The organism is Candidatus Methanoplasma cognatum, from assembly GCA_009777615.1.
Lineage (GTDB): Archaea > Thermoplasmatota > Thermoplasmata > Methanomassiliicoccales > Methanomethylophilaceae > Methanoplasma > Methanoplasma cognatum.
This window is the reverse complement of the sequence record WRLM01000001.1, coordinates 1-461,373: the sequence shown is the minus strand read 5'-3', so window position 1 is coordinate 461,373 and position 461,373 is coordinate 1. Positions and strand designations below refer to the sequence as shown.

The window sequence follows — 461,373 nt, the reverse complement described above, 5'->3', positions numbered from 1 at the left end:
TCCCAACCGAGATAGGAGAATACGGCGGCATCCCCCATCCCGAAATATGCCAGGACATCCGAGGCCGCCTTCTTCACGGCGGATGTGGACCTCATAAGGGGGGTCTTATAATCAAGGGCCTCGCCTGTGTAAGATATGAACACCGTCGGTATGCACAGACAGTCCCCGAGTATGAAAGCGGGCGAAGACGGGTCCCAAGCGGTGTATCCTCTCGCTTCGAATGTGTTCCTCAGTCCTCCGCTGGGGAAGGATGAGGCATCCGGCTCCTGCTGGCACAGCTTGTTTCCGCTGAACTCTTCCAGTGATCTGCCCTGTATGTGCGGTTCGGCAAAGGAGTCGTGTTTTTCGGCGGTCCCTCCTGTCAGGGGCTGGAACCAGTGCGTATAGTGGGTCGCTCCCATGTCCATGGCCCAGCGCTTCATCCCGGACGCTACGTGCTCTCCGATCCACTTGTCAAGGGTCACGCCCTTTTCGATCGACTCATAAACTATCATCCTTGTCTCGGAGGAGAGGTATTTTCTCATTGCCTCCCTGTTGAATACGTTACATCCGTAGTAAGAGGACGTGTCTCTCGCCGGCGGCGCTGCCGCAATCGGTTCCCTTTCAAAAGCCTGCTCTATTGCGCTGAACCTTCCTGGCATGGGAACCGATTTCACTGATTACTAATATACTTTTCCAGACAGAAACCGCCAATATGCGATCATTTTAGGTCAAAACTCCGATACATAATGTACCTTAAACTTTCCCTCACGGCCGCTTGCGAAAACAGAACGGTTGCGGTAACAAGGTTTTTTATCCTTTTTACATATGGTCGCAAGCAATACCATGATCGCGGAACTGACGATCCCAAAAAAAGGGCGGCGGAACGCCGAAGAGGTGGCCCGATGGAGGTGACCGTTTCGCTGGCCGACTATGGCGTAGGCAATCTTCACTCGATAAATAAGGCGCTTAGGAACGCCGGAGGGGACGTCAGGGTGGTGACCGACATGAGGGATCTGATCGATTCCGAATGTATAGTATTCCCCGGCGTGGGCGCATTCGACAGAACGATGGAGAGACTCATCCCTTACAGGGACGATATCCGTGCGGTGCTAGGATCCGGAGTGCCCGTACTGGGCATCTGCATAGGAATGCACATACTCTTCGACGGAAGCGAGGAGGGCGGCACGGAAGGATTGGGCCTCATATCCGGCAGAGTAAAGCGTCTGACCGCTGGGCAGGTCCCGCACATGGGGTGGAATTCCGTAGACGCCGAAGACGAGATATTCGGAGGGGTGGACAGCAGATATTTCTATTTCGCGCACTCCTACTTCGGTAGCCCGGAGGACCGTTCCCTGGTGATCGGAACGACGGAACACGGCGGCGCGGAGATACCGGTACTGTTCAGAAAAAAGAACGTGTACGGTTGCCAATTCCATCCTGAGAAGAGCGGCCTTTCTGGAGGCCGGTTTATAAGGAATTTCATAGAATTCGCAAAGGAGCGGCAATGAATAAAACACTGAGGCAAAGCGCGGGGGACGTCATTTTAAGGGGGACCGCATAATGCTCACAAAAAGGATAATCCCATGTCTGGACGTCAGGGACGGAAAGGTTGTAAAAGGCGTCAGGTTCCAGAACCTCAGGGACGTGGGGCATCCGCCGGACCTAGCCGGGGAGTACGAGGCACAGGGCGCCGACGAAGTGGTGTTCCTAGACATATCGGCCACGCTGGAGGCAAGAGATACGATGCTGCGCATAGTTTCCGAGACGGCGGAAAGGCTGTTCGTGCCGCTGACGGTCGGCGGGGGGATAAGGACAAAGCAGGACATGAGGGCTGCGCTCAGCGCGGGTGCGGACAAGGTATCAGTCAATTCAGCCGCAGTGGCGGACCCGTCGATAATAAGAGAGTGCGCGGATGATTTCGGGAGACAGTGCGTAGTGGTGGCAATAGACGCCAGGAAGAAGGACGGCCGCTGGGAGGTACATACGCACGGAGGAACGGTACCTGCAAATATCGACGCGGTCGAGTGGGCCGGAAAGGTTGAGGACCTCGGGGCGGGGGAGATCCTCCTGACGTCCATGGACGCCGACGGCGTCGGGAAAGGTTACGACATCGCCCTTACGGCGGCGGTCGCCGACGCCGTGTCGATACCGGTGATCGCATCCGGAGGTGTCGGTTCCATGGAGCACATATATCAGGTGTTCGCACAGACAGGCGCGGCGGCCGCTCTGGCGGCCTCTATATTCCATTATAACGAGTGTAGCGTCGGTCAGGTAAAGGAATACCTCAGAGACAGAGGCGTGGCGGTAAGATGAGGTTCGGCGGAACGGGCCGCCGGGACATGTGCTCCGCATATCGCACGGGCGGGATCTCTTTGGGAATTTGTCTTTCCCGCCCCTCACCGCCTGCGGCGTTCTTTTTTGTGATCTGACCCGGGGCGTTGTAGGGAAGTCGCTACTTTTTATTATCGTTTGAAGCATCGAATACCGTAACCTTTGACCGTTCAACAAAGGAAATGTTTATACCCAAAACGAAAATGTGCTGTTCGATGAATACAGGAAAGAAAACATCCGGCAATAGAGAAAAGGTTGTTTTGGCTTATTCGGGCGGTCTCGATACGTCGGTTGCTATCAGGTGGCTGCAGGAAAAGTATGACCTGGACGTCATAGCGGTCGCGGTCAACGTGGGACAGCCTGACAGCAAGGACGACATAATCTCAAGGGCGAAGACCATCGGCGCGATAAAGGCCGAGTATGTGGACGCGAGAGAAGAGTTCGTAACGGATTACATATGGCCCTCGCTGAAAGCCAACGCCATGTACCAAGGCGTCTACCCGCTGAGCACGGCTGTCGCAAGGCCGGTCATCATCAAGAAGCTTGTGGAGATCGCAAGGGAGGAGGGTGCGAAGTACATAGCGCACGGGTGTACGGCAAAGGGCAACGACCAGGTGCGCTTCGACGTGGGGATAATGTCGCTCGGCCCGGAATTGAAAATAATAGCTCCTATGAGGGACTGGGTGATGACGCGCGAGGAGGCGGTCGAGTACGCTCGCGCCAACAACCTCCCGATAGCATTGAAGAAAAAGAGCCCGTATTCCATAGACGAGAACCTTTGGGGGAGGAGCTGCGAGTGCGGGCCCCTTGAGGACCCTTGGATGGAGCCGCCGGAGGACTCGTGCGACTGGACAACGCCTCCGGAGGACGCACCGAACGAGCCTGAGTATCTGGAGATAATGTTCGAAAAAGGCATACCGGTCGGATACAACGGAGAGAGGAAGGACGGCGTCACACTGATAACGGAGCTGAACAGGATCGCGTCAAGGCACGGCATCGGGCGCATCGACCACATCGAGGACCGCCTGATCGGAGTGAAGAGCAGGGAGACATACGAATGCCCCGCCGCGATACTGCTGATCGCGGCGCACAGAGACATGGAGTTCCTAACTGTCCAGAAGAACGTCCTCGAGTTCAAGAGAGGCGTCGAGCAGAAGTATTCCGAGCTGGTATACAACGGGCTTTGGTTCGGCGCCCTCCGCGAGTCGCTGGACAGGTTCGTGGATGATACGCAGAAGTTCGTCACCGGGACTGTGAGGATGAAGCTCTTCAAGGGGAGCGCGGCCGCCATCGGAAGAAGATCGGATTATTCGCTCTACGAAGAGGGTTTATCCACTTACTCCAAAGGAGATTGTTTCGATCACGCGTCGGCCGTCGGGTTCATCTATTGCTGGGGGCTGCCTGACAAGACGGCGGCGAAGGCCCACATGAAAAGCAAGAAGTGATAACATGGGACAAAAGGCTCTTTGGTCCGGCAGGTACGACGGCGGCATGGACGATTCGACACTCGAGTTCACATCATCGCTTGATACGGACCTTGCTCTGGGATTCTATGATATCATGGGTTCCATAGCACATGTGACGATGCTGAGGGATTGCGGCGTCCTTTCCGGCGGCGACGCAGGCGAGATGATCGAGGGGCTGAGGGCCATTCTGAAAGATGTGAAGGAGGAGAGGCTAGAGATCGACTGCGGCCTAGAGGATATACACACAAACATAGAGCATGCCCTTACTATGCTCAAAGGTCCGGTCGGGGGAAAGCTGCACACGGGCAGGAGCAGGAACGACCAAGTCGCGACGGACCTCAGGATGTATCTGCGCGATGCGGTGCTTGAGGCGGCAAAGGACATCGACATCCTTATCAAAACGCTTACGGACCTGGCAAGCAACTCGCTAACTGTGATAATGCCCGGGTTCACGCATATGCAACATGCCCAGCCAGTTACGGCGGCGCAGCACATGATGGCGCACGCATTCAGGCTCGGCAGGGATGCCGAAAGGTTTCTGGAATCATTTGAGCGTATCAACGTATGCCCGCTGGGCGCCGGCGCGCTGGCCGGCACCACATACCCCATCGACCGTAAACAGACGTCAGACCTGCTGGGATTCGGACGCCCCACGGAGAATTCGATGGACAGCGTCAGCGACAGGGACTTTGTGATAGAGACCGCATTCTGCGCATCGATGCTGGCGGTTCACCTGTCGTCAATGGCGGAAGAGCTCATATTGTGGTCGTCGCCGGAGTTTGGCTTCATAGAGATGGACGACAGATATACGACAGGGTCATCGATGATGCCCCAGAAGAAGAACCCGGATGTCGCCGAACTCATAAGAGGAAGAACGGGAGGCATAATAGGGGACCTCGTCGCCGCATTGGTGCTCATGAAAGGCCTGCCGCTGACATACAACCGCGACCTGCAGGAAGACAAGAAAATAATAATGGGGTCGGTGCACACCGCAATACAATGCACGCTGATGATGTCAAAGATCATTTCCACAATGAGATTCGATGCGGACCGCATGTCCGATCTCACAAAGAAGGGATACATCAACGCGACCGACATGGCGGACTACCTTGTGGCGAAGGGTATGCCCTTCCGCGAGGCGTACGGGGCCGTAGGCTCGGCGGTGAGATTCTGCATCCGCGAGAAAAGAGGACTGGAAGAGCTGACACTGTCTGAGATGAAAGAGTTCTCCGGCCTTATAGACGACGACGTGTTCGATGTCTTACCAATCGAAAAATGTGTGGAGAGGCGCTGTTCCCTCGGCGGGACATCCCCGCGGAGCGTCGAAGCGCAGATATCCGGAACGCTCAGTTCCCTCACGGACAGAGAGGGCCGCATAAGCCGGAAGATATCCGCGATCAATGACTGCTGGAACAAGCTTGCAGATTAACGGCGCGGAACCGATGGTCGCTAGACTGCTGTAAAATTATTCATCCGGACCCCACTATCCTCTTGAATTTATCAAACAGGAAGGAGGTGTCGTGCGGCCCGGGAGCGGCTTCCGGATGATACTGTGCGGTGAATATCGGAAGGTCCCTGTGGCGCATGCCTTCCACGGACCCGTCGTTAGCATTGAATTGGTCGGCGATCAGTCCCGTACCATCCAGACTGTCAGCGTCAACCGCGAATCCATGGTTCTGTGATGTTATGTAAATGCGCCCCTCATACTTGACAGGCTGATTGCAGCCGCGGTGCCCGAACCTCATCTTATATGTCTCGGCACCGAATGCCAGCGATACTATCTGGTTCCCGTAGCATATGCCCATCATCGGCAGCTGCGACGACAGATCGCTCACTGTCTTCACTGCGGTCCTCATCATATCTGGATGCGCCGGGTCCCCCGGGCCGTTGGACACCAGTACGCCGTTGATGCCGGTATCGATCGCCTTCTGCGCAGGCGTGTCATAAGGAAGGATGACGACATTGAACCTCTCGGAAAGCTCTCTCAGGATGCTGCTCTTCATGCCGCAGTCTATCACGCCCACCGTCAGGTCCTTTTTGTTGTCGATCCTCACAATGCTTTTACTGGAGACCTCCGAGACAAGATTGCTTTCTGACGGCGCGGGGGTCTCCTTTGCCTTCCTGACGGCATCCTCCGCACCCCCTCCGTGGACGATCACGCCCCTGAGCGTACCGGCCTGCCTGATCTTTATCACCAATTCTCTGGTATCTATTCCGGATATCCCGGGTATCCTATGCCTTTTCATGAACGTATCTATCGTTTCGCCGCCGTACATCCTGGATGGTTCCTTGCAATACTCGCGGACAACAAGTCCCCGTATATGCGCACCCTCGGATTGGTTGAGCCCGTCGCACATTCCGTAATTCCCTACCATGGGATACGTCATGATAAGTATCTGTCCTCTGAAAGAGGGGTCGGTCATACTTTCCTGATATCCGCTCATTCCGGTGGAGAAAACTACCTCTCCGAAAACATCGTCCGTATGACCGAACGATTCCCCCTCCATTACCGATCCGTCCTCCAGTGCAAGATAACTCCGCATCATCGGGATGATTTCAACCCTGATGCCCAATATAATATTTGCCGTAACGCCTGAACAGAGGTTTTGTCCTATTGTCTGACAGCGGACAAACCGGCCCTTGCTGAACGGGCCGCTGATGCGGTCACGGCCTTCGGCCGAGAGTGTCCTTTGTCGCCGACACTATTTCAGACGATGAGTATCTCCCGCCCGTTTCCTTCATCACGTGTCCGATCACCCTGTTGACGGCCTTTTCGTTCCTCTTTATCTCACCGATGATCTCGGGATGCGCATCCAGATAATCATTGATTATCTTCTCCAGATCAGCACTTTGCTCCATTGCGGACCCTGCATCTGCGCCTGTCATATAGGCCTTCAACTTGATGTCCGTCTCTATGTCCGTCATTTCGCCTCCGGAGAACCTTCTTATTATGTCCACTATCCCTTCCGGATCCTTCCCCGCCGCCTCGAAAGCCTTCCAATTGGCACTCACTGTCCCCGTGACCCACGACACCGCCGTCTGTGGGGAGCCGGTCTCTTTAGCGATCTTATCGAAAATCTCGGCCAGGCCGGCGGACATCGAGACGATCTGGTCAGCGGTCCTCATATCGATCTTATGGTCCCTGCTGAGCCTTGAGGCTATGCTGACGGTGCTCTCCTTTATCGATATCGATCTCACGAGCTCCCCTATGCGGAATATGCCCAGGTCCGGCTCGTCAATGTAGCCGTAGTCCGCCTCATATTCCTTCTTCCTGACAGACACAGTAACTCCTCTTTCCTCATCGAAGCGCCTGGTCTCCCTCTCTACCTTTCCTCCCGCCTTCAGGACCTTTGTCTGTCTTATCGCTTCGAAGGTCAGCGCCCTCTCGACATTCCTCAGACCGGTGACGTTCTTCACCTCCGCCCTTTCATCTCCGATCGATATGTTACAGTCACAACGGATGCTTCTCTCCCCGTCATTGGGGAGGTCTATTGTGTGGCGGATGTCCGCTATCAGCTGCCTGAGGAACTCCCTGGCCTCCGCCGGAGAGGAGAGATCGGGGTCGGTCACTATCTCCGCAAGCGCGATACCGCACCTGTTATAATCCACCATGGATGACTGATCGCCTACCCTCTTCGTCTTGCCTGGGTCCTCCTCAAGCTGTATCCTGGTGATCCCGATGGGTTTCTTCCCATGCATACGATAGACGCCGCCCCTCCCGACGGGGTTGTCGTACTGTGTGATCTGGACGCTCCTGCTCATGTCCGGATAGAAGTATGTCTTTCTGGAGAACCATATGGTCTCGGGGATCTCGCAGCCCAGCATCTTCGCCAGCATTATGCCGTACTCGACCGCCTTCCTGTTCATCATGGGTTTGCTGCCCGGCATACCCAGACATATGGGGCATACGTGTGTGTTGGGGACGTCCGTGATGGCGGTCGGGCAGGAACAGAACATCTTGGACGCGGTCGGAAGCTGCACATGTATCTCAAGACCTATCCTCACGGCGACACCTCCGGCCGTCTCACGCTGAATAAGGAGTCCCATTCCTCCGCGAAGGTCACAAGAGGGTCCTCCTCCCAATGGTCCGTGACAACCTGCATCCCTATGGGCATCCCGTTCCCGTCGTAACCGCACGGGACTGACATATGGGGCATGCCAGCCAGGTCCGGGGGGCATGTGAGAAAGTCCGCGCTGTATGTTTCCATAGGGGTCATTTTCGATATCTCGCCAAACTTCGGGGAGACGAACGGCATTGTGGGCGTAAGAACGGCGCCGTATTCCCTGAATACTTCCTTGTAAGATGCGATCACGTGGAGTCTGACCTTGAGCGCTTTGGCATAGTATCGGTCCCTGAACCCCTCCATCCTGATATACGTTCCCAGAAGGATCCTCCTCTTTGCCTCATCCCCGAAGTATCTCGTCCTGAACGATGTGAAATAATCATCGAACTTCAGGGAAAGATCCCCCTCCTGCTGCCCGTACCTCATCCCGACATACCTGGCAAGGTTCGTGGACGCCTCGGACGTCGCTATTATGAAATATGCCGGCGGCGCGTATCTAAGCGACGGCATGCTTATTTTCCTTATCTCGACACCGGCGGCCCTCAGTGTGTCCAGGGAGCGTTCGAAAGCGGAAAGGACATCCTTGCTTACGCCGGCCAGGGACTCCTCGGGCACCGCTGCCGACCCTATCTTTTTGCCTTTCAGCTCAAGGACGGGCTGGGCGCATGAGGTCGGGTCCCTCGGGTCCTTCCCGGAAATCACCGGAAGAAATCTGGCGATCATTCCGGGGTCCGAGGATATCAGACCCACTTTGTCCAGGGAGCTGCCGTAATCCACCAGGCCGTGCCTCGATACTCTTCCGTATGTCGGCACGATCCCGTATGTCCCGCAGAAGCTTGCGGGACAGCACACGGAGCCTCCGGTGGACGCCCCCAGCGATATATGCCCGTCGATGACCGCCGCGGCGCATGCCGAACCCCCCGACGACCCGCCGCACGACCTTTCGAGATCAAAAGGATTCTTCGGGACGCCGTATGCCGAATTCGTGCAGAATGTGCCGAACCCGAACTCGTCCATGTTGTTCTTCCCTATCAGCTTCCCTCCGGCCGCCCTCATCCTCTCGATGGGGGCGGCATCGAACATCGGACGATATCCGTCCAGTATCTTGGAGCCGCAGCGCGTCTGCATATCGGCGGACGTCAGGCTGTCCTTTGCGGAGAACAGGAATTCGTGGCTGCCTACGTCCGGGCCGTCGGCTATGCTGCTGAACATGGAATACTTCTCGTTCAGCGCATGGAGGCGGGCGAGAATATCATTCATAATAGTCTCGGCCCCCTCACGTAGCCATCGTATGTTTTCATGTCCTTAAGAAGTTCGCCGGGATCGATGAAGATACCGGGCACGTCATCCCTAAGAATGTCCGTGATCTCCACAGGGTTCACGCCGCATCCCTCTCCTTCCGGCGACCCGTCGATCAGGCTGAAATAATCAAGTATCTCGGCCAGGTCCTTGCCGTATCTTTCAAGCTCCTCATCGCTGAGCGCAAGATGCGCGGTCTTCGCGACCCTTTTGATGGTCTTCCTGTCCATTATGACCTACGGATTCTCTCTTTTGTTATAATTTTTATCCCTGACTCACAAGACTGATACTGCGGCTCAGAATTCTTCATTGCCGCGTATCAAAGCCTGCGGACGCTATGCGCGCAGAAGCGGGAGGGAATGAGTTTGCAGGCTTTCGGTTCTGCGGGGAAAGAAAACCTCGGCCTTCGGGAAAGATTAATATATTGAGTAAACACTCATTGAATTGGAAGTCATTCAATGGCGGAGAAACGGAAACTGCAAAAGGCGCAGACGAAAGAGAGGATCGCGGCGGCGGCGCTGAAGGTTTATTCGGAGAACGGCTTTTCCACCCCTACCATCGCCATCGCCAACGAAGCGCAGGTCTCGCACGGGTCGATATTCGTTCATTTCCCGACCGTCGAAGACCTGCTGATCTCCTCAGTGGAGAATTTCTCACGGGAAATAGAAAAAGAACTGAATCTGCTATCTGATTCTGTCAACAACATAACCGTGCTTTTGGAGATGCATATTGACGTGCTGAAAAAGCATGAGGATCTTTACAAAAGGCTGATCAAAGAAGCGGTCTACCTGCCGGAAGAAGCGAGGAACACTTTCATCGCCATACAGTCGACGGTGTCCATACACTTCATGCAGGCATTGGAGGAGGAGATGAGCAAAGGGGAGATCAAGAACATACCGTTCCACATGGTCTTCAACACATGGCTCGGACTGGTACACTATTATCTGCTGAACGGAGACCTGTTCGCGCCGGGCGGCTCGGTTTTGAAAGTATATAAGAATGACTTGATCGAATGTTTTTTGGAATTGATAAAGAAATGAAAATATTGGAGGTAAGAAGATGAAGAACTGTATCGCCTGCGGTATGCCCATGAAGAACGCATCCGACTTCGCAATGAACGATATGAACAAGGATTATTGCGTCCATTGCGCCCGGCCGGACGGCACAATGCAATCTTTTGATGAGAAACAGGAGAACCTGACGGACTTTATCATCAGGACACAGGGGTTGGCCCGCGAGGTCGCGGAAAGCGCTGCGCTGTCCATGATGAGGAAGCTCCCTGCTTGGGAAGACTGTTTTGATTGAAGCGGCCCCTTGAGGGAGGTCCGGAATGATCCGCTGTTTGCCTGCAGACGGTCCCCATCCTGGTCATGTGGCTCAGACTGTCGGTCCGATAACCCTATATCGGTACTGGACATTTAGGAACAAGGAGAAAGAACTCTATGTCAAAACCAATGATGAGCGGCGAGGATATCGTCAGGGACACCCAGCTGCAAGACAGCCTTTCCAGGATCAAGCATGTGGTAATCGTCATGAGCGGAAAGGGAGGGGTGGGTAAGAGCACCGTTTCCTCCAACCTCGCTCAGGCCCTTTCTATGAAGGGCTATCAGACCGGCCTCATGGACATAGACATCACCGGCCCCAATATACCAAAGATGTTCCGCATAGAAGATGAGAAACTCTACGCAAACGAAAATGACAAGCTTATCCCAATATCGGTCCCGCCCTCGCTCAGCATAATGTCAATGGCTTTCCTGCTTCCGGAGAGGGACTCGGCGGTGATGTGGAGAGGCCCGATGAAGACGAGCGCAATAAGGCAGTTCATAGAGGACGTGGAATGGGGCGAATTGGATTACCTCATAGTAGATATGCCTCCGGGGACCGGTGACGAGGCGATATCGATCGTTCAGCTGATACCTAAAGCGGACGGCGCCGTTATCGTAACAACGCCTCAGGAGGTCGCTCTGCTTGACAGCAGAAAATCCATCACTTTCGCGTCCCAGACAAAACTGCCTGTTATAGGATTGATCGAGAACATGAGCGGGTTCGTGTGTCCGCACTGCGGCGAGCTTACGGAGATATTCGGATCCGGCGGCGGAGAGAAAGCAGCGGAGAGCCTGAACATACAGTTCTTGGGGCGTATTCCTCTCGAGCCCGGCGTAGCGGCGTCGGGAGACTCCGGCATGCCTGTGGTAGTGGCCGATCCCGGATCGAGGTCCGCCGCTGCGTTCAATGAGATAACGGAAAGGATCATAAGAACGGTGGAGAGAAAATGAAGGTCGTGGTCATTGCGGAAGGGGACACGCTGGATTCATATGTCGCGGAGGATTTCGGCCATGCGCCGTTCTTCCTGGTGGTCGATTCCGACACGCTGGATTATCATGTTATCGAGAACGAATATGCGAAATTGGAGGGTGCGGGCATGAAGGTCGCCAATGCGATAGCCGGGCTGGGAGTGGATGCGGTGATCACCGGCGGCATAGGCTCCCACGGCCTCGACATACTAGGCAAGGCCGGGATACATGTGGCTTACGACGAAGAAGGGGCCGTCGAAGAGTGCGTCGCGGACCTCAAAAGAAGAACTGAGTTAAGGAAAAGAGCGGGGTCAGACTGACCTCTTTTCTCCCCATATTATCTTATGAAGCTGAGGCAGCACCCTCACATTCAGTTTTCTGTTGACAACCTCTTCGGCTATCGGTAGCAGGTCCATTCCTCCCACGGGACAGAATATTATGTTCGTGTCTACGGGGTTCTCTCTTATGAACCGGATCGCGTAGTTCAGGTCCACCGCTCCGCCTATCACAAATTTGATCTGGTCCTTCTTCCCGATGTGCTCCAGATTCGAAAGGAGATTCCTCTCTGACATCCCCGACGAGGGGCATTTGATATCAAGACTGACGATCACCCTCTCATCCTTTGGTATCCATGATATGTCCTTTGACCCGTTCGTTTCGATCACTATCTTTTTTCCCGCCTTCAGAAGTCTGTCCAACAGCTCAGGGGTGTCCTTCTGGAGCATCGGCTCCCCGCCGGTGATACACACGTTCTCGGTGTCGTCCACCATCTCCATGATCTCGTCAACGGATGCTTCCATGCCGCCTTCCAGGGCATATTTGGTATCGCACCAATCGCACCTCAGATTGCACCCCGCCGTCCTTATGAAATATGTCGGGACGCCTATCATCAGACCCTCTCCCTGGATCGATCTGAAATATTCGCATATCTTCATTTTATCCCTCGTATTCTATCTCGTCCTTATATCCGGCTTCCCTGAACCCTTTGAGCCTCAGCCGGCATGAATCGCAACGGCCGCAAGCCCTCGCGCCGCCGTTGTAGCATGACCACGTCAGATGCAGCGGAGCGTTCAGTTCCTTTCCCTTCCTCACGATGTCGGCCTTGGAAAGGTCGATGATCGGAGTCCTTATCTCGACCGCCCGGCCTTCCGTTCCAGCTTTCGTACCCTTCATGAGCATCTCCCTGAATGACTCAAAGAACTCGGGGCGGCAGTCCGGGTATCCTGAATAGTCGATCGCATTGGCCCCTATGTACGCCGCTTCGGCCCCTATGGATTCGCAAAGTCCCGCGGCTATGCTCAGGAATATTATATTCCTCGCCGGAACGTATGTAACGGGAATCTCTTTACCGAGGTCCCCTTCTCTGTCCGGAGGCACTTCCATATTGTCATCGGTCAGCGCAGACCTGAACGACGACATGTCTATATCGATGGTCCGGTGCTCTATCCCATAGTGTCCGCACACCGCATAAGCGGAATCCAGTTCCCTGGTGTGTCTCTGCCCGTATCTGAAACTTACCGCAACGGCGTCCATGCCATCGTCGATCGCGGCCGCAAGTGTTACGGTGGAATCCAATCCTCCCGATAACAGCACGACCGCCTTGGGCATCATAACACCTTCGTGTACCACGCTGTCTGTCCGCGCTCTTCGTCCAGCCCTATGGACACGCTCTTGACCGTTCCGGGGATATCGATCTCGCCGATTATCTTCTCGGCCATCATCCTGGCCATATCCTCCGCGGTGGTCGTCCGGATGTCCAGCATCAGTACGTCTTCCGCCGGAAAAACGTACCTCTTGCCGCAGGACGATACTTCGACGGATCCGTCCCTCTCCTCTATCCTGACAATGTCCGAGGCTGCCGGCAGCAGGACCTTGTGGTCCATCTCGGCCGTCATGGATCTCAGTTTCTTTTTCAGCACGACGAAATCCATCACCATGCCGTTCTCGCCCGGCTCCCCTTCGAGCCTCATCCTCACTGTGTAGCTGTGACCGTGGAGTCGGGAACATTTCTCATGCATTGGAATGAAATGGCAGGATGAGAATCCTATCCCGGTGTGGCCTCCGTCTATCTCTATTATCATCTCTTCCCCTCGGCGAGTTTCATGGCGAGTATTATCGAGTCCATGTAATCCGTCTTCACCCTGGAGGTGTCCACGAACACTTTATCTATATTCAGCACAGGGGCGCCCATGGCTATCGCATCCCCAATGAAGTGCATGGTCCTGAAGATCAGGTTCCCGGCTATCCCGTCCGGCGCGATTATCAGATCGGCTTCTTCAACGGCCGACTCGATCAGTATCTCCGCGTGGTAGGAATCGTATCCTTCCTTCTGGAGGATGGAGACCAGCTCTTCCGCGCCTTCGATGGTCCTGTCGACGTATCTGTTCCTCCCTTTGTCCCCGCTCCTGCCTCCGGACATAACGGCTATCCTGGTACCTGCTCCCAATTCCTTCATGAGCTCTATCGCCCTGACTACGATGCTGTGTTTTTCTTCTGTTGTCCACCCTTCATCGATACCGACCGGCGCCATGAAGAACGTGCGACCTCTCGGCGGCTCCATTATAACCAGCCTCTCCAGCTCTTCGACGCCGGCCCTTTCCTTAAGTATTGGCAGCAGGGCGGAGGATGGCATGTCCCCTCTGACCGCCGCGTCTATCTTTCCTGAGAAGAGATCGTCCACCAGTTCTTTCGGGTCGCCATATATCTTAACGCCTTTATTGTTCAGCGTGCGGACGCTGTTCTCCACGTGTCCGGATTCGGTGCCGCGGCCGATCCCCACGCGTACGTCGGGAAGGGTGCTGTGCAGGAGGTCTTTGACTGTGAACATCAGATGTTCATTATATCCGGCGTATTAAGGATTTGTGATTGGATAGTTTGGCCGACCTCGCGGACCGAACCGGCTTTTCCCGTCCGCCCGCCGTGCCGCGGGGAGACCGTCTCTTAAGCACACTCCAGAATGATGGCAAACATTCCTCCCATAATCGAATATAGGTATATTTCAAAACAGTTTTTCCTTCTATGATAGAATTTGAGATATCGTTAAATGAACCTGTCGGGAGCCGAGAGGGAGGAGTTGTGAAAGGGGCTGGATGCCTTTGTTCTTTCGAGAAATGATCAGAGGGGGCCGATGGAATCGAATTCGTACCCTTCCCATTCTCTGAGCCCGAGAACTATCTCCGCTTCCGTCACAGTCAGCATCGGCTTTGAGTATCTGGCGGAGTCGTCCGTCGCTATCCTCGGGCAGGCGGTGTTGATGTAGGCGTCCACTTTGTAAGGAAGCAGCGCATCCGGTCCGATCTCGCTGACCACCAGTCTGTACGCCGTTTTCCCCTGTTCCTTTATCTTGTCCATAAGCATGTCTGCGGCTGCTGACCTCTCCTGCCCCGTCTTCGTGCAGACTATCACTAAGAAACTATCGGCGGCCTTCGCCTTCTCTATCGCGGCGAACCTCTTCCTGAGCATTCTGTCCCTGGCTTCGTCCACCGACCTTATTTCTCCGGTAAGGGGATCGAGCACCACCATGGGCCTCTTCACGCCGAAGGACACCGCAAGAGGATGAAAATCGCCTTCGCCCAGGTACAGGAATGCGTCCGCGTCACCGTTGACGGAGAGGGCGGAACTGAAATTGCACCCGAGAACCTGACCGGGATGGAATATCCTGCCGTCCCCTTTCCCTATGAAGACCTCTTTTCCCATCTCTTCAAGGATCCCTTTCGCCTTAGGTATCAGCCCAACGTACTGGACGGTCGCAAGCAGTCCGACCCTTTTCGGTAGTCTCTCCGCCGCTGTCCTGACCGCATTTTCTATGTCCGGGCAGGCTCTCACTTCGACAAAAAGAATGTCCTCATCATTCTCCTGAGGATGTATGGGTGAATGCCCGAAATGCACCAGCGCATCGGCGTATCTTCTGTAATCAACGAAAAGGTCGCATGCGCCGTAGCAGGGATCGCCCAGAATGATGACCTCTGCCTCAGCGGAGCCGGATAGAACATCGGAAATACGGAGAGCGTCCGCCTTGAGACCCTCCGGCAGCTGAACGGCTACGGCGGAGTAGCCTCTCTTCCTGATCCAAGAAACTACCCTGTCCAGATCGAGGTCGAACATTTACTTCATGTATTCCTGTCCCTTCTCGATATCTACGTAGCAGGGGGACGGGAATTTCATGGACGCTTTCCAGAGCGCGGTCTTGGCGACGTTCGCTTTCTCAGGAGTTACGCTTACGGTAAGGATCGCTTGATCGCGCTCAAGCCTCGCCGCCGTTCCGACGGTCTTGCCGAATGCCGAGCGCATTCCGCTTGACACACGGTCCGCGCCCGCGCCAGTGGCGAGCTTGTTCTCTCTGAGAACGCAGTGCGGGTATGCCCTTACTTTGAGGTGGTAGTTGGCCACTCCGGCCTGGCTGGAAAGCATCTTGTTGGCCGCGATACGTCCCGCCTCCAGCGCGGTGTGCCTGATCTGCACACGGTTCTTCACTTTAAGCGTGAGAGTGATGGGGAAGTCCTCATTTCCGTTCCCCATGTCAAACTGACTCAACCTGCTTGCGGGAACTCCTCCCATGTATTCGCGGCGTGTGTACGCCTGTCCTGTGATCCTTCTGTACATCGATGCGGGCTTTCTTACCATTTGCGCCACCTGTGTGGAATGTGATAGAGCGACAATCTCGAATTTCTATTTAAAGACTGTTGCTGTTCTTCTTTTTTTATTGATTACGACGCAATAAGAATCGGTAAATAAAACTTTCCGTCGTGTGCTGAACGCTCATCTGTGAACACCGGCCATTGTTTGTTCGGCATGGTCGGAACGCCGATCAATTGCCGCTTCTTTCGGCAAAGATTATTATGAGTGCCTGCGGAATGAACAGCCAGAACCCCGAAGCAGGTTCAACAATGCAGCCTATGGCAGACATGCATATGAGATAATATCCCACAAAGCGCGGCGCGGGTCTTTGCTCTTTTTTGATATAATGATGCAGCACATGGCCCAGCATGATGACGAATATGCCCGCCATTGCGAACCACCATGACGCGAATTTACCGTCTGTATAGTCGCCGACAGCGTTCAACAACCCATCTTTGACTATCGCCCAGAGAAATTCTCCGCCCAGTGCTATGCCTACTGCAACATGGATCATTCCCGTCGCGATAAGAAGTATCCCGCTGTATCTCCAAAGTTCCATCGGTCTTTTGTATGCAATTGACATATATTTCTGATTACATTTTCATATATAGATTTGTCGTAGTCTATTTACGCCAATTGTCGTATTTTAATCCTGGCCTTCCGTTCCGCATCCCCCCTCACCGACGGTACGAAATGAGGAGATGTTCGGCTCAGCCTTATGCAGAGGTCTCGAAAAAGTGCCTGCAGATGGACAATATTTATATCACCATCTCAACTCACATCATGGAACATGTCGAGAAAGCGTATCTCCAGAAGTGCGGTCGCAGGTATCGGTGAGGAACGCATTTCGATACTGACCGAACTGTCAAAGGATGCTTTGACCGCCGGCAGGGAAGACCTCGCAATAAGATACGTCTCATTGGCAAGAAGGATCGGCGGGAAGACCAAAGTAAAGATGCCTGCGGGTTTCAGATACTGCAAGAGGTGCATGATCCCTCTTATCCCGGGAACCAACTGCACGATAAGACTGACGGGCAGGAAGATAGTGACGACATGTCAGCGATGCGGCGGGCTGAAAAGGACGCCATACTTGAAGGAGAGAGAAAAATGACGGAAAAAGAAGCAAGAAAGGAACTGATGAGGCGCGCCAACGACCTCAGCCCCACGGTTCATGTGGGAAAAGAAGGAATAGACGAAGGAGTGCTGAACGAGATCGCCGCTCAGCTTAAGAACGCCCGCTTAATAAAAGTAAAGGTCCTGAGTACGGTGGACGCCGATCCTAAATCCGTGGCCGAAGAGCTTGCCTCGTCCACAAACTCCGTCATAGTGGATGTCCGCGGAAGCGTGATCGTGCTCACAGATAAAAGGACGTGGACCTCGCTGAGTCAAAAGAAATTCTGAGGGAGCGGCATGCTTGACGTCAACGTAATAAGAACGCAGCCTGAGATGATCAGGCAGATGCTCGCCGACAGGAACAAGGATGCCGAAATACTGGACAGGTTCCTTTCGGCCGATTCGGAATGGAGGAGACTCACGGACGATAACAACCGTTTGAGGAAAGTAAGGAACGAGGTGTCCGTGCAGATCTCCAAGATGGAAAAGGGAGATGAGAAAGAGGCCAAGGTCCTTGAGATGCGCAATGTCGCGGACAAGATAAAGAACAACGACGCCAGAATGGCCGAGGTGGAGATGATCAGGGACGACTGCATACTCAACATCCCCAACATACCTCATTCTTCCGTCCCGGTAGGTAAGGACAGCACCGAGAACGTAATCCTCTATGAGCACGGAAAGAAGAGGACGTTCGACTTCGCTCCGAAGCAGCACTGGGAGATAGCCGAGGCTCTGGATATAATTGATTTCGACAGAGGCGTGAAAGTGGCCGGCAGCGGGTTCTATTGCCTTAAGGGGGACGGCGCCCGGCTTGAGCGCGCGCTGGTAAATTTTTTCCTTGACAAACACCGCGACCAGGGCTACGTCGAGGTGTTCCCTCCCATAGTGGTCAACAAGGCCGCCCTTACCGGCACAGGGCAGTATCCGAACCTGAAGGATGATATGTATTATTTGGAAAAGGACGAGATGTTCCTCAATCCCACCGCCGAAGTGCCGATAACTAACCTCTTCATGGATGAGATCTTCGAGATAGGCCAGCTGCCAATACTCTACACCGCATACCTCCCGTCGTTCAGAAGGGAAGTGGGGAAGCACGCGGACACGAGGGGGATCATAAGGGTCCACGAGTTCAACAAGGTGGAGATGGTAAGGTTCGTCCATCCTGATACGTCATATGATGTGCTTGAGGTCTTGAGGGGGGACGCGGAAGAGCTCATCACCGCGCTGGACCTCCCCTACCGCGTCCTGCTGCTCTGCACGGGAGACATGAGCTTCTCCTGCTCAAAATGTTATGACATAGAACTGCACGCTCCGGCCAACGACGCTTGGCTTGAAGCTTCCTCATGTTCTAACTTCACGGACTTCCAGGCGAGGAGAGCACGCATAAAGTTCAGGCCGGAGCCTCATCTCAAGAGCGAGTTCATACATACGCTGAACGGCTCCGGACTTGCCCTGCCCAGAACGATGGTCGCCATCCTGGAGAACTATCAGAACAAGGACGGCACTGTGACGATACCCGAGGTCCTCAGAAGTTACATGAGAGGCCAAGAGACGATAGGCTGATCACGTCAGGATGCTGTCCAGGCGTTTGAGGAGCCCTTCCGCCCCTATGCCAGAACCGGTGCTAAGGAGTCTTTTCCTCAGCTCCGCCTCGCCCTCCGCCATGGCCTTTGAGGATATGCCGTAGCATCTCGACGCCCTTGCTTCGATGTATGCCGCCATGAGGTCGCAGGACTTTATGTCCTTGCCCGTCCTTTTTCCGAATACCTCGTCATCCGCATCCGTGAATGGCTCGTACACCATGAACTCAAGCTCCTTGTGCCAGGACGCCGGGACGAGGGGCATTATCTTGGATTTGACGAGTTCCCTCTCATATGACTCGAGAAGATGCGCCAGGCCGTCCACGTTCGCTTTGATCGGGCTTATGACGTCTTTGGTCAGGACCTCCGGAAGATCGTGGAACAGCGCGGTGTAGTAGTTGTTGTAAACCTGCCTGCCGTCGGCTTCTCTGTCAAAATCGTTGAGGAATATCATGTCCGCCACCATCAGAGAATGCCCCAGAACTGAGGTCCTCGGTATCCTCGGGGTCCTTGCCCACCTCTGCTGGAACCTGAGCTGTCCTATCAGGTCTATGAAATCGAAAGTGCTCTGATCCTCCGTCTGCTTCCTGACGCCGATCAGATCCTGATGCTGCGATATCTGCTCGTCGATCTCTTTCTTTGTCCCCTCTATCCCATACATGGAACGGTTCGCGTCATAAATTGTCTTGAATTCCCAGTTCGTCGCAAGATAGTGGGCCGCTCTTATGATGTCGTCCTCCTTCGACTTCTTCTCCGACCAGAGGTAATCCTCCAATCTGGATCTGAACTCCGGATCAGAATCCGGCACGTCGGCGTCGAAGCATCTCATCACGTATTTATTGACCTCCTCGAACTTCTCGGATATCACTCTGTGAAAGACCTGGGGCTTCAGGTCCGTCATGACGCTCCTCTGTATGAAGGAGAAAAGCGAGCGCTCTATTATCCTGCCCCAGTCCGGCCTGGCGCCTCCTTCCGTCTCCTCATATTTCCCCAGTACCCAGGCGATGGCCGCCTTGTGGGCCTGCTTGTCAAGTTCCGTCAGCTCGATTGTGCGCAGGTGGTCGTTCCATCTGTGCATGTTCGCGGAGTCGAATATCAGATAAAGCATGTCCCCGTTCAAAGCCTTCTTCTCGGACATGTGGTACCTTACTCCGGATACAAGTACTGAGCCTCTTCGTCAAACCAGGCCTCGTCGATCTCTTTGAGACGGGTTTCCTTTTCGACGGTCGCCGTTTCCTGCCTAAAGAGTTCCACGAGGCGCGTTTCCTTTTCGACGACCGCCGTTTCCTGCGGAAGGTCCAGTTCGATCAGGCCGGTCTCCTTTGATTCATTGTCTCTGTAACGGATCGCATTGTCAGGCTCACCCGTGTAGTCTATAAGATAACCTTCCTCAAGATCGTCTGGTACCTGAAGGGCGCCGGTCCTTATCTCATCGAACCTCTCAAACTCCTCATACTCTTTCCTGAATCTCCGGCCGCTTATGCCGATGAACACTGATGAGACCACTATGAGGACTATCCCTGCGGCAATGAGCACCATCGATGCCGACAGATCGGGGGACGTCGTCTGCATCACAAAGATGGCTCCTGCCGCCAGAAGCACCATTCCGATGACGTCGAGGATTGCCCACAAAGGCCCGTCTACCTTGACCATGGCTGTATATAACGCAATCAGTTAATAACTATGCCCAAAAAAATCTCACTGCTGACGTACTCTGGAAAGGGATCACCGCTATTTTCGCATATACGTCAAAAAATAAATCAATATAATATGCGGACGATGACCCTTTATGAAAATATCAGAAAGGCTTGGATCCATTCCTATGTCGGGCATCAGGAAGATGTTCGACCTGGCCGGCCCCGATTCTATAAACCTCGGTCTGGGGGAACCCGACCTCGACCCTCCGAAGGAGGCTGTCGAGGGAATGAATAAAGCGGCGTCCGGAGGGCTGAACAAATACGGGCCCACCGCCGGCATAATGGAGCTGAGGAAGGGCGTCGCGGAATGGTTCTCAAGATACGGGGACCTGACGGCGGACAACGTGATGATAACTCCCAGCGGTTCGTCGGCGCTTCTCGAGGCCACGCAGGCTTTCATCGATCCGGGGGATGAGGTGCTCGTCCCGAGCCCGGGCTTCGTGATCTACTCCCCGCACACAAAACTCGCAGGCGGCAGGCCGGTAGAATACAAACTCACCGAGGGGAACTTCATTCCCGATATCGAGAACGTGAAAGAACTGATCACCGAGAAGACAAAAATGATCGTTGTGAACAGCCCCTCGAATCCGACTGGCGGGGTGCTTGACGAAGCGACGTACAAAGCGGTGCTGGACCTCGCGGAGGATCATGACCTGATCATACTCTCGGACGAGGTCTACGACGCATACATCTACGAGGGGAGGCACTATTCCTTCATGAAGCACCTTGACAGATCGATCGTGATCAACGGGTTCTCCAAGATGATGGCCGTCACCGGCTGGAGGATGGGGGTCGTCTGCTCGAACAAGGATACGATGAACGACCTCATCAAGATGCAGTACCACGTCTGCGCCAGCCCCAACATGCCCGCGCAGTACGGGATACTGAACGCACTGCCGGCGATGGAGACCTACCTGAAGAACGCTAGGAGGATATTCGAGTCCAGAAGGGACCTCATATCAAAGCGCATCAACGAGATCGACGGCATGCACATAGAGCCTCCGAAAGGATCCTTCTATGCTTTCCCTTCATATGATCTTCCTATGAGTTCGGATGATCTTGCGAACGCCCTTGCCAAGAACGGCCTGATATGCACGCCGGGATCGTCCTTCGGGAAATACGGCGAAGGGCACCTCAGATTCTCCTACGCAGCGGACGAGAAGAAGATCAATGCAGGAATGGATATACTGGCAGAAACAATGAGAAAATTAAGGAGCGGATGAAATGACAGGAAGGATGGATCAGGATGACCCGAACGCCGGCCTCTTCGGAGGGGACGATGACGATATCACCGATGAGGAGTACGTGCAAAAGCAGCTGTATGAGAAGAACCCTCTCAGGGTGGCCGCGCTGAGCGATCTTTGTTACAACGAGATGATCGAGGGAGTGGACGGCATGGACGTCCCGGAAGATGCTAAGCGGAAGATGATATTCAGCCTGGCCGCCAACAGCGTACTCGACATGATATGCGATTCGGATCAGGAAACGGGGCTGGAGGCCACTTTCTCCTTCGACGTGTTTCTGGGAGTTTCGCTTACCAACAAGAAGTTCAAGGTGGACCTGTTCAAAGAACATATGAAAGCGCTGATAGGCGTGAACCGCGATGATTTCCCGGACGATGAAGCATATGAGGGTGCGCTCGCGGAGTTCGAAGAGCGGTGGTGGGACATCCCGCAGCCGCTGCTCGGACAGCGGACGCCCAATGACGCCATAAGGGAGACGCTCTCCAAATACGGTCTGACAGAATGAACGAGATATCTGCCTCCGCGCCCGGTAAGTTTGTGATACTGGGCGAACATGCCGTTGTTTACGGAAAGCCGGCGATCGCCGTCGCCATAAACAGGAGATTCTACATAAGAGTGAGGAGGGGCGAGGAGTTCAGGATCAATAACGAGATCGCGGATCTCAGATCTAACCCCCACGTGAGGTACATCGCCGGCAGGAACGATATGATCCCGGTCTCGGTGCACATGGACAGCAAGATACCTCCCGGCTCGGGGCTGGGATCGTCAGCCGCCCTCTCGGTCGCTTTCTCGGCGGCGATGCGCGCTCTCGGCAACAGGTCCGTTAATAAGGAAGAGATAGCGAAGGAGGCCTTCGAGGCGGAGTACTTCAGCCAGGGGAGGGGAAGTCCGATGGATACTTCGGCCTCCGTCAACGGCGGGGGGATAACTTTGAACGCGCCCGGATGCGGGGACGACCTGCTCTGGAGCATAACCAAGAACGAGCATTCCTGGGACATATCCAAGATCGCCGTTCCGCCGATGACGTTCGTGATCGGCAACACAGGAATAAAGGCCGCGACGGGACCGTTGGTCGAAAAAGTAAAAAAGTACAAGGACAGCAACCGCTTCGCTTCCGACATGGTCGACGAGATAGGCCAGATAACCCTTGAAGGGATGGACGCTCTTCGGACCGGCGACATTGCCGGCCTCGGGGAGCTTATGACGAAGGATCACAAGTTACTCTCCATCCTCGGCGTGTCGTCGAACGAATTGAACAAAATGGTCAGCGCGTCCCTTCCGTACTCCTACGGCGCCAAGCTCACGGGCGCCGGCGGCGGCGGGTGCATGGTGGCGCTGACAGACCATCCGGACAAAGTTTGCAACGCCATATCTTCCCGGGGAGGTGTTCCTTTCATCGTGAAGACAGGCGTAGACGGTGTGAAGGTATCTGGAAAAAGTGAGTGAAAAAAGTAAAAGAAGCGGCTGCCGCCGCATTTTTAGATCAGTTCCTCGAAGCCTTCGACGACCTTGGGGAACCTCTCCTTGATGACCTTCAGGAGATTATAGACATTCACCTCTTTGATGTCGGAACCGGAGATGAGCTTCACGAGCTCGTCGATGGTATCATCGTCAAGTTCGGCAAGCCTCTCTTTGGCCATCCAGTTCCTGTAAAGCTTGTCCTCCATCCTGTCGCGCCACAACTTCTCATACGGCATGAGCGCCTGTTTGGAGAAATCCCCCTTTTTGGAACATTCGGTGAGGACCAATCCGGCATACATGCCTGTTCTGCAAGCATGGCATATCCCGCCGCCCGTGATAGGATCTATTATCCTCGCCGCATCGCCCACCAGGATTATGTTGTCGTCCACGGCGCAGTCGAGCCCGGGGCATGTGGATACCATCCCCGCGACGACCTCCACCGGCTGGCTGTTCTTGAATCTCGGATCTTCCGCTATGAATTTGTCCAGGAATTTCTTCGGATCCGCGTCCTTGCAGAGTTTTGCCATCACTCCGATCCCCACATTGGCGACGCCGTTGCCTTTGGGGAATATCCAGAGATATCCTCCGGGCGCTATCTTAACGCCGATGTTGAACTCGCAGTACTCAGGGTCGACGTCTGCGTTCACCATCCTGTACTGGAGACAAGAATCGATATCGTTCATCCCCAGTTTGGTGTCGATCCCGGCCCACCTTCCGACTTGGGACTCGAAGCCGTCCGCCGCGATGATCGCTTTTGCGCGGATCTCGATCTCCTCTCCCATGCTCTTGGCCTTTATGCCGACAAGCTTTCCGTTCTCTTTTATAACGTCGGTGCACGAAGTGCGCATCATTATCTTTGCGCCGGCCGCCGCCGCGTCCCTTGCCAGGGCTTTGTCGAAGAGGTGCCTCTCCAGCACATATCCCACTTCGGAACCGGCGTGACTCTCATCCAGCTTGAATTCGTATCCGCTGGGGGATCTTATTACCGCTCCGACCATGTCGGCGCATATCCATGCCGGGTCCGGCTCTATCCCCACTTCCTCAAGCCATTTCTTGGATACACCCTCGGCGCACCTGAGGGGGGCGCCGATCTCCGCTTTTTTCTCTATGAGGATAGTATCAAGCCCTCCCTTGGCGCAGAATTTGGCTGCCATGCTTCCGCCGGGGCCGCCCCCGATGATGACGATATCGCAGGAATAAGTCTTCATTCCGCTCCCTCCATCAAAAGCGCGTGGACCGGGCAGATCTTCACGCACCTTCCGCATTTTGTACACTTGCTGTTGAATTCCAGAACGAAATCGTTAAGGAATATCGCATTGGCGGGGCACGATCCGGCGCACCCTCCGCAATGCAGACACTTGTCTAAATTGACTATCATTCCATCCCTCCTTATGCCTTCTGGTCCTCGGGGACCACCATGGCCGCCTCAAGTTCTGCGGCTCCTTTCTTGTTCTTCTCCTTCCATTCAGCCAACGGTACGGAGAATTTGTCCTCGATGATCTTGCGGTACTCCGGTCCCCCGTTGTAGGCGCAGAACGGAATTACCTGACAATCCGGCGTGATGTAGTGGACGCCGCAGCGCCTTACCCTTTCCACGTCGTAGTTGTGCATGTCCTGGAAGTGCATGCCGCCGAAGAACATCACTTTCCATGAGAACGCCGCCAGCGCCGTCTTCGATCTTTTGCTCATGACGCTTACCATCATCCTCTTGAATTGGCCCTTCGATAGCCCCCCTGGGAGGTTCTCTTCGATGAGAGTCCTGTCTAAAAGCTTCAGCAGTTTCATTGCGTATATTTTTTTGAACCTGGCCTTCTCTGCTTTGAAGGATATCTCCTGAAGGCCTTTGGTGAACTCGGCCACATCGATGAATCTGGGGAAGGGGGTCACCTTACCCGTCTCGTCCATGAAGACGTATGTCGCTATGCCGCAGTGGGGGTGTGTGGTGAAAGTGACCTTGTTCTGGTTGAGTATGATCGATGCGAAATCAGATATCGGCGCCACCACCGGCACCGGATACCAATCGTCCTTGGTGGCGTATCCGGTCTGCTCTTCGAAAGCTTTCACCAGGTCCGGAAGCGTGAATCTGCCCTTGGACAGTTCCTCTTTGGTCATCCTGCCGGTGAACGCCACCGGCTGGAAGTTTATTCCGCGCACCACATCCGCGTTGTCGAAAGAGAATTTCACCATATCGCCGATCTGGTGGTCGTTCATTCCCCTTACGATGGTGGGTACGAGCACGATCGACGGGCACTTCCCCGTCTCTTCTTTCAGCTTCCTGCAGTTGGCAATGACATCGAGCTTCACTTGGAACATCTTTCTGTCCCTTGCCTGAAGATATATGTCGTCGCTCACCCCGTCGAATGATAGATAGATGGTGTTGAGTCCCGCCTCGGACGAATCTTTAAGGAGATCATATTTCCTGGCGAATTCTATTCCGTTCGTAGCGGCCTGAACCTGAGCGAAATCCCTGTCCTTCGCCGCTTTCACTATCTTAACGAAGTCCGGGTGTATCGTGGGTTCTCCGCCGGAGAACTGCACTGCTGTGCATTTTATCGGCTCTTCCGACCTTAGCGCGTCCAGCATCCTTGTCAGCGTCTCGTAGTCGGGTTCGTACACATATCCCTGCTGGTTCGCGTTCGCGAAGCATATGGGGCAGTTCATGTTGCATCTGTTCGTCAGATCGACATTCGCCAGGGCTGAGCAGGTGAGCATGTCCACCCTCTCGCCATCGATGAATACGTGGACGTTCTCCCCGTCCTTCAGGCTCTTGTCCATCGGGTTTCTGAGTCCGATGCCGTCGTGGGCAAATTCCTCAGCTTTGAGAAAGAGTTCGGTGTCTGACCAATAAATGTCACAGAACTCTCCATGTTCCGGACAGGTCTTTTCCATGAATACCTTGCCGTCCTTATCGAACAAGGAGGCGTCAAGTATCTTCCCGCATTCCGGACAGACAGACCTTGTGTCTTTCGGAAGTCCCTTCTTGACCGCATAATTCTGCATAGTGGAAGTCATTGTACCAGGCTCAAGATTTACCTAGTATTTATAATACTTTGCGCGCAAGGCGGCATTATTGATTCTTTCATCAGCGGAAAATGAAAATAGAGATTGGAAATTGTTTTAGCGGGGTTAGCTCGAGGATTATCCAATGTGCCCTCCGGTGCGTATCACGATAACGGCGATCAAGAGGGTAACAAACACTATCAGCGCTGCGGCGGCTGCGATTATCAATAGTGTATTGTCTGTCTTCCTGTCGTGGGAGAAATAAAGCTCCGCGTTCACGCTGGCGCCGTTGTTGTAGAAGGTCACTACGGATGTCTTGTAGACGTCGTTCCCTTCCCTCCATTCTTTGAACTCGTATCCTCCCTCGGCGACGGCCCTGATGATGAGGTCCGTGTTTTCGGAGAGGACCACCGTTGAGGTATACCTCGCGAAGCTCGCTCCTCCGTCCACGCTGTATTCGGCGTAGCCTTTGCCTTCTATGGTCCCGATGGTCAGGGTCATGTCCCCTCCCACCCTCGTGGTACTGCCGGTGACCTGTATGGAGTGGTTCATGTTAACGTTGTAGAAGCTGTACGACCCACGGCGGATATCCGTCTGCGAGAGGTGTACGCCGTCCACTATCACCGCGTTGATATAGAAACCGGCATTAGCAGAGAAGACGAACGTGATATCGTTCCCCCTCTGTACGGATGTCTTCCCCTGAGGAGAGATCGTGGTCATGGAATCAGAGGTTGCTGTTATGATGTAGTTCGTCGTGACGACCGGAATGAACACCTCTGCGATCAGCTGATCGCTCACAACCGATATCCGGAGGTCGTATCCGCCGACAGCGAGCGTCGGGTTCGCCGGGGTTCCGGACATAGTTCCTGCGCTTCCGTCGATCAGGATGATCTTATCGCCGGGAACGAGCCCCGCCGGCAGACCGGCGGGGTCGATGTCCGCCTTCGCGGCGCCTATATCAGCGGCGCCGTTGACCGTTGCGTAAACCATTGTGACCAGGTTGGGCGAACCTATGAAATACAGCTCAGAGTTGGCATCAGAGCCTATGGTGAAGTTTCCGTCTATCACGCTGTCGGCGGCGAACGCCGCTCTGTTCACACCGTTTGAGAGAAGGACATCTCCGGTTATGAGATCCCAGTTCTCAATCACCGCTCCGGAATTAGCGTGTATGCCATACGCGCCGCCTTTGATCTCTCCGCTGTAGTTACGGATCTCTCCCCCAGCGGCAAGGTAGATCCCATCGCCGGTGCCTGCGATATTGCCGCTGTTATCGTTATCTACGTTGCCGTAGGAGCCAAGGTGTATGCCGTTGTTATCAGAGGTTATCGTGCCGCCGTCATTGAAGATGCGAATTCCGCCGCCAAAGGCCAATATGCCGCTACCGTTGGTAGAACTGATCGAGCCTGTGTTGGCAATCAGACCGCCGTCGCCGTCATCGACGTAGATGCCGGTGCCGTTGGTGCCGGTTATCGTGCCGTTGTTGGTTATGGTGCAATGCAAAGCTGGATTTGATGAGATGATGGCAGTGGCGTCGAGCCACCCGACTACCATACCAATGTAACCTGTGATCATGCCGGCAGATCCGTTTAAGATAAAGGCTGCGTCGCAGATAATGCCGTACTCTGCGGCACCTGCTATCGTGCCGTTGTTGGATATCTCTGCATAACTGTCGGCGCGGATGCCGGTATCCGCACCCGTGATGCTTGTGCCCGCGGCGTAGTTGTTAACGACGCCTCCCCCGTTTGCGTCCTTGAACCAGACGCCGTCGCCGGTGTTACCTTTGACGGAACCGGTGTTGGAATTGTCGACCCTGGCGTACTGGCTGTACAGTTCGAAGACAATGCCGTTTACTTCGCCATAGATGACGCCATAGTTATTGATGAACGGCCTGTCTCCGGCGGTGATGTCTATCCCGTTCTGGGTGTTGCCTTTTACGGCACCGGTGTTGGTTATTTCATAGGCGCCGTAGTCAAGCCATCCCACCATTATGCCGCCCGGCCCTTCGATATCACCATCGTTGGTTATTGCGGCGGGGCCGTCAATGCGGACGCCGTATTCGCCGCCGGCAGCACAATATACGGAGCCGGAGTTATCCACTGTGCCTCCGGCAAGGTATATGCCATTCGCTGTGCCTTTGATAGTCCCGGCGCCGGAGTTGGTGACCAAGATATCGGTTCCGTCTGCGATTTGTACACCGTTTCCGGACGTGCCTTCGATAAGGCCGGAGTTGGTAAAGACATCGCCTGATGTTCCGTCGAAGCCATCAAAGTCTCCGATGTACACTCCGCCTGCGCCGGTGATGACGGCGGTGGCGGCATTGGTGACCGTGCCGCCTGTGCTGAGTTCGATGCCTTTGCTGCCTCCTCTGATCGTGCCGCCGGGGTTGTTAGTTACGTGGGCAACGCCTACGGAAAGGATGCCGGCATAATTCGTCCCTTCAATCAGGCCGGAGTTGGTGATGGTGCCGCCCATGTCAAGCCGGACACCGTGCTCGTCTCCTCTGATCGTGCCTGTGACGCCGTTGATGATGGCGGCCGTATTGGTGGGAATGACTCCGCTCCGCATAACAGAGATTATAGTGGCCGTGTTGGTGAATGTTCCTCCTGCAAAAGCTACGCCGATGTTATCGGCGACACTGAGTATACCGTAAACAGTGCCGGTCGCCGAAAAATCTGGGTCCTCTGTATAGAGACAGAAAGTACTTCCGGATCCGACGGTCACACCCTTGGCAACGCTCAGTGTGCAGCCGGCGCCGACGATGAGATATATGTCTCCAGAAATGTTCAGAGCATTGCCCGCTCCAATATCGATGTCATCGGTGATGATGAACCATCCTCCGCTCGGACCGATGTCTTCAAGCATATAACCGCCGGAAACATCCGTCCCGAAATAAGCTGCGCCAGTAAGCTCCATCACGTTGTCCCGGGTGCCCTGGGTCCCGTCCGGCAGAATATACCGCACGCCGTTGATCAGAGTATAATCCAGATTGAGCACGTTGGGACTGCCGGCCCCATCTCTGACGGTGAGGTTTCCGCTGCGTGTCTCTCCGCCGGCGGTCAGAGTTATTTTTGTTCTTTCGCCGATCCCGCTCTCAGGCAACCAGAGGTATATCTTCCCATCATCGTCTGTCACGACGTCTTGGAACCCATAAACATACGTGAGGTTGCCCGGCAGAATGGTAACCGCACACATGGTCACTGCGGTGTTCGGGGTGGGCAATATGACCGTTGTAAGATAGACCGGTTCTTTAGGCAACTGATCATTCGTTGGTATGCCTTGTATATCGGCGTTGGTGCTGCCGCCGGTGACCACAGCGTCGCCGGCTATGCCGTCGATGCCATGGACAGTGCCGCTGCCGCCGGTGCCGCCACGACCGATGGAATTGGCTTCGACGGTGCCGCCGGTGATCATGATATTGCCGCCGTTGCCCGCATCGCCGCCGTTGCCCGGAATGACGGTGGTGAGGCCGCCGTTACCTCCGGCAATGATGGATCTGGTTTTGACGACGCCGCCGGCGATAGTGACCGTGCCGCCGTTGCCCGCATCGCCGCCGTCGTAGTAGTAACCGCTGCCGCCGTTACCTCCGTCTGCAACGGAGTCGGCTTCGACGGTGCCGCCGGTGATGGTGACCGTGCCGCCGTTACCGCCGTTACCGCCGCCAATGCCGGGGCCGGTGCCGCCGCCGTTACCGCCGGTGCCGATGAAATTGGCTTCGACGGTGCCGCCGGTGATGATCACAGTGCCGCCGTTACCGCCGGTGCCGGCGTTGCGGTCGCCGCTGCTGTTGCCGCCTGTGCCAATGGTATTGGCTTCGACGGTACCGCCGTTGATGGTGATCGTGCCGCCGTTGCCGTTGATATATGAATAAGCGCTTGTGCCGCCGTCTCCAATGGAATCGGCTTCGATCGTGCCGCCGTTGATGGTTACCGTGCCGCCTTGACCGCCGGCACCATGAATGCCGCCGCCTGTGCCTAAGGAATCGACTCTTATTATACCGTCATTAACGATTATCGTGCCGCCGTAACTGCCGCCTCCGATACCTACGCCGTCATCGGAAGTGGCGATGACTGTGCCGTTGTTGATCGTGATCGTGCCGCCGGGGCCGCCTTGACCGCCGTAACCGCCGCCGCCGATGCCAACGCCGGAAGCGGAATTGGCGATGACTGTGCCGTTGTTGATTGTGACCGTGCCGCCGGCGGCGCCCGCGCCGAGACTGCCGCCGTGCCGCCCACCGCCGATGCCCGCGCTGTACGCGGATTGTGCATTTACTGTGCCGCCGTTGACTGTGAGTATGCCGCCGTTACCGCCGTTGGTGTAGTTGCCATTGCCGCCTCCGATGCCCGCGCCGTTGCCGCCTGTGGCGGTGACAATGCCGCCGTTGATGGTGACAATGCCGCCGTTGCCGGCATCGCCGCCGCTGCTGCCGCTGCTGCCGTAGCCGCCGCCGATTCCCGCGCCGTTGCCGGAAGTGGCCGTGATAATTCCGCCGTTGATGGTTACTGTGCCGCAGTCCTCGCCGACGCCTCCTGCGCTGTTGTATGCGCCGCTCCAGCCGCCGCCGATGCCCGCACCGACACCGCCGATGCCGGGTGAGGACTGGGTGGATCGGGCTGTGAGTTTGCCCATCGTAGCGTCATCCGCAGATTGGGAGTAAATCGTCAGGCTGTTCGTTCCGATGACATTGATGCCGCTGTTATCGCTGCGCGTAGTAAAGTCACTGCCGTCCTCGAGGATCAGGTGTACGTCGCCATTGATGTAAACAGTGTTTCCGCCCGTAAGGCTGATGCTGCCCCTGATAAGATACCAGCCGCTTGACAAAGTGTAACTCATACTGCTGAAATCGCTGCTTGAAGTAAGTACGGTCACATCGTGGTATTTCGTCTCCCCGTTTTCGTCTAGATAGGGAACGTCGGTCTCGGGATGTGCCGAATCCGTAGCCGGCAGGAATAGCGCCAGCACCGTTATCGCGAACAGTGCCAGCGCCAGTGCTGCCGCGGTGACGGTTCGGCCTCCTCCGGCCGCCGCTGCGGTTCTGGTTTTTATCTTTGTCTGCATGGGTGAGCCTTCTTTTTACTATGTAGCACATCTATCTATTTATTGGATTATATATTGCATCCGGGAGTCCGCGGCGGCTCTGTGTATCGCGTCTCATACCTTTTCGGACTGATCGTCACAGTCTCATGATGTCGGACGACCGAATGCTTTGAGAACCATCTCATACTGTGTTTCCCCCCCCCCCATTCCCGCGCAGCTCAGGGGTATTACCTCACTAACTGTAATTCTCCCCTTATATCAAGGCTCCCGGAAATATTCATTCAGATAACATGGATCGACACATCAAAGGGATCAAAAAGTCGAAGGACGGCAACATGCCGTTCGTCGTGATAGGAGTGGTGCTGCTGATCATCGGGTCCGCTTATGCGGTGATGGTCTCGCAGGCGAAGGACGTCGAAGAGACGGCGGAAAACATCATAACAGAGCTGGATTCTCTGGATTCGGCGATAGAAAGCACAAGGATGTCCATAGAAAGAGGGCTGGGAGAGCTGATATTCGACATCAGCACCGACCTTAACGGAGGGTCCATCGAAAAGAGAGCTGAAACGTTCAAAGAACGGTCCGATGAATGGATGAAGACCAACTACCCCAGCGCTGACAGGGGCGTGTCGGTCACCATCATAAGTTACGACTTCGTTCTGGAGGCGGAGCCGCTCAAGCTGGTCTCCTCCGACGCTTTCACGGACGGTTTCATACCCTCTTACCTCAGAGCAACGGGGCACTACACGGCAAGGTTCATCTGCGGATCCGGAACATCGGTGAAGACCACGGCGATATCGACCGACGGCACATGCGCCCTTCCCTTAGCGGCGGAGAAGGGGTCGCTTTTTGACATAATGATCTCCGGCGAAGGCTCCGCCCTCTCGCAGATGATGACCCACCAGCTGACCGCCCTCGCTCAGTACAGAGTTCTGAACGGATACGGCGCGCTCGCAGAATACGGAAGTATGGGGACCATGTCCATCTTAACTTCTGCGGACGTCGTGTCCGCTTATGAAAGTTCAATGAAGGTGCTTGAGCTTCTTGTGTTCCGCTGCCCTTCGGAGGGCATTGACGCGGACCTTGAGCGGATCGACCTCGCGGACATCTTGGTTTCAAAGGACGGGTACGTGGAGATAGACCTTTCCGCAGTATATTCTCAGGCACTCATTTCCATAGCAGACGATCTGGCGCTGCAATGGTTCGACTATCTCTACGGCAACCGCGTCATAGATCTGATGGATTGGGTCGCGGACGGCCTGAAGAACGCTTGGGATTCTCTGAAAGGGTTCTTCACCGGTAAGAATGAATTCTCGGCCGCGCCGTATATTGAGCAGGTTATGAGGGATAACGGGTTGGACGTCGATATGTACAGCCGCCTCTACACCGGAAGGACGGCGTCGATAATGACCTCAGACGCCGACGTCGTTATCGGCGGCAGAACGGTCAGGATATCTTCTTTGTCCATCACTTCCGGCTACCCCTCCGTCGACCTGATGGGGTGGGAAGGGATATCGAAATTCAAAAGCCACTACAGGGCGGAGACCAACGAGATAAGGGAATGGATGAGGAACGTCATCAATTCCGCGGCTGTCAGCATAGGGGAATCGAAAGCGCTCGGCACCATACGGATACCAGTCGATCCGGCGGACGGCGAGGCATTCATGGAGACAATAAACAAAGCGGTGGACCTTGCCCTGAACAAAGGAGATACGGAGGTGGAGAGGATAATGACCTCCGCAATAACATACCAGAGGATCTCCGATCCCTTCTACGCCGCCATCTATAAGACGATATCCGATGACCGCAGCGAGATATACGGCGTCGAGACCTTCAGAGAGAACATCAGATCCTCCGTGGTATCGGCTCTGGCCCAGTATTTCGGGGATGCGGAGATCGAATACGGCGACGGCGACATGAACACGGCCGCCGGGATCCTCATGGACTCCGCCGGGGTCAGAAAAGCGATAGCCGATTACGAGAGCGCCGTCGACGGGTGCCTGAACGGCCTGAACGCGCTGACCGACGTACCTGGCGGGAATCCCGGTCTCGTCAAAAAGATCTGCACTCTCATATTCGAGGCGGGGATCTTTTTTATGGATACTTCGACGAACGTTCCGGAGAGGATCAGAATGCTTTGCTCCGAAGCTGTGGAGAACACGAACATCAACGCATACAGCGGGCCTATCGATCTTCCCGGTACCGGCTCCTTCACCTTCACCGGAGCGGGCGGGAACACCACCGTCGAGAGATTGACCATATCTTCCTCATCGTCGCCCAGTGTGAGCGTCAAAGGGCCGAACGATAATCTCAAAGATTGCGTGCATTACGTCGGATTCAGCGAGAACAGCGGCGCATCATACTCCGCCGCATTCTCGGTAACCGTTGAGGACAGCGTAGAATACACTGTGAAAAGCTCCGGGACGGTCACGGACGCAATGGGGATCTGCGATTCCGTGTTCAAAGGCTCTTCAAAAGTAAGTATGGAACTGAAGATCATCGTAGCAAGCGGATGGGAGCTTTCGGGGGTCAAGGGCTATACGCCCAGCAACACCCTTCTGGGAGACGCCTGGAACGCCCTCATCGGGCTTCTCGCGCCGCTCCTTGAACCTCTGCGCAAGGTGATGTCAATGATCATGGACGCCATCCTGATCTTAGGCACCGGGCTGATCGAATTCGCAAAATATTATGCGGCCGTCGTGGAGAAGCTCTACAACGTGCTGATGGAGTCCCTCAGACTTCTGGCCGAATTCGTCGAGGGGCAGCTTGTCAAACTGTTCGGTAGTGTTCTGGAAGGGGTGGTGAACGCAGTCAATAACAGCCTCGGGGGGGCGAAACATTCCGTCAGCTTCTCTTACATGGGATTCACGATATCGCTGGCAACGAACCTCCCCTCATCCGGGGACGATATGAAGACCCTTCTGACCATGACCATGGGGTGCTCGCTCAACAATCTCAGTATATCTGGTTCGGTCTCAATCAAACAGAGAGGTTCAGGCGGCGGGGAGATACTGCTCACTGGCGCCGCCGAGATCAGAGGCAGCGATTGGTATGCCGCCGCCGAAATAGACCCGCTCATGAAGACGACGGACCACATGATCTCATTGAACGGGGTCGTGTCCGGAGTTAGGTTCGACATTATCCTCCCGGACCTTGTCCAGTACCACCACCTGGAGTTCTCCCTCAGCGACATACCGCCGGTAGCGGCGGTGCTTTCGAACATACCTCTCCCCGTGCCGGGCCTCAAGGGGTCGATCGACGCCGGCATAGAGCTGAAGTACAGCATCCCCTATGAAACGGGGATACTGATCAACGAGTTCGAGCTTAACCCTCCAGGGACGGACAGGGACAATGAATGGGTGGAGCTTTACAACGCGACACCGCACCGTATGGACTTGAGCGGCTACACCATCAGCGCGGGATCCAACCCCGAAACAAAGGTCCACACGATAACGGACCTCGCATTATCGCCGGGAGAAAGAGCGGTCATACTCCTTTCCGGGGCTTTCCTCAACAACGACGGCTCCGCGCTCATCTCCGAGGGCGAATGCGTGATGCTGGTATCCCCTGAGGGAAAGGAGGTCGACAGGACGCCGGTCAAGAAGGACTCCAAGAACGATGACTTCACATGGCAGAGGGTGGCGGACGGCGCGAAGGAATGGACGTTCGCCAAAGGCACCCCCGGATCGCCCAACTGTGGCGGGATATTCAGCGGGAGTACGGCGAAGGTGCACATGCTCAACATACTGTACGATTCGGCCACCAAGGTCCTGGACAGCATAGGGTCCCTAAAAAGCACGGACGACCTTTCCGATTTCTTAACGGCAGCGGTAACTGATGCCATCGAAGAGAGGATAGGGATGCTGGCCGCCTGTGTCGTCGAAGCTTCGGTGTTCGTGTCGCTGGATGTCACCGATTATACGTCCACCGTATGTACGGGGGTCCGCATCGCATTGTCCATCGATTCCGATTTCATAGAGGAGGGATTGAAGTACCTGGTCGGAGAGATAGAATCGATATTCCTCAACATCGAGAATCCGTACGGCATCGCGCCGAAAGAGGTCTTTGCAGACCACCTATATCTTGGGATGACGTTCTACGCCGGGCTGACCACGCCGTTCTATCTGAAGTTCCTGGACCCCTACCCCGAGACCAGGATCGGTATCCATGTGGATACCAACGTGGCGGGACTGTGCAGACTGGTCGGATCCGACCTGGGAACATGGAAGGTCACCGCCGGAGTGCTCATAATGGACTGCCCGAGTATGTTGCTTCCTGCGGTTCTGAACGCGGATGAATATCTAGACTCCGACCTCTGGCTGATGAAGGCGGTGTTCACATCTGCATAATGCCAAGAGGACATCCGGCGATGTCCTGTGGAAAACGCCGCATGATGCCGGACACAGCCACATCCTCCGGACTATCAGACCCTGTCATGACCAGCGATACGGAGATAATAGACTTGGCGGTCAACCGGTAGACCAACCGGAAGCAGTCAGGATACTATTTGAGGGGGGAGACCGGCATGGAGGCCAAGCAAGACAAGGATGGAAGATTCAAAGATTCCCGGCCATCGAAGATCCGTGGGGCGTTCCGCAGGAGGGGGGCCTCCCCCTATCTCAGCAGGAAAGGATTTTGGGCTTACCTGCCATCGAAGCTCAGCAGGATGTTCCGCAGGAAAGAAAACGTCGATAAACGTATAGGGGACACCAAACGGAATGTAACTCTTGATTCGAGCGTCCTAATATCCTATGTCATATCAAAACACAATGATACCACCGTCAAGAAGGTTGTCACCAAGAGTGTGACCGACGACAGACTGATGCTCACCGATGTAATATTTGACGAGTGTTTAAGATATACAGATAAACGGAAATCAAGAACTACGAAAGAGAATATGTCGATGAAACTCAGAGATGTCTCCCCGAAGATAATTGACATATCGCCAGTTCCCTCCACCGAGGAACTTATGAAAAAATACAAGGTGCGCGACCTTGATGACTTGAAGATTCTTTATTCTGTGGAGATGACCGACTCAGTTATACTCGTGACGCTTGATGACGATTTTACCGACGTAGAGGGCATAAAAGCAAAGATAATGAGGCCGGAACAATATCTTTTTGAAGAGAAGGACAAAAATAAAAGGCGGGCAGAGCGGATGCGGTAACGCAAAAAGATTTTTAACCCTCGATTCGCTTAATAAGAACTGCGTCTTTGGTCGATCACATCACGCAGGTAAGAGGGGGTGGCGTCCCTCATCAAAGATGCCCGGTGATGAAATGTCCCGCCCTAGGAGGAGACTGGCGGCCCTCCCTTCATCGGAATTGACAAAGTGCGAAATATCTTGTCCCCTCTGGCATTTTCTCCCGCAGTATTCGCAGAGTTGCATCATGTCATTGTTTTAACGGCCATTTGGTTTGCATTCATTTCTTCGAATTGACCTCTTCGAGGACCGCCTCGGTTTCAAGATATAGGTCTTTGAGATTCTGTTCCATTTCTGGAGTTGTCTCCCAAAGACCGCGGGCAATTGCTTCCAGCAGATCTTCCAGTATCCATCTCAGCGCCAATGGATTATTTTCCTCTATCCATTTACGGTTATCTTCATTGAACAGGAAATGATTTGCCAGAGACTCATACATCCAGTCTTCGACAACATCGGAAGTGGCATCCCACCCGTATGCGTGGTTGATGTTGACGGCAATAAGGTTAGCGCCGACGAATCCATGGTCTTTAAGGCCTTCCACCCACTTCGGATTGAGCAGTCTGGATCTCATCATATAGGCGATCTCCCCCTCCAGATCTCTTATTTTCAAACGGTCGGGGTCCGAGCTGTCTCCGATTATGTTCAAAGGTTTCTCTCTTCCGCTGCTGCGCACCACCGCGTTGATGCCGCCAAAGTACGCATAACCGTCATCCGTGTCAATCAGGTCGATCTCACGATCTGGTTGGTTCTTGACGGCCACATCCAACTGATTAAGACGATGCCTGAACAGTTCAGGTTTCGTCTCCCCCCTCCACTTTCTCCCATATGCGCTGCATCCGCAGGTGATGTAGATCTGTGCGAGATCGTCTATACTGTCCCATTTTCTTGATTCTATGAGGATGTTCACTCCGGCGCCATGCGTACCGGCAGGTTCTCCGAACACGCGGATCAAGGCATTGCTCTTAGCGTCTTCTGGTGTCATACCTTCTTTGATCATCCTGACAATGTCACTTTGAAGGTGTTTCTTTATGAAGTTCTTCTCTTCATCCTCGTCAAGTTCTGCCACCATCTCAACGGCTTCGTCTATAAGTTGGAACAGGTTTGGGAATGTGTCACGCATTAGGCTGCTTATTCTTACTGTAACATCAATCCTAGGGCGTTTCAGTTCTTCATGGGACATAACTTCTAACCCTACTATCTTGCCTCCGGTGGAACCCCATATGGGGCGCACACCCATCAAATAAAGGATATATGCTATGTCGTCGCCGCCCGTTTTCATTGTATCAATTGACCAGACGACGATCCCTATGTTTTCCGGGTATGTGCCTTCGTCACTTATGTAGCGTTCGATCATCTGATCGGCCATCTTGACTCCTACCTTCCAGCTGGGCTGAGTGGGAACTGTCTCTGGATCCAGTGAATAATAGTTCTTTCCTGTTGGCAGAAGGTGTGCGTTGCCTCTGGTAGGCGCACCCGAAGGCCCGGGCGGTACATATCCTCCCCCCATGCCATTGAGTCCGTTGGTTAGTTCTTCCACCATTCCCAATATGCTTGGGTGTACGGTATTGCAGATGAAATCCGTGACCCGAAGGACATTCTCGTTGTTATCGGGGCAGAAGTCTTTGACGAGATCCAGACAGTCCTTAGGTGAATAATTATGTTCCTGCATGGCAAATAGCAGTTCCTGGGTCTTTTCGTCGACCTTGTTCACGATGCCGCCGTTGACCTCACCGGTCGTGGCATTGATGGAAGAGTAATTGTCCATGAGGAAATCCAGATCGAAGCCCATACTCTCAGCAACGGATATCCGTAGGGACGGCATGCTGCCGTTCCTCAGTCTTGTGAGACAGTAGACCATCTCCTCCATGTGGCGGCCTTGCGGCACATGTCCAAGTATGTGTAAGCCGTCAGTTATCAAGCCGTCCTTAAGATCCGAGATATAGTCATATATGGTCTCTATCCGGCCCATAACATCCTCAATAGGTGCGCCTTCCTCTATCTTCAGCTCCTTCCACATACACAACTCTTTGATCAGTTCGTAAACTGTCTCAGCTATTCCAGGAAGTTTCGCATGCTGGTAAGTGCTTTTGCAGAACAGGTAATCGTGAATGTGAGCTTCCAGCTCCATGAGATTATCATAAGTTCCGGCACGCGTCATAGACGGCATCATGTGGCTTATCAGGGCGCAGTTCTTCCGTCTCTTGGCCACAATTCCCTCGGACGGATCGTCAATGACGTAGACGTAAAGATGCGGCATGTGCTGCATCATTATGTCCGGAAAACATTCCTCGGACATGCCGTTGCCCTTTCCAGGGAGCCATTCGCATGATCCGTGGGTTCCTACGTGTATGTGAAGGTCTGTTTTGAACTCCTGCGCTATCCATTTGTAATATGCAAGATACTGATGCGGCATGACGATGTGAGGGTCGTGTATTAGCTCCTCGGCCTTGTCATGCTTGCCCCTGATAGGCTCCATGCCGAGGTATATGTTCCCGTTTATTACTCCGGGGATAATGAACCTGCCTTTATGGCTCATTATATGGCCCGGCGGGTCACCCCAGTTGCGGCACATACGTTCTCTTGGGACCTTTGCCAGCGCGTTCAGCCACTCCAAATATTTTTTGTTATCAAGGAATTCTACGGCCTGCTCTTCAATATCCTCTTCGTTTTTCCATTCGAGATCATTGGTCAGGGAAGCCGTCATTTCGTCGATGATCTCTTGACCGCTTTGGGGAACCCGATCGATAGTATATCCGGCGTCGGCCATCATCTGCATCATGTTCTTGATGCTTTCAAACGAATCCAATCCGCCTGCACTCCCTAGTTCGGAACCGCTACCGTTCACGAGAATGGAGATCTTTCTGTCTTTGACCGGGACCATTCCGACTCTTGCCCATTCGACTGCCAACCCGGCAATGCGCTCTATCCTGTCTTGGCGCCAGGAGTGATAGTCCTTTCCTTCGTCATCTTTCTCGTTGAAGACGAACGGCACCGTCGTGACCATGCCGTCCAGTTCCGGCAGGGCGACGCATATGGCAAGCTCTCCGCCTTCCATGCCGATCTCGTCCTTCATCCACGTATCCTGCGGCCTGAAGATCGATATTGCCTGAAGGGATACCACGTTCAGGTCCTGATAGAAATTGAACCTCACGCTGTCCCTTGAACCGTCCGTAGGATTGGCAAGGGATAACTGTGAGAATCCGCCCGGAGTGATCAGCGACCCTATGATGCTCTTTCCATCCTTTTTAAAATATTCTTCAGCGATTTTTATTGAGCCGATAGAACCGGTTATCTCGCTGGGCGTTGGTATATGGAACACAGGTATTGTGTTCGCGCCCAGCTTTTCTATCTCCCTTATCAGCAGATCATAGGGTTCCAGGCTTCCCCTGACCCACGCACCCTGCGGCAGAAGTATGCCCACGGTCGGTTTGTTCATGTCCAAAGATGCACGATAATGTTCAAGTGCAACATCGCGCGGAAAATCTGGATGATATATGCCTTGGGCACGGTTTCTGTACGGTTCGGGGACCTCTACATCCGTTCCGCCGATGATCTTCAGAAGGTACAGTATCAGGCTTTTGTAGTTCGCCTCCCCTCCAAGTTGTATATACTTTCTCATCATCCTGAATTCATCATCGCTGCCTTTGAACAACGGGCGGTTCTCTGCCATGGACTCTTCGAATTGGCACAGCAGGAATGTGTTGATGTTCTCTTCCATGAGAACGGCTTTCAGTTCGTCGAACTTTTTGTACGTGGAAGGATCCCCGTGCATTACGATCATCAGAAGATCGGAATTCTTTACAGACCTCAACAGTTCTCTGAATTCAATGGGATCTCTGATGGTATCTTCGGAATCAAATGTAAGGAACTTTACGGGAATGACGTCGGTTTCTTTGGATATGTTGCCTAAGATCGGTGCAAGGTTGGTGCCTCCGACGGTCAGATACGCGATCTTAAGCTCTTTACCCGGTGTGATGTTATTTTCATATGTTCTCATCTGATCACCATTTTCTTTTGAATCGAATAATATTGGATTATATATCCAACTATGATTTAAAAACTATTTGATTCAGAAATTCATGCTGCGCATAGCACATGAAAAAAGGCCCTCAATACTAATAAATAGAAACAAAATGATGTATAGTTGGATTATACATCCAATTGGTGATGAAGTTGGAAAAAATAAAGATAATCGCCTTTATTGCGGTTGTTGCGGTTGTTGTCGCAGGATCGGCGATATTCGTAATAAGCAATGATAACGGCGGCAAAAACAACAAAAGCGGAACAGTGACTGTGACAGATTACTTGGGCAGAGAGGTAACTATAACATCTGCCGAAAGAATTGTTTCGGCGGGTTCGACCCCTACGGCCATTTTATGCGGGCTGGGACTTAGCTCTAACATCGTTGCGGCTTCAAGCGATATGACCGCATATAGCGTGGATTCCTTTGTATTCGGGTTGACCCAAGACGATTTCCCTAAAGTCATAACCGACGGCTTCGAAAGCGGGAAGATCAAAGCACTTGGGCCCGGATACCAAATGTCGGCAGAAACAATGGTGTCCGTAGATTGTGACCTCATCATCAGCGATAACTACGGGAAAAACCAAGACACATGGGATGCATTGAATGCATTGGGCGTAACATATATTGTTATTCCGAGCAGCAACACCGTTGTTGAAGGGATATATGATAAAATAGAAATTGTCGGCAAAGCAGTCAGCAGAGAGTCAGAGGCCGAGAGGATTATATCTCAGATGAAAAATGTCATAAATAAGATAAGCGACTGGTGTGAGTCAATAGTCGAAAACGAGCTGAGCGGACAAAAGTATAATGTGGCCCTTATGATGACCGCGACCATCGCGATCGGATGGAATTACCCTCAAGGTTCTGTATTGAACGCGCTTCACGTGAACAATGTATTTGAAAGCGTGGGAACGTATGCAACGGTCTCTAAAGAGTCTATTGCAAATGCCGATCCAGATGTCTTGATATATCAGACCTTAGGTATGGGGGACGGAGTAACGGACCCGGTAGCATATGTAAAATCATTGTATAGTGATCCTGTTATCGGAAAGACAAAAGCTGCTGAGAATGGGCTGATATTTACTACGATAGACGGGGCGAAAGCCGTTGCGGGGCAGGCAAATCAGGACTTTGTGAACGCATATGCATTGTATGCGATGTTTATTTACAAGGATTATCTGACATTCGAGATACCGGACGCTTTAGATGACGACTACGCGGCATATACACAGCAATTCTGGGAAATGGTCAGCTCATAAACTGGGGGCGACTCTTCCAGAGGGTTCCTGCAACGGCACATGAAGTAAAAAGGCATATGACCAAAAGAACAGAATAAAAAAGGCTCTGATGCAGGTAGGCAGAACTATCTGCATCGTCCAACTTTCCATTAATTTCTGATGACAAGCGCTGACCAAATACGAACTTCTGCGGATGCCAGGTTACACAACGAAACGACCATTTCTTTCTCATCTGGTGGGAAGTTAGTCGGAAGTAATATATTTATAACATAGTAGTGATATGCAGTTGGAATATACATCCAACAGGTGATTTCATTTGGAAAGGATAAAAATCATGGCGATTATTGCGGTTGTAGCGATAATCGTCGCAGGTGCGGCGATATTTATTATAGGAGCCGACAACAGCGAAAACAGCGATGGGTCGGTGACTGTGACCGATTATCTCGGCAGAGAGGTGACGATAGACTCTACTGAGAGAATAATATCTACATCTGTAGTGCCAACGGCGATACTGTGCGGATTGGGCGTAAGTTCCAACATTGTGGGGGTGTCGAGTGATGCGGGAGTTTATGCCGAGGATCCTTATGTTATAGGGCTGACCAATGACGACTTCCCCAAGGCCATAACCGATGGGATGAATAGCGGCAGGATAACTCCGCTCGGAGGGATGTACCGCATGTCCGCAGAAACTATAGCGACAGTTGAATCAGACATTGTGGTGTGTGACAGCTACGGAATAAATCAGGAAATAATGGACGCCCTGGATGTGCTTGGAATAAAATACATAGTGGCATCAAGTGCAAGCTCTTTGGAAGAAATATATGATAACATACAACTTCTAGGCAAGGCATTCGGTAAAGAACAAGCCGCTGAAAGAATGATTTCTGAGATGAAATCGGTGATAAAAAAGATATGCGATTGGTGTGAATCTATTGTCGATAATGAACTGAAAGGACAGAAGTATAACGTTGCCCTCATGATGACTGGAACTTATGCTATAGGCCCTAACTATACTGGAGGGGACACGTTGGAAGCGCTTTCAGTCTATAATGCATTTGAGAGCATAGAAAGATATGCGGCCGTTTCCAAAGAATCGATTGCAAGCGTTAACCCTGACGTTATAATCTATCAAAATCTGGAAATGGGCACCGTGACCAGTCCGGCAGATGTGGCAGTATATGTAAATTCAATATATACTGACCCTGTTCTTGGAAATATAAGCGCCGCGGAGAACGAGCGGATATTTGCTACGGCCGGAGGAGCAAAGAACTCAACATCGTATTATAGCCAGGGCATAGTACGTGCATATGCAATCTATGCGATGTTCATTTACAAAGACTTTATGACTTTTGATGTGCCAGATGTCCTTGACAGCGACAACTATGCACAGTACACACAGCAATTTTGGGAAATGATCAACTCATGAGCGAAGCAGAAGTATCTAATGAAGCCGCCGACGGAACACTGGCGACAACACCCGACGGAACTAAAAGCAAATGGCAGAAAAAACATGCCAAAGAGAAACTGGCTCTGATACTGGTGGGAGGGACCGTCGGAATAATCTTACTTTTCATATTTTCTTTAACGATGGGAATATACCCGATATCCTTCGGAGACGCAATGGGAAGTTTTTGGAACATCCTTGTTAGTTTCTTCCAATCTTTGCTTCCGGGCAATGAGTTTGTACTTGATGATATGAGCGAGAGGATAATCTACTACCTCAGGATGCCTAGGTCCATAGCGGTACTGTGCGTGGGAGCGGGGCTGGCGACCGCCGGGGCTGCCATGCAGGCACTGATCAGGAACCCTCTTGTGGATCCGTACATAACAGGCGTCTCATCGGGGGCGTCGTTCATGGTGGTCTTTGCCACCTTCGGAGGATTGGCCGGCATATTGGGAAGCATGTCCATACCGATCGCAGCGATAATCGGCGCGGTAGCGGCATTCGGCCTGACAATGACGGTGGCCGAACTCGCGGGAGGGAAAGCGATGAGCTACGTCCTTGCGGGAGTGATAATATCCACGGGGCTTTCGTCGGCGATCGCCCTTTTGATATACTTTAACGCTGAAAACTACACACACATTGTGAAATGGATGTTCGGATCCTTCGCCGACATCCCGTGGAGCAATACTCGGGTGATCGTGTTCGGCACGATCATACCCATAATAATAACACTCTTTTTCGCCAAAAAGCTGAATATAATGCTCCTGGGCGAGGAGCAGGCAAAATACCTGGGCGTGGATACTGCACTGCTGAAGAAGTTGCTTATGGTGCTCATTGCAGTATTGGCGGCATTCTGTGTAGCATACTGCGGCGTCATAGGTTTCATCGGTCTGATAATACCGCACATATGCAGGATGATAGTGGGAGGAGACCATCGTTTGCTGATACCGTCTTCGGCAATATTGGGAGCGTTCGTATTACTGATGGCAGACATATTCTGTAAGACCATCGCAGCACCGTCTGAATTACCAATCGGAGCAGTGGTGGCGGTGATCGGGGTGCCGTTCTTCTTATTCCTGATGATGAAAGAGGGGAAAAGATATGCAATGTGAAGAAACAGACTTGGAGATGCAGACGAAGGCTGCCGAGACAGAGATGCTGCTTGATGTCTGCGGGTTGGCATTCGGATACACTTCCGCGAATTTGCTGAAAGAAATAGACATAAACACCAACGGAAGCGAGTTCATTGCCCTCATGGGACCTAACGGATCGGGCAAGACCACGCTTATGCGCTGCATAAACAAGATACTGCTGATCCGCGGAGGGTCCGTCATCATTGATGGGAACGATATAAAAAAGCTTAAGAGAGATGATATGGCTCGCATCTGCACGACAGTGCCGGCAGATATTCCTGCCGATTTTTCACTCAATGTCAAAGACTTCGTGATGTTGGGCAGGTCGCCGTATGTCGCCAATTGGTGGTGGGAGTCCGATGAGGATCTTACCATTGTAGAGAAAGCGATGTGGGATTTTGGAATATTCCAATATTCAGAAAGGAAGATCCATGAGCTCAGCAGCGGGGAGCGGGCACGCGCATTGCTAGCAAAAGGCGTTGTGCAGAAACCTAAATTGATGATGGTGGATGAACCAAGCGCACACTTGGACATAAAATACAAGGTGCAGGTGATGGAGATGCTGAGAGGTCTATCCAGATCGGGCCTCGCAGTGATAATGGCATCGCATGACATCAACCTTGTAACAAGATACTGCGACAAGGTCATGCTTCTGAGCGAGGGAAAGATCATAAAGTTCGGCACCCCGAACGAAGTGGTAACGAGAGAGTCCATCAAAGAAGTGTATGGAATAGACATCAAGGTGATCCATGATGAGGGGGTTCCATATGTGATCCCCCTTGCCCCAGATAAGAACGAGAAAGAATTCAGAGTGGACCTGTGATAAGAAGTAAGCGGTTTTAACATGATACAGATAGCAATATACGGAAAAGGCGGAATAGGGAAGTCCACGGTTTCGGCGAACATTTCCTATTCTTTGGCCGATAAGGGGACGAAGGTTCTCCAGATAGGCTGCGACCCGAAGCACGACTCCACCAGGGCACTTCTTCAAGGCAGAGAGCAGGCGACTGTCCTTAACTACATACGCAGCACCCCCCCTTATGACAGGAAGCTTGAGGATATAGTCCTTGACGGCGTAAAGGGGATAAAATGCGTAGAAGCCGGAGGGCCCGAACCGGGAATAGGTTGTGCGGGAAGGGGGATACTCAGCACATTCGACACGCTGAAGAAGCTGGGATTGGACGATATGAAGTTCGATGTCAAGATCTATGATGTTCTGGGAGATGTTGTGTGCGGGGGATTCGCTGTTCCGTTGAGAAATGAGTATGCGGACGGAGTATACTTGGTGACATCCGGAGAGTTTATGTCGATTTACGCCGCGAACAACATCCTCAAAGGGATCAAGAACTTCGATAAGGGTGTTCCCAGAGTAGCGGGCATAATCCTGAACTGCCGCGGCGTAGAGAATGAGTACGAAACGGTAAAGAGATTTGCAGACGCAGTCGAACTGCCGCTCGTTGCTTGCATACCCAGAAGTAAGCTGTTCGCAGATTCGGAAGCGGCGGGGAAGACAGTTATGGAAATGTTTCCCGACTCGGATGTCGCCAAAGAGTTGGAAAAGATATCGGACAACATAATCAGCATAATGGACGGAAGATCATCACCTTTTGATTCCAACCCCCTGAACGATGCCCAAATGGAGCAGATAGCAAAAGGGGAGACAGTAAAAAAAAATGAGAAATTTGACACAGTCGGATCGGGAGCAGCATGTCGAGGGTGCATAAAAGCACCTAAAGTCAAAGTTACCACTGAAAAGAACGTGGTCGGCTCCTGTGCAACAGCAGGGGCGGTCTATGGCTGCTCCTCTGTGATCGACTCTGTTGTCATAGTACACGGCCCCCGAAGCTGCGCACACATAATGTCCTCTTCAAGGAATATATCTGAGATCAGGAAAGGAAGCGGCAAGACTGGGAAAGGTCTGCAGTCGATGAGGATCGTTTCAACCGATATGGACGATACGATATCTGTTTTCGGCGGTGCTGGCCTTTTGGAAGAGAAGATAAGAAATATGATCCTTGAAGGGCACAAGAGCATCTTTGTCGTCACATCATGCGTATCTGGGATAATAGGAGATAATGCCATTGATGTTGTGAATGCCATAAGCAACGAGAATCCGGATGTTTATTTCAGGGTGGTCGAAGCAGACGGGAACATTCTTGGAGAATGGGAAGTGGGGTTCGCCGAATCCGCGAACGCCCTTCTTGACATGGTAGATGATACGCTGGAACCAAGGGAAGATACTGTCAACATCCTTGCGGAAAGATATCTTTTCAGACAGGGTGAGGACACAGAGAACGAGGTCTATGACCTGTTCCGCCCATATGGCATAAAGATCAACTGCAGGTTCATGTACGAATCATCCATGGATTCGATACGTAATTTTCGCTTAGGTAAAACGAATTACATTATAGACAACGACAGAAGTTCAATGAAAATAGCTAAATTAGTAAGCAGTAAGCTGAACGTTCCTGTGGATACGGAGCCGCTGCCCATAGGGATAAGAGAACACGGCAGATTCTCAGAAAAGATAGGGAAAGAGCTTGGAATGCAGGAAAAAGCGACAGCGATCGCAGCAGAAGAGGAAAATAGATACAGCTTAGAAATAAGCAAAATAAGACCTAAACTAGAGGGGAAAAAAGTACTGATAGAGGACAGATTCACTCAGAACATAGATTGGCTGGTCGAACTTGTATCAGATCTGGGCATGGAGGTATTAGCGGTCGGAATAGGACCTACGCACCACTGGAAAGAGAAAAGGGCCGAGCCGAAATCTCTTCCGAAGGGAGTGCCTATAAAACATGATTATCTGCTGGAGGACCTGTTGGCTGATGTAGAAAGTTTCTCACCCGACATAGTCCTGACGGACAGCGGACTCATGGAGCTGGATGGCATACGCAGTGCAATGTACTCCCGCCCCGCGCCCGGAATAAACAGCGTACTGAGGTTTGGGCGGAAGATGGGAGATCTTGTATCCGTACCCGCAACAGAGGGATGGAGGAAGATACAGTGACAGTCAACAGGATATGCATGGACGGTTTCACCGGCGCCCTTATGGCAGTGGAAAGCTTCAGCGACGGCAGGGCGGTTCTGCACGGTCCGGGAGGATGCAGAAACTATCATACGTTTTTGACCTCGGTGTGCTACCCTCGGGCAAAGCCTGCGGACTTCAAAAAATATTCCCAGCCGTATTTCTTCGGACAGGCAAGGATGCCATGTACGTACATAGATGAGGATAACTACATTAACGGTTCCGAGGGAAAACTTGAGGAGTGCATCCCAGCCATATGCAGGATCGATGATAATTTTGATGTTTTCATAAACTCTCCGGGGGCAGCGCTCATAGGCGATAACATAACGGATGCGATAGAACGAGCAGGATTCAAGGATAAGGCCATGGCGGTCGAGGAATCATTGATATCTCAGCCGTTCTCATCCAGTTATGACCACACCATAAAATCAATATTAGAGTGGAAGTCCCCGAAGAAAAAGGAGACGATCCCAAGATCCGTGAATATTTTGGGAGTGCCTATATCCGCAATAGACTGGCAGGACGTCATCACTGAATTTGTTTCGTTGCTCAGCGACATGGGCATAACGGTTATATCCTCTCCGGGGGCCGGATGCAGTTCATCAGATCTCGAAGAGTCCACGGCCGCAGAATACAACGTATGTATAAGCTCCGAATATTGCAAAAGGACCGCCGAGCTGTATGAAAAAAAATACGGCATACCGACCATATTCTCCGAAATGGGCGCACCGGTCGGACTCGACGCTGTCGAACACTGGGCAAAGAACATCGGGAAGATCATAGGGGCCGATACTTCAAAAGTGGAGGAACGCATCCGCCAGGCGAAGGCGCGTGTGTTCAGAAGGATCAAAGGATCGATGTATTCGAGACGTGTAAAATGTTCAAGGTTCACTATAATGGCGGACAGCTCCGTTGCGTACCCTCTTACAAAATGGCTGCACGAGTACCTCTGTATGGTGCCGGCAAGCATCTCTGTTGATCCAGGGGAGGACGACAAAATGGTATCCTGCATTGTGGGGTTCCTAAGAGAGATAGGGCTCAGGGAAGCATGGAACTCAGATCCCGCTCAGAAGGTCGATTTTGTCTTCACAGACGGGCACACAGCTGAAAGTCAAGTGATGATAGGAACCTGCAGGAAAGGCATAGATATCGCAATGCCCACTCTTTACCGCGTCAACTTCATACCGCGGCCGGTGTATGGAATAAACGGCTCCATGTATATCTTGGATGAGATATTCAGCTGTCTGTAATCACTTTGTTGCAGTCAGGGATCCTCCTTCATCCAGCATAGGGAATCCTCAGCGACCCCGGCTTATGCCATATGTAACGCAGGCCGCTCTCATTAGAGCTTTCCCTTTACCAACATATAGTAGCATATTGAGAAGAACACAACGCTCCAGACGATCACTATCAGCAGGGACAGCATCGGGAACGACCAATCCAGAGCCGCTGAGCGGATGCAATCTGTGGAATACGTCAGCGGCATGGCGGCTATGATATACTGCAGCCCTGTCGGCAAAGATGATACTGAGAAAACCGTACCGCAAAGAAATGTCATTGGAACCACGAGGACAGTGGTGAACATAATTATGGTCGTCAGGCTGTTCGAAAGGAATCCCACCAATACTCCCAGAAGAGAGAAGGCCACACATGATACAGCTATGCTCAATATCAGCATAACGCTTATGTGCAGCCCGTCGGTCATTACCAGACCGATCGCGAGCAGTATGAAGCACCCTATCATCCCTCTTATGAAACCGATCAGTGCCTTTCCGAAGATCACAGCCGAAGGCGATATCGGGCAGAGGATTATCTCATCGAAAGATGTGTAATATATCCTCTGAGACAAGACCTTATTGGCTATAGAAGAGAAACAGGATGTAAGCGTCGAAAGGGCGATGACTCCGGGGATAACGAAGGCAACATAAGGAACGCCCTCCATGTTGTTCACATTAGAGCCGAGACCATAACAAAACGATACGTAGTACAGAAGGGGCGTGACCATTATTGTGATCATTATCGACAGGATATTCCGTTTGAAGTAGTACAGGTCCTGCAGAGATACCCGGAAGGTCTCATCAAAAAAAGAAAAGATCATATCCTCACGACCTTGACGAAATCGGCGGTCACTTCTCTTCCCGTCATCTCCAGGAACACATCCTCAAGAGAAGTCTTCCTTAAAAGGACAGAATCGTTATCGCCGAATTCTGCAACGAACCTCTTAGCCTCATCCCAATCTAAAAAATATTTGTACTTTCGGACACAGCCTTCACCGTCATATTCGACAGCAAAACGTCCGATGTTTTCACACAGCTCCTTTGGACTTCCTAGTGCAACCCGCTTCCCCTTATCGATTATGGCCACTCTGTCGCACAGGTTCTCTGCCTCCTCTATGTAGTGGGTGGTCAGAAATATCGTGGTCCCTGCGCTGTTCAGCTGGCGGATCATGTCCCACAGCATATGTCTGGACTGAGTGTCCAATCCGGCTGTTGGCTCATCCAGGAAAAGGATCTTCGGATCGTGCATAAGCGCACACGCGATCGCGGTCTTTCTTTTCCATCCTCCTGAAAGTTTGACCACCTCATAATCCAAAAAGGGAGTGAGGCCCAATACTGCGGATATGTTCTCCGTCCTTTTGCGTATATCTTTCTTTGGGACCTTCTGAAGATACCCGTGGCAGACTATGTTCTCTTTCACAGATATATCCTTATCAAGGCTGATCATCTGCTGGACGAACCCGATCAGCTTCCTTATCTCTTTGTTTTCCGAAGGTATCCTGAAACCGTTGATCTTTACATCGCCGGACAATGGATGGAGAAGCGTGGTGAGCACACGGATGGTCGTGGTCTTGCCTGCGCCATTCGGTCCGAGGAAACCGTATATCTCTCCTCGCTTGACATTCACGTCGACATGATCGACTGCGGTCTTATCACCGAACTTTACTACGATCCCCGCCGCATCGATAACATCTTCGCACAGGTCTTTACTGGCTGTATGGACATCATCGTTCTGGGACAACATATTGGATGTATAATCCAATATGTTAATAATGGTTTTTACATGCTGCATCAATGGGGAAATTATCTGAAATCTGCCATTGTCGGCTGTCCGCATTGTAATAAGCCGTGGCCGTTGATGATCTCATCCAGGATATACCTGCATCCATAAGTTCCGATAAGGCTCCGGTTTATGAATGAAGTCCCGTGACTAAAAGGGAACCTGGTCTCTACACAGGTTGTTATGCTGCTGCTTTTTCTGATCTGTTCCGCAGACATACCGTCTGTGAAAGCAATGTCGTAGAAGCCGGAAGGGTCTGCCTCAAGTGAATCAATGCAGTCCGTATCCCGCAGATATTTCATAAGGTTCTCTGTAGAAAGCGTTGCCGGTCCAAGGACCTTTATATATCCAGGCATGACCGACAGATGGTCAAACATCCATTTGATGATCGGAAGCACATCCGAAGATATACCGGTCACGGAGCAACTGCTGCCGCGCAGACTTCCTCCCGCTTTCTCGGAATTCATCAATATCTTGTTGACCCTGGATCTCTCTGAATCGATCTCGTTCAATAATCCCCCCGGGTCGACCCCAAACTTATCCGATACATCGTACGCGAAAGATGCCAGCGACGGATATCCGATGGGCGACCCCAACCTGGGTATCAGGTACGGGATGCCGAATTCTTTGTAGTAGTATTTTGCAGTCTCGATCGAGAATTCGGGGTGTATGAGGATGTTTAGTTCTGCGCCGCATGACCGCTCCACATCTTCTTTTTTGCAACTGCATCCGATAAAGGAGACTGTCTCCAATCCCAGCATTCTCATCATTCGTGATATCTCCTCTTTACCATATTCCCAACCCCCGTCAGAAATATTGTAGCCCAGGATGTTGACAGAATTGGGGATCGTACTCAATGTCTTCGAACAGATGTGTTCAACTATCCTTTTCATCGTATCGTCGAATCCCTCATATACTGACATATTAGAGAGATATTTGTTTGCAAGAATGACCCTGTCCTCCCCTCCAGACCTTCTGACAGCCTCTTCGTTGTCTGTCACTTGTATAGATGCGCCAAGGGTGTCTATCATAACAATGTCTGATCCTGTAACGGAAAGAAGTGAACCTATCCCGTCGACGATCTTGCCCGAAGAACCCATCACTATGTCATTGGAATTAAGATAAGTGCAAGGAAGTCTGGATTGCCTGCTGAAATATTTTGACGAGCAGCACCCCGGTTCTTCCCCCATATAATCTCGAACGAGCTCTTTCAAAAGGATCTGTGCCCTGGAACGGCAGCCTCCCGGGCCGTTGATCAGAGCCCTCATGTCGGATGTGCCTTCTGTCGCAAGGACCGCGCCGATAAAACCATCTGGCTCCGTGTTCATTGGGGATCCCTCCATCCGTCGCATGCGGGCATACGAAAAGCGTTCCGGGCCCGCTTCGCCCAGTATAGGGTTCCTCTCAACCCTGTGAAATTAGTGTTCAAACCCACCCAATTCGCACCGATCCTTCCCACACGGGGATCGCCGGAGACCAAGATGTCACAGCCCATTTTGTCCATGAGACCTTTGACCTCGCAGAGAGGGAGATCGTAGATATGCTCTATCTCTTTATGTCTGGTCTCTTTATCGTTGTCTTTCAGGAGGTTGCATTTCCAATGCGCAAAGCATTTGACGGTGATTCCCATGTCAAGCAGGGTGTCGATGTACCAGTCCATATCGCTGCCCACCCTCTCATATATCATAGCGGTTTTGCCTTCAGTATACTTCCTCATCTCATTGATGGAGTCATAGTAGTTCTTTTCGATAGTGCGGAGGTATGCATCGCCTGATCCATGCCTCCCCGTCATCTCGGACAAGGCTGAGATCCATGCCTTAACTTCATACAGGCCGTGCGGCATTCTCAGGACAATATGTTCCCTCCCTTCGGTCAGTATCTCTGTGATCTTGTCACCTAGCATGGAAACCCCGACCTGTATGTTATATTCGGCGGAGGGCATTTTCTTTATGGACTCTATCGAAACGCCCCTTGCGAAAACCGTGTTGGGCCTGAGGCCGACCGCATTTAGTATCTCACTGATCTCGTCAATGTTCTCAGGCCTCGACAGAACAGATATGGAATATGTAAGGAGGTTGACCGTATCAGGTATTACTTCCAAGTTTCGGTCCAGCATACCGCTCATGCGTCTCAGGACGCCATCTAAACATCCGAACTTGCTGCTTAAGAATAGGCTGTCCTCGGGGACCGCAATAACATTCACTCCTTCAATGGAGATCTCATCTGCTATTCCCTTCAGATCCGTACCCATTGCCGCAGGCGCACAAGTGGGTAATATGAATATATTGCCGTAACCTTTCTCCGCCACTTTTTCTACGGTCTCCTTTATCCGTTCCGTATCTCCTTTGAATGTAAGATCATCGCTCATACATGTGCTGTAAAGATTGAATAAAGACGGCTCATCGGTCAAAGACCGTGTTTTATAAGACCTTCTGAGGTTGGAGTATTCCATCAGGAAAGCACAGTTCCTTGGTCCATGCAGAACGATTCCCACGTCGGACATCTCCTGCAGCAGTTTGACCCCGCCGTGCGAAGTGCAGCAAGGCGTCACATAATTACCGAAATACTTCATACCCACCCCGTGATCGTAGAAGTCAAAATCAAAGATTATCTCTTTATCAGGAAGTTTCTCAGCTTTAACGCATTTACCTGAAATGATCCCTTCCATGGCCTCATCGGTAAGGGGGTACGGCAGGGCCAGATCTATGCTACCCTTAGCGGCTTCGATTATTATGTCGATGATATTGCGTATCTCGTATGCAGAGTCTGATTCGGAGAACGACTCCAATACTGTAGACCCTATCCTTTCCGCCTGTGCGAACGCATCACTTTTAGATACTCTGCCCAATATCGGGAGTTTTGCGGCCCTGGCGAATTCCTCCGCAAAATGTCCTTTGTCGAGTGTCTTTCTGTTGATGACAGCGCCTAATATGCACGGGCCGTTGTTCAGATTCCTTATGCCGATCAATATATTGTTCGCTGCATATATGGACATGAACTCATCAGATATTACCAGGACGATCGCATCTGCGAACTCCTTTCTCATAGGTACTGAAAATCCTCCGCATACCACATCCCCCAGCACGTCATGTATCCGTATGTCATAATCTCCGGAGGAGTTCTCCTTGAGATAGTCGAACATTCTTACTATGCCTTTGCCGGCACATCCTAATCCTGGTATTGCGCCTCCGCATTCGATGCATGACACTCCATTAGAGCCTTCCAGGATCGGATTCGCCATATCGCTGTCTGTCAGATAATCCATAAAAGTGTTCTGTTGGATACTGTTCATAAGCAATTTCGTGGAATCGTGTTTAGGATCGCATCCAACGTGAAGCACGTTAAATCCTTTCTCAGACAACCCATATGAGATGTTAGAGGAAATTGTGGATTTCCCGATACCTCCTTTGCCGTAGATAGATACTGCGTACATACGTAGAAAGAGTATGTAATATTGGATATATAATCCAACTCAAAGAGTTCCCTTTAAAGGGTCACGGTCAACCGTTAGAATGACATCAAAACCTTGGATGTTCGGCCATATGTTTTGGAAAACCAATCGTTAATAATATTAACTAATATGGATGTATCATCCAATATGTCAACGGAGTTACCCGAGAAAAAAGACAGGAAAGTTGCCCTGGTGGTTGTGGATGTGCAGAGAAAGTTCACAGGAGGAACAATATCTGAGGACAGCTGCAAAGAATGCGTTGAGACGATCAATAATGCTGCGGCGATGTTCCGTGAAAACGGCAGACCGGTAATATTCATCTATTACGACGGCCCGTGCCACTGCTCATCATACAGCAAAGACGACGGTGACGAGTATCTTCACGGAATCATATCGGATCCAAGAGATATCATTGTCCACAAAGAGCATATGAACTCATTCCAAAAGACCAAGCTTGCTGATGCCGTAAAAGAATGCGGATGCGACAGCATACTGCTTGCGGGCATGGTGACACAATACTGCGTTATGGGAACATATTATGGGGCGTTCGAGCACAGCATAAGCCCGTATATGCTGGTCGGCGGGACGATTGCCACCGCAAATAAGTACAACGAGGCTGCATACTTGATATGTAAAACTTTCACGCTCGATGATGTCAAGGAGAACCTCATTACTGCAAAAGTACCCGAATCTACCAAAATGTGCGGTTGTGAGTACCAGAGGTGTGAGGTAACAGATCGTTGAAATGAGAAAACATCAACGGGGCACATTCAAAAAATACCGTTTCTTATTTTTGATGCCCGAGTCGCATAGAATTCGGGATAGGAACAGCATAATTGATAAAAGGAATGGCGGGGGCTGTTGACAGTTACGGATGGATGCGGCTGGGGAAAAGGCGGAATTGAACAGCTTCACCCCGGTAATGCGGCACATTTAAGGCAGAAAAGCACCCACTCTGGCGCCGAAGGCACCCGAGTAAACATCAATGAATGATGTCGGCTGACGTAAAACGCTAACTGCGAACGCGGATGTCCGCGCGATCAAGGCGATGTTTAAGTGAATGCTCAGAAGAGATCCGGCCTGATTGTCAAACTCCAATTTAATATATTATGATGAACATATCAAGTTGGATTATACATCCAAGTGGTATAAATGGTAATGAACCAGAAAACAATAATAGCGGTCATGGCTGTGGTGGCTATTGTCATTGTCGCTGCGGCAGCTGTTGCGTTGACGTCAAATGATGATGACGAAGGAGGACTCAAAGACGGTCTGGGAAGGTCTATAAACGTGGAGTCCACTGACAAGATAGCGGCAACATCCTCAATTGTCACAGAGATAATTTGCGGACTGGGAGGATACTCGAAACTTGCCGGCGTAACCGTTGACAGTTCCTATGCTGTCAACGAATACGTTATGGGCATGCCGGATGACGGGTATCCGAAAATAATCAATGACGGCCTAAGCAACGGGACTTTGACTAACATGGGCGGAATGTATATGATAGCAACGGAGGCCATACTTCCCGCAAACCCAGATGTTGTTATTATGGGAGGGTACTTCAACAATGAAGATACAATAATTCAGCTTGAGAATATGGGTATTCCTGTCGTTGTCTGCAGGAACGATAACTCACTAGAGGACATTTACTTCAATATCGATCTGATAGGAAAAGTAATAGGAAAAGAGTCTGAAGCACAAACATTGATCAACCAGATGAAATCTGCAATCGGTAAGGTCATCGATTGGACCGCGTCTATTGACGCTGCTCCTCAAAGAGTAATGGTGTCTATGGGATTCGGTTATGGTAATGTATACACAAACGGCGACACATACATAATGGGTACACCTATGATAACTGCACTCGGAGGTATTAACGCATTTTCTGGAGAAATACCCGGAATGTACACTCCCATCTCAACTGAAGCGATCGTTACCGCGAACCCCGACATCATAATCGACAACGGTTCTCCAAGCAGAGCTGATCTGGATGCGATAACGACAGACACGTTATTAAAGGAGATAAATGCGGCCAAAAACAACAAGATATATGGCGCATTCGAAACATGCAATACGTCATTCGGCCTTTGCTCTCAAGGTTTCGTGAACTCATATGCATTCATGGCCATGTTCATGTATGAAGACTATCTTGACTTCAAGATCGACCATTACATGGGCAACAATTATCCGGACTATCTCAAGCTATTTTGGGAACAGATCAATTCTTAAGAAACACTGTGTCAAATGACACCATTTTTATTTTTTTTCTTATGGTCTTTAAAAGAGATTAGTACAAATATCATGAGGCACATATAGAGTTGGATTATACATCCAAGTGGTAAATATGGTAATTGGCCAGAAGACAATCATTGTGGTTGTGGCATTAGTAGCTATGATCATTGTTGCCGGTGCGGCGGTTTTTGTATTGACGTCTAGTGACAAAGAAAGCAGCGGTGCGGTGACTCTCATCGACGGGGATGACAGAACAATCACCATTACATCTTCAGACAGGATCGTCTCTTTAGATTATTCTCAAATAGAGAACATCTGTGCAATAGGGGGGTACAGCAAACTTGTGGGGGTAACTGTTAACAACAATAATTACACTTATGCTAGCCCGGATCGCATATTAGGGATGTCCGATGACGGGTTCCCTCAGTCTGTGGTCAACGGGATGAACAACGGAACGATAAAAAATCTTGGTCCGAACGGCTCTGTTACATCTGAAACCGTACTTAGTGCAAATCCAGACCTTGTGATAGCGGCCCCCCACGGAAGCAGCGCAGATACAGTGTCTCAGCTAGAGAACATGGGAATAACCGTTATTATGTGCAGGCCCAATACTTCCCTTGAGAACTTTTACTTCAACATCGAGCTGATGGGTAAAGCGATTGGGAAAGAATCAGCGGCCACAACTGTCGTCGAACAAATGAAATCTGCAATCGGGAAGATCGCAGATTGGACCAAATCGATAAATGAGGTCCCCCAAATAGGAATGTTCATCAGCTTTTCGGAAACGGGAGGCGCGTGGGCGATCGGCGATCAGTTCTATAAAGGAACAACGCTGATAGAGATGCTCGGAGGGGTGAATGCATTCAGCATTTCAGAGAACTACCTGCTGACATCGCACGAAGGGATCATTGCCGTAAATCCGAACATAATAATTTCTGGAACTGCCTACGGCCCTATTGATTATATTCACACAGACCCGATATTGAAAAGCTTGACCGCAGTACAAACAGAAAGGGTGTATTCCTTTATCGGCTTAAGCAGCTCTCCGTGGTCATCGACCTCAATAGAGTTCGTGAACGCGATCGCATTGGTGGCAATGTTCATGTATGAGGATTATCTGGACTTTGAGATCCCGCACAAAATGGGCGATGACTATATGGATTATCTTAATAAATTTTGGAATCAGATCAACGTTTGAAGAAGCATGGTGCCAGTAGGCGCCATTTTTACTTTTATTTCTATCTTTGTTTCTTTATCATACGCCGTCCTTTAAAAAAGAATAGTACAAATATTATGATAAATATATTTAGTTGGATTATACATCCAAGTGATGAAAATGGCAATAGGTAATAAAACAATAATTGCAGTCTTAGCGGTGGCGGCCGTAGTAGTTGTTGCCGCTGCGGCAGTTTACACAGCATTTCCGGATAACAAAGAAGACAACGGCCCCGTGACTCTCATCGACGGTGCCAGAAGGACCGTCACAATAACATCTTCAGACAGGGTCGCGTCTGTGAACTATTCCGCCACGGAGATGATTTGCGGCATGGGGGGATACGATAAACTCGCGGGAGTCAGCGTCGATACGGGCGGCTATAGGACCCAAGACTATATTATGGGGGTCACTGACGATGGGTTTCCTCAGTCGGTGGTAAACGGGCTGAACAACGAGACGATCACTGATCTTGGAGGAATGTACCGCATATCGGCGGAGTCCATCCTTCAATGCAGTCCGGACCTGATAATAGCGAACATATATGGCAGCAGTGAGGATACGATATCCCAGCTGGAGAATATGGGGATACCTATTGTGCTCTGCAAAGACAACTCTTCCATTGAGAACTTTTATTACAATATCGAACTGATAGGCAAAGCGATCGGAAAAGTGTCAGAAGCCAAAACTCTTCTGGATCAAATGCAATCTTCGATAAAAAAGGTTGCAGATTGGACTAAATCCTTTGACGATTCCCCCAGAGTGGGAGTGTTCATATCTTTTTCGGAAAGCGGGGCATACGCCTGCGGAGAGGAATTCTACAAAGGAACAGTGCTGATAGAGATGCTGGGCGCAGTAAATGCGTTCAACATCCCGGGGAACTACCAGCTGACCTCTCAGGAAGGCATTGTAACTGTTAACCCGGACGTAATAATATCCGGTGGCGGCGACGTAGTCTTTTTTGACTCAATAAAAACGAATCCCATATTGAAGAGTCTGTCCGCAGTGGAAGACAATAGAATGTATTGCTTTGTAGACACTTGCAGTAGCGTGTTCAGCTCGACCTCCGTGGAGTTTGTAAATGCGGTAGCGTTGATGGCGATGTTCATTTATGAGGAGCACTTAGAATTTCAGATCGATCAATACATGGGGGACGACTACGTAAGCTATCTGAAGATGTTCTGGGAGCAGATAAACTCTTAAGAAAAATGGGTGCAAAAAGCACCGCTCTTATTTTTTATTTTCAACTCTGTCATCTCGGTCATGACACTGCTTCTGAGAAAGGAATAATACAAATATGATAAACAACATATTTAGTTGGATTATATATCCAATTGGTGAAATGGCAATGAATAATAAAACAATAATTGCAGTCTTGGCGGTGGCGGCCATAGTAGTTGTTGCCGGAGCGGCAATAATCGTTACTACAGGCGACGACAATAAAAGTGGCGGCGGGCCGGTCACCGTGGTCGATACCCTCGGCAGGGAGGTGACTATTACCTCAACCGATAGGATAATATCCTCGGGCGTCGTGCCCACAGCGATACTTTGCGGGCTGGGACTGAGCTCCAACATCGTCGGAGTATCAATCGATACGGGCATATACGACGAGGATCCCTACGTCATAGGGCTGACCGACGACGACTTCCCCAAGGCCATAACCGACGGTATCAGCAGCGGCAGGATAGCTGCGCTCGGGCCCATGTACCTCATGCCGGCAGAGACTTTGGCTTCGGTACCTTCAGACCTTGTGATATGCCAATCAACGAACGAGGAGATACGTATTGCATTAGACGCGCTCGGCATAACATACATTGTAATTCAAACCCCCGGTTCCATGAAAGAGGTATATGATACCATTGAGCTTGTGGGCAAAGCGGTCGACAGGGAGCAGCCAGCCGAGAAAATGATATCCGAGATGAAATCTGCGATAAAGAAAATAACCGACTGGTGTGAATCTATAGTCACTGATGAGATGAAAGGGGAGAAATACCGTGTTGCCCTCATGATAAGTGCAACATATGCCAATGGCAGGAATTCCGCACCTGGGAACATATTGACGGATCTATGCGCCGACAACGCATTCGAGAGTGTAGATCGAACCGCCCTCGTCTCAACGGAATCGATAGCAAGCGTCAATCCCGACATAATAATCTACACAGGTCTTGAAATCTATGACCTTGTGGTCCCGGCTGAATTTATAGAATCTTTGTATGCCGACCCCATTATTGGAAATACAGGCGCAGCGAAAAACGAGCTGATATTCGCCCTGTCCGGAGGGGCGAGGAGCCCCACAGCTTTCTATGAGCAAGGCATCGTGGGAGCATATGCGATCTATGCGATGTTCATTTACAAAGACCATCTGACGTTTGATATAACGAATGTGTTCGACAGCTCCAACTACGTCGAATATTCAAAGTTGTTCTGGGAGCAGATAAACGCTTAAGAGACAAGGCGCCCAACGGCGCCGCTCTCAATTTTTAGAGAAAAAACAAAGGAGTGAACAAAATGGCAGGCGACTGGAAAGATATAGTGTCCGCAGAGAAGAAAGAGGAGCGCAGAATGATACGGGAGTTCCCCTGCGGGGTGTCAGTTCACAGACAAAACAGATCTCTGATAGTGACACCTCCGTCAAAGGACTGGAGGGCACTGTCCACAGGCAACTTCAACGGAGGGTTCATGTCCTCTCCGTCAGCGATATTCAATACCACAAGCATCGGCGGGAGTGCGGAGTACAGCAACATGGGGAAGCCGATAGAATTCCACAATATGCGCACGGAGGAATATGCAAGATTTCTCGACTTGGACCCGTCTTCTACGTTAGGCTTGGGAACCGCAGCACACATGGATAATGCGGCGATCGACTCAACGGAAGTAGGCGGGATAGAGGTATCGATGGCGATAACAGGCGGGATCCGCGGTAATGGGGGCCGTGCAGGAGACCCCGCGAGCCACGATGAGATGGAAAGAGCACTTAACAAGAGCGGCACCATCGTGATAATCCTGGCGATAGATGCCGACCTCCCTGACAGCGCATTGTTGGGGGCGATGATGACAGCCACCGAAGCTAAGAGCAGAACATTATTGAAACTGATGGGAAAGAGTCTGTATTCTAATGGGATAGCAACAGGATCGGGCACAGACCAGGTCACAGTGTTATGCAACAAAGGAAGCAGGAACAAAGTCGCAGAATATAGCAACGGTTCCAAGCTGGCAAAGGCGATAAGAGAGTGCGTCGAGAAGACCCTCGCAAAAGCATTGGACGACCAGTCGATGATGAACCCAGAAGCAGAGTGCAACCCATACCTTATGATATCTAGGCACAAGATAACTGAGATCAACTGCCATAATGAAATGAGATATCCATTCAAAATGAAGACTCTGAAGGAAGGCCGCAGGAGACTTTCAGAAGATGCTTCAGCGGCTGCGATAGTGTCCGCGGTCTTACACGTAATGGATGAAATGGAGTGGGGGTTGATACTTCCCGAGGCCGGCACCGATGCCTGCAGAGGAATACTCAAAGCAACAATGGAGGGCCCCTCAATGGAAGACCCTGTTCTCAGAAAACGTTTCGAATTGACTGAAACGCCCGCAGAGATGCTGACCCTGGCAATGGCAATGATGCTTTTTGATAAAGCTGCAGAAGTAGATGCGGAGGGATCAATTTGAGCACCAGACAGGAAGTGTGCGGCGGATTCATAGTGTGCACAGATGCATCCAGCATAGTCATAAGTCACCCTGCGGGAAGATGGTCTGTACTGTCCTCTTCAGAAGGAGGGTATTCGGAAACACCTGACCAGCTGACCTTGACGAATGAAACACCACAAATTGGCAAATTCACGATCAAAACATCCCCTGATGTAAAGACGGCCTCATTGGTCTCAAAATCCCACCGCATGACGTCGGTATCTGCGCTGGTCATAGCTGATCCTAATCCTTCTGTAAACGGAGATAAGGCCGGAGGACATAGGATATCGGTAGTGCTAATGGTAGATGCAGATCTTCCAACTGGTACGATGGCGAGGGCGGCCATAACATCCACGGAAGCAGTGACATGTGCATTCCAGCAATTAATGATCGGACGCTCTGATAGAAAAGAGATCTCCTCGGGAAGCGATTCCATTTGTATCTCTGTTCTAAGTAACATAGGGTGCGGCAGAAGGCTGTACGGTGCAGGAAAGCACTCCAAACTCGGGGAGCTGATTGGGAATACCGTGATCGAAGCCACTATATCTTCAATGGGAAAGAACGGTGTGACCCAGGATTCTCAGGCAGACGTCTTCAAACGGCTGGAGAGATTCGGAGTCACAAAAAGATCCTGCAGAGAGTATCTGACCACTGTGGGTCTGGTGCCGGGAGATGGTTTTGATGCAGCACTTGACGCAATATCAGGCGACAGGATTATGCTTTCGTATGTTTCGGCGGTCCTTCAGATAGCCGATGAGATTTCATGGAAGCTGATACCAAAAGCTGAAGGATATAAAATAGGCCGAAAAATAATATGTGCCGCAATATCAGAAGACGCATCAAAGAGCAATGATCTTGTCGCAGATATAGTGTCTGCGATTGCCATGAGGGCTTTGGGAGACATATGATCGTCTGAATCAAGGACCTCACTAAACGTTTTCAATTACTTTCTCTTCCATCCTGTATACTCTGGTATGGGCATTCCCGCAGATCTGAGGACATCAATACAACGCGGTTCTCCCTTTGCCGCACCAGAATTGAAAAGCTCAAAAGCCTCATCATCATTTCCTTCGGATCGGAGTATGTCTCCCAACACATACATGGCCTTTGAATATCCTTTATCGGCCGCAGTTCTCAGAAGTTCCGTTGCTCCCTCTTTGTCTGCGGCTGTGCCTGTTCCTTCAAGGTACATCAGCGCAAGGTTGTACATCCCGCGCGGAGAACCATTCTCTGCAGCTTTCCCATACCAGTAGAGCGCTTTAGAGACGTCTTTCTCAGTTCCCTGACCGTTCATATATAGCTGGGCGAGGTTGGCCTGCGCTCTGAAGTACCCTGCTTCGGCCGACATGATATTCCACTTCAATGCCTCCTCATAATCCTGATGAGTTCCCTTACCGCCCCTGTAAAGTATCGCCAGATTGCATTGGGCTTTGATGTTCCCTCTTTCCGCTGCCATCCTATACCATCTGACGCCTTCTTCTTTGTTCACCGGAACGCCGATACCGACCGCATTCACATAGCCCATGTTCCTCATACCTGAATCGTTTCCGTTCTCAGCGGCCGTGCGGAAAAGCAATACTGCCTCCTCATTCGGCCCTTCACGGTCGATAAGCATCACTCCAAGATTGACCATTGCCATTGTGTTGCCATGCCTGACGGATTCTCTGTAAAATTTTTCTGCTTCGGTTTCGCTCGTTGAGATCAAAGCAAGATTGAAAGGATCGGATGGCCCGATGTCTTCAATAGGGTCGTTGAACCTGTCAAGCATGTCAACACCTGTTATCGGTGACCATGGTTGCCGTTTTCTCGGTGGCATCGCGGCAGTTGCTCTCCATAACGGAAGGGTGGGGACCCATTTTAGAGAGTAGTTCTTCGATCCTCCTCCCGGTAAGGTCCACCGCCCCTTTGACAATGTTCAGGGCGGTGCTCTTCTCCCCTAATGCCCTTACGGGATATGCTATAATGCACTTCTTTGCTTTGATCGTGATATATTCGGGATCCCTCGGCCCAGCGCTGATGTCATAGTGTTTTCCGGCCATGCTGTATTCCGGGCTCTTAACGGGTTACTGTGTAATATAGATTGGCACATACATCCAACGTCAGATCGGTTCAGAGAAACAAATGGGTACTCGATTCAGCATATCAGACGGCAAACTAGAACAGTCTTGATCTTTGACGAGAAGGCCAACCGTCCACAGTACAACTAAATGGATGATCGTGGGTCTAGCTGACCCTCAGGTTTATACATAAGTTCGCGATTTATGTATGTTGGACATATATTCCAATAGGTGATTAATTGGAGGAAGTGATATCGGTTGAGGGATTGTCGAAGACATTCGGTAAGAAGGTTGCTGTAGACAATATTGACTTAAAAATAATGAAAGGAGAGGTGTTCGGTTTCCTTGGGCCCAACGGTGCCGGGAAGACCACTGCCATAAGGCTTATAACCACTCTTTTGAACAAGGACTCCGGAACGGTGATCATAAACGGATATGACATCGATAAAGAAACGATCAAAGCAAAAACGAGTATCGGGGTGATACAGCAGCACATCAGTCTCGACAACGACCTGACGGTCATCGAGAACATGATATGCCATGCCAAGTACCACAAGATCCCAAAAAAGGTCGGGATGAAGAGAATAAATGAACTGATCGAATATCTGGGGATAGGAGAGTACCGTGACTATAAAACAACAAAACTGTCAGGAGGCTGGAAGAAAAGGGTCTGCATCGCATGCGCGCTCATCCACAACCCCCCAGTATTGTTCCTGGACGAGCCGACGGTAGGACTGGACATCGCCGGAAGAAGGCTCATCTGGGACATAATAAAGAAACTGCACAGCGACGGAACCACCATTTTCCTTACTACACATTACATAGAAGAGGCGGAAGCGCTCTGCAACAGGGTCGCATTCATTAACAATGGGAAGATCATTGAGACAGATACGCCCAAGAACCTTTGCGTCAAAGTCGGATCCACGGCAGTTGAAGCCTTTGACGGGGAAAAGACAGATTATTCTTATTTCGACGACAGAGAAGAGGCCAACCAATATGCAAGCAAGCTTGGCTACGGATATACGGTTGTGATCAGGAACACAAACCTCGAGGACTGTTTCGTCAAGATAACCGGTGACTCCGTTGGTGATCAGAAATGATCGACAATGTACGAGAAATAAGCAACGTGGCATGGGCCGACATACGCTTCATGAGGCACACGTGGGTGAATGTCTTCCTTATGAGCATGATGACCCCTTTCCTTTATCTTCTGGCCTTTGGCTACGGGGTTGGAACATTCGTTAATGACATTGAGACCGACTATGGCATCATGTCATACATTACTTTCATTATACCCGGTATAATTGCTTTGACAGCGCTGTCCGCGCCGTTCTCCTCAGTATCCGGAAGGATGAATGTTCAAAGATTATACTACCGAAGCTTCGATGAGATGATGTTGTGCCCCCTCAGATTCTCTTCTATCGCCATCGGAAAGGCAATGATGGGAATAATACGCGGTCTTTTGAGCTGTTCAATTATCTTTATCCTAGGCTTCGTGTTCACGCACCTAACAGGCACTACCGGTATGCAGTTAGAGTTCAGTTTTCATTTCGTGATCGTCCTGTTGGTGTCTTGTTTCACATTCTCCATGTTGGGTGAGACCGCCGCGTTCTTGGCAAAATCGCATGCGAGTATGGCAACATTCAGTACATTGGTGATCCTCCCCATGACATTCCTGTGCGGTACGTTCTTTGTGATATCGATGATGCCCGGATGGTTCCAGGCTATTTTGTATGTGCTTCCGCTGACGTACTCAAGCACCCTTATGAGGGAATCCCTGATCCGGGTTGACGGAGTAGTGCCTTTCGATACGATGTCTTGGGTGTTCCTGATAATATTGATCGCAATGGGGTTGGCGTTGCTTCTGCTTAACATATATCTGATGAAGTCCAGGAGGATCTGAGGACATCACGGTCAAACTTTATTCAATAAACAAAAAAGGGAGGGTTCGCCCTCCCGGGCTCTTTTTTCTCAATCTTCTGTTCTCATAGCGACCCGGCCTTTTTTCCATCGCTTATTCCGGCTGGTTGCGCTGTGCAGCAATGCCGGGAACACAGAGAGGTATGCTCTCCACATTTCACTTGATCGAATTATGCGCCAGAGGTCATCCTTTAAGCGAGCCCAACTCTTCCATTTTTCCTTCCGCATCCAAATAGAGTTCCCTCAGCTTTTCTTTTACATCTTCGGGAGCATCCCAGAGATCGCGATCTATTGCCTCAAGCATGTCTTCGATCATTTCCTTCATAGCGTATGGGTTGTTCTCCTCGATCCATTGCCTGTTCTCCTTATCGAAGATGTACTTTTCGGTCACGGCCTGGAACATCCAATCTTCTATGTTATCGGACGTTGAGCTCCACCCGAGTATGTATTCAGTAAGCTTGGATACTTCCATAGCTCCCTTATACCCATGTGGCTTCAACCCTTCAAACCATTTAGGATTGAGGACACGGCTCCTCATAACATAGGCGGTCTCCTCTTCGAGAGTACGGGTTTTCAGACGATCCACATCGGAGCTGTCCCCCATTACTGAGTACGGCTTATGGCCTCCGAACGTCCTTACGGCTGCATTCATGCCTCCCAGCGAGTCATAGTCGTCGTCGATGTCCAGCATGTCGAACTCCCTGTCATTATGATTCTTCACGGTTACGTTAAGTTCTCCGATACGTTTCTTGAACGCGGCTGTGACCTTCTGTCCCTTCCATTTTCCGCCGTAAGCGTACGCGCCCCATGTGGCATACGTCTCAGCGATTTGATCTAGAGTTTCCCACTTGGAGGATGCTATCAGAACAGAGACCCCGTTGCCGTGCTGTCCGGGAGGATCGCCGAATATCCTTATTCTCGCCATGTCCGAAGCTTCTTCGTCGGACAACCCGTCGCGGATGTATTTTTTGATATCTTCGTTAAGATGCTTCTTGTAGTAGTTCTCTTCGTCGGACTCGTCCAGAGCGGCAACCATATTCGTGGCGTCCGTTATCATGTCAGACAGGTTTGGGAAAGAGTCCCTGAAAAGGCCGGATATGCGGCACAGTACGTCAATCCTCGGCCTTCCCAGCTCTTCCAGCGGTATGACCTCAAGGCCGAGGACCTTGCCTCCGACGGCACCCCACTTCGGCTTTATTCCCATTAAGTACAGAATGTATGCGACGTCATCGCCGTATGTCTTCATCGTATCGGTAGCCCACACGACTATCCCCACATTCTCCGGGTAATTGCCGTTGTCCTCCACATAACGGTTGACCATATCTTCGGCCATCTGCTTTCCAACGCGCCAGCTTGCCTCGGAAGGTATGGCATCCGGGTCGATCGAATAGAAATTGGTACCGGTCGGTAAAAGGTGGGCGTTGCCTCTCGTTGGGGCACCTGAAGGTCCCGGAGGGACATATTGTCCAGATATACCTATGACGAAGTTGTCTGTCTCGTCGGTCATCCTGTTTATGCTCGGATAGATGTGTTCGCAAACGTAAGAGATCGATTCTTTCATCTCCTTCGTAAGTATTCCGAACATTTCGGACGCAATTGAGAAACATCCTTCTATATCGAAACCAACCCCGTACATACGGTCAAGGAGCGTGTTGAAGTCTTTGTCCACATCATCGACCAAGGCCCCGTTGAGGCATCCTTTTTCCGTGTTGAAAACTGAGGGTTTATCAAGAAGCTCGTCCAAATTCAGGCCTTTTAACTCGGCCACGGAGACGCGTAACGACGGTATGTTCCCGTTCCTCAAACGGCAGAGACTGTACACCATCTCTATCATCCGCTCGCCTTCAGGAACGTCGCCTAATATGTGCAGACCGTCCTTTATCATCGCATCTTTGAGGTCTGATACGTAGTCGTAGATCAAGTCCATCTTCTCTGCCACATCCTCTCTGGAGCAGTCTCTGTCCAGGCCTAGTTCTTTGAACATGTCCATGGTGCGTACGAGTTCGAATATCTTCTCCTCAAGGGGTATGTATTTCTCGGTCTGTTCAGTGGCCTTGAAATAAAGATACTGCTGGAGGCTACCGTCCAGGTCCATCAGCTCGTCATAACTGCCTGCGCGCGTCATAGAAGGACACATATAGCTTATGAGAACGGAGTTGGTCCTCCTTTTACACTGTATCCCCTCTCCGGGGTCGTCAATGATGTAGGGGTAGACGTTAGGCATGGTGTCCAGGATCACATCTGGATAGCAGTCCCTGGAAAGACCGTTGCCTTTTCCGGGAAGCCATTCTAACGTGCCGTGCGTCCCCATATGGACAACACAGTCCGCTTTGAAGATGTCACGTATCCACCTGTAATATGCAAGGTATTGGTGGGGCATTACGACGCGCGGATCGTGATAGAGTGTCTCAGCCTGTTCGTGCTGCCCCCTGTTTGGCTGTATGCCTATGAACACGTTACCGTTCGTGACGCCGGGGATTATGAACTGACCATCGTGAACGGATATCTCTCCGGGCGGGTCTCCCCAGCTTCTGACGATACCTTCCCTTGCTTTAGAGGAGAGGGAATTGAACCATTTCATGTATCGGTCAAGTCCGAGAAGATCGGCCGCGCGCTGCTCTATCTCATCTTCGGGCACCCATTCGAGATCGCTTGTAACGCCGGCGAGTACTTCATTGACTATCTCGTTGCCGTTCTCCGGGATATGGTCTATGACGTAACCCTTCTCTTTCATAGATATCAAGCAATTCTTTATGCTCTCGAAGGTGTCAAGGCCTGCTGCTCCGCCCACACGGTCGTTGGTGGGAGGGTACATGTTCAGTAGTATGACCGTCTTCCTCTCCCGGGGAGGAGTGCGGCGAAGTTTTGCCCACGCGATCGCAAGAGTGGATATTCTCTCTATCCTGTTCGGGACCGAGACCGTTTGATAGCTGCCGTCCTCTTCTCTGATCGTGAAACTAAGAGGGACGGTTATTATCTGGCCGTCGAACTCCGGCCATATGACGTTGACCCCGATCTCCACTGAGGTCAAACCTATTATGTCCTCATCCCATTTGTCCGGGGGCCTCATCACGGTTATGCCCTGAAGGACAGGTACGTCCAGGTCTCTGAAGAAATTGTATGCTTCTATGTCGCTGCTTTGACCGCCGAAGGAGATCTGCGAGAACCCCACGCACATTATGACGGATTCCACAATAGGTTTTCCGTCCAGGAACAGATATTTCTCTATTGTCTTCCTGACCCCCAGACTTCCGGTTATCGGGCTGGAGGAGGACTCAAAAAATATGGGTATGACATTCACATCTCTCTTTTTAAGATCCAATACCAGGTCTTCGATCGCCCCGATACGTTCTTTGATAACGCCGGAATGATGGAACATGACGCCGATGGTCGGTTTTGAGGGGTCCAGGCCCCTAAGGTATTCATCAAGGTCCGGCTGCTTTGAAAGCCAGGGAAGGAACAGGCCGTCGGTGCGGTTGAAAACAGGTTCCGGAACTACGATCTCGGAGATGCCCCCTATCTCTTTACATAGCCAGAGTCCAAAAGATGTGTGGTTGTTCGCCCCACCTATTAGGAACAAAGTAACGGCTCTTTTGTATTCTTCATCAGAATGCTTAAACAAATGCCTATTCTCGATGTTCGACTCAGGAAGGCCGCCCCAATATAACAGGTCAATATCCTTTTTGTCCGTGACTTCCTTCATACGAGAATATTTTTTGAACATGGATTCGTCCCCATGCAGCCGCACAAGTACGATATCCGCTTTCCTTACCGCTGTTAAGAAATCCATGAATGCGTGTTCGTCCGCATCAAGGTCATTGGAGTCGGCGCAATACATCTCGATCTGCACGGGGATATCGTTCAGTTCAGAACATACTCTTCCCAAAAATACACTGTCTTGGTTCGCCACGCTCAGGTTGACGACATTGATCGTCTTCTTAGGATCACTGGGTTTATTTTTGAATATTGCTGGCATAAAAATCACACTTCTCTCATAACCATTCTGACAGAACTCTCAATATATTCTGCATTCAGATCTTCCAGGCACAGGTATGTGCCGTTCAGCGCTCTGCATAATTCCAAGGCAAGACCGAACCTCAGTCTGCCTACTTCCGTATCTATGACAATGAATCTTATTTTGGATTCAGAAAGCGATGCGGCGGTCATGAGCATTTCCTCCACGGCCCTCATGCCTGGAGTATACGATACGTTGCATCTGCCGTCTGACAAAATAACCATGACCGGGCTGGTGTTCTTCGCGATCCTGTCCTTCAGGATATCGTAACCTTTCAGCAGTCCGTGTATCAGGGGTGTCTTCCCCCCTGTGGGTATCTCGGCCAATATGTTGTAAGCTTTCAATGTGCTTTTTGTGAGAGGCAGCATTTCTTCCGCTTTATCTATTCTGAATACCGCCATGCCGATCTCGTCACGTTTTTGGTAAGCATCCTTCAGCATTGACAATATGGCGCCTTTCACAGCCACCATGCGCTTCTGCGCACCGATAGAACCGCTCCCGTCGACAAGGAACAGAACGCTGTTCCCCTGTTTCTTTTCTCTTATCTTCTCCCGGAGGTCATCCACTTTGAGCACGATGGCCATATCCTCGTGGTCGCGGAGTATCTGGTAAGGCGCAGCCGCCCTTATGCTGGCACATAAGGCGATGTCGTTGACCCTGCCTTTTGGTATCCTGTATCCTATACACCTTCCTGATTTGTCAGTGGATTTGGATTGACTGTGGCGGCCCGACTTCCCTGTATCTTGGATCTTATCGGCATTAGGCATAAAGTCGATGACCCTGAATGTGTCCCCTATGGAGAAGACCTCCTCTTGGAAGTCTTCATCTGACTGAGGAGGTGGCGGCGGTGGCGGCTCCTGGTCATCCTCCGGGGGATCCTCTCGCTCATCCTCTTCTTCCTGATCCTCTTCTTCCTGTTCTTCCGGCTCCGGAGGCTCGGGGGGTTCCGGCGGAGGCTGGTCTTGATCACGGTCATTCCTCCGGTGTTCCAGACATATGGCCGCAGCATCCTTCAGATCGTCGAGGTTCGTCATGTCCCGGTTGTCCAATGCCGCTATCGCGCAGGCCGCGTTCATTACGGAAATATCTCCTCTGTGCCCAGCTACGTTCAGCTCATTGCATACCTCGGATATTGCATTGCAGTATCCGGAGGGAACCCTTGTGAATCTTGCCCTGTCGTGGGCTTTATCGATGCTCGCTGAGATCTCAGCATCCATTTCGGAATAGGATTCTATGAATGCCTTTGGGTCAGCCTCATAAGCAAGTCTCCGTTTTATGATCTCTTCTCTCAGTGCTTCCTCTTCAATGTTAGAGGTGAAAACGCACACATCAAAGCGGTCCAAAAGATGTTCCGAAAGCCCGCCCTCCTCGGGGTCCATGGTAGCTACAAGCAAGAGCTCGCAGCTGTGAGTCTCGGATATGCCCTCTCTTTCAACCGTATTGTAACGGGTGCCTGCTGCATTCAATATTTGATAAAGCAGATATTCCGGTATGAGGTTGATATTCTCCACAAGCAGAATGTTGTTGTCGGAGCGGAGCAGGATGCTGTCAGACAGGACCTTCTTCCCATCTTTCATGGTCCTCTCAATGTCCATGCCGCCGAATATCTGGTCCTCAGTGGCATTAAGAGGAAGCGTTATTATGTTCCTGTCCCCGGCAATCGAGGACATGGACCTTGCCATGACAGATTTTCCGGATCCTTTTGGACCGCAGATGAGCATCGAAGTTATATCGGGGGACGTAAGGGAACACGTGATAGCCTTCTTTACATTGTCATTGCCGACTATGGCAGAGAACGGGAAATCCGGCCTTAATTTGTTCCGAACGCTGTCTGAAGCCATGAGTCCAGTTCCTCCGTGTTCAAAGTGGATTCCTGGAAAGGATTTCTCCTCATACGATGCGGCATCACAAGTTTGGATACGTGCACAACATCTGACGGTGTGACAGCGGTCCGTTTGTTCATGGCAGCATACGCAATAGCGGCTTTGATCAGGGTTAGATCGGCACGGTGACCATCGACCCCAAGATGCAGAGGTATCTTGACCGCAGCCCGGATAACATCAGCCCCGGGCTCTATTCCCATTACAAGAGAGCGGGCTTCGGTTATGATATCTCTCAGCTTCTGCTGTTCTTTGAAATAATCCTCTCTGAAGCCTTCGGGATCCTTCTCGAACTCCATGCGTCTTTGTATAATCTCCATCCTGCGGGTCTCATCATGTTCGGACCCGACATCCACCAAAAGGCCGAACCTATCCAAAAGCTGCGGCCTGAGATCTCCTTCCTCGGGGTTCATAGTCCCGACCAAAATGAATTTGGACGGGTGCGAGTATGAAATACCCTCTCTTTCGATGTAATTTACTCCCATGGCGGCCGCGTCGAGAAGCAGGTCGACGATATGGTCGTCAAGCAGATTGATTTCGTCCACATAAAGTATGTTTCCATTTGCTTTTGCAAGGACTCCGGGTTCGAACTTCTTTTTCCCCGTCTTTATTGCATGCTCTATGTCCAATGTACCCGCCACACGGTCCTCGGTCGAACTCAGCGGAAGCTCGACGACCCTCATTGGAGACATTGATCCTGTCAGATCCCCCCTTTCCTTTTTCTCCTGACAGTCGGGACATAGGCTGTTCGCGTCGTCGAAATCGCATCCGCACGCACATCCCGTAACTATATGTCTCTCCGGGAGGAGATCGGCCAAGGCCCTTACGGCTGTCGATTTCGCCGTTCCCTTTTCCCCGCGTATCAGAACGCCGCCTATCAAAGGATAGATGGTGTTCAGTATCAACGCTTCTTTCATATTTTCCTGGCCGACTATGGCTGTGAATGGGTACACTGCTCTTTTCTTCATTGGCTCACGGAGTACGCAATGCATAGTTGGCATATAAATCCAACTGTCTTCTTATTACAGTCTTTGATATCACGCGGTTCTTCTGCATTCGTTTTTGGGTGATATCCGATGATTAGTTGATGTGATCTCTATAAAGGGGCCCCATAAGTTCACGCACTGTCCGCACATGATCTGTCAGGCCCATTTTCATCACCAGAGTTACCTTTTACATATCCAATTCTTGCTCCGGATCTTGTTCAGACTTATATGATCGTTACAAAAGCTAAAAAAAGACCCTCAACAGAACGACCGAACTCTTCATCATCTCCACATCCTTGGAGAATGCCAGAGTTTTACGTTTGAACCTTGCAGAGCTCGTTCTTATGGAAATGTTCATTCTTTCTACGGTAGAGGTGTTCTTACGCTCGACGGGGGCCGTTACGAACATGCCCTTTAAAGGAGACCGTCACCATCCTATTAGGGCGGAAATGTGCCGCAGAAAAATGATTGTGTCCATGTTTAATTATAAGTGATGCATATAACCTTTACATGGCCGGAGTGAGTCTCAGAGTACCTACCGTCCTCTCCGCGGACGAGCTTATGGACAAGTCGTTCAAGAGGGCATCGAAGATCTCAAAGAAGGGGTCGGATGCGCTTGACGGCAAGAAGAAGACTGCTTTGGCAAAGGTGACCGCCTCCGGAGATATCGTCATATCAACGCTGAACGGATACATCAGCAAATTTCCCAGGATCGATAAGGAAGAGGATTTCTTTCCGGAACTGATCGACCTGGTCATCGGCATCGACAGATACAAAAAGGCGCTGGGCGCCTTGAACTGGGCCTCCAGCAGGATAGAGAAGCTCAAGAACGATTCCCTGAGAGAGATAAAGGGTACGAAGGATCCCAGGATCATAGAGGGCATCAAGAACAGCTTCTACGGGAGGATGTCGTCCCTTATAAAAAGAATAAACGATGACCTCCTCTTCCTGCAGGAATCAAAGAACAAATTCAGGAAACTTCCGGCCATCGACCCGAACGTGCCGACCATAGTGACGGCCGGTTTCCCTAACGTGGGCAAGAGCAGCCTGGTGGCAAAGCTGAGCACCGCTGCGCCCGAGATAGCTCCCTATCCTTTTACCACCAAGGGCATAGTCATAGGGCACATCAAAGATGACTGGAGGATGTTCCAGATGATCGATACCCCCGGTCTGCTCGACAGGGAGTTCGAGGACAGGAACGATATTGAGAAGCAGGCGGTCCTCGCACTAAGATACCTGACGGACATCATGGTGTTCATACTTGATCCATCTGAGGCCTGCGGCTATGACATGGAAAGGCAGACCGCCCTTCTGAATGCGGTCAGAAAGAACTTCCCCGGCGTCCCCATAATAGTGGCCGAGAGTAAAAGCGACATGCTCAACAGGCACGGGGAGAACATAGGGTTCTCTGCGGAGACCGGCGAGGGGGTGGATGCTCTTAGAGAGAAGATACTGGTCCCGATGAGGGCGCTGTTCAGAGAGAAGGCCGCCGGAGCAGAGGAGGTCTGAGAATGGCGGAGGTTGCCGCAAGCGACGAAATGAAGGAGTATTTCAAAGCTCTTTCAAAAAAGAACGACGAATGCTACAGGATAGCCGAGGCCGCGAGAAAGCGGGGTCTGGATCCGGAGACATTCGTTGAGATACCTCAGGCGGAGGACCTCGCCTCCCGCGTGGAGAAGCTTCTGAAAGATTACAACGTGGACGGGGTTGCCGACGACATACGCAGGCTTACCGAGAAACACGGGAACAGGGAGATCGTCGCGCTGATGATCGCGGGGGAGATCGCGGGCAAGCCGGCAGAGAGCCTCGAAATGGCCGTGGACCGGGCGGTGAGGGTGGGCCTCGCCGTTCTGACGGAGGGAATACTTGTGGCGCCCCTTGAGGGGATCGCGGACACCAAGATCAGGACCAATACGGACGGCTCTTCATACATCGACCTGATGTTCGCAGGACCTATCCGGGCGGCCGGCGGTACGGCGCAGGCGATGAGCGTCCTCATCGCGGATATGGTGCGCCAGGCGCTGAACATCGGGAAGTACGTCCCGACCAGGGAAGAGATAGCAAGATTCAACGAAGAGATACCTCTTTACAAACAATGCCAGCACCTTCAGTTCCTGCCGACACAGCAGGAGATCGACCTTATTGTGAGGAACTGTCCCATATGCATCGACGGAGAAGGGACGGAGACAGTAGAGATATCCGGATACAGGGATCTGCCCAGGATCGAGACGAACCGCGTAAGAGGCGGCGCCTGCCTTGTCATCGCCGAAGGGATGTGTCAAAAAGCGTCCAAGCTGAAAAAGCACGTGGACAATCTGAAGATCCAAGGCTGGGATTTTATCGGAGAGTATATCGAAGCTCATAAGACCCCGGACGAGGACAAGGGCACAAAGAAAGAGGTGCAGCCGTCAAAGACCTACCTGAAGGACCTTGTGGCCGGGAGGCCCATCTTCGGGCACCCCTGCGCGGTCGGCGGATTCAGATTAAGGTACGGAAGGGCCAGGACCACCGGCCTTGCTGCGCTGGCATTCAATCCCGCAAGCATGTATGTGATGGATGAGTTCGTGGCGCTCGGCACCCAGATCAAGATAGAAAGGCCCGGCAAGGCCTGCGTGGCCACGCCGTGCGACAAACTGGACGGGCCTTTTGTGCTGCTTAAGAACGGCGACCTTCTCCATTGCAATACGAAAGAGGAGGTCCTTGCCGTCCGCGACGAGATCGCGGAGATCGTGGACAACGGAGAGATACTTGTCCCGTACGGAGAATTCTCCGAGAACAACCATACTCTCGTTCCTTGCGGATATCCGTTGGAATGGCACCGGGAGGAGATCGTCTCCAAGGGCGCGCTCCCGGACGACTGGGAGGATCCTTCCTATGAGCGGGCAAAGGAGATGTGCGTACAGCTGGGGGTCCCCCTGCATCCGAAATACAACATGTTCTGGTATGATGTCTCCGTGGAGAAGCTTAAGGACCTCAGGACAAAGGTATTATCGGGCGGCAGATTCGACGGCGGCCTCATACTCCCCAAAGAGCCGGGGACGAAGCGGATCCTGGAGGAACTCTGCGCGACACACCGCATTTCAGGAGAGGAGGTGGTCGTGGACCGCCTTTACTCTATGCCTCTGATCGACGGGCTCGGCCTCGGAGTGAAAGACGGTAAGATCGTGTCCTTAAGAGAGTTGGAAGGCAAAGATCCTCTTTCTGCGGTAAGCGGGGCGGCGGGATTAGAGATCCGCGCGAAGGCAACGACCCGCGTCGGGACGAGGATGGCACGTCCAGAGAAAGCGAGGGAGAGGGAGATGTCGCCGAAGGTGCATTCCCTGTTCCCGGTCGGAAGGGACGGACAGTACGGCAGGGACATTGACTCTGCGATCAAAGCGTCCAGGACCAAGGCCGTCGGCCTGGGTCCGAGCGCGGGGCCGACGCTGAGCATAGAGGTGGGAAAAAGGATGTGTCCACAGTGCGGGTGTATCACGCACCGCACATGGTGCAGGAAATGCTTGGCACATACCGCCGCGTCGACCGCGAAAAGGACCTACGGCGGCGGGCAGTCGATGATGGACATCAACCTTTCCGAGGAATATCAGGATGCCCTCCGCAATCTGGGCGAGAGAGCCCCTGATGAGCTCAAATGCGTTGAGGGGCTGATATCCAGGACCAAAACTCCCGAGGTGATAGAGAAAGGGATACTCAGGTCAAAGAACGATGTGTCCGTTTTCAAAGACGGCACTATCAGGTTCGATATGACCGACATGCCCCTGACCCACTTCAGGCCGAGAGAGATAGGCATAAGCGTTGAGAAAGCGAAAGAGCTGGGATACACGCATGACTGGAACGGGGAACTGCTCACCAGTGAGGATCAGATCTGCGATCTCAAGGTCCAGGACATAATCCCGTCAAAGCTCTGCGGGGACTTTCTGGTAAAGATCGCCAAGTTCCTCGATGACGAACTGGAAAAACTGTACGGCCTTGAGAGATACTATTGCGTCAAAGACAGGGCGGGTCTCATCGGGCACCTGACGTTCGGACTGGCGCCGCACACGTCCGGCTGCATATTGTGCCGGATAATCGGATATTCCGACATAAGGGGATGCTACGGCCACCCCTTCTTCCATGCCGCAAAGAGAAGGAACTGCGACGGGGACGAGGACTGCGTAATATTGGCGCTGGACGGTCTCCTGAACTTCTCAAGGCTTTATCTTCCCGAGAGGAGAGGGGGACTCATGGATGCTCCGCTCGTTCTTACCACAAGACTTGACCCCAACGAGATAGACAAAGAGGCCCATAATATCGACTGCCTCAGACGCTACCCGCTGGAATTCTACAAAGCGGCGATGGAGATGCGCGACCCCAAGGAACTGGAGAAGATCATGGACCTGATATCGGGGCGCATCGGCACCCCCTTGCAATACGAGGGATTGGGCTTTACTCACGACACCGACGATATATCCGAAGGTCCGAAGAGCTCCTCCTACACGACCCTGGAGACCATGGCCGAGAAGATGGACGCCCAGCTGTACCTGGGAAAGAAGATACGCGCGGTGGACGAAAGGGACGTTGCGGCAAAGGTCATAGACAAGCACTTCCTGCCTGATATGGCGGGTAATCTGAGAAGCTTCAGCACGCAGACGGTGAGATGCACAAAATGCGGGGAGAAATACAGAAGAATACCTTTATCCGGCCTGTGCAAATGCACCAACTCCCTTACGCTCACCGTACACGAAGCAAGCGTGAAGAAATATCTGGAAGTGTCGAAGGAGATCAGCGTCACTTATAACCTTGACGAATACATCAAGGAAAGGATAATGATACTTGAGATGAGCATGAACTCGGTCTTCAACAACGATAAGGTAAAGAAGTGCAGGCTTTCTGATTTCTATTAAAAAGTGAAAACGGGCTTTCGCCCTTATGAAAATTCAGATCTCTCCGAGTTTGGCTAGTGCTTCTTCCGGTTGTTTGGAAAGTATCTCCAGCGCCTTGTCCAGGATCTGTTTTGCCGTCAGGGAGCCGTCGGTCTCATACCTGAAGAAGAAGTTGGTGTCATCCACATCGACAGACACCGCTCCTCTGGATACGTCCTCGCATTCCCTGCACATGCCGCAGCACAGCGCATCTTTGACCTTGAGCTTGCCGCCTTTGATCTCGAACACGCCTTTGGGACATATCTCGGCGCAGCTGAGCACGGCGGGATCTCCGGCCTTACTCTCATCGATGTTCACTATGGGGAAGTACTTGTATCCTACGCCGAAAGCGGCCTGCCATTTCGCATGTTTTTTGGCCTTACCCATCACCGCCGTGGCGTAGATGAGGACAGCCTGTCCGTCGGTGAGCTCCACGATCGGTATGAACTGGTCCTTGACCGCAAGATCGGGGTTCCCGAGGGGCATCATGTCTCCGGACAGGACCGTGCACGGCCCTATTTTGTTAAGGCTGTACATTATCGTGCAGCTGGGACATCCCTCTCCTCCGCAGACGCAGTTCTCCTGAAAGGTGAACAGCTGATGGTCCGTTGGCACGGGAACCATCCCGAGCCTGTGGGCCACGATCTCGTCGAAGAGAGGGGTCACGCTCTCATACTCCTTATCATCCACCATTATGGGTCCGAGATGGAACTCCACTTTGTCGATGGCCATTTTCGGGATCTCGGTAAGCATGGTCCTTCTGATCGCGTTCGCAATGGTGGGAGAAGAGTTTTTCAGTATGAAGCTGCCCCTCGTCGCCTCCATTTCGCGTATCTCTATTTCCATAGGAATGCCTCCTCAGACCCTGCGTCCTCTGCGACCGCCTTTCTTCTTGGTGCCATCGTGGGGGATGGGTGTGACGTCCTCGATGCGTCCTATCTTCAGACCGGCCCTTGCGAGGGCGCGGATCGCCGCCTGGGCGCCCGGCCCCGGCGATGTCGATTTGTTTCCGCCGGGTGCGCGCACCTTCACGTGTATCCCGACTATGTCCCTTTCTTTGGCGACCTCGGCGATCTTCTCAGCGGCCTTTTGTGCCGCATAGGGAGAGGATTCATCCTTCGCCTGTTTGACGACCATTCCTCCGGTGACCTTACCTATGGTCTCCGCGCCGGTTATGTCGGTAAGGGTGATCATTATGTTGTTGTAGCTTGCGTATATGTTCGCTATTCCCCATTTCGCCGCCATCAGACCTCACCGTCCTCAAGTGTTATTCCCGCTTCTGCCGCGTCTGCCTTAGCTTTTGCCGCGGCTTCCTTCTCGGCCTTCGCTTTCGCTTCGGCTTTGTACGCCTCGTTGGCCGCTGCCTGCTCCGCCGATATCCTCATCGGGTGCATATCATCCGTGAAAGGAGACACGTTGTTGTAAACGACGGATGCCTCCTCTTCCCTGATGACAATATACCCCGGAACGGTGACCCTGTGGCCGTTTACATGTATGTGGCCGTGGGTTATCATCTGTCTTGCCTGTTTTATTGTATTCGCCAGGCCTTTGTCGTATACGACGGTCTGAAGCCTTCTTGAAAGGATGTCGTTCTCCGAAAGCGTCAGCACATCGTTCAGGTCCGAGCCCGTGACCGGAAGCAGACCCATGCGCGAACACTTCTTGATAAGTGCGTCGGCCTCGACCTTGGCCTGCGCGTCGCCTCCCCTGAGGCGGGCCTGCAGTTCTCTGGACTGTTTCCTGAGGTTCCTCAGGATGGTCTGCGCCTTCCACACTTCGGTCTTGTTCTTGAGGCCGTACTCGCGTACGATCTCCACTTCTCTCTTTATCCTCTCGCCCTGCCAAGGGTGGGACGGTGTGTCATACGACCTGCGTGAGAATTTTGGATCTCCCATTCATACCACCTCAGGATGATTTCCTCTGGACGCCGAGTGTGAGCCCCTTCCTTCCGTTGGAACGGGTCCTCTGGCCCCTGACCTTGTGCTTGGTCTCGTGCCTTATTCCGCGGTAACAGCGGATCATCTTCATTCTGTTGACATCATCCTTCTGGATCATGTCCAGCTCATTGCCTATGAGATGCATGTCCGCTCCCGTCTCATAATCCATCTGCCTGTTGACTGCCCAGTGCGGTGCATACTCAACATATGATGTTACAAGCGCCTCGATCTCTTTGACCTTCTCGTCGGTGAGCGTTCCTATTTTCACTGTGGGGCTGACGTCAGCTTTCCTGACTATGATCTGTGATACTCTTTTTCCTACGCCTTTGATGCTCTGAAGCCCGATGACCGTCCTCTTATGACCGTCGATATCGCTGTTTGCGATACGGACTATGAAGTTGAAGTTCTCGTCTTCAGCTGCCGGCGCGTCCTTTTTTGGTTTCGCCATGTTGATTCCTCCGTAAATGTTCCCCGAGGGGATGTACTCAAGCGCCTTGTCCTTCCGGACGCGCTCTCAGTGTTCGTCGGTGACGGGTCCTGAGTTTACGTTACGGCTGGGATTGTATCCTCCTTATTAAAGGTTATTACAGGCAACCCTGTTTAACAAATCGATAAAAATAGTGAATACCAATGCTGGTGACCGCATGAATTCTTCCGAAAAGGTTAATTGGACATCTGCGTCAGATCAGAGGTCTGTTGACTCTGTCTCAATATAATCAGTGATCCTGTATGCTGTCCATTTCCTTCTTTTAAAGACCAGTTCGATGTCCGATATATTGAAATTGAATCCTCTCAGTTCAAGTTCTCTCATTATTTCTCTTTCTCTTCCTTCTTTTGAGAAGTTTTCTCTCTCTATCATCCTCTTGAAGGACGGGTTCGTGTAGAGATCTTGCACGATCGCCTTGTTTGTCTCCGGCGGTCCTGATCTTGCTTCTTCCCTTGACCTTTTGACGTTTTTTCTGTCTTTGTAATACTCGTGTGTCCAGAAGAGCGATAACAGCGGCATTTTCATTCCTATATATCTTCTGGAGTAATTAATTTATTTCCCGCGGTCCTTTTTCAGCTGAGGTGTCTTCCGTAGAGCTCGTCAAGTGAGATCAGACGGATCTGGCCATCGGACCTGGCCATGTCGATAAGGGAAGAAGAGAACCCGCTTTTGGAGAATATGTAATAATAGGTTCTTTTGAATCTTCCTCCCATCGCTTCCGCGTCCTCCTTAAGTCTGTCGAGGGCGCTCAGCGATGCCGGCTCATTGCGGTATTTGCAGGATCCCACTATCACTTCCCTATCATCATGCGGCAGGGCGACTAGGTCTATCTGCCGCTGTTCCTTTGTAACCGGATCCCCGCCCCACCATTGCCCTATCCGGGTAATTATAAAGGGATTACAATGGTCGTTGTACATCAGGAATTCTTTGCATATGTCCTCAAAGACAAGCCCCATGAATTCCGGAAGGCGGGGCGCCACAGCAACATCGAACGCCTCCGGCATTCTGCCTGACAGTATCGGCCCCATGTTCGGGGGGACGAACCTGTACCAAAAACGGAAGAAGTTATCTGCGACCAGATAGACCGTTTTCTTTTTGTTCTCGGATAACAGCGGTACCTCTTTTTTTATGATGCCTATCGAGATCAGATTGTCTATGTATTTAGTTACGGAGCCTGTATCCATACCCACTGCGGCAGATATTTCGGACAGTTTCGTCCTGCCTACGGCGACGGCGGTGATAATCGCATTATATATCTTAGGCTCGCGCATTTCCTGTTTCAGCAGGTTTGACGGCTCTTCGATAAGCAAAGCATCGCTGCCCATTAAAGCATCCAATATGTTCTGGCGAACTGTTTTTCCCTCAGAGAACTCCCTGAGATATGTCGGTATGCCGCCGACCGCCGCATAGACCAGCGTCAGATCTTCGGGCGTATACGAGGGGAACCATTTTGTCATATCACTATAACGGAAAGGAAGCAGTTTGATCTGTCCGGTGCGTCTTCCGTACAGCGGGCTTTTGTAACCGTGGACCTGATGTTCCATAAAGCTCATGGACGATCCGCAGAGGATCAGCATCATATCCATGTTCTGGAACTTATGGTCGATCATTTGCTGAAGCACTGACATGAGAGAACGTTCCGACTCGGCCAAATAAGGAAATTCATCAATTACGAATACTATCTTCTCTTTTTCCGCGAACTCGGCTATGTAGTCGAAAGCCTGATAAAACCTTTCAAAGGGCGGGCGGGCGGTACTGTTCGGATCCGTGCAGGCATAGATCGCCATAGATAACAGATCCAGGTTGTTCCTTGCATCGGTCTCGATGGCCGGGAAGAAGATCGTTTTCTTATCTTTACAGAATTCTCTGATCAAAGCGGTCTTCCCTACACGCCTTCTCCCGTAGATCGTCAGGAACTCGAACTTTCCGCTCGCATACCGCCGGTTCAGTATTTCCATTTCCTTCTCTCTGCCTATGAACATACTGTCTCCATTAAGTGGTTTATGATATACTGTATTACGAACCACTATTTGTATATAACTGGAATTCGGTAGCTATGTCCATATTCTGCTTTCCTTTTACCGACCGTTTGCCGTCGAACGTTTTTTCGACAGCGGCCCTGACGATCCTCTTTCACACTTTGCAGCGTTCTTCCCACAAAAATGATGAAGGTGCCGACGACCGGATTCGAACCGGTGAACTCCTACGAGAATGGATCTTGAGTCCATCGCCTTTGACCAGGCTTGGCAACATCGGCTTGTTTTACTGTGTAATGCCGAATGATAGATAAACCTTTACGGGAGGGTTATAACTTCCGTTCTTTCATTTGTGATGTAGAAGGTGTGCTCATGTTGAGAGACCATCCCTTTCTTCGCCTCTATCAGCTGAGCATAGCTGGAGAGCACCCCATGTCTTGTGAGGTCCTTCACGTACTTCTCCGCGTCTGGGAAATCGCAGCTCCTGGCACAGAAGGGGAACGTCCTGAATTCCCCCTTGATGTATTCAAAGAACTCCTGGGCTTTCGGATCCGCCAGTTTTCTTTCCCTTTGTACCCTCACTATGTTGCCCGGCGGGCCGTTCAGTACCGCTCCCTCGCCGTTGGTGGCAAACGGCTCGATCGCGATCAGCATACCCGGCGTCAGCCTGCCGGTGTCGCCGTTGTTGAAACTGGGTATCGAAAGACCAGCGTGCAGATTGTACGGTTTTATCTGATGTCCGCACAGGTTCTTGATGGGTTTGAAACCGTCCTGGTTCATGCACATCTCAACCACCCTTCCTATCTCACATATGGGCGTCCCGGCGCCGACGATCTCCGCCACGGTGTCCCTCGCGCGTTTCGACGCTTCTATCAGGCCGCGGTATCTTTTCGTGCCGACCTCCACTGTTCCGGCAGTATCCCCGACATATCCGTCCAAATGGGCGCCGCAGTCCACTTTGACCACGTCCCCGGTCTCGAACACCTTCTTGTCGTTGACGCTGGGAGTATAGTGGGCGGCGACCTCATTGATGCTTATGTTGCAGGGGAATGCTAGGCCGCACCCTTTTTTTCTGATGTAACCTTCAACCTCCTGCGCTACATCGTACAGCTTCACGCCCTCCTTTACCATGTCCATGCCTATGGACCTTGCAGCCGCGGCTGTTTCCCCCGCTTTTCTGAGCTTGGAAAGTTCTTCATCCGTCAGCATTGAAGTACGTCCTCTATGTCTTTGATCGTTATCGCGCCCTGCCTTATTATTTCCACCTCTCCGTTCATTATCCATATGATCGTGGAGGGCTTCTTCAGCTTGCTCGGCCCGGAATCCACATATATGCTTACCGACTGACCCAGGTCCCTGACGGCGGAGTCTATATCGGTGGCGTCCGGATGCGAATGCAAGTTAGCAGAGGTCGCGACTATTGGCCCGGTCCTCTTTATGATCTCCGCCGAAACGGGGTGATCGGGCATCCTTATTCCGACCTTCTTCGACATTGCCGTCACTAGGTCCGGCACGTTGGGGTTCTTTTCTATTATTATCGTGAGGGGTCCCGGAAGGAACGCTTTGACAAGCTTCTCGGCGTTGTCGTCCAGAACTGCTATTCTTTCCATCATCCTCCTGTCGCTTACGCTTACCGACAGGGCCATGTCGAACGGCCTTTTCTTTGCGAGAAAGAGATTCTTAACCGCGACCTCGTTGAATATATCTGCGCCTATCCCGTATACTGTTTCGGTGGGGTACACGATGAGATTTCCGGCGGCGACCTCTTTCGCGACCTCGTCCATCATGCTCCCGAAATTGTGATCTGACACATCCTCATGACCGCACTTCATTATTTTCAATTGAACACCCCCATCATCATAAGGCCGCTTCTTATCGCCCTGTTGCCGTCCGGCGCCGTTTCCATATGCCCGGGGTACAGCGTCCCTATGTCAATGCCGCTTAATTTCTTCAGAGAGCGTATAAGCTCCTCAGCCGAGCCTGAGGGAAAATCCGTTCTTCCCACGCCATAGCCGAACACAGTGTCCCCCGAGAACAAAGAGTGAGTGACCTCATCATACAGACATATCCCTCCGCATGTATGCCCGGGCGTGTTTATCACACGGAGCCTGTGCTCTCCCAGATCGATCATGTCTCCTTCCATGAGCTCCGTCACTTCCGCCGGCCCTATATCCCCGCCGAACAATCCCGGGAGGATGTACTCCGGATCTCCGTTTGCTATGAAGGGAGCATCACCGGCGCCCGCAAACGCCTCGGACCCGAACTCATCCAGCAGATCCGCAAGACCGCCGACATGATCAAAATGGAAGTGTGTGAGTATTATCATATCAAGCCTCCTCTCTTTCAATATGTCCTTTATCTTTGCGATGTTTCTGCGGCTTTCGATGCCCGTGCCTGCGTCGATCAATACCGTTCTGCTGCCGATTACGAGATACATGTTCGAATCTGGAGTCATGCCGGAATTGATCTGATGGACAGCCATGAAAAACGGAATTAATAAGGATATATAACATTGCGTATGGAACAGGCCGCAGGGGGACGCCCCGTTGCCGAGATGCTCCCGTTCGGCTTCATGGACCCTTTTCCATAACGGCATTCATTATGCATTGTTTAATGGATATAATTCTGGAGTTTGACACATACAGTTCTTGAGCAGACAGCGGGTGCTGTGTTCTTTCCGAAGACATGGTGGTCGCGATAGATTCCACAGGTTTCTCGCTGACCAACATATCCGGGCACATGGAGAAGCGAGTAAGGGAGTTCGGGGTCAGGCGCGAAAAGAAGGATTTCGTCAAGACGACTTTCGCAGTGGATACGGATACGAAGATGATACTGTCCTGCGATTGTACGGACAAGCACAGCCATGACATAAAGAGAATGGAATATACGGTGACCAGTCTTGTCAGGGGAGGGTTCGGCATAAGGTGTGTGGTCGCAGACAAAGGATATGATGCCGAGTATGTCCACAGGGATATCCATGAAAGGCTGGGCGCCGATGCGATGATACCGATAAGGAAGTAGGAACAGGCCAAGGTAGGAACCATCCAGAGTAAGGACGAGGGGATTCAACCGCGGAAGGATGAAGTTCTTCTTCGATCAGGATACATATAACAAAAGAGCTCTGGTAGAAACTGTTAATTCGATGGTCAAACGCAAGATGGGGGACACAGTGAACAGCCGCTGACTGTCAGAACTCAGACCGGACTCAAGGTGGTGATGATTTCCTGAAAGCCCAGATTTATCTGGAACTTCCCCTATGGCCTCTTGCATCAAGATAGAGAGATTTTATCTTTTCCTTAATTTCAGAGGAATCCCGATGTTCTTTCTGGAAGGGCTATCAAATAGAATCTATTATATACGCTCAAAAGTATTGGAATATACATCCAACAATGTAATCTAACTTTTATAAATGAGAGGATATTATGAAAAGTAAACAGATATACGCCGTAGCGGTCGTTGTCATTATTGTTGTCGCTGCGATAGGTATCTTCGTTATACTGAACAACAAAGATACGGGCTACAGATCGACAAATACAGACGGAAGACTGGCCGTTCTTGGTAATGCGAATGAGGATGATTATTTGGACGGCGAGGACGTGGCCAAACTCGAGAGCTTGATCGAGAACGGTGAATACTCACTGCTCGCAGATGCCAACAACGACGGTGTGGTCGATCAGAAGGACATCGATATGGTGAACGCCATTATCGAGCTGATAAAGTATAATGACGGGAAGTCAGACAGCCAGAAAAAATCCATGACGATAAATTACATCACCGTTGACGGCACCGTGGCTTCTGCTAAGATACCTATTTTCAAGATGATCGTTTTGAACACGCAAAGGTCCCTCAGCCTTGCGATCGCGATAGGCGCAGCGGACAGAGTTGTGGGGATCAACGACTTCATACAGCAATATTGGGACAATAATCTCTTCAAAAACTACGGAGGCCTTCCTTCGGTGGGAGACAGAAGAGAACCCAGTATTGAAGAGATCCTGAAGATAGATGCCGATACAGTTTACAGCGGTACCAAATCGACATATGGTGTGAACATAGACGGCTCGACCGTCGGCACCAAGCAAGTGGTCCGCCTGACAACATGGGAGAACGGAAGACTTGCTGAGGGGGCGCTCATGCTTGGTTTCTTCACAGGGAACAGCAAAGAAGCTCAGGAGTATGTCAAGTGGATGGACGACCTGAACAACAAGATCAACGAAAGATTGGACAAGATCTCGAACAGAAGCGCCACAAAGTTCTACATCGGGACACCGACCTACATGTATGCCCAATCGGACGGAGTGTCTACAGCACTGTCTCTTTCCGGAGCCACCAATGTCGGAAATACAATAGTAACAACACCAAGTTCAGCAGGCGGGTCTGTACCCACCTACTTGGAGAGTATTCTGGCAAGTAATCCGCAGTATATAGTCGCTGGAAGGTATATCTACACCCACCAGTCTGAGGCCGAACTTAAAGCGATATATGAAAGCACGGACTTCAGCAGTTTCGCCATTACGGACGGATATAAGAATAACGAGATTTACATGATCAACTACGATCTGCCGTTCTGTATCCATACTCTTATCGGGAGCTCGATATTCTTCCCAGGAACTTTCAGCACTGGTGAGGTGGAGGATATACTCAGGGACTACGTGAACAAGTTCTGCGAAACGAACGGATACGAGTTCCAGATGTATAACTTTGTATACTATCCGAATAAATGAAACCAGGGGCCCAGCTCCCTTCTTACAATCTATCTATCAATTCAGAAACGGGAGAGATTAATTGGATCTGCCTTGGAATAAATATCACGGTCGGGCTGATGCGAGTTCGGATGAAGAAGAAAAGCTGATGAAGGAATATGGAACCTTCATTTACAGAAAATATCTTTTCATTACCATATGCATAGTTGGGGCTGTAATTGTCGCAGGGTTCGCTACTACGATAGGGCCGTATGATATCGGCTTTTTTGAGTCGTTCCGGATAATAATCGACCACATAACCGGAAATATTCAGGACGCGAATAAAGACTACGTAATATGGAACGTGCGTCTCCCCAGGATACTTGCGGGCATCATTGCCGGTTCGGGGCTGGCTATAGCAGGAGCCACGATGCAGAGCACGATAAAGAATCCTCTTGCGGACCCCTATACGACTGGGATATCTGCGGGCGCGGCGTTCGGTGCCACCCTGTCCATTGTACTGGGGCTTTCTGTCATCGGAGGCAACTTTGCAATAGTAGTGAACGCGTTCTTTTTCTCTCTTATACCGATGGCAGTGATCTTGCTGATCTCTACTGTAAGGCGGGCATCGCCTACGACGATAATCCTTTCCGGCCTGGCGGTCATGTACCTATTCAATGCAATGACCACGGTGATGATGCTCATGGCCAATCCCAATTCGTTGGCAGAGGCCTTTACATGGCAGATTGGAACGCTGGGTCTGGCAAAATGGAACTCGATCCCGTTCATGTTCACTGTAGCCCTCATAGGGGGAATCGCGTTACAACTGCTGTCAAGCAAGATCAATGTGCTTACGTCAGGGGACGAAAGCGCCAGGTCTCTCGGGATAAATGCCGACCGATTAAGGCTGATAAGCCTGCTGATAGTATCTCTGATAGCGGCGACGATCGTCAGTTTTACAGGAATAATCGGATTTGTTGGGTTAGTATGTCCGCACATATGCAGAATGTTCGTCGGATCGGACAATAAATTCCTGCTACCGTCCTCTGCGGCGTTCGGAGCAGTGTTCCTGATCATAGCAGACCTTGTGGGGAGGACGGTCATAGCCCCTACCGTATTGCAGGTGGGAGTGATCACTGCGTTCATCGGCGGCCCCGTTCTGTTATACCTTCTCATAAGGCAAAAAAAGGAGGTCTGGTAAATGGAACTGCGTTCAGACGACATTAGTTTTGGATATAACTCTAAAGGGCCGGTGATCTTTGACATCGGCCTTACTTTCAACAAGCCCGGGCTGATATGCATCCTCGGTCCAAACGGTGTAGGCAAATCTACACTTGTCAGATGCATGAACAAACTGCTGACCCCAACAGATGGGGAGGTCTTCCTCGATGAGAGGGACATAAGCGAGTATACTCTCAAAGAACTGTCGAAGATAATGGGTTTCGTTCCTGCATCGTCATCGAATAATTTCTCGATGACGGTCATAGATACGATCCTTATGGGAAGACATCCTTTTCAAAAGATAGGTTCAGAAAAAGAAGACATGCATATTGTGTACGAGGTCATGAAACAACTGAACATAACCCAACTTGCGATGCGGAATTACAATGAGCTCAGCGCAGGCCAGCGTCAGAAGGTATCTATCGCGAGAGGATTGGCGCAGCAGCCAAGGATATTCATATTGGACGAACCGACCGCGAACCTGGACATCAGGCACCAAGTGCAAGTAATAAATCTTCTCCACGCATTAGCCCAAGAGAAAGAGATGATTGTGATAATGATCAGCCACGATCTGAACATTGCTTCAAGATATGCAGACAGAGTCATAATGATGTCTGATCCAGGCATCATATACAGCATGGGGCGGCCTGAAGATGTGATCACTGAAGATAACATAAGATGCGTTTACGGGATGAACTGCACTGTCATCAATGATAACGGGAGGCCCCATGTCATCTTAGGCGATCCTCTTTCAGATGAGGAAATAGAAACCCTCCATTTGCAGTGAAGTATGCCCATCGAGTCAGAAATAGAGATAGATACAGACAGCCTCAGAGGCAGCATAAAGGCGATCGTTAACTGACGGCCGCGCATTTCGGCATACCCTTTCACGAACACCGCATTCAGCACAGGCGCACGCATCATGGTGTTCTTAGATTAAATCTGGAGTTTGACACATACAGTTCTTGAGCAGACAGCGGGTGCTGTGTTCTTTACGAAGGCTCAGGATGTCTGGGCAAAAGAATAAGGGCGGCCTTTCGATAAGTTTTGTCGCTAAACAAAAAACAGGCCGAAAGGCCGTTTTTCACATAGGGTTCATTCCCTTAATCGAGAATATAAGAGCAAAGATACCGAAGCCGAACGACAACACCACGATGAGGATGGGCAACAAGATCCTGGTGGATTCAGTGTTCGCATCCATGGGGCTGGACGTATTCCTGGACTCCCTGAAACACGATCAGGGGGACAGCGTTTCCAAGGAGGCGGTCGCGCTGGTCGCGAACTCCATGGAGATCTGAAGAAATCAGTCAGGCGTAAGTGTCAAACTCCGGATAATTAAAAAAAATTGGGGGCGGCGCCCCCTGTTTCATCATTCGGCCATTCCTTTGGAACTGCCGCTTCCGGCATCCTCCTCTTTTGCGTAATCATATCTTAAGCTGATCAGCGCCAGCGCCGCCGTCACGAGGGTAAGTATCGCCATGACAATGGTCCACTCATCCGTCGGAACAAATGTTCCGTTGAATCCCTGGGTCAGGAAGAAGAGGGCCACCGATATCAGGGCTATAATCACGGCGCCCAGCCTGAGTCCTTTGCCAGTCCCGGTCCCTTCATAGTTCCTGTTATTCGCAACGGTAAGCGCGACAATGCCTATCGCGACTGCCAGTATCATGCATATGAGGTTGGCTATGGAAAGCCCGCCGCCGCTGTGAGTCCCGAAGAAACCCGAACCGATTCCCGACTGGTTCTCAAAGTTCGCGTTGACATACAGGTCAGACGTTCCGTCCGAGACGATCGTTATCTGCGGATCGCTTCCCGAAGCGTCCCCGCTCCAGTTAACGAACTGACTGGACTGACCCGGCACAGCCTTCAGGACATACTCCGCGCCGCTGAACAGCGGAAGAGGCGAGTCGTAGAACGCAAAATGGATCCCGCCGTCCGTGCTGTAGAGCACGTCGCCGTGGCCGTTGACGTTAACGGTAAGTAAGCCCGTAATGTCCCTCAATGTCCCGTCCGCCGAGATCTCGATACTGTGGTTGCCCCTCACATTGGCGAATGTGTAGGGCGACGTCACATTGACCTCTCTGCCGTCTATCAGCACTTTAGGATTGTTCCCTACCGAAGCATAGAAGTCGAACGTGACACTGTCTCCGGCCATTACTCTGATCATGCCCTGAGGGGATATGAAAGCATTGCTGTAAGCGGTAGCGAATATCACATACACCTCCGGCGGAGTGGACTGCCACATTGCCGTCAGCGTGGTGTCTTGGTACAGCTTATTCGTGAAGGAATATTTCGTGCTGCCGTCATACCATCCTGCAAAGAACATACCGCTGCGGGTAGGCTCCGTTGCCGGGACCGCGCCCAGCATCGTTCCCGCCGCTATGTTGGGGATCACCTGCTGCTGCGGTGTTCCGCCGTTCGCGTTGAGTGTCAGGGTTATGTACGTGATAGCAACGAAATCCGTGCTGTCGCGTATCCTGTACGTGTCGGGATTCACGGGGGACGTCGGGTTGAACATCTCCGCCCATCCGTTCGCCGTGAGTCCTGAAAGGGTCAGCGAGGACAAGAGGTATGTTCCGGTGTCAAGATATCCTGTCCATGACGAACCGTTACCGTCATCTATCCTCACTCTCTCCTGCCAGTTAGCGAACACGGCCGTCGAATCGGAGGCGCTGCTGAACAGCCCCGCCATATCCGGGCCCCATGTTGTGCCTGTGAACGGATCTATCCATCCGCTCAGTACGGAATAGTACTGCACCCAACCCAGGACTGACGGATCATATCTGTCGATGAACTTTTCTACCGTTACGTTGCCGGAAGCGGTGCTCAGTGTCAGGGAAATGACCTTGTTGTCGTAATCCGGGCTTACGGTGGGCGTCGGGCTGACCGCCGGCGGGCCGGCGTCCTCATCCCATTCCACAGTAGTGACGGGGGTCATCGAAACGCCGTCGTATATGATGACCGTTACCATCCACTTCGCGGTGTATACGGTGTTGCCGGCAGGCGTCACGGTGTCCTCTGCATTGAATAAGGCTGAACCGTCGTCCCAACCGCCGAAAGTAAGCCTGCCTTTGGCCGGCTTTTCGGGAAGGTCCACGCTCTGCCCTTCGATGACCATCATGTTAGGGATGGATGAAGGAGTGCCGCCTTTGGTATCAAAAGATAACTCAAACCCGTATCCGGCGGTCAATATTGTGTCTGTGAGTATCATGTCATTGATCCCTAACGACACATCTCCGCTCGAATAAATTCCGTCCGGCGTTCCCTGTTCGACGAACCACGAAACGAAGGTCTTTCCCGGCTGGGAAGGATCTACTGCGATGAACTCCCTGATCCTAGTGCCTGCGGGCATCTCCAGATAGTCATCCGCTGTGCCTGGTATTCCGTCCGGTCCGTCGTTCATAACTATGTTCCCGTGTAAGCTCAGCACCAGACCGTCGGCCAGGTATTGGTTCGGGTCATAGAAGCGGACCTCCACGAGCCATCCGGCGGTAAGGGTCATTGCGTGCAACACCAACTCGCTGTTGGGCTGGTCGGTCTTAAAGTCGGAATATAACTTGCCCGCTGACATGTCTATCCATCCGACGAATGTCGCGCCGGGTCTGACCGGCATAGGCGTGAATCTGTGGCCGGAGCCGGGGATGGGCATGTTGACGCGCAGCCATCTCGTATCAATGGGGGCGCTCGGATCGTATCCGGCTTCGAATTTCACCTCGACCACATGCTCGCTGTACAGTACCACATCCCCCATGATCGATGTGCTTGGTGCCGAGGGGGGATTAGAGGGCGAGCCGTAGTTGAAGCTTGTCCTGTAATACTGCTGCCCAACGTCATTATAGCCCAGCGGCACAGAGATATAAGTTCTGTGGAACCAACCTACGAACACCCAGTCTGTCCTCATAGGGTCTCCTCTGAAGGGGTCAAGGTCTTCGTTGGGATCGGATAATCTCAGCTCGTCAAGGAGGTCCGAAAGGTCCAGCCCTTCCATCATATACTTGACCGAAGAGAAGAATCCGCCGCCGATCAACGGGTCTGTGACGAACTCGACCTTAGCATACCATATGCCGTAGACCGTTTTGTTCTTGAATACCATATCAAAACGGGGGTCGAAATTCCCGATCGGGGTCGAAGGCAAGGCTCCGTCCAGATATACCGGGGCTGAGGCGGTCCATCCGCCCTCGTACCACAGGATGTTATTGGCGGTGAACCCTGTCTTGGTCAGGGTGGGGGCGGCGACGCTGCCGGTTGCTCCTACTTCGACTATGACATAGTTGCCGTCCGCATCGCTGCTTAGCGTCGCTCCTGCCGGAACCGTTGCAAGCAATCCGGTATAGTAGTATTTGACCTCAATGACCCACCTTGCGGTAAGCGTCACGCTGCCTGTTACAAGCAGTCCGGTGACAGCGTCCCCGTTCTGGTCCGCGTACATCGAGGTTCCGTTGTACCATCCTTTGAACGTTCTGTCTTTATCGGTATTGTATTGCAGCACATCGAAGGGATCTATCATTGTGTAGGGGGTGTTCTCATCAACGCCCGATATCTTAGCGGGAATTGCAGTCGTACCTGCGTCTACGTCCGCTACATCGACATTCCTGTCGAAACTCACATCCGCCAGCCATCTGATATACGCAGTATTGTTGGCCGGATTGATGCTGTCGCTCAGGTTCCATTTCACCGGAGTACCGTTGATGTAGTCAGGCGCAGAGCCGCTGTCGCCTTTGTACCATGCCGCATCCGGCATGCCCGGGCCGAGTCCGTAGCTGCCGCCGTCCGTCATGTAATACAATCCGGCCTTAGACAGGTCTACATAGCTGCTGCTTGAGTTGTCATACAGGCTGTCAATGAACCTTTGAAGCACATCGCCGAATGTATCGGACGACATATATGACACATATCCTAATGCGGGGGTGCCTCCCATCATGTTGAAAGCGAAGATGCTCCCGAAAGCTGGGATAAGCGTCACGCTGTATGTATACTCGACGCTGGAATCGAACCACGTATACGGAGTGGTGCTCGCATCGTACCAGGCGGTGGGGGAGTTCCCGCCGGAGGTTATTCCCGGCATGTCAGCCATGCTGAATGCCGTCCCCTCCAGAACATAGAACTCATCGGAGGCCGGGACCCACGGGACCGCCCCCTTCAGTATCCCTGTCTGTCCTCCGTCGTCGAAAGACACGGTCAGTCCCCATCCGGCAATCAGCTTAACATTCTTTACGACCGCTGTCGCCGATGGAGATGTTATGAACGTGGCATCTGACGCGACCGGCATTGTGCTGCCGTCGGCGGTCACGAACCAGCCTACGAATGCCATGCCGGCGCCTTTTACATCATCCTTGGTTATGTCGCCGGTCGAGCTGTTCACTGCCGGCATCTTACCATGTAACGTACTGAACAAGGCGTCGTCGAAATATGTCGGCTTGGATACGGGGACGGCGACCGTATAGGGTATTGTTGTGTCTATGACGCTTGTGCTGTCAACGCCGCCGTTGAAGTAAATTTCCACATCCGCGGAGTACAGAGCGATCAGGGATATGTTGCTTCCCACAACCGTTCCGGGTTCAAGCCTCTTAAGGGTCGGATACAGGTTCTGGTACGGTGTACCGCTGTTTCCCGATCCGTCCGCCACGATGTCGCCGAAGCCGGTGCCTGTGCTGGCCAAGACATACCATCCGTTGAAGCTTATGTCCGGTATCGCGGGCGAATAGCTTGCGCCGTAACTGAATACTCCGCTGTAGCTGCCTGAGGCGAACACACCCACATCGTGCAGATATGAGTAGACGCCGGGCGAGTTAAGGACCAGTCCGGTCCCGGTCAGTGTCGAATTGCCGTTCGTGCCGTCGTTGGTATAGAAGTCTATCGTCGCCAGCCATTTCGCCCTGATGTTCAGGGGGTTGGGGGCAGAGGGTATCTGATTATATTCCGTTGTGCCGCTGTACCATCCGCCGAATGCCAGCCCCGAGTCAATTGCATTGACGGGGACGCCCGGATAGTACGGGGTTCCGTTACCGGCCGTGTTGAGATTCGCTGTGGGGATGCCGACGAGCCAGTTGTTAAGCGAGACGCCGTAATTGTGACTGCCGTAGGCGTTATTTGTTTCGGTGAGCCTGTCGCCGACGACGAAGTTAGCGTTGGCGGTCGGCCTGCCGTCATTGAAATCGAAAACAACATTCGTGACCTTTGCGAAATATGCCACGAATTTGAATTGCGCCGAAGGTATGGTGAAGCTCCATGTGGCGGTGCCGCTCATGCTGTTGACATAGCTTCTGTCGTTCCTTGCGTCAAATACTACCTGTTCCTCCCCGATATCGATGAGTGCCCAACCTACGAAGGCATATCCCGGCTGAGGGATCGCCTGAAGGGTTATCTGGGTACCGTATGGGTAATCTCCGTAACCGCTTGCATTTGACGTGGTCGTGCCGAATCCGAAGTAGCCCATCGGCGGCGTATCCAGGACGAGATTTATCGTTCCGCCCGTACCGTCGGGGTTAGAGCCGAAACTGCCGGATGTCTGCTGGCCTCCCGTCTGTCTGACCTCCACCTCGATCCTGTATTCTTTTCCTCCGAATACCGCATAGAGGTTGAGTATGCCCTGATCTGTGACAGGGTCGCGGTAGATCCAGCTTTCCGGTATATTCTGCGGGCCGGCCACAGCGAATCCGTTGCTCGCCATGACCTTGTTGTTCGTCAGCATGGTCGCCAGAGCATGATTCGGATCGTCTGCCGTATACCATCCTTCCAAATGATATCTGACAAATGTAACATACAGCAGGGACCTCAGTTCCTGCCCTGAAAGATACATCTTTGTATCGATATAATCCCGGGCGCCTGCACTCATGTCCTCGCTGTCGATGAAGGCGTTGGTATAGTCGGGATCATCTCCGACGGGAATGCCGTTGCCGCCGATGGTGTCGGTCGGGAATGAATAGAAATTGATCAGATAATATTCGTGGATAAGCTCCCATGTCATGCCGTCTCCTGCCGCGCAGCTCTTTCCGCTGGGGGTCGTGCCGGCAAGATCAAGCATTATAGGCCCGGGACCCGGATGGGACTCCGAAGAGTATACGCCTCCTTTGGCGGACATGCGGTGATATGCGGGGTTCGCTCCGAAACTGTCTTTGAATTCTACGAACTGAAGGACCCCTAAAGAAGCGGGCGAGAAGTCGGCGAAGCTGATTATCTGCAGGTTATATGTTCCGTTCGGTTTGAGTTCGGAGATATCAACATCTCCGGTATTATCAACTATGAGCAGCCCGATGCTGTTCGATCCGCCATATGAGCATCCCGAGACGTTCCAGTTATCATATATGTTCTCTGCGCCCGTAACGGTCGCAGGGAATGCGGCGTCCGAAGATACCCTGAGAGTGGCCAGATATGTGCCGAGGAACGAACCGTTAAGACTGCCGTCCGTGATGACAGTGTCTCCCCATATGCTGAGTGTTATGTCACGCGGGACCAGCGCCGAGAATGCCTTGTTACCTATCGTGGTATCCTTCGGGAGATCTATCACCTCAAGGGATGTCCCCAGGAAAGCATTTTCTTCTATCAGCAGCGAACCCCCCGCGTCAAGGAAATCGAATGATGACAAAGAGGTACAGTATGCGAATGCGGAATGGCCCACATGATTTGCATTCCTTGCAGTTACCTGAAGGACCTCTGAATTAGAGAATGCTGACGCAGGGATATCTGTTATCCCGTTAAGGTCCACCGATATGGACGGACACCACTTGCATGCTGTGCCCAGCATTCCAGTCGCTCCGTTGGCAACCGTGAACTTATAGCCGTGATCTGACAGCAGCGGCCTTATCGCCGGCGGCAGTTTGATAAGTATTGACGGGTCGCCGGAGCCGTCCAGCTGATACAGCGCGCCCCTTTCGCCATTATTGGCGGGGTTGCTGGATATCAGTGATGCATATTTTGTGTTGGCGGGATCGACCGCGAAATACTCCAGTTCCCTTATATCGTCAAAAGCGGACAGCCCGACGCTGCTCACCATTCCGAGTTCCGCTGTCTGCAGCTGGGTGAAGGCGAACGCGTATGTGTCTATTGTATAAAGGGTACTTGACGGGAATGTCACGCCTGTTATTCCTCTTCCCATGAATGCTCCGGAGCCTATGCTTTTCACTTCGGGTATGGATATCGAATAGCTCACCGCATTTCCGGAATTATTGACGTCGGTGTATCCCTGCGGCGCCCAGTAGAATGCGCGGTAGCCTATCGTCTCGGCGCTCGCTATGTTCAGCGAATTCTCTATCTGTGCCTGAGAGAACGCATAGTCGCCTATGGATACTGCGGATGGCAGATTGACGGTGCCGAAATCTCTCGCGAGGAAGTAGAGAGAGCCGGTGTTAGCGGTTCCGAAAGCCGCTGCCCCTATGATCTCCGCTTTCGGGAGCGAAAGCGAGTTCATGTACGGAATGGAGCCCGTGTACGGCATAGTATTGATGACATTCAATATCGCAAAGGCGCCGTCCCCGATCTTTATAAGATTGTCTGCCCTCAGCTGAGTGAGGGACGTGCAGTGTACGAATGCCTGAGCTCCTACCTCCTCGACGTTTTTCAGGTCGAGGGTTGCTATCCCCGTACATTCTCTGAACGCTTTCTCTTGGATCGTTTTTACGTTTGCTCCCATTGTGAGTACAGTAATATTGACCTCTTGTTCGAAGGCGCTTGTTCCTATAACCGTTACCGGATATTGGGCCGTATTGTTATAGATAGGAGAGCCTGGATTGCTGGAGGTCGGGACAATGAAATCTGGAATGCTTACTGTATTCCCGATCCCGCTGTAGTCTGAGATCATCGCCTCCTTCGCAGTCGTATCCAGACTGTATGTGAACGTTCCGTCGACATATCCGGTCACGTCATAACTGGCGCCGGTCGACTCGTTGTCCGTTAACAAAAATGCAGATAATGTCACTACCATGAGCGACATGGCAACTATCAATGTTTTATTTCTGCTCCTAATGGTCATCCCCTCTTTTATTATCGTATGCTTTCATTCGTCTGTATTGCATATTAGCTTCATTTGACGAGCCCGAATCAAAACTCCGGGGGAGTTGCAATATTCATGCGGATCCAATCACGCCCAATGTAACGGCGGAACACATAAAATTCTCAATCACTCCAAACGGCCTCATGCTATCCCCCCCTTTTTTGCATCGACCGAACAGAATCTTATGCTGTTCAGATCTCTTATGAAGATAATGAACCCGTCTCTAAACTAACTGCAATATTGATTATAGGTCTGTGAAATAAATATTTTTCTAAGATACAACCTTTTTATATATAATGGTCGTATTTATTATATATATTCTATATTCGCCTATATTAAGTAGCCCGGATGAGAGCGGGGCCCGATTTGTTTAGATTTTCATGTGATAATTTACGAAATAGAGAAAGATCTGAGGATGAGAATTTTTCATGCGATCATTTATGAAAAAAATATCTGAGGATGAGATTTTTCATACGCAACCTGTTTAACTGCTAGACCACATCCAGCGACGTATACGGACTTTAGTGAGCCAGGACTGAACACCTCGGCGAACCTCGATGCTTACATCCGGCTTCTATCAAACTCATCATTTATGAGCGTCCAATGGTACCTCTTTTTCAAGGCGGCTTCGAGCTTAGATGCCTTCAGCTCTTATCCGCTGCCGCGTGGCTACTCAGCATGCCTTGTCAGACAACTGATAAACTAGAGGCGACGAACCCCTGTTCCTCTCGTACTAAAGGGTCCTTCTCGTCAGGTACCTACACCTCCATCAAAAAGCAACAAAACTGTCTCGCGACGTTTTAAACCCAGCTCACGATCCCTTTTAATGGGCGAACAACCCCACCCTTGGCAGCTGCTGCACCACCAGGATAGGGAGAGCCGACAGCGAAGTAGCAAGCCACGAGGTCGATATGAACTCTTGCTCGTGACAACTCAATTATCCCCAGGGTAATTTTTCTGACATCAATCACCCCCACTCAGGAGGTTGATTGGTTCGCTAGGCCATAGTTTCCTATCTCCGAACCCTATTGTCTGGTTCCGAGTCAAGCTAGCTTATACCCTTACATTCTTCGGTAGATTTCTGACCTACCTGAGCTAACCTTTGGGCGCCCTTGTTATCTTTTTGAGGGCGTGGCGCCCCACCCGAACTACCTGCCTATAGCTGTTCCTCCGAAGAGGTTAGTCGTAAAAATTAATAAGGGCGGTATTTCACCGGTGACTCGGAGAGATGCTAGCGCACCTTCCTGGGTAACGTCTCCCGCCTATGCTACACATACCAACTCTTACAACAACAACAGGTTGTAGTGAAACTCCATGGGGTCTTCGCTTTCAGATGGAGGGGTCTGGATTGTGCACCAGACTGATTGATTTCACTAGCGTCAAGGCGGGGACAGTAGAACTCTCGTTGAGCCTTCATGCAAGTCGCCAATTAAGCGACAAGGTATTACGCTACCTTAAGAGGGTCATAGTTACCCCCGCCGTTTATCGGTCCTTCGTTCCGTTGAAACAGAATTTCAGATGCCGACACTGGGCAGGCTTCGGCCTCTATACACATCCTTTCGAACTAGCAGAGACCTATGTTTTTATTAAACAGTCGGAGTTCTCTTGTCACTGCGACCAGTAGATCTCTCTACTGGCACCCCTTCTCCCGAAGTTACAGGGCTAATTTGCCGAGTTCCCTCGCCTTGATTATGCTAACACGCCTTAGGCTACTCACCTAGGGACACCTGTGTCGGTTCTTGGTACGAATAGAATAACTGTTACCACACCTTTTTCACGGAAACCGAGACTCATCATAAGCGGGATTACTCCCGCCCCATCATGCTTTCGCCTACTTCTCACCATTACGGTTCTTCATGGGCTTATACAATTAGATACACAGACAAATGTACAATGACTATCTCGATCTTACGATGTGGACAAAGGAGATTCTAGTACAGGAATATTAACCTGTTTCCCATTCGATAACTTCGATTAAGAGTTACCTTAGGATCGACTAACCCTTGGCTGACGAACATTGCCAAGGAACCCTTGCCCCTGCGGCGGCACGGATTCTCACCGTGCTTTGCTGCTACTCTCTCCAGGATCCTCGTTAGTACACGGTCCACAGGACCTCACGGCCCGGCTTCTGCCCATGCACTACGCCCCCTTACCAAATTACATTTCTGCACTCTAAAGTATCGGTGTTCGGTTTAGTCCCGTCCATTTTCTGGGCCCACAATCTCGACCGGTGAGCTGTTACGCTATCTTTAAAGGATGGCTGCTTCTAAGCCCACCTCCCGGTTGTCTTGGACTGCCGACGCCATTTCATATTACACTCGACCGAAACTTAGGGACCTTAACTTTAGTCTGGGTTGTTTCCCTTATGGCCACCAAGCTTACCCCGGGTGGCCTTGCTCCCGACTTCTACGATGAACGCAATTTCGGAGTTTGACAGGACGCCGAGGAATTTCTTCCCCTAAACGTCCAATCAGTGCTCTACCTCACATTCGACCTCCATCGAGATCTAGCTGCGACTAGTTTCAGGGGGAACCAGCTATTTCCGGCCTAGATTGGCCTTTCACCCCTATACCCAAGTCATCCAAACGATTTGCACATCAGTACTGGTTCGGACCTCCACCTCCCCTTCGAGAGGCTTCATCCTGCTCAGGCATAGATCGACCGGCTTCGGGTATCCGCACCATTGACTTCAGGCGAGCACACCTTGCCCCTCATAAAAAATTGCGGGCTTATCGGTTTCCCTTCGGCTTCCTAATTGAATAGTTAACCTCGCCAATGATCAGAACTCCCTGGATCGTTTTTCTAAACGAATAATATAACACTGGTCCACCATTAATGGTTTCTTTCCTTTGATGCTATATAAATCTTTGACCGCATGGTTTCAGGTCTTTTAACCTCCCGTTAAGGGTACTTTTCAGTTTTCGTTCACACTACTACTGCGCTATCGGACTAGAGACGTATTTAGGGTTGGAAGTGAATGTCTCCCAGATTCACGCGCGATATCCAACGCACGTTACTCAAGGACATCTAAAATTTCCATATCGACCTTCTTCTAAGGGGCTATCACCCTCTATGGCGTGACTTTCCAGTCAACTTTGAATCTTCCGACTTAGGAATAAAAGAGCCTTCAACACCACATCTCCCGTATGTTTCCATAAGGGATTCAGTTTGCCCTATACCGTGTTCGATCGCCTTTACTAACGGCATCTCGATTGATTTCTTTTCCTGCGGGTACTAAGATGCTTCAATCCCCCGCGTTCCCGATCATTACTGATCATTCCGAAGAATAGGAAGTCCCATTCGGTGATCGTCGGATCATAGGCTTCTTGCACCTACCCGACGCTTATCGCAGCTTGACACGACCTTCTTCAGCGCTCTAGCCGAACCATCCCCCATGCGGCGTAGCATCGCCGCTGGCGTATGATCTAGCACACGTCCAGGTTGCGTATGATCGGTGATCACCGGGCTTTATCCGATCTCATCCTCCATTGCGGAGCCCTTACACCTCTTCCCCGAAAGAGGACCTCTCTCCGGGTGCATGATTGTAATCGCCCAGGCGTCTAGGCCCGGCGCAGGATATTCCCGATGGAGAGGTAGTATATAATCACTACTACTGCAGCAGGAACAAGCGTCACGAACTGTTGTTCTGTGAGCGGAATATTCATGTTTTTAACACGAATCACACGATGGGTCTCATCGCGCAGACCCTTGTATTCAGGAATTGTATATAAACCTTTTCAGTATGGGCCAGCATCAGGGGATGAAGACTATGGAGATTATGCTGGGCAGCATCTTTCTGAGGTCTTTCAGGTCCGGATGGTAGAGCCTCATGTAGTCATCCCTGTATGCTCTTTTGTTCAGAAGTTTTGATACCACGGCCACTTCGGTCTTACCCTCGACCTTCCATGCTCCCCCGTCGCATGATGTATCCGTGCTTACGAAGATGGGGACCCTCAGCCTCATCTTCTCTATCTCCGTGCACTTTCCGGCAAGGAGCTCCAGATCCTTCCGGTCGAGTGAGCACTTCTGACCGTCTTTGGTCTCATAAGTGTCCTCTCCCGACTCCAGATACTCAAGGAGCGTCCTTCTTGAGACCGGGATGTGGCGGTTCATATCGCGGATGATGTTCTCTATGTCCACGTTTCGCAATCGATGCTGTCCTTATTATATTATTACATTATGATTAATAGAGAACAAGGAGGGGGCGGTGCTCTCCTCATGCGACCTTGTTCCCCTTCTCCATGGTACTCTTCATTTCTTTGCCGCCATCCGATTGCTTGCCCTTGTTCGTCTTTTCTTCGGCGCCAGGTATATCCTTTAGGGGGAAGATCCTCTTTTTTTCTTTAACGCGGGGAGGGGTGTAGTTTATCTCCACCATCTCCTTCAGATCGAAATATTTCGCCCATTCGTCGGACCCGCTCTTCACCGAATAGAAGACAAAGTACTCCTCATACTCCCACGGCATGTTGACCGCCGGATTTATCTTCGTTGGGTCCGCCCCGTCCAGACTGTACATCCACGACATTATAGCGTGAGGGACCTCGATCTCTCCGGGTTTGTCCTCTTTAACTGACGGGCTCCTCTCTATTATCACGTCAGCGTGCATCTCGCCCAGAATGACCCCGTTTTTTGAACCAAGCTGCTTTTCGGTCTCCGCATCCTCGATCACGAGAGAGTCAATCTCCCATATGTCAGCGCCTGTCTTCGATATCTCAAAGCGGATGATGTCTTCACCATTTATCGGTTTTTGAAGGGCGACCACACATCCTTTATCATCATTGAACTTGGAGCCGAAGACCACTCTCGTGACCTTGGAATCGTTCTTGACGATGTCCATGCGCAACTGCCGGTAAGTGCCCGACCCCCCTTCTCCGCTCTCTTCCGATCCTGCCTTTATCTTAACCTTTATTTTCCTGATGATCTTTTTCGGGGCGGAGCCTTTGAATTTTTTCTTTTTCAGCCCTGTGAATTGGTTCAGGTTCTCGCTGCCGATAAGGCACAGCTTAGATGCGGAGAGGCAAAGGGAGAACGCTTTGAACTCTCCCTCTTTACCGTAGGGATATTCCTTATCTTTGCCGAACTTCTTGAGGTCTGAGTCCAGACGGCCGTAGAACGTTTCTGCGTCCTTGTATCTGTCTTTAAAGAGGGCCTTTATCTTCTTATCATCGAGTTTGGAGTTCTTGGGATCGTACGTCTTTTCAAATCCTTCGTAATCTTTTGGCGAGATGGCCTTCAGAAGGTCCTTTCCGGAAGCGGGACCGGGGCTCTTGAACAGCGGCACTTCGGAGAGCCAGTTCAGATCCAGTTCCTCAGGGTACGTCGCCGCCACTTTACTGAACCAAAGAGGAATGCCGACAACTATGTCGATGCAGCTGTTCTTTATCCATCTGTCCATGCAGTCGGCGATGTGGGATTCGCTCTTTCCCTCTATGAGGCCCTGAAGGGATAACTGCCATGCGATCACCCAGTTCTTTATCACTATGTCTATGTCCTCCAGCCACTGCGAGAGTTCGCCTTTCGCCCCTGCCTCCTGAAGCGCTCTGATCGCCGGTGTTTCGCTCTTGGTGTCATACTGAACATATCCGCATACCTGTTCGCGCAGCCTTGACATCTGGTAGAGCAGCATGTATTTCTCCTGATACAAGGCCAAGCACTCTTCGGAACGCTTTTTGGCGGCGTCATCGGGAATAGGCTCGCCCTTTCTGAATCCGCCGGGCGGCGTATAGGTGCGGCTTTCGATCTTGCCAATCTTCTTTTTGATGCCTTCGGCGTCGGCGAAGCAGTAAACTAAGAAGTCCACCGGCGCTCGCAGTATGCGCTCGGACTCCGGGATTATCTTATCGGTGAGTTTGCTGTCGATGTATGATTCTATGGCAATATGGCGCTGCGCGATGTCGTTCGTGCCTGTCAGGCAGGCGGACCAGCCTCCGGCGTATTCATTTACATAAGAGTTACCGAACATGTCCGTAGCATAGTGCGTCATCGCCCCCAGCAGGAACGCATATGACTGGTCGAACTCTTTTCCCGGAGGCATAGTAAGCAGTTTCTCGTACATGTGTTCCAGCCAGATCCCTGAATCCGTTGGGTGGATGATCAGTCTGCTGAACAGCATATCGGGGAAAATATCCCACCCCGCCGCGCCCGCGCGGAAATATTCCTTGTTGTTCACAATGGCTTCCCGAACTTTCTTCGGCACTTCGAACGTACCGCCTTTGAAAGGGAATATCAGCACGGGGTTGAGATCTTCGCATTTCTTGCCGCCGCACATTTTTTTCTCATCTTCTGCGGCATCGGTCTTTTTAGCGTCTTTTTCGGGAGTGTCAGCTTCTTTAGTGTCCTTTTTGGAAGTGCTGTCGTCCTTGGTTTCTTCCTTTGGAGTGCTGTCGTCCTTGGCTTCCTTGGGGGCATCAGCTTCTTTAGTGTCCTTTTTGGAAGTGCTGTCGTCCTTGGCTTCTTCCTTTGGAGTGCTGTCCTCTGAAGTGCTGCTTTTTGAAGTGTTCTTTTCGGGAGTGCTACTTTTCAAAGTGCCCTCTTCGGAAGTACTTTTCTCGGCATTGTCTTTAGAGGTCTCTTTCTTAGTGGTGCTGTCTTCGGAAGTGCCTTTTTCCGAAGTTTCCTTTTCCTTGGTATCTTCCTTCTTGGTATCTTTTTCCGAAGTTTCCTTTTCCTTGGTATCTTCTTTCTTAGTATCTTTTTCCGAGGTGTCCTTTTTAGAGTCGTCCTTTTCTTTGTTCCCTTTGGAATCCGGCTCCTTGAGCGTTCCGATCTGATATTCGCCTTCGATGGGGGCGATCTCTAGTTTGCCCTCTTTTTCTTCTATTTCCTTTATCAGAAGGTTTGCGACATAAAGGTGGGTGAGCAGTTTCACTTCTTCACCTCATCTTTTTCTGTTTCGGACTCGGCCTTCTTCTTAGAAGTAGCTTTCTTTTCAGGCTCGGCTTCCTTTTCTGGCTCAGTCTTCTTCTCGGACTCAGCTTCCTTTTCAGGTTCTGTCTTCTTTTCTGGTTTGGTTTCCTTTTCTGGCTCAGTCTTCTTCTCGGACTCAGCTTCCTTTTCAGGTTCTGTCTTCTTTTCTGGTTTGGTTTCCTTTTCAGGCTCAGCCTTATTCTCAGACTCAGCTTCCTTTTCAGGTTCTGTCTTCTCCACAGCAAAGGCCTTCTTCTCGGTTTCAGTTTTCTTTTCCGGATCTGACTTGGGATAGAAGATATCGTAGTATATTGCATACTCTTTGTATTCCCATGGCTTAATGACGGGAGGGTCGCTCCCGGCCGGTTCTGCACCTTCCAGGCTGTACCTCCAGGACATCATCTCATGCGGTACCTCCATCTTCTCTTCCTTGAATTTCACTGCGGTCTTCTTAAAGGATAAACTGACGGCCTTCTCGTCGGGGAGGATGAAGTTCTTCTTCGACGCTATTGTCCATCCTGTGTCCGTATCGATAACTTCCAAAGATTCGATGCTCCAGTCGTCCAGGCCGAATTTGGATATCCTGAACTCTTTGATCTGGTCGTAAGGCATTGGTCTCTGCAGAACGATAACACTCTCTTCCTCTGCGGGACTCTTTTCCTGAGGGTTTGATCTGCGACGGATGAGAACCCTCAATTCGGTTTTGTCGACCGCTACTATGTCAAATTTGGCGGGGATGCATATACCGGGTTCGGGTTCCTTGATGTCATCCGATTTTACCACTATCTTCACCCTCAGCCTTCTGACGGCAGACAAAGCTTCCGGGTCTTTGACCTTGAGCTCATCCCTGTGGAGATAGTGGTACAGGTTCTTGTGGCCCATTATACCCAGCTTGGAGGCGGTAAGGCCTAGGGAGAATGCTCGGAATTCTTTTTTAGCATCCCCGTACGGATACGGATCTTTACCGAAATCCCTCATGTCATTGTCCAGTAGCTTGTAGAGGTCGGATGCCTTTTCGTATTTTTGTTTGAAGGCCGTGTTTATCTCCTTGTCTGTGTTTTTCCCCGTTTCGTATTCTTTGTATATTGAACTGTAATGTTCCGGAAACAGCCTTTCGAACGGCTCCTTCCCGCTGCCGGCATCCAACTCTTTTATCGTGGACGATTCCTGCAGTTCCCTAACAGAATGGAATATCTCTTGGATCTCCCCTTTTATTGTGGCATCAAGCTCCTGGACAGAGTCGAGCCAGTCTACCGCACCGGTGATGTTCTTCCAGTTGTCGTCGTACCATTTGCCAATGTTCTTCTTGACCGCTTCGGTGCCCTCTCCGTTCAGGGAGTCCTGCACAACGCCTTCCCACGCCGTTATCCATTCCTTTATAGCTTTGTCGATATCGTCAGCCCATCCCATGATCAGCCCGAACCTGTCTGCCGATGTATGAAGCACATTATCGATGCTCGTCTCTTTCTTTGTATCATAGCGAACGAAACCACGCACTGTGTCGCGGATCTTTGACATGTTGCGTATGAGCATATACCCAGCTCTGTATTGCGACAGATATTTCTCCGAGCGCTTTTCCCGGCCTGTGTCCGCTGTCTCTATATTGATGGATTCCGTCTTTTCGGTTTTGCTTTCCTCAGAAGGTTTCGCTGTTTTGTCATCAGCCTTTTCAGATTTGCTTTCCTCAGAAGGTTTCGCTGTTTTGTCATCAGCCTTTTCAGATTTGCTTTCCTCAGAAGGTTTCGCTGTTTTGTCATCAGCCTTTTCAGATTTGCTTTCCTCGGCGGATTTAGCTGTTTTGTCCTCGGCCTTTTCGGTTTTACTTTCCTCTGTGGACTTGGCTGTCTTGCCCACTGCCATTTCGGCCTCTTTATCCTTGGCCACACTTCCCTTGGATGTGGCTTCTTCTCCCCCTGTCACCGCTTTCTCGGTCTCATTTTCCTTCGGCTTTTCTTTCTGGGTGATCGCGGTATATTTTACCGTACTTTTCATCTTCTCCTCTATGCGATCGATGTCTGAAAAACAGGAAGTGAGGAATTCCGCCGGCACCGATATCTTCCGGTCGTCCTTCGCTACCGCGTCCGATATCTTAGTGTCTATGTACCTTTCCACTGCGATGCGCTGCTCTGCCGCCTCTCCTTTCCAACCGGGGGCATATTCGTTGACATAAGCGCTCCAGAATATCTCCGCCGCATAGTGGGCCATCGTCCCTAATATGAATGCGTACACCTGGTCGCGCATCTTCCCTGCGGCGAGCGCGAGCATCCTTCCGTACATGTACTCCAGCCATATCCCAGAGTCGGAACGGCGGATAATCGTTTTGTTGAAGACGGCATCCGGCATAGCGCCGAATCCCGCCGCACCGCCTCTGAAATACTCTTTGTTCTCCGTGATCGCCTTCATAGCTTTGGGAGGCATCTGGAAAGTGCGGCCCTTTACTGGGAACACGAGCGGTTTCGGAGCTGCCTCCGCCGCCGCTTTCTGGCTGACGGTAAGGAGCGCCTCGGCGTCTGTGTAGGGCTCTGCCAGCGGACCGTTAGTATACTTGCCGTCAATTGGAGGGATGCTCAGTTTTCCGCCTTTCGTTATCTCATCCAGTATGAGATTTGCAGCGTAAAGGTGCGTAAGCGGTCTCATTTACCCCTCCTGTTTTCAAGCACTGGCTCATTCCTCCCCGTTTCCCAGGTATTGTTTTATGTTCTTTATCTCGGCGGCGACAAGCTCCGCCCTTTTCTCGTTAAGTATATGGATTATCTTTTCGAACAGTTCCAGCGCGCCTTTCAGGTCGCCGGACCTTTCCTTCTCGATGCCGGCTTCGAGCGCTGCGATGGATATCTTCTTTTGCAGGGCGTAAGCCTCTTCTTTGCCGTCGCCGGAGGGAAAATACTCTATCGCTGTCTCGATGTGATCGACCGCCTCAGAGATATTCCCCCTTATCATCGACAGATTTGCCAAGGATACCCTCGCCATACCTACTCCCTCCTCATAGCAGAACAGCCTGGACATGTCCTCGACCGTCTTGAACGCCCTTTCGGCGTCGTCATATTCTCCCTTCAGGACAAGGTCGACAGCTGCGTTGTTCAGTGCTTTGAGTCCTTCCGCTAAAAATGTTATCTCATCCATCCCGTTCCCCCTTTATCATATACGATCCTCTTTTTTCTTGTCTTTGCTCAACCCCGACTCTTCCTTGGAGCTGTTCTTTTTGTCTTTGCTCAGGTCCATGTCGTCATCGTCATTTTCTTTGTCTTTCTTCTTGTCTTCCTTTTTGTCTTTCTTCTTGTCCTTGCTCAGATCCATGTCGTCATCATCGTCATCATCGTCTTTGTCGTCGTCATTTTCTTTGTCTTTCTTCTTGTCTTCCTTTTTGTCTTTCTTCTTGTCCTTGCTCAGACCCATGTCGTCATCATCGTCATCATCGTCTTTGTCGTCGTCTTCGTCTTTGTCTTTCTTCTTGTCTTTCTTCTTGTCCTTGCTCAGACCCATGTCGTCATCATCGTCATCATCGTCATCATCGTCTTCGTCGTCGTCATCATCTTTGTCTTTCTTCTTGTCTTTCTTCTTGTCCTTGCTCAGACCCATGTCGTCATCATCATCATCGTCTTCGTCGTCGTCATCATCTTTGTCTTTCTTCTTGTCTTTCTTCTTGTCCTTGCTCAGACCCATGTCGTCATCGTCGTCATCATCGTCTTCGTCGTCGTCTTCATCTTTGTCTTTCTTCTTGTCCTTGCTCAGATCCATGTCGTCGTCTTCATCTTCCTTGTCTTTGCTTAAGCCCGAATCTTCTTCTTCGTCTTCATCTTCCTTGTCCTTCTTTTTGTCCTTGCTTAATTCAGACCTGTCCCCCGAATCTTTTTTGTCTTCGTCCTCTTTTTCCGAGTCGTCCTTCTCCATGGTCTCGTCGTTAGGATCCTTGTCTTTGGAATCATCCATTTCATCCTTCTTGGATTTCTCCGAGTCGTCCTTCTCCATGGCCTCGTCGTTAGGATCCTTGTCTTTGGACTCGTCCATTCCGGCTTTCTTCTTCAGCTTATCAAAGAGACTCTCTTTCTTAGGCTCCTCTGAGTCGTCCTTCTCCATGGCGTCAGCGTTGGGGTCCTTGCCTTTGGACTCGTCCATTTCATCTTTCTTGGATTTCTCCGAGTCGTCCTTTTTCATGGCGTCAGCGTTGGGGTCCTTGCCTTTGGACTCGTCCATTTCATCTTTCTTGGATTTCTCCGAGTCGTCCTTTTTCATGGCGTCAGCGTTGGGGTCCTTGCCTTTGGACTCGTCCATTTCATCTTTCTTGGATTTCTCCGAGTCGTCCTTCTCCATCGTCTTGTTCATGAGGTCCTTTGCTTCGACCAGGATCTTGCTCATAATGTCGTCGACCGCACTCATTACGCGGTCCGTGCTTTCAGCGAGTTCTTTGGGGACTGCGTCTTTGATCTTCGGAAGTATCCTGTCCCTCATTCGGACGTACGCGTCCTCGAAGGTGACGTTCATCATGTTCCCTTCCGGCGTCTCTGCCACGTCGAAGATGTCGGAAAGATCGGCCTTCTTCTTTTCCTTCGGTTTTTCTTCGGAAGGTTTCACCGATGGTTTTTCCGGTTCTTTTTTTGCGTCATCGTATTTTTCTGACAATATCTCATCAAGCAGGGTCGGCCTGAACCCGGCCGTAAGAATACGGTATATGACGTACTCATCATACTCCCAGGGTTTCTTTTCCGGTATCGGTTTTTCTGTGGAGTCCTTACCATCGATGCTGTACAGCCATGACATCAGCCGGTGAGGTATTTCTATCGTCAGCGGATCTTTCGTCCCTTTGGTTATCTCCGCCACCACGGCCGCATCGATGTCCGCGCCATGGTCCGTACCGGACACGACGAGGGAACATCCCTCCAATTTTTTCGCCAGTGCTTCGCTTGCTTTTTTCTCCGCTTCGAGCTTTTCGCGGATCTGCGCCTCGATCTTCTCTTCCTCGGACAGCGTTTCGTCTTTTTTCTTCTCGGTCTTGGATGTCTGAGCAACTGATCCTAGTGCTTCGGCCTTCTTCTTTTCCTGTTCTTCAGCCTTCTTTTTTTCCTCTTCTTCTTTCTTAACCTCTTCCTCAGCCTTCTTCGCATCATATTTCCCGAGGACCTTCCCGGCCTCTTCGTCCTTTATTTCAAAGCCTGAGATCTTCCACTCGAAGGCGCTTGTGTTGAACAGCGTGAAGCGCGTGATATCCTCATAAGGTATGGGTATGGGGAGCTCGATCACCGCCTGCCCGGTCTTTGCGAAATCCCCGGACAACAATGTGGTGTACGCCGCGGTCCTGGTCTTGGTGGATATCTCAAGGCCGCACAGGGTCCTACCGTCGGGAAAAGAGTCTATGAGCTTGGCGTCCGATGTCACGGCCAGCTTCACTTTGCGGAGCACATAAGTGCATTTATCCTCGGCGAACTCCGCTCTGTTGATGTATTTGTTCAGCTCTTTGTAGCCGAACAGGCAGAATTTGGACGCGACGAGAGCGAGGGAGAACGCTTTGAATTCCTTTCCTTCTTCGCCCAGGGGATAGTCCTTCTCTTCGCCGAATCCCTTGAGGTCCGCGCTGATCCTTTCGTATATCTTGTATTCGGCGGGCTCCTCATCCTCTTCGCCTTCTTTCTTCTTGAAGGCCTCCTCGAGGTCTGACTCGATCTTGCTCTCGATCCTCCTCGGCCCGTAGACCGCCACAATCAGCTTTTTAAGGGTCTCGTCGTTAAGCCAGACGTTGTCGGCCGGTATGCATTCGGCGGCAGACTCGCCATTCAGAATATCCTGCGCCAGTTTCTCCCACGTCTTGACCCATTCTACCATCTCGGCCTGCTTTTTCGCTATGTCCTCCGGATAAGAGAGTACATTGGACGCCGCTCTGTATCCGTCGGCAACAATGACGCTCGCGCCGGAGGATTGGGCGCGCGTCTGCGCCAAAGATGCTCCGTTATAGACGGCGAGGACCTTCTCCGACCGTTTCTTATCTTTTATGTTCCTTATCTGGTCTTCGATCCCCTGGCCGTCGGCGAAGCACAATGCCACGAACTTCGACGGGACCGATATCTTCTTGTCGTCGTCTGTGAAGTATATCGATATCTTCCTCTCCACGTACTCGTCTATTAGAAGATGCTTCTTGCCTCTGTCCCCCGTGTAGGAGTCGAACCACCCCCCGGCATATTCGCTCACGTAAGCGCGGAGGAACATGTCCGCAGTAAAATTGACCATCACTCCCAGCACGAAGGCGTATGCCTCGTTCCGTTCCTCTCCTTTCGGGATGGTCTTGAGGCGCTCGAAAAGATATTCAAGCCATATGCCGGAATCCGAGGGGCGGATGACAGACATGCTGAAAGTGATGTCGGGAAGCAGCGTCCCGTATACAACGCCGCCTCTGAAGAACTCCTTTTTGTTCAGAATAAGGTTCTTTACCTCATCGGGAGGGGTATATTCGCCGCCCTTCAGGGGGAAAAAGAGCGGCGGCTCTTCTTTTTTCTGAGACTTCGGCCCGCTCTCTCTGGAAGACTTTGAGTCTTTGTCCTCGGCCTTTTCAGTCTTGCTTTCCTCAGCGGACTTAGCTGTCTTGTCCTCGGCCTTTTCGGTCTTGCTTTCCTCAGCGGACTTAGCTGTCTTGTCCTCGGCCTTTTCGGTCTTGCTTTCCTCAGCGGACTTAGCTGTCTTGTCCTCGGCCTTTTCGGTCTTGCTTTCCTCCGAGGCCTTTGATCCGCTTTCCTCCGAAGATTTTACTTTCTTGTCCTCGGTCTTTTCGGATACTCCCCCTCCGGAGGACTTCGTCTCCTCTTTCGAGGCTTTGGACTCCTCTTCCTTATCTTCCTTTGAAAGCGGCTCCCTCAGGCTGCCTGAGGAATAGCTTCCTTTCACGTCGGGTATCTTGAGCTTGCCTGTTTTCTCCAGCTCACCGATGATGATGTTGGCGAGATAGGCGTGCGTGAGCAATTTCATTATACCATCTCACACCCGCCCGAAACATGCATGCTCTCTGACCCGATGTTCACATTCGTGATCAGTAAGAAGATGATGATTGATTCTCCAGTTCCTTCTTCGCCGCTTCTTCCATGCTCTTCATTTGTACTTCGAACTTATACTGCTCCCTCTGTGCCCTGAGGTCGATGAGACGCTGTATGATCGGGTTCGGAGGCAGCGGCACCAGACGGACGCGGAGCGTGCTTGATGCTTCCTCGTTGAAGCTGTACCTGTTAGTATAGTTGGCGTTCACGGTGGTTGTCCTGACGGTCGACGAGTTGGTGCTGTTCCTGTTGTACCATGTCGCTTTCTTGTTGCTTTCGCTGGTGGATTTGGTCTCGCTCTTATAGTCGGTCGAGGCTTCGGTCTCGCGTGTCATTGAGATCGCCATTTTGACCTCTATTATCGCATCCGTGAACTGATAGAAAGCCGGCTGGAATCCCGCTCCTATCATTGAAGTCTCGATCTCGGTCTCATTGCCTGCCAGATCCAATGCCGGCAAGGACACCGGGTAATTCTTCTTGTCTCCCATCATCGACAGTATCTCGACCGACGACGAGTCTAATTCCGCTTGTGATTTAGCGATCGCTGACGCAACCTGATAAACCATCTCCCCGAAGGGTACATTCAATATCTCTTGTCCTATTCCCATTTTCATTCACCTCATTAACTCGAACTCTCTTCTGCTGCTTTCTCCGCCTCTTTGGCTATCTTATCCGTTTCGGCCTGCATCTTTATTTCGGCCTCTTTTATCTTGAGCTGGTATTCCAGCTGTATCATCTGCCCCTTTATCTCAAGCAGTTTTTGGACAAACGTGCTTGGGGGAACAGGGGTGATCCTCGTCCTGATGAGGCTCGATCCGCTGGCCTCAAAGGAGTACTTGCCCGTATACGAAGCGTTCACCGACGCGGAGAAACAACCGAATCCTCCCTTGGCGGTCGTGGATACGGACGCTTGCGTGCTGGTGGCCATCGTCATTGCCATCTTCACTTCGATGATGGTGTCCGTGAATTGGTAGAAGGTCGGCTGGAAGCCCGCCCCTATCAGCGACGTCTTGATCACGGAGTTGTCGTCTTTGGTCAGATCGGGCAGCTCGATGCTCACTTTCTTCGAGTCGCCCATCATCTTTGCTATGTCGCAGCAGACTTTGTCCATCGCCATTTGTCCTTCCGCTATCGCAGACGCCAGTTTGACCACCATCTCCGGAAAGGGCACGTTCAACAATTCTTTTCCTATATCTGTCATTTTTTATTTCTCCTTCTCTTTCTTCTTTTTTTCTCCTTTTTTTCTTTCTCTTTACTTATCTGGTGGTTGGGGTTGGTCGGGTTACGGCTGTCGCGCGGGGCACCGCCTTCACCGACAGCTTCAGCGGGGTCACTGCCTGTGCGGGTGTGTTGACGTCGGCTGGTTCGAGCGCGAGCTGCCCGTCAGCTTTAGTCACCACCACAGTCTTGAGATCCACCTCCACTTCGCTCATCATATAGCCGATGGGAGATTTGCCCGTGTCCGCCTTTGAATTGAAATTAGTGATGAACCCTCCGAGAACATCTGCGACAGAATCGCCCGTAATGGACGCTGCCGCTGCGGTGCCGTTGGGGCTGAGGCTCCTCGGCTGTGCTACTGTTTGAGCGGCGTTCTTCGACAGCGTACTTACCGCTGCTTTCAGCTCGGCATTCTCTTTTTCCAATGTGCTTACCCTTTCCTCTAGCTCGTCGAGCGTTACTGCCATATCATTTCTCTCCTTTGCCTTTGATTAGTCTCATTTATGGACTCCTGCGGCCTTCTCCGCCGCCGTTTTATCCCGGACGATCGCTGTGATCATCCTTTCGACAGTGATCAGCTCCCCTCCGGGTATTGACTGGGCGATCACCATGCCATCACCGGCTGTCCATACCTCTCCGCTCTTGTCAGTGAAAAATGCATTGACGGAGGCTTCGCCCAAAGCCGCCCTTGCGGACTCCAGATCAAGTCCGACAACATTCGGTACCTGGAGCCTTTCCGGCATAGGCACCGGGACGAATCTTACCCTCAGCGTGCTCTCCTGCACGGTGTCCGTCTTGTAAAGGCTGTTATATTTCGCATTTGACATTGCGGCCTTGATCCTGGTCCTCGGGACCCTTGTAGCTTTGCCGCTGGCGTCGAATTCGACCGTCTCCTCCGTGGACGTGCTGATCTCCATTTTTATCGTGAATTCCGCTTCAGGCATGGCGTACCAAGTGGCCGTCAGACCGTACCCTGAAAGCGTGTCGTCCTCCCAGATCTTCTTCTGTGTCTCCATCGCGCCTATGTCCAGCACCCTCTGGGCACTTGCCAGCCCTTCCCCGATGCTGGTCAGTACACTTTCAATGTCCGAGTAGAACTCTCCGATGGAATTATCCGGGGTTACCAGATTATCTGGGGTCATGTCGCTTACTTCCCTGTGCCTCCCGGCACATAGAATACAAAGAGCGCTTCAAGCTGTTCTTTGCTCAATTTGCCCTTGTTTATTTGATCGTAAATACCTTCCACCACCGCTTTGGCTTTATCCGGATCGCTTTGGCCAGCGACCTCTCTTACGTAGTCGGAGATCTCTGCTTTTATCGAATCGGCTGCGCTCACGAACTTTGCCGCCGCTGCCCCCGTCATCTGTCTGACCTTTATCAGATTCGCTTTGGACGAGTTTATCGGCGGCCACGTTTTAACCCAGCGCGTAAGCTCATCCTTGCCGGCGCTGATCAGATCCGTAAGCGGAGCCCGCAACTTCGGATCTACGTCGTCCATATTGATGGTCGACGCCGGAGGAGTGCTTGGTGTCGGTGGTGCGGGTGGGGTTGAAGGTGTGCTGGGTGCCGGCGTACTTGGTGCAGGTGACGCAGGCGGGGTTGAAGGTGTGCTGGGTGCAGGCGTACTTGGTGCAGGCGTACTTGGTGCAGGCGTACTTGGTGCAGGCGTACTTGGTGCAGGCGTACTTGGCTTTGGTGAAGCGGGCGGTACACCCGTCGTGTTCACCGTTACGACGAGTACCTTTTCGGCCAGCATCACTTCCCCTCCCGGTATGGACTGAAGCGCCACTTTGCCGCTGTCAGCAGTCCATGCCTCTCCCTTTTCGCTTATGAACATCGCGTTGACGGAGGCTCCTGCCAGAGCAGCTCTGGCGGATGCTACCGGACTTCCGACGACATTCGGTATCTTTACGACCGTGGGCATGGGGACAGGTACGAATCTTACCCTCAGCGAGCTTTCCTGTTTGCTTTCTGATTCGTATAAACTGTTGTATTTTGCATTGGAGAGTGCGGCCATCATCTTTACACCGCGCGTCTGGGCTTTCCCAGATACGGTGCCTTCGATCTTCTCTTCTTCGGACACGCCGAGTTCCATCCTCATGTTGAACTCCGCTTCGGGCATCACAAACCAGTTGGCGGAAAGCCCATAGCCTGAGAGCGTTTCATCCTCCAGGATCGCTTTCTGCATCTGTATCGCGCCTATGTCCAATTCTTTTTGGGCATTGGCCAGGCCCCGCCCGAGGCTGGTGAGTATGTCTGTTATATCTGCATAGAAGTCCCCAACGGCCGTTGAGGGAGTGTCCCATGGGCTCGCATTCCCTGAGGGAGGTTTCGGGTCATCGGGCGGTTTTAACGTTATCCCGGGGTTCGGGACCGCTGTGGCCATAGTAGCTTTTTCGGGAATGGTTGCACTTGCGCTCGCAGGGGTTGCCGAAGCGGTTGCAGCCATAGGGGTTACGGTGGCTGCATCTATTTTTTCCGTTTTTTCTGCCGTCGGTGCTGCTGCTTCTTTGGCCGGCGCAACGGTCTCAGCCGCTTTGGCTGTTGCCAAAGGTACGGTAGCTTCTTTGGCCGGCGCAACGGTCTCAGCCGCTTTGGCTGTTGCCAAAGGTACGGTAGCTTCTTTGGTAGGTGTTGTAGCGGCTTCGGCTGTTTTGGCTGCCTCCGCAGCCGTCACACGTGTGGCTGTCACCTTTTCTCTGGCCGCAGTTGCAGTTGCGGCCTTTTTAGCTTCTACCGTCGGTGCGGGTGCTGCTTCTTTGGCCGGAGTAACAGGAGTCGGTGCTGGGGTTGCCTCTTTGGCAGGTGTTGCAGCGGCTTCGACTGTTTTGGCTGCTACCGTCGGTGCGGGTGCTGCTTCTTTGGCCGGAGCAACAGGGGTTGGTGCGGGGGTTGCCTCTTTGACAGGTGTTGCAGCGGCTTCGACTGTTTTGGCCGCTACTGCCGACGCTGGGGTTGCCTCTTTGACAGGTGTTGCAGCGGCTTCGACTGTTTTGGCCGCTACTGCCGACGCTGGGGTTGCCTCTTTGACAGGTGTTGCAGGTTTTTTCGAGACGTCCTCCATGTCGAACACGAAGCGTTCCTTCAACTGATCTTGGCTCATTTTGCCTGAGCTTATCAAACTGTATATCTCTTCCACCGCTGCCGTTGCACTTTCAGCAGTGGTGTTATTGGCCAGCGCTTTCACGTTGTCGTGGACGTCGATCCCTGCCGATTTTGCGGTGTCCACAACTTTCAACGCCGCTGCCGCCACCATCTGTCTGACCTTTATCAGGTTCGCCTTGGACGAGGTTATCGGCGGCCATGTTTTCACCCAACGCGTGATTTCATCTTGGGCGAGTGTTTTCAAATCGGAAAAGTAGGCATCCAACTGCGCATTGCCTGTAGACAACTTTTTCAACCCCAATATAAGTATAAGTATTGAGTTATAAATAGAATATAGTGTCAAATTCCCTGCAGCGTTTGTACAAATAGAGAAAAACGCCTTTACTTTTGGTTTTTTGGAAAGAAAAGAGGAGGAATGTGTTCGCATGTGGATATATGGTGTGCTGTCTTCTTTTGAGCGCGAGCGCCGGCGCAAACCCCGATCTATATTCGTCAACAATAGAAGCTTGTTGTCCGAGCTTGCCGCAGCGGAAAAAAGCGCATTCTCAATCTCTTAGAAAAAACAGAGGTTTTGCCGAGGTCCGGGTCGGACGCCTGAGCGAACGGCAATACACATAGCCAGATATATAGAAATGCTATTGAGAACAGAGACTTTACCATTCGGGATGGTCCTTCTCTATATGAACTTGCGTCTGCTCAAATGGTGATGAATTCCTATATATGCGCGCTCAGCGAATGGCGCCTAAGATCCTTACCTTGCTTGCGAGTGTGCTCCCTCTAATATATTCATTAACGCTGTGGTAACTGCATGGCAAAAAAGAAGAACGGCGGGAAACCCTCCCAAAATAAGGCGGGAAAGGGCAAAGGTTCACCCGATGCATACGGTGATGATGAGGCCGCGGCGGTCAGGGATCATATCGGGAACAGGTTCGGAAAATACAGGACCGCTTTCGGCGAGACCTTCCCCAACGGCGCCCGCGTGGACATTGCGATCATCGACCCTACGCCGGAACGCAACTTCTACACTTTAATTACGATCGGGGCAGGCGCACACAGGATGGATGTTCCTCCTGAGATGGCGGATGCCGATCTCGACCGGGCGGAATTCATGATATGCCTCCCGCCCGATTGGGACGTCGACTCTGAGGAAGAGATGTGGCATTGGCCGATCCAGTGGCTGAAAATATCGGCCAGACTTTCTTTTGAACCGGAGATCTGGCTTTGGTGGGGGCAGACCATGCCCTTGTGGGGGGCCGCTCCCGACGACGTCGCTTTCAGTCACACCGTGCTCATACCTCCCGCATTGTTCGACGAAGACGCCATCTTATGCCGGCTCCCCGACGGCAAGGGGATCAACTTCCTCCAGATACTGCCGATCTATGACGATGAGATGTACTACCTGGAAGAGAACGGGTTCGAAGCCTTCCTGGAACTTTGGGAGTCCGCTGAATCCGACGAGGATCTCGGCGTGATCGATATCGGCAGAGAGAGCATCTGCGGAGGGCCCGGCTCAATAGACGATATGACGCCGTTCACGACAAGGGTCAAGATGTTCTGGGGCTGGTTCTCGGAGAACGAAGAGGCTCTCTCAAAGGTGAACGATGGCCGTTCCCTGTACGAAGCCGATGACATAACTTCTTCTCTGGCCGAGGGGGCCGGGCTGATCTCCGGGGACCTTGTCTGCGGTATCGTGGGGAAGAATGAGATGGCCTTCAAGGTCAAAGGCAACGAGTGCCTGTTCTATCTCCTTCCGTACCTGGTATCCAAAATGCCGGAAAGGTACAAAGGCAAATGGAAGGTCCACCCCTATACGCCGGGTACGGGGGGAGAACCGTACGTCCTTGAGGCGGCCGGCCGCAAGGTAAGTTCCGATGAGATCATGATCTCGCTGGAGGATGACTGCGAGGGTGAAGGTACCGCCGTATGTTTCCATGATAAGGAGTTCGCCGCGCTTGATGAGGACGTGAAATATCCGATCCTTTATTCCATTATGTGCGAAATCACAGGAGACCTGCTGCCGCACATATGCGTAACGGACATAAGATGTCCGGACGCCCCGGCGGACGATATGTTCCCCCTGACCGAACTTGAGAAAAGGTTAGAGGAGATCGCAAAGGAGAAGGGCGTGCTGGAGGAACCGTCGGAATCGTTCGTCCAGTATGAGCTCGACCCGACCGGCTTACCGGAGCTTAGGTCGGATATCTCAAAGGGCATCACCTGTTATCCGGAACTGATATATGACTACCGCAATGAGGATCATACCGCTTACTTCAACTCGGTGAAGTGCGGAGCGGTGCCTGCGTTCGTCTTCTTCATGACAAAAGAAGAGGATCGGGACATTCTGCTGGAAGAATGCGAGGCTGTAGCAAAGGCTTTGGAAGAGAACGCCCTCGGCGGAAAGGGGAGCGGGGACGAGATCGGGATCATCCTGGGATATGCCGTCGGGGATATGTGCGGCTACATAGACATGATGCTTTTCGACGAGTGGGAGTTCATAGAGGAAAGGGCAATGGACGCGCTGAAACCCTTGGGTCACGTTTTCTGCATAGGGAACTTCGAACCTGGCCGCGGAACGATCTATCTGGGCACCGGGGACGGCGCGGACCTGCGCAGTGAACTCCTCCTCCTGCAGGACTATGACGAATACGGCGTGATCATCGAAGCGATCGAAGAATCCGTACCGGCCGATGAACGGGGTCTCGAACTCACGGTCATATATGCTGCATCATTGACCAGTCTGGGCCATATAGAAGAGGCGGTCCGGCTCCTTCGGGAAACAGAGGACGAAGGAAAGGACGACATCCCCTGGAATATCACGATAGGGACCTCCCTGCTCCTCTCCGGAGCGGCTGATGAGGCGGTCGAACACTTCCAAAAATGCATAGATCTAGGTCACAACGACGAAGATATGAAAATGATGCTTGAACTGAGCCGCACGCTGAGCGAGCCTGCGGCCGGGAAGAAAGACGCGAAAAAGAAAAAATGAGGTCTGCGGGACCGCAGCGAGAAAAACAATAGATATTCGCACCCCATACCTCTCGTGTGGATCCAAGGCTCGATGAGATGATGAGGGAGCATCCCTGCTATAACAAGGAGGCTCACACAAAGTTCGCGCGGATGCATGTCCCCGTCGCGCCGAAGTGCAACATTCAATGCAATTACTGCAACAGGAAGTACGACTGCAGTAACGAGTCCAGACCGGGGGTGACCAGCGAGGTCCTTTCTCCGGAGGAGGCGGTGGGGAAGATAAGGATCGTGAAAGAGAAGATACCTTATCTGAAGGTTATAGGCATAGCCGGCCCGGGGGATCCCCTGGCGAACGAGGAGACATTCCGTACTCTGGAGCTTGTCAGAGGAGAGTTCCCCGAATTGACGTTATGCGTTTCGACGAACGGTCTGGCTCTCCCTGAGAACGCACAGCGGCTGTATGACCTGGGCGTAAGGTTCCTGACCGTCACCATGAACGCCTCCGACCCTTCGGTCGGAGAATCGGTCTACGGCAGTGTGCGTTGGAAGGGAAAAATATATACGGGGAAAGAAGGCGCGGAGATACTTCTGAAGAACCAGCTGGAAGGCGTCAGGATGTGCGTCGATCTGGGCATGATGGTGAAGATCAACATCGTCATGATACCGGGGATCAACGACGAACATATCCCGGAGCTGGTGAAGAAGGTGAAGTCCCTCGGCGTATACATCGTGAACATCCTCCCTTTGATACCGGTGGACGGTACGAAATTCAGCGGCAGGAGGGCGCCGACCCCGGAAGAGAGGAAGAAACTGATGGACCGATGCGAGCTTGACGTCAGGATGATGAGACATTGTAAACAATGCAGGGCGGACGCGGTCGGACTTCTGGGGGAAGACAGGTCACCGGAGTTCGCAAGGATGGGTTCCTGCCAGGCGGCATGCGGCCCGTCGGCGGAGAACTCGATGCCCTCCTTGATGAGGATCGAGGAGGACGGCCCGGTAAGGATGGCGGTCGCCACTTCCGACGGGGAGAACATCGACAGCGGGTTCGGGAACGCTTCGCGTTTCGATGTTTACTCCGTATCTAACGGCAAGGCGGAATTCATCAGGACGGTCGATATCGACACGTCAGGGCAGGTCTCCGGCGGCTCGCACAAAGAGCACATCGAGAACACAGCGGCCCTTCTGAACGATTGTTCGGTGATCATTGTGAAGGAGATAGGCCCTATGCCGTCCGGACTGCTGGCGGAAAGGGGCAAGACCGTGCGTATTTCCTCCGGAGAGATCGGAAAGGGAACGTTCGGAACGGATTGATGTTTTCCGCTCAAAAAATGAACGTAACGTTTTTAATCACCACCTTATTTCCTTTTTCAGAAGGCATATCATGGACGCTCAGGAACTCAGGGACGCATATGTGAATTTCTTTGTCGAAAGAGGGCACACTTACATCAGGTCAGCTTCGCTGATACCGGAGAACGATCCCACCGTGCTTTTCACAACGGCGGGCATGCATCCTCTGGTCCCGTACCTTCTGGGGGAGAAACACCCCGGAGGAAAGAGACTGGTGAACTTCCAGAAATGCATAAGGACAGGGGACATCGAGGAGGTGGGCGACGCTTCGCATCTTACGTTCTTCGAAATGCTCGGGAACTGGTCCCTGGGGGACTACTTCAAAAAAGAATCGATAGAATTCAGCTATGACCTTCTGAAGGATGTTTTGAAAATAGGAAGGGATCAGCTTGCGGTCACGGCGTTCGAAGGGGAGGAAGACATTCCCAAGGACGATGAGACCGCGGAGCAATGGAGAAGCCACGGGTTCACGGATGACCGGATATTCTTCTACGGAAGGAAGGACAACTGGTGGGGTCCCGCGGGGCAGACCGGACCCTGCGGACCGGACACGGAGATATTCTTCGACAACGGCCAAAAGAAATGCGGCCCTGACTGCGGGCCGGCGTGCAGATGCGGCAAGTACACGGAGATATGGAACAACGTCTTCATGCAGTACAATAAGGATAAGGACGGAAAGTTCACACCGCTGAAGCAGCAGAATGTGGACACCGGCATGGGGCTGGAGAGAGTGCTTTGTGTGGTGAACGGTCTGGAAACGGTGTACGACACGTCGCTGTTCACCGGAATAATAGGAAAGCTTGAGGAATTATCCGGAAAGAAGTACAAGGACGATATGCGGTCGTTCAGGATAATAGCCGACCACCTGAGGGCGTCTACGTTCCTCCTGGGGGACGGAGTGGTCCCATCGAAGATGGGACAGGGATACATCCTCAGGAGATTGATCAGAAGAGCGAGCAGATACATGTCGAACATAGGGATCGAGGGGGTGAACATGCGGAGCGTCTCCGAGGTCATCATCTCTGAATACTCGGCGGCGTATCCGGAGCTAGAGAAGAATAAGGACACTATCTGCGCTCAGATAACCGCCGAGGAGGAAAAATTCCACAAGACCCTGAGGAAGGGGCTGAGGAGGTTCGACGAGATGATCTCTGAGGGTGGGGGATCAAAAGAGCTTGAAGGCGAAGCGGTGTTCAGGCTGTACGACACGTTCGGGTTCCCAATCGAGCTTACGCAGGAGCTTGCGGCGGAGAAAGGCTACACCGTGAACGTCGATGATTTCAACAACCGTTTCAAAGAACATCAGGAAAAATCCCGCGCGGGTTCCGACCAGATATTCAAAGGCGGCTTGGCGGATGCGAGCAATCAAACCACCAGATTACACACAGCCACACATCTCCTGAACGCGGCGCTGAAGAAGTTCGTCGATCCGAACATCAAGCAGAAAGGATCGAACATCACAGCCGAGAGACTAAGGTTCGATTTCAATCTTGACAGGAAAGTTGAGCCTGACGAGCTTAAGGCTATTGAAGACTACATCAACCAGGTCATAAAAGCCGATATCCCAGTGGTATGTGAGGAGATCCCCTATGAGGAGGCCAAAGAAAGGAACGCCGAAGGCGTATTCCATGAGAAGTACGGAGAACTCGTGAAGGTATACTCAATAGGTGATGTTTCCATTGAGCTCTGCGGCGGACCCCATGTGCGCAGCACCGGGGAAATCGGCTGTTTCAAGATCACTAAGGAAGAGAGTTCTGCTGCAGGCGTGAGAAGGATTAAGGCTGTTGTTGAATAAGTGTGGCAAACACATATCAAAATAATTTGTTATCTTGCCCATATCTGCCAGAGTGAGTTTTGACGCTCGGTTATGTATCCTGCCATAAGTGACTACGTACTATAAAGAGTGGAATGGATATGATAGCTTCATTGTGAGTTTGAGAGTGTTGTATCTACAAACAGTAGAGATTCAAATGAGTTTTGACCATAACCCTGATGGTTCGTCACCCAACATCTACAAACAGTAGAGATTCAAATGAGTTTTGACCCTGGGGCAGACCTCATTACCTCATATCTACAAACAGTAGAGATTCAAATGAGTTTTGACTTTGGTCGTTGATCTGGTTGACGACAAATCTACAAACAGTAGAGATTCAAATGAGCTTTGACGGATGGTAGCACGCACAGTCGTGATTATCTACAAACAGTAGAGATTCAAATGAGTTTTGACTATGAAGCTCTGGTCGGGTCGAATGACGCATTAATCTACAAACAGTAGAGATTCAAATGAGTTTTGACTATATGGAGTGGCCGAGGCTCCTTGATCTACAAACAGTAGAGATTCAAATGAGTTTTGACGATGAAGGGACAGTGACACCACATCACAATCTACAAACAGTAGAGATTCAAATGAGTTTTGACCCTAACAGACATAGCGATCAGCCATGAAATCTACAAACAGTAGAGATTCAAATGAGTTTTGACGGACAGAGGAGTTGACGGGGAGAAAGATCTACAAACAGTAGAGATTCAAATGAGTTTTGACGATGAATGCAGCGATCAGCTTCACCCAATCTACAAACAGTAGAGATTCAAATGAGTTTTGACACTTCCAAAAAATGTACGCCGTAGCAATCTACAAACAGTAGAGATTCAAATGAGTTTTGACCAGACATAAGCGTATCATAGTCCTCCTATCTACAAACAGTAGAGATTCAAATGAGTTTTGACCATCAGGTCGCTGTCGTGGTGCCTTCATCTACAAACAGTAGAGATTCAAATGAGTTTTGACCGTGAAAGAATTGACACCTGATCATATATCTACAAACAGTAGAGATTCAAATGAGTTTTGACATAGATCCGTTGTGATCACATGATCCATCTACAAACAGTAGAGATTCAAATGAGTTTTGACTGAGGGCGCGGCTGTGGGACGGTACCATCTACAAACAGTAGAGATTCAAATGAGTTTTGACGCGAGGTCGCGGTGTGACTTCGTTCGATCTACAAACAGTAGAGATTCAAATGAGTTTTGACGATACGCTGGCTTGGGCTATCACCGGATCTACAAACAGTAGAGATTCAAATGAGTTTTGACAGGCAAAGGCTGATGGGGTTCTTTTCATCTACAAACAGTAGAGATTCAAATGAGTTTTGACGCTGCTGTCAAAATGGCGGCAACAATCATCTACAAACAGTAGAGATTCAAATGAGTTTTGACTCCCGCGCTTCTTACCTTTTCTCTTACATCTACAAACAGTAGAGATTCAAATGAGTTTTGACACGGTTTCTCCGAGGGAATAATTCAATCTACAAACAGTAGAGATTCAAATGAGTTTTGACAAAGTATATTTCGCTATGAATACGGCCATCTACAAACAGTAGAGATTCAAATGAGTTTTGACGAAAAAGGCTGTGGCAATTGCTCGAATCTACAAACAGTAGAGATTCAAATGAGTTTTGACGGCATATAATGCGGAGGGCCAGGATGTATCTACAAACAGTAGAGATTCAAATGAGTTTTGACTGTGATGGCAAAATACCCTATGAAAAATCTACAAACAGTAGAGATTCAAATGAGTTTTGACTGTCTCGCGGCAACTTGGCGACAGCTAATCTACAAACAGTAGAGATTCAAATGAGTTTTGACATACCCCTCCGCCCTCATAGTGGCCCGATCTACAAACAGTAGAGATTCAAATGAGTTTTGACGGTGCCGATATTGTGTAGATGTATCATCTACAAACAGTAGAGATTCAAATGAGTTTTGACCGCGGGATATTGATCGCGCAGTACCAATCTACAAACAGTAGAGATTCAAATGAGTTTTGACTTTCAAAACTCCAAGGGCGGAGGGAAATCTACAAACAGTAGAGATTCAAATGAGTTTTGACCCCGCCGCGATGATAGAGTTGATAATCATCTACAAACAGTAGAGATTCAAATGAGTTTTGACCCCCTGATGATCTTTTCCTGGTTCCCATCTACAAACAGTAGAGATTCAAATGAGTTTTGACATACTCTATCGCAGAGCGGAACACCAATCTACAAACAGTAGAGATTCAAATGAGTTTTGACGGTCTTTTTTCTGGGCGGTTTTTCGCAATCTACAAACAGTAGAGATTCAAATGAGTTTTGACCATTTACTAACGGCTGTATTTTCGCAATCTACAAACAGTAGAGATTCAAATGAGTTTTGACTCTTCGATTCTGCCTTCACACCCTCATCTACAAACAGTAGAGATTCAAATGAGTTTTGACGGCGGAGATGACATGCTATTGTCTTGGATCTACAAACAGTAGAGATTCAAATGAGTTTTGACGACCCTCCAAACGTTGCTGTACTGCGGATCTACAAACAGTAGAGATTCAAATGAGTTTTGACCCTGACGAGTGTCCTGAGTGTGAAGGATCTACAAACAGTAGAGATTCAAATGAGTTTTGACGACAGGTAGGAGGAGGGGGTGAAGCATCTACAAACAGTAGAGATTCAAATGAGTTTTGACCCTTGCAGGCTCGTGCACAGGCAGCGATCTACAAACAGTAGAGATTCAAATGAGTTTTGACATTGTAAGAGGGGTTTGCATTGGCTCATATCTACAAACAGTAGAGATTCAAATGAGTTTTGACGAGGGAGTAGAAGGCCGCGCCGTTGATATCTACAAACAGTAGAGATTCAAATGAGTTTTGACTTCCAATAGAGGACGTGCAGGCCATGTATCTACAAACAGTAGAGATTCAAATGAGTTTTGACACTACAGTTAGTATGTTAGGCCTTTTTATCTACAAACAGTAGAGATTCAAATGAGTTTTGACTCTGACTGGCCGCCCTGAATTTTATCCATCTACAAACAGTAGAGATTCAAATGAGTTTTGACCTTTCACGGATTGCCTATCGTGCACATCTACAAACAGTAGAGATTCAAATGAGTTTTGACTTTATGATGATGAGAGGAACGCATGACATCTACAAACAGTAGAGATTCAAATGAGTTTTGACTCTCTGCTCATACGTCCACCGCCGTGATCTACAAACAGTAGAGATTCAAATGAGTTTTGACCCATCGGCGTTTATTATGGTTGGATCATCTACAAACAGTAGAGATTCAAATGAGTTTTGACCTTAGTGAGTTATTTAGGAGATTCTATCTACAAACAGTAGAGATTCAAATGAGTTTTGACAATTCTCCATGACGAAATAGAAAGAATATCTACAAACAGTAGAGATTCAAATGAGTTTTGACCTCCACCCCGCCGCCCATCCTGCGCCGATCTACAAACAGTAGAGATTCAAATGAGTTTTGACAGAGGAGGGAAATATATAATGCCTTGGGATCTACAAACAGTAGAGATTCAAATGAGTTTTGACGCACAAAAACAGGCCGACAGCATCATATCTACAAACAGTAGAGATTCAAATGAGTTTTGACCGATCGGCGCTGCATTCACACTGATATATCTACAAACAGTAGAGATTCAAATGAGTTTTGACAGAGCAACACCGATGCGGCGGTGCAGATCTACAAACAGTAGAGATTCAAATGAGTTTTGACAGCGCCGATACCCGCAAAGAGCTCCAATCTACAAACAGTAGAGATTCAAATGAGTTTTGACCATCGTGCGGAGAGTATCAGATTGGTATCTACAAACAGTAGAGATTCAAATGAGTTTTGACAAATGGACCTGGGGAGCTCTCCATTCTCATCTACAAACAGTAGAGATTCAAATGAGTTTTGACAATGGCAGTAATGCCATCCTCAACAAATCTACAAACAGTAGAGATTCAAATGAGTTTTGACCATCAGACAGAGCTTTCAACGCTTCGCGATCTACAAACAGTAGAGATTCAAATGAGTTTTGACCCCGTTGAGTTTGTCCAGAGGAACAGATCTACAAACAGTAGAGATTCAAATGAGTTTTGACTGTGCGAAAGCCGCAGATACAGAGCTATCTACAAACAGTAGAGATTCAAATGAGTTTTGACGCTCACCGGTGACAACGGCGACATCCATCTACAAACAGTAGAGATTCAAATGAGTTTTGACAATCTTTGTTTTATCTACACAGAGTAATCTACAAACAGTAGAGATTCAAATGAGTTTTGACGGTCGCCATGCCGGCAGGAGCGATCAATCTACAAACAGTAGAGATTCAAATGAGTTTTGACTTACGCCGGCTCAAGCGGGCTTTCCACATCTACAAACAGTAGAGATTCAAATGAGTTTTGACAACCTCCAAGTTGCGGCCTGTGGGGTATCTACAAACAGTAGAGATTCAAATGAGTTTTGACTCACTAAGCTCTCTCTCTCCGATATTAATCTACAAACAGTAGAGATTCAAATGAGTTTTGACACTCATAGTGAATAATAGGGCTTATTTAGCCTATTATTTTCTATTAAACAATAACAACAACGAATAATTTAACTGTTTCGGTTACGTAAATACGCAAAAAATGATGTTCAAAAAAATTATGACAGAGGTTTGCATCAGACCATTACAATCTCAGACTCTTCATGTTTGGCATATCCAAGCCTTATGATGTCACATGTCTTTGAGAGTTTCATTATAAGTACTGAATCTGCCTCTGAGAATTCATCCATGAACCTGTTGTTTATATCTGCAATTATATTGTCAAGTATTCTCTCTGAATTATCTATCTCATAGACAGAATATTGCAGTCTGTGCCCAAACCTTTTTATGTATTTTGAGAATTTTGTGCGCAATTTGTCATCTTGGATATCATAGCTTATCAGTATCATTGGTCCTCACGTATCCTAAATACCGGAAAATCGGAAATCGACCTGTGTTTCATGATTGCCCGATAAAAGTCTCGAAAGTAGACAAATACTTCTTCTTTCGATGCCAATAAGGGTTTGGTTAGAAATTCCACATAGTCTTTGCTCTTTGATATATCCAGCAAAAATCTTCCATTAGAAACATTGAAGTCCTCAGGCTTGCACTGTCCCAGATTTACTGCCTTCCTTACTTGCCAATCTATGAGAGGGCGGAACGGTTCCACCATATCACATACCAGTGATTTCCTCATGTAGAACTCTCTGTGGTATACTCCTTTGTAAGTATCGAACCCATACAAACACAGCATTGCATCAATGAAGTTGAACAGAATAGTGTACCCTATATCCAAAGTACTGTTAATGAAATCAGGCTTTATCTTTGGTTTCCTTCCTGTCCACACATCCATATTGAAATTATTTCGGAAATAGATTCTTGAAGCGGATCCCTCAACGCCCATGATCTCTCTGAAGTCCTCATTGAGACCCCATATGGATCCCGCATAGCGTTCCAGCGAAGATATGTCTGCCCGCATCTTGTTGTCTTTCCATCTCTGCAGACTCAGCGTATCGATTTGATTGCGGATCTTGTTTTCCACAATGTGTTTTGCGATGTCTAAACTATCATAGTCGTATTGAATCTTCCTCAGGATGAAATTGCCTTCTGTCTTGTGACCAATGACATCATAAGTTCGGAGCATTGTTGTCATCAGGAAGATCGGAAAACCGAACTTCCTTGATCTCTGGATTATACCTGATGTTATTGTTACGTCCCCCACGATGAAAAGAGCAAATATCCTATAGCATGTGGATTGCAGACGCACCTCATTTCCATTCTTAACAATAAGATTATCATTACTGAAAGAGATTTTGTCCCCCTCCCTTGTGAAAACGAACACTATCTGTTTTTTCTTGAAGGCATCAACCGACATCATACTTTACTCCAGACATGAGCTCCCGCACATTGGTTCATATATACAATTAGAACATTTGCAGGGATTTGTCTGGATGTAATCACCCGGGTTGAAGGCGTGCATGTCACGAATCGTTTCCTCGAACTTGTCCACCATATCCACATCATACTCCGGGATAGATATATCATAATTCTTGTTGTCGTCCATACTATGCACTCTGATCTTATTGACCTTATATCCCATCTCTTTCAGCGCAAAATATTGGCCATATATCTGGAATACCTGCCCGTCATACAGCTGGGATATCTTTTTCTTCCTCTCGGTGAGCAATCCCTTCTTTATGTCGAACAGATCTATCTTCCCCATCAGATCATACTTTTCACAATAGACCTCAATCCCCTGCAATACATCCTTTCTTGATGTGTATCGCCCATCCTCTATTGTTTTATGCGCATGCGTTCCATTGATTTGACATGTAGACTGAGACATCATTCTGTCCGCGTCTTCCATAAGATTATGGAAATATATTGAGACGGGACAGAAAATAAAGTCATTTATGTTTGATAGCAGGATTGTGTTTTCTGTCATTGATCCCCCCTTGTCTGCATGAACTCGAACCAGTCTTTGTGTTCCAACTTCGGCATCTTGTCCGAGTTAGAATCATACGTCTTGCCAATCATGCGCATAAGTAGCTCACCTTTGAGTGCGATGTGATAAGCGCCGTTAGCATCCGCATCCACTGGAAAATCTCTGTGTTTGTAATCCGACCTGAAGAACTCTCCATTGCGGTTCTTTACTGGGGAGATTATGTAGTCTATTCTCCCATCTTTGTTTCTCATCTTTATGGTATCCATAAACGAGTGGTATACTGTGTTTATCAAATTATTATCCCCACTTTGGGTGATCTTATCGCGTATATCCGACCCATCATCATACTCGATACCCGATAGAGCTTCCTTAATCCTCTTCGTAGGGTCAGTTGTTTTGTAACATTTTTCATCTCTGACATATCTGATGCGTTCGCCATGAGTATACACTGTCCACATGTTCCTGTGATCAGTTGCTATTTTTGAGAAGTTCCGATAGTCAAATGTGAAAGCGAATATTCCTCCATCCCTGGCAGAATACACAATTGATTCGAACCGCTGTAAGAACTCTTTCTTTTTTTGAGTGCTTGTTATGCTGGATGAGTTGAACAAGTCCACAAACCCCGTTGTTGGATCAATAACCGAAGTGAACGCTGCGGGAACATAGAACAGGATTCCAGATTGCTTCCCGAGTTTACTGAAGCTTTCCAGCGGAGCGGTTAACTGATATGCATTGAGGACTCCTCCAGCGTCGCTACTGTCAGATACATCCTTGAATACAAGGTAATTCAGCTTGTTTATCAGCATTTCCTCAAACTTCTGATATATCTGCTTCTCCACTTTGAGACGTCCCTTTTTGAATCCGAAATGGAGATCTTCCAGTACAACTATGGCATTGTATTTTATTGCCATTTTAGATATTTCATGAACAGCTTTCGCGAGATATCCTTCCTTTAAATCCTTTATTTTTCCTATTGAATTCCAGCTCTGTCTCGCTACTTCCCTTTCTGTTTGTCTTTGACTCAGCTTCTCATGGTAATCGAATCCATCTATTACATTGAGACTTTTCTGATCGATGATTTTACCATTACGATCTATGATGGAATAGTATAGGAGGTTCCTTTCTCCGCGGTCTATACCTATTATGCATGCATTTTCGTCTGTGAGGAATTTTTCTATGGCCATCTTGTTTATTCTCTTCTCTCCGATAGCTTTGAAGTTCAGCGTAAGGGGAACATGGAAGTACATTTTATTTTCCAAATACCTGCGGTCTTTGACGATGCCATAATACGCTTTGAATGACCCCACTTTGTCACAATATTCTTTCTCTTCTTTGGTGAGTTCTCTGCCATGATTATAATAATCAAAGAGATTTTTGTGTATCTCATCCGGTACAGGTATCCTGCTTTCTTTCACCGTATTTTGTTCCCCCATAACGCCCGATACGTGCGTTCTGTCGATGTATGTGCGGTTAACCAATATCTCTCCCTCTCTGTGTGGGGGGTCTTTGATATCACTCTTTTTTCTATAGAAAAGTTCAGCCTCTCCGCTAAGTTTCATTACCCCCTTCTGAAGGTTTTCTTCTGAGAAAACTGCATTCCAGTATAATGTATGCATGTCCTTATTGCCTTTAGCACCCTTCGCAAAATCTTTGTTATATATCTGGAAGAGGAACATATCGCCTCCTTCCACGTATCTGTCAATCGTATCTGAGGGTATGTTCACAAAGTACATCCTGTATCCCTGCTTTTCCACCTCTTGATAGAACTCACTGATGTCGTCATATGATTCTGTAGGAGAGAATTTAAAATCGAACACTTTCCAATTCTCGTTCTTCTGTATCGATTCTTTGAAAAAATCAATCAGCTTGTGACAGAATCCTTTATCAAATTCTTTGCCCTTTTTATGCTTTCCAGCTTTGTATCCTTCCCTTATCTCTTGTGATGGGTTATAGTAGTCGATGTTCTTTTTGGCAAAGAAGACCTTCGGCAACATTCTATATGGCCCGGGGAGTAATTTGTACACCATCTTTTGATAGAATGGCCCTGCACCTGATCCTTCATCAAACTTTATTTTCCTTTTGTTCTTTGGATTCATTATGCCTAAGTAGTATTTTCCATCGCGTATGAGGATTACCGCAGTGTTTTCGTATTCTTTGTTTACGTCCCAGCCATTGGCCAGAGTCGGGTTATTGAAGTTCAGTTTTATTTTACTAGTGTCAAGATTTTTCTTTGTAAGATGATTCCTTGCTTGATTATACAATGGAGTTATTGCAGACAGTTTGTCATATATATCATTGAACTCTGCATAGAACGTCCAATCGTGTGGAGTGTTCGGATGTAGTTGAAAAGGGCTGAGCAGATGGAAAAACTCCTGTACAGAGTCTAGTAATGCTTTTATTATTTGGATTGACTCAGTATCGCCTGATATTTTCTCCACATTAATGTTCTTTTCTTTCTCTTTTTCCTTGTCAATATTCCTTCTGGCTACGCAAATCTCTGAAACATACGCCTCGAATGTCTCATTTGAACCTGCCAAAGAAATTGCCCCCAATATATCCGACAGTGTGAACTCGTCTGAGTCGAGCCATTTATCGACCTTCTTACATGTCTTCTCAAGGTTTCTGTCACCAATTGAATCTGCTTTGTAATCTCTAAGCATTTGTCCCAATTTTTCCCAGCCACCAGATTTATTCAAAGATTCATCTGCAGTCTTTGCGGGTTTAGAATCTGATTTCCCCCTGTAACCAAATATTTCCTTAGATACTTGATTCAGATATGCTTTCCTGATGTAGATTTTTGAGGTGTCATAGTTTGAAAATGATGACATAAGATTCACTGCCCTGTCAAATATGTTGCCATTTTTATCCTTTTCAACGATGTCAAAGAAGCTTCGAATCGCCGACAACAATTGGGAGTCGTCAGTGAAGGCCTCTAATCTGTAGGAGAAAGATTCTTCTTTGCTCAGTATCTGTTTGTAAAGCGGCTCCATACGAATCTTTTTCCTGCCATTCGGTTCGTTTTGATAAGCTAAATTCAAAAACTCATTCAGTCCCTTCGGCTTTTCGCCAGTACCTTGTACGATGCCGCCAATGGCCAGATTGTATCTGCTTATCCCGCTTTCCTTCCCACCCTGCATCATAACATTATTGAAATTATCAATGGAAAATATCTCATCCATCTTGATATAGCATCCTGCCTCTGCCAGCGTAGATTCCGCCTCCCGAATTTGTTCCGGATATTCTCTGCACACATACTGATATTTTTCAAAGTTGTCCAAAAGCTTTGGAAAATTCTCATTAATAATGCGGTAAGAAATCGCTGTTTCTTTGTCTTCGTCAGAATACATGTTTTTTCTGTTTTCATGGAAACTCTTGAAGTAACCTGAGAACTTGTTGAAACAATCAAATGCTTCTATTTCTTCAAGGGTGCCTTTCTCGTAGATCTGATTTTTGAGTAGTATGGAGAACAGTTTTTCGCTAAAAAGATGTTTGAACCGGTCATCTTTCTTAAACGCCGATACTATCTCTCCTCTCATACGTTTTTGTTCAGCCTCTAGGTTTTTCTTATTTATGGCCCGGGTTTCTGATGTTGTACTCATACGTTTCTGTTCTGACTCCGAATCTCTATTGTTCTTTTTCTCTTTACTTCTACGATACTCCTCCGAAAATTTTTTGAGATCGTCCCAATTCAGTTGGATGTTGGAGAGACATTCATCGATGAACTCTCTATGATAGTCATCAATTACTTCCTTAAGAATCTTATAATTATCATCTCTTTCCCTGTCCTTTTCGAGGAAATTGGAGTTGTCAAAGTGTTCCTTCGTTCTTCCCTGCGGCTTCAGCTCGAACCTGATCGTTTTCTGTATGGGGTACAGCTTGGTAAACTGCTCATAGCTATCCATGAATGTAGAAACTCTGTTTGAGTTTATATATTTTTTTATAGAGAAAAAATTTCATCATATATTTCAACATTTGTTTGTAGTAAAAGAACCTTTGTATAATTTGTATGCCATTTCCATAATATGAATTCGGGACGGAGAGAAAGAATAGTGGTCTCATGTGTGACTTTCGAGACTGTGAAGATTACGGATCCTATAAAGTTCTACGATGCCACGAAAGTCCACCTCATACATTATGTAAGAGACCCATCGAGCGATAACGGCAAGGTATACATCGACTTCTGTGAACGCGTCTGTGAGCTGATGTGTGAAAATGCGACCGCTCCAATAGAGATAATCAGACACATGGAAAATGTGAACGATTTCACAACCATGCTGAGAACGATTCTATGTATCATCGAAGAAGAAAATCGGAAGAATGAACCTTCTGATATATTCGTCAACATATCTGCCGGCACATCGGAATATGCTGCAGCGGCGGCCATCGCATCTATGATGATGCCTGGGGCGATACCTTTCTCCGTCAGCACCATTGACTATTGGGTAAAGGACATCAAAGGAACATTCTACGATGAAAATGATAAGCCAGTCGGCCTCACAGAATCTGTTCGGAATCCAAAATGCCTCCCTAAATACTCAATGCCCATCCCAGACAGGAATGTTGTTCTAGGACTCAGGATATTGAACGAAATGAATAAAAAGAAACTCTCGACAAAGGGCCCCGATGTCATAAGGGCTCTTAAAGAATCCAACCTTTGGCGCAGAGGGGAGGGAGAGATCATCTTCGACCACCACGGTAAGATCAAAACCACCAGATCAGACTCTGTGTATTACTACAGAGATTTCATTGACAAATGGGTCTCCAGCGGATGGGTATATCGAGATGAATTCAGGAAAAGATATTTCTTAACCGATGAAGGGAGGATCGTGCTGGATACATTCTATTGTGAACTGGAATGAACCAAATCGGGAATAAGAATGCTATGTGCGCAATCGTGGGCAAGAACAGAACTTATCAAATCTCTACTCCTAGTAGATCAAGCAGGAAGTCGCGCGTGTTCAAGCTTCAGACTCTTATAAACCTCTATTTTTTTATAGAGCGGTGGTGGACTGGGGGGGATTTGAACCCCCGGCTTCCTGCTTGCAAAGCAGGCGATCTGCCGAGCTGATCTACCAGCCCACACGCACTTGAATGAAGACCCATTATTAAAGGCTTATCGCACTTCGATGACATTGTTTTGATGACGTCTGTTCGAATCTGTTATATCCTCCCATTCTCATTGAATGTCGAATCAGATGAGCTTAATCACGTGTCCCGAGTGTTCAAAGAAGATATCGGATCGGGCCGATTGCTGTCCTCACTGCGGTCTCCCTTCGCGGCAGTTCCTTTCTAACCGGGGTAATCAAGGTGAAACTTTGTTGACAAGCACAGATAACGGATACGCCGAAGAAATGAGGAAACCCCTGAAAGAATTCTTCGAACGGAGAGGCCGCCTTTTGGAAACCGACGACTACATCACGTCGAAACAGAAGCGCGAGATGAAAACGGACTACGCCCGACTTTTCCTATATCTCAGCGATATACTCAACTCAAAGGGCAGGAAAGCCGTACCGGACCTGCTGAAGGATGAGAACACAGGGGGCTTCCTGAGGGCCTACGACTCCTTGGACAAAGATGTGGACGAACACAACGAGAGGTATGTGGAGAAAGAACTGCAGAACAATTCGGAATACTTTGACACGATGCTAAGCGAGCTCGATCCTGGCATCCGTCTGGATGAAGAGCAGAGGACTGCCATCGTGACCGATGACAGTTGTTGCCTGCTTGTCGCTGGCGCTGGCTCCGGCAAGACCACTACTATGGCCGCTAAGATCAAGTACCTGGTGGACAAGAAGAGCGTCGACCCACAGGACATCGTGGTCTTCTCGTTCACAAACAAAGCCACCAATGAGCTCCGTGAAAGAGTCAACAACAGGCTGGGGATACCTGCGGACATCAGCACGTTCCACTCGTTCGGGTTAGAAGTCGTAGGAATGGCCGCCGAAAGCCGACCGAACCTACTGTACAACCCTTACCAGGTCATATCCCGAATACTCGGAGAGTTGATCTACTATGACAACGAGCTCCTGAAAAAGGTGGTCCTTTTCCTGGGGTATTACTTCGACCTGCCCGACGGCGTCTTTGAGTTTGGGTCGCTGGAACAGTACCATGCCGCCCGCCGCCGGAACGACTATGAGTCGCTGAAGAGCGAGCTCGGGGAATACATATCGAACATCCAGGAAAGCCTGTCAAAGAAGAAGAAATCGCTCAACGGGGAGTTCCTGAGGTCAGCGGAGGAAGTACAGATTGCGAACTTCCTTTTCCTGAACGGCATTGACTACGAATACGAAAAGCCTTATCCTTACCCCTTGCCTGGCTCGTTCAAGAGATATACCCCTGACTTCATCATAAGACAGGGTGGGAAAGAGACATACCTGGAACATTTCGGAATCAATGAAGAAGGGCAGAACATAAGGTTCACCGAAGGCGACCTTAAGAAGTACCGGAAAAGCATCAAAGACAAAAGGACGCACCACAGGAGACACGGCACAAGGCTTATAGAGACATATTCCGCATGCGGCGGGGGCAGATCCGTGATCATTCAGCTCGAAGAACTGCTCGTGGCTAATGATTTCGTGCTGAAGCCAAAGAGCCCTGAAGAGATATATGAGAAAATCGCCAAGCTTGAAAAAGAGAAGTACATCCAAAACTTCACCGAGTTCACAGCGAAGTTCATAGAACTGTACAAGGTCTCCGGGTACGGCCCGGAACAATTCGCCGCTTTCAATGAGAAGGCCCCCAACCCCCGGATCGAGATCTTCCTGGATATAGCCGAGAAGGTCTATGGTAAATACCAGGATATCCTGTATGCAAAAAATGAAATCGACTTTGCAGACATGATCAACGGTGCGAAGAGACGCTTGGAGGATTTGAGGTCCGCTGGTATGACGCTTCCCTATAAGTACATAATAATAGATGAGTTCCAGGATATAGCAAGACAGAGGTTCGATCTTCTGAGGAGTCTCCTTAACGTCACTGATGCCAAAATCATCGCCGTTGGTGACGATTGGCAGTCCGTGTACTCGTTCGCGGGTTCTGACGTAACACTATTCACCAAGTTCGTGGAGCTGATTGGCGGGGGTACAGAGATGCAGATCACCAGGACCTACCGCAACTCGCAGGAGTTAATCGACATGGCAGGGAGGTTCGTCCAGCTCAACCCAGCTCAGATAAGGAAGCGGCTGATCTCAAACAAGTCCCTCCCAGACCCATTGCAAATCCGCATGTTCGACGACAGCTCCTGGGTGATGACACCGCTGGCGCAGGAGATTACAAAGATCATCGGAGAAATCATAGAAGAATACGGGGAGGACTCCTCCATCCTGGTACTCGGCCGTTACAACTTTGACAAATACAAGCTTACAAGGACTGGCCTTTTCAGCGATGATTCAGGGAATCTTCTCTGCAAAGAGCACCCAAGCGCCAAAGTAGAATACCTAACTGTACACCGTTCGAAAGGACTCGGTTACGACAACGTAATCATAATGAACATGTACGAAGGAAAGTACGGGTTCCCCTGCCAGGTTGAGAAAGACCCAATAATGCGGCTTGTCACGAGAGAGGACGACAGTGTGGAGTTCGCCGAGGAGAGACGGCTGATGTACGTAGCGATGACTAGGACAAAGAACAAAGTGTTCATCCTGGCTCCCGCCAACAATCCTTCCAGATTCCTCATAGAACTGGCTAAACAGCATGACCTTCCAAACGGAGACAAGCTACCCAAGGAGATGGCTTCGGGAAAGAGGAAGAAATGCCCCAGGTGCGGCTACCCTCTCAAGTACGAGGACAATAAGACGTACGGACTCGGCCTGTATATGTGCACGAACGAGCCAGAGGTATGCGGTTTCATGACGAACAGCCGAAGATATCATTTCGACCTGAAGAAGTGCCCCAGGTGCAACGATGGGTACCTTATCGTCATAACTAAGGACAACAACGCGTTTTACGGTTGCACCACGTACGGCACCGAGAAGAGCTGTACCTTCACGCTACCTATTTTAGAAGGAGGGCGGTGCGTTCTTGATGAAAGCAGAATAAAGCCTTTTTGACGCTGTTATCTTGGGCAGTTTCATTGTTTTTATGTTCGCCACGGGATATTTAAGGACTACGAATCGACCTTCCATCTTCCATTGTAGAGTGTGAATGAGTATGCATCGGTCATCTCACCTGAAACAATAGTTGAGTCATATATTCGGATTATGGTTTGTGCTTTAGGCATGATTGCTCTTCCAAATGCTATTGCAAGGGAGTTACACACTACAGGTAGCAGGTTGATCTCTTTGTCGCGCCCATATGCATTACCTATCATGTCGATGACTTCGGCGCACAATGACTCAAATTTTGAGATTTCGTTCTGATTCCCAATCCTGTCAATGCCTTTACATTCTGAAGATATCCTCCATATATCCACATTTTTTCCAAATGTGTTTTCCACTCTTTCTTTTGTCACTACATTGGTACACTCTAAAATCAATAGGACTTCGTTATCGCGATTTATTTGTTCAGGAAAGTCAACTGAAAATGAGATTGGTTCCTTTTCTTTATCATCGAGAACCCATTGGGCGTTGTGTAACCGAGTAAATATCTTTACTTCCATAAGGTCATGGAATTTACTGCCCAGATAAATCAATAAAGGCTGAGGGGCGACTGCAAACAAACAAATGGGCTCTGAATCATTATTATCAATAAGTGTCTGAACGCGATTTTTGAAATCGCGATCAATCTTTTTCAGAGACTCTTCGATGCTTTCTTCATTACCATTTTCGCACAGATTTATTATATTATGTCTTGAATACAGCTGGTTTTCGTACGCAACGCGCATTATTACACTGTCCGATAAAGTGAAGCCTCTTTCTCCAATAGGGCTTAAATATTTAATAAAACGACAATATGCTGTATCTAAAGAATCAAGCATTTTTTCAACTTTTTCTTCATGCATTCTTTTTTTCCTTTTCAACCAGTCGACACTGTACTCTTCTTCTTCTATTTTTTTATCGATCGTACTATGGCAGTTTGGACAAAGGAGCATCAGATTATCGGTTGAATTTCTCTCCTCCTCGGTTAAAAGAGGATTTGCACGTTCACCTAAATCACTAAATGCTACCATATGTGCAAACTCTCCGATTTTCTTTGTTTTTCCTGTTCGGAAATCTTTTAAAGTGTCGATATTGCAAATTGTACATCTTCCGCCAGAACATACAAAGATGTGTATTTTTACTGCGTCCGGAATAGTCTTACGTTCTTGCACCACGATTTTCACGCTTCCTTCCACTCTTTGCTCCCTTTAACGCTTCGATATCCGATTTGAATGCCCCGCACCTGTCTGAATCAGAACTTAGAACTTTCACGACTTCATTGATTCCATCTTTGCAACAATCTTTGATTTCTTTTTTGCTACCGCATGGGCAGATTCTATGTTTCTTTACATTAACGATCTTATCTTTTTTTGCTATTTTGTTTATATATAAAAGAACTTTCTTGAGATTTTGGTCATTACTTATGTTAGGAAAATATCTCCGATAGTAATCGAATATGCCCTCTTCTCCATGCGACCTCTCCCCTGTGATTGTAACTCCTGTATCTCTAAATGAAATCAAATTGATAAGATACACATCAACAACATTTTCGAAAAAAGATTCTGCGCTTCGTTCATCTCCCCATGCATCCATTATCTCAAGTTTTGTACCCATACATATGTACCCTTTGGCATACACATGACAAAACCCATCTGACATTGATTCCTCTGAAATCCAAACCCTTGGAACAGGATTCTTTTTATTATTACTAACTCTTACTTCTAGCCTGAAGTCTTCTTGATATTTTTTTTCACAATCGCGGTTGAGATGGTATGTGCCTACTATACCATACTCATCTCTTTCATATCTGTTGGTAGATATCTTTTTCGTGCTCTCGGTGATTGTCTCAAAATCCCTGAAAAGCATCTTTGCCTCATCAATGAATTCTTTTGAGTTCATTCTCACTCCAAATATGGTTTCGGGGTCTTGTCATTGACGGTAAGTGGTTTTGGAGTCGGAGATTTACCTGAATTCATCTTGTTAAAGAGTTCGTCTGCAACATCCTTTCCCATTGATTTTTCGATTTCCTTATTGATTTCTTCGGGTGTGCCGTCTAGTATATCGATAAGATCACTTCTTGCCTTTTTGACCCATCTGAAGAATTCGGTTGCCATTTGAGGATGTTCGTTCCACTTTTCTGCCAGATTCTCAAGGGGATCGGCGGGATTTTTTATACACCATTTCCCATTTTTCTTCTGAATCAATTTTTTTCCCCTGTACTCTGCTGAATCCTGATCATAGTTTTTGGAATCAAGACCCGAATAGAAGACCAAACCATCAAGTATGAAATTTAGCAAGTCATACGTGCTGTTGACAACTTTGTTGTTTTCTTCGATAATCTTTGCAACAAGCGTTGTGATCAATATCGACCTCGGCTTATTATCTTCGCCTTCTGTGCCGATAAACATCATATCTCTATGGCGCTTCAGTATCTGTATTACCATTTGCATCGGTGTTCTCGTATAAGCGTCGCTGACATCCGAATGAGATTTGAACAAATCAGGGTTTTCTTTTTGAATTCTTACTCTGTCTTTTTCGCGATATTCTTTGTATTTCGAGTTGATGCCCGTAAACCATTTTGCATATCCCCTTGGATTGCTGGACCTCCAAGAATAACTATTATTCCCCTCTTTGTTTGTTATTGCGACGGCGGTTTCACCCAATTCAAAGTGCGGCGATGGATCATTGACACAGGGTAACACATCAATGTGGAAAACTGCCCTTTCTATATTGTTGATTGGTAACTCAAAGTGCAAGGTCCAACATCTTTTTCCCTCTTTGCCAAGGTTATTTGCGTAGTTTTGATTTTTTAGATGTTTTCCTAATTTTTCTTTTATATCCTTGGCAGAAACAGCTGACTTTTTATCCGGGAATAGTGCGACCAAATCGATATCAAAATCTCCGTCTTTATCTTTGATGCATGGTTTTACCATCGTACCGATTTCATAAGACCCCTGTGCGTACACCTCTATATTATGATTTTTTAGGAAGTTAGTGAGACCACTTTTTACGCTTTCTGCTTTTTTATATATTTGTGGTTTAACATCCAATAATCTAGCCATAGTTTCGATAATCCAGTCTTTCTCAGTAAAATCTCTTGCCATAAGTATGTATATTTGTCCTTCTATATAAAATAAATAGAGGTTATATAAACCACACAGATCGCAAGTATTTCTTTTCGTTTGATAAGTTTACAAAGAAAAACGAAAGAATAGCTAGATATTTTGTTTTTAATTGTGTGCTGTATTTATTTTCTAGCGGGGGGGGGGGGCATTTGACAATGTCACGAGCTCAGATGGCCTATGTCTTTGCTTTTCTTGTACTGTTACGGCCCCCTCAAACTCAATAACCTCTTTGCATAACTACACGTCGGCATCATTCTGAATCCTTTACTCTCCGCGTATTCCGTCGCTGCAGCAACCAGGACCTCCCCTAGCCCATTCCCCCTCAGCTCGGGATAGACCACCGTGTGCTGAATATCAAAGCACCCGTCGCATACCTCATATATGATGTATCCTCCTGCCTGTCCGTCCGCCATAAGATTGAATCTGCAGCCTTTCTCATCATGCTCCACTGAACATTCCATAGTATAGAATCGCATTGAAAATATAATTCTCTCCCTGGGATGCTAAACTCCTTCTTCCCACATTGCACCCAAAATAGCTTTTATTAAGTTTGGGTTTGTATTACGCAAGAAACATGCACATTAACTGCGATAGGGCTCATTCTGCTTTTCTAAGTTTTACTTTTTGCCCTGAATATTTTTTACTGCAATCATTGCACACGTCATTCCACCTTGAAAAAAGACCTTTTTTGTATTGAAGAGTGCATTTCTTACAGGTAAACCTGCCGCAGCTGGAGCACGTATGTATTTGTTTGACTAAGGTCCTGCAATCATCGCAAAGGCACAGTCCATCTGTTCGAATATTCTTTGATAATATTATGGGAGCATCGTTCTTATTCTCTATGAACGATATTTCGGATTTCAGCCCAAAGGCTCCGAAAGCAATATGCGCTACTGAATACTTAAGAAGATATTCGAAAGACACTATCACGCTCTTTGGTTTGGGACTACATGTTTTGTTATAACAGCTACCATTGTTCCCCACATAGGATATGTCTTCTGTGAACTGCCGAATCATGATCTCTTTGACATCGGACTCAATTTGCTTTATGTTCATATCGATAGGCATTGGCCCCTCAACCTTGTCTCTGTCTGACAGTTTTTTAATGATGCGCGATATCTCCGGCATGGTTTTTAGACCATTCTGGTCCAACAAGATGTCCATTTCTTTGTCCAGTTTTTTTAACAACCTGCCATTCGTCATTTTAAAATCTTCGTGTGCTGAGACATGTAAGCGATATGCATATCTATCTTCCCTCTCATTTTTTAGCATCTCAAAATCAAGATCGACTTTTGTTTTTCCAGATTGTCGTATACCCATGTTGCTTTTAATGATGTTTTCGATGTCTATCACATCGTACGGTGCCAGAGTGCATATCGTTATGTAATCTGAGGTGGGATTTAACAGAATTCTATAGCCATGTTCGGAACCGATGGACTTCAAATCGAAGAAATCCATGGTCTCTATGTTAAGTCTGTTCTCCCGAATGTGTTTTTTCGCATCGTCGGTGAATCCGCCTGTGGCTATTATCATCCCTTTTTTTACTCCGTCTGTCATCATGGCCGAGTGTAATTTCTGAACTGCTGGCCTTCCGATGGGTTTGTGGTGATGCTTGCATTCTATATACATTACATCCGTTTGAGTAAAACGAACAATCAAGTCCTTTCCCCCGTCACCCACCAGCGGTACATGTTCTACATCGGCCCGATAGTGCTTTTGCAATAATTTTTGACAAAGCACCTCGAATGCTTCCCCATCAAAATCACACAGGTATATATCCTTGACATCGTTCATTTGGTACTCACCACACTTCATTGATAATATGCGCATTGCGAATGATGTTGTTTCTATGTGCAATCATCTATATTGAATAAAGAGAAAAGTTTATTTAAAAACTGTGGGTAAGTGGAAATGTACCTTGCTTCGGTCCTCATGTTCTTTGCGGATGTTTTCAACGGAGCTGTCATGATCGGCTTATATTGTTTCTAAAAGTCTAAAAGTTCCCTAGAACAATGTTGCCTTTCGGGAAACAGATTGTCCATTCTGGTAAAACTCCTACTTCCTGCAACAGATTTATATTTTTCACCTAACTAACCATCCTCAGCCACAACGCTGAAAGCTGTGGCCGGTGAAAGCTATGTACGGAAAAAGCATAAGAATGGAGAGGATCGTAGACAGGAAGACAGGCAACAGCGTCATCGTTCCCATGGACCATGGTGTTTCCATCGGTCCGGTGGAAGGTCTCATAGATATGAAGAAGACCGTCGATGACGTCGCGAACGGCGGTGCGACCGCGGTTCTGATGCACAAAGGTCTGATCCGTTTTAGCCACCGTACCTCTGGCAAAGACGTCGGGCTGATACTGCATCTGTCCGCTTCCACGGATATCGGAGTTACCTCCAGAGAAAAAACGCTCGTCGCCAGCGTCGCAGAAGCACTGAAGATCGGCGCCGATGCCGTCTCCGTTCACATCAACGTCGGCGCCGAAACGGAGTCCGACATGTTATACGACATGGGGATAATCGCCGAGGAATGCGCCGAGTGGGGGATGCCCCTTATCGCAATGGCGTACCCCCGTGGCCCCTCGATCAAGAACTCATACGACCCGGATGCCGTCGCGCACGCCGCGAGGGTCGCCACCGAACTCGGCGCCGATATAGTAAAATGCAGCTACACAGGGGACGTGGATTCTTTCAGAAAAGTGGTGAAGGGGGCCTTGGCGCCGGTGGTCATCGCCGGCGGGCCGAAGATGAAGTCCGACCTCGATATATTGAATATGGTGTACGATTCCCTTCAAGCCGGAGGAAAAGGAGTGTCCATAGGAAGGAACGTGTTCCAGCACAGGAACGCCGAGATGATGATGCGCGCGATATCCGGCATCGTTCTCCGCGGATCGAGCGTTGAAGACGCGTACAATCTGATAAAGGAATGACAATGCCCAAAGAAATGATAATAATGGCCGACGGCCCCGATGACAAAGGCCTCAGGAAAGAACTCGTCACGAGCGCGCTGGAGTCCGGGATCACTACCGCCATCGTCAGGCCGGAAGATGCGGACCTCGGATCCCTCGGGAATGTGAGATTGCTGTTCAACAGCGGCGGGATCATCTCCGATAATATCATGTTCATAAAGCTGAACACGCCGGAGGATCAGGACCGCGCCATGTCCCTGGGGGGGAAATGCGAAGCCGTAATCCTCGGGAATTCAGACTGGACCATCATACCGCTGGAGAACATGATAGCTAGGTTCAGAGGCACCGGCACGAAGATCTACGCCTGTGCGTCCGACCCTGAGGACGCCAGGGTCTATCTCCAAACGCTTGAGAAAGGAGTGGACGGGATCGTCATTATCGCAGAAACAGGAAATGATGTCAGAAGGTTCTCCGATTTGATATCTTCATCTAAAAAGATAGAACTCACCCCGCTGGAGGTCGTTTCTGTGAGGAACATTGAGATGGGCGACAGGGTGTGCGTCGACACGGTGAGCATGATGAACCCCGGAGAAGGCATGCTCATCGGCTCGCAGGCGTCCTGTTTATTCCTTATCCAGTCGGAGAGTGAAGAGAACGGGTACGTCGCGGCTAGGCCTTTCAGAGTTAACGCCGGTGCGGTCCACTCTTACGCCCTTGATCGTGAAGGGAAAACAAGATACCTCTCCGAATACCGTTCCGGAGATCCCATCCTTATCGTCGACTCGGAGGGGAACACAAGGATATCTTCCGTGGGAAGATGCAAGATCGAGAAAAGACCGATGGTGCTTCTCGAAGCCTCCGACGGAAAGAGCGTTTATTCCACGATCCTGCAGAATGCGGAGACCGTCAAACTCAGCGGCCCGGACGGTTCCGTATCCGTCTCAAGAATAAAGAAAGGGGACAAAGTTTTCGCCAGATTGGAATCCGGCGGAAGACACTTCGGAATGAAGATCGATGAGACCGTCAGGGAGGTATGATGAGACTCTGCGCATCCCTGAGCTCCGTCTCCGACATCGAAGGGATAAAAAAAGCAGATATGGCGGAGATAAGGCTGGATATCCTCGGCCGCGTTCCCGATATCCCCGGAAAGGACCTGATAGTTACGTTCAGGGACCTTCCCGATCTGTCCCTCCTGCCCGAAGGATTCGGAGGGATGATCGACGTAGGGGAACACGAAGTTCCCGCCGTCGATCTTGATATCATATCTTCACACCACAACTTCAATTCAACTCCGTCCGGGGAAGACATCGCGGGTCTGCTGAACAGCATGCCCGGCGACGTCTCGAAGGGCGCGTTCAGTATAAACTCCCTTTCCGACCTGAAGAGTCTGTACGACTCGTCCCGCCTGGTGAAAAAAAGGCATGTCCTGCTGGGCATGGGCGAGCTCGGCGCGGTCACCAGGATCAGAGGAGACATCCTGGGAAATGAATTCACTTTCGCGTACGTGGGCAAGCCAACTGCGCCGGGGCAGCTGAGTCTGGAGGAGATGTCATACCTTGGCGATGACCCAATGGTGGTCGGCATCCTCGGACATCCTTTGGAAAAGACCCTCTCTCCAAAGATGCACAACACGGTGATGAAAAAGATGAGGATCAGAGGTATCTATCTCAAATTCGACGTAGAGACCCTTGAACATATCAAGGATGTCATTATTGATTACAACATAAAGGGAATGAATGTCACGATCCCCCACAAATCATCGGTGCTCGGGCATCTCGACGCCGTTGACAAGAATGCCGAGACGGTCGGCGCGGTCAACACCATAGTCAACGAGAACGGGGTCCTGAAAGGATACAACACCGATATCCTGGGAATAGAGCATGCCCTGAAACTTGCGGGATTCGACCCTCGCGGCAAGAGAGCCCTTATCATGGGGTCCGGCGGCGCGGCTCGTGCCTGCGCGTTCGCTCTTACCAACAACGGATGCCGCGTCACCGTCACCGGAAGGAACGAAGTAACATCCCGTTCGCTCTGCCGGGACCTCGGCTGCGACTTCTTTCATAAGGAGAGTGTCGCCCTCATGCTTTACGATCTGATCATCAACTGCACCCCCGTGGGGATGTACGGAAATGACGAGTATCCAGTCAACATATGCCAGCTCACCCGGCACCATACTGTTTTCGACATGGTCTACGGGACCGAGACCCCTCTGATAAAGAAGGCAAAAGAGGTGGGCGGAGGGATCGTTTCCGGAGAGGATATGCTCGCAATGCAAGGCACCGCGTCGCTGGAGATGTGGACCGGGAAGAAAGACCTGTTCGAACATATGAGGGGGGCTTTGGAATGATGGGGCAGGGCACCTCGTACGGTGCGGTCTCGGTGATCAACGCGATGCCCTGCGGCATCGGCTCGACCATCGGCGTCACCCTGCGGACCCATGCGGTCTTCCACCCTGCTGGAGAGGCGAAAGATGTGCTCATATCCAACGACCCTTCCGAGAATAAAGAGATGGCGAATATCTGCGTCTCTGAGTCATATAAAAGAATGGGCATCGAAGAGCCGGATGGGTGGCTGCTTAAGATCTCGTCCGAGATCCCCATATCCCGCGGGCTTAAGAGCTCAAGCTCCGCCTGCAACGCGATCATATCGTCCGTGATGGATTCGGAGAGGTTCGATATGGACATCATTGAAAGAATAAAGCTCGGGGTCAATTGTGCCAGGAAGGCGGGCGTCACCGTCACCGGGTCCTTCGACGACGCCTGCGGATGCGGGCTCGGAGGCCTTGTGATCACCGACAACAGAGAAGACACCATACTATTCCGGGAAGACATCGGCGAATACGATGTTCTGATCCATTCCCCCAAATACAAGATCAGGAAGACGGGGCTCCCTCTGGAAAAGCTGAGGAGCATATCGTCCGAGGTCGGGGCTCTGGTGGACGTAGCAAGGACCGATCCCTTCAAAGCTATGACCGAGAACGGAAAGCTGATCGCGTCCGTTTCTGGAATAGACAACACCGTCTCCGATATCGCCATGGAGAACGGCGCCCTCGGGGCCGGGGTCTCCGGATCGGGGCCGGCCATCGCAATAGTTCTGGAGCCGGGAGATGCTGAGGATTTTATTGAAAGAACGGGGCTGGTCGGACTGATCTTCACCCGCACAAGGAGGCCGTCAATATGAAAATGTCATTCGGCGGCGGATGTCTGAAAGGTTCCGTTTCCTCTCCGCCGTCAAAGAGCCACACTCACAGAGCGATCTTCCTGGCCTCGATGGCCGGAGGAGTGAGCAGGGTCTCTAACTGTCTGATATCCGACGATATCCTGTCCACGATCGGGGCTGTGGAGTCCATGGGAGCATCCGTCAAGAGGAAAGGGAACGAACTCCTTATCTCCGGGGGGGACCTCCGTTCTCCCGGAGGGATAGTGGACGCCGGCAACTCCGGGACAACTCTCCGCATATTCTCCGGAATAGCATCCATATTCGATGAAAAAGTAACGATCACCGGCGACTCTTCATTGAGGAAAAGACCTATGGGGCCGCTGCTTGATGCGCTGAGCCGGATGGGGGTCGAATGCTCCTCCGACGACGGAAAACCTCCAGTGGAAATAAGGGGGCCTAACCGGGGCGGAAAGGTCGCCATAAACGGAGGCATAAGCTCGCAGTTCATTACCTCCCTGATGGTCACATCGCCCATGCTTGCCAATGATTCCGAGATAATCATCGAAGGAAAGATGGTGTCTAAGCCCTACCTTGACGTCACCGCCCATATCATGGGTCTGTTCGGTTCGGATGTAAGTATGGCGGGCAGCATATTCAGTATAAAGGGCGGGACCGGATACCGCCCGTACGATTATGTCGTGCCCGCCGACTTCTCATCCGCGGCCTTCCCCCTCGTCGCCGGAGCCTTGGGCGGAGAGGTGACCGTGAAAGGACTGCAGATGGACGATCCCCAAGGAGACAGAGTGATCATCGACATTTTGAAGGACGTCGGCGCGCTGGTATCCGTTAGCGGTGATTCCGTGACCGTGAAGAAGAACACCCTTCTGGCGGCGGCCATAGACATAGGGGGATGCCCCGATCTGTTTCCCATATTGGCGGTGCTCCTGAGCACCGCCGAAGGCACAAGCAGGCTCTACGGCGCGCCGCAGCTCAGGTTCAAGGAGAGCGACCGCATAAGGACAACGGTGGATATGCTGAAGGCCATAGGAGCGGATGCGTCCGAGACCGACGACGGATGCGTCATCAGAGGCAGAAGCAGATTGAGGGGCGGCGTCGTTGACAACGCCGGGGACCACCGCATCATGATGGCCGCGGCGGTAGCATCTTTATTATGTGAGGACGCCGTAATCATGGACAACGCAGAGTGCTGTTCGGTGTCGTATCCCGAATTCCCCGAACACATGATGTCTTTGGGAATGAGAGTCGAGGTGATATGATGTACAGGATGGGAGAATTGATCGTGTTCACGCTCTATGGAGAAAGCCATACTGAGTATGTGGGAGGCACTTTGGACGGCGTCCCGGAAGGCACGGAGATCAGCGTCGAACAGATCAACAGAGAGCTGGACCTGAGGAAACCTTCCGAAGGGATAGGCACCCCCCGTGCGGAACCGGATGAGGTGGATTTCCTTTCCGGGATCTGGGGAGGAAAGGCGACGGGGCAAAGGATACACTACAGGATCGCGAACACCAACACCGACACATCGAAGTACGAAATTTTCAACAGGACACCCCGCCCGGGACACGCGGATCTCCCCGCCCTTGTAAAGTCCCCGGACCACAAGATCAAAGGTGGCAACCAATTCTCCGGAAGGCTTACCGTGTCGATCGTCGTTGCCGGGAGTATCGCAAGACAGTTCCTGTCGCAGCGCGGGATCAGCGTGGCGGCGTTCACGAGATCGATAGGAAAGATAAAGGATGAGGAGGAACGGACCTTCGATGACGCCGTTCTTTCAAAACAGCGCCGGACCAAGGCGGCGACAGACGATCTGGATTCAATGATGGCCGATGCGATACTGGAAGCGTCATTTGACAAAGACAGTGTCGGAGGCACGATAGAATGCATCGCGACCGGTCTCCCCATAGGCCTCGGCGGAACGTGGTTCGAGTCCCTTGACGCGGAGATAGCAAGGGCCGTCTTCGGTATCCCCGCCTGCAAAGGCGTCGAGTTCGGAAAAGGGTTCGGGCTTGCCGGGATGAGAGGCTCGGAGAGCAACGACCCGTATTATTATGACGACGGGATAAAACTGCGCTCCAACAACATGGGAGGGGTATTGGGGGGAATGAGCGACGGCGCCCCTCTGGTATTCCGCGCGGTCTTCAAGCCGACCCCGTCCATAGGAAAAGAGCAGGATACGGTGGACCTTGAGCTAATGGAGAACGCCAAGGTCAGCGTTGAGGGGAGGCACGACCCCTGCATAGTGCCGAGGGCGGTCATCGTCGTCGAAAGCGTGACCTGCCTTGTTCTCGCGGACCAGATAATCAGAGGGGAACTATGAGCCTGGATGAGCTTAGGTCGGGAATAAAAGAAACGGACCTTGAGATACTGTGCCTCATGAAAAAAAGGCTGGACCTTGCCAAAGAGGTCGGTCTCTGCAAAATAGAGAAGGGGCTGGAGATCATCGAGCCCTCCGTTGAAGAAGCGGTCGTCGGAAGATATCGAGCTTTCGCCGAAGACAACGGAATGAACCCCGAATATGCCGAGGATATCTGCAGGATCCTTATCCGAGAGTCGGTGGAACTGCAGAGATCCCTCAAATGATCATTCCAGGTATGCGCCGTTCGCGCCGTTGGTTACCAGTTTCCTGTACCTTTTCTGAACGCCTGTCGCCGGATGCTCGACCGCTTTCACTTTGGAAAGGCGCTCTTTCATCTCTTCGTCGGATATCTTCACACTGAGCTTCCTTCCGGGGATATCTATCTCGATAACATCTCCGTCCTTCAGCGCCGATATCGGCCCCTTTTCGTAAGCTTCCGGAGAGATGTGTCCTATTGCCCCTCCTCTCGTCGCGCCCGAGAACCTTCCGTCTGTGATCAGCGCCACGGAATCTCCGAGGCCTCTGCCCATGACAAGGCTGGTGGGCGACAGCATCTCCGGCATTCCCGGAGCTCCCTTCGGACCTTCGTACCTTATGACGATCACATCTCCGGGCACTATCTTTCCGGATGTTATCGCGGCGGTCGCGTCCTGCTCGCTGTCGAACACCCTCGCCTTTCCGGTGAAGCGCATCATGTTCTCGCTCACCGCCGCCTGCTTTACGACGGATCCCTGAGGTGCAAGGTTTCCCTTCAGTATCGCTATCCCGCCCTGCGGATGGAACGGGTTGTCCAAAGGCCTCAGGACATTGTCGTCCGTGACCTTTGCCTCCTCCGCGATCTCCTTCACGCTCTTTCCGTTGACGGTGGGGGCGTCCTCGATCATTCCCTTCAATCTGTTCAGGACCCCCGGCATGCCTCCGGCGCGGTCCAGGTCCCGCATTGAGTATATCCCTGCCGGCCTGAGGCTTGTTATATGGGGTATCTCTCTGGATATCTCATCGAAAAGGTCCAGCGTGACGTTGCACCCGAAGTCCTTCGATATCGCGGGAATGTGGAGGGCGGTGTTCGTCGATCCGCCTATGGCCATATCGACGCGCACGGCGTTCCTGAATGACCTCATGGTCACTATATCTCGGGGCTTAATGTCCTTCTTCACGAGTTCGACTATCCTCTTTCCCGTTTCCTTTGCGATCTTTAATTTTTTCTTATCCACGGCCAGCGATGTCCCGCAGCCGGTCATGCTCAGTCCCAGGACCTCGGTCAGGCATGCCATCGAGTTTGCGGTGAAAAGACCGGAGCAGCTTCCCGTTCCGGGACATGCGGCGCACTCTATGGTCTTCACGAAGTTCTCATCCACGGTCCCGGCGGAATATGATCCCAGCGCCTCGAACACCGATTGGAGGTCGAGATCCCCTTCGTTGAGGTTCCCGGGCTCCATGGCGCCTCCCGTTATCATTATTGCGGGAACGTTCATTCTTCCCGCCGCCATGAGCATTCCCGGCGTCACTTTATCACAGTTCGTGACCCCGACCCATCCGTCAAAGGCATGGCCCTCGATCATGACCTCGCAGCAATCGGAGATCACCTCTCTGGATATGAGAGAGAACCTCATGCCGTTATGGCCCATGGCTATGCCGTCGCAGATCGCCGGAACGCCGAAGGTGAACGGCTTTCCTCCCGCCTCTATTATCCCTTCTCTGACCGCTTCCGCGATCTCGTTGAGGTGGAGATGTCCGGGCACGATATCGTTCCACGAATTGGCTATGCCTATGAACGGCTTCTCGAAATCCTCGTCCTTCAGGCCGTCTGCTCTCAGCAGACTTCTGGCCGGCGCGCTTCCTATCCCTTTTCTGACGACGTCGCTTCTCATACGGATCGACCTATGTTCCGGCTTAGCGGTAATGTACGTAAATAATTATCTGAATACCCTTCCGGATGTGAGCCGCCGGTCTCTTTTGCGGGCGCCCGTGAGGATCGGCCCGCGTTACCTGAACACAATGGTTCAGCGCGTCCTTTTCAGCTGTCTCTCCGCCTCGCGGTACGCTTTGACCGCCGCACCCGGGTCCTTGGTCTTCATGAACCCGTCCCTCATGCATATGCCCGCCGCATCGGATGCCAGGACCTCCTGGAAAACATCCGGAAGGATGCCTCCCGCCCCAACGACTGGGATGTCCACTTCCCCCAGCATGTATCTGAGCGTGGCAAGACCTTTCGCGTTCCTGCATGATTTGCATGAAAGATCAAAGACATCGCGGAATATCAGCAGCGAGGCGCCCAGTCTTTCTGCCTCCGCCGCCTCCTTCTCGTTCCGCACGGTGGTCAGTATCCTGCCGAATCCTTCCGGCTTAGAGGTCCTGAGGTCCCGAAGGCTGACGTATATCGTCCCGACCCCCAGTTCCTTCGCCACCTCCGCGAATTTATCCGCACAGAACTCCACGCCGTTCTTCTCGCACTCCGCTTTGCAGAACAACGCCAGTTCTTTATATTCGGGCGGGGAAAGGTCCCGTTCGGAGAGAATGATCATTTCCGGTCCGGCTTCTGCAATAAGGGCGATCTGTTCTTTGAAGGGCAGCATGGATATCTTTCTGTCGGTGGCCGCTATTATCATGCGGTATCCATCGGTAATGCCGTATTTGAATCCATTTCCGAACGATGTGTTACGCGGCAGAAAAGAGAAGTTTGAAAGAACGTTTGAAGGGATCGATAGCCGCCGGCGGGCGGTTTGTCTGTGACCTCACAATATCTTCCGTAAAATAAAAAAGCCAGCAGTTGTCAGCAGCAGGGCGCCTATCATCAACGGCAGGAAACCGCCGCCTAAGATATCGTTACCTTCATTCTCTCCCATCAGGCCTCCTTCATCCTCTTCGGCGAAGTACAGCATCACCTGCAGAGGCACGGCGATACGATAAAATAACAGCTCCGGGTCCGGGAGCGGGGTCGCTCCCACACGCCATCTCTCAAATTGGTATCCGTCGTCCGCATATGCTCTGACGGTCACGTCCGCCCGGTCCGGCAGACTGACGATCGTTGTGTACTTCGTGAACGGTCCGTAGTCCACGCTGTATTCGGCGTAACCGCTGCCTTCCACCATAGCGATGGTGAGGGTCACCTCTGACTCAGCGCCCTTCACCCAGATGGTGTGGTTCATGCCCACATTACGGAATGTATATGACCCGCGGTCTATCTCCGCCTGCGAAAGGTGCATGCCGTCGACTATTACCGCATCGATGTAGGATCCTGCGTCGGCGGAGAAGGTGAATGTTATGCTGTTCCCTTTCTGTACGGCCGCCTTCCCCTCCGGAGATATGGAGGTCAGGGGATCGGAGGTTGCGGTGATGTAGTATTCCTTGTTCACAGGCGGTAATCCGTCAGATACCTCCGGCACAGAATTGCCCGGATCTTTCGTAAGACAATATGCTGCGGACTCTCCGCTTGCGTCCCCTCTCCATTCGATGAGGGATCCGCTGCCTGTCGGCTCCGAGGCGGTCTCCTGACCCTGTGAGATGTTGTTCCCATCAGCATTACCGATACCGGCCGCCGGTTCTGCCATTTGGCTTAATGCGGGCATAAGTATGATCATCAATACGGCCGCCGCTATTGCCGTCAGTACCCGTTTCTCAGATGCTGTTTTCACCGCTGACATTTCGATCCGCCGCCTCGTCTTTGATAGGGGCCGTTACAATGCCGTGAATGGGGGAATAGGGAAGGAACGGGAATGTCCTGAAGGAGTTTTTGCTCATGCCAAAAATATTGAGCACAAGACCTCGCGTTTCGTCCCTTATTCACGACATTGAACGGTTTTGTTATCGAATTGATTTTCGACAAAGATAAATAACACATAATAATATATAAAATCTCCAGTGATACAATAGTTTGTATATAGTTACTATGTGCCTAATATATCTATAAGAGCGGTATTATGTAAAATATAGAAAAATCGTTAAAAACCGATTTTCCTCTGCGGGGAGGCGCGCCTGTCGCGCCGATGGTCCGGGATGTGTGCCTCCCTGCCTCATATTGAGGCTGGATCCGGACCTGGGGGTGTAATGAACTTCCGCTTCGGATGGCATATGAAAAGCACGCCCGATATGAACACCCGTAACGGTAAAGCGCCGCTTGTTTGATATATATAATAAAAGAAAGGTTGTTGGTAAGGTGTTTAGGTGCTGCGAAGAACGATCTCGATGTTCACGCCGTCGGGCACTTGGATCCTCATGAGCTGCCTGAGGGCGCGTTCGTCGGCATCCAGGTCGATCAGTCTCTTGTGGATGCGCATCTCCCAGCGGTCCCAGGTCTCGCTTCCTTCTCCATCAGGGCTCTTCCTGCAGGGAACCCTGAGCTTCTTCGTAGGAAGAGGGACGGGTCCGCGTATGTCCACGCCGGTCCTCTGGGATATCCCCTTGATCTGGGCGCATACGCTGTCAACCTTTGCCGGGTCAGTGCCGCTGAGTGAGATCCTTGCTCGCTGTGACATGTTTTATCCCTTAAATAAAGGACGAAGGCCTCAGTTGGCCTTCTGGACCTCGATGCACATACCGGCAGCGACGGTCTGACCCATGTCACGGATGGCGAACCTTCCGAGCGGCGGGAATTCTTTTGCAGTCTCGATTACCATCGGCTTCGTCGGCTCTACCTTGACGACGGCGATGTCGCCTGTCTTAAGGAAGGGCGGGTTCTCCGCTTTGACCTGACCGCTCTTGGGGTCAATGGTCTTCACCAGCTCAACGAACCTGCAGGCCGTCTGAGTGGTGTGGCAGTGGAACACGGGGGTGTATCCGACGGTTATGGCGGAGGGGTGGTTCAGGACGACGATCTGCGCCGTGAACTGCTTTGCGACGGTCGGGGGGTTGTCCACCGGGCCGGCTACGTCTCCTCTCCTGACATCGTTCTTAGCTACGCCGCGCACATTGAACCCGACATTGTCGCCGGGGCCTGCGGAGGGCAGCTGTTCGTGGTGCATCTCGATGGATTTGACCTCACCCGGCACATGAGAGGGCTCGAACATGATCTTCATGTTCGGCTTCAGTACGCCGGTCTCGATCCTTCCTACGGGAACGGTTCCGATACCTGTGATGGTGTAGACATCCTGGATCGGCATCCTGAGGGGCTTGTCCGTCTGCTTCTCGGGAACTTTGAGTGTATTGAGGGCCTCGATAAGGGTGGGTCCCTTGTACCACGGGGTGTTGGCCGATTTTGTCTTGACATTGTCTCCCGCCATTGCCGATACGGGGACGAAGGACACTGTGTCGGTCTTGATGCCGACCATCTGCATGAGCTTGCTCATCGCGTCGACGGCCTCTTTGTATTTTGCCTCCTCGTACTTCACCGCATCCATCTTGTTGATGGCAACGATGATCTGTCTCACGCCGAGGGTGGTCGCGAGGAAGACGTGTTCTTTGGTCTGTGCCTGAGGTCCCTCTATCGCGGAGCAGGTTATGACCGCTGCGTCCGCCTGCGAGGTTCCGGTGATCATGTTCTTAACGAAGTCGCGGTGGCCGGGGGCGTCGATGACTGTGAAATAATACTTGTCGGTGTAGAATTTCTTGTGTGCCACATCAATGGTGACTCCTCTCTCCCTCTCTTCCTTCAGGCCGTCCATGACCCATGCGAAGTAGAAGGACCCTTTTCCTTTCTCCTCCGCCTCTTTCCTATATTTCTCTACCAGGTGGGGCTCGATAGCGCCGGTTTCCAGAAGGATCCTTCCCGTGAGGGTGGACTTTCCGTGGTCGACGTGACCGATGATGACCAGGTTCATGTGCTCTTTCTCTGCCATTTTCATACCTCCTACTTTATAGGTCTGTTTTTCTGCGATAAGATGTTTATATTTAAAGTTTACAGGCTTGAGTAGTAGCGGGCGTCATATGGCTCGGGGCTCATTCCCTTGCGGGTCCTGATCTCCGTGACGACCTTCTTCTGTAACTCAGGCGGCAACTGTTTGAAACCCGCGTTCTCTGTGGACCAGAGAGCGCGGCCCTGTGTAGACCCGCGTATATCCGACGCGAATCCGAACATGTCTGCCACGGGGCATTCGGCGGATACTATGGAGTACGTCCCGTCCTGCCCCATTTCCAATATGGTTCCGCGGCGCTGGTTGATGAGGTTCACCGCCCCGCCCATATAGTCAGGCGGAACATTGATGAATACTTTCTGTACCGGTTCGAGGAGGGTCCTTCCGGCCTCGCACATCGAACCGTATATTCCGTCCCTGACCGCCGGGATGACCTGCGCCGGCCCTCTGTGGATGGTATCCTCATGGAGTTTCGCATCCATCAGTTTTACCTTCACTCCGGCGGACTTCTCGCCTGCGAGAGGGCCTCTCATCATCGCCTCTTCGAAGGCCTGCTTCACCAGCTCCATCGTCTCATGGAGATACTGGATACCTTTTGTGTTGTCCAGCAGCATGTTGCTGTTCTTGAACATCACTATGCCTTTGGCCTCTTCCTTTTCAAGGCCGAGCTCCTCAAGCTGTTTTGCCATCGCCTTCTGATCTTTTATCTTTGCGTCGGGGTCTATCTCGCCTTTATGAATGGCTTCGACGACCGCCTCCTCCAGAGGCTCCACCAGGAAGTAGAACTTGTTGTGCTTGTTCGGCGACTTGCCTTCGAAGGGGTTGGTGTTCTTTCCTTTTATGCACTCCTGATAGACCACGATGGGCGCCGAGGAAACGATCTCCACGCCCTGCTCCTTCACGATGCGGTATTCTGTTATCTCAAGGTGCAGCTCGCCCATACCTGACATGAGGTGCTCCCCTGTCTCGTTGTTGATCTCAATGTTGAGTGACGGATCTGCCTTGGCGATTGTCCTCAGAACTTCGACCAGTTTGGGGAGGTCCTTCATATTCTTTGCCTCGATCGCTTTCGTGACCACCGGCTCCGAATAGTGGGCCATTTTCTCGAACGGATCCATCTCTTTCAGCGAGGACACCGTCGAGCCTGCGATGGCGTCCTTGAGGCCTGTGACCGCCGCTATGTTGCCTGCGACCACATCGTCGATCATTATCCTGTCCGCGCCTACCATCAGCGCGACCGTCTGCACCCTCTGTGCATTTGGCATACCGGATATGTAGAGGACGTCCCCTTTCTTCACTGTGCCTGAGAACAGCCTTCCGATCGCTACCTCTCCCGCATGGGGGTCCATTATGATCTTGTTTATCATGAATGATACGTCGCCGTTGTGATCGCAGGCCAGCATCTGCTTGCCTATATCCGAGCCTAGATCTCCTTTCCAGATCGTGGGTATGCGGATCTTCTGCGCGTCCTTGGGGTTCTGTATGTGCTTGATGGCCATCTCAAGGACCACCTCATGAAGCGGTGATTTCTTGGCCAGCTCTTTCTGGCCGCCCTCTCTTGCGCAGAAGTCGAATATATCGCTGAATGATATCTTCGATCTCTGCATGAACGTTGCGGATATGGCCCAGTTGTTGTACGCTGACCCGAATGCCACCGTACCGTCCTGTATGCTCACCTGCCACTGCTTGTTGAGCGGCGCGGGGAGGGTGTCCTTTATCTTCTGGTTGAACTCAGCGACGATCTTGGAGAACTTATCTATCATCATCTCCTTCGTGACCTGCTGCTCGACTATCATCCTGTCTACCTTGTTGATGAACAGAAGCGGCCTTACCCTCTCTTTCATGGCCTGCCTTATGACAGTTTCCGTCTGAGGCATTATGCCTTCTACTGCGCAGCAGAGTATGAACACTCCGTCCAGCGCTCTCATCGCCCTTGTGACGTCCCCTCCGAAGTCAACGTGACCGGGGGTGTCGATAAGGTTTATCAGATAATCCTTGCCCTCAAAGTTGTGGACCATTGACGCGCTCGCGGCGTTGATGGTTATACCTCTGGCCGCCTCCTGCTCGTCGAAGTCGAGAACGCACTGCTTCCCCGCCAGCTCGGCGGACATCATGCCTGCCCCCGCTATGAGGTTGTCCGAGAATGTCGTCTTACCGTGATCTATGTGCGCCGCGGTACCGATGTTCCTTATGTTTGCCGGATCCACCATCAGTTCCGTCGCTCTTTTGATGTTGTCTTCTTTACGTCCCATTTCAACTCACCTAGGATCACCTGGCCGACTGCGCGACCCTCTCGATCTCTTCCTTCTTGGCGACCGCGAACGATGTCATGTCGCCCTTTGCCGCCAGCATTATCTCGTCGGCCAGACACTCGTGTATGGGCTTCTTGCTCTTGGAAGAGGCCCTGACGACGCCTGTGGAGATGTTCCTTATTGCGATGTCAAGCCTCCTCTGAGGGGAGATGTCCACCGCTTTGGGCACCGATATGCCTCCGAACTGGAGTCTGGTCACCTCTTCGCGGGGCGCCGTGTTCTCCAATCCCTCCACCAGTATCTGGAGGGGGTTCTTCTTGGTCTTTTGCGCAACTATGTCGAATGCCTGAGAGACCGTCTTGTACGCCTTCATCTTTTTCCCGGTGTACTTTTCGGTCCTCATTATGTTGTTTATCAATCTCTCTACTATGCTCAGTTTGGATTTGCCGAACCACTTGTTGGCATGCTTTCCGCCCGAGTGAGGCACGTTTGTGGGTGTTAGGTCTATGTATTTTGCCAACCCGCCGTCGTTGATGACGACCTCGGACGTGTCGTACTTTCCGAATATGAGCGCTTTCTGTGCAACGTTCTCCGACATTTGATTCACCTTACCGGTTTCTCGGTCCTTCCGCGGACCATTTCATTCAATGAGACGTTGTTCACTTTGATGACCTTGTAACGGACCCCGGGGATATCGCCGTAAGAACGGCCCATCCTTCCGCCGATGCCTTCGACAAGCACCTCGTCGTGCTCGTCGATGAAGTTGATGGCTCCGTCCCCCACTGCGAAAGCTGTGATCTGACGTCCGTTCTTTATGAGCTGGACCTTCACGCATTTGCGGATGGCGGAGTTGGGCTGCTTCGCCTCCACTCCGACCTTCTCAAGCACTATGCCGCGAGCCTGGGCCGATCCCTCCAGAGGGTCGGACTTCTCCCTAAGTTTCAATACTCTTTTCTTGTATCCACGGTCCAGCCAGCGGAACTTCTGCCTGTCCTCTCTCGTTTTTCTTGCAGTGTATAGACCTCTACCCAAACGTTTCACCTCATTATTTGAAGTATTTTTTGCGATTATTCTTATCGTATTTAAAGCTCATGCACTGAGCGGAGCTTAGTTCTGAGGTTGGCTAACTCGATTAGATATATAACACCTTTTATAGAGGGCCCTGTCCTCAACGGAGTTGGTATCAATACGGGCCGAAATATGTTAAAAGCGTCCCGCATACACATGTCGGCCCACATTCTGACACTCAGGGCCCCGTGTCTTGTATTATGACCGGGGAGGGACTATGGTGCCGTAGGGACATAAATTCTAACATCACATATTAGAATTTCGGAGACCGAAGTATTCACTAAGCATCATATATTATATTCCGGCGACACGGTAAATCAAGAGTCAAAATATATAACCGACTAAAAACATAACCATTTGAAATCAGAGTGGTTTCGAAATGAAAAAGAAAAACAATTTGGTCCCTGTACTTGCCGTTGTCTGCGCTCTTATGGCCTTATCAGTCATCGGCATCGCGGTTTAGAACGGCGACAGTGCGGATGGCGGCGTTCCCGCCACCCATACGGACGATGTGATCAGCAAAGAGCTCGATGTGCCCCAAATAACTCTGACAATATATGTGGCGAGTGGGAAAGGACATGCGGAATACAGTGTGAACGGTTCTCCCTTTTTAGAATATGCCTCTGTTGTCCAGCTCCCTGACCATGCGGATGTTTTGATAAGGGCGGTCGCGGATTACGGCTATTATTTCTATGGATGGGGGGACCCGGTAATTTATACCACAGAGATAGTAAGTTTCACCGATATCACGGCATCCCTGCATATGGAGCTATTCTTCCAGTACACCGTGTTAGATGTCACATATGCGTATGCCCAGGGCCTGTCATGGATCTGCAACGGCATCGATCTGGGTGGGGGAGCATCCCAGAAAATCGGATACGAGACTGAGATACGTGTGTCCGTAGAGGTTGTTCCCGGATACGAGGGAACGCCTTTGTTAAAAGTTAACGGCATTCCATACACAGCGGGAACAGGGTTCAGAGTTACGTCCGATGTCACATTCACGGTCACGGGGGTGAGTAAGGTCCAGGAACAGCCTGTCCTGTGCGATGTCACATATGCGAATACCCAAGGCTTGACATGGATCCGTGACGGCATCAATATGGGTCGCGGAACGTCTGAGAAGGTCGAATACGGAACCGTGATACATGTATCCGCAGACGTTGAACCCGGATACAAGGGAACGCCTTTGTTAAGAGCTAACAGCATTCCATACACGGCAGGAACAGGGTTCAGGGTTACATCGGATGTCACATTCACGGTCACGGGAGTGACAGAAATTCAAGAACGATTCAACGTCGTCCTGCACGCCGAAGACGGCGGTAAAGCAGAGGGTGCCGGAACGTATGATAAGTCCGCTCAGATAACGATACGCGCTGTTGCGGATGAGGGGTATGTCTTCGTTAAATGGTCAGACAACAACACATCTCAGGAACGTATGATCACTGTGAACTCAGATGTCGAACTGACCGCATCGTTCAAAACGGCTCTCGCCCCCGAAGGCAATGAAGATGAACCCGGCGGCGACGGCATTTCGCTGGCTGTTTACGGGGCGATCGCAGTCATGCTGCTCGGTGCGGCATGCGCGGCATTATGGTTCTTCCGCTTCAGAACGCCTTAAGAAAGCAAGAGCATGAGACCCCTGCCCCCTCCGCAGCGTGTCTGAAAGAAAAGGTCAGCACTTACCGAACACAGTGCGAACCTGACAAACCTTTATAAACAAGTCACGTTTAGCTCGAATAAGGTGAACAATATGGCGGATGACGATTACTTGGCTTTGCTGGACCGGGCGAAGCAGGTCCTTCCCGAAACGATAGAGAACCACGAGAGGTTCGAACTCCCGGAATTGGAGATATTGCAGGAAGGGAAGACCACTGTGTTCAGGAACTTTATCGACGTGACGGACAAACTCAGAAGGGACCCCCAGCATCTTTTACAGTTTCTTTTGAGAGAGCTGGGCACCCCCGGCAATGTAGAGGGAAGAAGGGCGGTGTTCAAAGCAAAGATATCTACGGCCTCCATCAACGAGAAGATACAATCGTACACAGAAACATATGTCATCTGCTCCGAGTGCGGGCTTCCCGACACGAAGGTGATCAAAGAGGACCGCACCCTGGTACTGGAATGCGAAGCATGCGGCGCGAGAAGGTCCATCAACGTCAGGAAGGCGTCGAAATCGGAGGCCCATAACATCCTCAGGGTGGGAGACACCATCGACATCCTCATCTCAGACATAGGAAAGAAGGGAGACGGCGTGGGAAAGCATCTGGATTATATCGTGGTGGTGCCGGGGACCTCGAAGGGTAACACGGTGCACGTAAAGATAACCAACATTTCCGGGAAGACCGCCTTCGGAACGATCACCTTGGAAAAATCCGGTCAGTGATCGGCTGCTGACATGAGATACTTTGTGGAATCATACGGTTGCACAATGAACTACGGGGAGGGCGGGCAGCTCTCGGAGAAGATGTCCGCCATGGGGCATACGGAAGCCCCCTCCGCCGAATCGGCAGATATAGTCATCCTCAACACCTGCACGGTGGTGGACATCACTGAAAAAAAGATGATCCGCCGCATGTCCGAGCTCAGAAAGGCCGGGAAAGAAGTTATCGTCACCGGCTGCATGGCGAAGGTCCAGGCGGACCGCGCGCTGATACGGCTGCCCGATCCGCTCATCATCCCTCCTGACCGCTATTCGGAATTCTCGTCCGAGGTCATTGGGAGATACGGCGGCGGCCCCCATGCGGAGAAAAGGAACAATTCCAACATACTCCCGATCGCCCAAGGCTGTCTGGGGAACTGCTCATACTGCATCACAAAGTTCGCAAGGGGCAGGCTGTCCAGCTATGATCCGGATGATCTTGTTTCAAGATTCGACTCTATCGTCGAAAGCGGCGTCAAAGAGATATTGATCACCGCGCAGGACACCGGATGCTACGGAAGAGACATCGGGACCGATCTTCCCTCCCTTCTCAGGAGGATGCTGAAGAACGGGAACGACTTCCGGCTGAGGATAGGGATGATGAACCCCAACAGCCTCATGCCCATAATCGGCGATCTGCTTGACGTCATGGACGACCCCAGGATCTACAGGTTCCTCCATATCCCCGTGCAGAGCGGCAGCGACACCGTCCTGAAAAGAATGAACAGGTCGTATTCCGTTGAAGGATTCCTAAACCTTGTTGAAATGGTCCGATCAAGATTTCCGGATGTCAGCATATCCACCGATCTCATTTCCGGTTTCCCGGGCGAGACCGATGAGGACCACCGTAAGAGTCTCGAACTTATTGGGATCCTTATGGCGGACACAGTGAACATAACAAGATTCTCCTCGAGGCCCGGGACCGAAGCGGCATCCATGGAACAGGTCCACGGGCGCATCTCCAAAGACAGATCGACGGAGCTGACCGAGACCAGGAACAGGGTCGAGTATGAGAACAACAGCGGGATGATCGGAGGGACGGAGGGGGTGCTTATCACCGAGATCGGCAAAGCCGGGACGATGATCGGAAGGACGGATAACTATCGCCCGGTGGTCATTACTTCGGACCTCCCTGTCGGCTCCTTCGTCAAAGTTGAGATAACCGGATGTAGTTCCGCCTACCTCGTCGGGAAAGTGCGCAACGAGTGAGGCCGGCGCACACGTTCCGCAGCAGCGAATGTGAAAAATAACATGTATGATGACGCTTATCTGGCATAAGGCACCCGAAAAGCAAAACCTTCGGGATAGAAGGATCGATTATGAGGACGTACTGTGCGTTTTTACGAGGAGTGAACGTAAACGGAAAAACGATGAAAATGGCCGAAGCCTGCGATGTGCTCAGATCGGCGGGCCTTACGGGCGTTGTTTCCGTGCTGGCGTCGGGAAATTTGATCTTTCAGTCCGATAAGCCCCATAAAGATCTGAGAGGTTTTCTGGAGCGTACATTATCGGACCGCTATGGCGATGACGTCAGATTATTTGTCAAGAGTTCGGACGAGGTGTCCGCTATGCTGGCGGCGGTCCCGTTCGAAGAGGATTCCGAGATGCACACGTATGTCTTCGTGTGTGAATCCGGATTTGAGGAAGTTTTACTCCAGGAATTCGACAGGATCACACCATCCGAGGGCGAAGCCGCAGAGATCGGAGACGGCATCTTCTATTGGCGGTGCCGTAAAGGGGCCACGCTTGATTCGGGATTTTCAAAGATCCTCGGGCGGAAGGACATGAGGGATAAATTCACCAGCCGAAACATAGATACGATAGCGAAAGTCGCAACGAAGATGAAGTTATGATCCCACTTAAACAGATGAAATTTTTCAACTTTTTGTGGTGAAACCGACTGAGTTGGCATCGGCCTCAATCATCGGCTTTTTCTCTCTATGCAACGAAGACAGGTGCGGGGAGAGGCCTTGCGCGCATTAGATGACACTTTAATATATCCGTATCAACATCGCACTATTGGATTGAAAATATTAATCCAAAGGTAAAAGGTGGCAGGAATGCGCAAAAATACTCCGGTGGTTTCATGCAGTTCCGCAAACGGCGATGCGGCGACAGAACGCATATATCGCGGCGATGCAAAAAGAGCTTCCGATGAACCGCCGCACCGTGGTGAAATTTGTGACGATTGGTCTGAGGTAGCAGACTGTGTCATTGAGCAGTATGACGAGGCACTCAGATTACTCAGCAAGTGATCTCATTCTTTCTTTGAACCACTTCACTATGTCTTGCTCTTCAATGTCCCCGCTCGCCACCCTGCGGACGAAAACGTCTATGCCCCTGCTGTTTTCCTCTATATAATATCCCTCTGCTCTGAGTATGCTCATCGCGGCCGTCCACGCAGTTCTTTTATTCCCTTCCATAAAAGGATGCTGTGTGGCAACTCTGTGAAGAAGGAACGCAGCCCTTGCTACTGGGTCAGATATGTTCCAAGACGAGGCCGCAATATGGTGCAGAGTGCCCTCGTCCCTCACATTGTCTCTGAGAGATTGTTCTTCGGCGGAACCCTTGTCGATCACCTTGCGGTGGATATCCTTGAGGACTTCGACATTGAACTGTTCCATGTGCCTCGAACAGTTCGGGGCGATTAATTCTTTTCGGAGACAGTCTGCGGCATTATTGGTGATACAAGTTCATTGAAAGTTACACTTTCCCTATGTACTTCCTTCCTTAATCGAAAGCTACAATTGTCTGCTGCCATACTCTGTGCGTTCACTACGGGGAGAAACAACAATGTCCCTTCCATAAGATGAATGTTATATAATTGAAATAATTTAGAGAGGAACGCAGTCCCGTAGTGTAGTGGTCAATCATGCAGGCCTTTGGAGCCCGCGACGGTGGTTCGAATCCGCCCGGGACTACCTGTTCCCGCTTGACGTGCAACGTTCACCTATCGTTCAGACGCCCTCATACATTTTATCCAATGTGATAAGTGCCACTTCTTCGACCTCCGCTAAGTCGGTCGATCTGTCAGTGAAGCCGGACTTTGAAAAAAGAGCATATTTGTTCCAAGTTTTGAGACGATTTATATTTGTTCCAAGTTTTGAAATAGTTTTTAAGAACAAACACCTGATAGGATTGAGCACCATAAACCTTCCTCTGCATATCCAGCAAAAGAAAAAACGGCGCGCGGGCCGCGAAAGTGATCCAGCCGGCATCGACGCAGGAACGCATAGCGTCCGTATCGTCAAAGCAACGGATTACGCCTTACTTTTCAACTGAGAAACACGGCAGGTTTGCTATAAAAATGGAAGTGCTTTGATCCGCTACAAAAATAGAAACGGAGTTGAACGCCCGCGAGATACAGCTAATAACTGCAGAAGCTGCCTCTTCATAAAAAAAGGTCATGGGGGCATACCCGCCCCGCTGACCTCCAAATCCTTATTTCTTGTTTCGGGCCTTTGCGTTATTGCTGCAGCCTGTATCTGTTGTATACGTATTCCTTTTCCTCGGGCGGCCCTTCGGTTGCCTGTTCCATCTGGAAAGTCTGCTCTTCGGCCTTCTGTTCTTTCTCCGCTTTGACCTTGAGATCCTCTTCGTACTCCGCGCCGGGGCAGTTCGACCTGAGAACACTCAGGGCATCCGGTTTATCTATTGGGGATATCGAGACCTTGCCTTCCTCGCCGTAGAAAATGCATATCCTGTCCGTAGAAAGGACGAACATGCCCTCGCTTATCAGGCCTTTGTTGGTACTGATTATCTTCTTTACCGACCCGTACGGTATGTCATACGTTTTGAGGGCTCCGCGGATCAATATCCTTTCATCGTCCAGTGTGTACACCGTCTTTGCCACGACAAGCAGGGAAACTAACACTATCAGCAGGAACACCGCCAGTATCGGGATAAGCAGTCCTCCTGTGGACCCGACCACCAGCGTCCATATCGCGAATATCGCCACTATCAATATAATCAGGATCAGATGTGCCCAGAATATCCATCCTATGTTCGGTTTGTATATCTTCTCCATAGGGTGAGATACGTGTTTCTGTAATATATCTTATTCGGACAAAACCCTGCATCACCGCAGTCAGAGCGAGGCCGCGTCCGGGTCAGAGGCCGCAGCTGCGGCAGTCCTGCCGCAGGCAGATCTCGTTGCGTATCTTCCATTTAAGAGCCCAATATTTTATCTGCTTGACCGCTTCCACCAGCTCTTCCCCCGCCTCGGTCAGCCTGTACTCGCTTTTTATCGGGAACGCCGAAGCATCGACCCTCTTGGAGACGAGCCCCTCCGCCTCAAGATCCTTCAGCCGCTCCGATAATACTTTGGGGGTGATGTCCTTCATGGATTCGCGTATCGCCGAGAACCTTTTCCATTCCTGCTCCCCTTTGCGCAGTTCAAGAAGTATCAGAATGGTCCATCTCTTGGCCAGATAATCCATCGTTTTGTACAGTGTGCAGTCATGGTTCATGATATACTTTTAGAAACTCTCCGCTATTTATAATTTAGTATCATATTCATACTTAGTATCAAAAGTAAATAATGGTGATACAATGAATTGCAGACAATGTGAAGAAACAATAAAGGCCGCCGGGTGCACCAAAAAGGGCGTCTGCGGCAAGACCCCGGAGACCGCGGATCTGCAGGACCTCCTGATCTATTCGCTGGAAGGTCTCGCGATCGCGGCGAAGAAGGCGAAAGACGACGGAAAGAAAGTGGACAAGCAGATAGAGCACATCACGGTCTCATTGTTCTCGACGCTTACGAACGTTAACTTTGACAGCGGATACTTCGTAAAGATGATCGACCGTTCCAAAGAGCTCATCGACGATACAAGAGGATGGATCAAGAAGACAAAGTACGGCGCGGACTGCGCCGACTACGACTATTCGGAAAAGGCGCTCAAGGCGAAGACCGTCGGCATCGATCAGCTTTCGCCGAACGAGGACCTCCGCTCTCTGAAAGAACTGCTGCTCTACGGACTGAAGGGGCTGGGCGCTTATTACTATCACGCCAGGGTCCTGGGGTACAAGGATGCGGAAGTAGAGGACTTCATGATCAAAGGCCTCATCTCTCTGTCCGAGGATCTGTCTTCGGAAGAGCTGCTGCCGATCGTTCTGGAATGCGGAGCCGCCGGAGTGAAGTGCATGGCGCTTCTGGATAAGGCGAATACCGAGACCTACGGCGTTCCGGAGATAACGGAAGTGAGCCTCAGGGTCCGGAACAATCCGGGGATACTCATCACCGGCCATGACCTGAAGGACCTGGAGGAACTGCTCGAGCAGACAAAGGGCAGCGGCGTGGACGTGTACACCCACGGAGAGATGCTTCCCGCGAACGCATATCCGCGGTTCAAGAAGTACGACAATCTGGTCGGGAATTACGGCAACGCATGGCACATGCAGAAAGAAGAGTTCGATTCCTTCAACGGACCGATACTCGTCACCACGAACTGCCTGGTTCCTCCCCCTGGATCATATTCAAAGAGGCTGTTCACGACCGGACCCGCCGGCTTCGGCGGCATAACGCATATCCCTCAGAAGAACGGCCGCAAGGATTTCTCCGAGATAATAAAGCTGGCGAAGACCTGTTCGCCGCCTAAGTCCATAGATGACATCAGCATCCCGATAGGATTCGCGCACGGTACCGTCCTCAGCCTGGCCGATAAAGTGCTCGGCGCCATATCTTCCGGGGCGGTGAAGAGGCTTGTGGTGATGGCCGGATGCGACGGAAGGAGACCGGAAAGGAAGTATTACGCCGAGTTCTCGGAGGCGCTTCCGAAGGACACGATAATCTTAACTGCGGGATGCGCCAAATACAGGTACAACAAACTCGGATTGGGGGACATCGGCGGCATACCCAGGGTGCTGGACGCCGGCCAGTGCAACGACTGCTACTCCCTGGTGGTGGTCGCGCTCAAGCTCGCCGAGGCCACCGGCCTGTCGGTGAATGATCTTCCGCTGTCGTTCAACATCTCCTGGTATGAGCAGAAGGCCTGCCTGGTGCTTCTGTCGCTGCTGCATCTTGGCGTGAAGGACATCATGATCGGTCCGACCCTTCCGGAATTCGTCTCGCCCAACATACTGAACGTGCTCGTCGGGACCTTCGGTCTTAAGGGCAACTCCGCCGTGGCGGAGGATATGAGGATCCTGAAGATCGAGTGACCGGCATAAAATGAAACAACTCCTCCGGAGGTGTGCCGCGCCTTTCGGCGCCGCACCTCCGGAGAAAAAATGGCTGGTCGGGCGATCCTCATTTGCCCTGATCGGCCTTTATCTTCTCTTTTACGCTTGCCTTCGGGTGGATCTCCAGACCGCCGCTGTATTCGACCCTTTCCACAGTGCAGCCCGCCCCGATCGTAACGTTATCGCCTATTACGACCTTTATCTTGGACCGCTCTATGTCGATATCGTCGCCCTCTATCAGTTCCGCACGGAAGTACCTCGTGCTTTTGCCGTGGTAAATGCGGATCCTGCCTCCCACTACCTCTTTGACCTTTGACGAACCGTGGAACTTCATGTCCAGCGTTCCGACGTTGAACGTTCCGTTCACTGTCAGGGCGCCGTTCAGTCTTGCGTTCTCCGCCGTCAGTCCTCCTGCTACCGTCAGGCAGCCGTCCAGGTCCAGGTCCTCCGTGTCCATATCGCCTGATACTTTGCAGACACCGTCTATCTCCGCCCTCCCGCTGATGCGCACATTGCCTTTGAAACGGCATGTTCCGTTCAATTCCATCGTATCGCATACGAGATCGCCTTCGACCGACGATATGCCGTCCATTCTCACTTCTCCGAAGGTCCCTCCGGACACCTTGCTCTTTCCGTTTATGATCAAATCATTCATGATCTTCCGCTCCTTTCTTCAACAATATCTGTGCTTTGAATGCCGCGACCATCTGCGGCATGCTGACCTCGAAAATAAGTTTGGACGATGTGTCCATATACGCTTTTGAAACGTCTGGCAGTATTGCGCAGAAGGCGACCCCCTGTTTCCTATAGAGCCTGACCGTGCTCTGCCGCAAAGCTTCCCTGTCATCGACGGCCGCCATGTTATGCATCATGGTCTTGGCATCTTCCATGGAGAGGTCTCCATCCTCAATCGGTCCGTCGAGAGAAAATACAATCAGCGCTCCGTCGAAGTCCATCGTCCCGGGAAAGAACTGTTCCGCCGCAACCGCCGCGGCCTCCGATATCAGACCTCTCCGCTTCATCTCATCCATAGTGATGTTGATCTCCGCGGGGACCCCTGACAGGATCTTCGCCAGGTCGTCGAGGGACGTCTCTTCCTTGCTGTTCAGTATGCTGTCTACCCTTTCCAGGATCAGGTCCCGCGGGAAGAACGTCTCCTGCCCCGTGAAAGTGGATCTTCTGATGAACCACTCGTCAGGTATCAGACGCTTCCGTTTCCAGCGGTAAAGCGTACCGTATGATATCCCCTTGAGCTCCAGCAGCTCTTTTTTGGATATGAGGTTCTCATCCATGTGTTTATCTCCGCTTTGTAATGTAACACTGTTACACTAACTGTATGATTAGTGTACGTATATATAAATATTTCTGAAAATAACGTAACAGTGTTTTATTTACCCCCATAATGCTCTACATTCAACGGCCTCTGGGCACTGAATTCCCGTAAAGGATGCGGGAACGTGCGGCGTGATCCGCCGACAGAAAAATAGATATACTATGCTACGTGTTAGCACGTAGCACGGTGATACCGATGTTTGGAAAGAACATACGTTTGGAAAGGATAATTGACAGAGAGTCGGGGAACGCGGTCATAGTGCCGATGGATCACGGGATATCCATAGGTCCTATCAGCGGCATAATAGATATGAAGACCACGGTGAACGCCGTGAGCACAGGCGGCGCAACCGCCGTCCTTATGCAGAAGGGCCTCATACCATACGGGCACAGGACCGCCGGGAACGATGTGGGGCTCATACTCCACCTTTCCGCGTCCACGATCATGGGTTCCACGTCCGACTTCAAAGTGCTGGTGTCAAACGTGGAAGAAGCTCTGAAGCTCGGGGCGGACGCAGTGTCCATGCATGTGAACCTCGGCGCGGACAGCGAGCCTCAGATGCTGTCCGACCTAGGTAAGGTGTCGAAGGACTGCGCCGAATGGGGAATGCCGCTTCTGGTGATGGCATACGCACGCGGGCCTTCCATCAAAGATCCGTTCGATTCGGAGAAGGTAGCCCACTGCGCAAGGGTGGCCACGGAATTGGGCGCGGATCTGATAAAGGTCAACTACACAGGGGACGTTGACTCATTCAGGGACGTTACAAAAGGCGCGCTGGCCCCAGTGCTCATCGCAGGCGGCCCGAAGATGAGTTCGGACATGGACATACTGAACATGGTGCACGATTCCATGGAGGCGGGAGGAAGAGGAGTTTCCATAGGAAGGAACATATTCCAGCACAAAAACCCCCGCGGAATGACCGAAGCGATATCCGGGATCGTCCTGAAAGGGATGAGCGTGGAAGAAGCGTCAAAGCTCCTTAAGTGATGCTCATGAAAGAGATATGGATGAGGGCGGATGCGCCTGACGATGCTAACGAAAGAAAGAGGATGCTGATATCCGGATTAGAGAGCGGGATAGGTACGTTCATAGTACGTCCGGGCGACGAGAGCTTCTCATCGCTGGGGAAGGTCAGACTCATATTCAGCAAAGACGGCATACTGTCCGGCGATATCCAGGGAAGGATGGTCGGCATAGCATCCCCGGAAGATCAGGCGGACGCCATGGACCTCTGCGGCAGGGAAGATGTGCTTGTGGTCTCGACGGGCGACTGGTCGGTCATCCCCTTCGAGAACCTCATCGCCGCATCGTCCGGAAGGACGAAGATAATGGCCTGCGTCTCATCCTCCGAGGATGCGGAACTGTGCCGGAACATCCTTGAGAAAGGCACCGACGGCGTTGTCGTGGATACGGACGACACGGATGCAATGAAGAACATATTGAAGGAAGTGAGTACCGCATCGGACCTGGGGCTAACCGCTATTGAAGTTATGAGCGTGAAGAACATACTGACGGGGGACCGCGTCTGCATCGATACCTGCTCAAAGATGGTCCCCGGAGAAGGAATGCTTATCGGGTCGCAGTCCTCATGCTTATTCCTGGTCCAATCGGAGAGCGAAGAGAACGGATACGTGGCGGCGCGCCCGTTCAGGGTGAACGCTGGCGCCGTGCACGCTTATATCATGGTGCCGGACGGCAAGACGAGGTACCTCTCGGAACTGCGCGCGGGAGACGATGTTCTCATAGTCGGCAGGGACGGGAACACAAAAGCGGCATCGATAGGACGCTGCAAGGAGGAGGTCAGGCCTATGCTTATCATAACGGCATCGCACGACGGCAAAGAGTACACCACGATACTTCAGAACGCCGAGACCGTTAGGCTGGTTACGCGTGGAGGTTCCACGGCTGTCAGCGAAATAAAGAAAGGGGATGAAGTACTTGCCTACCTAACAAACGGCGGAAGGCACTTCGGAATGGCAGTCGATGAAAAAATAAAGGAAATCTGAACATGCCCATCATCAACGAAGCGCCGGAAGAGGGGGGGTACCGGATGAAAGACATAGAGTCCATGAAGGAAGAGATCGAGGTGATAGACTCCATGATCGTCAAGCTGATGATCCAGCGCAGCGACATCGCCAAAAGGATCGGCGTTATGAAAAACGAGCTCGGAATCCCGCTCAGGGATGAGGATGCAGAGAAGAAAGAGATCGAGAGGTGCCGCACGATGTCCAAGAACTCATCGCTGCCGCAAGGCGCCTCCGAATCCATCTGCAACGTGCTGACGGCCAGCTCCGCTGAGCTCCAGTCCACTGCGATAATAAAATGGTGCCAGAAGAGAGTGACCATCATCGGCGGCAACGGGCAGATGGGGCGATGGATGAGAAGATACTTCAGGAGACGGGGGGCGGTTGTGAACATCGTCGACGTCTCCGAGGGCAGTATGGAGGATGCGGCGGATTCGGATGTCGTCGTCATATCGGTCCCGATATCATCCGTAGAGTCTGTCCTGAAAGCGGCGGATGCCATTTGTAAAAAGGATGCTCTGATCTTCGATATAGCGTCCGTAAAATCCTCATTCACTGATGATCTCAGGAAGATGGCCGAGCACAGGAAGGTCTGCTCGGTCCATCCGATGTTCGGCCCCTCCGCCGCATCGATGTTCGATCGGAGCGTGGTCATCTGCGACTGCGGATGCAGTAACGCCGCGGATGAGGCAGCGGAACTCTTTAACGACGAGGGATCCAACATAATAGTCACAACTGTCGAGAGGCACGATGAACTTATGGCTTACGTATTGGCGCTCGCGCATGCGTCCAATGTTGTGTTCTTCACCACACTCAGAGAGAGCGGCATACCCTTCAACGAATTGAAGGGCGTAGCCTCGACCACATTCAAAAGATGTTTGGACGCTTGCGTTCCTTTGTCAAAAGAGAACGCTTCCCTCTATCACGAGATACAGAACCTGAACGGTAATGCGGAGAGCATGTGGAACATCTACGAAGGGGCTGTGAGGGAAGTGAGAGAGGCTTCGCTCTCGGAAAATCCTGAAAAATTCATCAAGCTAATGAAAAAAGGAAAAGAATATTTGAGCAAAAGCCGCGTGTGAACGCTCGAGAATATAGCCGGCCGCATATCTGCAAGAGTTATGACAGCGGTACGCCCCTCATTCTATCATATGGCATCCGGTCCTCTGCCGCCTGAAAAGCCGGCGCTTCGCATGGCCCTGCCCACCTGAGAAATATGAAAAAAATCGGATGGACGTTCGATGCTACGTTTAGTGCATGGTAAGCTGCCTTCGGAATTGCGGGAAAATCACTCTTAACTGATTTTCCTTGCAATATTTTACGCTTATTTTTGTTTGAGGGTGGGGCTGAGCCCCACCCTGCGTAGGAGGTGATCCATCTGCAGGTTCCCCTACAGATACCTTGTTACGACTTAACCTTCCTTGCTAAATCTCAGTTCGACAACCCTAATTAGAGGCAGCCTCACTGAAACCCAACTCGGATGGTTTGACGGGCGGTGTGTGCAAGGAGCAGGGGCATATTCACCGCGAGTTGTTGATTCGCGATTACTACGGAATCCAGCTTCATGAGGGTGAGTTACAACCCTCAATCCGAACTACGGACGGGTTTCGAGATTGCCTTCACCTTTCGGTGTCGGGGCCCATTGTCCCGCCCTTTGTAGCGCGCGTGTAGCCCAGGAGATTCGGGGCATACTGACCTACCGTTGACCTCTCCTTCCTCTGACTTAGCGCCAGCGGTCCCAATAGTGTGCCTCCACCCCGGAGGATGAAGTAGCAACTATTGGTGAGGGTCTCGTTCGTTATCTCACTTAAGAGAACGCCTTACGGTACGAACTGACGACGGCCATGCACCACCTCTCTGAAAATCTAGCAAAGTCATTAGCCTGGCTTTCATGTAACAGTCTCCCCTGGTGAGTTTTCCGGTGTTGAATCCAATTAAACCGCACGCTCCTCCCGTTGCGGTGCTCCCCCGCCAATTCCTTTAAGTTTCATCCTTGCGGACGTACTCCCCAAGTAGCAGACTTAACAACTTCTCTCCGGCACTGAATACCCCCAAAGGATCTCCAACACCAAGTCTGCAGCGTTTACACCCTGGACTACCGGGGTATCTAATCCCGTTTGCGCCCCAGGGCTTCGTCCCTCACCGTCGGATCCGTTCTAGCTAGACGCCTTCGCCACCGGTGGTCCTTCTAGGATTACAGGATTTTACCCCTACCCCAGAAGTACCTCTAGCCTCTCCCGGTCCCAAGTTTAACAGTCTCCTCGGAATTCGGAAAGTTAAGCTTCCCGATTTACCCAAGGATTTATTAAACCGGCTACGAACGTTTTAGACTCAATAATATCGACCACCACTTGGGCTGCAGGTATTACCGCGGCGGCTGGCACCCGTCTTACCCAGCCCTTATTCCTCTAGTTATCTACGCTAAAGAAAAGCTAACACTAATGTGCTAGCACTAGGAATTCCCTCATCGGGGTTGCCCCCATTGTGAAGTTTTCGCGACTGCTGCGCCCCGTAGGGCCTGGATTCGTGTCTCAGAATCCAACTCTGGGCTCCCTCTCTCAAGGCCCATACCCGTCGTAGGCTAGTAGGTACGTTACACCCACTACTACCTGATAGGCCGCAGACCGATCCTTAGGCGCCGGAACTTTGGGCCATGGGTCATTCCAGATCCCATGACCTATGGGGTATTATTCTCAATTTCCCGAGATTATCCCCCACCTAAGGGCACGTTGTCCACGTGTTACTGAGCAGTCCGCCGAGTCCATGACGACTCTCGACTCGCATGTCTTAATCGAATTCCTATAGCGGTGGCCGCCGGCAGGATCAACCGGAGTCAAATCCTTGTGACATTATCACGTCTCTGGATGGATGAAAGAAACTGGCAGTTTACCATGTTTCACCGCTGCTCCGTCGGACGGCTCACTCAATCGAATGTCCGTCTAACGGAACATTCGTAGCATCGAACGTCAGAATTCAAGAGTTCACGCCTTGCGGCGGAGATCTTGATTCTCCATCATTGCAAGCCCATTTCGGGCCGCGTACTCCCCGTACTTCGGGGGAATATTTAAGCTTTTTTACCTAGGAAGTCGGCCTTCCCAGACAACGGGATGCAGTGTCAAAAACCACCCGGGGACCGGGCGCAATGGTTGATTCCCGCAGAATCCTCTCATACATGACTGGTATATAAACATTGCTTAAGGGCTCCTGCCAGGTGCCGGGTGCCGGGCACCGGCGCCGCTTATAGGAAAGCTTAATACAGATACTTGTCTTCGGTGGCAGTGGGTGGAGGTGGCCCAGCCTGGTAAGGCGATAGACTGCTAATCTATTGTTCGTAAGGACTCGGGGGTTCGAATCCCCCCCTCCACGCCTCTTCAACCAAGCCAGCAGATAATTTTTCAGAGATCGTAGTTGTCATAGAGAGCCGCCCAAACCGTAAAAACCTGACCTTTAAAGGGAGTATTATTCTAAAAAATTAGGTTCGTGACTATTAGAACATTATATAAACAATTACTAAATTATAATAAAAAAGTTTTTCTTGACATTTCAAAACAGAATGCCTATCCGTTGTCCGTAGGGGCCGGCATCCTGATCCCCCTTCTCGCCTTCCTTTATATCGCTACAACGCGTTCTCTATCCTATGACCAGAGGGACCATCGGCATCATCGGCTGTCCTATCCTCGAGGACGAGATAACATATGCCCTGCTCAATGAGAAAGAGGAGAAGAACGTGTTCATTGTCGATACGCTGCCGGCGCGCACCCTGAAGAAGAAACTGGAGCGGAAAGGCATCCCTTTCTCCGTCATTGACGAGTGGGACTTCAACAACGGCTACGACGGGATCGACCGCGACAACGGCTTCAATATAGTCATATTCATGAATAAGCTCGGTCTCCACGCGGAGCCGAAGGTCCTCCGCCAGACCATAGAGGACCAACTGAGATTTTATCAGAACCGTTTCGACGCGATCGCCCTATATTACGGGATGTGCGGCAACGGAGGCTGGGATGTTTCCAAATGGGCCTCCGAGACCCTCAGCGTCCCTGTCTTCGTCTTCCGCGACGAGAAGGAGGATGTCTGCGACGACTGCATCGGCGTCGCCGTCGGGGGGCATTCCAGATACTGCGATCTCGTCAGAAAACATACGGGAATGCTGTTCGTCACCCCTGCGATAGCCGAGAACTGGAGCGAATTCTCCGGCGAGCTGGACATCACAAAGGGTTTTGAGATCATGGACATCCACGACCTCAAGGGCGTCTTCGAATTCTACGGTTACAAAAATGCTGTGAAGATCGACACCGGCATAGGAATCCAGGGCGAGGAACTTGACAGAGGGTGCAAGCGCCTCTCGGAGACAACGGGACTCGAGTTCATAACGGTCGCGCCTGGGACCGTACGCATATATCCGACCGAGAGGATCTACAGAGACGCGAAGAATGCTCTGGGATAAGGGCCTGTTTTCATAAGGGGCATGCTTATCTGCCGGTGAAGAAATAACAACGCCGAGGCGTCCCATGAGCTTGAACGGCTATATCGCGAGACAGTTCAGCAACCCGACCGGTTTCGGCGGCAGAGCGGTCAGCTTTATCATGAACCGTCAGAACCGTCCCATGTATGAGGAGACCATCCGTATGCTGTCTCCGTCCGATTCCGACCGTATTTTAGACATGGGATGCGGGAACGGTTATATGCTTAACGTGCTGGCAAGGCGGTATGAGTGCGCGTCCGCCGGCATCGATATCTCCGCAAGCGCGATACGCGCGGCTTCCCGGCGCAACCGCAGATTCATGAAAGACGGAAAAATGTCGCTTTCCTGTCAGAACATGAACTCCGTGTCTTTTGCGGACGGTTCGTTCAGCAAAGCGTATACCGTCAACACTGTGTATTTTTGGGAAGACCTCGAAAATACAATGGTTGAGATCGGACGCATACTGGAGCCAAAGGGGATCTTTGTAAATACTCTCTATTCAAACGAGGCATTAGCGCGTTTTTCTCACACACAGTTCGGATACAGAAAATATACAAAGGAACAATTGACCGATGCGGGCGTGAACGCGGGATTTGAGGTGGATGCGGTGCCCTTCCTTAACGGAGATGCGTATTGTTTCGTCTATAAGAAAACAGACTGACGGAAATTTGAAAGAGGATATCTGCGGCATCACGGCCCTGTCAATGAAACATTAATGTATCCTTTATAACATTAGAATAGTGATGAAATTCCTTGTCATTTCTGACATACACGGCAACACGGCCGTAACAGACTGGGTCAACGCCGCGGCCGAAGAGGAGGACGTCGACTGCGTACTGGCGCTGGGCGATATAACCGACTTCGGCCCGAATGAGGTAGCCGAGAGGATCCTCGGCCCTATCGGAAGGGACGTCTATGCGATACCCGGTAACTGCGATCCCCTCGATCTTCCGGAGACCGTATCAAATTTTGCGACGGACATGCACGGAAAGACCGCCAGGCTCAACGGGTTCCATCTTGCGGGGTTGGGGGGGTCTAACCCCACGATCTTCAACACGCCCTTTGAACTGGGAGAGGAGGTCATCTACAACATGCTCAGGCCCATATCCGAAGAGGGAATGATCCTGATGGTCCATGCCCCGCCTTTCGGTATCAACGATATGATCCCTTCGGGGCTGAACGTCGGCAGCACCTCCGTCCTGAAAATAGTGAAGGAGTTCAGGCCCATCCTTGTTCTGAGCGGCCACATCCATGAGGATTTCGGCATCAAATACGCGGAGGGAACGACGTTCGTGAACCCGGGGCCGGCGAAGGACGGCATGTACGCTCTGATAGAGATGGACGAAGGTGCGGTCACGGCGAGACTGTTCAGAGTGTCGCCCTGAGATCGAGTGTTTGCGCCCGGCGATCAGCCGCATACGGGGATTTGTCCCAGCATCGCCGCTCCCTGTATGAACGGCATTTTAATAAATACTCAGATTGTAATCCGTTATGCGGCATCGAAGCCCGCATCCGCTGCAAAAGTGGCAAAGATAAGCATATCACGCCATAGTAGAGGCAGGTAAAGGCGGGGCAATCCGGAAACACATGAATAGGAAAACAAAGGAGACCATGCTGAGGGCAGAGGAGATGACCGGAAACCAAGTTCAAAATTGCACCTATCATAAAAAGGATGGGATAAATCAGGAAAAAGAATACTGAGGAATGATTATGACAGAGAAAACAGAAAAAAAGAGTATAGGTTCATCATTGGTGGGCGGGATAGTAATGACCATCCTGCTGGTCGTGATAGTGCCGATAGTAGTAAGCTGGCTCATACAGCCGATCGTGGAAGATTTCATTGGCGATACGTCACTCATGGGGCTGACGTCCGGGGCAATAGGCGCTATCGTGATGTTCGTCATACTGATATTGTTCATGCTGCTCCTTGGCGGCGGCGCGATCTTAAGGAAATACGGCATCATCGGAGTGGCCGGACTGATCCTTGCTTACGTCCTGCTCGGCTACTTTGTAGACGAGTCCTTCTATCTGGGATGGATAATACCGGTGATAATAGTCGCCATACTCGGCGCGTTCTCATACTTGAAGGATAAAAAGAAAGGAAAGTGAACACAAACTCCTTGAAACTTCTTACTTTTATTTCTATCAGACGTCCCATATGACCTTCATCGTTTTCAGTATGGTGTAAACTATCGCGAATATGATGAACATGAAGCACAGGGACACCGGCAGGATGTTGGGGTCGCTCTCGTACCCTATCGTGAACGATCTTATGTAGCCGTACGCCCCGAGAAAGAACGCGACCAGCGAAATTGCCAGCGTCATCGCTATGTCGGCCTTCACGCCGAATGTGTTGATATATTCCCTGACCTCTTCATCATCCGCTCTCAGGCCGGAAACGTACTCTTCGAGTTTCTCTCTGGTCATGTTCCCCGCATCTATGTCCTGTCCGATCCTCTTGATGGAGTCCGGAATAGCCCTTTTCTTAAAGTGAGGGTGCAGGACGAGAATGATGAGATACACCCCGATTATCGCAAAGACAAGCGGTATCAGAAGAGCGAACATGCCGTCCATGGCTCCGGTAAGGTCGCCGCCCGCATCGAAGAGTTTCCGAAGGTTCATATCGAATATGAACGCAAGGACCGCCGCAAAGGCTAAAGATACCCCCATGTACAAGGCGCGGTCCACAGAGTTCATCAGCTTGCCGACCTTTCTCTTTCTCTTTCTGATCACCTTAAAAAGTCGATCTGTCCTCTCGTCGCTCTTTCCGGACATGAGGTCCCTCATCAGATGCGCACTTAAAAGAAGTTGGCTTATAGCACCGTTCTCCAATATAATGATTAAACATTCTTCGTCTTTGATTCCCTCGGTCCCATCATCACTGTTCACGGAGTCCCTTGATTTTGACAAAGTCAGGATAACTGAAAAAAAGGTTTATATACGGAACCGTAATTGGCAAGCCGATAACAATGGCTCTTTGGCAGGGAAAATCAAAGAAGAAGCCCTCGGGCGGAAGGCTCGTCCTCAGCAGGGGTAAAAGGAAATTCGAGATCAGCAGGGAGAAGCAGTTCACGAAGGTGGGCAAACAATCCCTTAAGCATTACCGCAGGCGCGGAGCGAGGATCAAGACATGCATGCTCCTTGCGGAATACGCCAATGTCGTAGACAAGAAGACCAACACGATCCAGAAAGCGAAGATCATCAGCGTTGCGGTCAACCCTGCAGACCCCAACTACGTTCAGCGTAACATCGTTAACAAAGGCGCCAGGATCAAGACCGAGATGGGGGACGCGATCGTCACTTCGAGACCGGGGCAGGACGGCGCCGTCAACGCGGTCCTCATAGAGAGCTGATGCGTTCGCCGCATCTTTTCTCCAGCAACCTCTTTAACCCATTTCTCCATTAATCCCGTGATAACATGGCATATGACAAGGATACCGCCATCACGATATGGCCCGAATATTTCGACGTCAGCAGGACCAGAGCGATGGGCAGAAGACTCCCGAAGAACCTCTGCGTGAAAGACCCCAGCATAGATATAATAGCGAAAGGCGCGCTGATATTGGATCTTGAATACGAAATATACGAGAACATGGCATATCCTTCTAACTGGGCCGCCAAACGCGGCTGCGTAAAGGTCGAAAGAGGCAAGATCCCTAAGACCAAGCTCTTGCCGAAGATCGCAGAGATCCTGATCAAAAACCAGAAGAAATGATCACTTCCCTTGATTCTTCGGTCATAGACGCCAATTCCGAGGCCATGGGGATCGGCGTGCCCGTCCTGATGACGAACGCCGGCAAGGCGGTCGCCTCCGTGCTGTCGGAAAGGTTCCCGGGAAAAAGGATAGCTTTCGTGTGCGGCGGCGGCAACAACGGAGGCGACGGGATAGCGGCCGCCAAGGTGATGGGTCCTGAAGATGTTTCTGTCTATCTTCTCAGACCAAGGGGGACGATACGATCCGACTTTATCAAAGGGATGCTCTCAGAACTGATGTGCCAGATAAAGGATTTTTCCAAGTTCGATGAGAAGGGATGTGACGTTATCATCGACTGTGCGCTGGGCACGGGGATGTCCGGAGAGGTCAGGTCTCCTTATGACGTATTTATTAAAACTGCTAACGCTTTCAAGGGAAACGTGGTGTCTGTGGATGTGCCTTCCGGCCTGGGGACCTCTTTGCCCCTGAGGCCTGACATGACAATAACATTCCATGACGTCAAAGAGGGGATGAACCCTGAGAACTCGGGAGAGATCATCGTGAAGGACATCGGTATTCCGAAAGAAGCGTACGACAACGTAGGTCCGGGCGACATGCTTAGGTACCCCATACCTAAGGACGACAGCCATAAGGGCTCCAACGGGAGACTGCTGATAATAGGCGGCGGACCGTATTACGGCGCACCAGCCATGTCCGCGCTCGCCGCCATGAGGGTCGGAACGGACATCGTCAGGCTGGCTGTCCCAAAGAATTGTTCATCCGTCATCGCTTCATTCTCCCCGGTGCTTATGATCTCGGAGCTTTCGGGCGACTCGCTGAGAAGGGAACATCTTGAACATCTTTTGGATCTGTCTCTAAAGCATGAAGCCGTGCTTATCGGACCCGGTCTGGGCGTTTCGGGCGATACGGCCGACGCCGTGAGAGAATTCGTCAGAAAATGCGGTGTTCCCGCTGTCATAGATGCGGACGGACTTACCGCGCTCGGAAAGGATTTTGTGTCTAACGGGAGGACCATCCTTACCCCCCACATCAGGGAATTCGAGAAACTCGGCGGGGATCCGCACAAAGCGGACGATTCCATCGGGATGCTGGCAGAGAAGATGGACTCCGTCATTCTGCTCAAGGGGAAGACGGACCTGATCTCTGACGGAGAAAGGATCAGGCGCAACATCACGGGCAGCCCCGGCATGACCGGCGCGGGCACCGGAGATGTCTTGGCCGGCATCGTCGCAGGACTTCTGTCAAAAGGCATGACATGCTTCGACGCCGCGGCGCTGGGCGCCTTCATTTCAGGGAGAGCGGGGGAGCATGCGTTCGAGGAAAGGTCTTACGGGATGACCGCAACGGATGTCATAGAAACGATACCGAAAGTGCTCAAAGAATACCTGAGGTGACGATATGGACCTCCAGCCCGTCCACGGCATACCCGCTCTCAGAGCGGACGAGTACCTTGTGATAGGGGACCTCCACATAGGGATTGAATCACATTTGAGATCGAAGGGTTTCCATCTTACGTCGCGCACGGATGACATGTTCGATTCCATCATCAAAGCCGCCGACGATTCCGCCGGCAGGCTGATGGTCCTCGGAGACGTAAAGGACTCGGTACCCGGGTCCACAAAACAAGAGTACCGGGAGATACCTGTGTTCTTCGAAAGGCTGCTTGAACGCTTTGATTCCGTTGAAGTTGTGAGAGGCAACCATGACACGAACATAGAGGAGTTCCTTCCCGGCCATGTCAGGATCCGGCCGGCATCCGGCGTGAAGATCGAAGACACTGGGTTTGTGCACGGGCATACGTGGCCCTCTGAAGAGGTGATGACGTCTGAGACGCTGGTGATGGCCCACGATCATCCTGCGGTGATGTTCAGGGACGGCGTCGGGAAACAGACGAACGAGCCGTGCTGGGTCAGGGGGAGGTTCAGAGACGCCCCTTCGGAAAGGTACGGGTCGCTTCCCAAGAACTTCATCATCGTGCCCGCATTCAACAGGATGCTGGGGGGATCCCCCGTGAACATAAGAGGAGAGCCGCTCCTCGGCCCGATAATGGGTGGAGATCTCCTCGATCTGGAGAATGCCACGGTGCATCTCCTCGATGGGCTGGACCTCGGGAGGCTTTCCGGTCTCATGGTGGCAGGAAGCGAACGCCGGGGATGGGGCCGGAGGATAAGAGTAAAAACGCCTGAATATGACTAAATTCGGAACTTCCGAATTTAATCGGCGGCCACCGTAAAATTACAGCTTTGACACCATCCTTATCGCCAGGCATTGCAAAAGATTCGAAGTCAAGCTGATGACATATACAAAGTCCTATCAAAAACCATAAAAATTATTGTAAAAAATACTAAATGCCATACATCCAGTATCAAATGCATACGGCAGACATAAACGAACTAAGTGCGGAAGATATGCGCAAACGATATCGTCCGAGACGGCTTCGGCATTGAGGCACGGAGAAGTACAGATCGATCAATAAAACACTCAGCGGGATGAAATTTAAAAAATTGAATAAAGAGGGGTCTCCCCCTCATGTTTGTTTTTAAAGGTTCTTTGTCACGGTATCGTACACAGAGCCGTCGGCGTTCCTGATGACCGCCTTGATGGGCATCTGGCCCGGAAGGCTGTGGGTCGCGCAGGAGTTGCACGGATCATATACCCTGAACGCCATCTCGATCATGTTCAGCAGACCTGGGGAGATCATGTGGTCCTTGATCAGCGCTTTAGCGATCTTCACGGTGTCGATGTTCATGGGGCCGTTGTTGTTGGTCGTTCCGACAACAAGGTTGCATGCTGTGACTATGCCGTTCTCATCGCTGTGGTACTCGTGGGTGAGCGTTCCTCTCGGCGCCTCCACACATCCCACTCCGCGTCCTCCGGGGACGATGTCCTTCTGCTTTATGTTCGGGTCGGTGATGTCCGGGTCGTACGCATTCTGGTGGACCTTCTCGGCAGCGTAGATCATCTCGATGATCCTTGCCCAGTGGGTCGCCAGGTTGAAGTGTACCGGTCCCTCCACGCCGAGGCTCTTGAATATCGCCCTGAACTCCTCGAACGCGGCCTGCGCCTTCGGGGTGGAGATGCTGTCGGAGACATTCAGCCTTCCGAGGGGGGTTGCGCGGTACATTCCGCTTCCCACTCCGTCCACCAGTCCCTTGTATCCGGGATTCCTGAGGTACGGGAACTTCTCGTATGACCAGGGTTCCACCGCCTCTCCGATATGGTCGAGGTAGTCGTACGGGTCGTACTTGTCCGTCTCTTTACCGTTCGGGTCGACGACCCTCACCTGTCCGTCATGGAATTCGAGCTGGTTCTTGGAGTTGACCAGTCCCATGCTGTATAACTCGCTGTAATACAGGTCCGGGTTCTTGATTATGTCCAGGTAATCCTTGTTCTCAAGAACTACGCTCTTGAACACTCCCAGCGACGTTTCCGCGAACGCTACGAGGTTGTCGGCGTATCCCTGGATCTCCTTGGCCTCCTCTTTGCTTATGGCCTTGCTCACTCCGCCCGGAACACCCATCACGGGGTGAGTGGGCTTTCCTCCGATTATACCTTGGATCTTCTGCGCCTCGGCGCGGGCTTTCAGCACGGCCGATCCCAATTCCAGTCCGACGCGCGCCACTACGCCCAGAACGTTCCTCTCGGCGGCCGGCGCTGCCGGTCCGCAGACGAAGTCCGGACCAGCCAGAGCATAGAAGTGCGCTATATGGCTGTGCACAAAGTGCGCATGGTAGAACAGATCCCTTATGCGGAATGCCGACTCCGTAGGTTTCGTGTTGTAGCAGCCGTCTATCGCTTTCGTTGAGGCCAGGTGGTGTGCTCCCGGGCAGACGCCGCAGAGCCTTGCCGTTATCTGATTGAGCTCCACTACCTTCCTTCCGACGCAGAACCTTTCGAATCCTCTGACCTCCGGGACCTGCCAGTATGCGTTGCTCACGTTACCGGAATCGTCCAGGAAGATCTCTATCTTTCCGTGACCCTCGAGACGTGTTATGGGGTCAATGGTCACCCTGTTGGATGTGGCCTTCTTTTTATCGTCCCAAATTACGGGGCCTGTCATTTTACTTACCTCCTTTTTCTACGACGGACCTCTTTATCAGAGATTTGCCCATTGTGAATGCATAGAAGTATCCCAGCGGGTCCTTTACCGTCGACATGATGTCTATGATCTTATCCTCGCCCATCGTCGCGTCGTCATCCAGTACGGGGAACAGCGACGCTATCGCGGTGAGGGCGCTTGCGCCCTGTTCCTGGACCGCTACGGTTGGTCCGTAGCATCCGCGGCAGGGCTGCCCGACCCTTGTGCACTTTGCGTTGCACCCTCCGACCGTGGCCGGTCCGAGGCAGAGTATGCCCTGGTCCATCAGACACAGCTCGGGGTCGACGTCTATCTCGTGCGGCTCCACTATCTTCGTTATCCTTCTGGATTCCTTGCGCCTCGGGCACTGTTCGCAGAGCGTCTTAGTGACAACTCCGATGTTGGTTCCCTTGGGCGGAAGAGCTACGCCTTTGTACGCGAAGTCCGCGACCGCTTTAAGCATGTAAGAAATGGATTCCTGCAGCGGGGGGCATCCTGGAACGTAGTAATCAACGTCGATGACCTGGTCAAGCGTTTTGACCGTGTCGTACAGGACCGGAAGCGTCAGAACGCCCTCCGGGGCGCTGTATTCTACCTGGGGGAGCACCGGCTCGCCCTTGTGATAGTCGGCCTGGAAGTTCGCCGTGGTGGGCACCTTGTTGTACGCGTACTCGATGATCTCATCTTTCCCGCCCGGAACGAGGTTCGCAAGCGCAGGGGATCCTCCGAAGCATGCGCACGCTCCGTACGATACCACCAGAAGCGACTTCTTCCTCAGCAGTTTTACCATGTGTTCGTTCTCGGTGTTCCTGACGGCGCCGGATATTATGGATACGGTTATCGAGCCGTCCTCCATCTCGGCGATGTCATGTTCCTTTCCGTCAGCCGCAATCGGCCACATGACGACGTTCGCTATGTCGCCGACGGTGAGTATCCTCTCGTTTATGTCAAGGATGGAGACGTCGCAGCCTCCGCAGGCGGCCGCCCAGTATATCGCCAGGTTGAGCTTGCCGTTGGGGGGTGCTCCGGGGAGGAGATCTCCTAGGTCCGCCGGCTTGAGCTGCGCCGCTTCTATCGACTCAGGGGTCTTCTGGTAGCACACCGCTCCCTGCGCAGGGGGCTTGCTCTCTTTCTTGGCCGGCTTCGCCGCGCTCTGTTTTGGCGCCGCCGCCTTGTCCTTTTTCTTGAATCTGTCAAAGAATGACATCTTATTCCTCCTTCAATGGGGTGGGTCCGAGTTCCTTGATCGTGCCGACGAAATCCGTCAGGGTCTTTTGGAACTTCTCTCCCTCGGAAGCTGAGACCCATTCGAGCTTCAGTCTCCTCGGGTCGAACCCGTACTGTTCAAGCACCATTCTTATCAGTGCTATTCTTCTTCTTGCTCTGTAGTTGCCGCCTATGTAGTGGCAGTCCGCCGGGTGGCAGCCCAGTATTATGACCCCGTCCGCCCCTTTCGCGAGGGACCTTAATATAAATTCCGGATCTACCCTTGCCGAGCACATCGTCCTTATTATACGGAAGTTGGGGGGCATCTGCAGTCTTGCCACGCCTGCTCCGTCCGCTCCGGCATAGGAGCACCAGTTGCAGCAGAATGCTACGATCTTTGGTTCAAAGTCTGACATTTCTTCACACTCCCGCCTTGTCGAACAACGCGTCTATCTCTGCGATTATCTGCTTGTTCCTGAATCCTCTCTGCTCCATGGCCGCCGCCGGGCAGGACGCCACGCATGAGCCGCATCCTTTGCAGAGGCCGGGGTTCACGTTGCTTCTGAGCGATCCGTCGTCCCCGCATACGATGGTTATTGCGTTATAGTCGCAGCAGCCCACGCACACGCCGCATCCGTCGCACAGGTCCGAGTTGGACACGGCGACTATGCCTTCAGAGATCAGTTTGTCCTTGGATATGGTGGTGAGCATCCTCGCCGCCGCGCCCGAGCCCTGGGCGATGCACTCGTCCATGAACTTCGGCCAGTGTGCGGAACCGGCGACATACACTCCTTCGGTGGCGAAGTCCACCGGCCTGAGTTTCTGGTGCGCCTCGAAGAAGAACCCGTCCTTGCTGATCGGGATCTTCACCATCTTTGCGAGCTCTTCCTTCTCTTCGCGGAGGGGCGCCAATCCGGCTGCGAGAACCAGCGTGTCCACCGGTATCTCCACATCCCTTCCGAGTATCGAGTCGTGGGCTTTCACCGTCTTTCCGTCAAAGTCCGGCAGCGCGTCGTCGGCGCAGTACCTCAGGAACTTGACGCCGAGACTGGACGCCTTGTTGTAGAGCTCCTCGCGGAACCCGTATGTTCTGATATCTTTGTGAATTATCGCGACATTCGCCGTGGGGTCCTTCATCTTTATCTGGATGGCGTTGCGCAGGGCTCCGGCGCAGCACACACGTGAACAATATTTCACGGCGCTGTTCCTTGATCCCACACACTGCACGAAGGCTACGTCCTTTCCGCTGAACTTGTCGCTCGCCAGAGCGTTCTCGACCTCCAGGGTCGTCATGACCTTCTTGTCCGAGCCGTATTTGTACTCTGTAGGTTTGTACTGAGCGGCTCCTGTCGCGAACAGCACCGCGCCGACGGGTATCTCCTTACCTCCGTTCAGGATGACTTTGAAGTTACCTACGAAGCCGGGGATGTCGACGACTGTCGCTCCTTTGTACACAGTGATCTTCTTGTTGCTCTCGATCTTCCCTACCAGCTCTTTTATGAATGCGGCAACGTCCTTGCCGTCCTCTTTGTGGCGGAAGTTGAGCGCGAACCCTCCGAGCTCTTTCTCCTTTTCGATAAGGTGCACGGGTATTCCCTGTGCGGCTATGTCGAGGGCCGCCGTCATTCCGGTTATGCCGCCGCCGATGACCGCCGCCGACCTGGTGACCTCTATCTCGGAACCGACCAGCGGCTCTAGGAGCGCGACCTTAGCGATCGCCATTCTTAAAAGGTCCTTCGATTTCACGGTGGCGGCCTCCGCCGCGTGCATGTGGATCCACGAGCACTGGTCGCGGATGTTCGCCATGTTGAACAGGTATTTGTTCAGTCCGCCGTCCCTGCAAGCCTCTCTGAAGAGCGGTTCGTGAGTTCTGGGGGTGCATGATGCGACCACAACCCTGTTGAGGTCCATCTCTTTGATGGCGGTGGATATCTCTTCCAGGCAGTCCTGGGCGCAGGCGTACTGCGACTGCTTCGAGAGAACCACGTTGGGAAGCGTCTTTGCATATTCCGCTACTGCCGGGACGTCTACCACGGATCCTATGTTAATGCCGCAGTGGCATACCCATACTCCGATGCGGGGCTCTTTGCCTTCGACATCCTTCTCGGCGGGATACTCTTTCGGTGCGCGGGGTATGAACTTGTCGTCCACTATGTAAGCGCCGGCCTTTGCCGCCGATCCGCTCGCCTCGGCCACCGAGGTGGGGATGTCCTTGGGTGCGGCGAACGCGCCCGTCACGAACACTCCCTCTCTCGTGGTCTCGAGGGGGTTGAACACCGATGTTTTGCAGAAGCCGTACTCGTTGAGATCTATACCGAGGATCTTTGCGAGGTCGACCGCGCCGTCCGGCGGGTTGAGTCCGATGGAAAGCACGACCATGTCATACTCTTCCGACGCGCCGTCGCCTTTGGGGTCAGTGTAGCTGACCGTGAGCTTCTTTGTCTCCGGGTCCTCGTCAACATTCGAAACGCGGGCGGATCTGTGCATCCCTATCCCGTACTCCTTCTGAGCCCTCTCGATATATGCCTCGAACTCCTTGCCGTAGGACCTTATGTCCATGAAGAATATGTCCTCTTGGACGTCGAGGTGCTCTTTTGTGATTATGGCCTCCTTTGTGGCGTACATGCAGCACACCGACGAACAGTACTTCTTCCAGCCGGACTTCTCAGACCTTGAACCGCAGCACTGTATGAATGCGATCTTCTTGGGCTCCTCGCCAGACGACGGGACCGTTATGTGTCCCCTTGCCGGGCCGGACGCGCACATTATCCTCTCAAACTCAAGGGCGGTGACCACGTTCTTGAACCTGCCGTAGCCATATTCCGTCGCGAGAGCGGCGTCCCATACCTTCAGTCCGGGCGCGGCTATGATGGAGCCGACCTCGATCTGGAGCTCTTCGTCCTTGTCCTCGTAGTTTATCGCTTTCTTTTGACATGTTTTTGCGCACACGCCGCACTTGCCGTTCTGTATCATCCTGCAGTTGGCCGCGTCTATGATGGCGACCCTCGGCACCGCCTGCGCATGGGGTATGTATATGGCCCTTCTGGTGGTCAGACCGTACTCGAACTCGTCGGGTATCCCTTTGGACGGACATTTTCCGAGACAGTCGCCGCATGCGGTACAAGACGAAGGATCGACATATCTCGCCTTCTTCTTGAGAGTGACCTTGAAATCCCCTGCTTTGCCGTCCACTTTCATCACTTCGTGGAATGTCAGGGTGGTTATGTTCGGGTGTCCGATACAGTCCGCCATTTTTGGCGAGAGGATACATGCCGAACAGTCGTTCGTCGGGAACGTCTTGTCAAGACGGGACATCGTACCGCCTATCGTGGGGAGTTTTTCCACAAGATAAACGTGTATGTCCCTGTCCGCAAGATCCAACGACGCCTGTATACCAGCGATGCCTCCGCCGATAACTAATGCTGATTTTGTCAAATCCTTGCCTCCGTTATGCCAATTGGTAATTGGAACAGGTTGGTGTATAATCTTTTGTCTTAAAGCACTTACTACGTAATATTTTAAATACTGTAAATCGTTTTTTGATGACGTTTCTTTTCTCTATCAAAAATTCTTAATACAATTTTGAGATTAGCTTTTTTTTAGAATACCCAGATATGATTTTGACTTAAGTAAATTGATATTTCATTAAACGGTAATTCTACCTTATAAATAGTAGTAGTTATGCATAAGAAAAATAAATTCGTATGTAGAAACAAAAACCATCCCGTGCTTACACCAAGAAGTATTAAAAAGAGAAATTTTATTAACCCTATCATGGACTTCGGAGACACCGCTTTTCGTCTGGGTATAATTATCGTGTTGGTTGTAGTAATAGCCATGGTCGTTCTTCTCCAAGGCTACATGGGGGCAAAATACAACCTCCAGGATAAGATAACGGGGAAATCGAGAAAGAAATCTACAATTTTTTTGGATGAAACGGAAAGCGATAAAAAATGCGAGATCTGCTACGGAAAGATCGACGAGGACCCGATCGCCAAATGCTCCTGCGGCAGGGTCTTCCACGACGCGTGCGCAAGACCGACGGGTTCCTGCCCTTACTGCGGTGCCTCCTACGAGAAGATGGAGGTTCGGGAGCCGGAAAGGTTCAGATGCCCCCGCTGCGGAAAGTTCCTGAAGGGCAACATCTGCTCATGCGGTGCGGTGATACCGAGGAAGGACGAAACCTTCGTGTGCAGATGCGGCAATACGGTGGATGTGAACAAACCTGTCTGTAAAAAATGCGGTGCCGTTTACGAAATGGCGTTCATGCCTGTCCTTAGAGAAAAAGAGGACGAAGAGTGACACAGGGAGTTCCTGATGGTCGTTAAAAGCAAAAGCGGAAGAAAGAGATACGTGGCATTCAGCGTATCGGAGGATATGACGAAGGACACCATGATCAGAGGATTAAGATCCATCAGCCAGACCGATCCGCCTTATGTCATACAATGCGTCTCTGGAAAAGCTGTACTCAGGTGCTCTCCGGAAAAAAAGGAAGAAACGGTCCGAATGATGTCGCGGATCGACCCCTCGTCATCCTCCCTTCTGACGTCCGGGACCCTCCGCGGGATCAGACGCAGATATCCCGAACTGAAGACCGCAAAAAAGCGTTAATCCTTAACGCGCGTTCATAAAGCAATAAATAGTGGGGTGCGATAGAGGTTTGAAGAAAGGAGAAATTGATAAATGCAACCAGGACAAATGGCGTATGACAGGGGGATCACGGTATTCTCCCCTGACGGAAGATTGTTCCAGGTGGAGTATGCCCGCGAGGCGGTAAAGAAAGGCACGACCACGATCGGACTGAAATTCAAAAATGGGATCATACTCATGGTGGACAAGAGGCTGTCCAGCAGGCTCGTGGAACCGGATTCGATAGAAAAGATCTATGACATTGACGATTACATCGGGTGCGCCACATCCGGTCTCGTGGCCGATGCCAGGGTCCTCATCGACGAGGCCAGGAGGAACGCGCAGAGGCACAAGGTCACCTATGGAGAGAACATTGCGGTGGAACTCCTTGTCAAGAACGTCTGCGACTACAAACAGAACTACACCCAATACGGCGGAGGCCGCCCCTTCGGAGTGGCCCTGCTGGTGGCCGGCGTCGACGACCTCGGCATACACCTGTTCGAGACCGACCCTTCGGGAGCCCTTGTCGCATACAAGGCGACCAGCATCGGTTCCGGAAGGCCGGTGGTTATGGACCTCTTCGAGAAGGAGTTCGAGGACGGAATGACATTCGAAGCCGCCGCCAAGCTCGGGCTGAAGGCCCTCGGCGCGGCGATCGAGGACACTCTTTCAGCCGGATCCGTTGAGATCGGGGTGGTGGAGAGAGGAAAGAAATTCAGGAGACTTGCCGAATCAGAGATCGTAAAACTGATCGGCAAGGGCTGAGCGGCGGTCCCATGGTCAATCTGGACGACGCCATAATCGCAAGACTGGAAAGTCACGGGGAGACCTTTGAGATACTTTTAGACCCGGCTGTGATGACCTTCATCAAACAGGGGAAGAAGGTCGATCTCGTCGACTACCTGGCAGTAGAGGACGTTTTCAAGAACTCCGGGAAGGGTACCAGGCCCGCCGAGGGAAAGGTCAAAGAGGTATTCGGCACCGACGACATATCGGAGATAGCAAAGAAGATCGTCGAGAAGGGCGAGGTCCAGATGACCGCAGAACAGCGGAAGGAGATGCTGGAGGCGAAAAGGAACCAAGTGATCAGCTACATCGCCGCCAACGCCATAAACCCTCAGACCAAACTTCCGCACCCGTACGTAAGGATAGAGCTTGCCTTGGAAGAGGCGAAGTTCCACGTTGACCCGTTCAGGCCTTTGGATAAAGAGATAGACGAAGCGATGAAACTCCTCCGCCCGCTCCTCCCGATACGTTTCGAGAAGAGTAAGATCGCCATCAAACTGAAAGGCGACGATTACGGAAGATGTTTCGACGATATGGTACATTACGGGATCATCGAGAGAGAGGAATGGACGGCCGACGGCTCGTGGATAGGGCTTATGGAGCTGCCCGCCGGCATGGTGCCGGAACTGACGGAGAAACTAAAGCACAAGACAAAGGGATCTGCGTCGATAAAACTTATTTAACATTCAAGAGAAGTGATAAAATGGAAAGAAGAAACGCCAGACCCGCACGGGAGATTGTGGTTCCGGGAGACCTGCTGGACGACAGCGGGATGGATGCCGGAAGCAATGCCTATATGCGTGACGGCAAAGTATACGCCGGAGTCTTAGGCGTTAAAAATGTGTATCATGACACCGTCGGCGTCATCCCTCTAGGGGGGCGCTACATGCCCAGCACTGGGGAGACGGTCATAGGTGTTATCGAGGACATAGGTCCTTCGAACTGGCTTGTGGATATAAACGCCCCCTACCCGGCGCCGCTTCACGTGAACGAGGTCCCGTGGAAAGTGGAGTTCGGGGACACGTCGAAGTACCTCAACGTGGGGAACGTCGTTCTGCTGAAAATTCTGATGGTGGACGAGAGCAGGAAGATACAGGTCACCATGAAGGATTCCGGGCTCAGGAGGATCGAGGGAGGTCAGCTCATAGAGATGCCCCATTCGAAGGTCTCCAGGGTCATCGGGAAGAGCGGTTCCATGATACAGATGCTGAAGAACCTCACCGACTGCCGCATATTCGTGGGGCAGAACGGGAGGATCTGGATAGACGGCGATGAGAATACAGAGATTGCGGTGGAGGCCATAAGGATGATAGAAAGAGAGGCCCAGAGCAGCAACCTCACGGAAAGGGTGGAGAAATTTATTAAAAGCAAACTCCCGAAGGAAGATGACGGGGAGGAATATTGATGAGCGGACAAACCGATATGGTATTAGTTGATAAAAAAGGCATGAGGATCGACGGAAGGAAAGCCGACGAACACAGGCCCGTACATATTGAAGCGGGGGTGCTCAGCAACGCTGACGGCTCCGCATACTTGGAGATTGGAAAGAACAAAGTGCTGGCCGCGGTGTATGGGCCGAGGGAGTGCCACCCCAGGCACCTTCAGGACCCTACAAAAGCGATAATCCAGTGCAAATACAACATGCAGGCGTTCTCGGTCAGCGACAGGAAGAGACCCGGCCCGGACAGGAGATCGATAGAGATCTCGAAGATAATCGCCGAGGCTTTGGAGAAAGTGGTCCTCACCGAACTCTACCCCCGCGCATCCATAGACGTTTACATCGAGATACTGCAGGCAAATGCGGGGACGAGATGCGCCGGTCTTACGGCCGCCTCCGTAGCGCTCGCCGACGCCGGCATACCTATGCGCGACATAGTTCCGGCGGTCGCCGCCGGTAAGGCCGACGGGCATGTCCTTCTCGACCTTAACAAAGAAGAGGACAACTTCGGGGAGGCCGATGTTCCGATGGCTATCGTTCCGTCGACGGACGAGATAGTCCTCCTTCAGATGGACGGGAACATGACCCGGAAGGAGTTCGATAAAGCCTTGGACCTGGCTTTCGGCGCTTGCCACGAGATATACGAAATACAGAAGGCCGCTCTGAAAAAGCGCTACGCCCTGTCAAAGGAGGATGAGGAAGATGAGTGAGCACGTTATCTCCGAGATAAAGAAGAACCACATAACGAACCTCCTGAAAGAGGGCAGGAGAGAGGACGGCAGAGGCGTTGACGATATAAGAGAAATAATCACGGACGTCGGCTGCATAGAAAGCGCGGACGGCTCCGCCAGGGTCAAACTGGGAAAGACCGAGGTCATCGCGGGAGTGAAGATCATACCCGGGACCCCGTTCCCCGACACTCCCGACAGCGGGGTCCTGACGATGGGCGCCGAGCTAATCCCCATGGCGCACCCCTCCTTCGAGTCCGGTCCGCCCGGCGAGGACGCGATCGAACTGGCGAGGGTGGTGGACCGCGGCATCCGCGAGTCCAAGATGATAGACGTCAAGCAGCTGTGCATGGTCCCCGGAGAGGAAGTATGGATGTGCTTCGTCGACATATATGCGCTGGACTACGACGGCAACCTCTTCGACGCTTCCAATATCGCGGCGGTGCTCGCCCTGAAATCGGCGGTCATTCCGGGGGAGCAGTACGGGAAAGGAGAGAACAAACCTCTGCCGGTCACCTGCACCCCCATATCGGTCACGTCGGTCAAAATAGGAAATGATTTAATACTTGACCCAAATTTCGACGAAGAGATGATCTCGTCCGCCCGCCTGACCGTCACAACCGACGACAAGGGGAACTTCAGGGCCATGCAGAAAGGAGGAAGGGGTTCGATCACACGCGACGAACTCAACCTGTGTCTGGACCGGGCCGTGGAGAAGGGCAAGGCCATCAGAAAGATCATCGGGTGATACAATGGCAAAAAGAACAAGAAAAGCGGGTACGGCCGGAAGGTTCGGCGCCAGATACGGCGTGGTCGTCCGCAACAGGGTCAAGAACATCGAGGCCCACCAGAAAGCAAAGCACGAGTGCCCCGTCTGCCACCACATGTCCGTGAAAAGAGTGAGCTCCGGGATCTGGGAATGCAGACACTGCGACACGAAATTCGCGGCGGAGGCATACAGCCCCAAAACGAAAAAAGACCTGTCTCAGGTACCGGAATGATATAAATGTACAGATGCGCTAAGTGCAACGAACCCATCAGGAACGTGAACGCCCTTGGGCTCCAGTGCGAGAAATGCGGATCGAAGATCTTCTTCAAGGAAAGACCGAACGTGAAGAAGGTCCTGAAGTCCGACTGATATGTTCGCCGCTGAGATCAGGATAATATCGGACGACGCGCCGGACATCATATCCGCGCTGGGCCCGGAAGCGGGGAGGGAACTCCCCCGCACCAGGTCCTGCGTGCGGTGCGAGGAGGGCGCGGGCGTGGTCGAGATAACCGCCGCCGACGCTTCGGCGATGAGGGCGGCGCTGAACGCATACCTGGAATGCATAAAGATAACCGAAGACATAGGCAGAATAACAAGGTGAACAGATGAACAATATCAGCCCGCAGTTACAGAACCAGATAGTCCAGTTCCAGCAGACGCAGCAGCAGCTGCAGACGGTATCCGCCCAGAAACTGCAGATGGAGGCTCAGCGCAAGGAGATGATGAGGACGTCGGAGGAGCTCTCTAAGGCCACTGGCGACGTCTACAAGAGCTCCGGCTCGCTCCTGATCAAAGTGGACGACAAAGAAAGGATCAAAGCCGACATCGAAGAATCGATCGAGACCCTTGACATAAGGATCAAAGGCCTCGAGCGCCAGGAAAAGACGCTCCGCGAGAGATACGAGTCCCTCCAGGAAACGATCAACAAGGCTATAGGACAAGAGTAAAACTTTTCCAAACCCATTCCCAAACCATCCTTGATGTAAAGTTTTATTAACATATAGTAAAGTATACTTTACATGAAAAAGCAACTCCTCTTAATCTACTCCTGGGCCGCCGCAGTAGAGATGGCCGCCCTCATGTTCTTCTTTCTTTTTGCGATGCCGTTGATAACCGTATTGTTCATGGGGGCCATCACTGCCGTGGCGGCTGCCTTCGGGTTAGCGTTAGGTTATCACATAAGACATAAGGGGGGATACCCTGTAAAGGAGGACGAGATGTCCCGCGACATTCAATACAAATCCGCCTATTATGCATTCGCGGTCACTTTGCCTCAGATTATCGCCGCATGGTTCCTGATCGAGATCGTCGAAAGAGACACGGATATAGACGTGGCGGGGTTTGCGAAAATGCTGATGCAACTGGTCACCGCATTATTGCTGATGACATACTCTATATCCTTCCTAATCCTTAACAGGAGAATGCAGAAAGATGGATAACAGCATCAGGGTCATGCGGGCAATGATGAACATCACCCAAGAAGAATTGGCGGAGGCTCTTGACGTGTCCCGGCAGACGGTGATCGCCATAGAGAACGGAAAGTACGACCCTTCTCTGAAACTTGCCTTTAAAATATCAAACTTTTTCGGAAAGAGCATAGAGGAGATATTCAGCGAAAAGGAGGAATAAAGTTGGAATCACTTATCGTAAAGGACGTGAAAAAAGCATACGGGGAGTTCGAGGCGGTAAAAGGCGTCAGTTTCTCAGTGGAAGAAGGAGAGGTATTCGGCCTGATCGGCCCGAACGGTTCCGGCAAGACCACGACCCTCCGCATGATATCCACGCTTCTCAGACTGACATCGGGGAGCATCAAAGTGTGCGGCCATGATGTTACGGAAAGGCCGGACGACGTCAGGGAGGTCATAAGCTACCTTCCTGAGGACGCAGGAGCGTACAAAACGCTCACCGGGAGGGCATACCTAAGATTCATGGCCGGTTTCTTCGCCGACGGCGAAGATTTCGAGAGAATGGTCGATGAAGGGATAAAGCTCGCCGACCTCGGAGACAGGATAGATTCAAAGGTAGATACCTACAGCAAAGGCATGGCGAGAAGGCTCCTGATAGCGAGAGCGGTCATGCCCTCCCCCAAGATAGCGATAATGGACGAGGTCACGTCCGGCCTTGACGTCATCAACGCATTTGAGATAAGGGAGATCATCAGGGGCATCGCTAAGAAAGGGGTGACGGTTCTGCTCTCATCGCACAATATGTTCGAAGTGGACATGCTCTGCGACCGGATCGCAATGATCAACGAAGGAAATCTCGTTCTGACAGGGACCCCGGCGGAGCTTAAGGAAAAGTATAACGCCGCCAACCTGGAAGAAGTGTTCGTTAAGGCGGTGAAAGGATGAATCACCTCTTGAATCTCACGAAGAAAGAGCTCAAGGAGCTTCTGACGCCGGGGGCAATAGTGTCCGTTCTGGTAATGGTTTTCATATTCATGGGGGTCGGAACGATGATCAGCAGCGAAACAGAAAGCTTATCCACCCCGTCTAAGATCGGCATCATAAATGATGATGAGGGGGGATACTGGTCTGAGTTCGCCATCGATTCTATGCCTGACTTCTACATATATCAGTATGAAACCACCCATGAAGAAGCATTGGAATACATCATCATGCTTGACAGCCCATACGGGGACTTCGAGCAGATAAATAAAGAGATGGCTGAAAAAGGGTTGGTCACCGTCTTCATGATCCCAAGTGATTTCACTGAAAAGATAAACAGCAAAGAGCGGACAAAGATCGACCAGTACTATGTTTTCAGGAACGAAGGGGTCTTCGGGACCACATCTTCCCTTGTGTCGTCAATGCTGATCCCTTGGATATCCAGCAGCATCTCGTATGAGCTGGTCTCGGATATTACGGATCCGAGTACGCCTGCGGAATTCCTTCTTAGCCCCGTCCTTGCAAGCTCACCGCAGACATACATCAACGGACAGATCCACGAAGGCGTGACTCCCACAGATATCGCCACAACGATCATGAGCCAGACCATGATGGTGCCGATAGTGATCATGATGATCATCATGGTCATAGGAGGCATGGTCATATCTTCGATGGGAAGCGAAAAGGAGAACAAGACGCTTGAGACGCTCCTTACGATGCCCATGAAGCGTACCACCATCGTAAGTGGCAAACTGCTTGCCGCGGCGATTGTAGGGCTCGTTTACGGCATGGCCTACATGGTGGGAATGTCATTCTATGTCGGAGGGGTCACAAGTCCCATGGGAGGGGTGAACCTTCAGGATTACGGCCTCAGCCTTGGGATAACAGAGTGGGCGATAATGGCGGTCATGATATTCCTGGCCATATTCTGTGCCCTAGGCATCTGTATGATCCTTGGCGCTTTCACAAAGAACTACAAGGCATCGCAGACGATGATCCTGCCGATCATGGTCCTTGCCATGATACCTATGTTCGTCACTATGTTCACCACCTGGGGGAGCCTGCCTACTGTAGTGCAGGGGATCATATTCGCGATACCGTTCTCACATCCGATGATGGCAATGAACAATCTCATGTTCGGAGACATGACCATAATCCTGGCCGGCCTGATATATCTGCTTGCGTTCACTTTGGTAGTGGTATTCATCACAGTCAAGTTGTACAAGTCAGACATCCTGCTGACAGGTCTGGGTGCGACAAAGGCCGCAAAGATGACAAAGAAGTTCGTGTATAAAGGTAGAAAATGATCAAAGAAACAGCGGAGCTGCTGAAAGCAGAGAACAAAGTGATCCTTGTCCACGGGAATGCGGACATGGATGCGATCGGATCGGCCTTCGCGCTCTCCGTCTGTTTCCCTAGAGGAGACATATTCGCCCCCGAAGGCGTAGACAGAGTGGCCGGCCTGGTTTCCGAGAAGCTGGGGATCAGGGTCCTCGACGAATGCGACATCGGCGCGTACGATCTGGTGGTCGTCGTGGACACCTCCTCCCCCGAACAGCTCGGATCTGCGGCCCTGTCGATACCCGAAGGCAGTGTGGTGATCGACCATCATATGCCCACCGGCAAATGGGAAGGGATGCACTTCCTCTGCGACAGCACAAGGGTGTCTTGCTGCGAGATCATCAAGGATATCATCGATTCCACCGGGTCCGAGGTCCCCAGTGAAGCGGCCAAGGCCCTGCTGGGAGGGATGCTGACGGACAGCGGCCACTTCCAATATGCCAACCCCGGAATGATGAGATCCTTTGCGGATCTGCTCCAAAGCAGCGGCACGCACATGGACGAGGTGTTCAACCTCACCAGAGCGCAGATGACAATGTCCGAAAGGATAGCCGTCATGAAAGCTATCGGAAGAGTAAAGTTCGATGTCATCGGAGATATGATCGTTTCGGTCTCGTACGGAGGGAGCTTTGAAGCCTCGTCCTGCAGAGCGCTCATGATGGCTGGCGCGGACGTTGTCTTCGTCGGGTCTCAGAGGGATGAGGAGTTCAGAATAAGCGCCAGAGCGACCCAGGATATCGTCAGAAAGGGGATCCATCTGGGCAACATCATCAACGGGATAGGCGGGGAGACGCAGACCGACGGAGGAGGCCACGGAGGCGCCGCCGGAATATCCGGAACAGGGGATGTGGAGGCCATGCTCCACATATGCATGCAGAGGACCATGGACGAGTTCAGAACGATCAAAAGGGCTCAGCAGAGCGAGATCATCTGAGCTTTTCCATCCCGCCGAATATCTGCCTCATAGCGGAATAGTTATCCGGGTGCTTCCCGAAGTATTCCCTGACAGGACCCAGCACCTTTATTAGAGATTCAGCGGCGCCGTTCTTAAGATCGAGGGGGAAGAGGGAGCCCGAGTAATATAATCCGGCCATTTCCTCATATGAGGAGAAGGATACGTCGCCGCCGAACTTTTCCGGCCTCGATATGTCCATCCTTCCGAGGCGGGGGAAGATGACGTACTTGCAAAGCATCATGACAGGGTTCTCGCCTTCCTTCTCTTTCTCAGGGGGGCAGAACGCCTTTTTCATTTTGCTCCTTATCGCTTCATCCTCATCGTGGATGTTTATGCTGCTGCCGGGATCGCTCTTGGACATCTTGAAAGCGGCCGGATCCATCCTGTCCCCGCCTTTCAGCCCGGGAAGGAGCGGAGTGTGAAGTGCGACTGGCTTCTTCCACCCGAGCTTCTCCGCCGCATCCCTGGCAAGCATGTGTGCTCTTCTCTGATCTATTCCCGCATAGGCAAGATCTATGTCCATGCAGAAAATATCGGTCGCCTGCAGAATCGGATAGATGAGCTTAGAGAAATCCACCTCGGCCTCGTCCTCGGATCTGCCCATGATGGTCATCGCCCTCTTCACTCTGGACAGGGTTGTCGCTTTTGCGACCTTTATCACCTTTTCCCAGTATGCTATGTCGCTGAGTATCTCGCTCGCGTAGACGAATCTTACTCCGTTGTCGGGCACTCCGAGTGCCTTGAAGCAATCCTCCATGTATCTGGCACATGTCCTTATGTTATCGAGGTCGCCTCCCAGTTTGTCGTTGATGTAAGCGTGCCAGTCCGCCCAGAAAACTATGACGTCGAACCCCGCTTCCGCAAGGTCCTTGATCTTGGACGTGACCAAAGCCCATCCCAGATGGACAAGGCCGGAAGGCTCGAACCCGATATATGCTCTTGGCATCTCTTTCTTTGAGAGGAGCTCCTTCAGCTCCTCCTCTGTAACGATCTCCTCAGCATTCCTGGTTACCATAGCCAATCTCTGTCCGACGTCCATTCGAATCGAGCCTTTATCATCGGGGTTTTATAAAAAGGTCACTCGGTGGTAGAATTAAAAACCGACACCGCATTTCGCCCATATGCATGAGAGACTGAGGGCCAGCGTGATGCGCAGTCAGGTTATCGACATGAACGGATATCCGTACATGGTCCACCCTGTCACAGACGGCGTGCCTCTGATGGACCCTGCCGTGCTTGACGAGATCATCGAGTGGATGGTCTCTGCCTGCGGCTTCGATTGCGACCGCATCGCCGCGCCTGAATCTATGGGGATACCTCTCGCCGTCCCCTTGTCCCTCAGACTGAGGATACCCTACACAGTGATCAGAAAACGATCGTACGGCATCGAAGGGGAGATCAAAGTCCCATACAAGACCGGATATTCTGACCGGGAAATGTACATCAACGGTCTCAGGAAAGGCGACAGGGTCATTATCGTTGACGATATACTCAGCACCGGCGGAACGTTATCGGCGGTCGTCGGCGCTCTGAGGGAGAACGGGATATCGGTTATCGATATACTGGTGGTATTCAACAAAAGTTCCGAAATAGAAGAGCTAGGCGAACGTTTAGGCGTGGATATCAAAAGAATGCTGGACATCACGGTGGAGGACGGAGCCGTCAGGATACGGGACCGTTAGTATAACTGTAATTCGGGGTTTTAAGTCTGAGGGGGCCGGTCCTTCGTTCGTGGGTCCGGAACTGATATTATTAGTAATGGGGGCATGCCTTGCCGGCGCCGCGATAGGGACATTCACCGGATTGGTCCCGGGGATACATGTCAATACTCTGGCCTCAATAATGCTTGTGTCCTATCCGGCGATCAGCTCATTCATATCGTCTTTTGCGGACCCTTCGTATGTCCCGATCATCGTATCATCCTGCATAATGTCCGCCTCGGTGGTGCATTCGTTCGTCGATTATGTTCCGGCGGTCTTCATCGGCGCGCCGGATCCAGACGAGGTGCTTACGACCTTGCCCGGACACAGGCTGCTGATGCAGGGGCACGGTATGCGCGCGGTCCGCGCCGCAGCCATAGGAAGCGCCGTCGGCGCAGCGGCTGCAGTACTGCTTGCCATCCCCGTCCAATACCTTATGCTGCACGGACTGGCGGGATGGCTCGACGTATTTACTGTGTCTTTCCTCCTCTTTACGCTTTCGGCTATGATCCTGAAGGAACGCAGCATCACGAACAAGATCTGGGCGGCTGTGCTCGTGGCTGTCTCCGGAATGCTGGGGCTGATCTGTATGGACCTGCCGATACCTTCAACGGGAATCGCGGGAGAAGGGACGCTTCTGTTCCCGCTGCTCACCGGGCTGTTCGGAATGCCTGTGCTGCTGAGCTCGTTCAAAAATGCCTCCGTCCCGAAACAGCATGACGACGGCGTCCAGCCGGTGGACCACGTGCCGGGGATCAAAGGGGTGCTCATGGGCTCCATCGCGGGTTGGTATCCCGGCATCACCGCGACCGCCGGCGCGTCGCTCTCTTCCGTATTTCTGCCGGAGGATGAACCGGAGAGGTTCATCTCTGTCGTCGCGTCCATAGGCACGGTGACGTCGATCTTCTCCCTTGTCACGTTATCGGTATCGGGAAGCGGAAGGTCGGGGACCGTGCTTGTGATCAGAGAGATGATCGGGGACAGCGTATCGGGATTCTGTTCACCGGAGTTCCTCCTGCTGCTGCTCAGTACGGCGGCCGCATCGTTCCTTGGCTATCATATCACAACAAAAGCGGGAAAGGTCATGAGCGGCATGGCCAACAGGATCGATACCTTGGCCCTTAACAAAGCCGTCGTCGGCTTCATCGTTCTGCTTGTGCTGCTGCTCACGGGGCCGTTCGGCCTGCTGATACTGATCATATCACTACTTGTCGGGATGATCCCTCTGGATATGGATGTGGGCAGGATCCCTTTGACGGGATGCCTTATGCTCCCTGTCGTCATACACAATCTTTTCGGACAGCTGTTTTGAGCGCAATCATGCCGACAACAGTGGTTTATACCTGTACCAGCTCTCATGAGCATGCCTGATGCCGTCTAGAGAAGGAGGGGCACCGCATTGATGCTTGCGGTGATCGCTTTCGTTTCGTTGATGGACGGTTTGGATGCCAGCATCGTGAATGTCGCCTTGCCGGCGATGGCTGCGGACTTCGGTACGGACACCGGGACCATTGCCTGGGTGGCCGTGATATACTTCGTCATGCTGGCCGGACTCCTGATCGCATTTGCGAGGGTCGCAAAGAACGGTCTGATCAAAAGGGTTCTTCTGGCGGGCCTTATCCTGTTCACGGCAAGCTCACTGTTCTGCGGCGTGTCGAACAGTTTCGAAATGCTGATGATCTTCAGAGCGGCGCAGGGGATCGGCGCGGCGATGATGGGTGCCGCGGTGCCGATGGCATGCGTGAAGTACCTCCCCGCGTCGAATCTCGGACTGGGAATGGGCATTATCACTCTAGGGGCCTCGATAGGTTTCGCCCTGGGGCCGGCGGTGGGCGGAATGATAACCGGTCTGATCTCCTGGCACTGGATATTCCTGATAAATGTGCCGCTTGGGCTGATCATCGTACCGCTTCTTCTGACCGCCGTCCCGGCGGACGAGGGGCATGGCGGCAGGAGCCTCGACGTCACCGGCGCCGCCCTGCTCTTTTCTGCGATAATATGCGGCGTAGCGGCGGTCGAGCGCGCCCCTTACTCCGAAAGCGCCACCTTGGTCGCTTTGGCCGCCGCCGGATGCACGGTGTCCCTCGCGGCCTTCATTATAGTCGAGCTCAGGAAGGAGGACCCGCTGCTGAACCTTCGCATATTCAAACATTGGAAGTTCGATTCCGTGCTTGTGGCATACATGCAGTCCAACCTCGTTTACATGGGCCTGCTGTACCTGCTGCCGTTCTACATGAGCGTTTGCATGGGCTTCTCTTTCTCCACGATCGGCCTCTATATCCTCATCTCTCCTCTGCTGACACTGCTTCTGTGCATTCCGATAGCAAGGTGGTCTGACCGTACGGAGCGGAGGGCATTTGCTGTCGCGTCGTGCTTTGCCATGATGGTCGGATGCCTGATCATGGTGTTTTTCGCCGCCGGATCCATGGTCCTGCCTCTGGCGGCGACCCTCTTCTGCATGGGGCTCATGTGGGCGCTGGGCGGCGGGCCGATGGCGAGCCGCATCATCGAGAATGTGAAGAACGAGAGCCGGGAGATGGGCTCTTCGATCATGACGGAATTCATTTATCTCGGCGGCACCCTCGGAACCGCGCTCTTCGCCATGCTTTTCACCGTCGGGTCCGGGTCCGGGAACGTTAGTTTCTCGGACCTTTCGCCGGATGTCTTCCTTGACGGTTTCGTGTTCGCGGCGATAGCCGGCGCAGTGCTGGCCGCGATCACGGTGATCCTTTCATTGGCCGTCAAAGAACCCAGAAGGTCCTGAATCGGCAATTTCAGCTCTCTTTCCTTGACACGGCCCTCGCCATGAACTTCGAGTTGTTTACGACGAACCTCTCGTGTCTTCCTGATCCCACTTCTCCCGCCGAATCCCAGACCTTGACGTCGAAGACCATCCTCGATCTGTCCGTCTCGACAAGCTCCACTCTGCAGAATATCTCCGAGCCCGCGATCGACGGTGCGGAGTGTTTGATGTCCAAGTAGGTCCCCACCGTACTCTCTCCCTCCTTAAGCGAGGGCATGAGGCACTCTGACGCCGTCCTTTCGATCAGGAGGATCATTGCTGGCGTTGCGAATACGGAGAGCGTCCCGCTCCCCATGTTCAAGGCCGTGTTCTCTTCCGTGACCTTCATCATTCCCTCTCTGACCATTCCTTCGGAAACCATGCCGCTCCATCCCCTCGGAGGTATTAATCACTTGGGAGTTTCCATACCGAGGTATATTATTAATGGAGATTGATTCGGGCTTCATGGGGCTAGAAAACGATCTCTATTCCGAGCTTGTGGAACTCAGAGATCATATCAGAGAGGACCGTACGCACTCCACCGGGAGGGCGCCGACCGTATGCACCGACGAAGCACTCAGAGAGATGGCACAAAGGGTGCCTACGAAAGCGGATGATTTTGCGGCTATCCCGGGCGTCGGCCAGAGATTCGTCGAATTGTACGGCGATGAGTTCCTTTCGGTGACCAAGAAATATGCTGTGACCGCCGCGAGAGGGTCCAATATGGACAGGGATGTCGCCCAGACATTGCGCGAGCTGCAGAAGAAGCTTGTCAACATCAGCAGGAACAACCGTCTCCTCTATATGGGGAAGATCTACAGGAAGACCGCCTTCGACCTTACGACAGTGCGCGATCTGGATCTGATGGGGCTGTTGTTCGGAAGGAAAAAATCCCTGAAGCTGTGCGACTCGACAAAAAGCGCCGAGGATCTGCGTATCTTCAAGAGCCTCAACGAACTGATAAGAGAGGTCAGCAGGGATATGAGGGACAAAGGTCTCTACGACCTGTACATAGGATATCCATTCGTCGAAGGGAGACTTCCCGGAGAGGATTTCGACATCCGCGCCCCGCTCGCTCTGTTCCCCGTCATACTGGATAAGGACTCAAAGAGCGTCTCTGTAAGGCTTGACGACTCAAGAGATGTCATCTATAACAATTCCCTTCTGCTGGCGTTCATAAAATTCAGCGGAAAGAACCGTCCTCTCCCCAACAACGTGGTGGAGGACTACAGCGGCGAGACCTTCATCAGCAACCTTATCGCATTCTACGAAGAACAGGGATTCCCCATCAAGATATCATACGGGCAGCCCGCTCCTTTCGTCGATTACAGGGTGGGAGAATTCCCCAAATACATGCCCGGCGAACTGCACATGGTGCACAATGTGATCATGGGAAAGTTCCCGTCATATTCAAGCTATATCCAGAGGGACTTCGACGAACTCCTGGCCGGCAGGGAGATCAACGCCGTGCTGTCGGACCTGATCAAGGATCTGAACAAAGGCGACTTCTATTCAGACATGCCGAGTCCCCTTTCGCTTCCCGCGCTGAGGGAGAAGGGGCTTGAGGCCTCCGAGAAGGACATAACGTACATCAACACGCTGAACAGCGCCCAGGAGAACGTCATCACCGCCGTGAACAAAGAAGATGAGCTGGTCGTACACGGTCCCCCCGGGACCGGCAAATCCCAGGTCATAACGGGCCTGATAACATCGGCGGTGAATAACGGGAAGACCGTTCTCATGGTGTCCGAGAAGAAAACGGCGCTGGACGTCGTCTACTCCAGACTCGGGACCTTATCCAAATACTGCCTCATGATCGACGACGTCGGTAACAAGGAGGCTTTCTATCAGCAGCTGGCGAACATGCTGGAGACCGTGCCGCCCAGGACCGGCTCCGACCTCGCGGCGCTTTCCGACAGCATAGATCGGGATGTGGGAGTGCTTTCGGCCATAGCGGATACGATGTACAGCCCCGGAAGCTTCGGCATAGAGCCGTATAAACTCTATTCGATGGAAAGGTGGCTCGACCTCGAAGACAAGATCGATTATGAGAAATACAAGATGATCAAAGCGGCGGTGTCCGTGAAACTGCTGGACATAAAATACAATGACATTAAGGAATTGAACAGGAAGTTCGGCGACACCGTTCTGATGACGAATTTCGACGAGTACTGCAAATGCGTCGACAAGACCCCGTGGTTCACTCAGATGAAGCCGGACCTTTCTGAGTACAACATAGGGGAGATGAAAGCCGACCTGATGGACATCGAGCGCCAGATGGTGGAATGGAGAAGCAAAGGGTTCATGTCGAGAATGTTCTCCAAAGGCAAGGTGAACAGGGAAGCGACCGCCATGCTCGGCAAATACTTCAACTCGTACAACGAGAGGACGGTCCAGACAGTGCTCGACGATCCGACCGGGATAATAAACGCACTGAACGATTATGATCTGTACTCCTCCCGCGCTACGGTCTACGACAGACTGAACGAGCGCGAGCGCATCTACGGAAGGGACATAATAACTCTCTCAAAAGAATCGGGCTGGTCGTTCGCCGAAAGCAACAGCATGATCCTCAAATACATACTGAATTACCACCTGCAGAAATTCGACGCCGACCACAAGGCCCTCCTTCAGGATATACAGGATTTCGACAGCATAGTGGCGGACATGGACCGCAAGATCGGCGAGAAGAAGAAACTCACAAAGGACCGCGTTGAGGAGATAGTGCAGGAACACCTCCGCTTCATCACGGAATCCAAACGCCGCGGGGACATAGTCAGGATAATAGAGAACAAACGCAAGTGGAGCCTGAACAAGTTCATCAGCCGCTACAGCTACGAGCTTTTCAAAGGGGTGAAGATATGGTTGCTTACTCCAGAGGTGGTGTCGGACATAATGCCTCTCGAAATGGGGCTGTTCGACCTTGTGATATTCGATGAGGCATCTCAGATGTACGTGGAGAAGGGGATACCCTCGATCTACCGCGCAAAGAAGGTTGTGATCGCCGGAGACCACAAGCAGCTCCGCCCCTCCAACCTCGGCGCCGGGCGCATTGAATACGGCAGCGACGAGGATTACGAAGGAGAAGAGGATGAGGTCTCGGCCGTCCTTGAGGAAGAGAGCCTTCTGGACCTCGCAAGGACCCGCTACGACAACATCCTGCTGAATTTCCATTACCGCTCGAAATATGAGGAGCTGATCGCTTTCTCCAACTACGCATTCTACGGCGGCAAGCTCTACGTCTCGCCCAACTCGGTCCAGCCGGAAAAGCCCCCGATAGAGGTCCACAAGGTCAGCGGAGAGTGGGCAAAGAAAGCCAACGTCAAAGAGGCCAGAGTGATAGTGGAACTCCTCAAGGAATTCTTCAAAACAAGGAAAGAGAACGAGAGCATCGGGATAATATCATTCAACGTTTCACAGAGGGACCTGATCAACGACCTTATCGATGACGAGTCCGCAAGGGACCCGGAGTTCGGGAAGGCCGTGAACCAGGAGATGATAAGGTTCGACAACGGAGAGGACGTGGGTCTTTTCGTGAAGAACATCGAGAGCGTCCAAGGGGACGAACGCGATGTCATCATCTTCTCGATCGGATACGCAAAGGACAAGGACGGCAAGCTCATGCAGAGGTTCGGATGGCTCAACAACAAAGGAGGAGAGAACCGTCTGAACGTGGCCATCAGCCGTGCGAAGAAGAAGATCCACATCGTCTCGTCCTTCGATCCCGAGGAACTGCAGGTAGAGACCGCGAAGAACGACGGCCCCCGGATACTGAAGAAATATCTGCAGTACGCGGAGGCGGTTAGCAACGGCCAGAAAGAGCTGGCCGCAAGCATTCTGGAATCCTTCGGCGACAACAGGTGGAGGTCCGCGCCGCCGGTACCCGGAGAATCGCCGATCACCGAGAAGGTCTACAACGCGCTTGTCAGGAAAGGGTACAGCGTGGAGAAGGACGTCGGCATCGGAGGGTACCAGATCGATCTTGCGATCAAACAGGACAACAAGTACATCCTCGGCATAGAGTGCGACAGCCACATCTACGAGATGTCCGACTCTACGAGAGAAAGGGACTACCACCGGCAAAAGTATCTTGAATCAAGAGGCTGGCACATCCACAGGATATGGACCCCCGGAATGTGGAAGGACCCTCAGAAGGAGATCAACAACATAGTCAAGGCGATCGAACGCACATCCAAGTGATCATCTTCCGGACAGCTCGGCCTTCTTTACGGTGAGGGTCCCGCTGCCCCTCTTCCACTCCTTCTCATACTCTATGATGGTGAGAGTTTTACTGTGCATAGGGGAGTCCAGCGTCATCGACTCATATTCTCCGCCTTCGCCGGTCACGCTTATGCCGTATCTGTCCCTGAGGAGTCTGAGATCCTCCGCAGCATCCCTGTCGAGTTCCCTGCCCAGCCAGCTTTCGTCAAGACCTTCCGCATAACATCCCACTATGACCGCCCTGATCCCCGCTCCCAGGATCTCGTTGAGGATCATGTCCTGATCCTTCCTCCAAAGAGGGGATATGACCTTTAACCCGAGGTCCCCGCAGACCCTGTTCATCCTGTCCCATTGATAATCGGACCAGACCGCCCCTGTTACGACCCCTTCGATGTCAAGACCGGAAAGTGCTTCCCGGAGACCGAGCATGTCCGCTTCCTCGGAACCGGATGTCTCCGCCGTTACAAGCTCTATTCCGAGGGATTCGGCCATGAGCGGCACCGTGTCTATGTTAGGAACATGGAATATCCACGACCCTCCGGCTTTCGGCACTATGGTCACGAGATACGGAACCTCATGTCCCATCTGCTGTGCCAGATATAGTGCGAAAGTAGAATCCTTTCCTCCTGAGTACAGAGCGGCGAGGCGCATGCTGACAGCAACGAACACCAGGATAATCTAACTTTGCATTGCTCTGCGCCGTCAGATAAGCGGGATCCCGAACAGCTGCGGTACGGGGAAAGATGATAAACAATCACGTTATTGTCGAAATCGCTGATCTGATGACCATGACGCCAAGCGAACCCAACTTAAAGAAGATCGTCGCGGAGAAAGCTGTAGACGATCATGTCAGGGACGGGATGACCGTCGGACTCGGGACGGGAAGCACATCCGAATATGCCGTTAAGAGGGTCGGAGAACTGGTCCGAGACGGATTCAGGCTGAAGTGCGTCGCAACGTCCCTGCGCACTGCGGATCTGGCACAGAGCCTCGGAATAGAATTGTATGATATCGACGAAGTGCCTCACATCGACGTGACCATTGACGGGGCGGATGAAGTGGACCCGGGCAAACAGCTGATCAAAGGCCTCGGCGGCGCTCTCTTGAGAGAGAAGATAGTCGCCGCCGCCAGCATGACGGAGGTGATAATCGTCGACAGGTCGAAGATAGTGGACAAACTGGGCGTGAGGACGCCTCTGCCGGTCGAGGTCATTCCTTACGGCCACAGGAAGACCGCTTACGCTCTTGAGAAACAGGGGTGCAAAGCGACACTGAGGATGTCCGGGAGTGAGCCTTTCATAACAGACGCCGGCAATTACATCTATGACTGCAAGTTCGAATCTATCGAAAGCCCCTTCTTTCTCGAATCCAGGATAAACGTCATACCGGGCGCGGTGGAGAACGGACTGTTCCTCAACACCGCCGATGTTGTCCTTGTGTCAAATCCCGACGGTACAGTGACGAGAATGGATTGAATCCCCGTTTCTTTATTATAAAGAAAGAGTGAGGTTTTAATATAACCTCGATAATAGCACGTTCCGATTCATTTCAGGTGATAAACATGAAAATGCCCAGAACCATCAAAACATACTGCCCGTTCTGCAAGACCCATAGGGTCCACGACGTAGAAAGGGTCAAGAAAAAGAAAGCCAGCGAGCTCAAATGGGGTCAGAGGAGATTCAGAGAGGCCACCTCCGGTTACGGAGGATACCCCAGGCCGAAGCCGAAGGACAGGGAGAAGCCCACCAAGAGGGTGAACATCAGATTCAGATGCGAGACCTGCAAAAAAGCGCACCTGACCTCCTGCATAAGAGCGAAGAAGTTCGAGCTTACGGAGTGATCACATGACCGGCGATTTCATAAAAGTAAAATGCCCCGACTGCGAGAATGAGCAGATCGTATTCAGAAAAGCGGCCACCAAAGTAAACTGCAACGTGTGCGGATCCACCCTTATCGTGCCCAAAGGCGGCATCGGAGACATCAAGGGCGAGATCATCGAGGTAGTAGGCTGATGTCAAGGGCCAAAGGCTTTCCCGAGCACGGAGAACTCGTCGTCTGCACAGTGACCAACGTGAAGAATTTCGGTGCCTTCGTCACTTTGGACGAGTATGAAGGAAAGGAAGGGTTCGTACACGTCAGGGATGTAGCCACAGGCTGGGTAAAGTACATCAGGGATTTCATCAGGGAAGGACAGAAGATAGTCTGCAAGGTTCTGGGCGTAGACTCTTCAAAAGGCCACATAGACCTTTCCCTCAAGTCCGTGAACGATCATCAGAAAAGAGAAAAGATACAGCAATGGAAGAACGAGAACAAGGCCGAGAAGCTTGTGGAGATCATCGCGGAGCGCATGTCCGTTTCGATCGATGATGCATACGACCTGTTCGCCAAAGACCTCCTCGAAGTCTACGAGACACTTTACGGGGCCTTTGAATCCGCGGTCGCTTATCCCGACGAGTTCACCGAAGAGTTCTTCGGAGAATGGACAGGGACGTTCATTGAGGTCGCTAAAGAGAACGTGACACCGCCGTTCGTTGAGATAGACAGCATCTTGGAGATGACCTCTTCGGCGCCCAACGGCATCGAACTTATCAAAAAGGCCCTTGCCGCCGGACTTAAAGCGGCCGACGGCGAGAGTGCCGTGATCACTTCCATTGGTTCGCCAAGGTACAGGGTCACCGTGACCGCCAGCGAATACAAGGATGCGGAAGACATCATGAAGAAAGTGACCGCCAAGGCCATGAGCGAATTCACCGCTGCGGGCGGCGCAGTCACCCTTAAACGCGAGAGCAAGTGAGATGAGCTCATCCCTCAGAAAATGCGCCTCGTGCGGAAAATACTCATTGGAAAGCGAATGCCCGTCCTGCGGGTCCCCCGCAGGTAACCCGGCGCCGGCAAAGTTCTCGCCCGACGACCGCTACGGAGATTACAGAAGAAAGGCAATAATCGAGGAGTACGGAGAGAATGGAAAACATCGTCGTCTATAAGAGCAGGCCTTCTCTGAAAGGCCCTCTTTTCATTGAGTGCCTGCCGGGAATAGGGAACGTAGGCAAAACGGCCGGGGATTTCATAGCGGATTCCCTTAATGCGGAGATGTTCGCCACAATATATTCCAAACATTTCCCTCCCCAGGTGCTTCTGGATGACGAGAACATTATCGAGATGGCGAACAACCAGCTTTGGTTCGCGAAGGACGTCAACTCCAGGGACATAGTATTCCTGAGGGGGGACTTCCAGGGCTCGACCCAAGAGGGGCAGTTCGAACTCTGCGTATCGATACTGAACATACTCATGGAGTACGGGGTGTCTGAGATAATCACCCTCGGGGGATACGGCACCGGCCTCATGGTCGAGTCCCCCCGCGTGTTCGGCGCGGTGACAGACTTGAAGATAAAGAAGGAATTCGGGGGCTACGGAGTGGAGTTCCCTTCCGGCGACCCGAATGCCGGGATAATAGGCGCCAGCGGAGTATTCGTCGGGCTCGGTAAGGTGCATGATATCCCGTCGATATGTCTGATGGGTGAAACGTCCGGGTACTTCGTCGACCACAAGAGCGCGATGGCGATGGTCAATGTGCTGATGAAGAAACTGGGAGTGGAGCTGGATCTCAAAGAGCTCCAGGACAAATCCGAGCAGATCGACGAACTTACCGCCAAGGTGAAAGAGATCGAAGGCCGCGACAACGTGGACTTGGGATACATCGGATGATTTTCCCAAGTGGTTACATTTAAATAGACTATCCTTTATCCTGTTTTACCCCGCCTAGCTCAGCCTGGCCAGAGCGGCTGACTGTAGAGTGTTCTCGGAAGAATCCGATACAGCCGCTGAAATCAGCAGGTCCCCGGTTCAAATCTGGGGGTGGGGACCATTCACATCCAGCTTGGATATTCTGAAGAAACCATCATAACAAGTTACTGCATCATTCAGGTCCGTCTTCTTCTGATGACAGCACGTGTCCGCATTGAGGACAATATTTTGCCAGCGGAGATCTCGTATTCGCATTGCATTCGGGGCAGGGATACTCGACCTCTATCTCTCCCATTAGGTGCATTTGTTTGTTTTCCGTTATTAGGGTCAGGAACGTGCGCGCTTCCCCGGCCGAGTAGTCAGCTTCCTTTGCTCTTCTCCCGTAGTACATGTTCGAGACACCTATTATTGCCAGGAAGGCTACTGTGAAAATAACGATCACCATCAGGATCAGGTAATCAAAAAATCCTATTTCTAAAACGACTCTGCCGTCTGATGAGGTGTATGGTGAGCTGAACCTCAATAAAAAGAAGAACAGTGTGAGAAAAAGAAAGAGCACCCCAAAAACCAGCCCCAGGGCGCCGCTTTTGTACGTATCCCTTTCTTTCACGTATACGCCTCTCGATATGATCGTTTCTTTGCTCGTCATCCTTTGCATTTCCTCTGACCTCGCCTATATAGAACAACACGTGCACAAAATACTATCGAACGGTCCTGGATTCTTTTTTACTATTTTCATTGACGATGTTCGCTTCTTTTATCGTAAGTTCTTTTGATTAAGTGTCGCAAGTGAGGATTAATTAATCCCATGTGCGATGACATCTTATGGAGAAGCCGGATGTTTGGGATGTGCTTCGATCGGGTAAAGCTGTGGGAAGAGGCTCTCCCTGTCATGATGATTACGACAGGGCGTTGACGGAATGCATAGAAAAAAGGCTCAGGTACAACACATTATCATTCACTGCAGAGGAAAGAAGGGCCGCGCTCTCCGACCTGCTTGGCTACCCTGTCGACGAGCACACGAAGGTTGTCCCTCCCTTCCACTGCGATCAGGGATTTAATATCAAACTCGGAAAGAACGTGCTGATCAACTACGATTGCATATTCCTCGATACGGGGGAGATCTCCATCGGAGATAACGTTCTCATCGGCCCCGGATCAAAACTCGTCACGGCTAAACATTCCCTTGAAGCTGAAAAAAGAAGGGACTGGGCTGTAAGCTGTTCCCCGATAAGGATAGAAGAAGATGTTTGGATGGGTGCGGGGGTCGTCGTGCTTCCCGGGGTGACGGTCGGGGCCCGCTCCGTCATAGGAGCGGGCTCCGTCGTCACGAAGGATGTTCCGCCTGATGTCATCGCAGCAGGTAATCCTGCCAGGATCGTCAGGTCCCTTTGATCAGAACTCCCTTCTTATGAATGCGATCCATGCCAATACTGTAGAAGCGACACTCCATCCTACCACAGACAAAATCACTTTGGTCATATCCGGCGCTGGTATCAGAAGTTCCTCTATTTGTTCGAGAGTAAATCCCGCCATCTCCCCGATATGAGCCATTGAATCATTTAAGGCGGCAAGACTTCCTGGTACGCCTGTGTATATTGCCGTCGCCGCTTGATCGATAAAGAACCATGGCATAGTTCCTGTCGTCATAGACACCACATCGGGTAAGAACCACACCATGAATATTAGTAAAAAGAATGTCAGAATCGCAGAAGTGCTTCCCTTTTTCATGATCGAACTTATGAACATCGCGATGCCGGACATTGCCACGACTAAAAGGGAGGCTATTCCCAGCGATACAAAGAGTTCGCTTGGTACAGACCCCGTACCAATCAGTGACAATGCCACAAGTCCTGCATAAAACAGCACTATCATCACTACCTCCAATGCGATGCATCCCAACATCTTCCCTAAGAAAATAGATGTCTTCTTTATCGGCCTAGTGAACAGTATCAATGCTGTCCTCTCTTCAAACTCCGATACAGTCACGACTGATGCGAAGAGGGTTGCCGACAGTATTATCAGGAAACTAACAAGGAACAAATGAATCATTATTGCTGCCCCGGGTTCCCCTCCGAGGCCTCCCCCATTAAAATGTTGAAGGAGAGTTATCACTGCGAATACAAAAATTATGAGCGCGACATATATCGCAAACCTTTTTCCCCGAACGAATTTACGTATCTCGTTCTTGGCCACCACGTAGGATTGTCTGAAATCATCCAACTCAATATACATCATCTCGACTCCTTTATCAGCTTGAGATAAGTGGTCTCAAGTGTATCCTCTTCGTTCACTCCATATGCGCCGATGTTCAATGCGCCGAGATCGTTGAAAAACCTCACACGGACGTTATTATCGCCCTTTATAATCACATCGATATCGTTGCCGTACCTTTCGGCCGAGACAACGTTGTTCAGCTGTCCGATCTTAGATATCATGTTCTCATTGGGTATGCTCTCGACCTTTACGATCATCCTCTTGGTGTCGTCATCCTTCCCGATTATACTTATGTCGTCGTGAACGATCATCTTTCCGTGGTTGATTAGAGCAACCCTGTCGCAAAGATCGCTTACTTCACGGAGTATGTGGGAACTCATGATAACGGTAAGATCCTTCGACTCGTTCCTGAGATTCTTCAGGATCTCTCTCATCTCGGCCTGGCCTCTGGGATCAAGCCCGGAGTTAGGCTCATCCAATATAATGACGCTCGGGTCGTTAATGAGCGCCTGGCCGAGTGCTATCCTCTGCCTCATCCCTTTGGAAAACGTCCCTATCCTTTTGTCTTCCCATTCCGTCATCTTCACCTTTTCCAGGATCCTGTCGGTCTCGCTCTTTATAGACTCGGCTTTCATCCCAATTATCTGCCCCACATACCTAAAGGTCTCCCTTGGCGTGAGGTAAGGATAGAACTCCGGGGTTTCGACCACTGTCCCAACACCTGTCAGCGCTACCTTCGGGTCCTTGGTCACATCGACACCGTTGATGTACGCTTCCCCTGATGTAGCGTTTATCAGATGCGTCAATATCTTCAGTGTTGTACTTTTCCCGGCGCCGTTGGGTCCCAGGAAACCGGTGAAGCTGTTCCTTTTCACGGAAAGATTGAGGTTGTCCACTGCAACAAAGTCCCCATATTCTTTCCGTAGCCCCACTATCTCGATAGGGTTATCAGATGACATACTTCCTCTCATCCAAAGTTTATATATAAATCTGTCGATAGTTGACAAGTCAACCTAAATCGTTCCCTTTATTCATCTTCCTCTTCGTGCCGCGCCTTATGGTCATAGCCATTTGGCGGGACTGCACCCTGATCACGGCGGGAGTATAATCCAGAAAATTATAGAATGAAGTTAAGCCGGTGAGCGCCCTTCTGGGGAAATCTTTCTCAGACCCTCTCACTGCATTCTCTCTTTTCAGAACGCTGTTCAGGAAGCTTTCCGTGTCATCCGCTTTTGAGATCGTCACCACCGACCCCAGGTCCTCCGCGATGTGCCCGTCGCTTCCGCCCGTTATTCCAAGACCGTATCTTTTGAAAGACCTTATCGCCTCTACATTGTCTTGTCGGGTCATCCCTCCACATATCACCTCATAGGCGTCCAGCCTTCTCACCACATCGTCAGAGATGTACCCTTTCCTATTGCAGATCTCCACTCCTTTGTTGGAACCGAGGTACCCCATGGGGTGCGCTCCGGATGTCACGCAGTTCCATCCCTCCAGAAGATCGAGGAGTTTTTCCGTGGTGCAGTCCTTGAGAGCGAGCCATGGGCACGACTGTAGCCTCGGCCGGATGTTCTCTTGCCAGAAATCTCTGAGTTCTTTCATCTCATAGAAGTACGTGAGTATGTGCGGACCGTCCGATGTGCTCACTTCCATCCCCGGAATGATGAACACATCTTCTTTCTCAATATCTACGGCTTCAAGCGAGCTTATCAGGTTGTGATCGGTGACCGCCATACCCACGTTCCTCGACCGTGCTATCTTCAGCAACCGGCTGATGCTGCTGTACGAGTCCGAGCAGTCGGTATGGATGTGCATATCCGCGCAAAGGAACCCTGAGTCCGCGATGAGCTCCCAGTCTGGGTTCTCGAATTTTATCCTAGGTTTGTCAAAGGAGGTGTTCATCTCTGACATAATGAACGCCACACATCCTCCGACGCAGATAGTATTTCCTTCTCATCGATGGTGGTTATCCTGCCGTCGTCCAGAACTATGTCCCCCTGGCACATCACTGTCTTCACGTTAGACGAGGATGCGGAATAAATGATGTTAGATATCATGTTCTCCGGAAGCAGGGGCCTGATGTTCGGGGACCCGCCGTTCAAGATAACAATATCCGCATATTTTCCTTCCTCGACGGAACCCAGAGAATCCTGCATGCCTATCGCCTTCGCCGCATTCACTGTTGCGAAGTCCAGGAGCTCCTGCGCGGACGCGACGGTGGGGTCCCACCTGCTGGACTTCTGAAGCAGCCCCAATGTTTTCATTTCAGCCATCATATCGAGACTGTTGTTAGTGGTGCTGCCGTCCGTTCCGACGGTGACGTTCACACCGTATCTCTGGAATTCGGGTATCGGAGCTACGCCTCCGGTAGCCAGTTTCATGTTGGATACCGGGCAGGATGAGATCGAGGCTCCCGCATCGGCCATTATCTTTACCTCGTTCATTGTAAGCCATGCGGAATGCGCCGCGATCGTGTTCCCTCCGAGAACGCCGATATCGTTCAGCCACTCTGCCGGCCTTTTTCCGGTCTTCTTCCTGTGTTCGTTGACCTCTCCTCTGGTCTCCGAAAGATGTAAGGTCAGCGGGATGTTCTTCTCGTCAGAGAACTCCTTCGCTTTTCTGCATGTTTCTTCGCCGCAGACATATACTCCCTGCAGCCCTGCGCCGGGTATTATTTTTCTTTTTTTCTTGAAATTGTCGTAGAATCTTTTGCAGTTCTGCATGGGATTCCCTTTCTGGGTCGTCAGTTCCTCGTCGAGGACGCACCAGCACAGCACCCCTCTTATGCCCGCTTCCGCCACCGCTTTTGCGATGACGTCCTCCGAATAATACAGGTCAACGAAAGTGGTAGTGCCGCTGCGGATCATCTCGGCGCATCCGATCTTCGTGCCGACGTCTATGTCCCTGTCGGTCCTCTCGGAATCTATCCTGAACACCCTCTCTAAAAATTTCGGGAAAGGGATATCGTCTACGGCGCCCTTCATCACGGCCATTGCAACATGTGTATGGGTGTTGATCAGCCCCGGCATGACGATGTCACCGGAGGCGTCGATCTCCTTGTCCGCCGATCCCTTATACTCTTTTCCAACGGATACTATCCTTTCCCCGTCAACGACCACGTCGCCTCGGATGATCCTTCTCTGCTGGTCCTGCGTAACGATCCATGCATCTCTTACGGCGGTGATCATGCCTCAGGATTTTCATTTGATGTAATAACCGTTTCGCAGGCCATGCTCCAAAAAAGTTCCCTGCGGAACCCCTTACAATAAAAGAATAAAATACGGAGGCGCCGATGATTACACGCATGTTCGAAACCGAGAAGACCAAGGAACTGGCGCAGAGTGGGGATCCTGAAGCGCAATACGCACTCGGCCGGATGTACGGTGACGAAACGCCTCCGGATCATGAGGAAGCGGCGAAATGGTATCGGCTTTCCGCAGAACAGGGGCATCCCGGGGGACAGAACAGTCTTGGTTTTTTATACGGAACCGGAAACGGAGTGTCTCTTGATCATAAAGAGGCCGTGAGGTGGTATCGGCTTTCCGCGGAACAGGGTCATCCCGGCGGGCAGAGCAATCTGGGTTTGGCCTACAGTAAAGGAGAGGGCGTGCCTCAGGATCTTGAGGAAGCTGCTAAGTGGTATCGGCTTTCTGCAGAACAGGGTCATCCGGGGGGACAATACAATCTCGGCACGATGTATCACAGGGGGAAGGGCGTGCCTCAGGATCTTGAGGAGGCTGCAAAATGGTATCGGCTTTCCGCAGAACAGGGGCACTCATGGGGACAGAATAACCTCGGTACAATGTGCCAGACCGGAAAAGGTGTGCCTCAGAATCTTGAGGAGGCTGCAAAATGGTATCGGCTTTCCGCGGAACAGGGTAACGCGGAGGCGCAAAGCAACTTAGGCTGGATGTACGAGAACGGGGCCGGCGTGCCTATGGGTAAGGAGGAGGCTGCGAAGTGGTACAGACTTTCCGCGGAACAGGGGAATGCGCGTGCCCAGCACAGCATAGGCCTGTTGTACTGGAGAGGAGAAGGCGTGCCTCAGGACCACGAGGAGACGGCAAAATGGTACAGACTTTCCGCCGAACAAGGGAACGAAGAGGCGCAATACGGTCTGGGCTGGCTGTATGAGAGCGGGGACGGCATGCCTATGGACTATGAAGAAGCGGCGAGATGGTACAGACTTTCCGCTGAGCAGGGGAACTCCTGGGCGCAGAACAACCTTGGCTGGCTGTATGAGAATGAGAAGGGCGTGCCTATGGATCTTGAGGAGGCCGCGGAGCGGTACATACTTGCCGCTGAAAAAGGGAATCCGTGGGCGCAGTACAACATCGGCCGCATGTACAGCAGCGGGAAAGGTGTGCCTCAGGACCATGAGGAGGCGGCGAGATGGTACCTGCTTTCCGCCGAACAAGGGATAGCGGCGGCACAGAACAACCTGGGTGTGATGTACGAGGACGGAGAAGGCGTGCCTATGGATCCTGAGGAGGCTATGAGACTGTACGCGCTTGCCGCGGAACAGGGGCATGAGATGGCATTATACAACCTGAACAGGATGCGGCAAAGACAGGAGCATCAGTGATCCGGTGCGGGGAGCGGCAAAGTCTCGAAAAAAAGGATATATCGATACCGCTATGGGGCGGTATGGTGTTCCGGATGACATTCCTCGGGACGGGCGGCGGAAGGCATACCGCCATGTATCAGACCCGCAGCACCGGAGGGATACTTATTGAGCACGGGGACGGAAAACACCTTCACATAGATCCGGGACCTGGCGCCCTGACCCAGATGAAAAGGATACATTATGACCTCACGAGAACGGATTCTCTTATCGTATCGCATGCGCATCCCGACCATTATTCGGATGCCGAGTCGGTGATAGAGGGGATGACCTTCGGCGGGTGGAAGAGGAGAGGGCATCTGTACGGCAGCCCTACCGTCATCCGGGGGGAGGGTCTGCTTGGTCCGTGCATCTCGAGGTATCATCTCGGGACGGTCAAAGGTGTGACAGTGACAGAACCGGGCGCGGTCCTTGACATAAACGGCCTGAGGACCGAGGTCTGCAGAACAGACCACAGCGACCCTACGAATGTGGGTTTCAGGTTCGACAGCGGCAGCGGGATCGTCTCCTATGTCAGCGACACGAGCTATTCAGAGGAGATAGCTGAACAGCACAAAGGGAGCAGGGTACTCATCCTTCCGGTCACGACGCCGGACGACCTGCGGATCTCTTACCATTTATGCACCGATGACGCGGCCTCTTTCATCGACGTCGTAAAGCCGGAGCTTGCCATCTTCATACACCTCGGCATTGTCATGATCAAAAGGGGCCCCGATAAACAGGCGCTCAAGACCGAGGAACGAACCGGAGTAAAGACGATAGCGGCGAGAGACCTTGATGTTCTGGACATCGGAGAGGCGCTTTCTTTTTCGACGCCCGAAATATATGATGACGAGTGGATCCCCGATACCTCCCCGTGACCGCCGCAGAAAGGCGGGCTCGGCCATATCAGAGTTCGGAGCGGATGGTTCCGGTGACCCATCCGTAGGTCTCTTCCGTCATCAGCCCGGCCGCGCGCTCCTCCCCCACCATAAGAAGAAGCTGCCTGGAGCGCCCGTTGTATTTTTGATAATTCGCTTCCGCCTCTTCTTTCGGTCTGTCCGCCGACCATCTCATGCCGTTGTGCCGCATGTCGGCGAATTTGACCTCTGCGGCGATGTCGCTTGAAGCGACCCTTTTGAGATAATCGCCTATATCCTCTCCTTTGCGCTTGGAGACACAGTCCACCGCCGTTACTATTTCCTCGCTGAAACCCGCCGCACGGAGGTCGCCGAGGGTGACGTGGGTATCCTCGACCACATCGTGCAGCAGAGCGGCGATCTTTCCACCTGCTGTTCTGCAGTATCCCGATACGGCGACAGGGTGCAGGATGTAGTCATTACCGGACTTGTCCTTTTGTCCCTCATGTGCCTCTGTTGCTATCCGCAGAGCTTTTTCATATTCTTGCTGAAAGGATTGATCGCAGGTCATGTTCGAACGTCTGCTGTTATGATTCCTTCCTAATAAATAATTCGCCGGCCTCGTGTCAGCTTTGCCGCCGGTCAAGCGCGGTCAGGTCTTCCCTTTCGTACTTGTGACTGCCCTGCAGCCCCTTTTTGTATTTCCAACATCTTATGGCTTCGTCAAGGCTCTTCCCGTCGTTATCGGCAAAGAAATCTCTTATGTATGTGTTGTACTCGAACTGCCTGCCGATCTCGGTCTTGCCTTTCTTCTTTTCTTCCATTACGGAATGGTACGCTATGACAGCGTCCCCGTAGCTTTTTCCGGCGTTGGATCTCAGCCATTTTTGGAAAGCAACGTTGAAAGTGAACCTCTTGCCTATCCTCTGTTCGAAGAAAGCGCGGTGCCTCTCGGAATAAGAGGGGACGCTTTCGATAAGGGTATCCTCAGTGATCTCCCGTTTACCAGAAGGCGGTTTCGCTTTTGCCTCCGGCGCAAGCTCCTTGCCAGTATCGAGATAATATGATATCCGCTTCGTCAGGTCTTCCTTTCCGCCGGAGACCCGCAGGCCCTCCTGTCTGCAGAACCGCACCAGCTCTTCTTTCAGATAGTAATAACTTCGGAATGTCCCGCTGTCCAGGTTCTTATTAAGATCTGGTCTTTCCGTCACCGGCTCTTCCTCTCATACAAAACATGGAACATCTGCTTAAATGATTTTCCGGCGGCAAAGGCCGTATGCAGGCATTTCGACAATTGAGTATCCTCATCGAACTGACCAGCATCGAAAAGTAATTAATCGGAAAGCAGAGTTTGCATACTATGGCAACCTATCCGGCTTATCCCTTCATGGAATCGAAGGAATGCAGAAATTGTATGCTGACAAAAAAAGCGTGCATAGGCATAAACGCAGATTACGTTTTCTGTGCAAATTGCAATGTGCCTCTTTTATTCCCTGATGACGCGCGTGCCCTGCTGATGACTGTGGTGAAAAGGTCAGAGAATCGCAAAGGGGGCATTCGGACATAAGCTGACGGCCGATCAGTCAAAGGGAGGACGGGCGATGAACCATTCGATACTAGGTCTCACGGCGCAGATATCGGACAATGCTTAAATCCTCAACGCCTATCTTTGGCAATGAGCCTTGAGTCTGAGGTATTGGAAAAGATAAAACCGACCGCCGAAGAGGTCGAATTTATAGACAATGCCGCAAAAGGCCTGAAGAAGAGAGTGGAGGATTATGTCAGGGACCACGACATAGATGTCGAGGTCCGGCTCGTCGGGTCATATGCGAAGGGCACTTACCTGTCGGATCCTGACATCGACCTTTTCCTTCTTTTCCCGGAGACCGTTTCCTCTAAAGAGCTGGAAAGAGTAGGGCTGTCCGTCGGAGAGGCCATAATAAGAGGAGTGAAGATGTACTCCGAGCATCCTTACACCCGCGGCATATACGACGGTGTGGACGTCGATCTTGTGCCCAGCTATTCCATCAAGACCGCCGATAAACTAAGGTCTGCTGTTGACCGGACCCCTTTCCACACGCACTACATCCTTGAGAATCTCAAAGAAGAGCAGAAGGACGAAGTAAGGTTGCTCAAGAAGTTCATGAAAGGCATAGGAGTATACGGCGCTGAGCCCGTGACGAGAGGATTCTCGGGATACCTGTGCGAGCTGCTTGTCCTGCATTACGGAAGCTTCCTCAAGGTGCTGGAAGGGGCGAGCGAATGGAAGGAGGGGACCTGCATATCCGTGGACAAAAAAGGTCCGCCGATAATAGGCCCTCTTGTTGTCTATGATCCGGTGGACCAGAAGAGGAACGTCGCGTCCGCGGTGCACATTGAGACCATGGCCCTTTTCATCGTGGCGTCGAAGGCATACCTTTCATCGCCTTCGGAAAAGTTCTTCTTTCCCAATGACAGGCAGCCGTGCTCGAGAGAGGAGTTGCAGAGGATAGCGGACAGGAACGGCTCGAGGATAATAACGGTGGTTTTCGACAGGCCGGATGTGGTCATGGACAACCTTTACTCTCAGCTGTGGAAGACCCGCTATGCCCTTACCAGAAAACTCAACGATTTTGACTACAATGTTCTGAAGGCGGCGCAGGAGATGTATGAAAAGAGTCTGGAGATCGTCTTCGAGCTTGAGCGCGATGTCCTATCCAAAACGTATAAGCACACTGGACCGCCAGTCTGGGTGAAGGCGGCGGATTCGTTCCTTTCAAAATGGAAGAACAACGTCTACGGCCCGCCTTTCATAGAGGACGGGTGCTGGACGGTGATAGCGGAGAGGATGTACTTCACAGCGAAGGAGATGCTTGCGGACGAGGCAGCCGTATCAGGTATAGGAAGGGAGCTCGACCCGCGGAACATGAAGATAAGGGATCATGAATCGTCCCTTAACGAGACCGATCCTCTGCTTCTCACCGAATTGATGGATCCGAAGAACAGCTGGGAGATATGAACCCTCAGACGAAGGGCGAGTTGATCAGGACCATGCATATGCCCAGCCCGAGCATCAGGAATATAAGATAATTCATCAGCATGGTCTTCATCTCAAGAAGGTCCGCACGGAATCCCATGATCACGAGCAGTTTCTTCATCACCAGAACGACCAGGAACGACAAGGCGGTCGCGAACATCCAGCCGTTATCCATTCTGCACAGCAAAGCGCCTATCACGCCGACCAATAGCGCGAGGCCCGTTATGATGAACAGTACCTTAGTGCCGTAGATGTCCTTGAGGATGAACTCGCGCTCATCGAACTCCGCAGGAGTGAACTGATACTCCTCTTCTTCTTCCTCGATGATGCGCCTTCTCTTCTTTGCCATGTCCACATGGATTCCTATCAGCAATATAAACATTTATCCGCTAAAAGGGGGGCCCTCATTCTTTTACACATTAACTCCCGTTATATATCGGAGAAACGGTTGGAAAAGAGATCCCGAGACCATATGCTAAATGTGTCATTCCTGCGGAGAGAATGCGTTACCTGTGCGGACCCCGCGCCGATAAAAACCGTTCTGATGTGTGAAAATGTCCTGCAGGCTCATTCGGGGGTTATTCATGCAAATTAGTGCAAATTCAGGAGGTGCGGAAATCTCACTTTCGGCCGATTCGGACACCCCCTGATTTGCCTTATATATTGAAAGCAACTTGATGATTATGGTGAGAACCAATGGCAGCAAAGACCCTAGAAGACATACCAGGAGTAGGACCAGCCATAGCAGAGAAACTCCGTGAAGGTGGGTATAATGAATTAATGACCATTGCCGTCGCTTCACCGAAAGATCTTGCAGAGACCTGCGAGATCGGTGAGAAGAAAGCATTGGACATCATCGAAGGCGCGAAGCTCTGCGCCGATATCGGCGGATTTGAGACAGGAGACAGCATCCTGGAACGCCGCAAGTCGGTGGCGAAGCTTACGACCGGATCAAAAGCATTCGATGAACTTATGAACGGAGGATTGGAGAGCCAATCCATTGTAGAATTTTTCGGCGAATTCGGAAGCTGCAAGACACAGGTCTGCTTCCAGCTCGCCGTCAACGCCACGCTTCCCGAGGAAAGGGGAGGGCTGGACTCCGATGTCATCATCATCGACACGGAGAACACGTTCAGACCGGAGCGTATAATCCAGATGTCGAACTATCTCGGCGTGGATCCTGAGGACGTCCTGAGAAGGATACATGTCGCGAGAGCGTTCAACTCCCAGCACCAGATCCTCCTCGTCGATAAAGCGCTTGAACTGGCGCAGCAGAAGAAGGTCAGGCTGATGGTCGTCGATTCCCTGACGTCACACTTCAGGGCAGAGTATCTCGGTAGAGGCGCGCTGGCAGAAAGGCAGCAGATCCTCAACCGTCACATGCACGATCTTCTGAACTTCGCAACGCTGAACAACGCAGTAATAGCCGTAACGAATCAGGTGGCGGCTAAACCGGATGCGTTCTTCGGCGATCCTACGAGGCCGATCGGCGGACATATCGTAGGACACACGGCTACCTTCCGCATTTATCTGAGAAAAGGAAAGGCCGGGAAGAGGATCGCCAGACTCATCGACTCTCCGAACCTTCCGGAAGGAGAGGCTGTGTTCACGGTGACCGAAGATGGTATTAAGGACTGAAACCTAAAGGGGCCCGTGGACCCCGTTTTCTTTTTTGAATTGTCCGGCGAATCCAAGGACATGCCGGCGGCCGAGGCGAAAAGATGCATTGAGGCCGAATGTCCATACCACAGCATCGTCGGAGAAGGCCCGGGATACCTTACGGCCTCTTTCCCCGAAGAATGTCTCGGCGGGATCGCCGACCGCATCGCCCTTACCCATTCTATCGGAAGATATCTCGGATCGTACGACCCTTGGGACGTCAGCGGACTTTCCGGCGCGGATCTGCCGCAGGGCACGTTTGCGATCAGGGCCAAAAGATTTGAGGGTATGATGAAAGATACGGACTCCCAGAAATTGATAAAAGAGGCCGGGAATGTGCTTTCCGGGAACAACGATGTGGACCTCCGCGATCCCGATATAATTGTTAAGATGCAACTTTGCGACAAAGTACACCTTTACATTGAAGAGAGGGCGATCGACAGGAATATCATGGAGAAAAGAAAGGTCGGCGAACGTCCCTTCTTTTCCCCCATATCCCTTCACCCCAGATATGCCAGAGCTCTCATCAACCTGACCGGCGCGAAAAAAGGGGACACCGTGCTTGATCCGTTCTGCGGCACGGGAGGGATCATGATCGAGGCCGCCGATATGGGAATGAAAGCTGTCGCGTCAGACTTCGATGAGGACATGGTCTTGGGCTGCATGGAGAATATGGGGTTTTACGGTCTCAGGCTATACGACCATGAGGTGATCGACGTTAAAGATATCCCGGAAAGATTTTCTGAGATAGATAAAGTGGTCACCGACCCTCCTTACGGAAGGTCCACGAAGACCGGCGGAGAGGACGTTTTGCGCATACATGAGGTCGCAATGCGATCTATCCCGAAGGTCCTGACCCGGGAAGGCAGGGCGGGGATCATCCTCCCTTACGAAACCGGTTCCTCGGAAATGGAACTGGACCGTTCCTTCAGGCAGCACGTCCACGGATCGCTTTCCCGCTACTATCACATCTTTAAAATGTTCAATCATTAACTATTTCAATTCTTACCATATCCCAGCAGCGTGAACAGATTCCTCCGCCTATTCCGGTTCGGAAACGGCATCATGGGCATCCTCGGGGTCATCGTCAGCGCTTTCATCGCCGTCGGATTCGATATCGGAGACCATATTCAGAATCTGATCATCTCCTGTGCGGTGATCCTTGCCTTCATGGCAGGCGGGAACTCCCTGAACGATTATATCGATAGGGAAATTGACAAGACCGCCCACCCTGACAGGCCTCTTCCGAAGGGAGAGATCAAGCCCCGCACCGCACTGATCATCGGGATATCCGGGCTTGCGGCCGCATCCCTGCTGTCGATAGCGATGATGTCTGTCATGGTCACGGTCATAGTCGCCGTTGCCGCCGCGTTGATGGTGTCCTATGAGCTGTTCCTTAAACAAAGGGGGTTCGTCGGAAATATCACGATCGCCGTTCTGACCGGGATGATCTTCCTCTTCGGCGGTGCGGCTGTGAACAACATTGAAGGCAACATCATCATTGCGGCGATGGCTGCGCTGGTCAGCGTCGGCAGGGAGATCGCAAAAGATATACAGGACATGGAATCGGACGAAGGCAGGAGCACGCTGCCGATGATGATCGGCGTACGTAATGCGTCGGCCGTTGCCGCCGTGTTCTTCGTATCCGGCGTCATCCTGAGCATATGGCCCTTGGTCGATCAGACCTTCGGGCCGCTTTACTGCATAGTATTCGCGGCGGATGCAATCTTTATTTATAGTGCATTCATTATTTTCCGCAAGGCGGATGTTTCGCAGAAGATGGCGAAGATAGCAATGTTCATCGCATTGATCGCATTCGTGTTGGGTGTCGTCTTATGGGCATAAAGGAATATCTTATCGACAGAATGAAACAAGGGACCATTCACATGGCGCTCTTGGATCCGGACAAACAGGACAGCCGAGAGGCTGGCGTCATAGCGAAGAAGATGAAGGACGCCGGAACGGACGCGATAATGATCGGCGGCTCCACCGGCGTTACCTCCGAGAATCTAAGCGAAACGGCGAGGTCCATCAAAGAAGCATCCGGTCTCCCGACGATACATTTCCCAGGAAGCCCGACCGCCCTTTCCAAAGACGTCGATTCGATACTCTTCATGAGCATGGTCAACAGCACCGACCCCTTCTGGATAATGAACGCCCAGGCCGGCGCTTCCAGGTACATCAAGAAACTTGGGATAGAGACCATTTCCTTAGGATACATCATCGTGGAACCCGGAATGAAAGTGGGGGAAGTAGGAAAAGCGGACGTGATAAAGCATGACGATATCGACCGCGCCGTGGGATATGCGCTGGCATGCGAGATGTTCGGAATGGACCTCGTTTATCTTGAGGCTGGAAGCGGCGCCGATCGGCCGGTGCCTCCGGCAATGATATCCGCAGTCAAAAAAGCGGTATCGATACCGCTCATCGTGGGGGGCGGGATCAGGACCCCGGAGGCCGCAGAGGCGGCCAGGGTGGCTGGCGCAGACGCCGTCGTTACGGGAACATTCGTAGAGAGATGCTCCGACGGCACGATGCTGAGATCTGTCGTCGAAGCGTCGAAAGGAAGGTGAAGTGATGTCGGAACCCCCCGCATACCGTGTCCCCGTGTCTCCCAAGGCCCCGATGTGGATCACGCCGGAGGAGAGGTCCGCCAATATCACCAAGGAACTCAAGATAGCGGCCAGAAGGTTCCTCTGCCCCAACTGCGGCAAAGAGTTCAGCCTTTTTCAGTCCAGGGCCATAGCCTGCAAGTACTGTTCCAAAGCGAATCAGAATTGCCCGAACGTACGCTGTCCCCATTGTGACTCAGAATTCCCGATACAGGGGTTCATAGTCCCGGACAAAGAGGACAGGGTCCACATGAACAAGTATGCCGACACTGTATTCAACAATTTTGACGATACGTATAACAGAAGATGATTCAAAGTTCCAGGACCTTCATTCCTGATGCTCCCTTTTTCCTCACGGCGCCTTCCCCGATCAGTTCGACCAGCACGACCTCCAGCACAAGCCACGCTATCACGCCGGTTCTGAGACAGCCTGTTACCGCTTTACCCTCCCTTCCCGCGGACCCGTGCATGTGGATCATGGGGTCCCCGTTCTCATCCGGGAAGATCGTACCCGACGCCGTCAGCTCGTGAGGTGCGTCCAATGTTATTATGATGGGGACTATTCCGTTATCATAAGGCATCTCGGGGCCAACGGTCATGCGCGAACCCTCCCCTATGCCTCCGACGGCGGTCACCAGAGCGTTCTTTATCCCGTTCTCGCGGGAGAACCTCTCCAAAACTTCGTGAAGGACCTCCCCCGTCTCCAATCTGAGAACGAAGACCCTGCCCTTTTCCATCTCGAGGGATCTCATGATGGGTCAACGATATTTGCTGTATTTATCCATTAGTCTGCCGATCTTATCGAACTCTTCCTTGGTAAGATCCCCGGACTCCAGAAATGTCTTCGCGAACTCCTTGGCGTCCTTGGTGGATACTCTCGACGCCTTCGCTATTATTGTGGCAAGAAAAGATGACGCTTTGGCCGGGTCCATGGCGGACGCGGATAGAACCTCGTTCATGTCATATTTGAAGGGCGCCAGTTTTTGAGTGTTCAGCATGGATTGTCTTTTGCTCCCTATCTTTGGTTTAGGCTTAGGTCTTCTGCTTCCGGGTTTATCCGCGGGCGCCTTACCTTGTACGGGGGCTTTCTTTGCTGCTCCTTCTTTTACATCTGCCAATGCGATTACTCCGAAACACCTGACCTCCTTATGTTATTTAATAGTCTCTGGTGGAATCCCGCATATCCAACGGTGCCGGCCGGCATCTGGCTGACCAGAGTAATAATAAATACGGGCCCGCTCATAGAGAAATGATGCCCGAAGGAACGGAACCTCCTGCGGAAGGGGGAGATTCGGTAGGAAGATACGTCAGCAGGTTGCTTTACGCAAGCTATGCGGCAATGATGATCTTTTCCGTGATGGTCCTGGTTGGAGGAATATTCCTCGGGAATTTCCTGGGAGTGTTCATTGCCGTACCGGTTATCATCATACTTGCGGACGCTCTGTTCACAGACAGGACGACGGTGCATATCCCGCCTTTCGTGATATTCCTGATCGTGGGGCTGATGATCCTTATCGTTCTCGGAAGGTCCTTCGGCAGCGGGACCCCGCTGGGGATCGTCATGGACTGTCTTTTCGGAGCTGTGATGGGGCTAGGCGGATTGGCGGTGACGTATTCCTTCATGGGCATTGCGCCTGATGCAGCGGGAGGGAGGGCGGCGAGAGTGGTCTTTGTTTCCATATCTGTCGCGCTTTCGATGTTCACCCTGATGCTGATGCTGCAGTATTACCTCGGCTTAGCTCTTGACGTGCCGGCCAAGACCATGGATGAAACGATGGAGCAGCTTCTTCTGGTGATACTCGGCGCCTTATCGGTCGTTCTGATATTCTATTCCGGAAGACGTTCGCTCGTAGTGAAGAAAGCTGTTAGGAGGTACCTTGAGAACAACGCCGCGACGCTGGGAATAGAAGAATATGAGACGATGGAGATAGAGAAGGCCATCAAAAGCGGCGAAGGCGAGAAGGTGGAGTATAAATCCACATTGAGAACGAACCTCGCCACGGGAGAGAAGGACGCCAGGATGGAAAAGGCCGTCATGAAAACGCTGGTGGCATTCCTTAACAGCAGAGGCGGGACCCTTCTCATCGGGATCGCGGACGACGGAACGGTTGCCGGAATAGACGAATCCAGCTTCGACAGCAGAGATAAGCTGAACCTTCACCTTACGAACTTGATCGCAAGCCAGATCGGGAATGAGTTCCTTCCGTACATCTCATTCCGATTGTCGGATTATGAGGGAAAGGGAGTGATGAGGATCGTCTGCAGAAAGAGCGACAGCCCCGTTTTCCTGAAAGAGGGGAAACAGGAAGCGTTCTTCGTAAGATCGGGACCTTCAAGTGTCGAACTTAACGGGATGGACACTCTGAACTACGTTGACAACCGTTTCAAAAGAAGAAAGAGGAAGTTGTTTGAGGAGTGAGATCACTCCTTCTTTTCCGCCTTTATCTGGTCGCTCAGTTTTTTAGAGGTCCTGGCTATCCATATCGTCATTATCACTGCCATTACCGTGACCAGAATGGCATATATGAATAAGGCCCAGAGTCCGCTGTTCTCACCAAAGACCTGCTTTACCGCCTCTTTGATGGCTTCGTTCCATGCCAGCGCCGCCACGAGGCCGAATGCGGCCGTTATAAGGGCTGAGAAGGTCGTAACAAACTGGAGTTTTGTCTCTGTATCCATATTTTTTCCTCCTTACTAGAGAATGTACCTATATGCATTACAAAATACTTAACTAATGACCCCCTGCAAGGCCGCAACTTAATGTATGCCTGGTCTCAGAATTACTCAGAGCAACGAAATGGAGAATTCCATTCTGTACGTGATAAATATACGTAGAGCAATAAGCTTCTATGTCGGGTGAGGATACATACAAACCAAAGATAAGCGTATTCTATTATGCTATTGCATCGGCGGGAGTCGTGGCCTTGATTCTTTCGGCAGTATGCCTGATGTTCTTTTACGAATATATGCTGAGTCAAGATTATTTCGGCATGCTTCTGTTTTGCTCGGTCTTACTCTCTACTTTGACCATATTCATTATCTGCGTACGTTCCAGGGTCAGATTCACATTCAAAGAGAACGGCCTTTTGATCAACGGCATTCTCAGAAAATACGAGATAGGGTATTCATCGATCACGCATGTGACGGAGGATGACAGCTTTGCCGCGTTCTACTATCCGGGGACCTTCGGCCCGGCGACCGCCCTTTCGCTGGACCAGATATTGATCGGGTACGGCGCGACCAAGAAGATTTACATCGCCCCTGAGAAAAAACAGGAGTTCCTGTCGAAGCTGGAGAAAAAACTTCCGAACCCATCGGTGCTCGTGAGGGCACAGAGCAAGGGGCGGTGAGGAAAACATGGACTGACGGGAGATCGGTCCGGTGCCGCGGACCACGTCCCGGTTTGATCTGGATATATCCTTCTGTCCTTTTAGGAATGAAATAACGAACTTGCACCAAACATCATTTTCTGTCTCGTCCGCCATATAATGAAATATATGTGAAGAGTTAGACCAAATCGGGCGGTCCGGCTGCCCGCTGTGATGAGGGGCGCGCTAATATGGATGAAAAATACACCTGCTACTGCGGCCTTTACTGCGAAAACTGCGCAGTGAAGACGAAGATCGATCCGACTGCAAAGAACCTATACGAAGAAATGAAATCTGCCGGATTCGAAGAGGTCATACATTTTATCCCCGGCGGAGACGGCTTCTGGCCGTTCCTGAAAAATATGGCGGAGAACGGTACATGCACCTCATGTCGCGAAGGGGGCGGGCATCCGGGGTGCGGCATAAGAACATGCGCAAAGAACAGAGGGGTTGAAATGTGCGCGTTGTGCGAAAGCTATCCCTGCGGACGTTTTGACAAATTCCTCCTTGCGTATCCTCTGCTGAAACAAGACAACGCGCTGCTCCGCGAAAAGGGGATGGAAGCCTGGTCGCAGATTCAGGACGAACGCCGCGCAAGAGGATTCGTGCATCAGAATAATAAAGAATGATCTGCCTACAATATGGGTCAGTTATGAAAAAAGCGGGAATAGTGGGCGGGATCGGGCCGGCTTCAACACTGGATTACTACAGAGGCGTCATCGAAGGGTACAGAGCAAGAACGGGCGGCAGTTATCCTGAGGTCGTCATCAACAGTGTCAGCATGAGCGAGATGATGTCGTTCGTTCAGAACAAAGACTGGGATTCACTTGTCAAAATGCTTGCGGACGCAGTGAACGATCTTGCAAATGCCGGTGCGGACATCGCGGCCATCGCCTCCAATACTCCGCATATAGTGTTCGAAAGAGTCCGAAAACTATCCCCTGTGCCGTTGATAAGCATAGTTGAGGAAACATGCAAGTACGCACAGAGAAAGGGGTGTAAAAGGATCCTCATAACCGGCACACGTTTCACTATGGGCAGCGGCCTTTATTCCGAAGCATTGGGAAAGTACGGAATAGAGGCGGTCGTTCCGTCCGAGGAAGAACAAGCGGATATCCACGGGTTCATATTCCCGAACCTTGAGAACGGCATCGTCGTGCCGGAAGACAGACAAAGAATGCTCGAGATCGTGAACCGGCTGATAACAGAACATGAAGCTGATGCAGTGGCCCTCGCCTGCACGGAACTGCCGCTGATGATCAAAGAAGAGGATCTGGGTGTTTTGATCCTTGACACAGCGCAGATACACATAGCATCGATAGTCAATTCCATATGATGACACAGCCGCAACAGTATGGTTTGTAAAACATGCATAATCCAAAGATCTAAGGTGTAAACGATCGATCGACTAAATACGGTATTCCATAAAAGATGGACTGTGTCCGTTCTCAGTTGTCTGTTTCCCTCCTGAGCTTTTTCTCGCGCAACAGCATTTCTCTTTCCGCAGAGAGCTCGCGGGCGAGTTCTTCTTCCGTCGGCAGATGCAGCTTGTATTTCGATGTGAATATCTGCTTATTCCCTCCCTCCGGGAGTGTGTACCTCACGATGCTTTCGCTCTTATCCGCACAGAGGATCATCCCTATGGGTTCGTTGTCGCCCTCCTCCATCATCTCTCTGGTGTAATAGTTCACATACATCTGCATCTGGCCCATATCCTGATGAGTCAGGTCACCCGTTTTGAGGTCTATCAGGACAAAGCATTTCAGACGGTAGTTGTAAAAGACCAGGTCAATGTAGAAGTGGCGTCCGTCGAAGCTTATCCTTTTCTGGCGGGCCTCGAAAGCGAAGCCTCTGCCCAGTTCAAGAAGGAATTTCTGGATGTGCGATAAAAGAGCGCTTTCCAGATCGCTCTCGAAGAATTCCTTATCGTGTCCGAGGCCTAGGAATTCAAGGACATAAGGATCTTTAATGACATCCGCAGGGGTCAGCCCCTGTTTTTGGTCAGTATCTCCTCCGCTATGGCCTGTCTGCTCTCCGCCCGAGTGGCCAGGAAACGCTCGTAGAAGAGCGTGTTGATCTGCCGTTCGAGCTGGCGTGTACTCCAACCGCTCCTGACGCTTTCGCCGATATAGAACTCTCTGGCTTTAGGGTCTTCTACCCTCATTATTAGACGGTAATGAGACCAACTCAATTCGTGGCACACTGTGCCATCATTTGGGATCATCAAATAGAGTTGACGCATTCGTCTAAGGTTGGTCATATCAAATCCCCTTCTGAATTCGGCAGTGAGCTGTCTCGACAATCCTTCAATCAACCGGTTACCGTATGCCGCTCGGTCTGCGCCGCCCTGTTTCTCTACGATGAGCCGCCCAATGTTCCAATATGCCTCGACCATAGCGTTGTTGACGGCAGCATATGCTTTGTTCCTCGCTATGTTCAGAACTTCTCGGACATCATTGAACAACTCTTTTTCAATGCCCTGCTTATCATTCACCATTGCGGGCGGACCGAGTTCGGAAGGTTCCGATTCCTTCTTTACGGCAGTTTTGTCTGACGGTCTGTTCGGTCTCTTTTCGGCATGTCTGTCGGTGTCTGCTGTTCCGGCCTTCTGTGTATCTTTTGTCATGGTTTGCCAACCAAGGCAGACCTTTTTTGAACCGACACAGTACAGTTAGTATTACTCAAACATTCAGCCTGAACTTGACGTTTAATAGCTGAGAATTTGAGGTAGTGGTCATTTGACAGTTGTGCCTCGATACCGCTTGCGCATAACTCGATACTTTTATGATTGACATCTCACCTTGATTATGCCACGACTTCCAAAAAAATAGAGTTATGATTATCATTCAAAAAATGGTTAGATATCCGCCGGTTGAACCGGCAGGATGATATTTTGAAAAGTAAAAAATACCCTTATTTTCTTTCATGCATATGTCTATGAATGATATTGATGTCTTCATAAGCTATAAACACGAAACTTCCAAACCTGTCGCGGATGCTGTCTGCCATGCGCTTGAGGATAAAAGGATAAGATGTTGGTATGCGCCTAGAGACGCGGGAACCGGCCCATATGCCCGCGCCATTACCAATGCGATCAACAGCTGCAAGGTGTTTGTTGTTATTTTGAACACAGAAGCATCAGATTCGCACCATGTTTTGAACGAGGTTGAAAAAGCTTACAAAAGAGTTGATAACGGGCTTGTGATAATTCCGTTCAAAGTGGACTCCCCGAAAGTATCCGATGAAATGGAGTATTACATCAACAGGATGAACTGGATAGACGCCATGACATCCGATCTCGAGAGATTTATCGGCGAGCTGGTAACAAAGGTAGAGAACATTGTTGGACCAACCTCACAAAAGGCCAAAGCTTCATCTGAGCGAAGAAAGAACGATTTCCTCGGAGATACACCGTCTATAGAGAAGGAATTATCGCGCAGTATGGCCCAAGCGAGATTTGTGAACTTTTATCTGGATAGAATCTATGAAAATATAACAAAGGATCTTAAATCATTTAATGTGCTGGATGTCGGATCCGGCGGAGGACATCAGATTTCCACTTCGGTCGTAATTAGGCCCGAGTTGAACAAAGTAATCGGCATGGATATCAACGAAGAAGCCATAAAACTTTCAAACGAAAAATACGGGTCCGACAAAATCAAATTTTATTGCTCCGATTGCGAATCGCGCGAATTTGAAGATAAACTGTTAGAAGTAATGAAGGAAAATGACATCTGTTCCTTTGATATTATAAACATTTCATTTTTGTTACTCTTCCTTAAGGATCCATCCAAAGTCATCATGGTCCTGAAAAGAGTATTATCAGAAAACGGATGTCTGATCATCGCCGACATCGATGATGGTTTTTTAATCGCATATCCGGACAACAACTTGATCTTTGAAGAGGCATTCGATATCCTGTCGAAATACAACACAAGCGGATACAGGAAAAGCGGAAGAGAGATATATTACACGCTAAAAGGAGCGGACATCAATGACATTTCCTTAAAACATACGGGGCTGAGTACGATCGGCGTCCCGATCGAAGTGAAAAAAGATCTTTTCCAAACGTACTTTGGTCTGATCCCAATTGTTTTAGAAGAAGCACTGTCTATTGATGATAATAATCCATATGCAATAACCGATACCGAGTGGTATTGTAAAAACAAGAAAAATATTGAGGATGAATTTTACGGCAAAGAGTTCATGATGATTGCAGGGATTATTGTGTATGTCGCAAAATGATTGTGTTCTTCTATGAGATGAAACTGATTGGTCCCGACCTCAACATTCCGCCGATGAAGTATGTGGCTAAGGCAGTAATAATAAATATTTTATGGAGAAATGAAAATACTGGAGAGATGACAATATCCGATGTGAAGCAGAAAAAATGTCGCTCTCCTTTTGGACCTGATGAGGTTCTTTCCGAAAATCTCAGAAAAAAGTTGGGAGCATCTGCTGAGAATTTTGGTTCTGACCAGTCATCACTCGGATGGTTCATGAAAAACGGGCCTCTTTTTGAAAAAACCGGTAGTTGCTGGGAAGCTGCATTAGCTTTAGACTTTTTCATATGGTGCTATAAACAGAACTGCGAAAAGGGTGAGAAATGTAAAAGTGAAGTAGAAAAATTCTGCCTGGATAATTTAAACTGGCTACTTGACAAAATAAAATACAACCCATTTATGGAGAATGACTTTGCGATATGGGACACATCTATTGTGATATCATCGATGGTGAGAGTAATTGACAGCTTTGAGTGGGACAAAATAGAAAAGACAATTGAAAAAGAAAAGGCCGAGGTAATGACGAGGCTGGAAGCTAGTATCAAATGGCTGAAAGATAAAGGAGAGGAAATATCCTCCTCAGGAGCAGAACTTTCACAAATCTCCATATCAGACGTTTCACAGATAGCTATAACGTTCATATGTCTGATGGAATCTAAGAAATTAAAAGATAACCAGACTGTAAAGACACTCGGAGGGTGCTTAGACGACTTGATAGAGCACCTGCTAATAAGCGTCGACGTAGAAAAATCGAACAAAGGATATTATTGGTCTGACTACAACAGCACCGCAGATGCATTGGAGGCACTGGCATCATACAATGAATATTCAAGCAACGTCCTTAATGTAAATGGCAATAACGAAAAAACCTATGAAATTGGAAAATACATAAAATCGGCATGCGAATATCTGGAAGCCAGTGAAGACTGTACAGGCAATTGGGGAGGATCCTATGACACATTGCGATGTTTATACTCCTATCTTCTTGCGGATTCATGTTTAAGAAAATCGAAAAAATGTAAAACTGCCGTTAAGGCTGATGTTGGAGTCGTTTTCAGGGTCCTTAGGTGGATTAACGATGAAAAACGCGCATTTGATGATGGGAGCTATTTACACACAACATTTCTGACGACATTCTATGTCAATGCAGTTACAAAATCCATAGAATGGCTGGAAGATGAAGCATTAAAACTCGAAAGGTATACTTCATATGACCTTTATGACTATGTACTAAGGCTTGATCGAAAAGATGAAGAAAGGAGAAAAATACACAGACTTGAGCTTGAGCTTGACCGCGCCAAGTACAAAAACCAGTTCCTACGACACTTTACGATATTGGTAATCCTTTCTGCAGCAGCGGCGATTGTGCTTATTAGTTATTTCTGGTTGGATGATGTCTTAGGTTCAGCAGCGAGTTCTGCATCGATCATCGTGTCCATTGTCTTAATCGTAATTGGTATTGTCCAAATCTTACCCAATGTCAAACGATTCGGAAATAGACGAAATTGAAGTGACAAAATCCAACATAGAATAGTATTTATGTTGTTTTAGTAGTCCGTCAATTGGGCAGACACTTGAAGGGTAATCTCAAATTAAGAAAAATTGAGTCAGGAGATGATTTGGACCAAATAGTCAATCTCATTTATGATACAGACAAGTACCTATACCCCGATTTATTCGGAGATGGTGATTCGTCTCGTTTTGTATTGAAGACCCTCCTTAACAAAGAGGGGTCACGGTTTTACCATGATCATTACCATGTCGCAACGATGGAGAGGAACGGAAAGGAAGAGATTGTAGGATTGGCCGCGCTACAGAGGAAAGAAGAAAATGATGATCATAAGATAATAGCCGATACCTTCAAAAAAAATGGGCTGAAAGTTCCGGATCAGTATGAAAATGTGATAAGTTATTTCAAAAAACAATCCGCTTCTACAGAATATGCCCTTTGTAATGTTACTGTCGATGAAAATTACCGAGGGCAGGGAATAGGAGCGTCCATTGTGGAAAAGATTATAGAAATATCGAAAAAAACCGGAGAGCCACGCATAGAATTGGTCGTATTGAAAGAAAATATCGCAGCGATTAAATTATATGAAAAGTTCGGTTTCAAGCAGATTGGCGCCGAGCAAAAAGACTACCGGGGCAACTTGGAACTAAAAATGCGTCTCGAGTTCGAATGAGGTCCAGTATCCTCAGAATCCAAAACATATGATGTGATCGAAACCAGAACATTATATAAAGAAACAAGAACCTTCGGCAAAGGAGTTCATGAAAAAATCGAATGTTTTTGTAATCCATCCGTTCAAAGAACAAAAAGACATCATCGAGTGTACTAACCTTGTATATAAAAACTTCAAACATTTCAAATTCTTTATTCTTAAGAACGACGTGGATGATTGGGAGGGTATCGCAGAAAAGGAAATAATGAACTCAGAGCTGGTCCTGGCTTTCCTCACTTCCGCAGATAATTACACAGATAATATGAGAATTGAGAAAAAAATAGCCGAAGAAAACAAAAAACAGATAATAGAGATACAAAAAGGTGATCGTGAGAAATGTCCTGAGAAAATAAAAGATGCCCTTGAACCCTGGACAGAAGAGAATTTGAAAATAGAAATACTATCCGAAGGCGATAAAGAACTTTTAGAGAGACAGTACAGAACTCTGATAGATTCCTCAGAGTCCCTTATTACAAGAAGGCAGACAACAGGAGACAGATATGCAACAATATGTTGTGCCATACTTACAATAATCGGCACAATCATCGTATTGAGTGATCTCGACTCCGGATTTACACCTTTAGTAGCAACTATTCTTTCCGGTACCGGGATCTTCATTTCATGGTCTTGGTTCAGGTTCATCAAGTCTTTAGGGAAGATAAACCGCAGCAAATACAGGATCATCCAGATCATGGAGAAGGAACTACCGGCGAAGATGTTTTACGCAGAGTGGAAGGACATGACCAATCCGATTGGGGGAGGATATAAATCTTATTCTGAAGCGGAAAAAAATACGCCAATCATCATGATGATACTGTTCATCGGAGTATTCGGTTTATGCTTGCTCATGCTCTATAACAATTGGGACAGTATCGTCAACTTCTTTGGCTGAACTCACTTATGCTGCACCTAAGAGAAGGACGAGAAAGAGAATGCTTGTCTTTACTCTATGTGCCGTGAAGTGAGGATTCTGGTTAGACCTGGCATTCATAAGATTAGTGTTTAATACAGTCAAACTAAGATTATAATAGTATCTTATCCATATTCTATATTGGCCGATACCAGATGCAACCTCGAAAAAAGTTTCCAACCCAGTTTAATTTGGAAGATGCGTCAGAGATTATAGAAAAAGTATGCGGCAAAGAAGATGTGCCAAAAGAATGGATTATGGATGATGAACAGGAAATCGAAAACTTTGTTTTCAAATTTACGAAAAAAGTTGGCCATAACGAAGACCACCTTAAATATCTAAAGAAATTTCTCGATAATGATAAAAACACCCTGGATTCAAGATTCTTTGCACTGAGGGTTCTGTGCACTTATCAAAGATGGATGTCACAGCACAATAAAGAAAAAGAATACATCGAAAAATATAGAGAATTGTTCAGATCAGTCAAGTCATTTAACATGATCGAGGCCGCTTTTTTAGCAAATAAAGGAATAACAAATATCAATGAAGTAAAAAAATGCCTCGAACTTTTATCCGAGTTAGAACCCACATTCAATAAGAAACAATGTATCCTCAATGTGCTGGCTACAACGAAAGAATACTTTGAAAAAGACTATGAGGAAATATGCGAATCGAAGAAGGAACAAATTGATGAGGCGATCGCCTATAAGAATCATTATTATGCAATGCACCTAACGGGAATAAAAGACGGCGGAAGGAACTCAAAACTTGAATCAATAATTGCCAAATTATTTGCCCAAGAGGGTAAGTTCAGTGAGGCAAGAGAATGTGTGATCAGTGCCATAGCCTCTGAAGATCCAGATAGGTTCAACTATTGGCCAAGAATAACGGAGTACATAGCAATCAAGGGATACATCGATGTACTGGAGCTAAAAAAGGAACTATTTGAAAAACATGCTAAAATGGACAAACAACAAGCTGAAATTGAAAAGGTAGTCGCCAATATACCTGAAATTAAAGATGCAGTCAATAGAAGCGAAGAGAATTCAAAAAGATATATGCAAATCCTCGTGATATTCGCTACATTACTGCCATTCATAACAATATCTCTTCAATCGACCTTCAACTCAGACTTCCCGAAGGCGGCTGGGTTGCTCCTAATAACGGGGGGCATTTTGATACTGGTGCTTATGGTTCTTATCACCATTGTTCTTAGAATTTTTGAAAAGGATCGCAAAATGGATCTCATAAGTATTAGTTATGCAGTCTTTTGTATTGCTACTTGCATAGTTTTAGTATGGGCAGGCATAGCCTTATATGAACACCTATCCGTATGAACAATATACAGGAAGAAATTATTCAATTTCCTACATTATTTATTGATGATTTTGTTTCTCTGCAGGCTGGAGAAGAGTATATTTTCAATAAGGTTTTCATAATCAATATTAACAGATTTTGCGGACTGTGCCATTGAAGATTGTTTTCCAAGATTACAACAGATATTGAACTCACTGAAATATGCTATGCCCGATTTCTCATCAATGATGTAGTCGAAACGCACATAATCTATCGGGCCCAGCGCATCCATCATTTTTTCTGTCTGCTTTCGGACCAATTTTTGAATTTCTTCGTCTCTGCATACCTCTCTTTTCAGTCCGCCGTCTATCATCCTTTTTTGATTAAATGTTATTACGTTACCTTTAAGGTTAGATGTTTCCTCCACACAAGGTAAGGTAAGCGGATCCCCAAAATTATGGATAATTGGCGATGCATATTGTTTACCAAATATTTGTTTTTCCAATATAGCATCATATCCCATTTCGTTCAGATATTGAATTCTCTTACTTGCATTGCTCCAATCATCTGAAATCGACTCCTCATTGATATGTAGCGATGTCGCTTCAAATCTTGGCTTGACAAAATATGGACCTTCGAAATCCGGAGGTGATAATTTTGCACCAACATCATACCTCTTCCATTGAATTGTGGGGACATTTGCAAATCCGGCAATTATTTTTGCAAGGTGCTTGTCCTCTCCGACTGCCCTTATGTTGGGCGGTGCCCCCAAATAAGGTATCTGATGGTATTCCGCCAAAGACGAAACAAAGATCTCTGAATTTTTGAATGGCATTCTGTTATACAGCGAAAATATGTAATCCACATCATTTCTGAGATTTGGGGAAAGAAGACAACTGAGATCATCGGAAGAAATCATTTCCGGGAAGTGCTTCTTCAGAACGTCATGAACATCCCTGTGATAGTTCGCATACAAAACCTCTTTTTCGTTGATTCCTCCGTCTGCTTGATTAAACCCCGGCGCATAACGGGCCAAATAGAGCGGGCGTATTCCATTGATGTTGGTCATTGTATATTCACATTATTAGCACATAGCTTTATATTTTTACGCTTGTTGGCTCTTGTGAAACCATCCTTAAAGTGAATGCTTCAGATCTATGAGCTTTCTGATGTTGTGGGCTATACATTTGAACAGCACCTACCTGTGTCTCGCCGCTTTTGTCCTTCCATATACGACATCCCCCGCCTTGCGTTTGACCATCGAATCCGTGGCCTCCACCTGGGATCTTGAATTGTATACGGCCCGGTCGAAGCCTCTGGCCTTCACCCTGCCGTTCGATGAGGGCTCCGCCATGTTCCTGAGGGGGATCATCGCATCCGTCCCCAGCCTGTCCGTTATCTCCCTGTGGACGTACTCTGCATCGTATCCTTTGTCCGCGACCAAATACCTTATCGAGAACCCGCCCTCCGCCAGATCGTCGGCCAGGAACGTGAACCTCTTCACATCGGCATGGTTCGAATCCACGCAGTCGCAGGCCAGTATGACCTTTGAGGACGTATCCACGGCAACGGATGCTTTCGCAAAACCTCTGACGGCCACGTTCACGTATGCTGTCTCCCCTCCCGTCTCTCTCAGCCTCTTCACGAAGTGCCTGGACGCGCAGGAACATGTGAACCCCGTCGAGTCCACGGCAGCGGTCATTCCGTCGCCGCAGACCATCAGCGCAGTATATCTCAGGACCTTGTCCAGGATACCTGTCCCGAACCTTTTCGAGAACTTCACCAGCGTGGAATGGTCTGGAACACGGTCCTTCCGCCAGAACCTCAAAGAGGACAACATAGAACACAGCTCCATGTAGGAAACGTCCAGATACTGTTTCAGTATCAGCAGCGATACCTTCATATGATCGTCATACAGCCTGTTGCTGCGTTCCGAGGAATACCTCGGAACACCTAGTCCCTCCAGCACCATAGACGTGACCTTAATAACATAAGCCAGCCTATCGCGTTCAGAGGTTGACCTCCTCCTGCGCACACCAATCCCATCCTAGGCCGGCCATTCTTTCTAAGGGAGCAGCCGGCCGTGGGAGTGAATTGCACTGCGGGAGGTTAATCCTTCCTTATGGTTTCACCAGAGCAGGAAATATACTCGGATCAGGAATTATGCAACAGAGTATTTCATAGCAGAAGCTGTTTATCTATCATTCAGATCGCCGAGTGCTCCAATTGCCCCTTATGCTTTCCTCCAAGTAGTATTCGCTGGCTCGTAATTTTTCGACTCGCATGAGCAACCGATAATGTGTCCATGACAATTCGCCACGCAGTGCGTGGCTTTTTTGGAAAGTTAGATAGAACTGCCGGGTGTCTTTCAAACACGTAGGGGTAAATCCCTTTCCGTATTCGGAGGTCAGCATTTCGGAGAGTTTTTTGATGAGTCCTTCTCCATATGCGGCGCGGTCGGCGCCGCCCTGTTTCTCTACGATGAGCCGCCCTATGTTCCAATAGCCTCGACCATAGCGTTGTTGACGGCAGCATATGCCTTGTTCTTAGCTACGTTCAGAACTTCTCGGATGTCCTTGAACAACTCTTTTTCAACGACCTGCATATCATTAACCGTTGCGGGCGAACTGAGTTCAGAGGTTCCGACTCCTTCTTTACGGCAGCTTTGTCTGACGGTCTGTTCGATCTCTTTTCGGCATGTCTGCCGGTGTTTGTTGTTCTGGCCTTCTGTGTGTCTTTTGTCATGGTTTGCCGACCGCTGCAGGCCTTTTTTGAACCGGCACAATACAGTAGCATTACTCGATATCCCTCACATGTTCATTCTCTGCCCGCTTTATTTGCCTTATAAGAGTGATATATCAGCGGATGCAATGAGGGGATTGTTCAAGCATAAGTTTCAAACTTCGGCATTAATGTAATTTTAAAAGTACATTTTATAATATCCACACCATATTTGATGTGTTTTTGAACCGACCAAGACGTTCAACCTCCGGCTTCACATGATGGAATCCCATTTTTACTAAAATTATATGTATCTGCTTCATAGAGTAATCTATGCCATATTTCTGCTCAATGAGTGACCTCACGTTTTTTGTTTCCATGGGTTTTTTAATCAAAATTTTTTTGATTTGTTCACTTTGCTCATCAGTCATCTTTGACGGCCTTCCTGGAATTTTTTGAGGGCGCAATGTGTCCGGACCACCTTCATTCCATCGTTTCAGGATATTGTATCCCGTGGATCTTGATACCCCTATTGATCTTGCCGCTTCCTCTACGGTCTGTCCGGAATATAACAAACAAATGAAAAAAAGCCTCATGTGAAATTGACTTCCATGCTCTGTTTCAGATATCATTTCGGTCAATTCTTTTTTTGATAAATATAGTACTATTTTCACAATTGCCCGCGTACATTGAAGTCTTAGAAATCTAAGTCTTTTGGTAATTCTCTACATATCTTGTTGAATGATTATTATATATTGTAGGGGCAGAAAAACACTCCCACTATCGAAAGAGGAAAAATGAAAAGATCTATACTTGATGCAGGCAGAATTAAAGACATTAGGGTGCTGTTTCTTGCAAAATTTGCAGACTACAAAGGCGATGAAAAAAAAGCAACAAAAAAAGAAGATGTCATAGTCATAAGGTACAATGGAGAAATAGCAAAAATCCTTTCAGAATTATTTCCTAATCTATGCTGCTCATCTGATCTTTCAATACTATTGGATGAAGATCTTAAGAGTAAATATGATTACGTTTTTTCTTTGTACAACCGTATGCCATTCAGAAACTCTGAAATATTTGTATCATCACTTCTTGAGTATTATGAGATGCCCTATCTTGGAGGAAAACCGAACGTGCGTGCGGTAGCGGAAGATAAAGCGTATGCAAAAGTTCTAGCACACCACCTCAGTATACCAACTCCAAAATGGCGCATTTATGATAAACTGTCTATCAATTTTTCTATGCCGGATTTCAATGGACCATACTTTGTTAAACCGAGGTATGGGGCAGCATCAGAGCACATCACAACCTCGTCATTATGTAGAGATTGGCCTGAAGCGGTAGAACATATTTACGGACTAATTGAGAAAGGAGTCGATGTAATCGTAGAAGAGGCAGTATTCGGTACATTATATTCTCAGGCAATGTTGTGGAATTATGGTACACCGATTCTCTTACAGGCGGTCCGGATAGAGTCATCCAATGAAGCAGGCATCATTACATATAGACAAAAGAAAGAGGTTGAAGGCGGGATCAGGAGAGAGATTGCTGATGCGCCCATGTCAGATCTACTTTCAAAATACACAAAGAAAATATTTGGATTCATCGACCCGACTGATTACATAAGAGTTGACTACATGGTAAAAAGTGATGGGCAACCATTTTTTCTTGAATTTAACGTGTGCTGCAACTTGGGGAGTCATGCAAGTATTGCTCTATCTGCAGCTCATGTGGGAATATCCCATGAAAATCTTGTAAAGAATATTGTTTATTCAAGCCTTTCAAGAAATAATCTCATCAATCGTTTTTTGTGAAATAAGGCGCAATGGGTCGACGTAATAGTAGAAAAGGCCTCCGGGTATGAAAAAATCTTTCCAGTCAGTTTTACACTTTTTGGTTTTGTTTTTAATAAATGAGTAATATATCGCATTATTTGCTTTGACCATTTCCAAATCGGTTCTGTTCCCATAGTACTCGGATTCATTGACGTATTTAATTAATTCGTCTCTGTTCATGTTATAGTAGGCTGCTAATGCACATGCGGGATAGTACTGTTGCTTAACAATACTGCCTAATTTCTCAACTTTTTCTTCAATCCCTTTCAAACAAGCAGACGCCTCAGGATAATTTTTTTCCGATATGTAATAATATGCCAGATTGATTGTAATGAAGCATTCTTGCACTGGTGTTTTTTCAAGTTTTCGAGCTCTTTTGTATAACTCCATGAATTCACGTCTGCGTTCAGGATCTTCATCATATAGAAGGGAAATTCCAATATTATTAAGGATAATACAAAGATCTCTTTCTTTTTCTCCGCCATCGGTTTGGGTAAGGCCAGCTAAAGCATTATTTAAACTTTCACTTATTCCGGGTTTTTTCAGCCGCGTCAACACATAACCCAGATTGCTTTCAGTAGAAAAAAATCCAAAATCATCCTTATTTTCGAATAATCTTTTTGCTTTTTCATAACATGGAATGCGTTTTTCTAACTCCCCCATCGTTGATGCAAAGTTCCTGTAAACATATCCTAGATTTTCTTCAACAGGTGAAGAGGCCATATGGCTTTCAAAAAATGGTTTCGCCTCTTCATATCTCCCCAGGTGAATATATGATGCGATTATGTAGCTTGCCAAGATATTTTTCATGGCAGAGTCTTTTTCAAAAGCATAAGCCATATTCAATTCCACTAAACCGGTGTGAAACTTATACGTGCGGTTTAGCAACACCGCACGAAGTCTCCTGTATTCTGAATTATTTTTATGTAATTCTTTTTCTTCAATTTTTTTCAGTGCCTTTTCGTAATCATATCGACGACAAAATGACAATATTTTCAATTCTGCATCTAATTTGTCGTCCTCATTAGTTATTATCAGTTCACACTCTTCTCCTTCTATATCCGCACCAGACCTCAATTTGCATTTTAATACAGATCGAGCACATTCTTTTTCATCTACATCTGAAAAAATAATCAGATCTTTGCTGACTTTATCTTCTGTTAAAATTTTATAGAGTATTTGTGCCGTACGAATATCTTTATTTTTATTGGGGCCTCTGTACTTATCGAGAAAATGTTTGATGGTCTCGCCATCCCATTCAACATTATCTACAGAGTATATTTGTGAGGTTTCTTCTGAAGATAAATAGCCATTACTGTAGTTAATATCAAACAAGATATTTTGTTTTTGGCTTTCGATTGCATTGTTGATTTTTTCTTTCTTTTTATAGAATATCTCGGGTCTGAAAATATTTTCCATAATCTTTCTGAGATCAATTATGTTAATTTTACCACATGATGAAACAATATTGTGGATACATTTTCCATATTCATCTGGCTTTGGAAATCCTCCTCGGACCTCCCAATATTTTTGCATAACTTCCTGCACATTCCTTCTCCCCTCCAAAGCTTTAATCTCCTTCTCGCTTATCCTTAGATTTTTGGGAGTGTCAGAATTAAAAAGTTTTTCAATAAGACTCATGGGGAGGTTGGAGAAAATCATGGGAGAAGCTGAATCATAACTCTCAATCTCTCTCTCATTTACTATTACTTTAAAAATGAGAACAAGTTGTACGCATTCAGAACGTATTAAATATTCCAGCAGATACCTATCTTTTTTATTCAAATTATCCGCTGTGTCGATGATCACCACAGGATAGCGTACGCCGACCAGCGTTTCATGCATTCCTTCGAAATATCTTTTGAAAGATTCGTTAATATCTTTGGCCCGTTTTCCCAAATTTTTTGGCAGTGCTTCGAAATCTCGGATCTCCTCACACGCTGCATGTAACCTCTGATAGTCGCCGCCCATATGTTTATGTGCTTCTATATCTAATAGAAAATTTTTCTCATAGGAGTGCAGTTCTTTTATTGGTTTTTTTCCAATGTCGGAGAAAATTGCATCAATAAGAAGACTGTGTAAATTTTCCATGTTCCAGTCTGGTCTATAGATCACCATTGTTCCTTTGCGTTTGTCTTTGAAGTTTCTTGCGAAAGACGATACGCCTCTCCCGGTTCCGGCATCAACGACTACCATCATATTTTCTTTCAGTTTATCGATGAGTATGTTGTATTCAACACGATCACAGAATGATGGCGGTTTATCGGACATATCTATGCGTGACCCGTAAATATATATCAGGATATTAATATTCACCCAATAACTGTGTAGCGACACTGTAGCATGGTGAAGCGCCACCAAAGAGTAATGCGGGTTATTCTGTTAGTGGACGAGCAATACGAGCACGTTTATTCCATTGGGCAAATAATGATGGGTGGATGATCTATGATAAAAAAAGATGAGTGCATAAGAGCTCTCAATGATATGATTGCTTCAGCGGCAGTAGTAGGAGATACAGATGAAAGCAAGAGCTTTCAAGAGAGTTCTGCCATTTTTATAAAAAAAACTTTGAACAATTATGAGAAAGCACGTTCCTTAGTAGACGATATCAACCAACATATTAGCAGGCCTTTTAACAAAGATTATTTCATTAAAAAAATCACAGAAATAAGAAACATGGTTGCATCCCTAGATTCATGGAATGATGATTCTAATATCTTGACAGAAGAAATGGAAAAATACATTGTAGAGCAACTCGTAGTTGAAGAAATAATAGGCGATATTAAAGAATTAGGCGATGGGAAATCGGGAGCAGTCATACACTTAATTAAAGTTATATGCAAAGATTACGCAAAATCAGGACATTACATCGTAAAAAGTTTTGATACAGAAAAAGTTACCGGGACTGCAGCAAACGAGGTGCGAACCTCTCAAAGCATTTATGAAAACTCCCCGGACGATTTTAGAGATAATCACTTAGTAAGACCTCAGCATTCCGACACCATAAATGATGAACACATTATGAAAAAAGTAATGATTTTTGATTATGCAACAGATGATTTGCTTGGAAGTACGGCTCTTTGCAAATTAAAAAATACTGCGAATCATTCAAAGTACATAGAAGCGATATCTTACGATCTCTTGAAAAAATGGAATGCTGTGCCGACACAATCAAGAGAACAGAACGATTTTTTCACTTCTCTTTTAATAAATCGTTTAGGGCCAGATGAAAGGTTTGAAGAGGGCGCTAAAAAAGTACTTGATTATCCCGACCGTCCATGGGTCTCAACCCGTAACGGTACTTATCCTAACCCCTTCTATTACATAAAAAGCACAAGTGATTTTGATTGGTTTAATTCTAAAGGTATGTACAAAGGGAGAATACACGGTGATTTCCATGGAGATAACATCATATGTATTGATACCGATAAAGAAATGGATATGAAATATAGAATAATAGATTACTCTCACTTCAAAAACGATGGTTATTTGCTATATGACCATGCATATCTCGAGATAGACAGATATCTGCACATATATGGCAAAATAAAGGGCTGGGAAAAATGGGAAAATGACATGAAGAAACTGGTTGAAACATCATTCCAAAACAAATGTGAAGAAAGTATCACACTAATTGCACTTGCCATGAGGAATTCAATCTGTAATGGAATAAAAAAGTGGGCAACGGAAAAACATCTAGAAAAACAAGTAAGTAATATCGAAATGCAACTTGCTTTAGCCAGAGTCGCCGCGGGAATAAAGTTCTTCTGTCATGCTAATAAAAAAGAGGACGAATACGATGAAGAAAAAAAGAAAGACGATGAAGAAAAAAAGAAAAACCTATTTCTTTATGTCGCAATCTGTTTAAATCGAGTATTTAAATTAAGTCACTACTCCGGACATGAAAATAATATTGGAGTAGCTACTATCAAGACAGACTAATTATATTGTGGGTAGCCTTCAATACTCTTATCTGCCCAGGGACGATGCGCCCCTGTCATTCGGTATAGTCGGATAAAGAGGCCCCTCTCAACTATGCAGAGACTTTGGGGAAAGCTGAGGATGTTGTGTTAAATCTCCTCGCTTTCGGCGGCCGCCCTAATAATTTGTAACTTTTTCTTCATTTCATCGCGTATGGGTGCATACTTTTCCGCAAACATTCTTTCCAGCATTGCCTCAGCCTCATCCCATCGCCACGCGCCGGTCAAAACATTAGCCCAATATAGGCCACTTTTTTCATTATTGTTTGCATTAGTTAAACTCTCTAGTAAAAATTGCTTTATTTCGCTCTGGCAGTCAAGATAAAGCAATCTATGAGCATTTTCATTGCAGATAGGCAATACGTCAAACAGACGAACCAACTTCCACGTTTTCCTTTTTTCATAACTGAGGCTCATCAACCGTTTTGAAAACCCATTTGGAATCCAATCAGAAGAAGTATTAACACCTGGCCGTAAAATCCAATACAAACAAGATGCGGAACTAATTGACTCTCCTCCATTACTAGGCTCCATAACTATCTCAACAAGAAAATTTAAAACATTTTCTAAGAAGCCATCCTCTCTCGAAGAGGTATATAGGGGCGGCGCCATCCAAAGTAAATTATCGAGCACATCCAATGCATATTTTCGACTCTCGTACTCGTTACTTCCCGATATAACCATATGGACACATTTATCAATCGGATCATCTTCATTTTTTTGAAGATCGAAGGCGGAAAGGAGTGGGGCCCCTCTTTCATTATTTCTTAAGAACATTCGGAACTTTTCTCCTTGATTGGATTCTAACACATCGATGAAGAGCGGAATTTGACTGCTCCGAATAGAATCACGCAATACTTCCACAAAAATTTGATTTCTTGTTTCTTCAGTCAGCGGTGCCTCGTCGTGTACAATTTTCATAAGCAAGTTCCTCAACGTGGGAATTGTGTCGTCCGAATCTTCTTTTCTTTTATCAACACGTTTGATCTGACTTATGATCGACTCAACCATATGGGTGACATCTTTCCGGGTCCCCTGTGCGGCAACTAGAAGGATTATTTCTTCCTTGCTTTCATCAACATAGAACTTCTTTAACACATCCAGATAATTTTTTTCCTTGTCTGCATCCCTATAGTAACCTTTCACAACCGCAAATGCCGCCATATATTCTTGAAAAGTTAAATGCTGGAACTCATATTCTTCCTCCAGTCCACTGCCTGTTTGCCGATAACCACGTTTTGACAATAAACTACTGCGTAACTCAACACGATCGAGGAATTCCGCCGGAGATTCAATATCTGAGGAGAGCAGGTCTTTTCGTACCTTTTTTAATAGTGACACGAGCTTTCGCTTTCCGATAGTCTGAATCCCCTCTCGCATCATCTCAAATGCAACATATGATAACTGGCACATAGCTTTTTCAAAATCAATCGGTTCATGCGCCTCCTGGTTCCATGTCTCTAGGAGCACTTTGATAGAGTCCTCATACAGTGTAGCACGCTTTGTATGTAACTTCCCAACGCGGCGTTTTACTAATAAAAGAGTCATGAGCAAAAGAGGAGTTCTTGCCAAAAAACGAATCTTTTCATTGTCCAATATCATATCTGCGAGCACTTTTGCATCTTGTATGCTTTTTTCGGCTTGGTCACCGTATATTACTTTATGCCACCTGTAACAGAGTAGCCGTATGTCTTCATCATCAAGGTGGGAAATCTCTGCCAGTGGGAATTCACCAAGCTTTCCACCACTTATGTGTTCAAATCCCCTGATGCGACTAGTAATGATGATGTTCGCTTCGGGGTGAAAATCTAAAAATTGAATGATTCCTTCAGCAAAACTTTTGCGTAGATCCTTACGGGTAATTTCATCTAACCCATCAATCAATATAAGCACTTCTCCCTTCTCAATACGGGTAAACACCTCTTCTTTGAATGCAGTGGCAATATCTTGATCATTTGAATGAAATCCGAACCCAGATGGGATGGTTTCTATGATTGTAGCCAGTTTCTCTTTTGCTTTTTCCTTTAGATCACGGCACCGAATCCATATTGGAAACAGCTCACGTTCCGGTAAAAAATCATCGATTTCTGAATCCACCCGGCGTTCAGGAAATGCATACGCTGTGGCCAGGCGTTTCAATAGCGTTGTCTTGCCTCCGCCGGGGCCAGATAGAATTACTCGGCGGAACCCCGACTGTTTGGGGGGGATAATTAAATTTTTTTCGCGCAGTTGGTCCCTGAGCACCTTTATTTGTGACAAAAGAGACTCTATAGCTTCTTGGAAGTCGGTCTCTTCTTGCGAAAGGTGTTGGTTTCTATTGGAGTCTGGGACTAAAATATCTCTTTTCAGGAATTCCAGAGATTTTTTGATTATAGAGAGATCTTCATCTTGATACTGATTCCACTCTCCTTTTTCAATTTGAGCAAGTTGTTCAGCAATAAGTTCGAATGGAACAATTCCTCTAAAGTCCGATCGTGTTATTGGTTTGAATTCACCTCCGTCAGAAGATGATGGAATTAAGTGAGATGCTTTCTCCAATTTAGTCGGTATAAATAATTTTTCTAGTGTAAGGTTTTTGCTCCCTATCTTATCATCCTCAGGCATTCCATCAAGCTTGATTTCCCCGCATTGATGTTGTATGTATTTTTTGTACATTCCTATTGACTTTTCCTGTAAATCTGGCGTAATAGCATTCTTTGGAGGGTTCTGTGGAGGGTTCTGGTCGAAGTAATTACGGCCATGTTTGAGGCCATCTTGTTTAGAGGAAAAGCCTTGATGAGGGAGCCATTCTCCATAACGGGCGGACCATATCCAAGCCTGGACGTGCCCTTCTTTTTTTTCTGTGTCTAGCTCGCCAGAAAATATGACCATCTCTGCTTCTTGACCTGTTGGTAGCTTATCCATGCCAGTTCCGCACACGTACTCATGCAGCCGAATTTTCTCGCGCATTTCGGCGATAATTCGATGATTTGCCATATGCTCATGGCCACAAAGATATAGAAGTGCACCGCTTTCCTTTAATTTAATTTCAAGTTGTTCTTTCTCTCTACTCTGCAAGCTCTCAAAGCCGTGGTGAGCCAGAACAATTCCTGGCTTGGTCGCATCAATGTCATTAAGCGCTTCCTGCACCATGTTCATATCAACAATTAAGTTGCCACCATCACCACCACCCGGACAGGCAAATGCCGTGTTAAGACAGATTATGTTAAAGTTATTTTCATCGACAAAATAATGGTATGGTGATGGTTCGCGTTCGCAGATGGCTTTGTAGACTTCGTAGAACTTGTGCTGTGATTTCTCGAGAGTATTTTTTCGGTCGTCACTTACAGCTCGGGTCTCTGCATATTCTTTTTGAACCAAAGGGGCAATATCTTTTCGACAATATTCTTGCGTAACATCATGATTGCCCATTACGATGTGGACGTTATTGGGAGATATGTTTAGCTCATTAATCAACTCATTGATGCTGTCGGCTATTTCGCCTGGAAACTCATTTCCGCAGTTTTTTGCATAGCGGAGATCCCCTGTGATGAAAATATACTCGGGTGGATTTTTAACTTTCAATATTTCTGGAAGTGACTTAATCATGTTGGTTCGCATCTCTATTGTAACGTAGCTTTCATAACCATAATGTAAATCTGAAATGTGCAACCACCGAACCATGCTCATTCTATATTCACCTATATAGTGCGATAACAAGATAATTTGTATATAATGGTTAATCTCCTCTTTATGCACAGATTTCCGCTATATTCGACAACAGATTACTCATGCTCTTGAACCCATACGGTTGCTGGCATAATGTAATGGTGCGAGGGAGGGGATTCGAACCCCTGAACCCCTGCGGGACAGAATTTCTTCCCTTTGGAGTCTTAAGTCCTGCGCCTTTGGCCAGCTCGGCTACCCTCGCCTGACACTCTGAAAGCGGGCCGATGTTAAAAACTTTCATACTCGATCTTGTCCTCTCGGCGTACACGCAGGCGGGTGTATGAAGCGTCTGCAGTAATTGCATGTTCAAATTACGATTAACGAATCATGATTTGGCGCTTAGGCTGGTGCGCTCGAAATTGTTAATACCTCCGACCTTCATAACGATGACATGCCTCATAAGATCCCCGACGAAGATGCCGTATCCTCCGCCATCAGAACTGTCATGACCAGAAATCCTCACATCGATACCCAGAAGGAATTCTTAAGACTTGTAAGGAAAGAACTGTCCAAGGCGGATGAGGAATACAGAGTAAGCGGGGAGAGGATAAGGAGGATCGGTGTTGAAAAGGGGCTCGTGAAGATCTCTATCGAATACCGGGAATCTGACCTCGAAGACCTTCCTCACATCTGTCCGGTGTGCAGGAACGCAATGTCCCCGGTGATGAACAGATCCCTCGAAGGTGAATACGTCGAAATAAAGAGAAAATGCACCCTCTGCCCATACACTGTGGGAAAGAACGTGCTCGTGCCGGGAAGGTATTCCTTCTCCCGTTCCAAGGACAGCGGGATTTCCCCGCAGGATATCTCTGTCCGAAAATTAAGGAAGGCCGGCGCGAAGATAAGAGAATCCATCGATCTGATCGCCGAAGCCGTCGATGGAACGGAGTTCGAAGAAAAGGGAACAGAACTCTCGTCCCGTCTCAGGGAGATGATCGACTCCGCAGACATAGGGATAAAGAGCATATCTTCCGATATCAAACAAAGTGGCACATTTCCAGCCGCCCGAAAGAATGATCCTTGACTGGCAGCGGCCTTCGACCAAGAGGGCCCGGGAAGGTTCATGATGTCAAATCTTTGAACTCATAAAATAAAAATGCATAAGATGAGAATGATTTATATATGATTATACTTATGCGCATTTATGTTGTCTAAAGGAGAGTTGCGTGCGCTTTCGGAGATCGGTAACGGGGCCGTTGATGTTCCTACCCTTTCGAGGGTTTTGGATCTCAGCTTGTCTCAGACATATAAGGTCGTGGGAACCCTTTTTGAAAAAGAGATCGCCTTTCTTGAACAAGGCACCCTTTTCATAGAAAGAAAGACGCACGTCGCGATCCTCATCGATATACTCAACGACTCCCCTGACTCGTACATAGCTCTTTCAGACAGCGGGATGGAGATAATCAGAACGCTCATCGAACCGCGCACGGTTTCGGAAATATCCATCATGACCGGACTGCACCAGACCACCATAACAAGGAAGATCGGCCTGATGAGAAGAATGGGAATGGTAAGGAAAGAGGGTTCGACATACTCAGTGAACGAAGAACTGTGGCCCAAGATCATGGAATTCGCACGTTCATATGGCGCATATGCAAGACTCACCGATCCAAGAATGCCGCTCGGATCCGAAGTATATCATTCGTCGGGCGGTCTCTTGGTGTTCTCAAACGACAGAGTGCTGAACAACACAAGGACTGCGTTCTCGAAGTATGGGGATTTCGGGATGAACATCCATCCGGGAACAAACTATTACTGCAGTTCTGACACTGAGCCGGATATAAGAAATGTCTTTCTCCATTCCCTATATGTGGTTGAGAAGGACAAAAACTGGAGGAGTAAGATGCTTGCTTTGATATTCTATGTTATGCACAAACATGAATTGAAAGATGTTCCGCACCCCATCGTAGACGATATGCGGACGGTTCTGAGCGGCGGGGGCGTTGAGGGATGGGCTCCGCTTGAGGAGATGAACGAACGCGCAAAGATGTACGGAGCGGACCTGTATGATAACTGAGTTCGAACAGATAAGCTCGCTGTTCAACGAGATATCATCATTCATCAAAGAGGATGTGGACGTTTACCTCATAGGCGGCGGGGCTTTGATGTATCACAAAAGCAAGAACCTCACAAAAGATATCGATCTCGTCGTGAACTCGGAAAAGGAATTCGATTCTCTTCTGCGGTCATTGGAGAATGCGGGATTCACGTCGATGCTGCCGGACCACAACACCTATTCAAGATTGGCGATATCCCAGATATTCATAAGAGGCGAATTCAGGATAGATCTTTTCTGCAGAACAGTATGCGGCGGATTCTCACTTTCCGGAGGCATGATGGAAAGGGCGAGCATGGCGGGACGGTTCGGAACGATCATACTGCGCGTGTGTTCGCCTGAGGACATACTTCTGTTCAAATGCATGACCGAAAGAATTGGGGATATAGAGGACTGTGTGCGCATAAACTATGAGCATTTGGTAAATTGGGATATCGTACTGAAGGAGGCTCAGGAACAATCAAAGACCGGGCAGGGCGTATGGATAACATGGATCACCGTCAGACTCGAAGAACTTGAAGGCAAGGGGATACTAGTACCCATTTTGAAGGAGATGTGCAACCTCTCCGATGAGTATATTGAAAAATGGGAGCAGGACCTGCGGTCAAGGAACCCTGAGAAGTTCTGATCCCGGCTTGTTCTTCGTTCCAGTATCCTCGGACGCGACAATGTCCCGTTCTGTTCGGCAAGGCTCCCTAACCGAAAGGATATATGAGCAAAGCCGATTACCAAACAGGATTAAAATGAAGAACTGGGAGTTCGCCAAGATAGAGGACAACAAGATCCACATGGACAAGTGGCTCACCGACATAATGGGGCTCGTAGAAGGAGGTTACATCTACAGCTCGCTTTTCAAACATCCCGAGAAGGGACCGAAGAGATACGAACTGATATTGTCGATGTACCCTCAGGAGAACTTCCGCGCCCTTACCCGTATCGACGTTTACATGGAGGACATACCGGGATCGACGGTCCAGTCCGCAAAATTCCTTGCCGAACAGGGCATCAACATCCTGAATTCCGTATCTCTTAACGGAATATCGGAAACGACGATAATTTGGAACATCATGTGCGAACTGAATTTCGCCGGCGAGGGGGACATCATCAAAGAAAGATTTGCGAAGCTCAAAGCTGAGAACGACCCCTCCGTTTCTCTGATAAAATACATAAGCATAAAACCTGCGAACATCGGCCGCATGTTCAGAAAGGAATCCGAGGGCCAGGTAAAAGAAGAGGTGCGCCACGGCTCGCCGACGACCTTCCACTCCGGAACCTTCGACCTCAACATCGAATACGGGGATATTTTGAACGATGTCGAAGGAACTGAAGTAATGATCATTGTGGATCCCTCGTCCTGGTTGGTATCGGTGGTGTTCTTCAAACAGGATACCAGGCTCATAAAGGTCAACATCGACATCCCGGACTGCCCCGGCAGCATCAACATCGCGCTTGAACCCCTTGCCAGGGAAAAGATAAACATCATCTCCATCTTCTCAAAAGTGGTGATATCATACCAGATGATGTCGCTGGAGGTGGTGGCCGACATGAAGAACAGCGGCCTTACCATCGCCGAGCTCAGAAAGATGCTTGACGCCTATCTTTCAAAGCAGAACGGCATCTTCGAGGTCATAGACATATCCGGTTTAGGATGATGACATGAGGATCGCGGGGTTCGTGAAGACCACCCTCCAGGATTGGGAGGGGAAGAACGCCTGCATGATATTGTTAGGGGGATGCAACTTCAGATGCCCCTTCTGCAACAGACCGGACCTCCTAGACGGAACCGGCGATATGGACCTGTCCCTGATTCTCGGATACATAAAGGATAACAAGGACTTTTTGGAGGCAGTCGTGATCTCCGGCGGGGAGCCTACTATGCACAATGACCTGTACAAACTTATCGGCGATCTTAGGAAGCTTAAGATCAAGATAAAACTGGATACGAACGGATATTATCCGGACATATTGGACGACCTTGTCGGAGCGAAGCTTGTGGACAAGGTCTGCATACACATAATGGCCCCTCTCGATCCGTCGTCATACTCCAAGGCTGCGGGGACGGACGTCGATATAGAGCGGATAAAAAGAAGCCTCAGGATAATTCACGAATCGGAGATGCCGTATGAGATACGGACGGTCGCGGTCCCGGGCATCGTAACCCACGGATCGTTCGGAAAGATGCTCGCGGACCTTGACGGTTCGAAAAGCATGATCATACAGCAGTTCGATCCGAGGGTCACCCTCGACCCGAAAATGAACGTCACGCCATATCCCAAGCCCGCGCTGGTGAAGATGGCCGAGACGGCCAAAGGACATATCGAAAAAGTAAGGATCAGGGGCGTCTGATCACTTGAGGAACTCTTCCGCCCTGGCGTACGCCGCCGGGCGGAGCGAGGTGCTGCTCTCGTTCACGAACTTGAATTTGACGTCGGCCTCAGAAAGGAACCTGTCTACCGCCCTCTGATCTTTTGACATGATGCCGGCGGAAAGCCCGCATTCCGTTTCTTCGAGCTCCTCTATTGCCGAGTCCATATCCTGTACTATCTTTATGCTGAGTATCGGCAGCCCGGAGTCCATGTACATCAGCTCGTTGTCGTCGCCGAGTCCGCTGATGACGGCGGGAGTAAAATACGAGCCGTTGCGGGTGAACTCGTCCTCGACCTTCCTGGCCCCGTACAATATGTTGCCTCTGACCTTATCTGTCTTATTCACGAACTCCTTTCCGGCGGCTTCGGATATCATCGGCCCTGCGAAGGTGTCCGCATCCGCCGGGTCCCCTGTCTTCAGTTCTTTTACTTTTTCCAGAAGCGCGTTGATCAGTCTGTTGCTGTCCTCAGAGGTCACGATCAGTTTTGACGAGGAGAAGAGTCTCTGGCCGCTGTATCTGAACGCCGACGAAAGTATGTCTTTCGCCGCCGTGTTTATATCGCCTGGCCTGTGAACGATTATGGGATTCATCCCTTTGAGCTCATTCAGGACCTTCAGTTCATCGTCTATCTGAAGGAACATCATATCCTCCAGATAGTCGGCGGATCCGGATATCAGTATGCCTTCCAGTCTGAGGTCGTTGGCCAGCTGCTCGTATGTCCTGTTCTTCTTGTCGACGATAAGATTCATCACGCCCGGCGGGAGGCCGGCGTTCTCCATCATTTCATAAGCCATATAAACGGGAACGGGGCAGTATCTCGAAGGCATGACCACTACCGTATTGCCGGCGATCATCGCCGCGACCGCATGGCCGACGGGGGACGCCAGCGGCGAGTTGTACGACGTTATTATACCCCAGACTCCGGTCTTTCCTTTCTTGATGCTCTTTGCCGTGGCACACTCTGATATGATCTCTATGAGCCTGTCAACCTCCGCGACCGATTCCTGCCTTGTCATACCTGAACTCAGAAGGACGATCGCGGCCAGCCTGTATCTTTGTGTCCTGATGGTCTCCAGCAGGCTATCAAAATAACCTATCCTATCCTGCGCCGGCATGCTGGCCCATGAGGAGTGGGCCTTCACCGCCGCATCTACGGCAAGGTCGGTTATCCCGTCCTCCGGCTCCTGGAACGCCCCGAAGCTGATACTGCTGTCGATAGGGCTTTTTACAATGAACTCCGCGCCGGACGCTACTTTCATGCCCCCTATGTATGAAGGATAGTCCCTCTTTTTTATTTGGAGGGCCGCTTGGAAAGCGGTCTCGAACTTCTCATCGTCGTACGGGGGATGATCTGAATTCGCCATATCCACCAAAACCATGCATAGCTATGTTAACCTTACGCAACGCCCTGCCTTCGGCGGGATCCGATCCCGCGATCAGAGGTTCATAATTCGTCTTTTGACCGTATCGAACTCTTCCTGCGATATGATGCCGTCATCCAGCAGTTCCTTGTACTGCCTGATCTCCTCGGCGGGAGACAGTTTTTTCTCGGTGGCCTCGCCCGGATGCACGAAGTTGGACGATACCCTGACATCCTCTTTACGGACCCTGCCGCTGATGACGTCCTTTATCTGAGTGGGGGTGAGGAACTGATGGTTCGGTATCGAATTCAATTTCTTGTTGCAGGTGAGACATACCTCTCCGTATAGGAGTTTGACCCCGTACGCTCCCAGCATGCCGCCCATGGCCTTACCGCAACCTAGACATGTTTTTCCCATTGTAACAATACATATTCATTTCTCATATTTTATGCTGATTCTGCTAAGCCTGCGATAATGAGTATTCTATATAGGTAATTAGCCGGCCGCTGCGGGAAATTCGGCAGGGGATGCACTCTCAATCGTTAAATACCCCAATTATAATAGGTCGGGACACGGGCCTGTGGTCTAGGGGTTATGACGTCGCCTTCACACGGCGAAGGTCGCCGGTTCAAATCCGGCCGGGCCCACCATATATAGATCAACATCGCTAGAGCCCTTTATTCGACTGAAGGGCGCAGTAAGGCCGCATGACTTGATTTCCAGTAACAACCGCGCCCTTGGTTATATGTCTCTCTGCGGGAATTATCTCCCTATTGATGGGGCCGGTGATAGAATGGGTTTCAGATGGTTTTTCAGCAGGAGTCCAAGTCCCTTCGCCGAGGGACAAAAATGGACGCTTCACCAATGATAGGTCAAAGGTAAAAGACGCGGGCCAGTCTGATCGGGGGGCCCTTATGACACGTCGAAAAAATGATGTGCGGGGGCCGCTTTTCTCATCTGGCCGCAATTGTTTCCGGCCATTTTTTTAAAATGTTTCTCGAACCGTAAGAACGGAGGAAGAAGAATGGTTATTCTTACGGTTCGGAGTGATATGCCTTGGTTGGAAGTATCATCCAACAATATAGCTTACATTATATATAAACAATTGTGCCGAAGGTCCATATGAGTAAAACTGGTGGGCCCGGCCGGATTTGAACCGGCGACCTCCGCCTTGTAAGGGCGACGTCATAACCCCTAGACCACGAGCCCGGTGCGCCACCATCACTGAAGAATTATTAAAAACTGTCCATTTGATTTGTTAATTTGATGCGTGAATCTGCTGACGGCCTGCAAACTTTTTGATCTCTGTGAAGCGGGCTGGAACTGAGACAGAGCGGCGGCACGAAGACGTCTTCTTTCCGCCGGTCCAAAAAAGTGAGGGCATATTATCGAACTCAGCCAATAAGGAAAAAGATATAACTGTCCCGTGAATATGTGCGGTCAAGCGATTGTAGTCTAGTGGTTAGGACTGAAGCTTCCCAAGCTTCTAGCCCGGGTTCGAATCCCGGCAATCGCACCTTCCGTCATGCTCCGCGCCGCATATACACCAATGAACGCGCCGTTTTCGAAGAGTTTATGAAAAGAATAGGATAAATCCCTCATCTTATCGGGGTTTGCAGCGCATTCTCTATTATAGGTTTTATATCATTCCTTGCATTCCTGCCAGTGATACCATGCTTGAGATAGACAGTTCCAGAGGAGAGGGTGGCGGACAGATGGTCCGGACTTCCGTAGCGCTGTCAGCGATCACAGGCACACCTACCAGGTTGACAAGGATAAGGGAGAACCGGCCCACCAACGGCCTTTCGAAACAGCACACCACCGCCATAAACGCTGTGGCCATGATGACCGGTTCGAAGGTCGAGGGGAACACCATCGGTTCAAGCGAGCTCACGTTCTATCCGGGCAACGAGGAGCACTCCTTCCTGAAGATGGATATCGGATCGGCGGGCAGCATAAGCCTGGTGCTTCAGGCCGTCCTACTGGCGGCGAGGAAGAACAAAGAAAAGCTGACCATCGACATAAACGGCGGGACGAATGTCATGTGGGCCCCCCCTTTGGACTCATATGAGCTTGTCCTTTTCCCGCTCATGAGAAGAATGGGTATCAACGCCCATCTGAACATAATCGAAAGAGGATTCTATCCCATCGGCGGGGGGCATGTGACGGTCACAATGGACCCTATCGGAAAGATAACGCCTATCGAGCTCAATGACCTGGGCAGACTGAAGTACATAAAGGTCAGATGTTTCACCCAGCACCTTTCTGAAAAGATTAACAGAGAGATGGTGAACGCCTGCGTAAGGACCCTGGGGGAAGAACACGACGTGGAGACGGAGGTCCAGAACTGCACCGGAACCTCAAGGGGGGCCGGGCTTGTCCTCGTCGCAAACTATGAGAACGGCAGACTTTCGAGTAATGTCCTCACGTCGAGAGGGCATCCGGCGGAGCGGTCCGGGATAGATGCGGCCAAAGACCTCCTCCAGGAAATGGAGAACAGTTCCACGATAGACGTACACACTGCGGACCAGCTCCTGCCCTACATGGCCATGGCGGAGGGCAAGAGCAGCTTCGTGGTCTCCAGAATAAGCAAACACCTTCTGAGCCAGATGGATACTTTGGAATCCTTCCTCAACGTCCGGTTCGGTGTGGAAAGGAAAAGCGACGGATACCATTTCTCCGTATCGTCGGAGGGATATCCGTGAGACCTTTCATTCACGTCAACTGCGCCATGTCCGCCGACGGGAAGATCGCCGGCATAGAGAGGAAACAGGTCAGGATATCCTCGGATGAGGACATGAACCGAGTTAAAGGGCTGAGAAAAAAATACGACGCTATCCTGGTCGGCGTCGGTACCGTTCTTGCCGACAATCCCCACCTCACCGTGAAAGGATCGGATTATGACACCAACCCCATACGTATCGTGATAGATCCCCACGGAAGGACGCCCGACGACGCGCTGGTGCTGGACGAGCGGGCGCCGACCGTCATCATAACATCCTCGGACTGCGAAAAAGAATGGGATTGCGAAGAAACGATACGTTATGACGGCGAGATCTGCCTTTCAAAGGTACTGGAAGAACTTGCCGAGGACATAGGGATCGAGAGCATCCTTGTAGAGGGGGGCGGGGAGACGATCGCCTCCTTTTTCAGAGAAGGACTGGTGGATAGGTACACAGTGTTCGTCGGGGGGCTGATCATCGGCGGAAGGGACGCCCCGACGCCGGCCGGCGGGAACGGCTGGGTCCTAGAAGGCGGCGTAAGGCTTGTGCTCAAGGACAGCATGGTGATGGGTAACGGAGTGGTCCTTACCTTCGAACCTGAAAGGAAATGACCTCACGCCAACGCCTTTATAATCCTAACCGAATGACAGAATAAGGAGAATCGGTTTTGAAAGTAAGAACGGAGAGCGGGATCAGGGATCTCAGAGCAGTATGGTTCGAAAGCGGAAGCGTAAAGATGATCGACCAGCGGGAACTTCCGCATAAGGTGGAGATAGTCTCTTTTAACGATCACAGAGAAGTCGCGGAGGCCATAAGGAACATGACCACGCGCGGCGCTCCCTCCATAGGGGCCGCCGCCGCTTACGGAATGTGTCTGGCATCCCTTTCCGGGATAGATCCGGACCAGGCGTCAAAAGATCTCAAGGCTGCAAGGCCCACCGCAAACGACCTCTTCTTTGCGGTGGACCATATGTACGGTCTTCTCAAGGGCGGTTCGGATCCGATCGAAGCCGCCGACGATTATGCGGATATGATAGTCAATAAATGTACAAAGATCGGAGAGCACGGTTCGCAGCTCATCAGAAACGGAATGAAGGTCATGACCCACTGTAACGCCGGAGCCCTCGCTACTGTCGATGTCGGCACGGCGCTGGCTCCGATAAGAAGAGCGTGGGCAGACGGCAAAAGGTTCTTTGTATTTGCCTCAGAAACAAGGCCCAGGCTTCAAGGCATGCAGCTTACCGCCTGGGAACTGAATCAGGAGGGGATCAACCACGCCGTGATCCCCGACGGCGCATCCGCCTACTATATGGAAAAAGGCGTGGACATGATAATAACGGGTGCGGACCGCATCACTGCCAACGGCGACTTCGCCAACAAGATAGGGACCTTCGACAAAGCGATCGCCGCTAAGCATTTCGGCATACCTTTCTACGTCGCCGCGCCCGTCTCCACCTTCGATTTCAAAATGAAGGAAGGAAAGGAAATAGAGATAGAGCAGAGGTCCGAGAAAGAGGTCACGGAGGTCTGCGGGATGAGGATAGCTCCCGAAGGGTCTCCTGCCCTTAACCCCGCATTCGACGTGACTCCGGCGGAACTCGTCACCGGCTTCATAACGGAAAGGGGGATACTAAAACCGAAAGATATCAGAAAGGTGATGGACAATGAATGAACAGTTCGCGCGCAACAAGCTGACGGAGGTCTGCAAGCTTCTTTACGACCGGAACCTCACCGTATCGGCGGGAGGCAACATGAGTCTGCGCCTCAACGATAAAGAATTCATCATAACTCCGAGCGGCAGGAACAAAGGCCTGCTCAGGCCCGAGGACATGGTGCTGATGGACGTGAGGGGAAGAGTGCTCTCCGACGGAAAACCGTCCATGGAAAAGAGGTTCCACATCGCACTTTTCAAAGCTGACCCGGATACGGCGGCGGTGATACACTGCCACCCCCTGTACTGCACCGCGCTCGCGGTCAGAGGAGAAAAGATAAGAAGCTCACTTACACCAGAAGGCGTCATCCTGCTTGGCGACGTCCCCATGATCGGCTACTTTACGCCGGGATCAAAGAAACTGGTTGACGCAGTTGCCGAGCACTCGTCATGCAAGGCGATGCTGATGGAAAGACACGGGGCGATAACCCAGGGAAGGACCCTGGAGGAAGCGTTCAACAGGATGGAAGAACTGGAGTTCCAGGCAAGGCTGCAGATACTGGCGGGGAACACGGATGAACTCCCTCCTTCCGAGATAAAGAGACTCTTGAAGATGTGATCGCATGGCAGTACTTGTGACAAAATGGTTCGGAACATTTCTCATAGATGAGAAGAGCGGGAGGATCATTGACAAAAAACTCATGCCGGGTGATCCGGACCTTATCGCGGAGAAGCTCGCATATATGCAGAGAGGCTCCATCCTCGACGAAGAAAGGGAACTTGCCGGGAAGATGCCAAAGGTATTCGTCTCCGACTCCAGGCAGTCGGAGCTTGGAAAGCCTATGTTCTATGACTCCTCGTTCCTTGATCCAATGTCGTTCGGATTCACCGAAGATATCATGCACCGTGCCATGCTGGGTCTCGGAAAGCTGAGAACATCCGAACCCGTTCCGCGGGACAGGAACCTTGTGCATGCGATAAGGGGGCTGGATGATCTCATAGAAAGCTCCAACCTTTTGAACGAAAGGCTTCACGAATGGTACGGGATGCATTTCCCGGAGCTGTCGGACATCGCTAAGGACGATCGTTATGCTTCGCTGATCGGCGAACACGGCGGCCGGGAAAGGATAATCGAAGAACTCGGCCTCGGCATCAGCTCAATAGGGGCCGACCTCGACGACGGCGACCTGAAGGAGATAATGGGCCTCGCCGATGCCCTGATGCGGCTGTACGAGGAGAGGAAAAGAATGGAGGATTATATCGCCGAGATAGCTTCGGAGGCCGCGCCGAACATGTGCGCCCTGGTGGACGCCCCGCTTTCGGCCAGACTCATATCCTTGGCCGGAGGTCTGGGGAGGCTGTCCTCACTGCCTTCTTCCACGATACAGTTGCTGGGCGCCGAGAAGGCCATGTTCAGGCACCTCAGGTCCGGTAAACGGCCTCCGAAGCACGGAGTGATATATCAGCATCCCGATGTGCACCGGTCGCCGTACTGGCAGAGGGGTAAGATAGCCAGAGCCCTTGCCGGGAAGGTGCTGATCGCCGCGAAGATCGACGCTAACAAGGGAGAGTTCAGAGGGGACGCGCTCAAAGAGGGATTCGAATTGCGCCTCAAGGACATCAGAGAACGCTACCCCGAAGCGCCGAAAAGACCGCAGAGCCAGAGTGCGCCGCGGAAAAAACGCGGCAACAAACCCAGACGTTGAGCTGTCCACAAAATATATTAAATACGGCAGGGATAGGGCTCTAATAAAATATTGCCATTATCCGATTTGTTACAGTCCGTCCTATGTTTCGAAGGGTCGGACTGCCTGCCGGCGGCATGAGGAGGGTCAAAAATGTGGGAAATGAAAGAGATCAGAGAGTTGAAGGTCGGAAGGTATGTCAACATTGACGAGTCCCCCTGCAAGATCATATCGATAAGCACGTCAAAACCAGGAAAGCACGGATCCGCAAAAGCGAACATCGAGGCAGCGGACATTTTCACGGGCGCCAAGAAATCCATCAACGCGCCGGTGAGCACAAAAGTACAGGTCCCCCAGATAGACAGAAGGAAAGGACAGGTGCTGTCCATACAGGGCAACGAAGTTCAGATAATGGACCTTGAGACGTTCGAGAACTTCTCCATGGCCATCAATGAGGATCACGAAGGCACCATTGAGGCGGGCGGAGAGGTCATGTACATCGTTGCTATGGGAAGGAACAAACTCCTGTAAGGTGACGCTCGTGCCTTATGGGATATCCTACGCGGGCGCGGAATCGGAATACGACTCCGCCGATGTCTTCATTTTGGGTATCCCTTATGACCGGACCTCAAGTTTCAGACCGGGCGCCAGGGAGGCGCCCTTCCACATAAGAAGATCCTCGTATAATTTCGAGGAGATACATTTCGAGCACGGCCTCGGCCTTCCCCCCCTCAACATATTCGATCAGGGCAACTGCGAAGATCCTTTTCTTCCAGAGGATATGATCGATGAAGTGAAATTCTTCATGGCGCCTGCCATCAACGACGGGAAGTTCACCATTGCGATGGGGGGAGAGCACTCGGTGAACATTCCCATCATGCAGTGCTTCAAGAAAAAAGACGTTGCCCTGATAACAATAGATGCCCATCTTGACTCCCGGGACGAATATCTTGGGACGAGGTACAGCCACGCCTGCGTCACGAGACGCGCCGCGGAGCACCTGGGCATCGATAACGTATTCTCGCTGGGAGTGAGGTCGATCTCCAGGGAAGAGCTGGAAAGGGACGACGTCATCCCTCATGTAACATCCTTTGAGATCAAAGAGAGCGGAATCGAAAAAGCGGTGAGAAAAGCGCTGGACAGCGTAAGGAGCGAACGCGTGTACCTTTCTCTGGACATTGACGGCATCGATCCCGCTTTCGCGCCCGGAACAGGCACTCCGGAGCCCTTCGGTCTTGATCCCATGGATGTGAAGAAGGCAATAAACATCATCGGGGACAGACTGGTAGGTTTTGATGTGACGGAAGTGTGCCCCCCGGCCGATCCGAGCGGCATAACCTCAATACTGGCGGCAAGGCTCATCAAAGAGGTCCTTGCCGTTCACTCAAAAAGTCTTAATTGAAACCCTGGCTCAGATACTCTCTGACCACGCCTTCGTACTTTTCTGCCATCGTTCTTGCGATCTCTTCGTCTTTTGACTCGGAAAGGATCTTGAACGCAGGTTCTTTCCCAGACGGTCTGGCGAGGACCCATCCGTCATCGAACATCACCTTTATGCCGTCGGTGTTGTCCATCCTCTCTCCGGCGCTTTCTTCCGCAATCCGCTCAAGGACATACTTTTTCATTTCGTCGGGGCAGTCGACCTTCCTCTTAACTTTGTAATAAACGGGGAGCTTGGATATCTGGCTCTTGAGCGGCCCTTCCCTTGCGATGCATTCCAGCATCTTTGCGATGGCCATGCAGCCATCCCTGCAGTATTGGTGCTCCGGGAAGATCAGCCCTCCGTCCTCCTCTCCGCCGAACACCGCTCCCGTTTCGATCATCCTTCCGGCGACGGCAGCGGATCCCACCGCTGTGTACTCGATCGACCCGCCAGATCCTTTTACGATATCTTCGACGAGCGATGATGAGCTTACCGGCGTAACGACCGTTCCTTTATCTTTTAAGAGGGCGTGTCTTGACATAAGTGCCAGGCTCTTATCCCCGCTTATGTATCTTCCTTCGCTGGTCGCGAATACGCACCTGCCGGCATCTCCGTCGTGAGCTATCCCTATGTTGGACCTCGTGGCTCTTGTCAGCGAAAGGAGGTCCTTAAGATTCTCTTCGGTCGGTTCGCTCGGATGTCCCGGGGACTCTCCCTGCGGATTGCAGTTGATGGTCACCGTTCTGACATTCAGCTTTTTGAGAAGGAGCGGGGACGTCTCATAAGAGGCGCCGTTCGCACAGTCGAGACAAACTTTCAGTCCCGCCTTCCTTATCATTTCCGCGTCCACCTTAGAGATCACCGCGTTAACATATTCTTCTCCCGCGCTGCTTATTCTATGCATATCCCCGATCGAATTCCAGGGCGCGCATGGTATGTCCTCAGAAAACCGGGCTTCAATCATTTCTTCCTCTTTCCGGCTTGCTTCCGTGCCGTCGGATGAGATGCACCTGATCCCGTTGAACTGCGGGGGGCTGTAGGAGGCGGTGATCATCACTCCGCCGTTCACACTGTCATGAGTTTTGACATAATATTGCAGGGCCGGAGTGGGCAGCACACCCAGGTCCAGGACATCGGCCCCTGCGGCCATTATCCCCGACGATACCGCCATCTTCATCATGTCGGCGGAGATCCTCGTATCCGTGGCAACGGCCACGACGCCTCCCATAACTGCGCCTATGGCCTTTCCCATCCGGAGCGCCAGGTCTGAGGTCATGTCTTCGTTTATGACCCCTCTCACTCCGCCTGTGCCGAAAAGCCTCCCCGACACTCACATCCTCCTTGCGACCAGCAGTATCGAGAGCGTGTCTGCACAATTCTTGCATGTGTCCGCGGCCATCTCCAGTGTGAAAATGAGCTCCCTTACCAGCATTACCGCCCGCGGGTCCATTGGAGAAAGATGGACCTGCTTTATGCAGGAGAAGTACAGTCCGTCGACTATCTTCTCCTGATCATATACCGCCTCTATGTTCCTGACCGTCTCCGTGGATGCGTTGTCCATGTTCTCGACGATCTTCACCAGATGCTTTACGGCCGGTATGAGTTCCTCGGACATCTTCCCGATCTCCAGCCATATATACTCTGGTACAAGGGCATTCGTCTCTTTCAGAAGCTGTATGTGGATCGCACCCTCTTTGCACCAGTTTGCGATCTGGTCCATTTTTCTTATGAAGTGGATCAGATCCTCTCTTTCCTGAACGCTCAGTTCCCCTCCAGAGACGTCGGCGCAGAGTTTATCCTCTATCTTGTCGGCCTCTCTTTCCAGTATCATCAGTCTCTCGATACACTTCATCGCGTTGACCTGGTCGCCCTTTCCCATTGCTGTCAGCGCCAGATTCAGCTCGGTGACCGCGTCCTGGACCACCAGGCCGTGGCTCCTCGAACCCATTCTGACGACTTCTTCCTTCCTCTTGGAAAACCATCCAAGCATTCCCTTCTTATCATTCAAGCTTGATCGCCTCCTCTAATCCTTCTTCCGGTCTTGCGAACACCTTCGTCGCCTTTTTGTTGAACACAAGGTACAGTTTATCGCCTATCGCGGGCACCTCGTCGTTCGATGAAACATTATAGTCTATGTAATCGCTTGTTTCGGCAAGCGTCCTTATTCTCCAATACGTCCCCATGAACACCACTCCGATCACCTTTGCCTTGAGACCGTCGGTCGCCGTATAAACGCTCTCCGGACGGACAGATATGACCACCGGATCTCCCGTATAGAAATCCGATCTGGCCGCTCTTACCGTCTGGCCTCCTCTGAGCCTTACGGCCGTTTTCCCGGTCCTGGTCTTGCCCGATACGGCGCACTCCAGGAGGTTCGTCTCGCCTATGAAATATGCGGCGAACAGCGATCTTGGATTCCTGTACAGATCCAGCGGAGTACCGACCTCCTGGATCCCTCCGGCCCTCATCAGTATTATCCTGTCGGACACAGACATAGCCTCTTCCTGATCGTGTGTCACATGCAGAACGGTTATCCCGAGCTTTTTCACAAGCCTTCTTATCTCATATCTCAGTTCGACGCGGACGCGGGCATCCAGTGCGGAAAGGGGTTCGTCCAGCATGAGCATCTTCGACCCAGACGCCAGCGCCCTTGCGAGCGCGGCCTTCTGCTGCTCTCCGCCCGAGAGCTCGGAGGGGAACATCTTCGCCCTGTCGAACATCTTGACAAGTTCCAGGTTATCCTTTGAGATACGATCGACCTCTTCCTGGGACATGTCCTTGACCCTCGGGCTGTACCCCACATTGTCTTTGATGTTCATGTTGGGGAACAGCGCTATGTTCTGGAACACATATCCCGTGTCCCTGTCTTCAATGGGAACATCGGTTACGTCTTCCCCGTCGACGAAGACCCTCCCCTCGGTAGGCTTCCATATCCCAGATATTACCTTTATCAGCGTTGTCTTGCCGCATCCCGACGGTCCGAGCAAGGTGAGGTATTCGCCTTTGTCTATAGATAGGCTGACGTTCCTGATGGCATAGAAATCCCCGAATTTCATTGATACGTTCTCGAGTTTTATCTTCATCAGTCCAACCTCAGCTCTTCTTCTATTCCTTCCGGAGGTATCTCGAAAACGCTGGCCTTCTCCGGCTGCCAATAGACCATCACTTCATCTCCCGCCTTATAATCGTCGTATTTTCTGTTGGGAAGCTTGGAGGACACCAGCCCGACTCCTTTGGCGTCCACCTCTATGGTGATCGTCGCCCCCTCGTACAGTATCCTTTCGACCTTTCCTGCAAAGAATCCCTGCGGCGTCTCCGGCTCCGGCTTCTCCTCCGTCGGTTTCGGGATCGGCGGGATCCTTGTGCTCCCTATTTTGATCGCCACCGCTACGTCCCCGCCTATGGGGATGTCGGTCCTGCGCGCTTTTATGACGACGCCGTTCTCCAGCTCCACCTCAGATGTCGTCTCGCTGACGGAACGGACCTTTCCCAAGAATATGTTTGACCTTCCTACGAAATTCGCCACGAATGGTGTCTTCGGGTCCTGAAAGACCTCCATCGGCGTACCTACTTGGATTATCTTTCCTTTCCTGATCACCGCTATGCGGTCAGCCATCTCAAGGGCTTCATCCTGATCGTGGGTGACGTGTATGGCAGTGAGCCCCATCTCTTTCACGAGGGACCTCAGCTCCTGCCTGAGCTCAAGTCTGAGTCTGGCGTCCAGCGCCCTTAGGGGCTCGTCGAGAAGCAGTATGTCTGAATTGGACGCAAGCGCTCTCGCAAGGGCAGTCCTCTGCTGCTGGCCTCCGCTGAGCTCGTGCGGATAAGAATCTACCTTATTCTCCATGTGCACCATTTTTATCATGCTTCTGACCAGTTGTTTGGCATCCTCCTCCTCCCACTCTTTGATCTCGGGTGAGAACATCACGTTTCCGTAGACGGTCTTCGGCGGGAACAGGGAATATACCTGTGACAGCATCGCCGCCTTCCTCTCGGTGACCGGCATATTCGTCACATCCGCTCCGCCGAAAAGGATCCTTCCGCCATCCGGCTTAGTTAGGCCGCATATCATTCTGAGGCATGTCGTTTTCCCGGACCCGGTTGGCCCCAGTATGCAAAGGTATTCTCCGTTGTTCACCTTTAGCGACAGTCCGTCGGCGGCCGGAACTCCGCCATAGTCCTTGGACAACCCGTCCAGAACGATCTCAGGCATGGTGACCACCTCTGTTGACCGCCATCCTTATGATGAACATGAACACGAAACATATAGCTATGAGGATTATCGAACAGAATGCCGCTTCGGAATAATTCTGCACATTGATCAGATCCATGATGTAGACCGGCACCGTCTTCACAGAGTTGCTTATGGCGATTGTCGCTCCCGTCTCCCCCAGACTTCTGGTGAACGCAAGCACCGCGCCCGCTATTATCGATGACTTTATGATAGGCACCAATACTTTGGAGAACGCCTGGAACGGCTTTGCCCCAAGCGTCATAGCCACCTCCTCGTACGAAGCGTCCACCTCTTCGACGGCGCCGGTGATGTTCCTCACCACAAGGGGGAAAGTGAACGCTATGTGCCCCATTATCACCATCAGCAGACCCAGCGAACCGCCCGAATAAATGCTGCCCCAGAACAGTGCCAGCGAGAAGCCGAGCGCTGTCGTGGGGATTATGAGGGGCACGTTTACCAGGCTGTCCAGGATCTTGCCGAACTTAGTATTCCTTTTCCTTGCGATGTACAGCGCGACGGGGATTCCGAACACGATATCGAAAATCACGGCGACCCCGGCGATGAAGAACGATATCCCGATCGAGTACAGTAGCATGCCGTAGTCGATGTCGGCCATAGGCTGCGTCATATAAGTGAATATGTAGAAAGTGGGAAGAAGAACGATCACCGCAAGGAAGGCGATAGAGAATGCATCTTTGAGCTTCGGCACCGTCCCTCTGCTTATCATCCTCCCGAAGTCGGGCCACACTCTTTTTATCGGTATCTTGAACCTCATGATCAATACTTTGACGACCACCAGCAGAAGAAGCGCCAGTATTATCATCAGAACGCTGATCAGTATCATCGGGCCCATTGCGGCGTCAGTGCCGAAATCCGCTTTCATGAATGCTATGAAGGTCGGTCCTGTGAAGAACGAGTCGCCGACGCCCATCATCTTCAGGGCGATGTACGTTCCTCCCGTTTCAGAAAGCGACCTGGCAAAACAAAGGATCGTGCCCGTCACCAGTCCGGCGCGGAAAAGGGGGAGGGTTATCGTCCTCACGGCGGTGAACCTTGACGCCGAGAGGGTCATTGCGGCCGTTTCGTAATTGGGCTCTATCTGCTCCAGGATGGCGGACAGAGACCTTACCATGTAAGGATATGTGAATATTATATGTAGAAGGATCAGCATGATGTACGGGGACATCACGAGCCCCAGCCCGGGTATGCTTATTCCATTGGGGGCCCCCCAGAACATCACCACGGATATGCCGAGGACCGCCGTGGGGAATGCCAGAGGCATATCCATAAGCGTGTCGAGGTATTTCTTCCCCTTGAACTGTTTCCTCACAAAGATCCAGGCCATGGGTATGCCCACGATGATATCGATCACCGTCACGATCCCGGCTATGCTGAATGAGTTCCACAGAGCGCCTTTTATCGTGGAGATCATCGACGGGTCGTCGAACACATCGCTGACCGTCCCCCATTCGGTGAACATCCTGAATACGACGTAGATGGACGGGATTATTATAATTATAAGAAAAACTAAACAGACAAAGGAGAACCACGCTTTCCTCGACCTTTCGTTATTGGAGATGTCGTTTATCCATTTGAAAAGGGACATGTGGGAAGCACCTTCTTTGATGTGTTATCATCAAAACACGATATCAAAGGATAGATATGCTCACAACGTTGTTCCCGCGGAGCACGACCGTGCCCAAACGCCTCTGTTCCTCACCGGCGACATTGTTCTCTACGGTCTCGTCCAGTACCATGTTCATGTACTCGTCGAAACCGGTGAATTTGCCTTCCAATACCCTCCCGTCCTTGAGAAGGAGTGAGACGCGTTTGTCCAACGATTTTTCCAACAGCGTTTGCGGCATTACCATATTATCGGGCTGACCATAAGGTGTTTGATTAAAAGCTTTTTCCTATTGGAGAAGGGGCGCCGTTGATCCTGCGGTTTGACTTAGCCCTGTGCGGCCGCCATCATTAAAAAATTGGCGCTTGTGCCCTTGCTGTGCCGGGATATCACTGATCGGGGCCGATGTTCTTGGCCTGAGACTCTATCCACTTTTTTATGTCGGAGACCCTTGTGCTCCCTATTCCGAAATACTCGGAGAATTTCTTCGTCGTGGTCAGTTCCAGCGTCTGCCCTGTCCTTTTCCCCGATACGAAATCCATCTCTATCAGCGCGCGGACGTCGTCGTATGTCCTGACGCCGCGCGTTTTGAACAGTTCCGACTGCAGGACAGGCTGATTATAGGCGATGGTGCTGAGGGTGCGCATCATCCCTCCGGTCATCTCTGCCTTTGCGAACTGTCCGGTGAAATCGGCGTACTCTGTTCTGAGCATCATCTTGTATTCGTTTCCGATCTTGGCGATCATTATCGCCGAGTTCCGATCATCATACTCTTTCCTGAGGTCCTTCAAAGCGTACCTTATCTTTTCCTCCGGGAGTCCGGTCTTCTCGGCTATGCCGGAAACGCTGATCTTTTCGGCGCTGGAGAAGAGTGCCGCCTCGACCGCGCCCTTCTCATCCACCTCAGTTCACCGCCTCTGCTTCTTCCTGGTCCTCTTTGCTTTCCAGCGTCGTCGGTATCCCCGGCACTTTCATCTCTATGGTGATCACGCCTCTCGGCAGCGATGCCTGGGATATCTCCAGTCTTCCGTCCCTTACGAGGTGAAGGACCGCGATGAATATCCTCAGATTCGCCATTATGTCCCTTGTGTAAAGCTCGTCGATCTGCATCGGACCGGCGCCGAGCCTGACTATCCTTTCCCAGACGAACTCCACATCCTGCTTATCGTCCTCATCATGGGCCTTGTTGTCGAATTTCTTCGGTATCCTGTCCTCAAGTCCTATCCTGACCCTTTCCCTCTCGAGGTAGATGTCCATCTCCTCTCTCGCTTCCTCGAACGCGTCAAGCAGTTCATACATCGTCACCGGGCGGACCGGATCCCTGCTGTATGCGTGCCTGAACGAAACTTCTGGCACTATGAGCGACTCGTCCTCGTCCTCAAAGGAGAAATCGAAGAATTCCTCTTCAAAGGGCTCGTCCGATTTGGAACAGGTCGCCTCCGACTGCAGTCTCAGGATCCTCCATGCCATCAGCATGAGCTTTCCAGCCACGATCATATCGAATCTGTTCTCGTTCACCTTTTTCGAATATAATTTGACGAATTCTCTGAGATCTATCTCCCAGGGGTCTATCCCGTTCTCCAGGACCAGGCTGAAAGCCGCCCTTATCGACTCGTCGACAGGGTCGTTCAGTCTCTCTCCGGAGCCGGCCTTCCCGAGTATGTCCATATACCCGTTTATCCTGACATACGCATCGCTGTCCTCCGCCAGGGCCTTATGGAACAACAAGTGCTGTTCCATATCTTCTTTCTTCATTGTTTCATCCATTTGCATCCCATCCATCTTTTTTAAGTTTCCGTTTCCTGTTTTCTAAGAATTTCTTCTTCGTATCTTGATACCTCTGCGAGGTCCGGCTGCATTATGACCTTGCTTATGCCGGACGGCGGCCTAGTCACCCCGATCAGGTGATCGGCCGTTGCCAGTGTCACTTTCCTTAAGGACACCTGTATGAACTGAGCCCTGCCCGAGCTCTCTTTGATCCTCTTCGCCACCATCTCCGCGTTCACCGAATCCAGGAACATGTCCACTTCGTCCAGCACGTAGAACGGCGACGGCTGATATTCTTGGATCGCGAAGATGAACGCCAGCGCCGTCAGGGACTTCTCTCCTCCGGAGAGCGCTTCCAGTCTCAGCAGCTTGCCGTTCTTGGGCTTTGCGTTTATCGTCAGCCCTCCCAGGAAGGGGTCGTCCTCGTTCTCAAGGCCCATGAACGCTTCCCCTCCGCCGGAGAGTTGCTCGTATATCTGCTTGAAGTTCTTGTTCACCGCGTCATAGGACTGCATGAACAGCCCCTTCTTCTGCGAGTTCAGGGAATCGGTTAGATCGCTGAGCTCCTTTATCTGATTCTTGAGTTTTCCGATGTCGGCCATCAGGCCGTCGTACCTGGTCTTGCGTTCTTCGTAATCTTCGATCGCGCGGAGGTTCACGTTGCCTATCCTGGAAAGGATACCTTCGCAAGACCTTATGGTGCGTTTTATCTCCTCTTCCGAAGGAATGGGGAGTTCCACCTGTATCCTTATCTCCGCCATCTCCGCCTTTATCTGGGCCAGGTTCTCTTTGGCGATGTTGACCTGAGCTTCGTTGGACAGTTTCATCCCGTCCTTGACCTCTATCTTATCCTGAACGGAGTCCTTTTCGCTGTTCAGTTTGAATCCTTTTTCCACCAGGGCGTCCTTCTCGTCCCTCAGCCCTTCTATGCCCTTTTCCATCTCGCTCTCGATCCTTCTGAGGGCATCAAGCTCGATGGTTATCCTCTCTATCTCTTTCTCGTGGGCGGTTATTTGTTCTCTGCTTTCCCCGATCTTCTTTTCAGCGGACCTCATCTGCTTTTCAAGGGATTCGCGCTGCTTGTTGAGACCCGATATCTCCGTCTCAAGAGAATTCTTCTGCGAGCGCAGGTCCGATACCTCGTTCGAAAGCCCGTATACGCTGTCCCTTACTCTCTGTATCCTTTCCTGCATCTCCGCCGGAGCGATCGCCGTGATCCTTTCTCTGACGGCTGTCCTTTCATCCCTCAGCGCGGCCAGGGAGGCGGATATCTTGTCCAGATTCAATTTAAGATCTGATTGCTGCTTCTCCGCAGCGCCGCACTCGTTCTTCTTTGCCGTAAGCTCATCCGCAAGCTGCTGCCTGGACCTCTTCAGCTCGGATATCTTCGCCGTGAGCTGTCCGATCTGTGCCTGGGCGCCCATGCCTGCGCTGGACAGTTTCCTCATCTCGTCGTCCATAGCGCGGATGCTGTCCCGCAGTTCTTTCAGTTTGGATCTGAGGTGGTCCATCGAATCGTTGGCCGCCCTCAGTTTTGAACTTACTTCGTCGAGCTTAGATTCCGACGCCGCGCCGAATTTCAGCACGCTCTGCGGGCTCAGAGTTCCGCCTGTCATCGCGCCCGATGCTTCAAGGAGCTCCCCGCTCTTGGTAACCAGCCTGACGCCTCCCATGAGCGTTCTCGCTTCCGCTATCGTATTGACCACCATGGTATCCTGGAACACATACCAGAACACGTCCGTGTATTTCTGATCGAAATCAATGAGGTCAGTGGCGTATCCTTCCGTCTGCTTGACGGTCATTATCGCCTTAGCCCTGGGCTTGCCGCTCATCATCTTGTTCAACGGCAGGAACGTCACCCTGCCCAGCTTCTCCTTTTTGAGATATGATATGCAGTCTGATGCCACCTGGTCGTCGCTGACGACGATGGCCCTCATCTTCCCTCCGGCGGCCACCGACAGGGCCGTCTCGTAACCCGGCTGGACAGTGGCAAGCTCCTGGACAGTTCCGTGGATTCCGGTCGCCATGCCTTTATTCCTGAGCTCGATTATCGCATCGGTCGCTTCGTCCCCTTTGTTGATCCTGTTGGAGACCTTCTTTTCGGCCATGAGCTCGCTGTACTGGGAATCCAATCTTCTGATCGCCTCCTTGAGCTCCGACTCCTGCTTTTCCAGCTCGGCCTCTCTCCTCTTGGCTTCGATTATCTTTTTAGATATCTCATCGGTCCCGCCCATCGGACCGGCTTCCTGCTTCACCTCTTTCAGGTTCCACTCCGCATCTTTGATATCGAAATCGGCGGATTGGAGCCTTTCGTCAAGCGCGGCCTTGGATCTTTTGAGCTCTTCCGCTATTGCCAAAGCTTTGGCTGCGGCAATCCCCGCTTCGTGTTCCGCCTCTTCGTTTGAATCGATGAGAGCCTCCAGTTCATTGAGCCTGTTCTGGAGTTTTGTATGCTCCCCTCCGTGTTTGGACATCTCCTCGCTGATCTTTGCGTCTTCCGTCTTTGCGGCGGCCAGTTCCTTTTCGCGGCCTTCGAGCTGTTCGGCGACGGCTGAAAGCGATGCCGACAGACCCTTGTGCTCGTCCAGGATCTCTCCCAGGGATCTTTCGAGCCCTTCTTTGACCGACTCCTGATCTTCAATGTCCTCTTCGGCGCGCTCGGCGCGGTCCTTCTCCATTGCCATGTCGATCTTGGCCTTCTCTATCTTGCCCTTGATCTCTTTGTACTCCGGCCCGACACGGTCCTCTATCTCTTTCTCTTTCGCTTTGACGGCTATCTCGTTCTCTGCGTATTCCCTCTTCAGCGATTCCTTCTTCTCGTTCAATTTCTGGATCTCGTTAATGATCGAGGCTATCTGCTCGGCCAGTCCTTCCAGCTTTGCCTCCTCTATCTGCATCTGCCTGTGGACGGATTGCGCTTTTGCCATCTCTAAAAGGCCCTGGGTCTGGATGTACTTCTTCGCATCTTCCTTGTCCTTCTCCAGTTTCTCGATCTGCTTCTCCAGTTCTTCGACGACGATCTTGATCCTTTCCATGTTGAGTTCTGCTTCCTGACGCTCCCCTCTCGCTTTCTCTATGTCTGCGTCGTAGCTTGCTATCCCGGATATCGCGTCCAGGACCCTCCTTCTCTCCATGTTGCCCATCTGCACGATCCTTGTGACGTCTCCCTGCTGCACCATGTTGTAGCCGTCGGCGCTTATCCTCGCCTTGGTGAGGAGACCGTCGAACTCAGTCAGCGACGATTTTCTGTCGTTGATGTAAAAGTACGAAACGTAATCCTTCCCGTCGTCCGTTATCTTGACGTGCCTGGTGAGACGGACGACGTCGTCGTCCCAAGGCATCATTCTGTCCGAGTTGTCGAATACTAGGGAAACTTTCATGAATCCCGCCTTGCCCTTCGACTTCCCGCCGTCGAATATCAGGTCGGTGAGTTTTCCGGCCCTTATGGCCTTGGAGCTCTTAGGTCCGAGCACAAAAAGGATCGCATCCGTGATGTTCGATTTCCCGGAGCCATTCGGTCCCGTGACTGCCATGTAGCCTTCCATCAGAGGTATCATAAGTTTCCCTCCGAATGATTTGAAGTTCTCTAGTTCTACTTGCTTCAAGTACACGTCATTGACCCCTTTTCAAAGGGCAAACGCAAGCTTTACACTCCGAATGCATCCCATTGTTCGCGCACGAACGAAATATAATAACGCAAGCGCGATATTTAAATACAACCCAGGAAAAGCCCGCTGATGTCCTCCTGGACTCATGGTTTGAGGTGCGCGGCTTGTTTTATTTCATTCTGAACTTTCTTTGGCAGCGAGTCAAAAAGGATCGCATAAGACTTGTCGATCATGTCCCGAAGGACATCCTCTGGCACAGAGCCGTCGAGGTAGAGGGAGTTCCAATGGTCTTTGTTCATATAGTATCCTGCCGTGATGTCCTCATATTGTCCGCGAAGAAGAAGTCCTTCCGCGGGCACCAGTTTCAACGTTATTATCGGTCTGCCCGTGCCGTCGTTGCCCTGCATTGCGAACATTTTACCGCCGACTGTGTACCTTATCGCTCCCCATTCCTCTTTGAGCTCCTTTGCCGCGCCTTTTTTCGACACGCAGTACTCTTCTAACCACGGATAGCCCATGAACCTGTCCCCCGTCATCGCTTGGCTTTGCCGCGCTCCGCCTCGCACTCCAACACGAACTCGATGGGCATCATCGATTTTTCGGAGACCTCTTGCGGGGTCATGCCGGACGCGAGCAACCTCTTGACCACTTCATCCATCGGCTCCGATACTTCGACCACATGGCCGTCGGGGTCGAGGAAACGGACGGTACGCTGCCCCCATGGCGCCTCGGTGAGCGGCTGGAACCCTCTGACCTCGGTGTTCTTTTGCAACCCCGCGACGAAGTCGTCGAATCTGCTCTCCTCGAAATAAAGTTCGAAACAGCGTGCGGTGTTTTTATCCGGAACGAGGCTGTCTTTTGTCTGCTCTTTCCACGTGTCCCGTGCCATCATAGCGAAACCGCCCATGACGACATATGCGCCCAGATCCAGCGATATTGTCTCGCTTAGGACGTCTTTGTAAAAATTCTTGCTCTTCTCTATGTCTGCGACGATGATCATTGGGCTGTGAAACTTCATAATGGACTCACTTGCTGAGCCAGGGCGAGAATCGTATATATATCTAATCTCGCGCCAGTTTCCCCTCCCTCACTCCGTATTGCTTATCCTCCGCAGGAGTTCCGGCATGTCGGCCACCGACCCTATGACATGCGTTGGCTTTGTTTCCATATCCTCGAGGTCGGACGCCTTGGCCTCGCCGGTGAGCACCAGAACGGAGGCGATACCGGCATTGGATGCCATCTTCATGTCCGTATACAACCGGTCGCCTATCATCATTGTATTGTTCTTCTCGACTCCCATCTCGCCTGCGGCCATCTCCAGCATCAGCCCGCTCGGCTTGCCGATGATCACTGGGGTTGTTCCTGTGAGGTAAGAGAGCATACGGATGAACTGCCCTATATCCACGTCATACGAATCCTCCGTCGGGCACAGGTCGTCCGGGTGGGTGGCTATCAGTTCGGCGCCGTTCATTATGTGGTGATATGCCTTGTTGATCTTGTCAAAGGTGATGGTCCTGTCGAAAGTCAGAAGGACTATGTCCGGGTCTTCATCATCGCTTGCGATCCCGAGATCCTCTATCTCTTTGGCCACATCCGGGGCCGCAATAACGAACGCCCTCTTTCCGGCCCTCCTTTCCCTGATGAATCTGGCCGTGGCTATGGTCGAAGTGAGGATGCGCTCTTTGCCGATGCCGAATCCCATCGACCTCAGCTTATCGAAATAGTATTCCCTCGTATGCGAAGAATTGTTGGTCAGAAAGACGAACGGTATCTTCTCTTCGGTGAGGAATTCTGTGAACTCTTTTGCTCCGGGTATGACGTCTCCGCCTTTGTAGATGGTACCGTCCATGTCTATCATCAGCCCGGAAGGTCTCAACTCATCCCTCCAGGTACTCTTCCCTCAGGATCCTCATTGTTGTCCTGAGCGCGTCTCTGGACTCTCTGCTGTATATGCAGGCCGCAGGATGATATGTCGGTATGAACAGAACATCTTTCCCCATGATCTTTATCGACATCTTCGTGTTCGCTATGGCGGACATCTTTCCTTCATAGCCTAAAAGGTCGCGGCACGCCGATTTCCCCAGACCGATGATGACCTTCCTCCCCGATAATTCGTGATCCAGGAACGGGCGGCATGCCTCCATCTCCTCTTTCGTCGGGTCCCTGTTGTCAGGAGGGCGGCACTTGACCGTGTTGGTGATCATCACTTTCGATCGGTCCACTCCTTCCTCTTCCATTATCGCGTCCAGAAGCTTTCCCGACCTCCCCACGAATGGTCTCCCGAGAATGTCCTCCCTCTCCCCGGGGGCCTCGCCTACGAACACCACGGGAGAATTCAGATCTCCGCTCGGGAGGACGATCTTCGTGCGGAGCTCGCAAAGCCCGCACAATCTGCAGTCAGGGTCTGGTCTCATTTCCTTCCCTTCACGATTTCTGAACCCTTTACAAGGGATATTAGCGAAACCCCTATCTTTTCCAGGCTCTCTTTCCCGCCGCCTTCTCTGTCCACCACGGTCAGTACGTCGCTGACGGCCGCACCGCTCTCCCTCAGGAGAGATATGGCCTTGATGCTGGAACCTGCGGTGGTTATCACATCCTCCACCACGAGCACCCTGTCCCCCGGCTCAATATCCCCTTCTATCAGCTCCTTTGTGCCGTGGTCCTTCTGCTCCTTCCTGACCATGACATACGGGATGCCGGTCGCCATTGAGAGTGCGGCCGCCAGCGGTATGGATCCGAGGACCACCCCGGCTATTCTGTCAGGACGCAGGTTCTCGGTCTGCAACTTCTCAGCCATGAGCTGGGATATCAGATAGAGCACTTTCGGGTTAGTGCTCGCTTTCTTTATGTTAATGTAGTAATCGCTCTTCGCTCCGGACGCCAGCGTGAACTCCCCGTACTGAAGCGCCCCGCATTCCTCAAGTGCTCTTGAAATCTCGCTCATCTTATCACCAGGGTTCCTTCTTGAAACCGAGTTTATATCCTATTATATTAACGCCTCTGTGTATGACGAACATAAGTGCCAGTATGAATATCAACGCCGCTATGTGCCAACCTTCGATGAACATCGAGTACACCCAACCGGGGAAGAACACGGCCGTTACCAGAAAGGCTCCGAACACGAAATCATACTGATCCAGCACGGGCGCTTTCTGGCCTCTTTCCATTCCGAGCCTTCTTTTTATGAACGCCCCCATAAGATCCCCCAGTATGGCTCCGAATGAAAGACAGAACAATATCCCGACGTTGCCCCAGAATGACCCGAAACCCCAGTAGTTCTCCGAATCCCACAGGGACGCGGCGGCGATCATTATAAGTCCGATGAGGACGCCTGCGAAGCCTCCTCCGAACAGGCCCCTCCAGGTCTTTCCGTCTCCGAGTATCCTCTTCCCTCTCCACATCCTTCCGAAGTCGATCTTCGCGCCGCCGCCCACGGCAGCGGCCGCTGAATTGGGGAGCATTGCGGGTATGAACAGCCACAGGCCGTTGAGCATTATCAGAATAACTTCGGCGATATCCATCGGTCTCTCGGACGCTGATTGCGGATTGACCGTATAAGCTTTCGGAGAACCTTTTACAAAAAAACCCCTGTGCCATCCATAGATCGGTGCGTCTGCGGCTTCGATGAAACAATTAGGCTGACTGTATTCAGCAAAGATATATACCCCCATACCAATCGGAAAGGCAAGAATAACATGCCGATCGAATCTTTCTACGAAATGCTGGTCATAGATACTCCTGAAAAGGCGCGAAAGTTAGTGGAAGCTTTCGAAGCCGCGGAACAGAGAGGACCCTATGTACCCAAACACGATGTGATGAAAGAACTCGAAGAGGACGAAAGGATCATGAAAGAGATCTTAGAGAAACGCAGATCAGAGAAGAACAAGGAGAGTTCCCAGTGAGTCGTTTCTTCAACAGACTTCGCACTCTGATCTCAGAGATGAGTGAAAGCGAACTCCGCTCCCTTTTATCTTCATTCAGGTGCTCGGCTGAACCGGCCGCCGAGAACTTCCTGAACAGGATTGCGGTCATGCATGAGAAAAATGGTATTTCCAGAACATATCTGTTTCTGGAAGAAACCGACCCCGGCGTAGACATTATCAAAGGGTTCTTCACACTGGCGGTCAAATGCCTTGCGGTTGATGAACATCACAGCATCCCGGAAGACGTACTCATGCAGATGAACATCGACCGCGGGGTTGCGCAGGCGTATCTCTTAGGGCAGTTGGCAAAAGCGGACGGCACGGAGAAAGGATTCGGGAGAGAGATGATTGAACGCGCCTTTGACATATTCTCCAAAGGAAATGAGATGTTCGGGTGCAAGGTGATACGCTTAGACTGCAAAGACAGATTAAAAGAATATTATGAGTCCTGCGGATTTACCTTGACGGGAAAAAACCACAACGGGACCCTGAATCAAATGGTAGCCATTATTTGATCCCTCTGACCACGGAGCACGGCATTTTTGATGTCTGAGATGTGTATTTTTGAATCCCTTTCAGGAAAATAAATAACTCCTTTAGCGTATGCTTAGGTATGCTAATCTTGGACAGTTCGGCGCTTTTTTCGATGGAAGGGTTGCCCGATGAGGAGTTCCTATGTCCTCCCGGCGTCGTCGACGAGCTTGCTAAGCATGACGACAGGAGGATAGATCTTTGGGGGGACCTCCTCAGGATCTCCGACTGCACAAAGGAATCTGTCGAAAAGGTGACCGAAATCGCCAGAAAAAGCGGCGACCTCGGGAGGCTGTCGCCCGTTGACATCACTGTGCTGGCTCTTGCGCTTGACACCGGAGGGGCCATACTTACAGACGACTATTCCATCCAGAACGTGTCCCGCATCATGGGGATCCCTTTCAGGCCGGTCGGGATGGCCGCGATAAAGAAAGTGGAAAAATGGAACTACCGGTGCATAGGGTGCGGAAAGTGGTTCAAAGAAAAGATCGACGAGTGCCCGATCTGCGGCTCCGGGATGAAAGCGCACAGAAAACGATGATCATGGGAATATGCGCTTGCACCTGATGAGGTTGCCCATGCGCCTTGTGCCGAGGATGCTCATGCATATCTCTGTCCTCCTGTCGGATCCGAAGGCCAATACGTCCGCGAGTCTTTTGTTGCTCGTGGCGATCCTGAGAGGCTTGCGGAATATCCTCATGCATTCATTCTGATAATCCGTCAGACTGCGGTCGTTGATGATATTATCTCCGGCGACCTCGCCGCAGACCTTTCCCGCGATTAGGGCAAGCGGCAACCCCCCGCCGTTGACGGGTATCACCTGGCCGGCGGCGTCTCCGACGATCATGCCGTTGCCGGACACCAGCCCGGGCAGCATTCCCCTGCTCGGGACGTATTTGCCTTCGAGCCTTGTTATGACATTGAAGTCATGCTTCTCCCTGAACTTCTCGAAATGTTCGCTTACCGTTCCGGGCGCAAATTTAGGGGATAGTCCCACACCGACATTCGCCTGACCTTTCTTAGGGATTATCCAGCCGTATGCTCCCGGCGCGATCCCGCCGAAGAACATCTGAACATACGGTTCAAAATCGCCTTTCGCCTGGGCGGTGACCGCCGGGTACGGGTCGCTGTTCTTCGGAAGGCCGAAGGCCTTAGCGACCTTTGAACCAGGGCCGTCCGCACCGATGATCACGTCATATTCTATTTCGCCTGAGGACGTCAGCGCCTTTCCTCCCTGTGTCTTCTTGAAAAGACAGCCGGTGATCAGTTCCGCACCTTCCTTCTCCGCCTCGGACACGAGGTGTTTGTCAAAAGCGTCCCTGTCCGTTGTGTACCCGCTGAAATCCAGAAGCCTTTCCTTCCCTTTTGGATCTATGAGCTTTATCCCTTCGATCTCCCTTGATCTAAGATTCTTCGGCATATCGAACAGAGAGGCTATGTCCCCCGCATTCGGGAACATTTTGATTATCTCCTCATTAGAGGGCATCATCTCGCCGCACCTTACCGGAACGCCGACCTCCGGCCTCCTTTCAATCATGATCACCCTCGCCCCTTTTGCGGCGGCATATTTTGCCGCCGTCGCTCCTGCGGGTCCGGACCCTACGACCAGAATATCCGTTCTCATCCGGCGATCACCTGTTGCGGTCCACGATAAAATTTGAAAGACCGATCAGGGATCTTTTGTACGGGGAGTCGTCAATACCGTCGAGGAAAGGTATCGAGGCCTTTGCGATGCTTTTCGCTTTTTCAAAGCATCTCGGTACGGCGTCGGTCTTCTTTATCAGCGCTATCGCCTCGGACACTTCCGACCACTCCAGCTCCCTTTTACTGAACAGCTCCTTTACCGCGCCGCCGTGGACTGGGTCCTGCATTGCATATATCGTAGGAAGCGTCGGCTTCCCTTCCATTATGTCGCTGCCGATCCTTTTCCCCGTCTTTCCTTCGTCGCCGGTCACATCCAGAATGTCGTCCACGATCTGGAATGCCATGCCTGTACGGAAGGCGAACTCTCCTGTGTTGTAGATCGTTTCGCCGTCAACCCCTGCCAGGAACGCGCCTATCTTCGCGCCGCACTCTATCAGCTTTGCGGTCTTCCCTTCGATTATTTTCATGTATTCTTCTTCTGTCGCCCCGACGCTGTGCTCGAGATCCTTCTGTTCAAATTCGCCGGCACCCATCGCGGCGGATGCTTCGACTATGTAGTCCACAACCTCCGGGGACGCCGTGCCGATGAGCCTATATCCGGTGGCGAACATGAAATCGCCCGCAATGATAGATTTTCCAACAGAATACTTCTTGTATGCGGCCTGAGCCCCTCTTCTGAGGTCGCCGCGGTCGTTGATGTCATCATGGATGAGTGTGGCGTTGTGGATTATCTCGATGGCGGTCGCGACGTCTATCGCTTTTCTGATCTCCTTTCCGCCGCATGCGCGGTGCGAGAGCAGACACATGGACGGCCTTATCCTCTTACCGTTCGAACCTAGGACATATCTGCATATCTCGGTGAGTTCCTGGTTTTTGGACCTTACGGTATCCATCATAAGTCTCTCTACTTTTTCCAGATCCTCAGAGATAGAAGAATGCCAGAGCTCATCCATTGGTTCGGGGATGTTAAGTATCTACTTAACTGTTTTCTACCTGGTTCTTCCGCCGTCGGCGGGCGAGACGCACATGATCCTATCCGCCGGTCATGTATTCTGGCGAGCGGGAATTCCGGATTGCGCTTATTCGAATGTTTCTCTTCCGGATGCAAAAATTGACTCGGCATTTCACTGCCCGATTAATAAGAGAGTTTGGTTACACCGTGTGGAACGCGCGCCGCGTGTTACCTGCCATAAAGGAAAAATAAAGGGATTGGGAAAGGGTTTTAACTTAGCAGTGCCGACGCCGCCTCTGCGCAGAAGTCCATGATAAGCTGAGGATATACACCAAGTATGAGGACAAATGCCAGACAGAACGCGATTGCCGCCGTGAACGTCTTCGGTATCTTGATCCTCTCGGTCGTTTCCCCTATGTCGATGAACATGGTCCTCACTACCCTCGTGTAATAGTACAGAGAGATCGCGGAGTTCAGTATCGCGATGAACGCGAGCCATATCCATTGGGTCATCACACCGTTATCATATATGGCTGACGAGAACAGGAATAACTTTCCTGTGAATCCCGCCGTAAAGGGTATGCCAGCCAGAGCGAAGAGGAACAGCATCATTGCAGCAGCAATGAAAGGTGCCCTCTTGGACAAACCGCGGTAGTCTGAGATCTTCTCTCCTATTCCAACTGTTATCAGCGCGCCCACCACCAAGAACGCTCCGCCTTTCATGAACACATGTGCGAACATGTAGAACAGACCGGAGGACAGTGCGTAATCGGTCGCGACCGCCATCACTATGAGGATGTAACCTGCTTGAGCTATGCTAGAGTATGCGAGCATCCTCTTGATATTATTCTGAGCTATCGCTACGACGTTTCCGACCGTCATCGTGATCGCCGCGATTATCGCGAACATGTACTGAACTTCTATCATGTCGAAGTTCACCGCGTTTGCGATGACGAATATCACCAGGAAGATCTTGAACAGCGCCACGAAACCGACTTTCTTCGATCCGGTCCCGAGGAACATCGACACCGGCGTCGCCGCTCCCTCGTACACATCCGGCGCCCACATATGGAAGGGGACCGCCGCGATCTTGAATCCGAAGCCCGCGACCATCGTTATCACAGCAATGCCGAACGCCCAGCTTAATTCTCCTTGCGCAACAAGCTCAAGTGCGATCTCCGATATGTTGGTGGTCCCGGCAATGCCGTAGAGCATTGACAGACCATATAGTGTCAGGGCTGTCGACATCCCGCCGATGATGACGTATTTGACGGCCGCTTCTGCCGCTCTCGGGTCGCTCCTCTTCATTGCCACCAGTACGTAAGAGGCAATACTTGCCAGCTCGACCCCGATGAAGATCGTTATCAGATCATTCGCGGTGGCGACGAACATCATCCCGACCACCGCCGCAAGCAGCAGCGAGTTGAATGCGCCATAGTGCATCCTGGTCGTCTCACTGCTCGATACGGTGACCAAAGCGGTGAGGAACGCCACTACCTGGAACAGCAGTATCATCACGCCGGCGAACGTGTCGTAAGTGAATAGCGTATAGAGTGTCGGGTCTGCGATGGAATCGGGATATAGTCCTTCATATCCACCGGCCATCATCAGTAGGTTGAAGAATGCCGATATCAGGATCACTGCTATGGTGACTATCGTCACAACATCCTTTCTCTTCGTGCCGAAGAACACCGCCGGCATTATCAGCGCGCCTATCATCAGGATGATCATGGGCGCCAGTGGGGCGAAATCCCCGAATATTGTTGTTACTATGGTACTGTCTATCACTCAGACCACCTCCAGCCAGGGGATAGTGGGCAAATAGCCTTTGATGAAACCAAGGGCGAGGTCCGGCCACAGGCCGAACAGCGCTATGAGCGCACATGTGGCGCCGAGCGCTATCACTTCCGGCCTGTTCAGATCATGTATGTGTGAGAGGTCGATCTTGGTGGTAAGCCTTCCGAACATGCTTCTCTGTATCGCCCACAAATAGTAGCCGGCGGTCAGCAGCAGCGTGATCAAACAGAATGCGACCAGCCACAGCATGTCCGGGTGTGCGTAGTTATAGAAGGAGAATATTATCCCGAACTCCGCCACGAACCCGACAAGGCCCGGAAGGCCCAGAGATGCCAAGAAACCGAACATCATGAACCCTGCCAACAGCGGCAGCTTTCCGGCGATGCCGCCGAGCAGAGGTATCTCTCTTGTCCCTATACTGTGGCCAGCGGCTCCGCAGACCATGAACAGCACTGCCGAGATCAGACCATGCGCGAACATCTGGAAGACTGCGAACTGTACCCCTATGTCGGAAAGACACGCGATGGCGATCATGACCATACCCATATGACTGATCGACGAGAATGCGACCATTTTTTTGAGATCCTTCTGAGCAATGCAGGCATATGCGCCATATATCATCGCAAGGATACCAATGAATACCATCATCGGCTGCCAGGAAACCGCGCCATCTGGAAGCACCTCCAGACAGATCCGGATTATACCATAGGAACCCATCTTAAGCATGACTCCTGCCAAGAGCACCGACCCTGCGGTCGGCGCCTCGGTGTGCGCGTCGGGCAGCCACGTGTGGAAGGGCACGATCGGCATTTTCACGGCGAACCCGAAGAACAGCAAACCGAAGACCAGAGTTTGGAAGATGGGGCTGATGGTCCCGGCGATTATTCCATTGGCTATTCCATCCTTCACCGCAGCGAATGAGAAGTCCGCCAAGCCGCTACTGCCGGCCGCTCCGAACACGAGGGCAAAGATACCGATCAGCATGACCAGGCTTGCCACGTGTGTGTAGATGAAGAACTTGATAGCGGCGTAGTGCCTTCTCGGGCCTCCGAACCACGATATCATGAAATACATCGGGACCAGGGTCACTTCCCACATTATGAAGAAGAGGAAGTAATCTCCGGCCATGTACACACCCATCAGCCCCACTTCCATTGCCAAGAGTAAGGCAAAGAAGTAGTGGGGCCGGTCATTCTCACGGGCGGAGAACACCGTCGACAGGAATACCAGCACTCCGGTAAGGAACACCATCAGTATACTCAGGCCGTCAACCGTAAGGATGTATGACATCCTGACGCCATTCGTCTCTATCCAAGCGTAGTTTTCAAGGTACACGGACGGATTAGGAGTGAACAGTAGCACTATGGAAAGTACCATGGTGATACCTGAGAACGCTCCCGCCACGTATTTCGCATATTTCTGCCTCTCTCCGCCCATTGCGAGGGTCGCCACCGCCCCGATGAGCGGCAAGACCAACAATAGGGTCAGAAGGTATGGCACTTCGAACGGAAGATCATAGAACATTTACGCACCTCCTACGAAGTAGAGCAATGCAAGTATCGCCGCAAGCACAACAATGCCTATCGCTATGACCGCAGTGTAATCGCGAACGTTCCCAGTCTGCATCTTGCTGATGGACTCTCCGCCTCCTACGACCGCCGCCGACAATGCGTTGACGGTCCCGTCGACCACTTGAGTATCCACGAACTCCACTCCCTTTGCGATGCCGTTGCCCATCTTCCATCCTATCTGGTCATAAAGCTGCGGGAACCACCATCTCTTGGTGAGGGCTTTGTAGAGCCAGGAGTTTCCATCCTTGTTGAACTTGCCGGGGCTGACGGACATCTTGCTGTACATCAGGTGCGCAACGGCTATCGCTATCAGCACCAAGGCTATCGTGATGTAGGTGTATACGCTCAGGAATATATCCTCAAGCCATTCCACCATCCCATGCCCGTGTCCATACCCTACCTTGAACTTTAGGTAGGTGAAAGGGTCACTTGCATCGAGACCGTATGTAATAGTAGTGTAGTCACCAAAGCCTAACAGCAGCACCACGCCTAGCGCGGCGGCGAAGGGCGCCAGTATCATCAAGGGGATCGTCATGCTCTTCGGGGACTCCCCGTGGCAGTGTTCCGTTCCGTGACCCGGCCTTCCCTTGAAGGTCATGTACCACATGCGGAACATGTAGAATGCTGTCATGAACGCTGTCACCACCGCAAGTACCCACATGATCGTGAACAGGTACCCCTCCGTGCCGTAATCTCCGGCGTGCATAATGGTTTCCAGCACCACCTCTTTCGACCAGAACCCGCTGAAGAGCGGGAATCCCGCGATCGACAGAGAGCCTATAAGCATTGTGACGGAGGTTATCTTCATCTTACTATGGAGTCCTCCCATCTCCCTCATGTCCTCTGTTCCAGTGGAGTGGATCACCGATCCCGACCCCAGGAAGAGTAGCGCTTTGAAGAACGCATGATTAACCATGTGCAGGCATCCTGCTGTGTAACCTACCGCTCCGGCCGCTATCAGGTGGTGGTCGCCGGACTCTATTCCCAGCGCCATCAGGTATCCGCCGGCTCCCAGCGCCACGAACATGTATCCAAGTTGCGATAGCGTGGAATAAGCCAGTACTTTCTTTATATTCATATTATTAAGCGCCATGGTAGCGGCGAAGAACGCCGTTATACCTCCGATGACCCCGACGAACAACATCACTTCCGGGTTCTGCGTGAACAGCGGGAAGCATCTTGCTACGAGGTACACCCCTGCCTTGACCATCGTCGCCGCATGTATCAATGCGGAAACGGTCGTGGGGCCGGCCATCGCATCCGGAAGCCAATCCAGAAGCGGGAACTGCGCGCTCTTTCCTATCACTCCTCCGAATATCAGGAGGCTTGCGAGCATGATCATATTTGAGTCCACGCCCGCCATAACGGCGGCGTCGAACACCACAGTGTAGTCAAGACTTTGGAATTCGAACAGCAGGACGAACAACCCTCCCAGAAGACATATGTCTCCCAGCCTGGTGACGAGGAACGCTTTCTTCGCCGCAGATGCGGCGTTGTCCGAAGCGTCGTCGCCATTGGGGTGGTTGAAGCTCCAGTATCCTATCAGGAGATACGAGCAGAGGCCCATTATCTCCCAGAACACGAACATCATGAGGAAGTTGCTTGAGATCGCGAGTCCAAGCATTCCGACAAGGAAGAGAGACACTTCTGCATAATACCTTCTCTTCTTCACGCCTTCATCGTGCATGTATCCTATCGAATAGACAAATATCAGCGTCGAAATGAAGGACGCGAATATCATCATAAGACATGAGAGGCTGTCGATGTAGTATCCTATATTGATTGTGTGAGTGCCTACTGAGAACCATTCGATATGCTCCGTCACATAGCCCAGTTCCGCGTATGCGGAGGACGTGAAGAACTCGTAAGATACGAGAACGGAAAGGACGCAAGCGAACAGCGCGCCGGCTATGACGACCGGGCCTCCTCCCTCGGGCATCTTCTTTCCGAAGAACCCTACGATCACGAAACAGAGCATTGGGACCAGCGGGACCAGCCAAGTATATTCTATGAACATCTTACCACCTCATGGATGTGAGGCTGTCGGCCTCGGTCGTGTTCTTCATCTTATATGCATTGAGCAGTATCGCGATACCTACCGCAACCTCTGCCGCTGCCACAGATATGGACATTATAACGAACACCTGTCCCAACACGTCCGTTGAGAACGCTGCGAACACAATGAAATTGATATTAGCCGCATTGAGCATCAGCTCTATGCACATCAGAACAACGATGGTGTTGTTCTTTGCTATCACGCCGTACGCTCCTATAGCGAAGAGTATGGCCGCGAATATTAGGTAGACCTCAATCGGTATCATCGCTTTCCACCTCCTCTCTGGCTACGCATACGCCGCCTATCATGGCACCGAACATAAGCAGTGCCAGAATGAGCATCAGCGGACCGTATTTCTCAAACAGTGCGAAGTTGAGCGAATTGGGGTCCATGACCATGACATAAATCGGATTCCCGTTTTCATCCACCATGTCGTTCCCGTGTTCATCCTTCATGACTTCGAGTATGTCGTTCCCGTGTTCATCCTGCGTAACTTTGGGTACGTCCGTGCCGACGAAGTCGATGCTTTGAGGGGACTCGTTATCGACGTAGTCATTCCAATCCGTTGCAACCACTGACAGCGCGAGCACTGCCAGCAGCATTCCCGCCGCGAAAACGCCTATCACGACCTTCTTATTCATCCCCATCACCTCCCGGACGCATTATGTATCTTCTTGTCAGCATGATGCTGAACGCGAACAGTATGGTTATTGCGCCCACGTACACCAGCATCTGTATGACGCCGATGAACTCTGCCTCCAGGAAGAAGAATGTGACCGCCACGCACACGAACACGAGGGCGAGGTAGAATGCGCTGTGCACCACCTCTTTCGCGGTCACCACGTACAACGCGGCGGCTATGGCTATCGCGGCCAGTACGACGAAGGCCACAAGGTCCGAGTTCGCCCAGAGGTATCCCATCAGATCGCTAAATCCGTTCCAAATATCATTAAGGATCTCCATTATACCCATTATAGCACCTCGTTAATGTGAAGGGCGTCCTTGGGACAGTCCTCCACGCAATTCTCACAGCAAATACAGGTGTCATTATTGAACTCAGGGTACAGTATCGGCCTGCCTTTTTCGTTCACTCCGTGCTCCACCATCTTAACGGCGTTCACTGGACACACCTTCTCGCATCTCTTGCAGCTTATGCATTTGGCCGCGTCCAGGACCGGCCTGTCGATCATGAACGGTGACACCCTTCTCTCGGGGTTCCCGTTCTCTATATCTGACATCAATGTCTGTTCGAGATGGATCTCCATCTTCTCGGTTATTCCGTCGTAAGCAAGCCTCTTCGGACCGTATATCAGGTCCTCTCTTGTATATTCGGCGAGCTCGAACTCGGGGGTGACGGTCATGGCGTCCACCGGGCAGTATTCCGCACAGTATCCGCACATCGCGCATCTTCCTATGTTGATCTGCGGCCTCTTGACCTTCTGTCCCGCGCTGTCGTCTGTTTCGACGAGTTTGATACAGGATGTCGGACACATCTTTACGCACATGCCGCATGCGACGCACTTGTCAAACCTTAGTCCGGGGCGTCCGCGGTAGTTCTCCGGCATCCACATCTTTTCGTAAGGATACAGGATAGTGACCGGCCTGTGAGCGATCGTCTTGAAGAAGATCTTAAGGGCCTTTGACACCGGCTTCATGACCCACAGGGTCTTTGCCGGGCTCCTCGGGTATTTGTCCATGTATTCTTTGACCATCAGAACACACCTCCCAGTTTAAGCAGAAGTACGACCGCAAGGTTCGCTACCGACAGCGGCATGAACACTTTCCAACCTATGTTGACGATCTGATCCGTCCTCACACGCGCGAGCGCTCCTCTCAGTATTATCATTATGAAGAATACCATCCAGACCTTGGCCAGGAACACTATCTCCGGGGCCCATCCGTTTATGTCCATCGGCGCGAAGGGTATCAGCCATCCGCCCAGGTACATTATGACCACCATGGCGCATGAGACGTATCCTCTGAAGTAGTCCGCCAGCATGATCAGGCCCCATTTCATACCCGCATACTCTGTCTGCCATCCTTCGACAAGTTCCGCCTCCGCTTCCGCTATATCGAACGGCACGCGTTCCGCCTCGGCGGTCGCGCAGAATATGAAAGTGATGAAACCGATTATCTGGGGAATGAAGAACCAGACCGTATCGAACTGCGCGTTGACAATGTCGCCGATGTTGAAGCTTCCCGCCAGCAGGCAGGTGGATGCTATCATTATCAGCATCGGCACTTCATAGGAGATCATCAGCTCGGCGGCTCTCATCCCTCCTATCAGCGAATATTTATTGTTCTGCGCCCACCCCGACACCAGTATGAAGAACGGCGCCAGGGCGAACAGAGCCATGATTATCAGCAGGCCTGTTCCGTAATCGACGACGTACCACCTCGGGGAGAGGGGGATCATACACGCGATCAGCGCAGATGTGCCGATAATGAGGGCCGCCGTCCATAAGTATGTCTTCTTGTCGACGTTCCTTGAGATCGTGTTCTCTTTCATGAACGTCTTGAATCCGTCGGCCAGACACTGCATGAATCCTTTCAGTCCGATCATGGTGCCTCTTCTGTCCATGACCCTTCCGAGGACCTTACGCTCCATCCATAAAGACAGCAACGTAACGACGAAAGCGATCAGGAATATCAGAACCATGAATACGACAATGGCGAATATGTTGGAGACCTCGTCCGATACCAGCCAAGTCGATAACCCGTTGCCGGGGAAAATGAGATTGACGAGCCACGCGATGAGGCCTCCCAGGATCTCCCATATTTTGTATGAGAGGTCGAACGGAAGATTGTACGACCCGTAGGGATAGAATGGATTATCCATCACATCCTTGAACTGTATCCAATCCAAAATGCTGCTGTACGCCATTTTATCACCTGTCGGTCTCTCCCAGACACATGTCTATCATCGCCATAACGACCGGGACGTCAGCCACTCTGCATCCTTGGACCAGCGGTTTGGACGCCGACACGTTCACAAAGATCGGACTGCGTACCTTTAGCCTGTACGGTTTTTCGGATCCGTCGGATATCAGCTGCATCATCGACTCGCCGCGGGGGTCCTCCATTCTCATGAACGACCTTCCTGCGGGTACTTTTGAGGGTACTTTGAGCCTGTACGGCGCGTTTCGGCCGATGGCTTTGATCTTCTGCAGAGCCTGTTTGATTATCTTGCAGGATTGGAATAACTCCTCGATCCTGACCCTGTATCTGGCATATGAGTCCCCGTCCTTTATCACGGGCACCTCGAAGTCCATTTTGTCATAGTTATCATAGGGATCGTCGCGGCGTACGTCGAAGTCCACGCCGGTGCCTCTCATCGCCGGCCCGGTTATTCCCAGGTTGGCGCATTCCTCTCTCGTGAGGACGCCGGTGCCTCTCATCCTTGAAACGAATACCGACGAGTCGTCCACCATCGCTATTATGTCCCATATCGCTTTCTCGAAGCGCTCAACGCATCTTGTGGCGAACATTGCGAACTCGTCGTCGATGTCGTTCCTTACTCCGCCGATGCGGGGGAAGTTGGTAGTCATCCTTGCGCCGCACATTCTTACGTTAAGGTCCATGAAGAACTCCCTCTCCCTCATCGCCCACAGGAACACTGTGAGGTTGCCGAGGTCGGTGCCCACCGCCGCGAGCCACATCAGGTGGGACTGGATGCGGCAGATCTCGTCCGCCAGTATCCTTATATATTTTGCTTTTTCAGGTATGTCGATGCCCAATGCCTTCTCTACTGTCATGCAGTACAGGTGGGTGTATGTCATGGATGCGGCATAGCAGAGACGGTCCGCCATCGGTATGATCTTCGGATACGTCCTGTTCTCGCATTCTTTCTCCCAGCCTCTGTGCAGGTAGCCGATTATAGGTTCGGCATCGTTCACTATCTCTCCGTCCAGCTGGACCTTGAGCGTCCAAAGCCCGTGGGAGAATGGGTGCTGCGGGCCCATTATGACCCACATCTTATCCGTATGGATGGGGGAGGTCTCGGCTTTGATGTCTATTGTGTCTTTGGCCATCATTCCTGCCCCCTTAGCTTATATGATTTCCTGAACGGATAGAACTCATAGGTGTCCGGCGTGAGCAGCCTCTGGAGTTTCGGGTGTCCGTCGAAGATGATCCCGAATAACTCATAGGTTTCTCTCTCGTGCCAGTTCCCTCCGACCCATATTCCCGCCACCGACCTTATGTGAAGGTCATCCGCCGGGAGTTCGGCCGTCAGCACTATGATTACCCCGTTGAAATAGTTGGACAGATGGTAGATCACCTCCATGTGATCCACCATATCGTTGCCCATTATCGAAGTCACGTGCTCAAATGTCAGATTCTTTTGGATGTATGCGCATATCTCGTGGATCGAATCTCTGTCCGCTTTTGCATACACCCTCCTTTCCTCGGTGCCGGTGATCTCCACCTTTCCGGGGAATTCGCTCCGGAGGAGATCGGATATCTCCTGAACGGTCGGCGCTTTATACACTTCGTCGGCCATCTTCAGTCCTCCAGGAATACTCCTCTTCTGAAGTAGTCGTCTATCTTCTTCTGGAGGAGCATGAAACCGTCTATCATCGCATCCGGCCTTGCCGGACACCCCGGTATGTAGATGTCCACCGGGACTATCTGGTCCAGACCCTGGACCGTGTTGTATGAATCATACCAGGGCCCGCCGGATATGGCGCACTCTCCCATTGCCACCACCCACTTGGGGTTGGGTATCTGCTCATACAGACGCCTCAGGTCGGGACGTATCTTCTTGGATATCCATCCGTTGACCAGGAGCACGTCGGTCTGTCTGGGAGAGGACCTGTATATCATGCCGTAACGCTCTGCGTCGAAACGCGGCGCGGATGCGGCGGCCATCTCCAGGGCGCAGCAGGCCAGGCCCCAGTGCAGAGGGTGCATGGAATTTCTCATCGCCCAGGCCCATATGGGTCCGGTGAGCTTGTCTACGGTCTTCTTCGTACCTGAGCTGAGGAGATCGTTGATCATGGCGGACGACCATGTCATGAACTCATCTTTGCTCATAGCGACAGCATGGGGGTAGAGACTCATATCCATACTGTTGCCTCCTTTTTAAGTGCATAGGCGACTCCCAAGATCATTATACCCAGAAGCAGGATCATCCATACGGTGGCCATGGTCGAAAGACCGGAATAGGCGACGGCCCACACCATGAGGAATGTGGCTATCAGATCAAACACCACGAAAATAAGCGCAAAGGCGTAGTACTGGAATTTGAACTGGACATGAGCATCCCCGATTGGTTCAGAACCGCACTCGTACGTATTCTCCATCCACAGAGTGGGCTTCTTAGGTCTTATGAACTTAGAAGTCAGCCACGCCAAAGGTGCAAAGGCAAAAGCCATGATGCCGACGGCGACCAGTGGTATGTAGGACACAACTAGTGACATTGAAGGTCGCCATGCTCTCTTTGATATATAACTTTTGCAGGCGCGCGGTTTATTGTCCTATATAAAAGCCTATTCGATAATTTATTAGCGGTAGAGAAGATATGCCAAACCGATAACATGCCGATAAAGATAGGTTTCATTGGGGCCGGAAGAATGGCAGAGGCAATGATGAGGGGACTCATCGCAGAGGACGTTTACTCCGAGGACGAGATCGCCGCGTGCGATCCCATCCCTGAGATCAGAGAAAGAGTGGCGGAGAATCTGGGCATCGCCGTGTACGAGACCGCCTCCGAGGTGGCGGGACTGACCAATGTGCTGGTCATAGCGGTGAAACCCGCGCACGTATCCGGGCTTTTCCAGAAGGAGGGCCTCAGCCTCGGGTCCAAATATCTTATCATAAGCATCGCCGCCGGTATCGGGATCGGTACCTTAGAATCATATGTGCCAGATGCAAGAGTTGTGCGCGTTATGCCTAACCACTGCTGCATGGTCTTGGACAGTGCGTCGGGTTATTCCAGGGGAAGCAAGACCACCGACGACGACATGGATCTAGTAGAAGAGATATTATCGTCGATGGGGTTGGCCTTTGAGGTAAAAGAGAAGGACCTGGACGCCGTGACCGGCGTCTCCGGAAGCTCCCCTGCTTTCTTTTACATGTTCGCGGAAGCGGTAGCGGAAGCGGGAAAGAAGAACGGTCTCTCTGGCGAAATTGCATTGGAGCTTGCGGCCCAGTCGATGATCGGCGCCGGGAGGATGATGCTTGAGTCCGGGATGACCCCAAAAGAGCTTGTCGAAAGCGTCTGCTCCCCCGGAGGCACGACCATCGAGGGGGTCAAAGTGCTGGAGGAAAGGGGCCTCAAAGCGATCACCGAAGAAGCTGTCGAGGCCGCGATCAAGAAATCGAGGCAGCTGGGCGGCTGATCTCCCTACTTTATTTAATTAATTATCTAAAAGAGGAACGTATAAGCCCGGACATCATCCGGGGGGCGTTCCTCCATATTGCTCCCGACCTCCAGTCGAGACTGTTCTTGTCGCAGATCGTGGAGTGCATCAGGTCCACGCTCTCTTTTTTTATCTCCAGAAGCCTGCTCTCCCTTTCTTCTTCATTTGGGATCGTCATTATATCATCCACTCTGTGCATCAGCGAGCGGGCGGTCTCCGTCCTTTCCTTCCTCTGCCTGAAGACCTCCGCGGATATCCTTGAGCTTTCGTACTCCATAGTCGCCAGCTCAATGGCGGCGTCATAGGATGTCTCCGCTATCGTGTCCCTGTCCATCCACTCCGTCTCATAGGATAGGACGCGCTTCCACGAAGGATTCTCCAGAAGTCTCTTGTGCTCTTCCAGGGTCCTTGCGAAGAACTTGTACCCCCATTTCTCGGGATCTTCGAACGCTCTGCTGCCTGGATCGACGAATGGCGCGAAAGGCGCATTGAAAATGAACAGTCCGTCCTCCCTGCCGACCAGCCCCCACAGCCTCTTTGACGCTCTGGCGCTGTCCATCGCGGACTCCCTTGTCTGGAACGGGAGGCCGGTCATGTAGAACAGATCGAATCTGCTGCATCCGTTCTCGAACGCAGTCACCACGGACCTCTCTATCGATTCGTTGGAGTACCTTCTCCCGGTCGCATATCTGACCTTCTCGTCATGGGAATCGGGGGAGAACTCTATGCTCCAGCCTCCGTCGAAGGCCTTATCCAGTTTTGAGAAGTAATCGCCGCCCGCTCCGCTGAAGAGTTCGACCACGACGTGATTCTTGATCTTCCTTTCTTTGACCGCCTTCAGGAACCTTTCGGCGTAATCGACGCTGTGCTGCCTTAGGTCACCGACAATGAAGATGGTCGTGCCGAGGTAGCTTTGGATCATATCCAGATCCTCCGCGAGCTTTTCCGGGCTTCTGTATGCTGGCGCCTTCCTGCATACGACCTTCCCGTTCGCATAATTCGATCCGCCGCATTCAGCACAGTTCATGGAGCATCCTCTTACCGAGAAGGCTGACGTCAGGGGCAGCTTGTCCCATCCGTACCAAGGAAGCGCGCCTTTGACATCCATGTGTCTGAGGACATTCTTTATCATCACCCCGTAATCAAAATTTATCTCGTCCAAACTTTCCGGGGAATGGGTGATGCCGTTGTTATGCACCTTCCCACCGTCGTCCTTCCAGACCAGGTTCGGGACCTCCGAAAGGTCCCTCCCTTCCTGAAGGGCGGACATCATCTTAACGGTAGGTTCCTCGGTCGTATCCCCTCTCATCACGAGGTCCGCCTCCGGCCTGCGGATCAGTTCCTCCCAGAAGTACGATGCGGCGAACCCTCCGAACTCCACTTTTGAATCCGGATGATGCTTTTTCACCAGCGCCGCTATCTCCGTCGCCCCGTGAACATGCGGAAGCCAATGGAGATCTATGGCGAAGACGTCCGCTTTCAGGGACCTGATCTTCTTTTCTACGTCGAACTTTTCATCCTGCAGCATCTGCACCGCAAGATTGACTATCCTCGTCCTGAACCCGGCCGCTTCCAGGTGGGCGGAGATGGTCATGAAGCCTATCGGATACATCTCAAAGACGGGGGATGAGGGGACGACATCGCTTACCGGCCCGTAGAAGATGGATTTCTTTCTGAAGTCGTACACACTGGGGGCGTGCAGGAAGACTATGTCCAAACGCGCCATTTCATTCACCGTAGCGTCTTATGCGCTGCTGGTACGACCTTATCGCTCTGAGAAAATCTATGTACCTGAAACCCGGCCAGTATACGTCCGCGAAGTACAGCTCCGAATATGCCAGCTGCCAAAGGAGGAAGTTCGACATCCTGATCTCCCCCGACGTCCTCAGAATGAGGTCCGGATCGGGCATGTCGGATGTGTAAAGGTGGCTGGAAAAGGTCTCTTCCGATATGTCGTCCACATCGAGTTCTTTGTTCGCAACCATTACCGCGATGTCTTTGACCGCCGCGATGATCTCCTGTCTGCTCCCGTATGCCATCGCGACGTTGAAACTGAAGTCCGAATACGCAGATGTTCTTTCGTCCGCATACCTTATTGCTTCCTTAACGCTGTCCGGAAGGTTCGAATGGTCTCCGAACACCCTTATTCTGACCCTGTTCTCGTGGATCCTCCTATCGTCGGCCATTCTGTACAGGGAGGCTTCCGACAGTTCCATGATGAAATCAACCTCATCCCTATCCCTTTTGAAATTCTCTGTGGAGAACGCGTATACCGTTATGTATGGTATCTTCAGCTCCAGGCACCACCACAGCATCTCCTCTATCTTCTCCTCGCCTTTGCGGTGGCCTTCTTTGCTGTCATTCTCCAGATACTCCGCCGCATATCTCCTGTTGCCGTCCATGATAATGGCTATGTGCCTCGGGATCGGCCCGTCGAGCACCTCTTTTGTCAGTTCCCTCTCATACCTCGAATATGCCGTCTTCGAAAGTATCCGGGGAAATGTCATGACATCACCGGAAATCCTCAGGTATCCCAGCAGCCATGCCGCCCATGTCGAAACAGCCTATGGCCGCGACTGCGCCGATCGCGCCTCTTGTGCCTGATATGCTTATGATCTGCACCCCGTTCTCTTCCGCGGCTTTGAAAGCGTCCTCTTCGGTAAGGATCTCTGTCTTTGCCCTCATGCCGTATCCCTCCAGCGCGGAAGGGATGCTGAGGCCTTTGAAGACGGTCATTGCAGAGCCGTCCGAGAACGATTCTTTCTTGATGAAATCCCTGCAGTGCTCTATCAGCGCGGGTATCTCCTCTTCTTTCACCGCGAAAGATACCGCGGTCGAACAGCAGTTCGTGGTCTTATTGGGGACCTTCGGATTCAGCTGTATTATCTTATGATCGATGAAACTGCCGATCGGACAGCTGTTACCCAGCTTAAGCGCCGCGACCCACGAGGCGCCTCTCTCTTTCGTATCGGTGTCGTCCACTCCGATGATGACCCTGACCGTCTTAGGCGTGATTATGTCAACGTGCGCGACGTGGGCCCCGCCTATTTTGAAATCGTCAGGATATTCCGTCTGGATCACATCGGGGCACTGTGCCAGACACGCGCCTATCCCGACCGTTGCTCCGGCGATGCCGTACCAAGTGGTCCTGACCTTGTCCCCTTCGACCTTGAGGGCCGCCAAACCCTGGCCTCCGACGTACTCCGACACCGGACCGAATTTGAGCTCTTTCTCCCCTATAACGGCATCCATTATCAGTGTCTGGCCTTCCATCCTTATATTTTCAATGACGCCTCCGGCCCTTCTGCGGTTCACGACGTCCCATTCTCCGGGGCCCTTCGCCGAACATTTTTCGACTATCTGCGCTATCCCTCTTTCTTCATCGACCATCGTGAGGAACCCTTTACAGAACAGCTGACCGTACTTCTGCCTGACCTCATCCGGCCTTAGGATCTGTACCATTCTCATTCCTCACTGTCGGCGTCGTCGTCTTCCCAGTCATCCGACTCGGCAACGTCCAGGAACTCCGGCGGGACCTGATCGCAGAGATATACCGTCTTTGCGGCCTTACCTATCTCTATGCCCGCGTCTATGCATCCCACGGTATCGATCGCAAGTATCACCGGGTCCGGCACTCTGACGGATCCGGCCTTCACCGCGTCGGAATACGAGCGCGAGAGATGCACCATCGCCCTGTCTGACGGGAACAACCCGTCCTCGAGGAGTATCCCGCATTCTTCTTCCGTCGTCGGATAGAAAAGTACCTCCGGGATATCATCGACCGGAAGCCTGAGGCTCAGTTCTATCGTGTGGCCGTATGTCGCCCTCACGTCGGCACCGGATATCTGGTATCTTCCTTTGGGATCTGTCTCCACCATCGCTTCTATGTGGTGCGTTCTCAGCCACCTCATCTTCGGGTTGTTCGCTTTCATCACGGCAACTACATCCCTCATATCGACGAACCCCTGTTCGTCCATTTCCAGCTCGAACTTCCCATGCCTGAGTATGCCGGCCATCGTCCTGCCGAGCTTTTCCACTTCGAAATCACTCATCAGGAATTTCCCTTCCTCTCCGCATATGGGGCAATATTCATCACGGAAATAGCCGTGATCCTCGCATTCCCTCATCATTTGATCACCTTGAAGCACTGACTCTCTCTGCGGCCGCGACCGTGTTTGCCATGAGCATGCAGATCGTCATCGGGCCGACCCCTCCTGGCACCGGGGATATCGCGGATGCTTTGTCCTTAACATTCTCGAAGTCTACGTCCCCAACCAGCTTGGACCCTTTCGCCGAAGCGGGGTCGTCCACTCTGTTCGTGCCGACGTCTATCACGACCGCTCCTTCCTTAACCATGTCAGCCGTCACGAAATTCGGCTTGCCCATCGCAACTATCAGAATATCGGCCTGCCTTGTTATCGAGGGGAGATCCTTTGTCCTTGAATGCACGACCGTGACCGTCGAATCCGCTCCGTCGCCTTTCTGCATCATCATCGCTGCCATGGGTTTGCCGACGATATTGCTCCTGCCCACCACCACTATGTGTTTCCCTTTGGTCTCCACGCCTGATCTGACAAGCATCTGCTGAACTCCAGCCGGCGTGGCGGGAAGGAAATCAGGCTCTCCTATGAGCATCTTCCCTACGTTCACCGGGTGGAAGCAGTCCACGTCCTTCTTGGGGTCGATCGCATTGATCACCGTCTTCTCATCGATATGGGGCGGCAGCGGCAGCTGTACCAGGAATCCGTGGATGTTCTTGTCATTGTTCAGTTCGCCTATCTTTTTCAGAAGGTCTTCCTGCGGGGTGTTCTCTGGCAGCGTCACCGTCACCGAATGCATGCCGAGCTCTTCGCATTTCTTGCCTTTCATCCTGACATAGACCTCGGACGCGGGATCATCGCCGACGAGCACGACCGCCAAACCGGGCGTGGTGCCTTTTGATTTTAGAGAGTTTATCTTCTCCCTAAGTTCTGCATATATGCCTTCGGAAATGGTCTTTCCCAATATCAGTTCAGACAGAATCTCACCATGCCTTGAAAGCTACTCCATGTATTAATTATTAGCGAGCTTGGCTTTGAGGGCGGTTATCTTTTTTGAGGCAGGTCCGCATGGGATCAGAGGGTCCTGCGATATCCACGCTGTCGCCGACTTATCCTTCCATCGTCTTCCTGACATCCGTCAGCGTCATCGGCCTGATGCCAAGATCCTCTATCCCTTCCAGCACCTTCCTCACGTTGCCGATGTTCTGTTCGATCTCTTTGACCGACATGATCCCCCTTTCTCTGGATTCGACGATGTGCCAGGTATGCGTCGCAAGAACAAAGGCGCCCTCTTCCATTGATGACGCCATCCTTATGTAATCCTCCGGCGCTCTTTTGGATTCGTGCATCGGCCAGAGGTAGGCGGATATCTTCTTCCCGGCGGCGTCCCTGCCTTCCGGGACGGGCATCTCCCATACGCCGCAGTCCATCTTTTCCGGCATGAGCGAAGGAGACATCGGCCTGTAGAGGGACGAATCTATGCCTATCCCGAACTCCGGGAGCATGCCTATTGTTTCCCTGTCTGCCCCCATATACGGCGCCCTGAAACAGCTTGGTTCTCTGCCGACCGCGTCCTTCACGGCCTCGGATGCCTCTTTCAGGATCGCTCTTTTTTCATCCGTTCCTTCTATCGAAGCAAGATCCTCATGCTCCACCCCATGTATGCCCACCTCGTGTCCCGAGAGAAGGCCGGCGTCCACCCTCCTCAGGGTGGCTGCCTCGGCGAAAAACGTCGCCTTTATTGCGATCTCGTCGAAAAGGTCCGCCAGCAGAGACAGCCCCTTATCGGATGAGGAGAACCTCGGCCCGGCGCCGATGCCCCGATCGATAGAACCGGCCGCTCTGCTGCCAGGTATCCTGATGTTGACATCCCTGTCCAGGTCGACCGTCACGCACAGCGCACGCATCTTACCTGGTCCTGGGGGCCGCTATCCTTTTCAGGAGCATTCCTTCAATATCGTAGGGTTTGTACTTTGCGGCGAGCTCCTTTGCCCTTTCTACCTTGGCCCTGTTGTCGCCGTATATCTCGAACAGGACCTCGCCTTTTTCGACCCTCTGCCCCTTCTTCTTGTACAGCAGTATCCCCGCGCCTTTGTCGGAGGGGGCGCCGGAGGCCTTTGCTATAGACACCAGGTCTTTGTTGGATATTGTGTGCACGTATCCTGATTTAAGGGATACCACCTCCGCCACGAATTCTCCGGGAACGATGTCATCCGACCTGATGTCGTAGTTCCCTTTCTGTGCAGCGACTATCTCCCTGAACTTCTTCATCGCGGCTCCGCAGTCCAGGATCTCCCTTGCTTTCTCCCCTCCGTTGGCGATGCCTCCCATCTCCAGTATCATACCGGCGATATCGCATGCTTTCTCAATGACGCTGGCTGGGTGCTTGCATCCCTCAAGTATGCGGATGCATTCCCTCGCCTCGAGCTTCGGACCGATAGCGCTTCCGACCGGCTGGTCGGCATAGGTTATCGCACATTCGACGTGGATGTTCAGTTTCTCTCCCAGATCCATGAAGTCGCGTGCGTATGCTTTCGCGACCTCTAGGGTCGGAACCTTCGTTCCTGAGCCGGTGGGGATGTCGACCACAAGATGCGTGGCGCCTATTGCCAGTTTCTTACTGAGTATGGATGCCAGCATCTGCGCGCGGGGGTTGATCCCCAGGGGGTGTTCCACCTTTATCACCAGATCGTCCACCGGTGCCAGGTTCATCGCGCCTCCCCAAGCCAGGACCCCGCCGATCTCCTCGGATATCTTCCTCAGGGTCTCAGCGTCCATCTCCACGTCGCAGAACGTTTCCACAAAATCTGATGTGCCGCATGCGCTGCTGATAGCTCTCGAAGACGTCTTAGGGAGCATCATCCCCGCAGCGGCGACGATCGATACCACGATGGGCGTTACCTTATTTCCGGGGACCCCTCCCATGCTGTGGAAATCGTAGACCGGAGCACGGGTGAATTCGACCCTGTCCCCGGTTTCCACCATCGCCTCGGTGAAGTCCGCTATCTCCTCGATATCCATGCCGTTGATGTACAGTGCGGTCAGCCACGCGGATATCTCTATCTTTGAGAGCCTGTTCTCCAGGATGTCCATGACTATGGCCCGTATCTCATCCTTTGAGAGCTTCTCGTTGTCCATCTTCCTTCTGATGCTCCTTACCGATTCTGGGCTGCTGGCATATACTATGTTCAGCTCGTCCCCGTCGGAGGCGCCGGTCCGGTATTTCAGATTGCCGGAGAGCACCGCTTCTCCGGGCTTCACGATCTCGGAGACATTGAGAAGCGCTATTGCCGATCTTTTCCCGTCGATCCTGACCCTGTCGTTGTCTTTCGCGCCTATCTTCACGGCGTCCTCGCCGTTTATCAGGACCACGGGCTCTGTGCTTATATTCAGGAATCTTACTTTGATATTCATTTTATTCCCCACATGTCGAGGGCCGTTTTGAGCTCGGGGTGGTCTTTGGCGTATACCGCGACGTCTATGCCGTTAAATGCGGCGTCTACTGCCTGGCACATGCCCATGGCGCCTTTCCTTACTCCGCCTGGGTGTCCGGCCACCCCTCCCCCGGCCTGTATCTGTACGTTGAACCCGGACGCATTTATCATCCTCGCGATCATTCCGGGATAGACCCCTCCGGAACAGACGGGCATCATGGTCTTGAACCTGCCGTCGTTGCTCAGGCAGGCCTCCAGGCTGTCATGGTCGCCTTTCTCGCTGCCGACCATCTTGCCTGCCCCGAGGGTCCCCACATGCAGCGCGTCCCCGCCGCACATCCTGACCAGTTTCGTGATCGGAAGCATTGCGATCCCGTGCAGCGGATCCTTGGTGAAAGCTCCGTGCATAGTGCGGTGCACATGTAAGGGCACCTTTATCGCGGGATCCTCGGCCAAAGCCTGCACGGCGGCGAACCCGCTCGTTATCACGTCCACCATTATCTGCTTGGCGCCCCATGATTGTACGTCCTCCGCAAGTTCGACGATCCTTTCCCCGTTCGTACTGACGTTCACGGCGTGGACCATCTTGTGGCCTTCCTCCTTCAGCCTGTCCAAGGCCTCCGCCACCGCCTTCGTCCTGTCCTCGATCGGACAGAAGGACTGATCCACTAGGGTCTCGTCATCCTTGCTGTTGGTGAGACCTCCGCTGCCCGCCTCATAGACATATTTCGCCGTGTCCTTAGGGGAAAGACCTATCTTAGGTTTGACGATCGTCCCGACCAGCGGCTTCTCCGGTCGGTCCAGGATCTTCCTCAGACCGTCCGCGCCGAATTTCGGCCCTTTGTATTTCTTCAATATACAGGGCGGGAATTCCGCATCCTCCAGCCTCACCCCGTGCAGGGATTCGAGACCGAACAGGTTGCCTGCTATGACGCTCAGTATCTGGGGGATCCCGCCGTTCTCGATGCTGAAGTCCTCCTCCGGGAACGCCAGCACCGCAATGTTGCCTTTGATGTCGATGACCTTTGCGCCATATCTCCTGAAAATGTCCTCATCCAGGGTCGATATCCCGGTCCATGTGCCGGTGGACTGCTCGGCGGCAAGCGCTTCCGCCGCCTTCTCCATCGGCAGGTCCGTTGTGACACGGTATTTGCATATTACGTGCGCGTCACGGTCGATCTCTTTTCCGATATGCATGTATGAGTAGGTCTTCATTGTACGTCCCTCACTTTGAATATGTCATTCCCCAGCTGCCTTACCATAACGTCATAGACGGATCCGGGCGATAATACTCCTATCTCCGTTATTATCGCGTCAATGTATTTTGCGGGCGTGGTGTCAAAGACTGGGTTGTATATCTTTACGCCCTCCGGGACATCTCCGGCCCCGACCACTTCCCCGCAGTCTCTTTCCTCTATCTCGACCATATCGCCGAACATCGTCATCGGAGAGAATTTGTATGTTTCGGTGCAGACGCTGAACGGGACCCTCGCCTCATCCGCCGACAGTGCCAGCTGCGACGTTCCGATCTTATTTATCAGTGCGCCGTTGGATGCTACTGTGTCAGCGCCTACGAACACCTTGTCCGTTTTTTTCATGACCGAGCGCACGGCGCTGTCTATTATCAGCGTGACGTCGACCCCCGCGTCCGATAATTCTCTGACGGTGAGCAGCCCCTGTCTCCACGGACGGGATTCCGTTGCGTATACCTTCACGGCCTTGCCTTGGGCATGGGCCTCTTTTATCACTCCGAGGGCGGCGCTGCTGTTGCAGTGCGTCAGCACCGTATCGCCGTCCTGAATCCTCTTTGCGCCGAACTCCGCGATGAGCCTTACGGCATTGGACGACATCTCGACGAACAACGCCGAATTGCGGACGACCGACCCCCTGGCCTCCTCCAGCGAGGAGGCGGCCTGCACGTCCCTCACACATGCCTGGACCCCGTTCCACAAGGAAACGGCGGTGGGCCTTGATTCAAGCAGCGTCTTCTTTGCCGCGCCGATATCTCTTTTAAAATCCTCCAGAGACCCTCCGGGATAGCTCCCGGCGAACTCTCCCAATGCTGACGCTCCGGCGCGGGCTATTCTGCCCGCCCCTCTTATCTTCATTTCTCTGATCTCAGACGCCGTGACGTTGACTGCATCGAACACATTAACCGAAGCGTTCTTGTGAGATTTAATAGGTAGTATGGGCATATTCCGTGACCTGGGTTATATACGGCCGAGAAAGGATCCGTTATCTTTGCGATGACGGATGCTCTCGGAAAGATCTGCGGCGGCCGAGGATGCCCGGACGACAGTGGGAACGAAAGGAACATTTATCTCATATACTTTACATAGTGCCGGCGTTAGAATGGTACTAAGTGTTTTCAAGTCAGGCGACGAGTTGTTCAACCAGGGCATAGACCTGGTAAAAAGGAAGGAATATGCCAAAGCGAGAAAGAACTTTGAGAAGACAATAGAAAAAGGCGGCAGGGAAGCGAATCTCGCAAGGGTGTATGTCGACATAATAGACGCATGCCTTGACCGCGACAACCCCGCCCGGTACACCAAGCTTGCGGCGACGCTTGCGAACACAGGGGACGATTTCGTGTTCGGGCTGACCGAGGTGAACCCGGCCAGACTTGCGACTGAATGCACGCTGCTTGCCGAACGGATAACCGTGGGAAGGATGCATGGGAACACCCAGGCGCAGAAGGAAGAAAAAGGGAATAAGTTCCTGGACATAGCCAGAAAATATCAGGCGCAGATCGGTAACGAAACAATAATGATCAGCGAACTCGTGGGGATACAGGTCAACACCGGCATCAAAGAGGCTCTGTATCTGCAAGCCCTGGGGTACGAGAACCTTGCCGCCGGAGCGGTGATGTCCGATCCTAAAAAAGCCGCCGAGCTGCTTCAGAACGCATACGCCTGCCGCAAGCAGCTGGGAGAGGACGGCCAGCAGAACATGAATCTCATAAAGGCGTACTCCAAATCGGCGAAATGCTGGATCTGCGGAAGGCCTTCGACCGGAGAGGGCGTGCACTTCCTCCCCATGTCCAGCGAGGTAACGCCGTTCATGAGGAAGTCCGATGACGACATACTGCAGTCCGCCCCTGCGGATTACAGCTCGATATATGTTTGCAAACCGTGTTATTCCTCCATCTCAAGGAGATCGGACGAGATAGCAAGGCAGTATCACGAAAGGGCCATGCAGGAGATGAGGGCAATGGAAGCGAGACTGCAGGCCGAGATCAGGAGCATGGCCGCAACAATGGTTATCAGACGGTGAACCAATTGGACGAGATGGTCATGCTAAGGTGCAAATACTGCGGGGCCCCTCTTGACAGGAAAGCCCTGGAGTCGGATTCCCCTTACATAACATGCTCCAGCTGCGGCACGTCCCAGCAGAGGATGGACGCCAAAGCATACCTTGACCAGATGATGGGGCAGATACAGTCCTGGATAAGCAAGACCATCCCCGGAGGATTCTCTCTGGCGCAGAGCGAGAATGTGGACTCCGTCGCCAGATTCAACATCTTCAACAACAGCGTGAGGCCCAGGATCGAAACTGAATATTCCGAATACAGGTTCGCTACCAACTCCCTGCTGGCGAACCCGCTGATAACGCTTCCGTTCACAACGGACAGCAGCGCCGTGCCAGTACACTCATCAGCAAAAGCATTCGAATTCAACGCCAGGGTCAAGAGCATCGAAGCGCTGGCGGTGGACGAGTCCTCCAAGGACATAATCGTATCCGCAGAGGAGATGGCCTCCGGATATGCGATGCTGATCAACAACACGAAGCTCCTGCATGAGGACAAACCCGGAAGGTATATCCTGCTGGCGAACAACTTTGCCGAGGCTTCCGCCGCGTTCAGGAAGATCAAGGGATACGGGCCGGCCGCAGACCGGTTCCAGGCCCTGTCCGGAATATGTACCGGATGCGAGAAACTGCTTAACGGGGACAGCATGGGCAGCCTGCAGTACTTTGAGAACGGGTATGCTCAGCTGGGCAAGGTCAAAGCGGCCATCGGCGCCGACCTGACCCTCGGCATAATGTACCAGGCGGTGGAGATGGAGATGACGCAGGCGAAGATACTGTCGGACCTTGCGGGGTTCATAACCAAAGGCGTCGCCAAGGATCCTATGCAGACGCTCAATGCCATCAAGAGGATAATGGGATTCAATTATCCGAAGACCGGGAAATGGGGATTCCTCCTCGGCAACAAGGACAGGTTCGGAGAGGTCTTTAGTAATCTTTCAAAGGCGCTCAGCGCGAAAAGCGGAGGAACGCTCCCGATAATATCCGGTTCCGGAGAATATCTGATACCTTTTTGGGATGTCGATCTCAAATACAGTTTCCAATCCGGCGCCGCATGGGCAAAAAAAAGCGTCGAGGTCGAGGAGGACCTGCTCATACCGGCGGACTTCGTCATAGATCCGCAGTGTCTCAGCGATCCGAGAAGCGCTCTTACTGATATATTCTCCATAAGACCGGAGAAAAGCATACTGTCCGGAATAAAGGGGACGGAGACCAGCATAAGCGGCGGGGAAGGGATCGGAAGGTTGTCCCGTACCGTCGCGCAGAACTCTCCGGGGGCAAGGAAGATAGTTGTCCCTCTTAGCACGGAGAAAGAAGCAAAGAAGCTGGTGAGCGAGTACCTTGCGGCTTGCACAAGCCAAGACTCGAAGCTCAAACTAAGCAATCCTTACGTAAAATCTCTTATCTATATACCATGCGATATCAAAGGCGGCCGTGTCGAGGTCCCGGGAGGATTCGGCAAACTGGTGCCGGGGCGCGTGAAGAGGATGGAGCCTTCTCAGATGATAATAATATGAAAAAAAGGAAAGTGAAAGAAATGAACAACAGAACATTGTCGGCGGTCACACTAGGGTCATTGATCATCTCGTTGGCGGTCGGATTGATTGTCTATGTCCTGACAGACAGATGGATAATGATATTGTGGACTACCATGCTGATATTCGGCATAGCTTTGTTCGTACTGTCATTCATGTACCCCCGCGAAAGCGGGAAATTCGGTCCCTCGGCCTTCACCTACATAATGGCCTGGGGCGTGATCGCGGCGGCCGTCGGCACCGTAGGCATTCTGAGCGTCTACACAGACATAAGCATATGGATACTCGCGGCGATACTCCTCATCGTCCTGGCGGTGGAGGGGATGACGATCGCATTCATGAACGGAAAGAAGGAGGGGCAGTGATATGTCATTGGATAAAACGGTAGAGAACCAAATGAAAAAGAATCAGTCCCTTGTCGAGAGGATCGGCCTTTACATCCCCATATACAAAGGATATAAGGAGAAGAACCTGCGCAGGGAGGAGGACAGAGCCGTGAGGACGGAGGTGGCCAGGGTCCTCGAGAGAGCCAAACTGGATCTGGTCACTGTACAGAGGGCGGCGGTGAACGACCTTGATATCATGAGGGACACCGAAAGGATAAGGAGCAAGGCCGACCGCTACTACATAGACGTGAAGAAGGCGGTCAACGGTTACAGCGCGTTCCACGCGGCGGTCAAGATCCTCGAATCGGAACTTGACGCATTGATAGAATGGGACGCGAAGCTTATCGACGATGCGGTCTCTCTGAAGAACGAGACGGAAACGCTTGTTAAGATGATAGATTCGGGCGAGACCAAACTGAAAGCGCCGCTGAGGGAGCTTGAGATAACGATCGACAAGCTCATAGAAGACTACAACGGAAGAGAGACCGTTATGAGAGGATTCAAAGAATAAGGTGATCTAAATGGCAGAAAAGACTAATGTTGTATTCTGGGCCAATCAGGGGCCGGATGACATAATATACAGATCGGAACAGGATGACCTCAGGACTATCACTTCGGTCACCGTGCCGGAACATGCGGTCGCCCTTTTCATCAGGGACGGACAGCTGGTAGGAACGCTGGAGCCGGGAAGGCACACGGTGACATCGGCGAACGTACCCTGGCTGACGAAGCTCTACAACCTCGCGCTCGGATACAAGGAAACGCCGTTCAAGGTCTGGATCGTGTTCATATCGCTCAAGATGTTCAACGGGAAGTGGGGCATCAGGAGCATGATAAAGGCCGGCAAAGAATACGAAGTGCCGATCGTCCTCATGGCGAACGGGGACTTCCAATTCAGGATAAACGACGTGGCGGTGTTCTACACCCAGGTGCTGGGAGGGCTGAATGCGTACACGACCGGCGATGTGAATTCGTTCATGAAGAGCTTCATCAACGAGCAGATAATCCAGCAGATGAACACCCAGTATTACATGGACATCCTGGAGAATCTTGAGAAAGCGTCCACGAACACGAAGATCCTCATCGAGCACTACTTCTCACAGAGGGGGATAGAGCTCCTATCGCTGAAGATCAACGAGGTCCTTACCACGGACGAGGACCGCCAGAAGGTGTTCAACTACCTGCAGTTCAGCAGCAAGAACGGAGAGGCGTTCAGGAGGTATGAGGTCATGGAGAAGATGGCGAATGCGATCGGAGAATCCACAGGAGGAGCGGCGATGGGCGCGGGGATGCTCCTGTTCCCGCAGATGTACCAGCAGCTGCAGCAGCAGCCGGTGCAGGGGGTCCAGCAGCAACAGCAGCAACAGCAGCAGGTCACGAAGGTCATGTGCCCCACCTGCGGCGGTTTGAACGAATACCCGTACAAATACTGCAGCAGCTGCGGACAGCCGTCGCCTCTGATGGCTCCCGGGCAGCCGGTGCAGGCCCAGCAGGCGGCTCCCGCCGGAGCTGCCGGCAGCGGGAAGGCGTTCAAGAACTGCCCGTACTGCGGAGAGGACCTGGGCGGCCTCCCGAAGACCCCGAAATTCTGTCCTTACTGCTCAGAGCAGATAAACTGATCCGGCCCCGCGCCGGATCTTAATTCTTCTTTTTCAAATGACAGTTTAGGATTTGCCGCCGGAATTGTCTTGTCGGTGCCTGTTACGAATTTTGCAACGACCGCGTCCGCCGGCGGCTAAAATCTCCTCTTTGAGTGTCATTTTTTCGACTTTCGTAGCTTTACTACGAATAACAAACAAAGCTTCGGAAAGATTGTTATAAATAGTAGAAAAACTATGTCTATACGGAGGTTAGTGAAGATCGCAAAAAGTAATACGTCAAAACCCTGCGGCGAGAATGCTCTTGTAAAGGAGATAGGCGTCAAAGAGAAAGACTGGTCGATTGACACTTTCCGCTGTACGTCCTAAAAGGTTTTTACGGAGCATTCGCAAGACTCAACGGATGACCGCAATAATCCGGCCCGCGCCGGAACCCTTACCCGAAAGGGATGTTGTTCTCCTCATTTTTTCATACTTATCGGTCGGAATCTTCTGAGACGCAGCGCGTTCGTCACGACGGATATCGAAGAAAATGACATCGCCGCTGCCGCGAGCATCGGCATCTCCGGCATGACCTCCGCACCAAACAGATACGGAAGGCCCGCCGCAATGGGAATGCAGACCGCATTGTAACAGAATGCAAGGAAAAGGTTCTGTTTCACATTCCTCAGCGTCGCCCTGCCCACCTCTATTGCCGCCGGGATGCTTCGAACATCGTCGTTTATGATCACAACGTCTGCGGCTCCTATCGCTATATCCGTTCCGGAACCTATTGCGATGCCCAGATCAGCCTGCATGAGTGCCGGGGCGTCATTGATGCCGTCGCCGGCCATTGCGACATTCTCTCCTCTGACTTGAAGTTCTTTTATGATGTTCAGTTTGTCTTCCGGCATGGCCTTTGCGTGAATTTCCGTGATCTCCGCCGAATCCGCTACCGCCTTCGCCGTACCTTCCGAATCCCCGGTCACCATTACCGGCGTTATCCCCATACTCCTGATGGAGGATACCCCCTCCTTTGCGGATGCCCTTACGCGGTCGGATATTGCGATATACCCGGCAAGCGCCCCGTCAATGGTGACGAGAACGACAGTTTTTCCTTCTGTCATAGTGTCCCGGATGCTATCGGGCCCGGGATCGATACCGAGAAAGTCCTCATTGCCGATCGCTATGACCTTACCGTCCGCTATGCATCTGACCCCTCCTCCGGGTTCGGATATGAAATCCGACGGCTCGGGAACAGATATCTCCCTCTCTTCCGCATAAGAGGCGATGGCCTTCGCCAGCGGATGCTCCGACCTTGACTCAGCCGACGCTGCCAGCCTTATCAGCTCTGTCTCCGGGATTGCGGATATTATATCGGTTACGGCAGGCCTTCCCTCCGTCAGTGTTCCCGTTTTATCCAATATGACCGTCGTTATTTTCCCCGACCTTTCCAGTGCGGCTGCGTTCTTGAACAGTATGCCGTGTTCGGCCGCTTTCCCTGTGCCGACTGTCACCGCAAGCGGCGTCGCGAGGCCCAGCGCGCAGGGGCACGCTATAACAAGAACAGATATCAGTACCACAAGAGAGGACTCTACGCCCTTTCCGAACACCATCCACATCAGGCATGACGCTGCCGCGATCACAATCACAACAGGAACAAACACCGCCGCTACCCTGTCAGCGACCCTTGCGACCGGTGCCTTAGTGCCTTGTGCGTCCTGGATCATCCTGACTATCTTGAACAACACTGTGTCGCTGCCGACCCTCTCCGAGACCGCCTTCAGGCTGCCGTTCATGTTCATGGTACCGCTGTATACCGGGTCTCCGGCCCCTTTCGTGACCGGCATGCTTTCCCCGGTGAGCATCGACTCGTCTACCGAGGAACTTCCCTCTATCACCGACCCGTCGGCGGGTATCCTTTCCCCCGGCCTGATGACTATCGTTTCGCCTATCACGATCTCATCGGCGGGTATGGTGACCTCCTTCCCGTCCCTCATGACGTTGGCCGTGGGAGGATTTATACTCAAAAGTCCTTTGACGGCGTCGTTCGTTTTGACCTTTGACGTTGACTCGACGTACTTCCCTACGGAGACCAGCGTTATTATCACTGCTGCGGAGTCATAGACCAGCGAATGTGCCGAATGCGCATCGCCGTGGAATATCAGCGCCGTGGAATACAGGCTGTAGACCACTGCGGCTGTGGTGCCCAATGCGATGAGCGTGTCCATTGTGGGAGTCCCCGATATCAGCGAAGGATATCCTTTTGTGTAGAACCTCCTCCCAGCTGCCAGGACCGGGATGCATAGGGACAGCTGTATCAACGAATATATCTTGGGCTCATCGCTGAGAGGGATACCGAGTCCGAACATCGGGCCCATCGCAAGGATCGAAAGAGGTATGGTGAAAAGTATTGAGACTATAAGCTCCCTCTTCATTCTTACCGAGTTCGAACGTTCTCTTTCCGCCAGCGCGTCCGGGTCATCCTCCAGTACGTCATATCCGGCCTTCCTTATCGCACCGGCGATCTGTTCCTTTCCTGTCTCGGAGGGATCGTACAGGACCGAGACCACGTTGTTGGAGAAGTTCGCGTTGGCCTCCTTCACCCCGTCCAATCTCTTGAGCGCCTTTTCTATGGCGGAAGAGCAGGCGGCGCAGGTCATCCCGTCCGTTCTGAGATTTATCCTTTCGGCATCCCGGCTCATCAGAACAGTCCGTGTTTGACCTTCGATCTGAACCCCGCATCCAGCACGGCGCGGATAAGGTCCTCGTCCTTTACCCCTTCCTGCATGACCTCGGCGGTCCCTTTCTTTAGATCTACTTTCACGTCGGTCACTCCCTCCGTATCTAGGAGGGCGTCGCTGACCTTTTTCGAGCACATCTCGCAAGACATGCCGTCTATTTTCAAAACCGTCTTAGCCATGAAACATTATCCGAATCTGGATATAACATCGTTTGCTCCTTGCCGCGCAGGGTACGGGCCCTGACACAGGCAGATGACAGGAATAAACAAAATATAAACGGGCAAAGAGATTCGGCAGGTCGATAAGCATGAAAGAACTGAAGGATTATGTCACGGCCATCCCCGATTTCCCGAAAAAAGGGATATTGTTCAGAGATATCACCACTGTCATCGAGGACCCGGAGGGTTTCAAGCTGGCCGTCGATGGTCTGATAGCCTTGCTTGAGGGGACGGACTTCGACCTCATACTCGGATCGGAATCAAGAGGGTTCGTCTTCGGCGCGCCCGTGGCATATGCGATGGGAAAAGGTCTGGTGCTTGTTAGGAAGAAGGGGAAGCTTCCTAGGGAGACCATCTCAGAAAGCTATGAGCTGGAATACGGGGAAGCGGCCTTGGAGATGCATACCGACAGCATAAAGAAGGGGCAGAGGGTGGTGATCGTCGACGACCTCATAGCGACCGGCGGTACGACCGCCGCAGTGATCAAGATGGTCGAAAGGCTGGGCGGAGAGGTTGTAATGATATGCTTCGTGATGGAGCTTGCAGGCCTTAAAGGAAGGGAAGCTCTCAAGGGATACCGGGTGGAATCCCTGATAATATACGAGGGAAACTAAACGGTCACGGATCGAAGAAGATATCGCAGAGCATGTGTCCGATATTACCGTGAGGATGACCGCGCCGAATCCTGCAGTAACGATCCCCATGCGCACTCGTTCGCCGCCGAGACCTCGGTCGATATTACCCTTCGTCATCAATTTCCTCATATCTAACGAAGATTGCCATCCCTTTGTTCTGTTCCGCCGCCCGGCGGTAGATCTCCCGCAGCTCTGTGAACTCATCCCTAACCGCGCTTATGATGTAGTCAGCTTCCTTCATGACCGATTTTGGGTCGTAGCCTTCCAGCCAGCCATGCTTGATGAGCTTCCTGATGTCGGCTCTTTTGAGGAACGCTTTTTCCGTGAACGGCTCCAGCCTTTTACATATGTCCCTGACCTCCTCGGACGTCTTGAACACCATCGGCTCTGCGACAACGGATCGGCCAAGATCCAGGGTCCCCGGCGCGAACGCCTCGCCGTCCGGCCCGGTCACGATCTCGCCGCCGCCGGTCACGTCATCCATGGAGGGATCCTTTCCGTAATCGGTAAGCACAAGGTCCAGGCCTTCGGACATCTCAACAGATATCTCATCTTCGGAAGACGTGAGCCTGTTCATCATCTCCTCGCCGCCGAACTCCCCGGCGGCAAATGCGGCGATGACCGCATCCTCTGCCGGAAGGAAGCAGATGCTGCTGCTGACGAGAAGCTCCGGATCCTCATACTCCTCATCGCCGCCCTCCGCATCGGACGCATGCGTCTGAGGGACCCTTTCGGTGGCCGCCTGCACCGCTTTCTGGATCTCTGCCACCGAAATACCCTGCTGCATCAGCTCTCGCATGTTTCTTTCGATGAAGGAAGAAAGATCGGCGGCCAGCGCCTCTGCTTCCTTACCTTTGGCGGCGTTCACTCCGTCGAGCTTCTTCCGCAGGCCGTCGGTGAAATCGGCCAGTGCCCCGACCGCCGCTTCATCCATTCCGCTTCACCTCCCGATCTGCGCCGACCCCGTAAAGATCTCCCGTCAGCCTCTTCTCATCCTGATAATAGTTCAGACCTTTCTTTGTCCTTTTTGACCGCATGGAGGATAATCCGTATGCGGCGTATATATAGCAAAGGTCTGGTCGGCATGGGTCCCGTATGCACCCGGACTGATCTTCCAATTTATTCCGGAGACGGCAGCAGCCTTTGTCGGATGCATTCCTACCTGGGGCCGGTGCTGCGTGACTTCAATACCGAGGTCTTAAACACTCAACTGAGAAATCGGAAAAAGTATATAATCTCAATAGAGAGTTATATAAAAATAAAGTGGTATTTATGACAAAATCAGGCATGTTCAAATCAAAGAAGTCCCGCTACTTTGCGTTGGCGGCGGTTGTGCTCGTAGCGGCTTTACTGATCATAACGGCGACGGTCGTTTCTCAAGAGAAAGATGAAACGCCGGATAAACGTATGAGCACTCTTTATGTCGACACCGACGGCACGGAGAAATTTTCTGATCCGGCCGCTACCGAGATCGACGCCGCTTATCTCGCATCTGCCTCATACACCCTAGGCGACGGCTGGTATCATGTCGTCGGCACTTTCTCACTCGGGAGCAATATGCTGTATATCACCGGGGACACCCACATCGTCCTGGCCAATAACATTACAATGACCGCCTCAGGAGGGGTCACGGTCACCTCAGGGAACAGCCTGTCTGTCTACGCACAATCGACCGGGAGCGATATGGGCAGATTGAGCCGCAGCGGCACCACCATAACTCTTCAGGATAACGCCAGCCTGACCAATACCGCCTACATCACGGGAAATACCGCCGTCAGCGCCGGCGCCGATGTTCATATCACGAACGGCGTCACCGGCACTCTCAGAGGAAGCTCGAGCACCGGCATCAGCGTCTCTTCCGGCATAATTGTGAACGATGGTCTGATCGAAAGCAGGGGGTCTATTAACCCCGGCATCTACTCCTCCGGCTATTCTGAAATCACCATCGGGAAAACTGGCACCGTCGAAACCATCAGCTGGGGGATCCGCCTCATGGGAGGAGGCTTAATAGATAATTCCGGCACAATAATGAGCACAGGGGGCGTAACCGGCACCGGGATCGAAGGCGCCGGCTATATGACCGTCATCAACAGAGAGGGCGCTCTGATACGGGGCGGCAACGATGTGGGTCTCATTTTGGGCCTCGGCGGCGTGATCGAGAACTCCGGTACGATCACATGCATAGCGGGTTCCGGACTTTATATCAGGCCCGGCACAAATTCCGGCATCCCTTCGGACAGACCTCCTCTCAGCGTCACTGTCACAAACAATGAGGGCGGCATAATAGATGATTTCTACAACTACAAAGATAATTTGACAGTCACTCTGATGTCCGGCAGCGAGATCACCCGCACCTTCAGAATGGGTCCGGGCGACTCCACCATCACTTTCGCCGGAGACCCCGGTGCGTCGCTCACCTATACCAAAGTCGAAAGCACTTCGGCCCTCGGCGCGGGGATCACCGGAGTGAGCATCGCCGTCGGCGATCTACCGTCGACCATCGGTGTCGGAGACGTGCTCGTTCTCATCGACGGGGGCGGGGCGATCTCCGGATACCCTAAGAACAGCACCTACAGCAGCGGAGGTTATTCCTTCAATCTGTCCGTCGCCGGTAGCCAGCTGATCGCCACGGTCACCGCGACCCCTGGGAGCAGCACATACGGAATAACGGTCACACCGTCTGCGCATACATTCCCGAATGCTGCGCAGGGTTATTCTGCGCAAAGTCCCGTGACAATAACAATCGACAATATAGGTACCGGGGAGACCGGCGGCCTCTCGGTCGATATCTCCGGCGCTGATGCGTCTGCTTTCACAATATCAACGGCGTCCGTCAGCAGCATCGCGGCAGGCGGCAGCAGCCCGTTCACCATCGTACCCAAAACCGGTCTTTCGCCGGGAACCTATTCGGCTACTGTCACGGTGGGTCCGGCGTCCGGCAACAGCAATCCTATTACGCCTGAGACTGTCGACGTCAGCTTCACTGTCACAAGCAGTATTGTCCCTCCACCGGTACCGCAGTATACTATCACCGCGACGGCCGGCCCTGGAGCGAACATCTCTCCGGCGGGGACCGTCATGGTTTCTCGCGGCAGCAACCAGAGGTTCAATTTCTCTGCTGACGCGGGATATTCCATATCGGCGGTTATCGTGGACGGAGCACATCAGACCTTGAGGAACATCGGCGACGGATTCTATATTTTCCCCAACGTGAGAGCAAATCATACCATTGACGTCAGGGCGACCGCTCACCCGGAAGAGATCATCACTCTTACCATCACCGTGGCGGAGGGCAAAGGCCGCGCTGAGTTCAAAGTGAACGACGGGCCATTCCAGCCATATGACTCAGAGGTCCCTATTCCGGCCAACTCCGATCTGATCCTGAGGGCATACGGGGACAGCGGATACAAATTCAAAGAATGGCAGATGGGGACGACGGTGTACTCCAGCTCCCAGATATCATTCGATGACGTCACGGAATCCCTGCACCTGGACCTCTATTTCGAGAAGAGCGGCCTCCCCATATGGTGGATCGCCGTAGGGTTGCTGCTCCTGCTCGGTCTCCTGCTGTGGTTCTTCGTCTTCTACAGAAGATATTATGACGTGCACATTCAGATGTTCTCGGCGATAGAGGGCAAAGAAAGAGCGCACAGGAAGAGTCCGTATACCTTTGCGATGAAGAACGGATATTCGGGCGCGGTTGCCTATCGCGTCAAAGAGGACGGGGAATGGAAGCAGGTGTTCTCCGATGATGAAGGAGCGTACGTCATCCCGAGAGGGGAGATAACGGGCGAGCTGTATCTGGAGGACCGTCCCTGAAAACGACTTAAAAGCGGGGTATGACCCCGCTCTTTTTCTCAATCATTTCTCTTTTACTAGGGAATGGTCAAGCTGACTGTGTTAATGCTGAGATCGAAAGAAGATGAAAATGGGATCTTTTCCGCTCAGGTTCAGCAAAAGCCAAAAACGCCGACAAAGATCATTGCTGGATGAGACTGGCGGGCCCGCCGGGATTCGAACCCGGGTGTTCGGCTCCGAAGGCCGAAAGGATTATCCGCTACCCCACGAGCCCCTTTTCCTACAACACGCACTGATTATTTATTCCTGATTAGACGCCGAGCTTCTGCTTTTGATGCGGTAAGCATTATATAATCTTCTCGCAGTTAGTGGAATCGTGAGTAAATAACTCATGAGTAAATAACTCACGAGTAACCAAATAACGACTGAGAGGATGCTGATGGAAGACCACATAAGGAAATTCCGCGAGGGAGGAAGGGGACGCGAACTTAGATCACTTGAGAAATTGTACAACCGCGAGGGGTTCACTTTCGCCGTCATATACGGAAGGCGCCGCGTGGGAAAAACAAGCCTTATCAACGAGTTCATAAGGCGCGATAATAAAAAAGCGATACAGTTCACCGCCACAGAGAACACAAATGCAGTAAATCTGAGCAATTTCTCGAAAAGCATTTTCTCGGTATTCCCGAGACCGCCGTCGCTCGGGGGTCTCCCGTCATGGGAAGGCGCGTTCGACTACATAGTGGAACAAGCGAAAGAAGAGAAGATCATCCTGGCTATTGACGAATACCCATACCTTGTCAAAGCGTACCCCCCTCTCTCTTCCGAGATCCAGCGGTACATAGATCTCACACTGCAGGACATCGACATCATGCTGATACTCTGCGGCTCCAGCATGAGTTTCATGGAGAATCAGGTGCTGGGCTATGAGAGTCCCCTTTATGGGAGACGCACGGCGCAGTACAAGATCAGGCCTCTCGACTACTACGACAGCGCCGAGTTCTTTGAAGGAACGTCTCAGGAGGACAAACTGCTGGGATATGCTGTTACCGGAGGAATCCCTCTCTACCTTAACATCGTATCGGAAGGAGATACCGTTGCGGCGGGGATAGAGGAGGCTTTCTTCGCCACGGACGGGTTCCTTTTCGAAGAACCGTACAACCTGCTGAAGCAAGAACTGCGCGAGCCTGCGGTGTATAACGCGATCATAGGCACGATCGCAGGCGGTTCCACAAAACTGAACGAGATCGCTGACAAGATCAAAGAGGATAAAAGCAAGGTCGCAAAATACATCAGTACCCTTATCGACCTTGGGATCCTGGAAAGGGAGGTTTCGATGTTTGCAAAGAACAGCCGGACCGGCGTCTACCGCATCAAAGACAATATGTACCGATTTTGGTACCGATTCGTCTGGGATAATATCGGACTTGTTGAGAGCGAACATACGCACATCTATAAGGAAAAAGTGGAACCGTTCATCCCCGACTTCATGGGACATGTGTTCGAAGATGTTTGCGTGCAATATCTGACACGTTTAAACGCCAAAGGCCGTCTGCCGTTCACCTTCGATTCGATCGGCAGATGGTGGGGCGGCAACCCCGTCACAAAGAAAGAAACGGAGATAGATGTGGTGGCCTCCAGCGGGAACAAGATGATAGTCGGCGAATGCAAATGGAAGAGCAAAGAGACGGGAGTCGATGTTTACAGGGACCTTAGAAATAAAGCCGCCATGTTCGCTGATAAAGATATCTATTACTTCATTTTCTCGAAATCGGGATTTACAAAGGAACTGATGGATGAAGCAAAGGCTGACGGCAGGCTCACGCTCGCCGGGCTGGATGACCTGTTCACATTATGAGTCGGCCAGCCTCCTGTCTTATTCTGTCCCGCTAAGGTCGGACGCGGACCCTCGGCCCCCATATGACCGGCCGGTGACGACGCTGGCCGTATGGTAAGAAAGCATGTTCTGTACCGTCGCCGGCGGCGTTATTTTTTACCTGAGTTCATAGCTTTGACGTGTTTCAAGCTTTCATCGGCTGAAAGTCGTTTGTATTCGTCCGACTGGACGGCATATATCGCGATCTTACCATCCTTGTCGCTGTGGACGCCCCAGCCGTATTTTTTCGTGAGGGGGGATGCGCGAAAACAGGGCTGGCCTTTTGAAAAGAACTCATTTCTGTCAATCCCTCGGCGTTTTCCGTTGGATTCATATAACACATCATCTGAAGTGTATCTATATGGGTTGCCAGTAAGCATTTCATATTCGATCTGCGCAGCTGTTTTTGGTTCTTTTGCGGGCGGTGCTTCGGCCGCCGACACAGGACAGTCCTCGGCTACCTCGATAAACGTTTCGATGTAGTTGGTGGTATGCTGTTTCATTCTGAAATCCTCCTCAGTTATTGTGAAGTAATAGAAAATCGAGGATAAAAACCTATATTGGCGAACCCATTTACGGCCGATGTCCAAGATCGTCATGAATCACGGCGCGGGCGGGGAGATCATGCAGGAGTTCCTTTCCAAGCATATTGTGTCTCATTTTCCTAAAGTAAATTCGGACGTTCCTTTGGATTCCATGGACGATTCTGCTGTGATAGACGATGTTGTCTTCACGATAGACGGGCACACCGTGGACCCTCTGATATTCCCCGGAGGCGATATTGGGAGGATCTCCGTCTCCGGGACAGTGAACGACATATCCGTCATGGGTGCGGCGCCGATAGCTATCGCGTGCTCGGTCATTTTGGAAGAGGGTCTCGACATTGAGACCGTTGATAAGATCATGGAAAGCATGGGCAGGACCTCGCGGGAATGCGGCGTCCCCATAGTCACGGGTGACACCAAGGTCATGGAGTCGGGCGCGCTGGATAAGATGGTGATAACCACATCGGCTATCGGCAGGAGATCCGAGCTGCTGGACAACGACCTGAGTATAGCTTCCCGGTACAGGAAGGTCAGGGACAGATGGTGTACCGACTCCAATCTGGCTCCCGGCGACGTGATAATAGCCTCTGGGACCCTTGGGGACCACGGCGTCGCCCTGCTTTCTTTCAGGGAGGGGTACGGCTTCGAGAGCGAGATCCGGAGCGATGTCGCCCCCTTGAACAAGATGATCGCCGAAGGGCTCAAAGCGGGAGGGATCGTATCTATGAAAGACCCTACGCGGGGAGGCCTGGCCAACACCCTCAACGAATGGTGCTCCAAATCTCACATCGGGATAGAGATAGAACATGCCTCCATACCTCTGAGGGACGGGGTGGTGAACGCATGCGATCTGCTCGGCATCGACCCGCTCAGCATAGGAAATGAGGGGAAGGTGATCATAGGGTGCGTCCCGGACATGGCGGAGGAGGTTCTCAAAGCTATTAAGAAAACGCCCGAGGGCAGGGACGCCGCCATCATAGGCGCCGTCAAAGAAGGAAAAGAGAGGGTCATCATGAGGACGGAAATAGGAGGGAAGAGGATACTGGAGCCTCCTTCCGGAGACCCAGTGCCCAGGATATGCTGACGTCCTCCGATACCACGTAGAAAGAGATATAAGGTATTAAGTATAACATCGGTCAGGCGATCAAATGGTTATCTTTCTTCCTTTCCCAGGATACAGGCCGGCATTGAAAAGCGACGAAAGGATCGAGGACCGTATCTCCCCGCCTTACGACGTGATCGGGAAGGAGTATCTCAGGATGCTTCAGGACCGGAGCAACAACGTCACCAATCTTACGCTGAAACCCGATGTGGACAGAAAATACAAAGGCTCCAGGAGGGAACTCGACAGGATGATCTCCGACGGGAGCCTGCGGCAGGACCCCGACTCGTTCTACCTCTATGAGCAGGTGTTCAACGACCACGGGGTAAAGAAAACAAGGACCGGGCTGGTCGGAATCCTTAAAACTGAAAGTTACGAGGAGGGCAATGTGGTCCCCCATGAAGAGACATTCTCGAAAGTGAAGGAGGACCGCCTGAATCTCCTCAGGGACATGGAAACCCATTTGGAATCAATATTCGGTATATTCGAGGGGCTTAGCCCGGAGCTTGACAGGAAGGTTACCGACACCGCAAAGCTCATCTACAGACACATGGACGGTAGCGGCGTCGACCACAGATTCCATATCATAGACGATAAAGACATCCAAAAAAGGATAACGTCCGAACTGAAGGACCAGAAGATGCTGATCGCTGATGGCCACCACAGATATGAGACCGCCCTCAACTATTCTCTGGAGAACCCCGGCAATGATAAGAAGGGTTACGTGCTGGCGACACTGGTCGCGGCTGACGACGGGGGACTTGTGGTCTGGCCGACGCACAGGCTGATCAACTCGACGGAGATATCTCTCGCTGACGCCGAGAAGATGATATCGCGATCAATGAAGATAAAAGAGGTCCCGGAGGACCGCATGATATCCGAGCTTAAGGATTGGATGATGGGGCTCATGTTCAGGGACGGGAGACGCTTCCTTGCCGGCTACGACGATGGGGGCGAAGGACTCTGGAAACTTGACACGTACGTTGTACAGGAGATCATCCTTAAGAACATCTACGGTTACGATGAGGGAAGGTCCTCGGTGGAATATGAGGCGGAATTCTCCAACGTTAAGAAGGTGATGCAGGAAGGGGGATTCGACCTAGCCGTCGTCCTGAACGATCCCAGCCTCGAAACCATCTGGAACCTTTCGATGAAAGGAGTAAGGATGCCTAAGAAAACGACATTCTTCTTCCCGAAGATATGGTCGGGCTTCGTATTCTACAAGATGGCCTGAAGGGAACAGTTAGAATTGATGGAGCCGCTGATGGGAATTGAACCCACGGCCTACGCCTTACCAAGGCGTCGCTATACCCCTTAGCTACAGCGGCTTATGGAGGTAGTCAATGGAGACATTGCTATAAAGCTTTCTGGTCCTCGGGGGCTCTGGTGAGACCGTCGCTCCAGGACCGACTGCCGCCCGATAATGAATTGCACCGTTCTGAACGAAAATGCGCGTGAAAAAATAACAGACGAGGGTTTCGCCGGAGCCCTCAGCTCATGAGGGCCTTTAGGTTGCCGGAGGCCGCCGCGTCCTTTATGCCCATCGCCATCCTGCCGCCCGTGCTCAGACCCGGATATACCAGGTCCGCATACGGCGAGCCGGATATGAACGGGTTCGTACCCGCGACGATCCTCGTGGATATCTCGAACACCTTGAATTCCAGTTTATCGGTGACGACCGTCTCCAAGCAGAACGGTCCCCACATCCCTCCGAACAGTTCATAGGAACGGTTGATGACGCTCTCTCCCATCTCGAACGCCTTCGGAAGCAGGGACTCCCTTATCACCACAGGGGTGTTGCCGGTGACCACGAACGAAGGATAGAGGCCGCGCCTCTTCGCATCCTCTATGGAACCAAGTTTGTACATCTCATCGATGTTGGTCTCATCCCTGCGGTCAATGGACAACAGTTCCAGTGTGCCTCCCTGCTTGCACAGGTAACCGTCCTTCTTCAGAGGGTCGTAGAAGAAATGAAGGTAGTACCTGGTCCCGATGCAGTATTCTTGTATGGTATATGGAAGAGAATTATCTATGGACATCTTGAAGTCCGGGTAGTCCTTGGCGATGAAGAATCCGCGGCCTCCTTTCGCTCCGTGGTATTTCACCATTACCGCTTCGTTTATTTCCCTGGCATCGGTGATGAGCCTCGGCATCGGGACGCCGGCGGAAGTGAGCCAGCTTCTCTGCCTCTCTCTGTTGGACTCCCACTGCAGGACCGCCCTGTTGCCGTAGGACGGGACCATATACTCCTCAAATTTCGGCACTCCCATGTACTCCACGAACGAACCGTGGGGGATTATCACCGTGTTCCTGTCGATGAGCTCGTCCTTTCTCTCCTCCATCTCGTCAAAGTCAGAGTACCTGATTATCTCATCCGGTTTTGCCAGAGGGAACGCGTCGTAGTATTTTGTGTTGTCTTTTACGGTCAACCCCAATGTCTTGAAGCCCATTTTGCGGGCTCCGTGAAAGATCTGAAGCGAAGAATGCGAGCACAACGTGGCTATCGTTATGCTGCTGGCGTCATATCCGTCCAGGATCTCATCGATCTTACCCTTGGGAACCATGTCCTCTTATTGCATTTACACTTTTAAATATTGTTACGCTAACAACATCGGAGACAATACGCCCCCTTTCGCCGAAAACGGCCGCCCCGCCGTGTTGTTCCGCATCGCTTTTGATCGCGGGCGGGGCTCACTTTCGGCTTATTCGGACACCCCTAGTAATGTCTTTTATACCAACAGATTGTACTATAGATTGCCTCGTGGAAAAACGAAGAGGTCGATACAATGAATGACGAAGAACTGCAAATCCATTTTGAAGAACTGAAGAAAGAGCTGGACGGAAAGATCGACGACGCCCAGCTGATGAAAGAACTGAACACATACCTCAACGAATACCGTGTAACGGCGGAGGCGGCCAAGAGGGGAATAAAGAGGAAATACGGGGCCGACGGCTCCTCCTCGTTCATGACCGCGGATGTCCTGTCCAAAAAGATAGAGGAACTGAAAGGCACGGAGATGAATGTCGACATAACGGCTAAGGCCATCTATGTGGATAAAAAGCAGATAACTGTGAGAGGATCCCCTAAGACGATCATATCCGGGATACTCGGCGATGAGACGGGCACGGCCCCTTTCACTATCTGGGAGGGGGAGAACGTCGAATTGGAAAAGGGGGCGGTCTATCTTTTCAAGAACGCGTACACAAAACTGTGGAACGACCGCGTGCAGGTCAACCTGGGCTCGCGCGGCAAAGTTGAAAGGACAGAGGGGGTCCGCGTCGACGTCCCCGAGCGGACAATCGCCATGGACTCCTCGGAGATAAAGATCGGGGACATCAAAGAAGGCTTGGGGAATGTGACGGTCAACGGCCGCATAATGTCCGTCGAAGAAAGGAACATAACCGTGAAGGGCGAACCGAAGATCGTCTATTCGGGGATAATAGCCGACGATACCGGCAAGATCCAGTTCTCCGCGTGGAACGATTACGGTCTCAAAGAAGGAGAGTCGATCTGCGCCAAGAACGCATACATACGCGCTTGGAGGGGGATACCTCAGCTGAACCTCGGCGACAGATGCGAGGTGAGCAGGGTCGACGACTCGTTCGGAGAGATAGACATCACCGTCCTGAACAGAACGGTCGCGGACATCATAGCCGTGGGCGGCGGTCTCGACCTCTCCGTGACCGGGACGGTCGTAGACCTGAGAGCGGGGAGCGGTCTCATATGGCGATGTCCCGAGTGCAACAGGTCCGTACTCAACGGAGAATGCACCACACACGGAAGGGTGGAGCCGATAACTGACCTCAGGATGAAACTGATACTGGACGACGGCACCGGGGCAATAAGCGCCATCGTGAACCGTCAGGACACCGAGAGGCTGACAGGGGTCACCCTGGAGGCCGCAGAAGGATTGGCCAAGGCAAGAGGCGACTCGGAGATAGTGGCAAGGGAGATGGCCGAACTGATAATCATGAGGAAGATGACCGTGACAGGGAACGTAATGAGCGATGATTTCGGGCCCATGATGATAGTGAGCAACGCGAGGGTAGAGAACGTCGACGTTACCGCCGAAGCCGAGAAACTCTACAGCGAAGTGGAGGCCGCGCTATGAACGCCAGAGAGACAGCGTGGAGACTCTTCTCATCGGAGCTGAACTCAGCAACCTATGAGATCAAAGGCGACGATGAGAAATCCCCGTCGTATGTGGTGACGAAACTCGGCGCGATGGTCAACAGGGTGCTTGTGGCGGGCGTCCTGACCGAAAAAGAGAATGTCGGGTCAGATGACGAGCCGATGTGGAGAGGCAGGGTGCAGGACCTCGCCACAGGGAATTTCTTCATTAACGTCGGAAGATACCAGCCGGAGGCCGCAGCGGCGATGGCCGACATAGAGACGCCGGCTTTCATAGCCATCGTCGGAAAGGTGAGGACGTATACGACGGACGATGAGAGGGTGTTCGTTTCCATAAGGCCGGAACGCATAGTGAAGATAACGGAAGAGGTGAGGGCGCAATGGATACTCGATGCGGCCAAGTCCACATGGGACAGGCTGAACAAAATGAAGAAGGCCTCATCCGTCGAGGGCCTCTCTGAGAAGACTCTCACGGACAAGGGATTCAGCGAGAAGGACGCAAAGGGTATAATGACCGCTTTAGAGCAGTACGACCTTCCCGACTCGACCACTTATCTGAAGTCCATACAGACAGCCCTGCGCACCATCCTCCCGGACAAGAACATTGATCTGGGTCTGCCGGAGGACATGTCGGATTCGCCGGACGAGATAGATATCGAGCCGGGGTCCATGGGCGGCAGCAACGCCGATATCGAGGACATCATCCTTTCTCTACTGGATGAACTGGATACGGACGGGAAGGGGGCTCCCAGGGACGAGCTCGAGAGAAGGGCAGAATCGGAGGGCATATCCAGCATGGAGCTCGAAGAGATCTCCAATGTCCTTATGGACAAAGGTCTGGTATACGAACCCAACCTGAGATATCTGAAACGCATTTGAACGCGGGGCCTCGCCCCGTTCTTTTACCTTTTCATTTGTACATCACGGCTGACCCATACCCCACCACCGAGTTGATATCATATCTCAGCGAATCCCATGAGTCTGAGTATTTCAGCACCTCTATCCTAGACGGCTCCGATCCCAGGATGGCGGCCGCCATCGGGCCGTATCCGCAGACCGATATCCTGTTCCTTTCCACCGCCGAATACATTCCGTCGACGTCCCTTTCCGCGATCCGTTCCAAGACCGTCGAGTTCAGTCTCTCCGCGTCCTTTTTCGGGATGTAATGGGCCATGTCGCTGGATGCGATAATGATCACATCCCTGTCTCCGCATGCCTCCTTTATCGACCCTGCCAGCTTTTCGGCGGACGCTTTGCTCTGATCCCTCATTATGATCGGCACGATCTTCGGATCCTTGTCGATGTATTGTATGAAGGGTATCTGCACCTCAATGGAATGCTCATATCTGTGGGCGGCGCAGCTGCAGGGGACCGTTTCCTTGAGCCCGGATGCTATGTCCTCATGTATCTTGCAGGGACCCATCGGAGTAAGGAAATCCTCATCGCACATAACGGCCTTGAAAGGCACGCCGGTATGGTCCGGGCCTATCAGGATGTACGCTTCTGGCAGTCCGTCCTCCGCTATCTTTCTGTAAACGTGGGCGGCGTTCATGCCGGACGCCATGTAACCCGCATGCGGCGAGATGGCGGCGGAGATCGTCCTGTCATTGCCGAGATGTTCCGGAAGCCCCGGTCCGAGGTCGTGAAGGAAACTGCTTTCGATGCTTGCCGTCAGTTCGGCCCTGTCCGCAGGATAGAATCTGCCTGCCACGGCTGGATGTCTCATAAATGAAAATATATGTAAAAGGGTAAATGGTTTGCCTTAGCCTGCATCAGAGCTTGGCTTCGAAATCCTCGATCTCCATCTGGAAATCCGCGCGGTCCTTTATGTCGCCTCTTGCGAAAAGGACCTCCCTCGTAAGAAGCCAGTATATGCAGGCGAGCGCCCTTCTTCCTTTGTTGTTGGTAGGCACGACGAGATCGACATTCCTTGTCTCGTTGTTGGCGTCGCAGAGCGCGATTATCGGTATCCCGAGGTTGAGGGCTTCGTTGAGCGCCTGCTTGTCCGCCGCCGGGTCTGTTACCATTATTATCTCCGGCTCGATGAATCCGTCATTGGAGGGGTTCGTAAGCGTGCCGGGAACGAAGCGCCCCGCGAATGCGGGCGCGCCTACGGCTTTGGAGAACTCCCTTGCCGGCCTCTGTCCGTACTGCCTGGCCGATACCACAAGGATCCTTTTCGGATCATACCTGGCGAGGAAGCTTGCGGTCGCCCTTATCCTGTCATCCGTCTTCTTGACATCCAGCACATACAGCCCGTCCTGCCTGACCTTGTATATGAAGTCCTTCATGTCCGCGCTCTTCTGCTGGGTGCCTATGTGCACACCTGACGTCAGATAAAGTTCCTCTGCGACAAGCAGATCATTGTTTACGGTTACGTTCTCCTCTTCGCTCATTATGATTCCTCGGTTAACTCCTGACCACAGTGATAGGTATGATTTCCTTCTCATACTCAAGCATGGCGATGTCTATGGGATCCAGCATATCCTCGGGATAGTCGATTAGGACCGGAGCGCCGTACGAGATCTGAAGCGCCCTTGCGCCTATGATCCTTGCCTTCTCAAACCTAGTGTACATCATTTCATTCACCATACAGGATGGCAGGTTATTATGATGCCCATTATAAACCTTTCTGAGGAACCGCCCGCCCTATTATTTTATCCTGTTAGTGTACAGAACATACAACGCGCGCGTGTGAGGGTAACATATTTTTACACCCACCGTGATTGACGCCTCATGCCCGATGAACTGGAGACCTGCCTTGCCGCGCTGTTCCTTAACAAAGGCAAGGATGTCCTCACCGCCAAAGAGTTCATGATGTACGCGTCCCTCGACCTCAGATGGATGCAGGTAAAGGATGCGGACGCGCTGATGAACATACTTTTGGATAAGGGCCTCATGTCGAAGACGGGCGAATACCTGCGGCCGATGATAGAGACCTCCGCAGTGAACGTGCCGGTAGCATACCGGCCGTCGGAGGATCTTCTCAAGTCTCTGAGGTCTTATTCGCCCAAACAGCAGACTGCCAAAGGCGGCGGCGCTGCCGATCTTCTGTCCGGGCTTATCAGGGTGGCGCTGGATTCAGGTATGGAGAAAGGCGCATTCATATCGGAATGCAACAAGATCAGCAAAAGAACGGACGTCGATATGGAAGTGGCGGCGTTGATGATCCTGAGAGAAAGAGGCGTGGACGTCATGCCTTTCCTGGACGATGTCCGTTCCTCCGTTCTCGGAAGATGATCATTCCTTTTTTATGAAATTGCTGAGGGTCATGCCTTCGGACTGCTTGCCGCCCCCTCCGACCTGAGCTCCGGACTGCACCTCTTCCTTAAGAGTTATATTCAGCGCCTTTTCCAGCTTGTTGATCATTTTATCGTCGGGGACCAGATCGTTCGCCTCTATTCTGGCGATGTTCCCCCTTCTCTCAAGGATGGACTTCGCGAACTCGTCGATATCCATTCCCTTTGCTTCTCTGGCGGCTTTCACCACCCCTCCGTAATCATCTATCAGTTCCCTTGACGACACCGAGAATACGTCTCTGGTCTGCATCCTTCTCTCTCTTCTCTGGAGTCTCTGTTCGATCACCGATTTCTGGACCGCCGCGCTCGGCGGGGGGTTTGGTCCTTTATACTCATCTCCGAACCTGGCACAGTCGAGGCACAGGCTCAGTTTGATGCCTTCCACAAGCATTGGTTTCGTTATGGGAACCTCTTTCCCACACATTTCGCAGATCATTGCAACCTTATTGGTATTTGTCATTAATTAAATTGATGGTCGGTACGAGAAAAAGTAATAAAGATGTGGAACGTATAAACCACAAAGTGGTAGCAATAATGGACGACACCGGCATTGAGGAACTGAAGGCGAGGATCATCACGCTCGAAGAGAGGAACGTCAGATTAATGGAGGATCTTCAGACCGCAGAGAACGACAAACGCTACTCTGAAGGAGAACTGTTCAGGCTGCAGAAGGACCACAGCAGGATACGGGCGGAGCTGGAGAGGCTCAGAAGCCCGCCTCTGATCGTGGGGTCGCTTCGCGACGTCCTCCCGGATAACCGCGTCGTCGTAAAGAGCACCACCGGCCCGGATTTCATCGTTTCCGTTTCCGAATACATACCGACGTCCGATCTTGTTCCGGGAGCAAGAGTGTCCCTGAACAAGCAGACGCTTGCGGTGATGAACGTGCTGCCTCTTCCGCTGGATCCCGTTGTTACAGGCGCGGAGATAATAGAGAAACCTGACATTTCATACGAGGACATAGGCGGCCTCGACAAACAGATGCTGGAGTTGCGCGAGGCCGTCGAGGACCCGCTGCTCAGGCCGGAGCTTTACGCCAAGGTCGGCATAGAGCCTCCCAAAGGCGTGCTGCTGGTCGGCCCCCCCGGGACCGGCAAGACCCTGATGGCAAAGGCCGTGGCGAACGCCACAAGCGCAACGTTCATAAGGTTCGTGGGTTCCGAACTGGTCCAGAAGTACATCGGAGAGGGCGCCAGGCTGGTCCGCGAGCTGTTCGATCTTGCCAGAGAGAAGGCCCCCAGCATAATATTCATAGACGAGCTGGACTCTGTGGGGGCAAAGAGGATGGACGTCGCCACATCCGGGGACAGAGAGGTCCAGAGGACGCTGATGCAGCTGCTGGCAGAGCTTGACGGATTCACGCCTACCAGCGAGGTTAAGATCATCGGCGCTACTAACAGGCCGGACATCCTTGACGACGCCCTGCTCAGGCCGGGAAGGTTCGACCGCATAATCGAGATCGACCTGCCGGACGCGGAAGGCAGGACGCACATATTCAGGATCCACATGTCCCGCATGAGCATAGACAAGGACATCAACCCGAGAAAGCTGGCCGAAATGACCGACACCGCTTCCGGCGCGGAGATCAAGAGCATCTGCACCGAAGCCGGAATGCTCGCAATACGCGACGGCAGGGACACGGTCACCGAGCGGGACTTCCTGGCCGCGAAAGGGAAGGTCATGGAAGCGGGAAGGAACAAGATTAAGGCCGCCCCCGCCTATATGTTCGGATAAACCTTAATTTCTATCCGCATCTTCTCCGCCGAAGAAAGTAAGCTGGATGGAAGCATATATCTCCTCCAGTCCTGTTCTTTCCTCCGCGGAGACGCCTCTTATCCCTCCGAATATCCCGGTGTTCTCCAGTGCTTTGAAGAGTTCCATCCCCACCACAGTCTGAGGATCGGAATCCTCATCCAGGAAATCGCCGTAGAGGGTGTCGGGGTTCTCAAACCAATCGATTATCCTCATGCCGTCCTCTTCGGACAGCACATCGAACTTCGAAAGCAGGTTGATCGTTGGAAGCTGCAGCCTGAACTGCACAAGAGCGGAAAGCGTCATTGACGATACGAACCCGTTCGGCCTCCTGCAGAGCATCGGATCGGAGAGGTACGCGATCATGGACCTTTCCTTTCCCAGCGCGTTCACTATCATGTTGGAGGATTCTCTGAACGCGAACAGCTCAAGCTGCCCGGGAGTATCTATCAGCGCATAATTGGTCTTGTATCCGCTGAGCACGGAGGTCAGTTTGTGTATGTTCATAGCCATGAGGTCGGCGGCGGCGACCTGCGCGCCGTTCGGCCCGAGAGAATATTCTTCCATCACCTCGCCGAGGGAGATCCATTCCCTTATGTCTATGTCCGCTCTGTAAGCGAGCCTGTCGGCGCCCGGGTCAAGGTTCACGGTGACGGCGTCGATCCCGTTGTCATCGAGCCATTCCTTGAATGCTCCGACCATGGTGCTCTTGCCGCTTCCGGCCGTGCCGACGAAATAGATGTTCCTCATAAGACCGTAATTATATCCCGCCTCTGATTTATATGTTTAGAGCAACTCTGCATCATCTTCCTTTCGGGGTCAGATGGATCACGGAGATCAGATGTACTCTCCCAATCCGAGCTGATCCAGCCAATATTTCATATATGTCACTTTTTCATATGTTACCCAGGCGCGGACGGTCATTCCGTTTGTTAAGTATATCTTTCCGCCTTTTGAATCCTCCATGTATTCTGCGTCGAACTCTACAACGACCCGGAAAAATGCGCCACGTTCTTGTAATATGGCATCGCTAGAGATACTTTTCACTGTTCCTTTTATCGAACCGTACTCTGTCTGAGCCAGCCCATCCACTATGAAGGAGCACTCTTGATTCACATCTATCTTAGAGCGGTCTCCCGACCCTATGTACATCTCTATAACCCTGTCGGAATAAGGATTGCTGATGCTCCCTATTATGTCCCCTATCTGCAGAACAGTCCCTTTGCGTATCTGTGCGTCGAAATGAATAATCCCAAGTATTGTAGCTTTGATATCATATCTTGTCAATAGTTCGTTATATGAGTCCAGTTCGTCTACATATGGAGTCATGTTGATGGCGTTCGCGCCTCTTTCCGATGCCAACTGAGCGATCGTTTGATTTTTCAGGCTTATCAGCATCGTCGGATCAGAAGCGGTGGCGACAGTAATGGCGAGGGCCAAGTATTCATCATATGATTTTGAGAAACTCTCGAACATGTAGTGGAACTTTGCCTGTTCATTGTCGGATTGGCTGAATGGCGAGGATACCGGCGTGCCGTCATAAATTGCAACAAGCCCCAACATAGTGTTTGTATATCCTATCTGTCTCGTCATAAGCGATATCATATTTGTTAATCTGGTGGTCTGTGATCCAAGTTCTGTTTCATATGATATCTTGTTGGCAGCCAACGTGCCCCTTTCTGATATTAGCTGTAATTCTGTTTGATTTTTCAGATTTATCATCATTGTCGGATCGACAATACTGCCTGCTGCTAGGGTGGCGGCAGCGTATTCGTCGTATGAGAATACGAAACTCTCGAACATTAAATAGAATCTCCGCTGCTCATCATCAATTGGGTTGAAGGGTGAGGTCACAGGTGTGCCGTCATAGTTCGCAACTAGACTTATCATTGTATCTATATAACCAATCCGATCCATTATAAGCGATACAAGGCTCGATATCCTATCACTATTTGCGTCCTTTTCGGCCTGAGAAGCTATCAGGCTGCCAGTGAGTGAGCCTCTTTCTGACACTAGCTGAGAAGCTGTCTGCTCCTTAAGACTTGCTCTCATCCCAGGCGGGTCCATGGAGCCGGAATATCCGCTATATGCACTCATGAAACTCTGTAACAAATAATAGAATCTCACTTCTCCGTCAACAGATGTGCTGAATGGTGAAGTCACCGATGTGCCATTATAGTTATTGACTATCCCCAACATTGTGTCTATATAACCTATCTGTGTTGATATGTAAGCCATAATGTCTGTTAATCTGGCATTGGTCGAACTCAGTTCAGCCTGGTAGTTTGCCCTATCGGTGATGTAATTGCCTCTTTCCAACGCCAACTGAGCTATTGTCTGATTCTTCAGGTTGATCAACATTGTCGGGTCGACAAAGGCTCTGTTGTTGGCTGCAACTAAGTATTCATCATATGCGTTTACGAAGTTCTTGAACATGTAATAGAACCTGAATTCATCCTCAGCAGCCTGATTGAAAGGTGTGGACACGGGCGTACCATCATAGTTCGCAACGATATCCAGCAGAATATCCATATTATTGATCTCTGTTGTCATAAGCAATATGAGGCTCGTTAGGCTTTCGTAATACTCATTTAGTTCTGTCTCATATGATGTTCTGTTGATGACAAGCGTATTTATCTCCGATGCTAACTGGGAGGTCATCTGATTCTTCAAATTTACCATCGTTGTTGAATCGAATATACCTCTTGCAGCGGCAGCGGCATAATTGTCATAAGTTTTTGTGAAGTTCTCGAACAAATAATAAAATCTGAACTCATCCTCGGCGTTCTGATCGAACGGCGAGGACACCGGCGTACCATCGTAGTCCGCAACGAGATCCAGCAGAATATCAATATTATTGATCTCTGCTGTCAAAGCTGATATCAGTGATTCTCTTTTTGCTATCTCCAAGAGTACCTCTGACTTGTCGAACTCCAGCACCAAATCCCCAGGGGAAACGGCATCGCCCGCCCCATAGTTCACACTATATACTATTCCGGTCGTGCCGGCAGTGAGCATCTGTTTGTCCTCCATGGTAATTACACCGCCGACTTGAACCTGTTCTGCTCTGACAGTGACGGCGCTCCAGACAACAGTACCGAGGAGAATCGCAATGACGGCAATGACAAATATGTATGTGAATTTCGGAGGATTCCTCAGGTACAATAAACGGCTATCGCTCAGTTTTCTCATATCGTATTCGCCAAGTTTTTTCATGTTTCAGCCTCCATAAATACATCTGCCATAATGTCATTGCCATCCTGCTCAATGAGTACAGTATATGTTTCTCCTTTCAGCTTTATGTTATTCTCAAAAGCATATACTTGTATTTTCCCATGCGCCATCTGAACACTTGCGGCATTCCCATGATACCTCGCCATCACGCAGTTCTCCACTCTTATTAATTCGCTGAACGAGTACGGTGGCTCCACTTTCGCAGGCGTTTCCCTTACTTGAACCATCATCCTGCTCCTCTGCACGAGCGAACCGTTCTCGAATACTGATTTTGTATTGATCGTTGTCGGCCCGTATGGAGTTAGACGGTTTGCTTTCATATACGAATTGAACATATGCATGACCTTCTGCATCTCTGTCCCATCCTGAGATATGACATATCTGGACAGCACGTTCTTCAATTTGAGCGTCTTTCCAGTCACGATCTCTATGCTTTTACTGGTACTCAATGTCATTGTCGCCCTCGATTTTCTTTTCCTGCCTCGTCTGCTGTTCTTTTTCAGAAGTGCTGGGGTTCACGCCTGGTAGCTCCCCGACCTGACTTTCCCACAACTTGAGATAGAGTCCCCCTCTTTTAAGCAGTTCTTCATGTGTTCCTGACTCTGTGATCTTACCTCCGTCCATGACATAAATAACATCACATTTCCTTATGGTACTTAGTCTGTGGGCGATGATCATCATCGTCGTCTCTTTCATCTTATTGAATAATGTATCGTATATCTGTTGCTCGGTCAAGAAGTCCATGTTCGATGTGGCTTCATCGAGTATAATAAAATCCGGCTTTTTCACGAGAACCCTGGCCAGAGCCAGTCTCTGCTTCTCGCCTCCTGACAGTCCGCCGCCGTTCTCATCGAGCCGCGTATTGTATCCGGCAGGCAATTTGTTGATAAATTCATCGCATCCCGCCAATGCACAGGCACTCGATATCTCATTGGGTGTCGCATCCGATTTCCCGATGAGCATATTGCTCATTATTGAGCCGCTGAATAGCTGCACATTCTGAGGCACACACCCTATGCGTTCTCTTATCGAGAATGGATTGATGTTCTTCAGGTCGATACCATTAAATGTTATCCTACCGCTCTCCGGAATATAGAACTTCAGCATGAGTTTGGACAGCGTCGTCTTCCCCGAACCTGACCTGCCTACAATAGCTACCTTCTTGCCTCTCGGTATTACAACAGAGATGTTGCTCAGCGTGAGCGGTTTTGAACCATATCGGAATGAAATGCCCTCTATTTCGATGTTATCTATTTTTTCTCCGAGTATCATCGAATCCTTTTCTAACTCCTCGTCCTCTTCCTCATCAACACTGTATATCTCGGACAGACGTTTCAGCGATATGTTAGCTTCCTGAATGCTCAACTGAAGGCTGACAAGCCTGTTTATGGGGCCGATGAAGAATCCCGATAGAGACATGAATGCTACGAGTGTACCCAGCGTCGTTTCGCCGCTGATGACAAAGAATCCTCCCATCACCAAGATTCCAATGTTGCCGAGCCCCCCGGTCAATGATGAGAGTGAGCCTTGGATATTTGAAAGGACGCCCCCTCTGAACCCTAATTTTAGGGTTTTGATGTACTCTGTCTCGATCCTTTCCATCATCAACTCTTCGGAGGTGTTCGTTTTTACCGTCTCGATACCGTTCAGGCTCTCTATCACCTCAGAATTTAGTCTAGCATGCTGTTCCATCTGTTTCTTGTTCAGTTTTCTATATGGCGCCCTGAATAAGAAGATGAGTACGGCGCTTACTATGGCAAGTATAATTATTATCCCAAAAAGATTAGCATTCATTGTGAACAGCACGATGCCGACAATGACCGCCATTGAAACATCAATGAAAACAGTGAGCGCCACGCCCGTCAGCACGCCCGCTATAACTCCCGCATCCTGGAAACGGGTGACTATGTCCCCCGTCTTACGGGACGCGAAGAAATTCATCGGCAACCTGAAGACATGTTCGAAGTAGCCCAACGTGAGCGGTATATCTATCTTCAGCGAAAGATATAGCATGACATGCTGACGTAGTGCTCCGAGAATGACCTGTACCACGACCACGACCGCCAGAACTATTGCGAATATCCTCAGCTGATCGTTAAGGTTATATGGAATTATCTCATCGATTAATATCTTGTTGAATATTGAGAGCACGATCCCAATGATTGTTAGAATAACGGTCGTGGCGATTGCGACAGCGAATAGTCTTTTGTGCGGTTTCAGAAGGCCGATGAAACTGGACAGGACGCTTTTAGCTCCCTCTTTGCTTTTGACGAAATTCTCATTGGGGACCATCATCACGAGGATCCCATCAAAATTTTCGAAGAACTCATCAACTGATGCCTTTTGGTGTTTATCTTCGGCAGGATCCATATACTTGATGGTTCCGCTGTTTACGTTCGCTGAAAAGATTACCACATAGTGAGATGTCCCATCTTCCTTCACAATGTGGGCGACCGCAGGTAAAGTGAATTTGCTTGTGAACGCCTCTTTGTCGACACGGACAGCCTTCGCTTCGAACCCAAGTTTGACAAGGGCCCCCGTAATCCCCTTGATCGTCGTTCCTGAAATATCCGTACCGAGAAGCTCCCTCAGCTTCACAATGGTTGTCTCGCGACCGTAATGGGCGCATATGCTAGCGATACATGCGGCTCCGCAATCGGAAGAATCATGCTGCTGGATGTGCGGGAATTTCACATCAGTATTATCGAGTGACCGATATAAAAACTGATGTGTCATTACCCCTATATGCTAATATATGGTCAAATAAAGAGGAACAGAACAACGACAGAATGTCCCTATGAGATGAGAATGCCAGCAAGATGTGTCGAGCCATCTGAGGGCTAAATGAAGTGCGTAGCAGGTTTTTAAGTCGAATAAGGGGGCCCCATCACCGAGGCCTCCTCTTCTGGGAACTGCATTGTCCCAGTACAGTACGACGATCCGAACCCTATTGCCAAAGCAAATTGTATCAGGGGCTTGGCCACAGCATTAGAAGAAATAAAGTCGCGACTGAATACAGAACAAGGGACATATATAGTATCCTTTTCCCCTGCTGTTCTGCCACCTTTGCTCCTTCGGCCTTTCCAGAATCATATAGGTTTTGGATTTTACCTGCTTTCACCGAACCAAATATGGCAGTGGGCATAGATATACTTAATAAAATAATCATAACCCAAAGTGTTTCATTAGCCCTGTCCCCAGTGTATGTAAAATAGACGATTGCTGCGGCCCCACCAATAATCGTTTGTAGTATGAACATTGAATATGCAAGAAAGTACATACTCTTCGCCGCAGTAGCACTGTATGCGTAAATTCCGCGTAAATGAAGAGGGAGATCATTATTGCCTCTATCCCCTCCCCAATGCGCAAACCTTTTGCCACGATACGCCACATACATCAGAATGGGCCCAAAAATGACCAGATTGAATGATACCCATGACCCTGGCAGAGAGTATTTCGCCCCGTAATAAAAAATTGCCACACCTATTGGAACTGCAAGCGCCCCAATCATCACATATAGATTTGCCCTCATGTCGCTTACATTTATGCGAACCTCTGATTTCGCATTGAACACGACCACTGCAGAATATTTTGACAAAATATTCTCACTCATTGTGTTGGAAAAATCGACCCCCAATTCTTCAGCATATTTTCTCTGATCTGACTCCTTCAGATTTTCGACATTTGCCACCGTTGCTCTCGCTTCTTTTTCATATCTATTGTTGAACCCCAATATCAGCTCGTTGGTTCTGTCTCTCCAATCTGGATTTTTTTCGATAAAGAATTCTGGGATGTCAATAACCAGTGTTGCATGTTTGAGGTCATTGTTATTATCAAGGAACTTGGTAAATTCTTTGTTGTAAGAAGACAATGAGTACTGGTGAACAATAATGACTTTGCTGTATTGAGCTAAATCTACCTTTTTGCTACTACCTATTACCTTCAGCAATTTCCCTGATGTGGCTTTGGCCAAACTGGCTAATAGTGCCGTGTTAATCGAATATTTGGAACATATTATTGCAGTGGTCATTTACCTCGATCCGAGCATGTTATTAAAAAGATAATAGGTTTAAGGCAGGTCTTTACTTTATCACGTTCCACGGCGTGGAAACTCCCGTTGCGGACCCTACCACACCGACTGCTGAAGTGGTTGCATCGTATGTGCCCGTCAGGAAATCTGCTGCACCAATGAGAGTCTTCCCAACATTAGACCCTGCAGTCCACATAGTCCTTATTCCGCCGGTAATACCAATGCCTGTAGCTAAGCCAACCACTGTACATGCAATATTTATTCCATTTGCAACGTCTTGACTTATTATGCCGTGATCGGCTAAATAATTGGCCACGACGCCGACTACAATTGCAACTATGCCCACTAAAAAGTTCAACCACCCGCCATCGTATTCCATCTCGTCTTCAGACAGCTCGGCATACGTTGCCGGCATCTTCATTTCATAAAGACATTCTGTCATTCGTCCTGTTTCTCCTTTTTGCCATATATTGGCCTATGGATGTACATGCATTATGTATATTTATATTGGTCGCTCGATAGGGCTTTCAGGAAATTCTATGTGCTCAGAGTTTTCGGGAAACTTTGAACGCACAAGGTTTCACCAGAGCCATATGGGGTCAGACTATATATACCATAAGATTAGTTATTACTATTAATTATTGAGATTGTAATAAAAGAAGCTAGGGCACATCAACAATCTGTGGGAATGATGACTATGAAAAGAATAACATCTCTATCAACAGAAGTTACATTCTCCATCAAACCAACAGGACGGTTTAAATGAAGAAAGAAGCAAAAGGAAATACGGCACTTGCATCCGCATTCGTGTTGCTTTGCGTCTGTCTATTAGCTGTTGCAGGTAACACATTGGATAGATTAGATGCTTCTCTTGGTTCAGATGTCTATTTCACACAATACGCGTTGAATTTCGGAGGTTCAAACAGCGATGGATTCGCCTCTGTGACCGCAGTGGACGATGGTTTCGTAGCAGTCGGTCAATCCGCTCAGACCTCATTCGGCGATGGCAACTGGACCGACATTACAGGAAAAGGCGGTTACGACGCCATCATTGTGAAGTATGGTCTCAGCGGCGATGTCATCTGGAGTAAGAACTTCGGAGGATCGGGCAGTGATCAATTCAATTCAGTGATCGCCGTGGACGGTGGCTTCGTAGCAGTCGGTAATTCTGAAGAGACCTCGTTCGGCGATGGCAACTGGACCGGCGTTACAGGAAAAGGCGGTTACGACGCCATCATTGTGAAGTATGGTCTCAGCGGCGATGTCATCTGGAGTAAGAACTTCGGAGGATCGAGTGACGATCAATTCACTTCTGTGACCGCCGTGGACGGTGGCTTCATAGCAGTCGGTCAATCCGCTCAGACCTCGTTCGGCGATGGCAACTGGACCGGCGTTACAGGAAAAGGCGGTTACGACGCCATCATTGTGAAGTATGGTCTCAGCGGCGATGTCATCTGGAGTAAGAACTTCGGAGGATCGGGCAGTGATCAATTCACTTGTGTGACGGCCATGGACGATGGCTTCATAGCGGTCGGTAATTCTGAAGAGACCTCGTTCGGCAATGGCAACTGGACCGGCATTACAGGAAAAGGCGGTTACGACGCCATCATTGTGAAGTATGGTCTCAGCGGTGATATCGTCTGGAGTAAGAACTTCGGAGGATCGGGCGACGATATATTCACTTCTGTGACAGCCGCGGACGATGGCTTCATAGCGGTCGGTAACTCTGAAGAGACCTCGTTCGGCAATGGCAACTGGACCGGCATTACAGGAAAAGGCGGTTACGACGCCATCATTGTGAAGTATAATGCAAATGGTAACTTTCTGTGGGGAAAGCACATAGGTGGGTCGGCAGCAGAAATTTTCAACGGCGTTACCGTCGTGGATGATTGTTTTGTTGCCGTTGGTTATTCTGCAGAGGCCTCATTCGGCAATGGTGATTGGGCTGGTCTCGAAGGGAGAGGCGGCAACGATGCAATCGCTGTATTATATAGCGTAGATGGCGACGTCCTATGGAAAAAGAATTTTGGCGGATCGGGTCAGGAAATATATTTTGGAGCATATACGATGGCTGATGGTTTTGTCGCCGTTGGTGTTTCTCAAGAAAACTCATTCGGCAATGGTGATTTTACAGGTTTAACGGGAAGAGGCAACAATGATGCGATATTAGTCATTTATTCTCTATCGGATCAACCGCCGACATACTCTGTGACGTACAATCTCAACGGCGGCACTGGAACAGCTCCTACAAAATCGCCCATGATTGCAGGTGCAACATTCCAGGCCGCAGCAGCATCAGAGATCACACCCCCATTGAACAAACAATTCAAAGAATGGAACACGTCAGTCAACGGCGGAGGGATTTCATACGCGGTGAACGCAACAGTGACGGTACCAGATTTCAACCTGTTTTTATATGCAATTTGGGAGGATATTCCTCAAATTAAGATTACATCACAACCAGAGACTGCAACCGTCAGTGGACAGATGTGGTCATACACTCCGATAACCAATCCAGATGGAGCAACAATATCTGTCGTAGGGGCATCATGGGTTTCATCTGACGGAACGACAGTAAGCGGAACAGCGCCGTTACCCGCCAACGGATTGCTGGAATCATTCTCGCTTACCATAACCGCATCGAGATCTGGTTATATTTCAGCAACACAGAGCGTGATTATTACCGTTTTTTCAACTCAATTCGCACCGCCGGAGACCGCGTGCTTAAATGAGCTGTACACATACACTTTCGCCGTTCCTGTCACCGATACAAACAGCATAAGCTTGAGCATGACGCCGTTCCTGTGGCTCTCCTACAATATAAATGTCGTTGACAGCAATACTGTAAACATCACTGTCTCCGGTGTTCCACAGTTGAAGATGTATGTCGGCATAAAACATACAGTGACCATGACCCATGAAGGCGGGATGAACACATGGGATGTAACTGTGACTATGCCCACATACGCCGTAATATTCGATACTGTGGGCGGCAACGGGACGCTGACTGCAACTGTGGATGACATCAGCATATCGACAGGATCACAGGTCGATGATGGTAAAGATATAGTGTTCACTGCAACACCCGACAGCGGTTTCCGCGTGAAGGAGTGGAAGCTCGGTAACGTTGTCGTACCCGGCCTCAGTTCAAACACTTTCACAGTGCAGAAAATATCGGCCTCGGTTAGCGTTACCGCCGAGTTCGAACCGATGCCGCCATCTCACATAATATCCTTCGACGGTATTGGCAATGGAACTCTTATCGCAACGGTGGATGGGGCAGGCATACTGACCGGATCGCTGGTCGAGGAAGGCAAGGATGTTGTGTTTACCGCAACGCCCAGCAACGGTTTCCATGTGAAGGAATGGAAACTCGATAACATTATCATACCTGGTCTCACCTCAAACACCTTCACGCTACAGAATATTTCTGTCGCTGGCAACGTCACCGTCGAGTTCGAGCTGATGCCAACTTCCTATATGGTGTTGTTCAACAGCATCGGTAGCGGAACGCTGACCGCAACGGTGGATGGTATCGGTATAACAACTGGGTCACAGGTCGATGGGGGCAAGGATGTTGTGTTTACCGCAATGCCCAGCAACGGTTTCCATGTGAAGGAATGGAAGTTCGATAACGTTGTCATATCAGGTCTTGCCTCAAACACCTTCACGCTGCAGAATATTTCTGTCGCTGGCAACGTCACCGTTGAGTTTACATTGACATCGTCATCACATACAGTATTGTTCAACAGCATCGGCGGCGGAACGCTGACTGCAACAGTGGATGACATCAGCATATCGACAGGATCACAGGTTGATGATGGTAAAGATGTAGTGTTCACTGCAACGCCCAGCAACGGTTTCCGCATAAAAGAGTGGAAGCTCGATAACATTGCAATTACAGGTCACGCATCGAACACCTTCACTCTGCAGAACATCTCTGCAGTGGGAAACGTCACCGTTGAATTCGAGCAGATAATGAACACAGTCACATTCAACGTGAAGAATGGTACTGGAGGAGATATCACTGCGAAGGTGGGCAGTGCGAAGATAACATCAACTGTTCTGGTCACTATGGGATCTGATGTCATGTTCACCGCAAACCCGACCAATGGGTGGCAAGTGAAGGACTGGTACGTTGACGGTGTCTCCATCGGCGGCAGGACTTTTACGTACACAGTTTCAGACATCATTAAAGATACTACGGTCACCGTTGAGTTCGAGCAGATAATGAGCATAGTCACATTCAACGTGAAGAATGGTACTGGAGGAGATATCACTGCGAAGGTGGGCAGTGCGAAGATAGCATCAACTGTTCGGGTCACTACAGGATCCGATGTCGTGTTCACCGCAAACCCGACCAATGGGTGGCAAGTGAAGGACTGGTACGTTGACGGTGTCTCCATAGGCGGCAGGACTTTGACGTACACGCTCAAAAACCTTAGCAAAAACACAACTGTAACCGCTGAGTTCGAGTTGATGCCTCCTTCTCATGTGGTTTCGTTCAACAGTATCGGCGATGGAAAACTCGTCATGACTGTGGAAGGAGCAAGTGTGCCTGCAGGCGCATCGGTCGAGGATGGTAAGAGTGTTGTGTTCACGGCACTGCCTAACAACAACTTCCGTATAAAAGAGTGGAGGGCTGATGGCACTGTTGTGCCCGGGCACACATCGAGCACTCTTACACTACCGGATATCTCATCCGCCGCAGACATCACAGTGGAATTCGAACCAAATACATACGATCTATATCCCAATGCCGACAGCTTGCCTCTTCTTAAGATTGTAGGCTTTGTGCTCCTTACCGTATTGCTGATAATAGGCGTTGTGTATCTGCTTATAAGAATCATGCTGCGTGCATGATTGTTTGCACACGGATTTCAAGTTGAACAGGACATCCCGCTGTGTATGCGGTATCGGCACGAAAACAGTCAAGACGGCCATCGGACCAGGTATGCGAAAGTATTCTGCAGACATGCCTCCTGATTCAGGAGTTATGCAACGGAGTAGCAAATCTCAAAGCACATATATTAGTGATATAACCTCCTATCGGATATGATTGTGGCTATCTTTTCGTTTTGCAGGAGGTGTAAGGAATGGTTTCTTCTGAAATGATTGGAGTTATTGTCGGAATAGTTGTTACTATTGCGGCATCAATATACGGGTTCGCAAAGGGTGACTGGTCGCCGTTAGCGTATATGGTTTTTATAATACTCCTGGTTTTGCTTTTTTATAACGTCTTTAGTTGCTTTGACGACCGTCTGGACCCAAGCAACCGGACAAAATTATTCAATTCACCAAACGGGGATGTTGAGGTAGAGATTGTCTGTACAAAATATCTAATGGGAAATGGAGCCATCTATATTGATATTAACGAAGCAAGGATAGGAAAGATACACAGGGGCGGGTCGGCGCGCATCCTGCTTCCTGCAGGGACGAACCGAATATCTATTTACCGCAGTAAAAAAGCCATGGTGATCGAAGAAGGACTCGTGGAGAAGGGATGTTCCTTATTAGTATGGTCAGACAATTCTGTTTTCCCCAAATACCATGTGACCATCCTGAACAGAGACGCAGTCTTTGATGAGAGTGATTTGATGGCCTCTTATGAGAAGATCCGCAAATATAATATTGATTACACACGTCGAGGGGTACTTTTTGGAGTGCCCCCGCTGATAATGATGTTCCTGGCAATGAAATTCTTCTTTGGTCTTTTTTAACCTGAGTCAGACAGTTATAGGTGCCGAATAAGGCAACAGGCAGAATGTTCCTCTTAAGATCGTGATTATATCCCGCCTCTGATTTATATGTTTAGAGCAACTCAGCTTTCAGGAAATCATCACCTCCTTGAGTTAGGTTTGAGTCCGACAGCTGATCATATTGCATTTGGCCACGCAACGGCAGCAATCTCAGCACCGAATGACATCGGAGGACGGGGCCTTACGCTTACTTAAATAAATCTCGATACTCATGCTGAAACGTGTTTCGAGCGCAAATTTGGTATCTGCTTACTTGATACTTATGCATGAAGAAAAAAAGAGAAAACTTAAGCCCTTCTTTTAAGCTGACTAAGCAAACCGATGAAAACGGCAAGTGTTTCTTTATCACTGAAGAAAAATTCATTGTCTACAGCTTCAACAATCGGGTTTACGGTTTTGATTATTTCCTCCCCTTGGATTGTATTCAATATACGCTTTGCTCTCGTATCCGTCGGGTGGTTTTCTCTTGTGATAAGATTCTTCTTTTCTAATAGACGCAACGTTTTTGAAACCGTCATAACATCTATCATGGAAAAATCTGAGATGTCATTCTGCGTCACACAAGAATTAACCTCATTTAATTCATGCGTGACGGCCAGAATTACAAACTGTGTGTGGGTAATGTCGAATGGGCGTAGCGCGTCCTTTATTTTTCTTTGCCATAGGACGGATGCTTGCCAGAACAATAGCCCCGGACTTTCATTAGAATTTTGGAATTTCGAGTATTTCATCCATTACATCCTTGCGAGTTGAGATAGCCTTTCCATGTTGCCGGGGATATTTAATACAATCCCTTGCCCCATTCCCTGCAACTGTGCTTCATTTGGTCCTGTGATTGTGACAGTGTGTTTTAATGTGCACTCACCGTTTCCATCTTCGGAAATAAAGTGTCCGAATTGGACGACTATCTCTCCAAGTACTGATGAATTTATGAACACTTTACCATTTTGCACCTCATCTAACACAAAAGGCAAGGGGGGCATTTCCTTAATGTACATTGTGCCTTTGGTTCCTGTGACAAATTTGCCTTCCAGCACAACGTTTTGCATATCTGAATCCCATTCAGACCACTTGTTTACATTAGCATATAACTCCCATACTTTCTCAATGTTCATTTTTCCTCTGACAGTGTTTTCATACTGAAACATTTTTATTACCTCCAAATATTATTAAGCATACTTATATTAAACATGCTTAATATAATTTTCCCTTAATATTCATACCGAAGCGTGAGCAGTGTGGCAGAGGACAGCCCGAATTTCCACGGTTAATTTACATTTTATTGAAATACATAATACAGATCTAACCTATTTCTGAGGGATCCCTTCATCCTCTGCGGATAGTTCCATATGCAGTCCAATAAGAAGGCCCCCTCACTGAGACCCCATCTTCTGTCTGACCTCGACAGCTTGATTTCCTGAAGCTCTTTCCCAGCGTAAACATAATTAAACAATAAGCATGTTCAGGGGCTATGAAAATCTCAAAGGACCATAGTGTCGCGTTCGCCTGGTTCGGAATGATCGGGGTTGCGGCATTCATCATCGCATGGGTCTGCGCAGCGTCTATCGATACCGCCTGGGAATTCGGCGTCAACAAACTCTCTGAATTCGGGATCTCGGACACGGACGCGAGCCTTTACTTCAACTACGGCTGCATGATCACAGGCGCACTTGTTGCTGTGTTCGGGGTCGGATGCGCCGTATACGCAAAGAATATGGGCCGCGCCGTCGGCGGCGCTCTCCTTGTTCTCGGCGGGGTTGCCCTTGCCCTTGTCGGCGTATACACGATGAACGATGGGGATCTGCACAGCTTCGCTGCGGTGTCCGCGGCGCTGCTCATATTCTTGGCAATGATCGCCTTTGCGGCAGGGAATTGGATCGCGGACAAGAAGATCTTCGCGGGAATAGGTATCGTCCTCATCTTCTTGCTGGCCACCATGGCATTGGTCTTCGATGTTGCAGAGCTTGAGGCATACGGCATAATACTGGTAATGATGTGGTTCCTTGCTGAAAGCGTGAATATGGTCCTTTCAAGCAGGAAGGGTTAATAGAGATTACAATATTAAGAAGGCAGGTGTAAAAATGGAAACTGTACCTAAAAATGTAAAGATCGGCGGTGCGCTGGGATTGCTCGGCGGGGTTGTCGCCGTCGTTTGCATGGCCGTTTTCTTTGAGGCGGAGGAAAGTGCCCTTATGAAAATGGGCGCATGCATGCTCACGGCCGTCATGTTCTTCGCTCTTGCGGGAGGGTTCGCCAAAGGCGGGCAGTGGTCCTGGAACGTACTGCTGCTGATGACCTTCCTGACGATAGGCGCGGCGGGCAGCTCGGTCATACTTGGAGCGATAGACCTTTATGTCGGCGTGATACTCGTTGTGATAGGCGTGCTGATCGTTGCCAACCTGGCCGTACCGGCGTCTAAGAACTGGGCGGACAGAATAAGGATTTGAAAATGTGCCCGCATGGGCATTACCACTTTTAAATACGGCCTATATAACTAGGTTATTTGTGGTTTATAAATTGCTTATATAGTGCCACTCTCTTTTTTTTCATCGGGTACGTTTAAATTCTATGCCTTACATACATAACTGTGGACTCAAAATACACGTTCGCTTTAAGGAAGATCGCTCTGCTCGGCGGGATAGAGGACTATGTCGTCCTCTCTTCAAGAGAACTGGGCGATGCCTTGGAGATGAGTCAGCAATCCGCATCGAAAAGAATCTTGGAACTTTTGGACGAGAAACTGATCATAAGGGATATGGGCGCGAGAAAACAGCGCATAAAGCTTACTCCCAAGGGGATAGACGAGATCAAACAGGAATACAGCGAATACCGAAGGGTATTCGAGGTGGATGATCAGATCAACCTGCGCGGAGTAATCACCGACGGTATGGGGGAAGGCGGTTATTACATATGCCAGATCGGTTATATGGCCCAGTTCGAAGAGAAACTGGGATTCAAACCGTACGAAGGTACACTCAACATAGTGATCGACAGAGAGGATGTCGGTAAATTGGACATTATCCGAAGTGCACCCGGGGAGACCATATACGGCTTCTCAAGCGAAGGAAGATCATTCGGAAAAGTGACCGCGCACAAAGCGAGGATAAGAAGCATCGAGTGCGCGGTAGTTATGCCCGAAAGGTCGCATTACGATAATGTGATAGAGGTTGTCTGCCAGTACCATCTGAGAAGAACGCTCAGCATCGGGAACGGCGACCATGTTGAGATCAAGATAAAGGTATGATCACCAAACACAGATGCGATATGCCGCCTCCTTCCCCATCGGATGGTCCTTACACCGGCTAGTGGATACCTGCGGTTCTGTAACCGCCGTCCTGTCACCGGAAGGATTATCAGTAGCTGTAGCACGCTCGGTGTTTGCCATGATCTGTGAACAAAACATATTAAAGCGTTAAATACATCGCTCCGAACGGGTGTGTGACGTTGTACATTCGGACGGCTTCCGGAACTTTTGGGATACGGCCGTCAAGGTGCGCTCACAGCGGCATGGTGATGTTATGGCTTCTATAAAACTTACAGTAAAACGCAAAGCTCCTTTCCAATTGTATGATATAAAAATAAGGGACGCCGCGGACAGCGACCTCGAGAAGATCTCGAAGGACCTGGGCCTGGGCCTTTCGCTTGACGAAATGAAGACCGTCAGAGAACACTTCGTCAAGGAAGGAAGAGACGCCACCGACATAGAACTGCAGTCTCTGGGACAGGCCTGGAGCGAGCACTGCTGCTACAAAAGTTCCAAGGCTGTCCTGAAGGAATTCGTCTTCGGCATCGACCATCCCGACGTAATGTCACGCGGCGACGCCGGGATAATGAGATTCGACGGGAGACACGGATACGCGCTGAGAATAGAGAGCCACAACCACCCTTCGGCCGTAGAGCCGTACGGAGGCGCCGCGACCGGCGTCGGAGGAATATTGAGAGACGTCGTGTGCATGGGCGCGGAACCTGTGGGCATCATCGATCCGTTCTGCATAGGCGAGATCGATACCGAGAAAAAATTACCAAAGGGAACCATACATCCCCGCGAGCTGCTCGAAAGGGCTGTCAGCGGAGGAAAGGACTACTGCAATACGCTGAAGGTGCCTACGGTCTCCGGCGCATTCTTCTTTGACGAAAGATACACCGGGAACTGCCTGATAAACGTCGGCGCGCTGGGCATCGTAAAGAACAAAGAGCTCAGGAACAACTTCGTCGGCGGCCCCGGAGAGACATTCATATTATGCGGCGAACCGACCGGACGGGACGGCATACACGGAGTGAACTTCGCATCCGCCGATTTTTCGGCGGCGGCGGAGAACAAAGGCGCCAAACACGGCGTGAGCCCGATACCGAAACGTTTCGTACTGGCCGCCTGCCTTGAAGCGAACAGGGCCGGCCTCATAACGGGGATGAAGGACCTCGGCGGCGGCGGACTGAGCTGCGTGGTCGGCGAGATGGCGCTGGGAGGAAAGTGCGGCGCCGACGTGGACCTTGAAAAGGTCCCGCTTAGGGAGAAGGGCATGGCCCCGTGGGAAGCCTGGGTATCGGAAACACAGGAGAGGATGATGCTCGCCGCGAAGGAAAACGACGTGGAGAGGATCCTTAAAATATTCAAGAAACGCAACGTTCCGGCGACGGTTGTCGGAAAGAGCACGGACACACAGCGCACAAGGATCTTCTGGGAGGGCGAGTTGATATTCGACATGGACCTGGAGTTCCTTACCGGCGGCCCTGTCTACAACAGGCCCTATACAGAACCAAAGGTGTCCACGAAAGCGGAAGAAAAAGTGCCAAAGCTGCCGTCCAACAATGAGGTCATGACCGCTTTGCTGTCCGACCTGAACATCGCTTCGAGGGAATGGGCGATCAAACAATTCCGGATGAAGGGTAAAAGGACCGCGTCGGGGCCCGATGCGGGGGACGGGCCGGGCGACGCAAGCATAATCACACCGGTAAAGGACTCTAACAAAGGCCTTGCCGTGGCCGTGGGCTGCAACCCATGGATCGTCTCTGCCGATCCGTACCGCGGAGGTATGGGGTGCATCGATGAGGCATGCCGCAACTTAGTGGCAACCGGAGCGAGACCCCATGCATTCACTGACTGTCTGAATTTCGGTAACCCCGAGAGACCGGACCGCATGGGAGAGCTCAGAGAATCCGTAAGGGGACTGGGAGAGGTCGCGCGTCATTTGGGGATCCCGATACCATCAGGCAACGTAAGCCTTTACAACGAATCATCCAACGGCGTCTGCATACTGCCGACCCCGATGGTCATCGGCACGGGATTGATCAAGGACAGCAGGAAGGCCGTCACTGCGGACCTTAAGGGGAAGAACAATCTGTTGTTCCTGGTCGGCGAGACCAAAGATGAGATGGGCGGCTCGCTGCTTTTCCGCAAGTTCGGAGGCGCGGGCGGCGATGCCCCCGGCGTAGACCCTGCCAACCTCAAGAGGCTTATGAGCAGGATGCTAACAGCTATGGACAAAGGATTGGTAAAAAGTTGTCACGACTGTTCTGACGGAGGGTTCGCTGTCGCCATGGCCGAGATGTGCATCGCCGGCGGCGTAGGCGCTGACATAGACCTTTCGAAGGTCAAAGGCACTGAGATGGTTAAGTTGTACTCTGAGAGCAACACAAGATGGATCGTCGAGATCGCTAAGGATGATGAGGCCGCGTTCAAAAAGATCTTCGGCAGGAAGGCTGTCCGCGTCGGAACGACCGGCGGCGCGCGTCTGAAGATCAAAGAGGCATCGGTCAATCTGTCCGTCAGTGATATGAGAGCCGTATGGAAGGAGCCGCTGGGAAAGATAATGAACGGCTGATCAGCCTGATGTCTTCCTTCCGAAGATAAGATATCCCGTATGTCCCAGCATTTCGAATGACGGCCTTACGCCTCCGGGATGGACCTCCAGGCCGCGCTGTATGTTCTCCAGCGCGTATACCTCTGCGAACCCTTTCTCCCTGAGGGCGGCGACCGCCGTCTCCGCCTGGTTCATGTTCGGAACATATGAGCATACGCGCCCTCCCGGCCTGAGGTTCCCGCAGAGGTTGTTCAAAGCAAGCCAGGGGTCCGGCATGTCCATGACGAGCACATCGGCCGTTATATCGACCTTAGCGCATCTGGCGTCGCCTATCGTATACTTCCAATATCTGTCCAACCCTGTGCGTTTCACGTTCTTAAGCGCAAGCTTTGCGTTCTCCTCTTTGAATTCCAGCGTATGGACCGTTCCGGCGGGTGCTACGGCGCTCAAAAGAGCGGTTGTCAGCCCTCCGGACCCCGCGCCGACCTCCAGCACCGTATCGCCGGACCTTATTCCGCAATTGAAAATGATCGTCGCCGCATCCTTCGGAGTGATGATCTGCGCCCCTCTGTCCAGAGATTCCATGAGTTCGACGGCGCCCGGCCTGAACACAAAGTAGTCCTTTCCGACGATGCTCATCTGCGACCCGTCGTCCAGGTCCTTGAATCTTACTCCGTCAACGGTCCCGAGCGACGCTATCTTCAGCATCTCATAGGATACTTTCAGCCAGATCCTCTTCCCGGACCTGTCCACGAGGTATACGGTCTCGCCTTCCTGAAAGGTCATGTGATCACATCGTACGGGCGGCCAGCGTAGGTTGTCCGGCATCCTTGCCGCAGATGATGCAGCTTCCTTTGTACCCTTCTTCCGCGGGGTATGGGGTACCGAGTATCTTCATGTCGTATGTGTCTTCGAACTTGTGGCCGCATTCCTCGCAGCCGCACCATCCGAACCTCAGGATCCTCCCCTCCGGTATGCTGTCTAGGGAATCGATCTCTTGCAGTTTGGACATCTGAGACGCCTTTGCTTTCTCCAGGAGCGTGGAGGATATCATATTAAGAAGAAGCTTCACTCCGTTTCCCGCGCTCTTCAGCTCGATCTGTCCTTTTTCTCCCGTGTCCCTTCTGGCAAACGAGACTACGTTCTTTTCGATGTCTCTTCCGCCTATCTCCAGCCTCAGCGGCACTCCTTTGATCTCCCAGTCGTAATATTTGCTTCCGGGCCTTGTGTCTCTGTCGTCAAGCTTTACCCTTATGCCGTGATCTGAGAGATCTTCCGCGAGCGCACGCGCGGCCTCCAGCACCTGTGTGCTGTTGTCTTTTGAAAAGATGGGTATTATCACTGTCTGGAAAGGCGCTATGTCGGGCGGCATTATCATCCCCTTGTCATCAGAGTGAGCTCCGATCAGGGCCCCGAGCAGCCTCTCGCTCATGCCGTAGGTCGTCTGGTGCACATGTTTGTGTTCGCTGTTCTCATCCTCATAAGTTATCTCATACGGCTCGGAGAAGTTCGTGCGGTAGTGGTGTATAGAACCGATCTGCAGCGTCTTTCCATTCGGCATGACTGTGTCTATTCCTACGGTGTAGTACGCGCCGGGGAATTTGTCCCATTCGGTCCTGACGGAAAGGAAGTACGGCAGGCACAGCCTCTTCGCTATCTTTGACAGCATCTCGACATCCTCTTCGATCTGCCTCTGCGCGTCCTCCTCGGACGCGTGGCAGGTGTGTGATTCAAAGAAATGTATCTCCCTCACTCTCATGAAAGCCCTTGTCTGCTTCGTTTCATAGCGGAAAACGTTCACGATCTGGTAGACCTTCAGCGGAAGGTCCTGGTGCGACCTCACCCAAAGGGCGAACATGGGGTACATCGCTGTTTCCGAGGTTGGCCGCAGCACCAATCTCACGTCAAGCTCGTTCAGCCCGGCGTGGGTCACCCAGTATACCTCGGAATCAAACCCTTTGATGTGGTCCTTCTCTTTTTTGAACTCGGTCTCCGGGATCATCAGCGGGAAACAGACCTCATCGTGATGCGTCGCATCAAGCTCCTGCCTGATGAAACGGTCGATGTTGCTCATCGCTTTCCAGCCATAGGGGGTCCAGACGTTCATTCCCTTTATCGGGTATCTTTTGTCGGAGAGGTTTGCCTTCTCCACTATCTCCAGATACCAGTCGCCGAAGTTGTCCTCTTTCTCCAACGGATCACCAGCTCTCTTTCAATGCATTGGATATTATGCCGGCAACTGATATGTGAGATACTTCGTTCTCAAGAGTATTGCAGCAGAGGACCGCTTCCAAAGCATTGCCGGTGAGCCTCTCCAAAGCATTGCTCACGAAAAGCCCGTGCGTGCATACGACTGATACGCTCTTGGCCTCGGCCTCCCTCAAAGCCTGTTTCGCGGCCACAATGGTGCCGCCTGTGGATATCATATCGTCAACGATAAGGATGTTCTTCCCCATGCAGTCCATCTGCGCGGGAGATATCTTCACCTCCGATCCCGAAAGGCGCACTTTCTCAAGATGATCGTACGGTACTCCCATCATTTCGCCGACGGCCTTTGCTCTGTCCTTTGCCCCAAGGTCCGGAGAGAGTACCAGATCGATGTTCTTATTTCTGAAGTAATCTGCGATCGCGGGCGCCGCTTTGAGGTCCTTGTGCGGACATTTGAAGTAATCCAGCACGGATTCCTTGTGGATGTCCACGGTAAGAACGCGGTCGCACATCAAGCCCAGATGATTTATCATCACCTTGGCGCTTTCCGGCTCTCCGGGCTTGAACACCCTGTCCTGTCTGGCATATCCGAAATAGGGGATGACTAGCGTCACTCTTTCCGCGCCCATTTTCTTCACCGCATCCTGCAGCAGGAACATCTCGATGAGGTTGGAGTCGGGATAGGTGTTCTGCACTATCACCACATCGTCGCTCAGAGACCCTATGTCGATCCGTGTGTAACATTCACCGTCCGGGAACCTTGTGGTCGCCGCCTGCACATATGTGCATCCGAGTGTGTTCGACAGCTCCTTAGCTAGATCTCTGGATGACGACCCGCCGACTATTATCATAATGCCCTGATTCCTTTGATATTATAATTGAATTTGCATAAGGGACGCAGAATCCGCGATTCTCTGAAAACCGCCCGCCGCTTGCGGTATGGCGGCAATAGTCAAACTTTTATCATCGGGCATTGTTGCGTAACCGATGAAAGATACCATTTCAGAAGAAAGGATTGACAGATATCTTGAGATCACAAAGAAAGCGCTGGAAAAGCTGAGGATAGCCGCCCCTGACAGGTCGTTCGGCAAAAGGCTTGCCGACGATTTCCTTGAGATGGCGACCTCATATTACAATGATGCGAAACATTTCAGGGGATCGGGAGACCTTGTCACGGCGTTCGCGGCGGTCAACTATGCGCATGGCTGGCTGGACTGCGGCGCCAGGATAGGATTGTTTGACGTCGGGGAAGATGACGTTCTTTTCACGCTTTTCGAATGATTCGGGCCGGCTCGCCGGTCGACGATGCTGAGAACATCCTGTTACCATCTCCCAGAATTTCCTCGACATCTTTGTCGGAGACATCGGTAAAAATACTGTTGCCGAGCATGCACATCGATGACCTTATTCCGTTGCCTTCGAGTATGTTCATCGCTTCGGCCACCTCCCTGCCTCTTACGCCGGCTTCGGCTGAGAATCTGCCGGATATTTCGAAAAGCCTCTCTTTGGTCCCGTTAGTAAGGAATGCACCCATTGCGGCGTCGCCCGCGTCACATATCACTCTCAGTCTTTCATCATCGCCGAGAACGCCGGCGGTGCTCAGCTTGCGCCCAAGAACGACCAGGGTCATTCTCTCAAATACTATCCCCCGATCGATAACACTCCCGATGGGCGGCAATCCTGCCTTAATCCTTATCGGAACATCCCCTTCGTGCATCAGCCCGGCGACATCCCCTAGCCCCCCTCCGCAGACGACCTCCGCCGTATGCGCCGCTTCGAAAGCCTCCTTCCTGCTTTTGCCGGTGATATCCGATAAGCAGAGAGCCGCGGCGACGGCCCCCGATGCGCTCATCCCGAACCCTTGACCCAGAGGGAGACCGCACTCGGCGTTCACCTCGAAATTTCGGTCCGGCGCCATATGCTCCAGGACATGCCTGGTTATCCTCGCGCCGTCGGCCTTTCCGTTGATCAGGACCTTTGTTCTTCCTGTTATCTCATCCGCATGGACGGTCGTGCCCAAGCTCAGCCTTACGCCGACGCCTCTTGATCCTCTCTCCAGGGTGTTCTCGGAAGCGGCGGGGGTGAAGAAGCAGGTTATGTGGGCCGGGCAGAACGCCGATGTCATACTATTTCCGCACAGTGGTTCAGTATCTCGTCGGACACTTCGATCTTCGTGCCCGTGATGTTCTTTGACTGCTTGCTCGTGACCAGGATCACCGAGGATGTTGACCTGCCCGCGTCATCGACGTCGTTGGCGACCACCGCCCTGAGATCATATTCCTCCATCCTCGCCCTCGCCTTCTTTTCCAGTTCGGCCAGGGTGAGCCCCGCTTCCGCCTTGAATCCGATGACGTTCCTGCATTTTTTCCTTATCATGGGAAGGACCTTCGGGACCGGCATCAGCTCCAGATCGAAGGGCTTATCGCTGGGTATCTTTCCTTCTCTCTTAATTGCCGGGGTGAAATCCGCCAAAGCGGCAGGCATTATCGTAATATCGTGGTCTATTCCGTCTACCATCTCTACTAGATCGGACACTGCGGAGAATCTTTTTACCTTCAGGAAGTCCGGCAGCGCTACGTTGCAACCTCCCATCCAAAGCTCCACATCCGCCCCTCTCTCAAAGGCGCGCTGCGCAAGTGCCAGAGCCATTTGGCCTGTGGACCTGTTGGTTATCATTCTCATGGAATCTATCGGCTCCTCGCTCCTTCCTCCTATCACCAGTATGCGGCGGCCGGCGAGATCGTTCCTCGACAGGAGTTTCACCGCCCACGATACTATCTCATCCCTGGAAGCGGCTCTTGCTCTGACCCCGTCCCTGTGCGGCCCTATTATATGCACTCCCCACTCCGCGAGGAGTTCGAGGTTCTTCGACACCGCGGGGTTGTCGTACATCAGCTCATGCATTGCGGGCGCGACCGCTACGGGTATCTTCCCTCCGAGCGCGATCACCGCCATCGACGTCACTGCTGTGTCGTCTATTCCGTGCGCCATCTTCGATATTGTGTTGGCTGTCGCGGGATAGACGATGAACAGGTCGGCGGCGGAAGGGTCCCCGAGATGGGTGACGTGCTCCGTCTGTCCGGTGAGCTCCGTGATCGGTTTTATTCCAGCGGCGAACTCTACCGCATCCGGCGCCGCAAGCTTAGCTCCGCTCGGGGTCATCACCGGGATCACTTTGGCCCCGTGCCTCACCAGTTCCCGTATCACGGAGAAGCATTCCGTCGCGGCTATGCTTCCGGTTATCCCGATGACTATGGTCTTTCCTCTCAGTCTGCTGCTCTTCTCACAAAATATCTCTTCTGACGGGTGCATCATGATCTCTCCTTCAACTTTTTGATTATCTTGTCGGCTATCTCTGCCTGGCTCTCTTCGGCGTCCACTATCATGAAGTCGAACTCGTCGGCGAGCCTCAGGTACTCCCTTCTTGTGTTCTCCAAGAACTTGGATTCCTCGAATTTGCTAAGCTCCCCCCTTTCTCCTATCCTGCTCAGGCCCTTTTTCGGGTCTATGTCCAAAAGCACGGTGAGGTCCGGCGCGGCAATGACCGGCATGTTAAGGGATATCAGCCACTCCCTGTCCAGCGCCTCTCCGTTCAGTCCGGAGGACTGGTATGCGACCGTGGATGCGAAATACCTGTCGCATATCACGACGCGGCCTTCCTCTTTCCACTTAAGTATCCTTTCGGTGTGAACGGCGCGGTCGGCGACGAACAGGAGCGCCTCCGCCTTTTGGGAGATGTCCTTCACTCTCTTCTCTCTGATGAAGCTCCCTATCTCGTCATGGGTAGGCTCTTGGGTCACGACCACATCGTAACCCTCTTCCGCGAGTCTCTTCTCGATGGCCCTGCAGAGCGTCGACTTCCCCGCTCCGTCAATACCTTCGATGACAAGGAATGCTCCTCCCAAAAACACACTCTCCAAGATGGTATCATATACGCCTTTAATACCGCTTGCGTTGGCGGACAGCCTTTCCAGCAGCGTACCCAATGATTCCAGGTCCTTGATGTACTTCTTGCAGAGGAATGACAGTTTCGCCCGTATCTCATTATCATATTCCAGTCCGAGCGAAGATAATTGGCGCCCAAGTTCTCGGGCGATTGTCCCTCCCCTGCGGTCCCAGTCGGTCAGTATCACCGCTTTTTTACCAAGATCTGCCACATACTCGGCGGCTTTCATCGGTCCGCCTTCCGATTGTATCATGAAAACTTCGCCCGTTACCCCGATCATCCTCAGTGCTCTTTTGTCCTTGAGCCCCTCCACCAGAACGACGCGGTCCCTAGAAAGCTCTCTGAGATCCTCAAGTACTTCCTCTATCTCGGCCAGCCTCTCCTCGTCATTCGTTGTGCTCCCTCAGCTTCAAAATTATAGCGGCGGGATCGCCTTCTATGAATACCGTTTTCTGCCTGCTCGTGTGCCCTGATATGACCGCTGACGGCGATCCGGTGGCCTTGAGGAACACTTCCTCCACCTCCTTATTGGCCTTTCCGTCAAGGGGCGGGGATCTCACTTTGACGATCAGCCTCTTTCTCCAGCCGTCGATCCCTTCCGTGCCGGACCTGCTCGATCTGGGAGACACCAGCACGTCCACCTCGATCCCCGAATCCCTGATCCTGACCACTTCTTCAACAGACATTCGCTCTCGGTATCCTCGTCGGCCGTTATCTTTGTTTTCGTGTCTCGGCCCCGGAACCGCAACGGACCCTTCGGTCTGTTCGGGGCGGTGTGAATAAAACCATATATCGACAGGAAAATAGGGGTACAGATGTCAAAGAGCTCTGACCCCATGTCATTCGAAGACCTCGGCGCCGTATACAGGGTGGAAAAGAAATCCCCCATGCTGTCGGCGGTAAGGAAGGACCTGTACCCGGCGATGGCTGGCGTGGTCATAGGTCTCAGAGCCGAATATGAGAAACATCTCTCCGCCGATCCGGACTCGATAATATGCGAGGGAGTGAACCAGCGGCGCAAAAAGGCGGTGTCGCTTTCTAAAGAGATCGCCGAGATCCGGATGAGTAAGATAGCATCGCTGGCTCTTATCGGCGCGAGAGGCGGACAGAATGTGCTCGACCACCTTACTCCCGAAGAGAGGGAGTATTACAATGATGTCCTGAACATATCAAAAAAGCATCTCAGCCTGATGGATAAGCTGAGCGGCAAGAAGAAGTATGATACTCCGGACATTGACCCGGAACCAATTGCGATCAAGGTTCCGGAACCGGTCAGGGTCGAAGAAGAACCGGTGATCGAACCGGCCGCAGGGAATGAGGCCGAACCGCCGACGGCGGCGGAGGAAGCACCTGCGGACATGTCTGAACCGAAAGAAGAGATCTTTGAAGAGGACGAGACGATGGTCATAAGGATATTGGAGGACCTGCCGCCGTTCTCCGGTCCGGACCGCAATTATGAGTTATCAAAAGAGGACATCGTCAGAATGCCGAAGACAATGGCCATGGCGCTCATCCATAGGGATAAGGCAGAGCTGATCAGCCCCGCACCCTGAGTGTCCTCGTGTCTCCCTGGAACTCGAGACAGTCTATGCGCATCCTCTTCATCCCTGTTATCTCCGCCACCGTTTCCCTTGCTATGTCCGGGGCGTTGTTCGTTTTGCTGAGATGTGCCAGGAATATCTGTCGGCTGTCGTTCATCGTCCTTTTTATCGCTCCGGCGCAGTCGACGTTGGACAGATGGCCCACCTCGCTTGCGATGAGCCTTTTCAGGTACAGCGGGTAAGGGCCTTCCGCGAGCATTTTCTTATCATAGTTGGATTCGATCACAGCTACGTCGGCCTCCTTCAGCGCGTGCTCCACCTGGAAGGTCAGTTTTCCCGTATCGGTTGCCACAAGCACCCTCCTGTCCTCCGCTTCGACCAGGAAGGCGTTCGGCTCCGCCGCATTGTGGGATGTGGGAAGGGGGGTGATGTTCATGCTCCCGATGCAGAAGGATCCCATCGTTTTGATCTCCGCATACTCCACATTGCCGATCTCGCTGCATTCGAAGGTCGCTTTGTTGCACATTACCGGGATGCCGAACCTTCTGGACACAACGCCGGCGCCGGCAATGTGGTCCGTGTGCTCATGGGTAACCAGCAGGGCCCTCAGGGCTTTGCTGTCGACGCCTTCCTGCTCCATCAGCTTCGTTATTCTTTTACAGCTGATCCCGGCGTCTATCATTATGGCATCGTCTTCGAACTGTATGACTGTGCAATTCCCGTCGCTTCCGCTTGCAAGGACATGAACCTCGAACATCGGCCCTCAGACCTTTTTCTTGTATATGTAGAAGATAATATCCGATCTCGAGATAGCTCCCACAAGCACTCCCTTCTCCAGAACGGGGAGACGGTTCACGTTGAGCTGCATCATTTTTTTGAGGGCCTCGACGATCTTTTCGTCAGGGGATGTGGTAAGAACTGTTCTTGTCATCAGCTCTTCGACCTTCATTTCCGATATCGCCCTGTTGGCCTCGGCGAGGGCCGGGTCTGCGGTGACGCCGTCCATCGGCAGGCTGAGAAGGGAGTGGGGGCTCGTGTCCCTGTCCAGTTTGTCCTGGTATCTTAGGATCAGACCGAGAACGTCATTCTCGGTTATTACGCCGATGACATGGTTCCTGTTATCCACTACCGTCGCGCCGGTAGTGTTGTCCACAGCAAACTTTATCGTAGCCCGCTTTATCGTGTCTGTCGGCTTGACAGTCAGCACCTGAGTGGTCATTAGGTCCCTGACTCTGAGTTCTGTCATCATTTCCAGATATGCCACAGAAGATATATGCGTTTGTATTCGATGATCGCCGTACTCTGTGGCTCAGTGCAAAACAGACAGTTTTATTTACCATGATGCAATCAAGAGGCGCACGGGGCCTGTAGCTCAGCTAGGTAGAGCGATCGACTCTTAATCGATCGGTCAAGGGTTCGAATCCCTTCAGGCCCGCTTACTATTGTCAGATATCAAAATTCAATAGCTTATCTTTTGAAATATCTCTGATTTTTGCTTGTGGGCTTGTTCGGTTCTGTAAGCATAACTAACCCTGCCTCCATTGCGGGCCTGAGGTAGTTATTGCGGAAAGTATCGCGGGACTTAAGATTCAAACGTTCCATCAATTCTGCCGCACTCTGGGGATATGTTTCCAATACAGCCATCAGCTGGCGTACTCTTGTATCGATGTGATCTATGTGCGCCTGTGTGTCTGAAACTATGGCCTTTACTGCATCACGTATCGCTTCCAGCATGAAAACTATGAATATATTCACATTCGAACCTTTCTGTGATTCCATCAGAGTGTTGTAATACTCTGTCTGCCGTTCGCGAATGATGCTTTCGACAGGTATCCATGCAAAAATGGGTTTCCATTTCATCAATACGGCGGTCTGCCATAATCTTCCTATTCTTCCGTTACCGTCGCGGAACGGGTGGATACGCTCGAATTCGGTATGAAATATGCTGGATCTTATGAGAATATGCACATCTGAGGCCCTCAGCCATTCGAACAGATCGTTCATGTATCCCGGCAACATTGTCGGTCCTGGCGGAGTGAGGAGCTTTTTTCCATCGGAGTTGTATACTCCCACATCGACCGTGCGCAGCCTGCCGTTCTCTTCGACAAGGCCTTCCATCAATATCTTATGCACGTGCAGAAGATCGTTCATATCGAATGGGTTGATCTTCTCCAATTCGTTGTAGGCGGCTATGGCATTCTTTACCTCAAATATCTCATCCGGTGGTCCGAGGATCCGTTTCCCGTCGACTATGTCCGTTACCTGCCCTATTGACAGCGTATTGTTCTCTATCGCAAGTGATGAGTGTATCGTCTTAATGCGACCGATCCTTCGAAGACGTGGGAATTTCTCTAAGTTCTCAACGCCTTTGATGCTGCCCAGCATCTCCGATATCTCCGATATCAGATCGAGCATCTCGACGGTTATACTGAACGGCGGAATATATCCCATCTGCTTGTGCCTCCATGGCCTCTTCGTGCCTATGGTCGTATCGGTTTAAATATCTTACACATTATCTTACACATTATTCTACATGTTTTTATGATTTGCCGTTTTTGAAATCAGTTTTGCGCATATCGCTCCACAGTATGCAGTCTCCTCAAGTCCCCCTGAATCTTTATCGTTTCCGCCAGCAGACCTACTTCCCTACTATATCCCACGAATAATGAGTTAAATTCCCTACTATATCTCTCGAATGAAAACCACATATGCCACTTTCAAACCTGTAAGAAAAATGCTCAGAAGCCTGAGTTCGAATCCCCTCAGGCCCGCTCTGCATCAATTGGATTCTGGATGAACATTGCCATGTAGAGGGGCATCGTCACCTTCTTTCCCTCCACGCCAAGGTTCCCGTTGATCAATTTCAGTGCGTACTGCGGATCGTATCTTTCCACGAACTCATCCAGCGACGGGGTCCTTCCGTTCCCCGCTTTGACTTCTAAAGGAACGATCCCTCCTTTCTCGGTCAAAAGAAATTCGATCTCCTGTCTGTTCTCACCTGGTTTGTAGTAGTACAAGGGGATTTTCTTTTTGATCAAAAAGTCGGCGATCAAATTCTCATATACGCCTCCCTTCGCCGGACCTTTCAGCGTATTGTAAAAAAGTTGTGACTTCATCTCAAAACCATACATTGCGTTCAATATGCCTACGTCGGTCGCATACACTTTGAAATGTTCAGCATCCCTGTATGCAGGCAGCGGGAAGATGGGCGTATGGACCCTGTAGCAGAATTTTATAAGACCTGCGTCACTGAGCCAGTCCAGACTATTCTCGTATTTACTTGCTCTAGCTCCCTTTTCAACCTTGGAATATTGAAATTTTTTATTCTCCTTTGCTAACTGCGACGGTATGGATTCATAACAATGGGTTGCCTTGACCTTCTCGGGTTCGGAAAGGTATCTTGCGATGTCGTTTTTGTAGCTATCGATTATCCTCTCCTGCTCTTCTTGAACCAGCCCGAAGTTCTTCGTTTCATTGTAAATATTGATGACAGACGGCATGCCGCCCACTATCGCATATTCTCTTAATCTTTCCATCAGCACATCGTTACTGGATGCGGGAATCCGCTCTTTCTTATCGTAATACTCTTTAATGTATCCGACCGCAGTGTCATCGTAGCCCATCGCCCATAGGAACTCTTCGAAATCAAGGGAGAACATCTCCACTTGTCTTTCATACCCCACGGGGATGGACCTTGTTGTTTTGTATGCAACCCCCAGCATGGATCCGGAAGCGATACAGTCAAATCTGTCATCCTCAGCGATGAATTTTAAAGCGGTCCTTGCGTCCCCGCACTCCTGTATCTCATCCAGGAACAACAGGGTCTTACCTTCCTCGAAACGTACGGATCCGTCTATGGCAGTGATCCTTTTGATGATCTCATCCATTTTTAAGCTGCCCGCGAATACCTCTTTGTATCGCGGTTCAGAAAAGAAATTGAGTTCGACTATGTTCTCGTAATTCTGTTTTGCAAATTCTCTGATGATGAATGTCTTCCCGACCTGCCTGGCGCCCTTCACTAAAAGACACTCTTTTTTCTTTGCTTTCTTCCATTGCGAAAGTGTATCCATGAACTTTCTCTTGAGCATGATCGGCCTCCGAATATATCCAGATAGATATAACGAAGACATGATATACATAATTTTGCGTATGAAATTTTTAAAAATAGCGCATTTTTGCGTATGAAATTTTTAAAAATGACACTTTTTTGCATACAAATTTTTTGAAGGGGACAGCTATCTGCTACGGGAAGGTAGAACGGTCAACTCTTGATCGATCGGCCAAGGGTTCGAATCCCTTCAGGCCCGCTCATTGCGTACCATCAGTTTGTCTATATCGATCCTGAACAGGAATGCCACCGCAAACAAAGGATAATGCTCCACCCCCTTCTCATCGACATATATGTTGGTCTTTTCCAGTTTTATCCCCCTCTCGACCCCATATTTCTCCGACATTACGGAATCAAGCGACTTTGCCTTCGTGTTGTTCCCAGATTTGACCTCCACCGCCGTGACCCTGCCGTCGGGATTGAGTACGAAATCTAATTCCAGCTTGCCTTTCCTCTCAAAATAGGTCAGCATGACGCCGTTCTTCGAAAGCTCTTCGGCAGTTATGTTCTCCGCGATCGCGCCTTTGTTCACCTTTATCTCCCCATTATTTATCGCAATGGCCACTCCGTGCTCCATCATCGACATCAACAAGCCGGTGTCATGAAAATATATTTTGAAACTGTTCAACCTAAGGTTCGCTGCCAGCGGTGCATACGGTTCTTGAAGATTGTAGGAGTAGTCTATTATGCCTGCATCATGCAGCCAGTCGAGGCTGTTGCCGTATTCCCTCGCCCCCTCTCCCTGTTTCCAAGACGATATGTCCGAATACCTGAACCTTTTATTGTCTTTTGCCAGCTGTATGGGTATCAAACGCAGTATTTCCCTTATCTTCGACTTATCCTCTGTCGCAGCATACTTTGAGATGTCATCCTCATAACCATCAACGATCACCTTCTGCACCAGAGCGGCTTCGGCAAAACTATTGGTCCCCAAGAACCTATTCACGACTTCTGGCATACCGCCAAGGATCATATACCATCGATAATATTCATCCATCTTGTTTAAAATTGAATCCGATATCGGCTTTTTTTCCAGGATCGCTTCGGAAACATATGATATTACATCTTCACTTATGCCGAATGCCCATAGAAACTCCTCAAAATCCAAAGAGCGCATCTCTACCTTTGTCTCATATCCCACTGGGTATGAGGACACCTTTTTGTAATTCAGCCCCAACAAGGAGCCTGAAGCGATCACATCGAACCTCCCGTCAATGGAGAACGGCTTCAGCGATACGCGTGCGTTGGGGCAGGATTGTATCTCATCAAAAAAGATCAGAAGGTTTCCGGGTTCAAATTTCACCCATGGGAAATGTAAACTCAACTCCCTCACCAATGTGTCCGTATCGAGATTCCCATTGAATATTTCTGTCATTTGAGGCATGGTCTCAAAATTAATGTAGATGTAATTGTCGTAGTTCTTTTTTGCAAAGTCTTCTATGATGAAGGTCTTTCCTACTTGGCGAGGGCCTTTCACGAGAAGACAGTTTTTCTTAGGTTTATTCTTCCATTCGATAAGATAATCGGTCATCTTTCTTCTCAGCATAATGTTAAGTAATGGCCAGCAAGTATTTATTACTATTACTTCCCACGAATAATAGGTTAAATTCCCTATTATATACCACGAATAATAGGTTAAATTCCCTATTATATCCCACGAATAAAAACCACATATGCCACTTTCGAACCTGTAAGAAAAATGCTCAGAATACTTCTTTCAGCTAAAGAGCCTGCGTTCGAATCCCTTCAGTCCCGCTTTGTCATCAGATCTTTTTGTCTTCATTGATAGTAACAAACATGAACATTCGTAGGGTTGTTGGGATCAGAGATCTGCCCGACAGCAAAAGTGAGACGATATATATCAAAAACACATACAGAGTCGGCAAATACGCTTTGGCAAGTGGAAAAATGAAGTGGGTACCATGATAAACATTGCGATAATCGGGTTCGGCATTGTAGGTTCCGCCGCATATGAGGTTGCGGTTCAGAATGCCGGACTGATCGAGAAACGGGTCGGCGATTCGGTCAAAGTCAAAAAAATAGTGGACATACTCGACTTTGAGAATCACCCCGCACCGGAGCTGCTGACCAAGAACTTTGATGACGTTATGAACGACCCGACGATATCGATCGTCATTGAAACGATCGGCGGGGTTCGCCATGCTTACGAGTTTACCAAAAAGGCATTGATGGGCGGCAAAAGCGTCGTAACAAGCAACAAAGAGCTTGTGGCCATGCACGGCGTGGAACTCACAGAGATCGCAAAGAAGAACAACATCAGTTATCTTTTCGAGGCCAGCGTCGGCGGCGGAATTCCGATAATCCGCCCCCTCAAACAGTGTCTGGCGGCGAACGAAATCACAGAAATATACGGGATATTGAACGGAACCTCCAATTATATTCTGACGATGATGCGCGAGGAAGGGAAACCTTTCGCCGAGGCGCTGAAAGAAGCACAGGCAAAGGGCTATGCCGAGAACAACCCCACCGCCGACATCGAAGGCCATGACGCCGGCAGAAAAATAAGCATTCTGTCCTGGGTCGCGTTCGGGCAGACTGTTGATAGCGAAAAGATCGACAGAACGGGAATCAGCAATATCACGTCAGACGACATGGAAAAAGCAAAGGCCGCCGGTTGCGTGATCAAACTTATCGGCCGGGCCAAACTGATCAATGGCAAGGCCCATTGCACCGTTGCTCCCGAGCTCATACCCCTGAGCGATCCTTTGGCGATTGTCGACGGTGTGTACAACGCCATTGTCGTTCGGGGCAACTTCATCGGCGATGCCATGTTCTACGGGCACGGTGCCGGCGGAAGAGCGACCTCCAGCGCGGTCATGGGCGATGTGATCGAGATCGCCCGGGGCATAGTTGCATCCCGCAAGCGCGCATGAGCCGCAACGCTGCGGCGTACTCTGACAGCGCCGCCGGCGACGTTGCATCCCGCAAGCGCGCATGAGCCGCAACGGACACTTTTCGGGACGCTTTGCGTCCATACATTTTTCCTAAACAAAATACTTTTTGAATAAATTCGATAGAGAAAGTTTGATATATTAAATGTGATATTATCAAAATGATAATAACATAAACGAGGGATCTTCATGGACAGCATATTCGATTATGAGCACCCGTTCGTCTGTACCGATGCGGTCATTTTTACTGTAAAGACCGAGGAATCGGACAATTACAGGAAACTTCCCGGAACGGACCTGCAGATACTGCTCTACAAAAGAACGGCCGAGCCGTATCGGGGCAAATGGTGTTTGCCCGGCGGATTCCTGAACATAGACGAGATGCCGGAGGACAACATACGCCGGAAGATGTCGGAGAAGTCGTACGTCGACGAATGCTGGCTGGAACAGCTCTATACCTTTTGCGATCTGAAGAGGGATCCCCGTGCAAGGGTGCTTTCGATAGCATATCTCGGACTCATGAACGAGGCCGGAGCCATGAAGTACGAGGACAAAGCGGTATGGTTCACGGTCGTGTTCGACGCCGGTCAGAAACCGACCTTCAGGAGGGGGGACCTCCTGCTCAAAAGCAAGGATATCGGGTTCGACCACCTCAGCATCATTGAGGCCGCTTTAGAACGGATGCGGTCGAAGATCCTTTACACAGATATCGTTTTCAACCTGCTGCCGGAAGAATTCACCCTAACGCAGCTTCAGAACGTCTATGAGACCATCCTGGGAAAAAAGGACCAGGCGGCCAATTTCCGGCGCAAGATCGTGGATATGGTCCAAGAGACAGACAGATACACCGGCGACAAAGGGCACCGTCCCGCAAGGCTGTATACAAAAAGAAAGGAGGTTCAGTAATGAAAAGACTGTTGATAGTGGTCGATATGCAGAACGACTTCATCACGGGGTCGCTCGGCTCGCCGCAGGCACAGGCGGTCCTGCCGAATGTGAAGAAGAAGATCGAACTTTACAAAAAGAACGGTGACGATGTACTTTTCACCAGGGATACCCACAGCGATGACTATCTTGATACCCAGGAAGGAAGGTTCCTGCCTGTGGTCCACTGCATAGAAGGCACGGAAGGACATTCGATCGCGGATGAGCTTGATACCGAAGGCTGCCTCATGTTCGATAAACCAACCTTCGGTTCGCTGGAACTTGCAGAACAGGTTGCCGCCGGCGGCTATGATGAGATCGAACTCTGCGGCCTTTGCACGGATATCTGCGTCGTTTCCAACGCGCTCATCCTCAAGGCACAGCTGCCGGAGACCGTGATAACCGTTGACGCCGGGTGCTGCGCAGGCGTGACCGAAGAAAGCCACAAGGCCGCAGTTCTGACCATGAAGATGTGCCAGGTAAATATGATCAACGGGGATGAGAATGATGTTTAAGTTGAACGGTGTTCCTGTGCAGATAGAGCGGTATCCGGACGGGACGCCGAGGCTGAATATCACTGTCGATTCCAGTGAGGCAGAGATAGAGTGGCTCTATGAGAAAGATGAGGAGATGATGCTCTATTTCATAACGAGGCACCTGCGCGAACAGCGTGCGGTCAGTAAGCTGACGCTGTACATGCCCTATATCCCTCACGCCCGGATGGACCGTGTAAAGAACGAACAGGAAGTGTTCACGCTCAAATATTTCTGCGAATTCGTCAACCTCATGGAGTTCGATAAGGTCATCGTCAGGGACGCCCATTCGGATGTCTCCCTGTCGCTGCTGAACAACGTGGTCTCCGAGCCTATAGACGGGACCGTCAAGGAACTGGCCCTGCGTCTGCTCGATCCGCAGAAGGACATTGTCTTTTACCCGGACAAGGGAAGCTGCATGCGGTATTCGGGAATGATGGATCTCCCATATGCGTTCGGAGTTAAGGCCCGCGACTGGAACACAGGAATGATCACCGGCCTTGATGTACAGGGCGAACTGCCAGCCGCCCCCTTCGATGTGCTCATAGTGGATGACATATCGAGCTTCGGCGGCACTTTCCTCCGTTCGGCCAAGAAACTGAAGGAACTCGGCGCAGATAAGGTGTATCTGTACGTAACCCACTGCGAGAACTCCATTCTGAAGGGTGAACTGATAGACAGCGGTCTGCTTGAGAGAATCTTCACGACAAGAAGCATCTACACCGGGGAGCACCCGCTGATAGAAGTTATCGGAGGTGCTTTCAATGGATGATCTGAACCCCCTGCTCCTGCTGGACTACTACAAGACGACACACAACGAGCAGTATCCCGAAGGGATCACGAAGATAGTATCCTATTACACTCCGCGCATGTCCCGCATCACCGGGGAGAATGAACTGATCATGTTCGGCCTGCAGGCATTCGTCAAGGAGTATCTGATAGGGTCCTTCAACAAGAACTTCTTCGGCAGACCGAAGGAGGAAGTGCTGAGCGAATACGAACGCGTGATCGACAACACCCTCGGCAGGGACATCGTTAACTACGAGAAGATCGGGGGGCTGCACGACCTTGGTTATCTTCCGATCGAGATCAAAGCGGTGGACGAAGGTACGAGGGTCCCGGTCAAAGTGCCGATGTTCGAGATCACCAACACCCACACGGACTTTGCCTGGTTAGTTAACACGCTGGAGACGGCACTGAGCTGTTCGCTGTGGCACACACAGATTTCGGCCAATGTGGGGTACATGTACAGAAGGATAGTCGATGAATACTACAGTGTCAGCGTTGATGATGACATTCCGCGCAACCGTGCCCTGGGCGATTTCAGCATGAGAGGACAGGAAAGCTGCGAGAGCGCCGTTAAGTCAAGCGCGGGGTTCTGCCTGTCCTTCGTCAACACTGCCACTGTCCCGACGGTCCTTTTCCTGGAGAGGTACTACAACTGCAACTGCGAGAAGGAACCTGTCGCATTCGGTGCTATCTCCACTGAGCATTCGGTGATGAACAGCAACTACGCCGTGGACGGCAACGAGATAACAATGGTCAGAAGGCTGCTGAACGACATATATCCGGCGAACGGCTTCAGTATGGTGTCCGACAGCTACGACTACTGGAACATGGTAGATAAAATCATCCCCGCATGCAAAGAGGACATACTGAGGCACGACGGATACATCGGGATCAGAGGCGACAGCGGTGACCCTGTGGAGATAAGTACTGAAACTGTCAAAAGGCTGTGGGAGACGTTCGGCGGAAGAGTGAACAGCAAAGGCTACAGAGTACTGGACCCGCATATCAAAGTAATCTATGGAGATAGTATTACTCCTCAGAGGGCGGAAAGGATATACGACATACTCATAAAGAACGGGTTCGCCTGCAACAATGTGCTGCTGGGCGTGGGCAGCTTCTCCATGCAGTGCCTTGAGCAGGACGGCGTGCTGAAGCCTTTCACGAGAGATACCTTTGGCATTGCGATAAAGGCTACCTACTGCGAGGTCGAGGGCAGACCGGTACAGATATTCAAAGATCCTAAGACCGACACCGGGAACTTCAAGAGGTCCCAGAGGGGCATGTGCGTTGTGTACCGTGATAACGCCGGCAGCCTGAGTTACCAGGACGGTTACGATTCGGCGACCGTTGGGTCGTTCGAAGGTGAGAACCTGCTGAAGCCTGTATTCCGCGACGGCAGGATACTGAAAGAGCAGACCCTGCAGGAGATTCGCGGCATACTGCACGATGGCAGGTTTTGAAAGGTGAAAAAATGTTCGACGCAAAAGAAGTAAAGCAACAGATAGTGGAATGGATACGAGAATATTTTTACAACAACGGTTCACCCAAAACAAAAGCTGTCATCGGCATAAGCGGCGGCAAGGACAGCTCCGTTGTTGCGGCATTGTGCAAAGAGGCGCTTGGCAAGGGCCGGGTGCTGGGTGTTCTGATGCCGCACGGGGATCAGGATGATATCGACGTGGCGTTCGATCTCTGCAGTACTTTGGAAATGGAATACGTAGTTATCAACATCAAAGATTCAGTACGGGGCCTGTACGACGAGACTGCCGCTGCCGGACTGATCCTGAACGATGTCGCCGTGTTCAATACCCCCGCACGGATACGGATGGCGGCACTTTATGCCGTTTCAGGAATTGTGGGCGGAAGAGTTGCCAATACCTGCAACCTCAGCGAGGACTGGGTCGGTTACGTGACGAAATTCGGCGACTCGGCGGGCGACTTCTGTCCCCTTTCAGATCTGACCGCATCGGAAGTGAAAGCCGTAGGCAGAGAGCTGGGCCTTGCTTCTACGTTCATAGACAAAACGCCTATAGACGGCCTCTGCGGTAAGACCGATGAGGAGAGCTTCGGCTTTACATATGATGTTCTGGACCGATATTTGCGTGAAGGCATCTGCGAAGACAAAAGTGTGAAAGAAAGGATCGATAAGCTCCACGAGGCCGGCCTGCATAAAGTAAGGCCTTTGCCAACGTTCCGGTTGGGCAGTCAGGTATCCAAAGAGACGACGGTCAAAAAAGGAGTGTAAAAGCAATGCTCGGGGCGACAACGGGGTCTGAAAAAAGGATGGCGGCGTCTGAAAAAAGGCCGTCTGCGCTTCTTTTACCTGCCGAGAGATGCAAATGATTTGATGACATATTCCTTTACGCTTTGCATCACTCTGGCTGTGGAATTTTCATCTCCGTATTTGATGCTCACGCACCGTTTGCCGAAAGTGCAGCCCGGTAACAGTTCAGATAGGTCCGATATTCTGGCCTCGTCATAAAAATGCACTGAAAAATGTCCTTTCGCGGCGGATATTGCCACATATCCGTCGTATAGCTTCGCCCCAAACTTCCACATCGGCATACCGTAGCTTATCGCGGGTTCGATGTCGGGAAATTCAGCATTCATAAAATCTATGAATTTGATCACAGCTTTTCCTCCGTTTTCATTTAAGCTGTTAACATACTCGCTTATTGTGATCATTTTCATAATAATGAACCCCCTTCTGCGGATATAAATCAAGCTGCAAGACTTCCGCACAAACTGGAATTGATCAGAGGCGGATGGAATCCCAGGGCCTCTTGGGCGTTTTTCATAACAGAGCTGGCCCAGAATTTAAATGCTGAAGATATATAGCGTACTTTGATGGCATTCGGGGGGCTGAATCCTTCAGGTCTTCCTGAAAGCCGTATAAAGAACAAACCCGGTGAGGAAACATGGAAAAAAGACTGGTCGCCCCCGCGATAATAACGTTTTGCATGATTCTATTGTGCATTCTTTTTGCGATTCCGTTCCTTATCTTTGACGTTATGGGCCTTTGGGTACAGATCCTGACCCTGGCATTCTTACTTGTGGCCATCGGCGTCTGTGTTTTCGTGCTGTGGGAAAGAGTAAAAGAAATAAGAAGCGGTGAAGAAGATGATCTTGGTAAGTACTAACTATATCACAGGAAAGGAACTGGAAATGCTTGGACTCGTAAAGGGCAGCACTGTCCAGACAAAGCACATCGGAAAGGACATCACGCAGGGACTCAAGAGCGTGGTGGGCGGGGAGCTGAAAGCGTACACGGAGATGATGGACGAGGCGAGGGCCATAGCGACAAAGAGAATGGTCGGAGAGGCGGAGGCCCTCAAGGCGGACGCTATCGTGAATGTCCGTTATTCAACGTCATCGATCGTTGCCGGCGCGGCAGAGGTCATTGTGTACGGGACGGCCGTAAGGTTCGCCTGAATATCCGCCCCATACAGCGCCCTCCGAACATGCGCGGAAGGCATCAGAAGGCCGGGAGCTTACGTATTCCTTCATGGGTGGCAGCGGCGGCGATGTCGGCAAAGGATTCTTGAATAACATTCAAAAGGGACTGAAGGAACTCAAGAAATGATCCGCATGCAGGCTTCTTGGGGTTAGGTCATAGCTCAAGCGCAGCAGAGATTCATGAAAAAGCCCTGCGGCGACGACGTTGCGATAATACGTTTTATATTGACTATTTACTTTCTATTGCAGAGGAATATACATGGCAAGCGAGATCACACAAGCAGTAGTGTACCTGAGCGGCGCACAGATCACAAGGACGCGGACCTTCAAACTTAAAAGCGGGACCAATAAAGTGGCATTCGGCGACCTCCCGCTCGACATGAACGGGCGGAGCATAACCGCATCCTCGGACGGGAAGTGTTTCGTGCAGTCCGTTTCACACAGCACCGTATACGCAAAGACGGAGAACAAGCGCATATCGGAACTCTATGCGAAGCTGGAGAAGCTCAAGGGCGAGCTGAGTATAGAAAGGAGTATGTTCGGCGTGCTCACAGAAGAAGAGAACCTGATAAGGAAGAACGCCCAGACACCTGACGGAAAGACATTCAGATCCGAAGACATGAAAGACGCCGTCCTCTTTTTCAGAGAAAGGATGGCATCGCTTTGCGGCGAGAAGTTCGAATCGCAGAAGAAGATCGAGAAGCTTTCATACGAGATATCCAAAATAGAATCACAGATCGGCGCGGACGACCGGGGCCGAAGAAGGTCCCAGGTGGAAATAGAGGTGCATTGCGACGGCGACACCGAATCGGAGCTCACGATATCCTATTTCATTCACAATGCAAGATGGATACCGTATTACGACATAAGAGTGAAGGATATAGGAAGTCCCCTGTCCCTCGCTTCCAAGGCCATCGTGTACCAGAACACAGGAGAAGACTGGAACAACATTGACATAATACTGTCCACCGGGAACCCGTCGCTGAGCGGCAACCTGCCCGACCTGAGGCCATGGTACATAGACTTCTACGTACCCTATGCCCCCGAGCCCAGTCCCGAATGGAACACGGCGTACCAAGCGGCGCCGTCCATGAGGCTGAGGAAGTCCGCCGAGATGCCGGTTTGTGCGGATCTATGCGTGGAGGAATGTGCCAGCGATGCATTGACTGTGAAACCTGCCGCTCCTCTCGCAGTCCAGACTGAAAGTGTGGCAAGTGTGGAGTACACGCTGCCCGTTCCGTACACAGTATTGTCGTCGGAAACTGGAAAGACCGTGGACATACTGACGCATGAGCTCAAGGCCAGTTACCAGTACAGGTGCGTAAGGAAGTTGGAAAAGGATGTGTTCCTTGTCGCGGAAGTCAAAGACTGGACGCACCTGAACCTCCTCGCCGGGAATGCGAACGTTTTCTTTGAGGACAAGTACGTGGGCGAGATACACGTGGACCCGAGAAAGGCGGAGGAAGGACTCCGGATATCCCTGGGAAGGGATAAGAACATCATCGTCACGAGGGTCAGAGGAAAGGACTATACGTCGACATCCACAATGGGTTCCTCGGCCAAGGCCAGCAGGGAGTGGACGATCAACGCGAGGAACCTCAGGAAACAGGATATCGATATAACCATTGAGGATCAGATACCTGTGTCTGCTAACAAGGACATCACGGTGGACGCCGTCAATGTGTCCGGGGCGGAGCTTGACAAAGAAACAGGGAAGCTGACCTGGAAGTTCACGCTGAGTCCCGCCGATTCCAAGGTCCTATCCGTAAAATACATGGTCACATACCCGAAGAACAGGACAGTAATCCTGGAGTGATAACACAGCGCCTCACGGTTCGGAAAGGTCAGAGGAAAAGAGAGATCGAACAATACGCCGCCCATATCCGCATAATAACGGTGGGTCCGAGGGCGGCATAAACCTCCTTTTTCTCAACTTTGCGGCCCTCAAGAGAAACTATTCAATTTCTTTATCTTCTCGGGAGGATGACACTTTTCCTATCTTTGTTCTCTCCTTCGGCCTTTTTCTTATTACTGCTTTTTATTGAGAAATTATTTATGAGTTGCATTAAATCAGTATGAATTGTAAATGATCTTACATAATAATCCGACATGTGTGTCCAATAGGAAGGGAACCGCCAACCATTTTATCCGAAACCCGATATACCCTCTGCGATGAGAAGATACGACCTTGTTTGTTTTGATATGGACGGCGTCCTGACATCGATCAGAAGCTCCTGGCACTGGATCAACCTGTGCCTCGACGTCGATAACGGTCCGACATACCAAGCATACGTCAACGGGGAGATAGATCAGGTTGAGTTTATGAGGAGGGACATAGCTCAATGGAAAATGGTCAACCCCGACATCAGGATATCGGACCTCATCAGGATCCTCCAGAAACTGCCGCTCACCGGAGGTATACAGGAAACGATCGCATGTCTGAAGAGCAACGGAATGAAATGTGTGATAGTCAGCGGCGGCATCAGTCTTGCCGCCAGGATGATCTGCGAAGAGTTCGGATTCGACGATCATGTCGCGGATGAGATATGCAGCCATCCAGACGGGAGTCTGACCGGCGAGGGGCGGATGAACGTAGATCTTGAGGACAAGGGAATCAACGTCAGGCATTTCATTGAAAAGTACGGCACTACTAAGGAGAGGACGGTATCGGTCGGCAACTCATTCATTGACATACCTATGTTCAAAAATTCCGGGATGTCCATAGCGTTCAACCCCACTGACGAATTCACAAGCAAGGCGGCTACGTTCACGGTAAGATCGGACAATCTTGCCGACATCCTGGACCATATACTTCCGCAGGAAGACGCTCAATCGTCTTCTTCGAAGTCGAACCCGTCCTGATCGTCATCCTCTTCCAGGTCAAGGACCTCATATCTCTTCTTTCTTATTTTTCCGTAGATCCTGGTGATGTCCCTTGCCTCTGCGGAACCATTCTTCAGCAGGCGCTCCTTGGTCTTTATCGCATGTATGAGGGCGTCGAAATCCTCGAACGGCAGGACCATTCCCACAGTGAACTCATCGTCGGGTTCGGCGTCCGTCCTCACCGAATATGTCCTTTGCCCGTCGTTGACAGATACTTTCACACTTAGAACATCATACTGCTTGACCCACAGCGCTTTGATCCCGTCCGCCCGGCACTTCTTCCCCTTCTTACCGTCCTTCGTCTCTACGTGGGTTATGCATACCATCCTTCCGTCATCAATGACGAACTCGTCCCCAACCGCCAGGATCTCATCCGATTCGATCTCCGTCTCGGTCGTCTCCGTTACGCTGCCGTCGCTGAAAAGGACCTTCAATTTCAGGGTCTCGGGCAGCCTTATCGTCTCCGAGAACACCCTCCCGCATTCGGTGCACCTGAATGTGCCTGTGACATTGTCCTTTCCGGCCCTTCCTTTCAGTATATCATGCTCCGTGACGTCATCGCAGTCCGGACATTGAACGTATAGGCACTCCGGCATCTCTCTTTTCACCATTATATCACCTTTCTGCCAAGAAGGGGGGATCGTGTCCCGGTATTATAACATCGGCATACCTGATTATCATCTTTAAGCTTTCCAGTGCAACCTCTGCGTCTATGTTTATCGCGGGAGGCACCATCCTCTCATAGTTTCCTTGCTTCGGCAGCGAGTCCCCGGCGATCGCATATTTCATATCGGCCCTGACGAAAACGCTTATGGACCCTTTCGTATGGCCCGGGGTGTGGACGATCCTCACTCCCGGCGCCAACTCTTTGTCTGTTTCAATAGGTTTGGCGCCGTCGATTCGGCCGTGCTCGTCCGGATGTACCAGTATCTCCGCATTCTCGAACATGTCGTTGTTGCCCACATGATCGTAATGAGAGTGAGTGAGCACCACCGTGTCGACGTCTTTCGGGAACACGCCTATCTGCTTGAAGGACGTCTTTATCGCCGGCCTCATGTAGCTGGTGCTGGTGTCGACCACTATCGTCCTTTCGTTTGTTCTTATCAGAACAGATGAAGAATGCGCGTCGAATACCTTTCCTTCCTGATCCCTTTGGAAGTTTCCGATCGCCAGCACGTCCAGTTTTATCATGCCTCCGTATCTCATCGCATTTAGAACTATGTTTCTTTGTCCCCAGTTATATCTGAGCACGCCCATCTCCCTCCGATGAAGTATGATCCGAAACTGATCGTCGAAGATGATGACGGAGTCTATCCGCCCTCCGACGACAGTTTTCTTTTGATAAGCTCGCTGAACATCCGCGCCGGAGAAAGGATATTGGAGATCGGATGCGGCTCCGGGATCGTATCGATGCACTGTGCGCTGAACGGAGGGGTCGTCACCTGCGGGGACATCAACAAAAAAGCCGTAGCCCTGACAAAGAGGAACATGGCGCTGAACTCGCTTGACGCGGATGTGGTCGAAACGGACCTCTATTCGAATATCAGCGGAAGGTTCGACACGATAATATTCAATATTCCGTATCTCCCGGTCAAGGAGGAGGGGGATCTGGCGCTTGCCTGGTCCGGCGGGGACGACGGCCTCGGGCCTCTTCCCGGCCTGATAACGGGCGCGCAGGATCATCTTCTCCCAAAAGGGAGACTGGTCATCGTTGTATCGTCGCTTATGGACCAAGACTCTCTGCAGTCTGTTCTGGAAGGGCTTGATGTAAGGACATTGTCCGAACTTCCCCTTTTCTTTGAGAGGCTCAGCGTCCTTGAGATCAGCCTATGAGCTTCTTTATCTCTTCGGCAAGGAGTTCGTTAGCCTGCTTTCCGTCGATCTTTCCCCTCAGGGCAGCCATGACCGGGCCCATCAGAGGCCCTATCGCTTCAAGGCCTTTTGACCTTACGAAATCCTCGCGCTCTTTGACAATGGACGATATCACTCCGGTCGCCTCGTCGCTGCCTACGGTCTCCAGTCCCAATCTGCCGATAGCTTCCTCTGCGTCGGTTCCTTTGGCGACCTCCCTCAGCAGCGACGGCAACGCCTCTTTTGAGAACCTGTTCGCCCTCAGGAGCTCGAACGCCTTCAGCATTTTTCCGTCAGGGATCGAGTCGGGATCGAGTCCCTCGCGCTCCAGCTCCGCATACGTGCTCGTCAGGGCGGTCGCCGCCGCCGAGGTCATTCCCGTTCCCTCCGATATCTTAACAAATATCTCATCGCGGCTCTGTCTCACGATCTGACCGGCCTGCTGTGCGTTTATGCCATATGATGTGACCAGCCTTTTCTCGATCTCCTCCGGCAATTCGGGCATGTTCTCCTCTATTGCCTTCAGCCTCTCTTCGGTCATATAGATGGGCGGAACGTCCGTCTCCGGGTACATCCTTGCCGCGCCCGGAAGCGGTCTTGAGTATCTTGTGGTGCCGTCCGGCAGCGGGTCCCTTGTCTCTTCCGGCACGCCTTCTATCGCTTGGTTCGCCCTGTTCACAGCCGCCCTCAGCGCGTTGACCGCTTTCTTCTCCTTTGCGGCGCATATGACGAACGCTTCGTCGGAAGGAAGATCAAGCAGGGACCTCAGAGCGTCTATGAACTCTTTTTCTATTCCGTAGTTGGGAAGTTCGTCGGAATGGAATATTCCCTTCACACCCTGGACCCTGGCATACTGCGCCATTTCCGATCCAAGTCTTAATTTCCCGTTGTCGCCGTTCATTACTCCGGAGAAGCCGGGCAGTCTTACGGCGATCACTTTTCCTTTTTCGTCAATGGCGCCTTTGATGACCTTCGACCCGCATTTGGAGAATACCTCGGTCGCGTCGACCGGTATGAATTCGGCGGGTTTCGTCCCTCTTCCGTTCAGGATCCCTTTGATCAAGATGAGCATCTTCTGCCTTTCCATCTCGTTCCTTACATAGTCTGGAAGCAGCCTGAGTTCCTGGGCCCCTTTGATCTCGACCCTGGCCCCTCCCGGTATCGAGATATTGATGTCCTCTCTGATCGTTCCTATTCCCCGCTTGACTCTCTTCGTCGCTCTCAGGATCGTTCCGAGTCTGAGCGCTACTTCCATCACTTCCTCCGGCGTCTCCATATCGGGCGCGGTCGCAACCTCTATCAGCGGTATCCCCAGCCTGTCAAGGCGCCACAGCACCTCGTTCCCGTCGGATTCGAGTTTCCTTGCGGAATCCTCTTCCAGACAGACCGTCTGTATCCCTATCTTCTTGCCGTTGACGTCTATCGCCCCGTCGACAGATATCAGAGCCGTCCTCTGATAACCGGTGGTGTTCGAGCCGTCTATTGCCATCTTACGCATGAAGTGTATCTCATCTATCACCTGGGCGCCAAGCATCATCGAAAATGTCAGCGTCGTATCCATGGCGTCATCGTTCACCGAGTGGGGAGGCTCTTCGTCCAGGTCCGCAAGGCAGGTGCAGCCTTCGCAGCATTGGTACCTGAACCCTTCGTCCTTCTGGAACTGTGCCAGCGCGGCCCTGTCCATCTCCCCCAGCTCGCTGGCGGTGGGCCTGAGCCTGCGGTAGAATGCCCCGTATCCGCTGTCCGCAAGATTGCTCTCGCAGTCGCAGAATAATTTCTTCGTGTCAAGCTGCTGGTGGATCTCGATGCCGCATTTCAGTTCCCGTTCAGACATCCACTTCCCTCCTATCTCCCATCTCATCCGCAAGGGAAGTCGTCATCAGCCTTTTCGCTTCCTCCGGGCTCTCGGAATTGGCAAGCGCCCACATCAGCTTCACATATGCCGTCTCGGGGAGCATGTCCAGGACCGCAACGGCACCGGCCGAGAGCATGTCCCTTCCTGTGCTGTAAACGTTAAGATTGGTCCGGCCGCTGAAACATTGAGAGGTCACAACCACCACCGAACCGTTGCCGCAGGCCTTCTTTATCAGAGAGATCATGCCTTCGTTGACGTGACCGAGTCCGGAACCGGATATGACTATCCCCTTGCTTTTCATCATCATCCCTTCGAAAAGTGACGGATCCATGCCGGGGTAATATTGGAGGAGTATCGTCGACCTTTCCATCTTTGTCTTTGCGGACGCTTTCTCCGACGTTACGCCTCTTCCTTCTTTTGTGAATGTGATCGTTCCTTTCTCATCCAGGAATGCGATCGGTGCGGCATTGATGCTTTTGAACGCGTCGCGCCTTGAAGTGTGCATCTTCCTCACCCTTGTTCCGATGTGCACGGCGAACGAATCGTCCTCCAGAGTATTGTGCATGACCACGAACACTCCCGCCGTTCCTCCTTTGACGCAGAACCTTACGGCCGCCGTGATGTTCGACGGGGCGTCGGACGCCGGCCTGTCGGGAGAACGCTGCGCGCCGACCAGCACCACCGGCTTCGGGACGCCGGCGAGCATGAACGAAAGGGCCGCCGCAGTGTACCCCATGGTATCCGTTCCGTGCAGGATTATGACCGCGTCCGCGCCGCCGTTGATCTCGTTCGCGACGGCTTCCGCAAGCTCCTGCCAGTGTTCCGTGCTGATGTTCTCCGAGAATACAGAGAACAGGGTCTTTGCGGAGATGTTGGCGCTCTCCCTCAGTCCCGGCACCGAGTCCACCAGCTCCGATACTGGGAGCGCGGGATGAAGGGCGCCCGTCCCGCGGCGGTCGGCGTTGGACGAGATCGTTCCGCCTGTGCCAATTATGGTGATCGTCGGGAGTCCCTCTCTGAACTCAGCCGCAACCTCTTTCTTTTCATAAGGCCGCGGCTGTTCCAGCACTTTTATTGCGGAATCCTCAAAGATCCTTACGCCTATGTTGTATCCGCTGCTTAGTTTAAGGACCACAACGTCGCCGCCGCTGAAATCATGATGCGGCATAAGCGTACCTATATATGTTTTGCCTCTGGATTCCACCGAAAGCTTGGAACCTTCCTTAGCTCCGATGCTTTCCAACAGTTTGGATAGAGAAATCGAATAGCTCATTTGCTTCAATTATGTAATGCTAACATATCTATAAGGATAGTGTTTTTATCATAGAACGCATCCCGCCCTTATGCACATCGTCCAAGTGGGGATGGAGTATGATGTTCTGAAAGAGAACAACAGGATAGCAAACTCAAACTACCGCCTACTGAAGGAGAAGAACGTCAGGGCGATAGAGTTTATGGGTTCCATCGGGTCCGGAAAGACCTCCCTTATAATCAAATTGGCCGAGAGAATGAGAAACAAAGGCCTCAAAGTGTGTGCGATAGCGGGGGATGTCACCGGCGATGACGATCAGAGGAGGATGAGGGGGTCCGGCCTTGAGGCAGTGAACTGCAACACCGGCCATGAATGCCACCTTGACGCCAACCTCATAAAGAAGAGCCTTGACAAAATAGACTTGGACGGATACGATGTGGTCTTCATTGAGAACGTCGGCAACCTAGTGTGCCCTGCCGATTTTCCGCTTGGGGCGGATTACAGAGTGGTCGTGATATCAACGACCGAGGGCGACGACATGGTGAGAAAACATCATGACATATTCCTGCATTCCGACATTGCCATACTGAATAAGATGGATATCGCGGATGCGGTGGGAGTGGATCCGGACGTCATCACGGATGACTATAGGAAGCTAACGGGCGGACTGAAGACCATGTATAAGTGCAGCACAAAAACAGAGGAAGGCATAGACGAGATAATCTCCGTGCTGGAACTCTGAGGTGAGATAATGAGAATCTTGACTGTAGGCGGCGGAGGAAGGGAGCATGCGGCCGTAGAGGCCCTGTACCGTTCCGGAGCCGAGATCTATTCCGTAATGAAGAACGCAAATCCTGGCATAATGAGAAGGGCCAAGGAATACAAACTCATTAACGAAAGACTTGTTGACGACATCTGCGAATTTGCCATCGAGCACGACGTGAGCTACGCCTTCATCGGGCCCGAGGCCCCATTGGAGATCGGTCTGGTTGACGCACTGGAACATATAGGCGTAAAATGCGCGGCCCCTACTAAGGACGCGGCCATGATCGAGACCTCCAAATCGTTCATGAGGCATCTTATGTCGAAATACAAGATCGAGGGGAACATCGAATACTCCATTTTCAGAACTCCGGAGAGCGCAGAGGAATACCTTAAGACGCTGAATAAAGAGATAGTTGTAAAGCCTGTCGGATTGACCGGGGGGAAAGGGGTCAAGGTCCAGGGAGAACACATCAACGGCCACGAGGAGACAATGGCCTATGTCAGAGAGATCCTGAGAGAGATAGACGAGGACAGCGTCATCATAGAAGAAAAGGTCGTGGGGGAGGAATTCACCCAGATGGTCTTCGTCGACGGCAGACACTTGGTGCCCATGCCTTTGGTCCAGGACCACAAAAGAGCGTACGAAGGGGATGTGGGGCCAAACACGGGAGGGATGGGCTCCTATTCGGATGCGGATCACCTTCTGCCTTTTATCCCCGCGGATGCGAAAGATAAAGCGCTGGACATACTCGGGCAGATAGTGGATGCAATGAATGAGGAGGGATGCCCGTACCGCGGCCCTATGTACGGCCAATTCATGCTGACGAGGACCGGCCTCAAGTTAATAGAGATCAACGCCAGATTCGGAGACCCGGAGGCAATGAATATTCTTCCGATACTCGAGACCAATTTCCATACTGTCATAAAAGATATGGCCGGGGGGAAACTGAAAGAGGACACTGTCAAATTCAAGAATCTCGCTACCGTCTGCAAGTATGTCGTCCCCAAAGGCTACGGTATCAAATCCGAACCCGGATATGAGATAATGATCGATGAGGAAAGCATACGCGAGTGCGGTGCGGAGATATTCTATGCGAATGTCGACGAAAGGGACGGCAAGCTGTTCACGGGAACATCCAGATCCATCGGGATAGTGGGCATAGGCGAGACGATAGAGGAGGCTGAGCAGAGATGCGAGGCGGCCCTGAAATTCGTCAAAGGGGATATGATCTGGGCCCGGCACGACATCGGAAAACGCGATCTGATACAGAAGAAGACGGACCGCATGAAGAACCTCCTGTCATGATCAGAGCGGCAGTTAAGATAGCTTACCTGGGCGAACATTTCTCCGGCTCCCAGATACAGCCCGGCTGCAGGACCGTGGGAGGAGATGTCCTTTCCGATCTGACAGCGGTCACGAACATGAGGGATGAGGACATAGACCTGAAACTCGCAAGCAGAACGGACCGGGGAGTGAACGCCCTCGGAAATGTCGCTGTATTCAACAGCAGCATCGATGATCCGGAGATCCTGCTCAGAGCCCTGAACGCAGTATCAAAGGGGATCTTCTACAGAAGCGCGGCACTTGTCGGGAGAGAGTTCAACCCCAGGTTCGCCGATGTCAGAATATACAGATACGTTCTCCCCTCCCGCGGCATGGACGTCTCCGCGATGAGGAGCTGTGCCAAAGCATTTGTCGGAGAGCACGACTTCACAAGGTTCTGCAAGCCAGGAGGACGCCCCGCGACGCTTGTCATGAACTCTGTCTCCGTGCGGGAGGAGGACGGCGTGATCATCATCGACTTCTCTGCAAGATACTACCTGTGGAACATGATACGCCGCATCGCCGCCGCCATCATCGCAGTGGGAAGAGGAGATTCCTCCGTCTCCGACATAAAGGACGCGCTTGGCGGGAAGGACGTCTCCTTCGGCATCGCAAGGCCCGACGCGCTTACGCTCCTGGACGTTTGCTACAAAGACGTGGAGTTCACGGCGTCATCATCGGACGTGTTCGCGGGAAAGGTCGAAGAAGAGGTCTTCAAAAATAGGCTGGGAAGCATGTTCTTCACATCATTGTGATCCGGCACACACCGGCACCGATAACAATATCATGAAAAGAAGAGTTTGAAAAAGGTTTGACAGGCGCTCAGCGCCTTGATTTGGGCTTACCGTAGTTCTTGACAGGCTTGCGGTAGAGATAGACCACCGCAATGACCATAACTACAATGAGTACGATGAGCAGTATGTTCAGCAGACCGTAGTCGGAATGGCCGACATAGAATTCACCGTTCCCGCCCAATATGACATCCTTGTAGTCTCCGATGTTCTCCTCTCCGGCCACGATCTTGAATGTGTGCCTTCCGTTCGAGAGCGATTCGGCCACCCAATCATACGTGACAGTCGTTTTGTCCCCGGATGCCGCAGATATGAGGGTCTTGCTTCCCTCTACGAACTCCCCGTCAACATAGAAATAGACCGCAAAGTCGGTGAAATCCACTTTGCTGTTGTTCGTCAGGACCGCCGACAATACGATCGGTTCCGCGACCGTTACGGTCTGTGTCCTCTCTGTCGTCGTTCTCGCTCCGCTGTCTATGCTCTCCGTGAAAGTTACCGTGAGGGTATACTTCCCGGCGGCCGACGGCGCAGTTATGGTCAGCTCGGCTTCCACACCGTTCGTAAGTGTTCCCGACGACGGGTAGACCGCACCGGATTGAGTGACGCCGTCGCTGTTCTTCAGCGTGGCGGTGTATGAGATGTCCAGCGTATCGAACTCCCCATCTTCGAAGAACATTATCCGATAGTCTAACGTGCCTCCTGTCTTCACGAGGTTCGTATCTCCCTCTATTGTGGCGCTTGCTCCGTCAACGCTTGATGAGTTTTCGAGCAGGACCGCTCCTGCTGCGAAGACCATTGCAAATACCGCTACCGCGGCGATCATCTTTTTCGTACGAACACCCCCTTCTTGATTCCCAGCCATGCAACCGCAATCAGAGCCAGTATGACTATCGCCATCATCGCTAATGTCGATATCGGTATCGGGCTCGGGCCGCCGTATATGTTATTGCCTGATGCGGACATTTCCTCGGACCCCATCTGGGCTTCCTGTGCGCTCATATTGTTGATCGTAGCAACAGTACTGAGGCCGTCGAGCGACACTCCCGCGCTGTTTGTCTTGAGCCCTTGGCTCTTGGACGTCGTGTCCCTTACCGTTACCGCCACGTCGATGGCCGGAACGCTGGTGTCATTTCCGTCTCTGCACATCAGTTTGATGTATATCACCGTGGAGTCGAATCCGTTTATACTGAACGAATTCGTTCCGGTCTGGGAGAAGATATTCCCTCCGTCCTTATCGGAATAAGTGAGGTACCAGTTGCTGCTGCCGCCCCTTATCGTTGCGGTTAGGGATGCGATCTTAAGATAGCTGTCGTTGTTGGTGACCGTCACCGCATACATGTACTCGTAACCGTTCACGGCGTCGGCGAATGTGTCTTTGATCCCGCTTATGTCCACATATGTTTCCGTTGTCGTTACGCCCGCGCCGGTCGTGGGGAACGCCTTCTCATCCAGCATATAGATACCTGAATAGGCGCCGTTTATTGAAGTTACCGTCACCGACAGGTCCGTGTTCCCTGCGCCTACCAGCTTGGGATCGTACCTGCCTGATATCTCAATGGTGCTCTGTCCTTTGCCTGCGACGTTGACAGTGTAGTTCTTATCGAGGGTCCATGCGGAACCTGCGGTTATGATGTACGTCGCGTCGAAATCGCCGGTGTTCTTCACCGTCAAAGTGAACTTTCCGACCCCGTTCAAGAAACTGAAGTTGCTTCCGGACAGATCGGGAGTCGTTGAGGATGATGATGTGGTCGTAACCGGGAAGTGTATCGACGCTCCGTCGACCACTTCGCCCGCTGTCATCGTCGTGGACCCGGTGTAGCTGTACTCTGTGTACAATATGGTCTGAGTGAGCTTGGCTGTAAGCAGCAGCGCGGTTCCGGCGGGCACGGTCATCTCAAACGCGCCGTCGATTATCGGGAAGGGTATCGCCACGCCGCCGTATGTCACTGTAAGCTCTCCGTCCGCAGTTACTCCCACATATCCCTTTATGGTCGCCGCGGCTGCTTTATTGAGCAGGTTCAGAGTGGTCGAACTCGATATGTTGGTGACGGACGCATACGCTATCTGCTCCGTCCCGCCGGTGCCTGATGCCGCCTCGAAATAGAAGCTCTTTCCTCTCTCCAGATAGTATACGAGAGGGTCATCCGCATCTACGTAGTACAACCCGCCGTCGGTGGGCGTCACGGATATTCTGTCCGTCGGCTGTGCGTTGAGGTTCACCCTCGCAACGTTCGTGTAGTCTATTTTCAGAGATCCGCTTTGTCCGGGGTAGACATATATCGTCCCGTTGTAGTAGGAGCCGGTGTTGCCGCTTATGACCGCTGTGTACTGTCCGGGTACCACCGTCGTCGAGCCCGATACGTTGTATTCCGTTGATGAGCTGTTGTAAAGCGTGATCTTCACCGGTATGCTGCTGGATACACTGACCGTTTTCACATACTTTTCAGCGTCAGCGCTCTGACTCGCGGCGAGACTCCATGAATATGAAGAGCTGCCCGTGCCCGAAGACACGCTGTACGACTGGTTCTCCATATAGAATACGGATGTGTTGAACCCAGACGTTGTCATCTCCGCCCCATATTCCTGAGGGACGGTGAACACCGCGTTTCCGTTGGTGTCCGTCTTAGCCTTAATGTTATACTCAACGCCGTCGATGGTCATCGACATGTTGACATCGACGAACGCGATCCCTCTTGTGGATGGGGACGATATGTTCGTCCTATAGTTCAAGGTCATGGTGATCGTACGGGATTTCGATGTGGAGATGTTCTCCAGATCGACATTGCCGGAGACTGTTAAGGATGTTATCGACGCGCTCGATGCTCCGTAGATATACATTGTGTATGTTCCGGCGGGCAGCCTGACGTCGAATTTGCCGTCGTCACCGGATGCGAATATGAATGTCGCTCCGCTTGCCGCCCCGCTTGTCATTATGAATGAGACCGTGCCGGAGAGCGGATTGCCGTTACTGTCGTTCACCGTACCTTTCACACTGTATCCGGTCGAGCTGAGCATTGTTATGTTATTCCCTGTTGTCACTCCGTAGTACACGCTGTTACCGCTTACTGAGTAGGCTGTGTACGTCGCATTGGCGATCCCTCCGCACGCCGGCACAGCGAATGAAGAGGATACGGATGACGTCACGAATCCGTATGACATTATGCTTACAAGACCCCCTGCGGGAGCCCCCGATACAGAGATGTTCCTTTTATCATATACGGTCAGCGATGCCGAGGAGCTTCCGCCGCTCGATATCGTCGAGGTCGGATTCGAGGCCGAGACCTTCGTTCCGGCGGCATAGACTGTGTATGTTGAAGGAACGACCTGGATCCTCGCCTGGCCGTCCACTATGTCCCCGTAGTATATGTCGCCGGTCGCCGTATCCTGTGCCGCGACCCCTTTTACTTCATTCGGCGCTTTTGCGCCGACATCGGTCGTGACCGTCACGGTTATGGTGCCGGACGTTGCGGATATGCGGTACCCGACATTGTTTCCGGTGCCGACCGTCACGCTTCCCGAATTGATCGCTGTCCCTGTCGGCGAATAAACCGTAAGCTTGTAGACATCGGGTATTATGTTGCCGGACGTGGTATTGTCAAACCTGAAGTTCCCGCTGACGACATCGGTCTGATAAGTTTTTCCGGACGCCGCCCCTTCGATGACCACATATGAATCACCTAAGTAGAGGCCTTCGGTCATCGTGACGCTTCCGGAAAGGCTTGTCGCGGGTATGTTCAGGGGGGGATCGGAAGATGTCACGTTCCTGCGGGTATCTATGATCGATCCTGTCGCTATGGTGGTGGATCCCGATGAGAACACCACATAATAGTCGGTGCCGTCGGCCGGCACCGATATCGTATATGAGCCGTCGGCCTTCGTGAACACGGTGGACCTCTTCACATATCCCGTCGCTCCGGAGGAATCATATGTTGTTTCCGCGAACACCGAGACCTGGATGCCTTCCGCGCCCGTAAGCCCGGCGGATGAGACATAATTGACGGTTCCGTCCACAGCCTCCGTCATCAACGGGTCATATTCCAGCATGACGACCCCGTTGATGTAATTTATAATTCCGCCTTCTTTGTTCTGGAGATCTATTGCTTCAAAGGCGTCCATGTCCACCCATCCGTCGGATGAATTGGTGGCTTCATCGTCAGGGTTGTAGTACACGTGCCAGTAAGATATTTTGTAGTTGGATAGACCGTATCCGGGTGTCGCTTTTATCGGCCCTGTGCTCATAGAAAGGGCATTGAGATATTCGATCGACGAATAGAATCCCGCCTCTGATGGAGACATTCCTATGAGCGCCTTCCAGAAGAAGGTCTCGTAGAACGCATCAGTGTACATTGCGTATCCGTAGTATGTGTCGTAGTAGAAGAAATGAGACGGAGCGCCGTATACGTCAAGGGCATAGCTCCCGAGATAGGCGGCGCTGCTGAAATACGATCCGTCGTTGTAGTATATCGGGAGCAGGCTCCTGTCCACAGATACGTAGTTTATTGATTCGCCGCTTATGTTGCATATATTGCCGTAGAGTTCATTGACCTTAGGCTCAGATATCGTTGTTGTGATATAGTTGCTGAGCACCAGATACAGGGCGTTCTCCTCGGTGATGTTTGTGCCCATCCCCGGATAGGTTTCGACATTGTTCTTGACCTCATCAACGGCTGTCGAAGGGTTGTTGATGTATCTTTCGATCTCATTGTAATTCAACCCGGCGGCAGTTATAGAAGAACGGAACTGAGACAGATCATGGGCAAGCATCAATCGTATTGCCATTGCCGCCGTCGCCGCCGAACTGCCGTTCGCCAGAAGTATCGCGGCCATGGCGGATGTACCGCCGCCGTATGAATCCGTCACGGATTCGAACCCGCCTCTCGACACCGCATTCGCGGAATATCCGAGCCACACTACCAGCGCACCGTCCTTGTCGACGTCGCTGTATTCGTTCCACATCTTGTTGATCGAGTTCAGATCATCGGTCATCACCGTATATCCCAAGCCTCCGAAGTATCCTCCGCTGCTGGAATTGGTGGGCATACTTGCATCAGCCGCGTTCACTATGTTCGGTGCGATGATGAGCGCCACGATGGCTACGGTCGTAGCAAGCGGTATCGGCTTAAGCGCCTTCCTCAAAGCGTGCTTTATTCCGTTTCCCCTCATATCCGCGAAGTAACCTTTCAGGTCCGCAGTCCTTATAAGCATGAGGATCAGCGCCGCGGAAGCGACGGCGAAGCCTGCGCCGGCGACCGCCCCGTATGCGGTGGAAAACCACCCTATACAGAACATGATGAGGAGCCACCACATCGTGAAAGTGTATTTTCTTGATTCGATGTTCTTGCGGTATTTGTATACCATGTACAGGAACATCAGCAGCGGCATCCATACGGTCACCCATCCGAAGAATGCCGCCATTGAAGAGATGGATGTTCTGGTCAGTCCCGCCGCGAGGTTCTGCATAAGCCCGCTCTCGTATAGCGAGTTGCCGTTGACGACGGCCGAGAACAGGCTGCTGTCTATTAAGGCGAGCACCGTGAGTACGGCTGCCGCAATTATCAGAGTGACCGGGATCATAAGCACCCACGTTACCTTAGTGGTCTTGCTGAAGAATACCGCAAGGGCGACGGACATCACCGCTACCACAAACGGCCCGGAGAAGATAAGGTCCCAAAGGCCGGCCATGATGTAGTACGGTGCGGATATCAGCACCCCCAGCATTATTACGGCCGAATACATGCCGACCGTCGGCGAGACCTCTTTGGACCCGAGACGGTCGATCACTGCCTGAACGACCATGAGGACCACGAGCATCAGGAGTATGACGCGGAACTGGTTCCATGACAATGCTATCATTGCAAACAATATTCCCGCGACCAGCAGATTCTTTACCATTGCCCCGTCTTTGATCAGGGCCCTGAATCCGCTGGGCTGGATCTTGTCGCAGCCTTCCATTGCCTTTAGCAGGAAGTATATCATGAAAGCGAACAGGAATCCTACGAATGCATATTCCGTACCGTTGGAGAAGGCAGTGGTCGTGATCATCAGCGCAAAGAATGCGTACAAGAGCGCTGCCAGAAGACCTATTTTCTCATCATTGAACATCTTCCTTCCTATCAGGTACACAGGCCAGCAGGTGAGGGCTGCGAATATCGGTGCGGAGAATGCCAGCGCTCCGGCTGCCGCCGTCCCTGTTGACACGCCGAGTGCGGATGCCAATCCTGCGACACCTGCCAGAAGGAAGTCCATCAGCGGGGGATATATGTTGACGGATCCGTGCGGATAGTTGAGGGCAGGATCCGTGAACGCGAACGAGCCGTTGAGGATGCTTTCGATCACATGAACATGACTGGATGCCCCAGTCCCGCCGGAAAGGGCGAAATCACTGCCGGCGGATACGCCGAAAGCAAAAATGAATCTGATGACGAAAGCCGCGATCATTATCGCCAGCAGCGTTATCAGGCGCCATTCTCTTTTGTACCATACTTCCTTGCCAGCATCCGATGCGGGCAGGAAGCCCCCCTCTGTGGTGGGTCTGGCTGACCTATTTCCAATTTTGCGCATTCTATAGTCTCCATTAAAGTAGAGTATTGGCTCCATGCCTGAATGTCTATTTATAGCTTTATAGAGAGGCGCGGGCATTATTTTTATTAAGGGTCTCAAACAAACGGCCTTATCTCATCCGCTAGGGAAGATGCGACCGATGCGGGATCATCCGCGCCGTATATCGTCCTTCCGACGATGACATAATCGGCGCCGGCGGATATCGCCGACAAAGCGCTTCCGCCTTGTGCTCCCACTCCGGGAGAGAGGATCTTGAGGTCTCCTGCGATGGACCTTATCGCCCGGATCCTGTCCGGCCTGGTCGCCGGCGCGATGAATCCCGCCACCCCGCATCTTACGCCCATCTCGGCCATTTCCTCCGCGTGCTTGGCCGTGAATGTCCCTCCTCCGGGATGACTCATCTCCGTCACCGCAAATATCTCCGCATCGCCGGCGGCGGAAACGGCTTCTCTCAAAGAATCCTCGCCCGTGAAAGCATGCACTATGACGCCGGACGCCCCTCTGGACACCGCCCCTTCGACTATCAGACGCACCGTGTTCGGGATATCGGCGACCTTGAGGTCACATATCACGTCAGACACCTCGGAGAGCTGAGTTATCACATCTGGCCCGGCGGAAAGTATCAGCGGCCAGTTTATCTTGATCGCATCCACTTTGTCAGAAACGGCCGCCGCGATCCTCATGGCTTTGACGGCATCCGTCTCGTCCAGCGCAAGTATCAGCCCGGTGTCTCTTTTCATGCAGTAATGCTTTAGCCCTCCAACGTTTATTAAGACATCGCACATATCACTGCCGATAACATTGAAAGCGTACGAATACGGCTCCGCCTCCAACTGCCCTCTCCCGAAGGGATGTGAACATTGCGTCAACGGGTCGAAGATGGTCCTTCTGATCACCGGCAGATGCCGTACCGATTGTTTCTACTGTCCGATATCGCCTGAGAAGAAGGGCAAGGACGTGATGTTCGCAAACGAGAGGAGGATATCGGATCTGAGCGAGATGCTGGAGGAGGCTGAGTCGATGGACGCTACGGGGACTGGCATAACGGGAGGCGACCCTCTTACAGAGATGGAACGGACCGTATCCGCGATAAGGATGCTGAAGGAGCATTTCGGACCGGAACATCACATCCACCTGTACACTTCGATCGTAGACGTCGGCAGATCCAAGGAGCTCTGCGACGCAGGCCTAGATGAGATAAGATTCCATCCTCCGATGTCCCAGTGGGAGACAATGAGGTTCGATGATATATCAAAGATAATCGCGGAGACAACCTTGGATGTGGGCATCGAGGTCCCGGCGATACCCGGGAACGAGGACAGGCTGGAGAAGCTCGTGCTGTCCGCGGCGGAAGCGGGCGTGGGTTTCATTAACATCAACGAATTCGAATTCTCAGAGAGCAACTGGAACATGATGGAGGGCATGGGATACAAAGTGAAGGATGACATTTCCTCCGCGGTGGCAGGCTCTGAGGAGATGGTAACGGACCTGATGAAAAGATATCCCAGTTGCCCGATCCATTTCTGCTCTTCCTCTTTCAAGGACGGGGTCCAGCTCAGGCGGAGACTCATAAGAAGAGCCGGCGTGACCGCCAAGGAGTACGATGTGGTGACCGAGGACGGAACGGTCATCAAAGGCGTCGTTTACGCCGACGATCTGGATGAGGCGGCCGCAATGCTCATGAGATTACGTGTCCCGAAGGAACTTATCTTCATCGACCGGGAAAGGAACAGGATAGAAACGGCCTCATGGAAGCTCAGAAAGATCTCGAAGAAGCTGCCTTACATGTCATACATAATCGAAGAATATCCCACCTTCGACAGGATGGAAGTGGAGAGGATACCATTGAAGAGCCGGAGCCCTTGAACTGCCGAACAATGACCCATTATCTCAACGCTCATCTCAGCGTTCTTCTTGCGACAGCGACCACAAAATAGGCTACAAAGAACAGCCCCAGATATCCGTCGATTATGCATAACGTATGCAGCCATCCGTTGTCGGTCTCCGCTGTATTGATCCCGAATGTCAGGAATGCCTCAAAACTGCTCCGCAGCGATTCCCCCAGCAATGCCAAGAACGATGTATCCGTCGTGAAAATTGCAATTAGTATTAAGAGCGACATAATGAACGGAATAATTATCAGAAATGCAAAGATGCGAAAAATATTGGTCCCGTACTCGCCGAAAAGGTCGAGAGTCTTGAACCCCCACCTCTCCAGTCTGCCTATTGTCGGTTCTTTTTCAGTACCGGATGATTTTGGCTCGGCCGCTTTCGTTCTCATGTATTCGACAAACGCACGGTCTTCTGAATTGTATTCTCCGATCCTGCGGTAATTTTCCTTCAGTTCCTGAAGCGTTTTTTTCTTGACTTCAACTGCCTCAGCGGAGTCACTTTCGTATACTTTTCGCCCCTCTAAGACATGCCTACCTAAGACCTTTTGGATCTTGTTTTTGTATTTCTCATCTAAATCTTGATTTTCTCTTTTTATCAAATCTGCGGAGTAAGAAACAATATCAATAAGACTGGATTCTCTGTTCTTTCTGAGAATTTTTCTTTCGTTTCTTTCATCATACAGTTTATTCCAGGATATGTTCAAGCGTTCAAGTATCACTGTTCCGCTTAGGTCGATCTTTTCAAAATCGAAAATTGTCAGAACATCTCTTACAACTGCGCCCCTCATTAACAGAATTCCTCCTTCCGCTGTTATTTCTGATCTTCTGAAAAACTCAGAATCAGAGAAGTCCATAAAGGCCTTATCAAAAATAGGCTCCCTGGATATATTTGAAATACTGTCTGGGTTTTCCGATGTTGTTCTTTCAGGGAGAAGGACTCTGAAAGTCACCCTCCCGCTGAATTCTGCATTAAAAAAATACGTTTCATCGCCGAAGGTGGCATCCTCGAAATATGTTTCGTCGCCGAAGGTGGCATCTCTGAAGTCTGTTCCGTTGCCGAAGGTGGCATCTCTGAAGTCTGTTCCGTTGCCGAAGGTGGCACGCCCGAAGTCTGTTTCTTTGCCGAAGGTGGCACGCCCGAAGTCTGTTTCTTTGCCGAAGGTGGCATCCCAGAAATATGTTTCATTGCCGAAGGTGGCATCCCAGAAAAATGTTCTGTTGCCGAAGGTGGCATCTCTGAAGTCTGTTTCGTTGCCGAAGGTGGCACCCCTAAAATATGTTTCGTTGCCGAAGGTGGCATCCCCAAAATATGTTTCATTGCCGAAGGTGGCATCCCCAAAATATGTCCAGTTGCCGAAGCTGGCGCGCCCAAAGCTTGTTCCATTGCCGAAGGTGGCATCTCTGAAGTCTGTTTCGTTGCCGAAAGTGGCGTGCCCAAAGCTTGTTCCGTTGCCGAAAGTGGCATCCCTGAAGTTTGTTCCATTATCGAAGGTGGCGCGCCCGAAGTCTGTTTCGTTGCCGAAGGTGGCATCCCTGAAGTTTGTTCCATTATCGAAGGTGGCATCCCTGAAGTTTGTTCCATTATCGAAGGTGGCATCCCTGAAGTTTGTTCCATTATCGAAGGTGGCACGCCCGAAGTCTGTTTCGTTGCCGAAGGTGGCATCCCTGAAGTCTGTTTCGTTGCCGAAGGTGGCATCCCTGAAGTTTGTCCCATTGCCGAAGGTGGCACGCCCGAAATGTGTTTTGTTGCCGAAAGTGGCACGCCCGAAATGTGTTTTGTTGCCGAGGGTAGCACCATCGAAGTCTGCTCCATTGCCGAAGGTGGCGCCCCCGAAATATGTTTCGTCATCGAATGTAGCATCCCCGAAATATGTCCCGTTTCCGAAGGTGGCACCCCCAAAGTTTGTCCCGTTTCCGAAGGTGGCACCCCCAAAGTTTGTCCCGTTTCCGAAGGTGGCACCCCCAAAGTTTGTCCCGTTTCCGAAGGTGACACAGTCGAAGTTTGTTTCGTTGCCGAAAAGTGCATATTTTGCAGTTACCTGTGGCATTTCCTCTCTCAATTTATCCAGACACTTTTTTATTTCATCGGGTGGAACGAATTTTGAGTCGAGGTTTAGTACGCCGCCGATGTCACGCTCTGTAAATTCTGATGAATGAAACCTCTCAAGACGCCGGCAGACCACTATCGGTTCTTTTATTTCTTCCTCACCTTTTAGTTTGAACGTATATCGGATCACCGCATCCGAGTCTGTTTCCTCGATGACCTCTGCACCATCCAATGCGTAGCACGTGAGAAATGTCTCATACCTTTCATCATCAATGAATTCGTCACTCATTTGGCCACTCAGATATGTTACGACACGGGTGCCTGATATATATTTTACTTTGGAACTCTGGGCGCAAGGAGAAATATAGCCGCATACTGTGACGATTCTGAAAAGACCGTCCGTGAATGAAAACGAAGAAGGATGTTTTTAAAGAGTTTCTCACACCGGTCGGGGGAGCTTCAGTCAACGCTTATGCTTTGGATCTCGTGATGCCTGTTCACGATATCCCTCGCAATGCGGAGGTTCTTTCCGGCCTTGCCGATCGCGCGCCCCTTGAGCTTGGGGTCTACCGTGATCGTGGCGTGGGTGATGTTCCCGCGCTGCTCGATAACGACCTTCTGAGGGCTGTATATGTGGAATACATTCTTCACGAACTGCTCAGGATCCTCCGAGTACTCCACGACCTGGATGTTCTTACCCGTTTTCTCCTTGAGCTTTATTACGTGTTCCCCTTTTTTCCCAACGGCGATGTTCCCCTGCCCTTTCTCGACCACGAAGACCAATTTTTCATCGGCGTCCATGCAGTCGATCGGACTGGCCTTTGTTATTGCTGAGAACAGCGCTATGTATCTGAGGGTATCCTCATTGAGTACGATATCCGTGGACATGGTCTCACAGCGTTAAGATGTTGGAGGAACCCTTGTCGATGACCGCGAGGGCGGATACCGAAAAGGGCTTTCCGCAGAGGGCTCCCAACTCCATGTTGTTACCCTCATAGACGTGCACCTTCACGTCTATGTTCCCTGTCAGCATCTCGCTCGGGCAGTTCCTTGACAGGATGACCATCTGCGCCTTTCCTGCCTTTATTGCTTTCTCTGTCTGGTCGACCCCGAACTCCACCTTCCCGGTGGTGATCGCGGCTTTCAATGCTCTGCTTATATCTATTTTCTCGCTCATTGATTCTCCCCCTTTCTGGGTGTGTAAATAAGGTTTACCGCGCCGGTACCTAGGGTGACCGGCTGTCCGACTATGATGTTCTCTGTCACTCCTTCGAGGCTGTCGACCTCTCCGACCATCGCCGCGTGCAGCAAATGCGCCGCAGTGATCTCGAACGCCGCCCTTGCCAGGACAGAGGATTTCTTTCCTGATACTCCGTGCCTTCCTATCGCTTTGACCAATCCGTCATTGGTCATGAGGTCGGCAACGAGCATGATGTGTCTGATATCGACATCCAGTCCCGCTTCCCCGAGGGTTCCCATCGCCTCGTGTATGATGGAATTCCTTGCGGCCTCGATCCCGAGGACGTCCGCTACCTCCAGTATGCTGTTGGTCATTACCTTGTTCGCATTCACGCCCTCGATCTTCAGCACTTCCTTGAGGTTGCTTCCTTCGGTGATTATCTTCCAGGAACCGCCGGCTTTGCTGAGAACGGCCCTTGTGATGCCGTCTATACCTTTTATCTTGGCATTCCTGACCGCGTCATACATCATCTGAAGCTTCTTATACGACGGCTCATCGGCCGTGATGACGATCTGGAAATCAGAGGATTTGACGAGTCCGCGGATGATCTTTACCTTGTTCAGCCTCTCCGCGACGTCTTCCAGTTCCAGACCGCGCTGGGTCATCTTCTTTGTGTTCGGCGTGATCACCAGACGCATGTTGGTTATGTCCGTTTCCACCGATGCTATGTCCAGAAGCGAAGTGACCTCTATCTCTGACGCCACGTGCCTCGCGACGCTCTCATCCTCCGCGGCGATGCCGGTGAGCGGTATCTCCATCGAAGGCGTGCTGGGAACGCGCCTCGCGTCCACGATCTCGATCAGCCTCGGAAGGCCCTGGGTAACGTTGATGTTCGCAACCCCTGCGTAGTGGAAGGTACGCATGTTCATCTGAGTTCCCGGTTCACCTATCGAGTGCGCCGCCATGACCCCGGTGGACTCGTTCTTGTCCATCATGTGCGAGGTATACATGCGGTTGGCGGTGGCGATCAGTTTTTCGTAGATGTCGTCGCCGAGCTCCGCGCGCTCGATCACGTTGGCTATGTCGGTGATTATCTTCATAGGCAGGGGCGATGCGATCCTGTCCGCTATCTCTTTGAGCTTGATCTCGGCCGGGCCGAGCTTACGTTCGCGGAACACTTCCTCCATGAGCTCTGCCTTCGGCTCCTGAGCTGCCTTCTTGGGCTTCGCCGCGCCGGCCGCCGTGCGGGTGGTGCGTTTGCCGATCTTCTGCAGGGTGGATTCCGCTTCTTCCTCCGAAATTCCCAGTTCAACGAGTTCCTCGACGCTCGCCGCGGATATGGCGCTGAGGGTGTTGTACTTGGTGAGAAGAAGCTCTCCGACCTCTTCGCTGATATCTCTGCTGAGAAGCGCTTTAAGCGTGTCCTTCTTTGCCATATCACTCACCTCCTCCTTCGAAGTCCGTGTCTATGTCATCGTATTCTTCGCCGTCTTCCTCTTCGATATACTCCATCTCGTCCTTTTCCTTGGAACCGTAGTCCTCGCCTACGTTCAGGTCCTCTATGCGGAGGAGGATGTCGGCGTCGTCGCCGAGCACTTCCGAGAAAAGATCGTCGAGATCTATCGCTTTTCCCCTCACCGTTCTGGACGGGTCCACCCCGTCCTCTCCGTATTTGAATTGTATTATAGTTCCCACGGTGTTCCTCACCGTTCCGTCCGACGTCAGCTTCAGGTCTTCCAGAGCGGAGATCAGCCTTCTCTGCATATATCCTGATCTGGATGTTCTCACAGCCGTGTCGACCAGTCCTTCCCTTCCTCCCATTGCATGGAAGAAGAACTCCGTCGGGTTCAGGCCCGATTTGTATGAGTTGGAGCAGAATCCTCTGGCCTGGGCTCCCAGGTCCCCTTTGTTGAAGTGGGGCAGGGTCCTGTTCCAGTATCCCCTGGACAGCCTCTCGCCGCGCACCGCCTGCTGGCCGACGCAGCCTGCCATCTGGGACAGGTTCAGCATGGACCCGCGGGCGCCCGCCTTTGCCATTATAACTGCGGGATTCATAAGGCCCAGGTGCTTCCCCGCGACACGGCCCGCTTCGTCACGTGCCTGTCCGAGGACCTTCATGACCCTGACCTCCAGCGTTTCCCTTAACGAGCGTCCGGGCATCTGGTCGAGGGTCCCGTTCTGATACGATTCCACGAGATCCGACACCTCGTCTATGCATTCTTGGTTGTAGTTCGCTATCTGGAGCGCGGCCTCTTCGGGAATGTCCTCGTCCCCGATGCCGGTGCTGAACCCGTGGTTCATGAGAGCGCCGAGAGCGAGCCTTGTCACCTCGTTGATGAACTTGGCGGCTCTGTCGGAGCCGTAGTCGCGAGCTATCCTGTCCAGGATCTTCCCTTTGCTGTTGCCGATGCCTTTCGTGTCGATCGTGCCGCAGAGCAGCTGACCGCCGCGTATCTTCACATACGCATCGGAATGGCAACCCTCCTTCAGGCAGACGTCGCAGTTCTGGCATATGTTGGATTTGAACGTCGTCCTGAAATCCTCGGGGAGCACCGTCGAGAACAGCTGTTTCCCTGTCCAGTATTCCTTTCCTTCCCCGTCGACCTCCGGCTCCGGTACCTCTATGTCGCGGAGCTTCGAAAGTATGTTCATGGCCTCGAACCTGTCAAACCTGGGGTTCCTGTGCGTAAGGAAGTATGCCCCGGTTATGTGATCGTGGATCGCACCGATGATCGGGCCGCCGTACCTCGGCGACAGAACGTTCTCCTGAACCTGCATCAGTATGCGGGCCTCCGCGCGCGCTTCGTCCGACTGCAGGACATGGAGGTTCATCTCGTCCCCGTCGAAATCAGCGTTGTAAGGGGGGCAGTCGCAGAGGTTGAACCTGAACGTCTTGCCTTCCATCATCCTTACGCGGTGCGCCATCATGGACATCCTGTGCAGCGAGGGCTGTCTGTTGAAGAGAACGACGTCCCCGTCCATCAGCTGCCTTTCTATTGTATAATCGATATCGATGTTCTCCGAAACCTCTTCCGCATTGCGTTCCGTTACCCTGATCCTCCTTCCGTCGGACCTTATGACGTAGTTGACGCCGGGAACGTAACCGTTCTCCATGGAGGGTTCGGGTCCGCGGGCGACCATCTTTTTAAGCTTCTCGATGTTGTGCTCGTTAACGTGCACCGGAACGGTCAGTTCCCTTGCCGCCATGTACGGAACGCCAACTTCATTTATCGAGAGCATGGGGTCCGGAGATATCACGGTACGGGCGGAGAAGTTCACACGCTTACCCGAGAGGTTTGATCTGAAACGCCCCTCTTTGCCTTTGAGCCTCTGTGCCAGCGTCTTCAGCGGACGGCCGGACCTGTGCCTCGCCGGAGGTATTCCGGAGGTCTGGTTGTCAAAGTATGTGGTCACATGGTACTGCAGCAGTTCCCACAGGTCCTCGACTATCAGCTGGGGTGCTCCCGCATCGCGGTTCTCTCTCAGCCTCTGATTTATCCTGAGAACATCCACGAGCTTGTGCGTAAGGTCGTCCTCCGATCTGTCCCCCGAGTCCAGGGTGATTGACGGCCTGACCGTCACGGGGGGGACGGCGAGCGCCGTCAGGACCATCCACTCCGGCCTGCAGGTCGCGGGGTCCATCCCGAGGGTCCTGAGGTCCTCGTCCGAGATGCGCTCCAGCCTTTCGCGCACCTCTTTCGGGGTGAGCTTGTGATTGTCGTCCACTTCTCTGAACGTGGTGGGTTTGTCCAGTTTTATCTTTATCTGTTCTGTTGCGCAGTATGGGCAGACGCCTTTGTTGGACGCGTCCTTCGCGGTCTCCTTGGAGAAGTTCTTCAGATCTATGGTGCCTCCTCCGAGGTCCTTCATTTCGGACATGTCGTCCCTCCTGGCCTCTATCTGCTCCGCTGTGAGCATGATCCTGCCGCAGTTGCGGCAGGTGCTTTCCAGCATCAGCTTTATGTCCTTGATGAACCCCACATGTATGACCGGCATAGCAAGGTCGATGTGTCCGAAGTGACCGGGGCATTCGTCGACCTTGCATCCGCATGTCTTGCATCTCAGCCCGGGTTCGATCACGCCCATGTGCGGGTCCATCAGGCCCATCTCGATGGGGTAGCCCTCGTCGTCGTACGTGTCCGCGGTGATGATCTTGGTTGCGGACATCTTCCTTATCTCTTCGGGCGAGACGCAGGAGAATTTGATAGATCCTATCCTTTTCGTAATGCCGCGCATCATGTCAGGTCCTCCAGCTGCAGCCTCATGGCGACGCCAAGGGACAGAAGCTCATCCATAAGCAGTTTGAAAGCATATGACGTCTGCACGAGGTATATGCTGGAATTGTTCTTGCACACCGGACAGTACAGCGCTCCGTGTCTGTCCATTATCGCAATATGGCCGCATGACTGGTTCCCGCAGATATACTGCTGGGTCCCGTCGGACTCGTCAAGCAGACGGTCTTTGATGACCATCGCGGCGCCGTGGCCGATGAGACAGTCGCGCTCCATCTCCCCGAATCTCAGGCCTCCCTGCCTTGAGCGCCCTTCGGTGGGCTGTCTCGTGAGTATCTGCACGGGTCCTCTCGAACGAACGTGCAGTTTGCCGCTGACCATGTGGTGAAGTTTCTCATAGAAGATCACTCCGGTGTAGACCTCGGTCTGAATGAGCCTTCCGGTCATTCCGTCGTACATCGTCTCTTTGCCGTGCATGCCGAAGCCGTTCTTTACCAAGGCGTCGCGTATGGCGGCCTCTCTTTCTCCGGAGAACGCCGTCCCGTCGATGATGCGGCCTTCCATGGCCCCGACCTTGCCGGCTATCATCTCCAGCACGTGCCCTATGGTCATACGGGACGGTATGCCATGGGGGTTGACCACCAGATCGGGAGTGACCCCTTCGGCGGTGAACGGCATGTCGCACTGGTCCACCAGTCTTCCGATCACACCTTTCTGTCCGAACCTCGAGCAGAACTTATCGCCAAGCTCCGGCACCCTCTCGTCCCTTACCTTGACGCGTACCAGCCTTGACCCGTTCTCGGATTCCGTTACCATGACTGAGTCGACATAACCTTTCTCTCCGGGCCTTACGGTCACCGACGTCTCTCTTCTCTTCTGAGGCGTCAGGAAGTCCGTTTCCTCTTCGAGGAACCTCGGAGGGGATGTCTTTCCTATCAGGACATCGCTTCCCGTCACTTCTGACTCTGGCGAGATCAGCCCGTCCTCGCCCAGCAGGGCGTATGCGGAGTCGGCGCGTGCGCCCATTATGTCGGGGGACGGGATCTCGAAATGATCCTCCTGGCCACCGGGATAGCGGCGCTCCTCCGCGCGGTACGACCTCATGAATGTCGATCTCCCCAATCCTCTTTCTATGGAGCTCCTGTTCATGACGAGAGCATCTTCTATGTTATATCCGTGGTAAGACAGAACGGCCACGCAGAAGTTCTGACCCGCCGGTCTGTGATTGTATCCCATGAACTCCATGGTCTGCGTCTGCACCATCGGGACCTCCGGATAATGCATGATGTGCCCTCTCGTGTCCGGCCTTATACGGTAGTTGGCGGCGGGTATCCCCAGCGCCTGTTTGGCCATTCCGGCCCCCATAGTGACACGGGGTGCAGAATTGTGTTCCGGATACGGAACTATCCCCGATGCGACCCCGAGTATCACCATGGGGTCAATCTCCATGTGAGTGTGCCTCCTGGTGATCTTGGCCGGAACGGTGATGTTGTCGCCGCACCATTTGCATTTAAGGACGGGTTCCTCTTCCTGCCCGGGATTAAGCCAGTCGACGTCCGTCGGCGACAGGGCGTGCTCGCAGCGCTCGCACCTCTTCGGAACATCGTACGCGTCCACGACCACGAGAAGGTCCTCTTCCTCCTCGGCGTCCACCCATTCGATTATACCTTCCTTGAAAAGGTTGTTCCATGTCACTTTCCCCTCGCGCATGCCTTCGAGGTGTTTTCTGGTTATCATCGTCCTGCCGTCCTTCAGGATCAGAAGCGGGCGCCTGAGGCGGCCCTCGTCGCAGTTGATGATCACTTCTTTCATTTCCTCATCATAGCGTATGTTGATGCAGTTCGACAGGAGACCGTATCTTCTGCGGTCCCTTATCTCGGATACCAGTTTTTCAGCTTCCTTGTGGGTACCGACCAGGTCTCCGTTTATGTATATCCTGGTTCCTTCTTCTTTGACCGATCCGAGGCCGAGTTCCCTCAGCGTCCATTTGACGTCCGGCTCCGGATATCCCTCGGAAACATCGATGATCAGCGCCGCGTTCTTCACGAGACCGCAGTTCTGCCCTTCGGGGGTCTCCGACGGACACAGCCTGCCCCACTGGGTGGGGTGAAGGTCACGGGCCTCGAAGTGAGGCTGGCTCCTTGTGAGTGAGGACGTCACTCTTCTGAGATGCGACATCGCGGACATATTGGACGTCCTGTCCAAAAGCTGGGATACGCCGGCGCGGCCGCCGACCCAGTTGCCTGTCGCCAGAGCATGGAGCAATTTATGCGTCAGCAGGTCCGGCCTTATGGAAGAGGAGATATTGAGTTCGCTCTTCTTTCTGCCCCAGTTCCTTTCCAGCTGATACTTCAGGTCTTTCATCAGACTGCTGAAGCTCGTTCTGAACAGGTCCTCCATGAGGTCGCCGGATAGTTTGAGCCTCTTGTTCGCATAGTGGTCCTTGTCGTCCTCTTTCCTTTTGTTTAGAGACAATTCGAGGACGGAGCGTGCTATGCGCCCGAGGAATATCGCTTTCTTCATGCGGTCGGCCTCGGTGTCCCCGAGGTGCGGGAGAAGAGAGCGGTCCAGGATGCTCTCGACCTTCTTGGTCCTGTATTCCTTTGCCTGCCCGGCCGCAAAGTTCCTTTCCAGGAAGAGTATGGCGTCCTCCTTGGTGTGGTAGCCGCTCGGGGGGTAGTTCTTTTTATCGAGAGAACTCTCGATGTTGGCGTAGACGATGTTCGCCATCGCCTCGTCTGAAACGATCGTGTCGTAAATTTCCGCGTCGGACTCCATGCCGAGCGCTTTCATGAGCGCGACCAGCGGGATGGAGCCGGACGCGACGGGCACGGAGACCATCACCATGCCGTCCTTCTTCTTCTCAACGAGCGTCAGCGCGCGGTACCCGTCCTTTTGAGAGAACACCTTGGCGATCTCCACTGACGATCCGTACCTCTCGTTGTACTCGACCATGACCCTGTTGGGCGCAAGGTCCTCAAGGGTGATCAATACCCTCTCGGTCCCTCCGATGATGAAATATCCTCCCGGCTCCCTGGGGTCCTCTTTCTGTTTTATCAGCTCTTTGAGGTATTCGTCCTCCGAGAGCTTGCGGTCCATGTTATTGTCCAGAACGCGGTGGTTAAGGTTGCACCCATTCGACTTGACCATCATGGGCAGGTCGCCCACGTGCACCCACCTCTCGCCCTCGGGCATTTCCTTCTCGATCCCGTCCTCGTATATCTCAAACCTTACGAACACCGGAGAAAGGTAGTTCAGATTCCTGAGTCTCGCCTCCATCGGCGTGAGCTCGTGGCTGTAGCCGTTCGCCTCCATGACCTTCGGCTGATCGATCCTGATCGTAGGTTTTGCCTGGGGGTCGATGTTGCCGTCCTCGTCCCTCCCCCTTCCTATTCTGATCTCTATGTTCCTGCCGCTCGTGCGTTCCGGATCCAATTTAATGACCCCGCGCTCGGCGTCGTCGGTGGGCACTCTGATATCGTCGACGATCTTCTGCATCCTGCTGTTCGGGTTCCCTGCGGTTGCAAGGAAATCATCGAACGATGAGATGTGATGGTTCACGATGTTCTTCTCTGCGAAATATAATTTAACCAAATCTCTCAAAAGATCACCCTTTGGTCACAAGCCTGTAGGCCACAAACTCCTGCGCTGTCTCACTCTTTCTTACGATCTTGACGATGCGCCCCTCCGCGATCGGCCCATGTATACTCTCCAGCACCCTTATGCCCGCATCATTGTTCTTTATCTTCGGAAGCTGGTCGCAGGTTATCCCCATTCCTGATAGGACCTTTTCTGCTTCTTCTTCGGATAAAAGATGGTGTTCGGGCACAAGATCGTGCTTGAGCACATTAAATGAAATGTTGTCTGTTGCCAAATGATTCACCTGCTGCTAATACCCCGCTCCCGGTCAGCGGGACCTTGTTTAAGAAATTCGCTTTTTGTCATTCCTTTCCTCATACTTGATCTGCGGCTGATCGCTCATGAAGACTCTCAGCGGGCCTGAAGGGATTCGAACCCTTGACCACCTGATTAAAAGTCAGATGCTCTACCTAGCTGAGCTACAGGCCCTTAGATATCTTAAAGCTTGTAATGCGGATGGAATCCTTCATTGTATATAATACCTTTTAGGTATAAACCGGCGTGCGCCTCCCGGCGGGCTCCCTCCGCCGATCCTGCTGCGTCCGATCTGACAAAAACGCCGTCCGGACGAAATAGATTTAAAAAGGGATTTATGATTATCTGCGGTCACCACGGGCGGTCCCCGTTCGCCTTTACATAATCATTGTACTCGTTCGCCAGTTTATATGCGTCGAATATGTTCCAAACCCAGACCGCAATATACGTTGCGATAAGAACAATGGCGACGATCAATGCCGCTGTGACGGCGTCAAAATCGTTCATATATACCCCGGCAAACAATATCAGCGTACTGGGAAGCGACAGCAGTATAACTGCCAGCATAAGGAGCAGTCCGCGTGCGACCTTGCCGACATATACCTGTCCGAGACCTACCCAAAGAAGTGACAGTATGGCCGCGATCCCGGGGCTTTTATCTCGGAAGTAAAAGACCACCTGCGCAGATCCTTGTACTATTCCGGTCCCGGTGCTGTCGGCCCCGGTTCCGCATTTGACACAGAACTCCTGACCGTCTTCCATCCTGCTGCCGCAATTTTTGCAATACATTTGTTTCCTCCTTCAAAAGGCTCTGAAAATGAGTATAACGGTATATATTTAAAAACACAGCGTTCTGCCTGGGTATGCGCGCCGACCGCGCGCTTAACCGATCTCCTTGCGACCGAACAATTCGTTGACAAGTCGGGACCGTTTTACCCTCCGTTCACCGCTGTCCTGATACGAAACCTGCTGCGAACTCTTATTCGGGATCACCACGGACGTTTTCCGTGTGACCTTAAATGATCATTATACTCTTTCGCCAGTTTGTATGCGTCATAGGTGTTCCAAATCCGCAGCGCGAGGAGGACCGCCGAAAGCAATATCGACATTATCCAAAGGTCTAAAACGTTGCCCATATCCCACATGCGGAAGGCGACGACGATTGCGATTACAGTAAGCAGAATATAGAAGAACAGCAGCAATAGTCCGCGCCCTGTCTTACCGAGATATAACTGCCCTACACCTGCCCACAGGAACGAAAGCACCGCCGCGATGCCTTCGCTTTTTTCGCGGAGATGAATCACGTGCTGAGGGCCGGGTCCATCTGCGCCGTCAGCCCTGACGCCGCATTTGTCACAGAAAGCCTGACCTTCATTGAGCTGGTTGCCGCAACTTCTGCAATACATTTGTTTCCTCCTTTCTAAGCGCTCCGAAAGCGAGTATTACTCTATATATTTAAAAATGCAGTGTTTTGTCTGGGTATGCGCGCGGCCGGGATAGGTTATTACCGATCACCGATCACCGCCGGCGGTTTCAATGAAACCTCATGTCATTGTACTTGTTCGCCTGCTTGTATGCGTCGTAGACGTTCCAAATCCAAAATGCGAGGATGAACGCGATCGCCAATATCACTACAGGAATGCCGCTGTTGCCGCCCCTGCTGCCGGGCGCCATTGCCACAACACTGATTAAGGCCCCGAACACCACGATCACGATGGAAGAAAGCAGCAGCGCGAGTCCGCGTCCCATCTTTTCTGCGTACATCTGCCCGCCGCCCGGTAACATAAACGAAAGCACTGCCGCGAGTGCTGCGCTTTTTTTAGGGGCAGAGATAACATACACAGGGGTCGGCCCTCCTTCGCCGGATGCCATCACGCCGCATTTGTCACAGAATGCCTGACCCTCATTGAGCTGGTTGCCGCAGTTTATGCAATACATTTGTTTCCTCCTCCCAAAGCGCTCCTGAAAGAATATCGCGCTATACGCTTAAAAATACAGCGTCGTTGTCTGAGTATATGCCGTTGCGGAGGACGACCCATTGACCGGTCCGGACCGTTTTACCGTCCGCTAATTGCTGTCCTGATGTGAGAACGGCTGCGAACTCTTATTCGGGATCACCACGGACGTTTTCCGTGCGACCTTAAGTAATCGTTATACTCGTTCGACAGTTTGTATGCATCATAGATGTTCCAAATCCAAAATGCGAGAGTGAACACCCCCATCGATATCATCAGGACAATAAAGCCGCCGAAGCTTTCCATCTCCAATGCGATGACGAAGCCGACAACGAAAAGAACGGCATAGATCAGTAAATAAGAGAACATCAGTGCGAGTCCGCGTCCTATCCTACCGACATATATCTGTCCGGCGCCCGCCCATAGGAACGAGAGCACCGCCGCGACGCCTGAGCTTTTTTCATTTATGTGGACCACATATTGAGGGCCTGGCCCTCCTTCTGCGCCGTCCGCCCTGACTCCACATTTGTCACAGAATGACTGACCCTCATTGAGCTGGTTACCGCAACTTCTGCAATACATTTGTTTCCCCCTTTTATAAGCCCTGAAAAGAGATATCTACCTATATACTTATAATACTGTCTTCCGTCTGGGTATGCGCCGTTGCAAGAAATGAATGAGTGGGCCCAGCCGGATTTGAACCAGCGACCACCTGGTTATGAGCCAGGCGCTCTACCTGTCTAAGCTATGAGCCCCTTTTAAGAAGGAGAATGGCGCCGTCGCACGGGATCGAACCGTGGACCTTGTGATTAACAGTCACACGCTCTACCTACTGAGCTACGACGGCTTGTGGAAAAAGCGAAAGAGTGACGAATATTAAATGATTACGTTGGTTCTATATGTTAGCGGGGGGCGCCGCCCGCAAAAAAACCTGCCGCCCTCATATTAAAATAAGAAATCGATGATTCTTGCCCAGCGTGAGGAATTGACATTTGAAAAGGAAAGACTGCCGCATCTGTCGGCATTCCTGATTATCTGCATGGTCTGGGGACTGAGCCTTGTCATCGCTTATGACCTTCTCGACACGGGGATACCTCCATTCTTCCTGATCGCAATAACATACGGGATAGGCGCTCTGACCCTCCTTTCCGTAAAACTCGCGATCAGAACAACTCCGGCCATCGGCCGGGACGAATTGAGATACGGAGTGATGGTCGGGCTGCTGATATTCACAGCCTTCGGCCTCCAGACCGTGGGGCTTGTGTATACCACGCCGGCAAAGAGCGGCCTCCTGACCGTCCTCTACGTTCTGTTCGTGCCGATCATCATATCGATGATGCAGAGAAAACTGTCGACGCGGTCGATAGCGTTCGCATCGATCGGGTTCGTCGGCGTGCTGGTGATGTCGGGGGTCACCGGCGGGGATGGCTCGATGAACATAGGCGATCTCCTGACGATCGTGTGCGCCGTTACGTTCGCGGTGCACTTTGTTACTCTGGAGAAGTTCTCGTTGAACCTTAACACGATAAACTTCACTTTGGTCCAAATGCTCACCGCGACGCTGGCCGGAGTGATCGTAAGCCTCGCATTGGAAAACGGCCAGTATTCGGGCATGGACCTTGTCGGGTCCTGGGCGGGGCTTGCGTTCATGGGCCTCATCGTTACCGGATTGGGCTTCTTCGTACAGACGGCCGTTCAGAAGAAGATACCGTCGACGACCATAGCCATAATGTGCTGCAGCGAGTCTGTTTTCGCCATGGTCTTCTCCTGGGCCCTCGGCTACGATGCCGTTACCGTTCCGTTGTCGATCGGTGCCCTTCTGATAGTGTTGTCCACCGTACTGTCGTCGATATACGAGAGAAGAGAACTCATCGGCTGAAGACGAACGATCAGCTTTTTCTCATCTTGCCTATACGCTCTATGAGATCTTCAAACTGTCCGGGCAGTCCGCGTATGAACTCCTCATATTTTTCCGATACCATGGCGCCTTCGTTAGTGGCGATTATCAACCCATCCTTTTCCAGCAGCCTGAGAGAATATCTGACCTTGTGTTTAGGTATGCCGAGAACCTCCGACAGCCGTATTATTCCTATCGGCTGCATCTCCTTGGTGACCTTCAGCATCTCAATGTGCCTGCTGAGCAGATCTACCTCTTCAAATACGCTGGAGAACAGAGATGCATCTTCCGCCATGAAAACGAACATACATTATCAGCTATTAATCATAGTGCCGAACAGAAGGTTTATTCTTAGCGGGCGGCTTTTCAGCGCCCGTACCACTTCTGTTTTCCCCACTTCGAATAGTTCTTCCAGTATCCCTGTATGAACGACCCGCAGCAGTCCAGAGCTTTCTTCTCCGCATCGGGGCCGGTGTGGGTCTTATAGCAGTTAAGACACTGCCATCTTAATTCGAGGGGCTTCTCTTTTGCCATTGAAACCTGATTATCGAATCCATTAATAAATCTTGGCAAAGGCCGCCGGCCGCGGGTTGACGGCTATGCCGCATTGCCCCTCTCCTCTTTTTGCAGAGAGGTTTTAGCGCCGCCCCGCCGCCTTTTGATCATTTTATGGACTTTTCTCTGATCTCAGAGAGGTTATTCTCTCCCGCAGAGTCCGGCCGGCCCAGGCCGTTCCGTCAATTGTCGGAAAGAAGCGTGAGTTAAGAACCGTTATATACATTTATTACCATAAGGGAAATTCTCATGAACAGGATTAAGGTCATTAATGAGCCCTCAGAACTGGTTCCGATGCTCAGATCCGTAGATACGTCAGTGAAACGTGACGTATTGAAAGAGGTGACCTTAGAGTGGAGGACCGCCGACGACATAGAAAAAAAATTCGGTCCGGAAGGCAGGAACGCCATCATATTTTTTGAAAAGATGAAACTCGTTGAGACCCGGTGGCTGTCCGTTAACGGCGGCTACCCCGAAAAATCCTATCACACCTATTACACCTCTTTCAACATAAACGCGCAGTGGCCCGTTTATGAGATAAGCGACGTCCTGGCGGCTGCCATGATGAATGAGGAGGAATATGCGGATGTCGAGACGAAGATACTTACGGAAGTAGGCAAAGGAGGGCGGTTCTCCGGCGATGTGGCTGAAGCGCTGGGTCTTTCCTCCACAATGCTGAAGAGCCTCGTAAGGAGATCCGTCAGAATGGACTACCGAGGCCACAGGATCGAACTTATCAGAGAAGAGTAAGATGCCCCGCATTTGGATACTGAGGATCGGCCACCGTCCGCAGAGGGATAAACGGGTGACCACTCACGTAGCGCTTTCCTCCCGCGCGCTGGGCGCCGCCGGCATATTCGTAGACACTGAAGACAAAGTACTCGAAGAGAGCATCGGGAGCGTCGTGGGCAGGTTCGGAGGCGATTATCAGATAGAGACGGGCGTCCAGTGGAAGAAGATGCTGAAGGAATTTGACGGGGAGGTCGTCCATCTTACAATGTACGGGCAGAGGCTGGATGAGGCCGTTCCGAAGATCGCCAGGGACAGAGACCTGCTTATCGTCGTCGGCGCGGAAAAAGTGCCCCCCGAAGTGTATCGGGAGGCGGACCATAATGTCTCCGTAGGAAATCAGCCGCATTCGGAGATAGCCGCGCTCGCCATATTCCTTGACAGGTTCACTGACGGTAAAAATCTATACTCAGACCGCGATGGGCTGGTGACAGTGATACCTAACGAGAGGGGAAAGACAGTTGCCGAAAAGCGTACCAGATGAATCGGGCTGCCTGCGGATGCTGAAAGAAGCTGGCTGCAAAAAAAGAGTGATCGTTCACTGCTGCACGGTGGGCGTTGTCGCGGACGAAATGCTGAAGAAGATCGAAGCTGACCGGCCGCTCGTGATGGCGGGCTCGCTCCTGCACGACATCGGAAGGTCGGTGGACAACGGCATAATGCATGCAATCAGAGGCAGCGAGATGATAGAAAAGATGGGCCTCTCGGAGGAACTGGTCGAAATTATAAGGAAGCACACCGGCGCGGGGCTGGACGACCTCGACATAGCTGAGATGGGGCTTCCTCCGGGAGACTACATTCCCAGGACGATCGAGGAGAAGATCGTCGCGCACGCGGACAACCTCGTCAGCGACAACACGGTGGTGGGCCACATACACTCGGTCGAAAGGCTGAAGAGCAAGGGAGCTTTAAGGGGCGCGGAGAGGATGGAAGCGCTCCATTGGGAACTCTCAAAACTCTACGGAATGGATCTCGACGTAATACTGGACATAATAGGCGAACGTCCGAAACTTAAATGGATCTCACGCTGACCCCGGCCCTATCCTTTCGTTCGGGAATCTGTTGAGTATGATTATGTCCCCGACGCTTTGGACCCATCTTACCGGTATGTTTATCGACACGCCTTCGTCGACCAGCGCGGGATTCGCATCTGCGACGAACAGTCCTTTGACGCTCATCTCCGGGATGCTTATCAGGACCTCATCGACCGCCCCCACAAAAATGCCATCGGGAGTGTATATCTCCAACCCTTTTATGTTGCCGATATTCTCCAACATCTTTCTGACCTGCCTTTTTGTTCGCTCTAAACTTATTTATCTGTTTATAAGTATGACGGTGCGTAGGGAGGAAAATTGATGGTCACGGAACTAACAGACGACACCTTTGATAAATTCATTGCAGACAACGGAATCGCAGTGATAGACTGCTGGGCGCCATGGTGCGGCCCGTGCAGGAGAATGACCCCCATAATGGAAAAGCTTTCCACCGAATTGGAAGGGAAGGCCGGGGTGGCCAAACTCAATGTAGACAACAACCAGGCGATATCCGTAAGGTTCGGGATAAGAGCTATCCCGACCCTGCTGGTATTCAAAGAAGGCGTCCTTGTCGATACCTTTGTGGGGCTGAGGAGCAAAGAGGAACTAACAGATTACGTTGAAAATATGTGAGAGATGAACGCTGACGTAGTGATAATAGGCTGCGGGCCGGCCGGTCTGCAGGCGGGAATACATTCATCCCGAAAAAAGGCTGACACCGTGATCATCGGAAAAGTAAAGAACAGTGCGCTTTCCGGCGCACATGTTGAGAACTACTTCGGTGTGGCCGGAAAGACGGACGGCTCGGAACTGCTAAAGAGGGGGTTGGAGCAGGCGCTGTCGTTCGGATGCAGACACCTTGATCTGAACGTGACCGGGGCCGCGGCGCAAAGCGGCGGCTTCAGTATAACGGTAGAATCCGGAGAGGAGATATTCTGCAAGTCGGTCATAATTGCCACGGGAATATCCAGAGCAAAGCTGAACATACCGGGGGAGAAAGAATTCCTCGGCAAAGGCGTCAGCTACTGTGCGGAGTGCGACTGCAACTTCTACAAGGGACTCAAGGTCGCGGTGATAGGGGACGAGTCGGAAGCCGCCGTGTCGGCGGAACTCATGACCAGATATGCTTCCGAAGTGTACTGGGTCAGCAAGAACGTCTCCGCGGACGGGAACCTTGTGGATAGGGCGTCAGGCGCCGGCGCGAAGATCGTCGCCGGGATCCCGAAAGAGATCAGGGGCGGCGAAAAGGTCGGATCGCTTCTTTTTGAGAATGGGGAAGAGATCGCCGTCGACGGAATATTCATTGTGCTCGGAGGAAGATCCTCCGCCGATCTGGCGATGGACCTCGGCGTGATGCCGGAAGCGGACGATTCCATTAAAACAGACGATAAATGCGAGACCTCCGTCCCGGGCGTCTTCGCCTGCGGGGACATTACCGGGGGGCCGTGGCAGCTGGCCAAAGCCGTCGGCGAGGGAGCTGTGGCGGGACTCGGTGCGGCGGGCAGGGCAAAAGGCGACAAATGACAGTAGAGGACCTCATCTCAAGCATGCTCCGGGAAGAGGGGGGGTTCCAGAAAGCATTCCGGAATATGCTCTATGACGAACTCGATATGTCGCTGAGCGAATTCTGCTCCATATCCGGCATCTCGCAGAGCACCATGTACAAGCTGCTTGAGGAGAAACGCGAACCCAACCTGAGAACGGTGAGGGATATAATCCGCGCGCTGACCATGATCAGCCGATCCGATATCGATAAGTTCGTCGCCGTCATAGCGTCGTCTACTTTCATGGAGTCTCTCCCGAAGACCATGGTCGTGGACGGCAGGACCATATTCATCAGGGAATATCCCATCTCGACCGTCGAGGACGCGATAATAGCGGCGGTGAGAGCGGAACGGGACGGCGCGCTCGCAATTGTCTGCGCTCCCATCATCGCGCTCACGGTGAAAAAGATACTCCGCATACCGGTATCTCCGGTCATGCCTCTGGGAAGCGTCCTTAAAGCGCTTGACGACATTAAAGGTCTGGTCTGAACAAATTAAAATATCATCTTAACTATTTGCTCGCATAGCGGGAGATGTAACATTGTTTGAACTACAAGTTGTCAGCAACACCCCCATGAACGCTGTGACGGATAAGGACATAGTTGCGGAGACATTCCTGGTGCAGATCGGATACATACCGAAAGGATATGATCCCAAGACCTCTGCGACGAACGTAAGGGACAGCGTGCCGTACAAACTGTTCATGGACTTCTTCATGAAGAATATAAACAAAGCTTGGGCGGTAGAAGAGCTGGCCGCACTTCTGGAGACCACCAAACCTACGATATACAGGCACATCAACAAGCTGAAATCGATGGATCTTCTGGAGAGCATCGACGTGGAGTTCGACGGCGCCGTCAGGAAAGGTTACAGGATCAGATATGGGGATCTGTCCAAGGCCTGGAACTTCACCGAGGCGAACGTCAGCATGGCCATGGAGAACTACAGGCGGACGGTATCGCACTTCCAGTCCCTCGCGAGGTCAGAGAACGGATGAATGACAGCCATCTGATCAAAGAACTCAGCCGGAAGATCATCTCCGCCGTGAAGGAGGGGGCGGTGAGGGACAGAGACGGCATACAGAGAATGAAAATAGAGCTCTGCGGCGAGCTGGGGCTGACGGATGTGCCTCCGAACTCAAGCATACTGAGAGAGGTCGGACCCGGCGACAGAAAGCTTCTTGAGCCGCTCCTGATCAAAAAGCCCATGCGCACCCTGAGCGGCGTGGCGGTGGTGGCGGTGATGACCTCCCCTCACCCCTGTCCTCACGGGAAATGCTCCTACTGCCCCGGAGGGGTCGAGAACGGATCGCCCCAGTCCTATACCGGAAAGGAACCCGCCGCCAGAAGGGCCGGCAGGAACGATTACGACCCTTTCCTTCAGGTTAAGGACAGGATCGACCAGCTGACCGCCATAGGCCACGGGACCGATAAGATAGATCTCATCATCATGGGCGGGACCTTCACGTCAAGAGACAGGGGATACCAGGAGTGGTTTGTACAAAGGTGCCTCGACGCGATGAACGGAGAGGCGTCGTCTGACCTCAGGGAAGCGCAGAGGAAGAATGAGACCTCCGAACACCGGTGCGTCGGCCTGACCGTGGAGACAAGACCGGACGTGTTCGGCGACGAACAGGTCGAACAGGCCATGCTGCTCGGCGCCACGAGGGTCGAGCTGGGTGTTCAGATACTTGATGACGGTATACTTTCGATATCAAAGAGAGGGCACGGAGTAAAAGAAGTAAAGGATTCCACAAGGTCCTGCAAGGACCGCGGCCTCAAAGTATGCTACCATATAATGCCCGGACTCCCGGGGTCCGACCCGAAAAAAGACCTCGAATGCTTCGAACGCATCTTCGACGATCCGGATTTCCGGCCGGACATGCTGAAATTCTATCCGGCGCTGGTCATTCAGGGGACCGAACTCTACGACATGTGGAAAAGAGGGGAATACGTACCATACGATGTGGATACGGCAGTGGACCTCCTTTCAAAGATGAAATCGGCCGTTCCCGAATATGTCAGGATCCAGAGGATACAAAGGGATATCCCGGCGCCGCAGATAGCCGCCGGGATCCTCAAGAGCAACATCCGCCAGCTTGTCAGGGAGAGCATGGACGCCAACGGCGTATCCTGCAGATGCATCAGATGCAGGGAGGTCGGACATACCGGAGAGGTCCTGGAGGATCCTGAGCTCATCGAACTGAAGATCATGGAATATGAAGCAAGCGGCGGTGCGGAAAGGTTCATCTCCCTTGAATACAAAGACTCTATAATCGGCTATGCCAGACTGAGGACGGACGGGACCGACACCGCGACCATCAGGGAACTTAAGGTCTTCGGGAAGGCAGCGGCGATCGGCTCCGAAGGAGAGGACTGGCAGCACAGAGGGTTCGGAAAAGAGCTTATGCTTGAGGCAGAGCGTCTTGCGGCCCTTGACGGGAAGAAAAGGATCAGGGTCAACAGCGGCATCGGCGTGAGAAGGTACTACGAAACGCTCGGGTACGTTCTGGAAGAACCCTTTATGGTCAAACCTCTCAGTTGATAATCAGCCTGTTCCCGCTGATCCTTATGCGGTCCGTCTCCACCACGGCCCTGCCTTTTTCATCCACTTTGTGCGATTCCCCCAACACGTTGCCGGCGGTCGATATCAGAAGATACTTTATCGACCCGTCCTCGGTGTCTATGACAATATCCTCAAGTACTCCAACCGTGCGCCCGGTTATCGTTTCGACCTCTTTGCCGATGATCTCTCTGCTGAAGATCCTGTCCTCCATAATATCGCCCGTGCTGTGTTTGGTATGTCTGAGACAGTATATGTATCCTTTAGCCGCAGCGACCATGTTGAATAATTTGCGATCGTTTCGCTGGGCACGGGAACGCTCTCATCCCGCGGCAGTTTATTATTGATCAGTGAGCCCTGCCAATATCCTCTCGCACACTATCTTTAGTTCGGGCGCCTCTTCGGTCACCGCTATCCACGTGTCTTTCAGACTGACCCGTTCGTAGTCGTGGGCGATCAAATTTCTAAATCCGGCTATTTCCTTCCATGGAATATCCCTATTCTCGTTCGTTAACCCGAACGATAACGATTTTACGGCTTCTCCTATCTGAAAAATATCGAGGATACAACTTTTTTGGAAGAACTTATTGCCAAGAAAATCTTCTTCGTCCCTGCCAAAGTATTGGAGAGCATCCTCGATATCGTTACAGTGACCAATTATCTTTACCAAGATGCGCCTATCATCCCTCATATACTATAATCCCCTCGGACATAACGACCTTCAGAAATCCCGGGTCTAAGGCTTTGATATCAACAAGATCTATTTCACGTCCCACTGCATAACACAGATCCTGAAAGAATCCTGAAAGTGCGATCAGCCCGCGTATCTTCCCCGATTCAATGCAGAAGTCATAGTCGCTGTTTTCATCATGGTCCCCTCTGGCCACTGAACCAAAAAGATACACTTTAGCGACCCCGTACTGCTCCGCTACAGGCGCCACTACCTCCTTCAGCTCACTGATGGAATATATCTTTTTTTTCGCAGAGACCATGATCAAGATACCGCCTCCGCACAGTTTAAAACTTTGTAACGGACGACTGCGCTGAACGGCTGAGCATTCAGAGTAATTTGATCTCAAATGCGGGCATTTAGCATAAATTCTGAGCGCCTAGGAGGCAGAATTTGGGTTAAAATAAGTTTACTAGGTTTCACTTTTCATAGATCTGATGGCCACGCCCATATCCAATTCCTCAGACTCCGCAACTGGACAGCGGTCATTCATACATATCGCGCATTTACCCATAGAAGGGGTCATTCCACCCCATGCGGAGCTTTCTCATCTCTTTGCTCAGTGACTCATACTTCTCGAAAGTAGCCTCATCCACCGAGGGGCCCACTATGCTCATCGCGGCCCTGAAGTCCTTTTCGGTCACGTACTGCGCGGCGCTGTCCCTGCGGTATGCGGACAATCCGGCCTCCCTGCACAGCGAAGCTATGTCTGCGCCGACGTATCCCTCCGTCGCTCTGGCGACCGACTCGAGATCGATGTCTTTAAGCGGCATCTTCGCCGTGTGCACCTTAAGTATGCTCTTGCGCTCTTCCGGACCGGGCCTTCCCACCAGTATCATGCGGTCCATCCTTCCGGGCCTCAGCAGCGCCGGGTCGATCATATCGGGACGGTTGGTAGCCGCCATGACCATCACTCTGTTCATGCTTTCGATGCCGTCCATCGACGTCAGCAGCTGCGCCACCACTCTCTCCCACGCCTGGGAGTCGCCTCCGCCCCTTACGGGGGCGATCGAATCTATCTCGTCAAAGAATATTATGCAGGGCGCCATCTGCTTTGCTTTCTTGAATATCTTCCTTATGGCCCGTTCCGATTCCCCCATCCATTTGCTGGCTATCTCCGGTCCGCTTATTGCGATGAAGTTCGCGCCGGATTCGTTCGCCACAGCCTTGGCGATAAGGGTCTTGCCTGTTCCCGGGGGGCCGTAGAGCAGGACCGCCTTCCCCGGACTTATTCCCAGCCTTTCAAAGGACTTGTGTTCCTCGGTGGGGACGAATACCTCCTCGATCTCTTTCCTTATATGTTCCAGGCCGCCTATGTCGTCCCAGGTGGTCTTGGGTATTTCCACGAATACCTCCCTCATGCCGCTCGGTTCTATGTCTGCAAGCGCGTCTGCGAAATCTGTCATACATACCTTCATCGTCTCAAGCGTCGACTGCGGCACCGGCTTATCCAGATCAAGTTTGGATATGTGCTTGCTGAGGCATTTCATGGCTGATTCCCTGGCCAGCGAGGCGAGATCCGCTCCGACGAACCCCTGCGTCGTCCCCGCCAGCTTCTCTATCTCCACATCATCTGACAGCGGCATGTCCCTTGTGTGTACCTCCAGGATGCTTTTCCTTCCCTTGGTGTTCGGGACGCCGATCTCTATCTCCCTGTCGAATCTTCCCGGCCTTCTGAGCGCGGGGTCTATCGAATCCTCTCTGTTGGTAGCTCCGATCACTATCACATCCCCTCTTCCGCCCATTCCGTCCATGAGCGTCAGAAGCTGCGCCACCACCCGCCTTTCCACCTCTCCGTAGGTGGAGTCCCTGTTCGGGGCTATCGAATCTATCTCGTCAAGGAATATTATGCTCGGGGCGTTCTCCTCGGCCTCCTCGAATATCTTCCTGAGCCTCTCTTCGCTCTGCCCATAGTATCTGCCCATTATCTCCGGCCCGCGGATCGAATAAAAAGACGCGCCGGACTCGTTTGCGACCGCCTCCGCTATCAGCGTCTTGCCGGTGCCTGGGGGCCCGAACAGCAGCACGCCCTTAGGCGCGGATATACCCATGCGGTCGAAAAGCTCCGGATGTTTGAGCGGGAGCTCTATCATCTCCCTTATCCTCCGCAGCTCCTCATCCAGCCCTCCTATGTCATCATATGTGGTGCGTCCCGTCCGCACGTTCTTATCCTTTTTGGCAGGCTCGCTCCTTACCACTATCTCCGTGTCCTCGCCGACGACCACCGGTCCAGGGGGAACCGTCGAAGTGACATTGTAGGGCACCCTGTTGCCCATAAGGGCGATGTTCGACAGCATTATGTCCATGCCTACGATGAGCGGCCTCCACAGGAGCCCGCTCCGGAACATGTTCTCTACGCCTTCCTCATAACTGATCCTTTTGCCCTCGGATATGTTGGGACTGAGGACCACCTTCTGCGCTATGCCGGGATCGCATTTCCTTATGCGCACTGTCTCGTCCACGCTCACGCCGGCGCATGTCCTCGTTGGGCCGTCTATGCGTATGAGCCTCATGCCGTCGTCGCCGGCCTCCCCTTTGAATATCTTCGCCACGACCGTCCTTTTGCCTATTATCTCGATGATATCTCCCAGGTCAAGACCGAGGTACCTGCGGGACTCGTTGTCGATCCTCGCCCTCCCATATCCTACCTCGGACTGCCTCTCCGCCATCGCGACCTTAAGCTCAAGGTATTTGTCCATCGCCTGCGGATATCCTTCAAAATATTTCAGATGATTGTCTTACTCTTTACCGCGTGACAGTTGGTCGGCTCGTGCCGCCGAAAAGAATAAAAACCGCATGTTGGCACATATTGCCTATTCAAAAGCTTTAATATAGGAGCGTGCGTTTTTCTCTTTTCATTATGAAGGCCCTTGAGAACCCGTTTTCAAAACTGAAAGACAGCATCAAGATCCAAAAGATGCCGCGCGTTCAGCAAGAACTCACTGCCTGCCTGCAGTGCGGCTACTGCATCAGCGTCTGCGAGGCCCACGATCAGACGCCTTGGGAATCGGTGACCCCCAGAGGGAAGATATACTATCTCAACCAGCTCAGCAGCGCCGGGGGCGTCGACAAACTCCTCGGCAGAGAGGTCTCGCTCAGCCCGTATTTCGTTGACGCGATGTACAAATGCACAGGCTGCGGGAACTGCGAGGCGGTCTGCCATGCGAACATCCCCCTGGTCGAATTCTGGGAGACCATCAGGAAATGGATAGTGGATGAAGGCGCCGGCCCGATGTCCGCCCACAAAGGCATGGCGAAGAAGGTCGGGGAGGTCCACAACCCGTACGGAGAACCGGTGTCCAAGAGGGGGGACTGGTGGCCTGAGGATGTGGAAAGGGCACAAACCCCGGATGTTCTTTTCTTCGCGGGATGCACCGGAGCGTACAGACAGCAGATACTTCCGCAGACCGGCGTCCGCGTGCTTGCGAGGGCGGGAGTGAAGATCAATATGCTCGGCACTGAAGAATGGTGCTGCTCATCGCCGCTGCTCAGAACGGGCACCCACAGATACTCGCTCGAATGCGCCGAGAAGGTCGTTGAGGGAGCGGACGGAATGGGCGCAAAGGACATGGTGATGACATGTTCAGGCTGTTACAAGACGATCTCCACCGACTTCGGAAAGTTCTATGCGAAGACCGGACAGAACGTTTACCATTTCTCCCAGTACGTGGAGAAACTGATCTCGGAGAAGAAGCTTTCCATCAACCACGAGTTCAAAGCAAAGGTGACATACCACGACCCCTGCCACATGGGAAGGCACATGGGCGTCTTTGAGACCCCCAGGAATGTCCTGAAGAAGATCAAGGGCATAGAGCTTGTGGAAATGGACCGCAACAGAGAGAACTCCAGATGCTGCGGCGCCGGAGGCGGATACAAGAGCCAATACAATGACATGGCCGTGAATGTCGCGGCGGAGAGGATCAAGGACGCAGAGGAGACCGGCGCGGACATCCTCGTCACATGCTGCCCCTTCTGCGTGGTCAATCTTACGCAGGGCGCGAAGCAAATCAACTCCAAGATAAAGATCATGGACCTTTCGGAAGTGCTTCTGAAGGTTACCGCCCCGGCGGAGCCGAAGCCCGCGGAGGAGAAGAAATCAGAGCCGCCGAAAGCGCCGGAAACCCTGCCTGCGGATAAGGATGCCGCTGCAAAGGCTGAGGCTGAAGCGAAAGCAAGAGAGGCTGCTGCAAAGGCTGAGGCTGAAGCGAAAGCAAGAGAGGCTGCTGCAAAGGCTGAGGCTGAAGCGAAAGCAAGAGAGGCTGCTGCAAAGGCTGAAGCCGAGGCAAAGGAAAGAGAGGCCGCCGAAGAAGAGGCTGTAGGAGAGGACATCTGGACGGACAATTCTCCGGAAGCGCTTGTCAGGAGGGCCGCCTGGAACAAGGGCCTCAGATGCAGAAAGGATTACGGGCCCCTCATCATACCGGTCGCCTTCATCAACTCAAAAGTGGCCGTGTACATCCTCACAGAAGGAAAAGTGGATGCCGACACAAAAAAAGCACTGGAGGAGGACGGATGGGCCGTATTGTCCTTCTTTGAGAATGACATCACCGACGGCGAGACCCAAGCGGTCGAGATAAAAGCCGCGGTGAAAGAGAATCTCAGGGCCATGGGCAAAAAGAAGAAGAAATAAACCTTTTGCCGGGTCTCCCGGCACATCCATTTTTTATGTCTTTTGATAAACTCAGCCCGGAACTCGTTTCAGTTTTGAAGGATAGGGGCATAACACAGCCGACAGATCCTCAGAGAAGCGCCATTCCGATGATACTTTCCGGAAAGAATGTGCTTCTGGTGGCCCCCACCGGCATCGGTAAGACCGAGGCCGCCATGCTCCCGATCTTCGATTCCATTTTCAGAACTAAAGGGAAGAGCGGCATACGATGCTTGTACATAACGCCGCTCAGAGCCCTCAACAGGGACATGCTGAAAAGGATGGAGGACTACGGGACTGCGCTGGACATATCGGTCGGAGTGAGACACGGCGACACCACGCAGGCGGAAAGGAACAGACAATCTCAGAAGGCTCCGGAGATCCTCATCACGACGCCGGAAACGGTGCAGGTCCTTTTTACGGGCAAGCGGCTGAGGGAGCATCTGAAGAACGTGGAATGGGTCGTGGTGGACGAGATACACGAACTTTCAAGCACGGAAAGGGGCGCGCAGCTCGGCGTCGCCCTGGAAAGGCTGGCGGAGATAAGCGGAGAATATCAAAGGATCGGCCTTTCCGCGACCGTCGGCGATGTTGACGATGTTAAGGAGTTCCTCTCCGGCGTGGGCAGGGAGGCGGTCCTGTGCAAACACGATACACACAGAGAGTTCGAGATATTCGTCGAGTGCCCGATCCCGGATACGGGTGACGCCGTCCTCCTGGACAAACTGCAGAGCGACCCCGACATCCTGGCGGTGATGAAGAGGGCCAGAGCGCTTATCGAATCGGGAAGGTCAACGCTGCTCTTTGTGAACACAAGGGAGACGGCCGAGTGGCTTGCGGCAAGATATCATATCTGGGACGAGGACTTTTCGATCGACGTGCACCACGGATCCCTCTCGAAAGAGAACAGAACGGGCATTGAAGACCAGTTCAAGAACGGGGGCCTTAGGGCGGTCATCGCGACATCCTCTCTTGAATTAGGAATCGACATCGGGACCGCCGATCTTGTCATACAATATAACTCCCCGAGAGAGGTGTCGAGGATGATACAGCGCGCCGGGCGCGCCGGGCACAGGATGGGGGAGGTCATCCGCTCTGTGATCCTTGCTACATCCCCCGACGAGGTCGCCGAAGCGCTGGTCATAGCGAGGAGGAGCGACGCAAAGGAGCTCGAATACTTCAAAGGCAGGGCGAGTCCTTTCACGGTGCTTGCGAACCAGCTCATCGCGATGACGATGAGCGGCCGTACGAACAGGGACCTTGCCTATAAAATTTTCAGAAGGTCCAATTCGTTCAAAACGCTCCGGCGGTCCGATATGGATGACGTGCTGGAGCAGCTGAAATCCATAAAGATGATATTCGAGGACGAGAACGGGTTCAGACGTTCAAAGAAAGGGATGCAGTATTTCTATGACAATATCTCCATGATCCCGGATGAAAGAACATATCTGATCCGGGATATAAGCACAAGAGGGATCATCGGAACTCTTGACGAGAGCTTCGTGGCGTCTTTCGCCGAACCGTTTGCGATGTTCATCGCAAAAGGCAGGACATGGAGGATAGTCGAGATGAGAGAGGACGAACTCCTCGTCGAGGAGGCCGGGGACGTCGGGTCCGTCCCGTCCTGGGCGGGTTCGGACATACCCGTTCCTTTCGAGGTCGCCATGGAGGTCGGAAGGATGCGCCGCAAGATGGACCTCGAACGATACCCGGGCGATGAGAACTGCCGCAAAAAGATCACCGAGTATATCGGCGAGCAGAAAGAGAGATGGCCGGTCCCCACTGACAATACCATCACCCTTGAGACGGGAGACAGGCTGGCGATACTGAACTGCTGCTTCGGCAGCAGGGTGAACGAGACATTCGGAAAGATATACTCCGCCCTGCTGACCGCCCGCCTCGGAGAAAGCATCGGCGTATCGGCCGACGCATACCGCATAATACTCGAACTCCCGAGGAATGTTGACAGGAAGCTGCTGGAGGACACGTTCAGGTCCATAAAGCCGGGTACGGTGGAGGCCTTGGCCAGGATCACCATCCTCAACTCCACGTACCTCAAATGGCGTTTTGTCCATGTGGCAAAGAAGTTCGGCATAATCGAGAAGGGTGCAGACCACCGTTTCATCAACTTCAACCGCCTTTTCGACCTTCATAAAGACACTCCGGCGTACAACGAGGCGATCAACATGGTGCTCTGGGAGGACCTGGACATCGAGAACGCAGAACTTGTCATGAGATTGCTGTCGGAGGGCAGGATAAAGATGGAGATGTGCGGGATATCCCACATAGGTCTTGAGGGGATCACCAGATCGAAGGAGCTTATGCAGCCGGTAAGGGCGGACCACTCGATACTGATGGCGCTCAAGAACAGGCTGGAGGAAGAGGTCCTCCACGCTTCGTGCCTGAACTGCCTGAATCAGTGGAGGCTGCGGGTGCAAGACGCTCCGCAGCGTTTCAAATGTTCCAGATGCGAAGGGAACATGATAGCCCTGCTCAAAGGATACGAAAGAGAGAGCATTAAATTTATCAAGAAAAAAGATCGAAACGAGCAGGAAAAGAAGGACGCTCTGCGCGTATCAAGGAACGCGAATCTAGTTAACGAGTACGGAAAGAGGGCCGCAATGGTCCTGGCCGGCAGAGGCATAGGTCCCGACAGCGCGTCCCGGATCCTGAGGAGCATGCATGCCGACGAGGACGATTTCCTCCGAGACATAATGAGCGCGGAGATACTTTACGCAAAGACCAAACGCTTCTGGGATTGATCAGATATTCCCGCCTTTCGCCGTGAATTCCGGCTTCTTCTCCTCTTCGGCGATATCCTTCAGCTTGATGTCCGCTCGGGCCAGGAACCCTTTGGATATGATGTACATTTCCGATGATGAGTCCCTCGATGCGGCGGGAGAATGTATCTTCACAGACGCGAACCTCGACTCCAATTCTTTCACGAGGGAATCCATCATGTCCCCCATGAACACCTTCACCACCATCTTTCCGCCTTTCTTCAGCACCCTGTCGCATACCGCGACCGCATACATGCAAAGGTCCACGGACCTGGCGTGGTCGGTGGAATAACTTCCGCCGATGTTCGGCGCCATGTCCGAAAGCACGACGTCCGCTTTCCCCCCGACGGCTTCCAGCAGCTCCCTCATGGTGCTGTCCTTGGTTATGTCCCCGATTATTGTTATGATGCCTTCCAGCGGCCTGATGTAACGGAGGTCGACACCGACGACCTTGCCCTTGTCGCCGACCCTTCCTTTCGCGACCTGGAGCCACCCTCCGGGAGACGCGCCGAGGTCGATGACCGAATCCCCTTCTCTGAAAACATTGAACCGGTCGTCTATCTGCATCAGCTTAAAGGATGCCCTGGACCTGTAATTGAGCTTCTTTGCCATTTTATAATAGTGCTCGTGCTTCCTTTCCTGGACCCAACGGTCATGAAGAGCCATCGTTAGAGTGGATGGGCTTTACCGATAAACCTCTTTGTGTGAAAACTAATAAGAGGACGAGCCCATTATCCGGCGGAGACAATGCCTAAAGGGTGGACGTATTCAAAAGCAGGCGTCAACATAGACGACAAATCGAAAGCGATAAGCTCCCTTGTGGACGAGATCAAGTTCAAAAGGGACGGCATAGGACAGATGGTCCGCATACCCGGCCTGTTTGCGAGTCTGATCGACTTCGGAGACAGATACCTCACTCTGGCCACAGACGGCGTCGGAACGAAGCTTCTTATCGCAAAGGAATTGGGGATCTGGCACACAGTCGGGATCGATTGCATCGCGATGAACGTTAACGACACCATATGCGTCAACGCCGAGCCGATGTCTTTCGTCGACTACATCGCGATAGACCGCCCAGATGATATGATAACAAAAGAGATAGGCAAAGGGCTGGAAAAAGGCGCGGAGATGTCCAATATGGAGATCGTCGGCGGCGAGATAGCGGTGCTCCCCGAATTGGTGAACGGCATCGACCTTTCCGGAACATGCCTCGGATTCGTTGAAAAAGGCCGGGAGATGACCGGAGATAAATGCGAGGACGGGGACGTGATCGTGTGTCTGAGATCATCCGGTCTGCACTCCAACGGATTCACTTTGGCCAGAAAGGTCCTGGAATCCTCGAACATCTCTCTCGGCGACAGGGTCAAAGGTCTGTCCGGCACGATAGGGGAGGAACTCCTCACGCCGACAGAGATCTACGTCAGACAGGTCCTTGAGATCGCAAGGAACCATGACGTGCACGGTCTGGTGAACATCACCGGCGGCGGCCTCAGGAACCTCCTGCGCATGAGAAAAGGATTGAGGTACGTGATCGATGATCCCGTCGCTCCCGCCCCGATATTCGGGATCATTCAGGAATTGGGGGGCGTTGAGGACAAAGAGATGTACCAGACCCTGAACATGGGCATGGGTTTCATGATCATCGCGCCGGAGGCTGATGCTACCGATATCATCAAAAGATACGGGAATGCGGATGTCATTGGGAGAGTCGAAAAAGGCAGCGGCGTTCTTTTGGAACCTGGGAACATCCTTTATGAGAAGTACTAACCACAGATGAAATTAAGTCCTTTTTGCAGAGTGATCCGCTTCCGGCAGTTTGCTCCTGTCTCGTATTCATTTCATGTGTGTTGGAAGTACAAGGCGGTGCTCTGTCAGGCCCTGTGCATAAGTTTGCTAGGGAAAAACAAAGCTGAAACAAAGACGTTCGTATCAACCATTACGCGCACGGGTCTCCTCCTACATCTCACCGCGCACTTCCTTCACCAGGTCGACAACGTCCTGTTCGGTCCGCAAGCCCATCCGTTCTGCCTCTCCCGCAAAAGCGTTCTGCGCTTTTTTAAGTGCTATCATAGCAGCGTTCTCCATGATGATGCGCACGTTCTCCTCGACGAAAACGACCTTGTCGCCGTCTTTCAAGCCCAGCCTTTTGCGTATCTCTTTCGGTATCGTTATCTGTCCCCGCATTGTTATTTTAGCAAGTTCCATGTGTAACGCTCCTTTGTTTTCAGTATTGCATTGAAATCAATGCAATACATACTATAATCTATCTCACTAAAAACCTTATGCAGATGTCCTTCTCGGCCTCGCACGGTATGTTGAAAGACCATGACGCCCCTTTTATCGGCCCAGTGTGGCACTTATTGCCCCGCAGACTGCTCCCAAAGCAGTGCATGTTTCAAGGGAGAATCCTCCGCCGGTGACATCCATATGATACTTGGGTATCGAAGCGATATCTTTCGGTACGCCGTGCGGCCCTATCCCGAATACCAGAAGTATACTCCTGCCTCCATTGACCATCTCCGCCACTTCGCTCACGCTTGTCTTCTTTTTCTCATCGGGTTTGCTCGTGGTGAGTACCGGCTCGCCGAGCTGGGGCGGGAACCCTTTTGAGGGGTACGGAAATTTATTGAACCTTCCCTTCTCGGCAAGTTCCAGAAAATAGTCCCCGTGGCCTCCGATGCTTGTGGTGCCGGCGACCCACTCGGCAATCTCCACGGGGGTCCTCACTTCCTCCGGGATCGGGAACCCGATAAGTGCCAGATTCATGTCGAAGGCCATCGCCAAGCCTCCGGTCCTTGCGATCACCCTTCGGTGGGGCTCCCTGAATTTATTCGGGTCGTACGAGTTGTAAAGCGCGATGGTGATCCTCCCGGCGATGTCACTCCCTCCTTGTCCTTTTCCTTCCGGCTATGGCGTGCGAGTCGCCGTCGAGGAATATCTCATAATCCGGATTCTCATCCTGTATCCTTTGTATCTCCTGCAGAACCTGCGTGAGCGTAAGCTCGCTTGTCCTTATGTCGATGAATATCTTATCGGATTCCAAAGGATGCCCTCCGCGGCATTGACGGTATGGTGAATACGCATCTTACAAAAAGAATGTATGGTGCCGTGAGCCGGGCTCGAACCAGCGACTTCATGATCTTCAGTCATGCACTCTCCCAACTGAGTTACCACGGCGCAGTTCCCCCTATCGCTGGTTTTCTATTATAAAGTTTCCTGAATGATGATCGAATAAACACAACGGTGAAATCTTTGATAAGGCATAACAGGGGCCGCTATGCCTTGTTAAGTGGTGCGATCATGGAAGAATACACAAAAGCAGAATTGGAAGCGGCTGTTAGATCGATATCATCTTCTATTCGCAAGATAGAGAAGGCGCACGATACTCTCTCGAAGAAACATCCGCTCCCGAAGGCACAATTGACTCTCGCCAGACGGAACTTGGATGCGCTTCGGCTTGCGTTATCATTGATAGAGCGTGAATTGGAAAAACACACGTAAAAGCCTTGACCATTCTGTCGTGTCAGGGAAGGAAATAATTCATGCGCGTGCCCTCTGGGCGATCTTCATCCTGACCGCCGCCGGGATCATGCATGCTTTTTGCCGGAATCCATCATGGCCACGATGACCGAGACCACTGAAACGGCCGCGAATATTATGAACGCCTCGCTGAGGCCGTTCTCGAACATCGCCGAAGCGGCATCGCTGACGGTACCCCCGCCGAAAAATATGCTCTGCATATCTTCCTGGCTCAATCCCGCCAGGACAAGCGGGAACGCCACCGCAAGACTGAACATTGTGCCCGTATTGCGCAGCATCATCCTCGTTCCGGACGCTGTGCCGCGGCGTTCCGAAGGGATGGACGTCATGACGGAACTCGCATTCGGCGACGCGAACAGCCCTCCGCCGACTCCCATGATCACCATAAGCACGGCCACCTGCCACAGAGGGGTGCCGTTATCAATGAACGCCAACCCTGCCAGGGCGACGGTCGTAAGCGCGAGTCCCCCGATGGTCAGTAACTTTGGCCCATAGGTGTCAGACCACTTGCCGGAAAGCGGCCCTACTATCATCATCGGCAGGCCGCAGGGTATCAAAAGCAGGCCCGCCGTCAGGGCGTCTTTGCCGCACGGCCCCTGAAAATAGAATATGAGCAGGAATGTCGCCGCCCCTATGCAAAGCCCGTTCAGAAGGTTGTTGAAGTTTCCGACGGCGTATTTCCTTCTGCGGAAAAGACGCAGGTCCATCATGGGATATGCCGCACGCAATTCGACAAGAATGAACGCCGCCATGCCGATGATCCCTATCACCGCCATGGCATATGCAGTGAACATCAGGTCCGGATCGCCGAACGACACGTATGTGAGCGCGGTGAGTGTCCCAAAAAGACCCACGAAGAAAGTGAAAGTCCCGATCCAGTCGAACTTCTGCTGCCTGACCTCCCACTTGGGCTCCCTGAGACGGTATGCGGCCCATACCATGCCGAACAGGCCAATGGGGACATTGATAAAGAATATCCACTCCCAGCCGAGCGGTGCCAAAGCACCTCCGACCACCGGACCGACGACTATGCCGGCCGCCGCCGCGACCTGGTTGACCCCCAGGCCGAACCCCAATTTACTTTTGATGAAAGCATCGGTTATCATGGCCGTACTGTTGGCGAGGAGCATCGCTCCTCCCAGCGCCTGAACGATCCTGAAGCCCACCAGGTCCCACCCGTTGAATGCGGAGCCGGAGAATCCGCAGAGAAGCGAGCCCAGAGCGAATACTCCGAACCCGAGCACATACATTTTTTTCCGTCCGAATATGTCGGACAGTCTGCCGAGGATGGGCACCATGATGGTGGTCACCATCAGATATATGAGGAGGACCCACAGAAGGGTCATGAATTCCATATGCAGATCTTTCATAAGCTCGGGAAGAGCTATCAGAAGTGCGGAACCCTGTACGGACGCGAGAAGCGCGCCGACGGTGGTGACCGATAAAACGACCATCGCGTAGCTGTTCTGCTCTTTCAATTTAAACGCAGTATCCTAGGTCTCCGGGGCGTTGCTGTCTGATATAATATCATCTTCTAGTGACCATCATGAGTGGGAAGGCGGAAACGTTACGCATGTTCCGCCGATCGGATGGAAACTGAAGGGAGGATACTTTCATCTTGATAATAAATTTTGTTCTTCGGGCGGAGCGCTGAATCACTCTTCCGATCGCCCTTTGATCTTACCTCTTATCCGGGCCCGAGCAATCCCTCCACATACAAATATGCGGCCGGCGTTCGCTTCCTTGTGAACTTCGCTGAGCACGAAGAATAACCCGTGTTTTCGGGTTCTGTTGATCATCGCCCCTTGTCCGGCATCTTTCCCTTCGGCACGATCTCTTCTTCATATCTTTTACCGGCCATATCTTGGCCGCCGTCGTGCGGCTTGGGTAATATCTCATCCTCGTACGTCTTATCAATGCCCGGTTTCTTCAGCCGGAGACATTTGATCTCCTTTTCGACCTTGTTCAGAGCGGAAAGCCTTGCTCGGAATAGCCATGCCGATACCGCGCATGCGGCGAGGATGATGAAAGACAGCAGCGAAACTGCCGTGCGGGCGGTATTCCCCTCGGCGATCGAGACCGCGGCCACCGCGGCCGAGACCGCCGCGCCGGCGGCGAGGAGGATGATCAGCACGGTCCCTCTGATCTCCTCCTTTGTCTTCTTTGCCTTCTCTGTCCTAATGGTCTTCCTGAGCCGTACCTTCATTCCTCTTCCTCATCGGGAATTATCGGCTGGACGGCCGTAACCTTGTCCCCGTCCCTCATGTCCATTATGCGGACGCCCTTCGCATTGCGGCCGGTCTCTCTGATCTCGTCGACATTCATGCGTATCATCTTCCCATGTACGCTGGTCACCATCAGCTGGTCGCCGTTGGTCACCTTCCTTACGCAGACGACCTTGCCGTTCCTCTCGTTCGTCTTTATGGTGATCACGCCTTTGGCGCCGCGTCTCGTCTGGCGGTAGTCGATGACGTCGGATATCTTGCCGTACCCGTTCTCTGTGACCGTCAGCAGCTTATCTTCGGGCCTCACGACCGCCATGGAAACGACCGCATCGTCCGATCCGATGGTCATACCCTTCACGCCCATCGTGTCTCTGCCGGTGGGACGGACATCCGATTCTTTGAACCTCACCGCCTGGCCGTCCGAGGTGGCCAAAATTATCTGATCCTTACCTTCGGTAATGGACGTTTCGATCAGTTCGTCGCCGTCCTCGAGCTTTATCGCTTTGATGCCTTTCGACCTTACGTTCCTGTAGGCGCTGAGGCTGGTCTTCTTCAGCAGACCGTTCTTCGTGCAGAAAGCCAGGTATTTATCCTCCGGGAAGTCGCTGACGCAGATGGTGTTCACCACCATCTCTCCCTGCTCCAGATCCGGAAGCAGGTTGACTATCGGCTTCCCTTTGGACTGCCTGCTTCCCTCCGGGACCCTGTAGCCTTTGAGCCAGTGCAGCCTTCCGCGGTTCGTGATGAACATCAGATAATCGTGGGATGAGGTTACGAACATGCTTGAAACGTAATCCTCCTCTTTGGTCTGCATGCCGATCAGGCCTACTCCGCCCCTTGCCTGCTGCCTGTAGGTGTTGAGAGGTATCCTCTTGATGTAGTTGTCCGCGGAGATGGTTATCACCACGTCCTCCATCGGAATGAGATCCTCCTCGTCTATATCCAAGGCGTTCTCGTTGATGATCGTCCTGCGCTCGTCCCCGTACGAATCCTTCATCTCCTTGAGCTCGTCCTTGATTATGGCGAATACCCTGTCACGGTTGTCCAGGATGTCCTGCAGGTCCTTCATGAGGATGATCAGCTGCCGGTGCTCTTCCCTGATGGACTCTATCTCCAGGCCGGTGAGCTTCTGCAGCCTCATGTCCAGTATCGCTTTCGCCTGCTCTTCGTCTATGTCCAGAAGGGATCTCAGCCCTTCGTTGGCCTCCGGCGCATCCTTCGACGCGCGGATCAGGGCGATCGCCTCATCGAGCATGCCAAGGGCCTTCATCAGCCCCTCCAGTATGTGGTGGCGCTTCTCCGCCTGTTCGAGATCGTACCTGGTCCTGCGGACGACCACCTCCGCCCTGTATTCCGAATAGTGGTCGACCATGTCCTTAAGAGTGAGCAGGGTCGGTCTGTTGTTGACGAGCGCCAGGTTGATTATTCCATATGTGATCTCCATCTGGGTCTTCTTGAAGAGGTTCTCGAGGACAACGTTCTCAATCGCGTCCTTGTGAAGTTCTATGACGACTCTCATCCCGTCCCTGTCCGACTCGTCCCGAAGGTCCGTTATGTCCTCCAGGACCTTGTTCTTCACGTGCTCCGCTATGGTCTCTATAAGGGTGGCCTTGTTGACCTGATACGGGAGTTCGTCGATGATTATGCTGCTCTTGCCGTTGCCGATCTCCTCGAAGTGGGTGTTCGCCCTTACCTTTATCTTTCCTCTTCCGGTGGTATAGGCGGAGACTATCCCAGAAAGGCCGTGGACGGTCCCCCCGGTGGGGAAGTCCGGCCCTTTGACGAACTTCATCAGCTCGTAGACATCCGCCTCGGGGTTGTCGATTGCATGGATCATTGCGTCGCAGACCTCCGAAAGATTGTGCGGAGGCATCTTGGTGGCCATCCCGACCGCTATCCCGTCGGAACCGTTGACCAGAAGATTGGGGAATTTTGCGGGCAGGACGCTCGGTTCCTTCAGGGACCCGTCGAAATTGTCGACGAAGTCCACCGTGTTCTTATCCAGGTCTGCCAGAAGGTCCCCGGATATCTTTGACAGGCGGGCTTCGGTATAACGCATCGCCGCCGGCGAATCCCCGTCCACCGATCCGAAGTTCCCCTGGCCGTCGACCAGCGGGTATCTGAGCGAGAAGGACTGCGCCATCCTCACCATCGCCTCATAAGCGGCGGAGTCCCCGTGCGGGTGGTACTTACCGAGCACTTCTCCGACCACCCTCGCGGACTTCTTGTGCGGCCTGTTGTAAGGAAGGCCGAGTTCCGACATGGCATACAGTATCTTCCTGTGGACAGGTTTCAGCCCGTCCCTTATGTCAGGAAGGGCGCGTCCCACTATCACGCTCATGGAGTAGTCGATGTATGACCTCTTCATCTCCTTCTCTATACTCTGGGGTATGATCTTTTTACGTTCTTCCACAGTATCACACATCCAGGTTGATCACTTCGTGAGCATGTTCGATGATGAATTCCCTTCTCGGTTCGACATCGTCCCCCATCAGTATGGAGAACAGCTGGTCGGCGAGCATTCCGTCCTCGATCTCGACCCTTTTCATCAGTCTGGTCTCGGGGTTCATGGTCGTTTCCCAAAGTTGCTGCGGGTTCATCTCCCCCAGTCCTTTGTATCTGCTTATGTTGGCGCCTGTGCCCATGTCTTCAAGGGCCTTTGCCATCTCCTCATTGTTGTATGCATAGGTCTCCTTCTTCCCTTTGGAGACCCTGTAAAGGGGAGGCATCGCCAGGAACACGTGGCCTCTCTCTATGAGCGGCTTCATCTGCCTGTAGAACAGCGTGAGGAGCAATGTGCCTATGTGTGCCCCGTCGATGTCCGCATCGGTCATGATGACCACGTTATGGTACCTTATCTTGGTGACGTCGAACTCCTTCCCGATTCCGCCGCCTATCGCGATCATCAGGTTCTTTATCTCCTCGTTGTCAAGGAGCTTGTCCGGCCTCGCCTTCTCTACATTAAGGATCTTGCCGCGGAGGGGCAGGATAGCCTGGAACGCGCGGTCCCTTCCCTGCTTGGCGCTTCCGCCGGCGGACTCCCCTTCCACGATATACAGCTCGCACTTTGCCGGGTCCTTTTCGGAACAGTCGGCGAGCTTTCCCGGAAGACTGCTGGATTCGAGGGCGCTCTTCCTTCGGGTGGCGTCCCTCGCTTTTCTAGCGGCCTCCCTGCTCTCCAGCGCCGATATCCCCTTTCTGACCACCAGCGCCGCTACGGCGGGGTTCTCCAGCAGGTACTCCGCGAACTTTTCGTTCATGAATGTGGAGACCGCCTTCTGGGCGATGCTGCTCCCGAGCTTCGACTTCGTCTGGCCCTCGAACTGCGGGTCCGGCATCCTTATGCTGATTATCGCGGTAAGCCCTTCCCTGACGTCGCTTCCCTCGAGCGTGGTGTCCTTGAGAAGGCCATTGGATTTGCCATAGTCATTGATGGTCTTTGTCAGAGATGCCCTGAACCCCGTGAGGTGGGCCCCGCCTTCGGGGGTATAAATGGTGTTAACGAAGGAATCGATAGCTTCGTTGTATCCGTCCGTGTACTGGAGAGCGATGTCCATCATCACCCCGTTCCTCTCTCCGATCAGCGCGATGGGCGGTTCGTGTATGGCCTTCTTCGACCTGTTGAGATACCGGACGAACTCGGACACTCCCCCTTCGTAATGGAATGTCTCGGATTTCCCCGTTCTCTTGTCCTCAAAATAGATGGTCGCCTCTTTGTTAAGGAACGCCTGGTTCCTGAACCTGTTCTGAAGGATCTCATAATCAAATTCCGTCGTTTCGAATATTTCATTGTCCGGATAGAACGTTATCGTCGTTCCCGTTCTGTCAGATTTGCCTATGATCTCGACCGGGCCATCAGGTATGCCGATCTTGTAGGTCTGCCTGAACACTTTCCCTTCTCTTTCGACGACAGCGGTGAGCCGTGTCGATAATGCGTTCACCACGGAGACTCCCACGCCGTGAAGCCCGCCCGATACTTTGTAGGCGCTCTGATTGAATTTGCCTCCTGCATGAAGGTCGGTGAGACACATCTCGAGCGCATCCTTGCCTTCCTCTTTGTTCATTCCGGTGGGAATGCCCCTCCCGTCGTCGATGACGGTAACGGAGCCGTCCTCGTTGACATAAACACTGACCTTTTTGGCAAACCCGGCCATTACCTCATCTATACCGTTGTCCACTACCTCAAAGACAAGATGATGGAGCCCTCTGCTGTCGGTGCTCCCTATGTACATTCCCGGTCTCTTCCTGACCGCCTCCAATCCTTTCAGGGCGACTATGCTGTCTGCGTCATATAGCCCCTGCTGTTTATTCCCATCCATTTCTGCAACTCCGAATAAATATCGTGATGAGAGTATGCAAATCGTGTATAAATACGCACGTACGCGCACGTACGCGATGGCACATCTGAGCTTCGTCCCAGCCGGTCCGGAGCCGGGATGTGGCAAATCTGAAATATTGACAACAGATGACTATGCGCATGAGCACCATCATGGAAGAGGCTCGCCGGGGCGTCAGCCCCATGATCAAAAGGATCGCCGAAAAAGAAGGAGTGAGCGAAGAGTTCGTAAGGAACGGGATAGCCTCCGGGAGGATAGTGGCACCGTGCAACCCCATACATGATCCGGAACCGTCCGCGATCGGAGAGGGAATGGGAATAAAGGTCAACGTGAATCTGGGCACTTCCAGGGACATCGTCGATCTGGACAGCGAGCTCAGAAAGCTGGATATCGCGATCAAATACGGCGCCGACGCGGTGATGGACCTCAGCACCGGAGGGGACATCGACAGCATCCGCAGAACTCTTATCGGCAAAGCCCCGATGATGATCGGCTCGGTCCCGATATACCAGACCGGACTGACCGCCGCGCGGGAAGACGCCGTTGTGGATATGACCGAAGACGATATCTTTGACGGGATCGAGAAACACGCCAAGGACGGAATGGACTTCATGACCGTACACTGCGGCATAACGAAAGAGAGCGTCGCATGGCTTAAAAAGTGCAAGAGAGTAACGGACGTTGTCTCCCGAGGAGGGTCCTTCCTCACGGCATGGATACTCCACAACGAGGAGGAGAACCCCCTCTACGGGAATTTCGATTACCTTCTCGAAATGGCAAGGAAGTATGAGTTCGCTCTTTCTCTCGGAGACGGTTTCAGACCCGGGTGCATCGACGACGCTACGGACCAGGCGCAGCTGTCCGAGCTGATGACGCTCGGCCATCTTGTGGTAAGGTGCAGAGAAGCGGGCGTCCAGTGCATGGTGGAGGGTCCCGGCCACGTTCCGCTGGATCAGGTGCCGATGAACATGATGCTTGAGAAGAGGCTCTGCCATGACGCCCCGTTCTATGTCCTCGGACCCCTTGTTACGGACATAGCCCCCGGCTACGACCACATCGTCGGGGCGATTGGCGGCGCCGTCGCCGCTCAGAACGGAGCGGACTTCCTGTGTTATCTGACTCCGGCGGAACACCTGTCCCTTCCGGACGAGGACGACGTCAGAGAGGGACTGATCGCATCGAAGATAGCGGCGCATGTGGGAGATATATGCAGAGGTAGAGGGAGAGAGATGGACACAAAGATGGCAAAGGCCAGGAAGGCCCTCGACTGGAACACCATGTTCGAAGTGTGCATCGATCCAGAAAAGGCCAGAAGGTACAGGGCAAGAGGCTGCACGAAAGAAGAGGACGGCTGCTCCATGTGCGGCGACGTCTGCGCAGTGAAGATCGTGAACAAATATCTTGTCAGGAACGGCCCGACGGAAGACTGCTGAGACAAGTGGAGCCACTGGAGGGGATCGAACCCCCGGCCTACAGTTTACGAAACTGCCGCTCTACCGCTGAGCCACAGTGGCGTCGGAACCGTTGATTGTGACGTAGGATAAAAAGTTTTACTATGCCTCATGCCAAAGAAATAAAATCATATGTTCAAATACAGATAACAGAGTGCATATGGCCATCAACAGAATGAACCCTGACAAGTGGAAAGAGGACATTGCGAAGTCCGTGGATTTCTACAACGGCTGGTTTATGGAATTTGCACCGAAAGCATATCGTGATGCACGGATGCTTGCAACAGGACACGTCGAAAAGATGCTGGAAGCAACTGATGCTTTGCGGGATATCTCCTTTGCTGTGCTGAATGAAAATCCCGGGATCCTATCCATTTTACGTATGTCCACTTGCCCGCCAATAGCAAGGGATAGACTGATAGGCTTAACTGGCGTACCAAGACGGCTTGTGGAGTGCATGGAGGCGGAAACGCCTATGATCCCGCGCCGGATGGACAAAGAACGCCTCGAAATTGAGTTGAATAAGATTGCGAAGATCATAACATTGATGGCAGATTCGGACATATTTGTTTGGCTGAGAAACAGCAAACAACCCACAAATGCAGAGATTGACCGCGCCGCAACCATCATTGCCGATCGGCTGTGCGGCGCAATCTCGGACCCAATAATCCGCAATGCGCAGGAAAAACGGCAGCTTTCATCAATAGAGAGCTGGCTTGTCGAACGCGGATACAGAAAGATGGAAAGACCCGTAAAATTTGACAAAATAGAACCAGGCACGTTTTCATTTAGGACCAATGTGCCTGTTATAGCCTCTTCCGGCGAAGAGGTGTTCAAAAATCGCGGCACTATCTCATTCAAAACAAATGCATCCGATGCAGATTTATTGGGTAATAAAAAGATCAATGTCCCTGTTGACGTGATCATAATGCCTATTTCGGCAAAATATGGTGAGTTTCCTTTATTGATAGAGGCGAAGTCTGCGGGAGATTTCACTAATGTGAACAAGCGGCGTAAAGAAGAAGCGCAAAAGATGGCACAACTCAGACGCACTTACGGCAACGGTATCAGATATGGACTTTTCTTGTGCGGTTATTTCGATTTGGGTTATCTTGGTTACGAAGCGGGGGAGGGTATAGATTGGATCTGGGAACATCGGATGGACGATCTGGCATTATACGGTCTCTGACTTACAACCGGCGGCTGGAGGACGAACGCGGCATCATCCAGGCAGAGCTGGATGAAAAAAAGACCCTAGAGGAACGACGCCGATTGGGTCAGTTTTCTACACCCTCTGAATTAGCTCAAGAGATAGTTGCATATAGCCTCACGCTTCTGGATAATAACGAGCAGATTAGCTTTTTTGATCCGGCTCTCGGCACAGGTGCGTTCTATTCTGCATTACTCAGGCTATGTGAGAACAAAAGAATAGACTCTGCGACCGGAGTGGAAATCGATCCTCATTACGCCATCCCCGCAAAAGATCTGTGGCAGGACAGCGGGCTTGAGGTCATCATATCTGACTTTACGAGGATCGATCTTGTAGAAAAATGCAACCTGCTGATATGCAACCCGCCGTATGTGAGGCACCACCTTCTGAACCAGGACGATAAACAGCGCATAAAAGAAAGAACGAGAAGATTAACAAACGTAAATCTGTCCGGTTTGGCAGGATTGTATTGTCATTTCCTATTGCAGTCCGTCCAGACAATGAAAGAGAACGGCATAGCCGCATGGTTGATCCCGAGCGAATTCATGGATGTTAACTATGGTGTAAAATTGAAACAGTTCTTACTTTCGGAAGTTGAGCTTTTGCGGATCCACCGCTTCAATCCTGCTGATGTCCAGTTCAGCGATGCCCTCGTGTCTTCTGCAGTAGTGTGGTTCAGAAAAAAAAGGCCGATGATGACGGATAGTATCGAATTCTCTTTCGGCGGTACGCTGCATTCTCCGAATATAGCGCGCAAGGTCCCAAGAGACGACTTGAAAAGCGACCTCAAATGGACGCCCATCCCCTTTGCAGAAACAGTGCGCCGAACAGAAGAGTCCGTTCGCCTTTCGGATTGTTTTGACGTAAAGCGCGGCATTGCCACCGGGAATAACGGATTCTTCATACTTGAGAAAGCTACCATCGAAAAACTCGGACTTCCTTCGGAGTGTTTCAGACCTATTCTGCCAAGTGCGAGATATCTTGAAGAAAACGAAATTAAAGCCGATGAATTGGGGAATCCGTTGCTGCGGCAGCAGCTGTTTTTGCTCGATTGCCGGTTGCCCGAACACGAGGTCGAAGAAAAATATCCGCAGCTTTGGCAATATCTTTGCAGGGGGAAGGATGAGGTCGCCGCCGGATATTTGTGCAGATCGCGCAAATGCTGGTACTACCAGGAGCAGCGCGAGGCTCCGCTTTATATCTGCACATACATGGGGCGCAAAAGAGGATCAAACGACAAGGCCTTCCGATTCATCTACAACGAATCAGATGCGGTCGTGACAAATTCCTACCTTGGATTGTATCCCAAAGGATGGCTGAGATCGGAATTACAAAAAGACCCGAGCCTCGGGCGTACCATATGGGAACTGCTCAACGACATCGAGCCAGCGAGCCTTGTGACGGGGGGACGTGTCTATGGGGGAGGACTGCATAAGATCGAACCTGCAGAACTGCTTGGCATCGCATTTCCACAGATGGAGTCATTGTTCGCACGTAGACCGCATCCTTTACCGCGCCGTGGTTCGGCCGCAGACCCTTTGCATTCAGCGGCCATGCTCGTCATCGAATGAGCCTTCGGGCTGTTCCTGAATAATTGTTTTACAATGGACCTCTTCAGAGGAACGCCTCCCTGAATGAAAGGAGCATGGTGCGGCATTTATCAGTTTATCGACGGTACTTCGGGAACATGTCCCTGAACACGACCGCATCCTCCGCGATAAGGGGAGATTCGCAGATGAACGTGCAATCCTGTTCAGAATCCATAAGCACATCGGCCAATAATTGCATATCTGGGTCTTTTGAACTCAGAGGGAGGTGGGAGATCTCTCCTCTTTCGCCGTACTTTATGCAGCTGATGTGAAAATGCGCTGTATTCCCGCACAACGGGAAGAACTCTTCAACCAGCCTGCTCATATCCTCTTTTGTTTTGAGACATCCGACACCGCGGGCATGGACATGCGCAACATCCAGAACCGGCCTTACGCCATCAACGCCTTCCATCACTTCTGATATCTCCTTCAGCGTGCCGAACTGGCCTTTCTTGCCCATCGTCTCCACGCCCAGGATCACATCTTTTATGTTCTCATCGTCCATCTTCTCTTTGCATTTCGACAGCCCGTCTATGACCGATCCCAAAGCAGTGTACGGGGACTTTCCGTATGAAGCGGCGTGGATCACTATTATGTACGCTCCCAGAAGGTGCGCCGCCCTTACGGTGTCCATGACCCACCCTATGCTCTTCTCCCTCGTCTCCGGATCATCTGAATTGAAACTTATGAAATAGGGCGCGTGGCAGCTCAGCCTTATATCAAGAGCTTTTGCCGCCTCCCCTACGGCCTTCGCTCGTTCGGGACTTATCCTTGCGCCTCTTACAAACTCTACTTCGAGAGCATCGAGGCCTATTTCCTTCGTGTACCGTAATGAGCCTTCCGGCGTCTTTCCTTCGCTCGGATATCCTGCTGGACCAAAACGCATGAACCCTCAACACATTATGCATATTTCAGAGTTCTCAGGTCATTTTTCAAAAGCTGAACGATAGATAGGGCGGCAAATCCTTTAGTCTGTTCAGACATAATCATGCTCGTGCGGATAGAACTCGACGTGTCACTCGACCCCACTCTGGGATGCGGACAGGCACACAGATGGAGAAAGACCGGCGACAGCTGGAACGGCGTCATAGGAGAGGAGGTCATCCGTCTGACTGAGAGTGCAGGGGGTTTCGAGGCGGAAGGGTGCTCCGACAAGAATGTACTGCTTGGCTATTTCAGAAGTTGTGATGACCTTTCTCAGATAATCAGAGAGATATCCAACGCGGACCCTTATGTCGCCTCATTGTCATCATCCTGCCCCGGAATGAGAATACTGAAACAGGAACCCTGGGAATGTCTTGCTACCTATGTCCTCGCAACGAACGTTAACGTCAAAAGGATCGCCAAGATGGTGGAATCTGTTTGCGATACTTTCGGCAGGGATCTCGGAGAGAGAAGAGCGTTTCCCGCGCCGAAACAGATACTTGATAAAAAAGATGAGATACCCGCCTGCAGGCTCGGATACCGCGAGGAAAGGTTCATCGGACTGGCCGAGAACGCGGAGAACGGCCTCATCGATCTGGCGGCGATCGGAGAGATGGACTATTCGGATTGTATCAGAAATTTGATGATGATCAGCGGCGTAGGGCCGAAAGTAGCCGATTGCGTGGCGCTTTTCGGATTCGGACATCTTGAGGCTTTTCCGGTGGACGCCAGGATCTCAAAGTGCCTGAACAGTATGTACGGGATCAGCGGAAGCTACAGAACGATGGCGGAGTTCGGAAGGAAGAAATTCGGACGTTATGCGGGGTACGCTCAGGAGTTCCTTTACCACAGCTCTGTCATCACCGGAGAGCAGACCCCGGGCGGGATCCGCCCGTTTTAAAACGATGCGGGCGCGTCGGCCTTGTTCCGCACGTATTCAAGGTAAGCGTTTATCATGGAGCATACGGGAAATGCGCACATCATGATCGCTATAAAGCTTATATCCAGCTCGAGAGAGATTGAACTGATGCTCATCGGGTAGCCGGTGTTTATCGGAAAATCATACACTTTATAGCGGAACGTGTGTGAAAAGAACAGTATCGCGCACATAAGATAGGTGTTGGACACCATCATGAAGAAGAATCTTCTTTTTGTTCCTTTGTAGTAATAGCCGCTGAATACCGACAGCAAAAAATACGGCGTGAGCAGGATGATGGGGTTCTTTGCCGCCGTGAACATGTCCATCACTCCGATGCTGATGTTCTGCGAGCCTGCAAAACTGTGAAGCAGAACGTATGCATAAAGGACCATGAGCACCAGGACCAGAGCTATTTTTACCAAACTTATGATCAGGAATGAGACCGCCGCTTTGGCGTCCCCTTCTCCGATCAGGTCAGCCAGCCAGGCCGCGCGGCTCATTCGATCTCACCCCATATATATGCCAGGAGATCGAGGAGAAGCTTCAGGTTCTCCGCATCTATCTGCAACGCATCCCCTGTCAGGTCATCGATCGCCTCGGGAGGGGCGCCGCTGAAAGAACCTGTTATTTTGCTCAGCGATCCTGCGAACTGACCGCTCGCCGATGCTCCCGCCGATACTGTGTTGCCTTCTCTGTGAACATACAGATTCACGCTTGCGCCGCCGCCCGTCACGGAGATGCTTTGATCACCGACGGGTATGTCCGGGCTGATGTTCCGAATTTCTAAAGATAATGACGTGTCGTCCTTCCGGACGTCATATTCCAGCTTGCTGCCTTTCTCCGACAGCTGTATCGTTGTGTCGACCGTCACGTTCATCCCGATCAGACCGTATATGTACTTCCCGCTGAACTCCGCCCGTATCGGGATCTCGGACCCGTCCCTCGACACAAGGTCTCTGAGGATCAGATATGCGGACGGGATGAATGTTCTTGATTCCAGTTTTATTTCTGTGACGGAGTTGGCCTTTATCGTTATTCCGCTCAGCGTAAGGATGTTCACCCTGGAACCGAACGCATCGTCCACTATGTATGCCCTGAGCGTGACATCCTGGACGTCATATGTCAGGCCCGAATCTATGACATACGTGCCTTTGGCCAGGATAAAGGCGCCTTCGACACTGATGTCCGTGTCTCCTTCCGCAGTGACGTCCAATCCCCCTCTGAGGATCGGAATTGATGCAGACAGCACCAGGATCACCACCGCGGCCGCAAGGACGTACGGCAGCATTTTCAGAATGAGCGCATATTTGGCCACGTCGGCACATAGCTTCAATGCTGTTATTATTTTTGTCCATACCCAGCCGACTAGATGTATTCATAAGCAGACCTTCCGTTTGCAGTATGATTATATACTCATTTTTGCCGTATAGACCCGGAGGAGACCATTTATGGCAGCAAAAAGACCCCACATACAATTACATAACAAATGGATACTTGCCGTGTTCGTTGCGGCGATGTTCGCGTTTGTTCCCTTTGCTTTGCATGACAGCGCGGAGCTGTCCGGAGCAGACTCGGACGGCAACCCGGTCAACGATTATCTGGAACTGATCCCGGAAATAAAGGCCGGCAATAAGGTCGGGATATCGCTCGATCTGAACGTAGACCGCTTCTTCGAAATAGCCAAGATCGCTGTGGCTGAAACTGAAGACCTTCTCGGAGGCGATCCTATGATGGATGCGATCATCAAGGTGATCTCCGACAGCAAAAACATGAATGAAGCAATGGAAAAGCTATCGGAGGCACTGCAGGATGAAGGCGCCGAGATATCCGGTCTGCGCATAGACAAAGGCAGTTTCTCAATGGACATCGAGTTCTTGGTGACCGAGAAGACGGCGAACGGATACAAGATGTCTCTGACCTATTCCCTCTTTGCGGAGGCGGGCGTGACAGTGTACCTCAGCCCGTCCAACGCTGACCTTATAGGTTTCGGAAGCGGAGTAGTTCCGACCGGATCTATGTCGGCGTCCGTGTCTTTGGAAGGAAAACTGGACCTGAACCTCACCCCGGAATTCATACCGAGGACTGTTGAATCATCGACTGTTTTCGAAGCGAAAATGAGCTTAAAACAGAATTTCAAAGAGGGATACGACTACGTTAACCACAAGGACACATATACATACGCTTCGGTTGTCAATGATGATTCGATGAAGATGGAATACGCTTTCTCGTTCGGATTCAAGGTCGGCAGTTCGGACCTGACGACAGACCACTTGAACAAGGCGCTGAACGGCGAGAGCGTGACCGTCACCACAACATACAGCTTCCAGGCGAAAATGACCGAGAACGGCACGAGTTATACCGACAGCGACAGCGGGACGACATCCTTCGACCTTGCGGACATGTCTTCCGGAGGGAGTACCAGCACAATTAACGACGAAGCTGTGAACAACATCTTGTCCGAAGTATGGAAGGGAAATCTGCCGACCTTCAATGAATTCAGGAACGCCTTCGGAGCGGATATCGCGAACGAGATCGGACAGATCCAGTATAATCAAACCATGAACCAGATCAGAGAGCCGTTCAAGGCGGCGATGAGCGTTCTCGGCGATTCCGAAAGCGCTCTGGAGGAGAACGGAGCGCTTAATTGGTACTATGAGATCGGCGACGACGTAGTGCATTCCGGCGGCGGATCGTCGGGCGGAGGATCATCGGGCGGCGGCATCAATATGACGTACGTGGCCATCGGAATAGTCGCGGTCATCGCGATCGTGGGCATAGCGTTCTTCGCAAGAGGCAAGATATAAACGGGGCATCGCCCCTTTTTTTCACTTTCAACTGCCTACAATTTGTAGTCAGTTCGTTTCCCTCTTCTTTGAGGCGTACTTTCAAGACGCTCCAATACTTAGCCGCACCTCTATGCGTCGGTTGCTCTGTAAGTACGCCCACTACGTCAACAATCGAGAGGGTTGTGTTTTTAAATTTAATAAATTCCAAAGAATGACTGGGAATTCGGTCTCGGGAAAGACCGTGTCGGATGGGGCAGGCCGCTCCCTGTCAGCGGATGATCGCTGGTGTCTATGACACGGTCAACGGTATGCGTTACGCCTGTTTCGTATCTCTAATATTAATATGACGAGCCTTTTGTCTTCGATCTTCGCAAAGATGCGGAAATCGCCGACACGATATCTCCACATCCCGGCCAGATCTCCGGCCAGGGCCTTGCCGCTCCTGCGGGGGTTGTCGGTTCCCACAAGGTTCTTTTCGATCCAGGATAAGATCGCCCCGGACATTGCCGCATCCATTTTCTTCAGGGACCTGCGTGCATCCTCGGCATAAATGACCTCATATGTCAAAGGAGGCCCAGCTCCTTCTTTATATCGTCATGGGAATAGGTCTTGGGGTTCTTTTCATAGTTCTTAAGAGCCATTCGGCAAATTTCTATATCGAGTTCGTCCTCTATCATCTCCATTGTAGCCTTGCGTATGACGTCGGAAATGGTCGAGCCATGAATGACCGCATACTGCTCTATGAGCATCTGCTCTTCGGAAGAGAATCTTATCGAATATACCATGCATATCTGTATGACAATGACATACAAATATATTATGTTCTTTGATCTGTTCAAGACTTTCCCCGCGGAATATGCGGCGGCGGCCTCAGATGGCGCCGGGATTCGTCTTCAGATAAAATTCAGACACGTCCCAGTCCTCTTCTTCCTGGGCCTTTTTCTCCTCTATCTTCACGCCGAGGGATTTGGCCGTCTCTTTCATGTGCCTGTATGCCTTCTCGCTGCCTTTGAAATTCTCTACCTTTGCGCCGGAAGACGATATCTTCCCGGAGAAACTCCCTATTATCTTCGTTCCGTCAAATACCACGCACTCCGTCGCGCCGCATTCTCTTTTGATCATGTCGCGCAGATAGATATGCAGGTTGTCCTGGGTGTTCAGCAGGAAGGTCTCCGTGAACGGCTCCGGTTTGGTCTCCGCATCCTCCTTCAGCATCCATCTGGGCGTGGGGTCGTCATTCACGAGGAATCCTTTGACCAGGAAACCCTCCTCCTCCAGGTCGGACAGCGTTCTCCTTACCATTGACATTCTGACCGAAAGGAATTGAGCCAGCTCTTCGGCGGAGAACGTGCCGAAGTCTTTGAAGTGCCTTCTTGTTATGGCTCTCAGCGCCTCTTCTCTGCCCAGACCGCTCGGCGGCACTACGTAGTAGAAAGAATCCTGATCCTGGCATAGGGCGGACGCTTTGGACAGTTCGGAGATCAGCTCCAGGGTCCTTTCCTCCGAGAACGGAGAGTTCGAGACGATCTCTTTCCTTGATATTGGCTGCCTGTCGCGGATCAGCGCCGCGATCGTCCCGGCGTCGCGGTCCTGATCGGCGGCTTTTGCGGAGCGGTAGAAAGGGGCGAATTCGGCCGTGGTGTATCCCACGTAGCCGGGCAGCAGCGACATCCTGAGAAGCCCGCCTCCGCCCAGTATCTTCTTGAACGGCACTTTCTGAGATACCCTTGTCACCATCTCCTGATCGTTCCTTATGTATCCTCTGGCCTTCACGGCCTCGCCGACCGTGGAGAACTTGGCCGACTTGGAGATCCTCTGCCTGAGGAACACATAGCTCAGGTGCTCTTCGTCAGACATCGTCCTGTCTATGAAGTCCCCTTTCGCATAGAACCCGTTGACAAACCTGTACCCGTTATCCTTCAGGCATTTTACCTTATCGTCATCAAGTTCCGACGCGTCCTTGCCCAGGATCTCCCTGACCCTCACGATGTCCACCCCTTTCATGTTGAAGAATCCCATGAGGCGGTCCAAGGCCGCGAGCACTTCCGGCAGAAGGTCGGGCGAGTCCATATCCATGCTCCTTACCTCGATGCAGCCGGACATCTCCCATATCTCCAACGCGCCCACGACCTTGTTGCCCTTGGTCGCCGGATAGATCCACCTGTCCCCGTACCTTGCGGAAAGCTCCGCCCATTTTGACCCCAGGTCCGGGTCGAACAGCGACCGTATGGTCAGCGTCTCCTTCCTGTTCCTTACCTTTGATATCAGGGGAACCTCCTCGGGCATGATGTACATCTGGCTCTGTCCGTTACCGACGAAGATCGTCACCGCTCCCGCCGATACCGCCAGCCTCTCGGCCTCATCGGCGGCCAAGCCGAGGAGGAAACGCAGGGCCTGGGCGGGTATGGGTCCGTAAGAGAGTATGTACTCGCGTACAAGCTCTTCCGTCTGATCCGTCGCCGGCCTTTCCGGATAGTACGGTTTGTAAGTGTTCTCGGTGCCCCAATCCTCCCTGTCGGTGAACGCGCGGATGATCATCAGGGAACGGTCGAGTCTCTGGATCGATTCCTTGATATCGTTCTTTTCCCCGCCCGTCGCGGCGACCAGCTGCCTCATCGTCGCCTGCCCCATCCCTTCGATAAGGGAAAGCAGCTCTTTATCGGAAGATGTGATCTCCGAGGGCCTCAGGGCCGCAAGTCTGTCGCCGTCCTCGGACAGCACATACCTCACCCTTCCTCTTATGAACCTCCCCAGAAGCAGCCTCTCGGATTCTCTCAGCCCGTACCATTCCTCAAGGCTGAAGTTCTTGACCCTGTTGTAGACGTCTATCTCGCTTCCGGCGGAGCCGTAGAATTTGAAATAATCCTCAATGGTGCCGAACTGTTCCCCCTTGGTCCTTCTGTATTCGTCGACCGTGTCAAAATCGTAGATGTTCTCCTTACCGGCCCTCAGCCTCATGCGGTCGATCATTTTCATGTACTGCGGGCTCTGAGACACCAGGAACTGCCCCCTTACCGCCTCTTCGCTGTTGACCAGAGAGTCCAATGCGGACTGGGCCTCCTTCTCGGTTATAGAGAGAGCGAACGCGACCTCTGGGACAGTGGACGGGGCGAAACAGCCCAGGTATCTGAAGACGATCTCGTCCAAACACTTATCTTTGTCAAGCGGAGGATAATCGGCCTTTGAGAAGTACCATTTGTTGTTCGCCGTGATATCCGTCCTTGTCACCAGGTACATGGACTCCAGCTTCCTCATGGACCTGAACGTCACGTCCTCGCTTATCTCCAGGGCGGCGGTTATCTCGCTGAGCGCGGTCCCGTTCCCGACCCGTTCGAGCACTTTGACGTCAATGTCATTCAGCTCCCGTTCTTTGGCGGTCGCCGCGGCGTATATGGGTACTTCGGACCTCACCATTATGTGCGGCTCGTCAAGGAATACCGTTCCGATCGCTCCCTCTTTCAGAAGTTCCCTCACCCATTCGTCGACGACCTTCTTGTCGTCGTCGCAGTATGAATAGATATTGCGGCCCCGTTCTCTTATGGCTTGGAGCGGCCCCGTTCTCATGAGCAGGGGAACGATGTCGTTCTTCGACGCTATGCGCCCGATCTTCTGCCTGAAATACGGGATCACCTGATCCTCGCTGAACTCGAACTCCTTCACGGAATCGCCGAGCGCTCTGTGAAGGACCTTCCTGTGAAGTTCCTTGAGCAGCTCCGATCTGTCCTCCATGAGGACGATATCGGAGAATCCCGACAGGATTATGGAGTGGGCGAACGGAGAGGGTGTTCCGCTGAACGGGAACACGTCCACGCCCATCTTTCCGTTCTCTATCATCTCTAGGACCTCCGCTGCGCTCTTGATGTCCATGTCGTCCTCGAGGACCTCGCGGTATGTTTCCTCGATCACGGGGACATTTTCCATATTGCCGAGCATGTCCAGAAGGTACGATGACCTTACCTGCTGCCTGTTCACGGAGATTGGTCTTCCCAGATAATTCCTCAATATCATGAAGCTGCGGGCGGCGGTGTGCCTGAACCTGAGTTTGAATATCTCCGAGTCCTTTATCGCTTTCCTAAGTATCGGGTCCAGTTCCCGCGACGAAAGAAGCCCCGGTATCTGTCCGATGTCGATCTTTCTGGGGGTTCCGATCATGAAGTTGTCATCCGACATCGTGACAGAGACGTTAGAACCGATCATGTTCGACAGCCGGTAAGCATATCCTCTTGACAGCGCGTCGTTCACCCTTCTTCCGAAGGGGAAGTGAAAGATTATCCTCTGGTTCCCGGACGGGTCTATGTATTCTTCTATCGCCAGCCTGTCGATGTCCGGTATGCTGCCGGTCACGGCCTTCTGCTCTTTGAAATAGGATATCAGGCTCCTTGCCGACCCCTCGTCTATATCCAGATCATAGCTCAGCTTGAGTATCAGGTCGGCGGGCTCGTCCGATATCAGCTGAGACATCTCCTTCCTGAAAACGGCGACGTCCATCGAGAGGTCGAAGCTTCTCGGAAGCATCTCTCCCGCCCACGAGGGGACCGTGGGCTTCCTTCCGGTGGCCTCTTTGACATGCGCCACCATCCCTTTTGATCTGACGAACTCGAGCGACCTTCCTCCGAGGACGAACACGTCCCTCGGAGCGAGCCTTTCGACGAACTTCTCCGACAGTTCCCCGGCGACGCTGCCGTGGTTGGTCACCACTCTGTAGTTAGCCTCTTCGGGTATGGTGCCCAGGTTCATCAGGTATATCATCCTGGCTCCTTTCTTCCTGCCGAAGGTGTTGTCTTCCTCGTCGTACCATATCTTGGAGTAGACCCCTTCGTGCTCGTCCTTGCTTCCCAGATATCTCAGGACATCCGTGAAGCTGCCTTTGCTGAGGTTCCTGTAGCAATAGGATCCCTTAACAAGATCGTACGCGGCGTCCGCGTCCCATCTCTTGTCCAGACTCATCCCCACGACAGCCTGGGCAAGGACATCAAGGCAGTTCTCGGGTATGCTTACTCTGTCAATGTCCCCTCTGTGCGCTGCGCGGCACATCACCGCGCATTCGACCAGATCGTCCGGGTCGAAGACTATGAGCCTTCCCTTCGCGACCCTGCCGAAGCTGTGGCCACTTCTGCCTATCCTCTGCAGCCCCTTGGCGACGGATTTCGGCGAACCGATCTGGCATACGAGGTCTATCGATCCTATATCTATCCCCAGCTCCAGGGACGTGGACGACACCACGCATTTGATCTCGCCCCTCTTGAGCCTCTCCTCGACGTCCAGCCTGGTCTCCCTGCCCAGAGAGCTGTGGTGGACCTCCACGCTTTCCAGGCCTCTCTCTTTCAGTTTGTAGACAACGCTCTCTGCGCCGGACCGGGTGTTCGTGAATATCAGCGTCGTTTCGTGCCGGTCGACCATCTCCTTCACTTTGTCGTACATCATGGAGTTCACGATGTCCGAGGACAGGGCCGTCATATCGTCGGTCGGACATATGACCTTCAGGTCCAGCTCTTTCTTTGAATCGGCCTCCACGAGCGTCACCTCCCTGTGCGCGGCGTCGGCCCCGCAGCCGGCCAGGAACCCCGCTATCGCCTCGATGGGGGCCAGAGTGGCAGATAACCCTATGCGGGAGAAATCGGTCTCGCAGTGGTCCCTGAGACGCTCAAGCGTAAGGGAGAGGAACGCCCCCCTCTTCGAATCGCATATGTCATGTATCTCGTCGAGGATCACCCATTCCACTTTCCTCAGATTCTCTTTGAACTTCGGCGCGGCGAGCATCAGGGCCAGTGACTCCGGCGTCGTGATCAGGATGTGCGGCGGGTGCCTCACCATCTTCTGCCTCTCGTTCTGCGGCGTGTCGCCGGACCTCACCGCCACCTTGATACCGGGAACGTTCATGCCGCGGGCGGCGGCGACCTCTCTCATCTCTGCAAGGGGAGTATTGAGGTTCCTGTTGACGTCATTGGCAAGCGCTTTAAGCGGTGAGATGTAAACGCAGTATATCCTTTCCTCAAGCTTCCCCTCCGCGGCGTATCTGGTGAGTTCGTTGATAATGCTCGTGAAGGCGGTGAGGGTCTTGCCGGAGCCGGTTGGGGACGATACAAGCACGTTCTTCCTTTGGTGTATCGCCGGGATGGCTTTAGCCTGCGGCTCCGTAAGCATATCGAATCTTTCTCTGAACCACGTTGAAATGAGCGGTTCCATCAGATCCATTACCTCTTCCATGGAGTGTGTTCTATTTACCCTCTCCAGCGACCTCATTATGAATCCTTTGCCATTAGAATAAAGCTGTATTTAGAGTAATCGCAACGCCGCTTGGCGTGGTGGCTCTTTGGGAACTCGGCGGAAACGGGAATAGGAGGATAACAGAGCGGGCGCCCGGAAGCATACGCCGGCGGCCGCACTCATCCGTTCCTATACGGCCCTGAGCAGGACCATTCACGTCGGCTGAATGCACCAGAGTGCATAGAACGGCACGCTCTTTATGCCATTGTCAAACCCGAAGTTCTTCGCGGATGCACGTATCGAATATTCGGGCGAATATTTCTTCACGAATTCCTGAAGGCTCTTCGCCTTCACATTGTCGGCGGCCTTGACCTCTATCGGAATTACCTTATCATTCATTTGAACAACAAAATCGATCTCCGCTTTCCCGTTACTTTCCCAGTAGTACGGTTCCAGGCCGTTCGCCGTAAGTTCCTGCATAACGTAGTTCTCGGCCATCGCGCCCTTCGCTCCGCCGGATATGTTCGATCTCTCGCTGAGGATCGTGATCGGCGGTACGCTGCTCTTGGCATTAAGCAGACCCACGTCGTTCATGTATATCTTGTACGACGTGAGATCGACATTGGATGCGAGGGGGATCTCCCCGGCCCCTGTCTTGCGGCATCTCAATGCGATCCCCGCCGACTCCAGCCAATCCACGCCCGCTTCGTAATCCGCAGCTCTTGCGCGGCTGCCGATGACGGAATATTGAAATTTCTTGTTTTCTTTGGCAAGCTGTGCAGGCAGACTGTTGTAGACCGCCCGGGTCTTCACCTGATCGGCCGGACTGGAATATTTACCCATATCTCCAATGTACATTGTCAGTATATCCTGGTGTACCATCGACACGAACACAGGGTCCCTTCTGTCCTTCCATATTGCGACCGCTTCCGGCATACCGCCCGTAAAGAGGTACATCCTGTAGAGTTCCAGCATCTTATCATGTAATGTGAGCTGAACATTCTTTTCGAACGCCTCTTTTATCAGAGGGATCGCCGCGGGGTTCATCTCCGTCAGGAATTCCAGGAATGTCACCGGGTACATAGTAAGTATGTTGACCTTCCCGACCGGGAAGGACGTCGGCTCTCTTACCAAATACGATCCCAACAGACTTCCGGCCGCAATGATATGGTAGTCTGGACACTGTTCATAGAAATATTTCAGCGATGTCATCGCTCTGCCGCATGCCTGTATCTCGTCGAAGAACACGAGCGTCTCCTGCGGCACTATCGTCTGACTCGAAAAACCCTCCAGTTCCGTGACGATTCGTTCCGGATCAAGATCCATGTCGAATATCTTCCGGAGAGTTTCGTTCCCTTCGAAATTGAATACGACGATGTTCGCATAATTCGCTCTGCCGAATTCTATGACAGAATGGCTCTTGCCGACCTGCCTTGCGCCGACAAGGAGCAGGGGTTTCCTGCCCTTGCTGTTCTTCCAATCCAACAGTTTAGGTTCAATGGATCTCTTCATGCGGATGCCCTAATGAGTCGTAGGGCATGATCCGATAAATAAGTTATGTGAAATGAAGACATTATTGGAACCAATAATGTACAATATTTGTACTTTTTATGAACGAACATAACCGTCACATTTATCTGAACGCTTCAGAAAGATCCTGCAGAACGCAGTTAAGCAGCTAATTATTCGTTAGGAAAACGCAGTGAAATAGCTAATTATTCGTTAGGAAAACGCAGGCCAGAAAATACTGATACAAGACATGCTCCTGAATCCCTCACGAAAATGACGTTGGTCTGGATGTCCATACCAGCTAAATTGGCTAAGGACAATAATAAATTTATTTTCAGTCATGTGAAAACAGGTGCCAGGTCGAAGGATTTTGATAATATTTCATTAAAATTATTGCATAATTTGCATAATCTTTTTTAATAAAAATTCATGATAATATCATCCTATCTCGGAAAAAGGACAGATTGCTTTTCGGATTGGCAAATGAAGAACCTATTGGCTACACATATCCTATTCGGCGGAGGAGAAAGAACATGAGCGCAACAGCCGGGCTTCACATCTTCAATAGCCGGTTCTTCCGGGGCTCCTCTCGCCTGATTAATCTTTGGCTGTCTGCGAACGGATATCAAAGCCTATGGCAAGGATCCGTTCGATTCCCGGAAGGGCCAAAAGGACTCTCAAATCGTTCCGTATCCTGAAGAAAGGTTTGACGGCGGCGGAGCGTAACGCCGCCGTTGAGGAGGTCTTACGGTAGAGCCGGTGTTGCGGACTGCCGGTGCGGTATGGGTATCCCGATATTGCCCTCGGGAAAACGGGCCGGCGACGGAAAAACTTAGTAGGGGGGGCTTCTCTGTCGCACACCCCGATACCCTCGGGATCACAGGGGGGTCCCATTTATTTTTCTTGGCTGCGGAACCTCATCACAGCACTTTCTCAATGAAATTATAAATATATAAAGTATTCATTTGAAATACATACTGAATACATGGTAGTATAGATATTTCCTCGTTTTTCGGCCCTTGCGCATATGGCAATGCGGATCATTAATTCATATCCGACTGAGCTTTGGAGTAAAAAAGGAAAAGTTTGAGAAAGGGTTTAAAGTAGCCTGAACGTCAGCGGTGCTCTATGACCAGTCTGTCGATCACGTCCTCTTTCGGTATGACATATTCGCCGTTCTCATCAGGAATGAGATCCTTCCAATGGCCGTCCTCGCCGACGCGGTAGGATACCTTTCCGTAGGAACCGCCCTCTATCGTGAAGCAGTACGGTCTCTTCCTGCGCGCTCTTTCCTTGCCGATGATCGCCGCCTTGGATTCCGCCTTGACGACCTTGATGACCTCATACGTCCTTCTGTAGAAGAAGAGGAACCATATAAGGAAGCCCGCCGCGAGAATCAGCAGGGCGCCCAATATCCACCACAGTAGGGTGTTATCTTCAGAGAAGTAGAGGTCCGCGTATATGTCGTCCACGACGCTGTAGAAGGTAACATCGGATGTCTTGTAGACGGTGCCGCCTTCCCTCCATTCTTCGAACTTGTATCCGCTGTCGGCGACGGCCCTGATGGTAACGTCCGCGTTTCGAGGGATCGATACCGGCGCGGTGTACCTCTCAAACGGCCCCACGCCCACGCGGTACAGTGCATGACCATTACCTTCCACAACCTCAATAGTTAGGGTTCTGTCGGCGGTCGTTGGTGTTCTCCCGCGTTCGCCCATAACTTGTATACTGTGGTTCATGTTCACGTTATGGAAAGTATATGATCCGCTGTCGATAACTGCCTGCGAGAGGTAGTATACGCCGTCCACTATCACCTCAGTGATGTGGGATTCTGCATCGGCAGAGAAAGTGAACGTCATGTCATCTCCTTTCACTACGGATATCTTTCCTTCCGGAGAGATGGAGGTCATGCCGTCAGAGGTTGCGGTTATGATATACTCGAGGATTATGGCGGCGGCCTTCGCGGCGATCAGCTGGTCGTTGTTCCTTATGCTCAGGTCCATGATGTATCCCGGCACGGTGATCGTGTCGTTGCTGGGAACGCCTGTGACCAATGCCGCATCGATCAGGATCAGTGTCTGGCCGGAATAGCCGCCGGGTAGTCCGGATGCCCCCAGCACCTCGGCGGTGCCGATATTTGCGGTGCCTGCGACCGTCGCATATGTGTATTCGAAGGTCGCCGGGTCCTGCGTCGGCGTGCCGACGAAGTTTAGCGTAGAGTTAACATTCGAGCCGATGTTGAAGTTACCGAGGATGCCGCTGGAACCGGCGAATGTCACGGCATTCGTGCCATTGGAGAGGAGCACGTTCCCTATGACGGTGCCCCAGTGCTCAAGGGTAACGGCTCCAGCTAAGGCATATATGCCGTTTATGCCGCCGACAATCAGATCTTCGTTATATATCTCTCCGCCGACGGCAAGGTAGATGCCGTCGTCATTGGTACCTCCGATAATGCCGCCGTTGGTGTTGTCGATATCACCGCGAACGTTCAGGTATATGCCGAAGTCGTCGCCGGCGATGATGCCGCCGTCATTGACGATGTACGTATCGTCGCCTGCGGCCACCTCTATGCCGTTCCCCGCCGTGCCTTCGATGAGCCCGGTGTTATTGATCCCGTCCCCTGCGGCAAGGTTTCCGATGTACACTCCGTCTGCACCGGTTATCACACCGGTGGTTAAGCCGTCGCCGTCATTATCGATAGAGGCCGAAGCGTCGGCGAGGACGCCGTAATCGGTGCCTTCGATCCAGCCCGCATTGTTGACCGTGCCTCTGACGCCTAATCTGACGCCATTCACGTCGCCGGTAATGGTGCCGATATTTGTGCCGCTGACGTTGTTGTTGACCGCAATGCCTGTCCCGGCGGAGATATAGACGCCGTCCGCCGTCGTTCCTTTGATGAGACCTGCATTGCTGACCGTGCCTCCAGCTCCCGATGAGATACCGTACGCGTCGCCGATAATGGTGCCGACATCTGTGCCGCTGACATTGTTGTTGATCACCATGCCTGTCCCGGCTACGATATGGATACCATCCTCTACCGTACCTTCGATCCAGCCGGAGTTGTTTATCTGGTCTCCTGTGACGAAGCTTCCAATGTATACTCCTCCTCCGCCTGTTATCACGCCGGTGGTCGAACTGTCGCCGTTGTTGGCGATAAAGGCGGAAGTATTGGCGTAGACGCCGTATTGGCCGGCCGCAGAGCCGCCTGAAATGATGCCTGCATTGTTGACCGTGCCTCTGATGCTCAATGATACGCCATGATTGGTGCCGGTAATTTTACCGATGTATGTGTTTAAGCCGACGGTGAGGATCTCGTTGTTGATCACAGCGCCGGTCCCGCCGGCGATGTTGATGCCGTTACCCCCCGTGCCTTCGATAAGGCCGGAGTTCTTGACCTGATCTCCTGCGGCAAAGCTTCCGATATGTACTCCGACGGCGCCTTTTATAATGCCTGTGTTAAGAGTGTCGCCGACATTGTCGATAAAAGCGGAAACGGCAGAGTAGACGCCGTTGTTGGCGCCTTCAATGCGGCCTGTGTTGTCGATATTGACGCCGGTCCCGCCGGCAATCCGGATGCCGTCCAATGTCCTGCCTAGGATCAGACCTGAGTTGCTTACGTGGTCCGTTGCGGCAAAGTTCGTGATGTATACTCCGGTGGTACCTCTTATAATGCCGGTGCCGACGCCGTTGCCGTTGTTGTCGACCGAAGCGGAAACGGCGGCGTAGATGCCGTAATTGTTGGTGGCATCGATTATGCCTTCATTGTCGACCGCGCCGTTGATGTCTAAGCGTATACCGTAATTGGTGCCGGTGACCTTGCCGACATATGTGTTCAGACCAACGGTGGTGATCTCATTGTTGATCACGGCGCCGGTCCCGCCGGCGATCCGGATGCCGTTACCCCCCGTGCCTTCGATCAGACCGGAATTATTGATCTCGTCCCCTGCGGCAAAGTTCCCGGCATATATTCCGGCTGCGCCTGTTATGATGCCGGTGTTAAGAGTGTCGCCGACGTTGTCGATGGAAACAGAGTAATTGGAATACACACCGTAATTGCCGCCGATGATGCGGCCTGTGTTGTCGATTTCAGCGGTATCACAATCGGTGAGACGGATGCCGCAGTCGGTGCCTCTGATGAGGCCATGATTTGTTCCGTCGTCGGTGTTGGTGATCTCGACGATGGTGGCGACGGCAGGAATGTCTCCCTTCATATGTATGCCGTCCCCGTTTGTGCCTTCGATCCTGCCGCGGTTATCGATTTTGTTGGTGTTGGTGCTATTAAGTGGGGATGCGATGTCATTGAGATATACGCCCGTCGCACCCGTGATGACGCCTGTAGTTAATCCGTCGCCGATGTTAGAAAGTTGTAAAAGAGAAGAATTGATGTAGATTCCGCTGGTGCCGCCTTCGATGTAGCCTTTATTGATGATCTCTTTGTCCAGGCCGGATCCAGTCACCTGGATACCGTAAGTAACCCCTTTGAGGGTGCCTTCATTGAGGATACTGTAGCTGTTGCCGATTAGGTTATTGATACTTACGGCGTATGAATTCGAGCTCTCAATCCGGCCGCTGTTGTAAATAGCATCGTTAGTGTTCCTAGTGGAGACGTATACGCCCCCTCTGATACTTTCAATAATGCCTGTGCTTATGCCGTCGCCGGTATTGTTGACGCCGCCGCCTCTACTAAGCTGCATGGCATAACCGCCAGGTATTGTAATGCCAGGAGGAGCATAGCGGATGATCCCGTCGTTATTGACAATAACCCGGCACGCTCCGTTGATGGTATTCAAAGAGTTAACAGTAGTGTTACTAATGATGCCCTCGTTGTTGATTGTCATAAGTTTTGTGTCATTAGTGGGTTCCACCGACCATCCAAAAGATATCTGGCCTTCGATCAGGCCAGTGTTATAGAGGATTTCGGAGTCAGGGCGGATGACTTCTAACGCGGCAGGGCCTTGGATTATGCCTGTAGTTAATCCGTCGCCGATATTGTTAATGGAAGCACTGCCCACAAATTGTATGGCATACATTACGCCTGAGATACGGCCTGTGTTGTCAAGCTTGCCTGTGGAGGTGGTGGTGCCGAGGTAGATCGCATAGCCAAGGAGATGGTTGGTCTTGAGATCGCCTTCATTAGTGATATGGACGTCATTTCCTCCAATGATATATATCGCTCCCCGGTTACCTGCTTCGATGTTGCCGGTGCTGCCATTGTAGATGGTGTCTATGCTTCCATCGATGTAATTTGCCTCTATGCCTGAACGGACACCTTTGATCTGGCCCGTGTTGTAGACGCTGGAGGAACCAAGTAACATGATGCCGGTGTCGCCCGATTCGATGGAACCTTTGTTGTAAATCACAGCTCTCATGTCGGGATCTGAGATCATGATGCCTCCGGTGGTGCTTTCTATGCTGCCAACAGTACCGTTTGTAATTTCAACGTTCCCTGGGACGGCGGTATAGATGCCTCCTCCTGAGCTTGCCTCAATAGTAGCCGAATTAAAAACAACACATGAATCATAGATTGTTATGCTACGGGTATTGGTATAAAGCTTACCGTAGTCTATGGCGCCGCCGGCCTTTTGTTGTGTATAAAGATGAAGAGTGACTCCTGGTTCAACGATCACGCCTCCGGGCACGGTCAGAGTATAGTCAGTGCCGATGATTAGCCCCACTTCATCGGTGGCCCCGGTGCCTTTTATGGTCAGGGTGCTGCCCGAACCAAGGTCGATATCGTCCATGACTATGAACCATCCTCCGGCTCCCCCGCCTGTATCTTCAAGATAGTAGTCGCCCGGCCCGCTGTCATCAAAGTCCGTCTGGAGGAGCAGGATCTCAGCATTTTTCAAGACCGGCACCCCGTCCACGTCGATATAGGTAAAGGTGCCTGTTCCTCCCGATACCGTCGAGGCGGGCATTAACAGTGCCAGCGCGGCGACCGAGATCAGCGCCAGAGCCAATACCGCAACGGGCATTGCTCTTTTTCTCTTTGCGGCAACATTGCCGAATTTGTTTTTTGTGATTGTCTGCATTAGTATTCCCTCACACCTTGCATTCTACACCTGTATCTCAGCTATATAATATATAACCGCTACTCGTTTCTGATAAAATCGGGCATAAGCGCATTGCGGGAGCATCTTTTATAATTCGATCATGCGGACATACGATCCATCGGCGCCCGCCCTGACCATCTTCAAAGAGGAGCAACTTGCCCAGGCCGCCATCCTCAAACGCCCCGCAGTCACCTCCGTGAGCTCCTGCCCCCTACCAACCATCGACCGCATCATCATATTCGGATGCGGAGTGCGACGGATGACTGATAGTCATCTTTCTGCTCATTCCGATTCCCCACATGACTATAAAAAAATAGATAAGGGCCGGACCGGCACGAACGCATAGACCTTTCGCAAGGCTGCATTCCGCACGGCCGGCACCTTCATTGCCGCATTCCTTAACCCTGTGCCGCTATCACCTCTATGATATGGGAGTTCTGCACGCCGCAGAATGTATAGGACCCAAGATCCGCATCCTCCTGAGAGAGGGGCACACCGTCCACGATCACCGCAGATATGGTATATCCCTCAGCTGCGCTGAAAGTGACGGTATGGTCAGCTCCTTCAATGACTGCAAACGATCCGCTTGATACTACCCCCTCGCCTGCCTCCACTTCAATTAAGAACATGGCGGCGAAGTACGCAATATATTCCGTATCATCGGAGTGCGGGCCGACATACAAGAATGAGCTTGCAGAGCCGTCTTCCCAGCAAAGGAAAGCATACTCTCCGGAGACCGATACGGAGTAGATCATTATCTCATCTGCAATGTCGATGTAGAACGGTCCCTCGTACGGGATTGGCGTGGTCATTCCGGGCAGCGACCAGGCAAACGCCCCTGCGGGGTCTGCAGTCAGAGTGATCAGGACATTGTCGCCGAGCGTGTAAGTGGCGGTTAGCACGGCGCCGCCGAAGGGCATGGTGAATGTCCTCAGAACGGCGTCAGTGCCATCCTCCCAGCACAGGAAAGAATATCCATTCTGGAATGGGTATTCAGACACCGGAGCGATGCTTACCACCTCAACGATATCGCCTGCGTCGAATACAACCGGCGTGCCGGCGTAATCATACCAATCCGTCGTTCCCAGGAGTCTGTACTGGAAGGTACCGATCCCAGCGGGGTCCGTTTCCAGAGTCAGGACGGCTGCGTCCTCCGCGAGGAAGTACGCAGCGTATTCCGCATCGCCGGCAGCGGGGACACCCACATGCCAGGAAGGGTTTGCGGAAGCGCCGTCCCAGTACCAGAAGACATATCCGGGCTCCGCAGCGGCCTCGATCGTCAGATCGTCGCTCTTGTTGATGAGGAACGGTACGCCGCTCACGTACGGAACGGCCGCCGTCATTCCAGGCAACGACCAGGAGAACACTCCCTCGCCTGATGCGGCGGTCAGAGTTATCTCGGCCGTGTCGTCGGGGTCATCAGAGAGGAAGTATGCTGTAAGCACGGCGCCGCCGGAGGGCATGGTGAATGTCCTCTGAGCGGCATCGGTGCCATCCTCCCAGAACCGGAGGGTGTATCCGGGTTCCGCAACTGTTCTGATCTCGATAACATCGCCCGCGCTGAATACCTCCGGAGTGCCTGCGGCATAGGTAAGCCAATCCGCCGCTCCCTGGAGCCTGTATTCAAATGTGCCGGTCCCTGCGGCATATGAATCAAGGGTCAATGCGTCAATGACCGGGATGGTTCCGGCATCGCTGCCACGACCACTTATCCACTCACATGTCGTCTTCACAGTCACATCTACAGGACCTGTTATTACCCCTTCTCCAAAGTCCGCCCAGTACCCAAGGTCTGATGGTCCGATGATCCACACAACTTCGCCCAAGTTGGCCTCGATCGGCTCACCAAGATTGTAGAGGATGTTCGCAGTCATGTTAGGCAGTTTCCACCAGAAATATGCATTTTCATCTCCTGCTAGCACCATATCCTCGATGTCAGAAGGTATGTCATATTCTACATATCCCCTGCCATCCAAATCATTGGTGAGGAAATATGCATACACAGTCTCGCCTGCTTGATCGAAATTGTCGATTGTAAACAGGCCTGACTTACCATCTTCCCAGAACCTGAATTCATAGTCACTTCCGGGGACTGCGTTGAGCTCTATGTGGTCATGGACATTGAATAGCTCGCCGGAAGTATATGCGGCCCATTCTGTCATTCCGAAATACCTGTACTGGAAGGTGCCGGCTCCGCTGGGCATTGGGATAATAATCAACGGGGCCGTGTTGCTTCCGAGGAAGTACGCTGTGTAACCCTCCGTGCCTGAGCTGCCACTGTGGTTGGCCACATTCAGGATTGGGTTTGCAGTACCGTTACTCCAGACCTTGAAGTCGTATCCAGATTCCGCTGTGGCCTCGACGAACAGTTCATCGCTCTTGTTGATCCTGAACGGCACGCCGTCCACGTACGGAACGGTTCCGGTCATTCCATACAGCCACCATGTGAACGTTCCCGCTCCCGACGGTACGTCGGTCAGGGTTATCTCTACCCAGTCGCCAATGGCATTTGAGACAAAGTACGCTACATCCGACTGGTTACCGAGGGACATATCAAATGGCCTTACGGGGTCAGTGTCCGCATCCTTCCAGAAAAGGAAGGTGAACGAGGGTTGCGCATCTGCCCTGACAATCACGTCGTCCGTCTTGTTGAACGTCATTGTCGTTCCTACGAAGTTATACCAATGCGTCATTCCAAAACCATCGAACTGGTACTTAAAGGCGCCGGACCCCGTGGGGTTGTCTCCCAGAGTCAGGTCGGCCGTATCATTGGGGTCGTCGGAGAGGAAGTACGCAATGTATTCTTTCTCGTCGTCATCCAGATAGAAGGAATATATGTCCCTGAGTGCAGTCGTAACTGGTTCATCTATCCAGAACTTGAAGGTGTAGTCGGGTTCCGCTCTGGCCCTGATGGTCAGGTCATCGATAAACCTGTTGACGTAGAACGGTCCGGTGTCGGTATATTCGAAAGCGTAGGGCATTCCGTATACCTGCCAAGTGAACGTTCCAGCTCCCGACGGGACATCGGTCAGGGTCACCTTGACCCTGCCGCTGGGTTCGTCCGCAAGGAAGTATGCGACACCGAAGTTATTGATGCTGTCGAATGACCTGACGGGGTTGGTGTTTGTGATTACCTCCCAGTACTGGAAGGTATACCCTTGTACACCGACCGCTCTGACCTGTACGGTATCGCCGACGTTGAACAGCTCCGAGCCTGTGTATGCGGCCCAGTCTGTCATTCCGGAGAGCATGTACTCAAAGGTGCCCAGCCCGAACGGTACCGCCAGAAGTTCCAGGGCGAACCTCTCGGCGGGGTTGTCAGAGGTGAAGAACGCAGTGTACGTCTCTGTGCCGGTGGTGTTGAGGAGGTGGTCGCCCACATACCTGGTGGGGCTTGTGGAAGCATCCTCCCAGACCAGGAAGGTGTGTGTGAGTGCCTCTTCGGCCCTGATGGTCAGGTCATCGATCTTGTTGATCTCAAACGGTACGCCGCTCACATACGGAACGAACGCAGTCATTCCGTCCAGCTGCCAGGAGAACGTTCCTCCTGCCGACGGCACGGCGACCAGGGTTATCTCAACCGTGTCGCCTCCGAGGAAGTATGCGGTAAGGTCTCTGTCGATGGACATTATGACCGTCCTCTCAGGGTCGTCGTCGGCATTCTCCCAGAACATGAAGCTGTATCCAGGTTCAGCGTTCGCCTTGACCTCTACAACATCGGTGTCGTTGAACGTCACCGCCATGCCCGGGTATGGGATCCAGACCATCATTCCCTGGAGCCTGTAATCAAAGGTACCGGCTACGGGGTTGACGTCGGGTAACGCCTCAAGGGTCAGTTCGGTCGTCTCATCGGGGTCATTTGAGAGGAAGTACGCAGTGTATTCCTCTGTGCCGGTGGTGTTGCCAGAGTGGTCGCCTACATGCCTAATCGCAATGGCGGCAGTGTCGTCCATCCAGAACTTGAAGGTATGTGTGGGTGCTTCTTCGGCCATGATCCACAGGTCGTCGTCCTTGTTGATCACGAACGACGCGCCGCTAGCGCACGGGAAGGATACGGTCATTCCGTCCAGTTGCCAGGAGAACGTTCCTCCTACCGACGGCACGGCGGTCAGGGTTATCGTTACCCAATCGCTGGAGTTGTCGGAGAGGAAGTATGCCGTCAGCACATTGTCGCCTGGCACCGATGACATCGTATGTGTCCTCGATGGGCTGGTGCTGGTATCCTCCCAGAACCGGAAGGTGTATCCGGTTTCCGCAGTCGTTCTGACATCTACGGCATCGCCGATGTTGAATTGCACCGGCGAGCCCAGATATTCTATCCAGTCCGTCATTGCCGGATACTTGTACTCGAAGCTGCCGGCGGTGACATCGGGTGACGCCAAAAGGGTCAAGGTGGCCGCGTTGGTGGTGTCGAGGAAGTACGCAGTGTAATCCTCCGTGCCAGTGGTGTTGCTGAGATGGTCGCCCACATTCCTGATGGCAGTTAGGGTGCTGTCCTCCCAGAACAGGAAGTCATATAAGGGCGCCTCATCGGCCTCGATCGTCAGGTCGTCGTCCTTGTTGATCGTGAACGACGCGCCGCTAGCGCACGGGAAGGATCCGGTCATTCCGTCCAGCCACCATGTGAATGTTCCTCCTGCCGACGGGTCGGCGGTCAGGGTTATCGTTACCCAATCGCCGGGGTTGTCGGAGAGGAAGTATGCTGTCAGTGTCTCATTGGTGTAAGGAACTGAAGACATAGTGTATGTCCTCGGGTTGCTGTTAGTGCTGTCCTCCCAGAACCGGAAGGTGTATCCGTTTGTCGCATACGTATTGATCTCTACGACATCGCTGGGGTTGAGTTGTACCGGCATGTTGTAAGTGGTCCATGACGATGCTCCGTTAACCCTGTACTCAAAGACGACATCCGCAGCGGCGGGGGACGACTCGAGGATCAGGACGACCATGTCAACTCCGGAGAAGTACGCAGTGTAGCTCTTGGTGTCGGTGACGTGTGTGCCCACGAGCCTTTCCGCGCTTGTGGACGAATCCTCCCAATACATGAAGGTGCCCGTATCATCTATGGCCTCGATCGTCAGGATGTCGGTCTTGTTGATCACGAACGGCACTCCCTCCACATACGGAACGGATGCGGTCATTCCATCTAACCACCATTCGAACGTTCCCGCTCCTGCTGGCGATGCGGTCAGAGTTATCTCTACCTGATCGTCGGGGTCATCGGAGAGGAAGTATGCGGTCAGTTCATTCTCGCCAGGCACCGCTGACATCGTATGTGTCCTCACAGAGTTGGTGGTGTAATCCTCCCAGAACTGGAAGGTGTATCCGGCTGCCTCAATTACTCTGATCTCTATGACATCGGTGACGTTGAATTGCTCCGGCGGCGTGCCGACATAGACCACCCATGTCGTTGTTCCGGGGAGCCTGTACTCAAATGTGCCGCCCAGAGGGGGACTCGATTTGAGTATCAGTTCGACCGCGTTGTCACTGAGGAAGTACGCAGTGTATTCCTCTGTGCCGGTGGTGTTGCCGAGATGGTCGCCCACATATCTGAGGGGGTCTGTAGAGTTGTCGTCTGCCCAGTACTCAAAGGTATAGTCGGTTGCTTCTATGGCCTCAATGGTCAGTTCGTCGCTCTTGTTGATCGTGAACGGAGAGCCGCTCACGTACGGAATGAACGCGGTCATTCCGTCCAGCTGCCATTCGAACGTTCCTCCTGCCGAGGGGTCGGCGGTCAGAGTTATCGTTACCCGGTCGTTGATGTTGGGAGATAGGAAGTATGCTGTCAGCACGGCGCCGCCGGCGGGCATTGTGAATGTCCTCTCAACGTTGGTGCTGGTATCCTCCCAGAACCTGAACGTGTATCCGTTTGCCGCAGTTGTTCTGACCTCTATGTCGTCACCAACATTGAACCATACCGGCGTACCCGCTGTGTAGGGGAACCAGATCGTCGTGTCCATTCCCAGGAGCCTGTACTCGAAGGTACCAGCTGGGGGGGTGTCGTCAGGTGACGCCACAAGAGTCAGGGAGACCGCAGCGGGACCGAGGAAGTACGCAGTGTATTCCTCTGCACCGGTGGTGCTGGGGTGGTCGCCCACATGCCTGACTAGGTCTATGGAGTTATCCTCCCAGAATCTGATGTCATATCCCGGAGCCTCTATGGCCCGAACGGTCAGGTCATCGGTCCTGTTGATCGTGAACGGAGAGCCGCTCACGTACGGAATGAACGCGGTCATTCCGTCCAGCTGCCATTCGAACGTTCCGCCTGCCGACGGGCTGGCGGTCAGGGTTATCTCTACCTGATCGTTGACATTGGTTGAGAGGAAGTATGCCGTAAGCGTGGTGTTGCCGGCCGGCATTGTGTATGCCCTCTCGGGGTCATCGCTGGTGTCCTCCCAGAACAGGAAGCTGTATCCTGCTTCGGCGTTCGCCTTGACCTCTATGCCCAAACCGGAGTTGAATTGCACCGGTACGGTGTAAGGGGTCCATGACGTCGCTCCCTGTATCCTGTACTCAAAGGTACCGGCTGCGGGGTTGACGTCGGGTGACGCCTCAAGGGTCAGATACGGCGCAGCGGCGTCAAGGAAGTACGCAGTGTATCCCTCTGTGCCGGTGGTGTTGGTGATGTGGTCGCCCACAATCCAAGTTGGGGTTGTGTAAACATTCTCCCACGAGATGAAAGTGTATCCTGCCTCTTCCATGGCATGAACGATCAGATCATCGCTCTTGTTGATCACGAACGGCACGCCGGGCACGTACGGAATGAACGCGTTCATTCCGTCCAGCTGCCAGGAGAGCGTTCCAGATCCCAACGGGTCGGCGACCAGAGTTATCTCTACCTGATCATTGACATTGGTTGAGAGGAAGTATGCTGTGAGGGTGTCATCGCCCAACACTGTGTATGTCCTTACGGGTATGTCATTTGTGTTCTCCCAGAACATGAAGTCGTATCCGGAAGGCGTGATCACTTCGATCTCTACGATGTCGTTGAGGTTGAATGCCAGCGTCGTGCCTGCGTCGCAGTATTCCCATGTCGCCACTCCCTGTATCCGGTACCGGAAGGTATCGGTTACGGGGACGGTTACGGGCGACACCTCGAGGGTCAGGTCGAACGCGTTGAGGTCATCGAGGAAGTACGCTTTGTATTCTGCGTTAGAGAACTGCATTCCGACGTTCCTCGTCATGCCTGCCGAGGCATCATCCAACCAGTACTGGAAGGTGTAGTCCTGCGCCTCGTCGACCTTGATCGTCAGCATATCCATCATGTTGACAAAGAACGGCGTGCCGCTCACGTACGGAACGTAAGCGGTCATTAAGGGCAGAGTCCAGGAGAATATTCCCGCTCCCGACGGGATGTCGGTAAGGGTTATCTCGATCGCGCCGGGCATGAGGAAGAATGCGGTCAATTCATTATCGCTTGGCGTCGATGACATCAAATGTGTCCTCTCGACATTGGTACCGGCATCCTCCCAGAACCGGAAGGAATATCCGGGCAGCGGTAACGGTATTGCTTTGACCTCTACGTTGTCGCCGGCGTTGAACCAAACCGCCGTGCCGGGATAGGGCAACCATGCCGACGTTCCCTGGAGTCTGTACTCAAAGGTGCCGGTCATGGACGGGTTTGCGTTCAGGGTCAGGCCGACCGCGTTTAGGTCGTCGAGGAAGTACGCAGTGTATCCCGCAACGCCGGTGGTGTTGGGGAGGTGGTCGCCCACATGCCTCGTTGCACCGGCGGCAGCATCGTCCATCCAGAACTTGAAGGTGTAGTCGGTTTCCGCTTGGGCCTCGACGAACAGGTCGTCGCTCTTGTTGATCGTGAACGACGCGCCGCTAGCGCACGAGAAGGATCCGGTCATTCCGTCCAGCCACCAGGTGAATGCTCCTCCTGCCGACGGGTCGGCGGTCAGAGTTATCGTTACCCGGTCGTTGATGTTGGGAGATAGGAAGTATGCTGTCAGCACGGCGCCGCCGGCGGGCATTGTGAATGTCCTCTCAACGTTGGTGCTGGTATCCTCCCAGAACCTGAACGTGTATCCGTTTGCCGCAGTTGTTCTGACCTCTATGTCGTCACCAACATTGAACCATACCGGCGTACCCGCTGTGTAGGGGAACCAGATCGTCGTGTCCATTCCCAGGAGCCTGTACTCGAAGGTACCAGCTGGGGGGGTGTCGTCAGGTGACGCCACAAGAGTCAGGGAGACCGCAGCGGGACCGAGGAAGTACGCAGTGTATTCCTCTGCACCGGTGGTGCTGGGGTGGTCGCCCACATGCCTGACTAGGTCTATGGAGTTATCCTCCCAGAATCTGATGTCATATCCCGGAGCCTCTATGGCCCGAACGGTCAGGTCATCGGTCCTGTTGATCGTGAACGGAGAGCCGCTCACGTACGGAATGAACGCGGTCATTCCGTCCAGCTGCCATTCGAACGTTCCGCCTGCCGACGGGCTGGCGGTCAGGGTTATCTCTACCTGATCGTTGACATTGGTTGAGAGGAAGTATGCCGTAAGCGTGGTGTTGCCGGCCGGCATTGTGTATGCCCTCTCGGGGTCATCGCTGGTGTCCTCCCAGAACAGGAAGCTGTATCCTGCTTCGGCGTTCGCCTTGACCTCTATGCCCAAACCGGAGTTGAATTGCACCGGTACGGTGTAAGGGGTCCATGACGTCGCTCCCTGTATCCTGTACTCAAAGGTACCGGCTGCGGGGTTGACGTCGGGTGACGCCTCAAGGGTCAGATACGGCGCAGCGGCGTCAAGGAAGTACGCAGTGTACGTCTCTGTACCGGTAACATTGGTAAGGTGGTCGCCCACAATCCAGGTTGGGGTTGTGTAAACATTCTCCCATGAGACGAATGTGTATAATGCCGCTTGCTCGGCATGAACGGTCAGGTCATCGCTCTTGTTGATAGTGAACGGTGCGCCGGGCACGTACGGAACGAACACTGTCATTCCGTCCAGCTGCCAGGAGAGCGCTCCGCCTGCCGACGGGTCGGCGGTCAGAGTTATCTCGACTACATCACTTCCAAGGAAGTATGCGGTGAGGATGTCATCGCCCAATACTGTGTATGTCCTTACGGGTACGTCGCTTGAGTTCTCCCAGAACTTGAAGCTGTATCCGGAAGGCGCGACCGCTCCGATTTCCACTACATCGTTGATGTTGAACGTCAACGTCGTGCCTGCAACGCAGTAATTCCATGCCGCCGCTCCCTGTATCCTGTACTGGAAGACATCGGCGGTGGCGGGGATGGTTGCGGGCGACGCCTCAAGGGTCAGGTCGGCCGTGTAGAGGTCGGAGAGGAAGTACGCTTTGTATTCCCTGTCAGTGAACTGCATTCCGACGTTCCTCGACATGCCTGCCGAGGCGTTGTCCAACCAGTACTTGAAGGTGTAGTCCTGCGCCTCAGCGACTGCAATGGTCAGGTCATCGATCATGTTGACAAAGAACGGCGTGCCGCTCACGTACGGAACGAACGCGGTCATTCCGTTCAGCTGCCATGAGAATATTCCCGCTCCCGACGGTATGTCGGTAAGGGTTATCTCGATCGCGCCGGGCAAGAGGAAGTATGCGGTCAGCACATCTCCGCCAGGAGATATTGTGACCGATCTCTCATCATTGGTGATGGCATCCTCCCAGAACCGGAAGGAGTATCCGGGCAGCGGTAACGGTATTGCTTTGACCTTTATGCCGTCACCAGCGTTGAACCAAACCGGCGTGCCGGGGTAAGGGACCCATATTTCTGTTCCGGGGAGCGTGTACTCGAAGGTACCGGTCATCGCCGGTTCTGCGTTCAGGGTCAGGGTGACCTTGTTGAGGTCATCGAGGAAGTACGCAGTGTACTCCTTGGCAGTGACGTTGGGGTGGGTGCCCACTTGTCTCAGCATGCCTGCGCTGATGTCATCCGTCCAGTACTTGAAGGTATAGTCGGTTGTTGCCGCAACGACCTCGATCGTCAGAACGTCGTTCTGGTTGATCCGGAACGGCGTGCCGCTCACGTACGGAACGGATGCGGTCATTCCTGGCAGCGACCAAGAGAATATTCCCGCTCCCGACGGTATATCTGTCAGAGTGACCAGAGTCTGGTTTCCTAGCTGGTTGGAGAGGAAGTATGCGGTCAGCGCGGCTCCGCCGGCTGCCATTGTGACTGTCCTCTCGGCGTTGTCGTCGGCGTTCTCCCAGAACTGGAAGATATACCCGGATGCGGGGAATGTCCTTACCTCTACGACATCATCGATGTTGAATGCCACCGGTATGCCGATATAGTTGTACCAGAGGGAAGTCCCTTCAATTCTGTACTGGAAGGAACCGGTTCCCGGATGGTACGTGTTCAAGGTAAGGTAGACTCCGCCCGGGCCGAGGAAGTACGCTGTGTAATCCTCCGTGCCCGTGGTGTTACCGGAGTGGTCGCCCACATGCCTGATGGCAGTTAGAGTGTTGTCCTCCCAGTACCTGAAGGTGTATGTGGGTTCCGCTTCGGCCTTAATGAACAGGTCGTCGTCCTTGTTGATTTCGAACGGCGTGCCGCTCACGTACGGGACGTACTCGGTCATTCCGTCCAGCTGCCAGGAGAATGATCCTGCTCCCGACGGGCTGTCGATTAGAGTTATCACGACCGTGTCGCCTCCGAGGAAGTATGCGGTCAGCGCGGCTCCGCCGGCTGCCATTGTGACTGTCCTCTCATCATTGAAGTCGGCGTTCTCCCAGAACTGGAAGCTGTATCCTGGTTCGGCGGTCGCCTTGACCTCTACGACATCGCCGATGTTGAACCACAACGTCGGCGTGCTGCTGTATGTGACCCATGCTGTCATTCCCTGGAGTCTGTACTCGAAGGTACCGGCTTCCGGGGTGACGTCGGGTGACGCTTCAATGGTCAGAGTGACCCTGTTGGGTCCGAGGAAGTATGCTGTGTATTCCGCAGTGGCTGCAGTGTGTGTGCCCGCATTCCTGAGGAGGCTTGTGGAAGCATCATCCCAGAACCGGAAGCTGTGTGCTGGTGCCGGCGTGGTCGTGATCCACAGGTCATCGCTCTTGTTGATCTCAAACGGTATGCCGCTCACGTACGGAACGAACGCGGTCATTCCGTCCAGCTGCCATTCGAACGTTCCCGTTCCCGACGGGTCGGCGGTCAGGGTTATCTCAACCTTGTCGCTTCCGAGGAAGTACGCGGTGAGGATGTCATCGCCCAATACTGTGTATGTCCTTACGGGTACGTCGCTTGCGTCCTCCCAGAACATGAAGTCATATCCGGAAGGCGCGACCGCTCCGATCTCCACTACATCGTTGATGTTGAACGTCAGCGTCGTGCCTGCAACGCAGTAATCCCATGCCGCCGCTCCCTGTATCCTGTACTGGAAGACATCGGTGGTGGCGGGGATGGTTGCGGGCGACGCCTCAAGGGTCAGGTCAGCCGTCTCGCCGGGGAGATCACAGAGGAAGTACGCAATGTATTCCGTATTTGCGAACTGCATTCCGACGTTCCTCGACATGCCTGCCGAAGCGTCGTCCAACCAGTACTTGAAGGTGTAGTCCTGCGCCTCGTCGACCTCGATCGTCAGGATGTCGGTCATGTTGACAAAGAACGGCGTGCCGCTCACGTACGGAACGGAATCGGTCATTCCGAGCAACTGCCATGAGAATATTCCCGCTCCCGACGGGATGTCGGTAAGGGTTATCTCAACCGCGCCGGGCGCGAGGAAGTATGCGGTCAATTCATTCTCGCTTGGTACCGATGACATCGTATGTGTCCTCTCGGCATTGGTGCTGGCATCCTCCCAGAACCGGAAGGAGTATCCGGGCAGCGGTAACGGTATTGCTTTGACCTCTACGTTGTCGCCGATGTTGAACCGAACCGCCGTGCCGGGGTAGGTCTCCCATACCGGCATTCCCTGGAGTCTGTACTCAAAGGTGCCGGCCATGGCCGGGTCTGCGTCCAGGGTCAGGCTGACCGCGTTGAGTTCGTCGAGGAAGTACGCAGTGTACTCCGCAGGAGTGCCGGTAAGGTGGGTGCCCACATACCTGGTGAGGCTTGTGGAGTTGTCATCCCAGTACCTGAAGGTATAGTCGGTTGCCGCAGCGACCGCGATCGTCAGTTCATCGTTCCTGTTGACTTCCAGCGGTCCTGTTCCGTAAGAAACGGACGTGGTCATTCCGGGCAGGGTCCAAGTGAACTCCTGCGCCCCTCCCGACGGGCTGTCGGTCAGAGTGATCTGGACCCTGTTGGGCGTGTTGATGAGGAAGTATGCTGTGTGCGAAGCGCCGCCTGCAGGTATTGTGAATATCCTCGAGTTGGTGCCGTCGGCATCCTCCCAGAAGCGGAAGCCATATCCGTTTAACGGAATTGCATTTACCTCTACATCATCGCCGATGTTGAATTGCACCGGCATGCCAAAGTAGCTGTACCATGTGGTGGTACCCGCAAGCCTGTACTGGAAGGAACCGGTTCCTGCGGGATATGCGGTCAGGGTAAGATCGACCGAGCTGGCTCCGAGGAAGTACGCAGTGTATTCCGCGTTGGCTGCTGTGTGCGTGCCCACATTCCTCGTTGCACCGGCGGCAGTGTCGTCCATCCAGTACCTGAAGGTGTATGTGAGTTCCGCCTCTACCGCGATCCACAGGTTGTCGTCCTTGTTGATTTCGAACGGTACGCCGCTCACGTACGGGACGTACGCGGTCATTCCGTCCAGTTGCCAGGAGAATATTCCCGCTCCCGAGGGACTGTCGGTCAGAGTTATCTCAACCTTGTCGCTTCCGAGGAAGTATGCGGTAAGCACGGCTCCGCCGGCTGCCATTGTGACTGTCCTCTCGACGTTGTCGTCGGCGTTCTCCCAGAACAGGAAGGTGTATACTCCTTCGGCGGTCGCCTTTACCTCTACTACATCGCCGATGTTGAACCACACCGCCGCGCCGGGGTATGCGACCCAGTCTGTCATTCCCTGGAGCCTGTAATCGAAGGTACCGGCTGCGGGGTTGACGTCGGGTGACGCGTTCAGGGTCAGAGTGACCCTGTTGAGTCCGAGGAAGTATGCGGTGTATTCCTCCGTGCCTGTGCTGAGGAGGTGGGTGCCCACATTCCTGAGGAGGCTTGTAGAAGCATCATCCCAGAACCGGAAGCTGTATGTAGGTGCCGCCGCGGTCGTGATCCACAGATCATCGTCCTTGTTGATCGTGAACGGCGCGCCGGGCACGTACGGAACGAACGCGGTCATTCCGTCCAGCTGCCATTCGAACGTTCCCGTTCCCGACGGGTCGGCGGTCAGAGTTATCTCGACTACATCACTTCCGAGGAAGTATGCGGTGAGGATGTCATCGCCCAATACTGTGTATGTCCTTACGGGTACGTCGCTTGCGTCCTCCCAGAACATGAAGTCGTATCCGGAAGGCGCGACCGCTCCGATCTCTATGACGTCGTTGATGTTGAACGTCAGCGTCGTGCCTGCGTCGCAGTAATTCCATACCGCCGCTCCCTGTATCCTGTACTGGAAGACATTGGTTATGGGGATGGCTGCGGGCAGCGCCTCAAGGGTCAGGTCGGCCGTGTAGAGGTCGGAGAGGAAGTACGCTTTGTACTCCGCAGTGTCTGCAATATGCGTGCCGACATTCCTCAGCTGGCCTGCCGAAGCATCGTCCAACCAGTACCGGAAGGTGTAGTCGGTCGCCTCGTTGGCCTCGATTATCAGATAGTCGCTCTTGTTGATCTCAAACGGTGTGCCACTCGCGTACGCAACGAAATCAGTCATACCGAGCAGCTGCCAGGAGAATATTCCCGCTCCCGACGGTATGTCGGTAAGGGTTATCTCGACCGTGTCGCCTCCGAGGAAGTATGCGATCAGCAGCTCTCCAGTAGTGGACATTGCGACCGTCCTCGTGGTGCTGGTGCTTGTATCCTCCCAGAACCGGAAGGAGTATCCTGGTTCTGCGGCTGTTCTGACCTCTATGTTGTCGCCGACGTTGAATTGCACCGGCGTGCCGGGATAGAGTTCCCATACCGCCGTTCCCTGGAGTCTGTACTCAAGGGTACCTGCTCCGAGGGGCGACGCCTCGAGGGTCAGGGTGGCTACGTTGGAACCAAGGAAGTACGCAGTGTACTCCGCAGGAGTGCCGGCAAGGTGGGTGCCCACATACCTGATGAGGCTTGTGGAGCTGTCATCCCAGTATCTGAAGGCATAGCCGCTTGCCGTAACGACCGTGATCGTCAGTTCATCGTTCCTGTTGATTTCGAACGGCGTGCCGCTCACGTACGGAACGGAGTCGGTCATTCCGGGCAGGGTCCAAGTGAACTCCTGCGCCCCTCCCGACGGGCTGTCGGTCAGAGTGATCTGGACCCTGTTGGGTGCATCGATGAGGAAGTATGCTGTGTGCGAAGCGCCGCCGACAGTTATCGGGAATGTCCTCGCATTAGTGTCATCGTTATCCTCCCAGAAGCGGAAGCTATACCCGATTAACGGAATTGCTTCTACCTCTACGTCATCACCGATGTTGAATGGCACCGGCGAGCCTGTGTAGTTGTACCATGTGGTGGTACCCGCAAGCCTGTACTGGAAGGTACCGGTTCCTGCGGGATATGCGGTCAGGGTAAGGTCGACCGTGCTGGTTCCGAGGAAGTACGCTGTGTAATCCTCCGTGCCCGTGGTGTTACTGGAGTGGTCGCCCACATTCCTCGTTGCACCGGCAGTAGTGTCGTCCATCCAGTACCTGAAAGTGTACGTGGGTGCCGCCTCTGCCGCGATCCACAGGTCGTCGTCCTTGTTGATTTCGAACGGTACCCCGCTCACGTACGGGACGTACGCGGTCATTCCGCTCAGCTGCCAGGAGAATATTCCCGCTCCCGAGGGGCTGTCGATCAGAGTTATCACGACCGTGTCGCCTCCGAGGAAGTATGCGGTCAGCGCGGCTCCGCCGGCTGCCATTGTGACTGTCCTCTCGACGTTGTCGTCGGCGTTCTCCCAGAACAGGAAGCTGTATCCTGCTTCAGCGGTCGCCTTTACCTCTACGACATCGCCGATGTTGAACCACAACGCCGGCGTGCTGTTGTATGTGACCCATGCTGTCATTCCCTGGAGCCTGTACTCGAAGGTACCGGCTTCCGGGGTGACGTCGGGTGACGCCTCGATGGTCAGAGTGACCCTGTTGAGTCCGAGGAAGTATGCGGTGTATTCCTCCGTGCCTGTGCTGAGGAGGTGGGTGCCCACGTTCCTGGGGAGGCTTGTAGAAGCATCATCCCAGAACCGGAAGCTGTATGTGGGTATCGCCGTTGTCGTGATCCACAGATCATCATCCTTGTTGATCGTGAACGGTGCGCCGGGCACGTACGGGATGTAAGTGGTCATTCCGTCCAGCTGCCAGGAGAACGTTCCCGTTCCCGACGGGTCTGCGGTCAGAGTTATCTCGACTACATCACTTCCGAGGAAGTATGCTGTGAGGATGTCATCGCCCAATACTGTGTATGTCCTTACGGGTACGTCGCTTGCGTCCTCCCAGAACATGAAGTCATATCCGGAAGGCGCGATCGCTCCGATCTCTATGACATCGTTGATGTTGAACGTCAGCGTCGTGCCTGCGTCGCAGTAATTCCATGCCGCCGCTCCCTGTATCCTGTACTGGAAGACACCGGTTATGGGCACGGCTGCGGGCAACGCCTCAAGGGTCAGGTCGGCCGTCTCGCCGGAGATATCAGATTGGAAGTATGCTGTGTATTCTGTGTTTGCGAGCTGCATTCCGACGTTCCTCGACATGCCTGCCAAGGCGTCATCCAACCAGTACTGGAAGGTGTAGTTGGGCGCCTCATCGGCCTCGATCGTCAGAATATCGATCGTGTTGACCAGGAACGGCGTGCCGCTCACGTACGGAACAGATCCGGTCATTCCGTCCAGCTGCCAAGAGAATATTCCCGCTCCCGACGGAATGTCGGTAAGGGTTATCTCGACCGTGTCGCCTCCGAGGAAGTATGCGGTCAATTCATTCTCGCTTGGTACCGATGACATCGTATGTGTCCTCTCGGCATTGGAGCTGGCATCCTCCCAGAACCGGAAGGAGTATCCTGATCCCGCGGTTGCCTTGACCTCTACGTTGTCGCCGATGTTGAACCAAACCGCCGTGCCGGGATAGGCTTCCCATACCGGCGTTCCCTGGAGTCTGTACTCAAAGGTGCCGGCTGCAACGACAGGCGATGCTTCAAGGGTCAGGGTGACCTTGTTGAGGTCATCGAGGAAGTACGCAATGTATTCCTCTGCGCCAGTGCTGAAGGGGTGGGTGCCCACATACCTGGTGAGGCTTGTGGAGCTGTCATCCCAATACCTGAAGGTATAGTCGGTTGCCGCAACGACCGCGATCGTCAGTTCGTCGCTCTTGTTAATGAAGAACGGCGTGCCGCTCGCATACGGAACGGATGCGGTCATTCCGGGCAGGATCCATGTGAATGCCTGCGCCCCTCCCAACGGGCTGTCGGTCAGAGTGACCTGGACCCTGTTGGGTACATCGATGAGGAAGTATGCTGTGTGCGAGGCACCGCCAGCGGTTATCGTGAATGTCCTCGCATTAGTATTATCATTATCCTCCCAGAAGCGGAAGCTATACCCGGATAACGGAATTGCTTCTACCTCTACATCATCACCGATGTTGAATTGCACCGGCGAGCCTGAGTAGTTCTGCCATACGGTGGTACCCGCAAGCCTGTACTGGAAGGAACCGGTTCCTGCGGGATATGCGGTCAGGGTAAGATTGACTGCGCCGGCTCCGAGGAAGTACGCGGTGTATTCCGCAGTGGCTGCAGTGTGCGTGCCCACATTCCTCGTTGCACCGGCGGTAGTGTCGTCCATCCAGTACCTGAAAGTGTACGTGGGTGCCGCCTCTGCCGCGATCCACAGGTTGTCGTCCTTGTTGATTTCGAACGGTACGCCGCTCACGTACGGGACG

Annotated in this window: 392 protein-coding genes, 17 tRNA genes, 2 rRNA genes and 1 CRISPR repeat array (1 of these 412 only partly in view); of the genes, 189 read left to right on the top strand and 222 right to left on the bottom strand. The window is 51.7% G+C overall.

Annotation, left to right across the window (positions count from 1 at the left end):
* On the bottom strand, window positions 1-641 hold the beginning of the coding sequence (locus FWG96_02055) for a glutamine synthetase III (protein MCL2032045.1). The gene continues 1,537 nt to the left of window position 1, outside the view; 641 of the gene's 2,178 nt are visible here — the first part of the coding sequence; its start codon is at window positions 639-641; the stop codon falls past the left edge of the window.
* 243 nt (window positions 642-884) lie between these two features.
* On the opposite strand from FWG96_02055, the gene hisH reads away from it, so the two are divergent.
* The 4 genes from hisH to argH all read left to right on the top strand — a co-directional run bounded on the left by hisH (window position 885) and on the right by argH (window position 5,208).
* Window positions 885-1,490, top strand: a complete 606-nt coding sequence (hisH, locus tag FWG96_02050) for an imidazole glycerol phosphate synthase subunit HisH (protein ID MCL2032044.1) — start codon at window positions 885-887, stop codon at window positions 1,488-1,490.
* A gap of 52 nt (window positions 1,491-1,542) precedes the next feature.
* Entirely contained in the window at window positions 1,543-2,295 is a 753-nt protein-coding gene (gene hisF, locus FWG96_02045) for an imidazole glycerol phosphate synthase subunit HisF (GenBank protein MCL2032043.1), read from the top strand.
* 233 nt (window positions 2,296-2,528) lie between these two features.
* Window positions 2,529-3,758, top strand: a complete 1,230-nt coding sequence (locus FWG96_02040; GenBank protein ID MCL2032042.1) for an argininosuccinate synthase — start codon at window positions 2,529-2,531, stop codon at window positions 3,756-3,758.
* A 4-nt stretch (window positions 3,759-3,762) separates the two neighbouring features.
* The gene (gene argH, locus FWG96_02035; protein MCL2032041.1) at window positions 3,763-5,208 is read left to right on the top strand and encodes an argininosuccinate lyase; all 1,446 of its coding nucleotides are present in this window, start codon (window positions 3,763-3,765) and stop codon (window positions 5,206-5,208) included.
* A gap of 40 nt (window positions 5,209-5,248) precedes the next feature.
* Here the strand turns inward: argH and carA are convergent, their stop codons facing one another.
* From carA to FWG96_02015, 4 genes are all read right to left on the bottom strand, one after another.
* Entirely contained in the window at window positions 5,249-6,325 is a 1,077-nt protein-coding gene (gene carA, locus FWG96_02030) for a glutamine-hydrolyzing carbamoyl-phosphate synthase small subunit (GenBank protein MCL2032040.1), read from the bottom strand.
* A gap of 118 nt (window positions 6,326-6,443) precedes the next feature.
* Window positions 6,444-7,784, bottom strand: coding sequence for an Asp-tRNA(Asn)/Glu-tRNA(Gln) amidotransferase subunit GatB (gatB, locus tag FWG96_02025; GenBank protein MCL2032039.1), 1,341 nt, complete (start codon window positions 7,782-7,784; stop codon window positions 6,444-6,446).
* Window positions 7,781-9,103, bottom strand: a complete 1,323-nt coding sequence (locus FWG96_02020; GenBank protein ID MCL2032038.1) for an amidase family protein — start codon at window positions 9,101-9,103, stop codon at window positions 7,781-7,783. The genes gatB and FWG96_02020 overlap by 4 nt, the downstream gene beginning before the upstream one ends.
* Complete coding sequence (locus tag FWG96_02015) at window positions 9,100-9,372, bottom strand: aspartyl/glutamyl-tRNA amidotransferase subunit C (GenBank protein MCL2032037.1); 273 nt, start codon at window positions 9,370-9,372, stop codon at window positions 9,100-9,102. Before FWG96_02015 ends, FWG96_02020 begins: the two co-directional genes overlap by 4 nt.
* 228 nt (window positions 9,373-9,600) lie before the next feature.
* On the opposite strand from FWG96_02015, the gene FWG96_02010 reads away from it, so the two are divergent.
* The 4 genes from FWG96_02010 to FWG96_01995 all read left to right on the top strand — a co-directional run bounded on the left by FWG96_02010 (window position 9,601) and on the right by FWG96_01995 (window position 11,756).
* A complete protein-coding gene (locus FWG96_02010) occupies window positions 9,601-10,182 on the top strand; it encodes a TetR/AcrR family transcriptional regulator (GenBank protein MCL2032036.1) in 582 nt (193 codons plus the stop codon).
* Window positions 10,183-10,201: 19 nt separating this feature from the next.
* Complete coding sequence (locus FWG96_02005) at window positions 10,202-10,447, top strand: zinc ribbon domain-containing protein (GenBank protein MCL2032035.1); 246 nt, start codon at window positions 10,202-10,204, stop codon at window positions 10,445-10,447.
* Between the two features lie 137 nt (window positions 10,448-10,584).
* Window positions 10,585-11,418: an Mrp/NBP35 family ATP-binding protein gene (locus tag FWG96_02000; protein ID MCL2032034.1), complete on the top strand. Its 834-nt coding sequence runs from the start codon at window positions 10,585-10,587 to the stop codon at window positions 11,416-11,418.
* A complete protein-coding gene (locus tag FWG96_01995) occupies window positions 11,415-11,756 on the top strand; it encodes a NifB/NifX family molybdenum-iron cluster-binding protein (GenBank protein MCL2032033.1) in 342 nt (113 codons plus the stop codon). The genes FWG96_02000 and FWG96_01995 overlap by 4 nt, the downstream gene beginning before the upstream one ends.
* Here FWG96_01995 and FWG96_01990 read toward each other — a convergent pair.
* From FWG96_01990 to FWG96_01960, 7 genes are all read right to left on the bottom strand, one after another.
* Window positions 11,748-12,371: a radical SAM protein gene (locus FWG96_01990; protein MCL2032032.1), complete on the bottom strand. Its 624-nt coding sequence runs from the start codon at window positions 12,369-12,371 to the stop codon at window positions 11,748-11,750. The genes FWG96_01995 and FWG96_01990 overlap by 9 nt on opposite strands.
* Window position 12,372: 1 nt before the next feature.
* Entirely contained in the window at window positions 12,373-13,044 is a 672-nt protein-coding gene (gene queC / locus FWG96_01985) for a 7-cyano-7-deazaguanine synthase QueC (protein MCL2032031.1), read from the bottom strand.
* Window positions 13,044-13,517, bottom strand: a complete 474-nt coding sequence (locus FWG96_01980) for a 6-pyruvoyl tetrahydropterin synthase family protein (GenBank protein MCL2032030.1) — start codon at window positions 13,515-13,517, stop codon at window positions 13,044-13,046. The genes queC and FWG96_01980 overlap by 1 nt, the downstream gene beginning before the upstream one ends.
* Window positions 13,514-14,263, bottom strand: a complete 750-nt coding sequence (mtxX, locus tag FWG96_01975; protein MCL2032029.1) for a methanogenesis marker protein Mmp4/MtxX — start codon at window positions 14,261-14,263, stop codon at window positions 13,514-13,516. The genes FWG96_01980 and mtxX overlap by 4 nt, the downstream gene beginning before the upstream one ends.
* A gap of 287 nt (window positions 14,264-14,550) precedes the next feature.
* Window positions 14,551-15,540, bottom strand: coding sequence for a diphthamide biosynthesis enzyme Dph2 (gene dph2, locus FWG96_01970; GenBank protein MCL2032028.1), 990 nt, complete (start codon window positions 15,538-15,540; stop codon window positions 14,551-14,553).
* On the bottom strand, window positions 15,541-16,059 hold the full coding sequence (locus FWG96_01965; protein MCL2032027.1) for a 50S ribosomal protein L16: 519 nt from the start codon (window positions 16,057-16,059) through the stop codon (window positions 15,541-15,543).
* 184 nt (window positions 16,060-16,243) lie between these two features.
* Window positions 16,244-16,636, bottom strand: coding sequence for a DUF6463 family protein (locus FWG96_01960; GenBank protein MCL2032026.1), 393 nt, complete (start codon window positions 16,634-16,636; stop codon window positions 16,244-16,246).
* A 207-nt stretch (window positions 16,637-16,843) separates the two neighbouring features.
* Between FWG96_01960 and FWG96_01955 the strand changes: the two genes are divergently transcribed.
* The 3 genes from FWG96_01955 to serS are packed head-to-tail and all read left to right on the top strand — an operon-like array spanning window position 16,844 to window position 18,729.
* A complete protein-coding gene (locus tag FWG96_01955) occupies window positions 16,844-17,164 on the top strand; it encodes a ribonuclease P protein component 4 (GenBank protein MCL2032025.1) in 321 nt (106 codons plus the stop codon).
* Complete coding sequence (locus FWG96_01950; protein MCL2032024.1) at window positions 17,161-17,454, top strand: YhbY family RNA-binding protein; 294 nt, start codon at window positions 17,161-17,163, stop codon at window positions 17,452-17,454. Before FWG96_01955 ends, FWG96_01950 begins: the two co-directional genes overlap by 4 nt.
* Before the next feature lie 9 nt (window positions 17,455-17,463).
* Window positions 17,464-18,729 carry a serine--tRNA ligase gene (serS, locus tag FWG96_01945; protein MCL2032023.1) on the top strand — a complete coding sequence of 422 codons (1,266 nt, stop codon included), beginning with the start codon at window positions 17,464-17,466 and terminating at the stop codon, window positions 18,727-18,729.
* Here serS and FWG96_01940 read toward each other — a convergent pair whose 3' ends face one another.
* Window positions 18,730-19,884 carry an HD domain-containing protein gene (locus tag FWG96_01940; GenBank protein MCL2032022.1) on the bottom strand — a complete coding sequence of 385 codons (1,155 nt, stop codon included), beginning with the start codon at window positions 19,882-19,884 and terminating at the stop codon, window positions 18,730-18,732.
* 8 nt (window positions 19,885-19,892) lie between these two features.
* Window positions 19,893-20,399, bottom strand: coding sequence for a hypothetical protein (locus tag FWG96_01935; protein MCL2032021.1), 507 nt, complete (start codon window positions 20,397-20,399; stop codon window positions 19,893-19,895).
* A gap of 169 nt (window positions 20,400-20,568) precedes the next feature.
* Here FWG96_01935 and FWG96_01930 point away from each other — a divergent pair, with 169 nt between their 5' ends.
* The 3 genes from FWG96_01930 to mvk are packed head-to-tail and all read left to right on the top strand — an operon-like array spanning window position 20,569 to window position 23,133.
* Window positions 20,569-21,666, top strand: coding sequence for a pyridoxal phosphate-dependent aminotransferase (locus FWG96_01930; GenBank protein MCL2032020.1), 1,098 nt, complete (start codon window positions 20,569-20,571; stop codon window positions 21,664-21,666).
* 1 nt (window position 21,667) lies between these two features.
* Window positions 21,668-22,192 carry a hypothetical protein gene (locus FWG96_01925; GenBank protein ID MCL2032019.1) on the top strand — a complete coding sequence of 175 codons (525 nt, stop codon included), beginning with the start codon at window positions 21,668-21,670 and terminating at the stop codon, window positions 22,190-22,192.
* Window positions 22,189-23,133: a mevalonate kinase gene (gene mvk, locus FWG96_01920; protein ID MCL2032018.1), complete on the top strand. Its 945-nt coding sequence runs from the start codon at window positions 22,189-22,191 to the stop codon at window positions 23,131-23,133. The genes FWG96_01925 and mvk overlap by 4 nt, the downstream gene beginning before the upstream one ends.
* 32 nt (window positions 23,134-23,165) lie before the next feature.
* Here the strand turns inward: mvk and FWG96_01915 are convergent, their stop codons facing one another.
* From FWG96_01915 to FWG96_01900, 4 genes are all read right to left on the bottom strand, one after another.
* Window positions 23,166-24,356: an NAD(P)/FAD-dependent oxidoreductase gene (locus FWG96_01915; GenBank protein MCL2032017.1), complete on the bottom strand. Its 1,191-nt coding sequence runs from the start codon at window positions 24,354-24,356 to the stop codon at window positions 23,166-23,168.
* Entirely contained in the window at window positions 24,353-24,526 is a 174-nt protein-coding gene (locus FWG96_01910; GenBank protein ID MCL2032016.1) for a 4Fe-4S binding protein, read from the bottom strand. The genes FWG96_01915 and FWG96_01910 overlap by 4 nt, the downstream gene beginning before the upstream one ends.
* A gap of 11 nt (window positions 24,527-24,537) precedes the next feature.
* On the bottom strand, window positions 24,538-26,160 hold the full coding sequence (locus FWG96_01905; protein MCL2032015.1) for a radical SAM protein: 1,623 nt from the start codon (window positions 26,158-26,160) through the stop codon (window positions 24,538-24,540).
* 126 nt (window positions 26,161-26,286) lie between these two features.
* Window positions 26,287-31,203, bottom strand: coding sequence for a hypothetical protein (locus FWG96_01900; GenBank protein MCL2032014.1), 4,917 nt, complete (start codon window positions 31,201-31,203; stop codon window positions 26,287-26,289).
* Between the two features lie 269 nt (window positions 31,204-31,472).
* Between FWG96_01900 and FWG96_01895 the strand changes: the two genes are divergently transcribed.
* A complete protein-coding gene (locus FWG96_01895; protein MCL2032013.1) occupies window positions 31,473-35,531 on the top strand; it encodes a lamin tail domain-containing protein in 4,059 nt (1,352 codons plus the stop codon).
* Window positions 35,532-35,707: 176 nt separating this feature from the next.
* A complete protein-coding gene (locus tag FWG96_01890; GenBank protein ID MCL2032012.1) occupies window positions 35,708-36,349 on the top strand; it encodes a PIN domain-containing protein in 642 nt (213 codons plus the stop codon).
* Between the two features lie 256 nt (window positions 36,350-36,605).
* Here the strand turns inward: FWG96_01890 and cobN (FWG96_01885) are convergent, their stop codons facing one another.
* On the bottom strand, window positions 36,606-40,382 hold the full coding sequence (cobN, locus tag FWG96_01885) for a cobaltochelatase subunit CobN (protein MCL2032011.1): 3,777 nt from the start codon (window positions 40,380-40,382) through the stop codon (window positions 36,606-36,608).
* 176 nt (window positions 40,383-40,558) lie between these two features.
* Here cobN (FWG96_01885) and FWG96_01880 point away from each other — a divergent pair, with 176 nt between their 5' ends.
* The 6 genes from FWG96_01880 (at window position 40,559) to FWG96_01855 (ending at window position 48,502) form a co-directional block, all read left to right on the top strand.
* Window positions 40,559-41,668 (top strand): ABC transporter substrate-binding protein, encoded by a 1,110-nt coding sequence (locus FWG96_01880; protein MCL2032010.1) that lies wholly within the window; start codon window positions 40,559-40,561, stop codon window positions 41,666-41,668.
* A 295-nt stretch (window positions 41,669-41,963) separates the two neighbouring features.
* Window positions 41,964-43,073 carry an ABC transporter substrate-binding protein gene (locus FWG96_01875; protein MCL2032009.1) on the top strand — a complete coding sequence of 370 codons (1,110 nt, stop codon included), beginning with the start codon at window positions 41,964-41,966 and terminating at the stop codon, window positions 43,071-43,073.
* A complete protein-coding gene (locus FWG96_01870) occupies window positions 43,070-44,203 on the top strand; it encodes an iron ABC transporter permease (protein ID MCL2032008.1) in 1,134 nt (377 codons plus the stop codon). The genes FWG96_01875 and FWG96_01870 overlap by 4 nt, the downstream gene beginning before the upstream one ends.
* On the top strand, window positions 44,193-45,047 hold the full coding sequence (locus tag FWG96_01865) for an ABC transporter ATP-binding protein (GenBank protein ID MCL2032007.1): 855 nt from the start codon (window positions 44,193-44,195) through the stop codon (window positions 45,045-45,047). Before FWG96_01870 ends, FWG96_01865 begins: the two co-directional genes overlap by 11 nt.
* 21 nt (window positions 45,048-45,068) lie before the next feature.
* Window positions 45,069-47,234 carry an AAA family ATPase gene (locus tag FWG96_01860; protein MCL2032006.1) on the top strand — a complete coding sequence of 722 codons (2,166 nt, stop codon included), beginning with the start codon at window positions 45,069-45,071 and terminating at the stop codon, window positions 47,232-47,234.
* On the top strand, window positions 47,231-48,502 hold the full coding sequence (locus FWG96_01855) for a nitrogenase component 1 (protein MCL2032005.1): 1,272 nt from the start codon (window positions 47,231-47,233) through the stop codon (window positions 48,500-48,502). The genes FWG96_01860 and FWG96_01855 overlap by 4 nt, the downstream gene beginning before the upstream one ends.
* Before the next feature lie 92 nt (window positions 48,503-48,594).
* Here the strand turns inward: FWG96_01855 and FWG96_01850 are convergent, their stop codons facing one another.
* From FWG96_01850 to FWG96_01835, 4 genes are read right to left on the bottom strand one after another with little or no spacing between them, the layout of a single operon-like run.
* Window positions 48,595-49,350, bottom strand: coding sequence for an ABC transporter permease (locus tag FWG96_01850; protein ID MCL2032004.1), 756 nt, complete (start codon window positions 49,348-49,350; stop codon window positions 48,595-48,597).
* Window positions 49,347-50,273 carry an ABC transporter ATP-binding protein gene (locus FWG96_01845; GenBank protein ID MCL2032003.1) on the bottom strand — a complete coding sequence of 309 codons (927 nt, stop codon included), beginning with the start codon at window positions 50,271-50,273 and terminating at the stop codon, window positions 49,347-49,349. The genes FWG96_01850 and FWG96_01845 overlap by 4 nt, the downstream gene beginning before the upstream one ends.
* A gap of 59 nt (window positions 50,274-50,332) precedes the next feature.
* Window positions 50,333-51,637, bottom strand: a complete 1,305-nt coding sequence (locus tag FWG96_01840) for a nitrogenase component 1 (protein MCL2032002.1) — start codon at window positions 51,635-51,637, stop codon at window positions 50,333-50,335.
* Window positions 51,634-53,742, bottom strand: a complete 2,109-nt coding sequence (locus FWG96_01835) for an AAA family ATPase (GenBank protein ID MCL2032001.1) — start codon at window positions 53,740-53,742, stop codon at window positions 51,634-51,636. Before FWG96_01835 ends, FWG96_01840 begins: the two co-directional genes overlap by 4 nt.
* 165 nt (window positions 53,743-53,907) lie before the next feature.
* Between FWG96_01835 and FWG96_01830 the strand changes: the two genes are divergently transcribed.
* The 7 genes from FWG96_01830 (at window position 53,908) to FWG96_01800 (ending at window position 61,800) form a co-directional block, all read left to right on the top strand.
* Entirely contained in the window at window positions 53,908-54,504 is a 597-nt protein-coding gene (locus FWG96_01830) for a cysteine hydrolase (protein ID MCL2032000.1), read from the top strand.
* A 414-nt stretch (window positions 54,505-54,918) separates the two neighbouring features.
* The gene (locus tag FWG96_01825) at window positions 54,919-55,989 is read left to right on the top strand and encodes an ABC transporter substrate-binding protein (GenBank protein MCL2031999.1); all 1,071 of its coding nucleotides are present in this window, start codon (window positions 54,919-54,921) and stop codon (window positions 55,987-55,989) included.
* Window positions 55,990-56,104: 115 nt separating this feature from the next.
* On the top strand, window positions 56,105-57,190 hold the full coding sequence (locus tag FWG96_01820; protein MCL2031998.1) for an ABC transporter substrate-binding protein: 1,086 nt from the start codon (window positions 56,105-56,107) through the stop codon (window positions 57,188-57,190).
* A 138-nt stretch (window positions 57,191-57,328) separates the two neighbouring features.
* On the top strand, window positions 57,329-58,408 hold the full coding sequence (locus tag FWG96_01815) for an ABC transporter substrate-binding protein (protein MCL2031997.1): 1,080 nt from the start codon (window positions 57,329-57,331) through the stop codon (window positions 58,406-58,408).
* 145 nt (window positions 58,409-58,553) lie between these two features.
* Window positions 58,554-59,651, top strand: a complete 1,098-nt coding sequence (locus FWG96_01810; GenBank protein MCL2031996.1) for an ABC transporter substrate-binding protein — start codon at window positions 58,554-58,556, stop codon at window positions 59,649-59,651.
* 62 nt (window positions 59,652-59,713) lie between these two features.
* On the top strand, window positions 59,714-60,874 hold the full coding sequence (locus tag FWG96_01805) for an adenosylcobinamide amidohydrolase (GenBank protein MCL2031995.1): 1,161 nt from the start codon (window positions 59,714-59,716) through the stop codon (window positions 60,872-60,874).
* The gene (locus FWG96_01800; protein MCL2031994.1) at window positions 60,871-61,800 is read left to right on the top strand and encodes an adenosylcobinamide amidohydrolase; all 930 of its coding nucleotides are present in this window, start codon (window positions 60,871-60,873) and stop codon (window positions 61,798-61,800) included. Before FWG96_01805 ends, FWG96_01800 begins: the two co-directional genes overlap by 4 nt.
* A 35-nt stretch (window positions 61,801-61,835) precedes the next feature.
* Here FWG96_01800 and FWG96_01795 read toward each other — a convergent pair whose 3' ends face one another.
* Window positions 61,836-62,660: a sel1 repeat family protein gene (locus tag FWG96_01795; protein MCL2031993.1), complete on the bottom strand. Its 825-nt coding sequence runs from the start codon at window positions 62,658-62,660 to the stop codon at window positions 61,836-61,838.
* A gap of 1 nt (window position 62,661) precedes the next feature.
* On the bottom strand, window positions 62,662-62,931 hold the full coding sequence (locus FWG96_01790; GenBank protein ID MCL2031992.1) for a hypothetical protein: 270 nt from the start codon (window positions 62,929-62,931) through the stop codon (window positions 62,662-62,664).
* A gap of 266 nt (window positions 62,932-63,197) precedes the next feature.
* Here FWG96_01790 and FWG96_01785 point away from each other — a divergent pair, with 266 nt between their 5' ends.
* Together FWG96_01785 and FWG96_01780 are read left to right on the top strand one after the other, a co-directional pair.
* Window positions 63,198-64,049, top strand: coding sequence for an ABC transporter ATP-binding protein (locus FWG96_01785; GenBank protein MCL2031991.1), 852 nt, complete (start codon window positions 63,198-63,200; stop codon window positions 64,047-64,049).
* Complete coding sequence (locus FWG96_01780; GenBank protein MCL2031990.1) at window positions 64,046-64,852, top strand: ABC transporter permease; 807 nt, start codon at window positions 64,046-64,048, stop codon at window positions 64,850-64,852. Before FWG96_01785 ends, FWG96_01780 begins: the two co-directional genes overlap by 4 nt.
* Before the next feature lie 201 nt (window positions 64,853-65,053).
* Here the strand turns inward: FWG96_01780 and cobN (FWG96_01775) are convergent, their stop codons facing one another.
* The 3 genes from cobN (FWG96_01775) to FWG96_01765 are packed head-to-tail and all read right to left on the bottom strand — an operon-like array spanning window position 65,054 to window position 71,732.
* Window positions 65,054-68,845 (bottom strand): cobaltochelatase subunit CobN, encoded by a 3,792-nt coding sequence (cobN, locus tag FWG96_01775; GenBank protein MCL2031989.1) that lies wholly within the window; start codon window positions 68,843-68,845, stop codon window positions 65,054-65,056.
* Between the two features lie 5 nt (window positions 68,846-68,850).
* The gene (locus tag FWG96_01770; GenBank protein MCL2031988.1) at window positions 68,851-70,725 is read right to left on the bottom strand and encodes a VWA domain-containing protein; all 1,875 of its coding nucleotides are present in this window, start codon (window positions 70,723-70,725) and stop codon (window positions 68,851-68,853) included.
* Window positions 70,695-71,732, bottom strand: a complete 1,038-nt coding sequence (locus tag FWG96_01765; protein ID MCL2031987.1) for an AAA family ATPase — start codon at window positions 71,730-71,732, stop codon at window positions 70,695-70,697. Before FWG96_01765 ends, FWG96_01770 begins: the two co-directional genes overlap by 31 nt.
* A gap of 528 nt (window positions 71,733-72,260) precedes the next feature.
* Here FWG96_01765 and FWG96_01760 point away from each other — a divergent pair.
* Window positions 72,261-73,259, top strand: a complete 999-nt coding sequence (locus FWG96_01760) for a 50S ribosome-binding GTPase (GenBank protein ID MCL2031986.1) — start codon at window positions 72,261-72,263, stop codon at window positions 73,257-73,259.
* 2 nt (window positions 73,260-73,261) lie between these two features.
* Window positions 73,262-76,633: a DNA polymerase II large subunit gene (locus tag FWG96_01755; GenBank protein MCL2031985.1), complete on the top strand. Its 3,372-nt coding sequence runs from the start codon at window positions 73,262-73,264 to the stop codon at window positions 76,631-76,633.
* Between the two features lie 33 nt (window positions 76,634-76,666).
* Here FWG96_01755 and FWG96_01750 read toward each other — a convergent pair whose 3' ends face one another.
* From FWG96_01750 to FWG96_01705, 10 genes are all read right to left on the bottom strand, one after another.
* Window positions 76,667-77,497: a DNA-directed RNA polymerase subunit D gene (locus tag FWG96_01750; protein ID MCL2031984.1), complete on the bottom strand. Its 831-nt coding sequence runs from the start codon at window positions 77,495-77,497 to the stop codon at window positions 76,667-76,669.
* Between the two features lie 12 nt (window positions 77,498-77,509).
* On the bottom strand, window positions 77,510-77,896 hold the full coding sequence (locus FWG96_01745; GenBank protein ID MCL2031983.1) for a 30S ribosomal protein S11: 387 nt from the start codon (window positions 77,894-77,896) through the stop codon (window positions 77,510-77,512).
* Window positions 77,896-78,546, bottom strand: a complete 651-nt coding sequence (locus FWG96_01740) for a 30S ribosomal protein S4 (GenBank protein ID MCL2031982.1) — start codon at window positions 78,544-78,546, stop codon at window positions 77,896-77,898. The genes FWG96_01745 and FWG96_01740 overlap by 1 nt, the downstream gene beginning before the upstream one ends.
* A gap of 10 nt (window positions 78,547-78,556) precedes the next feature.
* Window positions 78,557-79,036, bottom strand: a complete 480-nt coding sequence (locus tag FWG96_01735) for a 30S ribosomal protein S13 (GenBank protein MCL2031981.1) — start codon at window positions 79,034-79,036, stop codon at window positions 78,557-78,559.
* A 237-nt stretch (window positions 79,037-79,273) separates the two neighbouring features.
* Window positions 79,274-79,600: a hypothetical protein gene (locus FWG96_01730; GenBank protein ID MCL2031980.1), complete on the bottom strand. Its 327-nt coding sequence runs from the start codon at window positions 79,598-79,600 to the stop codon at window positions 79,274-79,276.
* Between the two features lie 47 nt (window positions 79,601-79,647).
* Window positions 79,648-81,057 carry an ATP-binding protein gene (locus tag FWG96_01725; protein ID MCL2031979.1) on the bottom strand — a complete coding sequence of 470 codons (1,410 nt, stop codon included), beginning with the start codon at window positions 81,055-81,057 and terminating at the stop codon, window positions 79,648-79,650.
* A 190-nt stretch (window positions 81,058-81,247) separates the two neighbouring features.
* A tRNA-Leu gene (locus FWG96_01720) sits at window positions 81,248-81,332 on the bottom strand.
* Window positions 81,333-81,369: 37 nt separating this feature from the next.
* Entirely contained in the window at window positions 81,370-82,260 is an 891-nt protein-coding gene (gene map, locus FWG96_01715) for a type II methionyl aminopeptidase (protein MCL2031978.1), read from the bottom strand.
* Window positions 82,254-82,883: an L-threonylcarbamoyladenylate synthase gene (locus FWG96_01710; GenBank protein MCL2031977.1), complete on the bottom strand. Its 630-nt coding sequence runs from the start codon at window positions 82,881-82,883 to the stop codon at window positions 82,254-82,256. Before FWG96_01710 ends, map begins: the two co-directional genes overlap by 7 nt.
* 5 nt (window positions 82,884-82,888) lie before the next feature.
* Window positions 82,889-83,533 carry an MBL fold metallo-hydrolase gene (locus FWG96_01705; protein ID MCL2031976.1) on the bottom strand — a complete coding sequence of 215 codons (645 nt, stop codon included), beginning with the start codon at window positions 83,531-83,533 and terminating at the stop codon, window positions 82,889-82,891.
* 203 nt (window positions 83,534-83,736) lie between these two features.
* On the opposite strand from FWG96_01705, the gene FWG96_01700 reads away from it, so the two are divergent.
* From FWG96_01700 to FWG96_01680, 5 genes are all read left to right on the top strand, one after another.
* Window positions 83,737-84,072: a transposase gene (locus FWG96_01700; protein ID MCL2031975.1), complete on the top strand. Its 336-nt coding sequence runs from the start codon at window positions 83,737-83,739 to the stop codon at window positions 84,070-84,072.
* A 401-nt stretch (window positions 84,073-84,473) separates the two neighbouring features.
* Window positions 84,474-85,772 (top strand): ABC transporter substrate-binding protein, encoded by a 1,299-nt coding sequence (locus FWG96_01695; GenBank protein MCL2031974.1) that lies wholly within the window; start codon window positions 84,474-84,476, stop codon window positions 85,770-85,772.
* 127 nt (window positions 85,773-85,899) lie between these two features.
* Window positions 85,900-86,931, top strand: a complete 1,032-nt coding sequence (locus FWG96_01690; protein MCL2031973.1) for an iron ABC transporter permease — start codon at window positions 85,900-85,902, stop codon at window positions 86,929-86,931.
* Window positions 86,932-87,738, top strand: coding sequence for an ABC transporter ATP-binding protein (locus FWG96_01685; protein ID MCL2031972.1), 807 nt, complete (start codon window positions 86,932-86,934; stop codon window positions 87,736-87,738). It begins immediately after the preceding gene.
* A gap of 220 nt (window positions 87,739-87,958) precedes the next feature.
* Entirely contained in the window at window positions 87,959-88,249 is a 291-nt protein-coding gene (locus FWG96_01680; GenBank protein MCL2031971.1) for a hypothetical protein, read from the top strand.
* Window positions 88,250-88,320: 71 nt separating this feature from the next.
* Here FWG96_01680 and FWG96_01675 read toward each other — a convergent pair whose 3' ends face one another.
* From FWG96_01675 to FWG96_01620, 12 genes are all read right to left on the bottom strand, one after another.
* Window positions 88,321-95,892: a leucine-rich repeat protein gene (locus FWG96_01675; protein ID MCL2031970.1), complete on the bottom strand. Its 7,572-nt coding sequence runs from the start codon at window positions 95,890-95,892 to the stop codon at window positions 88,321-88,323.
* 550 nt (window positions 95,893-96,442) lie between these two features.
* Window positions 96,443-99,357: ribosomal RNA gene (locus FWG96_01670) — 23S ribosomal RNA — on the bottom strand.
* A gap of 336 nt (window positions 99,358-99,693) precedes the next feature.
* On the bottom strand, window positions 99,694-100,080 hold the full coding sequence (locus FWG96_01665; GenBank protein ID MCL2031969.1) for a DUF61 family protein: 387 nt from the start codon (window positions 100,078-100,080) through the stop codon (window positions 99,694-99,696).
* A 76-nt stretch (window positions 100,081-100,156) separates the two neighbouring features.
* Window positions 100,157-102,808, bottom strand: coding sequence for a hypothetical protein (locus tag FWG96_01660; GenBank protein ID MCL2031968.1), 2,652 nt, complete (start codon window positions 102,806-102,808; stop codon window positions 100,157-100,159).
* Window positions 102,805-105,483: a hypothetical protein gene (locus FWG96_01655; GenBank protein ID MCL2031967.1), complete on the bottom strand. Its 2,679-nt coding sequence runs from the start codon at window positions 105,481-105,483 to the stop codon at window positions 102,805-102,807. Before FWG96_01655 ends, FWG96_01660 begins: the two co-directional genes overlap by 4 nt.
* Window positions 105,484-105,510: 27 nt before the next feature.
* Entirely contained in the window at window positions 105,511-105,969 is a 459-nt protein-coding gene (locus FWG96_01650) for a hypothetical protein (protein MCL2031966.1), read from the bottom strand.
* Window positions 105,970-105,984: 15 nt separating this feature from the next.
* Window positions 105,985-109,797: a hypothetical protein gene (locus tag FWG96_01645; GenBank protein ID MCL2031965.1), complete on the bottom strand. Its 3,813-nt coding sequence runs from the start codon at window positions 109,795-109,797 to the stop codon at window positions 105,985-105,987.
* A gap of 61 nt (window positions 109,798-109,858) precedes the next feature.
* Window positions 109,859-110,470, bottom strand: coding sequence for a hypothetical protein (locus FWG96_01640; GenBank protein MCL2031964.1), 612 nt, complete (start codon window positions 110,468-110,470; stop codon window positions 109,859-109,861).
* 14 nt (window positions 110,471-110,484) lie between these two features.
* A complete protein-coding gene (locus tag FWG96_01635; GenBank protein MCL2031963.1) occupies window positions 110,485-111,063 on the bottom strand; it encodes a hypothetical protein in 579 nt (192 codons plus the stop codon).
* Between the two features lie 55 nt (window positions 111,064-111,118).
* Window positions 111,119-111,547 (bottom strand): bZIP transcription factor, encoded by a 429-nt coding sequence (locus FWG96_01630; GenBank protein MCL2031962.1) that lies wholly within the window; start codon window positions 111,545-111,547, stop codon window positions 111,119-111,121.
* A 30-nt stretch (window positions 111,548-111,577) separates the two neighbouring features.
* Window positions 111,578-112,222 (bottom strand): PASTA domain-containing protein, encoded by a 645-nt coding sequence (locus tag FWG96_01625; protein MCL2031961.1) that lies wholly within the window; start codon window positions 112,220-112,222, stop codon window positions 111,578-111,580.
* A 5-nt stretch (window positions 112,223-112,227) separates the two neighbouring features.
* Window positions 112,228-114,393: a hypothetical protein gene (locus FWG96_01620; protein ID MCL2031960.1), complete on the bottom strand. Its 2,166-nt coding sequence runs from the start codon at window positions 114,391-114,393 to the stop codon at window positions 112,228-112,230.
* Window positions 114,394-114,993: 600 nt separating this feature from the next.
* On the opposite strand from FWG96_01620, the gene FWG96_01615 reads away from it, so the two are divergent.
* The 3 genes from FWG96_01615 to FWG96_01605 all read left to right on the top strand — a co-directional run bounded on the left by FWG96_01615 (window position 114,994) and on the right by FWG96_01605 (window position 120,297).
* Window positions 114,994-117,171, top strand: coding sequence for a suppressor of fused domain protein (locus tag FWG96_01615; protein MCL2031959.1), 2,178 nt, complete (start codon window positions 114,994-114,996; stop codon window positions 117,169-117,171).
* Between the two features lie 56 nt (window positions 117,172-117,227).
* Window positions 117,228-118,466 (top strand): nitrogenase cofactor biosynthesis protein NifB, encoded by a 1,239-nt coding sequence (gene nifB, locus FWG96_01610; GenBank protein MCL2031958.1) that lies wholly within the window; start codon window positions 117,228-117,230, stop codon window positions 118,464-118,466.
* A 70-nt stretch (window positions 118,467-118,536) separates the two neighbouring features.
* Window positions 118,537-120,297 carry an alanine--tRNA ligase gene (locus FWG96_01605; GenBank protein ID MCL2031957.1) on the top strand — a complete coding sequence of 587 codons (1,761 nt, stop codon included), beginning with the start codon at window positions 118,537-118,539 and terminating at the stop codon, window positions 120,295-120,297.
* Window positions 120,298-120,449: 152 nt separating this feature from the next.
* Window positions 120,450-124,850: a CRISPR direct-repeat array (repeat unit 35 nt; unit sequence ATCTACAAACAGTAGAGATTCAAATGAGTTTTGAC).
* A gap of 134 nt (window positions 124,851-124,984) precedes the next feature.
* Here FWG96_01605 and cas2 read toward each other — a convergent pair.
* Genes cas2 through cas12a form a run of 4 tightly spaced genes read right to left on the bottom strand, consistent with a single transcriptional unit; the run spans window position 124,985 to window position 130,694 of the window.
* A complete protein-coding gene (gene cas2 / locus FWG96_01600) occupies window positions 124,985-125,257 on the bottom strand; it encodes a CRISPR-associated endonuclease Cas2 (protein MCL2031956.1) in 273 nt (90 codons plus the stop codon).
* Window positions 125,254-126,225 (bottom strand): type V CRISPR-associated endonuclease Cas1, encoded by a 972-nt coding sequence (gene cas1 / locus FWG96_01595; protein MCL2031955.1) that lies wholly within the window; start codon window positions 126,223-126,225, stop codon window positions 125,254-125,256. Before cas1 ends, cas2 begins: the two co-directional genes overlap by 4 nt.
* Window positions 126,226-126,228: 3 nt before the next feature.
* Window positions 126,229-126,792, bottom strand: coding sequence for a type V CRISPR-associated protein Cas4 (gene cas4, locus FWG96_01590; protein ID MCL2031954.1), 564 nt, complete (start codon window positions 126,790-126,792; stop codon window positions 126,229-126,231).
* Window positions 126,789-130,694, bottom strand: coding sequence for a type V CRISPR-associated protein Cas12a/Cpf1 (cas12a, locus tag FWG96_01585; GenBank protein MCL2031953.1), 3,906 nt, complete (start codon window positions 130,692-130,694; stop codon window positions 126,789-126,791). The genes cas4 and cas12a overlap by 4 nt, the downstream gene beginning before the upstream one ends.
* A gap of 120 nt (window positions 130,695-130,814) precedes the next feature.
* On the opposite strand from cas12a, the gene FWG96_01580 reads away from it, so the two are divergent.
* Window positions 130,815-131,651: a DUF6293 family protein gene (locus FWG96_01580; protein MCL2031952.1), complete on the top strand. Its 837-nt coding sequence runs from the start codon at window positions 130,815-130,817 to the stop codon at window positions 131,649-131,651.
* Window positions 131,652-131,794: 143 nt separating this feature from the next.
* Here the strand turns inward: FWG96_01580 and FWG96_01575 are convergent.
* Window positions 131,795-131,871 (bottom strand) — tRNA-Ala (locus tag FWG96_01575).
* 236 nt (window positions 131,872-132,107) lie between these two features.
* On the opposite strand from FWG96_01575, the gene FWG96_01570 reads away from it, so the two are divergent.
* Window positions 132,108-134,840 (top strand): UvrD-helicase domain-containing protein, encoded by a 2,733-nt coding sequence (locus FWG96_01570; protein MCL2031951.1) that lies wholly within the window; start codon window positions 132,108-132,110, stop codon window positions 134,838-134,840.
* A gap of 56 nt (window positions 134,841-134,896) precedes the next feature.
* Here FWG96_01570 and FWG96_01565 read toward each other — a convergent pair whose 3' ends face one another.
* The 5 genes from FWG96_01565 to FWG96_01545 form a co-directional block, all read right to left on the bottom strand.
* Entirely contained in the window at window positions 134,897-136,063 is a 1,167-nt protein-coding gene (locus FWG96_01565; GenBank protein ID MCL2031950.1) for an SAVED domain-containing protein, read from the bottom strand.
* The gene (locus tag FWG96_01560) at window positions 136,026-136,766 is read right to left on the bottom strand and encodes a hypothetical protein (GenBank protein MCL2031949.1); all 741 of its coding nucleotides are present in this window, start codon (window positions 136,764-136,766) and stop codon (window positions 136,026-136,028) included. The genes FWG96_01565 and FWG96_01560 overlap by 38 nt, the downstream gene beginning before the upstream one ends.
* Before the next feature lie 2 nt (window positions 136,767-136,768).
* Window positions 136,769-137,971 (bottom strand): nucleotidyltransferase, encoded by a 1,203-nt coding sequence (locus FWG96_01555; protein ID MCL2031948.1) that lies wholly within the window; start codon window positions 137,969-137,971, stop codon window positions 136,769-136,771.
* Between the two features lie 221 nt (window positions 137,972-138,192).
* Window positions 138,193-138,453, bottom strand: coding sequence for an N-acetyltransferase (locus FWG96_01550; GenBank protein MCL2031947.1), 261 nt, complete (start codon window positions 138,451-138,453; stop codon window positions 138,193-138,195).
* A gap of 136 nt (window positions 138,454-138,589) precedes the next feature.
* The gene (locus tag FWG96_01545) at window positions 138,590-139,786 is read right to left on the bottom strand and encodes a restriction endonuclease (protein ID MCL2031946.1); all 1,197 of its coding nucleotides are present in this window, start codon (window positions 139,784-139,786) and stop codon (window positions 138,590-138,592) included.
* Between the two features lie 343 nt (window positions 139,787-140,129).
* Here FWG96_01545 and FWG96_01540 point away from each other — a divergent pair, with 343 nt between their 5' ends.
* From FWG96_01540 to FWG96_01510, 7 genes are read left to right on the top strand one after another with little or no spacing between them, the layout of a single operon-like run.
* Entirely contained in the window at window positions 140,130-140,924 is a 795-nt protein-coding gene (locus FWG96_01540) for a 2-amino-3,7-dideoxy-D-threo-hept-6-ulosonate synthase (protein ID MCL2031945.1), read from the top strand.
* 2 nt (window positions 140,925-140,926) lie between these two features.
* On the top strand, window positions 140,927-141,940 hold the full coding sequence (locus FWG96_01535; GenBank protein ID MCL2031944.1) for a 3-dehydroquinate synthase II: 1,014 nt from the start codon (window positions 140,927-140,929) through the stop codon (window positions 141,938-141,940).
* The gene (gene aroE, locus FWG96_01530; GenBank protein ID MCL2031943.1) at window positions 141,940-143,250 is read left to right on the top strand and encodes a shikimate dehydrogenase; all 1,311 of its coding nucleotides are present in this window, start codon (window positions 141,940-141,942) and stop codon (window positions 143,248-143,250) included. Before FWG96_01535 ends, aroE begins: the two co-directional genes overlap by 1 nt.
* Entirely contained in the window at window positions 143,247-144,083 is an 837-nt protein-coding gene (locus FWG96_01525) for a shikimate kinase (GenBank protein MCL2031942.1), read from the top strand. The genes aroE and FWG96_01525 overlap by 4 nt, the downstream gene beginning before the upstream one ends.
* Complete coding sequence (gene aroA / locus FWG96_01520) at window positions 144,080-145,339, top strand: 3-phosphoshikimate 1-carboxyvinyltransferase (GenBank protein ID MCL2031941.1); 1,260 nt, start codon at window positions 144,080-144,082, stop codon at window positions 145,337-145,339. The genes FWG96_01525 and aroA overlap by 4 nt, the downstream gene beginning before the upstream one ends.
* Window positions 145,339-146,400 (top strand): chorismate synthase, encoded by a 1,062-nt coding sequence (gene aroC, locus FWG96_01515; protein ID MCL2031940.1) that lies wholly within the window; start codon window positions 145,339-145,341, stop codon window positions 146,398-146,400. Before aroA ends, aroC begins: the two co-directional genes overlap by 1 nt.
* On the top strand, window positions 146,397-146,663 hold the full coding sequence (locus FWG96_01510) for a chorismate mutase (protein MCL2031939.1): 267 nt from the start codon (window positions 146,397-146,399) through the stop codon (window positions 146,661-146,663). The genes aroC and FWG96_01510 overlap by 4 nt, the downstream gene beginning before the upstream one ends.
* On the opposite strand, the gene ilvD is transcribed toward FWG96_01510, so the two are convergent.
* The 8 genes from ilvD to FWG96_01470 form a co-directional block, all read right to left on the bottom strand.
* Window positions 146,664-148,310 carry a dihydroxy-acid dehydratase gene (gene ilvD / locus FWG96_01505; GenBank protein ID MCL2031938.1) on the bottom strand — a complete coding sequence of 549 codons (1,647 nt, stop codon included), beginning with the start codon at window positions 148,308-148,310 and terminating at the stop codon, window positions 146,664-146,666.
* A 132-nt stretch (window positions 148,311-148,442) separates the two neighbouring features.
* Window positions 148,443-149,048, bottom strand: a complete 606-nt coding sequence (locus FWG96_01500; GenBank protein ID MCL2031937.1) for a thiamine phosphate synthase — start codon at window positions 149,046-149,048, stop codon at window positions 148,443-148,445.
* A 126-nt stretch (window positions 149,049-149,174) separates the two neighbouring features.
* Window positions 149,175-150,083, bottom strand: coding sequence for a hypothetical protein (locus FWG96_01495; protein ID MCL2031936.1), 909 nt, complete (start codon window positions 150,081-150,083; stop codon window positions 149,175-149,177).
* 516 nt (window positions 150,084-150,599) lie between these two features.
* Window positions 150,600-150,914 (bottom strand): 30S ribosomal protein S10, encoded by a 315-nt coding sequence (rpsJ, locus tag FWG96_01490; GenBank protein MCL2031935.1) that lies wholly within the window; start codon window positions 150,912-150,914, stop codon window positions 150,600-150,602.
* 30 nt (window positions 150,915-150,944) lie between these two features.
* Window positions 150,945-152,213 carry a translation elongation factor EF-1 subunit alpha gene (tuf, locus tag FWG96_01485; GenBank protein ID MCL2031934.1) on the bottom strand — a complete coding sequence of 423 codons (1,269 nt, stop codon included), beginning with the start codon at window positions 152,211-152,213 and terminating at the stop codon, window positions 150,945-150,947.
* 59 nt (window positions 152,214-152,272) lie between these two features.
* Window positions 152,273-154,480, bottom strand: a complete 2,208-nt coding sequence (locus FWG96_01480; GenBank protein MCL2031933.1) for an elongation factor EF-2 — start codon at window positions 154,478-154,480, stop codon at window positions 152,273-152,275.
* Window positions 154,481-154,496: 16 nt separating this feature from the next.
* On the bottom strand, window positions 154,497-155,078 hold the full coding sequence (locus tag FWG96_01475; GenBank protein MCL2031932.1) for a 30S ribosomal protein S7: 582 nt from the start codon (window positions 155,076-155,078) through the stop codon (window positions 154,497-154,499).
* A gap of 5 nt (window positions 155,079-155,083) precedes the next feature.
* Window positions 155,084-155,521 carry a 30S ribosomal protein S12 gene (locus FWG96_01470; GenBank protein ID MCL2031931.1) on the bottom strand — a complete coding sequence of 146 codons (438 nt, stop codon included), beginning with the start codon at window positions 155,519-155,521 and terminating at the stop codon, window positions 155,084-155,086.
* Between the two features lie 538 nt (window positions 155,522-156,059).
* On the opposite strand from FWG96_01470, the gene FWG96_01465 reads away from it, so the two are divergent.
* The 4 genes from FWG96_01465 to FWG96_01450 all read left to right on the top strand — a co-directional run bounded on the left by FWG96_01465 (window position 156,060) and on the right by FWG96_01450 (window position 159,823).
* The gene (locus FWG96_01465; GenBank protein MCL2031930.1) at window positions 156,060-157,169 is read left to right on the top strand and encodes a hypothetical protein; all 1,110 of its coding nucleotides are present in this window, start codon (window positions 156,060-156,062) and stop codon (window positions 157,167-157,169) included.
* A 132-nt stretch (window positions 157,170-157,301) separates the two neighbouring features.
* On the top strand, window positions 157,302-157,934 hold the full coding sequence (locus FWG96_01460; GenBank protein MCL2031929.1) for a translation initiation factor IF-2 subunit beta: 633 nt from the start codon (window positions 157,302-157,304) through the stop codon (window positions 157,932-157,934).
* Window positions 157,935-157,946: 12 nt separating this feature from the next.
* The gene (locus FWG96_01455) at window positions 157,947-159,179 is read left to right on the top strand and encodes a tRNA (N(6)-L-threonylcarbamoyladenosine(37)-C(2))-methylthiotransferase (protein MCL2031928.1); all 1,233 of its coding nucleotides are present in this window, start codon (window positions 157,947-157,949) and stop codon (window positions 159,177-159,179) included.
* A 110-nt stretch (window positions 159,180-159,289) separates the two neighbouring features.
* The gene (locus FWG96_01450) at window positions 159,290-159,823 is read left to right on the top strand and encodes a DUF1697 domain-containing protein (GenBank protein MCL2031927.1); all 534 of its coding nucleotides are present in this window, start codon (window positions 159,290-159,292) and stop codon (window positions 159,821-159,823) included.
* Window positions 159,824-160,210: 387 nt separating this feature from the next.
* On the opposite strand, the gene FWG96_01445 is transcribed toward FWG96_01450, so the two are convergent.
* Complete coding sequence (locus tag FWG96_01445) at window positions 160,211-160,594, bottom strand: Fic family protein (protein ID MCL2031926.1); 384 nt, start codon at window positions 160,592-160,594, stop codon at window positions 160,211-160,213.
* 224 nt (window positions 160,595-160,818) lie between these two features.
* On the opposite strand from FWG96_01445, the gene FWG96_01440 reads away from it, so the two are divergent.
* Window positions 160,819-160,891: transfer RNA gene (locus FWG96_01440), tRNA-Gln, on the top strand.
* 545 nt (window positions 160,892-161,436) lie between these two features.
* On the opposite strand, the gene FWG96_01435 is transcribed toward FWG96_01440, so the two are convergent.
* Together FWG96_01435 and FWG96_01430 are read right to left on the bottom strand one after the other, a co-directional pair.
* Entirely contained in the window at window positions 161,437-161,997 is a 561-nt protein-coding gene (locus tag FWG96_01435; protein MCL2031925.1) for a PH domain-containing protein, read from the bottom strand.
* Between the two features lie 82 nt (window positions 161,998-162,079).
* Complete coding sequence (locus FWG96_01430; GenBank protein MCL2031924.1) at window positions 162,080-162,439, bottom strand: helix-turn-helix transcriptional regulator; 360 nt, start codon at window positions 162,437-162,439, stop codon at window positions 162,080-162,082.
* Window positions 162,440-162,521: 82 nt separating this feature from the next.
* Between FWG96_01430 and hcp the strand changes: the two genes are divergently transcribed.
* Window positions 162,522-164,132 carry a hydroxylamine reductase gene (hcp, locus tag FWG96_01425; protein ID MCL2031923.1) on the top strand — a complete coding sequence of 537 codons (1,611 nt, stop codon included), beginning with the start codon at window positions 162,522-162,524 and terminating at the stop codon, window positions 164,130-164,132.
* A gap of 88 nt (window positions 164,133-164,220) precedes the next feature.
* Here hcp and FWG96_01420 read toward each other — a convergent pair whose 3' ends face one another.
* The gene (locus FWG96_01420) at window positions 164,221-164,808 is read right to left on the bottom strand and encodes a hypothetical protein (GenBank protein ID MCL2031922.1); all 588 of its coding nucleotides are present in this window, start codon (window positions 164,806-164,808) and stop codon (window positions 164,221-164,223) included.
* Window positions 164,801-165,445, bottom strand: a complete 645-nt coding sequence (locus FWG96_01415; GenBank protein ID MCL2031921.1) for a YhbD family protein — start codon at window positions 165,443-165,445, stop codon at window positions 164,801-164,803. Before FWG96_01415 ends, FWG96_01420 begins: the two co-directional genes overlap by 8 nt.
* Window positions 165,446-165,681: 236 nt before the next feature.
* On the opposite strand from FWG96_01415, the gene FWG96_01410 reads away from it, so the two are divergent.
* Genes FWG96_01410 through FWG96_01400 form a run of 3 tightly spaced genes read left to right on the top strand, consistent with a single transcriptional unit; the run spans window position 165,682 to window position 168,592 of the window.
* Entirely contained in the window at window positions 165,682-166,473 is a 792-nt protein-coding gene (locus FWG96_01410) for a 2-amino-3,7-dideoxy-D-threo-hept-6-ulosonate synthase (GenBank protein MCL2031920.1), read from the top strand.
* A 5-nt stretch (window positions 166,474-166,478) separates the two neighbouring features.
* Complete coding sequence (locus FWG96_01405; protein MCL2031919.1) at window positions 166,479-167,492, top strand: 3-dehydroquinate synthase II; 1,014 nt, start codon at window positions 166,479-166,481, stop codon at window positions 167,490-167,492.
* 44 nt (window positions 167,493-167,536) lie between these two features.
* Window positions 167,537-168,592 (top strand): prephenate dehydrogenase/arogenate dehydrogenase family protein, encoded by a 1,056-nt coding sequence (locus tag FWG96_01400; GenBank protein MCL2031918.1) that lies wholly within the window; start codon window positions 167,537-167,539, stop codon window positions 168,590-168,592.
* A gap of 282 nt (window positions 168,593-168,874) precedes the next feature.
* Here FWG96_01400 and FWG96_01395 read toward each other — a convergent pair.
* Window positions 168,875-170,344 (bottom strand): 16S ribosomal RNA (locus FWG96_01395).
* A gap of 448 nt (window positions 170,345-170,792) precedes the next feature.
* On the opposite strand from FWG96_01395, the gene FWG96_01390 reads away from it, so the two are divergent.
* The 5 genes from FWG96_01390 to FWG96_01370 all read left to right on the top strand — a co-directional run bounded on the left by FWG96_01390 (window position 170,793) and on the right by FWG96_01370 (window position 174,084).
* Window positions 170,793-170,876: transfer RNA gene (locus tag FWG96_01390), tRNA-Ser, on the top strand.
* Window positions 170,877-171,147: 271 nt separating this feature from the next.
* Window positions 171,148-171,957: a DUF1638 domain-containing protein gene (locus FWG96_01385; GenBank protein ID MCL2031917.1), complete on the top strand. Its 810-nt coding sequence runs from the start codon at window positions 171,148-171,150 to the stop codon at window positions 171,955-171,957.
* 64 nt (window positions 171,958-172,021) lie between these two features.
* Complete coding sequence (locus FWG96_01380) at window positions 172,022-172,636, top strand: methyltransferase domain-containing protein (protein ID MCL2031916.1); 615 nt, start codon at window positions 172,022-172,024, stop codon at window positions 172,634-172,636.
* Window positions 172,637-172,718: 82 nt separating this feature from the next.
* Complete coding sequence (locus FWG96_01375; protein MCL2031915.1) at window positions 172,719-173,360, top strand: metallophosphoesterase family protein; 642 nt, start codon at window positions 172,719-172,721, stop codon at window positions 173,358-173,360.
* A 325-nt stretch (window positions 173,361-173,685) separates the two neighbouring features.
* A complete protein-coding gene (locus FWG96_01370) occupies window positions 173,686-174,084 on the top strand; it encodes a YccS/YhfK family membrane protein (protein MCL2031914.1) in 399 nt (132 codons plus the stop codon).
* Window positions 174,085-174,120: 36 nt separating this feature from the next.
* On the opposite strand, the gene FWG96_01365 is transcribed toward FWG96_01370, so the two are convergent.
* Window positions 174,121-174,885, bottom strand: a complete 765-nt coding sequence (locus FWG96_01365) for a hypothetical protein (protein ID MCL2031913.1) — start codon at window positions 174,883-174,885, stop codon at window positions 174,121-174,123.
* 59 nt (window positions 174,886-174,944) lie between these two features.
* On the opposite strand from FWG96_01365, the gene FWG96_01360 reads away from it, so the two are divergent.
* The 4 genes from FWG96_01360 (at window position 174,945) to FWG96_01345 (ending at window position 177,886) form a co-directional block, all read left to right on the top strand.
* Entirely contained in the window at window positions 174,945-175,328 is a 384-nt protein-coding gene (locus FWG96_01360; protein ID MCL2031912.1) for a 30S ribosomal protein S8e, read from the top strand.
* A gap of 65 nt (window positions 175,329-175,393) precedes the next feature.
* Complete coding sequence (locus FWG96_01355) at window positions 175,394-175,690, top strand: signal recognition particle subunit SRP19/SEC65 family protein (GenBank protein ID MCL2031911.1); 297 nt, start codon at window positions 175,394-175,396, stop codon at window positions 175,688-175,690.
* The gene (locus tag FWG96_01350; GenBank protein ID MCL2031910.1) at window positions 175,687-177,084 is read left to right on the top strand and encodes an NAD(P)H-hydrate dehydratase; all 1,398 of its coding nucleotides are present in this window, start codon (window positions 175,687-175,689) and stop codon (window positions 177,082-177,084) included. Before FWG96_01355 ends, FWG96_01350 begins: the two co-directional genes overlap by 4 nt.
* Window positions 177,085-177,088: 4 nt before the next feature.
* On the top strand, window positions 177,089-177,886 hold the full coding sequence (locus FWG96_01345) for a metallophosphoesterase (GenBank protein ID MCL2031909.1): 798 nt from the start codon (window positions 177,089-177,091) through the stop codon (window positions 177,884-177,886).
* 343 nt (window positions 177,887-178,229) lie between these two features.
* Here FWG96_01345 and FWG96_01340 read toward each other — a convergent pair whose 3' ends face one another.
* From FWG96_01340 to FWG96_01325, 4 genes are read right to left on the bottom strand one after another with little or no spacing between them, the layout of a single operon-like run.
* On the bottom strand, window positions 178,230-179,750 hold the full coding sequence (locus tag FWG96_01340) for a Ni/Fe hydrogenase subunit alpha (protein ID MCL2031908.1): 1,521 nt from the start codon (window positions 179,748-179,750) through the stop codon (window positions 178,230-178,232).
* A 1-nt stretch (window position 179,751) separates the two neighbouring features.
* Complete coding sequence (locus FWG96_01335; GenBank protein ID MCL2031907.1) at window positions 179,752-180,975, bottom strand: oxidoreductase; 1,224 nt, start codon at window positions 180,973-180,975, stop codon at window positions 179,752-179,754.
* 1 nt (window position 180,976) lies between these two features.
* Window positions 180,977-181,390, bottom strand: a complete 414-nt coding sequence (locus FWG96_01330; protein MCL2031906.1) for a hydrogenase iron-sulfur subunit — start codon at window positions 181,388-181,390, stop codon at window positions 180,977-180,979.
* Between the two features lie 4 nt (window positions 181,391-181,394).
* Entirely contained in the window at window positions 181,395-184,409 is a 3,015-nt protein-coding gene (locus FWG96_01325; GenBank protein ID MCL2031905.1) for a CoB--CoM heterodisulfide reductase iron-sulfur subunit A family protein, read from the bottom strand.
* 339 nt (window positions 184,410-184,748) lie between these two features.
* Here FWG96_01325 and FWG96_01320 point away from each other — a divergent pair, with 339 nt between their 5' ends.
* The 16 genes from FWG96_01320 to FWG96_01245 all read left to right on the top strand — a co-directional run bounded on the left by FWG96_01320 (window position 184,749) and on the right by FWG96_01245 (window position 193,986).
* Window positions 184,749-185,276 (top strand): hypothetical protein, encoded by a 528-nt coding sequence (locus tag FWG96_01320; GenBank protein MCL2031904.1) that lies wholly within the window; start codon window positions 184,749-184,751, stop codon window positions 185,274-185,276.
* A gap of 15 nt (window positions 185,277-185,291) precedes the next feature.
* The gene (locus FWG96_01315; protein MCL2031903.1) at window positions 185,292-185,585 is read left to right on the top strand and encodes a hypothetical protein; all 294 of its coding nucleotides are present in this window, start codon (window positions 185,292-185,294) and stop codon (window positions 185,583-185,585) included.
* 87 nt (window positions 185,586-185,672) lie between these two features.
* On the top strand, window positions 185,673-186,368 hold the full coding sequence (psmA, locus tag FWG96_01310; protein MCL2031902.1) for an archaeal proteasome endopeptidase complex subunit alpha: 696 nt from the start codon (window positions 185,673-185,675) through the stop codon (window positions 186,366-186,368).
* 11 nt (window positions 186,369-186,379) lie between these two features.
* Window positions 186,380-187,072, top strand: coding sequence for a ribosome assembly factor SBDS (locus FWG96_01305; GenBank protein ID MCL2031901.1), 693 nt, complete (start codon window positions 186,380-186,382; stop codon window positions 187,070-187,072).
* A 20-nt stretch (window positions 187,073-187,092) separates the two neighbouring features.
* Window positions 187,093-187,794, top strand: coding sequence for an exosome complex RNA-binding protein Rrp4 (rrp4, locus tag FWG96_01300; protein MCL2031900.1), 702 nt, complete (start codon window positions 187,093-187,095; stop codon window positions 187,792-187,794).
* Window positions 187,794-188,537 carry an exosome complex exonuclease Rrp41 gene (gene rrp41, locus FWG96_01295; protein MCL2031899.1) on the top strand — a complete coding sequence of 248 codons (744 nt, stop codon included), beginning with the start codon at window positions 187,794-187,796 and terminating at the stop codon, window positions 188,535-188,537. Before rrp4 ends, rrp41 begins: the two co-directional genes overlap by 1 nt.
* Window positions 188,521-189,303: an exosome complex protein Rrp42 gene (gene rrp42 / locus FWG96_01290; protein MCL2031898.1), complete on the top strand. Its 783-nt coding sequence runs from the start codon at window positions 188,521-188,523 to the stop codon at window positions 189,301-189,303. Before rrp41 ends, rrp42 begins: the two co-directional genes overlap by 17 nt.
* A gap of 4 nt (window positions 189,304-189,307) precedes the next feature.
* The gene (locus tag FWG96_01285) at window positions 189,308-189,556 is read left to right on the top strand and encodes a 50S ribosomal protein L37ae (GenBank protein ID MCL2031897.1); all 249 of its coding nucleotides are present in this window, start codon (window positions 189,308-189,310) and stop codon (window positions 189,554-189,556) included.
* A gap of 5 nt (window positions 189,557-189,561) precedes the next feature.
* Window positions 189,562-189,693 (top strand): DNA-directed RNA polymerase subunit P, encoded by a 132-nt coding sequence (locus tag FWG96_01280; protein MCL2031896.1) that lies wholly within the window; start codon window positions 189,562-189,564, stop codon window positions 189,691-189,693.
* A gap of 1 nt (window position 189,694) precedes the next feature.
* The gene (locus FWG96_01275) at window positions 189,695-189,925 is read left to right on the top strand and encodes a hypothetical protein (protein MCL2031895.1); all 231 of its coding nucleotides are present in this window, start codon (window positions 189,695-189,697) and stop codon (window positions 189,923-189,925) included.
* A 4-nt stretch (window positions 189,926-189,929) separates the two neighbouring features.
* Window positions 189,930-190,271, top strand: coding sequence for a prefoldin subunit beta (locus FWG96_01270; protein MCL2031894.1), 342 nt, complete (start codon window positions 189,930-189,932; stop codon window positions 190,269-190,271).
* Between the two features lie 72 nt (window positions 190,272-190,343).
* Window positions 190,344-190,763 (top strand): hypothetical protein, encoded by a 420-nt coding sequence (locus FWG96_01265; protein MCL2031893.1) that lies wholly within the window; start codon window positions 190,344-190,346, stop codon window positions 190,761-190,763.
* Window positions 190,756-190,953: a helix-turn-helix transcriptional regulator gene (locus FWG96_01260; protein ID MCL2031892.1), complete on the top strand. Its 198-nt coding sequence runs from the start codon at window positions 190,756-190,758 to the stop codon at window positions 190,951-190,953. The genes FWG96_01265 and FWG96_01260 overlap by 8 nt, the downstream gene beginning before the upstream one ends.
* A gap of 2 nt (window positions 190,954-190,955) precedes the next feature.
* Window positions 190,956-191,675, top strand: coding sequence for an ABC transporter ATP-binding protein (locus FWG96_01255; GenBank protein ID MCL2031891.1), 720 nt, complete (start codon window positions 190,956-190,958; stop codon window positions 191,673-191,675).
* A complete protein-coding gene (locus FWG96_01250; GenBank protein MCL2031890.1) occupies window positions 191,672-193,018 on the top strand; it encodes an ABC transporter permease in 1,347 nt (448 codons plus the stop codon). Before FWG96_01255 ends, FWG96_01250 begins: the two co-directional genes overlap by 4 nt.
* The gene (locus FWG96_01245) at window positions 193,015-193,986 is read left to right on the top strand and encodes a DHH family phosphoesterase (GenBank protein ID MCL2031889.1); all 972 of its coding nucleotides are present in this window, start codon (window positions 193,015-193,017) and stop codon (window positions 193,984-193,986) included. Before FWG96_01250 ends, FWG96_01245 begins: the two co-directional genes overlap by 4 nt.
* Here FWG96_01245 and FWG96_01240 read toward each other — a convergent pair.
* Window positions 193,979-195,046, bottom strand: coding sequence for a tyrosine--tRNA ligase (locus tag FWG96_01240; protein MCL2031888.1), 1,068 nt, complete (start codon window positions 195,044-195,046; stop codon window positions 193,979-193,981). The two genes, FWG96_01245 and FWG96_01240, sit on opposite strands and share 8 nt — an antisense overlap.
* An 82-nt stretch (window positions 195,047-195,128) precedes the next feature.
* Here FWG96_01240 and hpt point away from each other — a divergent pair, with 82 nt between their 5' ends.
* The 3 genes from hpt to FWG96_01225 all read left to right on the top strand — a co-directional run bounded on the left by hpt (window position 195,129) and on the right by FWG96_01225 (window position 198,471).
* Window positions 195,129-195,689: a hypoxanthine/guanine phosphoribosyltransferase gene (hpt, locus tag FWG96_01235; GenBank protein MCL2031887.1), complete on the top strand. Its 561-nt coding sequence runs from the start codon at window positions 195,129-195,131 to the stop codon at window positions 195,687-195,689.
* A 49-nt stretch (window positions 195,690-195,738) separates the two neighbouring features.
* Complete coding sequence (locus FWG96_01230) at window positions 195,739-197,019, top strand: tripartite tricarboxylate transporter permease (GenBank protein MCL2031886.1); 1,281 nt, start codon at window positions 195,739-195,741, stop codon at window positions 197,017-197,019.
* A gap of 90 nt (window positions 197,020-197,109) precedes the next feature.
* Window positions 197,110-198,471, top strand: coding sequence for an MFS transporter (locus FWG96_01225; GenBank protein MCL2031885.1), 1,362 nt, complete (start codon window positions 197,110-197,112; stop codon window positions 198,469-198,471).
* A gap of 10 nt (window positions 198,472-198,481) precedes the next feature.
* Here FWG96_01225 and FWG96_01220 read toward each other — a convergent pair whose 3' ends face one another.
* The gene (locus FWG96_01220; GenBank protein ID MCL2031884.1) at window positions 198,482-198,871 is read right to left on the bottom strand and encodes a thioesterase family protein; all 390 of its coding nucleotides are present in this window, start codon (window positions 198,869-198,871) and stop codon (window positions 198,482-198,484) included.
* 62 nt (window positions 198,872-198,933) lie between these two features.
* Here FWG96_01220 and FWG96_01215 point away from each other — a divergent pair, with 62 nt between their 5' ends.
* The gene (locus tag FWG96_01215; protein MCL2031883.1) at window positions 198,934-202,689 is read left to right on the top strand and encodes an AAA domain-containing protein; all 3,756 of its coding nucleotides are present in this window, start codon (window positions 198,934-198,936) and stop codon (window positions 202,687-202,689) included.
* Here the strand turns inward: FWG96_01215 and FWG96_01210 are convergent, their stop codons facing one another.
* Window positions 202,690-203,361 (bottom strand): diphthine--ammonia ligase, encoded by a 672-nt coding sequence (locus tag FWG96_01210; GenBank protein ID MCL2031882.1) that lies wholly within the window; start codon window positions 203,359-203,361, stop codon window positions 202,690-202,692.
* 131 nt (window positions 203,362-203,492) lie between these two features.
* On the opposite strand from FWG96_01210, the gene rpiA reads away from it, so the two are divergent.
* The 7 genes from rpiA to FWG96_01175 all read left to right on the top strand — a co-directional run bounded on the left by rpiA (window position 203,493) and on the right by FWG96_01175 (window position 206,575).
* Window positions 203,493-204,185: a ribose-5-phosphate isomerase RpiA gene (gene rpiA / locus FWG96_01205; GenBank protein ID MCL2031881.1), complete on the top strand. Its 693-nt coding sequence runs from the start codon at window positions 203,493-203,495 to the stop codon at window positions 204,183-204,185.
* An 86-nt stretch (window positions 204,186-204,271) separates the two neighbouring features.
* Window positions 204,272-204,550: a 50S ribosomal protein L44e gene (locus tag FWG96_01200; GenBank protein ID MCL2031880.1), complete on the top strand. Its 279-nt coding sequence runs from the start codon at window positions 204,272-204,274 to the stop codon at window positions 204,548-204,550.
* Window positions 204,551-204,554: 4 nt separating this feature from the next.
* Window positions 204,555-204,722: a 30S ribosomal protein S27e gene (locus FWG96_01195; protein MCL2031879.1), complete on the top strand. Its 168-nt coding sequence runs from the start codon at window positions 204,555-204,557 to the stop codon at window positions 204,720-204,722.
* Window positions 204,722-205,504: a translation initiation factor IF-2 subunit alpha gene (locus tag FWG96_01190; GenBank protein MCL2031878.1), complete on the top strand. Its 783-nt coding sequence runs from the start codon at window positions 204,722-204,724 to the stop codon at window positions 205,502-205,504. Before FWG96_01195 ends, FWG96_01190 begins: the two co-directional genes overlap by 1 nt.
* 1 nt (window position 205,505) lies before the next feature.
* Entirely contained in the window at window positions 205,506-205,694 is a 189-nt protein-coding gene (locus tag FWG96_01185; protein ID MCL2031877.1) for an RNA-protein complex protein Nop10, read from the top strand.
* Window positions 205,672-206,415: a proteasome assembly chaperone family protein gene (locus tag FWG96_01180; GenBank protein MCL2031876.1), complete on the top strand. Its 744-nt coding sequence runs from the start codon at window positions 205,672-205,674 to the stop codon at window positions 206,413-206,415. The genes FWG96_01185 and FWG96_01180 overlap by 23 nt, the downstream gene beginning before the upstream one ends.
* Before the next feature lie 48 nt (window positions 206,416-206,463).
* Window positions 206,464-206,575: transfer RNA gene (locus tag FWG96_01175), tRNA-Tyr, on the top strand.
* 51 nt (window positions 206,576-206,626) lie between these two features.
* Here the strand turns inward: FWG96_01175 and FWG96_01170 are convergent.
* On the bottom strand, window positions 206,627-207,112 hold the full coding sequence (locus FWG96_01170) for a hypothetical protein (protein ID MCL2031875.1): 486 nt from the start codon (window positions 207,110-207,112) through the stop codon (window positions 206,627-206,629).
* A gap of 167 nt (window positions 207,113-207,279) precedes the next feature.
* Here FWG96_01170 and FWG96_01165 point away from each other — a divergent pair, with 167 nt between their 5' ends.
* Window positions 207,280-207,849: a sugar O-acetyltransferase gene (locus FWG96_01165; GenBank protein MCL2031874.1), complete on the top strand. Its 570-nt coding sequence runs from the start codon at window positions 207,280-207,282 to the stop codon at window positions 207,847-207,849.
* Here FWG96_01165 and FWG96_01160 read toward each other — a convergent pair whose 3' ends face one another.
* From FWG96_01160 to FWG96_01145, 4 genes are read right to left on the bottom strand one after another with little or no spacing between them, the layout of a single operon-like run.
* Window positions 207,850-208,692 (bottom strand): ABC transporter permease, encoded by an 843-nt coding sequence (locus tag FWG96_01160; GenBank protein ID MCL2031873.1) that lies wholly within the window; start codon window positions 208,690-208,692, stop codon window positions 207,850-207,852.
* Window positions 208,689-209,630, bottom strand: a complete 942-nt coding sequence (locus FWG96_01155) for an ABC transporter ATP-binding protein (protein MCL2031872.1) — start codon at window positions 209,628-209,630, stop codon at window positions 208,689-208,691. The genes FWG96_01160 and FWG96_01155 overlap by 4 nt, the downstream gene beginning before the upstream one ends.
* Before the next feature lie 49 nt (window positions 209,631-209,679).
* Window positions 209,680-210,582 carry a hypothetical protein gene (locus tag FWG96_01150; protein ID MCL2031871.1) on the bottom strand — a complete coding sequence of 301 codons (903 nt, stop codon included), beginning with the start codon at window positions 210,580-210,582 and terminating at the stop codon, window positions 209,680-209,682.
* Complete coding sequence (locus FWG96_01145) at window positions 210,570-211,859, bottom strand: amidohydrolase family protein (GenBank protein ID MCL2031870.1); 1,290 nt, start codon at window positions 211,857-211,859, stop codon at window positions 210,570-210,572. The genes FWG96_01150 and FWG96_01145 overlap by 13 nt, the downstream gene beginning before the upstream one ends.
* Window positions 211,860-211,975: 116 nt before the next feature.
* Here FWG96_01145 and FWG96_01140 point away from each other — a divergent pair, with 116 nt between their 5' ends.
* Together FWG96_01140 and FWG96_01135 are read left to right on the top strand one after the other, a co-directional pair.
* Window positions 211,976-213,256, top strand: coding sequence for an SEL1-like repeat protein (locus FWG96_01140; protein ID MCL2031869.1), 1,281 nt, complete (start codon window positions 211,976-211,978; stop codon window positions 213,254-213,256).
* Between the two features lie 62 nt (window positions 213,257-213,318).
* Window positions 213,319-214,155, top strand: coding sequence for an MBL fold metallo-hydrolase (locus FWG96_01135; GenBank protein MCL2031868.1), 837 nt, complete (start codon window positions 213,319-213,321; stop codon window positions 214,153-214,155).
* A 28-nt stretch (window positions 214,156-214,183) separates the two neighbouring features.
* Here FWG96_01135 and FWG96_01130 read toward each other — a convergent pair whose 3' ends face one another.
* On the bottom strand, window positions 214,184-214,705 hold the full coding sequence (locus FWG96_01130; GenBank protein ID MCL2031867.1) for an HD domain-containing protein: 522 nt from the start codon (window positions 214,703-214,705) through the stop codon (window positions 214,184-214,186).
* 55 nt (window positions 214,706-214,760) lie between these two features.
* Complete coding sequence (locus FWG96_01125; GenBank protein ID MCL2031866.1) at window positions 214,761-215,345, bottom strand: SAP domain-containing protein; 585 nt, start codon at window positions 215,343-215,345, stop codon at window positions 214,761-214,763.
* 464 nt (window positions 215,346-215,809) lie between these two features.
* Here FWG96_01125 and cca point away from each other — a divergent pair, with 464 nt between their 5' ends.
* The gene (gene cca / locus FWG96_01120; protein MCL2031865.1) at window positions 215,810-217,132 is read left to right on the top strand and encodes a CCA tRNA nucleotidyltransferase; all 1,323 of its coding nucleotides are present in this window, start codon (window positions 215,810-215,812) and stop codon (window positions 217,130-217,132) included.
* 4 nt (window positions 217,133-217,136) lie between these two features.
* On the opposite strand, the gene FWG96_01115 is transcribed toward cca, so the two are convergent.
* Complete coding sequence (locus FWG96_01115) at window positions 217,137-217,499, bottom strand: hypothetical protein (protein MCL2031864.1); 363 nt, start codon at window positions 217,497-217,499, stop codon at window positions 217,137-217,139.
* Between the two features lie 347 nt (window positions 217,500-217,846).
* On the opposite strand from FWG96_01115, the gene radA reads away from it, so the two are divergent.
* Genes radA through FWG96_01090 form a run of 5 tightly spaced genes read left to right on the top strand, consistent with a single transcriptional unit; the run spans window position 217,847 to window position 221,731 of the window.
* Window positions 217,847-218,788: a DNA repair and recombination protein RadA gene (radA, locus tag FWG96_01110; protein MCL2031863.1), complete on the top strand. Its 942-nt coding sequence runs from the start codon at window positions 217,847-217,849 to the stop codon at window positions 218,786-218,788.
* A gap of 15 nt (window positions 218,789-218,803) precedes the next feature.
* Window positions 218,804-219,802 carry an RsmD family RNA methyltransferase gene (locus FWG96_01105; protein ID MCL2031862.1) on the top strand — a complete coding sequence of 333 codons (999 nt, stop codon included), beginning with the start codon at window positions 218,804-218,806 and terminating at the stop codon, window positions 219,800-219,802.
* Between the two features lie 30 nt (window positions 219,803-219,832).
* Entirely contained in the window at window positions 219,833-220,654 is an 822-nt protein-coding gene (locus FWG96_01100) for a UbiA family prenyltransferase (protein MCL2031861.1), read from the top strand.
* Window positions 220,645-221,382: a geranylgeranylglyceryl/heptaprenylglyceryl phosphate synthase gene (locus tag FWG96_01095; GenBank protein MCL2031860.1), complete on the top strand. Its 738-nt coding sequence runs from the start codon at window positions 220,645-220,647 to the stop codon at window positions 221,380-221,382. The genes FWG96_01100 and FWG96_01095 overlap by 10 nt, the downstream gene beginning before the upstream one ends.
* Window positions 221,383-221,386: 4 nt before the next feature.
* Entirely contained in the window at window positions 221,387-221,731 is a 345-nt protein-coding gene (locus tag FWG96_01090; GenBank protein ID MCL2031859.1) for a hypothetical protein, read from the top strand.
* Between the two features lies 1 nt (window position 221,732).
* Here the strand turns inward: FWG96_01090 and FWG96_01085 are convergent, their stop codons facing one another.
* Both FWG96_01085 and FWG96_01080 read right to left on the bottom strand, forming a co-directional pair.
* Complete coding sequence (locus FWG96_01085; protein MCL2031858.1) at window positions 221,733-222,173, bottom strand: DNA-binding protein; 441 nt, start codon at window positions 222,171-222,173, stop codon at window positions 221,733-221,735.
* Window positions 222,174-222,179: 6 nt separating this feature from the next.
* Window positions 222,180-222,539: a hypothetical protein gene (locus FWG96_01080; protein MCL2031857.1), complete on the bottom strand. Its 360-nt coding sequence runs from the start codon at window positions 222,537-222,539 to the stop codon at window positions 222,180-222,182.
* Window positions 222,540-222,670: 131 nt separating this feature from the next.
* Between FWG96_01080 and FWG96_01075 the strand changes: the two genes are divergently transcribed.
* Complete coding sequence (locus FWG96_01075; protein MCL2031856.1) at window positions 222,671-223,840, top strand: ATP-binding protein; 1,170 nt, start codon at window positions 222,671-222,673, stop codon at window positions 223,838-223,840.
* 2 nt (window positions 223,841-223,842) lie between these two features.
* Here FWG96_01075 and FWG96_01070 read toward each other — a convergent pair whose 3' ends face one another.
* A complete protein-coding gene (locus FWG96_01070) occupies window positions 223,843-224,100 on the bottom strand; it encodes a DUF5654 family protein (protein ID MCL2031855.1) in 258 nt (85 codons plus the stop codon).
* Window positions 224,101-224,270: 170 nt separating this feature from the next.
* Between FWG96_01070 and FWG96_01065 the strand changes: the two genes are divergently transcribed.
* The 3 genes from FWG96_01065 to FWG96_01055 all read left to right on the top strand — a co-directional run bounded on the left by FWG96_01065 (window position 224,271) and on the right by FWG96_01055 (window position 226,125).
* Window positions 224,271-224,771, top strand: coding sequence for a PH domain-containing protein (locus FWG96_01065; GenBank protein MCL2031854.1), 501 nt, complete (start codon window positions 224,271-224,273; stop codon window positions 224,769-224,771).
* Window positions 224,772-224,980: 209 nt separating this feature from the next.
* Window positions 224,981-225,418: a DUF3795 domain-containing protein gene (locus FWG96_01060; GenBank protein MCL2031853.1), complete on the top strand. Its 438-nt coding sequence runs from the start codon at window positions 224,981-224,983 to the stop codon at window positions 225,416-225,418.
* A 23-nt stretch (window positions 225,419-225,441) separates the two neighbouring features.
* Window positions 225,442-226,125: an amino acid racemase gene (locus FWG96_01055; protein ID MCL2031852.1), complete on the top strand. Its 684-nt coding sequence runs from the start codon at window positions 225,442-225,444 to the stop codon at window positions 226,123-226,125.
* Window positions 226,126-226,237: 112 nt separating this feature from the next.
* On the opposite strand, the gene FWG96_01050 is transcribed toward FWG96_01055, so the two are convergent.
* Both FWG96_01050 and FWG96_01045 read right to left on the bottom strand, forming a co-directional pair.
* On the bottom strand, window positions 226,238-226,759 hold the full coding sequence (locus FWG96_01050; protein MCL2031851.1) for a DUF1016 domain-containing protein: 522 nt from the start codon (window positions 226,757-226,759) through the stop codon (window positions 226,238-226,240).
* Window positions 226,760-226,773: 14 nt separating this feature from the next.
* Entirely contained in the window at window positions 226,774-227,415 is a 642-nt protein-coding gene (locus FWG96_01045) for a DUF1016 N-terminal domain-containing protein (GenBank protein MCL2031850.1), read from the bottom strand.
* 311 nt (window positions 227,416-227,726) lie between these two features.
* Between FWG96_01045 and FWG96_01040 the strand changes: the two genes are divergently transcribed.
* From FWG96_01040 to FWG96_01020, 5 genes are all read left to right on the top strand, one after another.
* Window positions 227,727-229,034: a TIR domain-containing protein gene (locus FWG96_01040; protein MCL2031849.1), complete on the top strand. Its 1,308-nt coding sequence runs from the start codon at window positions 227,727-227,729 to the stop codon at window positions 229,032-229,034.
* Window positions 229,035-229,036: 2 nt separating this feature from the next.
* Entirely contained in the window at window positions 229,037-230,581 is a 1,545-nt protein-coding gene (locus FWG96_01035) for a hypothetical protein (protein MCL2031848.1), read from the top strand.
* A gap of 65 nt (window positions 230,582-230,646) precedes the next feature.
* Window positions 230,647-231,255 (top strand): GNAT family N-acetyltransferase, encoded by a 609-nt coding sequence (locus tag FWG96_01030; GenBank protein ID MCL2031847.1) that lies wholly within the window; start codon window positions 230,647-230,649, stop codon window positions 231,253-231,255.
* Between the two features lie 88 nt (window positions 231,256-231,343).
* Window positions 231,344-232,186 carry a hypothetical protein gene (locus FWG96_01025; GenBank protein MCL2031846.1) on the top strand — a complete coding sequence of 281 codons (843 nt, stop codon included), beginning with the start codon at window positions 231,344-231,346 and terminating at the stop codon, window positions 232,184-232,186.
* 209 nt (window positions 232,187-232,395) lie between these two features.
* The gene (locus FWG96_01020; protein ID MCL2031845.1) at window positions 232,396-233,541 is read left to right on the top strand and encodes a hypothetical protein; all 1,146 of its coding nucleotides are present in this window, start codon (window positions 232,396-232,398) and stop codon (window positions 233,539-233,541) included.
* A 35-nt stretch (window positions 233,542-233,576) separates the two neighbouring features.
* Here the strand turns inward: FWG96_01020 and FWG96_01015 are convergent, their stop codons facing one another.
* The 4 genes from FWG96_01015 to FWG96_01000 form a co-directional block, all read right to left on the bottom strand.
* Window positions 233,577-234,569 carry a hypothetical protein gene (locus tag FWG96_01015; protein ID MCL2031844.1) on the bottom strand — a complete coding sequence of 331 codons (993 nt, stop codon included), beginning with the start codon at window positions 234,567-234,569 and terminating at the stop codon, window positions 233,577-233,579.
* A 129-nt stretch (window positions 234,570-234,698) separates the two neighbouring features.
* A complete protein-coding gene (locus FWG96_01010; protein ID MCL2031843.1) occupies window positions 234,699-235,472 on the bottom strand; it encodes a transposase in 774 nt (257 codons plus the stop codon).
* Between the two features lie 519 nt (window positions 235,473-235,991).
* The gene (locus FWG96_01005) at window positions 235,992-236,285 is read right to left on the bottom strand and encodes a hypothetical protein (GenBank protein ID MCL2031842.1); all 294 of its coding nucleotides are present in this window, start codon (window positions 236,283-236,285) and stop codon (window positions 235,992-235,994) included.
* Between the two features lie 148 nt (window positions 236,286-236,433).
* Window positions 236,434-236,895, bottom strand: coding sequence for a helix-turn-helix domain-containing protein (locus tag FWG96_01000; protein MCL2031841.1), 462 nt, complete (start codon window positions 236,893-236,895; stop codon window positions 236,434-236,436).
* A gap of 123 nt (window positions 236,896-237,018) precedes the next feature.
* Between FWG96_01000 and FWG96_00995 the strand changes: the two genes are divergently transcribed.
* Window positions 237,019-238,035, top strand: coding sequence for a hypothetical protein (locus FWG96_00995; GenBank protein MCL2031840.1), 1,017 nt, complete (start codon window positions 237,019-237,021; stop codon window positions 238,033-238,035).
* Here FWG96_00995 and FWG96_00990 read toward each other — a convergent pair.
* Window positions 238,003-240,327 carry a hypothetical protein gene (locus tag FWG96_00990; protein ID MCL2031839.1) on the bottom strand — a complete coding sequence of 775 codons (2,325 nt, stop codon included), beginning with the start codon at window positions 240,325-240,327 and terminating at the stop codon, window positions 238,003-238,005. The genes FWG96_00995 and FWG96_00990 overlap by 33 nt on opposite strands.
* A gap of 174 nt (window positions 240,328-240,501) precedes the next feature.
* On the opposite strand from FWG96_00990, the gene FWG96_00985 reads away from it, so the two are divergent.
* Entirely contained in the window at window positions 240,502-241,998 is a 1,497-nt protein-coding gene (locus FWG96_00985) for a hypothetical protein (GenBank protein MCL2031838.1), read from the top strand.
* A 128-nt stretch (window positions 241,999-242,126) separates the two neighbouring features.
* Here the strand turns inward: FWG96_00985 and FWG96_00980 are convergent, their stop codons facing one another.
* Both FWG96_00980 and FWG96_00975 read right to left on the bottom strand, forming a co-directional pair.
* Window positions 242,127-245,774 carry a metallophosphoesterase gene (locus FWG96_00980; protein ID MCL2031837.1) on the bottom strand — a complete coding sequence of 1,216 codons (3,648 nt, stop codon included), beginning with the start codon at window positions 245,772-245,774 and terminating at the stop codon, window positions 242,127-242,129.
* A gap of 69 nt (window positions 245,775-245,843) precedes the next feature.
* Window positions 245,844-245,946, bottom strand: a tRNA-Leu gene (locus FWG96_00975).
* A 189-nt stretch (window positions 245,947-246,135) separates the two neighbouring features.
* Here FWG96_00975 and FWG96_00970 point away from each other — a divergent pair.
* From FWG96_00970 to FWG96_00950, 5 genes are all read left to right on the top strand, one after another.
* Entirely contained in the window at window positions 246,136-246,768 is a 633-nt protein-coding gene (locus tag FWG96_00970) for a hypothetical protein (protein MCL2031836.1), read from the top strand.
* Between the two features lie 120 nt (window positions 246,769-246,888).
* A complete protein-coding gene (locus tag FWG96_00965; protein MCL2031835.1) occupies window positions 246,889-247,761 on the top strand; it encodes a helix-turn-helix domain-containing protein in 873 nt (290 codons plus the stop codon).
* A complete protein-coding gene (locus tag FWG96_00960) occupies window positions 247,751-248,428 on the top strand; it encodes a nucleotidyltransferase family protein (protein ID MCL2031834.1) in 678 nt (225 codons plus the stop codon). The genes FWG96_00965 and FWG96_00960 overlap by 11 nt, the downstream gene beginning before the upstream one ends.
* Before the next feature lie 115 nt (window positions 248,429-248,543).
* Complete coding sequence (locus tag FWG96_00955; protein ID MCL2031833.1) at window positions 248,544-249,452, top strand: ACT domain protein; 909 nt, start codon at window positions 248,544-248,546, stop codon at window positions 249,450-249,452.
* A 4-nt stretch (window positions 249,453-249,456) separates the two neighbouring features.
* Window positions 249,457-250,146 (top strand): anaerobic ribonucleoside-triphosphate reductase activating protein, encoded by a 690-nt coding sequence (locus FWG96_00950; protein ID MCL2031832.1) that lies wholly within the window; start codon window positions 249,457-249,459, stop codon window positions 250,144-250,146.
* Here the strand turns inward: FWG96_00950 and FWG96_00945 are convergent, their stop codons facing one another.
* Window positions 250,147-251,532, bottom strand: a complete 1,386-nt coding sequence (locus FWG96_00945) for an aldehyde dehydrogenase family protein (protein ID MCL2031831.1) — start codon at window positions 251,530-251,532, stop codon at window positions 250,147-250,149.
* Between the two features lie 72 nt (window positions 251,533-251,604).
* The gene (locus tag FWG96_00940; protein ID MCL2031830.1) at window positions 251,605-251,946 is read right to left on the bottom strand and encodes an SHOCT domain-containing protein; all 342 of its coding nucleotides are present in this window, start codon (window positions 251,944-251,946) and stop codon (window positions 251,605-251,607) included.
* 157 nt (window positions 251,947-252,103) lie between these two features.
* Between FWG96_00940 and FWG96_00935 the strand changes: the two genes are divergently transcribed.
* A tRNA-Val gene (locus FWG96_00935) sits at window positions 252,104-252,179 on the top strand.
* Between the two features lie 483 nt (window positions 252,180-252,662).
* Here the strand turns inward: FWG96_00935 and FWG96_00930 are convergent.
* Window positions 252,663-252,738 (bottom strand) — tRNA-Val (locus tag FWG96_00930).
* A gap of 235 nt (window positions 252,739-252,973) precedes the next feature.
* Here FWG96_00930 and FWG96_00925 point away from each other — a divergent pair.
* The 8 genes from FWG96_00925 to speB all read left to right on the top strand — a co-directional run bounded on the left by FWG96_00925 (window position 252,974) and on the right by speB (window position 258,990).
* Window positions 252,974-253,045: transfer RNA gene (locus FWG96_00925), tRNA-Gly, on the top strand.
* A 157-nt stretch (window positions 253,046-253,202) separates the two neighbouring features.
* Complete coding sequence (gene rtcA / locus FWG96_00920) at window positions 253,203-254,234, top strand: RNA 3'-terminal phosphate cyclase (GenBank protein MCL2031829.1); 1,032 nt, start codon at window positions 253,203-253,205, stop codon at window positions 254,232-254,234.
* Window positions 254,231-254,863 (top strand): dihydrofolate reductase family protein, encoded by a 633-nt coding sequence (locus FWG96_00915; protein MCL2031828.1) that lies wholly within the window; start codon window positions 254,231-254,233, stop codon window positions 254,861-254,863. Before rtcA ends, FWG96_00915 begins: the two co-directional genes overlap by 4 nt.
* 56 nt (window positions 254,864-254,919) lie before the next feature.
* The gene (mtnA, locus tag FWG96_00910) at window positions 254,920-255,924 is read left to right on the top strand and encodes an S-methyl-5-thioribose-1-phosphate isomerase (protein MCL2031827.1); all 1,005 of its coding nucleotides are present in this window, start codon (window positions 254,920-254,922) and stop codon (window positions 255,922-255,924) included.
* Complete coding sequence (locus tag FWG96_00905; GenBank protein ID MCL2031826.1) at window positions 255,917-256,522, top strand: class II aldolase/adducin family protein; 606 nt, start codon at window positions 255,917-255,919, stop codon at window positions 256,520-256,522. Before mtnA ends, FWG96_00905 begins: the two co-directional genes overlap by 8 nt.
* Window positions 256,523-256,526: 4 nt before the next feature.
* The gene (locus tag FWG96_00900; protein ID MCL2031825.1) at window positions 256,527-257,609 is read left to right on the top strand and encodes a ribosomal biogenesis protein; all 1,083 of its coding nucleotides are present in this window, start codon (window positions 256,527-256,529) and stop codon (window positions 257,607-257,609) included.
* Between the two features lie 132 nt (window positions 257,610-257,741).
* Window positions 257,742-258,119 carry a translation initiation factor IF-5A gene (locus FWG96_00895; protein ID MCL2031824.1) on the top strand — a complete coding sequence of 126 codons (378 nt, stop codon included), beginning with the start codon at window positions 257,742-257,744 and terminating at the stop codon, window positions 258,117-258,119.
* A 10-nt stretch (window positions 258,120-258,129) separates the two neighbouring features.
* The gene (speB, locus tag FWG96_00890; protein ID MCL2031823.1) at window positions 258,130-258,990 is read left to right on the top strand and encodes an agmatinase; all 861 of its coding nucleotides are present in this window, start codon (window positions 258,130-258,132) and stop codon (window positions 258,988-258,990) included.
* Here the strand turns inward: speB and glmM are convergent.
* The 15 genes from glmM to FWG96_00815 form a co-directional block, all read right to left on the bottom strand.
* On the bottom strand, window positions 258,983-260,341 hold the full coding sequence (glmM, locus tag FWG96_00885) for a phosphoglucosamine mutase (protein ID MCL2031822.1): 1,359 nt from the start codon (window positions 260,339-260,341) through the stop codon (window positions 258,983-258,985). The two genes, speB and glmM, sit on opposite strands and share 8 nt — an antisense overlap.
* Window positions 260,342-261,019 carry a DUF47 family protein gene (locus FWG96_00880; protein ID MCL2031821.1) on the bottom strand — a complete coding sequence of 226 codons (678 nt, stop codon included), beginning with the start codon at window positions 261,017-261,019 and terminating at the stop codon, window positions 260,342-260,344.
* Window positions 261,012-262,094, bottom strand: a complete 1,083-nt coding sequence (locus FWG96_00875) for an ABC transporter ATP-binding protein (protein MCL2031820.1) — start codon at window positions 262,092-262,094, stop codon at window positions 261,012-261,014. The genes FWG96_00880 and FWG96_00875 overlap by 8 nt, the downstream gene beginning before the upstream one ends.
* The gene (locus FWG96_00870) at window positions 262,094-263,224 is read right to left on the bottom strand and encodes an ABC transporter ATP-binding protein (protein ID MCL2031819.1); all 1,131 of its coding nucleotides are present in this window, start codon (window positions 263,222-263,224) and stop codon (window positions 262,094-262,096) included. Before FWG96_00870 ends, FWG96_00875 begins: the two co-directional genes overlap by 1 nt.
* Entirely contained in the window at window positions 263,217-264,851 is a 1,635-nt protein-coding gene (locus FWG96_00865) for an ABC transporter permease subunit (GenBank protein MCL2031818.1), read from the bottom strand. Before FWG96_00865 ends, FWG96_00870 begins: the two co-directional genes overlap by 8 nt.
* Window positions 264,852-264,894: 43 nt before the next feature.
* On the bottom strand, window positions 264,895-265,116 hold the full coding sequence (locus FWG96_00860) for an LSM domain-containing protein (protein MCL2031817.1): 222 nt from the start codon (window positions 265,114-265,116) through the stop codon (window positions 264,895-264,897).
* Window positions 265,117-265,258: 142 nt separating this feature from the next.
* The gene (gene scpB, locus FWG96_00855; protein MCL2031816.1) at window positions 265,259-265,771 is read right to left on the bottom strand and encodes an SMC-Scp complex subunit ScpB; all 513 of its coding nucleotides are present in this window, start codon (window positions 265,769-265,771) and stop codon (window positions 265,259-265,261) included.
* Between the two features lies 1 nt (window position 265,772).
* Window positions 265,773-266,651 carry a chromosome segregation protein ScpA gene (locus FWG96_00850; protein MCL2031815.1) on the bottom strand — a complete coding sequence of 293 codons (879 nt, stop codon included), beginning with the start codon at window positions 266,649-266,651 and terminating at the stop codon, window positions 265,773-265,775.
* 5 nt (window positions 266,652-266,656) lie between these two features.
* Entirely contained in the window at window positions 266,657-270,247 is a 3,591-nt protein-coding gene (gene smc, locus FWG96_00845) for a chromosome segregation protein SMC (GenBank protein ID MCL2031814.1), read from the bottom strand.
* A gap of 140 nt (window positions 270,248-270,387) precedes the next feature.
* On the bottom strand, window positions 270,388-270,780 hold the full coding sequence (locus FWG96_00840; protein MCL2031813.1) for an MmcQ/YjbR family DNA-binding protein: 393 nt from the start codon (window positions 270,778-270,780) through the stop codon (window positions 270,388-270,390).
* On the bottom strand, window positions 270,777-271,262 hold the full coding sequence (locus FWG96_00835; GenBank protein MCL2031812.1) for a glyoxalase: 486 nt from the start codon (window positions 271,260-271,262) through the stop codon (window positions 270,777-270,779). Before FWG96_00835 ends, FWG96_00840 begins: the two co-directional genes overlap by 4 nt.
* 69 nt (window positions 271,263-271,331) lie before the next feature.
* Window positions 271,332-272,120, bottom strand: a complete 789-nt coding sequence (locus FWG96_00830) for an HAD-IIA family hydrolase (GenBank protein ID MCL2031811.1) — start codon at window positions 272,118-272,120, stop codon at window positions 271,332-271,334.
* A gap of 1 nt (window position 272,121) precedes the next feature.
* Window positions 272,122-272,658 (bottom strand): uracil-DNA glycosylase, encoded by a 537-nt coding sequence (locus FWG96_00825; GenBank protein ID MCL2031810.1) that lies wholly within the window; start codon window positions 272,656-272,658, stop codon window positions 272,122-272,124.
* Window positions 272,655-273,188 carry an orotate phosphoribosyltransferase gene (gene pyrE / locus FWG96_00820; GenBank protein ID MCL2031809.1) on the bottom strand — a complete coding sequence of 178 codons (534 nt, stop codon included), beginning with the start codon at window positions 273,186-273,188 and terminating at the stop codon, window positions 272,655-272,657. Before pyrE ends, FWG96_00825 begins: the two co-directional genes overlap by 4 nt.
* A 4-nt stretch (window positions 273,189-273,192) precedes the next feature.
* The gene (locus FWG96_00815; GenBank protein MCL2031808.1) at window positions 273,193-273,765 is read right to left on the bottom strand and encodes a CDP-2,3-bis-(O-geranylgeranyl)-sn-glycerol synthase; all 573 of its coding nucleotides are present in this window, start codon (window positions 273,763-273,765) and stop codon (window positions 273,193-273,195) included.
* Window positions 273,766-273,939: 174 nt separating this feature from the next.
* On the opposite strand from FWG96_00815, the gene FWG96_00810 reads away from it, so the two are divergent.
* The 3 genes from FWG96_00810 to FWG96_00800 all read left to right on the top strand — a co-directional run bounded on the left by FWG96_00810 (window position 273,940) and on the right by FWG96_00800 (window position 275,239).
* Window positions 273,940-274,146: a hypothetical protein gene (locus tag FWG96_00810; GenBank protein MCL2031807.1), complete on the top strand. Its 207-nt coding sequence runs from the start codon at window positions 273,940-273,942 to the stop codon at window positions 274,144-274,146.
* Between the two features lie 38 nt (window positions 274,147-274,184).
* Entirely contained in the window at window positions 274,185-274,682 is a 498-nt protein-coding gene (locus FWG96_00805; GenBank protein ID MCL2031806.1) for a hypothetical protein, read from the top strand.
* A 98-nt stretch (window positions 274,683-274,780) separates the two neighbouring features.
* Window positions 274,781-275,239, top strand: coding sequence for a nucleic acid-binding protein (locus FWG96_00800; GenBank protein MCL2031805.1), 459 nt, complete (start codon window positions 274,781-274,783; stop codon window positions 275,237-275,239).
* On the opposite strand, the gene FWG96_00795 is transcribed toward FWG96_00800, so the two are convergent.
* The 14 genes from FWG96_00795 to FWG96_00730 form a co-directional block, all read right to left on the bottom strand.
* Window positions 275,240-276,322 carry an NAD(P)/FAD-dependent oxidoreductase gene (locus FWG96_00795; GenBank protein ID MCL2031804.1) on the bottom strand — a complete coding sequence of 361 codons (1,083 nt, stop codon included), beginning with the start codon at window positions 276,320-276,322 and terminating at the stop codon, window positions 275,240-275,242.
* Between the two features lie 7 nt (window positions 276,323-276,329).
* Window positions 276,330-277,295 carry a polyprenyl synthetase family protein gene (locus FWG96_00790; protein ID MCL2031803.1) on the bottom strand — a complete coding sequence of 322 codons (966 nt, stop codon included), beginning with the start codon at window positions 277,293-277,295 and terminating at the stop codon, window positions 276,330-276,332.
* 269 nt (window positions 277,296-277,564) lie between these two features.
* A complete protein-coding gene (locus FWG96_00785; protein ID MCL2031802.1) occupies window positions 277,565-279,082 on the bottom strand; it encodes an NADH-quinone oxidoreductase subunit N in 1,518 nt (505 codons plus the stop codon).
* A complete protein-coding gene (locus FWG96_00780) occupies window positions 279,083-280,615 on the bottom strand; it encodes an NADH-quinone oxidoreductase subunit M (protein MCL2031801.1) in 1,533 nt (510 codons plus the stop codon).
* Window positions 280,616-282,679, bottom strand: coding sequence for an NADH-quinone oxidoreductase subunit L (locus FWG96_00775; protein MCL2031800.1), 2,064 nt, complete (start codon window positions 282,677-282,679; stop codon window positions 280,616-280,618).
* 1 nt (window position 282,680) lies between these two features.
* Window positions 282,681-282,983, bottom strand: a complete 303-nt coding sequence (nuoK, locus tag FWG96_00770; GenBank protein ID MCL2031799.1) for an NADH-quinone oxidoreductase subunit NuoK — start codon at window positions 282,981-282,983, stop codon at window positions 282,681-282,683.
* Window positions 282,970-283,359 carry a hypothetical protein gene (locus FWG96_00765; GenBank protein MCL2031798.1) on the bottom strand — a complete coding sequence of 130 codons (390 nt, stop codon included), beginning with the start codon at window positions 283,357-283,359 and terminating at the stop codon, window positions 282,970-282,972. The genes nuoK and FWG96_00765 overlap by 14 nt, the downstream gene beginning before the upstream one ends.
* Window positions 283,352-283,690, bottom strand: a complete 339-nt coding sequence (locus tag FWG96_00760) for an NADH-quinone oxidoreductase subunit J (GenBank protein MCL2031797.1) — start codon at window positions 283,688-283,690, stop codon at window positions 283,352-283,354. The genes FWG96_00765 and FWG96_00760 overlap by 8 nt, the downstream gene beginning before the upstream one ends.
* Window positions 283,690-284,430, bottom strand: a complete 741-nt coding sequence (locus tag FWG96_00755; GenBank protein ID MCL2031796.1) for a 4Fe-4S binding protein — start codon at window positions 284,428-284,430, stop codon at window positions 283,690-283,692. Before FWG96_00755 ends, FWG96_00760 begins: the two co-directional genes overlap by 1 nt.
* Window positions 284,430-285,602, bottom strand: a complete 1,173-nt coding sequence (locus tag FWG96_00750; protein MCL2031795.1) for an NADH-quinone oxidoreductase subunit H — start codon at window positions 285,600-285,602, stop codon at window positions 284,430-284,432. The genes FWG96_00755 and FWG96_00750 overlap by 1 nt, the downstream gene beginning before the upstream one ends.
* 4 nt (window positions 285,603-285,606) lie before the next feature.
* Entirely contained in the window at window positions 285,607-286,752 is a 1,146-nt protein-coding gene (locus FWG96_00745; protein MCL2031794.1) for an NADH-quinone oxidoreductase subunit NuoD, read from the bottom strand.
* Window positions 286,749-287,219: an NADH-quinone oxidoreductase subunit C gene (locus FWG96_00740; protein ID MCL2031793.1), complete on the bottom strand. Its 471-nt coding sequence runs from the start codon at window positions 287,217-287,219 to the stop codon at window positions 286,749-286,751. The genes FWG96_00745 and FWG96_00740 overlap by 4 nt, the downstream gene beginning before the upstream one ends.
* Before the next feature lie 2 nt (window positions 287,220-287,221).
* Window positions 287,222-287,785 (bottom strand): NADH-quinone oxidoreductase subunit NuoB, encoded by a 564-nt coding sequence (gene nuoB, locus FWG96_00735; protein ID MCL2031792.1) that lies wholly within the window; start codon window positions 287,783-287,785, stop codon window positions 287,222-287,224.
* Window positions 287,776-288,138: an NADH-quinone oxidoreductase subunit A gene (locus FWG96_00730; GenBank protein MCL2031791.1), complete on the bottom strand. Its 363-nt coding sequence runs from the start codon at window positions 288,136-288,138 to the stop codon at window positions 287,776-287,778. Before FWG96_00730 ends, nuoB begins: the two co-directional genes overlap by 10 nt.
* Before the next feature lie 117 nt (window positions 288,139-288,255).
* Between FWG96_00730 and proC the strand changes: the two genes are divergently transcribed.
* The gene (proC, locus tag FWG96_00725; GenBank protein MCL2031790.1) at window positions 288,256-289,059 is read left to right on the top strand and encodes a pyrroline-5-carboxylate reductase; all 804 of its coding nucleotides are present in this window, start codon (window positions 288,256-288,258) and stop codon (window positions 289,057-289,059) included.
* A gap of 22 nt (window positions 289,060-289,081) precedes the next feature.
* Here proC and FWG96_00720 read toward each other — a convergent pair whose 3' ends face one another.
* From FWG96_00720 to FWG96_00680, 9 genes are all read right to left on the bottom strand, one after another.
* Window positions 289,082-290,806: a TIGR04190 family B12-binding domain/radical SAM domain protein gene (locus FWG96_00720; protein MCL2031789.1), complete on the bottom strand. Its 1,725-nt coding sequence runs from the start codon at window positions 290,804-290,806 to the stop codon at window positions 289,082-289,084.
* Between the two features lies 1 nt (window position 290,807).
* The gene (gene uppS, locus FWG96_00715; protein MCL2031788.1) at window positions 290,808-291,587 is read right to left on the bottom strand and encodes a polyprenyl diphosphate synthase; all 780 of its coding nucleotides are present in this window, start codon (window positions 291,585-291,587) and stop codon (window positions 290,808-290,810) included.
* Between the two features lie 4 nt (window positions 291,588-291,591).
* Window positions 291,592-292,542 (bottom strand): DUF1743 domain-containing protein, encoded by a 951-nt coding sequence (locus FWG96_00710; GenBank protein ID MCL2031787.1) that lies wholly within the window; start codon window positions 292,540-292,542, stop codon window positions 291,592-291,594.
* Window positions 292,543-292,544: 2 nt separating this feature from the next.
* A complete protein-coding gene (locus FWG96_00705) occupies window positions 292,545-293,210 on the bottom strand; it encodes an RNA 2'-phosphotransferase (GenBank protein MCL2031786.1) in 666 nt (221 codons plus the stop codon).
* Between the two features lie 4 nt (window positions 293,211-293,214).
* Window positions 293,215-294,084, bottom strand: coding sequence for a bifunctional methylenetetrahydrofolate dehydrogenase/methenyltetrahydrofolate cyclohydrolase FolD (gene folD / locus FWG96_00700; protein MCL2031785.1), 870 nt, complete (start codon window positions 294,082-294,084; stop codon window positions 293,215-293,217).
* Window positions 294,085-294,229: 145 nt separating this feature from the next.
* Window positions 294,230-295,027, bottom strand: a complete 798-nt coding sequence (locus FWG96_00695; protein MCL2031784.1) for a polysaccharide deacetylase family protein — start codon at window positions 295,025-295,027, stop codon at window positions 294,230-294,232.
* Between the two features lies 1 nt (window position 295,028).
* Window positions 295,029-296,534, bottom strand: coding sequence for an AMP phosphorylase (locus FWG96_00690; protein MCL2031783.1), 1,506 nt, complete (start codon window positions 296,532-296,534; stop codon window positions 295,029-295,031).
* Window positions 296,531-297,769: a RuBisCO large subunit C-terminal-like domain-containing protein gene (locus tag FWG96_00685; protein MCL2031782.1), complete on the bottom strand. Its 1,239-nt coding sequence runs from the start codon at window positions 297,767-297,769 to the stop codon at window positions 296,531-296,533. The genes FWG96_00690 and FWG96_00685 overlap by 4 nt, the downstream gene beginning before the upstream one ends.
* A complete protein-coding gene (locus tag FWG96_00680) occupies window positions 297,766-298,704 on the bottom strand; it encodes a ribose 1,5-bisphosphate isomerase (protein ID MCL2031781.1) in 939 nt (312 codons plus the stop codon). The genes FWG96_00685 and FWG96_00680 overlap by 4 nt, the downstream gene beginning before the upstream one ends.
* 202 nt (window positions 298,705-298,906) lie before the next feature.
* On the opposite strand from FWG96_00680, the gene FWG96_00675 reads away from it, so the two are divergent.
* The 5 genes from FWG96_00675 to FWG96_00655 are packed head-to-tail and all read left to right on the top strand — an operon-like array spanning window position 298,907 to window position 303,400.
* Window positions 298,907-299,827 carry a hypothetical protein gene (locus FWG96_00675; protein MCL2031780.1) on the top strand — a complete coding sequence of 307 codons (921 nt, stop codon included), beginning with the start codon at window positions 298,907-298,909 and terminating at the stop codon, window positions 299,825-299,827.
* 14 nt (window positions 299,828-299,841) lie between these two features.
* On the top strand, window positions 299,842-301,377 hold the full coding sequence (locus FWG96_00670; protein MCL2031779.1) for a hypothetical protein: 1,536 nt from the start codon (window positions 299,842-299,844) through the stop codon (window positions 301,375-301,377).
* Between the two features lie 20 nt (window positions 301,378-301,397).
* A complete protein-coding gene (locus FWG96_00665) occupies window positions 301,398-301,760 on the top strand; it encodes a hypothetical protein (GenBank protein ID MCL2031778.1) in 363 nt (120 codons plus the stop codon).
* A 1-nt stretch (window position 301,761) separates the two neighbouring features.
* Entirely contained in the window at window positions 301,762-302,292 is a 531-nt protein-coding gene (locus tag FWG96_00660; GenBank protein ID MCL2031777.1) for a hypothetical protein, read from the top strand.
* Window positions 302,293-302,302: 10 nt separating this feature from the next.
* Window positions 302,303-303,400, top strand: coding sequence for an SPFH domain-containing protein (locus FWG96_00655; GenBank protein MCL2031776.1), 1,098 nt, complete (start codon window positions 302,303-302,305; stop codon window positions 303,398-303,400).
* Between the two features lie 440 nt (window positions 303,401-303,840).
* Here the strand turns inward: FWG96_00655 and FWG96_00650 are convergent, their stop codons facing one another.
* Entirely contained in the window at window positions 303,841-306,063 is a 2,223-nt protein-coding gene (locus FWG96_00650) for a heavy metal translocating P-type ATPase (protein ID MCL2031775.1), read from the bottom strand.
* A complete protein-coding gene (locus FWG96_00645) occupies window positions 306,063-306,281 on the bottom strand; it encodes a heavy-metal-associated domain-containing protein (GenBank protein MCL2031774.1) in 219 nt (72 codons plus the stop codon). The genes FWG96_00650 and FWG96_00645 overlap by 1 nt, the downstream gene beginning before the upstream one ends.
* Window positions 306,282-306,409: 128 nt before the next feature.
* On the opposite strand from FWG96_00645, the gene FWG96_00640 reads away from it, so the two are divergent.
* The gene (locus tag FWG96_00640; protein MCL2031773.1) at window positions 306,410-306,934 is read left to right on the top strand and encodes an adenine phosphoribosyltransferase; all 525 of its coding nucleotides are present in this window, start codon (window positions 306,410-306,412) and stop codon (window positions 306,932-306,934) included.
* A gap of 124 nt (window positions 306,935-307,058) precedes the next feature.
* Here the strand turns inward: FWG96_00640 and FWG96_00635 are convergent, their stop codons facing one another.
* Window positions 307,059-307,889, bottom strand: a complete 831-nt coding sequence (locus tag FWG96_00635; protein ID MCL2031772.1) for a YfbM family protein — start codon at window positions 307,887-307,889, stop codon at window positions 307,059-307,061.
* Window positions 307,890-308,227: 338 nt separating this feature from the next.
* Between FWG96_00635 and FWG96_00630 the strand changes: the two genes are divergently transcribed.
* Complete coding sequence (locus FWG96_00630; protein MCL2031771.1) at window positions 308,228-310,774, top strand: hypothetical protein; 2,547 nt, start codon at window positions 308,228-308,230, stop codon at window positions 310,772-310,774.
* Between the two features lie 177 nt (window positions 310,775-310,951).
* Here the strand turns inward: FWG96_00630 and FWG96_00625 are convergent.
* Window positions 310,952-311,027, bottom strand: a tRNA-Arg gene (locus FWG96_00625).
* A 165-nt stretch (window positions 311,028-311,192) separates the two neighbouring features.
* On the opposite strand from FWG96_00625, the gene FWG96_00620 reads away from it, so the two are divergent.
* Entirely contained in the window at window positions 311,193-312,611 is a 1,419-nt protein-coding gene (locus tag FWG96_00620; GenBank protein ID MCL2031770.1) for an ATP-binding protein, read from the top strand.
* A gap of 128 nt (window positions 312,612-312,739) precedes the next feature.
* On the opposite strand, the gene FWG96_00615 is transcribed toward FWG96_00620, so the two are convergent.
* Window positions 312,740-313,132, bottom strand: a complete 393-nt coding sequence (locus FWG96_00615) for a DUF6157 family protein (protein MCL2031769.1) — start codon at window positions 313,130-313,132, stop codon at window positions 312,740-312,742.
* Between the two features lie 79 nt (window positions 313,133-313,211).
* On the opposite strand from FWG96_00615, the gene hypE reads away from it, so the two are divergent.
* Both hypE and FWG96_00605 read left to right on the top strand, forming a co-directional pair.
* A complete protein-coding gene (gene hypE, locus FWG96_00610; protein MCL2031768.1) occupies window positions 313,212-314,258 on the top strand; it encodes a hydrogenase expression/formation protein HypE in 1,047 nt (348 codons plus the stop codon).
* A gap of 64 nt (window positions 314,259-314,322) precedes the next feature.
* Window positions 314,323-315,510: a DUF1015 domain-containing protein gene (locus tag FWG96_00605; GenBank protein ID MCL2031767.1), complete on the top strand. Its 1,188-nt coding sequence runs from the start codon at window positions 314,323-314,325 to the stop codon at window positions 315,508-315,510.
* 19 nt (window positions 315,511-315,529) lie between these two features.
* On the opposite strand, the gene FWG96_00600 is transcribed toward FWG96_00605, so the two are convergent.
* A tRNA-Thr gene (locus FWG96_00600) sits at window positions 315,530-315,604 on the bottom strand.
* A 162-nt stretch (window positions 315,605-315,766) separates the two neighbouring features.
* On the bottom strand, window positions 315,767-316,840 hold the full coding sequence (locus FWG96_00595) for a formate--phosphoribosylaminoimidazolecarboxamide ligase (GenBank protein MCL2031766.1): 1,074 nt from the start codon (window positions 316,838-316,840) through the stop codon (window positions 315,767-315,769).
* Window positions 316,841-317,062: 222 nt separating this feature from the next.
* Between FWG96_00595 and FWG96_00590 the strand changes: the two genes are divergently transcribed.
* Window positions 317,063-318,388, top strand: coding sequence for a single-stranded DNA-binding protein (locus tag FWG96_00590; protein ID MCL2031765.1), 1,326 nt, complete (start codon window positions 317,063-317,065; stop codon window positions 318,386-318,388).
* The gene (locus tag FWG96_00585; protein MCL2031764.1) at window positions 318,385-319,287 is read left to right on the top strand and encodes a glycerol dehydrogenase; all 903 of its coding nucleotides are present in this window, start codon (window positions 318,385-318,387) and stop codon (window positions 319,285-319,287) included. Before FWG96_00590 ends, FWG96_00585 begins: the two co-directional genes overlap by 4 nt.
* Before the next feature lie 31 nt (window positions 319,288-319,318).
* On the opposite strand, the gene amrB is transcribed toward FWG96_00585, so the two are convergent.
* The 3 genes from amrB to FWG96_00570 form a co-directional block, all read right to left on the bottom strand.
* Window positions 319,319-320,119, bottom strand: a complete 801-nt coding sequence (amrB, locus tag FWG96_00580; protein ID MCL2031763.1) for an AmmeMemoRadiSam system protein B — start codon at window positions 320,117-320,119, stop codon at window positions 319,319-319,321.
* 61 nt (window positions 320,120-320,180) lie between these two features.
* Window positions 320,181-320,804: a 30S ribosomal protein S2 gene (gene rpsB / locus FWG96_00575; GenBank protein MCL2031762.1), complete on the bottom strand. Its 624-nt coding sequence runs from the start codon at window positions 320,802-320,804 to the stop codon at window positions 320,181-320,183.
* Between the two features lie 13 nt (window positions 320,805-320,817).
* Window positions 320,818-320,988, bottom strand: a complete 171-nt coding sequence (locus FWG96_00570) for a DNA-directed RNA polymerase subunit K (protein ID MCL2031761.1) — start codon at window positions 320,986-320,988, stop codon at window positions 320,818-320,820.
* Between the two features lie 156 nt (window positions 320,989-321,144).
* On the opposite strand from FWG96_00570, the gene FWG96_00565 reads away from it, so the two are divergent.
* Window positions 321,145-321,648, top strand: a complete 504-nt coding sequence (locus tag FWG96_00565; GenBank protein ID MCL2031760.1) for a DUF2240 family protein — start codon at window positions 321,145-321,147, stop codon at window positions 321,646-321,648.
* Here FWG96_00565 and FWG96_00560 read toward each other — a convergent pair whose 3' ends face one another.
* Window positions 321,649-322,131: a multiprotein bridging factor aMBF1 gene (locus FWG96_00560; GenBank protein ID MCL2031759.1), complete on the bottom strand. Its 483-nt coding sequence runs from the start codon at window positions 322,129-322,131 to the stop codon at window positions 321,649-321,651.
* Between the two features lie 110 nt (window positions 322,132-322,241).
* Between FWG96_00560 and FWG96_00555 the strand changes: the two genes are divergently transcribed.
* The gene (locus FWG96_00555; protein MCL2031758.1) at window positions 322,242-323,441 is read left to right on the top strand and encodes a proteasome-activating nucleotidase; all 1,200 of its coding nucleotides are present in this window, start codon (window positions 322,242-322,244) and stop codon (window positions 323,439-323,441) included.
* 3 nt (window positions 323,442-323,444) lie between these two features.
* On the opposite strand, the gene FWG96_00550 is transcribed toward FWG96_00555, so the two are convergent.
* The 6 genes from FWG96_00550 to FWG96_00525 form a co-directional block, all read right to left on the bottom strand.
* Window positions 323,445-324,209, bottom strand: a complete 765-nt coding sequence (locus FWG96_00550; protein ID MCL2031757.1) for an ATP/GTP-binding protein — start codon at window positions 324,207-324,209, stop codon at window positions 323,445-323,447.
* Between the two features lie 87 nt (window positions 324,210-324,296).
* A complete protein-coding gene (locus FWG96_00545) occupies window positions 324,297-326,675 on the bottom strand; it encodes an HlyD family secretion protein (GenBank protein MCL2031756.1) in 2,379 nt (792 codons plus the stop codon).
* Window positions 326,672-327,148, bottom strand: a complete 477-nt coding sequence (locus FWG96_00540) for a hypothetical protein (protein ID MCL2031755.1) — start codon at window positions 327,146-327,148, stop codon at window positions 326,672-326,674. The genes FWG96_00545 and FWG96_00540 overlap by 4 nt, the downstream gene beginning before the upstream one ends.
* Complete coding sequence (locus FWG96_00535; protein MCL2031754.1) at window positions 327,129-329,387, bottom strand: peptidase domain-containing ABC transporter; 2,259 nt, start codon at window positions 329,385-329,387, stop codon at window positions 327,129-327,131. The genes FWG96_00540 and FWG96_00535 overlap by 20 nt, the downstream gene beginning before the upstream one ends.
* A 274-nt stretch (window positions 329,388-329,661) precedes the next feature.
* Window positions 329,662-330,723 carry a hypothetical protein gene (locus FWG96_00530; protein MCL2031753.1) on the bottom strand — a complete coding sequence of 354 codons (1,062 nt, stop codon included), beginning with the start codon at window positions 330,721-330,723 and terminating at the stop codon, window positions 329,662-329,664.
* A gap of 52 nt (window positions 330,724-330,775) precedes the next feature.
* Window positions 330,776-331,165 (bottom strand): hypothetical protein, encoded by a 390-nt coding sequence (locus tag FWG96_00525; protein ID MCL2031752.1) that lies wholly within the window; start codon window positions 331,163-331,165, stop codon window positions 330,776-330,778.
* 320 nt (window positions 331,166-331,485) lie between these two features.
* On the opposite strand from FWG96_00525, the gene FWG96_00520 reads away from it, so the two are divergent.
* On the top strand, window positions 331,486-335,586 hold the full coding sequence (locus FWG96_00520; protein MCL2031751.1) for a hypothetical protein: 4,101 nt from the start codon (window positions 331,486-331,488) through the stop codon (window positions 335,584-335,586).
* A 233-nt stretch (window positions 335,587-335,819) separates the two neighbouring features.
* The gene (locus FWG96_00515; protein ID MCL2031750.1) at window positions 335,820-336,443 is read left to right on the top strand and encodes a hypothetical protein; all 624 of its coding nucleotides are present in this window, start codon (window positions 335,820-335,822) and stop codon (window positions 336,441-336,443) included.
* 326 nt (window positions 336,444-336,769) lie between these two features.
* On the opposite strand, the gene FWG96_00510 is transcribed toward FWG96_00515, so the two are convergent.
* Entirely contained in the window at window positions 336,770-337,213 is a 444-nt protein-coding gene (locus tag FWG96_00510; protein MCL2031749.1) for a MarR family transcriptional regulator, read from the bottom strand.
* Window positions 337,214-337,216: 3 nt separating this feature from the next.
* Entirely contained in the window at window positions 337,217-337,630 is a 414-nt protein-coding gene (locus FWG96_00505; GenBank protein MCL2031748.1) for a hypothetical protein, read from the bottom strand.
* 323 nt (window positions 337,631-337,953) lie between these two features.
* Between FWG96_00505 and FWG96_00500 the strand changes: the two genes are divergently transcribed.
* The 4 genes from FWG96_00500 to purL all read left to right on the top strand — a co-directional run bounded on the left by FWG96_00500 (window position 337,954) and on the right by purL (window position 342,304).
* Window positions 337,954-338,529, top strand: coding sequence for a DUF998 domain-containing protein (locus tag FWG96_00500; GenBank protein ID MCL2031747.1), 576 nt, complete (start codon window positions 337,954-337,956; stop codon window positions 338,527-338,529).
* 34 nt (window positions 338,530-338,563) lie between these two features.
* Window positions 338,564-338,929 carry a hypothetical protein gene (locus FWG96_00495; GenBank protein ID MCL2031746.1) on the top strand — a complete coding sequence of 122 codons (366 nt, stop codon included), beginning with the start codon at window positions 338,564-338,566 and terminating at the stop codon, window positions 338,927-338,929.
* Window positions 338,930-339,069: 140 nt separating this feature from the next.
* Window positions 339,070-339,726: a DUF120 domain-containing protein gene (locus tag FWG96_00490; GenBank protein ID MCL2031745.1), complete on the top strand. Its 657-nt coding sequence runs from the start codon at window positions 339,070-339,072 to the stop codon at window positions 339,724-339,726.
* Window positions 339,727-340,000: 274 nt separating this feature from the next.
* Window positions 340,001-342,304 carry a phosphoribosylformylglycinamidine synthase subunit PurL gene (purL, locus tag FWG96_00485; GenBank protein ID MCL2031744.1) on the top strand — a complete coding sequence of 768 codons (2,304 nt, stop codon included), beginning with the start codon at window positions 340,001-340,003 and terminating at the stop codon, window positions 342,302-342,304.
* On the opposite strand, the gene FWG96_00480 is transcribed toward purL, so the two are convergent.
* The 3 genes from FWG96_00480 to FWG96_00470 are packed head-to-tail and all read right to left on the bottom strand — an operon-like array spanning window position 342,305 to window position 345,342.
* Window positions 342,305-343,069: a methyltransferase domain-containing protein gene (locus tag FWG96_00480; GenBank protein ID MCL2031743.1), complete on the bottom strand. Its 765-nt coding sequence runs from the start codon at window positions 343,067-343,069 to the stop codon at window positions 342,305-342,307.
* Between the two features lie 4 nt (window positions 343,070-343,073).
* Window positions 343,074-344,477 carry a proline--tRNA ligase gene (gene proS / locus FWG96_00475; GenBank protein ID MCL2031742.1) on the bottom strand — a complete coding sequence of 468 codons (1,404 nt, stop codon included), beginning with the start codon at window positions 344,475-344,477 and terminating at the stop codon, window positions 343,074-343,076.
* A gap of 4 nt (window positions 344,478-344,481) precedes the next feature.
* The gene (locus tag FWG96_00470; protein ID MCL2031741.1) at window positions 344,482-345,342 is read right to left on the bottom strand and encodes a ribose-phosphate diphosphokinase; all 861 of its coding nucleotides are present in this window, start codon (window positions 345,340-345,342) and stop codon (window positions 344,482-344,484) included.
* Between the two features lie 136 nt (window positions 345,343-345,478).
* Here FWG96_00470 and FWG96_00465 point away from each other — a divergent pair, with 136 nt between their 5' ends.
* Window positions 345,479-345,772 (top strand): DUF357 domain-containing protein, encoded by a 294-nt coding sequence (locus tag FWG96_00465; protein MCL2031740.1) that lies wholly within the window; start codon window positions 345,479-345,481, stop codon window positions 345,770-345,772.
* Here the strand turns inward: FWG96_00465 and FWG96_00460 are convergent.
* The 4 genes from FWG96_00460 to FWG96_00445 form a co-directional block, all read right to left on the bottom strand.
* On the bottom strand, window positions 345,756-346,616 hold the full coding sequence (locus FWG96_00460) for a pantothenate kinase (protein MCL2031739.1): 861 nt from the start codon (window positions 346,614-346,616) through the stop codon (window positions 345,756-345,758). The genes FWG96_00465 and FWG96_00460 overlap by 17 nt on opposite strands.
* Window positions 346,613-347,806 (bottom strand): bifunctional phosphopantothenoylcysteine decarboxylase/phosphopantothenate--cysteine ligase CoaBC, encoded by a 1,194-nt coding sequence (gene coaBC / locus FWG96_00455; GenBank protein MCL2031738.1) that lies wholly within the window; start codon window positions 347,804-347,806, stop codon window positions 346,613-346,615. The genes FWG96_00460 and coaBC overlap by 4 nt, the downstream gene beginning before the upstream one ends.
* Window positions 347,803-348,750, bottom strand: coding sequence for a dTMP kinase (tmk, locus tag FWG96_00450; protein ID MCL2031737.1), 948 nt, complete (start codon window positions 348,748-348,750; stop codon window positions 347,803-347,805). Before tmk ends, coaBC begins: the two co-directional genes overlap by 4 nt.
* Before the next feature lie 73 nt (window positions 348,751-348,823).
* Entirely contained in the window at window positions 348,824-349,123 is a 300-nt protein-coding gene (locus FWG96_00445; GenBank protein ID MCL2031736.1) for a DUF167 domain-containing protein, read from the bottom strand.
* A gap of 129 nt (window positions 349,124-349,252) precedes the next feature.
* On the opposite strand from FWG96_00445, the gene FWG96_00440 reads away from it, so the two are divergent.
* Entirely contained in the window at window positions 349,253-349,990 is a 738-nt protein-coding gene (locus FWG96_00440; protein ID MCL2031735.1) for a hypothetical protein, read from the top strand.
* Here FWG96_00440 and FWG96_00435 read toward each other — a convergent pair.
* Window positions 349,974-350,735 (bottom strand): MBL fold metallo-hydrolase, encoded by a 762-nt coding sequence (locus FWG96_00435; protein MCL2031734.1) that lies wholly within the window; start codon window positions 350,733-350,735, stop codon window positions 349,974-349,976. The genes FWG96_00440 and FWG96_00435 overlap by 17 nt on opposite strands.
* A gap of 6 nt (window positions 350,736-350,741) precedes the next feature.
* Window positions 350,742-351,224 carry a CBS domain-containing protein gene (locus FWG96_00430; GenBank protein MCL2031733.1) on the bottom strand — a complete coding sequence of 161 codons (483 nt, stop codon included), beginning with the start codon at window positions 351,222-351,224 and terminating at the stop codon, window positions 350,742-350,744.
* Between the two features lie 115 nt (window positions 351,225-351,339).
* On the opposite strand from FWG96_00430, the gene FWG96_00425 reads away from it, so the two are divergent.
* A tRNA-Lys gene (locus FWG96_00425) sits at window positions 351,340-351,413 on the top strand.
* Between the two features lie 32 nt (window positions 351,414-351,445).
* Here the strand turns inward: FWG96_00425 and FWG96_00420 are convergent.
* The 3 genes from FWG96_00420 to FWG96_00410 form a co-directional block, all read right to left on the bottom strand.
* Complete coding sequence (locus tag FWG96_00420; GenBank protein MCL2031732.1) at window positions 351,446-352,429, bottom strand: Fic family protein; 984 nt, start codon at window positions 352,427-352,429, stop codon at window positions 351,446-351,448.
* A gap of 311 nt (window positions 352,430-352,740) precedes the next feature.
* Window positions 352,741-354,066 (bottom strand): ATP-binding protein, encoded by a 1,326-nt coding sequence (locus FWG96_00415; protein MCL2031731.1) that lies wholly within the window; start codon window positions 354,064-354,066, stop codon window positions 352,741-352,743.
* A gap of 210 nt (window positions 354,067-354,276) precedes the next feature.
* Window positions 354,277-355,632: an AAA family ATPase gene (locus tag FWG96_00410; GenBank protein MCL2031730.1), complete on the bottom strand. Its 1,356-nt coding sequence runs from the start codon at window positions 355,630-355,632 to the stop codon at window positions 354,277-354,279.
* 376 nt (window positions 355,633-356,008) lie between these two features.
* Here FWG96_00410 and FWG96_00405 point away from each other — a divergent pair, with 376 nt between their 5' ends.
* From FWG96_00405 to nadE, 6 genes are all read left to right on the top strand, one after another.
* Window positions 356,009-356,980 (top strand): homoserine dehydrogenase, encoded by a 972-nt coding sequence (locus tag FWG96_00405; GenBank protein ID MCL2031729.1) that lies wholly within the window; start codon window positions 356,009-356,011, stop codon window positions 356,978-356,980.
* 207 nt (window positions 356,981-357,187) lie between these two features.
* Complete coding sequence (locus tag FWG96_00400) at window positions 357,188-357,904, top strand: NUDIX domain-containing protein (protein ID MCL2031728.1); 717 nt, start codon at window positions 357,188-357,190, stop codon at window positions 357,902-357,904.
* Window positions 357,904-358,437: a cysteine hydrolase gene (locus tag FWG96_00395; protein MCL2031727.1), complete on the top strand. Its 534-nt coding sequence runs from the start codon at window positions 357,904-357,906 to the stop codon at window positions 358,435-358,437. The genes FWG96_00400 and FWG96_00395 overlap by 1 nt, the downstream gene beginning before the upstream one ends.
* Window positions 358,427-359,227: a hypothetical protein gene (locus FWG96_00390; protein ID MCL2031726.1), complete on the top strand. Its 801-nt coding sequence runs from the start codon at window positions 358,427-358,429 to the stop codon at window positions 359,225-359,227. Before FWG96_00395 ends, FWG96_00390 begins: the two co-directional genes overlap by 11 nt.
* Window positions 359,220-360,704 (top strand): nicotinate phosphoribosyltransferase, encoded by a 1,485-nt coding sequence (locus FWG96_00385; GenBank protein MCL2031725.1) that lies wholly within the window; start codon window positions 359,220-359,222, stop codon window positions 360,702-360,704. The genes FWG96_00390 and FWG96_00385 overlap by 8 nt, the downstream gene beginning before the upstream one ends.
* 11 nt (window positions 360,705-360,715) lie before the next feature.
* Entirely contained in the window at window positions 360,716-361,489 is a 774-nt protein-coding gene (nadE, locus tag FWG96_00380) for an NAD(+) synthase (protein ID MCL2031724.1), read from the top strand.
* Between the two features lie 74 nt (window positions 361,490-361,563).
* On the opposite strand, the gene FWG96_00375 is transcribed toward nadE, so the two are convergent.
* Window positions 361,564-361,935 carry a DUF1801 domain-containing protein gene (locus FWG96_00375; GenBank protein MCL2031723.1) on the bottom strand — a complete coding sequence of 124 codons (372 nt, stop codon included), beginning with the start codon at window positions 361,933-361,935 and terminating at the stop codon, window positions 361,564-361,566.
* A gap of 227 nt (window positions 361,936-362,162) precedes the next feature.
* On the opposite strand from FWG96_00375, the gene FWG96_00370 reads away from it, so the two are divergent.
* From FWG96_00370 to FWG96_00355, 4 genes are all read left to right on the top strand, one after another.
* Window positions 362,163-362,384, top strand: a complete 222-nt coding sequence (locus FWG96_00370) for a hypothetical protein (protein ID MCL2031722.1) — start codon at window positions 362,163-362,165, stop codon at window positions 362,382-362,384.
* A complete protein-coding gene (locus FWG96_00365; protein ID MCL2031721.1) occupies window positions 362,365-362,676 on the top strand; it encodes a YbjQ family protein in 312 nt (103 codons plus the stop codon). Before FWG96_00370 ends, FWG96_00365 begins: the two co-directional genes overlap by 20 nt.
* Window positions 362,677-362,959: 283 nt before the next feature.
* Complete coding sequence (locus tag FWG96_00360) at window positions 362,960-364,516, top strand: DUF4139 domain-containing protein (GenBank protein MCL2031720.1); 1,557 nt, start codon at window positions 362,960-362,962, stop codon at window positions 364,514-364,516.
* A gap of 356 nt (window positions 364,517-364,872) precedes the next feature.
* Window positions 364,873-365,562, top strand: a complete 690-nt coding sequence (locus FWG96_00355; protein MCL2031719.1) for an HAD-IB family phosphatase — start codon at window positions 364,873-364,875, stop codon at window positions 365,560-365,562.
* On the opposite strand, the gene FWG96_00350 is transcribed toward FWG96_00355, so the two are convergent.
* Together FWG96_00350 and FWG96_00345 are read right to left on the bottom strand one after the other, a co-directional pair.
* Window positions 365,529-366,194: a hypothetical protein gene (locus FWG96_00350; GenBank protein ID MCL2031718.1), complete on the bottom strand. Its 666-nt coding sequence runs from the start codon at window positions 366,192-366,194 to the stop codon at window positions 365,529-365,531. The two genes, FWG96_00355 and FWG96_00350, sit on opposite strands and share 34 nt — an antisense overlap.
* A 4-nt stretch (window positions 366,195-366,198) precedes the next feature.
* Window positions 366,199-366,789 carry an MBL fold metallo-hydrolase gene (locus FWG96_00345; GenBank protein MCL2031717.1) on the bottom strand — a complete coding sequence of 197 codons (591 nt, stop codon included), beginning with the start codon at window positions 366,787-366,789 and terminating at the stop codon, window positions 366,199-366,201.
* A gap of 60 nt (window positions 366,790-366,849) precedes the next feature.
* On the opposite strand from FWG96_00345, the gene FWG96_00340 reads away from it, so the two are divergent.
* Window positions 366,850-367,416 (top strand): methyltransferase, encoded by a 567-nt coding sequence (locus FWG96_00340; protein ID MCL2031716.1) that lies wholly within the window; start codon window positions 366,850-366,852, stop codon window positions 367,414-367,416.
* Here FWG96_00340 and gatE read toward each other — a convergent pair.
* Both gatE and gatD read right to left on the bottom strand, forming a co-directional pair.
* Entirely contained in the window at window positions 367,406-369,268 is a 1,863-nt protein-coding gene (gene gatE / locus FWG96_00335) for a Glu-tRNA(Gln) amidotransferase subunit GatE (protein MCL2031715.1), read from the bottom strand. The genes FWG96_00340 and gatE overlap by 11 nt on opposite strands.
* Window positions 369,261-370,562: a Glu-tRNA(Gln) amidotransferase subunit GatD gene (gatD, locus tag FWG96_00330; protein MCL2031714.1), complete on the bottom strand. Its 1,302-nt coding sequence runs from the start codon at window positions 370,560-370,562 to the stop codon at window positions 369,261-369,263. Before gatD ends, gatE begins: the two co-directional genes overlap by 8 nt.
* A 70-nt stretch (window positions 370,563-370,632) precedes the next feature.
* Between gatD and hypB the strand changes: the two genes are divergently transcribed.
* From hypB to truA, 3 genes are read left to right on the top strand one after another with little or no spacing between them, the layout of a single operon-like run.
* Entirely contained in the window at window positions 370,633-371,283 is a 651-nt protein-coding gene (hypB, locus tag FWG96_00325) for a hydrogenase nickel incorporation protein HypB (GenBank protein MCL2031713.1), read from the top strand.
* A gap of 9 nt (window positions 371,284-371,292) precedes the next feature.
* A complete protein-coding gene (purD, locus tag FWG96_00320; GenBank protein ID MCL2031712.1) occupies window positions 371,293-372,612 on the top strand; it encodes a phosphoribosylamine--glycine ligase in 1,320 nt (439 codons plus the stop codon).
* The gene (truA, locus tag FWG96_00315; protein ID MCL2031711.1) at window positions 372,609-373,385 is read left to right on the top strand and encodes a tRNA pseudouridine(38-40) synthase TruA; all 777 of its coding nucleotides are present in this window, start codon (window positions 372,609-372,611) and stop codon (window positions 373,383-373,385) included. Before purD ends, truA begins: the two co-directional genes overlap by 4 nt.
* 67 nt (window positions 373,386-373,452) lie before the next feature.
* Here the strand turns inward: truA and FWG96_00310 are convergent, their stop codons facing one another.
* From FWG96_00310 to pyrF, 3 genes are all read right to left on the bottom strand, one after another.
* Window positions 373,453-374,244, bottom strand: coding sequence for a hypothetical protein (locus FWG96_00310; GenBank protein ID MCL2031710.1), 792 nt, complete (start codon window positions 374,242-374,244; stop codon window positions 373,453-373,455).
* Window positions 374,241-379,982 (bottom strand): hypothetical protein, encoded by a 5,742-nt coding sequence (locus FWG96_00305; GenBank protein MCL2031709.1) that lies wholly within the window; start codon window positions 379,980-379,982, stop codon window positions 374,241-374,243. Before FWG96_00305 ends, FWG96_00310 begins: the two co-directional genes overlap by 4 nt.
* Before the next feature lie 95 nt (window positions 379,983-380,077).
* On the bottom strand, window positions 380,078-380,722 hold the full coding sequence (gene pyrF, locus FWG96_00300) for an orotidine-5'-phosphate decarboxylase (GenBank protein MCL2031708.1): 645 nt from the start codon (window positions 380,720-380,722) through the stop codon (window positions 380,078-380,080).
* Between the two features lie 61 nt (window positions 380,723-380,783).
* Here pyrF and FWG96_00295 point away from each other — a divergent pair, with 61 nt between their 5' ends.
* A complete protein-coding gene (locus FWG96_00295; GenBank protein MCL2031707.1) occupies window positions 380,784-381,848 on the top strand; it encodes a radical SAM protein in 1,065 nt (354 codons plus the stop codon).
* A 31-nt stretch (window positions 381,849-381,879) separates the two neighbouring features.
* On the opposite strand, the gene FWG96_00290 is transcribed toward FWG96_00295, so the two are convergent.
* From FWG96_00290 to FWG96_00225, 14 genes are all read right to left on the bottom strand, one after another.
* On the bottom strand, window positions 381,880-384,210 hold the full coding sequence (locus FWG96_00290; protein ID MCL2031706.1) for a pentapeptide repeat-containing protein: 2,331 nt from the start codon (window positions 384,208-384,210) through the stop codon (window positions 381,880-381,882).
* Window positions 384,211-384,380: 170 nt separating this feature from the next.
* Entirely contained in the window at window positions 384,381-384,809 is a 429-nt protein-coding gene (locus FWG96_00285; GenBank protein MCL2031705.1) for a NusA-like transcription termination signal-binding factor, read from the bottom strand.
* A 4-nt stretch (window positions 384,810-384,813) separates the two neighbouring features.
* Window positions 384,814-385,098, bottom strand: coding sequence for a 50S ribosomal protein L30e (locus FWG96_00280; protein MCL2031704.1), 285 nt, complete (start codon window positions 385,096-385,098; stop codon window positions 384,814-384,816).
* On the bottom strand, window positions 385,095-386,537 hold the full coding sequence (gene rpoA2 / locus FWG96_00275; protein MCL2031703.1) for a DNA-directed RNA polymerase subunit A'': 1,443 nt from the start codon (window positions 386,535-386,537) through the stop codon (window positions 385,095-385,097). Before rpoA2 ends, FWG96_00280 begins: the two co-directional genes overlap by 4 nt.
* Before the next feature lies 1 nt (window position 386,538).
* Window positions 386,539-389,340, bottom strand: a complete 2,802-nt coding sequence (locus FWG96_00270; protein ID MCL2031702.1) for a DNA-directed RNA polymerase subunit A' — start codon at window positions 389,338-389,340, stop codon at window positions 386,539-386,541.
* Entirely contained in the window at window positions 389,337-392,936 is a 3,600-nt protein-coding gene (locus FWG96_00265; protein MCL2031701.1) for a DNA-directed RNA polymerase subunit B, read from the bottom strand. The genes FWG96_00270 and FWG96_00265 overlap by 4 nt, the downstream gene beginning before the upstream one ends.
* 4 nt (window positions 392,937-392,940) lie before the next feature.
* Window positions 392,941-393,207 carry a DNA-directed RNA polymerase subunit H gene (locus FWG96_00260; protein MCL2031700.1) on the bottom strand — a complete coding sequence of 89 codons (267 nt, stop codon included), beginning with the start codon at window positions 393,205-393,207 and terminating at the stop codon, window positions 392,941-392,943.
* Window positions 393,208-393,327: 120 nt separating this feature from the next.
* Window positions 393,328-393,401: transfer RNA gene (locus FWG96_00255), tRNA-Lys, on the bottom strand.
* Window positions 393,402-393,578: 177 nt separating this feature from the next.
* Entirely contained in the window at window positions 393,579-394,016 is a 438-nt protein-coding gene (locus FWG96_00250; GenBank protein ID MCL2031699.1) for a zinc ribbon domain-containing protein, read from the bottom strand.
* A 200-nt stretch (window positions 394,017-394,216) separates the two neighbouring features.
* Window positions 394,217-394,633, bottom strand: coding sequence for a hypothetical protein (locus FWG96_00245; protein MCL2031698.1), 417 nt, complete (start codon window positions 394,631-394,633; stop codon window positions 394,217-394,219).
* Window positions 394,634-394,760: 127 nt separating this feature from the next.
* Window positions 394,761-395,165: a zinc ribbon domain-containing protein gene (locus FWG96_00240; GenBank protein ID MCL2031697.1), complete on the bottom strand. Its 405-nt coding sequence runs from the start codon at window positions 395,163-395,165 to the stop codon at window positions 394,761-394,763.
* A 176-nt stretch (window positions 395,166-395,341) separates the two neighbouring features.
* Complete coding sequence (locus tag FWG96_00235) at window positions 395,342-395,764, bottom strand: hypothetical protein (protein MCL2031696.1); 423 nt, start codon at window positions 395,762-395,764, stop codon at window positions 395,342-395,344.
* 99 nt (window positions 395,765-395,863) lie between these two features.
* Window positions 395,864-395,937 (bottom strand) — tRNA-Ile (locus FWG96_00230).
* A gap of 16 nt (window positions 395,938-395,953) precedes the next feature.
* Window positions 395,954-396,029 (bottom strand) — tRNA-Asn (locus tag FWG96_00225).
* A gap of 138 nt (window positions 396,030-396,167) precedes the next feature.
* Between FWG96_00225 and FWG96_00220 the strand changes: the two genes are divergently transcribed.
* Window positions 396,168-397,061 carry a DMT family transporter gene (locus FWG96_00220; protein MCL2031695.1) on the top strand — a complete coding sequence of 298 codons (894 nt, stop codon included), beginning with the start codon at window positions 396,168-396,170 and terminating at the stop codon, window positions 397,059-397,061.
* Between the two features lie 10 nt (window positions 397,062-397,071).
* Here FWG96_00220 and FWG96_00215 read toward each other — a convergent pair whose 3' ends face one another.
* Both FWG96_00215 and FWG96_00210 read right to left on the bottom strand, forming a co-directional pair.
* Window positions 397,072-397,374: a hypothetical protein gene (locus FWG96_00215; protein MCL2031694.1), complete on the bottom strand. Its 303-nt coding sequence runs from the start codon at window positions 397,372-397,374 to the stop codon at window positions 397,072-397,074.
* 71 nt (window positions 397,375-397,445) lie between these two features.
* Window positions 397,446-397,613: a hypothetical protein gene (locus FWG96_00210; GenBank protein ID MCL2031693.1), complete on the bottom strand. Its 168-nt coding sequence runs from the start codon at window positions 397,611-397,613 to the stop codon at window positions 397,446-397,448.
* A gap of 270 nt (window positions 397,614-397,883) precedes the next feature.
* Between FWG96_00210 and FWG96_00205 the strand changes: the two genes are divergently transcribed.
* Genes FWG96_00205 through FWG96_00195 form a run of 3 tightly spaced genes read left to right on the top strand, consistent with a single transcriptional unit; the run spans window position 397,884 to window position 399,454 of the window.
* The gene (locus FWG96_00205; GenBank protein ID MCL2031692.1) at window positions 397,884-398,384 is read left to right on the top strand and encodes an ArsR family transcriptional regulator; all 501 of its coding nucleotides are present in this window, start codon (window positions 397,884-397,886) and stop codon (window positions 398,382-398,384) included.
* Between the two features lies 1 nt (window position 398,385).
* Window positions 398,386-398,907 carry a tRNA (cytidine(56)-2'-O)-methyltransferase gene (locus FWG96_00200; protein MCL2031691.1) on the top strand — a complete coding sequence of 174 codons (522 nt, stop codon included), beginning with the start codon at window positions 398,386-398,388 and terminating at the stop codon, window positions 398,905-398,907.
* Between the two features lie 16 nt (window positions 398,908-398,923).
* Complete coding sequence (locus FWG96_00195) at window positions 398,924-399,454, top strand: HDIG domain-containing protein (GenBank protein ID MCL2031690.1); 531 nt, start codon at window positions 398,924-398,926, stop codon at window positions 399,452-399,454.
* Here the strand turns inward: FWG96_00195 and FWG96_00190 are convergent.
* Complete coding sequence (locus FWG96_00190; protein ID MCL2031689.1) at window positions 399,446-399,700, bottom strand: PRC-barrel domain-containing protein; 255 nt, start codon at window positions 399,698-399,700, stop codon at window positions 399,446-399,448. The genes FWG96_00195 and FWG96_00190 overlap by 9 nt on opposite strands.
* Before the next feature lie 78 nt (window positions 399,701-399,778).
* Between FWG96_00190 and trxA the strand changes: the two genes are divergently transcribed.
* From trxA to FWG96_00165, 5 genes are read left to right on the top strand one after another with little or no spacing between them, the layout of a single operon-like run.
* Window positions 399,779-400,090 carry a thioredoxin gene (gene trxA / locus FWG96_00185; GenBank protein ID MCL2031688.1) on the top strand — a complete coding sequence of 104 codons (312 nt, stop codon included), beginning with the start codon at window positions 399,779-399,781 and terminating at the stop codon, window positions 400,088-400,090.
* A gap of 3 nt (window positions 400,091-400,093) precedes the next feature.
* Window positions 400,094-400,981, top strand: coding sequence for an NAD(P)/FAD-dependent oxidoreductase (locus FWG96_00180; protein ID MCL2031687.1), 888 nt, complete (start codon window positions 400,094-400,096; stop codon window positions 400,979-400,981).
* Complete coding sequence (locus tag FWG96_00175; protein ID MCL2031686.1) at window positions 400,978-401,490, top strand: transcriptional regulator; 513 nt, start codon at window positions 400,978-400,980, stop codon at window positions 401,488-401,490. Before FWG96_00180 ends, FWG96_00175 begins: the two co-directional genes overlap by 4 nt.
* Window positions 401,491-401,542: 52 nt before the next feature.
* Entirely contained in the window at window positions 401,543-401,998 is a 456-nt protein-coding gene (locus FWG96_00170; protein MCL2031685.1) for a helix-turn-helix domain-containing protein, read from the top strand.
* On the top strand, window positions 401,995-403,545 hold the full coding sequence (locus FWG96_00165; GenBank protein MCL2031684.1) for a tRNA uridine(34) 5-carboxymethylaminomethyl modification radical SAM/GNAT enzyme Elp3: 1,551 nt from the start codon (window positions 401,995-401,997) through the stop codon (window positions 403,543-403,545). Before FWG96_00170 ends, FWG96_00165 begins: the two co-directional genes overlap by 4 nt.
* Here FWG96_00165 and FWG96_00160 read toward each other — a convergent pair.
* From FWG96_00160 to FWG96_00145, 4 genes are all read right to left on the bottom strand, one after another.
* Window positions 403,538-403,777, bottom strand: coding sequence for a PRC-barrel domain-containing protein (locus FWG96_00160; protein ID MCL2031683.1), 240 nt, complete (start codon window positions 403,775-403,777; stop codon window positions 403,538-403,540). The two genes, FWG96_00165 and FWG96_00160, sit on opposite strands and share 8 nt — an antisense overlap.
* 126 nt (window positions 403,778-403,903) lie before the next feature.
* On the bottom strand, window positions 403,904-404,254 hold the full coding sequence (locus tag FWG96_00155; GenBank protein MCL2031682.1) for a DUF86 domain-containing protein: 351 nt from the start codon (window positions 404,252-404,254) through the stop codon (window positions 403,904-403,906).
* The gene (locus FWG96_00150) at window positions 404,244-404,555 is read right to left on the bottom strand and encodes a nucleotidyltransferase domain-containing protein (GenBank protein ID MCL2031681.1); all 312 of its coding nucleotides are present in this window, start codon (window positions 404,553-404,555) and stop codon (window positions 404,244-404,246) included. The genes FWG96_00155 and FWG96_00150 overlap by 11 nt, the downstream gene beginning before the upstream one ends.
* 244 nt (window positions 404,556-404,799) lie before the next feature.
* Entirely contained in the window at window positions 404,800-406,992 is a 2,193-nt protein-coding gene (locus tag FWG96_00145; protein ID MCL2031680.1) for a CDC48 family AAA ATPase, read from the bottom strand.
* Between the two features lie 161 nt (window positions 406,993-407,153).
* Between FWG96_00145 and FWG96_00140 the strand changes: the two genes are divergently transcribed.
* Both FWG96_00140 and FWG96_00135 read left to right on the top strand, forming a co-directional pair.
* Window positions 407,154-408,923, top strand: coding sequence for a heterodisulfide reductase-related iron-sulfur binding cluster (locus tag FWG96_00140; protein ID MCL2031679.1), 1,770 nt, complete (start codon window positions 407,154-407,156; stop codon window positions 408,921-408,923).
* A gap of 35 nt (window positions 408,924-408,958) precedes the next feature.
* Window positions 408,959-411,703 carry a DEAD/DEAH box helicase gene (locus FWG96_00135; protein MCL2031678.1) on the top strand — a complete coding sequence of 915 codons (2,745 nt, stop codon included), beginning with the start codon at window positions 408,959-408,961 and terminating at the stop codon, window positions 411,701-411,703.
* On the opposite strand, the gene FWG96_00130 is transcribed toward FWG96_00135, so the two are convergent.
* Window positions 411,704-412,387: an RlmE family RNA methyltransferase gene (locus FWG96_00130; GenBank protein MCL2031677.1), complete on the bottom strand. Its 684-nt coding sequence runs from the start codon at window positions 412,385-412,387 to the stop codon at window positions 411,704-411,706.
* A gap of 81 nt (window positions 412,388-412,468) precedes the next feature.
* On the opposite strand from FWG96_00130, the gene purM reads away from it, so the two are divergent.
* Entirely contained in the window at window positions 412,469-413,488 is a 1,020-nt protein-coding gene (gene purM / locus FWG96_00125; protein MCL2031676.1) for a phosphoribosylformylglycinamidine cyclo-ligase, read from the top strand.
* A 189-nt stretch (window positions 413,489-413,677) separates the two neighbouring features.
* On the opposite strand, the gene FWG96_00120 is transcribed toward purM, so the two are convergent.
* The 4 genes from FWG96_00120 to FWG96_00105 all read right to left on the bottom strand — a co-directional run bounded on the left by FWG96_00120 (window position 413,678) and on the right by FWG96_00105 (window position 414,898).
* Window positions 413,678-413,926 carry an AbrB/MazE/SpoVT family DNA-binding domain-containing protein gene (locus FWG96_00120; GenBank protein ID MCL2031675.1) on the bottom strand — a complete coding sequence of 83 codons (249 nt, stop codon included), beginning with the start codon at window positions 413,924-413,926 and terminating at the stop codon, window positions 413,678-413,680.
* Between the two features lie 132 nt (window positions 413,927-414,058).
* On the bottom strand, window positions 414,059-414,580 hold the full coding sequence (locus tag FWG96_00115; GenBank protein ID MCL2031674.1) for a DUF531 domain-containing protein: 522 nt from the start codon (window positions 414,578-414,580) through the stop codon (window positions 414,059-414,061).
* 19 nt (window positions 414,581-414,599) lie between these two features.
* Window positions 414,600-414,764, bottom strand: a complete 165-nt coding sequence (locus tag FWG96_00110) for a hypothetical protein (GenBank protein MCL2031673.1) — start codon at window positions 414,762-414,764, stop codon at window positions 414,600-414,602.
* Between the two features lie 58 nt (window positions 414,765-414,822).
* Window positions 414,823-414,898 (bottom strand) — tRNA-Phe (locus tag FWG96_00105).
* Between the two features lie 123 nt (window positions 414,899-415,021).
* Here FWG96_00105 and FWG96_00100 point away from each other — a divergent pair.
* The gene (locus FWG96_00100) at window positions 415,022-415,222 is read left to right on the top strand and encodes a hypothetical protein (GenBank protein MCL2031672.1); all 201 of its coding nucleotides are present in this window, start codon (window positions 415,022-415,024) and stop codon (window positions 415,220-415,222) included.
* Between the two features lie 86 nt (window positions 415,223-415,308).
* Here FWG96_00100 and FWG96_00095 read toward each other — a convergent pair whose 3' ends face one another.
* The 4 genes from FWG96_00095 to gyrB all read right to left on the bottom strand — a co-directional run bounded on the left by FWG96_00095 (window position 415,309) and on the right by gyrB (window position 421,805).
* Complete coding sequence (locus tag FWG96_00095) at window positions 415,309-416,715, bottom strand: MFS transporter (protein ID MCL2031671.1); 1,407 nt, start codon at window positions 416,713-416,715, stop codon at window positions 415,309-415,311.
* 341 nt (window positions 416,716-417,056) lie between these two features.
* Window positions 417,057-417,467 (bottom strand): hypothetical protein, encoded by a 411-nt coding sequence (locus FWG96_00090; protein MCL2031670.1) that lies wholly within the window; start codon window positions 417,465-417,467, stop codon window positions 417,057-417,059.
* Window positions 417,464-419,911, bottom strand: a complete 2,448-nt coding sequence (gyrA, locus tag FWG96_00085; protein ID MCL2031669.1) for a DNA gyrase subunit A — start codon at window positions 419,909-419,911, stop codon at window positions 417,464-417,466. The genes FWG96_00090 and gyrA overlap by 4 nt, the downstream gene beginning before the upstream one ends.
* Window positions 419,904-421,805 carry a DNA topoisomerase (ATP-hydrolyzing) subunit B gene (gene gyrB, locus FWG96_00080; protein ID MCL2031668.1) on the bottom strand — a complete coding sequence of 634 codons (1,902 nt, stop codon included), beginning with the start codon at window positions 421,803-421,805 and terminating at the stop codon, window positions 419,904-419,906. Before gyrB ends, gyrA begins: the two co-directional genes overlap by 8 nt.
* 158 nt (window positions 421,806-421,963) lie before the next feature.
* Here gyrB and thiC point away from each other — a divergent pair, with 158 nt between their 5' ends.
* Complete coding sequence (thiC, locus tag FWG96_00075; protein ID MCL2031667.1) at window positions 421,964-423,256, top strand: phosphomethylpyrimidine synthase ThiC; 1,293 nt, start codon at window positions 421,964-421,966, stop codon at window positions 423,254-423,256.
* 6 nt (window positions 423,257-423,262) lie between these two features.
* On the opposite strand, the gene FWG96_00070 is transcribed toward thiC, so the two are convergent.
* Window positions 423,263-423,337 (bottom strand) — tRNA-Thr (locus FWG96_00070).
* A gap of 97 nt (window positions 423,338-423,434) precedes the next feature.
* On the opposite strand from FWG96_00070, the gene FWG96_00065 reads away from it, so the two are divergent.
* Together FWG96_00065 and FWG96_00060 are read left to right on the top strand one after the other, a co-directional pair.
* Window positions 423,435-424,463, top strand: coding sequence for a XamI family restriction endonuclease (locus FWG96_00065; protein MCL2031666.1), 1,029 nt, complete (start codon window positions 423,435-423,437; stop codon window positions 424,461-424,463).
* Window positions 424,415-426,055 (top strand): N-6 DNA methylase, encoded by a 1,641-nt coding sequence (locus tag FWG96_00060; protein ID MCL2031665.1) that lies wholly within the window; start codon window positions 424,415-424,417, stop codon window positions 426,053-426,055. Before FWG96_00065 ends, FWG96_00060 begins: the two co-directional genes overlap by 49 nt.
* 94 nt (window positions 426,056-426,149) lie before the next feature.
* Here the strand turns inward: FWG96_00060 and FWG96_00055 are convergent, their stop codons facing one another.
* Complete coding sequence (locus tag FWG96_00055; protein ID MCL2031664.1) at window positions 426,150-426,959, bottom strand: TIM barrel protein; 810 nt, start codon at window positions 426,957-426,959, stop codon at window positions 426,150-426,152.
* A gap of 102 nt (window positions 426,960-427,061) precedes the next feature.
* On the opposite strand from FWG96_00055, the gene FWG96_00050 reads away from it, so the two are divergent.
* Window positions 427,062-427,898, top strand: coding sequence for a hypothetical protein (locus FWG96_00050; GenBank protein MCL2031663.1), 837 nt, complete (start codon window positions 427,062-427,064; stop codon window positions 427,896-427,898).
* On the opposite strand, the gene FWG96_00045 is transcribed toward FWG96_00050, so the two are convergent.
* Both FWG96_00045 and FWG96_00040 read right to left on the bottom strand, forming a co-directional pair.
* A complete protein-coding gene (locus FWG96_00045; GenBank protein ID MCL2031662.1) occupies window positions 427,895-428,416 on the bottom strand; it encodes a hypothetical protein in 522 nt (173 codons plus the stop codon). The two genes, FWG96_00050 and FWG96_00045, sit on opposite strands and share 4 nt — an antisense overlap.
* Window positions 428,413-429,231 carry a hypothetical protein gene (locus tag FWG96_00040; protein ID MCL2031661.1) on the bottom strand — a complete coding sequence of 273 codons (819 nt, stop codon included), beginning with the start codon at window positions 429,229-429,231 and terminating at the stop codon, window positions 428,413-428,415. The genes FWG96_00045 and FWG96_00040 overlap by 4 nt, the downstream gene beginning before the upstream one ends.
* 133 nt (window positions 429,232-429,364) lie before the next feature.
* On the opposite strand from FWG96_00040, the gene FWG96_00035 reads away from it, so the two are divergent.
* Window positions 429,365-430,720: a hypothetical protein gene (locus FWG96_00035; GenBank protein MCL2031660.1), complete on the top strand. Its 1,356-nt coding sequence runs from the start codon at window positions 429,365-429,367 to the stop codon at window positions 430,718-430,720.
* 282 nt (window positions 430,721-431,002) lie between these two features.
* Here the strand turns inward: FWG96_00035 and FWG96_00030 are convergent, their stop codons facing one another.
* From FWG96_00030 to FWG96_00005, 6 genes are all read right to left on the bottom strand, one after another.
* Window positions 431,003-431,269 carry a type II toxin-antitoxin system RelE/ParE family toxin gene (locus tag FWG96_00030; GenBank protein MCL2031659.1) on the bottom strand — a complete coding sequence of 89 codons (267 nt, stop codon included), beginning with the start codon at window positions 431,267-431,269 and terminating at the stop codon, window positions 431,003-431,005.
* Window positions 431,266-431,541 (bottom strand): DUF6290 family protein, encoded by a 276-nt coding sequence (locus FWG96_00025; GenBank protein MCL2031658.1) that lies wholly within the window; start codon window positions 431,539-431,541, stop codon window positions 431,266-431,268. The genes FWG96_00030 and FWG96_00025 overlap by 4 nt, the downstream gene beginning before the upstream one ends.
* A 31-nt stretch (window positions 431,542-431,572) precedes the next feature.
* Window positions 431,573-436,945: an ATP-dependent helicase gene (locus FWG96_00020; protein MCL2031657.1), complete on the bottom strand. Its 5,373-nt coding sequence runs from the start codon at window positions 436,943-436,945 to the stop codon at window positions 431,573-431,575.
* A gap of 177 nt (window positions 436,946-437,122) precedes the next feature.
* Entirely contained in the window at window positions 437,123-438,421 is a 1,299-nt protein-coding gene (locus FWG96_00015; GenBank protein ID MCL2031656.1) for a DUF4143 domain-containing protein, read from the bottom strand.
* Window positions 438,422-439,533: 1,112 nt separating this feature from the next.
* Complete coding sequence (locus tag FWG96_00010; protein MCL2031655.1) at window positions 439,534-444,450, bottom strand: hypothetical protein; 4,917 nt, start codon at window positions 444,448-444,450, stop codon at window positions 439,534-439,536.
* A 419-nt stretch (window positions 444,451-444,869) separates the two neighbouring features.
* A complete protein-coding gene (locus FWG96_00005) occupies window positions 444,870-461,363 on the bottom strand; it encodes a hypothetical protein (GenBank protein MCL2031654.1) in 16,494 nt (5,497 codons plus the stop codon).
* Window positions 461,364-461,373 lie beyond the last annotated feature (10 nt).

Bases quoted from the DNA above. Each gene is read 5' to 3' on its own strand.
- FWG96_00140 (MCL2031679.1), top strand. From the start codon at position 407,154: ATGAAGGCCCTTGAGAACCCGTTTTCAAAACTGAAAGACAGCATCAAG.
- FWG96_01765 (MCL2031987.1), bottom strand. From the start codon at position 71,732: ATGAAGAAAAGAGCAGTGTACCCATTCACAGCCATAGTCGGCCAGGAA.
- cas12a (MCL2031953.1), bottom strand. From the start codon at position 130,694: ATGGATAGCTATGAGCAGTTTACCAAGCTGTACCCCATACAGAAAACG.
- FWG96_00955 (MCL2031833.1), top strand. From the start codon at position 248,544: ATGAAGAACTGGGAGTTCGCCAAGATAGAGGACAACAAGATCCACATG.
- FWG96_00400 (MCL2031728.1), top strand. From the start codon at position 357,188: ATGGACAGCATATTCGATTATGAGCACCCGTTCGTCTGTACCGATGCG.
- FWG96_00290 (MCL2031706.1), bottom strand. From the start codon at position 384,210: ATGAGTGACGAATTCATTGATGATGAAAGGTATGAGACATTTCTCACG.
- FWG96_00440 (MCL2031735.1), top strand. From the start codon at position 349,253: ATGTCAAAGAGCTCTGACCCCATGTCATTCGAAGACCTCGGCGCCGTA.
- FWG96_00465 (MCL2031740.1), top strand. From the start codon at position 345,479: ATGAAAGATACCATTTCAGAAGAAAGGATTGACAGATATCTTGAGATC.
- FWG96_01240 (MCL2031888.1), bottom strand. From the start codon at position 195,046: ATGGACGTCGGACAGAGATTGGCTATGGTAACCAGGAATGCTGAGGAG.
- FWG96_01150 (MCL2031871.1), bottom strand. From the start codon at position 210,582: ATGTCAGAGATGAACACCTCCTTTGACAAACCTAGGATAAAATTCGAG.
- FWG96_01555 (MCL2031948.1), bottom strand. From the start codon at position 137,971: ATGGCAAGAGATTTTACTGAGAAAGACTGGATTATCGAAACTATGGCT.
- FWG96_02015 (MCL2032037.1), bottom strand. From the start codon at position 9,372: ATGGACAGGAAGACCATCAAAAGGGTCGCGAAGACCGCGCATCTTGCG.
- FWG96_00210 (MCL2031693.1), bottom strand. From the start codon at position 397,613: ATGGCAAAAGAGAAGCCCCTCGAATTAAGATGGCAGTGTCTTAACTGC.
- aroC (MCL2031940.1), top strand. From the start codon at position 145,339: ATGTACAGGATGGGAGAATTGATCGTGTTCACGCTCTATGGAGAAAGC.
- FWG96_00905 (MCL2031826.1), top strand. From the start codon at position 255,917: ATGAATGAACAGTTCGCGCGCAACAAGCTGACGGAGGTCTGCAAGCTT.
- FWG96_00095 (MCL2031671.1), bottom strand. From the start codon at position 416,715: ATGGTCGTTTTATCGGTCACCACCGTCGGCGCGCTTCTCGCGTCCGTA.
- FWG96_00765 (MCL2031798.1), bottom strand. From the start codon at position 283,359: ATGAATAAGAAGGTCGTGATAGGCGTTTTCGCGGCGGGAATGCTGCTG.
- FWG96_00685 (MCL2031782.1), bottom strand. From the start codon at position 297,769: ATGAAGACCTACTCATACATGCATATCGGAAAAGAGATCGACCGTGAC.
- rpsJ (MCL2031935.1), bottom strand. From the start codon at position 150,914: ATGTCACAGCGAGCAAGGATCTCACTCAGCGGCACTGACCCGGCAAAG.
- FWG96_01435 (MCL2031925.1), bottom strand. From the start codon at position 161,997: ATGGAGAAGATATACAAACCGAACATAGGATGGATATTCTGGGCACAT.
- FWG96_00370 (MCL2031722.1), top strand. From the start codon at position 362,163: ATGGAAAAAAGACTGGTCGCCCCCGCGATAATAACGTTTTGCATGATT.
- tuf (MCL2031934.1), bottom strand. From the start codon at position 152,213: ATGGCAGAGAAAGAGCACATGAACCTGGTCATCATCGGTCACGTCGAC.
- FWG96_00985 (MCL2031838.1), top strand. From the start codon at position 240,502: ATGATAAAAAAAGATGAGTGCATAAGAGCTCTCAATGATATGATTGCT.
- FWG96_00760 (MCL2031797.1), bottom strand. From the start codon at position 283,690: ATGGGTATAATGGAGATCCTTAATGATATTTGGAACGGATTTAGCGAT.
- FWG96_00805 (MCL2031806.1), top strand. From the start codon at position 274,185: ATGAGTGAAAGCGAACTCCGCTCCCTTTTATCTTCATTCAGGTGCTCG.
- FWG96_01640 (MCL2031964.1), bottom strand. From the start codon at position 110,470: ATGGGAATAGGACAAGAGATATTGAATGTACCCTTCGGGGAGATGGTT.
- FWG96_01915 (MCL2032017.1), bottom strand. From the start codon at position 24,356: ATGAAGACTTATTCCTGCGATATCGTCATCATCGGGGGCGGCCCCGGC.
- FWG96_00120 (MCL2031675.1), bottom strand. From the start codon at position 413,926: ATGGAACTTGCTAAAATAACAATGCGGGGACAGATAACGATACCGAAA.
- FWG96_00165 (MCL2031684.1), top strand. From the start codon at position 401,995: ATGAATGACAGCCATCTGATCAAAGAACTCAGCCGGAAGATCATCTCC.
- FWG96_01790 (MCL2031992.1), bottom strand. From the start codon at position 62,931: ATGGCCGGAAAACACTATGACATCAGCGCTGGGCCGAGGGATCCCGAA.
- FWG96_01605 (MCL2031957.1), top strand. From the start codon at position 118,537: ATGGACGCTCAGGAACTCAGGGACGCATATGTGAATTTCTTTGTCGAA.
- FWG96_01060 (MCL2031853.1), top strand. From the start codon at position 224,981: ATGGATGAAAAATACACCTGCTACTGCGGCCTTTACTGCGAAAACTGC.
- FWG96_00065 (MCL2031666.1), top strand. From the start codon at position 423,435: ATGGCCATCAACAGAATGAACCCTGACAAGTGGAAAGAGGACATTGCG.
- nadE (MCL2031724.1), top strand. From the start codon at position 360,716: ATGTTCGACGCAAAAGAAGTAAAGCAACAGATAGTGGAATGGATACGA.
- FWG96_01540 (MCL2031945.1), top strand. From the start codon at position 140,130: ATGTACGGAAAAAGCATAAGAATGGAGAGGATCGTAGACAGGAAGACA.
- FWG96_00470 (MCL2031741.1), bottom strand. From the start codon at position 345,342: ATGATAATAGTCGGCGGGTCGTCATCCAGAGATCTAGCTAAGGAGCTG.
- FWG96_01480 (MCL2031933.1), bottom strand. From the start codon at position 154,480: ATGGGACGTAAAGAAGACAACATCAAAAGAGCGACGGAACTGATGGTG.
- psmA (MCL2031902.1), top strand. From the start codon at position 185,673: ATGGCGTATGACAGGGGGATCACGGTATTCTCCCCTGACGGAAGATTG.
- FWG96_01065 (MCL2031854.1), top strand. From the start codon at position 224,271: ATGTCGGGTGAGGATACATACAAACCAAAGATAAGCGTATTCTATTAT.
- FWG96_01210 (MCL2031882.1), bottom strand. From the start codon at position 203,361: ATGCGCCTCGCCGCTCTGTACTCAGGAGGAAAGGATTCTACTTTCGCA.
- FWG96_01115 (MCL2031864.1), bottom strand. From the start codon at position 217,499: ATGGCAAAGAAGAGAAGGCGCATCATCGAGGAAGAAGAAGAGGAGTAT.
- FWG96_00620 (MCL2031770.1), top strand. From the start codon at position 311,193: ATGGAAGACCACATAAGGAAATTCCGCGAGGGAGGAAGGGGACGCGAA.
- FWG96_01735 (MCL2031981.1), bottom strand. From the start codon at position 79,036: ATGGCGAAACCAAAAAAGGACGCGCCGGCAGCTGAAGACGAGAACTTC.
- pyrF (MCL2031708.1), bottom strand. From the start codon at position 380,722: ATGAAAAGAGACACCGGGCTGATACTTGCGCTGGACGAGACGGATGCC.
- FWG96_01550 (MCL2031947.1), bottom strand. From the start codon at position 138,453: ATGGAATGTTCAGTGGAGCATGATGAGAAAGGCTGCAGATTCAATCTT.
- FWG96_01580 (MCL2031952.1), top strand. From the start codon at position 130,815: ATGAATTCGGGACGGAGAGAAAGAATAGTGGTCTCATGTGTGACTTTC.
- FWG96_00675 (MCL2031780.1), top strand. From the start codon at position 298,907: ATGGTACTAAGTGTTTTCAAGTCAGGCGACGAGTTGTTCAACCAGGGC.
- mvk (MCL2032018.1), top strand. From the start codon at position 22,189: ATGAACGAGATATCTGCCTCCGCGCCCGGTAAGTTTGTGATACTGGGC.
- FWG96_00790 (MCL2031803.1), bottom strand. From the start codon at position 277,295: ATGGATGAGCTCTGGCATTCTTCTATCTCTGAGGATCTGGAAAAAGTA.
- FWG96_00035 (MCL2031660.1), top strand. From the start codon at position 429,365: ATGGCAGCAAAAAGACCCCACATACAATTACATAACAAATGGATACTT.
- FWG96_01745 (MCL2031983.1), bottom strand. From the start codon at position 77,896: ATGGCGGCGAAATGGGGAATAGCGAACATATACGCAAGCTACAACAAC.
- thiC (MCL2031667.1), top strand. From the start codon at position 421,964: ATGAGCACCATCATGGAAGAGGCTCGCCGGGGCGTCAGCCCCATGATC.
- FWG96_00360 (MCL2031720.1), top strand. From the start codon at position 362,960: ATGGCAAGCGAGATCACACAAGCAGTAGTGTACCTGAGCGGCGCACAG.
- FWG96_00865 (MCL2031818.1), bottom strand. From the start codon at position 264,851: ATGTCCCTTTTCAAATGGATAAACGACATCTCCAATAACGAAAGGTCG.
- FWG96_01810 (MCL2031996.1), top strand. From the start codon at position 58,554: ATGAATAATAAAACAATAATTGCAGTCTTGGCGGTGGCGGCCATAGTA.
- FWG96_01040 (MCL2031849.1), top strand. From the start codon at position 227,727: ATGAATGATATTGATGTCTTCATAAGCTATAAACACGAAACTTCCAAA.
- FWG96_01830 (MCL2032000.1), top strand. From the start codon at position 53,908: ATGTCAACGGAGTTACCCGAGAAAAAAGACAGGAAAGTTGCCCTGGTG.
- FWG96_00775 (MCL2031800.1), bottom strand. From the start codon at position 282,679: ATGTTCATAGAATATACTTGGCTGGTCCCGCTGGTCCCAATGCTCTGT.
- FWG96_00605 (MCL2031767.1), top strand. From the start codon at position 314,323: ATGGTTATCTTTCTTCCTTTCCCAGGATACAGGCCGGCATTGAAAAGC.
- FWG96_00135 (MCL2031678.1), top strand. From the start codon at position 408,959: ATGTCTTTTGATAAACTCAGCCCGGAACTCGTTTCAGTTTTGAAGGAT.
- hisF (MCL2032043.1), top strand. From the start codon at position 1,543: ATGCTCACAAAAAGGATAATCCCATGTCTGGACGTCAGGGACGGAAAG.
- gatE (MCL2031715.1), bottom strand. From the start codon at position 369,268: ATGTCTGAACGGGAACTGAAATGCGGCATCGAGATCCACCAGCAGCTT.
- FWG96_00645 (MCL2031774.1), bottom strand. From the start codon at position 306,281: ATGGCTAAGACGGTTTTGAAAATAGACGGCATGTCTTGCGAGATGTGC.
- FWG96_00970 (MCL2031836.1), top strand. From the start codon at position 246,136: ATGCCTCATAAGATCCCCGACGAAGATGCCGTATCCTCCGCCATCAGA.
- rrp42 (MCL2031898.1), top strand. From the start codon at position 188,521: ATGAGGAAGATGAGTGAGCACGTTATCTCCGAGATAAAGAAGAACCAC.
- FWG96_00570 (MCL2031761.1), bottom strand. From the start codon at position 320,988: ATGATGTACACTAGGTTTGAGAAGGCAAGGATCATAGGCGCAAGGGCG.
- FWG96_01340 (MCL2031908.1), bottom strand. From the start codon at position 179,750: ATGACAGGCCCCGTAATTTGGGACGATAAAAAGAAGGCCACATCCAAC.
- FWG96_01955 (MCL2032025.1), top strand. From the start codon at position 16,844: ATGTCGAGAAAGCGTATCTCCAGAAGTGCGGTCGCAGGTATCGGTGAG.
- FWG96_00415 (MCL2031731.1), bottom strand. From the start codon at position 354,066: ATGCTCAAGAGAAAGTTCATGGATACACTTTCGCAATGGAAGAAAGCA.
- aroE (MCL2031943.1), top strand. From the start codon at position 141,940: ATGAGACTCTGCGCATCCCTGAGCTCCGTCTCCGACATCGAAGGGATA.
- FWG96_01500 (MCL2031937.1), bottom strand. From the start codon at position 149,048: ATGATAATAGCGGCCACCGACAGAAAGATATCCATGCTGCCCTTCAAA.
- FWG96_01755 (MCL2031985.1), top strand. From the start codon at position 73,262: ATGGCGGAGGTTGCCGCAAGCGACGAAATGAAGGAGTATTTCAAAGCT.
- FWG96_00900 (MCL2031825.1), top strand. From the start codon at position 256,527: ATGGCAGTACTTGTGACAAAATGGTTCGGAACATTTCTCATAGATGAG.
- FWG96_00100 (MCL2031672.1), top strand. From the start codon at position 415,022: ATGGAAGAATACACAAAAGCAGAATTGGAAGCGGCTGTTAGATCGATA.
- FWG96_00595 (MCL2031766.1), bottom strand. From the start codon at position 316,840: ATGGTTCCCAAGGGTAAGATCGATGAGATCCTGGACGGATATGACGCC.
- FWG96_00995 (MCL2031840.1), top strand. From the start codon at position 237,019: ATGAAAAGATCTATACTTGATGCAGGCAGAATTAAAGACATTAGGGTG.
- FWG96_00585 (MCL2031764.1), top strand. From the start codon at position 318,385: ATGAACGCCAGAGAGACAGCGTGGAGACTCTTCTCATCGGAGCTGAAC.
- FWG96_00965 (MCL2031835.1), top strand. From the start codon at position 246,889: ATGTTGTCTAAAGGAGAGTTGCGTGCGCTTTCGGAGATCGGTAACGGG.
- FWG96_01195 (MCL2031879.1), top strand. From the start codon at position 204,555: ATGACCGGCGATTTCATAAAAGTAAAATGCCCCGACTGCGAGAATGAG.
- FWG96_01925 (MCL2032019.1), top strand. From the start codon at position 21,668: ATGACAGGAAGGATGGATCAGGATGACCCGAACGCCGGCCTCTTCGGA.
- carA (MCL2032040.1), bottom strand. From the start codon at position 6,325: ATGATGCGGAGTTATCTTGCACTGGAGGACGGATCGGTAATGGAGGGG.
- FWG96_01045 (MCL2031850.1), bottom strand. From the start codon at position 227,415: ATGACAAAAGATACACAGAAGGCCGGAACAGCAGACACCGACAGACAT.
- FWG96_01350 (MCL2031910.1), top strand. From the start codon at position 175,687: ATGATCACTTCCCTTGATTCTTCGGTCATAGACGCCAATTCCGAGGCC.
- FWG96_00270 (MCL2031702.1), bottom strand. From the start codon at position 389,340: ATGATGCGCGGCATTACGAAAAGGATAGGATCTATCAAATTCTCCTGC.
- FWG96_01535 (MCL2031944.1), top strand. From the start codon at position 140,927: ATGCCCAAAGAAATGATAATAATGGCCGACGGCCCCGATGACAAAGGC.
- FWG96_02010 (MCL2032036.1), top strand. From the start codon at position 9,601: ATGGCGGAGAAACGGAAACTGCAAAAGGCGCAGACGAAAGAGAGGATC.
- FWG96_00175 (MCL2031686.1), top strand. From the start codon at position 400,978: ATGACAGTAGAGGACCTCATCTCAAGCATGCTCCGGGAAGAGGGGGGG.
- FWG96_00810 (MCL2031807.1), top strand. From the start codon at position 273,940: ATGCCGATCGAATCTTTCTACGAAATGCTGGTCATAGATACTCCTGAA.
- FWG96_00870 (MCL2031819.1), bottom strand. From the start codon at position 263,224: ATGCCTGAGATCGTTCTGGACGGGTTGTCCAAGGACTATGGCGGAGTT.
- FWG96_00795 (MCL2031804.1), bottom strand. From the start codon at position 276,322: ATGAGAACGGATATTCTGGTCGTAGGGTCCGGACCCGCAGGAGCGACG.
- FWG96_01330 (MCL2031906.1), bottom strand. From the start codon at position 181,390: ATGTCAGACTTTGAACCAAAGATCGTAGCATTCTGCTGCAACTGGTGC.
- FWG96_00340 (MCL2031716.1), top strand. From the start codon at position 366,850: ATGAAGTATGATCCGAAACTGATCGTCGAAGATGATGACGGAGTCTAT.
- cas1 (MCL2031955.1), bottom strand. From the start codon at position 126,225: ATGATGTCGGTTGATGCCTTCAAGAAAAAACAGATAGTGTTCGTTTTC.
- FWG96_01070 (MCL2031855.1), bottom strand. From the start codon at position 224,100: ATGGATACAGAGACAAAACTCCAGTTTGTTACGACCTTCTCAGCCCTT.
- FWG96_02005 (MCL2032035.1), top strand. From the start codon at position 10,202: ATGAAGAACTGTATCGCCTGCGGTATGCCCATGAAGAACGCATCCGAC.
- gatD (MCL2031714.1), bottom strand. From the start codon at position 370,562: ATGAGCTATTCGATTTCTCTATCCAAACTGTTGGAAAGCATCGGAGCT.
- FWG96_01285 (MCL2031897.1), top strand. From the start codon at position 189,308: ATGGCAAAAAGAACAAGAAAAGCGGGTACGGCCGGAAGGTTCGGCGCC.
- FWG96_01455 (MCL2031928.1), top strand. From the start codon at position 157,947: ATGAGATACTTTGTGGAATCATACGGTTGCACAATGAACTACGGGGAG.
- FWG96_00160 (MCL2031683.1), bottom strand. From the start codon at position 403,777: ATGGAGGACAGGATCTTCAGCAGAGAGATCATCGGCAAAGAGGTCGAA.
- FWG96_01155 (MCL2031872.1), bottom strand. From the start codon at position 209,630: ATGTCATCTGATAACCCTATCGAGATAGTGGGGCTACGGAAAGAATAT.
- FWG96_00945 (MCL2031831.1), bottom strand. From the start codon at position 251,532: ATGGCGAATTCAGATCATCCCCCGTACGACGATGAGAAGTTCGAGACC.
- hcp (MCL2031923.1), top strand. From the start codon at position 162,522: ATGAATTGCAGACAATGTGAAGAAACAATAAAGGCCGCCGGGTGCACC.
- FWG96_00635 (MCL2031772.1), bottom strand. From the start codon at position 307,889: ATGGATGAAGCGGCGGTCGGGGCACTGGCCGATTTCACCGACGGCCTG.
- FWG96_01400 (MCL2031918.1), top strand. From the start codon at position 167,537: ATGAAAGACATAGAGTCCATGAAGGAAGAGATCGAGGTGATAGACTCC.
- FWG96_01795 (MCL2031993.1), bottom strand. From the start codon at position 62,660: ATGCTTGACAGGTTCAACGACCCTATTGAAGACATCGGGCCATCCGAT.
- FWG96_00350 (MCL2031718.1), bottom strand. From the start codon at position 366,194: ATGGTGAAAAGAGAGATGCCGGAGTGCCTATACGTTCAATGTCCGGAC.
- FWG96_01770 (MCL2031988.1), bottom strand. From the start codon at position 70,725: ATGGCTTCAGACAGCGTTCGGAACAAATTAAGGCCGGATTTCCCGTTC.
- FWG96_00745 (MCL2031794.1), bottom strand. From the start codon at position 286,752: ATGATGGCCAAAGACACAATAGACATCAAAGCCGAGACCTCCCCCATC.
- FWG96_01445 (MCL2031926.1), bottom strand. From the start codon at position 160,594: ATGGAACAGTTCAATGTCGAAGTCCTCAAGGATATCCACCGCAAGGTG.
- FWG96_01245 (MCL2031889.1), top strand. From the start codon at position 193,015: ATGATCAAAGAAACAGCGGAGCTGCTGAAAGCAGAGAACAAAGTGATC.
- FWG96_00525 (MCL2031752.1), bottom strand. From the start codon at position 331,165: ATGACAGAATGTCTTTATGAAATGAAGATGCCGGCAACGTATGCCGAG.
- FWG96_00200 (MCL2031691.1), top strand. From the start codon at position 398,386: ATGCCCCGCATTTGGATACTGAGGATCGGCCACCGTCCGCAGAGGGAT.
- gyrB (MCL2031668.1), bottom strand. From the start codon at position 421,805: ATGGATGGGAATAAACAGCAGGGGCTATATGACGCAGACAGCATAGTC.
- FWG96_01095 (MCL2031860.1), top strand. From the start codon at position 220,645: ATGGGCATAAAGGAATATCTTATCGACAGAATGAAACAAGGGACCATT.
- FWG96_01460 (MCL2031929.1), top strand. From the start codon at position 157,302: ATGGCGGATGACGATTACTTGGCTTTGCTGGACCGGGCGAAGCAGGTC.
- FWG96_00815 (MCL2031808.1), bottom strand. From the start codon at position 273,765: ATGGATATCGCCGAAGTTATTCTGATAATGCTCAACGGCCTGTGGCTG.
- FWG96_00780 (MCL2031801.1), bottom strand. From the start codon at position 280,615: ATGTTCTATGATCTTCCGTTCGAAGTGCCATACCTTCTGACCCTATTG.
- FWG96_01315 (MCL2031903.1), top strand. From the start codon at position 185,292: ATGGTCGTTAAAAGCAAAAGCGGAAGAAAGAGATACGTGGCATTCAGC.
- FWG96_01200 (MCL2031880.1), top strand. From the start codon at position 204,272: ATGAAAATGCCCAGAACCATCAAAACATACTGCCCGTTCTGCAAGACC.
- FWG96_00550 (MCL2031757.1), bottom strand. From the start codon at position 324,209: ATGAGGAACATCTATTTCGTCGGCACGGCCGGAAGCGGCAAGAGCACC.
- FWG96_01850 (MCL2032004.1), bottom strand. From the start codon at position 49,350: ATGATCTTTTCTTTTTTTGATGAGACCTTCCGGGTATCTCTGCAGGAC.
- FWG96_00720 (MCL2031789.1), bottom strand. From the start codon at position 290,806: ATGGCGCGTTTGGACATAGTCTTCCTGCACGCCCCCAGTGTGTACGAC.
- FWG96_00215 (MCL2031694.1), bottom strand. From the start codon at position 397,374: ATGGCGGAAGATGCATCTCTGTTCTCCAGCGTATTTGAAGAGGTAGAT.
- FWG96_01695 (MCL2031974.1), top strand. From the start codon at position 84,474: ATGAAAAGTAAACAGATATACGCCGTAGCGGTCGTTGTCATTATTGTT.
- FWG96_02000 (MCL2032034.1), top strand. From the start codon at position 10,585: ATGTCAAAACCAATGATGAGCGGCGAGGATATCGTCAGGGACACCCAG.
- FWG96_01950 (MCL2032024.1), top strand. From the start codon at position 17,161: ATGACGGAAAAAGAAGCAAGAAAGGAACTGATGAGGCGCGCCAACGAC.
- FWG96_00800 (MCL2031805.1), top strand. From the start codon at position 274,781: ATGCTAATCTTGGACAGTTCGGCGCTTTTTTCGATGGAAGGGTTGCCC.
- FWG96_01280 (MCL2031896.1), top strand. From the start codon at position 189,562: ATGTACAGATGCGCTAAGTGCAACGAACCCATCAGGAACGTGAACGCC.
- FWG96_00615 (MCL2031769.1), bottom strand. From the start codon at position 313,132: ATGAAACAGCATACCACCAACTACATCGAAACGTTTATCGAGGTAGCC.
- FWG96_01960 (MCL2032026.1), bottom strand. From the start codon at position 16,636: ATGTCAATTGCATACAAAAGACCGATGGAACTTTGGAGATACAGCGGG.
- FWG96_01430 (MCL2031924.1), bottom strand. From the start codon at position 162,439: ATGAACCATGACTGCACACTGTACAAAACGATGGATTATCTGGCCAAG.
- FWG96_01560 (MCL2031949.1), bottom strand. From the start codon at position 136,766: ATGAACTCAAAAGAATTCATTGATGAGGCAAAGATGCTTTTCAGGGAT.
- FWG96_00180 (MCL2031687.1), top strand. From the start codon at position 400,094: ATGAACGCTGACGTAGTGATAATAGGCTGCGGGCCGGCCGGTCTGCAG.
- rpiA (MCL2031881.1), top strand. From the start codon at position 203,493: ATGACCATGACGCCAAGCGAACCCAACTTAAAGAAGATCGTCGCGGAG.
- FWG96_01935 (MCL2032021.1), bottom strand. From the start codon at position 20,399: ATGGTCAAGGTAGACGGGCCTTTGTGGGCAATCCTCGACGTCATCGGA.
- FWG96_00445 (MCL2031736.1), bottom strand. From the start codon at position 349,123: ATGTCTGTTGAAGAAGTGGTCAGGATCAGGGATTCGGGGATCGAGGTG.
- FWG96_01870 (MCL2032008.1), top strand. From the start codon at position 43,070: ATGAGCGAAGCAGAAGTATCTAATGAAGCCGCCGACGGAACACTGGCG.
- truA (MCL2031711.1), top strand. From the start codon at position 372,609: ATGATCAGAGCGGCAGTTAAGATAGCTTACCTGGGCGAACATTTCTCC.
- FWG96_01700 (MCL2031975.1), top strand. From the start codon at position 83,737: ATGGTGGTCGCGATAGATTCCACAGGTTTCTCGCTGACCAACATATCC.
- FWG96_01710 (MCL2031977.1), bottom strand. From the start codon at position 82,883: ATGAAGTGCGGTCATGAGGATGTGTCAGATCACAATTTCGGGAGCATG.
- rpsB (MCL2031762.1), bottom strand. From the start codon at position 320,804: ATGAGCGAAGAGGAGAACGTAACCGTAAACAATGATCTGCTTGTCGCA.
- FWG96_01385 (MCL2031917.1), top strand. From the start codon at position 171,148: ATGACCAGAGGGACCATCGGCATCATCGGCTGTCCTATCCTCGAGGAC.
- FWG96_01940 (MCL2032022.1), bottom strand. From the start codon at position 19,884: ATGTCCGAGAAGAAGGCTTTGAACGGGGACATGCTTTATCTGATATTC.
- FWG96_01780 (MCL2031990.1), top strand. From the start codon at position 64,046: ATGATCGACAATGTACGAGAAATAAGCAACGTGGCATGGGCCGACATA.
- FWG96_01860 (MCL2032006.1), top strand. From the start codon at position 45,069: ATGATACAGATAGCAATATACGGAAAAGGCGGAATAGGGAAGTCCACG.
- FWG96_01895 (MCL2032013.1), top strand. From the start codon at position 31,473: ATGGATCGACACATCAAAGGGATCAAAAAGTCGAAGGACGGCAACATG.
- FWG96_01865 (MCL2032007.1), top strand. From the start codon at position 44,193: ATGCAATGTGAAGAAACAGACTTGGAGATGCAGACGAAGGCTGCCGAG.
- FWG96_01380 (MCL2031916.1), top strand. From the start codon at position 172,022: ATGAGCTTGAACGGCTATATCGCGAGACAGTTCAGCAACCCGACCGGT.
- FWG96_00825 (MCL2031810.1), bottom strand. From the start codon at position 272,658: ATGAGACCAGACCCTGACTGCAGATTGTGCGGGCTTTGCGAGCTCCGC.
- FWG96_01815 (MCL2031997.1), top strand. From the start codon at position 57,329: ATGGCAATAGGTAATAAAACAATAATTGCAGTCTTAGCGGTGGCGGCC.
- hpt (MCL2031887.1), top strand. From the start codon at position 195,129: ATGCATGAGAGACTGAGGGCCAGCGTGATGCGCAGTCAGGTTATCGAC.
- FWG96_00650 (MCL2031775.1), bottom strand. From the start codon at position 306,063: ATGAGCCGGGATGCCGAAAGGATAAATCTCAGAACGGACGGGATGACC.
- FWG96_01185 (MCL2031877.1), top strand. From the start codon at position 205,506: ATGAGCTCATCCCTCAGAAAATGCGCCTCGTGCGGAAAATACTCATTG.
- FWG96_00345 (MCL2031717.1), bottom strand. From the start codon at position 366,789: ATGAGATACGGAGGCATGATAAAACTGGACGTGCTGGCGATCGGAAAC.
- FWG96_01450 (MCL2031927.1), top strand. From the start codon at position 159,290: ATGAGGACGTACTGTGCGTTTTTACGAGGAGTGAACGTAAACGGAAAA.
- FWG96_00365 (MCL2031721.1), top strand. From the start codon at position 362,365: ATGATCTTGGTAAGTACTAACTATATCACAGGAAAGGAACTGGAAATG.
- FWG96_00420 (MCL2031732.1), bottom strand. From the start codon at position 352,429: ATGGGATATATTCCGCCGTTCAGTATAACCGTCGAGATGCTCGATCTG.
- FWG96_00500 (MCL2031747.1), top strand. From the start codon at position 337,954: ATGAAAATCTCAAAGGACCATAGTGTCGCGTTCGCCTGGTTCGGAATG.
- FWG96_00190 (MCL2031689.1), bottom strand. From the start codon at position 399,700: ATGTTGGAGAATATCGGCAACATAAAAGGGTTGGAGATATACACTCCC.
- FWG96_00565 (MCL2031760.1), top strand. From the start codon at position 321,145: ATGCCCGATGAACTGGAGACCTGCCTTGCCGCGCTGTTCCTTAACAAA.
- FWG96_00195 (MCL2031690.1), top strand. From the start codon at position 398,924: ATGCTGAAAGAAGCTGGCTGCAAAAAAAGAGTGATCGTTCACTGCTGC.
- FWG96_00385 (MCL2031725.1), top strand. From the start codon at position 359,220: ATGGATGATCTGAACCCCCTGCTCCTGCTGGACTACTACAAGACGACA.
- FWG96_00390 (MCL2031726.1), top strand. From the start codon at position 358,427: ATGATGTTTAAGTTGAACGGTGTTCCTGTGCAGATAGAGCGGTATCCG.
- FWG96_01270 (MCL2031894.1), top strand. From the start codon at position 189,930: ATGAACAATATCAGCCCGCAGTTACAGAACCAGATAGTCCAGTTCCAG.
- FWG96_01825 (MCL2031999.1), top strand. From the start codon at position 54,919: ATGAACCAGAAAACAATAATAGCGGTCATGGCTGTGGTGGCTATTGTC.
- FWG96_00560 (MCL2031759.1), bottom strand. From the start codon at position 322,131: ATGTGTGGGAAAGAGGTTCCCATAACGAAACCAATGCTTGTGGAAGGC.
- FWG96_00530 (MCL2031753.1), bottom strand. From the start codon at position 330,723: ATGACCACTGCAATAATATGTTCCAAATATTCGATTAACACGGCACTA.
- nuoK (MCL2031799.1), bottom strand. From the start codon at position 282,983: ATGATACCGATTGAGGTCTACCTAATATTCGCGGCCATACTCTTCGCT.
- uppS (MCL2031788.1), bottom strand. From the start codon at position 291,587: ATGACATTTCCCCGGATACTTTCGAAGACGGCATATTCGAGGTATGAG.
- FWG96_01135 (MCL2031868.1), top strand. From the start codon at position 213,319: ATGGTGTTCCGGATGACATTCCTCGGGACGGGCGGCGGAAGGCATACC.
- FWG96_01405 (MCL2031919.1), top strand. From the start codon at position 166,479: ATGAAAGAGATATGGATGAGGGCGGATGCGCCTGACGATGCTAACGAA.
- FWG96_01630 (MCL2031962.1), bottom strand. From the start codon at position 111,547: ATGGCAGTAACGCTCGACGAGCTAGAGGAAAGGGTAAGCACATTGGAA.
- FWG96_01635 (MCL2031963.1), bottom strand. From the start codon at position 111,063: ATGACAGATATAGGAAAAGAATTGTTGAACGTGCCCTTTCCGGAGATG.
- FWG96_00690 (MCL2031783.1), bottom strand. From the start codon at position 296,534: ATGAATATCAAAGTAAGATTCCTGAATATAAGCACAGAGCCCGTGGTC.
- FWG96_00305 (MCL2031709.1), bottom strand. From the start codon at position 379,982: ATGCGCAAAATTGGAAATAGGTCAGCCAGACCCACCACAGAGGGGGGC.
- FWG96_00150 (MCL2031681.1), bottom strand. From the start codon at position 404,555: ATGGTCTCTGCGAAAAAAAAGATATATTCCATCAGTGAGCTGAAGGAG.
- FWG96_01685 (MCL2031972.1), top strand. From the start codon at position 86,932: ATGGAACTGCGTTCAGACGACATTAGTTTTGGATATAACTCTAAAGGG.
- FWG96_00205 (MCL2031692.1), top strand. From the start codon at position 397,884: ATGAACAGGATTAAGGTCATTAATGAGCCCTCAGAACTGGTTCCGATG.
- FWG96_00875 (MCL2031820.1), bottom strand. From the start codon at position 262,094: ATGAAGATAAAACTCGAGAACGTATCAATGAAATTCGGGGATTTCTAT.
- FWG96_01410 (MCL2031920.1), top strand. From the start codon at position 165,682: ATGTTTGGAAAGAACATACGTTTGGAAAGGATAATTGACAGAGAGTCG.
- FWG96_01650 (MCL2031966.1), bottom strand. From the start codon at position 105,969: ATGGATGAGATAACATTTTTAGCGGAAGGACTCAAAGCACTGAACAAC.
- FWG96_00010 (MCL2031655.1), bottom strand. From the start codon at position 444,450: ATGCAGACAATCACAAAAAACAAATTCGGCAATGTTGCCGCAAAGAGA.
- FWG96_01305 (MCL2031901.1), top strand. From the start codon at position 186,380: ATGGTCAATCTGGACGACGCCATAATCGCAAGACTGGAAAGTCACGGG.
- FWG96_00755 (MCL2031796.1), bottom strand. From the start codon at position 284,430: ATGGTCAAAGAATACATGGACAAATACCCGAGGAGCCCGGCAAAGACC.
- FWG96_00895 (MCL2031824.1), top strand. From the start codon at position 257,742: ATGTGGGAAATGAAAGAGATCAGAGAGTTGAAGGTCGGAAGGTATGTC.
- FWG96_00630 (MCL2031771.1), top strand. From the start codon at position 308,228: ATGACAAAATCAGGCATGTTCAAATCAAAGAAGTCCCGCTACTTTGCG.
- FWG96_00395 (MCL2031727.1), top strand. From the start codon at position 357,904: ATGAAAAGACTGTTGATAGTGGTCGATATGCAGAACGACTTCATCACG.
- cca (MCL2031865.1), top strand. From the start codon at position 215,810: ATGAGCCTTGAGTCTGAGGTATTGGAAAAGATAAAACCGACCGCCGAA.
- mtxX (MCL2032029.1), bottom strand. From the start codon at position 14,263: ATGTTCACAGTCAAAGACCTCCTGCACAGCACCCTTCCCGACGTACGC.
- FWG96_01165 (MCL2031874.1), top strand. From the start codon at position 207,280: ATGGAGAAGCCGGATGTTTGGGATGTGCTTCGATCGGGTAAAGCTGTG.
- FWG96_01690 (MCL2031973.1), top strand. From the start codon at position 85,900: ATGAAGGAATATGGAACCTTCATTTACAGAAAATATCTTTTCATTACC.
- FWG96_01360 (MCL2031912.1), top strand. From the start codon at position 174,945: ATGGCTCTTTGGCAGGGAAAATCAAAGAAGAAGCCCTCGGGCGGAAGG.
- FWG96_00510 (MCL2031749.1), bottom strand. From the start codon at position 337,213: ATGAAATACTCGAAATTCCAAAATTCTAATGAAAGTCCGGGGCTATTG.
- FWG96_00130 (MCL2031677.1), bottom strand. From the start codon at position 412,387: ATGGCTCTTCATGACCGTTGGGTCCAGGAAAGGAAGCACGAGCACTAT.
- argH (MCL2032041.1), top strand. From the start codon at position 3,763: ATGGGACAAAAGGCTCTTTGGTCCGGCAGGTACGACGGCGGCATGGAC.
- FWG96_01510 (MCL2031939.1), top strand. From the start codon at position 146,397: ATGAGCCTGGATGAGCTTAGGTCGGGAATAAAAGAAACGGACCTTGAG.
- FWG96_00435 (MCL2031734.1), bottom strand. From the start codon at position 350,735: ATGTTCGAGGTTCATGTCCTTGCAAGCGGAAGCGACGGGAATTGCACA.
- FWG96_00940 (MCL2031830.1), bottom strand. From the start codon at position 251,946: ATGGGAAAAACATGTCTAGGTTGCGGTAAGGCCATGGGCGGCATGCTG.
- FWG96_00405 (MCL2031729.1), top strand. From the start codon at position 356,009: ATGATAAACATTGCGATAATCGGGTTCGGCATTGTAGGTTCCGCCGCA.
- FWG96_01905 (MCL2032015.1), bottom strand. From the start codon at position 26,160: ATGACTTCCACTATGCAGAATTATGCGGTCAAGAAGGGACTTCCGAAA.
- FWG96_00050 (MCL2031663.1), top strand. From the start codon at position 427,062: ATGCTCGTGCGGATAGAACTCGACGTGTCACTCGACCCCACTCTGGGA.
- FWG96_00705 (MCL2031786.1), bottom strand. From the start codon at position 293,210: ATGATGAGGGAATGCGAGGATCACGGCTATTTCCGTGATGAATATTGC.
- FWG96_00430 (MCL2031733.1), bottom strand. From the start codon at position 351,224: ATGACAGAACTCAGAGTCAGGGACCTAATGACCACTCAGGTGCTGACT.
- FWG96_01345 (MCL2031909.1), top strand. From the start codon at position 177,089: ATGGACCTCCAGCCCGTCCACGGCATACCCGCTCTCAGAGCGGACGAG.
- FWG96_01055 (MCL2031852.1), top strand. From the start codon at position 225,442: ATGAAAAAAGCGGGAATAGTGGGCGGGATCGGGCCGGCTTCAACACTG.
- FWG96_01655 (MCL2031967.1), bottom strand. From the start codon at position 105,483: ATGAGACCGCTTACGCACCTTTACGCTGCAAATCTCATACTGGATGAG.
- FWG96_00015 (MCL2031656.1), bottom strand. From the start codon at position 438,421: ATGAAGAGATCCATTGAACCTAAACTGTTGGATTGGAAGAACAGCAAG.
- cas4 (MCL2031954.1), bottom strand. From the start codon at position 126,792: ATGACAGAAAACACAATCCTGCTATCAAACATAAATGACTTTATTTTC.
- FWG96_00285 (MCL2031705.1), bottom strand. From the start codon at position 384,809: ATGTCCACGGATATCGTACTCAATGAGGATACCCTCAGATACATAGCG.
- FWG96_00960 (MCL2031834.1), top strand. From the start codon at position 247,751: ATGATAACTGAGTTCGAACAGATAAGCTCGCTGTTCAACGAGATATCA.
- FWG96_00245 (MCL2031698.1), bottom strand. From the start codon at position 394,633: ATGTATTGCAGAAGTTGCGGCAACCAGCTCAATGAAGGTCAGGCTTTC.
- trxA (MCL2031688.1), top strand. From the start codon at position 399,779: ATGGTCACGGAACTAACAGACGACACCTTTGATAAATTCATTGCAGAC.
- FWG96_00145 (MCL2031680.1), bottom strand. From the start codon at position 406,992: ATGGACAAATACCTTGAGCTTAAGGTCGCGATGGCGGAGAGGCAGTCC.
- FWG96_00730 (MCL2031791.1), bottom strand. From the start codon at position 288,138: ATGTCACTAGTTGTGTCCTACATACCACTGGTCGCCGTCGGCATCATG.
- FWG96_01495 (MCL2031936.1), bottom strand. From the start codon at position 150,083: ATGTCAGCGGTGAAAACAGCATCTGAGAAACGGGTACTGACGGCAATA.
- FWG96_00695 (MCL2031784.1), bottom strand. From the start codon at position 295,027: ATGCGTGCGCTGTGCGTGACGGTCGACCTGGACAGGGATGTCAACATC.
- FWG96_01845 (MCL2032003.1), bottom strand. From the start codon at position 50,273: ATGTTGTCCCAGAACGATGATGTCCATACAGCCAGTAAAGACCTGTGC.
- FWG96_00250 (MCL2031699.1), bottom strand. From the start codon at position 394,016: ATGTATTGCAAAAATTGCGGCAGCAGGATGGAAGACGGTCAGGAGTTC.
- rpoA2 (MCL2031703.1), bottom strand. From the start codon at position 386,537: ATGGCAAAGAAGGACACGCTTAAAGCGCTTCTCAGCAGAGATATCAGC.
- FWG96_01980 (MCL2032030.1), bottom strand. From the start codon at position 13,517: ATGATAATAGAGATAGACGGAGGCCACACCGGGATAGGATTCTCATCC.
- FWG96_00155 (MCL2031682.1), bottom strand. From the start codon at position 404,254: ATGAGGGATGATAGGCGCATCTTGGTAAAGATAATTGGTCACTGTAAC.
- aroA (MCL2031941.1), top strand. From the start codon at position 144,080: ATGAAAATGTCATTCGGCGGCGGATGTCTGAAAGGTTCCGTTTCCTCT.
- rrp41 (MCL2031899.1), top strand. From the start codon at position 187,794: ATGAGCGGACAAACCGATATGGTATTAGTTGATAAAAAAGGCATGAGG.
- FWG96_01645 (MCL2031965.1), bottom strand. From the start codon at position 109,797: ATGAAATTGCTCACGCACGCCTATCTCGCCAACATCATCATCGGTGAG.
- queC (MCL2032031.1), bottom strand. From the start codon at position 13,044: ATGCCCAAGGCGGTCGTGCTGTTATCGGGAGGATTGGATTCCACCGTA.
- FWG96_00545 (MCL2031756.1), bottom strand. From the start codon at position 326,675: ATGAAAAAACTTGGCGAATACGATATGAGAAAACTGAGCGATAGCCGT.
- FWG96_01415 (MCL2031921.1), bottom strand. From the start codon at position 165,445: ATGGATGAGAACCTCATATCCAAAAAAGAGCTGCTGGAGCTCAAGGGG.
- FWG96_01180 (MCL2031876.1), top strand. From the start codon at position 205,672: ATGGAAAACATCGTCGTCTATAAGAGCAGGCCTTCTCTGAAAGGCCCT.
- FWG96_01995 (MCL2032033.1), top strand. From the start codon at position 11,415: ATGAAGGTCGTGGTCATTGCGGAAGGGGACACGCTGGATTCATATGTC.
- FWG96_00410 (MCL2031730.1), bottom strand. From the start codon at position 355,632: ATGCTGAGAAGAAAGATGACCGATTATCTTATCGAATGGAAGAATAAA.
- FWG96_00520 (MCL2031751.1), top strand. From the start codon at position 331,486: ATGAAGAAAGAAGCAAAAGGAAATACGGCACTTGCATCCGCATTCGTG.
- FWG96_02020 (MCL2032038.1), bottom strand. From the start codon at position 9,103: ATGAATGATATTCTCGCCCGCCTCCATGCGCTGAACGAGAAGTATTCC.
- FWG96_01615 (MCL2031959.1), top strand. From the start codon at position 114,994: ATGGCAAAAAAGAAGAACGGCGGGAAACCCTCCCAAAATAAGGCGGGA.
- FWG96_01750 (MCL2031984.1), bottom strand. From the start codon at position 77,497: ATGGAAATAGAGATACGCGAAATGGAGGCGACGAGGGGCAGCTTCATA.
- FWG96_01220 (MCL2031884.1), bottom strand. From the start codon at position 198,871: ATGGTTTCCGAAGGAATGGTCAGAGAGGGAATGATGAAGGTCACGGAA.
- FWG96_00235 (MCL2031696.1), bottom strand. From the start codon at position 395,764: ATGTATTGCAGAAGTTGCGGTAACCAGCTCAATGAGGGTCAGTCATTC.
- FWG96_00495 (MCL2031746.1), top strand. From the start codon at position 338,564: ATGGAAACTGTACCTAAAAATGTAAAGATCGGCGGTGCGCTGGGATTG.
- FWG96_01145 (MCL2031870.1), bottom strand. From the start codon at position 211,859: ATGATCACCGCCGTAAGAGATGCATGGATCGTTACGCAGGACCAGCAG.
- FWG96_01930 (MCL2032020.1), top strand. From the start codon at position 20,569: ATGTCGGGCATCAGGAAGATGTTCGACCTGGCCGGCCCCGATTCTATA.
- FWG96_01170 (MCL2031875.1), bottom strand. From the start codon at position 207,112: ATGCAAAGGATGACGAGCAAAGAAACGATCATATCGAGAGGCGTATAC.
- FWG96_01370 (MCL2031914.1), top strand. From the start codon at position 173,686: ATGACAGAGAAAACAGAAAAAAAGAGTATAGGTTCATCATTGGTGGGC.
- map (MCL2031978.1), bottom strand. From the start codon at position 82,260: ATGCTGACGGATGAAGAACTTTCCAAGCTCAGAAAAGCGGGGGAAACA.
- FWG96_02040 (MCL2032042.1), top strand. From the start codon at position 2,529: ATGAATACAGGAAAGAAAACATCCGGCAATAGAGAAAAGGTTGTTTTG.
- FWG96_01965 (MCL2032027.1), bottom strand. From the start codon at position 16,059: ATGGTAAGAAAGCCCGCATCGATGTACAGAAGGATCACAGGACAGGCG.
- FWG96_00640 (MCL2031773.1), top strand. From the start codon at position 306,410: ATGAAAGAACTGAAGGATTATGTCACGGCCATCCCCGATTTCCCGAAA.
- FWG96_00240 (MCL2031697.1), bottom strand. From the start codon at position 395,165: ATGTATTGCATAAACTGCGGCAACCAGCTCAATGAGGGTCAGGCATTC.
- FWG96_00460 (MCL2031739.1), bottom strand. From the start codon at position 346,616: ATGACATCGGCGTTCTGCCCGGCCCACATAACCTGCTTCTTCACCCCC.
- FWG96_01680 (MCL2031971.1), top strand. From the start codon at position 87,959: ATGTCTGGGCAAAAGAATAAGGGCGGCCTTTCGATAAGTTTTGTCGCT.
- FWG96_01910 (MCL2032016.1), bottom strand. From the start codon at position 24,526: ATGATAGTCAATTTAGACAAGTGTCTGCATTGCGGAGGGTGCGCCGGA.
- FWG96_01545 (MCL2031946.1), bottom strand. From the start codon at position 139,786: ATGAACGATGTCAAGGATATATACCTGTGTGATTTTGATGGGGAAGCA.
- FWG96_00515 (MCL2031750.1), top strand. From the start codon at position 335,820: ATGGTTTCTTCTGAAATGATTGGAGTTATTGTCGGAATAGTTGTTACT.
- FWG96_00740 (MCL2031793.1), bottom strand. From the start codon at position 287,219: ATGGCCGACGAAGTGTATAAAGCGCCGACCGTTCAGGAGATATCCGAT.
- FWG96_01375 (MCL2031915.1), top strand. From the start codon at position 172,719: ATGAAATTCCTTGTCATTTCTGACATACACGGCAACACGGCCGTAACA.
- FWG96_00710 (MCL2031787.1), bottom strand. From the start codon at position 292,542: ATGGTACAGATCCTAAGGCCGGATGAGGTCAGGCAGAAGTACGGTCAG.
- hypE (MCL2031768.1), top strand. From the start codon at position 313,212: ATGTCCAAGATCGTCATGAATCACGGCGCGGGCGGGGAGATCATGCAG.
- rtcA (MCL2031829.1), top strand. From the start codon at position 253,203: ATGCTTGAGATAGACAGTTCCAGAGGAGAGGGTGGCGGACAGATGGTC.
- serS (MCL2032023.1), top strand. From the start codon at position 17,464: ATGCTTGACGTCAACGTAATAAGAACGCAGCCTGAGATGATCAGGCAG.
- FWG96_00860 (MCL2031817.1), bottom strand. From the start codon at position 265,116: ATGGTAATGCCGCAAACGCTGTTGGAAAAATCGTTGGACAAACGCGTC.
- ilvD (MCL2031938.1), bottom strand. From the start codon at position 148,310: ATGAGAAGCGACGTCGTCAGAAAAGGGATAGGAAGCGCGCCGGCCAGA.
- FWG96_00480 (MCL2031743.1), bottom strand. From the start codon at position 343,069: ATGACCTTTCAGGAAGGCGAGACCGTATACCTCGTGGACAGGTCCGGG.
- FWG96_00655 (MCL2031776.1), top strand. From the start codon at position 302,303: ATGGCAGAAAAGACTAATGTTGTATTCTGGGCCAATCAGGGGCCGGAT.
- purL (MCL2031744.1), top strand. From the start codon at position 340,001: ATGGCTTCTATAAAACTTACAGTAAAACGCAAAGCTCCTTTCCAATTG.
- FWG96_01130 (MCL2031867.1), bottom strand. From the start codon at position 214,705: ATGACCTGCGATCAATCCTTTCAGCAAGAATATGAAAAAGCTCTGCGG.
- FWG96_01475 (MCL2031932.1), bottom strand. From the start codon at position 155,078: ATGTCGGAGAACGTTGCACAGAAAGCGCTCATATTCGGAAAGTACGAC.
- FWG96_00750 (MCL2031795.1), bottom strand. From the start codon at position 285,602: ATGGCGTACAGCAGCATTTTGGATTGGATACAGTTCAAGGATGTGATG.
- FWG96_01260 (MCL2031892.1), top strand. From the start codon at position 190,756: ATGGATAACAGCATCAGGGTCATGCGGGCAATGATGAACATCACCCAA.
- FWG96_00020 (MCL2031657.1), bottom strand. From the start codon at position 436,945: ATGAGGTCGCTGGAGAGGGTAAATAGAACACACTCCATGGAAGAGGTA.
- FWG96_00540 (MCL2031755.1), bottom strand. From the start codon at position 327,148: ATGACATTGAGTACCAGTAAAAGCATAGAGATCGTGACTGGAAAGACG.
- FWG96_01740 (MCL2031982.1), bottom strand. From the start codon at position 78,546: ATGGGAGATCCAAAATTCTCACGCAGGTCGTATGACACACCGTCCCAC.
- FWG96_01355 (MCL2031911.1), top strand. From the start codon at position 175,394: ATGGCATATGACAAGGATACCGCCATCACGATATGGCCCGAATATTTC.
- FWG96_01625 (MCL2031961.1), bottom strand. From the start codon at position 112,222: ATGACCCCAGATAATCTGGTAACCCCGGATAATTCCATCGGAGAGTTC.
- FWG96_01140 (MCL2031869.1), top strand. From the start codon at position 211,976: ATGTTCGAAACCGAGAAGACCAAGGAACTGGCGCAGAGTGGGGATCCT.
- FWG96_00835 (MCL2031812.1), bottom strand. From the start codon at position 271,262: ATGAAGTTTCACAGCCCAATGATCATCGTCGCAGACATAGAGAAGAGC.
- FWG96_01215 (MCL2031883.1), top strand. From the start codon at position 198,934: ATGGAGATTGATTCGGGCTTCATGGGGCTAGAAAACGATCTCTATTCC.
- FWG96_00090 (MCL2031670.1), bottom strand. From the start codon at position 417,467: ATGAAGGTACGGCTCAGGAAGACCATTAGGACAGAGAAGGCAAAGAAG.
- FWG96_00055 (MCL2031664.1), bottom strand. From the start codon at position 426,959: ATGCGTTTTGGTCCAGCAGGATATCCGAGCGAAGGAAAGACGCCGGAA.
- hisH (MCL2032044.1), top strand. From the start codon at position 885: ATGGAGGTGACCGTTTCGCTGGCCGACTATGGCGTAGGCAATCTTCAC.
- FWG96_01085 (MCL2031858.1), bottom strand. From the start codon at position 222,173: ATGAGATCCCTCGAGATGGAAAAGGGCAGGGTCTTCGTTCTCAGATTG.
- FWG96_01320 (MCL2031904.1), top strand. From the start codon at position 184,749: ATGGACTTCGGAGACACCGCTTTTCGTCTGGGTATAATTATCGTGTTG.
- FWG96_00990 (MCL2031839.1), bottom strand. From the start codon at position 240,327: ATGTCCGATAAACCGCCATCATTCTGTGATCGTGTTGAATACAACATA.
- FWG96_01225 (MCL2031885.1), top strand. From the start codon at position 197,110: ATGCTTGCGGTGATCGCTTTCGTTTCGTTGATGGACGGTTTGGATGCC.
- FWG96_00045 (MCL2031662.1), bottom strand. From the start codon at position 428,416: ATGAGCCGCGCGGCCTGGCTGGCTGACCTGATCGGAGAAGGGGACGCC.
- hypB (MCL2031713.1), top strand. From the start codon at position 370,633: ATGCACATCGTCCAAGTGGGGATGGAGTATGATGTTCTGAAAGAGAAC.
- purD (MCL2031712.1), top strand. From the start codon at position 371,293: ATGAGAATCTTGACTGTAGGCGGCGGAGGAAGGGAGCATGCGGCCGTA.
- radA (MCL2031863.1), top strand. From the start codon at position 217,847: ATGGCAGCAAAGACCCTAGAAGACATACCAGGAGTAGGACCAGCCATA.
- purM (MCL2031676.1), top strand. From the start codon at position 412,469: ATGCCTAAAGGGTGGACGTATTCAAAAGCAGGCGTCAACATAGACGAC.
- FWG96_00280 (MCL2031704.1), bottom strand. From the start codon at position 385,098: ATGAGCGAGAAAATAGATATAAGCAGAGCATTGAAAGCCGCGATCACC.
- FWG96_01820 (MCL2031998.1), top strand. From the start codon at position 56,105: ATGGTAATTGGCCAGAAGACAATCATTGTGGTTGTGGCATTAGTAGCT.
- FWG96_01725 (MCL2031979.1), bottom strand. From the start codon at position 81,057: ATGTTCATAGGCAGAGAGAAGGAAATGGAAATACTGAACCGGCGGTAT.
- FWG96_00660 (MCL2031777.1), top strand. From the start codon at position 301,762: ATGTCATTGGATAAAACGGTAGAGAACCAAATGAAAAAGAATCAGTCC.
- FWG96_01420 (MCL2031922.1), bottom strand. From the start codon at position 164,808: ATGAATGATTTGATCATAAACGGAAAGAGCAAGGTGTCCGGAGGGACC.
- FWG96_00310 (MCL2031710.1), bottom strand. From the start codon at position 374,244: ATGATCGCCGCGGTAGCGGTATTTGCAATGGTCTTCGCAGCAGGAGCG.
- FWG96_01835 (MCL2032001.1), bottom strand. From the start codon at position 53,742: ATGTACGCAGTATCTATCTACGGCAAAGGAGGTATCGGGAAATCCACA.
- FWG96_01760 (MCL2031986.1), top strand. From the start codon at position 72,261: ATGGCCGGAGTGAGTCTCAGAGTACCTACCGTCCTCTCCGCGGACGAG.
- FWG96_01730 (MCL2031980.1), bottom strand. From the start codon at position 79,600: ATGAAAATGCCGCTGTTATCGCTCTTCTGGACACACGAGTATTACAAA.
- FWG96_01805 (MCL2031995.1), top strand. From the start codon at position 59,714: ATGGCAGGCGACTGGAAAGATATAGTGTCCGCAGAGAAGAAAGAGGAG.
- FWG96_01160 (MCL2031873.1), bottom strand. From the start codon at position 208,692: ATGATGTATATTGAGTTGGATGATTTCAGACAATCCTACGTGGTGGCC.
- FWG96_00950 (MCL2031832.1), top strand. From the start codon at position 249,457: ATGAGGATCGCGGGGTTCGTGAAGACCACCCTCCAGGATTGGGAGGGG.
- nuoB (MCL2031792.1), bottom strand. From the start codon at position 287,785: ATGGATATGAGTCTCTACCCCCATGCTGTCGCTATGAGCAAAGATGAG.
- FWG96_01025 (MCL2031846.1), top strand. From the start codon at position 231,344: ATGAAAAAATCGAATGTTTTTGTAATCCATCCGTTCAAAGAACAAAAA.
- FWG96_01705 (MCL2031976.1), bottom strand. From the start codon at position 83,533: ATGGCTGTCCATCAGATCAATTCCGGCATGACTCCAGATTCGAACATG.
- FWG96_00555 (MCL2031758.1), top strand. From the start codon at position 322,242: ATGGACGACACCGGCATTGAGGAACTGAAGGCGAGGATCATCACGCTC.
- FWG96_01525 (MCL2031942.1), top strand. From the start codon at position 143,247: ATGATGGGGCAGGGCACCTCGTACGGTGCGGTCTCGGTGATCAACGCG.
- rrp4 (MCL2031900.1), top strand. From the start codon at position 187,093: ATGGAAAGAAGAAACGCCAGACCCGCACGGGAGATTGTGGTTCCGGGA.
- FWG96_01335 (MCL2031907.1), bottom strand. From the start codon at position 180,975: ATGTCATTCTTTGACAGATTCAAGAAAAAGGACAAGGCGGCGGCGCCA.
- FWG96_01275 (MCL2031895.1), top strand. From the start codon at position 189,695: ATGTTCGCCGCTGAGATCAGGATAATATCGGACGACGCGCCGGACATC.
- FWG96_00665 (MCL2031778.1), top strand. From the start codon at position 301,398: ATGAACAACAGAACATTGTCGGCGGTCACACTAGGGTCATTGATCATC.
- cobN (MCL2031989.1), bottom strand. From the start codon at position 68,845: ATGCCAGCAATATTCAAAAATAAACCCAGTGATCCTAAGAAGACGATC.
- FWG96_01900 (MCL2032014.1), bottom strand. From the start codon at position 31,203: ATGCAGACAAAGATAAAAACCAGAACCGCAGCGGCGGCCGGAGGAGGC.
- FWG96_01990 (MCL2032032.1), bottom strand. From the start codon at position 12,371: ATGAAGATATGCGAATATTTCAGATCGATCCAGGGAGAGGGTCTGATG.
- coaBC (MCL2031738.1), bottom strand. From the start codon at position 347,806: ATGATGCACCCGTCAGAAGAGATATTTTGTGAGAAGAGCAGCAGACTG.
- FWG96_01265 (MCL2031893.1), top strand. From the start codon at position 190,344: ATGAAAAAGCAACTCCTCTTAATCTACTCCTGGGCCGCCGCAGTAGAG.
- FWG96_01010 (MCL2031843.1), bottom strand. From the start codon at position 235,472: ATGGTGCTGGAGGGACTAGGTGTTCCGAGGTATTCCTCGGAACGCAGC.
- FWG96_01190 (MCL2031878.1), top strand. From the start codon at position 204,722: ATGTCAAGGGCCAAAGGCTTTCCCGAGCACGGAGAACTCGTCGTCTGC.
- FWG96_01075 (MCL2031856.1), top strand. From the start codon at position 222,671: ATGATGCCCGAAGGAACGGAACCTCCTGCGGAAGGGGGAGATTCGGTA.
- FWG96_00850 (MCL2031815.1), bottom strand. From the start codon at position 266,651: ATGGATGGGATGCAAATGGATGAAACAATGAAGAAAGAAGATATGGAA.
- FWG96_01890 (MCL2032012.1), top strand. From the start codon at position 35,708: ATGGAGGCCAAGCAAGACAAGGATGGAAGATTCAAAGATTCCCGGCCA.
- FWG96_01015 (MCL2031844.1), bottom strand. From the start codon at position 234,569: ATGACCAACATCAATGGAATACGCCCGCTCTATTTGGCCCGTTATGCG.
- FWG96_00840 (MCL2031813.1), bottom strand. From the start codon at position 270,780: ATGACGGGGGACAGGTTCATGGGCTATCCGTGGTTAGAAGAGTACTGC.
- proC (MCL2031790.1), top strand. From the start codon at position 288,256: ATGCCGATAAAGATAGGTTTCATTGGGGCCGGAAGAATGGCAGAGGCA.
- gyrA (MCL2031669.1), bottom strand. From the start codon at position 419,911: ATGTGTGATACTGTGGAAGAACGTAAAAAGATCATACCCCAGAGTATA.
- FWG96_00355 (MCL2031719.1), top strand. From the start codon at position 364,873: ATGAGAAGATACGACCTTGTTTGTTTTGATATGGACGGCGTCCTGACA.
- FWG96_01090 (MCL2031859.1), top strand. From the start codon at position 221,387: ATGTCGGAACCCCCCGCATACCGTGTCCCCGTGTCTCCCAAGGCCCCG.
- FWG96_00375 (MCL2031723.1), bottom strand. From the start codon at position 361,935: ATGAAAATGATCACAATAAGCGAGTATGTTAACAGCTTAAATGAAAAC.
- dph2 (MCL2032028.1), bottom strand. From the start codon at position 15,540: ATGTTCGACCTCGATCTGGACAGGGTAGTTTCTTGGATCAGGAAGAGA.
- pyrE (MCL2031809.1), bottom strand. From the start codon at position 273,188: ATGAGCGAGATTTCAAGAGCACTTGAGGAATGCGGGGCGCTTCAGTAC.
- FWG96_00670 (MCL2031779.1), top strand. From the start codon at position 299,842: ATGGTCATGCTAAGGTGCAAATACTGCGGGGCCCCTCTTGACAGGAAA.
- FWG96_00505 (MCL2031748.1), bottom strand. From the start codon at position 337,630: ATGTTTCAGTATGAAAACACTGTCAGAGGAAAAATGAACATTGAGAAA.
- FWG96_01840 (MCL2032002.1), bottom strand. From the start codon at position 51,637: ATGAACACGGAGCCAGATGGTTTTATCGGCGCGGTCCTTGCGACAGAA.
- cobN (MCL2032011.1), bottom strand. From the start codon at position 40,382: ATGAGAACATATGAAAATAACATCACACCGGGTAAAGAGCTTAAGATC.
- FWG96_00590 (MCL2031765.1), top strand. From the start codon at position 317,063: ATGAATGACGAAGAACTGCAAATCCATTTTGAAGAACTGAAGAAAGAG.
- cas2 (MCL2031956.1), bottom strand. From the start codon at position 125,257: ATGATACTGATAAGCTATGATATCCAAGATGACAAATTGCGCACAAAA.
- FWG96_01250 (MCL2031890.1), top strand. From the start codon at position 191,672: ATGAATCACCTCTTGAATCTCACGAAGAAAGAGCTCAAGGAGCTTCTG.